The organism is Pseudonocardia oroxyli (genome assembly GCF_900102195.1).
Classification (GTDB): Bacteria; Actinomycetota; Actinomycetes; order Mycobacteriales; family Pseudonocardiaceae; genus Pseudonocardia; species Pseudonocardia oroxyli.
In genome coordinates, this window is the sequence record NZ_FNBE01000004.1 from 56,145 (window position 1) to 407,169 (window position 351,025).

At 73.6% G+C, this 351,025-nt stretch carries 345 protein-coding genes, 1 tRNA gene, 1 rRNA gene, 3 pseudogenes and 1 riboswitch (1 of these 351 running past the window's edge); of the genes and pseudogenes, 132 read left to right on the forward strand and 218 right to left on the reverse strand.

Annotated elements, in window-relative coordinates; genetic code table 11:
- On the reverse strand, positions 1-113 hold the 5' end (the start) of the coding sequence (locus tag BLS43_RS07250; RefSeq protein WP_093079850.1) for a cobyric acid synthase. It extends 1,444 nt beyond the left edge of the window; the window shows 113 of its 1,557 coding nt (coding positions 1-113); its start codon is at positions 111-113; the stop codon falls past the left edge of the window.
- Here BLS43_RS07250 and BLS43_RS07255 point away from each other — a divergent pair.
- The gene (locus tag BLS43_RS07255; RefSeq protein WP_093078729.1) at positions 112-942 is read left to right on the forward strand and encodes an SURF1 family cytochrome oxidase biogenesis protein; all 831 of its coding nucleotides are present in this window, start codon (positions 112-114) and stop codon (positions 940-942) included. The genes BLS43_RS07250 and BLS43_RS07255 overlap by 2 nt on opposite strands.
- On the opposite strand, the gene BLS43_RS07260 is transcribed toward BLS43_RS07255, so the two are convergent.
- Complete coding sequence (locus BLS43_RS07260; RefSeq protein ID WP_093079853.1) at positions 921-1,910, reverse strand: CobD/CbiB family cobalamin biosynthesis protein; 990 nt, start codon at positions 1,908-1,910, stop codon at positions 921-923. The two genes, BLS43_RS07255 and BLS43_RS07260, sit on opposite strands and share 22 nt — an antisense overlap.
- A gap of 219 nt (positions 1,911-2,129) precedes the next feature.
- Here BLS43_RS07260 and BLS43_RS07270 point away from each other — a divergent pair, with 219 nt between their 5' ends.
- Entirely contained in the window at positions 2,130-2,951 is an 822-nt protein-coding gene (locus BLS43_RS07270; protein ID WP_425438528.1) for a flavin reductase family protein, read from the forward strand.
- 4 nt (positions 2,952-2,955) lie between these two features.
- On the opposite strand, the gene BLS43_RS07275 is transcribed toward BLS43_RS07270, so the two are convergent.
- On the reverse strand, positions 2,956-3,204 hold the full coding sequence (locus BLS43_RS07275) for a hypothetical protein (protein WP_143029966.1): 249 nt from the start codon (positions 3,202-3,204) through the stop codon (positions 2,956-2,958).
- Positions 3,205-3,322: 118 nt separating this feature from the next.
- Positions 3,323-5,008, reverse strand: a complete 1,686-nt coding sequence (locus BLS43_RS07280; RefSeq protein WP_093078737.1) for an AMP-binding protein — start codon at positions 5,006-5,008, stop codon at positions 3,323-3,325.
- A gap of 68 nt (positions 5,009-5,076) precedes the next feature.
- Between BLS43_RS07280 and BLS43_RS07285 the strand changes: the two genes are divergently transcribed.
- Together BLS43_RS07285 and BLS43_RS07290 are read left to right on the forward strand one after the other, a co-directional pair.
- Positions 5,077-5,487: a hypothetical protein gene (locus tag BLS43_RS07285; protein WP_143029967.1), complete on the forward strand. Its 411-nt coding sequence runs from the start codon at positions 5,077-5,079 to the stop codon at positions 5,485-5,487.
- A 128-nt stretch (positions 5,488-5,615) separates the two neighbouring features.
- Positions 5,616-6,032, forward strand: coding sequence for an SsgA family sporulation/cell division regulator (locus BLS43_RS07290; RefSeq protein WP_245707357.1), 417 nt, complete (start codon positions 5,616-5,618; stop codon positions 6,030-6,032).
- Here BLS43_RS07290 and BLS43_RS31850 read toward each other — a convergent pair.
- Positions 6,010-6,555 (reverse strand): DUF5709 domain-containing protein, encoded by a 546-nt coding sequence (locus BLS43_RS31850; RefSeq protein WP_342741141.1) that lies wholly within the window; start codon positions 6,553-6,555, stop codon positions 6,010-6,012. The genes BLS43_RS07290 and BLS43_RS31850 overlap by 23 nt on opposite strands.
- Positions 6,556-6,611: 56 nt before the next feature.
- On the opposite strand from BLS43_RS31850, the gene BLS43_RS31630 reads away from it, so the two are divergent.
- The gene (locus BLS43_RS31630) at positions 6,612-7,178 is read left to right on the forward strand and encodes a TetR/AcrR family transcriptional regulator (RefSeq protein ID WP_093078743.1); all 567 of its coding nucleotides are present in this window, start codon (positions 6,612-6,614) and stop codon (positions 7,176-7,178) included.
- A gap of 8 nt (positions 7,179-7,186) precedes the next feature.
- Here the strand turns inward: BLS43_RS31630 and BLS43_RS07310 are convergent, their stop codons facing one another.
- From BLS43_RS07310 to BLS43_RS07330, 5 genes are all read right to left on the reverse strand, one after another.
- Positions 7,187-8,095, reverse strand: coding sequence for an SDR family NAD(P)-dependent oxidoreductase (locus BLS43_RS07310; protein ID WP_093078746.1), 909 nt, complete (start codon positions 8,093-8,095; stop codon positions 7,187-7,189).
- A complete protein-coding gene (locus tag BLS43_RS07315) occupies positions 8,096-8,641 on the reverse strand; it encodes an ATP-binding protein (protein ID WP_093078749.1) in 546 nt (181 codons plus the stop codon).
- A gap of 133 nt (positions 8,642-8,774) precedes the next feature.
- The gene (locus BLS43_RS07320) at positions 8,775-10,040 is read right to left on the reverse strand and encodes an AI-2E family transporter (protein ID WP_218129740.1); all 1,266 of its coding nucleotides are present in this window, start codon (positions 10,038-10,040) and stop codon (positions 8,775-8,777) included.
- Positions 10,041-10,083: 43 nt separating this feature from the next.
- Positions 10,084-10,851 (reverse strand): precorrin-6A synthase (deacetylating), encoded by a 768-nt coding sequence (gene cobF / locus BLS43_RS07325; protein ID WP_245707358.1) that lies wholly within the window; start codon positions 10,849-10,851, stop codon positions 10,084-10,086.
- Positions 10,848-12,122 (reverse strand): alpha/beta hydrolase, encoded by a 1,275-nt coding sequence (locus BLS43_RS07330; protein ID WP_218129741.1) that lies wholly within the window; start codon positions 12,120-12,122, stop codon positions 10,848-10,850. Before BLS43_RS07330 ends, cobF begins: the two co-directional genes overlap by 4 nt.
- Before the next feature lie 121 nt (positions 12,123-12,243).
- Between BLS43_RS07330 and BLS43_RS07335 the strand changes: the two genes are divergently transcribed.
- Together BLS43_RS07335 and BLS43_RS29880 are read left to right on the forward strand one after the other, a co-directional pair.
- On the forward strand, positions 12,244-13,338 hold the full coding sequence (locus BLS43_RS07335) for a glycosyltransferase (protein ID WP_093078752.1): 1,095 nt from the start codon (positions 12,244-12,246) through the stop codon (positions 13,336-13,338).
- Between the two features lie 267 nt (positions 13,339-13,605).
- On the forward strand, positions 13,606-14,781 hold the full coding sequence (locus tag BLS43_RS29880) for a C40 family peptidase (protein ID WP_245707359.1): 1,176 nt from the start codon (positions 13,606-13,608) through the stop codon (positions 14,779-14,781).
- A gap of 61 nt (positions 14,782-14,842) precedes the next feature.
- Here BLS43_RS29880 and BLS43_RS07345 read toward each other — a convergent pair whose 3' ends face one another.
- Complete coding sequence (locus tag BLS43_RS07345) at positions 14,843-15,616, reverse strand: DeoR/GlpR family DNA-binding transcription regulator (protein WP_176921238.1); 774 nt, start codon at positions 15,614-15,616, stop codon at positions 14,843-14,845.
- A gap of 223 nt (positions 15,617-15,839) precedes the next feature.
- Here BLS43_RS07345 and BLS43_RS07350 point away from each other — a divergent pair, with 223 nt between their 5' ends.
- Together BLS43_RS07350 and BLS43_RS07355 are read left to right on the forward strand one after the other, a co-directional pair.
- Positions 15,840-17,522 carry a sodium:solute symporter family protein gene (locus BLS43_RS07350; RefSeq protein WP_093078758.1) on the forward strand — a complete coding sequence of 561 codons (1,683 nt, stop codon included), beginning with the start codon at positions 15,840-15,842 and terminating at the stop codon, positions 17,520-17,522.
- Positions 17,523-17,533: 11 nt separating this feature from the next.
- Positions 17,534-17,848 carry a hypothetical protein gene (locus BLS43_RS07355; protein ID WP_093078760.1) on the forward strand — a complete coding sequence of 105 codons (315 nt, stop codon included), beginning with the start codon at positions 17,534-17,536 and terminating at the stop codon, positions 17,846-17,848.
- A 227-nt stretch (positions 17,849-18,075) separates the two neighbouring features.
- Here BLS43_RS07355 and BLS43_RS07360 read toward each other — a convergent pair whose 3' ends face one another.
- Positions 18,076-18,426 (reverse strand): universal stress protein, encoded by a 351-nt coding sequence (locus tag BLS43_RS07360; protein WP_093078763.1) that lies wholly within the window; start codon positions 18,424-18,426, stop codon positions 18,076-18,078.
- 346 nt (positions 18,427-18,772) lie between these two features.
- Here BLS43_RS07360 and BLS43_RS07365 point away from each other — a divergent pair, with 346 nt between their 5' ends.
- Positions 18,773-19,762 (forward strand): LacI family DNA-binding transcriptional regulator, encoded by a 990-nt coding sequence (locus tag BLS43_RS07365; RefSeq protein ID WP_176921220.1) that lies wholly within the window; start codon positions 18,773-18,775, stop codon positions 19,760-19,762.
- A 69-nt stretch (positions 19,763-19,831) separates the two neighbouring features.
- A complete protein-coding gene (locus BLS43_RS07370) occupies positions 19,832-20,047 on the forward strand; it encodes a hypervirulence associated TUDOR domain-containing protein (RefSeq protein WP_093078769.1) in 216 nt (71 codons plus the stop codon).
- Positions 20,048-20,068: 21 nt separating this feature from the next.
- Here BLS43_RS07370 and BLS43_RS07375 read toward each other — a convergent pair whose 3' ends face one another.
- Together BLS43_RS07375 and BLS43_RS07380 are read right to left on the reverse strand one after the other, a co-directional pair.
- Positions 20,069-20,473 carry a DUF5709 domain-containing protein gene (locus BLS43_RS07375; RefSeq protein WP_093078772.1) on the reverse strand — a complete coding sequence of 135 codons (405 nt, stop codon included), beginning with the start codon at positions 20,471-20,473 and terminating at the stop codon, positions 20,069-20,071.
- Positions 20,470-21,480, reverse strand: coding sequence for an enoyl-CoA hydratase/isomerase family protein (locus tag BLS43_RS07380; protein WP_093078775.1), 1,011 nt, complete (start codon positions 21,478-21,480; stop codon positions 20,470-20,472). Before BLS43_RS07380 ends, BLS43_RS07375 begins: the two co-directional genes overlap by 4 nt.
- A 47-nt stretch (positions 21,481-21,527) precedes the next feature.
- Between BLS43_RS07380 and BLS43_RS07385 the strand changes: the two genes are divergently transcribed.
- Complete coding sequence (locus BLS43_RS07385) at positions 21,528-22,658, forward strand: CoA transferase (RefSeq protein WP_093078778.1); 1,131 nt, start codon at positions 21,528-21,530, stop codon at positions 22,656-22,658.
- Positions 22,655-23,992: an amidohydrolase family protein gene (locus tag BLS43_RS07390; protein WP_093078780.1), complete on the forward strand. Its 1,338-nt coding sequence runs from the start codon at positions 22,655-22,657 to the stop codon at positions 23,990-23,992. The genes BLS43_RS07385 and BLS43_RS07390 overlap by 4 nt, the downstream gene beginning before the upstream one ends.
- A 12-nt stretch (positions 23,993-24,004) precedes the next feature.
- On the opposite strand, the gene BLS43_RS07395 is transcribed toward BLS43_RS07390, so the two are convergent.
- Positions 24,005-24,550 carry a TetR/AcrR family transcriptional regulator gene (locus BLS43_RS07395; RefSeq protein ID WP_093078783.1) on the reverse strand — a complete coding sequence of 182 codons (546 nt, stop codon included), beginning with the start codon at positions 24,548-24,550 and terminating at the stop codon, positions 24,005-24,007.
- Between the two features lie 99 nt (positions 24,551-24,649).
- Between BLS43_RS07395 and BLS43_RS07400 the strand changes: the two genes are divergently transcribed.
- Positions 24,650-25,072, forward strand: coding sequence for an organic hydroperoxide resistance protein (locus BLS43_RS07400; RefSeq protein WP_093078785.1), 423 nt, complete (start codon positions 24,650-24,652; stop codon positions 25,070-25,072).
- A 79-nt stretch (positions 25,073-25,151) separates the two neighbouring features.
- On the opposite strand, the gene BLS43_RS07405 is transcribed toward BLS43_RS07400, so the two are convergent.
- Together BLS43_RS07405 and BLS43_RS07410 are read right to left on the reverse strand one after the other, a co-directional pair.
- A complete protein-coding gene (locus tag BLS43_RS07405) occupies positions 25,152-27,707 on the reverse strand; it encodes an MFS transporter (protein WP_093078788.1) in 2,556 nt (851 codons plus the stop codon).
- A 26-nt stretch (positions 27,708-27,733) separates the two neighbouring features.
- The gene (locus BLS43_RS07410; RefSeq protein ID WP_093078791.1) at positions 27,734-28,210 is read right to left on the reverse strand and encodes a MarR family winged helix-turn-helix transcriptional regulator; all 477 of its coding nucleotides are present in this window, start codon (positions 28,208-28,210) and stop codon (positions 27,734-27,736) included.
- 94 nt (positions 28,211-28,304) lie between these two features.
- On the opposite strand from BLS43_RS07410, the gene BLS43_RS07415 reads away from it, so the two are divergent.
- A complete protein-coding gene (locus BLS43_RS07415) occupies positions 28,305-28,889 on the forward strand; it encodes a TetR/AcrR family transcriptional regulator (RefSeq protein ID WP_093079879.1) in 585 nt (194 codons plus the stop codon).
- Positions 28,890-28,956: 67 nt separating this feature from the next.
- The gene (locus BLS43_RS07420) at positions 28,957-30,045 is read left to right on the forward strand and encodes an MBL fold metallo-hydrolase (protein ID WP_245707360.1); all 1,089 of its coding nucleotides are present in this window, start codon (positions 28,957-28,959) and stop codon (positions 30,043-30,045) included.
- A 104-nt stretch (positions 30,046-30,149) separates the two neighbouring features.
- Here the strand turns inward: BLS43_RS07420 and BLS43_RS07425 are convergent.
- The 7 genes and pseudogenes from BLS43_RS07425 to BLS43_RS31955 all read right to left on the reverse strand — a co-directional run bounded on the left by BLS43_RS07425 (position 30,150) and on the right by BLS43_RS31955 (position 37,373).
- Positions 30,150-31,132 (reverse strand): annotated as a pseudogene (locus BLS43_RS07425) (NAD(P)H-dependent flavin oxidoreductase).
- A 166-nt stretch (positions 31,133-31,298) separates the two neighbouring features.
- The gene (locus BLS43_RS07430) at positions 31,299-31,532 is read right to left on the reverse strand and encodes a hypothetical protein (RefSeq protein WP_143029968.1); all 234 of its coding nucleotides are present in this window, start codon (positions 31,530-31,532) and stop codon (positions 31,299-31,301) included.
- Positions 31,533-31,549: 17 nt separating this feature from the next.
- Positions 31,550-32,800 (reverse strand): YeeE/YedE family protein, encoded by a 1,251-nt coding sequence (locus BLS43_RS07435; protein ID WP_245707361.1) that lies wholly within the window; start codon positions 32,798-32,800, stop codon positions 31,550-31,552.
- A gap of 10 nt (positions 32,801-32,810) precedes the next feature.
- Positions 32,811-34,925, reverse strand: coding sequence for a hypothetical protein (locus tag BLS43_RS07440; RefSeq protein WP_093078799.1), 2,115 nt, complete (start codon positions 34,923-34,925; stop codon positions 32,811-32,813).
- Between the two features lie 13 nt (positions 34,926-34,938).
- On the reverse strand, positions 34,939-36,786 hold the full coding sequence (locus BLS43_RS07445) for a selenium-binding family protein (RefSeq protein WP_245707362.1): 1,848 nt from the start codon (positions 36,784-36,786) through the stop codon (positions 34,939-34,941).
- On the reverse strand, positions 36,786-37,094 hold the full coding sequence (locus BLS43_RS07450) for a hypothetical protein (protein ID WP_093078802.1): 309 nt from the start codon (positions 37,092-37,094) through the stop codon (positions 36,786-36,788). Before BLS43_RS07450 ends, BLS43_RS07445 begins: the two co-directional genes overlap by 1 nt.
- Before the next feature lie 192 nt (positions 37,095-37,286).
- The gene (locus BLS43_RS31955) at positions 37,287-37,373 is read right to left on the reverse strand and encodes a putative leader peptide (RefSeq protein ID WP_374204987.1); all 87 of its coding nucleotides are present in this window, start codon (positions 37,371-37,373) and stop codon (positions 37,287-37,289) included.
- Between the two features lie 455 nt (positions 37,374-37,828).
- Positions 37,829-37,942, forward strand: a riboswitch (SAM riboswitch).
- Between the two features lie 43 nt (positions 37,943-37,985).
- On the opposite strand from BLS43_RS31955, the gene BLS43_RS07455 reads away from it, so the two are divergent.
- On the forward strand, positions 37,986-39,374 hold the full coding sequence (locus BLS43_RS07455) for an aminotransferase class V-fold PLP-dependent enzyme (protein WP_093078805.1): 1,389 nt from the start codon (positions 37,986-37,988) through the stop codon (positions 39,372-39,374).
- Between the two features lie 14 nt (positions 39,375-39,388).
- On the opposite strand, the gene BLS43_RS07460 is transcribed toward BLS43_RS07455, so the two are convergent.
- Positions 39,389-39,757, reverse strand: coding sequence for a VOC family protein (locus BLS43_RS07460; protein ID WP_093078808.1), 369 nt, complete (start codon positions 39,755-39,757; stop codon positions 39,389-39,391).
- A 14-nt stretch (positions 39,758-39,771) separates the two neighbouring features.
- Here BLS43_RS07460 and BLS43_RS07465 point away from each other — a divergent pair, with 14 nt between their 5' ends.
- From BLS43_RS07465 to BLS43_RS07485, 5 genes are all read left to right on the forward strand, one after another.
- Positions 39,772-40,098 (forward strand): MarR family winged helix-turn-helix transcriptional regulator, encoded by a 327-nt coding sequence (locus BLS43_RS07465; RefSeq protein WP_093078811.1) that lies wholly within the window; start codon positions 39,772-39,774, stop codon positions 40,096-40,098.
- Between the two features lie 122 nt (positions 40,099-40,220).
- Positions 40,221-42,446: a maltose alpha-D-glucosyltransferase gene (gene treS / locus BLS43_RS07470; RefSeq protein WP_093078814.1), complete on the forward strand. Its 2,226-nt coding sequence runs from the start codon at positions 40,221-40,223 to the stop codon at positions 42,444-42,446.
- Positions 42,443-42,877, forward strand: a complete 435-nt coding sequence (locus BLS43_RS07475) for an SRPBCC family protein (protein WP_237192636.1) — start codon at positions 42,443-42,445, stop codon at positions 42,875-42,877. Before treS ends, BLS43_RS07475 begins: the two co-directional genes overlap by 4 nt.
- A gap of 9 nt (positions 42,878-42,886) precedes the next feature.
- Positions 42,887-43,348, forward strand: a complete 462-nt coding sequence (locus tag BLS43_RS07480; protein WP_093078817.1) for an HIT family protein — start codon at positions 42,887-42,889, stop codon at positions 43,346-43,348.
- A 17-nt stretch (positions 43,349-43,365) separates the two neighbouring features.
- Positions 43,366-45,324, forward strand: a complete 1,959-nt coding sequence (locus BLS43_RS07485) for a TPM domain-containing protein (RefSeq protein ID WP_218129743.1) — start codon at positions 43,366-43,368, stop codon at positions 45,322-45,324.
- A 7-nt stretch (positions 45,325-45,331) separates the two neighbouring features.
- On the opposite strand, the gene BLS43_RS07490 is transcribed toward BLS43_RS07485, so the two are convergent.
- Positions 45,332-45,988 carry a GntR family transcriptional regulator gene (locus BLS43_RS07490; protein WP_093078820.1) on the reverse strand — a complete coding sequence of 219 codons (657 nt, stop codon included), beginning with the start codon at positions 45,986-45,988 and terminating at the stop codon, positions 45,332-45,334.
- 86 nt (positions 45,989-46,074) lie between these two features.
- On the opposite strand from BLS43_RS07490, the gene glyA reads away from it, so the two are divergent.
- From glyA to BLS43_RS07520, 6 genes are read left to right on the forward strand one after another with little or no spacing between them, the layout of a single operon-like run.
- Complete coding sequence (gene glyA, locus BLS43_RS07495) at positions 46,075-47,337, forward strand: serine hydroxymethyltransferase (RefSeq protein ID WP_093078823.1); 1,263 nt, start codon at positions 46,075-46,077, stop codon at positions 47,335-47,337.
- The gene (locus tag BLS43_RS07500) at positions 47,337-48,554 is read left to right on the forward strand and encodes a sarcosine oxidase subunit beta family protein (protein WP_093078826.1); all 1,218 of its coding nucleotides are present in this window, start codon (positions 47,337-47,339) and stop codon (positions 48,552-48,554) included. The genes glyA and BLS43_RS07500 overlap by 1 nt, the downstream gene beginning before the upstream one ends.
- 8 nt (positions 48,555-48,562) lie before the next feature.
- Positions 48,563-48,805 carry a sarcosine oxidase subunit delta gene (locus BLS43_RS07505; RefSeq protein ID WP_093078829.1) on the forward strand — a complete coding sequence of 81 codons (243 nt, stop codon included), beginning with the start codon at positions 48,563-48,565 and terminating at the stop codon, positions 48,803-48,805.
- On the forward strand, positions 48,802-51,549 hold the full coding sequence (locus BLS43_RS07510; protein ID WP_093078832.1) for a 2Fe-2S iron-sulfur cluster-binding protein: 2,748 nt from the start codon (positions 48,802-48,804) through the stop codon (positions 51,547-51,549). Before BLS43_RS07505 ends, BLS43_RS07510 begins: the two co-directional genes overlap by 4 nt.
- Positions 51,542-52,033, forward strand: a complete 492-nt coding sequence (locus tag BLS43_RS07515) for a sarcosine oxidase subunit gamma (RefSeq protein WP_093078835.1) — start codon at positions 51,542-51,544, stop codon at positions 52,031-52,033. The genes BLS43_RS07510 and BLS43_RS07515 overlap by 8 nt, the downstream gene beginning before the upstream one ends.
- Complete coding sequence (locus tag BLS43_RS07520) at positions 52,030-53,163, forward strand: L-serine ammonia-lyase, iron-sulfur-dependent, subunit alpha (RefSeq protein WP_093078838.1); 1,134 nt, start codon at positions 52,030-52,032, stop codon at positions 53,161-53,163. The genes BLS43_RS07515 and BLS43_RS07520 overlap by 4 nt, the downstream gene beginning before the upstream one ends.
- 70 nt (positions 53,164-53,233) lie before the next feature.
- On the opposite strand, the gene BLS43_RS07525 is transcribed toward BLS43_RS07520, so the two are convergent.
- Together BLS43_RS07525 and BLS43_RS07530 are read right to left on the reverse strand one after the other, a co-directional pair.
- Positions 53,234-53,575 carry a CoA transferase gene (locus tag BLS43_RS07525; protein ID WP_143029969.1) on the reverse strand — a complete coding sequence of 114 codons (342 nt, stop codon included), beginning with the start codon at positions 53,573-53,575 and terminating at the stop codon, positions 53,234-53,236.
- A gap of 101 nt (positions 53,576-53,676) precedes the next feature.
- A complete protein-coding gene (locus BLS43_RS07530; RefSeq protein ID WP_093078841.1) occupies positions 53,677-54,588 on the reverse strand; it encodes a TauD/TfdA dioxygenase family protein in 912 nt (303 codons plus the stop codon).
- Positions 54,589-54,800: 212 nt separating this feature from the next.
- Here BLS43_RS07530 and BLS43_RS07535 point away from each other — a divergent pair, with 212 nt between their 5' ends.
- Entirely contained in the window at positions 54,801-55,607 is an 807-nt protein-coding gene (locus BLS43_RS07535; protein ID WP_093078844.1) for an LLM class flavin-dependent oxidoreductase, read from the forward strand.
- A gap of 13 nt (positions 55,608-55,620) precedes the next feature.
- Entirely contained in the window at positions 55,621-57,558 is a 1,938-nt protein-coding gene (locus BLS43_RS07540) for a M13 family metallopeptidase (protein WP_245707363.1), read from the forward strand.
- Between the two features lie 61 nt (positions 57,559-57,619).
- Here BLS43_RS07540 and BLS43_RS07545 read toward each other — a convergent pair whose 3' ends face one another.
- Both BLS43_RS07545 and BLS43_RS07550 read right to left on the reverse strand, forming a co-directional pair.
- Positions 57,620-58,588: an NADPH:quinone oxidoreductase family protein gene (locus BLS43_RS07545; RefSeq protein ID WP_093078849.1), complete on the reverse strand. Its 969-nt coding sequence runs from the start codon at positions 58,586-58,588 to the stop codon at positions 57,620-57,622.
- A 56-nt stretch (positions 58,589-58,644) separates the two neighbouring features.
- Positions 58,645-59,130: a peroxiredoxin gene (locus BLS43_RS07550; RefSeq protein ID WP_093078852.1), complete on the reverse strand. Its 486-nt coding sequence runs from the start codon at positions 59,128-59,130 to the stop codon at positions 58,645-58,647.
- A 208-nt stretch (positions 59,131-59,338) separates the two neighbouring features.
- Between BLS43_RS07550 and BLS43_RS07555 the strand changes: the two genes are divergently transcribed.
- Positions 59,339-60,028 carry a DUF899 family protein gene (locus BLS43_RS07555; RefSeq protein WP_093078856.1) on the forward strand — a complete coding sequence of 230 codons (690 nt, stop codon included), beginning with the start codon at positions 59,339-59,341 and terminating at the stop codon, positions 60,026-60,028.
- Here BLS43_RS07555 and BLS43_RS07560 read toward each other — a convergent pair.
- The 3 genes from BLS43_RS07560 to BLS43_RS07570 are packed head-to-tail and all read right to left on the reverse strand — an operon-like array spanning position 60,012 to position 62,379.
- Positions 60,012-60,605 carry a TetR/AcrR family transcriptional regulator gene (locus tag BLS43_RS07560; RefSeq protein WP_093078859.1) on the reverse strand — a complete coding sequence of 198 codons (594 nt, stop codon included), beginning with the start codon at positions 60,603-60,605 and terminating at the stop codon, positions 60,012-60,014. The genes BLS43_RS07555 and BLS43_RS07560 overlap by 17 nt on opposite strands.
- Positions 60,602-61,390: an enoyl-CoA hydratase/isomerase family protein gene (locus BLS43_RS07565; RefSeq protein WP_093078862.1), complete on the reverse strand. Its 789-nt coding sequence runs from the start codon at positions 61,388-61,390 to the stop codon at positions 60,602-60,604. Before BLS43_RS07565 ends, BLS43_RS07560 begins: the two co-directional genes overlap by 4 nt.
- Positions 61,391-61,449: 59 nt before the next feature.
- Positions 61,450-62,379 (reverse strand): AraC family transcriptional regulator, encoded by a 930-nt coding sequence (locus BLS43_RS07570; RefSeq protein ID WP_093078865.1) that lies wholly within the window; start codon positions 62,377-62,379, stop codon positions 61,450-61,452.
- A gap of 149 nt (positions 62,380-62,528) precedes the next feature.
- On the opposite strand from BLS43_RS07570, the gene BLS43_RS07575 reads away from it, so the two are divergent.
- The 3 genes from BLS43_RS07575 to BLS43_RS07585 all read left to right on the forward strand — a co-directional run bounded on the left by BLS43_RS07575 (position 62,529) and on the right by BLS43_RS07585 (position 66,225).
- Positions 62,529-63,749 (forward strand): cytochrome P450, encoded by a 1,221-nt coding sequence (locus BLS43_RS07575; RefSeq protein ID WP_093078868.1) that lies wholly within the window; start codon positions 62,529-62,531, stop codon positions 63,747-63,749.
- Positions 63,750-63,754: 5 nt separating this feature from the next.
- On the forward strand, positions 63,755-64,771 hold the full coding sequence (locus BLS43_RS07580; protein ID WP_093078871.1) for a 2Fe-2S iron-sulfur cluster-binding protein: 1,017 nt from the start codon (positions 63,755-63,757) through the stop codon (positions 64,769-64,771).
- Positions 64,772-64,869: 98 nt separating this feature from the next.
- On the forward strand, positions 64,870-66,225 hold the full coding sequence (locus BLS43_RS07585; RefSeq protein ID WP_093078874.1) for a Dyp-type peroxidase: 1,356 nt from the start codon (positions 64,870-64,872) through the stop codon (positions 66,223-66,225).
- On the opposite strand, the gene BLS43_RS07590 is transcribed toward BLS43_RS07585, so the two are convergent.
- Positions 66,207-66,812: a hypothetical protein gene (locus tag BLS43_RS07590; RefSeq protein ID WP_093078877.1), complete on the reverse strand. Its 606-nt coding sequence runs from the start codon at positions 66,810-66,812 to the stop codon at positions 66,207-66,209. The genes BLS43_RS07585 and BLS43_RS07590 overlap by 19 nt on opposite strands.
- An 18-nt stretch (positions 66,813-66,830) precedes the next feature.
- On the opposite strand from BLS43_RS07590, the gene BLS43_RS07595 reads away from it, so the two are divergent.
- Positions 66,831-67,361, forward strand: a complete 531-nt coding sequence (locus BLS43_RS07595; RefSeq protein ID WP_093078881.1) for a VOC family protein — start codon at positions 66,831-66,833, stop codon at positions 67,359-67,361.
- A gap of 81 nt (positions 67,362-67,442) precedes the next feature.
- Here BLS43_RS07595 and BLS43_RS07600 read toward each other — a convergent pair whose 3' ends face one another.
- Together BLS43_RS07600 and BLS43_RS07605 are read right to left on the reverse strand one after the other, a co-directional pair.
- Complete coding sequence (locus BLS43_RS07600) at positions 67,443-68,621, reverse strand: acyl-CoA dehydrogenase family protein (RefSeq protein WP_093078884.1); 1,179 nt, start codon at positions 68,619-68,621, stop codon at positions 67,443-67,445.
- Between the two features lie 103 nt (positions 68,622-68,724).
- Positions 68,725-69,573 carry an oxidoreductase gene (locus BLS43_RS07605; protein WP_093078887.1) on the reverse strand — a complete coding sequence of 283 codons (849 nt, stop codon included), beginning with the start codon at positions 69,571-69,573 and terminating at the stop codon, positions 68,725-68,727.
- Between the two features lie 86 nt (positions 69,574-69,659).
- On the opposite strand from BLS43_RS07605, the gene BLS43_RS07610 reads away from it, so the two are divergent.
- From BLS43_RS07610 to BLS43_RS07620, 3 genes are all read left to right on the forward strand, one after another.
- Positions 69,660-70,499 (forward strand): helix-turn-helix transcriptional regulator, encoded by an 840-nt coding sequence (locus BLS43_RS07610; RefSeq protein ID WP_093078890.1) that lies wholly within the window; start codon positions 69,660-69,662, stop codon positions 70,497-70,499.
- 20 nt (positions 70,500-70,519) lie between these two features.
- Positions 70,520-72,640: a glycogen debranching protein GlgX gene (glgX, locus tag BLS43_RS07615; protein WP_093079904.1), complete on the forward strand. Its 2,121-nt coding sequence runs from the start codon at positions 70,520-70,522 to the stop codon at positions 72,638-72,640.
- Positions 72,641-72,712: 72 nt separating this feature from the next.
- A complete protein-coding gene (locus BLS43_RS07620; protein WP_093078893.1) occupies positions 72,713-73,141 on the forward strand; it encodes a DUF1707 SHOCT-like domain-containing protein in 429 nt (142 codons plus the stop codon).
- 41 nt (positions 73,142-73,182) lie between these two features.
- Here the strand turns inward: BLS43_RS07620 and BLS43_RS07625 are convergent, their stop codons facing one another.
- From BLS43_RS07625 to BLS43_RS30955, 3 genes and pseudogenes are all read right to left on the reverse strand, one after another.
- Positions 73,183-73,905, reverse strand: a complete 723-nt coding sequence (locus BLS43_RS07625) for a luciferase domain-containing protein (protein ID WP_093078896.1) — start codon at positions 73,903-73,905, stop codon at positions 73,183-73,185.
- 19 nt (positions 73,906-73,924) lie between these two features.
- Positions 73,925-74,104 carry an SDR family oxidoreductase gene (locus tag BLS43_RS30950; protein WP_245707391.1) on the reverse strand — a complete coding sequence of 60 codons (180 nt, stop codon included), beginning with the start codon at positions 74,102-74,104 and terminating at the stop codon, positions 73,925-73,927.
- A 109-nt stretch (positions 74,105-74,213) separates the two neighbouring features.
- Positions 74,214-74,357, reverse strand: a pseudogene (locus tag BLS43_RS30955) (oxidoreductase); the annotation flags it as partial.
- A gap of 530 nt (positions 74,358-74,887) precedes the next feature.
- Between BLS43_RS30955 and BLS43_RS07635 the strand changes: the two are divergent.
- Positions 74,888-75,514, forward strand: a complete 627-nt coding sequence (locus BLS43_RS07635; protein WP_093078899.1) for a DUF5701 family protein — start codon at positions 74,888-74,890, stop codon at positions 75,512-75,514.
- A 38-nt stretch (positions 75,515-75,552) separates the two neighbouring features.
- Positions 75,553-76,596, forward strand: coding sequence for a luciferase domain-containing protein (locus tag BLS43_RS07640; RefSeq protein ID WP_093078902.1), 1,044 nt, complete (start codon positions 75,553-75,555; stop codon positions 76,594-76,596).
- Here the strand turns inward: BLS43_RS07640 and BLS43_RS07645 are convergent.
- Together BLS43_RS07645 and BLS43_RS07650 are read right to left on the reverse strand one after the other, a co-directional pair.
- Entirely contained in the window at positions 76,586-76,966 is a 381-nt protein-coding gene (locus BLS43_RS07645; protein ID WP_093078905.1) for an STAS domain-containing protein, read from the reverse strand. The two genes, BLS43_RS07640 and BLS43_RS07645, sit on opposite strands and share 11 nt — an antisense overlap.
- Positions 76,967-77,004: 38 nt before the next feature.
- Positions 77,005-77,970: a nucleoside hydrolase gene (locus tag BLS43_RS07650; protein WP_093078908.1), complete on the reverse strand. Its 966-nt coding sequence runs from the start codon at positions 77,968-77,970 to the stop codon at positions 77,005-77,007.
- A 44-nt stretch (positions 77,971-78,014) separates the two neighbouring features.
- Between BLS43_RS07650 and BLS43_RS07655 the strand changes: the two genes are divergently transcribed.
- Positions 78,015-78,314, forward strand: a complete 300-nt coding sequence (locus BLS43_RS07655; protein WP_093078911.1) for a hypothetical protein — start codon at positions 78,015-78,017, stop codon at positions 78,312-78,314.
- Here BLS43_RS07655 and BLS43_RS07660 read toward each other — a convergent pair.
- From BLS43_RS07660 to BLS43_RS07675, 4 genes are read right to left on the reverse strand one after another with little or no spacing between them, the layout of a single operon-like run.
- On the reverse strand, positions 78,285-78,800 hold the full coding sequence (locus BLS43_RS07660) for a hypothetical protein (protein ID WP_093078914.1): 516 nt from the start codon (positions 78,798-78,800) through the stop codon (positions 78,285-78,287). The genes BLS43_RS07655 and BLS43_RS07660 overlap by 30 nt on opposite strands.
- Positions 78,801-78,857: 57 nt before the next feature.
- A complete protein-coding gene (locus tag BLS43_RS07665; protein ID WP_093078917.1) occupies positions 78,858-79,907 on the reverse strand; it encodes an acyl-CoA dehydrogenase family protein in 1,050 nt (349 codons plus the stop codon).
- Positions 79,907-81,166 (reverse strand): acyl-CoA dehydrogenase family protein, encoded by a 1,260-nt coding sequence (locus BLS43_RS07670; RefSeq protein ID WP_093078919.1) that lies wholly within the window; start codon positions 81,164-81,166, stop codon positions 79,907-79,909. The genes BLS43_RS07665 and BLS43_RS07670 overlap by 1 nt, the downstream gene beginning before the upstream one ends.
- Positions 81,167-81,217: 51 nt before the next feature.
- A complete protein-coding gene (locus tag BLS43_RS07675) occupies positions 81,218-82,414 on the reverse strand; it encodes a cation:proton antiporter (protein ID WP_093078922.1) in 1,197 nt (398 codons plus the stop codon).
- Between the two features lie 83 nt (positions 82,415-82,497).
- On the opposite strand from BLS43_RS07675, the gene BLS43_RS07680 reads away from it, so the two are divergent.
- The 4 genes from BLS43_RS07680 (at position 82,498) to BLS43_RS07695 (ending at position 86,983) form a co-directional block, all read left to right on the forward strand.
- Positions 82,498-83,724 carry an acetyl-CoA C-acetyltransferase gene (locus BLS43_RS07680; protein ID WP_093079909.1) on the forward strand — a complete coding sequence of 409 codons (1,227 nt, stop codon included), beginning with the start codon at positions 82,498-82,500 and terminating at the stop codon, positions 83,722-83,724.
- Positions 83,725-83,798: 74 nt separating this feature from the next.
- On the forward strand, positions 83,799-84,965 hold the full coding sequence (xylA, locus tag BLS43_RS07685) for a xylose isomerase (RefSeq protein ID WP_093078925.1): 1,167 nt from the start codon (positions 83,799-83,801) through the stop codon (positions 84,963-84,965).
- A gap of 95 nt (positions 84,966-85,060) precedes the next feature.
- A complete protein-coding gene (locus BLS43_RS07690) occupies positions 85,061-86,212 on the forward strand; it encodes an ROK family protein (RefSeq protein ID WP_143029970.1) in 1,152 nt (383 codons plus the stop codon).
- Positions 86,213-86,236: 24 nt separating this feature from the next.
- Positions 86,237-86,983, forward strand: a complete 747-nt coding sequence (locus BLS43_RS07695; protein ID WP_093078931.1) for an enoyl-CoA hydratase — start codon at positions 86,237-86,239, stop codon at positions 86,981-86,983.
- 70 nt (positions 86,984-87,053) lie between these two features.
- Here BLS43_RS07695 and BLS43_RS07700 read toward each other — a convergent pair whose 3' ends face one another.
- From BLS43_RS07700 to BLS43_RS07735, 8 genes are all read right to left on the reverse strand, one after another.
- Positions 87,054-88,253 carry an oxygenase MpaB family protein gene (locus tag BLS43_RS07700; RefSeq protein WP_093078934.1) on the reverse strand — a complete coding sequence of 400 codons (1,200 nt, stop codon included), beginning with the start codon at positions 88,251-88,253 and terminating at the stop codon, positions 87,054-87,056.
- 3 nt (positions 88,254-88,256) lie between these two features.
- Complete coding sequence (locus tag BLS43_RS30460) at positions 88,257-88,859, reverse strand: TetR/AcrR family transcriptional regulator (RefSeq protein ID WP_218129744.1); 603 nt, start codon at positions 88,857-88,859, stop codon at positions 88,257-88,259.
- Between the two features lie 82 nt (positions 88,860-88,941).
- Positions 88,942-90,240 carry a benzoate/H(+) symporter BenE family transporter gene (locus tag BLS43_RS07710; RefSeq protein ID WP_093078940.1) on the reverse strand — a complete coding sequence of 433 codons (1,299 nt, stop codon included), beginning with the start codon at positions 90,238-90,240 and terminating at the stop codon, positions 88,942-88,944.
- Positions 90,241-90,265: 25 nt separating this feature from the next.
- Positions 90,266-91,507, reverse strand: a complete 1,242-nt coding sequence (locus BLS43_RS07715) for a xanthine dehydrogenase family Fe-S subunit (RefSeq protein ID WP_093078943.1) — start codon at positions 91,505-91,507, stop codon at positions 90,266-90,268.
- Complete coding sequence (locus tag BLS43_RS07720; protein WP_093078945.1) at positions 91,504-92,370, reverse strand: FAD binding domain-containing protein; 867 nt, start codon at positions 92,368-92,370, stop codon at positions 91,504-91,506. Before BLS43_RS07720 ends, BLS43_RS07715 begins: the two co-directional genes overlap by 4 nt.
- A complete protein-coding gene (locus BLS43_RS07725; RefSeq protein WP_093078948.1) occupies positions 92,370-93,149 on the reverse strand; it encodes an enoyl-CoA hydratase/isomerase family protein in 780 nt (259 codons plus the stop codon). The genes BLS43_RS07720 and BLS43_RS07725 overlap by 1 nt, the downstream gene beginning before the upstream one ends.
- A gap of 1 nt (position 93,150) precedes the next feature.
- Positions 93,151-95,571, reverse strand: a complete 2,421-nt coding sequence (locus BLS43_RS07730) for a xanthine dehydrogenase family protein molybdopterin-binding subunit (RefSeq protein WP_093078951.1) — start codon at positions 95,569-95,571, stop codon at positions 93,151-93,153.
- Positions 95,564-97,075, reverse strand: a complete 1,512-nt coding sequence (locus BLS43_RS07735) for a class I adenylate-forming enzyme family protein (RefSeq protein WP_093078953.1) — start codon at positions 97,073-97,075, stop codon at positions 95,564-95,566. The genes BLS43_RS07730 and BLS43_RS07735 overlap by 8 nt, the downstream gene beginning before the upstream one ends.
- Before the next feature lie 186 nt (positions 97,076-97,261).
- Between BLS43_RS07735 and BLS43_RS07740 the strand changes: the two genes are divergently transcribed.
- Together BLS43_RS07740 and BLS43_RS07745 are read left to right on the forward strand one after the other, a co-directional pair.
- Positions 97,262-97,828 (forward strand): PadR family transcriptional regulator, encoded by a 567-nt coding sequence (locus BLS43_RS07740; protein WP_093078956.1) that lies wholly within the window; start codon positions 97,262-97,264, stop codon positions 97,826-97,828.
- A gap of 358 nt (positions 97,829-98,186) precedes the next feature.
- Positions 98,187-99,362 (forward strand): 4-hydroxybenzoate 3-monooxygenase, encoded by a 1,176-nt coding sequence (locus BLS43_RS07745; protein WP_093079913.1) that lies wholly within the window; start codon positions 98,187-98,189, stop codon positions 99,360-99,362.
- 303 nt (positions 99,363-99,665) lie between these two features.
- On the opposite strand, the gene BLS43_RS07750 is transcribed toward BLS43_RS07745, so the two are convergent.
- The 3 genes from BLS43_RS07750 to BLS43_RS07760 form a co-directional block, all read right to left on the reverse strand.
- Positions 99,666-99,738, reverse strand: a tRNA-Val gene (locus BLS43_RS07750).
- Positions 99,739-99,865: 127 nt separating this feature from the next.
- Positions 99,866-100,324, reverse strand: a complete 459-nt coding sequence (locus BLS43_RS07755) for a peroxiredoxin (RefSeq protein WP_093078960.1) — start codon at positions 100,322-100,324, stop codon at positions 99,866-99,868.
- 41 nt (positions 100,325-100,365) lie between these two features.
- Positions 100,366-100,803 (reverse strand): DUF3052 domain-containing protein, encoded by a 438-nt coding sequence (locus BLS43_RS07760; protein WP_093078962.1) that lies wholly within the window; start codon positions 100,801-100,803, stop codon positions 100,366-100,368.
- A 223-nt stretch (positions 100,804-101,026) separates the two neighbouring features.
- On the opposite strand from BLS43_RS07760, the gene aceE reads away from it, so the two are divergent.
- Together aceE and BLS43_RS07770 are read left to right on the forward strand one after the other, a co-directional pair.
- The gene (gene aceE, locus BLS43_RS07765) at positions 101,027-103,783 is read left to right on the forward strand and encodes a pyruvate dehydrogenase (acetyl-transferring), homodimeric type (protein ID WP_093078964.1); all 2,757 of its coding nucleotides are present in this window, start codon (positions 101,027-101,029) and stop codon (positions 103,781-103,783) included.
- 260 nt (positions 103,784-104,043) lie between these two features.
- The gene (locus tag BLS43_RS07770) at positions 104,044-104,250 is read left to right on the forward strand and encodes a cold-shock protein (RefSeq protein WP_037052393.1); all 207 of its coding nucleotides are present in this window, start codon (positions 104,044-104,046) and stop codon (positions 104,248-104,250) included.
- Positions 104,251-104,413: 163 nt separating this feature from the next.
- Here BLS43_RS07770 and BLS43_RS07775 read toward each other — a convergent pair whose 3' ends face one another.
- On the reverse strand, positions 104,414-105,352 hold the full coding sequence (locus BLS43_RS07775; protein ID WP_093078966.1) for a pirin family protein: 939 nt from the start codon (positions 105,350-105,352) through the stop codon (positions 104,414-104,416).
- A 9-nt stretch (positions 105,353-105,361) separates the two neighbouring features.
- On the opposite strand from BLS43_RS07775, the gene BLS43_RS07780 reads away from it, so the two are divergent.
- The 5 genes from BLS43_RS07780 (at position 105,362) to BLS43_RS07800 (ending at position 110,190) form a co-directional block, all read left to right on the forward strand.
- Positions 105,362-106,567 carry a PucR family transcriptional regulator gene (locus BLS43_RS07780; RefSeq protein WP_093078968.1) on the forward strand — a complete coding sequence of 402 codons (1,206 nt, stop codon included), beginning with the start codon at positions 105,362-105,364 and terminating at the stop codon, positions 106,565-106,567.
- A 141-nt stretch (positions 106,568-106,708) separates the two neighbouring features.
- Positions 106,709-107,620, forward strand: a complete 912-nt coding sequence (locus BLS43_RS07785) for an ACP S-malonyltransferase (protein WP_093078970.1) — start codon at positions 106,709-106,711, stop codon at positions 107,618-107,620.
- Complete coding sequence (locus BLS43_RS07790; RefSeq protein WP_093078973.1) at positions 107,617-108,603, forward strand: beta-ketoacyl-ACP synthase III; 987 nt, start codon at positions 107,617-107,619, stop codon at positions 108,601-108,603. Before BLS43_RS07785 ends, BLS43_RS07790 begins: the two co-directional genes overlap by 4 nt.
- Before the next feature lie 41 nt (positions 108,604-108,644).
- Positions 108,645-108,887 carry an acyl carrier protein gene (locus BLS43_RS07795; protein ID WP_093078976.1) on the forward strand — a complete coding sequence of 81 codons (243 nt, stop codon included), beginning with the start codon at positions 108,645-108,647 and terminating at the stop codon, positions 108,885-108,887.
- Between the two features lie 58 nt (positions 108,888-108,945).
- Positions 108,946-110,190, forward strand: coding sequence for a beta-ketoacyl-[acyl-carrier-protein] synthase family protein (locus BLS43_RS07800; protein ID WP_093078979.1), 1,245 nt, complete (start codon positions 108,946-108,948; stop codon positions 110,188-110,190).
- Between the two features lie 72 nt (positions 110,191-110,262).
- On the opposite strand, the gene BLS43_RS07805 is transcribed toward BLS43_RS07800, so the two are convergent.
- Together BLS43_RS07805 and BLS43_RS07810 are read right to left on the reverse strand one after the other, a co-directional pair.
- Positions 110,263-110,751, reverse strand: coding sequence for a DUF3145 domain-containing protein (locus BLS43_RS07805; protein WP_176921221.1), 489 nt, complete (start codon positions 110,749-110,751; stop codon positions 110,263-110,265).
- A gap of 190 nt (positions 110,752-110,941) precedes the next feature.
- On the reverse strand, positions 110,942-111,835 hold the full coding sequence (locus tag BLS43_RS07810) for a hypothetical protein (protein ID WP_093078985.1): 894 nt from the start codon (positions 111,833-111,835) through the stop codon (positions 110,942-110,944).
- Between the two features lie 261 nt (positions 111,836-112,096).
- On the opposite strand from BLS43_RS07810, the gene BLS43_RS07815 reads away from it, so the two are divergent.
- Positions 112,097-112,303: a helix-turn-helix domain-containing protein gene (locus BLS43_RS07815; protein ID WP_093078988.1), complete on the forward strand. Its 207-nt coding sequence runs from the start codon at positions 112,097-112,099 to the stop codon at positions 112,301-112,303.
- Between the two features lie 51 nt (positions 112,304-112,354).
- Entirely contained in the window at positions 112,355-113,146 is a 792-nt protein-coding gene (locus BLS43_RS07820; protein ID WP_093078991.1) for a transglutaminase-like domain-containing protein, read from the forward strand.
- Here BLS43_RS07820 and BLS43_RS07825 read toward each other — a convergent pair.
- Positions 113,133-113,591, reverse strand: coding sequence for an NUDIX hydrolase (locus BLS43_RS07825; protein WP_218129745.1), 459 nt, complete (start codon positions 113,589-113,591; stop codon positions 113,133-113,135). The two genes, BLS43_RS07820 and BLS43_RS07825, sit on opposite strands and share 14 nt — an antisense overlap.
- Before the next feature lie 51 nt (positions 113,592-113,642).
- On the opposite strand from BLS43_RS07825, the gene BLS43_RS07830 reads away from it, so the two are divergent.
- Positions 113,643-114,614 carry an alpha/beta fold hydrolase gene (locus BLS43_RS07830; protein WP_093078994.1) on the forward strand — a complete coding sequence of 324 codons (972 nt, stop codon included), beginning with the start codon at positions 113,643-113,645 and terminating at the stop codon, positions 114,612-114,614.
- A 136-nt stretch (positions 114,615-114,750) separates the two neighbouring features.
- Here BLS43_RS07830 and BLS43_RS07835 read toward each other — a convergent pair whose 3' ends face one another.
- From BLS43_RS07835 to BLS43_RS07850, 4 genes are all read right to left on the reverse strand, one after another.
- Positions 114,751-117,687: a vitamin B12-dependent ribonucleotide reductase gene (locus BLS43_RS07835; protein WP_093078997.1), complete on the reverse strand. Its 2,937-nt coding sequence runs from the start codon at positions 117,685-117,687 to the stop codon at positions 114,751-114,753.
- A gap of 118 nt (positions 117,688-117,805) precedes the next feature.
- Positions 117,806-118,306: a transcriptional regulator NrdR gene (gene nrdR / locus BLS43_RS07840; protein ID WP_093079000.1), complete on the reverse strand. Its 501-nt coding sequence runs from the start codon at positions 118,304-118,306 to the stop codon at positions 117,806-117,808.
- 657 nt (positions 118,307-118,963) lie between these two features.
- Complete coding sequence (locus BLS43_RS07845) at positions 118,964-119,506, reverse strand: hypothetical protein (protein ID WP_093079003.1); 543 nt, start codon at positions 119,504-119,506, stop codon at positions 118,964-118,966.
- A gap of 143 nt (positions 119,507-119,649) precedes the next feature.
- The gene (locus BLS43_RS07850; protein ID WP_143029971.1) at positions 119,650-120,360 is read right to left on the reverse strand and encodes a hypothetical protein; all 711 of its coding nucleotides are present in this window, start codon (positions 120,358-120,360) and stop codon (positions 119,650-119,652) included.
- 305 nt (positions 120,361-120,665) lie between these two features.
- Between BLS43_RS07850 and lexA the strand changes: the two genes are divergently transcribed.
- Positions 120,666-121,379 (forward strand): transcriptional repressor LexA, encoded by a 714-nt coding sequence (lexA, locus tag BLS43_RS07855; RefSeq protein WP_093079009.1) that lies wholly within the window; start codon positions 120,666-120,668, stop codon positions 121,377-121,379.
- 10 nt (positions 121,380-121,389) lie between these two features.
- On the opposite strand, the gene BLS43_RS07860 is transcribed toward lexA, so the two are convergent.
- From BLS43_RS07860 to BLS43_RS07885, 6 genes are all read right to left on the reverse strand, one after another.
- The gene (locus BLS43_RS07860) at positions 121,390-122,220 is read right to left on the reverse strand and encodes a universal stress protein (protein WP_093079012.1); all 831 of its coding nucleotides are present in this window, start codon (positions 122,218-122,220) and stop codon (positions 121,390-121,392) included.
- A gap of 170 nt (positions 122,221-122,390) precedes the next feature.
- A complete protein-coding gene (locus BLS43_RS07865; RefSeq protein ID WP_093079015.1) occupies positions 122,391-123,410 on the reverse strand; it encodes a hypothetical protein in 1,020 nt (339 codons plus the stop codon).
- A 102-nt stretch (positions 123,411-123,512) separates the two neighbouring features.
- Positions 123,513-124,955, reverse strand: a complete 1,443-nt coding sequence (gene hflX / locus BLS43_RS07870) for a GTPase HflX (protein WP_093079018.1) — start codon at positions 124,953-124,955, stop codon at positions 123,513-123,515.
- Positions 124,952-125,797 (reverse strand): diaminopimelate epimerase, encoded by an 846-nt coding sequence (gene dapF, locus BLS43_RS07875; RefSeq protein ID WP_093079021.1) that lies wholly within the window; start codon positions 125,795-125,797, stop codon positions 124,952-124,954. Before dapF ends, hflX begins: the two co-directional genes overlap by 4 nt.
- A complete protein-coding gene (gene miaA, locus BLS43_RS07880) occupies positions 125,794-126,690 on the reverse strand; it encodes a tRNA (adenosine(37)-N6)-dimethylallyltransferase MiaA (RefSeq protein ID WP_093079024.1) in 897 nt (298 codons plus the stop codon). Before miaA ends, dapF begins: the two co-directional genes overlap by 4 nt.
- A complete protein-coding gene (locus BLS43_RS07885) occupies positions 126,687-127,367 on the reverse strand; it encodes a class III extradiol ring-cleavage dioxygenase family protein (protein WP_093079026.1) in 681 nt (226 codons plus the stop codon). Before BLS43_RS07885 ends, miaA begins: the two co-directional genes overlap by 4 nt.
- Positions 127,368-127,657: 290 nt before the next feature.
- On the opposite strand from BLS43_RS07885, the gene BLS43_RS07890 reads away from it, so the two are divergent.
- Positions 127,658-129,217: a DUF349 domain-containing protein gene (locus tag BLS43_RS07890; protein ID WP_245707364.1), complete on the forward strand. Its 1,560-nt coding sequence runs from the start codon at positions 127,658-127,660 to the stop codon at positions 129,215-129,217.
- A 13-nt stretch (positions 129,218-129,230) separates the two neighbouring features.
- Here BLS43_RS07890 and BLS43_RS07895 read toward each other — a convergent pair whose 3' ends face one another.
- Entirely contained in the window at positions 129,231-129,752 is a 522-nt protein-coding gene (locus BLS43_RS07895; protein WP_093079029.1) for an Rv2732c family membrane protein, read from the reverse strand.
- Positions 129,749-131,218 (reverse strand): tRNA (N6-isopentenyl adenosine(37)-C2)-methylthiotransferase MiaB, encoded by a 1,470-nt coding sequence (gene miaB / locus BLS43_RS07900; RefSeq protein ID WP_245707365.1) that lies wholly within the window; start codon positions 131,216-131,218, stop codon positions 129,749-129,751. Before miaB ends, BLS43_RS07895 begins: the two co-directional genes overlap by 4 nt.
- 91 nt (positions 131,219-131,309) lie before the next feature.
- Here miaB and BLS43_RS07905 point away from each other — a divergent pair, with 91 nt between their 5' ends.
- On the forward strand, positions 131,310-132,269 hold the full coding sequence (locus tag BLS43_RS07905) for a TAXI family TRAP transporter solute-binding subunit (protein ID WP_245707366.1): 960 nt from the start codon (positions 131,310-131,312) through the stop codon (positions 132,267-132,269).
- Here the strand turns inward: BLS43_RS07905 and BLS43_RS07910 are convergent.
- Complete coding sequence (locus tag BLS43_RS07910) at positions 132,222-132,983, reverse strand: alpha/beta fold hydrolase (protein WP_093079038.1); 762 nt, start codon at positions 132,981-132,983, stop codon at positions 132,222-132,224. The genes BLS43_RS07905 and BLS43_RS07910 overlap by 48 nt on opposite strands.
- Before the next feature lie 113 nt (positions 132,984-133,096).
- Here BLS43_RS07910 and BLS43_RS07915 point away from each other — a divergent pair, with 113 nt between their 5' ends.
- Positions 133,097-134,416, forward strand: coding sequence for an aminotransferase-like domain-containing protein (locus tag BLS43_RS07915; RefSeq protein ID WP_093079928.1), 1,320 nt, complete (start codon positions 133,097-133,099; stop codon positions 134,414-134,416).
- A 40-nt stretch (positions 134,417-134,456) separates the two neighbouring features.
- Here the strand turns inward: BLS43_RS07915 and BLS43_RS07920 are convergent, their stop codons facing one another.
- Together BLS43_RS07920 and BLS43_RS07925 are read right to left on the reverse strand one after the other, a co-directional pair.
- Positions 134,457-135,857, reverse strand: coding sequence for a sensor histidine kinase (locus BLS43_RS07920; protein ID WP_093079041.1), 1,401 nt, complete (start codon positions 135,855-135,857; stop codon positions 134,457-134,459).
- Positions 135,858-135,870: 13 nt separating this feature from the next.
- Entirely contained in the window at positions 135,871-136,536 is a 666-nt protein-coding gene (locus tag BLS43_RS07925; protein WP_093079933.1) for a response regulator transcription factor, read from the reverse strand.
- A gap of 166 nt (positions 136,537-136,702) precedes the next feature.
- Between BLS43_RS07925 and BLS43_RS07930 the strand changes: the two genes are divergently transcribed.
- From BLS43_RS07930 to BLS43_RS07945, 4 genes are all read left to right on the forward strand, one after another.
- Positions 136,703-137,431, forward strand: coding sequence for an amino acid ABC transporter ATP-binding protein (locus BLS43_RS07930; RefSeq protein WP_093079043.1), 729 nt, complete (start codon positions 136,703-136,705; stop codon positions 137,429-137,431).
- Positions 137,432-137,462: 31 nt separating this feature from the next.
- Entirely contained in the window at positions 137,463-138,365 is a 903-nt protein-coding gene (locus BLS43_RS07935) for a glutamate ABC transporter substrate-binding protein (protein WP_093079046.1), read from the forward strand.
- Positions 138,366-138,430: 65 nt separating this feature from the next.
- A complete protein-coding gene (locus BLS43_RS07940; protein WP_093079049.1) occupies positions 138,431-139,081 on the forward strand; it encodes an amino acid ABC transporter permease in 651 nt (216 codons plus the stop codon).
- Entirely contained in the window at positions 139,078-139,962 is an 885-nt protein-coding gene (locus tag BLS43_RS07945; protein ID WP_093079052.1) for an amino acid ABC transporter permease, read from the forward strand. Before BLS43_RS07940 ends, BLS43_RS07945 begins: the two co-directional genes overlap by 4 nt.
- 58 nt (positions 139,963-140,020) lie before the next feature.
- Here the strand turns inward: BLS43_RS07945 and BLS43_RS07950 are convergent, their stop codons facing one another.
- Together BLS43_RS07950 and BLS43_RS07955 are read right to left on the reverse strand one after the other, a co-directional pair.
- Positions 140,021-141,949, reverse strand: a complete 1,929-nt coding sequence (locus BLS43_RS07950; RefSeq protein WP_245707367.1) for a S9 family peptidase — start codon at positions 141,947-141,949, stop codon at positions 140,021-140,023.
- A gap of 52 nt (positions 141,950-142,001) precedes the next feature.
- Positions 142,002-142,322 (reverse strand): hypothetical protein, encoded by a 321-nt coding sequence (locus tag BLS43_RS07955; protein ID WP_093079055.1) that lies wholly within the window; start codon positions 142,320-142,322, stop codon positions 142,002-142,004.
- A 56-nt stretch (positions 142,323-142,378) separates the two neighbouring features.
- On the opposite strand from BLS43_RS07955, the gene BLS43_RS07960 reads away from it, so the two are divergent.
- The gene (locus tag BLS43_RS07960) at positions 142,379-142,690 is read left to right on the forward strand and encodes a hypothetical protein (protein ID WP_093079058.1); all 312 of its coding nucleotides are present in this window, start codon (positions 142,379-142,381) and stop codon (positions 142,688-142,690) included.
- 40 nt (positions 142,691-142,730) lie between these two features.
- Here BLS43_RS07960 and BLS43_RS07965 read toward each other — a convergent pair whose 3' ends face one another.
- From BLS43_RS07965 to BLS43_RS07990, 6 genes are all read right to left on the reverse strand, one after another.
- Entirely contained in the window at positions 142,731-143,477 is a 747-nt protein-coding gene (locus BLS43_RS07965) for a succinate dehydrogenase/fumarate reductase iron-sulfur subunit (protein ID WP_093079061.1), read from the reverse strand.
- Positions 143,474-145,360 (reverse strand): fumarate reductase/succinate dehydrogenase flavoprotein subunit, encoded by a 1,887-nt coding sequence (locus BLS43_RS07970; RefSeq protein WP_093079064.1) that lies wholly within the window; start codon positions 145,358-145,360, stop codon positions 143,474-143,476. The genes BLS43_RS07965 and BLS43_RS07970 overlap by 4 nt, the downstream gene beginning before the upstream one ends.
- Positions 145,361-145,365: 5 nt before the next feature.
- Positions 145,366-146,148 (reverse strand): hypothetical protein, encoded by a 783-nt coding sequence (locus BLS43_RS07975; RefSeq protein WP_093079067.1) that lies wholly within the window; start codon positions 146,146-146,148, stop codon positions 145,366-145,368.
- A gap of 249 nt (positions 146,149-146,397) precedes the next feature.
- Positions 146,398-147,150, reverse strand: a complete 753-nt coding sequence (locus BLS43_RS07980; RefSeq protein WP_093079070.1) for a succinate dehydrogenase/fumarate reductase iron-sulfur subunit — start codon at positions 147,148-147,150, stop codon at positions 146,398-146,400.
- Entirely contained in the window at positions 147,147-149,090 is a 1,944-nt protein-coding gene (locus BLS43_RS07985; RefSeq protein WP_093079073.1) for a fumarate reductase/succinate dehydrogenase flavoprotein subunit, read from the reverse strand. The genes BLS43_RS07980 and BLS43_RS07985 overlap by 4 nt, the downstream gene beginning before the upstream one ends.
- Position 149,091: 1 nt before the next feature.
- Positions 149,092-149,721, reverse strand: coding sequence for a succinate dehydrogenase cytochrome b subunit (locus BLS43_RS07990; protein ID WP_093079076.1), 630 nt, complete (start codon positions 149,719-149,721; stop codon positions 149,092-149,094).
- A gap of 176 nt (positions 149,722-149,897) precedes the next feature.
- Here BLS43_RS07990 and BLS43_RS07995 point away from each other — a divergent pair, with 176 nt between their 5' ends.
- Positions 149,898-150,836, forward strand: a complete 939-nt coding sequence (locus BLS43_RS07995) for a LysR family transcriptional regulator (protein WP_093079079.1) — start codon at positions 149,898-149,900, stop codon at positions 150,834-150,836.
- Positions 150,837-151,007: 171 nt separating this feature from the next.
- On the opposite strand, the gene BLS43_RS08000 is transcribed toward BLS43_RS07995, so the two are convergent.
- Positions 151,008-151,841 (reverse strand): MurR/RpiR family transcriptional regulator, encoded by an 834-nt coding sequence (locus BLS43_RS08000; RefSeq protein ID WP_176921222.1) that lies wholly within the window; start codon positions 151,839-151,841, stop codon positions 151,008-151,010.
- Positions 151,842-151,865: 24 nt separating this feature from the next.
- On the opposite strand from BLS43_RS08000, the gene BLS43_RS08005 reads away from it, so the two are divergent.
- Positions 151,866-152,624 carry an alpha/beta hydrolase family protein gene (locus tag BLS43_RS08005; protein WP_093079085.1) on the forward strand — a complete coding sequence of 253 codons (759 nt, stop codon included), beginning with the start codon at positions 151,866-151,868 and terminating at the stop codon, positions 152,622-152,624.
- A gap of 69 nt (positions 152,625-152,693) precedes the next feature.
- Positions 152,694-153,722 (forward strand): ABC transporter substrate-binding protein, encoded by a 1,029-nt coding sequence (locus tag BLS43_RS08010; protein WP_093079088.1) that lies wholly within the window; start codon positions 152,694-152,696, stop codon positions 153,720-153,722.
- A gap of 235 nt (positions 153,723-153,957) precedes the next feature.
- Here the strand turns inward: BLS43_RS08010 and BLS43_RS31855 are convergent, their stop codons facing one another.
- The 5 genes from BLS43_RS31855 to BLS43_RS08035 all read right to left on the reverse strand — a co-directional run bounded on the left by BLS43_RS31855 (position 153,958) and on the right by BLS43_RS08035 (position 158,349).
- Positions 153,958-155,124, reverse strand: a complete 1,167-nt coding sequence (locus BLS43_RS31855) for a regulatory protein RecX (protein ID WP_342741144.1) — start codon at positions 155,122-155,124, stop codon at positions 153,958-153,960.
- Positions 155,125-155,126: 2 nt separating this feature from the next.
- Positions 155,127-156,176: a recombinase RecA gene (gene recA, locus BLS43_RS08020; RefSeq protein ID WP_093079091.1), complete on the reverse strand. Its 1,050-nt coding sequence runs from the start codon at positions 156,174-156,176 to the stop codon at positions 155,127-155,129.
- A gap of 259 nt (positions 156,177-156,435) precedes the next feature.
- Entirely contained in the window at positions 156,436-156,645 is a 210-nt protein-coding gene (locus BLS43_RS08025) for a DUF3046 domain-containing protein (RefSeq protein ID WP_093079094.1), read from the reverse strand.
- A gap of 31 nt (positions 156,646-156,676) precedes the next feature.
- Entirely contained in the window at positions 156,677-157,450 is a 774-nt protein-coding gene (locus tag BLS43_RS08030; protein ID WP_093079097.1) for an ABC transporter permease, read from the reverse strand.
- A complete protein-coding gene (locus BLS43_RS08035) occupies positions 157,447-158,349 on the reverse strand; it encodes an ATP-binding cassette domain-containing protein (RefSeq protein ID WP_093079100.1) in 903 nt (300 codons plus the stop codon). The genes BLS43_RS08030 and BLS43_RS08035 overlap by 4 nt, the downstream gene beginning before the upstream one ends.
- A 42-nt stretch (positions 158,350-158,391) precedes the next feature.
- Between BLS43_RS08035 and BLS43_RS08040 the strand changes: the two genes are divergently transcribed.
- Positions 158,392-159,084: a TetR/AcrR family transcriptional regulator gene (locus BLS43_RS08040; RefSeq protein WP_176921223.1), complete on the forward strand. Its 693-nt coding sequence runs from the start codon at positions 158,392-158,394 to the stop codon at positions 159,082-159,084.
- Positions 159,081-160,340, forward strand: coding sequence for a CoA transferase (locus tag BLS43_RS08045; RefSeq protein ID WP_218129748.1), 1,260 nt, complete (start codon positions 159,081-159,083; stop codon positions 160,338-160,340). The genes BLS43_RS08040 and BLS43_RS08045 overlap by 4 nt, the downstream gene beginning before the upstream one ends.
- A 75-nt stretch (positions 160,341-160,415) precedes the next feature.
- On the opposite strand, the gene BLS43_RS08050 is transcribed toward BLS43_RS08045, so the two are convergent.
- On the reverse strand, positions 160,416-160,970 hold the full coding sequence (locus tag BLS43_RS08050) for a TetR/AcrR family transcriptional regulator (protein WP_093079106.1): 555 nt from the start codon (positions 160,968-160,970) through the stop codon (positions 160,416-160,418).
- 40 nt (positions 160,971-161,010) lie between these two features.
- On the opposite strand from BLS43_RS08050, the pseudogene BLS43_RS08055 reads away from it, so the two are divergent.
- Together BLS43_RS08055 and BLS43_RS08060 are read left to right on the forward strand one after the other, a co-directional pair.
- Positions 161,011-161,820 (forward strand): annotated as a pseudogene (locus BLS43_RS08055) (DMT family transporter); the annotation flags it as partial.
- Positions 161,821-161,866: 46 nt separating this feature from the next.
- Entirely contained in the window at positions 161,867-166,606 is a 4,740-nt protein-coding gene (locus BLS43_RS08060; RefSeq protein WP_425438529.1) for an ATP-dependent helicase, read from the forward strand.
- A gap of 407 nt (positions 166,607-167,013) precedes the next feature.
- On the opposite strand, the gene BLS43_RS08065 is transcribed toward BLS43_RS08060, so the two are convergent.
- The 4 genes from BLS43_RS08065 to BLS43_RS08080 all read right to left on the reverse strand — a co-directional run bounded on the left by BLS43_RS08065 (position 167,014) and on the right by BLS43_RS08080 (position 169,962).
- Entirely contained in the window at positions 167,014-168,237 is a 1,224-nt protein-coding gene (locus BLS43_RS08065; protein ID WP_245707369.1) for a L,D-transpeptidase, read from the reverse strand.
- 85 nt (positions 168,238-168,322) lie between these two features.
- Positions 168,323-168,754 carry a hypothetical protein gene (locus BLS43_RS08070; RefSeq protein WP_143029972.1) on the reverse strand — a complete coding sequence of 144 codons (432 nt, stop codon included), beginning with the start codon at positions 168,752-168,754 and terminating at the stop codon, positions 168,323-168,325.
- Between the two features lie 10 nt (positions 168,755-168,764).
- Complete coding sequence (gene yidC / locus BLS43_RS08075; protein ID WP_093079114.1) at positions 168,765-169,634, reverse strand: membrane protein insertase YidC; 870 nt, start codon at positions 169,632-169,634, stop codon at positions 168,765-168,767.
- A 52-nt stretch (positions 169,635-169,686) separates the two neighbouring features.
- The gene (locus BLS43_RS08080) at positions 169,687-169,962 is read right to left on the reverse strand and encodes a DUF6412 domain-containing protein (protein WP_093079118.1); all 276 of its coding nucleotides are present in this window, start codon (positions 169,960-169,962) and stop codon (positions 169,687-169,689) included.
- Positions 169,963-170,195: 233 nt separating this feature from the next.
- Between BLS43_RS08080 and BLS43_RS08085 the strand changes: the two genes are divergently transcribed.
- A complete protein-coding gene (locus BLS43_RS08085) occupies positions 170,196-171,026 on the forward strand; it encodes a DNA-formamidopyrimidine glycosylase family protein (protein WP_093079123.1) in 831 nt (276 codons plus the stop codon).
- Between the two features lie 86 nt (positions 171,027-171,112).
- Here BLS43_RS08085 and BLS43_RS08090 read toward each other — a convergent pair whose 3' ends face one another.
- The 4 genes from BLS43_RS08090 to rimO form a co-directional block, all read right to left on the reverse strand.
- Positions 171,113-171,925, reverse strand: coding sequence for a PspA/IM30 family protein (locus BLS43_RS08090; protein ID WP_093079128.1), 813 nt, complete (start codon positions 171,923-171,925; stop codon positions 171,113-171,115).
- A 221-nt stretch (positions 171,926-172,146) separates the two neighbouring features.
- Positions 172,147-172,503 (reverse strand): helix-turn-helix domain-containing protein, encoded by a 357-nt coding sequence (locus BLS43_RS08095; RefSeq protein WP_093079131.1) that lies wholly within the window; start codon positions 172,501-172,503, stop codon positions 172,147-172,149.
- A 135-nt stretch (positions 172,504-172,638) separates the two neighbouring features.
- Positions 172,639-173,247, reverse strand: coding sequence for a CDP-diacylglycerol--glycerol-3-phosphate 3-phosphatidyltransferase (pgsA, locus tag BLS43_RS08100; protein WP_093079136.1), 609 nt, complete (start codon positions 173,245-173,247; stop codon positions 172,639-172,641).
- Entirely contained in the window at positions 173,244-174,692 is a 1,449-nt protein-coding gene (rimO, locus tag BLS43_RS08105) for a 30S ribosomal protein S12 methylthiotransferase RimO (RefSeq protein ID WP_093079141.1), read from the reverse strand. The genes pgsA and rimO overlap by 4 nt, the downstream gene beginning before the upstream one ends.
- A 67-nt stretch (positions 174,693-174,759) precedes the next feature.
- On the opposite strand from rimO, the gene BLS43_RS08110 reads away from it, so the two are divergent.
- From BLS43_RS08110 to BLS43_RS08130, 5 genes are all read left to right on the forward strand, one after another.
- Complete coding sequence (locus tag BLS43_RS08110; protein ID WP_093079146.1) at positions 174,760-175,257, forward strand: amino-acid N-acetyltransferase; 498 nt, start codon at positions 174,760-174,762, stop codon at positions 175,255-175,257.
- Complete coding sequence (locus BLS43_RS08115; protein ID WP_093079151.1) at positions 175,254-175,913, forward strand: ankyrin repeat domain-containing protein; 660 nt, start codon at positions 175,254-175,256, stop codon at positions 175,911-175,913. Before BLS43_RS08110 ends, BLS43_RS08115 begins: the two co-directional genes overlap by 4 nt.
- Before the next feature lie 202 nt (positions 175,914-176,115).
- The gene (locus BLS43_RS29885) at positions 176,116-177,693 is read left to right on the forward strand and encodes a glycoside hydrolase family 16 protein (RefSeq protein WP_176921224.1); all 1,578 of its coding nucleotides are present in this window, start codon (positions 176,116-176,118) and stop codon (positions 177,691-177,693) included.
- 26 nt (positions 177,694-177,719) lie between these two features.
- Entirely contained in the window at positions 177,720-178,526 is an 807-nt protein-coding gene (locus BLS43_RS08125) for a helix-turn-helix domain-containing protein (RefSeq protein ID WP_093079161.1), read from the forward strand.
- 53 nt (positions 178,527-178,579) lie between these two features.
- On the forward strand, positions 178,580-179,029 hold the full coding sequence (locus tag BLS43_RS08130; RefSeq protein ID WP_093079166.1) for a tRNA (cytidine(34)-2'-O)-methyltransferase: 450 nt from the start codon (positions 178,580-178,582) through the stop codon (positions 179,027-179,029).
- A 9-nt stretch (positions 179,030-179,038) separates the two neighbouring features.
- Here the strand turns inward: BLS43_RS08130 and BLS43_RS08135 are convergent, their stop codons facing one another.
- From BLS43_RS08135 to thyX, 7 genes are all read right to left on the reverse strand, one after another.
- Positions 179,039-179,908, reverse strand: a complete 870-nt coding sequence (locus BLS43_RS08135) for a YceI family protein (RefSeq protein ID WP_093079171.1) — start codon at positions 179,906-179,908, stop codon at positions 179,039-179,041.
- 157 nt (positions 179,909-180,065) lie between these two features.
- Complete coding sequence (locus BLS43_RS08140) at positions 180,066-182,657, reverse strand: DNA translocase FtsK (protein ID WP_093079958.1); 2,592 nt, start codon at positions 182,655-182,657, stop codon at positions 180,066-180,068.
- A gap of 244 nt (positions 182,658-182,901) precedes the next feature.
- The gene (locus BLS43_RS08145; protein ID WP_093079963.1) at positions 182,902-184,575 is read right to left on the reverse strand and encodes a ribonuclease J; all 1,674 of its coding nucleotides are present in this window, start codon (positions 184,573-184,575) and stop codon (positions 182,902-182,904) included.
- Between the two features lie 142 nt (positions 184,576-184,717).
- Complete coding sequence (gene dapA / locus BLS43_RS08150) at positions 184,718-185,710, reverse strand: 4-hydroxy-tetrahydrodipicolinate synthase (protein ID WP_093079176.1); 993 nt, start codon at positions 185,708-185,710, stop codon at positions 184,718-184,720.
- Between the two features lie 69 nt (positions 185,711-185,779).
- Positions 185,780-186,406 (reverse strand): TIGR03085 family metal-binding protein, encoded by a 627-nt coding sequence (locus tag BLS43_RS08155; protein ID WP_093079181.1) that lies wholly within the window; start codon positions 186,404-186,406, stop codon positions 185,780-185,782.
- Positions 186,407-186,444: 38 nt separating this feature from the next.
- The gene (locus tag BLS43_RS08160) at positions 186,445-186,936 is read right to left on the reverse strand and encodes an endonuclease/exonuclease/phosphatase family protein (protein WP_093079185.1); all 492 of its coding nucleotides are present in this window, start codon (positions 186,934-186,936) and stop codon (positions 186,445-186,447) included.
- Between the two features lie 73 nt (positions 186,937-187,009).
- The gene (gene thyX, locus BLS43_RS08165) at positions 187,010-187,759 is read right to left on the reverse strand and encodes an FAD-dependent thymidylate synthase (protein ID WP_093079190.1); all 750 of its coding nucleotides are present in this window, start codon (positions 187,757-187,759) and stop codon (positions 187,010-187,012) included.
- 77 nt (positions 187,760-187,836) lie between these two features.
- Between thyX and BLS43_RS08170 the strand changes: the two genes are divergently transcribed.
- Positions 187,837-188,364, forward strand: coding sequence for a toxin-antitoxin system HicB family antitoxin (locus tag BLS43_RS08170; RefSeq protein ID WP_093079195.1), 528 nt, complete (start codon positions 187,837-187,839; stop codon positions 188,362-188,364).
- Entirely contained in the window at positions 188,361-189,263 is a 903-nt protein-coding gene (locus BLS43_RS08175) for a DUF4097 family beta strand repeat-containing protein (protein ID WP_176921226.1), read from the forward strand. Before BLS43_RS08170 ends, BLS43_RS08175 begins: the two co-directional genes overlap by 4 nt.
- 255 nt (positions 189,264-189,518) lie before the next feature.
- Here the strand turns inward: BLS43_RS08175 and BLS43_RS08180 are convergent, their stop codons facing one another.
- The gene (locus BLS43_RS08180) at positions 189,519-190,739 is read right to left on the reverse strand and encodes a winged helix-turn-helix domain-containing protein (protein ID WP_093079203.1); all 1,221 of its coding nucleotides are present in this window, start codon (positions 190,737-190,739) and stop codon (positions 189,519-189,521) included.
- 42 nt (positions 190,740-190,781) lie between these two features.
- The gene (locus tag BLS43_RS08185) at positions 190,782-191,723 is read right to left on the reverse strand and encodes an EamA family transporter (protein WP_245707370.1); all 942 of its coding nucleotides are present in this window, start codon (positions 191,721-191,723) and stop codon (positions 190,782-190,784) included.
- A 67-nt stretch (positions 191,724-191,790) separates the two neighbouring features.
- Between BLS43_RS08185 and BLS43_RS08190 the strand changes: the two genes are divergently transcribed.
- Positions 191,791-192,315, forward strand: coding sequence for a GNAT family N-acetyltransferase (locus BLS43_RS08190; RefSeq protein ID WP_093079213.1), 525 nt, complete (start codon positions 191,791-191,793; stop codon positions 192,313-192,315).
- On the opposite strand, the gene dapB is transcribed toward BLS43_RS08190, so the two are convergent.
- On the reverse strand, positions 192,301-193,032 hold the full coding sequence (gene dapB / locus BLS43_RS08195) for a 4-hydroxy-tetrahydrodipicolinate reductase (protein WP_093079218.1): 732 nt from the start codon (positions 193,030-193,032) through the stop codon (positions 192,301-192,303). The two genes, BLS43_RS08190 and dapB, sit on opposite strands and share 15 nt — an antisense overlap.
- A gap of 56 nt (positions 193,033-193,088) precedes the next feature.
- Positions 193,089-194,078, reverse strand: a complete 990-nt coding sequence (locus tag BLS43_RS08200; protein WP_093079223.1) for an iron-siderophore ABC transporter substrate-binding protein — start codon at positions 194,076-194,078, stop codon at positions 193,089-193,091.
- 99 nt (positions 194,079-194,177) lie between these two features.
- On the opposite strand from BLS43_RS08200, the gene BLS43_RS08205 reads away from it, so the two are divergent.
- Positions 194,178-194,957 (forward strand): helix-turn-helix transcriptional regulator, encoded by a 780-nt coding sequence (locus BLS43_RS08205; protein WP_093079228.1) that lies wholly within the window; start codon positions 194,178-194,180, stop codon positions 194,955-194,957.
- On the opposite strand, the gene BLS43_RS08210 is transcribed toward BLS43_RS08205, so the two are convergent.
- The 8 genes from BLS43_RS08210 to BLS43_RS08245 all read right to left on the reverse strand — a co-directional run bounded on the left by BLS43_RS08210 (position 194,935) and on the right by BLS43_RS08245 (position 202,685).
- The gene (locus BLS43_RS08210; protein WP_237192789.1) at positions 194,935-195,411 is read right to left on the reverse strand and encodes a DUF456 domain-containing protein; all 477 of its coding nucleotides are present in this window, start codon (positions 195,409-195,411) and stop codon (positions 194,935-194,937) included. The two genes, BLS43_RS08205 and BLS43_RS08210, sit on opposite strands and share 23 nt — an antisense overlap.
- Before the next feature lie 37 nt (positions 195,412-195,448).
- Entirely contained in the window at positions 195,449-196,714 is a 1,266-nt protein-coding gene (locus BLS43_RS08215) for an insulinase family protein (RefSeq protein ID WP_093079233.1), read from the reverse strand.
- Positions 196,715-196,743: 29 nt separating this feature from the next.
- Complete coding sequence (locus BLS43_RS08220; RefSeq protein WP_093079237.1) at positions 196,744-199,011, reverse strand: polyribonucleotide nucleotidyltransferase; 2,268 nt, start codon at positions 199,009-199,011, stop codon at positions 196,744-196,746.
- A 200-nt stretch (positions 199,012-199,211) separates the two neighbouring features.
- On the reverse strand, positions 199,212-199,481 hold the full coding sequence (gene rpsO / locus BLS43_RS08225) for a 30S ribosomal protein S15 (RefSeq protein WP_093079242.1): 270 nt from the start codon (positions 199,479-199,481) through the stop codon (positions 199,212-199,214).
- A gap of 173 nt (positions 199,482-199,654) precedes the next feature.
- Positions 199,655-200,161, reverse strand: coding sequence for a helix-turn-helix domain-containing protein (locus tag BLS43_RS08230; protein WP_093079247.1), 507 nt, complete (start codon positions 200,159-200,161; stop codon positions 199,655-199,657).
- A gap of 56 nt (positions 200,162-200,217) precedes the next feature.
- A complete protein-coding gene (locus tag BLS43_RS08235) occupies positions 200,218-201,141 on the reverse strand; it encodes a bifunctional riboflavin kinase/FAD synthetase (RefSeq protein WP_093079253.1) in 924 nt (307 codons plus the stop codon).
- A gap of 10 nt (positions 201,142-201,151) precedes the next feature.
- Positions 201,152-202,015 carry a tRNA pseudouridine(55) synthase TruB gene (gene truB, locus BLS43_RS08240; RefSeq protein ID WP_093079259.1) on the reverse strand — a complete coding sequence of 288 codons (864 nt, stop codon included), beginning with the start codon at positions 202,013-202,015 and terminating at the stop codon, positions 201,152-201,154.
- A 10-nt stretch (positions 202,016-202,025) separates the two neighbouring features.
- On the reverse strand, positions 202,026-202,685 hold the full coding sequence (locus tag BLS43_RS08245; protein WP_093079262.1) for a response regulator transcription factor: 660 nt from the start codon (positions 202,683-202,685) through the stop codon (positions 202,026-202,028).
- A 122-nt stretch (positions 202,686-202,807) separates the two neighbouring features.
- On the opposite strand from BLS43_RS08245, the gene BLS43_RS08250 reads away from it, so the two are divergent.
- A complete protein-coding gene (locus BLS43_RS08250; protein ID WP_245707371.1) occupies positions 202,808-204,238 on the forward strand; it encodes a cation:dicarboxylate symporter family transporter in 1,431 nt (476 codons plus the stop codon).
- 11 nt (positions 204,239-204,249) lie between these two features.
- A complete protein-coding gene (locus tag BLS43_RS08255; RefSeq protein WP_093079266.1) occupies positions 204,250-205,908 on the forward strand; it encodes a sensor histidine kinase in 1,659 nt (552 codons plus the stop codon).
- Here the strand turns inward: BLS43_RS08255 and BLS43_RS08260 are convergent.
- From BLS43_RS08260 to rimP, 9 genes are all read right to left on the reverse strand, one after another.
- Positions 205,844-207,157: an MATE family efflux transporter gene (locus tag BLS43_RS08260; protein WP_093079269.1), complete on the reverse strand. Its 1,314-nt coding sequence runs from the start codon at positions 207,155-207,157 to the stop codon at positions 205,844-205,846. The two genes, BLS43_RS08255 and BLS43_RS08260, sit on opposite strands and share 65 nt — an antisense overlap.
- Positions 207,158-207,726: 569 nt before the next feature.
- A complete protein-coding gene (locus BLS43_RS08265) occupies positions 207,727-208,335 on the reverse strand; it encodes a class I SAM-dependent methyltransferase (RefSeq protein ID WP_093079975.1) in 609 nt (202 codons plus the stop codon).
- A 37-nt stretch (positions 208,336-208,372) separates the two neighbouring features.
- Positions 208,373-209,434, reverse strand: coding sequence for a DHH family phosphoesterase (locus BLS43_RS08270; RefSeq protein ID WP_342741145.1), 1,062 nt, complete (start codon positions 209,432-209,434; stop codon positions 208,373-208,375).
- On the reverse strand, positions 209,431-209,883 hold the full coding sequence (rbfA, locus tag BLS43_RS08275) for a 30S ribosome-binding factor RbfA (protein WP_093079272.1): 453 nt from the start codon (positions 209,881-209,883) through the stop codon (positions 209,431-209,433). The genes BLS43_RS08270 and rbfA overlap by 4 nt, the downstream gene beginning before the upstream one ends.
- Positions 209,884-209,892: 9 nt before the next feature.
- Positions 209,893-210,189: a DUF503 domain-containing protein gene (locus tag BLS43_RS08280; protein WP_093079275.1), complete on the reverse strand. Its 297-nt coding sequence runs from the start codon at positions 210,187-210,189 to the stop codon at positions 209,893-209,895.
- A gap of 51 nt (positions 210,190-210,240) precedes the next feature.
- The gene (gene infB / locus BLS43_RS08285; RefSeq protein ID WP_093079278.1) at positions 210,241-213,291 is read right to left on the reverse strand and encodes a translation initiation factor IF-2; all 3,051 of its coding nucleotides are present in this window, start codon (positions 213,289-213,291) and stop codon (positions 210,241-210,243) included.
- A 99-nt stretch (positions 213,292-213,390) separates the two neighbouring features.
- Positions 213,391-213,846: a YlxR family protein gene (locus BLS43_RS31635; RefSeq protein ID WP_281245824.1), complete on the reverse strand. Its 456-nt coding sequence runs from the start codon at positions 213,844-213,846 to the stop codon at positions 213,391-213,393.
- Positions 213,738-214,814: a transcription termination factor NusA gene (nusA, locus tag BLS43_RS08295; protein WP_093079281.1), complete on the reverse strand. Its 1,077-nt coding sequence runs from the start codon at positions 214,812-214,814 to the stop codon at positions 213,738-213,740. Before nusA ends, BLS43_RS31635 begins: the two co-directional genes overlap by 109 nt.
- On the reverse strand, positions 214,811-215,356 hold the full coding sequence (gene rimP / locus BLS43_RS08300; protein WP_093079286.1) for a ribosome maturation factor RimP: 546 nt from the start codon (positions 215,354-215,356) through the stop codon (positions 214,811-214,813). Before rimP ends, nusA begins: the two co-directional genes overlap by 4 nt.
- A 142-nt stretch (positions 215,357-215,498) precedes the next feature.
- Here rimP and BLS43_RS08305 point away from each other — a divergent pair, with 142 nt between their 5' ends.
- Together BLS43_RS08305 and BLS43_RS08310 are read left to right on the forward strand one after the other, a co-directional pair.
- Positions 215,499-215,987 carry a hypothetical protein gene (locus tag BLS43_RS08305; RefSeq protein WP_245707373.1) on the forward strand — a complete coding sequence of 163 codons (489 nt, stop codon included), beginning with the start codon at positions 215,499-215,501 and terminating at the stop codon, positions 215,985-215,987.
- Entirely contained in the window at positions 215,984-216,436 is a 453-nt protein-coding gene (locus BLS43_RS08310; RefSeq protein WP_093079290.1) for a ferritin-like domain-containing protein, read from the forward strand. Before BLS43_RS08305 ends, BLS43_RS08310 begins: the two co-directional genes overlap by 4 nt.
- An 80-nt stretch (positions 216,437-216,516) precedes the next feature.
- Here the strand turns inward: BLS43_RS08310 and BLS43_RS08315 are convergent, their stop codons facing one another.
- Positions 216,517-217,536 (reverse strand): aminotransferase class V-fold PLP-dependent enzyme, encoded by a 1,020-nt coding sequence (locus tag BLS43_RS08315; RefSeq protein WP_093079295.1) that lies wholly within the window; start codon positions 217,534-217,536, stop codon positions 216,517-216,519.
- 22 nt (positions 217,537-217,558) lie between these two features.
- Here BLS43_RS08315 and BLS43_RS08320 point away from each other — a divergent pair, with 22 nt between their 5' ends.
- Genes BLS43_RS08320 through BLS43_RS08330 form a run of 3 tightly spaced genes read left to right on the forward strand, consistent with a single transcriptional unit; the run spans position 217,559 to position 220,443 of the window.
- Entirely contained in the window at positions 217,559-217,963 is a 405-nt protein-coding gene (locus BLS43_RS08320; RefSeq protein WP_093079990.1) for a YjbQ family protein, read from the forward strand.
- Positions 217,964-218,006: 43 nt separating this feature from the next.
- Positions 218,007-218,768, forward strand: coding sequence for a DUF8017 domain-containing protein (locus BLS43_RS08325; protein WP_143029974.1), 762 nt, complete (start codon positions 218,007-218,009; stop codon positions 218,766-218,768).
- Between the two features lie 40 nt (positions 218,769-218,808).
- Positions 218,809-220,443, forward strand: coding sequence for a serine/threonine-protein kinase (locus BLS43_RS08330; protein ID WP_093079302.1), 1,635 nt, complete (start codon positions 218,809-218,811; stop codon positions 220,441-220,443).
- 6 nt (positions 220,444-220,449) lie between these two features.
- Here BLS43_RS08330 and BLS43_RS08335 read toward each other — a convergent pair whose 3' ends face one another.
- Both BLS43_RS08335 and BLS43_RS08340 read right to left on the reverse strand, forming a co-directional pair.
- Entirely contained in the window at positions 220,450-221,799 is a 1,350-nt protein-coding gene (locus BLS43_RS08335; RefSeq protein ID WP_245707374.1) for an FAD-dependent oxidoreductase, read from the reverse strand.
- Between the two features lie 58 nt (positions 221,800-221,857).
- Entirely contained in the window at positions 221,858-223,603 is a 1,746-nt protein-coding gene (locus BLS43_RS08340; protein WP_093079305.1) for a proline--tRNA ligase, read from the reverse strand.
- A gap of 131 nt (positions 223,604-223,734) precedes the next feature.
- On the opposite strand from BLS43_RS08340, the gene BLS43_RS08345 reads away from it, so the two are divergent.
- The 3 genes from BLS43_RS08345 to BLS43_RS08355 all read left to right on the forward strand — a co-directional run bounded on the left by BLS43_RS08345 (position 223,735) and on the right by BLS43_RS08355 (position 226,148).
- Entirely contained in the window at positions 223,735-224,163 is a 429-nt protein-coding gene (locus BLS43_RS08345) for a PPOX class F420-dependent oxidoreductase (protein ID WP_093079311.1), read from the forward strand.
- Positions 224,164-224,361: 198 nt separating this feature from the next.
- Positions 224,362-225,579 (forward strand): phosphodiester glycosidase family protein, encoded by a 1,218-nt coding sequence (locus tag BLS43_RS08350; protein ID WP_143029975.1) that lies wholly within the window; start codon positions 224,362-224,364, stop codon positions 225,577-225,579.
- 11 nt (positions 225,580-225,590) lie between these two features.
- Complete coding sequence (locus tag BLS43_RS08355) at positions 225,591-226,148, forward strand: VldE C-terminal domain-containing protein (RefSeq protein WP_143029976.1); 558 nt, start codon at positions 225,591-225,593, stop codon at positions 226,146-226,148.
- A 52-nt stretch (positions 226,149-226,200) separates the two neighbouring features.
- Here BLS43_RS08355 and metX read toward each other — a convergent pair whose 3' ends face one another.
- From metX to BLS43_RS31960, 3 genes are read right to left on the reverse strand one after another with little or no spacing between them, the layout of a single operon-like run.
- The gene (gene metX, locus BLS43_RS08360; RefSeq protein WP_093079999.1) at positions 226,201-227,310 is read right to left on the reverse strand and encodes a homoserine O-acetyltransferase MetX; all 1,110 of its coding nucleotides are present in this window, start codon (positions 227,308-227,310) and stop codon (positions 226,201-226,203) included.
- Between the two features lie 16 nt (positions 227,311-227,326).
- A complete protein-coding gene (locus tag BLS43_RS08365) occupies positions 227,327-228,637 on the reverse strand; it encodes a bifunctional o-acetylhomoserine/o-acetylserine sulfhydrylase (protein ID WP_093079326.1) in 1,311 nt (436 codons plus the stop codon).
- 40 nt (positions 228,638-228,677) lie between these two features.
- Positions 228,678-228,749, reverse strand: a complete 72-nt coding sequence (locus BLS43_RS31960) for a putative leader peptide (RefSeq protein ID WP_374204988.1) — start codon at positions 228,747-228,749, stop codon at positions 228,678-228,680.
- A gap of 49 nt (positions 228,750-228,798) precedes the next feature.
- Here BLS43_RS31960 and yaaA point away from each other — a divergent pair, with 49 nt between their 5' ends.
- Entirely contained in the window at positions 228,799-229,539 is a 741-nt protein-coding gene (yaaA, locus tag BLS43_RS08370; RefSeq protein WP_093079331.1) for a peroxide stress protein YaaA, read from the forward strand.
- Positions 229,540-229,576: 37 nt separating this feature from the next.
- Here yaaA and BLS43_RS08375 read toward each other — a convergent pair whose 3' ends face one another.
- Positions 229,577-231,277, reverse strand: coding sequence for a gamma-glutamyltransferase family protein (locus BLS43_RS08375; RefSeq protein ID WP_218129749.1), 1,701 nt, complete (start codon positions 231,275-231,277; stop codon positions 229,577-229,579).
- 525 nt (positions 231,278-231,802) lie between these two features.
- On the opposite strand from BLS43_RS08375, the gene BLS43_RS08385 reads away from it, so the two are divergent.
- Positions 231,803-233,146, forward strand: a complete 1,344-nt coding sequence (locus BLS43_RS08385; RefSeq protein WP_093079348.1) for a DEAD/DEAH box helicase — start codon at positions 231,803-231,805, stop codon at positions 233,144-233,146.
- Positions 233,147-233,253: 107 nt separating this feature from the next.
- Here the strand turns inward: BLS43_RS08385 and BLS43_RS08390 are convergent, their stop codons facing one another.
- Positions 233,254-233,646 carry a lipopolysaccharide assembly protein LapA domain-containing protein gene (locus BLS43_RS08390; protein WP_093079353.1) on the reverse strand — a complete coding sequence of 131 codons (393 nt, stop codon included), beginning with the start codon at positions 233,644-233,646 and terminating at the stop codon, positions 233,254-233,256.
- A 70-nt stretch (positions 233,647-233,716) separates the two neighbouring features.
- Between BLS43_RS08390 and BLS43_RS08395 the strand changes: the two genes are divergently transcribed.
- Positions 233,717-235,087, forward strand: a complete 1,371-nt coding sequence (locus tag BLS43_RS08395; protein WP_093079359.1) for a mycothione reductase — start codon at positions 233,717-233,719, stop codon at positions 235,085-235,087.
- 64 nt (positions 235,088-235,151) lie between these two features.
- Positions 235,152-236,072 (forward strand): acyl-CoA desaturase, encoded by a 921-nt coding sequence (locus tag BLS43_RS08400; RefSeq protein ID WP_093079364.1) that lies wholly within the window; start codon positions 235,152-235,154, stop codon positions 236,070-236,072.
- Between the two features lie 56 nt (positions 236,073-236,128).
- Here BLS43_RS08400 and BLS43_RS08405 read toward each other — a convergent pair whose 3' ends face one another.
- A complete protein-coding gene (locus BLS43_RS08405; RefSeq protein ID WP_245707375.1) occupies positions 236,129-236,899 on the reverse strand; it encodes a lysophospholipid acyltransferase family protein in 771 nt (256 codons plus the stop codon).
- Between the two features lie 166 nt (positions 236,900-237,065).
- Here BLS43_RS08405 and BLS43_RS08410 point away from each other — a divergent pair, with 166 nt between their 5' ends.
- From BLS43_RS08410 to BLS43_RS08445, 8 genes are all read left to right on the forward strand, one after another.
- Positions 237,066-237,740: an alpha/beta hydrolase gene (locus BLS43_RS08410; RefSeq protein WP_237192825.1), complete on the forward strand. Its 675-nt coding sequence runs from the start codon at positions 237,066-237,068 to the stop codon at positions 237,738-237,740.
- On the forward strand, positions 237,737-238,972 hold the full coding sequence (locus BLS43_RS08415; RefSeq protein WP_093079373.1) for an NAD(P)/FAD-dependent oxidoreductase: 1,236 nt from the start codon (positions 237,737-237,739) through the stop codon (positions 238,970-238,972). The genes BLS43_RS08410 and BLS43_RS08415 overlap by 4 nt, the downstream gene beginning before the upstream one ends.
- On the forward strand, positions 238,966-239,667 hold the full coding sequence (locus BLS43_RS08420; RefSeq protein ID WP_093079377.1) for a DUF1365 domain-containing protein: 702 nt from the start codon (positions 238,966-238,968) through the stop codon (positions 239,665-239,667). The genes BLS43_RS08415 and BLS43_RS08420 overlap by 7 nt, the downstream gene beginning before the upstream one ends.
- Positions 239,668-240,906, forward strand: coding sequence for an SAM-dependent methyltransferase (locus BLS43_RS08425; RefSeq protein WP_093079381.1), 1,239 nt, complete (start codon positions 239,668-239,670; stop codon positions 240,904-240,906). It abuts the gene before it with no gap.
- Positions 240,907-240,967: 61 nt separating this feature from the next.
- On the forward strand, positions 240,968-242,296 hold the full coding sequence (locus BLS43_RS08430; protein WP_093079385.1) for an SAM-dependent methyltransferase: 1,329 nt from the start codon (positions 240,968-240,970) through the stop codon (positions 242,294-242,296).
- The gene (locus BLS43_RS08435) at positions 242,293-243,159 is read left to right on the forward strand and encodes a DUF1295 domain-containing protein (protein ID WP_245707376.1); all 867 of its coding nucleotides are present in this window, start codon (positions 242,293-242,295) and stop codon (positions 243,157-243,159) included. Before BLS43_RS08430 ends, BLS43_RS08435 begins: the two co-directional genes overlap by 4 nt.
- Positions 243,156-243,590, forward strand: a complete 435-nt coding sequence (locus tag BLS43_RS08440; RefSeq protein ID WP_093079388.1) for a peroxiredoxin — start codon at positions 243,156-243,158, stop codon at positions 243,588-243,590. The genes BLS43_RS08435 and BLS43_RS08440 overlap by 4 nt, the downstream gene beginning before the upstream one ends.
- Complete coding sequence (locus BLS43_RS08445; RefSeq protein WP_245707377.1) at positions 243,587-244,039, forward strand: SRPBCC family protein; 453 nt, start codon at positions 243,587-243,589, stop codon at positions 244,037-244,039. The genes BLS43_RS08440 and BLS43_RS08445 overlap by 4 nt, the downstream gene beginning before the upstream one ends.
- A 1-nt stretch (position 244,040) precedes the next feature.
- On the opposite strand, the gene BLS43_RS08450 is transcribed toward BLS43_RS08445, so the two are convergent.
- The 4 genes from BLS43_RS08450 to BLS43_RS08465 are packed head-to-tail and all read right to left on the reverse strand — an operon-like array spanning position 244,041 to position 247,715.
- Positions 244,041-244,598: a pyridoxamine 5'-phosphate oxidase family protein gene (locus tag BLS43_RS08450; RefSeq protein ID WP_093079392.1), complete on the reverse strand. Its 558-nt coding sequence runs from the start codon at positions 244,596-244,598 to the stop codon at positions 244,041-244,043.
- Between the two features lie 56 nt (positions 244,599-244,654).
- Complete coding sequence (gene map, locus BLS43_RS08455) at positions 244,655-245,506, reverse strand: type I methionyl aminopeptidase (protein WP_093079396.1); 852 nt, start codon at positions 245,504-245,506, stop codon at positions 244,655-244,657.
- A gap of 6 nt (positions 245,507-245,512) precedes the next feature.
- Positions 245,513-245,896, reverse strand: a complete 384-nt coding sequence (locus BLS43_RS08460) for a DUF3054 domain-containing protein (protein ID WP_093079401.1) — start codon at positions 245,894-245,896, stop codon at positions 245,513-245,515.
- 16 nt (positions 245,897-245,912) lie between these two features.
- Positions 245,913-247,715, reverse strand: a complete 1,803-nt coding sequence (locus BLS43_RS08465; protein ID WP_176921227.1) for a penicillin-binding transpeptidase domain-containing protein — start codon at positions 247,713-247,715, stop codon at positions 245,913-245,915.
- Positions 247,716-247,933: 218 nt separating this feature from the next.
- Here BLS43_RS08465 and BLS43_RS08470 point away from each other — a divergent pair, with 218 nt between their 5' ends.
- A complete protein-coding gene (locus BLS43_RS08470) occupies positions 247,934-248,293 on the forward strand; it encodes a hypothetical protein (RefSeq protein WP_093079406.1) in 360 nt (119 codons plus the stop codon).
- A gap of 25 nt (positions 248,294-248,318) precedes the next feature.
- Here the strand turns inward: BLS43_RS08470 and BLS43_RS08475 are convergent, their stop codons facing one another.
- The 5 genes from BLS43_RS08475 to dxr all read right to left on the reverse strand — a co-directional run bounded on the left by BLS43_RS08475 (position 248,319) and on the right by dxr (position 253,374).
- Entirely contained in the window at positions 248,319-249,152 is an 834-nt protein-coding gene (locus BLS43_RS08475; protein ID WP_176921228.1) for a GNAT family N-acetyltransferase, read from the reverse strand.
- Between the two features lie 65 nt (positions 249,153-249,217).
- The gene (gene ispG, locus BLS43_RS08480; RefSeq protein WP_176921229.1) at positions 249,218-250,360 is read right to left on the reverse strand and encodes a flavodoxin-dependent (E)-4-hydroxy-3-methylbut-2-enyl-diphosphate synthase; all 1,143 of its coding nucleotides are present in this window, start codon (positions 250,358-250,360) and stop codon (positions 249,218-249,220) included.
- A gap of 74 nt (positions 250,361-250,434) precedes the next feature.
- Positions 250,435-250,917 (reverse strand): phosphatase domain-containing protein, encoded by a 483-nt coding sequence (locus BLS43_RS08485; protein ID WP_093079416.1) that lies wholly within the window; start codon positions 250,915-250,917, stop codon positions 250,435-250,437.
- A gap of 13 nt (positions 250,918-250,930) precedes the next feature.
- Entirely contained in the window at positions 250,931-252,220 is a 1,290-nt protein-coding gene (locus tag BLS43_RS08490; RefSeq protein ID WP_093079421.1) for a M50 family metallopeptidase, read from the reverse strand.
- Positions 252,217-253,374, reverse strand: coding sequence for a 1-deoxy-D-xylulose-5-phosphate reductoisomerase (gene dxr / locus BLS43_RS08495; protein ID WP_093079426.1), 1,158 nt, complete (start codon positions 253,372-253,374; stop codon positions 252,217-252,219). Before dxr ends, BLS43_RS08490 begins: the two co-directional genes overlap by 4 nt.
- 68 nt (positions 253,375-253,442) lie before the next feature.
- On the opposite strand from dxr, the gene BLS43_RS08500 reads away from it, so the two are divergent.
- Together BLS43_RS08500 and ligD are read left to right on the forward strand one after the other, a co-directional pair.
- Positions 253,443-253,688 (forward strand): DUF2631 domain-containing protein, encoded by a 246-nt coding sequence (locus BLS43_RS08500; RefSeq protein ID WP_093079431.1) that lies wholly within the window; start codon positions 253,443-253,445, stop codon positions 253,686-253,688.
- Entirely contained in the window at positions 253,676-254,638 is a 963-nt protein-coding gene (gene ligD / locus BLS43_RS08505) for a non-homologous end-joining DNA ligase (RefSeq protein ID WP_218129761.1), read from the forward strand. The genes BLS43_RS08500 and ligD overlap by 13 nt, the downstream gene beginning before the upstream one ends.
- Before the next feature lie 57 nt (positions 254,639-254,695).
- Here ligD and mug read toward each other — a convergent pair whose 3' ends face one another.
- The 9 genes from mug to BLS43_RS08550 form a co-directional block, all read right to left on the reverse strand.
- Positions 254,696-255,253 (reverse strand): G/U mismatch-specific DNA glycosylase, encoded by a 558-nt coding sequence (mug, locus tag BLS43_RS08510; protein ID WP_218129750.1) that lies wholly within the window; start codon positions 255,251-255,253, stop codon positions 254,696-254,698.
- Positions 255,254-255,394: 141 nt separating this feature from the next.
- Entirely contained in the window at positions 255,395-255,823 is a 429-nt protein-coding gene (locus tag BLS43_RS08515) for a MarR family transcriptional regulator (protein WP_245707378.1), read from the reverse strand.
- A 67-nt stretch (positions 255,824-255,890) separates the two neighbouring features.
- Positions 255,891-256,892, reverse strand: coding sequence for a transketolase family protein (locus BLS43_RS08520; RefSeq protein WP_093079441.1), 1,002 nt, complete (start codon positions 256,890-256,892; stop codon positions 255,891-255,893).
- The gene (locus BLS43_RS08525) at positions 256,889-257,731 is read right to left on the reverse strand and encodes a transketolase (protein WP_281245820.1); all 843 of its coding nucleotides are present in this window, start codon (positions 257,729-257,731) and stop codon (positions 256,889-256,891) included. The genes BLS43_RS08520 and BLS43_RS08525 overlap by 4 nt, the downstream gene beginning before the upstream one ends.
- 22 nt (positions 257,732-257,753) lie before the next feature.
- A complete protein-coding gene (locus tag BLS43_RS08530) occupies positions 257,754-258,995 on the reverse strand; it encodes an MFS transporter (RefSeq protein WP_176921230.1) in 1,242 nt (413 codons plus the stop codon).
- Between the two features lie 70 nt (positions 258,996-259,065).
- On the reverse strand, positions 259,066-259,908 hold the full coding sequence (locus tag BLS43_RS08535; protein WP_093079450.1) for an NAD(P)-dependent oxidoreductase: 843 nt from the start codon (positions 259,906-259,908) through the stop codon (positions 259,066-259,068).
- Between the two features lie 126 nt (positions 259,909-260,034).
- A complete protein-coding gene (locus tag BLS43_RS08540) occupies positions 260,035-260,733 on the reverse strand; it encodes a FadR/GntR family transcriptional regulator (protein ID WP_093079454.1) in 699 nt (232 codons plus the stop codon).
- A 77-nt stretch (positions 260,734-260,810) separates the two neighbouring features.
- Positions 260,811-261,878 carry an ATP-dependent DNA ligase gene (locus BLS43_RS08545; protein WP_093079459.1) on the reverse strand — a complete coding sequence of 356 codons (1,068 nt, stop codon included), beginning with the start codon at positions 261,876-261,878 and terminating at the stop codon, positions 260,811-260,813.
- A 56-nt stretch (positions 261,879-261,934) separates the two neighbouring features.
- Positions 261,935-262,936 carry a LacI family DNA-binding transcriptional regulator gene (locus BLS43_RS08550; protein ID WP_093080034.1) on the reverse strand — a complete coding sequence of 334 codons (1,002 nt, stop codon included), beginning with the start codon at positions 262,934-262,936 and terminating at the stop codon, positions 261,935-261,937.
- Between the two features lie 284 nt (positions 262,937-263,220).
- Between BLS43_RS08550 and BLS43_RS08555 the strand changes: the two genes are divergently transcribed.
- The 4 genes from BLS43_RS08555 to BLS43_RS08570 are packed head-to-tail and all read left to right on the forward strand — an operon-like array spanning position 263,221 to position 267,534.
- The gene (locus tag BLS43_RS08555; protein ID WP_245707394.1) at positions 263,221-264,573 is read left to right on the forward strand and encodes an ABC transporter substrate-binding protein; all 1,353 of its coding nucleotides are present in this window, start codon (positions 263,221-263,223) and stop codon (positions 264,571-264,573) included.
- A gap of 34 nt (positions 264,574-264,607) precedes the next feature.
- Complete coding sequence (locus BLS43_RS08560) at positions 264,608-265,534, forward strand: carbohydrate ABC transporter permease (protein WP_093079468.1); 927 nt, start codon at positions 264,608-264,610, stop codon at positions 265,532-265,534.
- Positions 265,531-266,400 carry a carbohydrate ABC transporter permease gene (locus BLS43_RS08565; protein WP_093079473.1) on the forward strand — a complete coding sequence of 290 codons (870 nt, stop codon included), beginning with the start codon at positions 265,531-265,533 and terminating at the stop codon, positions 266,398-266,400. The genes BLS43_RS08560 and BLS43_RS08565 overlap by 4 nt, the downstream gene beginning before the upstream one ends.
- A gap of 12 nt (positions 266,401-266,412) precedes the next feature.
- Complete coding sequence (locus BLS43_RS08570) at positions 266,413-267,534, forward strand: ABC transporter ATP-binding protein (RefSeq protein ID WP_093079478.1); 1,122 nt, start codon at positions 266,413-266,415, stop codon at positions 267,532-267,534.
- A gap of 71 nt (positions 267,535-267,605) precedes the next feature.
- Here BLS43_RS08570 and rlmN read toward each other — a convergent pair whose 3' ends face one another.
- From rlmN to BLS43_RS08585, 3 genes are all read right to left on the reverse strand, one after another.
- The gene (gene rlmN, locus BLS43_RS08575) at positions 267,606-268,718 is read right to left on the reverse strand and encodes a dual-specificity RNA methyltransferase RlmN (RefSeq protein ID WP_093080038.1); all 1,113 of its coding nucleotides are present in this window, start codon (positions 268,716-268,718) and stop codon (positions 267,606-267,608) included.
- Positions 268,719-268,755: 37 nt separating this feature from the next.
- Entirely contained in the window at positions 268,756-269,313 is a 558-nt protein-coding gene (locus BLS43_RS08580) for a hypothetical protein (RefSeq protein WP_093079482.1), read from the reverse strand.
- Positions 269,314-269,524: 211 nt separating this feature from the next.
- Complete coding sequence (locus BLS43_RS08585; protein WP_093079487.1) at positions 269,525-270,511, reverse strand: ABC-2 transporter permease; 987 nt, start codon at positions 270,509-270,511, stop codon at positions 269,525-269,527.
- A 68-nt stretch (positions 270,512-270,579) separates the two neighbouring features.
- On the opposite strand from BLS43_RS08585, the gene BLS43_RS08590 reads away from it, so the two are divergent.
- Positions 270,580-271,200, forward strand: coding sequence for a TetR/AcrR family transcriptional regulator (locus BLS43_RS08590; RefSeq protein ID WP_093079492.1), 621 nt, complete (start codon positions 270,580-270,582; stop codon positions 271,198-271,200).
- Here the strand turns inward: BLS43_RS08590 and BLS43_RS08595 are convergent.
- The 6 genes from BLS43_RS08595 to rpsB all read right to left on the reverse strand — a co-directional run bounded on the left by BLS43_RS08595 (position 271,190) and on the right by rpsB (position 276,023).
- The gene (locus BLS43_RS08595) at positions 271,190-271,912 is read right to left on the reverse strand and encodes a class I SAM-dependent methyltransferase (protein WP_093079497.1); all 723 of its coding nucleotides are present in this window, start codon (positions 271,910-271,912) and stop codon (positions 271,190-271,192) included. The two genes, BLS43_RS08590 and BLS43_RS08595, sit on opposite strands and share 11 nt — an antisense overlap.
- 12 nt (positions 271,913-271,924) lie before the next feature.
- Positions 271,925-272,857, reverse strand: coding sequence for a phosphatidate cytidylyltransferase (locus tag BLS43_RS08600; protein WP_093079502.1), 933 nt, complete (start codon positions 272,855-272,857; stop codon positions 271,925-271,927).
- Entirely contained in the window at positions 272,858-273,415 is a 558-nt protein-coding gene (gene frr / locus BLS43_RS08605; RefSeq protein ID WP_093079507.1) for a ribosome recycling factor, read from the reverse strand. It lies immediately after the preceding gene.
- A gap of 22 nt (positions 273,416-273,437) precedes the next feature.
- Entirely contained in the window at positions 273,438-274,193 is a 756-nt protein-coding gene (pyrH, locus tag BLS43_RS08610; protein WP_093079512.1) for a UMP kinase, read from the reverse strand.
- On the reverse strand, positions 274,193-275,008 hold the full coding sequence (gene tsf / locus BLS43_RS08615) for a translation elongation factor Ts (protein WP_093079517.1): 816 nt from the start codon (positions 275,006-275,008) through the stop codon (positions 274,193-274,195). The genes pyrH and tsf overlap by 1 nt, the downstream gene beginning before the upstream one ends.
- 91 nt (positions 275,009-275,099) lie before the next feature.
- Entirely contained in the window at positions 275,100-276,023 is a 924-nt protein-coding gene (gene rpsB / locus BLS43_RS08620) for a 30S ribosomal protein S2 (RefSeq protein ID WP_093079521.1), read from the reverse strand.
- 360 nt (positions 276,024-276,383) lie between these two features.
- On the opposite strand from rpsB, the gene BLS43_RS08625 reads away from it, so the two are divergent.
- Positions 276,384-276,977 (forward strand): M23 family metallopeptidase, encoded by a 594-nt coding sequence (locus BLS43_RS08625; RefSeq protein WP_245707379.1) that lies wholly within the window; start codon positions 276,384-276,386, stop codon positions 276,975-276,977.
- A gap of 18 nt (positions 276,978-276,995) precedes the next feature.
- On the opposite strand, the gene BLS43_RS08630 is transcribed toward BLS43_RS08625, so the two are convergent.
- From BLS43_RS08630 to trmD, 10 genes are all read right to left on the reverse strand, one after another.
- Positions 276,996-278,150, reverse strand: a complete 1,155-nt coding sequence (locus tag BLS43_RS08630; RefSeq protein ID WP_093079531.1) for a FliA/WhiG family RNA polymerase sigma factor — start codon at positions 278,148-278,150, stop codon at positions 276,996-276,998.
- Positions 278,125-279,090 (reverse strand): tyrosine recombinase XerC, encoded by a 966-nt coding sequence (locus BLS43_RS08635; protein WP_093079536.1) that lies wholly within the window; start codon positions 279,088-279,090, stop codon positions 278,125-278,127. The genes BLS43_RS08630 and BLS43_RS08635 overlap by 26 nt, the downstream gene beginning before the upstream one ends.
- Before the next feature lie 52 nt (positions 279,091-279,142).
- Positions 279,143-280,321 carry a DNA-processing protein DprA gene (gene dprA / locus BLS43_RS08640; protein ID WP_093079541.1) on the reverse strand — a complete coding sequence of 393 codons (1,179 nt, stop codon included), beginning with the start codon at positions 280,319-280,321 and terminating at the stop codon, positions 279,143-279,145.
- On the reverse strand, positions 280,318-281,820 hold the full coding sequence (locus BLS43_RS08645) for a YifB family Mg chelatase-like AAA ATPase (protein WP_093079545.1): 1,503 nt from the start codon (positions 281,818-281,820) through the stop codon (positions 280,318-280,320). The genes dprA and BLS43_RS08645 overlap by 4 nt, the downstream gene beginning before the upstream one ends.
- A complete protein-coding gene (locus tag BLS43_RS08650; RefSeq protein WP_093079549.1) occupies positions 281,820-282,176 on the reverse strand; it encodes a YraN family protein in 357 nt (118 codons plus the stop codon). Before BLS43_RS08650 ends, BLS43_RS08645 begins: the two co-directional genes overlap by 1 nt.
- Before the next feature lie 154 nt (positions 282,177-282,330).
- Positions 282,331-282,648, reverse strand: a complete 318-nt coding sequence (locus BLS43_RS08655) for a DUF2469 domain-containing protein (protein ID WP_093079553.1) — start codon at positions 282,646-282,648, stop codon at positions 282,331-282,333.
- The gene (locus tag BLS43_RS08660) at positions 282,645-283,340 is read right to left on the reverse strand and encodes a ribonuclease HII (protein WP_281245822.1); all 696 of its coding nucleotides are present in this window, start codon (positions 283,338-283,340) and stop codon (positions 282,645-282,647) included. Before BLS43_RS08660 ends, BLS43_RS08655 begins: the two co-directional genes overlap by 4 nt.
- A gap of 84 nt (positions 283,341-283,424) precedes the next feature.
- Entirely contained in the window at positions 283,425-284,591 is a 1,167-nt protein-coding gene (gene lepB / locus BLS43_RS31860; RefSeq protein ID WP_093080047.1) for a signal peptidase I, read from the reverse strand.
- Between the two features lie 386 nt (positions 284,592-284,977).
- Entirely contained in the window at positions 284,978-285,337 is a 360-nt protein-coding gene (gene rplS, locus BLS43_RS08670; RefSeq protein WP_093079557.1) for a 50S ribosomal protein L19, read from the reverse strand.
- Between the two features lie 139 nt (positions 285,338-285,476).
- Positions 285,477-286,232: a tRNA (guanosine(37)-N1)-methyltransferase TrmD gene (gene trmD / locus BLS43_RS08675; RefSeq protein ID WP_093079561.1), complete on the reverse strand. Its 756-nt coding sequence runs from the start codon at positions 286,230-286,232 to the stop codon at positions 285,477-285,479.
- 27 nt (positions 286,233-286,259) lie between these two features.
- On the opposite strand from trmD, the gene BLS43_RS08680 reads away from it, so the two are divergent.
- The gene (locus tag BLS43_RS08680; protein WP_093079566.1) at positions 286,260-286,970 is read left to right on the forward strand and encodes an MgtC/SapB family protein; all 711 of its coding nucleotides are present in this window, start codon (positions 286,260-286,262) and stop codon (positions 286,968-286,970) included.
- Positions 286,971-287,004: 34 nt separating this feature from the next.
- On the opposite strand, the gene BLS43_RS08685 is transcribed toward BLS43_RS08680, so the two are convergent.
- The 17 genes from BLS43_RS08685 to BLS43_RS08765 form a co-directional block, all read right to left on the reverse strand.
- Entirely contained in the window at positions 287,005-287,553 is a 549-nt protein-coding gene (locus BLS43_RS08685; protein ID WP_093079570.1) for a Clp protease N-terminal domain-containing protein, read from the reverse strand.
- Between the two features lie 12 nt (positions 287,554-287,565).
- A complete protein-coding gene (locus BLS43_RS08690) occupies positions 287,566-287,781 on the reverse strand; it encodes an AsnC family protein (protein ID WP_093079575.1) in 216 nt (71 codons plus the stop codon).
- A gap of 114 nt (positions 287,782-287,895) precedes the next feature.
- On the reverse strand, positions 287,896-288,522 hold the full coding sequence (gene rimM, locus BLS43_RS08695) for a ribosome maturation factor RimM (protein ID WP_093079580.1): 627 nt from the start codon (positions 288,520-288,522) through the stop codon (positions 287,896-287,898).
- Positions 288,500-288,739 (reverse strand): RNA-binding protein, encoded by a 240-nt coding sequence (locus BLS43_RS08700; RefSeq protein WP_093079585.1) that lies wholly within the window; start codon positions 288,737-288,739, stop codon positions 288,500-288,502. Before BLS43_RS08700 ends, rimM begins: the two co-directional genes overlap by 23 nt.
- Positions 288,736-289,185: a 30S ribosomal protein S16 gene (rpsP, locus tag BLS43_RS08705; RefSeq protein WP_093079590.1), complete on the reverse strand. Its 450-nt coding sequence runs from the start codon at positions 289,183-289,185 to the stop codon at positions 288,736-288,738. The genes BLS43_RS08700 and rpsP overlap by 4 nt, the downstream gene beginning before the upstream one ends.
- 150 nt (positions 289,186-289,335) lie before the next feature.
- Positions 289,336-290,133, reverse strand: coding sequence for a CPBP family intramembrane glutamic endopeptidase (locus BLS43_RS08710; protein ID WP_218129751.1), 798 nt, complete (start codon positions 290,131-290,133; stop codon positions 289,336-289,338).
- Positions 290,134-290,223: 90 nt separating this feature from the next.
- Entirely contained in the window at positions 290,224-291,291 is a 1,068-nt protein-coding gene (locus tag BLS43_RS08715; protein ID WP_245707380.1) for an amidohydrolase family protein, read from the reverse strand.
- Positions 291,291-292,829 (reverse strand): signal recognition particle protein, encoded by a 1,539-nt coding sequence (gene ffh / locus BLS43_RS08720; protein ID WP_093079595.1) that lies wholly within the window; start codon positions 292,827-292,829, stop codon positions 291,291-291,293. The genes BLS43_RS08715 and ffh overlap by 1 nt, the downstream gene beginning before the upstream one ends.
- Before the next feature lie 10 nt (positions 292,830-292,839).
- Positions 292,840-293,463 (reverse strand): P-loop nucleotide/nucleoside kinase family protein, encoded by a 624-nt coding sequence (locus BLS43_RS08725; RefSeq protein ID WP_093079600.1) that lies wholly within the window; start codon positions 293,461-293,463, stop codon positions 292,840-292,842.
- Positions 293,464-293,539: 76 nt separating this feature from the next.
- A complete protein-coding gene (locus BLS43_RS08730) occupies positions 293,540-295,939 on the reverse strand; it encodes a [protein-PII] uridylyltransferase (protein ID WP_218129752.1) in 2,400 nt (799 codons plus the stop codon).
- An 8-nt stretch (positions 295,940-295,947) separates the two neighbouring features.
- Positions 295,948-296,286, reverse strand: a complete 339-nt coding sequence (locus BLS43_RS08735) for a P-II family nitrogen regulator (protein ID WP_093080064.1) — start codon at positions 296,284-296,286, stop codon at positions 295,948-295,950.
- 133 nt (positions 296,287-296,419) lie between these two features.
- Positions 296,420-296,758, reverse strand: a complete 339-nt coding sequence (locus BLS43_RS08740) for a P-II family nitrogen regulator (protein WP_093079604.1) — start codon at positions 296,756-296,758, stop codon at positions 296,420-296,422.
- 3 nt (positions 296,759-296,761) lie between these two features.
- Positions 296,762-298,108, reverse strand: coding sequence for an ammonium transporter (locus tag BLS43_RS08745; RefSeq protein WP_093080068.1), 1,347 nt, complete (start codon positions 298,106-298,108; stop codon positions 296,762-296,764).
- A 282-nt stretch (positions 298,109-298,390) separates the two neighbouring features.
- The gene (gene ftsY, locus BLS43_RS08750) at positions 298,391-300,232 is read right to left on the reverse strand and encodes a signal recognition particle-docking protein FtsY (RefSeq protein ID WP_218129753.1); all 1,842 of its coding nucleotides are present in this window, start codon (positions 300,230-300,232) and stop codon (positions 298,391-298,393) included.
- Between the two features lie 25 nt (positions 300,233-300,257).
- Complete coding sequence (smc, locus tag BLS43_RS08755; RefSeq protein WP_093079609.1) at positions 300,258-303,872, reverse strand: chromosome segregation protein SMC; 3,615 nt, start codon at positions 303,870-303,872, stop codon at positions 300,258-300,260.
- A gap of 32 nt (positions 303,873-303,904) precedes the next feature.
- Complete coding sequence (locus tag BLS43_RS08760; RefSeq protein ID WP_093079614.1) at positions 303,905-304,312, reverse strand: VOC family protein; 408 nt, start codon at positions 304,310-304,312, stop codon at positions 303,905-303,907.
- A 65-nt stretch (positions 304,313-304,377) separates the two neighbouring features.
- Positions 304,378-304,677 (reverse strand): acylphosphatase, encoded by a 300-nt coding sequence (locus BLS43_RS08765; protein ID WP_093079619.1) that lies wholly within the window; start codon positions 304,675-304,677, stop codon positions 304,378-304,380.
- Between the two features lie 22 nt (positions 304,678-304,699).
- Here BLS43_RS08765 and BLS43_RS30960 point away from each other — a divergent pair, with 22 nt between their 5' ends.
- The 3 genes from BLS43_RS30960 to BLS43_RS08780 all read left to right on the forward strand — a co-directional run bounded on the left by BLS43_RS30960 (position 304,700) and on the right by BLS43_RS08780 (position 307,311).
- Positions 304,700-305,422 (forward strand): CAP domain-containing protein, encoded by a 723-nt coding sequence (locus BLS43_RS30960; protein WP_245707381.1) that lies wholly within the window; start codon positions 304,700-304,702, stop codon positions 305,420-305,422.
- Positions 305,423-305,437: 15 nt separating this feature from the next.
- Positions 305,438-306,472, forward strand: a complete 1,035-nt coding sequence (locus tag BLS43_RS08775; RefSeq protein ID WP_093079624.1) for a magnesium and cobalt transport protein CorA — start codon at positions 305,438-305,440, stop codon at positions 306,470-306,472.
- 230 nt (positions 306,473-306,702) lie between these two features.
- Positions 306,703-307,311 (forward strand): TetR/AcrR family transcriptional regulator, encoded by a 609-nt coding sequence (locus tag BLS43_RS08780; RefSeq protein WP_245707383.1) that lies wholly within the window; start codon positions 306,703-306,705, stop codon positions 307,309-307,311.
- On the opposite strand, the gene mutM is transcribed toward BLS43_RS08780, so the two are convergent.
- The 9 genes from mutM to BLS43_RS08825 all read right to left on the reverse strand — a co-directional run bounded on the left by mutM (position 307,260) and on the right by BLS43_RS08825 (position 316,178).
- Positions 307,260-308,126 (reverse strand): bifunctional DNA-formamidopyrimidine glycosylase/DNA-(apurinic or apyrimidinic site) lyase, encoded by an 867-nt coding sequence (mutM, locus tag BLS43_RS08785; RefSeq protein WP_093079628.1) that lies wholly within the window; start codon positions 308,124-308,126, stop codon positions 307,260-307,262. The genes BLS43_RS08780 and mutM overlap by 52 nt on opposite strands.
- Entirely contained in the window at positions 308,119-308,841 is a 723-nt protein-coding gene (gene rnc / locus BLS43_RS08790; protein ID WP_093079632.1) for a ribonuclease III, read from the reverse strand. The genes mutM and rnc overlap by 8 nt, the downstream gene beginning before the upstream one ends.
- A 10-nt stretch (positions 308,842-308,851) precedes the next feature.
- The gene (rpmF, locus tag BLS43_RS08795; RefSeq protein WP_093079637.1) at positions 308,852-309,034 is read right to left on the reverse strand and encodes a 50S ribosomal protein L32; all 183 of its coding nucleotides are present in this window, start codon (positions 309,032-309,034) and stop codon (positions 308,852-308,854) included.
- Positions 309,035-309,066: 32 nt separating this feature from the next.
- Entirely contained in the window at positions 309,067-309,621 is a 555-nt protein-coding gene (locus tag BLS43_RS08800) for a YceD family protein (RefSeq protein WP_093079640.1), read from the reverse strand.
- Positions 309,618-310,670, reverse strand: a complete 1,053-nt coding sequence (locus tag BLS43_RS08805) for a MinD/ParA family ATP-binding protein (protein ID WP_093079645.1) — start codon at positions 310,668-310,670, stop codon at positions 309,618-309,620. The genes BLS43_RS08800 and BLS43_RS08805 overlap by 4 nt, the downstream gene beginning before the upstream one ends.
- Positions 310,671-310,845: 175 nt before the next feature.
- Positions 310,846-311,592, reverse strand: coding sequence for a DivIVA domain-containing protein (locus BLS43_RS08810; protein ID WP_093079650.1), 747 nt, complete (start codon positions 311,590-311,592; stop codon positions 310,846-310,848).
- An 89-nt stretch (positions 311,593-311,681) separates the two neighbouring features.
- Positions 311,682-312,164, reverse strand: a complete 483-nt coding sequence (gene coaD / locus BLS43_RS08815; RefSeq protein ID WP_093079654.1) for a pantetheine-phosphate adenylyltransferase — start codon at positions 312,162-312,164, stop codon at positions 311,682-311,684.
- Positions 312,161-312,736, reverse strand: coding sequence for a 16S rRNA (guanine(966)-N(2))-methyltransferase RsmD (rsmD, locus tag BLS43_RS08820; RefSeq protein WP_093079658.1), 576 nt, complete (start codon positions 312,734-312,736; stop codon positions 312,161-312,163). Before rsmD ends, coaD begins: the two co-directional genes overlap by 4 nt.
- 64 nt (positions 312,737-312,800) lie before the next feature.
- On the reverse strand, positions 312,801-316,178 hold the full coding sequence (locus BLS43_RS08825; RefSeq protein ID WP_093079662.1) for a pyruvate carboxylase: 3,378 nt from the start codon (positions 316,176-316,178) through the stop codon (positions 312,801-312,803).
- A 212-nt stretch (positions 316,179-316,390) separates the two neighbouring features.
- On the opposite strand from BLS43_RS08825, the gene BLS43_RS08830 reads away from it, so the two are divergent.
- Positions 316,391-317,260, forward strand: coding sequence for a hypothetical protein (locus BLS43_RS08830; RefSeq protein WP_093079665.1), 870 nt, complete (start codon positions 316,391-316,393; stop codon positions 317,258-317,260).
- 12 nt (positions 317,261-317,272) lie between these two features.
- Here BLS43_RS08830 and recG read toward each other — a convergent pair whose 3' ends face one another.
- Complete coding sequence (recG, locus tag BLS43_RS08835; protein ID WP_093079670.1) at positions 317,273-319,492, reverse strand: ATP-dependent DNA helicase RecG; 2,220 nt, start codon at positions 319,490-319,492, stop codon at positions 317,273-317,275.
- Positions 319,489-321,003: a DAK2 domain-containing protein gene (locus tag BLS43_RS08840; protein ID WP_093080083.1), complete on the reverse strand. Its 1,515-nt coding sequence runs from the start codon at positions 321,001-321,003 to the stop codon at positions 319,489-319,491. The genes recG and BLS43_RS08840 overlap by 4 nt, the downstream gene beginning before the upstream one ends.
- 109 nt (positions 321,004-321,112) lie before the next feature.
- On the opposite strand from BLS43_RS08840, the gene rpmB reads away from it, so the two are divergent.
- Complete coding sequence (rpmB, locus tag BLS43_RS08845) at positions 321,113-321,304, forward strand: 50S ribosomal protein L28 (protein WP_093080087.1); 192 nt, start codon at positions 321,113-321,115, stop codon at positions 321,302-321,304.
- 49 nt (positions 321,305-321,353) lie between these two features.
- On the opposite strand, the gene BLS43_RS08850 is transcribed toward rpmB, so the two are convergent.
- From BLS43_RS08850 to BLS43_RS08905, 12 genes are all read right to left on the reverse strand, one after another.
- Positions 321,354-321,935, reverse strand: coding sequence for a DUF1707 SHOCT-like domain-containing protein (locus BLS43_RS08850; protein WP_093079675.1), 582 nt, complete (start codon positions 321,933-321,935; stop codon positions 321,354-321,356).
- 9 nt (positions 321,936-321,944) lie between these two features.
- Positions 321,945-322,625 carry a uracil-DNA glycosylase gene (locus BLS43_RS08855; protein ID WP_093079680.1) on the reverse strand — a complete coding sequence of 227 codons (681 nt, stop codon included), beginning with the start codon at positions 322,623-322,625 and terminating at the stop codon, positions 321,945-321,947.
- Positions 322,625-323,146, reverse strand: a complete 522-nt coding sequence (locus BLS43_RS08860; RefSeq protein WP_093079684.1) for a gamma carbonic anhydrase family protein — start codon at positions 323,144-323,146, stop codon at positions 322,625-322,627. The genes BLS43_RS08855 and BLS43_RS08860 overlap by 1 nt, the downstream gene beginning before the upstream one ends.
- Positions 323,147-323,155: 9 nt before the next feature.
- Positions 323,156-323,497 carry a monovalent cation/H(+) antiporter subunit G gene (gene mnhG, locus BLS43_RS08865; protein WP_093079688.1) on the reverse strand — a complete coding sequence of 114 codons (342 nt, stop codon included), beginning with the start codon at positions 323,495-323,497 and terminating at the stop codon, positions 323,156-323,158.
- A gap of 7 nt (positions 323,498-323,504) precedes the next feature.
- Positions 323,505-323,771 carry a monovalent cation/H+ antiporter complex subunit F gene (locus BLS43_RS08870; protein ID WP_093079693.1) on the reverse strand — a complete coding sequence of 89 codons (267 nt, stop codon included), beginning with the start codon at positions 323,769-323,771 and terminating at the stop codon, positions 323,505-323,507.
- The gene (locus tag BLS43_RS08875) at positions 323,768-324,292 is read right to left on the reverse strand and encodes a Na+/H+ antiporter subunit E (protein ID WP_093079698.1); all 525 of its coding nucleotides are present in this window, start codon (positions 324,290-324,292) and stop codon (positions 323,768-323,770) included. The genes BLS43_RS08870 and BLS43_RS08875 overlap by 4 nt, the downstream gene beginning before the upstream one ends.
- Positions 324,289-325,806, reverse strand: a complete 1,518-nt coding sequence (locus BLS43_RS08880; RefSeq protein ID WP_093079703.1) for a Na+/H+ antiporter subunit D — start codon at positions 325,804-325,806, stop codon at positions 324,289-324,291. Before BLS43_RS08880 ends, BLS43_RS08875 begins: the two co-directional genes overlap by 4 nt.
- A complete protein-coding gene (locus BLS43_RS08885; RefSeq protein ID WP_281245823.1) occupies positions 325,803-326,297 on the reverse strand; it encodes a Na(+)/H(+) antiporter subunit C in 495 nt (164 codons plus the stop codon). Before BLS43_RS08885 ends, BLS43_RS08880 begins: the two co-directional genes overlap by 4 nt.
- Positions 326,294-326,833, reverse strand: coding sequence for an MnhB domain-containing protein (locus BLS43_RS08890; protein ID WP_093079708.1), 540 nt, complete (start codon positions 326,831-326,833; stop codon positions 326,294-326,296). Before BLS43_RS08890 ends, BLS43_RS08885 begins: the two co-directional genes overlap by 4 nt.
- Positions 326,830-329,202: a hydrogen gas-evolving membrane-bound hydrogenase subunit E gene (gene mbhE, locus BLS43_RS08895; protein WP_093079711.1), complete on the reverse strand. Its 2,373-nt coding sequence runs from the start codon at positions 329,200-329,202 to the stop codon at positions 326,830-326,832. The genes BLS43_RS08890 and mbhE overlap by 4 nt, the downstream gene beginning before the upstream one ends.
- 132 nt (positions 329,203-329,334) lie before the next feature.
- A complete protein-coding gene (locus tag BLS43_RS08900) occupies positions 329,335-330,549 on the reverse strand; it encodes an MFS transporter (protein WP_093079716.1) in 1,215 nt (404 codons plus the stop codon).
- A 56-nt stretch (positions 330,550-330,605) separates the two neighbouring features.
- A complete protein-coding gene (locus BLS43_RS08905; RefSeq protein ID WP_093079721.1) occupies positions 330,606-332,714 on the reverse strand; it encodes a malate synthase G in 2,109 nt (702 codons plus the stop codon).
- A gap of 81 nt (positions 332,715-332,795) precedes the next feature.
- Between BLS43_RS08905 and BLS43_RS08910 the strand changes: the two genes are divergently transcribed.
- The 7 genes from BLS43_RS08910 to BLS43_RS08940 all read left to right on the forward strand — a co-directional run bounded on the left by BLS43_RS08910 (position 332,796) and on the right by BLS43_RS08940 (position 339,821).
- Positions 332,796-333,566, forward strand: coding sequence for an IclR family transcriptional regulator (locus BLS43_RS08910; RefSeq protein ID WP_245707384.1), 771 nt, complete (start codon positions 332,796-332,798; stop codon positions 333,564-333,566).
- A gap of 97 nt (positions 333,567-333,663) precedes the next feature.
- Positions 333,664-335,118, forward strand: coding sequence for an FAD-linked oxidase C-terminal domain-containing protein (locus BLS43_RS08915; RefSeq protein ID WP_093079728.1), 1,455 nt, complete (start codon positions 333,664-333,666; stop codon positions 335,116-335,118).
- Positions 335,115-336,248: an FAD-binding oxidoreductase gene (locus BLS43_RS08920; RefSeq protein ID WP_093079732.1), complete on the forward strand. Its 1,134-nt coding sequence runs from the start codon at positions 335,115-335,117 to the stop codon at positions 336,246-336,248. Before BLS43_RS08915 ends, BLS43_RS08920 begins: the two co-directional genes overlap by 4 nt.
- Positions 336,245-337,597, forward strand: a complete 1,353-nt coding sequence (locus BLS43_RS08925) for a (Fe-S)-binding protein (protein WP_093079736.1) — start codon at positions 336,245-336,247, stop codon at positions 337,595-337,597. Before BLS43_RS08920 ends, BLS43_RS08925 begins: the two co-directional genes overlap by 4 nt.
- Before the next feature lie 155 nt (positions 337,598-337,752).
- Positions 337,753-338,937 (forward strand): cytochrome P450, encoded by a 1,185-nt coding sequence (locus BLS43_RS08930; protein ID WP_093079739.1) that lies wholly within the window; start codon positions 337,753-337,755, stop codon positions 338,935-338,937.
- Positions 338,938-338,951: 14 nt separating this feature from the next.
- Positions 338,952-339,392, forward strand: a complete 441-nt coding sequence (locus BLS43_RS08935; protein WP_093079743.1) for a GNAT family N-acetyltransferase — start codon at positions 338,952-338,954, stop codon at positions 339,390-339,392.
- 24 nt (positions 339,393-339,416) lie between these two features.
- Positions 339,417-339,821, forward strand: a complete 405-nt coding sequence (locus BLS43_RS08940) for a DoxX family protein (protein ID WP_093079748.1) — start codon at positions 339,417-339,419, stop codon at positions 339,819-339,821.
- A gap of 8 nt (positions 339,822-339,829) precedes the next feature.
- Here the strand turns inward: BLS43_RS08940 and BLS43_RS08945 are convergent, their stop codons facing one another.
- Entirely contained in the window at positions 339,830-340,039 is a 210-nt protein-coding gene (locus tag BLS43_RS08945) for a hypothetical protein (protein ID WP_093079752.1), read from the reverse strand.
- Between BLS43_RS08945 and BLS43_RS08950 the strand changes: the two genes are divergently transcribed.
- The 4 genes from BLS43_RS08950 to BLS43_RS08960 all read left to right on the forward strand — a co-directional run bounded on the left by BLS43_RS08950 (position 340,034) and on the right by BLS43_RS08960 (position 343,287).
- Positions 340,034-340,489: a MarR family winged helix-turn-helix transcriptional regulator gene (locus BLS43_RS08950; protein WP_093079756.1), complete on the forward strand. Its 456-nt coding sequence runs from the start codon at positions 340,034-340,036 to the stop codon at positions 340,487-340,489. The genes BLS43_RS08945 and BLS43_RS08950 overlap by 6 nt on opposite strands.
- Positions 340,486-340,809: a putative quinol monooxygenase gene (locus BLS43_RS08955; protein ID WP_093079761.1), complete on the forward strand. Its 324-nt coding sequence runs from the start codon at positions 340,486-340,488 to the stop codon at positions 340,807-340,809. Before BLS43_RS08950 ends, BLS43_RS08955 begins: the two co-directional genes overlap by 4 nt.
- A 229-nt stretch (positions 340,810-341,038) precedes the next feature.
- Positions 341,039-341,200, forward strand: coding sequence for a hypothetical protein (locus tag BLS43_RS29890; RefSeq protein WP_176921232.1), 162 nt, complete (start codon positions 341,039-341,041; stop codon positions 341,198-341,200).
- Between the two features lie 77 nt (positions 341,201-341,277).
- Positions 341,278-343,287, forward strand: coding sequence for an ABC transporter ATP-binding protein (locus tag BLS43_RS08960; RefSeq protein ID WP_093079766.1), 2,010 nt, complete (start codon positions 341,278-341,280; stop codon positions 343,285-343,287).
- 40 nt (positions 343,288-343,327) lie between these two features.
- Here the strand turns inward: BLS43_RS08960 and BLS43_RS08965 are convergent, their stop codons facing one another.
- Positions 343,328-344,506: a TerC family protein gene (locus tag BLS43_RS08965; RefSeq protein WP_093079771.1), complete on the reverse strand. Its 1,179-nt coding sequence runs from the start codon at positions 344,504-344,506 to the stop codon at positions 343,328-343,330.
- Positions 344,507-344,603: 97 nt separating this feature from the next.
- Between BLS43_RS08965 and BLS43_RS08970 the strand changes: the two genes are divergently transcribed.
- The gene (locus BLS43_RS08970; RefSeq protein WP_176921233.1) at positions 344,604-344,993 is read left to right on the forward strand and encodes an ATP-binding protein; all 390 of its coding nucleotides are present in this window, start codon (positions 344,604-344,606) and stop codon (positions 344,991-344,993) included.
- Positions 344,994-345,110: 117 nt separating this feature from the next.
- Here the strand turns inward: BLS43_RS08970 and BLS43_RS29895 are convergent, their stop codons facing one another.
- The 4 genes from BLS43_RS29895 to rrf all read right to left on the reverse strand — a co-directional run.
- Complete coding sequence (locus BLS43_RS29895; RefSeq protein WP_093079780.1) at positions 345,111-348,392, reverse strand: hypothetical protein; 3,282 nt, start codon at positions 348,390-348,392, stop codon at positions 345,111-345,113.
- An 80-nt stretch (positions 348,393-348,472) separates the two neighbouring features.
- Positions 348,473-350,149, reverse strand: a complete 1,677-nt coding sequence (gene ettA, locus BLS43_RS08980; RefSeq protein WP_093080095.1) for an energy-dependent translational throttle protein EttA — start codon at positions 350,147-350,149, stop codon at positions 348,473-348,475.
- A gap of 25 nt (positions 350,150-350,174) precedes the next feature.
- Positions 350,175-350,702: a single-stranded DNA-binding protein gene (ssb, locus tag BLS43_RS08985; RefSeq protein WP_176921234.1), complete on the reverse strand. Its 528-nt coding sequence runs from the start codon at positions 350,700-350,702 to the stop codon at positions 350,175-350,177.
- Positions 350,703-350,937: 235 nt separating this feature from the next.
- Positions 350,938-351,025: ribosomal RNA gene (gene rrf / locus BLS43_RS08990) — 5S ribosomal RNA — on the reverse strand; the annotation flags it as partial.

The window sequence follows — 351,025 nt, forward strand, 5'->3', positions numbered from 1 at the left end:
CGGCACAGGCCCGCGACGAGGGCGCTCTTGCCGGCGTCCGAGGTCGTCCCGGCCACGAGCAGCGCACCATGGGGAGTCACCGGCACAGTCTGCCTCGTTAGTCTGGGCGGCATGCGCTTCCTGCTGCGACCCGGCTGGATCGCCTTCGTGGTGGTCGTCATCGGGTTCGTCGTGGCCTGCTACACGCTGCTGGCACCGTGGCAGTTCGACCGAGAGGGGCAGCGGCAGGCGCAGGAGCGCGCGATCGCCGAGGCGAACGCGACACCGCCCGTCCCGTTCGAGTCGCTCGTGCCGGGCGGCTCGGTCGCCGCGGCGGACGAGTGGCGCCAGGTCACCGTGACCGGGCAGTACCTGCCCGCGGACGAGGCGCTCGTCCGGCTCCGGGTGGTCGACGGCAAGCCCGCCTCCGAGGTCCTCACCCCCGTACGGCTGGGCGACGGCCGGGTCGTGGTGGTGGACCGCGGCTCCATCGCCGCGGACGAGGGCCAGACCGTCCCGGACGTCGCCCCCGCCCCGGCGGGACCGGTCACGCTCTCCGGCAGGCTGCGCCTGAACGAGACGGACGGCACCGGCCGCGCCCCGCTCGTCGACGGCTCCCACCTGCAGATCTACGCCGCGGACTCGCGGTCGCTGGCGGCCGCGACCGGGCTGTCGGACGTCGTCGAGGGCTATGTCGTGCTCGCCCCCGGCCAGCCGGGGGTCCTCACCCCGATCCCGATCTCGACGCCGTCGAGCGCGGCCCCGTTCACGAACGGCTCGTACGCGCTGCAGTGGTTGACGTTCGGCGCGATCGCGCTGCTCGCCCTGGGCTACTTCGTGCGCCTCGAGATGCTGCAGCGCCGCGGTCGCCGGGAACGCCGCGAGCGCCGGGCGGACCTGCGGGACGCCCTGTCCGGTCGCGACATGGAGCAGGAGCAGGATCAGGCCGAGCCGCGGCCCTGAGCGCGCGCGGCCACAGCGGCCGCCACGACGGCGGCGAGCAGGCCCACCGCGCGGGAGAGGCGGGCGGCGCGATGCAGGTCCGCGGTGGTCGGGGCGGGCCCGTCGCCGAGTGCGGGGCGCTCCTCGACGCCGTACACGTACTCGGTGCGCCCGCCGAGCCGGACGCCGAGGGCGCCTGCCGCGGCGGCCTCCACCGGTCCGGCATTGGGGCTGGGATGCGCGCGGGCGTCCCGCCGCCAGGCGCGCACCGCCGCGGCCGGACGCCCCCCGACCAGTGGCGCGGCCGCCGCGGTGAGCAGGGCGCAGAGCCGGGCGGGCAGCAGGTTGGCGAGATCGTCGAGGCGCGCCGCGGCCCAGCCGAAGCGGGCGTAGCGGGGTGAGCGGTACCCCACCATCGCGTCGAGGGTGTTGACCGCGCGGTACCCGAGCAGCCCCGGCACGCCCGCGACCGCCCCCCAGAACAGGGGTGCGACGACGGCGTCGGAGGTGTTCTCCGCGAGCGACTCCACCCCCGCGCGGGCCATCCCGGCGGCGTCAAGCAGGGCGGGGTCGCGGGCGCAGAGGTGCGGGATGCGGGCCCGGGCGGCGGCGAGATCGTCCGCGTCGAGCGAGCCGGCGAGCGCCGCCCCCTCCCGCACCAGCGAGGTCCCGCCGAGCACCGCCCAGGTCGCCGCCGCGGTCAGCACCACCTCCGCCACCCCCTTTGCAGTGACAGCGGATCCGCGCCACGGGCGAGGTTCGGACCCACCCGCCGCCCCCTGTGCACTGCCCGCGGATCCGCACACCGCGCGAAGTACCGACCCGCGCCCCGCACCCTTTGCAGTGACAGCCGATCCGCACACCGCGCGAAACACCGAGCCGCCCGCCACACCCTTTGCAGTGACAGCCGATCCGCACACCGCGCGAGACACCGAGCCGCCCGCCACGCCCTTTGCACTGACAGCCGATCCGCGCCACGGGCGAAACACGGACCCGCCCCCCGCACCCTGTGCAGTGTCAGCGGATCGGCCCCTCAGGGGAGGTGCGGATCGGCTGTCACTGCAAAGGGCCGCCGAGAGCACCCCCGCCGCACCCCCTGCACTGTCAGCCGATCCGCACCCCGAGCGGCGTGCGGATCCGCTGTCACTGCAAAGGGCGGCGGAGAACACACCCGCCCCCACGACCGTCCCGCCCACGAGGATCGCGACGTGCCCGACGCCCGCCGCCCGGGAGTCCGCGTACAGCCGCCGTTCGAGCGCCCCCGCGACCCGGCCGAACCCGGCGACCGGGTGGCCGCGGCGGGGATCGGCGAGGACCAGGTCGGCGGCCGCACCCAGCAGGAGACCGAGAGCACGCGCACGACCCATGCCCCGGACGCTACCGCGCGGCATGATCGGGGCATGCGCACGGACATCGACCCCGCCGAGATGGGCAGCCAGGCCTTCTACAAGGTCCTGAACAGCGTCATCGTCCCGCGGCCCATCGCGTGGGTCTCCACCCGCTCGGCCGCCGGCGTCGACAACCTGGCGCCGCACTCGTTCTTCACGGCGGCCTGCGTCGACCCGCCGATGGTGCAGTTCACGAGCGTCGGGAAGAAGGACTCGCTGCGCAACTGCGTGGAGACGAACGAGTTCGTGGTGTGCCTGGCGAACGAGCCGATGTTCGAGAAGATCAACGCCACGGCGACGGACTTCCCCGCCGAGGTCTCCGAGTTCGCCGAGGTGGGCCTGACCCGGGAGCCGAGCCTGACCGTCGCGCCGCCCCGGGTCAAGGAGTCACCGGTCGCGTTGGAGTGCCGCACCGAGCACACGCTGGAGCTCGGCGACTCCACGGTCGTGATCGGCCGGGTCCTGCACGCGGCCATCGACGAGGACGTCTTCGACACCGACGAGCGCGGCAACCACCTGCCCAGCGCCACGAGGCTCCGCCCGCTCGCCCGCCTGGGCCGCAACGAGTGGTCCACCCTCGGCGAGATCCTCGAGATCACCCGGATCCCGTACAAGAAGTGGCCCGGCCACTACAGCGGCTGAACTCCTACCACGGCTGAGCACCGCTGCGGGGTCGCTGTCCCTGCCGGGTCCGCAGCACCTCGGCCCGCGTGGCGATCTGGTGCAGGGTGCACGGCCACACCACGCCGGACCCGGCGTTGCGGCAGGCCGTACACCGGCCCAGCCGGTCCGGCACGTGCTGGGCCAGCAACCGCTCGACCACCTCGGGCATGCCCGCCAGCACACCGGCCATCGGGCCGTCCCCGGGCGTGTACGCCCCGTCGCCAGCAGCCATGCCGCCCCCTCGCCTTGCGGACCGTTCCCGGCCCCTGAGTCGAACTCGATCCGCCGTCGGACGGCGTGACGGCATACCTACCGGACGGGGCCCGCCCCCGCCCGAGGAACCCCCGCGACTACAGCGTGTACTCCCCCGACGGTGCCGCCTGCGGGTCCGCGTGCAGCTCGCCCTCGCGCCCGCGCAGCTCGACCCGCCGGATCTTGCCGGAGATCGTCTTGGGCAGCTCGAAGAACTCCAGCCGCCGGATCCGCTTGTAGGGCGCCAGGTGCTCGCGGGCGAACCGCAGGATGTCCTGGGCGGTCTCCTCGGTCGGGTCGTAGCCCGCGGCGAGCACGACGTAGGCCTTGGGCACCGCCAGCCGCACCGGGTCCGGCGACGGCACGATCGCCGCCTCGGCGACGGCCGGGTGCTCGATCAGCACGCTCTCCAGCTCGAACGGGCTGATCCGGTAGTCGGAGGCCTTGAAGACGTCGTCCGCGCGGCCGACGTAGGTGATGTAGCCGTCCGCGTCCCGCGAGCCGACGTCCCCGGTGTGGTAGTACCCGCCCGCCATCGCCTCGGCGTTGCGCTCGGGATCGTCCTTGTAGCCCACCATCAACCCGACGGGCCGCCGCGCGAGGTCGATGCAGATCTCGCCCTCGTCCGCGGGCTCCCCGGTCGCGGTGTCCACCAGCACGATCGGGAAGCCGGGCATCGGGCGCCCCATCGAGCCGGGCTTGATCGGCGAGCCGGGCGGGTTCGCGATCTGGACCGACGACTCGGTCTGCCCGAAGCCGTCCCGGATCTTGCGGCCCCACGCCTTCTCGACCTGCTCGATCACCTCGGGGTTGAGCGGCTCCCCGGCCCCGACGACCTTCTGCGGCGGCGTCCGCAACCCGGAGAGGTCGGCCTGGATCAGCATGCGCCACACCGTCGGCGGCGCGCAGAAGCTGTTCACCCCGTAGGTGTCCAGCACGCCGAGCAGCTCCTCGGCGGAGAACTTGGTGTAGTTCATGACCAGCACGGTCGCCTCCGCCAGCCACGGCGCGAAGACGTTCGACCAGGCGTGCTTGGCCCAACCGGGCGAGGAGATGTTGAGGTGCACGTCGCCGGGCTCGAGCCCGATCCAGTACATCGTCGACAGGTGCCCGACGGGGTAGCTCTGGTGGGTGTGCTCCACCAGCTTCGGCTTCGCCGTGGTGCCGGAGGTGAAGTAGAGCAGCAGGGTGTCGGTGGCCGGGGTCGGCCCGTCCGGCAGGAACACGGCGCTGCGGTCGTAGGCGTCGGTGTAGTCGTGCCACCCGGAGGGGGCCCCGCGCACGGAGATCCGGGTGTAGTCGCCCGGCACGTCGTCGAACTTCGCCGCGTCCGCCGCCCCGACGATCACGTGCTTGGCGTGTCCGCGGTCCACCCGGTCCCGCAGGTCGTCCGCGGTCAGCAGCGTCGTCGCCGGGATGACGACGGCGCCGAGCTTCATGGCGGCGAGCAGGGTCTCCCACAGCTCCAGCTGGTTGGCGAGCATCAGGATGATCCGGTCGCCGCGCGCGACCCCGCGCTCCCGCAGCCAGTTCGCGACCCGGTTGGAGCGCTCGGACAGCTCGGCGTAGGTCCAGGACGCGTCGCTGCCGTCCGCCTCGACGATCCACAACGCCTTGCGGCCGCCGCGCTCGGGATCGGCCGCGACGGCGTCGAAGTGGTCGAACGCGAAGTTGAACTCGGTCAGCTCGGGCCAGCGGAAGTCCCGGACGGCGGTGTCGTAGTCCTCGCGGTTCGCCAGCAGGAAGTCCCTCGCCCGATAGAACGCGGCGCTGCTCTCAGACATGCGCGGAACCCTAACGTGGCCGGAGCGTCGTGAGCGGGCCTCGCGCGTCGACCCCTACCTTCGTCCAGGTGACGAGGATGTTCCTGATCGCGGTCGCCGCCCTCGCCGTGCTCACCGGCTGCGCGGGCAACGGCGAGGGCGCCGCCCGCATCCAGCCGGCCCCGGCCGCGGCGCCCACCACACCGCAGGCCGCCCCCACCGGCACCGCGCTGCTCTGGCCGGTGACGGCGCTCGACCAGGCCCGGACGCTGCAGGACCAGGTGGACGGCGGTGCCCAGCCGTGGACGCTGGACCCCGAGGAGGTGGCGCGGAACTACGCGACGGCCACCTGGGGCTGGACCGACCCCGAGCCCACGAGCTCGACCCCGGGCGCGGTGACCCTCGCCGACCCGCAGGGCACCGCCGCCCTCACGCTGGTGCAGCCGGTGCGGGCCGGGACCACGGGGATCTGGGTCGTCTCCGCGGCCACCCGCAGCTGATCACCACTGCTGATCACCACAATGGGTGAAAGCGACGAGAACGTGCAGCGTTCTGGAGCGCGCCGCCGATTCCCCCTGTGAAGGCCGACGGACACCGCCGAACGGCCCCCACGCCAGGGAGACACGCCATGATCGGCAGCGACTCGGTCCAGCAGGACATGTTCACCGTGCTGCACGGGCAGCCCGCGCCCGTCGTGACGCGCTGGACCTACTCGGCGTCCGACCCGTTCGCCGTCGTGCTCGCCGTGCGGACCAGGCAGGACCGGTGGGTCGAGTGGCTCGTCGCCCGGGACCTGGTGCGCGACGCGCTCTCGGGCCCCGCGGGCTACGGCGACATCCGGATGAGCCCGCAGCTCGTCCAGGGCTACGACATCGTCGAGATCGAGATCCGCTCGCACGACGGCCGGGCCGTCCTCGAGGTCGACCGGGACCTGCTGCGCCACTTCGTCGAGGCCAGCGGCGAGGTCGTCGCGTTCGGTGAGGAGACCGAGGCGCTCGACCTCGACGGGGTGATCGCCGCGCTCACGTCCAACTGCCCGGAGTGACCCCGGCGTCGCGGCTCCCCGCGACGCCCGGCACCCCACCGGTCTCGGACTCCTCGTCGAGCTGCGTGGCGATGTCCCGCTCCGCGTCCCGCTGCGCCGCCCGCGGCCTGCGCTCCTCCTCCAACGCCTCCTCCACCTCGGGGTCCCCCGCGGGCGAGTCGTCCACCACGGGCTCGATCCCCGTCTCGACGTCGTGCACCGCCGCCTCCTCCGCCGAGGCCGCGCCCCCGTCGACGCCCACGTCGAGGGCCTCTCCGTCGGCCCCGTCGGCGATCAGCCGCCCGGTCCGGTCCTCGTCGACCCCGGCGGCGTCCTCGGGCTCCTCGCGGCGCAGCCGCTCGTCGAGGGTCTCCTCCTCGCCGGTCACGGCGGGGTCCTCGACGGCGTAGGGCCGGTCGGGCGGCGAGTAGCCCGCGTCCAGCGGGTCCCCCGTGGTCAGCGTCTCCTCGGGGTCGAGCTGCAGGGCCCCCGCCATGTCCGCGGCGGTGTCGGGTCGTTCGGTGTCGTTCTCCCGGGAAGCCATGTCGGTCGCGTACCCCGCGACGGGCCGCCACACACCCCGCGTGGTGCGATAGGGATGTGCCCGCCCGACCCCGCGACTCCGCCGCGACCCGCGCCGCCCTCCTGGCCGCGGCGCGCGAGCTGTTCGCCTCCGGGGGCTACGACGGCACGACCGTCCGGGCCATCGCCGAGCGGGCCGGCGTGAACCAGGCCCTGCTGTTCCGCCACTTCGGCTCGAAGGACGGGCTGTTCACCGAGGCCGTGACGGGTCAGGCGCTCGAGGTGCTGCACGACGGGCCCGCCACGGACCTCGTCCCGCGCACCGTGCGCGCCATCATGACGGGGGACGACGTCCAGTCCCCCCTGTTCCTCTCCGCCCTGCGGTCCGCGGGCAACTCCGACGCCGCCCAGACGGTGCGCGAGGAGCTGCGCGCGGCGTTCGGTGGGGCCCTCGCCGAGCTCGCCGAGGGCGAGGACCGGGCGGACGCCGAGCTGCGGGCCGAGCTCACCCTGGCCTGGCTGCTCGGGATCGCGCTGCTGCGCACGGTCCTGCGCACCGAGGCGGTGGCCGCCGCCGATCCCGAGGCCGTGGTCGCGCACGTGTCCGCGGCCGTCGACACCCTGCTCGGCACCGGAACCCGATAGGGCGCCGCCTACGGACCCGCCGGTTCCCCCGTGAGCCTGCGGACCTTCGCGAGGAAGCGCTCCTGGTCCTTCGGGTCCTCCCGGGTCCACGGCAGGTAGTGGATCGGCCGCGGCGCCCGGTCCTGCCAGAACCGGCCGGTGCCGACGTCCGGGGCGGCCGCGAGCCAGACCGCGGTGTCCGCGCCCTGCTCGGGGGTGCGCAGGATCGGCGTGACGAGCCGGTCGAACCCGGGCAGTGAGTCGGTGAGCCCGGGTGAGGCCGCCCATCCGGGGTGCAGCGCGTGCACCAGCGTGTCCGGGGCGAGCTCGCGGGCGAGCAGCCCGGCCAGCACGACCTGCATCCGCTTGGTCCGCGCGTAGGCGGCGGTGCCGCCGTAGCGGCCGGACCGGAACTGCAGGTCGTCGACGGGGAGCCGCTGCGCGTACATCCCGCCGGAGGACACGAACAGCGCCCGCCCGGGCCGGGTCAGCACGGTCAGCAGGTAGGGCCCGAGGACGTGCACCGCGAGGGTCTGCTCGTGTCCCTGCGCGGTCTCGACGCGCTCCTTCGGGAGCACCCCTGCGTTGTGGACGAGCACGTCGAGGGGCGGGAGGTCGGCGGCGAACCGGCGCACGTCGTCGAGGTCGCCGACGTCGACGGCCGAGACGAGGAGGTCGGCGCCCGGGACGGCCGCGCGGACCCGGGCCGCCGCCTCCTCGCCGCGCTCGGCGCTGCGTCCGGTCAGGTGGACGGTCGCGCCGAGCCGGGCCAAGCCCTCGACGGTGGCGAGGCCCAGCCCTCCGCTCGCCCCCGTGACCAGCGCGCGCGTGCCGCGCAACGCGTCCGGGGGCGGGTCGGTCCAGCCCCGGCGGCGCAACGCGAACCCGACGCGCGACCAGCCGAGGACGACGGTGCGGTCCAGGAGGGTGTCGATCACCTACCGAGCATGCCTCGGCGTGGGCGCCGCCGCCTGCTCCGCGGGACCGCCGAAGCGGTGCCGCAGCAGCACCCGGCTGCCGCGGCCGTCGAAGTGCACGAGCACGGTCTCCACCATGTGCTGCATGAGCAGCATGCCGCGCCCGCCCTGCGCGTCACCGGTCACGGTGTCCTGGGCGCGCCAGCTGCCGTGGTCGGTGATCTCGATGCAGAGCGCCGGTCCCGTGGCGGCGTTCTCGGTCCAGAGGGTCAGTTCCACCTCGCCGGGCCGGTCCGCGGGGTAGGCGTGCCGCACGGCGTTCGCGACGGCCTCGTCCACCGCCAGGACGAGGTCGTCGATCTCGTCGCCGCTGAGCCCCAGCGGGGTCACCCAGCGACGCAGCTCGTGGCGGATCACCGCGAGCCTGGTCGCGTCTGCGGGCCAGCTGCGGTGGATGTACTCGATGCCGGTGTCGCTCAGCTCGGTGCTGTGCTCCACGGCGGGGAAGTGTCGGTCGAGCTCGGACGTGGGGGTGCTGATCGGGGAGGCGTCCGACTGGCTGAGCATGCGCTCTCCGGGGGAGTCGGGGTGTGTCGAGCCGGTCCTCAGGAGGATGACCGGCCCGGGGCCGGGGAAAACACCGCCGATCGACCCCGCTGCTCCGTTCGCCGCACCGCTCGTCGCGGCAGCGTGCGGGGCCTCAGGAGGGCGAGGGGTCCTCGATCGGCTCGTCCGGGTCCGGCGCGGGGATCCGGGAGCGCCGGTCGATCTGCTCCCCCAGGTAGCGCAGGATCTCCGCGGCGACGGCGGCCACGGGCACGGCGAGGAACGCCCCCGCGATGCCGAACAGCGTGCCGCCCGCGGTGACCGCCAGCAGCACCACGGCGGCGTGCAGCCCCATGCTGCGGCTCTGCAGGATCGGCTGGAGCACGTTGCCCTCGATCTGCTGCACCGCGACGATGATCGCCAATGCGATGAGCGCGGTGGTGAAGCCCTGCGTGACCAGCGCGATGAGCACGGCCAGTGCACCGGCGACGAACGCCCCCACCACCGGGATGAAGCCGCCGAAGAACGTCAGCACGGCCAGCGGGAGCCACAGCGGCACCCCGAGGATCGCCAGCCCGACACCGATGAACACGCCGTCGATCAGCGCGACGAGCGCCTGGGTGCGGATGAACGACCCGAGCGTGGCCCAGGCCCGCTCCAGCACCGCCGAGAGGTGCCTGCCCGCCTTCTCCCCGCTGACCCGCGACAGCCACGGCAGGAACCGCGGACCGTCCTTGACGAAGAAGAACGCGAGGATCACGGCGAGCACGAGGTTCAGCAGCCCGTTGGCGAACGTGCCCACCCCGGTGAGCACGCCGCCCGCGATCGTGGACGCGCTGGACTGCAGCTGCGTGACGACCTGGTCCAGCAGGTTGCCGAGCTGGCCCTCGCCGAGGTTGAACGGCGGCCCCTCCAGCCACTGCTGGATCTGCACGAGCCCGCTGGTCACGCCGGAGACGATCTGGTCGGTCTGCCCGACGATCTGCGGGGCGAAGGCCGCGAAGATCCCGGCGACCGCGGCCACCGTCACCACGAGCACCAGCAGCGCGGCGAGCGCGGGCGGGAACCGCAGCTCGACCAGCTTGCGCACCGGCGGCCGCAGCACGGTCGCGATGATCACGCCCAGCGCCGTGGGCAGCACGATCGACCACAGCTGGCCGATGACCAGACCCAGCAGCACCAGCCCGAGCGCGATCAGCAGGACGCGCGCGCTCCATCCCGCGAGCCGGGTGACACCGGACTCGATGACGGCGCTGCGGTCGCGCGCGACCGGCTGCGGCCCCGTCGGGCGCACCTCGGTCGCCCCGTCCGTCGCGCCGTCGGCGGCCCCGTTCGCCGCGCCGTTCGCCGCCCCCTCGGCGGCTCCGTTCGCGGCCCCGTTCGCGGCTCCGTTCCCCGCCCGGTCCTGCTCGCCTGCCACTGGTCCCCCCGCTCGTCGCCGCACAGCTTGGCAGAGAGCGCGCTCAGCGTTCGGCGGGGTGGCGTCGGAGCAGGTACGTGTCCATGATCCAGCCCTTGCGGGCGCGCGCCTCGGCCCGCACGCGGCGGATCTCCTCGCGCACCTGGAGCACCGGCCCGGCCACGAGGATCTCGTCGGCGCTCCCGACGTAGGCACCCCAGTAGACGTCGACGTCCGCGACATCGGCGTCCGGCAGGTCGGCGAAGGCGGTGCCCCCGTCGAGCATCACGACGACGTCGTCGACGTCCGCGGGCAGGCCCCCCGCGATGCGCCGCCCGGTGGTGATCAGCACCGGGCGGCCCACCCGGTTGAGGATCAGCCGGTGGGCGGCCGCGAGCGCCTGCACGCTGGAGATCCCGGGGATCGAGACCACCTCGATCTCGGGGTCGGCCAGCCCCTCCAGGAGCCGCAGCGTGCCGTCGTAGAGCGCGGGATCACCCCACACCAGGAACGCCCCGGTCTCTCCCGGCGCCAGCCCGGCGACCATCTCGGCGTAGAGCGCGCCCCGCCGGTCCTGCCAGTCGACGACGGCCTCGGTGTACCGCTCGGCCGTCCGGTCCCGCACCGGGTCCGCGGCCTCGACCACGCGGTACGAGCCGGGCGTGCGGTGGCGGTGCAGGATCTCGGTGCGCAGCGCGACCAGGTCCTCCTTCGCCTCCCCCTTGTCGATCACGAAGACGACGTCGACCTTCTGCAGGGCCGAGACCGCCGCGAGGGTCAGGTGGTCCGGGTCGCCGGACCCGATGCCGATCACATACACCGTGCTGGTCACGGCGACGACACTAGGCGACCCCACACCCACGGCAGCTCCGCCGCGAGCCCGTCCTTCGCCACGGTCCAGGAGTGCGTCCCGTTCACCACGGAGAGCGTGACGTCGAGCCCCGCGGCCTGCGCGGCGTCGACCACCTGGTGGGCCTGCGGGCCGTAGATCGCGTCGTCCCGCCCGACGACCACCCGTCCGGCGATGCCCCGCACCTGCGGGAACCGCGTCAGCGGGAGGGTGGCGCGGTAGGCGGCCTCCGGGTCGGGCCGGTCCCCGTAGGCGGCCTGCACGGTCTTCGCGTGGTCGCCGAGCGAGGGCTCCACCTCCCCGGACATGTCCAGGAAGGTCGGGTAGGCGTCCGGATGGTTCGTCGCCATCTGCACGGCGCACGTCCCGCCGTAGGAGAAGCCGCCGATCGCGCGGCCCGGCCCGACCTGCAGGTGCGCCGCGACCCAGGCGGGCACGTCGGCCGCCAGGTAGGTCTGCACGTTCCCGAGCCGGGAGTCGAGGCAGAGCGGGTCGGCGAAGCTGCTCCCGGTCGCGTCCGGCACCACGACGACCGGCGCGAGGCCGCCGTGGGCCGCCGCGTACCGGTCCATGATCGTCGCGAGCTCGCCCGCCTGCAGCCAGTCCGTGACGTCCCCGGGCTGACCGCCGATGAGCACCAGCACCGGGAGCTCGGGGCGCGGGGTCACCAGGTAGGCGGGCGGCAGGTACACCGACGCGGGCCGGGCGGGGAACCCGGAGACCGTGCCGGGGATGTCGACGGTCGCGACCCGCCCACCGCGCGGCAGGTCGGCGGGCGGCCGCCAGCCCGCGGACGGCACGACGGGCTCGGTCGCGGGCACGGCGGCGAAGTCGATCGCGTTCGCGGCCGGGACGCCCAGCACCCCGGCGAGGGTGGGCCGGTAGGCGTACACGGCGTTGATCTTCACTCCCGCCGTGAGCAGCACGAGCAGCACGGCGGGGACGATCAGCACGCGGCGCCACCACCGGCCCCCGAAGCCGACGATCCCGGCGACGAGCGCGCCCACGCCCACCCCGCCCCACGTCCAGACCCGCCAGCCGAGCGGGTCCGGGAACGGCGCCCACACCGCCAAGGTGATCGCCACCGCCACCAGCACCAGGCCCGTGACCAGCAGGATCAGCGGCACCCGGCGCGTCCACCAGCGCCTGCGGAAGCGGACCAGCAGGAACACCAGGGAGCCGACGCCCAGCCAGGTCAGGGTCGTCGGCAGCCACCCGAAGAGGAGGGGTGAGTCCAGGATCAGCGCGCGCACCGAGCGGGAACGCTAACCGGCCCGCCGGGCGGTGCGATCTTCGGGCCGGTCTGGGGCATTCTCGCTACCCTCGGCCGCTCCACGACCACGATCGGGTCACGCCCGGATGAGGAGATCCTCGGTGAGAGTCGCGCACCTCGTCGACACGCTGCACCCCGCGGACGGGGAGTACGGGCTGTCCGCCCTGGCGGGCGCCGCGGCGGGCGCAGGGCTCGAGCTCGTCGTCATCGCGCTGACCGGGAGCGAGGACCGGCGGGCCGAGGCGCTGCGCGCGGCAGGGGCCGTCGTGGTCGAGGAGGGGTTGGCGCCCTGGGACCCCCGGGCGGTGCCCGCGCTCCTCGACACCCTGCGGGAGCACCGGGCGGAGCTGGTGCACACCCACGCCCCGAACGCGGACGTCGTCGGCGCGGCGGCGGGCACCCGGCTGCGGATCCCGGTGTTCTCCACGCTGCACCGGATCGAGGAGGAGCCCGCGGGCAGGCTGGACCGGCTGCGGCGGGCGGCCAAGACCACCGCCCGCGCCCGGTTCGTCACCCGCACCATCGCCGTCTCGCGGCTGCAGGTGGACTGGTACCGGCGGGTGGCGGGCTCCGCGCACGGCCTCGTCGTGCTGCCCGACGGCGTGACCGACCCCGCGCCGCTGCCGGACCGCGCGCGCACCCGGGCGGCGCTGCAGGTGGGCGCGGACGACGTGCTCGTCGTCTCCGCCGCCCCCATGCGCCGGGGCAAGGGCCAGGACCTCCTGCTCGACGCCGTCGCCGCCCTGCCCGAGGACCTCGGCGTCCGCGTCGTGCTCACCGGGGACGGGCCGCTGCGGCCCTGGCTGGAGGCGCGGGTGGGCCGGGAGGAGGAGCTGACCGGACGGGTGACCTTCCGCCCCCTGCCGGACCCGGCCGCGTTGCTGCAGGCCGCGGACCTGCAGGTGCACGTGACCCGCACCGACGTCATGCCGACGGCCGCGGTCCGCGGGCTGGCCGCGGGGATCCCCGCGGTGACCGGCCGGACCGGGGGCCTGCCCGAGATCGTCACCCGCGAGACGGGCCGGACCGTCCCGCTCGACGCGGACGCGGTCGCCGAGGCCGTCGCGGAGCTGGCGGCCGACCCGGGGCTGCGCGGGCGGCTCGGCGAGGCCGCCCGGGCCCGCTATCTGGACCGTTTCGAGGCGGGCGGTTGGGCCGAACGGCTGCGCGAGCTCTACGCGAGCACGACACGCTGACCAGGCGCCGAACGGCTCTCGGCCGACGGAAACGACGTCTCGTCCCGGAGAGCCGACCGGTCGGCGCGCGGGTCACGGTTCGGGGCGCGTCCCGATCACGGCCCGGTTACGGTCGTACCCGCCTCCGGGAACCGCGTCCGGGGGCACGCCCGGTCGGCCCGTCCCACCTGCCCGCCGACACTCCCCCGGGCGCCCACTCCCCGGCACGGGGCAGGTGCAGGCGGCGCTCCCCGGCGCTCCCGCCCGTGGACGGCGAGGAACGACTGCATGACTGCACCAGGCGCGAGCGTGGCCCTGTCCCCGAGGGCCTTCGACCTGTTCGTCCCGGCCGCCCGGCACAGCGCCGAGGACCGGTCCGGCGGCCTGTCGGCCGCCGACCTGATCTCCCGGCTCTCCGGCGACACCCCGCCGCCCTCCGGCGGCCGTCGGGCCCGCCGCGCCGGGACCCGCGAGACCCCGCCGGCTCCCGGGACCCCTGTCGCCCCCGCGGCCCCGGTGGACGAGGCGACCCGGGCGTTCCCGGCCGCCGCGCCGGAGCCGCCCGCCGGGCTCACCGGCTCGTTCTTCACCGGCGCCGGGGTCACCGGCGCGTTCCGCAGCGTGGCGGGCGGCCTGACCGGCACCCTCCCGGCCGTCCTGCGCTCGCCCCGGGCCATGGTCGCGGCCGCGGGTGTCGGGGCCGTGGGCGCGTCCGCGCTGCTCACCGGCATGCCGAACCCGGCCCAGGAGATCGCCCAGGCCACGGGTGCGTTCCACCTCGCCGCCGCGGACGACGTGCTGCCCGCCCTCACCGACGGCACGGACGCCCCGGGAGACGGCGCCACCGCGACCGGCGCGGACCTCGCCGCGCAGGCCACCCAGGTCACGCAGGTCATCCCGGCGGTCCCCCCGGTCGGCACGGACGGCACCAGCGCCACCGCGCTGGGCTCCGCGCTGGGCGCCCTGCCCCAGGTGCTGGGCCACGCGAACACCGCGCAGGCGGACGTCCTCAAGAAGGCCGCGGAGGCGCAGGCCCGGGCGGACGCGCTGAAGAAGGCCGCCACGGGCGCCGCGGGCACCGCGGGTGCCTCGGTCGGCGACGTGATCTCGGGCGTGTCCGGTCTCGGCGCCAAGGCCCTCGCCGCGGCGCAGACCAAGCTCGGGGCGCCGTACTCGTGGGGTTCCTCGGGTCCGAACGCCTTCGACTGCTCCGGCCTCACCAGCTGGGCGTTCAAGCAGGCGGGGGTCACCATCCCGCGCACCTCGGCGGCCCAGTCGACCTTCGGCACCCCGGTCGCCAAGGGCGACCTCCAGCCCGGCGACCTCGTCTTCTTCTACCAGCCGGTCAGCCACGTGGGCATCTACATGGGCGGCGGCAAGATCCTGCACGCCAGCACCAGCGGCGAACCGGTGAAGATCTCGGACATGAGCAGCTTCCCGTACTCGGGCGCCCGTCGGATCTAGCGGCTGCGCCGCCCGTGCGTGGTAAGTGGTGCCAGAGCACCACTCACCACGCACGACCGCGTCAGCGGGGTTCGGCGACGACCACCTGGTCGACCTCGCCCGCGAGGACCGCGCGCGCGTCGTCGTCGAGGCCGCTGTCGGTGACCAGCACGTCCGCCTCGGCGAGCTCGGCGATCGTCGAGATCCCGGCGGTCCCCCACTTCGTCGAGTCCGCGACCACGACCAGCCGGTGCCCGGCCTCGACGAGGGCCCGGTCGGTCTCGGACTCCATCAGGTTCGGGGTGGTGAACCCGCTCGCCGCGCTCATCCCGTGCACGCCGAGGAACACGACGTCGAGGTTCAGGGTCCGCAACGCCGCCACGGCGACCGGCCCCACCAGCGCCTCCGACGGCGTGCGGATCCCGCCGGTGAGGATGACCGTCCGCCCGGGCCGCTCGGCGCTGAACACCTCGGCCACCGCCATCGAGTTGGTCACGACCGTCAGCCCCTCGACCTCGAGCAGGGCCCTGGCCAGGGCGGCGGTCGTGGTGCCCGCGGACAGCCCGATCGCGGTGCCCGGCTCGACGAGCTCGGCCGCGGCCGCGGCGATCGCCTCCTTCTCCGCCTGCTGACGGCCGGACTTCTCCACGAAGCCCGGCTCGTGCGTGCTGGGGACCCCGAGCGCGGTGGCACCGCCGTGCACCTTCGCGAGCAGCCTGCGCCGGGCGAGGACGTCGAGATCGCGGCGGACGGTCATGTCCGAGACGCCGAACCGCTCGGCGAGATCGGAGACGCGCACGGCGCCGCGCTCCCGGACCTGCTCCAGGATCAGCTCCTGGCGCTGCCGGGCGAGCAGGCTCACCCTCGACCGCCGTTCACACCGCACACAATGCAACGCGTTCGAACCAGCGTCAACGGACCTCGTGGGCTGTACACGCCCTTACCGCACAGACTCCACCGATTCAGTCTGTCGGATAATGTTCACTTCGTCGGCGAAGGGGGTATGTTCCGGCGCGACACGATCGCACGGACATCGGCGAGGGAGCCGCTATGCACACCGGACGGCTGCGAGGCCACCCATGATCCTCGCCCAACAGACCGACCTCCGGCTCGACGCCAACGCCCTGGACTACGTCCTGGTGGCGTTCTACTTCCTGCTCGTCCTGGGCATCGGCTACGCGGCCCGGCGGTCGGTGTCGTCGAGCCTGGACTTCCTGCTGTCCGGCCGGTCCATGCCCGCCTGGGTGACCGGCCTCGCGTTCATCTCGGCGAACCTCGGCGCGCTCGAGCTGATCGGCATGGTGGCCAACGGGGCCCAGTACGGCATCCCGACGGTGCACTACTACTGGATCGGCGCGATCCCGGCGATGGTCTTCCTCGCCCTGGTGATGATGCCGTTCTACTACGGCTCCAAGGCCCGCTCGGTGCCGGAGTTCCTCTTCAAGAGGTTCAACCGGACCACCCAGCGCGTCCAGGCCGTGATCTTCGCGCTCTCCGCGGTGCTGATCGCGGGCGTCAACCTGTTCTCGCTCGGCCTGCTCCTGGAGGCCCTGCTCGGCTGGTCGCTGGCGCTCGCCATCCCGATCGCCGCGCTGATCGTGCTCGCCTACATCACCCTCGGCGGGCTGTCCGCGGCCATCTACTCCGAGGTGCTGCAGTTCTTCGTGATCCTGGCGCTGCTGATCCCGCTCACCATCGCGGGCCTCAGCCGCGTCGGCGGGTGGGACGGCCTCAAGGCGGCCGTGACCGCGGGCCCGGGCGGGGCCGAGGAGCTCTCGTCCTGGCCCGGCACCACGTTGACCGAGATCATGAACCCGACGCTCTCGGTGATCGGCATCGTGTTCGGTCTCGGCTTCGTGCTGTCCTTCGGCTACTGGACCACGAACTTCGCCGAGGTCCAGCGCGCGCTGTCCGCCAAGAGCATGTCGGCGGCCAAGCGCACCCCGCTGATCGGCGCCTACCCGAAGGCGCTGCTGCCGCTCGTCATCATCATCCCCGGCATGATCGCCGGTGTCCTGGTCCCGCAGATCGTCACGCTCAAGGCGGGCGGCACCACGGACGTCGAGTACAACAACGCGCTGTCGCTGCTGATGAAGGAGGTCCTGCCCAACGGGATCCTGGGCGTCGCGATCGCGGGTCTGCTCGCGGCCTTCATGGCCGGCATGGCGGCGAACATCAGCTCATTCAACACGGTGTTCACCTACGACATCTGGCAGGACTGGGTGCGGCCCGGCAAGTCGGACAAGTACTACCTGCAGGTCGGGCGCTGGATCACCGTCATCGGCTGTGTGATCGCGATCGGCACGGCGTTCATCGCCTCGGGGTCCGGCAACATCATGGACTACCTGCAGTCGCTGTTCAGCTTCTTCAACGCGCCGCTCTTCGCGATCTTCATCCTCGGCCTGTTCTGGCGGCGGATGACCGGGACGTCGGCCTGGATCGGCCTGCTCTCGGGCACGGCCGCGGCCGTCGCGGTGAACGTGCTGGTCACGACCGGGGTCCTCCCGCTGTCGAGCCAGGCGGGCAGCTTCGTCGGGGCCAGCGCGGCGTTCGTCGTCGGCGTGGTGGTCGCGGTGGCGGTCTCCATGGTCAGCACCCCGCGGCCCGCGGCGGAGCTGACCGGTCTGGTGTGGAGCCTGACGTCGAAGGAGGAGCGCACCCACGAGACCCACGGCGAGGACTCCGGCTGGTACCGCAGCCCCGTCACCCTGGGCATCGGCGTGCTCGTCCTGACCGCCATCCTCTACATCCTCTTCTGGTAAGGACGGACGACATGACGGAACCGGACGGCCCGGCCACCGGGCACAGTGCCCCGGCCTCGACGACGGCCTCGCGCCTGTTCGACCTGCGGACGATCCTCGCCCTGATGTTCGGCGTCTACGGGATCGTGCTGCTCGTCCTGGGCCTGTTCTCGACGACGGAGGCGGACATCGAGAAGGCGGGCGGCTGGAACATCAACCTGGACACCGGGATCGCGATGCTCGTGCTCGCGATCTTCTTCCTCGCCTGGGTGCGGCTGCGCCCGGTGAAGGCACCCGCGGCGGAGATCGAGGGGACCGCCGGCGACACTGCCGGCCCCTCTCACTAGGAGCCCTGGTCGGCTCCCGGGCTCAGTTCCGGGAGCCGACCGGGTACTGCGGGTTGAACGCGTGCAGCGTCCAGTCGTCAAAGCGACGTGCGGTGCGGCGGACCGTGGTCCAGAACGTGGTCATGCTGTCCTCCTCTCCTCAGTTATGCACTTACAGTACCGAAGACGCGTTGCTCTTCTGAATCGTTCCCGATGAGCTCACGTTCGTGACTCGCGTCACCCGTGGGTCAGCGCTTCACCGCCAGCACCGGGACCTCGGCCTCCAGCAGCAGCCGCTGCGACAGCGAGCCGAGCAGCGCCTTGCCGATCGGACTGCGCCGCTTCATGCCGATCACGAGGACGTCGACGGCGCCCGCGTGCTCGTCGAGCGCGGCCAGCACGCAGTCCGCCAGGTCCGCGTAGCCGGTGCGCTCCTTCACCGTGATCGTCAGGTCGGTGGGCATGCCCACCAGGTCCAGCGGCCCGAGCGCCAGGTTGAGCACGACCAGGTCGGTCGCGCGCCGCCGCGCCTCGTCGATCGCCGCCGACAGCGCCGTCCGCCCCTCGGGTGAGTCCGGTACCGCCACCATCACCGTCATGCCGCTCCTCCCGCGCCGGGCCGATCCCCGGTCGAGCGCGCCAGTGTGCGCGCCCCGGCCCCGCCGTGTCTGCCCGGCATGGCGGACCCCACCTCGTGCACGTCGGGCGCTCCGGGACGGCACGGGGCGCCACCCGTTGAGCCGCAACAGGTGTCACGCTCCACCCCCTGAACGGGGAGGGCGCCGACGCTCGGACGGCGCACTCGGGTCACCACGGGTGAGCACCACGGTCTCGCCCGTGTGGGTGCGGGGAGGACCCGATCGTGTCGGAGCGGGCTGCTGCACGATCTCCCTCGTGGACGGTATAAGCGGGCGTCGGGACTCGGGCGGTCCCCGCGCGGCGACGATGAGTGACGTCGCCCGGCGGGCGGGCGTCTCGCGCGCCACGGCGTCCTACGTGCTCAACCGGACGCCGGGCGCCCGGATCCCGGAGCAGACCCGCGCGCGGGTGCTCGAGGCGGCGGAGCAGCTGCGCTACGTGCCCCACGTGAGCGCGCGGTCGCTGCGGCGCGGGCGCAGCGACCTCGTGGTGGGCCACGTCGACGGCACGGCCGTGCTGCGCGGCGGACTGTCGTTCGTCACCCTCATCCAGGTGGCCCGAGACGTCCGCGAGGCGGGCTACACGTTCCTGATCCACGGCGACCCCACGGTCACGGGGATCCCGGCCGCCCGGTCGTGGCTGGCGCTGCGACCCGCCGCGGTCGTGGCCACCCTGGACCGGTACACCGAGGACAGCGTCGCGATGCTCGCGGAGGCGGGCACCGTGCCGATCGCGTTGTCCCACACGCCCTCGGACCTCACCGCGACCGTCGTGATCGACGACGGGGACCTCGGTCGGACCGCCGCCCAGCACCTGCTGGACCGCGGGTGCAGGCGGATCGTGGTGCTCGGTGGCTGCTCCCGGCTCGTGGATCGGCAGACCCTCGGACACCGGATGGACGAGGCCGAGGCGGCCGCCGAGGCGGGTGGTGCCGAGACCCGGCGCGTGCCGTTCAGCCCGGACCGCGAGACCGCCGCGGACCTGGTGCGGACCTGGCTGGCGGACGGGACCCTGCCCGACGGCGTCGTCGGGGCCACCACCACCCACGCGGCGCACATCCTCACCGCGCTGGTCGACGCGGGCGTGCGCGTGCCGGAGCAGGTCGCGGTCCTCGCCGCGGACGACGAACCGCAGGCCGAGCTGGTCCGACCGCGGTTGACGACGGTGAGCGCCGACCTCGCCGCCGACGAGTCCCGGATGGCGGACGCCGTGCTGGCGGCCCTCGAGGGCCGGTGGGATCCCGAGCTCGCCGTGCGGCGGCTCCCGGCCCGGCTCGTGCCCCGGGACAGCGCCTGACCCAGGGCCTGACCCAGGGCCGACCCAGGGCCCGGTTTCGGCGCCCGCGCCGGCGGGGATCCCCCGCGCATGGCGAAGTACCGCAAGGGATCCCGGGTCGCGTGGAACTGGGGCAACGGACAGGGCGAGGGCAAGGTCGACTCGGTCCACACCGACCGCGTCGAGAAGACCATCAAGGGGAGGAAGCAGTCCCGCAACGGGACCGACGACAACCCCGCCTACGTCCTCGTGCAGGAGGACGGCACGACCGTCCTCAAGCTGGAGAGTGAGCTCGAGAAGGCCTGAGCCCTCCGGGTCGTCCCCGGATCACTCGTCGACGACGTGGACCGCGGCCTCCTCGGCCGACGCCCCGGCGCCGTCGATGCCGACGTCCGAGGCCCACGCGTCGGAGTCGGTGTCGAAGACCCCGCCCTCGGCCGCGTCGACCAACCGGCCCGAGCGGCGCTCGCCGACCTGGTCGTCCAGGAGCTCTCCGTCGGTGTCGTCGGTGTCCGCCTCCCAGTCCGGGTCCTCGTCGTCCTCGTCCTCCACCGTCTCGTCCGGGAGCTCGCGCGCCAGCCGCTCGTCGAGGGTCGCGTCCTCGTCCGCGGTCCAGGGCCGCTCGGGCGGTGAGTAGCCCTCGTCGAGCACGTCGGCGACACCCGTGTCCATCAACGTGTCCTCGGGTTCGAGCTGGTCGCTCTCGGTGTCGAAGCTGTCCGGGTCGCTCATGGGGACAGCCTGGCACGAGCCGGGACGATCGCGTCCACGAGTCCCCACTCCAGTGCGGTCGCGGCGGGGACCGGCAGCCCGGACAGCGCGCACCACAGCGCACGGTGCCTGCCGATGCGGCGCGGGATGCTGACCGTGCCGCCCGCGCCGGGGATCAGGCCCATCGCGACCTCCGGCAGCCGCAGCACCGTGTCGGGGTCGGCGACGACCCGCCCGGCGTAGGCGGGCACCTCGATGCCGGCGCCGACGCACGCCCCGTGCAGCCGCACCTCGACGCGCCCGCGCAGGGCGTGCAGGGGCAGCGCGGCACCCGCCCGGGTGCGGACGAGGTGCGCGGTGACCGGGTCGGGGGTGGTGCCGAACTCGTCGAGGTCACCCCCGGCGCAGAAGCCGGGCCCCGCGCCGTCCAGGACGACCCGCTCGACGGACGGGTCGAGCAGGGCCAGGTCGAGCAGCCCGACCAGGGCGTCCCGGAGCAGGCGGCCGTAGGCGTTGCGGCGTTCGGGCCGGTTGAGGGTGAGGTGCAGGGTGCCCCCCTCCCGCGCGGCGAGCACCGGGTCCGCGACCGGGGGCGGGAGCGGGCGCGGGCCGCGGGCGGCGAGCCAGCGGCCGAACTCGGGCCCGCCGAGCAGGGTGGAGTACGCGAGCGACTCGGCGTCCAGCGCGGCGGGCACGTCCAGGGCGCCCGACCAGCGCAGCAGTCCGGCGAGCACCGTCGAGGCCTGCGGGTTCGCGGCGACCACGGCCTCCAGGTGGGCCAGGGCCGCCGCCGGGTCCGCCACCGCGACCTGCGTGCGGTCCGTGGCCGTCGTGACCAGCGTCAGGTCGAGGTCCCCGCACAACGCCCGCGGCGAGCCGATCCCGACCAGGATGCGGTCGCCCGCGGGGACCGAGTCGCCCGGCCCGTCGAGGTCCACCGCGACGAGGGGGTGCACGATCCCCCCGTCGCCGTCGAGGAGCGGGGACAGCTCGGCGAGCTCGGCGGGCGCGAGAACGGGCACGGTCATGGTGCTCGCAGAGTAGCGCTGCGCCGATCGGTCGGTAGGGTCGCGACATGGACGCGCGGGCGGACTGGCTGGCCTCCGGGGTCGCGGCCCTGACCGGGCATCCGGACGGCCCGCCGCTGGTCCCGCCCGGGCGTGCGGCCTCGGTCGCCGCGGGGCTCGGCGCCGTGTTCGGGATCGACGGGGCCGCGCTCCTGGGTGAGCGCGCCGCCCTCACCGGACGCACCCGCGCGGGCCGGACCTCCGTCGGGGGCGCCTGCAGGCTGGTCCCGCTGTCCGACGGCTGGGCGGCCGTCTCCTGCGCCCGGCCGGACGATCCCGCCCTGCTCGGCGCCCTGGTCGAACACCCGCTGCCCGAGGACGATCCCTGGCCGCTCCTGCGCGCCGCCCTCGCGGGCATGTCCGCCGCCGCGCTCGCCGAGCGCGCCACCCTCCTCGGGGTCGCCGCCGCGCCGGTCGCCCACCCGTCCCCCCGCCCCGGGACCCCCGGCGTGGCCCCCGCCGAGCGGGCCGACCTGCGCGGGCGGCTGGTCGTGTCCTTCGCCGCGCTCTGGGCGGGTCCGCTGTGCGCCCATCTGCTGCGGCGCGCGGGCGCGGCGGTCGTGACCGTCGAGACCCCGCGGCGGCCCGACGGCGCGCGGCGCGGCGAGCCCCGCTTCCACGCGCTGCTCCACCACGGCGAGCGGTCCGTGGTGCTGGACCCGGTCCGCGACCGGGCGGCGCTGCACGCGCTGGTCGCCGCGGCGGACGTGGTGATCGAAGGGTCACGCCCGCGGGCCCTGCGGGCCTGGGGGCTGCAGGCCGAGGAGGCGGTCGCGCGGGGCACGACGTGGGTGTCGATCACCGCGGCGGGGCGGGCGTCGGACCGGGTCGGCTTCGGCGACGACGTGGCCGCCGGCGCGGGGCTCGTCGCGCTCGACCGCGACGGCCTGCCGGTGTTCGTCGGGGACGCGATCGCCGACCCGCTCACCGGCCTCACCGCGGCGGCGCTCGCGGTGCGCGAACCCGGTGTGCTGCACGACGTCTCGATGACCGCCGTGGTCGCGGACACGCTCGACGGCACCGGGGGCGGCCCGGTCGAGGAGGCGCCGCTCCCCCGGCACCGCGAGATCCCGTCCGGCGACCCGACGCTCGGGGCCGACACCGCCGCGGTCCTCGCCGAGCTCGGTCTGCGGGCATGAGCGACGCCGTGCTGCTCCGCGACGCCGAGGTGCACGGCACCCGGACCGACGTACTGGTGCACGGCGGCCGGGTGGTGGCCGTCGGCGCGCCGGAGCGCGGGTCCGCCGAGGTCGCCGAGGTGGTCGAGTGCCGCGGCGGGGCGCTGCTGCCCGGCCTGCACGACCACCACCTGCACCTGCACGCCCTCGCCGCGGCCCGGCGGTCGGTGCGCTGTCCGGCCGACCACGCCGCGCTGGCCGCCGCCCTGGGCGCGGCCGAGGCGGACGTCCACGGCTGGGTCCGCGGCGTCGGCTCTCCCGGGGACGATCTCGACGCCGCCGTGCTCGACCGGCTGCACGGCGAGCGACCGGTCCGGATCCAGCACCGCAGCGGGGCGATGTGGGTGCTGAACAGCGCGGCGCTGGCGCGGATCGGGCCGCCGGACCACCCGGGCGTCGAGCTGCGGGACGGGGCGCCGACCGGCCGGGTCCTGCGCGCCGACGACTGGCTGCGCGCCCGCCTCCCCGCCGCCGACCCGCCCGACCTGCGCGGACTCGGCGCCGGGCTGGCGTCCCTCGGCCTCACCGCGCTGACCGACGCGACTCCGGACCTCGCCGACCCGGGCTCCCTCGCCGTGGTCCCGCAGCGGCTCACGCTGCTCGGCCTGGGGCTCGACGCGGCGGCTCCCCCGGGGGTCGTCGCCGGGCCGTACAAGATCGTGCTCGCGGACTCCGGGCTGCCGGGTCTCGACGAGCTCGTGGAGCGGATCCGCGCCGCACACGCCGTCGGGCGGCCCGTGGCGGTGCACTCGGTGACCCGGGAGTCGCTGGTCCTGCTCGTCGTCGCGCTGCGGGCGGCCGGGACGCTCCCGGGCGACCGCGTCGAGCACGCGGCGATGGTGCCCGCGGAGCTGGTCGGCGAGCTGGGCCGACTCGCCGTGGTGACCCAGCCGGGGTTCCTCGCCGACCGCGGCGACGCCTTCCGCCGCGAGGTCCCGGCCGCCGACCACGGGGACCTCTACCGCTGCCGGAGCCTGCTCGACGCCGGCGTCTCGGTGGCACTGTCCTCCGACGCCCCGTACGGGCCGGTGGACCCCTGGGCGGTGATCGCGGCGGCCACCACCCGGTCCACACCGGACGGCGCGCCGCTCGGACCCGACGAGGCGATCACGGCCGCCGAGGCCCTGGCGGGCTATCTCGCGCCGACGCCGGGCGCGCCGCCGCGCCGCGTCGCCGCGGGCGTGCGGGCCGACCTGGTCCTGCTGCACGTCCCGGTGGCCGACGCCCTGCGCGAGCCCTCCGCCGCGGCCGTGCGGGCGGTGTGGATCGGCGGGGTCCCGCAGCGGCTGCGGTGATCGCACGCACCCTCACGCCGCGAGGATCTCCTCCAGGCCGCGCCGCAGCGTCTCCCGGGCCACCGCGGGGTCGCCGAGGTAGCCCGCGACCATCGCACCGTCGCGCAGCATCATCAGGTGGGCGGCTCCCGCCTGCGGGTCCGGGTGGCCCACCACGCGGAGCTCCCGCACGAACAGCTCCGAGAGCCAGGCGCGGTGCGCGGCGACCGCACGGTGCACGGGGCTGTCGCGGTCCGGGAACTCGGCGGCCGCGTTGAGGAACGCACAGCCGCGGAAGCCGTCGGTGCACAGCTGCTCGCCCATCCCCCCGACGACGGCGCGCAGCCGGGCCGCCCCCTCGGGCGCGGTGTCGGCGACCGCGCGGACGGCCCGGTCCACGGCGCCGAGGTAGGCGACGATCAGGTCGTCCTTGCTCGGGAAGTGCCGGTAGAAGGTCGCGCGCGTGACCTGTGCGGCGCCGATCACCCGGTCCACACCGACGGCGCGGATGCCGTCGGCGTAGAAGAGCGCGGACGCGGTGGTGAGCAGCCGCTCCCGGGCGGGAGTGAGCACGGACATGGACGCCAGGGTAGCAGAAAGAACGATCGGTCTTGCGCTTTCGGACGGCTCGTGCCAGGCTCGAAGAGACCGATCGTTCTACCCCCTCGGAGGCCTCCCGTGTCCACCCTCTACACCGCCGCCGCCATGTCGACCGGAGACGGCCGCAACGGCCACGTCCGCTCGTCGGACGGCCAGATCGACCAGGACCTGGCGATCCCGAAGGAGATGGGCGGGGCGGGCGGCGCCACCAACCCCGAGCAGCTCTTCGCCGCCGGCTACGCGGCCTGTTTCCACTCCGCGCTGAAGCTGGTCGCGGGCCAGCAGAAGGCGCCTGTCACCGACTCGTCGGTGTCCGCCGAGGTCGGCATCGGCCCGAACGACGCGGGCGGGTTCGCGCTGTCCGTCGCCCTGTACGTCGAGCTGGCGGGCGTGGACCAGGCCACCGCCGACCAGCTGGTCGAGGCCGCCCACCAGGTCTGCCCGTACTCCAACGCCACCCGCGGCAACATCCCGGTGACCCTCGAGGCCACCGTCGCCTGATCCCGGCCGACGACGACGGCCCCCGCACCGTGGGTGCGGGGGCCGTCGTCGTCGGTGCCGGTCCAGTGCGCCGCCGGGGTCAGTCGCCCGCGACGGGCTGGACCCGGACTGGTCCGGTCTCGAGCTCGGCGTCGAGCTCCGTCTCCAGCTCGGTGTCGCGGTCGGCGCGGCGGGGCGTGTCGTACCCCGGCTCGCCCGCCGGGCCGAGCGCCACGCGGACGTCCGTGGTGCCGCCCGGCTCGACGCGCACGACCTGCACGTCCGGGGCGTACCCCACGGCGGTCAGCGTGTAGCGGCCCGCGGGCAGGTCGGCGAAGCCGAACCGGCCGTCGGCGTCCGTGGTGGTGGAGCCCACCACGTGCCCGTCGGGGTCGACGAGCGTGGCGACGGCCTCGGGCACCCCGCGCCCGGTGCCGTCCGCGGTGACCGTGCCGCGCAGCGTGGCCCGGTCGGGCAGCGTGACGTCGTGGACCAGCGGGGTGCCGTCGATCAGGGTGACGGTCGCGGCGACCGGCGGGTGCCCCTCCCCCGCGGCGGTGAGGGTGACGGTGCCCGCGGCCAGCCCGTCCATCCGGTACCGGCCCCCGGCGTCGGTGCGGGCGACCCCGACGACGTCGCCGCGGGCGTCGATCGCGGTGAGCGTGGTGGGGACGGCGGGCCGCACGGTGCCGGTGACCTCGACGCCGCCGCCGAGCACCACGTCGTGGCGCACCGGGGCGTCCGCGACCGCGACCATCGTGGCCGACGGCCGCAGCGCTCCGGAGGCGACGACCAGCAGGTACGTCCCGCCGGTCGGCAGGTGGAACTCGAAGCCGCCGTCCGCGGCGGTGCTCGCCCGGCCGACCTGTACGCCGTCCGGCCCGGTCAGGGTCACGACCGCGGACCCGATGCCGGCTCCGCCCGCGGTGCCGACGAAGCCGTACACGGCCGGTCCGATGCCGTCCGGGTCGGCCGCGGCGCGCGGCGCGCTCTCGTGCAGGGCGTGGCGGCCCTGGTGCCAGACGGGCTCGCGGACCGGCTCGGCGGCGGTCTCGGCGGTGGTCTCGGCGCCGCCCGCGGACTCGGCCTGTTGCTGCTGGATGCCGCTGAGGGTGCGCAGCGGAACCTCCTTGATGAACGCGATCGCGAGCACCGAGATGATCGCGAGCGCCCCCGCGACCAGGAAGATCGTGGCCGTGCCGTCCCCGTACGCACCGCGGACGATGTCGCCCAGCGCGGGCGGGAGGTCGTTGAGCGAGGCGAGGCTGACGTCCGCGCCCGCGCCGCCCTCGGGCACCGCGACGCCCGCCGCGGCGAGGCCGTCCGCCGTCCGGTCCGCGACCTGCGAGGCGAGGACCGCGCCGAGCACGGAGACCCCGACGGTGCCGCCGAGGGACCGGAAGAAGGTCACGGTCGAGGACGCCGCGCCCAGGTCCGAGGGCTGCACCGTGTTCTGCACGGCCAGCACCAGGTTCTGCATCGTCATGCCCATGCCGAGGCCGAGCACCGCGAGGTACCCGCCGATGAGCACCATGTCCGTGGTGTGGTCGATCGTGCCCAGCAGCCCGAACCCGACGACCATCAGGATCGAGCCGACGACGAGGAAGGCCTTCCAGCGGCCGAGGCGGGTGATCAGGATGCCGGAGAACGTCGCCGAGAGCGTGGAGGCCAGGATCATCGGCAGGGTCAGCAGGCCGGACGCCGTCGGCGAGTAGCCGCGGGCGATCTGGAAGTACTGCCCCAGGAAGACCGCGCCGCCGAACATCGCGACGCCGACCGCGATGCTCGCGACCGTGGCGAGCGTGGTGGTGCGGTTCTTGAACAGGTACAGCGGCACGATGGGCTCGGCGGCGCGCGACTCGACGAACACGGCCAGCGCCAGCAGCACCACGCCGATCCCGAGCAGCAGCCAGGACGTGCCGGAGGTCCAGGCGAACTCGTCGCCCGCCAGCGTGACCCAGATCAGCAGGTCGCAGACGCCGCCCGCGATGAGCGCGGCGCCCAGGTAGTCGATCTTCACCCGGCGCTTGACCACCGGCAGGTTCAGCGTCCGCTGCACGACGATCAGCGCGACGACGGCGACCGGCGCCCCCACCCAGAAACACCAGCGCCAGCCGAGCGGGCTGTCCACGATCAGGCCGCCGATCAGCGGGCCCGCGACCGTGGCCAGCGACATCACCGCGGCGATCGGGCCGGTGTAGCGGCCCCGCTCGCGGGGGCTGATCATGGCCGCGATCACGATGATGATCAGCGACTGGAGGGCGCCGAGGCCGAGGCCCTGCACGGCGCGCCACGCGATCAGCGTCTCGACGGACTGCGAGAAGCCGGCCAGCACCGAGCCGCCGATGTACAGCACGATGCCGAGCTGGACCAGCAGCTTCTTCGAGAACAGGTCGGAGAGCTTGCCCCAGATCGGGGTGCTCGCCGTGGACGCCAGCAGGGTCGCGGTGACGACCCAGGTGTACTGGCTCTGGGAACCGTGCAGGTCGGTGATGATGACCGGCAGCGCGTTGGACACGATGGTCGCCGACAGGAACGCGGTGAACATCGCGAGCAACATGCCGGACAGCGCCTGGACGACCTGGCGCTGCGTCATGGTGCCGCTGTCCTGCGCGGTCACCGGGGCGGTGGCCGTGACGGCGGTGGGGCTGGACATACTTCCTCGACTCTCGGGGTCGGCGCTCAGCCGACGGGCGTGCGGTGCCTGGGGGCGGGCACCCGGCTCAGATCGGACAGCAGGCCGCGCAGACCCGCGACGAGGACGGCGACATCCGCGTCCTCCCGCTCGGCGAGGGCGGCGGCCACCTCCTCGGCGCGCGCGGTGCGGTAGCAGCGGAGCGCCTCGGCGCCCTCGTCGGTCAGGGCGACGAGCTGGGCCCGCCGGTCGGCCGGGTCCGGGCGGCGGACCACCAGGCCGGACTCCTCCAGGACAGCCACCCGACGGCTGATCACCGAGGCGTCGAGCTCCAGGGACCCGGCCAACCGGCCCAGCCGCTGCTCGCCCTCCTCGTGCAGGAGCACGAGCACGCCCGCCTGGGCGTGATGGACCGCGCAGGGGCCACCGGGCTCCCCCTCGGGAGCCTGCCGGGCCGCCCGGCTGAGGGCGACGACGTCCCGCATCACCTCGATGAGGTCCGCGGCGGTCGACGTGCTGATCACGACTCTTCTCCTTTGCGTGCTACATGCAAGCTAACTCCGATGCTTGTGGCATGCAACGTGAGCCGCCGGGATCACCCGATAGCCTGGCCGCCTCATGAGCGCGACGACGGCGGGCCGACCGCGGGACCCGGAGGTCGACCGGCGGGTGCTGCGGGCGGCCGTGACCCGCTACGCCGACCACGGGTGGGCGGCCTTCAGCGTGGACGCGGTCGCCCGGCTCGCCTGCGTGGGCAAGGCGGCCATCTACCTGCGGTGGCCGACGAAGGAGGCGCTCCTCGGGGCCGCGCTCGCGGAGGGCGTGCCACTCGTCCTGGACAACGACACGGGCACGCTGCGCGGCGACCTCCTGGCACTGGCGCGCCAGCTGCTCGTGCACCATCTCGGCGCGGAGGGCCAGGCCCTGCGGCGGCTGGGTGTGGAGTACCTCACCATCCCGGACGTCGCGCAGACGTGGGAGACCCATCGCCGGAGCCGGCTCGAGGCGGCGCGCGCGATGATCCGGCGCGGGATCGCGCGCGGCGAGATCCGCCCCGACACCTCCCCCACGCTGCTGCTGGACGCGCTCTGCGGCGGGGTCATGATCCACACGACGTCCACTCCCGACGCCCGACGCGGCGACATCGACGTCGACGGTTATGCGGAGCGCCTCGTCACCTTCCTGTTACGGGCGGTTGAGTGAGCGCGCGGCGGAGCGTTACCGTCGCGACGAGATATCGGACGTTCAGCGTGTCGAAAGTAGGTGGCCGGTGACGGGCGGCGTCGAGGTGGTCGGGACCGCGCAGCAGCGGGCCTGGGTGGCGCGGGTGCTCCCGCCGGTCGAGCGGCTCGAGGCCGGCATGTGGTCGGTCCCCGTGCCGATCCCGGACAACCCGCTGCGCTACACGCTGTGCTACCTGATCCCGACGGACGACGGGGTCGTCGTGGTCGACCCGGGGTGGGACAGCCCCGAGGGCTGGTCGGCCCTGGAGGCGGGCCTGACGGCCGCGGGCGCCCGCGCCGAGGACGTCGTCGGGATCGTGGCCACGCACATCCACCCGGACCACCACGGCCTGTCCGGCAGGCTCGCCGAGCGCTCCGGCGCGTGGATCGCCATGCATCCCGAGGAGGCCGCCACGCTCCCCGAGCGCGGCTCCCGGGAGGGGCGCAGCGACACCATGGCCGGCTGGCTGTGCGGGTGCGGCGCGTCCGAGCCCGAGATCGACGAGCTCACCGGGCCGCAGGCCTGGCGGCCGGACTTCGAGAACATGGCCCGGCCGGACGTCCTGCTCGCCGACGGCGACCCGCTGCCGGTCACGGGCAGGCGGGTCACGGCCGTGTGGACGCCCGGACACACGCCCGGCCACATCTGCCTGCTGGAGACCGACGCCCGGGTCATGCTGACCGGCGACCACGTGCTGCCCCGGATCACCCCGAACATCGGGATGACGCCGCACCAGCCGGACTCCCCCGCCCTGGCGACCTTCCTGGACTCCCTGGACAAGGTCGCCCGCCAGGACGAGGAGCTCGGCGGCCTGACCGCGCTGCCCGCGCACGAGTACCGCTTCCGCGGTCTCGCGGCCCGGGCCCGCGCGCTGCAGGCCCACCACGCCGAGCGCTGCGCCGAGCTGCTCGACATCGTCCGGGAGGCGGGCCGCCCGACGATGTGGGAGGTCACGGCGAGGCTGACCTGGTCGCGCCCCTGGGACGAGGTCGGCCGGATGCGCATCGGCGCGCTGGCCGAGACCGCCTCGCACGTGCGCTACCTCGCCGACCGCGGCCTGCTGGTGTGCGACGGCGACCCGCTCATGGGCGCCCCGCAGGGCGACGAGACGGTGACGGTCCGCGCCGTCGCCTGACGCCCTGTCGCCCTGTCGCCTGACGCATTGTGGAGCCACAACCGTCGTTTTCGGGGCCCGAAACGACGGTTGTGGCTCCACAATGCGCACAGGTGGCGGTGCGTTCAGGCGGCCGCCGTGGCGCCGACGGCGGCGGCGAGGCGCTCGGTGATGATCTGCTCGGCGTCCCGCACGATGCGCGTGACGAGCTCCGCGCAGGTCGGGATGTCGTGGATGAGCGCCTGCACCATGCCCGCGGACCAGATGCCCGCGTCCAGGTCGCCGGTCTCGTAGACCTGTACGCCGCGGGTGCCCGCGACGAGATGGCGGACGTCCTCGAACGCCGCGCCGGCGTTCAGCTTCTCGACGACCTCGCGGGAGACCGCGTTGTCGGCGACGCGGGCGGTGTTGCGCAGCTGCCGGAAGATCAGCTGGGTGTCCCGCTCCTGGGCCGCCACCAGGCGGTCCTTGACGTTCTGGTGGATGCCGGACTCGACGGTCGCCATGAACCGGGTGCCCATGTTGATCCCGTCCGCGCCGAGCGCGAGCGCCGCGACCAGACCGCGGCCGTCCCCGAAGCCGCCGGAGGCGATGAACGGGATCTCGAGCGCGTCCGCGGCGGCGGGGAGCAGGATCAGGCCGGGGACGTCGTCCTCGCCGGGGTGCCCGGCGCACTCGAAGCCGTCGATCGACAGCGCGTCCACCCCGAGCGACTGGGCCTTCACGCCGTGGCGCACCGAGGTGCACTTGTGGATGACCTTGATCCCGGCGTCGTGGAAGTGCGGCAGGTGGTCCACCGGGTTCGCGCCCGCCGTCTCGACGAAGGGCACGCCCTCGTCGATGATCACCTGCCGGTACTCGGCGTACGGCGGCGGCGTGATCGCCGGGAGGATCGTGAGGTTCACCCCGAACGGCCGGTCGGTGAGCTCTCGGCAGCGGCGGATCTCCGCACGCAGGTCCTCGGGCGTCGGCTGGGTCAGGGCCGTGATGAACCCGAGGGCCCCCGCGTTCGCCACCGCCGCCACGAGCGGCGCGCGCCCGACCCACTGCATGCCCCCTGGGCGATCGGGTGCTCGACCCCGAACAGCTCCGTGAACCGCGTCCGCATTCGTGCTCCGCTCCCGTCCGGACACCGGGCGCCGGTCCGCGGCACCGCGGTACTGAACGAACGATCGACTCAATAACTCTCGCCGATGCCGCGGCTCCGCCGCCCGTGCGTGGTAAGTGGTGCCAGAGCACCACTTACCACTCACGAGTGGCGGAGCCGCGGTACCTCAGTTGACGCCGCCCAGGGCCCCGTACACCGGGGCGAGCACGTCGAACAGCCCGAACGTCGGGTCGTCGATCGGCACCGGCAGGTGGTCGGTCACCCACACCGGGTCGCCTGCGACAGGCGACCCCGCCGGGGCGGTGGGCGGCTCGGCGATCACCGGGGCCGCGGAGGCGACTCCCCCGCCGAGGACGGTGAGCGCGAGTCCACCGAGGACGGTGGCGGTCGTACGGATCATGTTCTCTCCCTTGTTGTTCAGCACAACGAGTCGACCGGCTTGGGGTTGGTGTGTCCGAACAGCGGCCGCAGCCGCAGTCCGACCCACGTCCCGGCCAGCGCGACCACACCCCAGATCCAGCCGTGCAGGCTGAACGAGGCGATCCCGGAGAAGTAGGCGCCGATGTTGCAGCCGCCCGCGAGCCGCGCGCCGTACCCCATGAGGATCCCGCCGACGACCGCGCCCACCGCGATCCGCCACGGGATCCGCTTGTGCAGCAGGAAGGCGCCGCCCACGCCGGAGGCGAAGAGCGCCCCCACCATGATCCCGATGTCCAGCACCGAGATCCGGTCGGCGAGCACCGGCCCGGCCAGCATCGTCGCGTTGGCGGGCACCTGCCAGAACGCCCAGTTCTCGGGCTGGGCGCCGAACCACTGCAGCACCTTGGCACCCCAGAGCCCGAACGCGGAGGTCACGCCCCACGGCTGGCCGGACACGAACAGCACACCGGCGTTCAGCACCGCGAGCGCGATCGCGCCCACCCACATCGGCCACGAGCCCCGCAGCGCACGGGCCGGGCCCGCCGCCGACGGCGGACGCTCGACGGGCGGGGGGTTCCGCCTGCGTGCGACCACGTACGTGGCGCCGGCGATCAGCACCATGACGAGCAGCGAGAGCGCGACCGCGCCGGGGATGCCGAAGACCGTGCTGAGGTCGACCGGGATGCCCTGGGGCACCACGAACGTCCAGAAGGGGAAGGTCAGCGCGGCGAAGACGGAGCCGACGACGAAACCGAACAGGGTCAGCACGATCGCCGACTGCCCGCTGCCGACGGCGAACAGCGTGCCGGACGCGCAGGAGCCGCCGATCTGCATCCCGACGCCGAACAGGAAGGCGCCCACGACCAGCCCGATGCCGACCGGGTTGACATAACCCCGCGGGTCGCCGGACAGGCCGATGCCGGTCGCGAAGACGACGCCGAACAGGACCGTCGCCACGCCGAGCATCAGCATGTGGGCCCGGATGGCCGCGCCCTGCCCCACGGCGACCAGCTGGCGCCACCCGGAGGTGAAGCCGAAGCGCGAGTGGAACAGGGTGAACCCGAGCAGCAGCCCGAGCGCGCCGGTCAGCACCATCGTCGTCGGCGCGACCCGCGAGACGCCCCACAGGAACAGGGCGGCGAGCAGGACCGCGGCGGCGGTCGGGACGGGTTGGACGGGCGCGGCCTTGCGGTCCTGGGGTCCGAACGCCGCGCGCTCGGTGGCGCGCAGGTCGGTGAGTACGGACACGGTGACTCCTCTAGTCGAGTGGGGCGGAGACCGGGACGACGGTCCCGCCGGGGAACCACGACGCCGGGTTGGGGGTGCCGGCGTGGTGCTCGCCGGTGCTGGTCATGGGCACGTCCACCGGGGCGGCGCCGTAGAGCGTCGGTCGCGGGGCGGGCGGGACGCCCTCGTGCCGCGCCCACGCCAGGTACCCGGCGGTGGCGGGCGGCTCACCCGGGAACAGCGCGGCGACGGCTCCCGCGTAGTTCCGCGACCGGGTCTCCTGCGGGTCGAACGTCAGCGGCAGCACCGAGGACGCCGTCGCCGTCACGACCCCGGGGGTCAGCAGCCACGGTGCCAGGTAGGTCCCGCCCAGGTGGGTGGGGGTCTCCAGCGCGCGGGCCGACGCGTCGTCCAGCGCCGCCCGCGCGGGCGCCCAGCCGGACACGACGACCAGCGCCGAGTCCGGGTCGGGCCGGTCGGAGTAGGAGACGTCCGGGGCGGCCTCGTGCACGACGGCGGCGGCCTGCACCGAGCGGGGTGAGTCGTCGGCGACCAGCCGGATCCGGTCCACCCCGCGGTCGACGATGCCGCGCGCGGTCGCCCGCAGCGCGTCGGCGTCCGCCTCGGACAGGGCGTCCGACGGGCAGGCGCCCACCTCCGGCGCGGGGGTGCCGGGCCGCTGCCCGGCGAGGTCCCCGAGCAGGGCGGACGCGCACTCGGGCCCGTCCGGGCCGACCAGCGCCCCGGCCTGCTCCGGCGCGGTCCCGGTGTCGACCGGGACCGTCGCCGACCCGGTGCCGACGGCGAGCGTCAGCGTGCCCTTCCCCGGGGGCAGGTCGACGACGGCCCAGCCGCCCCCGGCGCCGTCCCGCGCCGTGATCGGGACGGGCGGGGCGTCCCCGGCGGCGACGGTCGCCGTCGCCGGGGTGGTTCCGTGGTGGTGCGCGACCGGGGTGGTCGCCGCCGGGGTGGTGTAGTCCCCCGAGACGTGCACCAGGTTGGGTCCCGGCCGCAGCGGCGCGACGAGCACGGCGAGGGTCTCGCCGCCGCTCGCCACGGTCCGCAGCAGCGGTTGGCCGGGTACCGGTGCGGGACCGGGCGGCGGGAGCGCCGCCAGCACGGACGCCGCCGCCAGCCCCACCCCGCCGACGACCGCCCCGATGCGGGCGAGCTCGCGGCCCGGGCGCGGGGCGCCGAGCGCCGGTGTCGTGCGCTCGGCGCGGGACGCTCGCGAGTCGTGTGCGCCCGGTGCCGCCGCGATCGCGCCGCCGGCACGGAACGTGCGCTCGTGCCGGGCCGCGACCGCCACGCCCACGACCGCGAGCAGCGGCAGCGCCACCGCCGCGAGCGAGGCGAGGCCGTAGGGGCTGCCGACCAGGTCGTGGCTCGTCTGCGGGCCGCTGACCAGCAGTTGTGCCAGCGCGGCCGCCGTCGCGAGCAGCCCGCCGACGATCGCGACCGGGACGAGCGGGGGCCCGCCCCGACCGGCGGGCTCGTCCGGGACGGCGGCGCCCGACGCCACGGCCGCGAACCGCACCGTCGGGGCCTCTGCATTCTCGCGGGAGCGGCGCGCCTCGAGAGTCCCCTGGGGAGGGGCGACTCGCACGCGCGTGGCAGCGGACCCACGCCGGGCCGCGGCGAGCGTCGCCGCGGCGCCGAGCAGGGCGGCGGCCCCGACGGCGTACGCGACGTCGAGCAGGAACGGGAGGCCGGTCCGGACCGACCCGAGCTGCACCGCCAGCAGACCCAGCAGGACCGCCCCGGGGAGGGCGGCCCAGCGGGACCCGATCAGCGCCGCGGCCGCCAGGGCCGCCACCACCTGCAGGACCGTCCCGAGCACCGCGACGTCCCCGGTCAGGTGCACGACCTCGGCCGCGACGGCCACGACGCCCGCCGCCACCCAGCCCGTCACCCGGATGCCGCGCCCGGGCCGACCGGCGGGCGCCGGGGCGACGAGCCCGACCAGTGCCAGGCCCGCGACCAGCGCGGTCCCGACCAGCAGCGCGACCCGCAGGCCCACCGCGAACGCCCCCGCCTGCTCCCCCAGCGCCGCAGCCGCACGTGCGGCGGAGGTGGGCGAGCCCGCGTCGAGGGCGGAGGCCGTGCCCCCGCCCGCCACCGCGAGGAGCGGGGCGAGCGGGAGCACGACCAGGAGACGCCTACGTGATGTCGGCATCGTTCGCGACGAACAGCATCGAGTGCGGCTTCGCGTTGCCGAAGGCGCCGTGCGGCCAGCGCTCCCGGTTGAACGAGATGCAGGTGTCACCCGTGTTCTCGTCCTTGAAGTCCGCGTCGAGGGTCAGGGACCCGTCCTGCGCGATGTCCACGAGGCAGACCCGGTGGTCACCGTCGGTGCCGGTGCGCGCCACGAAGTAGTTCGCGGTCGCGAGCCGCTTCGGCTGGTCGGTCTGGTGGTAGAAGCCGTCGGCCCCCAGCTCGAGGGTGTCCAGCGCGCCCCAGTGCGGACCACCCGCGGCCTTGCCGGGGTTGATCGTCTGGTGCCCCTTGAGCGTCGGGCAGTCGGACTCGGCACCGCCCGCCGCGATCTCGGCCTCGGTGTCGATGGAGCACTGGGCGTCGGTGCCGGCGTTCACCAGCTTCTCGATGTCCAGCGCGATGACGCCGCCGTTCGTCCCCGGGTCGGTCGGCCCGAGCGCGCCCGGCTTGCGGCCGATGATCGCGTGGTAGAGCGTCGTGTCGTCCGGGCTGGTCTGCAGCCAGCCGCCGTTGGACGACGGTCCGCCGTTGTCGCCCGCCTTCGGGTCCAGCTCCTTCACCGCGGCGGAGAGGTCGTAGATCTCCTTCCACTCCGGCTCGGGAACGGTGATGTCCGGCGTGTAGAACAGCGCGCCGCCCTGCATGGTCTGGGCGAAGGCGCCCTTGTGGCCGGGCAGGTTGGTGACGGTGGTCTCCATCGCGGCCCGGTTCTCGTTGTGCAGCGGGTCGCCCGCGCCGGAGCGCGGACCGGTCGGCAGGTAGGACACCGACTTGACCTTCGGGTGGTTCAGGTCGGAGATGTCCCAGGTCCGCACCGTGGGTCGACGCAGGTACGGCGACGGCGCCTTCACCGGGTCGAGGATGATCGTCCGCGGCTCGGCGTAGTCACTCGTGACCATCGTGTTCAGGTCCTCGCGGACCTGGATGCCGTGCGGGTTCGCGCAGCTGGGCTGCCCGAGCGCCGGCATGGTGAGGCACTGCGTCGGGTCCTCGGGGGTGCGGGTCGCGGCCGGGGCCTCGACCAGCTTCTGCCCGTCCGGACCGAAGCGCACGACCTCGCCCGGCGTGCCGGCGAACCCGTTGCCGGTGCGCACCTCGCCGTTCGAGTAGGTGCAGGGACCGGGGACGACCGGGCCGCCCATGTAGGTCCCGTACGCGGTCCCGTCCTTCAGAACCCAGTACGCGTCCGGCACCGACCCGCAGAGGGTTTGGCTGGGGAGGCTGATGCCGGAGAGCTTCAGCTCCGGCAGCGCGGACACGTCGAAGACGTAGGTGGCCGCCGAGAAGAGGCCACCCGCGTAGATCTTGTCGCCCTTGCGCCACGAGTACTGCATGTGGTGCGGCTCGTTCTCGACCAGCGGACCCACGGTGGCCGTGTTCACGACCTTGCCGTAGTTCGCCGACCCCTTGGTGACGTCGACGACCGCCATGAAGTCCGGCCCCGGCAGGGCGTTGCGCGCCTTGTCGAGCGGGTTCGCCAGCGACCCGGGCAGGTTCTTGACGTCCGGGACGACGGTGTCCGCGACGTTCTCGTCACCGGCCCAGACGACCATGTACTCGGGACGGGTGCCCGCGTCCGGCTTCGTCGCGGTGTCCACCAGGTTGTTCTCGACCCAGTAGTCCTTGCCGTCCGCGCCCTTGATCGAGGACCGGACCATCTGGACGTCCGCGTAGGCGTCGCCGCTCGGGATCGCCGTGACCCCGGCGACCACCCCCACCGCCAGCAGGCCGAGCAGGACCTGCCGTGCCCATGGTCGGGGTCGCACGCTCCCCCTCCGTGCCCCGCGCATCAGCTGGGGAGCAGTCGGGTGGGCGCGCCCGCGACCGACTTGATCAGGCCCGCGATCGGCACGCCGGCGGGGGCGAAGTCGAGCTGCTGGTTCAGCGGGTCGTCGTAGTACGTCTGGCTGGGCTCGACATGAGGCGCCGTGGGGGCGGGCGCCGGGTCGAGCCCGGTCGGTGCGGACAGCACCGGCGCGAGGTCCGGCACGAGGTCCGGCGTCGCGGCCTGGGCGGTGCCCGCCAGCGCGGCGAGTCCCGCGCCGGCGAGAACGACCGAGCCGGCACTGCCGAGCAGGCGCGTTCGGAGTCTGGACATGGTGATTCCTTCTTCTCTGGGGAGCGGACGGCTCGGCGGGACCCGCGTCGCCGGGGTGTCCGATGTGGAGCGGGGAGCCCTGGGACACGGCGGGACAACGGGTCGGGCGCGAACCTGGCGCACCGCGGGGGTGCGTCGGAGCGAGGAGGGGGAGGCGGGGTCCGCGGCGGTGTCGCCGGACGGCCCCGGACCTCAGCTCACCGTCGCGCTACACAGCGCGCTCGCCACGCGGCGCAGGTCGACGTGGCGTCGAACCGCGAAGGTGGTGGTGAGGCGCATGCCGAGGACTGTGCCACCCGTATGGAGCAATGGCGAACAGCGCCCCCCGAGATCGACATTGTCCGGTGCGTCGGGGACGGCCGAAATGGCGGAAATCGTGACCGGGGCCACGCGATTCGACGCCGAAAACGGCTCGGTCCCCACGCGGCGCGGGTCGCGTCCGCCTTCACCCCATCGTGTTCCCCTGCCCGGGAACCGATCACGGCACGGCGATCTCACCAGGGCTCGGACGCCGACGGAAGCCCACCCGATGCCCGCAGGCACGGCCCCATGATCACCCTGGGTCGCGATTTCCCGATCCGGCCGGGGAAATCCGCCGTTAATCTGCGCGCCGCCGCCCAGAACAGACAATCGGCCACCATTCCTGGGAGCTCGACCCGACAATGTCCGGTCATTTCGGCGTTTCCCGGATCACACTTGACCGGGGCCGGATCGGTTGCCTACCGTCGTCGGCAGGTCATGAGTGCCAGCGTCAAGCCCCGGCTCGCTGGTCGGCAACCCTCCTCCGCGGTGGGGTGCTCCGGGTGACGACCCGGCCGCCGCGAACCCGCGTGCGGCAAGCGCGGACCCGCGTGCACCGCCGGGTCCTGTCACGGATCCGGGAGGATCACCATGTCCCACACCGCCGTCGCACACTGTGCCGCCCCGACCGCACCCGTCGGCGCCGCGGTCGCGCCGCCCGCCGCTGTCGCACTGCCCGCCCTGGTCGGCACCGGCCTGCCCGTCCCGCTGGTCGACGGGCGCACGGTGCCCTACGCCAACCTCGACCTCGCCGCGAGCGCGCCCGCCCTGCAGGCGGTCGCCGACCACGTCGCCGAGCTGCTCCCCTACTACTCCAGCGTGCACCGCGGCGCGGGCTACGCCAGCCAGGTGTGCACCTCGGTCCTGGAGGCGGCCCGCGGCACGGTCGCCCGGTTCCTCGGGGCCCGCGAGGACGACGTCACGGTGTTCACCCGCAACACCACCGACGCGCTGAACCTGCTGGCCGGGGCCGTGCCGGGCGCGACGCTCTGCCTGGACCTCGAGCACCACGCCACGCTGCTCGCCTGGCGCGGCGACCACCGCGTGCTCGCCGCGGCGGACACGGTCGCGGAGACCCTCGAGCGGCTCGCCGAGGCGCTGACCGAGCGGCCCACCGCCCTGCTGGCGATCACCGGCGCGTCGAACGTCACCGGTGAGATCCCGCCGATCGCCGAGATCACCGCCCTCGCGCACGCCGCCGGGTGCCGCGTGGTGCTGGACGCCGCGCAGCTCGCCCCGCACCGCCGCGTCGACATCGCCGCCTGGGACGTCGACTACGTGGTGGTCTCCGGGCACAAGCTCTACGCCCCCTACGGCGCGGGTGCGCTGGTCGGGCGTCGGGACTGGCTGGACGTGGCCGCGCCCTACCTCGCGGGCGGTGGCGCGGTACAGGCCGTGGGCGTGTCCGGGGCGACCGCCGAGGTCACCTGGGCCCCCGCGCCGCACCGCCACGAGGCCGGCACGCCGAACGTGCTCGGCGCCGCCGCCCTGGCCGCCGCCTGCCGCGCCCTGGACCCGGTGATCGACACCGCGGTGCCCGCGCACGAGCGGGCGCTGCTGGAGCGGCTGACGGCGGGTCTGGCCGAGGTGGCCGAGGTGGTGCCGCTGCGGATCTGGGCGGACGCCGAGGACCGGGTCGGGGTCGTCAGCGTCGTGGTGCGGGACATCCCGGCCGGTCTGGTCGCCGCCGCGCTGTCCGCCGAGCACGGCATCGGCGTGCGGGACGGCCGGTTCTGCGCCCACCCGCTGCTGGCCCGCCTGGCGGGCGGCGCGGACGCGGTCCGGGTGAGCCTGGGCCTGAACACCACCGCGTCCGATGTGGACCGGCTGGTGGTGGCGGTGCGCAGCATCGCCGAGCACGGCCCGGCCGGGGACTACCACGAGGTCCAGGGGCGCTGGACCCCGCGCGGGGACACCCGCGACCTCGACCCGTTCGGCCTCGGGCACACCGCGGGCGGCGCCTCCGGCTGCGGCCACTGAGCCTGCGGCGCGCGTCAGGCGCGGTCGTGCAGGGTGATCCGGTAGCCGTCCGGGTCGGCGAAGGTGAAGGTGCGCCCGAAGGGGCCGTCGATCGGCTCGGCCACGACCGCGTGCCCGTCGGCGACGAGCGCGTCGTGGACGGCCTGCACGTCCGTGGCGTGCAGCCAGATCGCCACCCCGATGCCGGGGTGCGCGGCGGAGTCGAGGTCGGTGCCGGGCACGACCTCCCGCAGCGCGAACGCGACGGGCTCGGTCTCGAACACGACCGCGTGCGGCGGCCCGGCCTGCGCGCGGACGAGCCCGAGGTAGCGCTCGTAGAAGGCCTGCGAGGCGGCGAGGTCGCGCGCCTGGAGGGAGATGAAGTCGGGGCCGGTGACGGGCATGGTGGCACTCGACGGTGACCCGCTACTCCTGCCTGGAGCTGCTCGCCCAGCGGCCGGGCCTGTCGAACTCCGACCTCGCGCGCGGCGCGTTCGTGACCCGGCAGTCGATGAACGTGCTGCTCCAGACGCTGGAACGGGAGGGCCTGGTCGTCCGGCCCGCGCAGGCACCCGTCGGCAAGGTGCTGCCGACGCGGCTCACGCCCAGCGGGCGGCGGAGCCTGGCGAAGGCGACCGCCGCGGTGCGGTCCGTCGAGGTCCGGATGCTGTCCGGCCTGACCGAGGCCGACCGGGAGAGCGCCCTGCGGATACTCCGGAGCATGGTCCGTTCCCTGCGCGGCTGACCGCTCGGCATGCGATCACAGGGAGCGCGGCGCATCGTGGGCGCGTCACCGTCGTTGCCTCGTCGGGGTGGGTGGTACACCTCCCCCGGCTGAGGCGGGCACCAGGCGAGCACGGAGCGTTGATGACGGACGAGCAGGGGCTGCAGACATCGGGCCGGACGCCCGAGCAGGCACCCCACGAACCGAGCGAGATCACCTACGCGGAGCACGAGTACCCGGCGCGGCCGCGGACGCTGCGCCACCGCGCGCGGGCCAAGACACCCGTCGTCCGGCGCTCGGTGGCCAAGGACGGGGCCGCGACCGGCGAGAACCCGGCCTACGTGTCCTGGCTGCTCAGCCAGTCGATGCTCGCGGACGCCAACGAGATCGCCCGCCAGTTCTCCGGCCAGGGCTCGATGTGGCAGAACCCCTTCGCCGATCCCGGCCCGCGCCAGGCCGTCGAGACCGCGTCGGTGTGGTTCACCGCCTACCCCATCTCGTTCATCACCCGGCCGGGCGAGTCCTTCCTGGGCGCCCTGGGTGACGAGGCGCTCTGGAACGTCTTCTCCGCGGTGGGCATCGAGGCCGTCCACACCGGACCGGTGAAGCGGGCGGGCGGCATCTCGGGCTGGCAGCTCACGAGCTCCGTCGACGGCCACTTCGACCGGATGTCCACCGAGATCGACCCCGCCTTCGGCACGGAGGCCGAGTTCCGGGCCATGTGCGGCATGGCCACCTGGTCCGGCGGCACGATCATCGACGACATCGTTCCCGGCCACACCGGCAAGGGCGCGGACTTCCGGCTCGCCGAGATGAAGCACGCCGACTACCCCGGCATCTACCACATGGTGGAGATCGAGGAGGAGGACTGGGACCTGCTGCCGGACGTCCCGGCGGGCCGGGACTCCGCCAACCTCGACGCCGCCACCGAGGAGGCCCTGGAGAAGGCCGGCTACATCATCGGCCGCCTCCAGCGCGTCATCTTCTACGCGCCCGGGGTGAAGGAGACGAACTGGAGCGCGACCAAGCCGGTGATCGGCGTGGACGGGGTCTCGCGGCGCTGGGTGTACCTGCACTACTTCAAGGACGGGCAGCCCTCCATCAACTGGCTGGACCCCAGCTTCGCCGGGATGCGCCTGGTCATCGGGGACGCGCTGCACTCGCTGGCCGACCTCGGCGCGGGCGCGCTGCGCCTGGACGCCAACGGGTTCCTCGGCGTCGAGAAGGCGGCGGAGGGCATGCCCGCCTGGTCGGAGGGGCACCCGCTGAGCGCCGCGGCCAACCACCTCATCGGCTCCATGGTCCGCAAGGTCGGCGGGTTCACCTTCCAGGAGCTCAACCTCACCATCGACGACATCCGGGCCACCTCCGCCGCGGGCGCGGACCTGTCCTACGACTTCGTCAACCGCCCCGCCTACCACCACGCGCTGGTCACCGCGGACACCGAGTTCCTGCGGCTGACCCTGCGCACGTCCCTGGAGCTGGGCGTCGACCCGGCCGGGCTCGTGCACGCCTTGCAGAACCACGACGAGCTCACCTACGAGCTGCTGCACTGGGCCACCGGCCACCGGGACGACGTCTACCCGTTCGCGGGCGAGGACGTCACCGGCGAGCAGCTGGCCGAGCGGATCCGCGCGGACCTGTCCGAGACGCTGGTGAGTGTCGACTACAACCGGGTGTTCACCACGAACGGCATCGCCTGCACCACGGCGACCGTCATCGCGGCCACGCTGGGCTTCCGCTCGCTCGACGACATCACCGAGGCGGACGTCCCCGCGATCATGCGGGTGCACCTGCTGCTGGCCATGTTCAACGCCCTGCAGCCCGGGGTCTTCGCCCTCTCCGGGTGGGACCTGACCGGCATGCTCACCCTGCCCGCGGAGGACGTCGCGGAGCTGATCGCCGAGGGCGACACCCGCTGGATGAACCGGGCCGCCCACGACCTGATGGGCGTGGCGCCCCAGGCGACGAAGTCCAGCGCCGGGATGCCGCGCGGCCGCTCGCTCTACGGCCCGCTGCCCGAGCAGCTCGCGGACGAGCGCAGCTTCCTGCGCCAGCTCCAGGCGATCCTGGCGGTCCGGTCCCGGCACGGGATCGCCACGAGCCGCCAGATCGACGTCCCGGACGTCTCGCACCGCGGCATGCTGGTGATGGTGCACGAGCTGGAGGGCGGCGACCAGCACGTCACCGTGCTGAACTTCAGCCCCGAGGCCGTGACCGGCACGATCCGCAGCGAGCACCTCATGCCCGGCTCGCGCGTGGTGGACATGTTCACCGAGAAGGAGGCCGGGGTGGTGGACGACCTGCGGGCGTTCCTGGTGGAGCTGGAGCCCCACCAGGGCCACTCGTTCCTGCTGGAGCTGCCGTGACAGGGACGGTGCCGAGTACCCACGTCGCGGTCCAGGTCGCCGCGCCCGCGGAGGCCGTCTACGCCTTCGTGACCGACCCGACGAACCTCCCGCGCTGGGCGGCCGGGCTCGCCGGGGCGACGGTCGAGCTCCGCGAGGGGCGCTGGGTGACCGACTCCCCCATGGGCGAGGTCGAGATCGCCTTCGCCCCGCGCAACGAGCACGGCGTCGCGGACCACGACGTCACCCTGCCGGGCGGGGAGGTCGTGTCCAACCCGCTGCGCGTCCTGCCCAACGGCGACGGCTGCGACGTCCTGTTCACCGTCCGGCAGCGGCCGGACATGACCCCCGAGGACCTGGCCCGGGACGTCGCGGCCGTGCGGCAGGACCTCGAGCGGCTCGCAGCCCTGCTGGGGGCCGGTGGTCCGGCGCCGACGGCCCCGAGCCAATAGCCTGCCCCCATGAGCGACGGGAGGCTGGCCGCGCTGCGGCGCGGCGAGAAGCCCCAGAACCTGGTGGGCGAGACCGCGTCGGGGTACGCGGTGTTCGGCGACCACCAGAAGCTGCCGGGCTACTGCCTGCTGATCCACCGCGGCGAGGCCGACCACCTCACCGATCTCGAGCCGCCCGAGCGGACGGCCTTCCTGGAGGATCTCGCCCTGCTCGGCCAGGCGGTCGACACCGCGCTGCGCGGCGACCCCGCGTTCCGGCGGCTGAACTACGAGATCCTCGGCAACAGCTGGCCCCACCTGCACGCCCACGTCCACCCGCGCTACTCCTGGGAGCCTGACGAGTACCGCTCGCGGCCGGTCTGGCGCTACCCGGACCTGGACGCCGAGGAGCACCGCGCCGACGCCGCCCACGCCGAGCTGCGGGACCGGATCGCCCTGGAACTGCGGGCCTTGGTGATCGGCGGGGCCTGAGGGGCCAAGATGGACGGGTGACGCTGCGCCGGCTCGCGGCCCTTGCCGCCCTTCTCGTCCTGCCGTTCCTGCTGTTCGTCGGCACGGCCTCAGCCGACGCGCCCTTCCGCGTACCGGACCGGGTGACCGACCGGGCGGGGGTGCTCACCCCCGCGGACACCACGCGGATCACGCAGGCGGCCGCGCAGCTGCGCAGCGAGAAGGGTTGGGAGCTCTACGTCGTCTACGTCGACTCGTTCGACGGCCGGGACGGACAGGCCTGGGCCGAGGCCACCGCGCAGGCGTCCCAGCTGGGTCGCAACCAGGTGCTGTTCGCCGTGGCGACCGGGGACCGGGTGTACGGCACCTCGTTCGACCAGGACTTCCCCCTGTCGGCGTCCACCACGGACGCGATCGAGGCGAACGACGTGCAGCCCCTGCTCGCGCGGTCGGACTGGGCGGGCGCCGCGGTCGCGCTGGCCGACGGGCTCCGCACGGGCGGCTCGTCGAGCGGGTCCGGCGGCTCGGTCGTGCCGTACGTCGTGGGCGGCGCGGTGGTCGTCGGCGGCGGGGCGTACCTGGTCTCGCGGCGTCGGAGGAAGGCGGCGCCCGCTCCCGCCCCGGAGGACGAGCAGGTCGCGGACCCCTTCCCCGGAGAGTCCACCGAGGACCTCGGTTTCCGCTCGTCGCAGGCCCTGCTGGACGTCGACAACGCCGTCGGCACCTCCGAGACCGAGCTGGCGGCCGCCCGCGGCCACTTCGGCGAGGAGGCGGTGGCCCCGTTCGTCGCCGCCCTGGAGGCGTCGCGGGCGGACATGCTGGCGGCCTTCGAGATCCGCCAGAAGCTCGACGACGAGATCCCCGAGACCGAGCCCCAGCAGCGCGCCCTGCACGCGGAGATCCTCCGGCTCGCCACGCAGGCGGACGACCGGCTCGACGCACAGGTCGAGGCGTTCGACCGGATGCGTGCCCTGGAGGCGGACGCGGGCGGGTACGTCGACGGCCTGGCCTCGCGGCACTTCGGCCTGACCGCACGGGTCCCCGAGGTCGAGGCGGCGTGGGCGCGGCTCGGCGCCCGCTACGCGCCCGCCGCCCTGGAGCCCGTGGCCGACCACCTCGCCCAGGCGCACGCCCTGCTCGCCGACGCCGAGAAGGAGATCGGCGAGGCCCGCACCCAGCTCGGCGCGTCCCGCCCCGCCTACGCGGTCGTCGACGGACGGGCCGCCGAGGACGCGCTGACCCAGGCCGAGACCCTGCTCGACGGCGTGGGACGCCGGGAGACCGAGCTCGTCGAGGCGGCGGGCCGGATCCCCGCGGCGCGGGCCGAGGTGGAACAGGACCTCGCCGAGGCCTCGGCGCTGTCCGGTGTGGACGCCGGTGTGCTCGCCAGGGCACGGGCGGCCCTGGAGTCCGCCGAGCAGGCCGCGACCGCCGCGCAACCCGATCCGCTGGCCGCCCTGCACCTGCTCGACGAGGCGAACGTCGCCCTGGACCAGGCGATCGCGGCGGCCCGCGAGGCGGAGGAGCGGGCGCGCCGGGCGGCCGCGATGCTCGACCAGACCCTCGTCTCCGCGCGCGCCGCGGTGTCGGCGGCGTCGGACTTCGTGTCGACGCGCCGCGGCGCCATCGGGACCCCGGCCCGCACCCGACTCGCCGAGGCGCAGCGGCACCTCGCCGCCGCCACCGCGGGCGGTGACCCCACCGCGGCCCTGCGCGAGGCCCAGCAGGCCGAGTCCCTCGGCAACGAGGCCCTGAACCTGGCCCGCCAGGACGTGAACCGCTGGTCCGGACCCACCCAGGGCGGCGGCAGCACCGGCGTCGACCTGGGCAGCCTGGTGCTCGGCGGCATCCTCAACGAGGCCATGCGCGGCGGCGGCTACCGAGGCGGGTCCCGCGGCGGCGGCTTCGGCGGTGGCGGGTTCGGCGGCGGCCGCTCCCCCGGCAGCTTCGGCGGCTCCGCATCCCGCGGGCGTCGCGGCGGCGGGGGTCGCTTCTAACCCCGCGTCAGAGGAGGGCGCGGATGCTGCGTTCGAAGCCTTCCACGTGGGCTCGGGCCAGTGCCTCGGCCCTGTCCTCCTCGCCCGCCACCACCGCGTCCAACAGGTCGGCGTGCTCGTGGACGTGGCCGGGGAGCGCGGGCAGGCGGTCGAGGAACAGGACCCAGATCCGGGTGGCGAGGTTGTCCAGGCGCACGCAGACGTCCTCGAGGTGCGGGTTGCCCGTGGCGCGGTAGAGCGCCCGGTGGACCTCGACGTCCGCGCGCAGCAGCGCCCGCGGGTCGCCCTCGGGGTCCAGCCCGGCGATCGTGCGGGCGAGCTCCCGCAGGGCGGCGCGGTCGGCCGCGCCCGCGTCCCGGGCCGCCGAGCGGGCGGCGAGCGGTTCGAGCGCGAACCGGACCTGGGACAGGTTCGCCAGGTCGGTGATGTCCACGGGGGTCGCGAACGTGCCCCGCCGCGGATAGGCGACGACGAGCCGGTCGCCCTCGAGCCGCTTCAGCGCCTCGCGCACCGGGGTGCGGCCGGTACCGAGCTCGGCGGCCAGCCGGTCGTCGTTCAGCGGGTCGCCGGGGCGGATCTCCAGCATGACGAGCCGGTCCCGGATCGCCGCGTACGCGCGGTCGGCCAGCGACTCGCCCGCGCCGAGCTCTGCCGTCACGCTCATCCGCACTCCCCCTTGACCTCGCGGCCACCGTACCCCATGGTTGATATACCAGTCCACGCGTACATGTCGACCAGAGAGAGCACGCCATGTCGCTCGCCACCCGCTCCGCCCTGGGACTCCCGCTCGCCGAGGCCGATCCGGAGGTGCACGCCGCCGTCACCGCCGAGCTGGCCCGGCAGCGGGACACCCTCGAGATGATCGCCAGCGAGAACGTCGCGCCGCTCGCCGTGCTGCAGGCGCAGGGCTCGGTGCTCACCAACAAGTACGCCGAGGGCTACCCGGGCCGCCGCTACTACGGCGGCTGCGAGCACGTCGACGTCCTGGAGCAGCTGGCGATCGACCGGCTGAAGGCCCTGTTCGGCGCCGAGTTCGCCAACGTCCAGCCGCACTCCGGCGCGCAGGCGAACGCCGCCGCCATGGCCGCCCTGCTCTCCCCCGGCGACACGATCCTGGGCCTGGACCTCGCGCACGGCGGGCACCTGACCCACGGCATGCGGCTGAACTTCTCCGGCAAGCTCTACGACGTCGCCGCCTACCACGTCCGCGAGTCGGACCACCGCGTCGACATGGCCGAGGTCGAGCGGCTCGCCCTGCAGCGGCGGCCGACGCTGATCGTGGCGGGTTGGTCGGCCTACCCGCGGCAGCTGGACTTCGCCGAGTTCCGCCGGATCGCCGACTCGGTGGGCGCCTACCTCATGGTGGACATGGCGCACTTCGCGGGCCTGGTCGCGGCGGGGCTGCACCCGAGCCCGGTGCCGCACGCCCACGTCGTCACCTCGACCACGCACAAGACGCTCGGCGGGCCGCGCGGCGGCGTGATCCTCGCCCAGGCCGACCTGGCCAAGAAGTTCGACTCGTCGGTGTTCCCCGGCCAGCAGGGCGGGCCGCTCGAGCACGTGATCGCCGCGAAGGCGGTGGCGTTCAAGCTGGCCGGCACGCCCGAGTTCCGCGAGCGCCAGGAGCGGACCCTCGCCGGCGCCCGGATCCTGGCCTCGCGACTGCCGGCCGAGGAGAACGTGAGCGTGGTGTCCGGGGGTACGGACGTCCACCTCGTGCTCGTCGACCTGCGCCATCACGAGCTCGACGGACAGCAGGCCGAGGACCGGCTCGACGCCGTCGGGATCACGGTCAACCGCAACGCCGTCCCCTTCGACCCCCGCCCGCCGATGGTCAGCTCCGGCCTGCGGATCGGCACCCCCGCGCTCGCCACCCGCGGGTTCACCGAGGCGGACTTCACCGAGGTGTCGGACGTCATCGCCCTCGCCCTGCGCCCCGACCCGGACCTCGCCGCGCTGAGGTCCCGAGTGGACGCGCTCGTCGCCCGCCACCCGCTCTACCCGGAGATCTGATGGCTGAGAACCTTCCCGAGCACCCGGACTTCCTCTGGCGCACACCGGAACCCCGCCGCAGCTACGACGTGGTGGTCGTCGGCGGGGGCGGGCACGGCCTGGCCACCGCGCACTACCTCGCGAAGAACCACGGGATCACGAACGTCGCGGTGCTGGAGAAGGGCTGGCTCGCAGGCGGCAACATGGCCCGCAACACCACCCTGATCCGCTCCAACTACCTGTGGGACGAGTCCGCGGCGATCTACGAGCACGCGCTGAAGCTGTGGGAGGGGCTGGAGGAGGACCTCGGCTACCCGATCCTGTTCTCCCAGCGCGGCGTGCTGAACCTCGCCCACACCGAGCAGGACGTCCGCGACTCGGTCCGCCGGGTCGAGGCCAACCGGCTGAACGGGATCGACGCCGAGTGGCTCTCCCCCGACGAGGTCGCCAAGATCTGCCCGATCGTCAACGTGTCCGGGGACATCCGCTACCCCGTCCACGGCGCGACCTACCAGCCGCGCGCGGGCATCGCGAAGCACGACTACGTCGCCTGGGGCTTCGCCCGCCGCGCCGACGAGGCCGGGATCGACCTGATCCAGGACTGCGAGGTCGTGGGCTTCGAAACCGACGGCGACCTGGTCACCCGCGTCCGGACGACGCGGGGGGACATCGCCTGCGGCACGGTGGCGCTGTGCGCGGCCGGGCACACGTCCGTGCTGCTGGACATGCTGGGCGTCCCGGCGCCGCTGCAGTCACACCCGTTGCAGGCCTTGGTCTCCGAGCTGCTCGAGCCCGTCCACCCCACGATCGTCATGTCGAACGCGGTGCACGTCTACGTCTCCCAGGCGCACAAGGGCGAGCTGGTGATGGGCGCGGGTGTGGACTCCTACAACGGCTACGGCCAGCGCGGCGCCTTCCACATCATCGAGCGCCAGATGGCGGCCGCGGTGGAGCTGTTCCCAATGTTCGCCCGCGCGCACCTGCTGCGGACGTGGGGCGGGATCGTGGACGTCACGCCGGACGCGTCGCCGATCGTCGGGCACACGCCCTATGCCAACGTGTACCTGAACAGTGGTTGGGGCACAGGAGGTTTCAAGGCCACCCCCGGCATCGGGTGGTGCCTGGCGGACACCGTCGCGCACGGCCGCCCGCACCCCTACGTCGCCCCGTTCGCCCTCGACCGGTTCACGACCGGCGCGCTCGTCGACGAGCACGGCGCCGCGGCCGTCGCCCACTAGGAGCCGTCATGCAGCTGATCGAGTGTCCGTACTGCGGCCCCCGCGAGGAGGTCGAGTTCCACTACGGCGGACAGGCCGGGGTGGCCTACCCCGCGGACCCCGCCGCCCTGACCGACGAGGAGTGGGGGCGTTTCGTGTTCGTCCGCGCGAACCCCAAGGGGCGCTTCGAGGAGCGCTGGAGCCACGCGGCGGGCTGCCGCCGCTGGTTCACCGCCGTCCGGGACACCGCGACCTACCGGTTCTCGCGATGACGCGCGTCGACGGGTATGGCCGGGTCGACCGGACGCGCACGCTGCGCTTCACCTTCGACGGGGTCTCCTACACCGGCCACCCCGGCGACACGCTGGCCTCGGCGCTGCTCGCCCACGGGGTCCGGACGATCGCGCGCAGCGTGAAGCAGGACCGCCCGCGCGGCGTCACGGCCGTCTGGAGCGAGGACCCGACCGGCCTCGTGCAGGTCGAGGAGCCCTTCCCCGAGCCGATGCTGCTCGCCACCACGATCGAGCTGGTCGACGGCCTGGTCGCCTCCTCGATCGGCGGTCGCGGCCGGCTGGCCGAGGTCCCCGACACCGCGCGCTACGACCGCCGGTACGCGCACTGCGAGACCCTGGTGGTCGGGGCGGGCCCCGCGGGCCTGCTCGCCGCCCGCACCGCCGCCCGCCGCGGCGACCGCGTGGTGCTGGTGGACGACCGCCCCGCCGCGGGCGGCTCGCTGACCGGCACCGAACGGATCTGCGGCCGGGACGCGCTGGACTTCGTCGCCGACACGCTCGCCGAGCTGCGCGCGCACCCGGACGTGCGGATCCTGCTGCGCACCACCGCGTTCGGCCACTACGACGACGGGTTCGTCCTCGCCCTGGAGCGCCGGACCGACCACCTGGCCCCGGCGCCGCAGGGCCTGTCCCGGCAACGGGTCTGGCGGATCCGGGCCGGGCACGTGGTCGTGGCGACCGGCGCCCACGAGCGGCCGATCGTGGTGGCGGACAACGACCGCCCCGGGATCATGCTCGCCGCCTCCGCGCGCGACCTCCTGCACCGGTACGGGGTGCTCGCGGGCCGCAGGGTCGTCGTCTTCACCAGCGACGACGCCGCCTACGACGCCGCCGCCGACCTCGCCGGGGCGGGCGCGGAGGTGACGCTCCTCGACCCCCGCCCCGTGCGCGGCGATAGTCGCTCCGGCGACTATCGCCGCTCACGAGGGCTGGTGCTGGGGACCGGTGCCGGACCGGACGGCGCGATCAGCCACGTGTTCACCGACCAGGGCGAGCTGCCCTGCGACCTGCTCCTGCTCTCCGGCGGCTGGAACCCGACCTCGCACCTGTTCTCGCACGTCCGCGGCGCCCTGCGCTACGACGCCGAGCTGGGCGCGTTCCGACCGGGTGAGGCCCTGGCGGGGGTGACCGTGGTCGGCGCCGCGAACGGGACGTTCGACCTCGCGGGATGCCTCGCGGAGGGCCGGGGCGAGACCCCCGAGCCCCTCCCCCGCACGAACCTGGTCCTGTGGCGGACCGACGGCGACCCCGCGCGCCAGTACGTCGACCTGCAGCGCGACTCGACGGTCGCCGACATCGCGCGCGCCACGGGGGCCGGGCTGCGCAGCGTCGAGCACGTCAAGCGCTACACCACGATCGGCACCGCGCACGACCAGGGCAAGACCTCCGGCGTGCTCGCGAGCGCGATCACCGCCGAGCTGCTCGGGGTGCCGATCGAGTCGCTGGGCACCACCACGTTCCGGCCCCCGTACACCCCGATCGCGTTCGCGGCGCTGGCCGGGCGGGAGCGCGGGCAGCTCTTCGACCCGGTCCGGACCACGGCGCTGCACGCCTGGCACGTGGCGCGCGGGGCGGTGTTCGAGGACGTCGGCCAGTGGAAGCGGGCACGGTACTACCCGCTGCCCGGTGAGGCTGGCGGCACTGAGGACATGGACACCGCGGTGCTGCGCGAGTGCGCGGCGGTCCGCCGGGACGTCGGCATCCTCGACGGCTCCACGCTCGGCAAGATCGAGGTCCGCGGCCCGGACGCGGGCGCCTTCCTCGACATGATCTACACGAACCTCATGTCCAGCCTGCGGCCCGGCCGGGTCCGCTACGGCGTGATGTGCGGCCTCGACGGCATGGTGATCGACGACGGCACCGTCCTGCGGCTGGACGACGAGGGGTTCCTCGTCTACACCACCACCGGCGGCGCCGCGCCGATCCTGGACCACATGGAGGAGTGGCTGCAGACCGAGTGGCCGCACCTGCGCGTCACGCTGACGTCGGTGACCGAGCAGTGGGCGACCTTCCCGGTCGTGGGGCCGCGGAGCCGGGACGTGGTGGGCGCGCTCGCCCCGCACGTCGACGTCTCCGCCGCGGCCTTCCCGTTCATGACCTGGCAGGACACCGAGGTCGACGGCGTGCCGGTCCGGCTGGCCCGGATCAGCTTCTCCGGGGAGCTGGCCTGGGAGGTCAGCGTGGACGGCTGGCACGCGCCCGCCTTGTGGCGCAGGCTGATCGCGCTCGGCGAGCCGTACGGGATCACCCCCTACGGCACCGAGACGATGCACGTGCTGCGCGCGGAGAAGGGCTACCCGATCATCGGGCAGGACACCGACGGCACCGTGTCCCCGCAGGACCTCGGGATGAGCTGGGCGGTCTCGACGAAGAAGGTCGACTTCATCGGCAAGCGGTCGTTCGCGCGGGCGGAGAACCGCAACCCGCTGCGCAAGCAGCTGGTGGGGCTGCTGCCGCTGGACCCGACGGTGAAGCTGCCGGAGGGCTCGCAGATCATCGAGCAGACCGCGGAGCTGCCGCCGCCCCCGGTCCCGATGCTCGGCCATGTCACGTCCAGCTACCGCAGCGCCGCGCTCGGCCGCACCTTCGCGTTGGCCCTGGTCAAGGGCGGGCACGCGCGGATCGGCGAGCGGCTGACCGTCCCGGTGGGCGGGGACCTGGTCCCCGTCGAGGTCACCGGATCCGTGCTCGTCGACCCCGAGGGGACCCGCCGCGATGGCTGAGACGCTCACCCGCACCGGCGCGCTCGACGGCTGGGCCGCCCGGTTCGCCGAGCTCCCGGACTCGGTCGCCCTCCTGGCCGAGCCGTTCCACACGATGACGAGCGTCCGCGGCGAGACCACGCTGCGCCCGAACACCTGGGTGGAGGAGGACGGGTTCGACGCCGTGTGGCTCGGCCCCGACGAGGTCCTGCGGACCAGCCCGTTCCGCTCCGCCGCCGAGCTGGGCGGCACGGACGTCTCCGCCCAGCGCACCACGATCCGGCTGCGCGGGGCCCACGCCCGGGACCTCCTGGAGACGGGGTGCGCGATCGACCTGCACCCGCGCGTGTTCGGCGCGGGTTCGGCGGCGGTCACCCTGCTCGGCCAGGCGAACGTGATCCTGCTCTGCCTGGGCGAGAACGACTACCGCATCCTCGTGCGGTCCTCGTTCGCCGCGTATCTGGCGGAGTGGTTGCTGGATGCGGCCACGGAGTACCGCGGATGACCGTGTCCGCGTTCGACCTGTTCACCGTGGGCATCGGGCCGTCGAGCTCGCACACGGTGGGTCCGATGCGGGCGGCGCGCCTGTTCGTCGAGCGGCTGGGGCGCGAGGGGCTCCTCTCTCGGGTGGTCCGTGTCCGGGCGGAGCTGTTCGGCAGCCTCGGGGCGACGGGGAAGGGCCACGGCAGCGTCGGCGCGGTGGTGCGCGGACTGGCCGGGGAGGAGCCGGAGACGGTCGACCCGCGGTCGTCGACCGTGGCGGACGTCGAGGGGACCGGCCGCATCCGTCTGGCCGGTGTGCACGAGGCCGCCGCCCCGGAGGTGATCCTGCACCGCAGGCGGGTGCTCCCCTTCCACCCCAACGGGATGCGCTTCACCGCCACCGCCGGAGACACCACGCTGCTGATCGCGGAGTACTTCTCGGTCGGCGGCGGGTTCGTCGTCGACGGCGAGACGTGGCGCCCACCCGCCGTCACGGTGCCGCACCCCTACTCGACCGGGGCCGAGCTGCTCGCGCGCTGCCGGGAGACCGGCCTGTCGATCAGCGCGCTCACCCTGGCCAACGAGTGCGCCACCGCACCGAGGCCGAGGTCCGCGACGGGCGGACGCGTCGTCACCGCCCCCACCAACGGCGCGGCCGGGATCGTGCCCGCGGTCCTGCACTACTACCGGCGGTTCTGCCGGGGCGCCGACGACGACGGCGTCGTCCGCTTCCTGTTGGCCGCCACCGCCGTCGGGAGCCTGTTCAAGGAGAACGCCTCGATCTCCGGTGCCGAGGTCGGCTGCCAGGGCGAGGTGGGCTCGGCCTGCTCCATGGCCGCCGCCGGGCTCGCCGAGGTCATGGGCGGCAGCCCGGAGCAGGTGGAGAACGCCGCGGAGATCGGCATCGAGCACAACCTGGGCCTGACCTGCGACCCGATCGGCGGCCTGGTCCAGATCCCCTGCATCGAGCGGAACGCCGTCGCCGCGTCGAAGGCGATCACCGCGGCCCGGATGGCGGTGCGCGGGGACGGCGTCCACCACGTCAGCCTCGACAAGGCCATCCGGACCATGCGGCTGACCGGCCGGGACATGAAGAGCAAGTACAAGGAGACCAGCCGCGGCGGCCTGGCCCTGACCGTCGTCGAGTGCTGAGCCGACTGTGGGGTCGTGCGTGGTGAGTGGTGCTGGAGCACCACTTACCACGCACGGGCGGCGAAGCCGCTCAACCACACCGCGGTCGTGCAGCCCGCCCGTGGTTGACCGGCGCGGCGCCCTCCTCGGTCCCGGTGATCAGGTCGGCCCGCTTCGCGCGCAGGGTCTCCGGGGCCATCCACCGCCGCCCGACGACGTTGTCCACCAGCACGCCGGTCGCGGCGATCAGGTCGGTGACCAGGGCGCGGCCCTCGTCGGAGCGCATGTCCACGGCGACCGAGCGCTTGCCCTTGTTCAGCGACGCCCAGGAGAACGAGTCACCCGCCCGGTCCACCGGCCAGCGCAGATGGTCCGACCCGCCCCCCAGCGGGTCGATCCGGATCACCGAGGCACCGAGCTGGGCGAGGGTCATGCCGCCCGTCGGTCCCGCGACCGAAGCTCGCGCACTCCACCACCTGCAACCCGGCCAGAGGTCTACTCACCCGAGCCAGGCTACCTATCCACAGCCGGCGCTCAGACCGCCTGGGAGCGCAGCGCCTCCACCCCGACCGGCGCGTCCCCGCGCAGGGTGACGCGGTGCATCACGCGGCGGGCGTCCCCGTAGTCGCGGTTCGCGTAGTGGACGGTGGAACGGTTGTCCCACATCGCGACGTCCCCCTCGGCCCAGCGGTGGCGCACGATGTGCTCGGGCTTGGTGAGGTGCGCGTAGAACAGGTCCAGCAGGTGCCTGCTCTCGGCGTCGGACACCCCCTGGATCCGCTCGGTGAAGCCGGGGTTCACGAACAGCGACCGACGCCCGGTCTCGGGGTGCACGCGCACCACGGGGTGCACGACCGGTTCGAGGCTGGTGACCGTCTCGCCCTCCCACACGCTGCCCCGGCCCTGGCGGCGCTGCGCGAGGTAGTAGCCGAACTCGCGGTTGCCGTCGTGGACCGCGTCGAGCTCGTCGGCGAGGCGCTGCACCGCCGGGGACAGGGACTCGTAGGCGAGCTCCAGGTCGGCCCAGTTCGTGTCGCCGCCGCAGGCCGGCAGGGTGACCGCCCGCAGGATCGAGCCCAGCGGCGGCCGCTTCATGAAGGTGACGTCGGTGTGCCAGACGTCGGAGAAGCCGTTGTCCGCGGAGTCCAGCGCGTAGATCTCGGTGTGCTCGTCGTCGATGCCTGGGACCACCGGGTGGGACGCCGTCAGCTCGCCGATCCGGTTGCCCAGCCGGACCTGGCCGGTCGGGTCGAGGGCGTGCTGGCCGCGGAAGAACAGCACCTTGCGCTCGGTGAGCCGGGCGCGGATGGCGGCCACCTGGGCGTCGGAGGCGGTGGCCAGGTCGACGTCGTGGACGATCGCGCCGAAGCGCGGGCCGAGCGGCTCGAGGGTCAGGTCGACGGCGGCGAGCGGGGACGACGGGGACACGGGGGACAGCGGGGACACGGCGGGGCTCCTCGGGAGCGGTGGGAACGGGGACGGGGGCGGGGTCACCGACAGAGCGCCACGGCCGTCCGGCAGAGGTCGACGTAGAGTCGCGCCACCAGCCGAAGGTCCACGTCCCGATCGTGACGCCCGCGCAGCGGCTCGGCAAGGGTGGTCGCCGTCACCGGGCCCACTGACTACCGTGCGTGCGTTGATCGATACCCTGCGTAGGTATGGAGCTGGGCTACCTCACGCACGTCGGCGGGCTCGGCTCGCCGCGCGACGCCTACCGCGACACCGTGGCCCTCGCCGTGGCGGCGGAGGCGGCGGGCTACGACTCGTTCTGGGTCGCCCAGCACCACAACAGCGAGGCGCAGGGGTACCTGCCGTCGCCGTTCGTGCTGCTCGCGGCGGTCGCGCAGGCCACGCAGCGGATCCGGCTCGGGGTGGGCGTCGTCGCGGTGGCGCTCGAGGACCCGCGCCGGGCCGCGGAGGACGCCGCCGTGCTGGACACGCTGTCCGGCGAGCGCGTGGAGCTGGGCGTCGGGGCGGGGTCGGACCCGGCCGCGTCGGCCCTGTTCGGGCGCGACCACGAGCGTCGGCACGCCGAGACCGCGGCGGCCGTCGACGAGCTGCGGGCCGTCCTCGGCGGGATCACGCTCGTGCCGGACGCGCCGGGGCTGCTGGACCGGATGTGGTGGGCGACGGGATCGGCTCGGGGCGTCGACGCGGCCGCGGCCCGCGGGACGGGGGTGATCTCGGGCAGGCCGCAGGGCGCCGCCGTGGACCTGGAGCGGTTCTGGGGACGGTCGGTCGGCGAGCCGCGGGTCGCGGTGTCGCGGCTGGTCCGGGCCGGGGAGCCTGCCGCGGAGGTGACCGCCCGGCTGCGCGCCGACCCCGCCCTGAGCTGGGCGACCACGCTCCTCGTGCAGACCCAGCCCACGCGGACCGACCGCGCGACGCACCTGCGGACCCTCGATGTCGGCCGGGCGGCGCGGGACTCCTACCGTCGACCCGTGGCGAGCACGGCGCCCGCTTAGGCAGGATGGCCGGGTGACCGATACCGAGCAGCGCCGCAGTGGCCTGGACCTGCGTTGGGTGGACACCGGCACCCGCCCGCAGGACGACCTGTTCACCCACGTCAACGGCAAGTGGCTCGCGGGGCACGTGATCCCGGACGACCGGGCGCAGGACGGCGCCTTCCGGGATCTGCGCGACCGGGCCGAGGAGGACGTCCGGGCCATCGTCGAGGAGGTCCGCGAGGGCCGGGTGGCCGACCTGTACGCCTCCTACATGGACACCGAGCGGATCGAGGAGCTGGGCACCGCCCCGCTGCAGCCGCTCCTGGCGGAGATCGCGGACGCGTCGTCGAAGGAGGAGCTCGCCGGGGTCCTCGGCCGCCGCCAGCGGCAGGGCCGGGCCGCACTCTTCGGCGCCTTCGTCGGGACCGACGCCAAGGACTCGTCGCGCTACCTGGTGCACCTGTCGCAGGCCGGGCTCGGCCTGCCGGACGAGTCGTACTACCGCGAGGAGCAGTACGCGGAGATCCGGGCCGCGTACCTGACGCACCTGTCCCGGCTGTCCGCCCTGGTGGGCCTGCCGGACGAGTCCGCCTCGGTGCTGGACCTGGAGACGCGGCTCGCCGCGATCTCCTGGGACCGGGTGACCAACCGGGACGCCGAGAAGACCTACACCCTGATGACCTGGCCCGCGGTGCAGGCCAACGCCCCGGAGTTCCCCTGGTCGGCGTGGCACGCCGCGCTCGCGGCCCCGGAGGGCGCGTTCGACGAGGTCGTCGTGCGGCAGCCCGCCTTCGTGCTGGCCGCGGCCCGGTTGTGGGCCGAGCTCCCGCTGGAGCAGTGGAAGGCCTGGCTGTCGATCCGGGTGGCGTCGGCCTGCGCGGACTACCTGAACGACGCCGTGGTCGAGGAGGACTTCGACTTCTACGGCCGCACCCTGTCCGGCACCCCCGCCCTGCGGGAGCGCTGGAAGCGCGGGGTCTCGGTGGTGGAGGGCGCCGTCGGCGAGGAGGTCGGGAAGCTCTACGTGGAGCGGCACTTCCCGGCGTCGTCGAAGGAGCGGATGGTCGAGCTCGTCGCGAACCTCGTCGAGGCCTACCGGCAGTCGATCTCCACGCTGGACTGGATGTCGCCGCAGACCCGCGAGCGGGCGCTGGAGAAGCTGGGCAAGTTCCGCCCGAAGATCGGCTACCCCGACAGGTGGAAGGACTACTCGTCGCTCGTCGTCTCCCGGGACGACCTGCTCGGCAACATGCTGCGGGCGGCGGAGTGGGACTTCGACTACGACCTCGCGCGGATCGGCGGGCCCGTCGACAAGGACGAGTGGCTGATGACCCCGCAGACGGTCAACGCCTACTACCACCCGCGGATGAACGAGATCGTCTTCCCGGCCGCGATCCTGCAGCCGCCCTTCTTCGACCCCGAGGCGGACGACGCGGCCAACTACGGCGGCATCGGCGCCGTCATCGGGCACGAGATCGGCCACGGCTTCGACGACCAGGGCAGCCGCTACGACGGCGACGGCAACATGACCGACTGGTGGGAGACCGCGGACCGGGCGGAGTTCGACAAGCGCAGCGGCGCGCTGATCGAGCAGTACTCGCTGCTCTCCCCCGCCGGGCTGCCCGAGCACAAGGTCAACGGGGCGCTCACGGTCGGCGAGAACATCGGCGACCTGGGCGGGCTGACGATCGCGATCAAGGCCTACAAGATCGCGCTCGGGGACGCCGAGGCCCCGGTGATCGACGGGTTCACCGGGCTGCAGCGGGTGCTCGTCGGGTGGGCCCAGGTGTGGCGGGCGGCCACCCGGGACGCCGAGGCGGTCCGCAGGCTCGCCGTCGACCCGCACTCTCCGCCGGACCTGCGCTGCAACGCGGTGGTGACCAACCTGGACGCCTTCCACGAGGCGTTCGGGGTCTCCCCCGACGACGCGCTCTACACCTCCCCCGAGGCCCGCGTCCGCATCTGGTGATCCCCACGAACGGCGCGTCCGCTCACACCTGGTGAGCGAACGCGCCGTTCGCCGTCGAGGGTCAGGGGACCAGCACGTACTTGCCGACGGCGGTGCGGTCGGCGTAGCGGCGCAGGACCTGCGCGGCCTCGGCCAACGGGGCGGTGACCGGATGCGGCGGGTGCAGGTCACCGCGCCCGATCCGCCCGACGACGTCCGCCAGCAGGGCGGCCTGGCCCTCGGCCCCGCCGACCTCCCGCGCCCAGTCCCCCCAGTCCACACCGACGACCGTGCGGTTGCGGAGCAGCACGATGTTGGCGGGCAGCCGCGGGATCTCGCCGCTCGCGAACCCGAGGACGCAGAACCGCCCGCCCGCCCTGAGCGCGCGCAGCGCGGACTCCGCCGCCGGGCCGCCGACGGGATCGACGACCACGTCCGCGCCGCCGCCCGTGGCCGCGCGGATGCCGTCCTTGAGGTCGGTGTAGTCGATCGCCGCGGTGGCGCCGGCCGCGACCGCCGCCGCCCGCTTCTCCGCGCTCGACGCGACGGCCAGCACCCGCGCGCCCAGGCTGCGGGCGACGTCCACCGCGGCCAGCCCGATCCCGCCGCCCGCACCCAGCACGACGACCCACTCGTCCGGTGCGATCGCCACGCGGCGGGTCACGGCGAAGACCAGCGTGCAGTAGGACTCGAGCGCGGAGGCGGCCACGACCGGACCCACACCCGCCGGCAGCGGCACGGGGTCCGCCAGGACGGCGTGGCTGGTGTACCCGCCGAACCCCAGCACCGAGCCGACGACCGCGGTGCCCGTCCGGGCCGGGTCCACGCCCTCGCCGACCGCGAGGACGGTGCCCGCGACCGCCGACCCGGGGGTGAACGGCAGCGGCGGTCTGACCTGGTAGCGGCCCTGCACGATCAACCCGTCGACGAAGCTGACCCCCGCGGCCTCGACACCCACGAGGACCTCACCGGGCCCGGGCACGGGGTCGGGCTCCTCGACGACCGTCAGCTTCTCCGGGTCCCCGAACTCGGTACAGACCACGCGCAGCACGGGTCCACCCTGACCGATCGACCGCTCAGTTCGGGTGTGACCCCGCCCACACCCGCCTACAGGGACTTGAGTACGGCGTCGGCCGAGCTGACGGTCACGTCGCCGGGCGAGCTCTCCACCCACACCCCCGTCGCGACCCCGTCGGTGAAGACCGCCGCGTAGCGCTGGTTGCGCAGCCCCAGTCCCATGCCGGTGCCGTCCAGCGTGAGCCCGAGGGCCTTGGCGAGGTCGCCGTTCCCGTCGCCGAGCATGAGCACGGCGTCACCGGTGTCCCGAGACCTGCCCCAGGCGTCCATGACGAAGGCGTCGTTGACCGAGACGCAGGCGATCGTGTCCACGCCCTTGGCCTTGAGCTCGTCCGCCCGCAGCACGTACTCGGGGAGGTGCTGGTCCGAGCAGGTGGGGGTGAAGGCGCCGGGGACGCCGAACAGCACGACCGTGCCCGTGCCCAGCACCTCGGTGCTCGTGACGGGGGTGGGCTTGCCGTCGCGCATCGTCGTCAGCGTGACCTCGGGAAGGGTGTCGCCGGCCGAGAGGGCCATGGGGTGCCTCGTTTCGCGGAGTGTCGTGATCGGCTCGACGCTACTGTGGGCGCACCCGCGCCGCACCCGCGCCGCACCCGCGCCGCAGCCGCGCCGCAGCCGCGCCGCAGCCGCACCGGAGCCGTCCCCGACCGAACGATGAGTTCCGCGCCCCGGGAGAGTCCACCCCCAGGACGTCACCGAACCGTCACCGAGACCGGGAGGACCCATGACCGCACGACCGCCCGTCGTCGACACGCAGACCTGGGAGCGGGAGCTCGCCGCGCTCCGGGCCAGGGAGAAGGCCGCCACCCGCGAGCTGGACGCGATCGCCGCGCAGCGCAGGCGGCTGCCCATGGTCGAGATGCCGGACTACGTGCTGGAGGGCCCGGACGGGCCGGTCCGGCTGGTCGACCTGTTCGGCGACCAGGACCAGCTGATCGTCTACCACCACATGTGGGAGGACGGGGCCCGGTGGCAGTGCGGCGGCTGCACGAGCTTCACCACGCAGTTCACCCGCTTCGCCGGCCTGGCGAAGTTCGGCGCCCGGTTCGTGATCGTCACCCAGGGCCCGATCGCCGACGCGCTCGCCTACCGGGACGAGGTCGGCAACCGCATGGAGTGGTACTCGACGGCGGGCAGCGCGTTCGGCGCGGACGTCGGCGCGGGGCCGAAGGAGGGCTTCGGCGTCAACGTCTTCCTGCGCGACGGCGACCGGGTCTACCGGACCTGGCACACGAACGGGCGCGGGGTGGAGCAGCTCGGCCACCTGTTCGCGCTGGTCGACGTCCTGCCCTACGGCCGCCGGGAGGAGTGGCAGGACTCCCCCGAGGGCTGGCCGCAGGGCCCCGCCTACGCCGGGTGGATGGGCTCCGACGAGATCGCCGCGGCCTACGGGGACGCTACGCGGGCGGGATGATGCCCTCGCCCACGATCCGCACGACCTCGCCCGGCAGGGCGTCGGAGCCGGGGCGGCCGGGGCGGTACCACTCGCTGATCGAGTTGACCGTGCCGCTGAGCAGGCGGGCGGCGAGCGACGGCTCGACGCCGGCGCGCACCTCGCCGTCGGCCACCGCCTCGGCGACGAGCGAGGCGATCGAGGCGTCGAAGGCGCGGCGGCGGGCCAGCGCCCACCGCTCGGTCTCGGTGTTGCCCCGCACCCGCAGCAGCAGCGTGACGTACGGCAGCTCCGACTGCAGCACCTCCACCTGCCGGTAGATGATGTGCCGCAGGCGGTCCAGCGCCGGACCGGAGAGCGACTCCGGCTCGGACAGGATCCCGAACAGACCGTCCAACGCCCGGGTGAGGGCCGCCTTGAGCAGCTCCTCCTTGCCCGAGACGTGGTGGTAGAAGCTGGACTTGGTGATGCCCGCGGCGCGGGACAGGTCCTCCATCGACGTGGCGTCGTAGCCGCGGGTGTTGAACTCCGCGACGGCCACGGTGAGCAGGGACGCCGCGTCGTAGGCCGGTCGGCGCCGCCCGGTGGGGGCCGTCATCGCCCCTCGAACGCGGGGGCGCGCTTCTCCAGGAACGCCTCCACGGCCTCGCGGTGGTCCCGGGTGACGCCCAGCCGCGCCTGCCCCGCGGCCTCGGCGGCCAGGACCGTGTCCAGGGAGGACACCGCCCCGATCGCCACGGCCTTCTTGATCTCGGCGTAGGCCAGCGTGGGCCCGGCGGCCAGCTTCCGGGCGAGCGTGAGCGCCGCGCCGAGCACCTCGTCCGCCGGGACGACCGACCGGACCAGGCCGGACGCCAGTGCCTGCGCCGCGTCGAACGACTCGCCGAGCAGCAGCAGCTCGGTGGCCCTGGCCGCGCCGAGCGAGTGCGTGAGGGTGGCCGACAGTCCCGAGTCCGCGGTCAGCCCGATCGCCGAGAAAGCGGTGGCGAACGTGGCGCCCTCGGCCGCGATCCGCAGGTCGCAGGCCATGGCGAAGCCGAGGCCCGCCCCGACCGCCCCGCCGTTGATCGCGCAGACCACCGGTTTCGGCATCGTCGCGAGCAGCGTGACGATCGGGTTGTAGTGCTTCTCCACGGTGTCGAACGAGGTGGCCGAGTCACCGCGCAGGGACTTCACGTGCTCGCCCAGGTCCTGCCCCACGCAGAACGACTTGCCGCTGCCCGCCAGCACCACGGCGCGGACGTCCGGGTCGGCCGCGACCTCCGCCAGCGCCTGGTGCAGCGCCTCCTTCAGCTCGACGGTCAGTGCGTTGCGCCGCTCGGGCCGGTTCAGCGTGACGACCGCGACGGCGCCGTCGCGCTCGAGGGTGACAGGCGAGTCCATCGGGCCATGCTAGCCGCCGCCGTCAACCGAACGATCGTTTCAGGGTCCGGGGTCCGCCGTCAGCGGGCGGCGGACGGCGGGTGGCCGTAGCGGCGCCGGAAGGCGGCGGCGAAGCGGCTGGCGCTGGAGAAACCCCAGGCCGCGGCAACCTGGCTGATCGTGAGGCCCGGCCGGGCGGCGAGGTCGGCGCGGGCGCGGTGCAGCCGCACGGCGACCAGGTGTTCGGTCGGGGTGCAGCCCATCCACCGGCGGAACCCGTCCTGCAGCCGCCGCACCGAGGTGCCCGCGACGTCCGCCATCTCGGCGGCCGTCCACGCGCGGGCGGGGTCGTCCGCCACCGCGTCGACCACCCGGCTGATCATCCGCGGCCGCGCGGGCGGGCCGCCGTCCTCCGGGCAGACCGCCAGCAGGAAGCCCGCGGACACGGCTCCCGCCAGCTGGGCCCGCACGACGGGCTGGTCGGAGAACAGCGGCGTGGTGCGGGCGTGCGAGGACAGGCCGGCGACCAGGTGCCGCCAGTCCCGACCCGGCCCCGCGGCGTCGAGCCGGACCTGGTCGGGCAGCGACCCGACGGTCCCGGGCCTGCCGAGGACCCGCTCCGCCTCGCGGTCCATCCAGTCCCGGTCGAACTTCACGCCGAGGACGGTGCAGGTGGCGTCCCAGTGGCTGATCAACGACGGCGTGTCGGCCCGGAAGACGGTGGCCTGCCCGGCCACGGAGGTGACCGTGCCGTGCCGCCCGCGGCTCTCCAGATGCCCGGTCAGCGGCAGGTTGACCTCGTAGGCGGCGGGATAGTCGCAGGCCACGGCGACGTCCGCACCCCACCCGACGTACCCGATGAGCACCGGACCGAGGTCCACCGTGCGCAACGTCAGCCGCGGGTCGCCCCCGCCGCCCAGCGGCGTGAGCTCGTGCGGGAAGTACGCCGCCGCCACCGACTGCGAGGCGCGCTGCCAGTCCCGGAACGTCGCACCACTGCGTGCGGGCATGCCGGGGATGGTAGCCCAGCGCAGCGCGGGCGACCCGGCGCGCGATCCGTCTCGGATCCGCGCGATCCGTGTCGTCGCGGCGGTGCCGCGGACCTACCTTCGCGGCCATCCCGGACACCGCCGACTCGGATCCCTGTGGAGGAACGTCGATGACGACGACCGAGAACGACCTGGGCTGGCTCGACGACATCACCATGAGCCAGCTGGAACGCAACCCCTACCCCGTCTACGAGCGGCTGCGGGCCGAGGCCCCGCTGGCCTACGTCCCCGTGCTCGGCTCCTACGTGGCCTCGACCGCGGAGCTCTGCCGCGAGATCGCCACCAGCCCGGACTTCGAAGCCGTGATCACCCCGGCGGGCGGCCGGACGTTCGGTCACCCCGCGATCATCGGGGTGAACGGCGACGTGCACGCCGACCTGCGCGGCATGGTCGAGCCGCAGCTCCAGCCCGTCGAGGTGGACCGCTGGGTCGACGACCTGGTGCGCCCCATCGCCCGCCGGTACGTCGAGGCGTTCGAGAACGACGGCCGCGCCGAGCTCGTGGCGCAGTACGCCGAGCCGGTCAGCGTGCGGTCCCTCGGTGACCTGCTGGGCCTCACGGACGTCTCGTCGGACACCCTGCGGGACTGGTTCGCCCGGCTGAACCGCTCCTTCACCAACGCCGCCATGACGGCCGACGGCGAGTTCGCCAACCCGGAGGGGTTCCTCGACGCCGACCGGGCCAAGGAGGAGATCAAGGCCGCCGTCGACCCGCTGATCGACCGGTGGATCACCGAGCCCGCGGACACCGCGATCTCGCACTGGCTCCACGACGGCATGCCGCCCGGGAAGACGCGGGACCGCGAGTACATCTACCCGACGATCTACGTGTACCTGCTCGGCGCCATGCAGGAGCCCGGCCACGGCATCGCGTCCACGCTCGTCGGGCTGTTCGGCGAGCCGGAGCAGTTCGAGCAGGTCGTCGACGATCCCGCGCTCATCCCCCGGGCGATCGCGGAGGGCATGCGCTGGACCTCGCCGATCTGGTCGGCGACGGCGCGGATCACCACCACGGACGTGCACCTCGCGGGCGTGGACCTGCCCAAGGGCACCCCGGTGATCCAGTCCTACGGCTCGGCGAACCACGACACCGGCCTGTACGAGGCGCCGACCCGCTTCGACCTGCACCGCCCGCCGCTGCCGCACCTGGCGTTCGGCGCGGGCAGGCACGCCTGCGCGGGCATCTACTACGCCAACCACGTGATGCGGATCGCGCTGGAGGAGCTCTTCGAGGCGATCCCGAACATGGAGCGGGACACCTCGGCCGAGGTCGAGTTCTGGGGCTGGGGCTTCCGCGGCCCGACCGCCCTGCCCGTCACCTGGGAGGTCTGACCCCCATGACGTCCACCGCGCCCACCTTCGGAGCCGCCCTCGGCGACCGGACCGTCCCCTGCGGCCCGGACCAGCCCCTGCTCGACGCCTTCCTCCGGGCCGGGGTCTGGATGCCGAACTCCTGCAACCAGGGGACCTGCGGCACCTGCAAGCTGCGGGTGGTCCGCGGTGACGTCGACCACCGCGACTCCCCCGCCGACACCCTCACCGCGGCGGAGCGGGCCGCGGGCCTGGCGCTGGCCTGCCAGGCGCGGCCGCGCTCCGACCTCACCCTCGCCCTGGACGGACCGGCCGCGGCGGCGGGCCGCACCGCCCATCCCCTGCGGGACCTGGTCGGGACCGTCGTGGAGCTCGCCGACATCGCCCGCGACACCCGACGGCTGCGGATCGCGCTGCCCGAGCCCCTGGCGTTCGACGCCGGGCAGTACGTGGAGCTGACCGTGCCGGGATCCGGGGTGCGGCGGCAGTACTCCCTGGCGAACACCGCGGACGTCGACAAGGTCCTGGAGCTGCACGTCCGGCTCGTCCCCGGTGGCGCGGCGACCGCGGGGTGGATCTTCGACTCCCTCGGGGTCGACGACGAGATCGAGGTCACCGGGCCGTTCGGCGACTTCGTCCTCGACGACGCCGAGGGCCCGATGGTCATGATCGGCGGCGGTACCGGCCTGGCCCCGCTGGTCGGGCTCGCCCGCACGGCCCTGGCCCGCGACCCCGGGCGGGAGATCCACCTCTACCACGGCGTCCGCGGGGCGGCGGACCTCTACGACGGCGACGCGATGGCGGAGCTGGCGGCGCGGTACTCCGGCTTCCGGTTCGTCCCGGTGCTCTCGCACGAGCCGGACCCGGACCACCGCTCGGGCCTGCCGACCGACGCGTTCGTCGAGGACGTCCCCAGCGCCCGCGGCTGGTCGGGCTGGCTGTGCGGCCCGCCCGCGATGGTGGACGCCGGGGTGAAGGCGTTCAAGCGCAGGCGGATGGCGCCGCGCCTGATCCACCGGGAGAACTTCACCCCGGCCTGCTGATCCGTCCGGCGGGTACGCAGTTGTGCGTACCCGCCGGACGTCTCTGCGGGGCACCCACCGGCCTCTCCTCCCTGCCCGACACCGACGCAGGAGGAGCGATGGATCTCGAGAAGTCCCTGCCCACCACACTCGACCCCGCGACCGAGGAGGCGCTCGACACCCTGCAGGCCAACATCCTCTCCGGCCACGTGCGGGAGCGGTTCCTGGCCCTGTTCGTGCACTTCGGCGACGCGGCGGACGGCCGCGCGTTCCTCCGCGCGCTCGCCCCGATGATCAAGCCGTACGCGGTGCAGCGCTGGGAGACCGCCGCCTTCAAGGCGCACCTGCCGATCCGCCCGGTCTGGGTCGGGGCCGCGCTGTCGGCGTCGGGGTACGGCGCCCTGGGCCGCAAGGCCGACGCCCCGACCGACACCGCCTTCCGCGGCGGGATGAAGTCCAGCACGGCGAAGCTGGCCGACCCCGCGCAGGAGACGTGGGAGGCGGGCTACCAGGGGGACGTCCACGCCGTCGTGCTGATCGGCGGCGTCTCGGCGGACGACGTCGAGGCCGCGGAGGACGCGGTCCGGGCGGTCCTGCCGCCCACGGTCACCGTGCTGCAGCGGGAGACCGGGCGCGGGCAGCACAACGCCGACGGCAACGGCATCGAGCACTTCGGCTACGTCGACGGCCGCAGCCAGCCCCTGTTCGTCGAGGCCGAGATCGCGGCCGAGGACAAGACCGCCTGGGACCCGGCGTTCCCGCTGAAGCAGGTGCTCGTCCCGGAGTCGGCGAACAGGTTCGGCAGCTACTTCGTGTTCCGCAAGCTCGAGCAGAACGTCCGCGCGTTCAAGACGGCCGAGGAGCACCTGGCCGACACCTTGGCGCTGTCCGAGCCGGACCGGGAGCGGGCGGGCGCCCTGATCGTCGGGCGCTTCGAGGACGGCACGCCGGTGGTCCTGTCCGGACAGGAGGCGGGCGACCCCCACGTGGTCAACGACTTCGGGTACGACGGCGACCCCGACGGGCTGAAGTGCCCGCACTTCGCCCACATCCGCAAGACCAACCCGCGCGGCACCGGCGGGTTCGAGGCGGCCGAGGGGGAGCGTTCGCACATCATGGCCCGCCGCGGCCAGACCTACGGCGAGCGCTACGACGGACCGAACGCCGACATCGACCCGGCGCTGCGGCCGACCGGCGGGGTCGGGCTGCTCTTCATGGCCTACATGAGCAGCGTGGTGGACCAGTTCGAGTTCACCCAGGCCAACTGGGCGGACTTCGCCGGGTTCCCGAAGGCCGGCGAACAGCCCGGCCTCGACCCGGTGATCGGGCAGGGCCACCGGTCGTCGCTCCCGCCGTGCCCGGTGCCCTGGGGTGGACCCGGCCTGCGGCCCGCCGAGGTGTTCCCGCAGACCGTGACGCTCAAGGGCGGCGAGTACTTCTTCGCCCCGTCGATCGCCTACCTCGCCGCGCTGTAGACCAGCGTGGTGATCCGGGTGTGGGCGGGGGTGGCCGGGGTGGAGCCGAACCCGAAGCGGACCGGCGGGTCCACCGGGGCGAGCCCACCCTGGTCGACCCCGTCCCACCGCACCACCGCCGACGTGACGCGGTGCAGGTCACGGGCGCAGTAGTACTCGCGGCGGCCCTGCCCGGCGGACCCGACGGTCCGGACGCCGGGCAGGACCCGCCGCGCGACGACGTCGATCGCGGCGACCCAGCGCGGGTCCGTCTGCAGGGGGCCCGGGACCGCACGCAGCAGCCACCCCAGGGCGCCCCGCCCGCCGACGCGCCAGGCGCACTCCAGCGGCCCCGCGGTGACCTGTCGCCGGTCCCCGCGCTCGACGTGCACGACCGGGCCGAGCCGCACCTCGTCGAAGGTGTAGGTCGCGGTCACGAACTCGGCGACGGGCTCGGAGGGGGCGAGGAGCAGCCGGTGCCCGTCCGGCCGTTCCACCATGACGTCGGTGAAGGAGCCCAGCGGCGAGCGCGGCCAGTGCCCCACCACCACACGGAGTCCCGCAGGGGTGCCGAGCCCGGAGATCCAGCCGTCGAAGCGATCGATCACCCGGGTTGAATACCCCCCATGCTCGAACTCGACCACGTGATCGCCTTCCTGCCCGGGCCGCCCGAGCCGCCTGCCGGGTTCTTCCTCGACGAGGGCGCCCGACACGCCGGTCAGGGGACCCGGAACCGGCGGGTGCGCTTCCCGCGGCACTACGTCGAGCTGCTGTGGATCGAGGAGCCGGGGGTGGAGGACCTGGGGTTCGCGGCCCGCTGCGCGCGGGAGGCCTACCCCTACGGCGTCGTCCTGCGCGGCACCCCGCCCGACGGCGACTGGCGGCGCCACACCGTGCCGGGCGGGCCCGCCCTGGCGATCCACCAGGGCACGCCGGACATGCCGTTCCTGGCCGTCGCGGAGCTGAGCGACGAGCAGCTCGCCGCCCTCCCGCACCGCCTCACCCCGCCGCACAGGTCCGGCGCGACGGGGATCGTGGCGACCCGCCTGACCGGCGCCACCCCACCCGGCCCGAGGCTCCCCGGCGTCTCCCTGACCCCGGACGGCGCTCCCTCGATGCGCCTGCTCCTGGACTCCGGAACCCCGCTCCTCCTGTGAGTGGCGATGGTCGCTCTAGCGACTCCGCTCACCCACCCCGCCGGCTCCGCCGGCTGCCGTCCCCGGCCGCCACTCACGAGGTCAGTAGGAGCGGGGCAGGCCGAGGACCTGGGTGCCGATGTGGGCGAGGACCAGCTCCTCGGCGACGGGGATGTTCTTGGCGATCCGGCTGTCCCGGAACAGCCGCTCGACGGGGTACTCCTTCGAGTAGGCCATCCCCCCGAAGGTCTGGAAGGCCTGGTTGGCGGCCTCCCACCCCACCTGCGCGCCGGTCAGCTTCGCGATGTTCGTCTCCGCGTGGCAGGGCAGCCCCTCGTCGAACAGCCACGCGGCCTTGTACGTCATCAGCCTGCCGAGCTCGGTCTTCGCCTTGATCTGCGCGAGCGGGAACTGGATGGCCTGGTTCGCCCCGATGGGGCGGCCGAACACCTCCCGTTCCCTCGCGTACCGGACGGCGACGTCGAGCGCCGCGTCGGCCGTCCCCACTCCCCCGGCGGCGGCGAGCACCCGCTCGGGGTTCAGGACGTCCCACAGCACGGCGAACCCGCCGTCGACCTCACCGAGCACGTTCTCGGCGGGCACCCGGACCCCGTCGAAGAAGACCTGGCTCGAGGTCACCACGTTCGACCCCAGCTTCGGGATCGGGGTGTAGCGCAGCGTGCCGGCGGCGACCGCCTCCTTGACGTCGACCAGCAGCAGGGTGAAACCGCTGGTCCGGGGCCTGGCGTCGGCCGCGGGGACGGTCCGCGTGATCGCCACCATCCAGTCCGCGTTCTCCAGCCCGGAGATCCAGATCTTCTGTCCGTCGATCACGAAGTCGCCGCCGTCCCGGACGGCGCGGGTGCGGATGCGCAGGGCGTCGCTGCCGGCGTCCGGCTCGGTCAGCGCCATGCAGAACTGGGTCTCGCCGGTCGCGACGCCGGGCAGGATCCGCGCCTTCTGCTCCGCGGTGCCGTGCCGGGCGAGAGTCGTCGCCCCGAACCCCGGCGTGAGGATGTAGAGGAAGATCCCGCCCGTGCCGCCGGACGCGGCGAGGGTCTCGCAGGCGACCGCCAGCTCCAGGAGCCCCTGGCCCCCGCCGCCGTACTCCTCGGGGACGGTGAGCCCGAGCCAGCCGCCCCGGCCCAGGTCCGACCACACCTCCCACGGGAACCGGTGCTCCTCCTCGCACCGGGACCAGTAGGCGTGGTCGTACCTCGCGCCGATCGCCCGGACGCCCTCCTGCACGGCGAGGGCGGTCTCGGGGAGGGTGAAGTCCATGGGGCGGCCTTCCGACGCTGGAACGGTTACCGCAGGGTAGCCACCCGCCGTCCCCGAGCCGTGAGCGGCGATGGTCGCCATGGCGACCATCGCCGCTCACGGCTCAGTGGGCCGGGGACCAGGAGCCCTGGATCGTGTCCAGCTGTGCGAGGGCCTCGGCGGGCAGCTCGAGATCCGCGGCGGCCACGTTCTCGTGCAGGTGCGCCACCGCGCTCGTCCCCGGGATGACCAGGACGTTCGGGCTGCGCTGCAGCAGCCAGGCCAGCGCGGTCTGCTGCGGGGAGGCCCCGAGGGACGCCGCGACCCGGGCCAGCGTGTCCGACTGGAGCGGGGTGAACCCGCCGAGCGGGAAGAACGGGACGTAGCCGATGCCGCCCGCCGCGAGGGAGTCGATCAGCGCGTCGTCCGTGCGGTGGGCGACGTTGTACAGGTTCTGCACGAACACGATCGGCGCGATCTCCCGCGCCTCCGCGACCTGCGCGGCCGTGACGTTGGACAGGCCCACGTGTCGGACCAGCCCCTCCTTCTGCAGCGCGACGGTGGCCGCGAAGAGCTCGCCGATCGGCTCCTCGGACATGGCCCGCAGGTTGACCGCGTCGAGCACGTCGACGCCCAGCTGGGCGAGGTTGTCGAGGAGCTGCTCGCGCAGGTCGTCGGACCGGTTCCAGGAGCCGTCGGCCCCGCGGCGGGCGCCGATCTTGCTGACGAGGCGCAGGTCCGCCGGGTAGGGGTGCAGGGCCTCGCGGATGATCTCGTTGGTGACCACCGGGCCGTAGGCCTCGCTGGTGTCGATGTGGGTGATCCCCAGGTCGACGACGGTGCGCAGCACGCGCACGGCCTCCGCGCGGTCGCGGGGAGGGCCGAAGACGCCGGGTCCCGCGAGCTGCATCGCGCCGTACCCCATGCGGGTCAGCACGAGGTCGTCGGCCAGGGTCAGGGTGTCGTCCTTCATGGGCTCCAGCCTGCCCCTTCCGACGCGCCGCAGCCTGGTAACGCCCTTCCCAGGCAGTCCGGGCCGTCCGGACGGATGATGGAGCCGTGAACGACGAGCTGGGCACGGCGCTGCGGACCTGGCGGGACCGACTGGACCCGGCGGCCGTCGGGCTGCCGCGCAACGGCGTCCGCCGCGCGCCCGGCCTGCGCCGCGAGGAGCTGGCGATCCTCGCCGGCATCTCGATCGACTACGTGGTGCGGCTCGAGCAGGGCCGGGCCGGCGCCCCGTCGGCGCAGGTCTGCGGCGCCCTGGCCCGCGCCCTGCAGCTCGACGACGCGGAGCAGGCCCACCTCATGCGCCTCGCCGGACACGCCGCCGACCCCGCCCGGATCCCGCGGGTGATCCCCGGCAGCGTCCACCGGATCATGGACCAGCTCGCGGGCCACCCGCTCGCCGTCTACGACGCGACCTGGAACCTCCTGCACTGGAACACGTTGTTCGCGGCGACGTTCGGCGATCCCAGCACGCTCCCCGCCGACCGGCGCAACACGCTGATCGGGCTGTTCGAGGCGAGCCCGGTGCACGGCCGGGTCCGGCACACCGCGCAGGAGCTGGCCGCGTTCGCCGAGTCGATGGTCGCCGACCTCCGCACCACCACCAGCCGCTATCCCGACGATCCCGACCTGGCGGCGCTGCTGACCAGGTTGCAGCGGTCCGCGTGGTTCCGGGAGCTGTGGGGGCGCCGGGTGGTGGCCGAGCACCAGGGCTCGCACAAGGTCGTCGAGCACCCGGAGGTGGGCCCCATCGACCTGGACTGCGACACCCTGGCCACCCGGGGGAGCAACCTACGCGTCGTCGTGTTCACCCCCAGCCCCGGCACGGACGCCCGTAGCAGGCTCGACCTGCTGGCCGCCGTGGGCACCCAGGAGATCGCGGCCCGGTGACGTACCGGCAGAATCACGGGGTGCACATCTGGCCCGGCTCGCCCTATCCGCTGGGCTCCACGTTCGACGGCGGCGGAACCAACTTCGCGATCTTCTCGGAGGTCGCCGACTCGATCGAGCTCTGTCTGTTCGACGACGAGGGCCGCGAGGAACGGGTCGTCCTCCCCGAGCGCAACGGGCTGATCTGGCACGGCTACCTGCCGCGCGTCGGGCCCGGGCAGCGCTACGGCTACCGGGTGCACGGCCCCTACGACCCGGCCCGCGGGCAGCGCTGCAACCCGGCGAAGCTGCTGCTGGACCCCTACGCCAAGGCGGTCGACGGGGAGTACCGGTGGAACGAGGCGCTGTTCAGCTACCGCTTCGGGGACCCGTCGAGCTTCAACGACACCGACTCCGCGCCGTACGCCGCGACCTCGGTGGTGATCAGCCCGTACTTCGACTGGCAGGGCGACCGGCCGCTGCGGATCCCCTACAACGAGACCGTCGTCTACGAGGCGCACGTCCGCGGCATGACCATGCGCCACCCGGACATCCCCGACGACGTGCGCGGCACGTACGCGGGCCTGTCCCACCCGGTCATGATCGACCACTTCAAGCAGCTCGGGGTCACGGCCGTCGAGCTGATGCCGGTGCACCAGTTCGTGCACGACTCCACCCTCGCCGACAAGGGCCTGCGCAACTACTGGGGCTACAACACGATCGGCTTCTTCGCCCCGCACAACGGCTACGCCTGCTTCGGCACCCGCGGCGAGCAGGTCACCGAGTTCAAGTCCATGGTCCGGGCGCTGCACCGGGCGGGGATCGAGGTCATCCTCGACGTCGTCTACAACCACACGGCCGAGGGCAACCACCTGGGCCCGACGCTGTCCTTCCGCGGCGTGGACAACCAGGCCTACTACCGGCTCGTCGACGGGGACGAGGCCTACTACTTCGACACCACCGGCACCGGGAACAGCCTCAACGTCCGCCACCACGAGTCGCTGCGCCTGCTCATGGACTCGCTGCGGTACTGGGTCACCGAGATGCACGTCGACGGGTTCCGGTTCGACCTCGCCTCGAGCCTCGCCCGGGAGTTCCACGCCGTCGACCGGCTGTCGGCCTTCTTCGACCTGGTCAACCAGGACCCGGTGGTGAGCCAGGTCAAGCTGATCGCCGAGCCGTGGGACGTCGGCGACGGCGGGTACCAGGTCGGCGGCTTCCCGCCCCTGTGGACGGAGTGGAACGGGCGCTACCGGGACACCGTGCGGGACTTCTGGCGCGGCGAGCCGCGCTCGCTGGGCGAGTTCGCGGCGCGCTTCACCGGGTCGTCGGACCTCTACGAGGCGGACAACCGCCGTCCGATCGCCTCGATCAACTTCGTCACCGCGCACGACGGCTTCACCCTCGAGGACCTGGTGTCCTACAACGAGAAGCACAACGAGGCCAACGGCGAGGACAACCGGGACGGGGAGAGCCACAACCGCTCGTGGAACCACGGCGCGGAGGGCCCCACCGAGGACGTGGCCGTGCACGCCCTGCGCGAGCGGCAGAAGCGCAACATCCTCGCCACGCTCCTGCTGTCCCAGGGCGTGCCGATGCTCGCCCACGGTGACGAGCTCGGCCGCACCCAGCTGGGCAACAACAACGTCTACTGCCAGGACAACGAGCTGGCCTGGGTGGACTGGACCCGGGCGCGGGAGTTCGACGTCCAGACCGACTTCGTCGCCCGGCTCACCGCACTGCGCGCGAAGCACCCGATCTTCCGCAGGCAGCGCTTCTTCCAGGGCCGCCCCATCGAGGGCTCCAGCATCGAGGACATCGCCTGGCTGAAGCCGAACGGCAGGCAGATGACGGACGAGGACTGGCAGCGCGCGGGCACCCAGTCCCTGATGATCTACCTGAACGGCCAGGGCATCCCGGACCGGGACATGCTCGGCATGCAGGTGATCGACGACTCGTTCCTGCTGCTGGTCAACGCCAGCCACCAGCAGGTGACCTGCTATCTGCCCGACGACAGCTACGGCCGGGCCTGGGAGACCGTCATCGACACCGCGGACCCGCTGCTGGCGGGGGCGCGGCGCCGCAGCCACAAGTCCAACGCCCGCCTGCGGGTCATCCCCCGGTCGATGCTCGTCCTGCGGTGCACGGTGCCACCGGCCTGAGTCGACATGTCGAGCTTGACATGTCGCATCCGACCGGTGCAGACTCTCCCGCATCCGACGGGAGGGCGTGTCATGAGCGACGTGCGAATCGGGGACGCGGAGCGGGAACGGGTGGCCGCACGGCTGGCGGACGAGGTGGGCACCGGTCGTCTCACGCTCGCGGAGTACGAGCAGCGCGTCGACCGCGCCTACGCCGCCCGCACGGCCGCGGACCTGGCGGCGGTCACGGCGGACCTGCCGTCCGCGGCGCCCCGACCGACACCGTCGTCGTCGGTACCCACGGCGCGCAGGCTCCCGGTGGGCGCGGCCTGGGCGCCCTGGGTCGCGACGAGCGCGATCTGCCTGGTCGTCTGGGTGGCGACCTCGCTGGGCGCGGGGCATGCGCTGTACTTCTGGCCGATGTGGGTCGCGGGCCCGTGGGGCGCGATGCTCCTGCTCGGCACCCTCACCGGACGGGCCCTGCCCGCCCCCGGCCCGTGCGCCCAATCCCTGCCGAGATGAACCTCAGCCACGTCCCGACCATGATCGAACGTGGCTGAGGTTCATCTCGGGGAGCGTTTCGGGACGGTGGGCAGGCCCAGGACCGTCGCGGGCTCGCGGTCCGGCTCCGCCCCCCGGGGTGCGGGATCCAGCGCGTGTCCGACGGCGGCGGCGAGGACGGCGCGCAGCGCCTCCACCGCTGCGGGGTCCTGCGGCGGGTAGAGCAGCACCCAGCCCTCCGGCAGCCCGCGGGCCACGCCGGCCAGCGGGTGGAACTCGCCCCAGCGGCGGGCGACGACCACACGGGCGTCGAGCGGGGAGAGCGCGACGTGCATCGACCCGTCCGCCGGGTGGAGGTGCGCGATCTCGGCACCGCCGCGGACCGCGAGGGCCGTGCGCCCCCGCGAGTGCGCGCTCGGACGCGTCTCCAGCTCGGGGCGCTCCTCGAACTCGGCGAGCGCCGCGGCCAGCGCCGCGGTCGACACCTGGTCCGCGTGCTGCTCGAGCACGCGGTGCGGGATGGGGTGCGGGTCCACCGCAGGCCGCCCGCCCGGGCGCGGCTCGAGCTGCACGAGCCCGCGGCTGACGTCCCCGCTCCCCCGGTCCCGCCAGCGCAGCGGGTCCCGCGCGCGCAGCCGCAGCCCGCTCACGATCGCCCAGCCGACCGGGGTGGCCGGGACGTCGACGGGATCGAGCGCCCGCCACCGGCGGTAGTCCTTCGCCACCCACGCCGCCGCCGCGCCTGCGGCACCCACGAGCGCCCCGACCGTCCCCGCACGCTTCACCCGCGCGAGGCTACCCGCGTCAGAAAACGCAGTACCCCCCGTCGACGACGATCTCGTCGCCGGTGTGGAAGGTCGGCGACGGGTCGGCCAGGTAGGCGCCGACCCTCTCGAACTCCGCGGGATCGGCCCAGCGGCGGGCCGGGGTGCGGCGCGTGGTGGCGTCCCGGAACCGCTCGTCCCGGTAGCCGCCCTCGGACAGGCCGGTGCGGGTCCAGCCCGGGACGAGCGCGTTGACCCGGACCCGGTGGGGCGATCATGCAGCCGAGCGGGCCGAGCTCGGCGACCGTGCGCTCCATAACCTCGCCCACCTGCGCCTCGTCGGTGACGTCGACCGGGAGGGCGATCGCCTTCACCGCGAGGTCCGTCAGCCGCTTCACCGCGTCGGCGCTCTTGGCGGCGTCCCGCGCCCAGATCGCGATGTCGCCGCCCGCCTTCGCGATGCCGGTCGCCATGCCGAGGCCGATCCCGCCGTTGCCCCCGGTCACCACCGCGACCAGACCCGTCAGGTCGTTCACGCGCACTCCTCCCTGAGCGATCGTTCGTGAGAGCGATCGTGCCGGCTCGGGAGCGCCGCCGGCAGGGGTGAGACCTCGGACTTCTTCTCGAATGGTCGCGCGGTGGCGTCAATTCCCGGGACGTGCCCAGCGCGCGGTCCACCAACTGCGATTTCCCGCCGCGCGCGGGGCCCACCAGGCCGGAACGGCTCCCGCGCCCACTGTGGACAGGGCGTGACGACGACGGACGACCGGATTCGCATACAGCGGATTGGTACGCACCATGCACTCCTTCGAGCATGTCCACGTTCGACTCGCGTATTCGACCCTAGGCCCTTCGCCCGGCCGCGGAAACGAATTCGGTGAATGTCGATTCACCGACCAGTCGGCGGTAGCAGGCCGGAGACGAACGGGCGGACGGCCGGGGCGGAGCGGGAACAGAACGGACGGCCGGGACGTTGCGGACAGGCCGATCCCCAGGAGGTTCCATGCTGCCGTCCGTGTCCGCGCAGATCGACCGGCTCGTCGCGCTCGACGCCACCGGCCCGCTCACCCCCGACGAACTGCGGACCGCCGCCGCGACACTGCCGGACCGGCCGGGTCTGGTCGTCGTCGCGGGAGCCCGGCCGTCCGCCCTGGCGCCCCTGCTCCAACGCTCGGACCGGCCGGGCTTCGTGGTCGAGGACATGACGGACGTCGACGACTTCGGCCCGACCGTGGAGCTGCCCGACGCCCCGGTCTACCTCGCCGAAGGCCTGGACCGCGGCGACCATCTGCTGAACCGGAGCCCGGCCGAGGCGCTGACGGAGCTGAGCGGCTCGCCATTGACCCTCACCGAGGGCGTCCTGTGGGTCCTGCAGGACCCGGAGGTCCTCGTCCGCAACCTCTGCTTCATGACGATCGGCTCGCGCCTGCGCAAGCCCCGCGGCGGATTCGACGCGCGCACCCCCGCGATCTGGATCTCCAACGGGACCGGCCGGGACGGGAAGGCCCACAAGGAGGCCCCCAAGGTGGGGTGGTGCTGGTGGAACAACCGGCACACCTGGCTGGGCTTCGCCTCCGCCCGCACCCGGACCTCCGCGGCCACGGTGGCCGCCGGGGGTGCCTCGAACTGAGACGGCGGCACGGCGGGGCCGCCGCTAGCGTCCGGCGGATGACGCTCGGCGAGCCGATGGTGGCCCGGTGGGGCTCCGAGCACCCCGCCGCGCCACTGGTCGTGGTGGTGCACGGGAACGGCACGAGCGAGCACTCCATGATCGAGATCTCGCCGTGGCTGCCGCACGGCCCGGTCGCGTACGCCGCGGTGCGCGCGCCACGGCCCGCGGCGCGCGGCTTCACCTGGTTCACCGACGAGTCCGAGCTCGCCTCGACCGTCGACTGGCTGCTCGGCTGGCTGGGCGGCGAGGGCGATCCCGACCGGTCGGTGCTCCTGCTCGCCTTCCGCACCGGCGTCACGGTCGCGGGCGCGCTGCTGCTCGCCGCGCCCGAGCGGTTCTCGGGGGCGGTCCTGCTGCACGGCGCCCTGCCCGCGGGCGAGCTGCCGTCGGGCGCGCTCCGCGGCGTGCCGGTGTTCCTCGCGGAGGCGACCGAGGAGGGCACCGACCCGGCCGCGCGCACCCGCCACTGGTTGCGGCGTGAGTCCGGGGCCCCGGTCCGGCTGGCGCGCACCGCGTCCGCGGCGCAGCTGGCGGGCGAGATCGTCGGGGCGGCGGGCGGCTGGCTCGGCGACCGGCTCGACCATCTGCACGCCCACGGCGAGAACCCGCTGCCCGACGGGCCGGAGGCGGACTGGCCGGGCCTGGGTAGGCTGCCTGCCCGCGCCGGCGGCCCGCCGGACACCACCACGGACCTGCCGCAGCTCCCGGTCGCCTGCGGCGCCGACCTGTCCGACGCCCTGTGGGAGCGGCTCGACACCCGAGACTGGGCGCCCGCGGCGATCGGCCCGCCGGGCACCCGCTCCCTGCTCTCCGACCGCGGGCCCTACGTCGACCCGGCCACCCGCGAGCGCGCCCACCTGCACCCCGACGGCAGCGTCCACGTCGCGCTGCCCCCGGCGTGGGCCTACGACGCGGTCGCAAAGGGATGGGCGGTCCCCCATCCCCTCGCCGGCGTGCGGCTCGACGCTGGCGTGGTCCTGGTCCCCGCGCCGCGCGACCGGCGCGAGCTGGAGATCGTGGCCGCGCTGGTCAGTCGGTGAGCGCGGCCACCGCCGTGGGGACGTCCGGGAAGCTGCGGTACCGCGCCAGCGCCTGCCGCGCCCCGATGCCCAGGTGCGGCCCGACCGCGGCGGCCCCGACCAGGTCGAGGGTGATGCCGCGGCGGTCGCAGGCGTGCGCGGCGTGCCGCAGGGCGGCCTCGCCGCCCGGGTCGACGGCGTCGAGCCCGCCGACGTCGAGCAGCACGTGCCGGGTGACCGCGTGGCCGTAGGCGGCCATCTGCAGGCGGGCGTCCACCAGCCGGAGCAACCGGGCACCGACCACCCGGTCCAGCGACCCGCGCAGGGTGATCGTGTAGAACCCCGCGGCCGGGACCGCGATGCCCATCGGTGCGGATTCGGCGAGCGTCATGGGTGCACTCCTCCCGGGTCAGGGAGGGGCGGCCTGCTTCACCCCACGGACGGACCGTACCGCGCCAGCAGCCGCTCGCGCAGGTGTGGCGCCAGCGGCGGGTCGATGTCCAGCACGACGCGCACGTGGGCGCCCGGCACGTCGGTCTCGCCGCTGCGCTGGTGGCGCAGGTCGACCAGCGTCTGCCCGCGGCCGGGTCCGTGCGTGTCGTCCACCACGACCGGGACGGCGGGGGCGTGCGTGGCGGTGATCCCGCCGACGAGCAGCGCGGCGGCCAGCGGGTCGTGCAGCGCGCAGCCGCGGACGCCGTAGACGCCCTGGTAGAAGGTGAAGTACTGGTCGAGCATGGCCCCGACGGCGCGCGCCGCGGGATCGGCCGAGGCCGCCAGCGCCGCCTGGTCCGCCTCGGTGAACCGGTGGGCCATGGTGACGTCCAGCGGGACCAGCACGATCGGCCAGGGCGCGGCGACGACCAGGGCCGCCGCCTCGGGGTCGTTGTGGATGTTGGCCTCGGAGACCGCCGAGACGTTGCCCGAGGTCCGGGCCGCCCCACCCATCACCACGACCCGCCGCACCTTCGTGGGCAGGTCCGGGTCGAGGTCCAGCGCGGCGGCCAGGTTGGTCAGCGGCCCGACGGCGAGGACCTCCAGCTCGCCCGGGTGCTCGGCCGCGAGCCGGACCAGCATCTCGGCCGCGGACTCCGCGACCGCCGCCCGGCCCGACGGCGGGAGCGCGACCCCGCCGATCCCGTCGACCCCGTGGACGTGCGGCGCCCCGCCCGCGTACCCCCCCGCCCGGGGGTCCCGGGCCCCGATCGCCACCGGGACGTCCGCGCCCGCCAACGCGAGGAGGTCCAGGGTGTTCCGCGCGGCGGTCTCGGCGTCGATGTTGCCGTGTACCGCGCCGATCCCGAGCAGCCGGATCTCGGGCGAGTGCAGCAGGTAGAGGAGGGCCAGCGAGTCGTCGATGCCGGTGTCGCAGTCGAGGTACACGGGGATCGTCACGGGAGAGATCTTTCCGCACGCCGACGGTGACCCATACTGGGCTCATGTACTTCCGCCTCACCGCCGACGCGGCCGAGCTCGTCGAGCCCGAGAACGTCACCGCCTTCTCCGTCCGGTCCGACCTGGGCGGCGCAGACCTGGCCGCCGCCGTCGAGCGGGCCGCGCTCGGCGCCGTCCTCCCGGACGGCGAGCACGTGATGATCGACGTCGCGGCGATCCGCAGGCTGGCCGGGAACGTCCCCGCGGGCTGGGAGGACGACCTCGCCGGGATGCTCGCCTACGCGCAGAAGAAGGGCTGGACCAGCGAGGACGGCTCAGCGGTGCGGGCGCACGTCGAACACTAGCTCCAGCGTCTCGGCCGGCCCGAGCGCGGCGAACCGGTCCCCCAGCGCGCGCAGCGACCGGAGGGCGGCGAGCCGCCGCTCGGGCCGGTGGGGGCAGCGGCCCTCGCGGACGCCGCCCCATGCGCGCTCGATCCCGTCGGTCACCGCGCGCTCCGGGGCGCCCGGGTCGTTCGCGACGAGGTGGACGACCCCGACCAGGGACTCCGTGAGCGCGAGCGCCGCGGCGTTGCGGCGCCGCACCGCCTCCGACCGGACGCCCGCGCGGGTGCCGGACAGCACCTCGACGCTGTCGAACAGCGCGCCCGCGGCGATGCTGCCGAACAGCCCGTCGGTCAGGCCGAGCTCCTGCTCAGTGGCGAAGTGGGCCAGGTCGTGGGGGATCAGGTACTTGCGGTCGTAGGAGGTCAGGCGCAGGCGGACACCGTCCGGCCGCACGAGCACCGCGACGGACCCGCCGCCCGCTCTCCTCCCGAACTCCACCCGCACGGCCCGAGGGTGCCGGCGGGCTGCCCGTCCGGGCGAGCGGATTTCCCTCCCCCGGCGTCAGAAGCCGAGTCGGCTCGCGAGCACCTCCCGCTGGCGGGCGCTGCTGCCGAGCAGGGCCGCCCCGGTCAGGGCGCGGCGGTAGAACAGGTGGGCGTCGTGCTCCCGGGTGAAGCCGATGCCGCCGTGGATCTGGATCGACGCCGCGGCGCAGGCCACCGCGGTGTCCGCGGCCTGGAACTTGGCCACCGGCGCGGCCGTGGCCAGCTCGGGCGAGTCCTCGGCCGCGGCCAGCGCCGCGAACATCACGGCGGCGCGGGCGGCGTCGAGCTCCACGGCGAGCTCCGCGCACCGGTGCTTGACGGCCTGGAACGAGCCGATCGGCCGGTTGAACTGCACCCGGGTGTGCGCGTACGCCACCGCGGCGCCCAGGCAGGCGCCGGCGGTGCCGAGCAGATCCGCGGCGAGCAGCACGCGCAGGACGTCGAGCAGCCGGTCGAGGTCCCCCTCGTCCAGCGGGGTCCCGGGGGCGTCGGTGAGCCGCACGGCCGCGACGGGGCGGGTGAGGTCGAGGGAGTCCTGCCGCTCGGCCTCGAACTCGGTGACCACGTGGAGCACGACCCGGTCGCCGACCAGGGCCGGGACGACCAGCACGTCCGCCACGTGCCCGTTCGGCACGACCGGCACCGTGCCCGTCAGGGTCTCGCCGTCGGCCCGCACGGGCACCCGCGCGGGGTCGAGGTCCGCCTCCGTGACCAGGGCCAACGCGCCGATCCGCTCCCCCGCGAGCAGCGGCGGGAGCACCTCCTTGCGGACGTCCGCGCCGCCGAGCCGCAGCACGGCCTCGGCCGCGGCCACCGTGCCCCAGGCCGGGACGGGCGCGAGCGCCCGGCCGAGCTCCTCGAGCACCAGCGCCGTCTCGACCGGTGTGAACCCGCCGCCGCCGTGCTCCTCGGGGGCGTGCAGCCCGGCCGCGCCGAAGTCCGTGCACAACCGCTGCCAGAGCAAGCCGTCGTGCCCGTCGGCCGCACGGGGGTCCGCGTGGTCGGCGAGGAAGCTGCGGATGCTCGCGCGGAACTGGTCCTGTTCGGCGTCGTAGGCGAAGTCCATCAGGCACCCTTCCCGGGGCGGATCTCGGCGAACGGGCCGCCGTCGAGCCGGGGTTCGCGTGGCAGCCCGAGCAGCTGCTCGCCGATGATCGTGCGCTGCACCTGCGAGCTCCCCGCGTAGATCGTCCCGGCGCGGGCGTAGAGCAGCTCGTCGACCCACGCCCTCGACGAGTTGGGCGTGCCGACCTCGGCCACGCGGAGCACCTCGCCGCTGCCCGGCCCGGTCGGCGCGAGCAGCTCCGGGCCGAGGATCTCGGCGGCCAGCTCGGTGTAGCGCTGGAAGTACTCGCTCCAGACCAGCTTGCTGATCGCGCCGTCCGCGCCCGGGGTGCGCCCCTGCAGCAGCGCGGTCAGCCCGCGCAGGCCGCGGTAGCGCATGACCTGCACCCGCGCCGCGCACCAGGCGAGCTCGTCCCGGATCCGCGGGTCGCTCGTCAGGCCGCGGTCGCGGGCCAGCTCGACGAGCCGGTCGAGGTCCCGGGCGAACTCGATCGCCTGCGTGGTGACCTGGCCGCCGCGTTCGAAGCCCAGCAGTGTCATCGCCGTGCGCCACCCGCCGCCGACCCCGCCGACGACGAGGTCCGCGCGCGTGCGGGCCCCGGTGAAGAACACCTCGTTGAACAGGGAGTGCCCGGCGGCGTTGACGATCGGCCGCACCTCCACCCCGGGCTGCTCCATCGGGACCAGCAGGAACGTGATGCCCTTGTGCTTCGGCGCCGCCGGGTCGGTGCGGGCCAACACGAAGATCCAGTTGGCGGTGTGCCCGGCGGAGGTCCAGATCTTCTGGCCGTCGATCACCCACTCGTCGCCGTCGAGCACGGCGCGGGTGCGCAGGCCCGCCAGGTCGGACCCGGCGTCCGGTTCGGAGTAGCCCTGACACCACCGGTGCTCGCCGGACAGGATCCGCGGCAGGAAGTAGGACTTCTGCTCCTCGGTCCCCAGCTGGATCAGCGTGTTGCCGAGCATGCCGATGCCGAACCCGTCGTTCTCGCCGCCGCTCGGGGCGCCCGCTCGGGCGAGCTCCTCGGCCAGGACGACCTGCTCGACGTCCGTGAGCCCGGCCCCGCCGTACTCCTTCGGCCAGGAGACGGCGACCAGCCCGTTCTCGGCGAGCGTGGCCCGCCACCGGGTGGCGAACTCCGCCCGCTCGTCCGGCGGGAGGGCGCCCACCCCGGCCCAGCCCGCAGGCAGGTTCTCGGCGAGGAAGGTCCTGATGCGGGCCCGGAACCGCTCGGCGTCGGGCGGATAGGTGATGTCCATCGACGAGGGATTCTGCGCGGTGGGACCGCCCGCGTCCAGATCGATCGTTCGCTAGAGCACGCCCTGCTCCGGCTCCTGCTGCAGCGGGACGGGCTCGGGGCGGCGCAGCGCCACCGCGATCGCGGGCAGGACCAGCACGGTCAGCATCCCCGCGCCGACGAGGGCTGCGGCGTTCTCGGGCAGCATCGTGCCGTTGCGCAACCCGATCTCGCTCAGCGCGACGACCAGGGGTAGGGCGGTGGCGGTGACCAGCGCCTGCTGCACGCGCTCGCGCAGCGACAGCACCCCGAGGTAGACGAGCAGGGCGGGCAGCCCCCGGATCGCCACCATCAGCCCGAAGAACAGCAGCAGCCGCAGCGGCGCCTGCGCGATGGCGTCGAGGTCGATCGTCATGCCGGAGTACACGAAGAAGATCGGGATGAGGAACCCGTGCCCGGTGACGTCGAGCTTCTCCTCCAGCACCGGCGCACTCCCGCCCGCCCACCGCCGCAGCACCATCCCCGCGACGAAGGCGCCCAGCACGGCGTCGAGATGGAAGCGTTCGGTGACGGCGAGGAGCAACACCAGCAGCAGGACGGTGAAGCGCAGCTGGATCTGGCTGGTCTCGTGCTGGCGCTCGGTGAACACGGCCGCGAGCCGCCCGCCCGGGCGCAGCACCCGGGTGGCGAAGCCGAGCAGCACCGCGAGCACCAGGACCGTGCCCAGGGACAGCAGGGCCACCCAGCGGTTGCCGATGCCGAGGAACACCGCGATCGCCAGGATCGGCAGCAGCTCCCCCGCGGCCCCACCCGCGAGCAGGTAGCTCCCGAACCGGCCGCGCAGCATGGCGTTCTCGCGCAGGATCGGCACGAGCGTGCCCAGCGCCGTGGTGGTCATCGCGAGGGCGACCGGGACGAACGCGCGCACCACCCCGAGCCAGGTCAGCAGGCCCACCACCGCCAGCCCGACGGCCAGTGACGCGAACCACGCGACGATCGCGCGTCTGCCGGCGTCCTGCCGGTAGAGCCGCTGGTCGATCTCGTAGCCCGCGAGCAGGAACACGAACCCGAGCCCGAGGTCCGCCAGCGGCTCCACCGCCGTGGGCGAGGCCAGCCCGAGGACCTGCGGCCCGATGACCATCCCGCCCGCCAGCAGCAGCACCACCTGCGGCACCGGCAGCCTCGGGACCAGCCCCGCGAGCAGGGGGGCGAACGCCGCGACCGCCGTGATCGCGAGCAGGCTGTCGAGCGCGCCGGCGATGTCGTCCACGTCAGTGTCCTTCCTCTCGCAGAGGAGTCGGCCCGGGGGACCCCGCCGTTAAGGTGATCTCGTTCCACGTCGAAGGAGACACCGTGCCCGAAGCAGTGATCGTCGCCGCCGCCCGTTCCCCCATCGGCCGCGCCCGCAAGGGCTCGCTGGCGAGCATGCGACCGGACGACCTCACCGTCCAGATGGTGCGGGCCGCCCTGGACCAGGTCCCCGCGCTGGACCCCACCGAGATCGACGACCTGATCCTCGGCTGCGGCATGCCCGGCGGCGAGTCCGGCGACAACCTCGGCCGCATCGTCGCGGTGCTGCTCGGCCTGGACACCGTGCCAGGCACCACCATCACCCGCTACTGCTCCTCCTCGGTGCAGACCACGCGCATGGCCATGCACGCCATCCGGGCCGGCGAGGGGGACGTGTTCGTCTCCGCGGGCGTCGAGACCGTGTCGCGCTTCGACAAGGGCAGCTCGGACTCCTGGCCGGACACCCACAACCCGCTCTTCACCGATGCCGAGGCCCGCACCGCAGCCACCGCCGAGTCCGGCACCGACACCTGGACCGACCCCCGCGCCGACGGCGTCCTCCCGGACGCCTACATCGCCATGGGGCAGACCGCGGAGAACCTCGCCCGGCTCAAGGGCGTCACCCGCGAGGACATGGACCGCTTCGGCGTCCGCTCGCAGAACCTCGCCGAGCAGGCGATCGACGCCGGGTTCTACGCCCGTGAGATCACTCCGGTCACCCTGCCCGACGGCACCACGGTGAGCACCGACGACGGGCCCCGCGCCGGCGTCACCTACGAGGCGGTCTCCCAGCTCAAGCCGGTGTTCCGCCCCGACGGGTTCGTCACCGCCGGGAACTGCTGCCCGCTCAACGACGGCGCCGCCGCCCTGATCGTCATGTCCGACACCCGGGCCCGTGACCTCGGCCTGACCCCGCTCGCCCGCGTCGTCTCGACCGGGGTGACCGGGCTGTCCCCGGAGATCATGGGCTACGGACCGGTCGAGGCCTCCAGGCAGGCCCTCGCCCGCGCCGGGATGACCATCGACGACGTCGACCTCGTCGAGATCAACGAGGCCTTCGCCGCCCAGGTCATCCCGTCGGCCCGCGACCTGGGCATCGACCCGTTCGGGGACAAGCTCAACGTCCACGGCGGCGCCATCGCCGTCGGCCACCCCTTCGGCATGACCGGCGCCCGCATCACCACCACCCTGCTCAACGGCCTGCGCACCAAGGACAAGAGCATCGGGCTCGAGACCATGTGCGTCGGCGGCGGCCAGGGCATGGCCGTCGTCTACGAGCGGCTCAGCTGAGGGTTGTGGCCCCGGATCCTCCGGGGCTACAGTCCGGCCGAATTAGTTCAGGTTCCATCGAAAAGGAGCGGACGATGAGGTCGCCCACCCCCGCGGACAGGTTCTCCTTCGGTCTCTGGACGGTCGGGTGGGAGGCCCGCGACCCCTTCGGCGAGGCGACCCGCCCCCCGCTCGACGTCGTCGAGGCCGTCCACCGGCTGGCCGAGCGGGGCGCCTGGGGCCTGACCTTCCACGACGACGACCTGTTCGGCTTCCGCCCGGACGAGTCGACCCGGGACAAGCAGGTCGGCAGGCTGCGCGAGGTCCTGGAGAGCACCGGGATGGTCGTCCCGATGATCACGACCAACCTGTTCACCCACCCCGTGTTCAAAGACGGCGGCTTCACCGGCAACGACCGCGGCGTCCGCCGGTTCGCCCTGCGGAAGGTGCTGCGCAACATCGAGCTGGCGGCCGAGCTCGGCGCGCAGACGTTCGTGCTGTGGGGCGGCCGCGAGGGCGCGGAGTACGAGTCCGCGAAGGACGTCCGGGCCGCGCTGGACCGCTACGCCGAGGCGATGGACCTGCTCTGCGCCTTCGTCCTCGACCGCGGCTACGACATCCGGTTCGCCCTCGAGCCCAAGCCCAACGAGCCCCGCGGGGACATCCTGCTCCCGACGGTCGGGCACGCGCTGGCCTTCATCGAGCGGCTGGAGCACCCCGAGCTGGTCGGGGTGAACCCCGAGGTCGGCCACGAGCAGATGGCCGGGCTCAACTTCGCCCACGGCATCGCCCAGGCGCTCTGGGCGGGCAAGCTGTTCCACATCGACCTCAACGGACAGCGCGGCGCCAAGTACGACCAGGACCTGGTGTTCGGCCACGGCGACCTGCTGAACGCCTTCGCGCTGGTCGACCTGCTGGAGACCGCGGGCTACGAGGGGCCCCGGCACTTCGACTACAAGCCCTCGCGCACCGAGGACATCACCGGGGTGTGGGACTCGGCGTCGGCCAACATGCGCACCTACCTGATCCTGGCCGAGCGGGCCGCGGCCTTCCGCGCGGATCCCGAGGTCGTGCAGGCGCAGGCGCTCGCGGGCATCCCGGACCTGGCCCTGCCGACCCTGGACCCCGGCGAGTCCCTCCAGGACCTGCTCGCGGACCGCAGCGCCTTCGAGGACTACGACCCGGACGCCGCGGGCGAACGCGGCTACGGCTTCGTCCGCCTCCACCAGCTGGCCCTCGAACACCTCACCGGCGCCCGCTGACCCGGCCCGCGCCTTCGGCGCCGATCTCTCGGGAGGTCGTCCTGTCCACGCCCCGCGCGATCGGGCCCGCCGCGCTCCGGCGTCACAACCTCGGGTTGCTGCTCGCGGCCCTGCGCGCCGGACCCGCCTCCCGGGCGGCGCTGGCGAGCCGCACCGGTCTGACCCGCGCGACCGTCGCCTCGCTGCTGGACCCCCTCGTCCGTGTCGGGGTGCTCGTCGAGGAGACCGCGGCGCCGGCGGGGCCCGGGCGGCCCGCCCGTCCGGTGGGGTTCGGGCCGCGCTCGCCCGTGGCCGTCGGCGTGTCGATCGAGGTCGACGCCGTCGTGGCGGGCGCGTCGGGCCTGGACGGCGTGTCCGCGGGCCGGCGCCGGGTGCCCCGCGACCACCGCGCCCTGACCGCCGAGGCGATCTACGCCGGCGCGGCCCAGGTCGCCGCCGACCTCGCCGCCGAGCTGGGACGACCGGTGCTCGGCACCGGCCTCGCCCTCCCCGCCCTGCTCAGCGGCACACCGGACGACACGGTGGTGGTGCGGGCCCCCAACCTCCCCGCCCTGAACGGCACCCGCCCCACCCTGAGCCCGGCACCCGCCCCCACCCCGCGGCGAACGGCGCGTTCGCTCACACCCGGTGAACCAACGCGCCGTTCGCCGGGGCGGGTGCTGGTCGGGAACGAGGCGACCTTCGGGGCGCTCGCCCACCTCGACGTCGCGCCCGACCTGGTCTACGTCTCCGCGGACGTCGGCATCGGCGGCGGGCTCGTCGTCGACGGGCGGGTGCTGCGGGGCACCCGCGGGTTCGCGGGCGAGATCGGGCACGTCGTCGTCGAGCCGGACGGCCCCGCCTGCGGTTGCGGCGGCCGCGGCTGCGTCGAACAGTTCGCAGGCCGGGACGCGCTGCTCGCGACGAGCGGGTGCGCGGACCTCGCCGCCCTGCGGCGGGCCCTGGAACGGGGCGAGCCGAGTGCGGTCGAGGCGGTCCGCCGGGCGGGCACGGCGCTGGGCGTGGGTTTGTCGTCGGTGGTCAACGTCGTCGACCTGCCGGTCGTGGTGCTCGGCGGGCTGTTCGCCGAGCTCGTCCCCCACCTGCTGCCCGCGGTGGAGGCCGAGCTCGCGACCCGCTGCATGGGGCATCCGCCGGAGCGGGTCGTGGCCTCCCGCCACGGGGACGCCGCGACCGTGCGGGGCGCCGCCGAGGCGGTCCTGGCCGAGGTGCTCGCCGACCCGGACCGCCTCCTGGAGCTCCCCTGACCCGGCGCGGGTGAGGATGGGGCCATGACCCACGCCGACGCCGTCGTCGAGTCCGGGATCGCCACCCTGACGATCACCGACGCCACCTCCGCCAACGTCCTCGGCTCCCCCGTGGTCGCCGACCTGCGCGCCGCGCTCGCCGCTCTCGCGCGGTCCGACCTGCGGGTCCTGGTGCTGCGCGGCACCGGGGACAAGGCGTTCGTCGCCGGCGCGGACGTCTACGAGATGGCCGGGCTCGACCGGGGCACCGCCGAGGTGTTCATCGACGGGCTGCGCGAGCTGTGCGAGGCGGTCCGGCTGTTCCCGACCCCGGTCGTCTGCCGGCTGCCCGGCTGGACCCTGGGCGCCGGGCTGGAGCTGGCGATGGCCTGCGACCTGCGCATCGCCGCCGAGGACGCCCGGTTCGGGATGCCCGAGGTGGCCCTGGGCATCCCGTCGGTCATCCATGCCGCGCTCCTGCCGCGGCTGGTCGGCGCCGCGCGCGCCTCCCGGATGCTGCTCACCGGCGAGCCCATCGACGCCGTCACCGCGCTGACCTGGGGTCTCGTGGACGAGCTGGTCCCGCTCGACGGGCTCGACGCGCGGATCGCCGCGCACGCGGAGCGCTTCGCGGGCTTCGGCCCGCAGGTCCTGCGGCAGCAGAAGCGGCTGCTCCGGGAGTGGCAGTCCCAGTCCATCGAGGACGCCACCCGCGCGAGCGTGGCCGAGTTCGGTGCGGCCTTCACCACCGGGGAACCGCAGACCCACATGCGCCGGTTCACCGAACGCTGACCACCGCCCCGTCGCCGTCGCGGTCCTCGACCTGCGCCACCCGCGAGACGGCCCGCCCGCGGCGCAGCGCTCAGTCCTCCGATCCCGTGGCGCCCCGTTCGTAGGCGGTGGGCTCGGCCTTCGCGTCCCCCCGAGCCCGCTCGGCGGCGATGTTCGCGTCGATGGCGGCCTCCCAGCGCTCCGACGACCGACGGCGGGCCGCACGGGCCGCGCGGAATCCTGCGATCACGGGGGTGAGCACGGCGTCGGCGACGGGTTCGGGCGCGATCTGCAGGTCCTCGCTCATCGAGACGCCGTGGATCCGGCGGGTGAGGGCGTCGAGGGCGGGCCGCGACAGGCGCGGCGGCAGCTTCAGGAACTGCTGCAGGAGGGAGGCGATCGAGTCCAGGGTCGCGTCGGCGAGCCGTGCGGAGTCCTCCGAGACAGGCCCGGTCACGGCCTGCAGGAGGTCGTCGACCCGGCGGGCGGCCTGGTTGCCGGTGATCCCCTCGACCAGCCGGGCATCGACGCCGAGCAGGTGGGCGACGTGCCACCAGTACCGGTACAGACCGTCGAGCTCGCGCCCGGTGAGCCCGAACCCCATCAGCTCCTCGGCGGTGTAGGCGGTGAGGGTGAAGTCCATCCAGGTCCGGGCCAGGTCGACCTGGTTGATCGGCACGCCGTCGACCGTGCTGTCGTACCCGCGGTCGAGCGCCAGCCTGCGCATGTGGGCGTGCAGCATCCGCACGTGCAGCGTGGCGACGTACCCGGGCTTCCCGGGGCGCAGGTTGCCCGGCAGCATCGCCTGGGTGACCCAGGTGCCGGTCTCGGTGAGCCGCTTCTCCGCGCGGTCCACGAGCCTGCCGGTCGTGGAGAGCACCTTCGCGATCGACGGGGACTCGTAGACCCGGACCAGGGCGCCCGCGCTGAGCGAGAGGATGTGGACCGGGGTCGGCGAGCTGAAGTACGGCCGCGACGCCTGGTCGAGGAGGTGGTCGTCCGCGTAGGCGGGCGGCGTCTCGGTCTGGTGCAGGAACGCCGCCAGCGCGGGCGGCGGATCGTCGAGGGAGCCGAGCCCGTCCTGGATCCCCCGGGTGAGCAGCGGTCGCGCGACCCCCATGCCGAGCTCGTGCATCTCGGTGACCACGGCGTCCGCCAGCGGGTCACCGGTGGTCAGCGCCCAGCCCATCAGGTCGGCGCGACCCTCGCCGAACTGGGCGAGCACGGCGTCGTGACCCGATCGGCCGCTGGGCCACGCGGCGGTCGTCGTGGTCGTGGTCGTGGTGGTCATGTCTCACTCCGGTTCCTCGCGACGGGCTGGGTCGGTGTCGGTGACGGGGATGCCGAAGGCCGCGAAGAGGCGCGCCATGTCGGCGCGCATCGTCGCGGTGGGGGTGGCGGCGCCGCGGGCCATCTCGTGCAGGATCAGCCCGGACAGCGCGCGCACGAGGGTGTCCGCCGCGGCGGGGGGCTGCACCAGCGGCCGGAACAGGGCGGAGAAGCCCTCGACGAAGGCGTCCGCGATCGGCCGCAGCCGCGGCTCGTGGATCGCGGTCAGGGTCAGCTGGATGACGCCGTCCGCCGGCACGTGGGTGCCGTAGGGCGCGCGGCCCACCAGCTCCATCGCCGCGTCGAGGAGCGTCATCCGGCGCGCGACGACCTCCTGCTCCAGCCTGCGGAAGTCGGCGAGGGTGCGGCTGAAGGTCAGCTCGAACGCGGCGACCAGGAGGTCGTCCGCGGTGCTGAAGTGGTAGGTCGTGGAGGCCGGCGACGTGCCCGCCCGCGCGGCCACCGCCCGCTGGGTCGCGGCGGCGACGCCCTCGGTGCAGATGATCTCGATCGCGGCATCGAGCAGCGCGGCTCGGGTCCGGGCGCTGCGGCTGTGGCGGCCATCCACAATTCGTACGTTAGTACAGATACTTCGCCGGGCGCACGCGCGGCACCCGTTCGGGTGTCCGGCGTGCGCCCGGGATCCCGGCTCAGCCGGCCTCGGCCCGCACCCGGAAGTCCCCCGGCTCGAGCACCGCCGAGATCGCGACCCCGGCGACGAGCGCCCAGAACGGGCTGGAGATCCCCAGCGGCGCGACCTCGCTCATCGCCACCACCAGGGCGGTCAGCGCGCCGATCCGGAAGCGGCCCTCGCCGAACGCGCCCCGGAACGACGACACCAGCACCCCGATCATGGCGAGCCCCGCGACGACCGCCACCAGCTCGGACGGCAGCGCCGTGACCGCCGTGACCGCGACCCCGGCGAGGACGCCGAACGCGATGAACAGCACCCCGTTGACGACGCTCGCGGCGTAGCGGGCGTCGGGGTCCGGCCCCGCCTGCGGGCCCGAGCAGATCGCGGTCATGGGGCCGGCGATGTTGGCGTTGTGGCCCCCGGTCAGCGGGGCCAGCAGGCCGCCGACGCCGCTCGCGACCGTCATGGCGTTGATCGGCGGCCGGTAGCCCTGGCTGAGCAGCACACCGTAGGCCTGGGCGTTCTCCGCCGCGATCACGAGGACCGCCAGCGGGACCCCGACGGCCAGGATCGCGGCGACGTCGAACGTCGGGGCCACCAGCACCGGCGCCGTCCAGCCGTCCACGGCGGAGGCCTGCGTGGCGAACCCACCCGTGGCCGCAGCCGCGATCACCCCGGCGACCAGGGCACCGAGGGCGCCGGGCACCACCGGCACGAACCGGGACAGCAGCAGGAACCCGACGATCGCGGCCGCGGCGATCCAGGGCGCGGACTCGGCCGCGGTGACCACCCCGGTTCCGAACCGGACCAGCGCGCCGGCGATCATCGCCATGACGATCGGCTGGGGCAGCCATCGGGACACCGTGCCGATCAGCCCGGACAGCCCGAGCGCGAGCACGAGCAGCCCCGCGACGAGGAACGCCCCGACGACGGCGGAGAACGGGAACGTCCCGAGCGCCCCGACCACCAGCACCGCGCCCGGGATGGAGTACGCGCCGACGATCGGCATCCGGTAGCGCAACGCGAGAAGCAGCGAGATCAGGCCCCCGAACACGTAGATCCCGAAGATCCAGGACGAGATCAGCGGGCCGGGCAGTCCGTTCGCGGCGGCGCCGTCGATCACGATCAGCGCCGGGCCGGTGCAGCCGAACACGGCGGCGACCACGCCGGCCCCGACGGTCGCGGGGTTCAGCCGTCGGGGCAGTGCGCGCAGCCCGGACCGGATGCCCGGCCCCGGTTCGATGCGGCGGGCGGGCCGCCGCGGGGGCGCGGCGGTGGTGGAGCCCTCGGCGGGGCCACCCTCGGGTGCGGTCATCGTGTCGCCTCCTTGCGATCTTGTCCTAGCGCTGCCGTACGCGCGCGAACCCGCGGCGGACGAGCGCGCGGACGGTGTCCCGGACGGTCCCCGCCACCAGGCGCAGCTGCGCGCCGCGGCTCGGCGCGGTGACCGACCCGGTCTCCGCCGCCTCGTCGACGCTCGCCGCGAACTGCTCGAACAGCCTGCGCGAGACGTCCCCGGCCAGCGCCCGGCCGAACTGCGCGACCCGACCGGTGAGGTGGACGTCGGCGTGCGCGGTCAGGACCGTGCCGCCGTCCGGCCCGGCCTCGGCCGCCAGCACCACGTCCGCCTGGGTGGCGCTGCCGCCCGCGTCGGCGCCCTGGGCGTGGAACCGCAGCCGGTGCGCGGCCGGGTCCCGCTCGACGACCTGGGCCAGGCCGTCGAAGGACAGCTTCACCGGGCCGAGCGCGACGACGGCGCGGCCGCGGTAGCGGTCGCCGTCGAGCACCTCGGTCAGCCGCGCCCCGGGCAGGCACCGGGCGAGCAGGTCGAAGTCGTCGAGCACGGCCCAGACCCGCTCGACCGGGGAACCCAGGGCGCTGGTGACGTCCACGACCGCGGACGGCGGTCCGGACGGCAGCCGCACCTCCTGTGCCAGTGCCGCCGCGGGGACGTCCTCCTCCGCGGCCGCGGCGCCGGTCCCGCCGCCGCTCCCCCGTCCGACCAGGGTGCGCGCGCCGCACGCCCGTGGCCCGGGGACGCCGTCCGGGTAGCGCTGCCGAACGTCGTCGACGGCCGCGAGGATCCCGCGGTAGCCGGTGCACCGGCAGAGCACGCCGGACATCTGCTCGGGCAGCTCCTCGCTCTCCACCTCGGGGGTGGTCGTGAGCAGGTCGTAGCTGCTCATCAGCATCCCGGGGGTGCAGAAGCCGCACTGCAGCGCGTGGTGGGCGGAGAACGCCTGCTGCAGCGGGTGCTGGTCGTCCGGCGTGCCCAGCCCCTCCACGGTCACGATCTCCGCACCCTCGCACTGCACCGCGAACAACAGGCAGGCCCGGGCGGCCTCGCCGTCGACGAGCACGGTGCACATGCCGCAGACGCCGTGCTCGCAGCCCAGGTGGGTCCCGGTGAGGCCGAGCTGCTCCCGCAGCACGTCACCGAGGTGCGCGCGCGGCGGCACGGTGACCGTGGTCTCGGTGCCGTTCACCGTCATCGTGATCCCGACGGTCTCGTCGGCGGCGACGCGGTCGCGGGGCTGAGCGGGACCTGCGAGACCGTCGTGCCTCGGCTCGACCGTGGTCATGAACCCTCCTTCCGGTCCCGGGCGCGCTGCAGCGCACGGGACAGCTCGCGGGCGGCGAGCACTCCGAACAACCGGCGTCGGTAGCCGGTGGAACCGTGGGTGTCGCCGCCGGTGTCGACGACGTCCTCGGCCAGCGCGGCGGTGGCCGGGCGCAGGTCGTCCTCGTGCTCGGCGAGCAGCGAGGTGACGTCCCGGGTGACGGCCCGGTCGGAGATCCCGAACCCGGTCAGCCGGGCCTCGGTCACCCCGCCGTCGGCACCGACCCGGACCCGGGTGACCACGCCGGCGAGGGCGAAGTCGCCGTGCCGGCGGGCGATCTCGGCGAACCCGTACCCCTCGCCCGGCCGGGCGTGGGGGAACGTCACCGCGACGACGACGTCCTCCGGGCAGGCCGCGGTGGTCATCGCGCCGGTCACGAACTCCTCGGCGGGCAGCCTGCGCCGCCCGGCCGGGCCCGCCAGCTCCACGGTCGCCTGCAGGCAGCAGGCGACGGCGGGCAGCTCGGCGGCCGGGTCGGCGTGGGCGAGGCTGCCGCAGACGGTGCCCCGGCTGCGCAGCTCCCGGTGCCCGACGAACGGCATGGCCATCCCGATCAGCGGGACCGCCCGGGCCGCCGGGTCGTGTTCGACCGCGCGCTGCCGCACCGCCGCGCCGATCCGGTACCCGTGCTGGTCCGGGCCCACCGAGGCCAGCTCCGGCACGGCCGTGATGTCGACCAGCGTGCCGGGGCGGCCCAGCCGCATCGCGAGGACCGGCACCAGGGACTGCCCGCCTGCCAGGACCTTGCCGTCCCCGCCCGCGAGCTCGCCGAGCACGTCGTCGAGCCTGCCGGGGCGGACGTAGGCGAACGGTGCGGCCTTCATCAGCGCCCCGTGAAGTGCGGGGCGCGCTTCTCCCCGAACGCCTTCACGCCCTCGGCGAAGTCCGCGGTCGCCCGCAGCATCGAGTAGGCCTTCCGCTCCAGCTCGATGCCGGTGTAGAGCGGCCCGTCGACGCCGCGGTCGAGCACCTCCTTCGCCGTGCGCAGCGCGGCGGGTGAGAAGCCCGCCATCTTCAGCGCCAGCGCGTCGACGGCCGAGTACAGGGCGTCCCGGTCGTCGTGCAGGCCGGCCAGGATGCCCCAGTCGAGCGCCTGCTGGGCCTGGATTCGCGTCGCGGTCATGATGTGGAACTTCGCCCGGGACAGCCCGATCAGCCGGGCCAGGCGCTGGGTGCCGCCGGAGCCGGGGATCATGCCGAGGTTCATCTCGGGCAGCGCGAGCTGGGTGCGCGGGGTGCCGAGCCGGATGTCGCAGGACAGCACCATCTCCAGGCCGACACCGAAGCAGTAGCCGTCGATCGCGGCGATCACGGGCTTGGTGCTGCGGGCGGGCGCGGTGACGTCCTGGCCCAGGTCGGTGAGGTCGATGGGCTCGACCTCCATGAACCCGGCGATGTCGCCGCCGGAGGTGAAGTGCTCGCCGTCCGAGCGGACCACGACGACGCGGATCTGCGGGTCCCGGTCGATCTCGGCGAAGCGCTCGGCGACGAGCCTGCGCATCTCCATGGTGACGACCGTGTACTTGCCGTGGGACAGGGTCAGGTACGCGACCCGCCCGTCGTGCGCGCGCTCCAGGACGACGTCGCCGCCGGTGAGTGCCATGTCAGGAGTTCTCCTTCTCGGTGAGCAGTCGGTGCAGTACCTCGCCGTGCAGCGGCAGGCGGGTGATCTCGATCCCGTGGGGGGCCAGCGCGTCGGCGACGGCGTTGGCGTAGGCCACCGGGAAGCTCATGGACGACCCCTCGCCGCAGCCCTTGGCGCCGAGCGGGGTCAGCGGGGACGGGGTCACCACGTGGTCGGTGCGCAGGTCGAACCCCGCCTCCGCGCTGGTCGGGCACAGGTAGTCGAGGAACGTCGCCGCCGTCGGCTGGCCGGAGTCGGCGTGGGTGAACTCCTCGTAGGCGGCCCCGCCGAGGCCGTGCACGAGCGCGCCGTACACCTGGCCGTCGAGCAGGGTCTGGTCGAGCACGGTGCCGGCGTCGTGCACCGAGGACACCCGGTCCACGGTGATCTCGAGGGTGTCCGGGTCGATCCGGACCGCCACGATCTCGGCCACGAAGCCGTAGCAGAGCGAGGAGTTGATCCGGTCGTCCGCCGTGGCCGCGCGGGTCTCGCGCGGGGAGAACTCGGCCTCGGCGTAGAGCCGGGCGGGCACGCCGTCCGGCAGCGACGCCGGGTCCCAGTGCACGACGCCTGCGGCGTGCCGGAAGGCGACCGCGCGGCCGTCCGGGTGCACGACCTTCCCGTCGAGCAGGGTCAGCTCGCCCGGGTCGGCCCCCTCCAGCAGCGTGGCCCCGGCCGCCTTCACCGTGGCGGCGATGGTGTCCGCGGCCGCGACGACCGCGCTCGTGACGAGCGGCGCGAACCGCGAGGAGTACGACCCGGACGTGACCGTCCACGGGGTCGTCGCGGTGTCCATGTCGACGACCACCCGCACCTGCTCCAGGGGCAGCCCGAGCCGCTGCGCCGCGACCTTGCGCGCCACCGTGGCGTGGCCCTGCCCCTGCGGGACCGACCCCAGCAGCACGGTCACGATCCCCTGCAGGTCCACCGACATCCGGACGTGCTCGGTCGAGCCGGACTTGTCCCGGCCCGGCTTGCGCTCCTCGGCCGGGGTGGCCAGGCCGACGTAGCCGATGTTGGTGCCGGACGGGTCGACGACGAGCGCGGTGCCGATGCCGTAGAAGGCGCCCGCGGCCCGGGCCGCCTCCCGCCTGCGCTCCAGCTCGGCCAGGTCGGCGTTCTTCACGACCAGGTCCAGCGCCGCGGCGTAGTCACCGGAGTCGTACACGCCCCCGGTCGCCGTCTCGTGCGGGAACGCCGACACCAGGTTCCGGCGCCGCACCTCGACGACGTCGAGCCCGGTCGCCGCGGCGACCGCGTCCATCAGCCGCTCCAGCCCGAAGTAGAGCTGCTGGCCGCCGAAGCCCCGGTTCAGCCCGGTCGGCATGGTGTTCGTGACCACGGCGCGGGCCCGGATCTCGACCGCGTCGATGCGGTAGGGCCCGGTGATGTTGCCGTAGCAGCGGTAGAGCGTGGAGGGTTCCGGCGGGCGCAGGTAGGCGCCGACGTTGTCGATCAGGTCGGTGCGCAGGGCCGTCACGGTGCCGTCGGCGTCGACGGCGGCCGAGAAGGTCATCGCCCGGTCCGCGCCGGTGGAGCTCGCCATCAGGTGCTCCACGCGGTCCTCGGCCCACCGGACCGGCGTCCCCGCGTGCTTGGAGGCCAGCGCCATCAGCACGACGTACGGGTAGATGCCCGCCTTGATCCCGAAGCTGCCCCCGATGTCCGCGGGGACGTGCAACCGCACCCGAGACGTCGGGATCCCGAGCGCGCCCGCCATGACCGGGACCATCGAGAACGGTCCGTGGAAGTTCGCCCAGCACTCCACCGACGGGCCGCCGTCGCCCTCGAGCCACTGGGCGATCACGGAGTAGCACTCCATCGGCACCGAGGAGTAGCGGGGGAAGTCGTAGCGGCCGGTCACCACGTGCGCGGCGTCCCGGAACCGCTCCTCCACCGGGCCGAACGAGAAGGTGCGGTCGGTGGCGACGTTCGACCCGGCGTCCTCGTGCAGCAGCGGGGCGTCCGGTTCCAGCGCGGCGCGCGCCGCCGTGACGGCGCCCAGCTCCTCGTACTCCACGGCGACCAGCTCGGCGGCGTCCTCGGCGACGTAGCGGTCCGAGGCGACGACGACGGCGATCGGCTCGCCGACGAAGCGCACCTTGTCCACGCCGGTGGGCAGGTACGGCATCACCGCGCCGGTCGACAGGGGGAAGGGCCGCAGCGCGGCGCGCACCTCCTCCGGGCCGATCACCGCCGCCACCCCCGGGTGGGCCCGGGCGCGGCTCAGGTCGACCGAGCGCAGCCGGGCGTGCGGACGGGTGGACCGCACGACGGTGGCGACCAGCGTGCCGGGCAGCGGGTCCAGGTCGTCGAGGAACGCGCCCCGACCGGTCACCAGCGCGGCGTCCTCGTCCCGGCTGGGGACCCAGGTGCGGGTGGCCTCCACGACATCAGACACGTGCTTCTCCCCTCAGGTCGTACTCGCCCGCGACGAGCGTGCGGCGCAGCGTCTTGCCGACCCCGGAGCGCGGGATCGAGTCGACGGCGATCACCCGCTTCGGCCGCTTCAGCGACGGCAGCTCCTGCCGCGCCCAGGCCAGCGCCTGCTCGGCGGTGGCCAGCGGGTCGGCGCCGCGGACGGGGACCACGAACGCGGTCACCGCGTGCCCCCAGCGCTCGTCGGGCAGCCCGACCACGCAGACGTCGTCGATCGCGGGACACCGGGCCAGGACCGATTCGATCTCGTCCGGGTAGATGTTCTCGCCACCGGAGTTGATCATGTCGTCGGTGCGCCCGGAGACCCACAGGTCGCCGTCCTCGTCGGCGATCGCGAGATCACCGGTGTGGTACCACCCGTCCCGGATGGCCTTGGTGTTCGCGTCCGGCCGGTTCCAGTAGCCGCCGAAGGCCTCGGGCGAGGCCATCGAGACGATCACCTGGCCCTGCGCCCCGCGCTCGACCTCCTCGTCGACCGGGGCGCCCGCGTCCGGGGCGATCAGCCGCACCCGGGAGAACAGCCCGGCCCGGCCCGCGCAGCCGGGCTTGGCGGCGACGTCCGGCCCGATGGTGAAGGTGTAGATCTCGGTCGAGCCGAAGTGGTTGACGAACGAGGCGGGTGCCACCTGCTCGACCAGCTTCTCGGCCAGCGACGGGGTCATGGCGGCCCCGGCGTAGGCCAGGTTGTCCAGCGCCCGGGCGTCGCCGAGCCTGCCCGTGCGCAGCAGCGACCAGTAGATCGTCGGCACCAGGTACAGGGAGCCGATCCGTTCGTCGAGGATCAGCTGCATCGACTCGTCGGCGTCGAACGCGGGCTGACCGACCCAGGTGCCGCCGACGACGATGGAGGCGAGCAGGGTGCGCAGGCCCATCGTGTGGAACAGCGGCATCACCCCGAGGGTCGGGACGCCCTGGCGCTGCCGGGTCTGCATCACGTGCGCGACCGCCGCGAGGTGCTCGGCGCGGTGGGTGCGCGGCACGCCCTTCGGCTTCCCGGTGGTGCCCGAGGTGTACAGCATCACGCTGACGTCCTCGTCCGCCGGGACGACGCAGGTCGGGCTGTCGAGCCGCTCCGCGAGCGCGTCGACGGCCGCCACCTCGCGCAGCAGGTCACCCCGGCCGGAGGCCGCGACCCGCTCGGCGTGCGCGGCGTCCGCGACCACCAGGCGGACGTCGGCGTCGCCCAGGCAGTAGCCGAGCTCCTCGGTCCCGAAGCGGGTCGAGAGCGGCACCGAGACCGCACCGAGCTTCTGCACGGCCAGGTGCAGGCTCGCGAGCTGCTCGCCGCCGTGCATCACCAGGCCGACCCGCGCCCCCCGCTCCACACCGAGGCTCCGCAGGGCCCCGGCCAGCCGGTCGGTCCGCGCGTCCCACTCCCGGTAGGTGAGCCACCGGCCGGTCCCCCGCACCGCGGGCCGGTCGGGGTTGCGCTCGACCGCCCACCGAAGCGTCGTCACCAGGTCCATGCGACCCCCTCGTCGTCGTACGTCTGTTTCAGACCATACGTTTCGGACTGTCAGAAGGGAAGCCCGGGGTCCGGTCCTCCGGGGCGGCGCCACCCACGCGTGACTGGGTCGCCGAGTTCGGCGCTAAACCTTCCGGTACGGGGCACTAGAGTCCGCGATGCGCCGGCCGGCACGAGAGGAGAGCCGATGCGACTGTCCACGACCTCGTACCTGGTCCTGGGGATGATCGCGTTGCGTGGGCCCTCGACGCCGTACGACCTCAAGCGGGCGATCAGCCGCTCCGTCGGCTACTTCTGGCACTTCCCCCACGCGCAGCTGTACTCCGAACCGGACCGGCTCGCCGAGGCGGGCCTGCTCGCCCTGGACACCGAGGACGGCGGACGGCGCCGCAAGACCTACTCGCTGACCGACGAGGGTCGCGCCGCGCTGCGGGACTGGCTCGCGGCACCGACCCCCGAGCACTTCGAGATGCGAGACGTCGCCGAGCTCAAGCTGTTCTTCAACGAGGCGGGTTCCCCGGACGACGTCCCGAAGCTCGCCCGCGAGCAGATCCGCCAGCACGAGACCCGGATCGCCGACTACGAGGACATGGTCGCCCGGCACGGCCGGGAGCAGTGGGCCGAGCCGCGCATGATCACCCTCGAGCTGGGACTGGAGATGGAGCACGCCGCCCTGCGGTTCTGGACCGCCCTGGCCGCCGACGATCTCGACGGGCTCCGCCGGGAGCGGGCCGACCGCGATCCCCGGCGCTGACGGGCCCGGTCACCCGACGCGCCCGCGAGCGCGGTGGCCACGTGCACGACCGGATCGCCTGCGGGCCCGGTTCGCCGAGATCGAGCCGCAGGCGGACGTCGCGATCGAGCGCCGCTTCGCCCACACCTGGCGGGGGCACGTCTACCAGGCCGAGGGCGTGGTGCTCGCCCGCGCGGTGGCCGAGGACCTGGGTGTCTCCAGCATGATCGTGCACACCCGCGCCGGGCACGACTCCACCCTCGCCCGCATGCTCGACGGCGCCCTCACCCCCGATCCCCGGAGCCGACCGCCGGTCTCGTCTTCCACCGAGTGGAAGGATCGGCTGGTCCCTCCGCGGACCTCCTGCGATCGTGGCCGCATGCGTACCCAGGTCGCCATCGTCGGCGCAGGTCCGGCCGGTCTGCTCCTCTCCCACCTCCTCGACCGGGCCGGGGTCGAGTCCGTGATCGTCGAGACCCGCTCGCGCGCGTACGTCGAGGCGCGCATCCGGGCGGGGATCCTCGAGCAGTCGACCGTCGACCTGCTCCACGAGGTGGGGCTGGGCGCGCGCCTGGCGGCCGAGGGCGACGAGCACCGCGGGATCTACCTGCAGTGGCCCGGCGAGCGGCACCACCTCGACTTCGTCGACCTGGTCGGGCGGAGCGTGACCGTGTACGGCCAGACCGAGGTCACCAAGGACCTCGGCCGGGCCCGGGAGGCCGCGGGCCAGGAGATCCGGTACGAGGTCACCGACACGGCCGTGCACGACATCGAGACCGACCACCCGTACGTCACCTTCACCGGCCCGGACGGCACCGCCGAGCGGCTCGACGCCGACGTGGTCGTCGGCTGCGACGGCTCGTTCGGCCCGTGTCGCGCCGCCGTCCCGGACAGCGCGAAGCAGTCGTGGGAGCGGGCCTACCCGTACTCCTGGCTGGGCGTGCTGGCGGACGTCGCACCGTCCACCGACGAGCTGATCTACGCCTGGCACCCGGACGGCTTCGCGATGCACTCCATGCGCTCCGCCACCGTGTCCCGTCTCTACCTGCAGGTTCCGAACGGCACCGACATCGCGGACTGGTCCGACGACCGGATCTGGGACGGGCTCGCCACCCGGCTGGGCCACGGCGAGAACGGGTGGACGCTGACCCCCGGACCCCTCACCGAGAAGTCCGTGCTCCCGATGCGCAGCTTCGTGCAGCAGCCGATGCGCCACGGCCGGCTGTTCCTGGCGGGCGACGCCGCGCACATCGTGCCGCCCACGGGCGCGAAGGGCCTGAACCTCGCGGTCGCGGACGTCGCGATGCTCGCCCCCGCGCTCGCCGCCCTGCTCCGGGACAAGGAGCCCGCGCTCGCCGACGCCTACTCGGACGCGGCGCTGCGCCGGGTGTGGCGCTGCACGCACTTCTCCTGGTGGATGACGACCATGCTGCACCAGTCCGGGGACCCGTTCGACGCCCAGCTGCAGCTGTCCCAGCTCCGCTGGGTCGCCCAGAGCACCGCCGGGAGGACCGGGCTGGCGGAGAACTACGCGGGCCTGCCCATCGGGTTCTGAACGCCCCCTCCCCGCGTACCCTGCCCAGGTCAGGGCAGCTCGCGCGGGCCCGCCGGGACGGCTACGCCGAGACGGTCGAGGAGATGAGCCCGGGAGCCTGCTCCGTCGCCGTCCCCGTCCACCTGACGGGCGGGGCCGGCTCCCGGAGCTCGGTGGTGGCCGCCCTCCTGCAGGACCCTCCACCAAGCGGGTGATCACTGGCCGAGCTCGTCGCCGGTAGCGAGCCGGCGGACCACGACGCTCGACGGGTGGCGCGTCTGACGGATCACCGCGCATCCCCAGTCTCGGAGGCGACCATGCGGGTGGGCGCGACAGGACTCGAACCTGCGACCGCCTGGGTGTAAACCAGGAGCTCTTCCAGCTGAGCTACACGCCCGGGTGCCTTTCGGCGTTCCTCACGGTACAACGCTGCGGGGCAGCCCTGTCACGAGCTGCGGATGCACGACCGTTGCGTCGGGCATCCGCAGCTCGGCGACAGCGGCACGCCTGCAGGCTCCGCGGCACTACAGCGCCGCGATGGCCTTCTTCCAGGCGTCCTGGTCGCGGGGCTCGCCGGGGCCGTTGACCTCGGCGAACGCGACCTTGCCCGCGGTGTCCACGAGGAAGGTGCCGCGGACGGCCATGCCCGCGGTCTCGTTGAACACGCCGTACGCCTTCGCCGTCTCACCGTGCGGCCAGAAGTCCGACAGCAGCGGGAAGGTGTAGTTCTCCGCGGTGGCCCACGCCTTCAGCGCGAAGGTCGGGTCCGTGGAGACGGCGAGGACCTGCACCGCGTCGTTCTGGAACGTCGAGATGTCGTCCCGCACGGTGCACAGCTCGCCGGTGCAGATGCCGGAGAACGCGAAGGGGTAGAACACGACCAGGACGGCCTTGTCGCCGCGGAACGACGACAGGGTCACGTCCTGCTTGTCCTGGTCCTTCAGGGTGAAGTCGGGGGCCTGCGCCCCCACCTCGACGGACATGGGTTCTCCTTCGGCACGATCGGGGGTCTTCCCCGGTCAGCCTAGGCCGGCGGCCGCTTCCGGGCGGCCTTCGGTGGCACGAGGCGCGCCCCGACCCAGTCCCCGAGGGTGACGTTGGAGGTCTGCGCGAGGCCCGCGGTGGGCGCGGCCTCGGCGATCTCGCTCGGCTCCAGGTGGCCCGGCCGCCCCGTCTTGGGGGTGAGGACCCAGATGGTGCCCTCGTCGGCCATCATCCCGCGCGCGTCCACGAGGGTGTCGACGAGATCGCCGTCCCCCTCGCGGAACCACAGCAGGACGACGTCGATGACTTCTTGGGCGTCCTCGTCGAGGACGTCCTCACCGGTGACGTCCTCGACGGCTTCGCGCACCGCCTCGTCGACGTCGGAGTCGTATCCCAGTTCCTGGACGACTTGGCCCGGCTCGATGCCGAGCTTGCCGGCGATGTCGGACGTGCGTCCGGCATCTTCCGCGGCGACCACGCGTGCACCTCTTTCCCTGTCGGTGGCGGCACACCACTGCGCCGCCGAAGACCGTGTTCGGATGCGGAATCCGAACACGACCGCACTGCCCTGCGCAACCGTCGTACCGACTTCGCGCCGAGAGGGGCACGATAGAGCGCATCGGCCGTGTCCCCGTCGCGCACCGCGGCAACGACGCGAGCAGACTGCACCGAACCATGTCCGAGCCACGCAGGGAGACCCCTTGACCGGCCCCACCGACCCCCAGCGCGTTCACGTCATCCGCGACGGTCTCGCGGCCCACCTCCCGGACATCGACCCCGAGGAGACGGCCGAGTGGCTCGACTCGTTCGACGCCGCGCTCGACAACGCCGGGCAGCAGCGCGCCCGCTACCTGATGCTGCGCCTCCTGCAGCGCGCCCGCGAGCGCCACGTCGGCGTCCCGTCGCTGACCAGCACGGACTACGTCAACTCGATCCCGACCGACCGGGAGCCGTGGTTCCCCGGCGACGAGGACGCGGAGCGCTCCTACCGGCGCTGGATCCGGTGGAACGCCGCCATGACCGTGCACCGCGCGCAGCGGCCCGGGATCGGGGTCGGCGGGCACATCTCGTCGTACGCGTCGTCCGCGACGCTCTACGAGGTCGGCTTCAACCACTTCTTCCGCGGCAAGGAGCACGCGGGCGGCGGTGACCAGGTCTACATCCAGGGCCACGCCTCCCCCGGCGTCTACGCCCGCGCCTACCTCGAGGGGCGCCTGTCGGAGGACCGCCTCGACGGATTCCGCCAGGAGGTCAGCCACGGCGGCTGGGGCCACGGCCTGCCGTCCTACCCGCACCCGCGGCTGATGCCGGACTTCTGGGAGTTCCCCACGGTCTCGATGGGCATCGGCCCGATGAACGCCATCATGCAGGCCCGGTTCAACCGCTACCTGCGCGACCGCGGGATCAAGGACACCTCGGACCAGCGGGTGTGGGCCTTCCTGGGCGACGGCGAGATGGACGAGCCGGAGTCCCGCGGGCTGCTCCAGGTGGCCGCTGGCGAGGGGCTGGACAACCTCACCTTCGTCGTCAACTGCAACCTGCAGCGGCTCGACGGCCCGGTCCGCGGCAACGGCAAGATCATCCAGGAGCTGGAGTCGTTCTTCCGCGGCGCGGGCTGGAACGTCATCAAGGTCATCTGGGGCCGCGAGTGGGACGCGCTGCTGCACGCGGACCGCGACGGCGCGCTGATCAACCTCATGAACACCACGCCCGACGGTGACTACCAGACCTACAAGGCCAACGACGGCGCCTACGTCCGGGACCACTTCTTCGGCCGCGACCCGCGGACGAAGGCCCTCGTGGAGCCGCTGTCCGACGACGAGATCTGGGGCCTCAAGCGCGGCGGGCACGACTACCGCAAGGTCTACGCGGCCTACAAGGCGGCGACCGAGCACAACGGCCAGCCCACCGTGATCCTGGCCAAGACGATCAAGGGCTACGGCCTGGGGGCGCACTTCGCGGGCCGCAACGCGACCCACCAGATGAAGAAGCTCACGCTGGACGACCTCAAGCAGTTCCGGGACGAGCAGCGCATCCCGATCACCGACGCCACGCTCGAGGCGGACCCGTACCTGCCGCCGTACTACCACCCCGGCGCGGACGCGCCGGAGATCAAGTACATGGAGGAGCGGCGCCGCGCCCTCGGCGGCGCGCTGCCCTCGCGCCGCACGACGTCCAAGGCGCTCGTGCTGCCCGGCGACAAGGTCTACGAGACCGTCCGCAAGGGCTCGGGCAAGCAGGAGGTCGCCACCACCATGGCGTTCGTCCGGCTGCTGCGCGACCTCATCAAGGACAAGGGCGTCGGCGACCGGATCGTGCCGGTCATCCCGGACGAGGCGCGCACGTTCGGGATGGACTCCATGTTCCCGACGCAGAAGATCTACAACCCGCACGGCCAGCAGTACACCTCCGTGGACGCCTCGCTGATGCTGGCGTACAAGGAGTCCGAGCAGGGCCAGATCCTGCACGAGGGCATCAACGAGGCGGGCTCGGTCGGCTCGTTCACCGCCGTCGGCACCTCGTACGCCACGCACGACGAGCCGATGATCCCGATCTACATCTTCTACTCGATGTTCGGCTTCCAGCGGACCGGCGACTCGATCTGGGCGGCGTCGGACCAGATGGCGCGTGGCTTCCTCGTCGGCGCCACGGCGGGGCGGACCACGCTCACCGGTGAGGGCCTGCAGCACAACGACGGCCACTCGCTGCTGCTCGCCTCGACCAACCCGGCCGTGGTCGCCTACGACCCGGCGTTCGGCTTCGAGATCGCCGCGATCGTCAAGGACGGCCTGCGGCGCATGGTGGGCGAGGACGCCGAGAACGTCATCTACTACCTGACGGTCTACAACGAGCCGTACCAGCAGCCCGCCGAGCCGTCCGACGTGGACGTCGACGGGATCCTGCGCGGGATCCACCGGTACCTGGAGTCCGGCCGGGCGGACGGGCCCCAGGTCCGGCTGCTGGCCTCGGGAGTCGGGCTGCCGTGGGCGGTCAAGGCGCGCGAGATGCTGGCCGAGGAGTGGGGCGTCGGGGCCGAGGTCTGGTCGGTGACGTCCTGGGGCGAGCTGCGCCGCGACGGCGTCGAGGCCGAGCACCACAACCTGATCCACCCGGACGCCGAGCCGAAGGTCCCGTACGTGACCCAGGTCCTCGGCGGCTCGGAGGCCCCGGTCGTGGCGTCGTCGGACTGGATGCGGGCGGTGCCGGACCAGATCCGGCAGTGGGTGCCCGCGCCGTTCCTGTCGCTGGGCACGGACGGGTTCGGCCTGTCCGACACCCGCCCCGCCACCCGGCGGCACTTCGCGGTGGACGCCGAGTCGATCGTCGTCGGCGCCCTGATCTCGCTCGCGGCGCGCGGCGAGGTCGAGAAGGGGGCGGCCGCCGAGGCCGCCGCGAAGTACCGGATCGACGACCCGCGCGCGGCGGGCCCGCAGACCTCGGACAGCGGCGTCGCCTAGCCGATCCCCCTCCTCCGGGGAAGAGGGTCACCCGAACGGCCCTCTCCCCGGCGGCAGGTGACGGCTCCCGTGTTTCGTCCCGGTTCCGGGACGAATACGCAGCTCGCGACCCCTCGGCAAGCGACGGGAATCACGCTAGGCTCCGCCCAGCGTCGACCCACCGACGGTGGAATCGCCGCTCCGACCAGGGCACGGACAGTAGTGGCCGGTCGGCGTTTCCCGGGGCGTGGGCCCCGTGAGCACGCACGAGGAGAGCAAGAATGGCAGAGGGCACCGTCAAGTGGTTCAACAGCGAGAAGGGCTACGGCTTCCTCGCTCCCGACGGTGGTGGCGCGGACGTGTTCGTGCACTACTCCGCGATCCAGGTGAACGGCTACAAGAGCCTCGACGAGGGACAGCGCGTGTCCTTCGACATCGAGCAGGGCCAGAAGGGCCCGCAGGCCACCCAGGTGACGCCGATCGGCTGAGTCTGGAGACCTTCTCCACCACCTACCGGCGCACAACCCGTTCCGCTTTCTGCCTGCTCGCGGTGCGTGTCAGCGAACGATCCGTACGTCGTCGACAGCCGGGGTGACCAGCGAGACCGGGTCACCCCGGTTCTCGACGTCTACGGTCCCCCGCGGGCTCCGGTCAGGGCCGCAGGTCGCTGCCCATCGCCCAGACCAGCAGCTCCGCGCCGCCCGAGGTCAGCGTCGGCGCCGGCTCGTCGGTGAGCCGCAGCTCGTCCCCCTCCCCCAGCTCTCCGGAGGGGAGGGACGCGCTGCCGCGCGCGACGAAGACGTGCAGGAACCGCGCGGGCGGCAGGTCCCAGGTCGCCCCCGCGGGCAGCCGCGCGGCCCAGAGTGCGGCGTCCGCGCGGCGGAGGGGCAGGGGTGTTCCCGGGCCCCTTTGCAGTGACAGCGGATCCGCACGGGGGACGGAGTCCGGTGCGCGGCTTTGCAGTGACAGCGCATCTGCACCGGGCACGGACTCCGCTGCCCCCGCGCCACTTTGCACTGCCAGCGCATCCGCACCGGGCACAGGATCCGGTGCCCCCGCACGGCTTTGCAGTGACAGCGCATCCGCACGGGCGGCGGCGTGCGGATCCGCTGTCACTGCAAAGGGGCCGGGAGCCGACCCCGCCCCCACCAGGACCGGCCGGTCGCCGGCGAGCGCCGCGCGCAGGTCGACCGTGTGCAGGACCGGGGCCGCGAGCGCGTCCGGGACCAGCCAGGACTGCACGAACCGGCAGCGCTGGGCGCCCGCCGCGAACTCCGCGTGCTCCACGCCCGTACCCGCGGCCAGCACCTGCGCCTCCCCCGCCCGCAGGATGTGGGAGTTCCCCAGCGAGTCCGTGTGCCGCAGCTCCCCCTCGACGACCCAGGTGACCAGGTCGGCCTCGTCGTGCCGGTGGGTCGGGTAGCCCGCCCCGGGAGCCAGCCGCTCGTCGTTGTGCGCGGTCAGGGCGCCGAAGAACACGTCGTCCGGGTCGTAGTGCGCGCCGAAGGAGAACCCGTGCCGGGCCTCGCAGCCCTCGTGGACCGTCACGGCCCGTTCCACACCCCGTCGCAGCACCCGCATGCGTGTCATGCTTCCCCCATGACCCTGTCCGACGTCCAGGCGGTGTCCGCGGCCACGCTGCGGCGCCTGGAGCGCGCGACCGGGGACCTGGCCGCGGCCTGCCTGTCCGCGATGGAGGACGGCCAGCCGTGGTTCGCCCGCCTCCCCGCCGACCAGCGCGCGGGCGTGCTGCTGGTCACGCAGACCGGGATCAGCAACTTCGTCGCGTGGTTCGGGGAGCCCGGCGAGACCATGCGGCTCACCGCCGAGGCCTTCCGGATCGCCCCGAAGGACCTGGCCCGACGGCTCAGCCTCCGCCAGACCGTCGATCTCGTCCGGATCGCCACCGAGGTGATGGAGGAGCGCCTGCCGCCGCTGGCCGCGGACGAGCCCGAGTACCGCACGCTCGTAGAGGCCGTGCTCCGGTTCGGGCGGGAGATCGCGTTCGCCGCCGCCACGGTCTACGCCAACGCCGCCGAGACCCGCGGGGCCTGGGACGCCCGGCAGGAGGCCCTCGTCGTCGACGGGGTGATCCGCGGCGAGACCGACGACGCCCTGGTGTCCCGGGCGGCGACGATCGGGTGGGACCCGGGCGCAGCCGTCCGTGTGATGGTCGGGAGCCCTCCGGAGGACGGCGGCGAGGAGGCCGCCGAGGTCCTCTCGGAGATGCGGCGGCACGCCACCCGGCTCGGCAGGCAGGTGCTCGTGGGGGTCCAGGGCAGCCGTCTGGTGCTCCTGCTGACCGAACCCCGGGGCCGGGCCGCGGGTGACCCCGACCGGGCGCTGGCCCCGATCGTCGCCGACTTCGGACCGGGCCCGGTCGTCGTCGGGCCGGTGGCGGCGAACCTGGCCGCCGCGCACGCGTCCGCGCTGGCCGCGCTGGCCGGACTCCGCGCCGCCCCGGGCTGGCCGGACGCGCCGCGGCCCGTGGACGCCGACGAGCTGCTGCCCGAGCGGGCCGTTGCCGGCGATCCGACGGCGGTGCGCGGGCTCGTCGAGTCCGTCGTGGCGCCCGTGGAGGCCGCTGGCGGGGAGCTGCTGCGCACGCTCGCGGCCTACCTGGAGGGTGGCGGGTCGCTCGAGGGCTGCGCGCGGGCGTTGTTCGTCCACCCCAATACCGTGCGCTACCGGCTGCGGCGCGTGAGTGAACTCACGGGCCGCTCGGCCACCGACCCCCGGGACGCCCACGTGCTCCGGACGGCCCTGCTGGCAGGGCGTCTCGCGGAGCCCGGGAGTAGCCCCTGACCAGGCCGGGTACCCGATCCACCGGACCCGGTCCGAGATCGCCCGTCGGCGTGCGATTGGAGGAATCTTACAAATGCGGCACCCCATCGTGGTGCGCGGCGGTGTTCCGTTCGCGGCCCGCGCAGTGTTGGCTCTGCAGTCGTGATCGCCTTGCTCGCGCCCGGTCAGGGGTCGCAGTCCCCCGGCATGCTCGCGCCGTGGCTGGAGCTCCCCGGCGCGTCGGACACCGTCGCCGCCTGGTCGGAGGCCACCGGTCTCGATCTCGCCCGGCTCGGCACCACCGCCGACGCCGACGAGATCAAGGACACGGCGGTGACCCAGCCCCTCGTCGTGGTGAACGCCCTGCTCGCCGCGGCGCACCTGACCGTCCCGGACACCGCCCCGACCGCAGGCCACTCCGTCGGCGAGCTCGCCGCGGCGGCCCTGGCCGGGGTGCTCAGCCCCGACGCCGCCGTGCGGCTCGCCGCGATCCGCGGCCGGGAGATGGCCGCCGCCTGCGCCCTCGAGCCGACCGGCATGGCCGCCGTGCTCGGCGGTGAGGAGGAGGTCGTGCTGGCCCGGCTCGCCGAGCTGGGCCTCGACCCCGCCAACCGCAACGGGGCCGGCCAGATCGTCGCCGCAGGCCCCCAGGCCGCCGTCGACGCGCTCGCCGCGACGCCGCCGGAGGGATCGCGGCGGGCCGCCGTGCTGCCCGTCGCCGGCGCCTTCCACACCCGGTTCATGGCCCCGGCCGAGGACGCCGTGCGCGCCGCCGCCGCGGAGCTGGCCCCCGGCGACCCGGTGCGGCCCCTGCTCACCAACTCCGACGGCTCGGTGGTCAAGTCCGGCCCGCAGGCCCTGGACCTGCTGGTCGCGCAGGTCACCCGGCCCGTGCGGTGGGACTCCTGCATGGCCACGCTCGGCGCGCTGGGTGTGACCGCGGTGATCGAGCTGCCCCCCGCGGGCACCCTGGTCGGGCTGGTGCGCCGCGATCTCAAGGGGGTCGCGACCCTGGCCCTGAAGACGCCGGACGACCTGGAGAAGGCCGCCGCGCTGATCGAGGAGCACGCGTGAGCTTCCAGCTGCCCGCACCGGTACCGGGCGCGCGGATCATCGGCCTCGGGAGCACCCAGCCCGAGCACGTCGTCACGAACGACGACCTGGCCCTCCGCGTCGAGACGAACGACCAGTGGATCCGGGACCGGGTCGGGATCGTGGAGCGCCGGATCGCCGACAAGGACACCTCGCTCGTCGACATGGCCGTCGAGGCGGGCTCGCGAGCGGTGCTGGACTCCGGGCTCGCGCCGACCGACATCGACACCGTCCTCGTCGCCACCTGCACGATGACGGCGCCGATCCCCAACGCCGCCGCGCAGACCGCCGACCGGATCGGGATCAAGGCCCCGGCCGCCTTCGACCTCAACGCCGCCTGCGCCGGGTTCTGCTACGCGCTCGCCACCGGCGCGGACCTCATCCGGGCGGGCAGCGCGAAGAACGTGCTGGTCATCGGCTCGGAGAAGCTGTCGGACTGGATCGACTGGGACGACCGCTCGACCTGCATCATCTTCGCGGACGGGGCGGGCGCGGCCGTCGTCACCGGCGCGCAGACCCCGGACGAGGTCGGCGTCGGGCCGGTCTCGTGGGGCAGCGCCGGGGACATGGCCCCGGTCATCCACATCCTCGAGGACACCACCGGCAAGCTCTTCCAGGAGGGCCAGTCGGTGTTCCGCTGGGCCACCACGAAGATCGCACCCGTGGCGCTCGACGCGATCGCGAAGGCGGGCCTCACCCCCGCCGACATCGACGTCCTGGTCCCGCACCAGGCCAACCTGCGGATCGTCGAGGCGGTGGCCAAGCGGCTCCGCAAGGAGGGCGCCCGCGACGAGATGCGGGTGGCCGACGACATCGTCCACTCGGGCAACACGTCGTCCGCGTCCATCCCGATGGCGCTCGACCACATGCGCACGGCCGGGACGGTCCGTTCCGGGGAGATCGCGCTCCTCGTAGGCTTCGGCGCGGGTCTCTCCTTCGCGGGCCAGGTCGTCCGCGTCCCGTAGATTCCCCCTGGATTTCCCACCCACACACAAGGAGTAACCCCGTGGCTGACAGCACCGAGATCCTCGCCGGCCTCGCCGAGATCGTCGAAGAGGTCGCCGGCATCGACACCGCCGAGGTGAGCGCCGACAAGTCCTTCGTCGACGACCTCGACATCGACTCGCTGTCCATGGTCGAGATCGCCGTGCAGGCCGAGGACAAGTTCGGCGTGAAGATCCCGGACGACCAGCTCGCCGAGCTCAAGACCGTCGGCGACGCGGTCTCGTACATCGAGAAGAACCAGTAACACCCGGTACCCCCCGACGGACTACCCCTCGTCCGGTTCGCTCGCTCCACCAGGAAGGCTGCACATGACCGACGTCGTCGTCACCGGCTACGGCGCCACCACGCCACTGGGCGGGGACGCCCAGTCGACCTGGGACGGCCTGCTCGCGGGGAAGTCCGGCGTCGGTGAGCTCCGCGCCGAGTGGACCGACCGGATCGACCTCCCGGTCTCGATCGCGGCCCAGCTCGCGGTCGAGCCCACCGACGTCCTGCCCCGGGTGCAGGCGCGCCGTATGGACCGGGCCGAGCAGGTCGCGGTGATCGCGGCCCGCGAGGCCTGGGCGCACGCCGGCCTGGCTGTCGAGGAGGGGGCGGACCCGAAGGTCGACCCGACCCGTCTGGCGGTGATCGTCGGGGCCGGGATCGGCGGGGTCACCACCCTGCTCGACCAGGACGACGCGCTGGAGGCGGGCGGCCTGCGCAAGGTCACCCCGCTGGTCGTGCCGATGCTCATGCCGAACGGGCCCGCGGCGCTGATCTCGCTGGAGATCAACGCCCAGGGTGGGGTGCACGCCCCCGCGTCGGCGTGCGCGACGGGCGCCGAGGCCATGGCCTGGGCGTGGCGGCTGCTCAAGGCGGGCGAGGTCGACGTCGTGGTCGCGGGCGGCACGGAGGCGTGCATCGCGCCGATCACCGTCGCCGGGTTCGTCCAGGCCCGGACCCTGTCGCAGCGCAACGACGCGCCGCAGGCGGCCTCCCGGCCGTTCGACGCAGGACGGGACGGGTTCGTGATCGGCGAGGGCGCCGGGATCGTGGTGCTCGAGCGCCGCGAGTTCGCCGAGGCCCGGGGCGCCACGATCCACGGGACCCTGGCCGGTATCGGGATGACCTCGGACGCGCATCACATCACCGCACCCGACCCCAACGGGGGCGGTCAGGGGCGGGCCATGCTCGCCGCCGTCCGCACCGCGGGCCTCCAGCCCTCTGATGTGGGTCACGTGAACTGCCACGCGACCTCGACCGTGGTCGGCGACGTGGGCGAGGCCGCCGCGATCAAGAAGGCGCTCGGCGACCACCCGGTGCTCACCGCGCCGAAGGGGGCGCTGGGCCACCTGGTCGGCGGCGCGGGAGCGGTGGAGGGCATCGTCGCGCTGCTGTCGGTGCGGGACGGGATCATCCCGGCCACGCTGAACCTGGAGAACAAGGACGAGAAGGTCGAGCTGGACGTCGTGGCCGGTGAGCCGCGCAAGATGGAGCTCACCGCCGCGGTGAACAACTCCTTCGGCTTCGGCGGACACAACGCCAGCCTGCTGTTCACCAAGTAGCCCGGCATCATGGGGCCATAACCGTCGTTCCGACGCCCGGATTCGACGGTTATGGCTCCATAGTGCGTTCGGCTAGCCGACCTGGTGCAGCCAGGTCACCGGAGCGCCGTCGCCCGCGTAGCGGCAAGCCTCGAGCTCCTCGTCCCACGCCTCACCCATCGCGTGGCTCAGCCGCTGGGCGATGCCCGAGGCCGGACCCTCGGCGATCAGGGCCCGGATCTGGTCCTCGCCGAGCATGACGTCGCCGTTCGCGCTCATCCGGCCCGTCCAGAGCCCGAGGCCCGGGACATGGCAGAACCGCTGCCCGTCGACCCCGGAGCTGGGCTCCTCGGTCACCTCGAAGCGCAGCATCGGCCACGCCCGCAGGGCACCGGCGAGCGCGCCGCCACTGCCCGCCGGACCCGACCAGCTGAACTCCGCACGCATCTGCCCGGGGACGGCGGGCTGCGCGCTCCACTGGAGCGACACCCGTGTCCCGAGCACGCCGGACACCGCCCACTCGACGTGCGGGCAGACCGCAGTCGGCGACGAGTGGACGTGGACCACGCCGCGTGTACTCACCACTGCAGACCTCCGCTCTGACAGACGTGGATCGTCTTCCCCAACGCCCACGCGTCTTCACAGCGGTCTGTGACTCTTCGCTTCGGAAACTGTGCGTGATCACTGTGCCCCACTCTTGCGATCACCGCCAGCCTGACGCGGTCGGGGCGGCGTGTCGCCCGCCGCCGGGAGTGTCGATCGGGTACGGGAGTCACCGCCGGACCTCTCCCCCGTCGACGAACACGTTGTCGGCCAGGTGGGCACCGCCGCGGATCCGGACGGTCGCGGCCGCGGCGTCGCGGTGGAAGCGGTTGCCGGTGATCCGGACGGTCGCGCCGCTCGCGTCCCCGCCGCCGGGGTCCTGCAGGAGGGTGTACTCGCCGCCGCCGAGCTCGTTGCCGCGCACCAGCACCGGGCCCTTCCGCAGCGGTTCGCGCTCCTCCGACTGGTGCCGGGCGTCGACCGCGGGGTCGACGAGCACCGCGCTGCCCAGGCCGGGGCCACGCCCGAGCGTGACCCGGTTGGCCTCCACCAGGACGTCCCCGGCGTCACCCCCGGCGAGGGTCACGGCGTCGATCTCCCGGTCGGGTCGGGCCCGGAAGTCGTGCAGCCAGCTGTTGCGCAGCGTGGCACCGGGGCCCAGGCGCGCGCCGTCCGCGGCCACGTCGGTGATCTCGATGCGTTCGGCCACCCAGGCGGGACCGTCGACGGCCGCGTCGGTGAAGTCGCCGGTCAGCGTGCTGTCCTCGATCCGCACCGCCCCGTCGCCGACCGTGCGGACGCCCGCGGGGGTGCTCCCGTCGCCGGTGATGCGGCTGCGCCGGATCACCACGTCCGGGGCGGCCACGACGACGCCGCCGACCAGGTCCAGGCCGTCGAGCACCGCGCCGGGGGTGCGGATCTCCAGCGCCGCGCGCACCGGGCACAGGGTGAGGCCCGCGGGGGTTCCGACACTGTCGGTCGGGGGCGGCGCGTACGGGCCGGTGGCGGCGCAGGTGGGCACGGGCGGTGCCGGCGCGGGCGGGGACTCGTCCAGGCCGAGTCCGACGCCGGCGGCGAGCGTCGTCGCCACGAGGGCGGCGAGCGCGGCCCGGACCGGGAACATGCGCGGAGACTACGGCGCCGAATTACTCCGAGTGGCCTAACGATGTCGGCGTGTCGGGGTGAAACCCTCAGCGGCTCCACGCCGGACGAACTGTGACTGTGCGCATCGGTTCTGTGACCGGGAGTGCCCGTTCCGGTCGTTTCCACCCTTTCGGGAAGCATCGATCGCTCGGTCGGTGACGCTGGGTCCACTACTCTTCCGTCACAGCAGCACCACAGGTGACACCACAGCCTGTATCGGACAAAGGCGGAGGACACGGGGATGTCAGCAGAGGACCACTCGGACATGATCGGCGCGCCGTTCCTCACCGTGGCCGAGGTCGCCGAGCGGATGCGGGTGTCGAAGATGACCGTCTACCGCCTCGTCCACAGCGGGGAGCTGCCCGCCGTGCGCTTCGGGCGCTCGTTCCGGGTGCAGCAGGCCGCCGTGGAGCGCCACATCACCGCCGCGCGGTACGAGGCGGGCTGACCCGGCGGCCCGCGAGTCGCCGCCGCCCGTCGTGGCTGCGACGATTCAGACATGCGACGCGACCTCTCCGCCCGGCTCCAGCTGTCCGTCTCCGAGCAGGCCCTGTTCGCGCTGCAGATCGCTGTCGCGGGCGGGGCCGACGAGCGGCTCGCGCTCACCCTCGACGGCGGGGCCCTGCCCGCACCCACCGAGCTGATCGACGAGCTCGGCAACCGCACCCACCTCTTCGACTGCCCACCGGGAGACCTGGCGGTGGACTACGCGGCCCGGGTCGACGGACGGCGCGAGGTGCCCTCGTCGGACGCCCGGGAGAGGCTGCTCGCGCTGCGGCCCAGCCGCTACTGCCCGTCGGACCGGCTGCTGTTCACGGCCACCCGCGAGTTCGGGGACGTGCACGGCGCGGGCGCGCGCATCGAGGCGGTCACCCGGTGGGTGCGGGAGCGGCTGCTCTACGTCGGCGGGTCCTCCAAACCGACCGACGACGCCGTGGACACCCTGCTGCTCGGCGAGGGCGTCTGCCGCGACTACGCCCACCTGGTGACCACGCTGCTGCGGGCACTCGACGTCCCCGCCCGGCTCGTCGCCGTCTACGCCCCGGGGCTGTCCCCGATGGACTTCCACGCGGTCGTCGAGGCGTGGGACGGGGAGGGCTGGCGGCTGGTCGACGCCACCGGCCTGGCCCCGCGGGAGTCGATGGTGCGGATCCACACCGGCCGCGACGCCGCGGACACCGCCTTCCTGACGACCCACCACGGCATCGTGGACCTGACGTGGATGCAGGTCACCGCCGTCGTCGACGAGCTGCCCCAGGAGGACTGGGGCGCGGTGGTCAGGCTGGGCTGACGCGCGGGTCGAACCCGAACTCGACGATCGGCGGCAGGCCCGTGCGGAGGCGGTCGAACACGAACCGCTCGTGCGGGACGACGTTCTCGGGCAGCGCGTCGAGCGCGAACCACTCGATCCCGGCGGACTTCTCCTCCTCGACCCGGCGGGGCGTGCCGCTCCAGCGGGTGCAGGTGAAGAAGAAGTCGACCCGCTGGTCGATCGGCTCGCGGGTGCCCGTGCGGTGCATCGCGGTCACCGGGGTGAGGTCCGTCGGCACCACGTCCAGCTCCTCGCGGGCCTCCCGGAGCGCGGCCTCGACGACCGTCTCGCCCTCCTCGACGTGCCCGGCCGCGGCGGTGGCCCAGAACCCGTCGCGGTAGCCCGTGTTGCGGCGGAGCTGCAGCAGGACGTGATCGTCCCGGCGGAGGATCACGTAGGCGGCGGGGACGAGCTGGAAGCGCACGCGTCACACACTAGAGACACGGCGGTGACCACCCGGTCCTACCGTCGCGCCATGACCGTGCAACCCGTCGCGGGTCGACTCGGCGTGGTGCCCGCGCGCGAGGCGGAGCTGCGCTTCCGGACCGTCCACGGCTACCGGCGGGCGTTCCGGGTCGCGGGGTCGGGGCCGGCGATCGTGCTGGTCCACGGCATCGGGGACAGCTCACAGACCTGGACCCCGGTGCTCGAGCGGCTCGCCCGCACCCACCTGGTGATCGCACCGGACCTGCTCGGGCACGGGCACTCGGACAAGCCGCGGGCCGACTACTCGGTCGCGGCGTACGCGAACGGGATCCGGGACCTGCTCGGCGTCCTCGGGGTCACCCGGGCGACGCTGGTCGGGCACTCCCTCGGCGGCGGCGTCGCGATGCAGTTCGCCTACCAGTTCCCGGACCGCACCGAGCGGCTCGTCCTCGTGGGTTCCGGTGGCGCCGGGCCGGAGGTCAACCCCGTCCTGCGGGCCATGACACTGCCCGGCGCGGCGGCCGCGCTGCACGCGCTGCGGCTGCCGACGATGCGGTGGCAGGTCGGCGCCGCCGTGAGCCTGATGCGGGCGCTGGGCACCGACCTCGGGCGTGACGCCGAGGACATGCTCCGCATCGTCGACGCCCTGCCCGACGCGACCTCCCGCGCCGCCTTCATCCGCACGCTGCGCGCGGTCGTGGACTGGCGCGGTCAGGTCGTGACGATGCTGGACCGCTGCTACCTCACCCGCGGCATGCCGACCCTGCTGGTGTGGGGTGGGCGGGACGCGATCGTGCCCGTCGAGCACGGGCACCGCGCCCACGCCGCCATGCCGGGCAGCCGGTTCGAGATCTTCGACGACGCGGGCCACTTCCCGTTCCACACCTCCCCCGAGCGCTTCACGAGCCTGCTGGAGGAGTTCCTGGCGGCCACCGAACCGGCCCGCTGGAGCCCGGAGCAGTGGCGCCAGCTCCTGCGCACCACACCCACCGAGCCGCCCGGGGTCCGCTCCGCGACCTGACCGACTCGGCCGTTGTGGAGCCACGACTGTCGTTTCCGGCGGTCGACACGGCCATTGTGGAGCCACGATGCGGCCCGGGGGTGGAGACGGCGTCGGCCCGCCCCTGGGTGAGGGGCGGGCCGACGATCACGCGCTGTCAGCTGCAGCCGCTGGTGGAGCCGCAGCCCTCGCAGAGGTAGCAGGAGCCCGCGGGGCGCATCTTCGTGCCGCAGGTGAGGCACAGCGGGGCGTCCGCGGCCTTGCCCAGCCGCAGCTCGAGCAGCTCGGTGGAGCTGCCGACCTCGACCGGTGCCGGGCTCACGCCGGCCGGGGTGGCCGACGGCGGGGTGACGTCCACCGTGGACCGGACCGTCTCGAGGTCCAGCTCCGCCGGGCTCGAGTAGTCCTGCTCGACCTGTGCCGAGCGCTCCTGCGCCGAGAAGATCCCCAGCTGGGCGCGCTTCTCGTAGGGCAGGTGGTCCAGCGCGAGGCGGCGGAACAGGTAGTCCAGGACGCTCGTCGCGATGCGCACGTCCGGGTCGTCCGTCATGCCCGCGGGCTCGAAGCGCAGGTTGCTGAACTTCGAGACGTAGAACTCCAGCGGGATGCCGTACTGCAGGCCGACCGAGATCGACATGGAGAAGGCATCCATCACACCGGCCAGGGTCGAGCCCTGCTTGCCGAGCTTGACGAAGATCTCGCCCAGGCCGTCGTCCGGGTAGGAGCCCGCGGTCAGGTAGCCCTCGGCGCCGGCCACGGTGAACGAGATGGTCTCGCTCGGGCGCTTCTTCGGCAGCCGCTTGCGGACCGGCCGCTGCTCGACGACGACCTGCGGCTCGGCCTTCTCCGCCTCCGCGGACGACTTCGCCTGCTTCCCCGCGGAGAGGGGCTGGCCGACCTTGCAGTTGTCCCGGTAGATGGCGAGCGCCTTGATGCCGAGGCGCCAGCCCTCGAGGTAGATCTTCTCGACGTCGTCCACCGAGGCGGCCTCGGGCATGTTGACCGTCTTCGAGATGGCCCCGGAGAGGAACGGCTGCACCGCGGCCATCATCCGGACGTGGCCCATGGGCGCGATCGAGCGCTCGCCCATGGCGCAGTCGAACACCTCGTAGTGGTCCGGCTTCATGCCCGGCGCGTCCACCACGTGCCCGTGCTCGGCCACGTACTCGACGATCGCCTCGGCCTGCTCGGCCTGGTAGCCGAGCTGGTCCAGCGCCCGGCGGACCGTCTGGTTGACGATCTGCATCGAGCCGCCGCCGACGAGCTTCTTGAACTTGACCAGCGCCAGGTCCGGCTCGATGCCGGTCGTGTCGCAGTCCATCATCAGGCCGATGGTGCCGGTCGGGGCCAGCACGGAGGCCTGCGCGTTGCGCCAGCCGTTCCGCTCACCCGTGGCCAGGGCGTCCTTCCAGGTGATGGTGGCCAGCTTCTGGATCGCGGTGCTGGCCGGGAAGGTGCGGTAGCCGTCGTTCGCCGCGGCGTGCTTGCGCATGACGCGCTGGTGCGACTCGGCGTTGCGGGCGTAGCCCTCGTACGGGCCGACGACGCCGGCGAGCTCGGCGGAGCGCTTGTACGCCGCACCGGTCATCAGCGAGGTGATCGACGCGGCGAGCGCGCGGCCGCCCTCGGAGTCGTAGGCGTGACCGGTCGCCATGAGCAGCGCGCCCAGGTTGGCGTAGCCGATGCCCAGCTGGCGGAACTTGCGCGTGGTGTCCGCGATCGGCTCCGTGGGGAAGTCCGCGAAGCAGATCGAGATGTCCATGGCGGTGATGATCAGCTCGACGGCCTTGGCGAAGCGCGGCGCGTCGAACCGGCCGCCCTCGTCGAGGAACTTGAGCAGGTTCAGCGACGCCAGGTTGCAGCTGGAGTTGTCCAGGTGCATGTACTCGGAGCAGGGGTTCGACGCGGTGATCCGGCCGGACTCCGGGGTGGTGTGCCAGTCGTTGATCGTGTCGTCGTACTGGATGCCGGGGTCGGCGCACTCCCACGCGGCCTGCGCGATGCCGCGGAACAGGGTGCGGGCGTCCGTGCGCTCGATGATCTCGCCGGTCGTGCGGGAGCGGAGGCCGAAGTCGGTCCCGCCCTCGACGGCGTGCATGAACTCGTCGGTGACCCGGACGGAGTTGTTGGCGTTCTGGTACTGCACCGACGTGATGTCGGAGCCGCCCAGGTCCATGTCGAAGCCCGCATCCCGCAGGACGCGGATCTTCGCCTCCTCCTTGGCCTTGGTCTCGACGAACTCGACGATGTCGGGGTGGTCGACGTCCAGCACGACCATCTTCGCCGCGCGACGGGTGGCGCCGCCGGACTTGATGGTGCCCGCGGAGGCGTCCGCACCGCGCATGAAGGAGACCGGGCCCGAGGCGGTGCCGCCGGAGGACAGCAGCTCCTTCGACGACCGGATGCGGGAGAGGTTCAGACCGGCGCCGGAGCCGCCCTTGAAGATCAGGCCCTCCTCGCGGTACCAGTTCAGGATCGAGTCCATCTCGTCGTCCACCGAGAGGATGAAGCAGGCGCTGACCTGCTGCGGGGACGCGGTGCCGACGTTGAACCAGACCGGGGAGTTGAAGCTGAACACCTGGTGCAGCAGCATCCAGGTCAGCTCCTGGGCGAAGATCTCCGCGTCCTCGTCGGTGGCGAAGTAGCCGTGCTCGACGCCCGCCCGGTGGTAGGTGCCGACGACCCGGTCGATCAGGGCGCGCAGGCTCGACTCGCGCTGCGGCGAGCCGACGGCGCCGCGGAAGTACTTGCTGGTCACGATGTTGGTGGCGTTCAGCGACCAGAAGTCGGGGAACTCGACCCCGCGCTGCTCGAAGTTGATCGTCCCGTCCCGCCAGTTCGTCATCACGACGTCCCGGCGCTCCCAGGTCACCTCGTCGTACGGGTGCACCCCGGGCGTGGTGTGCAGCCGCTCGACGGTGAGGCCCCGGCGGCTCTTGGACTGCGCGGTCTGCGCGGTCTGCGCGGCCTGCGCGGCCTGCGCGGTCTGTGCAGACGACGCGGACTTGCGGCCCCGTCCGTTGCCCCCCGCAGAGCCCTTCGACGCTGCGGTGGCAGCGCTCTCGGTGGGCTCCGCCCCGACGGTCTCCGTCATGCTCTCCCTCATTCGCGTCCGTACGTCACCGCGTCCCGCCGGCTGGGGCGGCGGGGCGGATTGCGTAACGGGGTCGGCTCGCCCGTGCTCGCTCGGCGAACGGGTCGGCCCCTGGTCCTCACCCGGCGGGTCGTGGGTCCCGCTGGGCGCGACCCGACGACGCGGCTGCTTCCCCGGCAGCCGTGCGCAGGTCGGCGATCTCCTTCTCGAAGTCCTCGATGGACGAGAACGACCGGTACACGCTCGCGAAGCGCAGGTACGCCACCTCGTCGAGCTCCTTGAGCGGTCCGAGGATCGCGAGCCCCACCTCGTGGCTGGGGATCTCCGCGGTACCGCCTGCCCGGACGGCCTCCTCGACGCGGTGCGCCAGCTGTTGCAACGCATCCTCGTCGACCGGCCTGCCCTGGCACGCCCGGCGCACCCCCGAGACCACCTTGTCCCGGCTGAACGGCTCCGTGACGCCGCTGCGCTTCAGCACCGCGAGAACGGCCTCCTCGACGGTCGTGAAGCGCTTCCCGCAGGCCGCGCAGGAACGGCGGCGACGGGTCGCCGCGCCCTCCTCGACCTCGCGAGAGTCGATCACCTTGCAGTCCGAGTGGCGGCAGAACGGGCATCGCATTGCGGATCCCTCCCTCTCTCCACCGTACTCGGCTTGTCGGCCCGGATCGACTCACAAACCCAAGCTGTAGGCGAACGACACGGATGTAACCACAAGATGTAGGGGTGCCGCCAATGCCGTGGCCCACCGCTCGCCGGACTTCCCCCGATCGGGAACGAACCTGTCACGTCCGAGCCTGCGACCACGCCCCGGGTGCGGCCGTGCCCGGCCGGCGACAGCCCGTGACGCCCCGCAGGTCATGACCATCGAGCCGGGACACCGACACCGGGCGCCGGAGCCCGGGCGGGCGCCGGGACCGCTCGTCGCGTCGACGACCGGCGGGTCACGTGCGGGGAACGAGACCGTGTCACGCGGACGGCGTGTCGCCGCCCGCGGTGTGTCGCGAACCCGGGACCGGTCCGGCACGCACCGTGCGCACCCCACGCCGCGCGACACCCACACGGACGCACAGCGACCTCACTCGCACCAGCTCACGAGCACGGTCGGACGACCGGAGACCCGCTGTGCCCGGTCGAGCCCCCGAACCGGGGGCCCGCTCGCCGCCACCGCCGGGCGCGTCCACACCGCGACGAACGCGGTGGTCGCGCGACGCACCCCTCCCGGCGCACCGCACGGGCCGCGCGAACCGGGCGCGCGCGGCGACGCCCGCGGCGCGGCTCATCGCGCGCCGGCCAGGTCCGCCAGGAGACCGAGGACGACCACGACGGTCGCCGAGCCCAGAGCGACCGCCACCGCCGCGAGCACGCGGTCGGTCAGCCCGGCCCGCACCTCCCCCGCGAGCCGACGCGCCCCGCCGGGACGGCCGCGCCCCAGCCGCGGCCTGCGGGTGGGGACGCAGGGGCCCCCGATCGTCGAGGACTGTCGCCGCGCGGGACGGCAGGCGGGCAGGACCGCGGGCCCGTCCGCCCGGCGCAGGGCCCTGGCCCCCGAGGCGTACGCGCCGAGGACCCGCGGCGCCGCAGCGGCGGGCGCCACGGGCGCCGTGGAGGCCGCGGGCGGGACCGCCGCCGCGTGCGCCCTCCGGTACGAGGCCGGGGCGCCGGAGGCGTGCGGTGCGCCCGCGACCCCGCCCCACCCCTGGCTCCGCTCGCGCTCCGACCGGGCGCGCGACGGCCCCCGACGCTCGCCCGCGCAGGCCGGGCGCCCCTCCTCGCCGCGACCGGTCCGCTCGACCGGCCGCACCGCGTTCCCGAGTTCCATCACGGCCTCCCGACCCGCGCCGACCGGCCCGAACCGGATGTCCGGGGCAGCGATCGAACGCCTGTGCGATGTCTAGCAACGGGCACCGACAAGAACCGGTGCCGCACACCCGCGGGTTCACCCCGATGGACGACCGGGGACGGTCAGGCGGGGACGCGCACCACGGTGCCCGCGGGCAGCACACCCACCGCGGCCGACCCGAGACCGTTGTCCGCCACGATCCGCTCGACCGCCGCGGCGGCGTCCGCCTCCGGAACCTCCCGGCGCGCGAGGTCCCACACCGTCTCCCCCGGCTCGACCACCACGGCCGCCACGCCGGTCGGCACCTCCGCCCGGGCGTGTGCGGCGCCCGAGGCCTGCCCCACCAGGCCCAACCCCACCACGACGAGCATCGCCACCAGGCCGAGCGCCGCCGCGGCCACCGCCCGGCGCAGCGCGTAGCGCCGCGCCGTCACCGGCCCGACCCTCCCCGGCACGTCCCTCCCCGGCACGGCCTGGACGGCGCGCCGCCGGAGGTCGGGAGCACCGATGGACGACGGCCGCGACGGCCGCGACGGCGCGGCGACGCCGTGAGACCACATGCCCCGGTCACTGCGCCGCCACCGCTGCGTCTCCAGCAGCCGGACGCCGCCCGGACCGCCCGCCGCGGCGCCGACCGCGACACCGCGGCGAAGCACGGAGACCCGCTCCCCCGCCGCGGCCGGTCGCACGGGACGGGGGCCGACCGGGCGCGGGCCGGTCCCGGACCGCCGCACTCCGCCGCCCGCGACCAGACCTGTGCCGACCCCCGTGCCGACTCCCGTGCCGACTCCCGTGCCCTCGAGCTCCACGACCCCGCCAGCCGACCGGTCCATCGCCGCTCTCCCGCCTGCCCGCACCCGCGAGCCCACTCCACCGCGCGCCACTCGCACGCATGTTCGATTCGAACGTCCGTGCGAGTTCTTACCATCGACCGCCGGGCGCGTCACCCCTCCCGCGCCGACACGATCGGCGTGTCGTTCGAACATGTGTTTGGCGAACGACCGGATCCGGGCTACCGTCCGAACCCGACGGACCCCCGGCGACCCGTGACGGGTCGGCCGGGCCGACCCCGCCGCTCTCGCCGAGCGGGGTCGATCGGGTGGCACGAGCGAGCGGGACACGAGGAGGCGGCAGGGAGATGGCACGGGACGAGTCCGGCGCCGGCGGCGAGACCGGACAGGTGCGCGCCTTTCCGGACCCACCGGCGGACCCCACCACGCTGACCCCGCGGCAGCGGAGGGTACTGGCGGTGATCCGGGACTGGGTCGACCGCTTCGGCTACCCGCCCAGCGTGCGCGAGATCGGGGACGCGGTGGGCCTCACGTCCACGTCGTCGGTGCACCACCAGCTGCGGACCCTGGAGCGCAAGGGGTACCTGCGCCGCGACCCCAACCGCACCCGTGCGGTGGACGTGCGCAGCCCCGAGGAGGAGGCGGGCACCTCCTCGGACCAGCCGGACGTGCTGACCGAGCGCCCCGCGCCCGCGTTCGTGCCGGTCCTGGGCAGCATCGCGGCCGGTGGGCCGATCCTGGCCGAGCAGGCGGTGGAGAGCGTCTTCCCGCTGCCGCGGGAGATCGTCGGCGAGGGCGAGCTCTTCCTCCTGCACGTCAAGGGCGACTCCATGATCGAGGCCGCGATCATGGACGGCGACTGGGTCGTCGTGCGGCAGCAGCCGGTGGCCGAGCAGGGTGAGATCGTCGCCGCGATGATCGACGGCGAGGCGACGGTCAAGACGTTCAAGCGCACGGCGGGCCAGATCTGGCTGCTGCCCGCCAACCCCGCCTACGAGCCGATCGACGGCAACGAGGCCACCATCCTCGGTCGCGTCGTCACGGTGCTGCGCAGGCTCTGACCGGAGCGGCTCAGTCGGGGGCGGGCACCACGATCACGGGGTAGCGGGCGCTGCGGACCAGCACACCCGCCACCCCGCCGAGCAGGATCCGGCGCATCGTCGGGTAGCCGCGCGAGCCCACGACCAGCAGGTCCGTCCGCTCGGACAGGTCGGCGAGGGTGGCCCCCACCGACTGGCCGGGACGGCTGACGACCACGTCGGTCAGCGCGTCGATCTCCGTGGGCGCCTGGGCGATCCCCTTGTGGGCGATCTCGGTCGCGGCGGGCACGTCCGCCTCGCTCGCCGCGACGACGGCGAACCGCAACGCCGCGCCCGTCCGGCCGGCGAGGTGGACGGCGAGGACCGTGGCGCGGTCGGCCTCCGGGGTGCCGTCGTACGCCACGGTGATCACGGTGATGCCCTGGGCCGCGGTGTGCCGGTAGCCGCGGGGGGCGATCGCGACCGGGCAGCGGGCCGCGGGCAGGAGTCGGTGCACGGTGCTGCCGGGGGCGAGCCGTCCGAGCAGTCCGCCGCCCGTCGACCCGACGACCAGGACGGCCGCCCCGGACTCCTCCGCGTACTCGGCGAGCACCGTCGCCGCAGGTCCGGGGCCGAGTGGGGCGAACTCCGGAAGCGCGTTCCCGCCGATCAGCTCGCGGGCCCGGCCGAACCGGGCGAGCGCGACCTCTTCCGCCTTGTCCCGCCACCGGGGGTCGCGGGCGACCGCGGAGTACCCCAGCCCGTCCGTCGGGTACACCGTCGCGACGACGGCGGTCAGCCCGGTCAGCCGGGCCAGCTGGACCCCGAGGACCAGGGCGTCGTGGCCGCCCGGGGTGTCCTCGTAGGCGGTCACGATCGGCACCGGGCCAGCCTAGGTCGGGTGGACCCTCCGGACGGCGCCGGTGCGCAGGCTGTAACCAGCACGTCACAGGGCGGCGCGTCCGACTCGCGTGTCCGAAGTGGGGGACTCGCGGATCCTCCCGCGAGTCCCCCGTTCCGGACACGCGAGTCTCCCGGGGGCGCGGCCGGTGGTCAGCGGCGGCGGGTGTGCAGGGCCAGCGCCCCCGCGGCGAGGCCGAGCACCACCACCGCGACTCCACCGCCGATCACGGCGGGCCGCCACTCGGGCACCGGTTCGGGCGGCGCGGCGGCCGGGGGCGGCGGGGTCGGGAGGGGCGGCGCCGCGGCCAGTGCGGCGTCGACCGCGCCCGGCACGGCCCGCAGCCTGCCGTCCCGCCCGCGTGCCTCGGACCCCGACAGCAGGGTCCCGTCGGGCAGGAACGCGATCGCCTCGCCCTGCGGCTCGTCCGGCAGCGGGACCTGCAGCGGCGTGGTCTGCAGGGCCGCCACCAGGTCGCCGGAGGGCGGCACGCGGTAGAGCCACGCGTCCGTGTAGGTGCGCACCGCGACCACGCGCCCGTCGGGCGACACCGCTCCGCCGGTCACCGTGAACGCGCCGAGCGCCCCGATCGGGCCTCCGCGCGTCTCCGACCGCGCGAACCCGACGCTGCCGACGCGGCGCAGCGGCGTCGGGCCCGGCTCGGCGAGCGGGCCGTCCGGCCGGTAGACCCCCGCGACCCCCGTGACCTCCTTGGTCACGACGACCGGGACGCCGTCGGCGCCGAGCAGGACCGCCTCGGCGTCGTGGGCGCCGTCCGGGTAGACGAGCCGGTGCAGGCGGGGCGGGTCGCGCGGGGGGACGACGAGCAGCGCGACCGTCTCCCGCGCGCGGTTGTTGTCGCCGGTGTCGGCGACCCAGAACGTGCCGTCCGGCGCCACGGCCAGGTCCTCGGCGTCGAACGGGTCGAGATCGGCGGTCCGGGTGTCGACGACCGCGCAGTCGGCCGGGTCCAGCCGGTACACCGCGACCCGACGCCCGCCGTCGGCCATGGCCCAGATCTCGCCGTCGTGCACGGCGAGGCCGGACAGCTCGGTCAGCCGGGAGTCGGTGACGGTGCAGAGATCCTCGGGAGCGGCGGGGGTCGCGGCGGCCGCGGGCACCCCGACCAGGCTCACCCCGAGCGCCGCCAGCGCGACGAGACCCGCCCGCACACGACGATCCGCCCGTCGGGAGCGGAACGGTCGGAATCCGACCGCCCCACTCCCCGGTCGTGGATCATGGACGGGGTCGTCCGGTGCCATGGACGTGCGTGCTCAGCCCACCGCGCTGGAGGCGGGCTCCGGGACGGTGCCACCGACCACGAAGGCCACGGCCGCGACGGCGAGCTCCGGGCCCACCCGGACGTGCAGCCTCGTCCCCTCGGCGACGTGCTCCGACGAGAGCACCTCACCCTCGGAGTGCATCCGGGCGACCAGCCCGCCCTCGGTGTAGGGCACGAGCAGCTCGAGGTCCACCTCGGGCCTGGGCAGCCGGTCGGCGAGCGTCGACCGCAGCCGTGCGATGCCGGCCCCGGTGTGCGCCGAGACGAACACGGCGTCCGGCAGCAGGTGGCGCAGCCTGGCCAGGGCGAGGTCGCCCGCGGCGTCCGTCTTGTTGACGACCAGCAGCTCGGGCGGCATCACGCCGCCCTGCTCCTCGCCGATCTCGACGAGCACCGTGCGCACCGCGGCGATCTGGTCCTCCGGCAGCGGGTCGGAGGCGTCCACGACGTGGACCAGCAGGTCCGCCTGCCCGGCCTCCTCGAGGGTGGACCGGAACGCCTCGACGAGCTGGTGCGGCAGGTGCCGCACGAACCCGACGGTGTCGGTGAGGGTGTAGGCCCGCCCGTCCGGCGTCTCCGCCTTACGGGTGGTCGGGTCGAGGGTGGCGAACAGCGCGTCGTGCACCATGACCCCGGCCCCGGTCAACGCGTTGAGCAGCGAGGACTTGCCCGCGTTGGTGTAGCCGACGATCGCGACGCTCGGCACCTCGCGCCGCCGGCGACTGCCGCGCTGGGTGTCTCGCACCTTGCCCATCGCGGTGATCTCGCGGCGCAGCTTGGACATGCGGTGCCGGATCCGCCGCCGGTCCAGCTCGATCTTGGTCTCACCGGGGCCGCGGCCACCGATGCCGACACCGCCCGCGGCCCGGCCGCCGACCTGCCGGGACAGCGCCTCACCCCAGCCGCGCAGCCGCGGCAGGAGGTAGGAGAGCTGGGCCAGCTCGACCTGCGCCTTGCCGTCTCGCGAGCGGGCGTGCTGGGCGAAGATGTCCAGGATCAGGGCGGTCCGGTCGATGACCTTGACCTTGAGCTTGTCCTCCAGCTGGCGCAGCTGGCCGGGCGAGAGCTCGCCGTCGCAGATCACGGTGTCCGCACCGGCGGCCTCGACGGCGTGGTGCAGCTCGTCGACCTTGCCGGAGCCGATGAAGGTGGCGGGGTCGGGCTTCTGGCGCCGCTGCACCAGGCCGTCCATGACCTGGGAGCCCGCGGTCTCGGCCAGCCGGGCCAGCTCGACCATCGACTGGTTGGCCTGCTCGGACGTGCCCTCGGTCCAGACCCCGACGAGCACGACCTTCTCCAGGCGCAGCTGCCGGTACTCGACCTCGGTGACGTCCGCGAGCTCGGTGGAGAGTCCGACGACCCTGCGGAGCGAGGAACGTTCCTCGAGCTCCAGCTCGCCGACGGTGGGGTCCTGCATGAGGGGGGATTCAGTCATCGTGCCGTCGAGTGTCCCACCGAACGGGCCGGTTGTCCCGTCGATTCCCACCAGTCCGCCGTCAGCTCACCGTGAGCGACCAGCACCGCGGGCCCGTGCAACGCCGTGGAGGCGCCCCCGTCCCGGACCGTCACCTCCAGACGCCCGCCCGGTGTGTCGACGGCGAGCCGCCCCGCCGAGCGCCCGGCCGCCCGCAGCGAGGCCAGCGCGGCCGCGACGGTGCCGGTGCCGCAGGACCGGGTCTCCCCCACGCCCCGCTCGTGCACGCGCATCGCGACGGGCTCCAGCGCGGCGGGGGCGATGAACTCGACGTTCGCCCCGCTCGGGAACAGCTCGACATCGCGCCAGGGTGCGCTCGTGAGGTCGAGCGCGCCGATGTCCGCGCTGGTCACGCAGGCCAGGTGCGGGTTCCCGACGTCCACCGCGATCCCCGCGAACTCCACCCCGCCGACGCGCGCGACGGACTCGCCGAACACCACGGCCGGGCCCATCTCCACCGACACCCGGTCCCCGGAGAACGTCACGCTCTTCACGCCCGCGCGGGTGCCGACCTCGCCGCCCGCCCAGCCCCGTCCCTGCAGGTAGCGGGCGAACACCCGCACCCCGTTGCCGCACATCTCGGCGATCGAGCCGTCCGCGTTGCGGTAGTCCATGAACCACTCGGGCCCGTCGACCCCCAGCGCCGCGGACCGCACGACCCGCAACACGCCGTCCGCGCCCAGGCCGCGGCGCCGGTCGCACAGCGCGGCCACGCGCTCGGCCGTGAGGTCGAGCCGCGCCTCGGGGTCGGGCAGCACCACGAAGTCGTTCTCCGTGCCGTGGCCTTTGACGAACGGGATCACGTGACCAGCCTACGAGCCCGCGCCGACAGGTCCGGATCGGCGCCGTCGAGCCAGTGGACGCGCGGGTCGCGCCGGAACCAGGAGCGCTGCCTGCGCACGAACCGCCGAGTCGCGCGCACGGTGTCCGCCGCGGCCTCCGCGAGCGAGCAGGCGCCGTCGAGCGCGGCGACGACCTGCTGGTAGCCGAGCGCCCGGGACGCCGTCCGGCCCTCTCGCAGCCCCCGCTCCAGCAGCGCCCGGGTCTCCTCGACCAACCCCTGTTCCAGCATCAGCGCGACCCGTCGCTCGATCCGCTCGTCGAGTTCCGTGGTCTGCCGGTCGACCCCGATCAGCACGGCGTCGTACCGCGGCACGCGCTGCCCGGGCAACGTCGCGCGGAAGGGCCTGCCGGTCAGCTCGACGACCTCCAGGGCGCGCACGATCCGCCGCCCGTTGCCGGGCAGCACGTTCGCCGCGGCGGCGGGGTCGACCTCGGCGAGTCTGCGGTGCAGCGCCGGGGCCCCGACGGCCGCCAGCTCGCGCTCCCACCGCCCCCGGATCTCGGGGTCGGTGCCGGGGAACTCCAGCTCGTCGACCACGGCCTGCACGTAGAGTCCGGACCCGCCGACCAGGACGGGGGTGCGGCCGCGGGCGAGCAGGTCCTCGATCGTCTCGCGGGCGTGTCGCTGGTAGGCCGCGACCGACGCGGCCTCGGTGACGTCGAGGACGTCGAGCTGGTGGTGCGGGACCCCGCGCCGCTCGGCGACGGGCAGCTTGGCCGTCCCGATGTCCATGCCGCGGTAGAGCTGCATGGCGTCGGCGTTGACCACCTCGCCGTCGAGGGCCTCGGCGAGGTCGAGCGAGAGGTCGGACTTGCCCGTGGCCGTGGGCCCGACGACGCACACCAGTCTCATGCCGGCGTCCAGACGGCCACGTGGTACGCCACGCCGTACGGCGCGCCGGAGTACAGCAGCTCACCCCGCCAGTCGCGGCCCTCCGCCGCCCCCGCCAGGACCTGCCAGGGCGCGCGGCCCGCGGCCCACAGCTCGGCGGCGAGTCCCGGGTCCAGCGCGGCCAGGGCGGCGGGGTCGGCGTGCTCGAGGGCCTTGGCGACGGCGGCGTCGAAGGGCTCCGCGCGCTCGTCCAGGTGGCCGGGGGCCTGCTCGGTGTGCGTCGCGGCACCGTCGCCGACGACCAGCAGGCCCTCGGCCGCCAGCGAGCGCCCGAGTCGCAGGCAGTCCTCCGTGGAGGTGTCGGCGGCGACCAGCTCGCCCCGGATCGTCACCCCGTCGGGCCGCAGCCACCCCGCGACGAGCAGCGGCAGCGGCAGCTCCGGATCGGGGTCGCCGGGATCCCCCGCGAGGGAGACCCGCACGTTCCGGCCGAACCCGCGGAAGGTCCCGACGGCGTGCTCCACCGTCCGCCGCTCGACGTCCGCGCCCACGGCGACCCAGTCCGTGGTCACGGCGGCCATCCGCGCGGCCGCCTCCCGCACCGCCGCCCGCAGGTCCGCGGTCTCGCCCGCGGCCCCCGAGGCGAGCTCCGGGACGAGCAGCGGCGGCTGGGGGACCACGACGACCACGGACGGCACGCGGTCGAGCGTATGCGGTGCGTGCCGCCCGGGCCGCCCCACCGCCGCGCTGTGACCCTCGGTAGCGACGGTGCGTCGGAGGGTCGCATCCGGCGCTCCTCGGCGCGCCGAGGTGCCCGGTCGCGGTCTCGTCCGGGGCGCTGCGGTTCCCCCTGCCCCGCTGACCTGTTTGAATTCGCCGACCGGCGGGCGCGTCGCGCCCGGCCGGTTCGTGCACGGCTCCACCCCGCGGGTCCACCGCGGGGTGGGGCGCCCGCCGGCCCGGCGGGCCCGAACGAGGGAGGACGACGGTGTCGGACGAGCAGACCGGACCGGAGGACGGCACCACGGCCGACGGGGACCCCACCCCGGCGCCCGACGCCGGCACGCAGGTGACCGCCGAGCAGGCCCCGAGCCTCGGGGCGGCGAGCACGCCGGACGAGCGGCAGGCACCGGAGCAGGCCACGGAGCGGACGCCGCCTGCAGCGCAGGCGGAGCCGGTCGCGCCGAAGCCCGCCGCGCCGCGCCCCGGCCCGCCGAGGCCCGGCCCCCGCCCCGGCCCGCCGCCCGGCGGCGCCCGCCCGGCCGCCCCGGCGCCGAGCGCCGCGCCCGTCCCGGCGGCCGCCCCCGTCGAGCCCTCCCCGGTCTCCGCGGCGTCGGAGGACCCCCGCCGCTGGGGCCGGGTGGACGCCGAGGGCGTGGTCTTCCTGCGCACCGCCGAGGGCGAGCGGGAGATCGGCTCCTGGCAGGCGGGCGCGCCCGACGAGGGCCTGGCCCACTTCGCCCGCCGGTTCGACGACCTGCTCGCCGAGACCGAGCTGCTCGTCACCCGGCTCGCGACCGGCGGCGGCGACCCCAAGCACGCCCTGACCGGCGCCAAGGCCTTGCGCGACGGCCTGGACACCGCGGCGGTGCTCGGAGACGTCGAGGGCCTGCGCAAACGGCTCGACGAGCTCGTCGGCATGGCGTCCGACGCCGTCGAGGCCGCGAAGGACGCCCGCGACCAGCACCGCCAGGCCGCCGTCGCCCGCAAGGAGGAGCTCGCCGCCGAGGCCGAGGCCATGGCGAACGAGTCCACCCAGTGGAAGCAGGCGGGCGACCGCTACAAGGCGATCCTCGACGAGTGGCGCGCCATCAAGGGCATCGACCGCAAGACCGACGAGGCGCTGTGGAAGCGCTTCTCCCGGGCCCGGGAGGCCTTCAACCGCCGCCGCGGCTCGCACTTCGCCGACCTCGACCGCCAGCGCGGGGCCGCGAAGGCCCGCAAGGAGGAGCTGGTCGCCGAGGCCGAGGCCCTGTCGTCGTCGGACGACTGGGGGCCCACCGCCGCGCGCTTCCGCGACCTGATGACCGAGTGGAAGGCGGCCGGGCGCGCGCAGAAGGACGCGGACGACGCGCTCTGGCACCGCTTCCGCGGCGCCCAGGACGCGTTCTTCCAGCGGCGCAGCTCGATGTTCGCCGAGCGGGACGAGGAGTTCGAGGCCAACGCCGCCGCGAAGCGGGCGCTGCTCGCCGAGGCCGAGAAGATCGACACCGCGGACGCCGACGCCGCCCGGGCCGCGCTGCGCGGCATCCAGGAGCGGTGGGAGGAGATCGGCAAGGTCCCGAGGGACGACATCCGGCCTCTCGAGCAGCGGCTGCGCGCGGTCGAGGACGCGGTCAAGCAGGCCGCCGAGCGCGAGTGGCGGCGCACGGACCCGGAGACCGAGGCGCGGGTGGCCCAGTTCCGGGAGCGCGTGGAGCAGTTCGAGGCGCAGGCCGAGAAGGCCCGGGCGGCCGGGAACGCGCGGAAGGCGAAGGAGGCCGAGGACCAGGCCGCGCAGTGGCGCGAGTGGCTCGAGGCCGCGCAGCAGTCGGCCGAGAACCTCTGAGGGCCGGCGCAGCTCAGCCGCGCTGCAGCGCGATCTTCGCCCAGGTGAAGGTCAGGACGGCCACCGCGACCGCGGCCAGGATCAGTCCGGGGCCGGGGCCCACCACGCCCTCGAGCGCGCCGGACTGACGGGTCCAGATCGCCCACACGCCCGTCACGGTCGAGATGCCGCAGCCCACGGCGGCCGTGAACGCGATCGCCCACAGGCGCGTGGTCAGCGCCAGCACGGACGCGACCAGCCCGAACAGGGTGGCCGTGATCGTGAACAACCGCGGCAGCGGGCCGAGGTTCTCGACCCCGACCAGCAGCTGCCAGCCCGTCGTCGACCCGACCCAGGGCAGCAGCAGCCCACCGACGACGGCGAGCACCCCCACCGCCGCGACCAGCGCCGCCACGCCGGGGTCGATCCGCCGTTCCACCCGCCGCGCGACGCCGGCGAGCTCGGTCTCGAGCGCGGACAGGTCCGTGCCGTTCCCCGAGCCGCCGTTCCCCGCGCCGCCGTTCGAGCCGCGCTCCCAGGGTGCCTCGTCGTTCATCCCCGAACCCCACATCCCGCTGCCACCGGCTCGGCGGCAGGCTTCCCGAACCCCGGCAGCCCCAACCCGGTCGGCGCGCCGCCGGGCCGCTGTCCCGCCTCGTGCGCGTCTCCCGCCCGCGTGCGGCGGTGGGTGTGCACCCCGCCGTCGGACACCAGGTGGTGCGGCGCGCCGTAGTCGATCGTCACGGTGACCAGGTCGCCCGGGCGGGGCGTCGCGGTCCCCGGCGCGAAGTGCACCAGCCTGCCGTCCCGCGCGCGGCCGCTCACCCGGCGGGTCGCGCCGTCCTTGCGGCCCTCGCCGGTGGCGACCAGCACCTCGACGGTGCTGCCCTCGAGCCTGCGGTTCTCCGCCCAGGAGATCTCCTCCTGCAGGGCGACGAGCCGTTCGTAGCGTTCCTGCACGACCGCCTTGGGCAGCTGGTCGGGCAGGTCCGCGGCAGGCGTGCCCGGCCGCGGGGAGTACTGGAACGTGAAGGCCTGGGCGAACCGGGCGCGGCGCACGACGTCGAGGGTCGCGGCGAAGTCCTCCTCGGTCTCCCCCGGGAACCCGACGATGATGTCGGTGGAGACCGCCGCGTCCGGGATCGAGGCCCGGACCTCGTCGAGGATGTCCAGGAAGCGCGACGAGCGGTACGACCGGCGCATGGCGCGCAGCACCCGGTCCGACCCGGACTGCAGCGGCATGTGCAGCTGCGGGCAGACGTTCGGGGTCTCGGCCATCGCGGCGATCACGTCGGAGGTGAAGTCCCGCGGGTGCGGCGAGGTGAACCGGACCCGCTCGAGCCCCTCGACCTCGCCGCAGGCGCGCAGCAGCGACGCGAACGCCTGCCGGTCGCCGAACTCGGAGCCGTAGGCGTTCACGTTCTGCCCGAGCAGGGTCACCTCGAGCACGCCGTCCGCGGCGAGTGCCTGCACCTCGGCGAGGATGTCGCCGGGGCGCCGGTCGCGCTCCTTGCCGCGCAGCGACGGCACGATGCAGAACGTGCAGGTGTTGTTGCAGCCCACCGAGATCGAGACCCAGCCGGCGTAGGCGGAGTCGCGGCGGGCGGGCAGCGTGGAGGGGAAGACCTCCAGCGACTCGAGGATCTCCACCTCGGCGGCGGCGTTGTGCCGGGCGCGCTCCAGCAGGGTGGGCAGCGACCCGACGTTGTGCGTCCCGAACACCACGTCGACCCACGGGGCGCGCCGGGTGATGGTCTCGCGGTCCTTCTGCGCCAGGCAGCCGCCGACGGCGATCTGCATGTCCGGGTTCGCGTCCTTGGCGGGCCGCAGGTGCCCGAGGTTGCCGTACAGCTTGTTGTCCGCGTTCTCCCGCACCGCGCAGGTGTTGAACACGACCACGTCCGCGGTGCCGGGGTCCTCCGCGCGCGCATAGCCCGCCGACTCGAGCAGGCCTGCCATGCGCTCGGAGTCGTGCACATTCATCTGGCACCCGTAGGTGCGGATGGTGTAGCTGCGGGTCACCCCACGAGGGTAGGCCCCGCGGAGGGAGGCCACGGCACCGACCGTCGGCACCGGGATGACGGCGGGGGTGCGGGTCCGGGAGGATGCCGCCATGCACCTGGACCGCCGGACGGCGCTGCGCGTCCTGGCGGGCCTGGCGGTCCCGGCGCTCGTCGGCCCGCTCGCCGGCTGCGGCCTGCCCTACGACGGCAGGCGGCTCACGATCGCCGCGGGCGTCGGCGCGGGCGTCTACTACCGGCTCGGGGGCACGCTCGCCGCGATCTGGTCCGAGCAGCTCGGCGCCACCCCCGAGGTGCTCACCACGGCGGGCTCGGTCGACAACCTGGACCGGCTCGCGGCGGGCACCGCGGACGTGGCGTTCAGCCAGGTCGACACGGCGGCCGAGCGGCTGGCGGTGGACGCGCCGGACGATCCGCGGTCCCCCCGCGCCCTGGCCCGGATCTACGACGACGCGGTCCACGTCGTCGTCCGGCGGGACTCGCCCGCCCGGCGGCTGGTCGACCTGCGCGGGCTGGCCGTGGCCGTCGGCACGCCGATCTCGGGCTACTACGAGATCGCCCGACGCCTGCTGCGCACCGCGGGCATCGACCCCGACCACGGCGTCGAGGTCCGGCAGCTGGGCCTGGCGGACTCCATCGCCGCCCTGCGGGACGGGACCGTCGACGCGTTCTTCTGGTCCGGCGGGCTCCCCACCTCGGGCATCACCGATCTCGCCGCGGCGCAGCCGATCCGGCTGCTGGACCTCACCGACGTCCTGGAGGACGTCCGCAAGGCCTACCCCGTCTACTCCCCCGGGACCGTGCCCGCGTCCGCCTACGGGATCGGGGAGCCGGTGGCGACGCTGTTCGTCCGGAACTTCCTGCTGGTCCCCGCCGGGACGGACGTCGACCTGGCCGCCGCACTGGTCCAGACGATGTTCGCCGGTCAGGCACGCCTCGCCGCCGCCAGCCCGGCCGCGCTGACCATCGACGCGCGCTCCGCGATCGGCACCCAGCCCGTCCCGCTACACCCCGGCGCGGAGCGGTTCTACCGCGGGGGCAAGGTGGCGTAGCAGCGCGTCGGTCGTGGCCGCGGGCTGTTCGAGGCTCGGCAGGTGCGCGGCCCCGGCGATCACCCGCAGGGCCGCGCCGGGGATCCGGGCGGCCATCAGCGCGGCCTGCTCGACCGGGACGTAGGGATCGTCGTCGCCGACCAGGACCAGCGTGGGCACGGCGATCCGCGGGAGCAGGGGGCGGAGGTCGGCGCGGTCGGCGCGCCCGCGCTGGGAGGCGGCGGCCCCGCGGGCGGGGGTGCGCAGCATCATGTCCCGCACCAGGTCCTGAGTGCCCGACGACGTCGCCGGCCCCACCATGAGCGGCAGCGTCCGGTGCGTGTGGCCGACCATGCCGTCCCGCTCCAGCCGCTCGGCCTGGGCGAGCCGGTCCGCCCGGCCCTGCGCGGTCTCGCCCGCGGCGGTGGTCCCGCACAGCACGAGCGCCGCGACCGAGCGCGGGTGGCGCCGGTACAGCTCGAGCGCGATCTGCCCGCCCATGGACACCCCGACCACGGCGACCCCGCCGACCCCGCCGGTCCCCCGACCGACGACGGCGGCCAGGTCGTCCGCGTGATCGGCGATCGTCACGACGGGCCCCGCCCGCGGGCCGTCCCGGTACCCCCGCAGCGCCGGGCTCAGCACCCGGTAGCCCGCCGCGGCCGCCGCCTCGGCCTGCGGCCCCCACACCCGCCCGTCGAGCGGGTGCCCGTGCACGAACATCACGGTGTCCATCGTCTTGCACCTCCGGTGCCTGTGAGTGGGAAGTGGTGCTGGAGCACCACTTCCCGCTCACGACCGTAAGCAGGCACAATTCTCGGATCAAGAACGACAATGACCTCGGAGCAATCGTGGACTTCCGCATCCTGGCGGACCGGGTGGCCGCGGATGTCGCCCGCGGGCGACTGCGCCCCGGCGACCGCCTCCCCACCCAGCGCCGCTTCGCCCGCGACCACCGGATCGCGGTCTCGACGGCCGCCCGGGTCTACGCCGAGCTGACCCGCCGCGGCGTCGTGGTCGGGGAGGTCGGCCGTGGGACGTTCGTGCGGGCCGCGGCGCCCACCCCCGAGCCCGCGCTCGCCGAGCCCGCCCACGCGCCCGTCGATCTCGAGCTGAACTTCCCGGTCCTCCCCGAACAGCCGGGCCTGCTCGCCCCTGCGATCGAGAGTCTGAGCAGGCCGGACATCCTCGCCGCCGCTCTCGCTCCGCTCGGCGTCCGGGCCACCGCGGAGCTGCGCGCCCAGGCCGGACGGGTACTGGCCCGCCCGGGCTGGACCCCGCCGGACCTGATCGTGACCGGGTCGGGGCGCCACGCCATCGGCGCGGCCTTCGCCGGGCTCGTGCCCACCGGGGGCCGGATCGCGGTCGAGGCGCTGACCTACCCGTTGGTCCGCGGGATCGCCCACCGCCTCGGGCTGGTCGCGGTCCCCGTCGCGCTGGACGACGAGGGCATGGTCCCCGGCGCCCTCGACGCCGTGTGCTCCGAGGCACCCGTGCACGCGGTCTCGGTGCAACCCACGCTCCACAACCCGCTCGGTGTGACCATGTCGGAGCAACGGCGCGCGGCGGTGGCCGCGGTGCTCCGCGCGCACGGCGTCGTCGCGGTCGAGGACGCCGTCTACTCGTTCCTGCGCCCCGACCCGGGCCCCCTCGCCGCGCACGCCCCGGAGCGCACGGTCGTCGTCGACAGCCTGTCGAAGCGGGTGGCGCCCGGGCTCACCCTGGGGTTCGTCGCGGGCCCGCCGGAGCTGACCGAGCGGATCGGGGTCGCCGCACGGACCGCGGGCTACGGACCCCAGGGGCTCGCGGTGGCCGCCGCCACCCGCTGGCTGTCCGACGGCGTCGTCGATACCCTCGTCGCCGGCAAGCGCGCCGACGCCGCGGCCCGCCAGACCCTCGCCCGCCGGATCCTGCCCACCCTCCGGGCCGACCCGGCGGCCTACCACGCCTGGCTGCCCCTCCCCGATCCCTGGCGTGCCGAGACGTTCGTCGCCGCGGCCGCCCGGCGGGGTATCGCGGTGACGCCCGCCGCGGCCTTCGCCGTGATCCCCGCCCACTCCCCCAACGCCGTCCGCCTCGCCCTCTCCGCCCCCTCCCCTGCGCAGCTGGAGCGGTCCCTGCACTCCCTCGCCACCCTCCTCCGTGCCACGCCCGACCTCCCCGACTGACGCGCCCGTCCGACTCGCGTGGCGCGTCGGGCGCTCGGCCTCAGCGGACTCGGGGCAGGGCGGCGGACACGCGGAGGCCGCCGCCGTGGGGGAGGTCGAGGGTGAGGACGCCGCCCGCCAGCTCCACGGTGCGGGCCGCGATGGCCAGGCCCAGCCCCGAGCCCTCCACGTTGGACTGGTCGGGGGCCCGCCAGAAGCGGTCGACGGCCCGGTCGAGGTCCTCGGGCGCCATGCCCGGGCCGGTGTCCAGCACCGCGATCTCGACGAGCGCCGGGTCCGAGTCGCGCACCGGGCGCACGGTCACGGTGATCGCGCCGCCGGGCGGGGTGAACTTGACGGCGTTGTCGAGCAGCGCGTCGAGCACGGTCTCGATCCCGCCGGGCGCGATGCGGACCCGCAGGCCCCGCACGCCGCCCCGCAGCAGGCGCAGGCCGGTGTGCTCGGCCAGGGGACGCCAGGCGTCGAGCCGGTCGTCGACGATCGCGTCGACGGCGACGTCCGCCTCCCGGTCCACGCCCGCGTCCCGCTCGGCGCGGGCCAGGGCCAGCAGCCCGTCGAGCACCCCGGAGAGCCGCTCCGCCTCCTCCATCGCCGCGACGTGCTCCTCGGCGGCGTCCGCGGCGACCCGCCCGTCCATGTTGGACAACCGCAACCGCAGCGCCGTCAACGGGTTCCGCAGCTGGTGGGACGCGTCCGCGACGAAGGCCCGCTGCGTCGAGAGCGCCTGGGTCACCGACTCGGCCATCCGGTCGAAGGACGCGGTGAGCCTGCGCAGCTCGGGCGGCCCGGAGCCGTCGGACACCGGTTCGGCGGGTCGCCCGGCCAGGACCGCGCTGGTCACGCGCCCGGTCCCCTCGTCCAACCGGCGCACCGGCCGCAGGATCCAGCGGGTGACGGGCAGCGCGACGAGGACGCCCAGCCCCACCGACACCAGCACCAGCGCGGCGACCAGCGACCAGACCTGGAGCTCCTGCACCCGCAGGGACCCGGTGGGGGACACGGTGATCGCCGCGCCGCGGACCTCGCCGTCGACCAGCACCGGTTCGGCGAGCACCAGCGGCCGGGTGTCCCACGGCCAGATCAGCGGCGGGGCCGCGGAGCGCCTGCTGGCCAGGGCGACCTGCACCCGGTCGAGCCCGTCCGCGTCCAGCTCGGGCGGGTCCGGCCGGGACGCCGCGACGACCGTGCCCGCGCGGTCCACCACCGTGACCGCCACGCCGTAGACCTCGTCGTAGCGGGCCAGCTCCTCGGCCAGCCCGGGCGCGGTGTCCTCGGTGATGGGCCGCTGGGCGCGCGAGGCGAAGTAGATCGTGTCCGTGAGCCGGTCGATGAACAGGCTCTGCTGGGCGGCGAGGGAGTTGGACAGCGCGAGCGGCACCCCGAGCCCGACGGCCAGCAGCCCCACGAGCACGCAGACGATGACCAGCAGACGGGTCCTCACGACTGTCCCCGCCTCACGACGTCCCCAGGCGGTACCCCACCCCGCGCACGGTCTGCACCAGCTCCGGGCGGCCGAGCTTCGTGCGCAGCGTCGCCACGTGGACGTCGAGCGTGCGGTTGGCCCCCGGCCAGCTCCGGCCCCACACCTCGGCCACGATCCGGGTGCGGGTGCACACCGTCCCGCGCGCCGACGCGAGCAGCGCGAGGACCTGGAACTCCTTGCGGGTCAGCGTGACCTCGGTCCCGTCGACGGTCACGGTGTGCCTGCCGAGGTCGATCGCGACGCCGTCCGCGGTCACCACCCGGTCCACCGGTTCGGCGGTCTCGGGACCCCGGCGGCGCTGCACGGCGTGGATGCGGGCGACGAGCTCGCCGACGTCGTAGGGCTTGACGACGTAGTCGTCGGCGCCGGAGTGCAGCCCGACGATCCGGTCCTCGACGTCCCCGCGCGCGGTCACCACGATGACCGGCACGTCGCTGGCCTCGCGGATCGCCCGGCAGACGTCGACGCCGTCGGCGTCGGGCAGGCCGAGGTCCAACAGGACGACGTCGACGCCGGCGAGGTGCTCCACCGCGTCCCGGCCCCGGTCGAGACGGGTGGTGCTCATCCCGTGCCGGTGCAGCGCCGGACGCAGCGCGGCCGCGACCCGGTCGTCGTCCTCCACCAGAAGGATGTGCACGTTCACTCCGTTCGCGAGTTCCGTGATGAGACTGAAACCCTAAAGCTTGCCCAAGGTGATGGACTCGGATGTCCGATTCGCCCTAGCGTCCGCCCATGCCGGAGGCGGAGCTTGCGAAGCCGACCATCACCCTTGGAGGCCGTCCATGACCGAGACAGGTACCCCCATGATCCGCATGGCGGCCGTCGACAAGCACTTCGGCGAGCTGCACGTCCTCAAGGACATCAACCTCGAGGTCGCGGCGGGCCAGGTCGTCGTGGTGCTGGGCCCCTCGGGCTCGGGCAAGTCGACGCTGTGCCGCACGATCAACCGGCTCGAGCCCATCGACGGCGGCGAGATCGCGATCGACGGCAAGGCGCTGCCCGCCGAGGGCAAGGCGCTCGCCGGGCTGCGGGCGGACGTCGGCATGGTGTTCCAGAGCTTCAACCTGTTCGCGCACAAGACGATCCTCGAGAACGTGATGCTCGCGCCCACGAAGGTGCGCAGGCAGAACAAGGCCGAGGCGGAGAAGAACGCCATGCGCCTGCTCGAGCGGGTCGGCATCGCGAACCAGAAGGACAAGTACCCGGCCCAGCTGTCCGGCGGGCAGCAGCAGCGCGTGGCGATCGCCCGCGCGCTGGCCATGGGCCCCAAGGTGATGCTCTTCGACGAGCCCACCTCGGCGCTGGACCCGGAGATGGTCAACGAGGTCCTCGACGTCATGACCACCCTGGCCAAGGAGGGCATGACCATGCTCGTGGTCACCCACGAGATGGGCTTCGCCCGCCGCGCCGCGCACCGGGTGATCTTCATGGCCGACGGCGAGATCGTCGAGGACGCCACCCCGGACGACTTCTTCACCAACCCGACGAGCGACCGCGCCAAGGACTTCCTCGGCAAGATCCTCACCCACTGACGCCGTACCGCTCTCCCGGAGGGATTTTCTCATGCGACTCAACCGACTCGCCAAGGTGGCCGTCGCGGCCGCCGCGGTGGTCGTCGCCGCCACCGCGTGTGGTGGCGGCGGCTCGTCCCAGCTCGGCGGGGGTGCCACCTCCGCGCCGCCGGTCGCCGAGGGGGCGTCCTTCCCCGAGGGCACCACCATGGCGAAGCTGGCCCAGGCCGGCACGCTGCGGCTCGGCACGAAGTTCGACCAGCCGCTGTTCGGGCTCAAGGGCCTCGACGGCAACCCCCAGGGCTTCGACGTCGAGATCGCGAAGATCGTCGCCGCGAAGCTCGGCATCCCCGCGGACAAGATCACCTACACCGAGACCCCGTCGGCGGTGCGCGAGGAGGTCATCGAGCAGGACCGCGTCGACATGGTCGTGGCGACCTACACGATCAACGACAAGCGCAAGGAGCGGATCAGCTTCGCCGGTCCGTACTACGTCGCCGGTCAGGACCTGATGGTCGCCGCCGACAACTCCGCCATCACCGGTCCGGACACGCTCCGCGCCGCGAACGCCAAGGTCTGCTCGGTCACCGGCTCCACGCCGTCCGAGAAGATCAAGGAGTACGTCGACCCCGCGAACATCGTGCTGTTCGACGTGTACTCGAAGTGCGCGGACGCGCTGCGCACCGGCCAGGTCCAGGCCGTCACCACGGACAACGTGATCCTCACCGGCCTGGTGGAGAACTCGAACGGCGCCTTCAAGCTCGTGAACAACAAGTTCACCGAGGAGCCGTACGGCATCGGCATCAAGAAGGGCGACGTCGCCTTCTGCCAGTTCATCGACCAGACGCTGAAGGAGGCCGAGGCGGACGGCACCTACGCCGCGGCCTGGAACAACACGCTGTCGAAGGTCTCGCCGGACGTTCCGCCGCTGCCCGCCGCAGGCGCCTGCACGTGACCCCCTGAGCCCGCCCGCCGGTCCACGGACCGGCGGGCGGGCTCGCGTCCACCAGGAGGAGCGCCGTGGGCGTCCTGATCGAGCAGTTCCCCCTCTACGTCTCGGGGTTCCTCGGGACCCTCCGGCTCTGCGTCTTCGCCGCGATCGGCTCGCTCGTGCTGGGCACGGTCATCGCGGCCTGCCGGGTCTCCCCCGTGCCCCCGCTGCGGGCGCTGGGCTCGGCCTGGGTGACCGTCTTCCGCAACACCCCGCTGGCGGTCGTGCTGTTCGCGGTGGCCTTCGGGCTGCCCGAGCTCGGCGTCAACGGCTCGTACTTCTGGTTCGGCGTCGCCGGGCTGACGTTCTACACCTCGGCGTTCGTCTGCGAGGCCGTCCGCTCCGGCATCAACTCGGTGCCCCCGGGCCAGGCCGAGGCCGCCCGCGCGGTGGGCCTCACGTTCACCCAGTCGCTGTCGCTGGTCATCCTGCCCCAGGCCTTCCGGACGGTCGTCCCGCCGCTGGGCAGCGTCATCATCGCAATGATCAAGAACTCGGCCATCGCGGGCGCCTTCGGCATCGGCGGCGACCTGTTCGCGGTCGGCAGCACGCTGACCTCCGCCCAGGGCTACGCCGCCGCGGCGACCCTGTTCGGGGTGCTGCTCGGCTACCTCGTCCTGACCATCCCGGCCGGCATCGGCCTGGCCCGGCTCGAGAAGAAGCTGGCGGTGGCCCGATGACCTCCGTGCTCTACGACGCGCCGGGCCCGAAGGCGCGCACCCGCACGCTGATCTCCTCGATCGTCGCCGGCGTGATCGTGCTGGGCGTGGTCGTGTTCGTGATCGTCCGGCTGGCGAACCAGGGCCAGTTCACGGCCGCCAAGTGGGGGCCGCTGCTCGACCCGACCAACGGCGACTTCGGCCCGGTGTGGAACCTGTTCGGCCAGGCCCTGGTCGCGACGCTGTCCGCGGCCGGGCTCACCCTGGTGTTCTCGCTGGTCATCGGCACCCTGCTGGCCGTCACCCGGGTCACCGCGAACCGCTACTACCGCTGGCTCGTGGTCGGTGTCATCGAGTTCCTGCGCGGCGTCCCGGTCGTCATCGCGATCTTCTTCGCGGCGCGCGTGCTGCCGCAGGTGGGGATCGACCTGCCGATCATGTGGTACCTGGTCATCGGCCTCACGCTCTACAACTGCGTGATCATCGCCGAGATCGTGCGGGCGGGCATCAACGCGCTCCCCCGCGGCCAGGCCGAGGCGGGCTACTCGCTGGGCCTGACCCAGGGCCAGGTGCTGCGCTCGATCCTGCTCCCGCAGGCCTTCCGGATCATGCTCCCGGCGCTGATCAGCCAGCTCGTGGTGATCGTCAAGGACACCTCGCTGGGCTTCATCATCAGCTACGAGGAGTTCGTCCGGACGGCGAACATCATCATCCAGACGCTGCAGAACCCGATCCAGACCTACGTGGTCGTCGCGGCGATCTTCATCCTGATCAACTACTCGCTCGGCAAGCTCGCCGAGTACGTGGAGCGCAGGCTCTCCCGCGGCCGCAAGACCGCGGCCGCCCCCGCGGACGCCGAGCAGGAGGCGGACGCGGCCGTCGGTGCCGTCACCGGCGGCTGACCACCTCGCCGAGATGAACCTCAGCCACGTCCGAACCCCGTCCGGACGTGGCTGAGGTTCATCTCGGCAGGTTCTCCACCTCCACCGGCTCCACGTCGGTGGCGAAGCGGAAGACCTGGCTGTAGAAGGAGAGCTCCGCGTCGAGCGCGCGGGTGATGTTCTCCGCCTTGCGGAAGCCGTGCTGCTCGCCCTCGAACAGCAGGTAGGCGACCGGGACCTTCCGCTCCCGCAGCGCGTTCACGATCGCCTCGGACTGGTTCGGGGGCACGATCGCGTCCTCCGCGCCCTGCAGCACGATCAGCGGGGTGTGGAAGTCCGCCACGTGGTGGATCGGGCTGCGCTCCACATAGGTCTCGCGCGCGGCGGGGTACGGGCCGACCAGCCCGTCGAGGTAGCGGCTCTCGAACTTGTGCGTGTCCGCGGCCAGTGCCTCCAGGTCCGCGACGCCGAAGTGGTCCGCCCCCGCGGAGAACGGGGTGTCGGGCCGGGCCAGCGCGGCGAGGGTGGTGTACCCGCCCGCGGAGCCGCCGCGGATGGCCAGCCGCTCGCCGTCCACCCGCCCGGTCGCGGCGAGGTAGCGGGCCGCGGCGAGGCAGTCCGCCACGTCCACGATCCCCCAGGCGCCCTTGAGCTGCTCGCGGTAGGCGCGGCCGAAGCCGGTGGACCCGCCGTAGTTCACGTCGACCACCCCGAACCCGCGGCTGGTCCAGTACTGCACGGCGACGGAGAGCACCGGCAGCGCCGCCGCCGTCGGGCCGCCGTGGATCACGACGAGCAGCGGCGGCAGCGCGCCCTCCGGCCCCTCGTGCCCGGGATTGGCGGGCGGGTAGAAGAGCGCGTGCGACGTGCGGGGCTCCCCCGCGGGGTCCGTCGAGGGGAACGAGACGGCCTCGGGGACGGAGAGGTAACCGTCGTCGATCCCGAGGTCGCGGGGCGCGTGCAGGGTCTCGACGTCCCCGTCGACGCTCACCACGTGCACACCCGGCTCCTCGGTCGGGGTGCCCGCCACCACGACGACGCTGCCGATCCCGTACGGCGCCACGGACCCGATGGCCGAGAAGGGCAGGTCGAGCTCCACGTACTCGCCGTTCGGCTCGCGGACGGCCAGCCCGTCGTAGCCCTTGGACCAGCGCGCGAAGACCACCCGGCCGCCCGGGAGCACCGCGTAGCGGGAGGTGCCGAGCTGCCAGGCGGGGACGCCGATCTCGGCGTCGAGCACGACGACCGGGGTGATGTCCTGGCCCGGCACCCAGCGGTAGAGGTTCCACCAGCCGGTGCGGTCGGAGAGGAACCACAGCGAGCCGTCCGGCTGCCACTGCGGCTCCATGACCGACTCGCCGGGGCCGCCCGCGATGTGGGCCTCGTCGCCGTTCTCCAGGTTGCGGCCCATCAGGACGGTGTCGTCCCACGGCATCGACGGGTGGTTCCACTGGATCCAGACCAGGCGGACCCCGTCCGGGGACAGCCTCGGACTCGTCACGAAGTCCGGGCCGGTGACCAGTACCTCGACCTCGCCGCCCGAGAGCCGGACGATCTCGTTGTGGACGTCGACGGCCTTCGGGCCTTCGTGGCGCTCCCGCACGAGCAGCAGCGAGTCGCCCGCGACGAAACCGTCCGCGTACCGGTCCGCACGCGGGGTCGCGGGCTCGGGGGTCAGCGGCTCGGGCTCGCCGCCGGGCGCCAGCCGGTACAGGCGCTGGTCGGCCCAGTTGGCGAACCAGACGACCCCGCCCCGGACCCACCACGCACCGCCGCCGTACTCGTGGACGGCCGTGCGGGCGTCGAAGCCCTCGGGGAGCAGGTCGGTCGTGGTGCCGTCCGGGTCGCGGCGGACGATCTGCGTGCGCCCGCCCTCGCTCGGCCGGCCCTCGGCCCAGTACACGGCGTCTCCGTCGGTCCGCGCCCCGGACACCCGCACCGCGGCGGCGACGACCAGCTCGGACGAGATCGGGGTGGGCCAGGAACCGAAGGGCGTCACGGTGGGCACGGGGATCACGCTAGTCCCTGCGACGGGTGCGGGGGCGCGCCACGCCCGTGGCTCACCGACCGCGGGCGGCCTCCCGGAGCAGCGCCGCGGCGTGGCGGAGCCCACCCGGGCGCAGCACCGGCAGCAGCCCGACGACGCCGCGCAGGCCCGTCCACCACCGCACCTGCCCGTCCGTGCGGAGGATCCCGATCGCGGGCGCGCCGCAGGCCCCGACGACCGCGGGCAGGTTGGGGTAGATCTCGCCCAGGCGGGGCTCGGCGCACGCGCGCGCCCGGACCGGCACGGTCACGCAGCCGGGCAGCTCGCGGGCGATCCGGGAGCAGCGCGGACACGCCGAGTCGAACACGACGACGACCTCCCGCACCCGCACCACCGCGCCAGTCTCGCCGACGCCGGTAGCGTGGGGTCAGCCGAGTCGAGGAGTCGCCGATGAGCACCCCCGAGCACAGACCCGCCGCCGAGCCCGCCGAGCCCGTCGACGCCGAGATCGTCGAGGCCGAGCCCGTGACTGCCGAGCCCTGGGCGCCGCCGTCCGTCGCCACGGACTACACCGACCAGGGCGTCCCGACGCTGGACTACGTGCGGGACAAGATCGAGGGCCGCTCCGCGACGGCGATGGGCTGGGAGGAGCTGCGCACCGCCGAGGTCGAGGAGGCGGAGCAGAAGTTCGCGGAGCGCGAGCAGAAGGGCAAGGACAAGCTCGCCGAGATCCGCAGGCAGATGGGCCTCGAGACCTCGTGAGCGGCGACAGTCGCCATGGCGACTGTCGCCGCTCACGGGGTCAGCGGCGGAAGAGCTTGTTCCCCAGCCAGACGATCGGGTCGTACTTGCGGTCCACCACGCGCTCCTTCATCGGGATCAGCGCGTTGTCGGTGATCTTGATGTGCTCGGGGCAGACCTCGGTGCAGCACTTCGTGATGTTGCAGTAGCCCAGGCCGTGGTCGTCCTGCGCCATGTCCTTGCGGTCCGCCGCGTCGAGCGGGTGCATGTCCAGCTCGGCGATCCGCATCAGGTAGCGCGGGCCGGAGAACGCCTCCTTGTTCTCCTCGTGGTCCCGCACCGCGTGGCAGGTGTTCTGGCACAGGTAGCACTCGATGCACTTGCGGAACTCCTGGCTCCGCTCCACGTCCACCTGCTGCATCCGGTACTCCCCGGGCGCCACGCCCTCCGGGGGCGCGAACGCCGGGACCTCGCGGGCCTTGACGTAGTTGAACTCGACGTCCGTGACCAGGTCCCGGATCACCGGGAAGGTCCGCAGCGGGGTCACCGTGACGACCTCGTCGTCGGCGAACGTGCTCATCCGCGTCATGCACGCCAGCCGCGGCTTGCCGTTGATCTCCACCGAGCAGGACCCGCACTTGCCTGCCTTGCAGTTCCAGCGGCAGGCCAGGTCGTTGGCCTCGGTCTGCTGCAGGCGGTGGATGATGTCGAGGACGACCTCGCCCTCGTTGACCTCGACGGGGTAGTCCTCGAGCTTCCCGCCGCCCTGGTCGCCGCGCCACACGCGGAAGTGGTGCCAGTGGCTCATGCGCGGTGCCCCCCGAGCTCCTCGCCGGTGTAGTACTTCTTCAGCTCGTCGAGCTCGAAGAGGTCGAACAGCTCGGGCCGCATCGGTATCTGCTCCTTGCGGGTCAGCTCCACGTTGTCCTCGCCGAGGGCGCTGCACACCAGCAGGATGTGCCGCCAGTCGGAGTCCATCACCGGGAAGTCGTCCCGGGTGTGCCCGCCGCGGCTCTCCTGCCGCTCCAGAGCCGCCTTCGCCACGCAGAGCGAGACGAGCAGCATGTTGCGCAGGTCGAGCGCGAGGTGCCAGCCGGGGTTGAACTCCCGGTGCCCCTCGACGACGACGGTGCGGGTCCGGGTGGCGATGTCCTCCAGCTTCTTGAGGGCCATCTCCATCTCGTCTTCCTTGCGGATGATCCCGACGAGCTCGTGCATGCACTTCTGCAGCTCCAGCTGCACGACGAACGGGTTCTCGCCCTGCTCCGCGGCCGTGGTGAACGGCAGCAGCGCCCGCTCCACGGCGGCGTCCACGTCCTCCCGGGCGACGGCCGGTCGGGCGCCCTCGGAGAACTGCGCCGCGTACAGCCCGGTCCGCCGCCCGAACACCAGCAGGTCGGAGAGGCTGTTGCCGCCCAGTCGGTTCGACCCGTGCATCCCGCCCGAGCACTCCCCCGCGGCGAACAGGCCCGGCACCGAGCTCATGCCGGTGTCCGGGTCGACCTCGATCCCGCCCATGACGTAGTGGCAGGTGGGGCCGACCTCCATCGGCTCCTTGGTGATGTCGACGTCCGCCAGCTCCTTGAACTGGTGGTGCATCGACGGCAGCCGCTTGAGGATCTCCTCGGGCTTGAGCCGCGAGGCGATGTCCAGGAACACCCCGCCGTGCGGGGACCCACGCCCGGCCTTGACCTCGGAGTTGATCGCCCGCGCCACCTCGTCCCTGGGCAGCAGCTCCGGCGGGCGCCGGTTGTTGTCCGGGTCGGTGTACCAGCGGTCGCCCTCCTCCTCGGTGGTGGCGTACTGCTCCTTGAACACGTCCGGGATGTAGTCGAACATGAACCGCTTGCCCTCGGAGTTGCGCAGCACGCCCCCGTCGCCGCGGACCGACTCGGTGACGAGGATGCCCTTCACCGACGGCGGCCAGACCATCCCCGTGGGGTGGAACTGCAGGAACTCCATGTTGATCAGGGTGGCGCCCGCGCGCAGGGCCAGGGCGTGCCCGTCCCCGGTGTACTCCCAGGAGTTCGAGGTGACCTGGTAGCTCTTGCCGACCCCTCCCGTCGCCAGCACGATCGCCGGCGCGTCGAAGCGCACGAACCGGCCGTCGTTGCGGAAGTAGCCGAAGCAGCCCGCGATCCGCCCGTCCGTCTTGAGCAGCTCGGTGATCGTGCACTCGTGGTAGACCCGCAGGTGGGACTGGTAGTCCCCGGTGACCTTGTGATCGTCCTGCTGCAGCGACACGATCTTCTGCTGCAGGGTGCGGATCAGCTCCAGCCCGGTCCGGTCGCCGACGTGCGCCAGCCGCGGGTAGGTGTGCCCGCCGAAGTTCCGCTGGCTGATCTTGCCGTCCTTGGTGCGGTCGAACAGCGCGCCGTAGGTCTCCAGCTCCCAGACGCGGTCCGGGGCCTCCTTGGCGTGCAGCTCGGCCATGCGCCAGTTGTTGAGGAACTTCCCGCCGCGCATGGTGTCCCGGTAGTGGACCATCCAGTTGTCGTTCGGGTTGACGTTGCCCATCGACGCCGCGCAGCCGCCCTCGGCCATCACCGTGTGCGCCTTGCCGAACAGCGACTTCGAGATGATCGCGACCCGCTTGCCCTGCAGCCGGGCCTCGATCGCGGCCCGCAGGCCCGCTCCCCCGGCCCCGATGACGACGACGTCGTACTCGTGCGTCTCGACGTTCCTGTCCATTCCGGTCACCCCACGATCCGCAGGTCGGAGAACCAGCCGGCCGAGACGCACATGACGTAGGCGTCCGTGATCGCCAGGCTCGCGAGCGTCGCCCAGGCCAGCTGCATGTGCTTGGCGTTCAGCCTGCTGACCCCGACCCAGGCCTTGTAGCGGACCGGGTGCTTGGAGAAGTGGTTCAGCCTGCCGCCGATGATCGACCGGCAGGAGTGGCACGAGGCGGTGTAGAGCCACAGCAGCACGACGTTCGCGACCAGGATGATGTTGCCCAGACCCAGGCCGAACGACCCGTCGTCCTTGATGAACGCCTTGACCGCGTCGTAGGTGTTGAGCAGCGAGATCAGCGCCGCGATGTAGAAGAAGTAGCGGTGCAGGTTCTGCAGGATCAGCGGGAAGCGGGTCTCGCCGGTGTACTTGCCGTGCGGCTCGGCCACCGCGCACGCGGGCGGGCTGCCCCAGAAGGCCCGGTAGTAGGCCTTGCGGTAGTAGTAGCAGGTCAGCCGGAACAGCAGCAGGAACGGCAGCGAGATCGCCGCGTAGGGCAGCCACCAGACGTCCGGCAGGAACCGGCCGAAGTGCGCCGCCTGCTCCACGCAGCCGTTCGAGACGCACGGTGAGTAGAACGGCGTCAGGTAGTTGTATTCGGGTACGAAGTACCAGTTCTGCATGAACGCGCGGACGGTCGCGTAGACGACCCAGGCGCCCAGTCCCGCCACGTTCAGCAGCGGTGGGAGCCACCAGCGGTCCGTGCGGAGCGTCCGTGCCGCGATCTGTGCGCGGCCGGCCGCCATGTCAGTGGTGGATGACACGTCGTCCCTCGTTCGGCGTCGTTGCCTGTCGTGCGGATCACACGGAGGGTACGACGCAGATCACAGCGCGAGGGTGTCGGGTCGGGAACATTCGCGGACACGAGACGGAGGTCACACTCCGTGCGCGGGTACTCACGCAACACGACGAGCCCGGCCCCTACCAGGGGGGTTCCGGGCTCCGCCGACCTGTGAGTGGCGATAGTCGCCGGAGCGACTATCGCCACTCACGGGTCACTTCTTGCGGCCGCCGACGGTGGCCTTGAGGTAGTCGTGGTTGAGCTGGGAGATCACGTCGAGCGGGATCTCCTTCGGGCAGGCCGTGGCGCACGCGCCGGTGTTGGTGCAGCCGCCGAAGCCGGCGTCGTCGTGCGTCTCGACCATGTTCACCACGCGCTCCCAGCGCTCCGGCTGACCCTGCGGCATCTCGCCGAGGTGGGTCAGCTTGGCGCCGAGGAACAGCGACGCGGAGCCGTTGGGGCAGGCCGCCACGCACGCACCGCAGCCGATGCAGGCCGCCGCGGAGAACGACCGCTCCGCCGCCGCCTTGGGCACCGGGGTGGAGTGCGCCTCGGGGGCCGAGCCGGTGTTCGCCGAGATGTAGCCGCCGGCCTGGATGATCTTGTCGAACGCGCCGCGGTCGACGACCAGGTCCTTGATCACCGGGAACGCGCCCGCCCGGAAGGGCTCGACGGTGATCGTGTCGCCGTCGTTGAACTTCCGCATGTGCAGCTGGCAGGTCGTGGTGGACCGCTCGGGGCCGTGCGGCTGCCCGTCGATCACCATCGAGCACATGCCGCAGATGCCCTCACGGCAGTCGTGGTCGAACGCCACGGGCTCCTCGCCCGAGAGGATCAGCTTCTCGTTCAGCACGTCGATGAGCTCGAGGAACGACATGTCCTCCGACGCGTCCTCGACGGTGTAGTCGACCATGCGGCCCTTGTCGACCGGGTCCTTCTGGCGCCAGACGCGCAGGTTGACCTTCACTTGTAGCTCCGCTGGGTCGGGTGGACGTACTCGAAGTTCAGCTCTTCCTTGTGCAGCACCGGGGCCGAGCCCGCACCCGTGTACTCCCAGGCCCCCGCGTAGGCGAAGTTCTCGTCGTCACGCTGCGCCTCGCCGTCCTCGGTCTGGCTCTCGGCGCGGAAGTGGCCGCCGCAGGACTCCCTGCGGTGCAGGGCGTCCAGGCACATGAGCTCGCCGAGCTCGATGAAGTCGGCGACCCGGCCGGCCTTCTCGAGGCTCTGGTTGAGCTCCGCCCCCGTGCCGGGGACCTTGACGTTGTTCCAGAACTCGCGGCGCAGCTCGGCGAGGAGGTCGATGGCCTTGAGCAGGCCCTCCTCGGTGCGCTCCATGCCGCAGTAGTCCCACATGATGTGGCCGAGCTCGCGGTGGAACGAGTCGACGGTCCGGTTGCCGTTGATCGACAGCAGCTTCTCGATGCGACCCTGGACGGCCGCCTCGGCCTCGACGACCTCGGGGGCGTCCGGCCCGACCTCCGGCAGCTTGTTCGACGCCAGGTAGTCGCCGATCGTGACCGGCAGGACGAAGTAGCCGTCGGACAGGCCCTGCATCAGCGCCGAGGCACCCAGGCGGTTCGCGCCGTGGTCGGAGAAGTTGGCCTCGCCCGCGACGTAGAGCCCGGGGATGGTGCTCTGCAGGTCGTAGTCGACCCACAGCCCGCCCATCGTGTAGTGCACGGCGGGGAAGATGCGCATCGGCATCTCGTACGGGTCCTCGCCCGTGATCCGCTCGTACATCTCGAAGAGGTTGCCGTACTTGGCCTCGACGGCCTTGCGGCCCAGGCGCTGGATAGCGTCGTCGAAGTCGAGGTACACCCCGAGACCCGACGGGCCGACCCCGCGCTTCTCGTCGCAGACCTCCTTGGCCGCCCGGGACGCGATGTCCCGCGGGACCAGGTTGCCGAAGCTCGGGTACTTGCGCTCGAGGAAGTAGTCGCGCTCGGAGTGCGGGATGTCCTTCGGCTTGCGGGTGTCACCCAGCTGCTTCGGGACCCACACGCGGCCGTCGTTGCGCAGCGACTCCGACATCAGGGTCAGCTTCGACTGGTGGTCGCCGGAGACCGGGATGCAGGTGGGGTGGATCTGGGTGAAGCACGGGTTCGCGAACAGGGCGCCCTTGCGGTGCGCGCGCCAGTTCGCGGTGACGTTGCAGCCCTTGGCGTTCGTCGACAGGTAGAAGACGTTGCCGTAGCCGCCGGTGGCCAGGACCACGGCGTCGGCCAGGTGCGAGGAGATCTCGCCGGTGACCATGTCCCGGACCACGACGCCGCGCGCCCGGCCCTCGACCAGGATCAGCTCCAGCATCTCGTGGCGCTGGTACATGTTCACGGTGCCGGCGTGGATCTGGCGCTCGAGGGCCTGGTACGCGCCGAGCAGCAGCTGCTGGCCCGTCTGCCCCCGGGCGTAGAAGGTGCGGGAGACCTGCACGCCACCGAACGAGCGGGTGTCGAGCAGACCGCCGTACTCGCGGGCGAACGGGACGCCCTGCGCCACGCACTGGTCGATGATCTGCCGGGAGATCTCGGCGAGGCGGTGCACGTTCGACTCGCGGGCGCGGAAGTCGCCGCCCTTCACCGTGTCGTAGAACAGCCGGTAGACGCTGTCGCCGTCGTTGCGGTAGTTCTTCGCCGCGTTGATGCCGCCCTGCGCCGCGATCGAGTGCGCCCGGCGCGGGCTGTCCTGGTAGCAGAAGCTCGTGACGTGGTAGCCGGCCTCGCCCAGGGTCGCCGCCGCCGCGCCGCCCGCCAGGCCGGTGCCCACGACGATGATCTTGACCTTGCGCTTGTTGGCCGGGTTGACCAGCTTGACGCCGAACTTGCGGCGCTCCCACCGGGTCTCGATGGGACCGTCGGGGGCGGCCTTGTCGACGACCGGTGCGCCGACGGTGTAGTCCGAGTAGCTCATGTCAGATCCATCCGAACGTGGCGGAGATCGGGACGATCAGGAACCCCACGATCAGCACGGTGCTGAACACCGTGGCGATCGCCTTGAGCGTCTTCTCGCGGCGGTTGCTGTTCCAGCCCAGGGTCTGGATCGCGCTCCACAGACCATGGCGCAGGTGGAACCAGATCGCGAGCAGCGCGATCACGTAGAAGAGGGTGACGTACCAGCGGTCCGGCGCGAAGCCGGCCGTGATGTTCTCGTAGGGCTTGAGGTGCGCACCGACCGGGTTCGCGACGCCGACCGTGAGGTCGAGGATGTGGTAGATCACGAACAGCAGGACGATGACGCCGCCCCAGCGCATCGTGCGCGTGGTGTAGCTGCCCTTGACCTTGTTGCCCGCCGCGTACTTGACCGGCCGGGCCCGCTTGGCCCGCAGGGCCAGCAGGGTCGCCGCCCAGATGTGCCCGATCACCGAGGCCAGCAGGGCGATGCGCACCACCCAGACGAAGCCCTCCCAGCCGAGCACGGGCTCGAGCAGGGTCCGGAGCCACTCCGCGTAGCCGTTGATCGCCGTGGGCCCCCAGAAGATCTGGAGGTTGCCGATCATGTGCACCACGAGGTAGGCCACGAGCACGAAACCGCTCAGGGCCATCACGAACTTGAGAAGGACCGCCGGGATCAACGGCCGCTTGGGCCGTGCCGGGGTCGCGGAGGCTTTCGCCGAGCCTCCCGTAGACACCTGTGTCGCCACGGCGCCCAGTGCACTACTCAGGGGGGATGCCGTCCAATGCATGAGGGCGCCATGATCTATGCACGTAAGCTATACGCGTGACACTTCAGCAGCTCGCGTACTTCGTCGCGGTCGCCGACGTGCGCAGCTTCACTCGGGCGGCCGACGTGGTGGGTGTTGCGCAGCCCACACTGTCTCGCCAGCTCAGGGCGTTGGAAGACGATCTCGGGGCGCCGTTGGTCAACCGCGGGAAGATCGTCTCGCTGACGCCCGCGGGCGAGGCCGTCCTCCCCCTGGCCCGCCGGATGCTCGCCGACATGGACACCGCCCGCACGGCGGTCGCCGAGCTCGCGGGCCTGCGGACGGGTCGCGTGCGGGTCGGCGCCACCCCGTCGATGTGCATCGGGCTGCTCGCGGACGTGCTCCGGCTCTTCCACGAACGACACCCCGAGATCCACCTCGAGCTCGCCGAGAACGGCTCGCAGTCCCTCGTCCGCGACCTCGCCCGCGGCGCCCTGGACGTGGCGCTGGTGATCGTGCCGCCGTCCGGCGTCGACCCCGCGCTGCACACCCTGCCGCTGCTGCGGGAGCGGCTGTCGGTGGCCTCGCCGCGGTCGGGGCGGCCGCCGTCCTCCCGGGGGTCGATGACGGTCACCGAGCTGTCCCGGCGCTCGCTGGTGATGGTCCGGCAGGGCTACGACCTGCGAGAGGTGACGCTGGAGGCCTACCGGGAGGCCGGCGTCACACCGAAGTTCGCCGTGGAGGGCGGCGAGATGGACGCGGTGTTGCGCCTGGTCGAGGCGGGGACCGGCGTGGCCGTGGTGCCGGACCTGGTGTTCGCGGGGCGCCCCCGGCTGCGCCGCACGGTGCTCACCCCGCCGCTCTACCGCACCGTCGCCCTCGCCCGCCGCACGCACATCGCCCCCACCCACGCCGCCCAGGCCTTCATCGACGTGCTGCTGAACTTCGTCAGCACCGTCGACGCGACCGGCGGCCTCTCCGCGGACGTCCAGGTCCTGCATCGCCCCGAGCAGTGATCACCAGGTGCTGAAGGTTGGGAGCGCAGGCACAACCGACCCTGAGCGCCTGACGATCTTCACCTGCCGTGATCAACAGGCGCTCAGGGTCGGCGGGGCGGGTGCGCTCGACCCTGGGCACCTGATGATCTTCGCCTGGTGTGATCATCAGGCGCGGAGGGTTCGTGCTGGTCAGGGGCGGTCGCGGGTGAGGGACTCCCGCAGGCGGGTCAGGGTCTGGTCGGCGGCGACCACGCGCTGCTCGTCGCGAGCCGACACCGCGAGGAGGAGGGCGTCGGCGAGGACGCCCGCCGTGAGGGTCTCGCCGGTGAGGTCGCCGGTGCCGTGCGCGGCGGGCAGCGTGACGTCCGCCGGGAGCTGCAGCGAGTCCGTGACCAGCAGGGAGCTCGCCCCGGTGGCGCGGGCGTGCTGCAGGACCACCTCCGCGTCGACCGTGCGGCGGCCCGGCAGGAACAACACCACGGCCGTGCCGGGGCGCAGGCCCATGAGGTCGTCGGCGAGCCGGAAGCCGGAGGCTCCGGTGGCGCGGGCCCGGCGACCGACGCGGGTGAGCCGCAGCGCCAGCGAGCGCGCGAGCAGCTCGGACGGGCCGATGCCGTACGCCACGACCTCCTCCGCCGCGACCAGCAGCTCGACGGCCGCCTCGAAGGCCCGCGCGTCGACCGCCGCGGCCGTGCGGGCGAGCCGGTCCGCGGCGTCGGCGAAGACCTGCGCCAGCACGCCCTCCGGGGTGGCGGTCGCGGCGGCGCGGGCGAGGACCGCCGGACCCGTCACTCCCACGACGTGATCGGTGAGGCTCTCCCGCAGGTCGGGCAGGCCGTCGTAGCCGAGCTTGCGGGCGGTGCGCACCACCGTCGCGTCGCTGGTCCCGGCGGCCTCGGCGATCTGCCCGGCGGTGCTGAAGATGGCCTGTCGCGGGGCCCCGAGCAGATGGTCCACCACGCGCTGCTCCGCCGCGGTCAGCCGCACCGCCCGGATCCGCTCCAGGAGCGTTGTCGTCGCCACTACAGGAACTGTAGTGTTCGCGACATGACGACGGCGCTCGACTCGCGGGGACCCTCCCCGCTCTTCGCCGCCCAGGTCGACCGCCGGTTCTCCTACTTCCTCTACGTCCCGGCCGAACCCCGACACGTCGTGGTGGTCGTCCACGGCACGCAGCGGATGGCCGAGCGCTACCGGGACGCCTACCGCGGGTTCGCCGAGGAGCACGACTGCCTCGTCGTCGCGCCGCTGTTCCCCGCCGGGGCCGACGAGCCCGGCGACCTCTCCGGCTACAAGCGCCTCGCCTTCCGCGGCACCCGCTACGACCTCGTCCTGCTCGCGATGCTCGAGGAGATCGGCGTCGGCGGGCGGCGGTTCCACCTGCACGGCTTCTCCGGCGGCGGCCAGTTCGCCCACCGGTTCGCGCTGCTGCACGCGGAGCGGCTCGCCTCGGTGTCGATCGGCGCGCCCGGTCGGATCACCCGGATCGACCCGGACACGCCCTGGTGGCTCGGCACCGCCGACGTCCTCGAGCGGTTCGGGCGCCCGGTCGACGTCGACGGGCTGCGCCGCGTGCCGGTCCAGATGGTGGTCGGCGCCGCGGACACCGACACCCGGGAGATCGCCGAACCCGGGCTCGACGCCGGCGGCGACACCCGCATCGACCGGCTGCGGTCGCTGCGGGCGAACTTCGAGGCCCACGGCATCGGCGTCGACTTCGCGGTGATCCCGGGCATCGGCCACCGCGGGTTGCAGGTCCAACCCGAGGTCCACCGGTTCTTCGCCGCCCGGCTGCGCGGCGGCTGAACCCCGCTCCACCCCGTTCCCCCGGACGACGCCACCACCCACCACCTCCCCATCCCCTGGAGAGGTCCCATGTCCCCACTCCCCCGCCACCCGGCGTCCCCCCGGACGCCCTGGCGCACCCGCACCGCACTCCTGTTCCTGATCACCGCGCTCACGGCCGGGTGCGCGGCACCCGCCGTGTCCGGATCGGGAAACACCGACGTCGCGACCGGCGGCGCCCGGTTCTCCACGGCCGACGCCGCGACCGCGGCCCTCGGCGCGGACGTCGGGCCCGGCGTCTTCCCCCGGACGATCACGCACTCCGCCGGGCAGACCCGACTCGACGCCAAGCCCACACGCGTGGTCGTCCTGGACACCGGCGAGCTCGACGACGTGCTCGCACTCGGGATCACGCCGGTGGGCGTCGCCAGCCCGGACGGGAAGGTCTCGCCCTACCTGGAGCCGCGGATCCCCGGCGTGACCCGACTCGGACCGCTGGACCCGCTGAACCTCGAAGGCGTCGCGGCGCTGCAGCCGGACCTGATCCTCGGCAGTGCGCTGCGCGTCGAACAGCTCTACCCGCAGCTCACGGCCATCGCGCCGACCGTGCTCAGCATCCGGCCCGGGTTCCCGTGGAAGGAGAACCTGCGGCTCGTCGGTGCCGCGCTCGGCGAGGAGGACAAGGCCGTCGAGCTGCTGAACGCGTACCAGACCAAGGCGGACGCGGTGCGCGAGCGGCTCGCGGGCGCCCCGCCCACGATCTCGCTGGTCCGGTTCATGCCCGGGCGGCTGCGGCTCTACGGCAACCTGTCGTTCATCGGCGTGATCCTCGAGGATGTGGGGCTCCCCCGCCCCCCGACGCAGGACTTCGACGAGCTCGCCACCGAGGTCTCCGAGGAACGCATCGACCAGGCCGCGGGCGACCGGATCTTCTACTCCAGCTACGGGGACCCGCAGACCACCGGCCAGGACGCCGTGGTGAACGGTGCGCTGTGGGCGCGCATCCCCGCGGTAGCGGCCGGGCACGCCCAGCAGGTCGACGACACGGTCTGGTTCCTGGGCCTCGGCCCGCTCGGCGCCGACCTGGTCCTAGACGACCTCACCCGGCTCCTCGGCTGAGGAGGGCGCGGGGCCTTCGCTGCTCGACCCCTTGACGCTTGGGACGCCCAAGCATCACGCCCGCGCCCCCGGCCCCTGATGCTTGGGACGCCCAAGCACCACCCAGCGACGCTTGGGACGCCCAAGCACCACATTGCGCCCCGGCCCCTTGACGCTCGGGACGCCCAAGCACCGCCCAGTGACGCTTGGGACGCCCAAGCGTCAAGGGGCTGCCCCGGGGCCCCGACGGCGGGGTTCAGATGTCTGCGGCGGGGCCGAGCTCGTCCTCGTCCGCCCCGTGTTCGGCGAGGGCGGTGCGGACCACGCTGTAGGCGATGCTCGACGGGTATCCCTTGCGCGCCAGCATGCCGACCAGGCGCTGGCCGACCTTGCGGCGCTCCTCGGGGCCGTCCACCCGGGCGGTGCGGAGCTTGCGGTCGACCAGCTCGCGGGCGCGGAGCGCCTCGGCCTCGTCGTCCACCTCGGTGAGCGCCTCGTCCGCCACCTCCCGGTCGACGCCCTTGCGGCGCAGCTCCTGGGCGATCGCGCGGCGGCCGAGACCGCGGTGGCGGTGCCGGGAGCGCACCCACGCGCTGGCGAAGGCCTCGTCGTCGATCAGGCCGACCTCGTCGAAGCGCTCCAGGACCCGCTCGACGATCTCGTCCGCGACGCCCTTCTGCTTCAGCTTCACGCCCAGTTCGTGCTTGCTGCGGGCCCGGTCGGTCAGCAGCCGCAGGCACATCTCCTTGGCCGCGGCCTCCTGCTCCTCCGGGCTGCGGGTGTCCTCGGCCGGCTCCTGCGGGCGCTCCCGCCGCGAGCGGGCGCGACCCCGGCCGCGCTCACGGGTGGGCCGCTCCGGGTCCGTTCCGACGGCGGTGAACTCCCCCGCCTCCCAGGCCGCGGACTCGGTGTCCAGCGCCGGCGCGTCGTCCGAGCTGCGACGCGACCGGGACGACCCGGCGCGGCCGCCCGACGGCGCCTCACGACCCGAGCCCCGCCCGCGCGGCGACCGCCCGAAGCGCAGGTCCTCCATCGTGAGCCGGGGAGCCCCCTCCGCCGGCGCGGCGAGCCCGCCCAGCTCGGCGGGCGGCTGCCGGTCCGGCGCCGCCAGCTCGCCGAACTCGACGAGCATCGGGGCGCGCGGACCGGCAGGCTCCGCTGCTGTTCGGTCCGCTGCTGCCGAGTCCTGTCCTGCCGGGTCCCGGGGCGCCCCGTCCGCAGGCGCCGCAGCCGGGGCGAGGTCGCCGAAGTCCGCGACCGCGGCGGGGCCCGATTGCGTGCGCTCCGCCGGTCCCCCACCCTCGTCGGCGGGCTCGTCGGTCGGGTCGTCGAACGACGCCACCGCCACCTCCGCACGGGCGGAGGGGGCGAGGTCGTCCATCGACAGGCGCCGCCCGGAGGCGGGGGTCGTGCCCGAGCCCACCGTCAGAAGTCGACCGGGGCGGGCAGCGGCTCGACCTTGTCGACGTCCGCGTCGAGCACTGCGCCGATGCCGAGCTTCTCCTTGATCCGCTTCTCCACCTCGGCGGCGATGTCCGGGTTCTCCTTGAGGAACTTCCGGGCGTTCTCCTTGCCCTGCCCCATCTGGTCGCCCTCGTAGGTGTACCAGGCACCGGACTTGCGGATGATCCCCTGCTCGACGCCCACGTCGATCAGCGAGCCCTCGCGGCTGATCCCGACGCCGTACAGCACGTCGAACTCCGCCTGCTTGAACGGCGGGGCCACCTTGTTCTTGACGACCTTGACCCGGGTGCGGCTGCCGACCATGTCGGTGCCGTCCTTCAGGGTCTCGATGCGGCGGATGTCCAGGCGGACGGACGCGTAGAACTTCAGCGCCTTGCCGCCGGTCGTGGTCTCCGGGGACCCGAACATCACGCCGATCTTCTCGCGCAGCTGGTTGATGAAGATCGCGGTGGTGCCGGACTGGCTCAGCGCACCGGTGATCTTCCGCAGCGCCTGGCTCATCAGCCGGGCCTGCAGGCCGACGTGGCTGTCGCCCATCTCGCCCTCGATCTCGGCGCGGGGCACGAGCGCGGCCACCGAGTCGATGACGATGATGTCCAGCGCGCCGGAGCGGATCAGCATGTCCGCGATCTCCAGCGCCTGCTCACCGGTGTCCGGCTGCGAGACCAGCAGCGCGTCGGTGTCGACGCCGAGCGCCTTCGCGTACTCCGGGTCCAGCGCGTGCTCCGCGTCGATGAACGCGGCGGTGCCGCCCGCGGCCTGCGCGCTGGCCACCGCGTGCAGCGCGACCGTGGTCTTACCGCTGGACTCCGGCCCGTAGATCTCCACGACCCGGCCGCGGGGCAGCCCGCCGACACCGAGCGCCACGTCCAGCGCGATCGACCCGGTGGGGATCACGCCGATCGGCGGCCGGGTGTCGTCGCCGAGGCGCATGACCGAACCCTTGCCGTGGTTCTTCTCGATCTGGGCGAGGGCGAGCTGGAGCGCCTTCTCGCGGTCGGGAGTGCTCATCTGACTACCTCGCTCGGTGCGGGACGGGGCCGGGGTGGATGTGTTCGACGTCTTCCGGGGAGCCACGGAGGAACCGTATTGGAGCCCACCGACAGTTCTCACACTCACGCCCCCGCTGTGGACGGCCGGGGCCGGGTGTGGACAACACCGTAGCCGAACGCCTGTTCGAAGCGAACCCGACACGCCGATCGGCTACCCTGCCGCGCCCAGCGGCCGGAAGGGCACCCTCGACGTCACGAGAACCGGATCGAGAGCCGGGTCAGTCGTCCCGGCCCAGCCGCCGGGCGGGCGGCACGTCGTAGGCCACGCAGATGACCTCCCAGACGCGCTTCGGGTCGATCCCCGCCGCGATCGCCTGGTCGGCCGTCCGCCCGCCGAGCTCGGAGAACACGTGGTCGCGGGCGAGCGAACCCGCCCGCATCTCGCCGAACTCGTCGTGCATCAGGGTCCGGAACTGGCTCAGTCGCACGGCCCCAGCGTACGGACCTCGGCACACGGGCTCACCGCGCACGGCGGCGGAACAGAAGCCCCGCGGCCACCGCCCCCAGCACCCCGAACCCACCCCACCAGGCCACCGTGAGCCAGGCCGAGGACCCGACCGGCGTCCCGAGCAGCAGCGCCCGCACCGACTCGATCAGCGGCGTCATCGGCTGGTGCGCCGCGAACCCGCGCAGCACCGCGGGCATGGTCTCCGGCGGCACGAAACCGCTGCTCACGTACGGGAGGAAGAGCAGTACGAAGGACAGCCCGCCCGCCGCCTCGGCCGAGGACACGAGCAGCCCGAACGCCGCCGACAGCGCCGACACCCCGGCCATGAACAGCACCAGCAGACCCAGCACGGCGAGCCAGTCCGGCAGCGACGCCACCGGCCGGAACCCGAGCGCGACCGCCACGGCGACGACCACGGCCGTGGAGACGACGTTCCGCACCACGGAGGCGACCACGTGCCCCGCCAGCACCGCCGAGCCCACGACCGGCAGCGACCGCAGCCGGTCGATCACCCCGGTCGTCATGTCCTGGTTGACCGCGACCGCGGTCGACGCCGTGCCGAAGGCCGCGCACAGCACGATCACCCCGGGCACGACGTAGGTGAGGTACTCACCGCCCCGGTCGATCGCGCCGCCGAAGACGAACACGAACACGCAGAGGATCAGCAGGGGCAGCACGATCGCCGAGATCGTGGCGTCGACGCTGCGCGCGGAGTGCCGCAGGCTGCGCCCGAGCAGGACGGCGACGTCGAGCAGCGGGCCGGGGGTCTTCGAGTAGGCGCTCATGCGGTCACCTGCAGGAACACGTCGTCGAGGGTCGGGCGGTGCACGGCGACCCGCAGCACCGGCACCCCGGCCACCACCTCCAGGACCTCGCGGACCCCGGCGGCCGTGCCGTCGGTGCGCACGTGCAGCGAGAGCCCGTCGACCCGGCCGCCGACCAGCAGCGCGGAGGCCGCGGCGAGCGCCGCCTCGTCCGGCAGCACCAGCTCGACGGTCTCGCCGCCGATGAGCGCCTTGAGCTGGTCGGCGGTGCCCGCGGCGGCGATCCGACCGTCGGCGAGGACCGAGATCGTGTCCGCCAGCCGGTCGGCCTCCTCCAGGTACTGCGTGGTCAGCAGCACGGTGACGCCCGAGGCCGCGAGCTCCGCCACCGTGTCCCAGACGTCGCGCCGGGAACGGGGGTCGAGGCCGGTCGTGGGCTCGTCGAGGAACAGGACGACGGGGTCGTCGACCAGCCCGAGGGCGATGTCGAGCCGCCGCGCCATGCCCCCGGAGTAGGTCGACACCCTCCGGTCGGCCGCCTCGACCAGGTCGAACCGCTCGAGCAGGGCCTGTGCCCGTTCTCGGGCGACCGCCTTGGTGAGGTGCCGCAGCCGCCCCATCATCACGAGGTTCTCCCGGCCGGTCAGCACCTCGTCGACGGTCGCGTGCTGGCCGGTGAGGCTGATCCGGCGGCGGACCTCGGCGGGCGCGCCGACGACGTCCACCCCTGCGACCACCACGCGGCCCGCGTCCGGGCGCAGCAGTGTGGAGAGGATCTTCACAGTGGTCGTCTTGCCCGCCCCGTTCGGCCCGAGCAGGGCGGCGACGGTGCCCGGCGCCACCTGCAGCTCGATCCCCGCCAGGACCGGGCGGTCCCCGAAGGACTTCCGCAGCCCCTCGACCTCGATTGTGTATGCCATACACACGAGTATATGCCATACACACGTCGTAGGATCGAGTCGATGGACGCCCTGGAAGCCGTCTGGACGGCCAGGCCCGACGACCGCGAAGGTCTGTCGTTGGGCCGGATCGTCGCGGCCGCGATCGCCCTGGCCGACGCCGAGGGGCTCGCCGCCGTGTCGATGGCCAGGATCGCCAAGGCCCTCGGCTTCACGACGATGTCGCTCTACCGGCACGTCGGGAGCAAGGAGGAGCTGCTCCTGCACATGCAGGACGCCGCGGTCGGCCCGCCGCCCGAACGCGACGCCGACCCGGACGAGGACTGGCGCCCGACCGTCGAACGCTGGGCCTGGGGCACCTGCGCGCGCATGCGCGCCCACCCGTGGATCCTGCAGACCCTGCCCGTCCTGGGTCCGCCCGCGACGCCCCACCAGCTCACCTGGCTCGAGCACGGGCTGCGCGCGCTGCGCGCCACGCCGCTGTCCGAGCCGGAGAAGCTGCAGGTCATCCTGCTGGTCAACGCGCACGTCTTCGGCGACGTGATCTTCGCGGGCGCCGAGGTCGCGGACGACGACAGCTACGAGCGGCTGTTCACCACCCACCTGGACCCGGCCCGGTTCCCGGCGCTGATCGCCGCCTTCGCCGGGGGCGCGTTCGCCGAGGCCGACGATCCCGAGCGGGACCGGGACAGCCGGTTCGCGTTCGGGCTGACCCGCATCCTCGACGGCGTCGAGCAGCTGATCGGGTCGCGGTGATCGAGCAGGTGTGGGCCGAGCTGGGCGGCGATCCCGCCGCGCCGAGCCGCCTGACGACCACGGGACCCGACCGGACGCTCGGCAGCCGGTTCCCGGTCACCGCGTTCGGCACCGCGGCGATCGGCGCCGCCCTGCTCGCGGCGTCCGACCGGCCCGTCGCGATCGACACCCGCCAGGCCGCGGTCGTCCTGCGCAGTGAACGCCACCTGCGCAAGGTCGGGGTCACGCCCGGGAGCCTGTTCGACCCGCTCTCGGCCTTCCACCGCACCGCGGACGGCTGGATCCGGCTGCACGCCAACTACCCGTGGCACGCGGAGGCGGCCCGGCGGGTCCTCGGCCTGACCGCGGACGCCGGGCTCGACGAGGTCCGCGCCGCGATCGGGACCTGGGAGAAGGTGCCACTGGAGACCGCCCTGCACGAGGCGGGCGGGGTCGCGGCCGCCACCCGCACGGAGGCGGAGTGGGCGGAGTCGGACGCCGGGGCCGCGGCCGGGGCCCTGCCCCTCGTCGAGCGGCGGGTCGTCGGCGAGGCCGCACCCCGGCCGTCTGGCAGGCTGCGGGTGCTCGACCTGACCCGGGTGATCGCCGGGCCGGTCGCCACCCGCACCCTCGCGGCGCACGGCGCGGACGTGCTGCGGATCGACCCGCCGCACCGCCCGGAGATCGAGGTCCAGGCCTGGGAGACGCTGCCGGGCAAGCGGTCCGCGGTGGCCGAGCTTCCCCTGGAGGACCTGGTCGCGGGGGCCGACGTGCTGGTCACCGGCTACCGGCCGGGGTCCCTGGACCGCTTCGGGCTGACCCCCGAGGACCTGGCGGAGCGGCATCCGGGGCTCGTGGTCCTCACGCTGTCGGCGTGGGGCCACACCGGGCCCTGGGCCCGGCGGCGCGGGTTCGACTCGCTCGTCCAGTCCGCGTGCGGCATCGCGCTGGTGGAGGGGGATCCGGGAGCCCTGCCCGCGCAGGTGCTCGACCACGCGACGGGCTACCTGGGCGCGGCGGGCGCCCTGCTCGCCGTCGCCGCCCAGCGGCGGTCCGGCGGCACGCACCACGTCCGGCTCGCCCTGGCCGGCACCGCCGCCCACCTGCAGCGCCTGCCGCGCACCGACCCGGACGCGGTCGACGTGGACCCCGCACCGTGGTTGGAGTCGCTGGGGCCGTTCACGATCGCCTCCCCGCCCGGCACGGTCGACGGGCGGCGGCTGCACTGGCCGTCGGAGCCGGACTACGGCGGCGCGACGCCCACGTGGCTACCCTGACCGGTATGTCCGATCCCACCGGCCTGTCCTCCCCGCTCGGTCAGGCGGTGGTGCTGCTCATGCTGCTCGCCTCGCTCACGCTGCTGATCCGCTGGTGGGTGCAGAACCGCAGACGGTGAGGGCCGCGCGTCTGGCCCGCGCCGGGGCGTCCGGCACGCCGCCCGCCGTGGCCAGGACGGTCGCCCCCTCGAAGAGCAGGTGCAGCTGCTCGCCGACCGGTTCCGGGAGCCCCTCGGCCACGGCGCGCGCCACCAGCCACGCCTGCATCTCCGCCTTCTGCGCGCGGATCTCCGCCTCCGCGGGGTGCCCCGTGCCCCCGACCTCGGCGTAGGCGTTCACGAACGCGCAGCCGCGGTCCTGGTCGCGCAGCCAGTCGGCCAGGACGTCGAACACGTCGACCAGCGGACGGCCGGTCATGCGGTCGCGCAGGAACTCCTGCCAGACCCCGCGCCGCCGCTCGAGGTACACCGCGACCAGCGCGTCCTTGGAGCCGAAGCGGTCGTAGAGCGTCTTCTTCGTGACGCCCGCGGTCTCGGCGATCAGGTCGACGCCCACCGCGCGGATCCCCTGCCGGTAGAACAGCCTGCTCGCCGCGGCGATCAGCCGCTCGCCCGCCGGGGTGGTCTCCATACACTGCGAGTATACCGACCGGTGTGGTTACGTGCACGGCATGCCCATTCTGTTCGTGCTCTTCTGGAGCTCGGGGTTCGTCGGGGCCGAGCTGGGGACCGGGTATGCGCCGGTGGACACGCTGCTGGCCTGGCGGTACCTGATCGCGGCCGCGCTGCTGTGGGGCGCCGTGCTGGTGGTGCGGCGGCCGATCCCCCGCGGCGCGGTCCGGCGGCAGGCCCTCCTGGGCACCCTGGGTCAGGCGCTCTACCTCGGCGGGGTCGTCACGGGCGTCGCGCTGGGGGTCCCCGCGGGCACGGCGGCCCTGGTCGCCGCGCTGCAGCCGCTGGTCGTCGCGGTGGCCGGGCCGCTGGTCGGCGAGCACACGACCCTCCGCCAACGGATCGGGCTGGGCGCCGGGCTCGTCGGGGTGACCCTGGTCGTGGCCGGGGACCTGGGACCGGGGACGGCGCCGTGGTGGGCCTTCCTGCTGCCGTTCGGCGGCACGCTGGCGCTGTCCGCGGGGACGCTGCTGGAGCGGCGGTGGAACCCGCCGGAGACGCCGCTGGTCGCGATGGCCCTGCAGGTGACGGCCGCCGCAGCGCTGTTCTGGCCGGTCACCGGGCTGCTCGGGCAGGCGGCTCCCCCCGCCGACCCGGGGTTCTGGGGCGCGCTCGCGTGGGTCGTCCTGCTCTCGACCTTCGGCGGCTACGGCACGTACCTGCTGGTCCTGCGCAGGCACAGCGCCACGCGGGTCTCGGTGCTGCTCTACCTGACCCCGCCGGTGACCATGGTCGGGGCCTACCTGATGTTCGGCGAGGCGCCGGGGGTCTGGGCGGTCCCGGGGGTGGCGCTGGCGGCGGTGGGTGTCTGGCTCGTGCTCGGTCGACGGGAAACTGTCGGGGGTCGACGGCATAGTGGTCGGGGTGAGCGCACTGGACGGTTTCTCCCCCGCCACCCGGGGCTGGTTCCGGGGCGCCTTCGCCGCGCCCACGGCCGCCCAGGAGGGCGCGTGGAGTGCCGCGCAGGCGGGGCGCAACGCGCTGGTCGTGGCGCCGACCGGGTCGGGTAAGACCCTCGCCGCCTTCCTCTGGGCACTCGACCGGCTGGCGTCCTCACCCCCCGCACCGACGAAGCAGCGCTGCCGGATCCTCTACGTCTCGCCGCTGAAGGCCCTGGCGGTGGACGTGCAGCGCAACCTGCGCGCGCCGCTCACCGGCATCCGGCAGGAGTCGGTGCGGCTCGGCGGCACCGCGCCGGACATCACCGTCGGCATGCGGACCGGGGACACCCCGGCGGACGAGCGGCGGCAGTTCGCCCGCACCCCGCCGGACGTGCTGGTCACCACCCCGGAGTCGCTGTTCCTGCTGCTCACCTCCGCCGCGCGGGAGTCGCTGCGCGGGGTGGAGACGGTCATCCTCGACGAGGTGCACGCCGTCGCGGGCACCAAGCGCGGCGCGCACCTGGCCGTCTCCCTCGAGCGGCTGGACGAGCTGCTCGACCGGCCCGCCCAGCGGATCGGGCTGTCGGCCACGGTGCGCCCGCTGGACGAGGTGTCCACCTTCCTGTCCGGGGCGCGCCCGGTCGAGATCGTGCAGCCGAAGACTCCCAAGACGATCGAGGTGCGGGTCGAGGTGCCCGTGCCGGACCTGGCCGCGCTGGGCGAGCTGCCCCAGCCGGGCAGTGCGGACGAGGAGGTCGTCGGGTCGGCGGCCGGGGGCGCACAGCGGCCCTCCATCTGGCCCGCGGTGGAGCGGCGGCTGCTGGAGCTCGTCCGGGAGCACCGGTCCACGATCGTCTTCGCCAACTCCCGGCGGCTGGCCGAGCGGCTCACCGCGAAGCTGAACGAGCTGGCGGCGGAGGAGGCGGAGGAGGCGGCCGAGGAGCGTGCGGGACGGCCCCCCGGAGCCGTCGATCTCGACCGGTTCCCGGCGGAGGCCGTCGGCCAGTCAGGGGTCGGTGGGGGCGCTCCCCCGGTCGTCGCGAAGGCCCACCACGGGTCCATGTCGCGCGAGCAGCGCACCCTGGTCGAGGAGGAGCTCAAGTCGGGGCGGCTGCCTTGCGTGGTCGCCACGTCCAGCCTCGAGCTGGGCATCGACATGGGCGCGGTGGACCTCGTGGTGCAGGTCGAGGCGCCGCCGTCGGTGTCCTCGGGGCTCCAGCGGGTCGGCCGCGCCGGGCACCAGGTCGGCGCGGTCTCCCAGGGCGTGGTGTTCCCCAAGTTCCGCGGAGACCTGGTCTCCTGCGCGGTGGTGGCCGAGCGGATGACCGGCGGCGCCATCGAGTCGATGCGCTACCCGCGCAACCCGCTGGACGTGCTGGCCCAGCAGATCGTGGCGATGGTCGCCCTGGAACCGTGGCAGCTGGCGGACCTCGCCGCGGTGATCCGGCGGGCGGCGCCGTTCGCGGCGCTGCCGGACTCCGCCCTGCACTCGGTGCTGGACATGCTCGCGGGCCGCTACCCGTCGGAGGAGTTCGGCGAGCTGCGGGCCCGGATCACCTGGGACCGGGTCACCGACGAGCTCAAGGGCCGCCCCGGCGCCCAGCGGCTGGCGGTCACCTCCGGCGGCACGATCCCCGACCGCGGCCTGTTCACCGTCATGACTCCCGGCGGTGCGGACGGGGCGGGCTCGCGCGTCGGCGAGCTGGACGAGGAGATGGTCTACGAGTCGCGGGTGGGCGACACGTTCCTGCTCGGCACGTCGAGCTGGCGGGTGGAGGACATCACGCACGACCGCGTGATCGTCACCCCCGCGCCGGGCGAGCCCGCGCGCATGCCCTTCTGGAAGGGCGAGTCGATCGGCCGCCCGCTCGAGCTGGGGCGCGCGATCGGCGCGTTCGTCCGGGAGATGGCGGGCCTGTCGGACGCCGAGGCCCGGGCCCGCGCCGCGGCGGCGGGCCTGGACGAGTGGGCGATCGACAACCTGGTCGCCTACCTGCGCGAACAGCAGGAGGCCACCCGCCACGTCCCGAGCGACCGCACGATCCTGGTGGAGCGCTTCCGAGACGAGCTGGGCGACTGGCGGCTCGTGGTGCACTCCCCCTTCGGCGCGCAGGTCAACGGACCGTGGGCGCTCGCCATCGCGGCCCGGATGCGGGAGCGGCGCGGCGTCGAGGTGCAGGCGGCGGGCGCGGACGACGGGATCGTCCTGCGGCTGCCGGACGCGCTGGACGAGGCGGGCACCGAGATCATGCCCTCCGCGGAGGACGTGCTGCTCGAGCCCGGCGAGGTCGAGCAGATCGTGGTCGGCGAGCTGGGCGGGTCGTCGCTGTTCGCGTCCCGCTTCCGCGAGTGCGCCGCCCGGGCCCTGCTGCTCCCCCGCCGCGACCCCAAGCGGCGCAGCCCGTTGTGGCAGCAGCGGCAGCGGTCGGCCCAGCTGCTGGCGGTCGCGGGCAAGTACGAGCAGTTCCCGATCACCCTCGAAGCCATGCGGGAGTGCGTGCAGGACGTCTACGACCTGCCGGGCCTGCGGGATCTCATGGCGGACGTGCAGTCCCGCAAGGTCAAGGTCGTCGAGCTGCAGACGCCGCAGCCCTCGCCCTTCGCCCGGAGCCTGCTGTTCGGCTACATCGGGATGTTCCTCTACGAGCTCGACGCGCCGCTGGCCGAGCGGCGGGCGGCGGCGTTGTCGCTGGACTCCACGCTGCTCGCCGAGCTGCTGGGCTCGGAGGCCATCCGCGAGCTCCTCGATCCCGAGGTGCTCGCCGAGGTCGAGGCCTCCCTGCAGCGCACGGCGCCGGACCGGCACGCGAAGGACGTCGAGGGGGCGGCCGACCTGCTGCGCTTCATCGGGGACCTCTCGGTGGCGGACGGGCGCGCCCGCGGCGTCGACCCGGCGTGGCTCGCCGAGCTGGAGGCCCAGCGCCGCGCCATCCGGGTCCGCATCGCGGGCGAGGAGCGCTTCGTCGCGATCGAGGACGCGGGCCGGGTACGGGACGCGCTCGGCGCCCCGCTGCCCGTCGGCGTGCCCGAGACGTTCACCGAGCCGGTGCCCGATCCCCTCGGTGACCTGGTGCTCCGCTACGCCCGCACGCACGGTCCGTTCACCGCCGCCGAGTGCGCCGCGCGGTTCGGTCTCGGCGTCGCCGTGGTCGCGGGCGTGGTGGACCGGCTCACCGGGCTCGGCCGGGTGGTGAAGGGCGAGCTGCGCCCGCAGGCCGCCGGGGGCGCGGACGGCGTGGTCGAGTACTGCGACGCGGAGGTGCTGCGGCGGTTGCGGCGGGCCTCGCTCGCGCGGCTGCGGGCCGAGGTCGAGCCCGTGGAGCAGCGCGCGCTGGGGCGGTTCCTGCCGGCGTGGCAGGGCGTGCAGACCGGCTCGGCGGAGCGGCCGGAACGGCGCGGCCGCATGCGGCGGGCACCCGGCGCGGAGGACGTGCTCGGCGTGGTCGAGCAGCTGGCGGGGGCGCCGCTGCCCGCCAGCGCGCTCGAGTCGCTGATCCTGCCCGCCCGGCTGCCGGGCTACACCCCGGCCCTGCTGGACGAGCTGACCGCGGCGGGCGAGGTCACCTGGACCGGCTGCGGGCCGCTCGCCGGCAGCGACGGCTGGCTCGCGGTGGCCCCCGCGGACGTGGCGGACCTGCTGCTGCCCGAGCCCGACCCGGAGATCGCGGGCACCCCGCTGCACCGGGCCCTGCTCGCCGCGCTCGGCAAGCCCGTCCTGGAGGAGCCCGCGGTGGGCGGCGGGGCGCTGTTCTTCCGCGGGCTGGCGGACCTGGCGGGACAGGGTCTCGTGGCGCAGGGCGAGGAGGCCCCGACGGACGAGGCCGTGGTCACCGCGATCTGGGACCTCGTGTGGGCCGGGCTGCTCACCAACGACACCCTCGGCCCGCTGCGTGCCCGGCTGAGCGGGGGCGGGTCCCGGCGGGGTGGGCCCGCGCACCGCACCCGCCGCACCGCGGGCCGCGGCCGGTACGCCCAGCTCCGTGCGGGCAGGCCGCAGCTGCCCAGCCGCACCGGGCCGCCCTCCGTCGGGGGTCGGTGGGCCCTCGCCGTGGACCGCGAGGCGGACGCCACCCGGCGCGCCCACGCGAAGGCCGAGGCGTTCCTGGAGCGCCACGGCGTGCTCACCCGGGGCGCGCTGGGCACCGAGCGCGTGTCCGGCGGGTTCGCCGGGGTCTACAAGGTGCTGCGAGCGATGGAGGACTCCGGGCGGGTGCGCCGCGGGTACGTCGTCGAGGGGTTGGGTGCGGCGCAGTTCGCGGTCCCCGGTGCCATCGACCGGGTGCGGGCGCTGTCGAACCCGGACGTGGGGGCCTCCCCGGTCGAGCAGCAACCCGGCGAGGGCAGGCTGTCCCGGGTCGTGCTCGCGGCGGCCGATCCCGCGCAGCCCTACGGCGCGGCCCTCCCCTGGCCCGCCACGGTCGGAGACGCCAAGCACCGCCCGGCCCGCAAGGCGGGCGCGCTGGTGGTGCTGGTCGACGGGGCACCGGCGCTGTACGTCGAGCGCGGCGGCAAATCCCTGCTGTCCTTCACCACCGACCAGGACGAGCTGAGCGCGGCCGCCCAGGCGCTGGCAGGCGCCGTGCACGAGGGCTGGCTCGGCTCCCTGGCCGTCGAGCGGGCGGACGGCGGCGGCGCACTGGGCTCCGAGCTGGCGGAGGTGCTGACCGAGGCGGGCTTCCGCGTCACCCCGAAGGGCCTGCGCCTGAGGGCCTGAGCGCCGCGTGGGCGTCCCACGCGTCAAGGGGCGCGGTCGGCGCGTGCCGCTTGGGCGTCCCACGCGTCAGGGGGGTCGGGTGGCGGCGTGACGCTTGGGCGTCCCAAGCGTCACTGAGCGACGCTTGGGCGTCCCACGCGTCAGGGGGCCGGGTGGCGGCGCGACGCTTGGGCGTCCCAAGCGTCACTGAGCGACGCTTGGGCGTCCCACGCGTCAGAGGGCCGGGTGGCGGCGCGACGCTTGGGCGTCCCAAGCGTCACTGAGCGACGCTTGGGCGTCCCACGCGTCAAAGGGCCGGGTGGCGGCGCGACGCTCGGGCGTCCCAAGCGTCAGGGGCCCAGCTCAGGGTGCTGAGCCGCCGCTCGCGCTCGGCCTACGGGTGCCGGGCGCGCACCTGGCCTCGGTGCTCAGGGGCCCGTCTGCCACTGGGCCCAGCTGAGCTCCCAGTCGCCGTAGGTGTCGTAGACCGGGAGGGGCGGGCCCCCGGAGTTCGTGATCTCGACGACGTCCCCGATGCCGAAGTGGTCGAAGAACCACTGGGCGTCGGCGGGCGCGAGGTTCACGCAGCCGTGCGAGACGTTCTCGTTGCCCTGCTGCCCGACCGACCACGGGGCGGAGTGCACGAACTCGCCGTCGTTGGAGATGCGCAGGTCCAGGTCGACCTTCTCCTTGTAGTAGCCGGGCTGACCGGCGCAGACGCCGTAGGTGCAGGAGTCCATGACGATCGACGGCTGCTTGTCGGAGATCACGTGCGGGCCGGTGTGCGATGGGAACCCGGGCGCCCCGAGGCTGATGTTCATGGTCTTGACCAGGGCGCCGTTGTCGAAGATCTGCATCTGCTCGGTGGCGCCGTCGGCCTTGGCGACCCAGGCGTCGTGCACCGTCAGCTTCAGGGTGCGGTCGGTGGAGCCGTAGACGCCGTCCCCGAGGTCGACGCCGAACATCGCGGCCTTCAGCGTGATCGTGGTGCCCGCCTGCCAGTACTGCGCGGCCCGGTAGTGCACCTCGGTGTCCGAGATCCAGTACCAGGCCCCGACCTGGACGGGGCTGGTGGTGACCGTGAGCGCCTTCTCGGCGGCGGCGCGGTCGGTGATCGGGTGGTCGAAGCGCACGACCAGCGGCTGGCCGACACCCACCGACGGGACGGAGTTCGGCGCGGGCACGAACGACGGGTAGGCCTGGGCCTTCGGCGCGATCGTCGTGACCGTGGCATCGGTGTGGCCGGGCGCGCGGTCGCGGTCGAGGGTGTCCACACCCACGGCGTACGTCGTCGCGTAGGCGAGCTCGCCGGTGGAGGTCCACGTCCGGCCGTCCGGCGCGAGGGTGCCCTCGACGGCCTTGCCCTTCGGGTCCGTGACCCGCACGGCCTGCGCGGTGCCGTCGGCGACGGTCACGGTGATCGGCGTCGTCGGGTTCAGGTCCGACGCCGGGGTCACGTGCACGATCGGCGTGGGCGCGTGGTCCGGCGCGGCGGGCTCGGCGACGGGCACGAGCCCGTCCGATCCGAGCACCCCGGCGACCGCGGGCGAGCGCACCCCGACGAGCACGCCCAACCCGAGCACGACCGCCACCACCAGACCGAGCACCGCCCGCATCCGCTTCCGCCCCTCCCGTCGACCGAGGATCATCATGCTCCCCGCGCGCGGCGCGCCTGCGGCGGTACGCGAACGTCCGTTTCGCGTGTTTCCGCAGGTCGGACAGACCGGACAGACCCCGCTATCCGACCGCGGTGACCAGATCCGCGAACGAGGTCTGCAGCGCCGTGAGGTCCGGGCCGCAGGCGTCCGGGCCGCCCGCCGGGGCCCCGCCGTTCCCGACGCACGAGTCCTGGGCGAGGCGGTTCACGGCCGCGTCGACCGCGTCCGCCGCGCGGGTCAGCGCGTCCGGCGACGCGACCGACCCGCTCTCGGCCCGCGCCGCCGGCACCACGTTCTGGACCTCGCGCACGAACCGCCCGCAGTTCGGGTAGGCCTGCGCGCCGGGCTGCGTCACGCACTCGTCCGACGACAGCGCGGCCAGCTTGGTGCGCAGGGCGGGCAGCGTGGCACTCGGCCCACCGCCCGAGCTCGCGGTGTGCGTGGTCGCCGCCCCGCACCCGCCGAGCAGGGCGAGGGCGAGCACGAGGACGAGCACGCGGACGGTTCGCACGCGGCCCACGCTACGACCGCCGTCGAACCGGCTTCTGACCGGGCTTCGGTGCGCGGGCCGCCGGGCGTGGCGCGACCGCGTCCGGCACCACCACGACCTCGCGCTCCACGATGCGCCCGAGCACGTGCTGCTCGACGAGGGTCCACCCGTTGTTCGCCAGCCAGTACACGAGCACCGCGTCCGGCAGGAACGGCACGCTCGCCAGCGCACCGAGCGGGAACACCCACGGCAGCGCGCGCATGATCCGCGGGGCGTCGGGCTGGGTGCGCAGCGAGCGCCGCGCCGTGACGTGCGTGGCGACGGCGGCGAGCACCGCCAGCGGAAGCGCCACCGCCAGCACCTGCCACGACGTGACCGACGCGCCGCCGAACGAGTCCAGCAGCGACTGCGGCATGGTCACGTACGCCGACAGCGGGGCGCCGAACAGCCGCGCCTCGAGGAACGACCGGACCTCGTCGGGGCCGAACACGTAGTTGGGGATGGCGGCGTTCTGCTCGAAGGTCAGGCCGGGGCGGTTGAAGTAGCGCAGGACGTGCAGCAGGGCCAGGAACACCGGCGCCTGCAGCAGGGCGGAGGCCACCCCGCCGAAGGCCGACACACCGTGTTCGGCCTGCAGCGCGCGGGTCTCGGCGACGAGCTTCTGCGGATCGTCGCGGTGGCGCGCGCGCAGCTCGGTGAGCCGCGGGGCGAGCGCGCGCATCCGGTGTGCCGAGCGCAGGCGGCTCAGCGCCGGCTTGATCATCGGGGTCCGGAGCGTGAGCACCAGGAAGATCACGGCGAGGGCCCAGGCCACGCCGTCGTCGGGGCCCAGGACCAGGCCGAACACCTGGTGCCAGAACCAGAGCACGGCGGACACGGGGTAGTACAGGAAGTCGAGCACGGGTCTCCTCCGGTCGGGGTGTCAGGGACACACCGGCGGTGGAGCGGACTGGCTACACCGCCGGGAGGGGACCCGACGGAGCGCGTGCGCGAGTGCGACCCGGGGCGTCCGGGTCGAGGAGCCGCGGAACCCGACGTCCGGGATCGCGGTGGTGCCGATGCCGCGCGACGACTGCGGGCGGCCCGGCCAGGCGGCTCGGCGCCGCGACCCGGGCGAACCCGAGCGCGAATAGCGCGGCCCCCACGATCCCGACCAGCACCGACGGCTCGGCGGCGGTGAGCACGAACCCGGCCACTGACAGCGCGAGCAGCGCCACGACCCAGCCCATCCCTCTCACCCCAGCGACGCTACCAGCGCCGGCGTTGCGGGTGCCGTGGCGCGGCCCGGGCGGGTGCACGTTTCGTGCTCTCAGCGCTGCATGATCACCGGTTGTGCGCCGAGAGCGCTGTGCCAACCGCGCCGAGCGCACCCTTTCGCGGATCGAGCAGCGCTGAGAGCACGAAACGTGTACCCGCGCCGCCGGAATCGCCGAGCGGTGCGGTCGCCGGTAGGTTCGGGCGCGTGCCTGAAGGGGACACCGTCTACCTGGCCGGCAAGCGGCTGCACGCGGCGCTGGCCGGGCAGACGCTGGTCCGCGGGGAGATCCGGCACCCGCGGCTCGCGGCGGTCGACCTGAGCGGCGTCGGCGTGACCGGGGTGGGCTCGGTGGGCAAGCACCTGTTCACGCGGTTCGACGACGGCACCAGCCTGCACTCGCACTTCCGGATGGACGGCTCCTGGCACCTCTACCGCCCCGGCATGCGCTGGCGGCGGCCCGAGTACGAGGCGCGGGCGGTGCTGGAGGTGCCCGAGCGGGTCGCGGTCGGGTTCGCGCTGCACGACCTGGAGCTGCTGCCGACGGCGGAGGAGGACCGGCTCGTCGGGCACCTGGGCCCCGATCTGCTCGATCCCGCCTGGGGCCCTGCGCACGAGGCGGAGGCGCTGCGCCGGATGCGGGCGCGGGGCGATCACGAGCTCGGGCTGGTGTTGCTGGAGCAGCGGGTGATGGCGGGCGTCGGCAACCTCTACAAGACCGAGGTGTGCTTCCTGCTGGGGCTCACGCCGTGGACCCCGGTGCGCGACACGCCCGACCTCCCGGGAGTGATCGCGCTGTCCCGCAGGCTGCTGCTGTCCAACGCGGACCGCCCCGAGCAGACCACCACGGGATCGCTGCACCCGAACGAGGCGCACTGGGTGTTCGAGCGCGGCAACCGCCCGTGCCGCCGCTGCCGCACCCGGATCCAGGTCGCCGAGCAGGGCGCCGGGGTCTACGCCCGCCCGGCCTACTGGTGCCCGCGCTGCCAACAGGGCCCCGCCCCGGCCCCCACGCGCCCCCGCACCCGCCGTCGCTAGCCGACCGCCCTTCGCTGCTCAGGGGCCGAACACGCGAACGGCGCCCTCGCCCACCAGGTGGGAGCGAGAGCGCCGTTCGTCGTGGATCAGGCGGTGCCGGGCTGCTGCTGGGTCTGCGGCGAGCTCTGCGGCGACGCCGGGAGCTGCTGCGTGGGCTTCTCGCCGCCGGTGATCGAGTTGCCCGCCATCGAGGCGCGGATCTGGTCCAGCCGCGAGGCACCCGCCATGTCGACGGTCGCCTGCTGGACCTCGAGCATGCGGCCCTGCACGGAGTTCGACGCGAGCTCGGAGGCGCCCACCGCGTTGGCGTAGCGCTTCTCGATCTTGTCGCGGACCTCCTCGAGCGACGGGGTGTTCCCCGGCGCCGAGAGCTCGGTCATCTGCTGGAGCGACTTGGCGGCCTGCTCCTGCATCTTGGCCTGCTCGAGCTGGCTGAGCAGCTTGGTGCGCTCGGCGATCTTGGTCTGCAGCTGCATGGCGTTGCGCTCGACGGCCTGCTTGGCCTGCGCGGCCGCGCCGATCGACTGGTCGTGCAGGGTCTTCAGGTCCTCGACCGACTGCTCGGCCGTGACGAGCTGGGTCGCCGTGGCCTGCGCCGCCTGCTCGTACTGTCCGGCCTTGACCTCGTCGCCCTGCGCCCGAGCCTGGTCGGCCAGGACCAGCGCCTGCCGCGCCGAGGCCTGCAGCTTCTCGATCTCCCCCAGCTGCCGGTTGAGCTTCATCTCGAGCTGGCGCTGGTTGCCGATCACGGCCGCCGCCTGCTGCGAGAGTGCCTGGTGCTGGCGCTGCGCATCCTCGATGGCCTGCTGGATCTGCACCTTGGGGTCCGCGTATTCGTCGACCTTCGACGAGAACAGGGCCATCAGGTACTTCCAGGCCTTTGTGAAACCGTTGGCCATCTGCTCCGCCTACCTCCGAGTGCGAAAACCGGTCGAGCGGACCGCGTGTCCCCCCGCGACCGCCATCGTGGCATCGCGACATGGGCTGCCGCCACCGCGCACGGACGATATCGGGGATCGTCCGGAGGCCGCCGTCGGGGCGACCCTGGGCTCCAGGCTACCGGTCGTCGCGCGCGGGGGCGCGTAGATCCGGACCAACCGGACAATGCCTCAGGAAGCTCTCAGGCCGCGGACGCCACCGGGGTACCGGGGCGACCCGACATCGCGGAGCGCACCGGCGCCAGCCGCAGGTCGGTGTGTCGCTGCCCGATCGGGACCAGCGTCTCCGTGCGCCCGACGAACTCGACGGCGGTCATGTCCTCGACGACCTCGGTCAACAGGTCGGCGAGCGAGATGTCCAGCGCCTCGCAGATCGCCGCCAGCAGCTCGCTCGAGGGCTCCTTGCGCCCGCGCTCGACCTCGGAGAGGTAGCCGAGGCTGACCCGGGCGGCGCGAGAGACGTCTCGCAGCGTGCGCTTCCGCAGGGTGCGGGCGCGCCGAAGACTGCCACCGATCGCCTCACGCAGCAGCAGAGCCATGTGCCCACCCCTCTCGTCCGTGCCCTCCACCGTATCGGGTCCGGCCCTCGCGTGCCCCCGTACGACCCGTCCGCTGTGGGCGAACAGCGAGGCGGGCGGCCGAGCGGGTCCGTGCAGTCTGTGCAGTCTGTGCGGTCAGTGCGGGCGCACCGCGGTCCGCCGCAGCCGCAGCGCGCGGGCGACGTAGTCCACGCCCGTCCCGACGGTGAGCACGACGGCCACGGCCATGAACGTCCACCGGACGATCTCGACCGACGACACCTCGGGCAGCGGCAGCAGGTAGAGCCCGATCGCGAACGTCTGCACCAGGGTCTTCAGCTTGCCGCCGCGGCTGGCCGGGATGACCCCGAAGCGGAGCACCCAGAACCGCATCAGTGTGATGCCGATCTCACGGCCGAGGATCAGGACGGTCACCCACCAGTACACGATCCCCAGCAGCGAGAGCCCGATCAGCGCCGCGCCCATCAGCGCCTTGTCCGCGATGGGATCGGCGATCTTGCCGAACGAGGTCACGAGGCCGCGCCTGCGGGCGATCTCGCCGTCGAACCGGTCCGTGATGGCCGCGACGGCGAAGAGGACGGCGGCGATGAACCGCCAGGTGACGTCCGTGCCGTCGGACGTCAGCAGCGCCGCCAGGAAGAACGGGACGATCAGGATCCGGACCCCGGTCAGGACGTTCGCCAGGTTCAGGATCGGCGCCTCCGGCAGCGGGGAGGCCTGCTCCCCCGCCGGCACGGCACTCATCCGCCTGCCGCCGCGACGAGCCCGGGCGCCTCGACCAGCACCTCGAGCGCCCGCACGACCAGGTCCGCGCCCTCGGAGTCGACGACCTCGGCCCGCACGAAGGACCCCCGGACCAGCTCGACGTCCCCCGCCTCGAACACGCACTCGCCGTCGACCTCCGGCGCCTGGTGCGCGGCCCGCCCCACGGCGTCCTCGGTGTCCGACTCCTCGGTCTCCACCAGCACGACGACCTCGGTGCCGATCCGCTCCTCGGCCCGCTGCGCCATGAGCTCGTCCACGAGGGCGGTGATCCGCGCGACGCGCGCGGCCACCTCCTCGGGGTCGACCTTGCCGTCGTAGCCCGCGGCCTCGGTGCCGTCCTCGTCGGAGTAGCCGAAGACGCCGACGGCGTCCATCCGCGCGCCGGTCAGGAACGTCTCGAGCTCGGCCAGGTCCTCCTCGGTCTCCCCCGGGAACCCGACGATCACGTTGCTGCGGATGCCCGCCTCCGGGGCGAGCGTGCGGATCCGCGTGCAGAGCGACAGGAAGTCCTCGGTGGAGCCGAACCGGCGCATCCGCCGCAGCACCGCGTTCGACGAGTGCTGGAACGACAGGTCGAAGTACGGCGCGATCCCGTCGGTGGTCGCGATGACCTCGACGAGGTCCGGACGGGTCTCGGCGGGCTGCAGGTAGCTGACCCGCACGCGCTCGATCCCGTCGATCGCGGCCAGGTCGCGCAGCAGGCCCACCAGCGCGCGGGTACCGCCGGGGAGGTCCTTGCCGTAGGACGTCGAGTTCTCGCTGACCAGCACCAGCTCGCGCACGCCCTCGCGGGCCAGCCAGGCGGCCTCGGCGAGCACCTCCTCGGGTGCGCGCGAGACGAACGATCCGCGGAAGGAGGGGATGGCGCAGAAGGCGCAGCGCCGGTCGCAGCCGCTGGCGAGCTTCAGCGACGCCACCGGACCGTCCTGCAGCCGGGCCCGCGGGACCCAGTCGTGGCCCGGGATCGCCCGCTCGGACGCCTGCCGCTCGACAGGCGCGATCGGCAGCAGCGTGCGGCGGTCGACGGGGACGTGCGAGACCGGGGCGTGTCCGTCCAGCACGTCCTGGAGGCGCTCGGCCAGGTCGGGGTAGGCGTCGAAGCCGAGCACCGCGTCCGCCTCCGGGAGGGACTCGGCGAGCTCCTTGCCGTACCGCTCGGCCATGCAGCCCACCGCGACGACCTTCGCGCCCCGGTTCGCCGCCACGTCCGACGCCGACAGCAGCGTGTCGATCGAGTCCTTCTTCGCCTGCTCGACGAACCCGCAGGTGTTGACGACGATGACGTCCGCCTCGTCCGCCTCCGCCAGCTCCCAGCCGGAGCCGGCGAGCCGACCCGCCAGCTCCTCGGAGTCGACCTCGTTGCGGGCACAGCCCAGCGTCAGCAGGGCCGCGCGACGCGGCGAGGCGGGGGAAGTCACGGCCATCAGGGTAGACGGGAGCCCTCCGAGCGCGGTGTCGCCCTTCCCGGCCGGGGCACTAAGGTGCGTCGCCATGGCAGTGGTGGCCGTCCGGCGGGCCCGCACCGCCGACGTCGTGACGATCAAGTCCCTCGTGGACAACTACGCGGGCAAGGTGTTGCTGGCCAAGGAGATCGTCACCCTCTACGAGGCGGTGCCGGAGTTCCTGGTCGCCGAGGTGGACGGCGAGGTCGTCGGCTGCGGCGCGCTGCACGTGCTGTGGGAGGACCTGGGCGAGATCCGCACGGTGGCGGTCCACCCGTCGACGCTCGGCAAGGGCGTCGGACACGCGATCGTCTCCGCGCTGATCGACGGCGCCCGCGAGCTCGGGCTGCGCAGGCTGTTCGTGCTGACCTTCGAGAAGCACTTCTTCGGCAGGCACGGGTTCGTCGAGATCGACGGCACCCCCGTGTCCCAGGAGGTGTTCGCCGCGATGCTGCGCTCCTACGATGCCGGTGTGGCGGAGTTCCTGGATCTCGCGCACGTCAAGCCGAACACCCTCGGCAACGTCCGCATGATGTTGACGCTGTGAACGCCGTCGAGGCCGTGCGAGCGGGGGCGCTCGAGGAGCTGACAGGCCTGCTCGCGGCCGACCCGGCTCTGGCCACCGCGCGCCCCGACGGGCACCGCACCCTGCTCCACGTCCTGGCCGACCATCCGGGGCACCGAGTGTGGGCGGTCGAGATGCTCGGCGTGCTGCTGGACGCCGGCGCGGACGTGGACGCGCGCTTCGTGGGGTTCCACCGTGAGACCCCGCTGCACTGGGCGGCGAGCAACGACGACGTCCCGCTGCTCGACGCCCTGCTCGACGCGGGCGCGGACATCGACGCCGACGGCGCGGTCATCGCGGACGGCACCCCCCTGTCGGACGCCGTGGCGTTCGGACAGCACCGCGCCGCCCGACGGCTGGTCGAGCGCGGGGCGCGCGTGCGCCAGGCCGAGGCCGCGGCGCTCGGCATGCTCGACCGCATCGCCGCGGTCGAGGACGTCGACCTCTGCTTCTGGTACGCCTGCCACGGCGGCAGCCTCGCCGCCGCGCAGCTGCTGCTCGCGCAGGGCGCGGGACTCGACCGGCTGCCGGAGTGGGAGCGCTGCACCCCGCTGGACGCCGCCGAACGCCGCGGCGCGACCGACGTGGTCACCTGGCTGCGGGAGCGCGGCGCCCACCGGGCGTCGGAGCTGTCCTAGCCGTCACCAGAGTCACAACAGCCACATCCGTCACCCGAACGGTGGCAGACCGTGACGCGGACGAGGTCCATGATCGTCCCCGTCCGCGGGCGACCACCGTCGCATGTGGACGCTCCCCGGCGTCGGCCGTCCCCCGCGTGCCGTCGCACCCCACCGTCCGGGAAGAAGGATGTCGACCTCACTGCGTCGCACGGGTGTGTCCGTGCTGTCCTCGTTCGCCCTGCTCGCCTGCGTCGTCGGCGTGTCCGCCGCGAGCGTCCCCGCCCCGCAGCGCGTCGCGGTGAGCGGCACCCCCGGCAACGGGTGCGGCAACCCGGTCCTCGCCACCGATGCGGCCGGATGGTCCACGGTCCCGGGCGACGACGGCAGCCGGGTCGCCACGACCGCCCACATCGTGGCCGGTCACGAGCTCGTGGTGCACCCCGCCGAGGCCCGGACCCTGGTCCACGCACCGGACCGGGCGGTCCCGGGAGCGGGATCCTGGGACCTCACCGTCGACCTGCGCAGCACCGCGGACAGCGCCGCCCGGCTCGAAGCGACCTGGTTCGACGCGGACGACACCGCGCTGGGCCGCGCCCGCGGGCAGTGGGTCACCGTCCGGGGCGGCGAGCGCTACACCCGGGTCGGGGACCGCTTCCTCGCCCCCGAACACGCCGTCCGCGCGGAGATCGCCGTCGCGGTCGACCAGGCCGGTCCCGCGCCGTTCGCGGTGACGATGTGCAGCTACCGACCGGTCGAGCCCGCACCCGTCCCCGTCGTCGTCGGCACCGTCGACCACCCGGCACCGCCGGTCACGACCCCGCCCACCACCGCGGCGCCGACCACCACGGCGCCGACGACCACCCCGCCCGTCCCCACGACGTCGCCGGTCGCGCCGACCACCACTCCGGCCACACCGACGCCGAGCCCCACTCCGCCGGTCACCACCACCCCGGTCACCACCACCCCGGTCACCACTCCGCCGGTCACCACTCCGCCGACCACCACTCCGCCGACCACCACTCCGCCGGTCACCACGCCACCGACCACCACGCCGCCCACCCACGGTCCCGACGACCCCGGGGTCCGTCCCGTCCCGCTCACCGCCGCGGAGCGCTACGGATGGGGGACCCCGCTCCCCGCGTCCGACGAGTTCGACCGGCCCGGCGCCCCCGACCCGGCGAAGTGGGTACAGGCGGGCGAGTGCTGGCCCGGCCACACCGGCAACGGGCGGCGCTGCGCCTCGCGCACCACCGTCGAGAACGGGGTGCTCGTCGAGACCGGTCTCGCGAACGGCGACACCGGCTGGCTCGCGAGCACGCACGGCACGCAGTACGGCCGCTGGGAGATGCGGGTGCGCAGCCTGCAGACCGGGAGCGGCGCCTCCCCCTACCACCCGGTGCTGATCGTCTGGCCGGACTCGGAGAACTGGCCCGCGGACGGCGAGTACGACTTCCTCGAGAACTCCTCCCCCGGCGCCGCCTGCGCCGAGGCCTGGCTGCACTACCCGCACCCCACCCTGCCCGTCCAGCAGGAGTTCGCCCGCGAGACCGACTGCGGCGCCCCGCTGTCCGAGTGGCACACGATCGCCTTCGAATGGACGCCGGAGCACGTCCGCGGGTTCCTCGACGGCGAGCAGTGGTTCTCCTTCAGCGGTGGCGCCGGGCCGGGCGGCCGGGCCCCGATCCAGGCCATGCCGAGCGGCCACCTCACGATCCAGCTCGACAACTACGACGACGCCGGCCGCGGGAACGCCCCCGCCCGGCTGGAGGTCGACTGGGTCCGGATGTACGCCGTCTGACAGGGCGCGCGCTACCCTCCTGCAGCATGGCGGAGGACGGGGAGCTGGTGTCGGCACGACCCGCACCGGCCCTGCGCCCGCTGGTCGACCTGTACTCGGGCTACCGGATGCCCGCGGCCGCACCCGGGGTCCACATGGGGGTCGCCGGCGGGCACCTGACGTTCCTGCTGTGTCTGGAGGGGACCGTCGACATCGCCCGGATGCCGGACCCGGACCGCAGCCCCGGCTCGTTCACCAGCATGGTGGGCGGCCTGCACGACGCCCCGGCGGTGATCACCACCGGGGCCGCGCAGACCGGTCTGCAGCTGCGCCTCACCTGGTTGGGCGCCCGGGTGCTGCTGGGGACCCCGGCGAGCGCGCTGACCGGCGACGTCGTCGGGTTGGACGACCTGATCGGCGCCCGCGCGGACCGGCTGCGGGCCCGTCTCGCCGAGGCCCCGACCTGGCGGAGCCGGTTCGCCCTGCTCGACGCCGCGCTCTCCCGGCTCGCCGCGGACGCCCGCCGACCCGATCCCCGGCCCGAGGTGGCGTACGCCTGGCACCGGCTCACCGCGACCGGCGGCACCCTGCGGATCGCGGAGCTGGCCGAGGAGATCGGCTGGAGCCGTCGCCACCTCGCCCTGTGCTTCCGCGACGAGACCGGCCTGACTCCCAAGTCCGCGGCCCGGGTGATCCGCTTCGAACGCGCCTGCGACCTGCTCCGCACCGGCCGCACGCTCGCCGACACCGCCGCGACCTGCGGCTACGCCGACCAGCCCCACCTCGCCCGGGACTTCCGCGACCTCGCGGGCCAGACCGCCACGGACTGGCTCGCCGAACGCCGCAGCGCGTGATCGAGCCCCGCCCGACCGAGCCCCCCGCAGCGTGGGGGTGGTACGAACCTCGCGTGTTCCGGATCGCCTTCCACGCCCCCGAGATCCCGCCCAACACGGGCAACGCGATCCGGCTCGCCGCCAACACCGGTGCCGAGCTGCACCTCGTCGAGCCGCTGGGGTTCGCGCTCGACGAGCGCAACGTCCGGCGGGCGGGCCTGGACTACCACGAGCTCGCGGACCTGCGGGTCCACGCGACGTTCGACGACCTGGAACGCGCCACCGCGCCCGCGCGCATCGTGGCCTTCACCACGACGGCGACCCGGCTCCACACCGACCTCGCGTACGAGCCGGGCGACGTGCTGCTGTTCGGGTCCGAGTCGAGCGGCCTGCCGCCCGCGATCCAGGCCCGGGCCGGAGACCGGGTCCGGATCCCGATGGTGCCCGGCTCCCGGTCGTTGAACCTGGCGAACGCCGCCGCCGTCGCCGTCTACGAGGCGTGGCGGCAGCACGGCTTCAGCTGAGTCACAGCGCTACTGCCGGACCGCCTGGACGTCCAGGGTGACCTCGATCGTCGACCCGACGACCGGGACGCCCCGGCTGATGGTCTGCTGCCAGTTGAGCGTGAAGTGCTCGCGGTGCAGCTCGGTCGTGGCGACCGCGCCCGCCCGCTGACCGTTCCACTCGGCCATGCCGAGGAACATGACGTCCAGCTGGACGTCGCTGGTCAGGCCGTGCAGCGTGAGGTCGCCGTCGACGAGCCAGCGGTTGCCCACCCCGCGCCGGAAGCGGGTCGAGGAGAAGCGCATCTGCGGGAAGCGCTCCACGTCGAGGAAGTCCGGGGAGCGCAGGTGGGTGTCCCGCGCGTCGACGTTCGTGTCGACGCTGGCCGTCTCGATCACCACGTCCACGGCCGAGTCCTCGAACGGTTCGGCGATCCGGATCTGGCCGCGGAAGGTGTTGAACCGGCCGTAGACCCGCGACATGCCGATGTGCCGGGCGACGAAGCGGACCGAGGAGTGGTCCGGGTCGACCGCGAAGACCCCGGGCGGGGGCGGGGTCAGCGACTCGTCCGGGTCGAGCCGGACGACGCCGAGCTCGGCGTGCTTGCCCCACTCGACCTCGATCGTGCCGCCGTTGCCCCGGTAGCCGCCTGCCTCGGCGCGCACCCGGTACTGGCCGGGGACCAGCGCGGCGGTGAAGTAGCCGAACGGGTCGGTGTCCGCGTTGACGATGCGGGTGCTGGTCCGGTCGAGCACCGAGACCTGGGCGCCGGCCAGCGGTCGCCCCTCGCCGTCCTGCACCTGACCACTGAGCAGGCCGCCGGTGAGCGGGATCGGGACGAGGGCGTTGCGCCCCGTGTCGCTGCGTCGCGAACCCCTGCCGCGCTTGCTCCAGAACATGCGTGCCCTTCCGCCGTGCGAGTGCCGGGGAGCACTCAACCACGAGACATCACGAAACGGTGACGCCGGACGCCCGGTTGTGGGGGCAACCACACGGGGTTACGGCGAACGGCCACTCAGCGGAGCCGAATGACACACGTTTGTGCTGGTAGAAGCTTCAATCTTCCGTGTCGGAAGGGGCTTCTCCGCCGCCGCCGCGCAGCAGCCAGATGACGCTCTCGAGCTCGTCCGGCTTGATCAGGACCTCGCGCGCCTTCGATCCCTCGGACGGCCCGACGATCCCGCGGGTCTCGAGCAGGTCCATCAGCCTGCCCGCCTTCGCGAAGCCCACCCGCAGCTTCCGCTGCAGCATCGACGTCGAGCCGAACTGCGAGGTGACGATCAGCTCGGCCGCCTGCACGAGCACCTCGAGATCGTCCCCGATGTCCGGGTCGATCTCCTTGGCCTCACCCTGCTTCTGCGCGGTGACACCCTCGAGGTACGTCGGCTCCGCCTGGTCCTTGGTGAACCCGACGACCTCGGCGATCTCCTCGTCCGAGATGTACGCGCCCTGCATGCGGACCGGCTTGGACGCGCCCATCGGCAGGTAGAGCCCGTCGCCCATGCCGATCAGCTTCTCGGCGCCCGGCTGGTCCAGGATGACCCGCGAGTCCGTGAGCGACGACGTGGCGAACGCCAGCCTGCTCGGCACGTTCGTCTTGATCAGACCGGTGACCACGTCCACGGACGGGCGCTGCGTGGCCAGGACCAGGTGGATGCCCGCGGCCCGGGCCTTCTGGGTGATGCGGACGATCGCGTCCTCGACGTCCCGCGGGGCCGTCATCATCAGGTCCGCGAGCTCGTCGACGATGCAGAGGATGTACGGGTACGGCCGGTACTCCCGCTCGCTGCCCAGCGGCGCGGTGATCTCACCGGAGCGCACCTTGCGGTTGAAGTCGTCGATGTGGCGGACCCGGTTGGCCTGCATGTCCTGGTAGCGCTGCTCCATCTCCTCCACCAGCCAGGCCAGCGCGGACGCCGCCTTCTTCGGCTGGGTGATGATGGGCGTGATCAGGTGCGGGATGCCCTCGTACGGCGTGAGCTCGACCATCTTCGGGTCGACGAGGATCATCCGCACCTCCTCGGGCGTGGCCCGCTGGAGCAGCGACACCAGCATCGAGTTCACGAAGCTGGACTTGCCGGAGCCCGTGGAGCCCGCGACCAGCAGGTGCGGCATCTTGGCGAGGTTGGCGCAGAGGAAGTGGCCCTCGATGTCCTTGCCCAGCCCGATCACCATCGGGTGCTGCTCGCTGCGGGCGGTGCCGGAGCGCAGCACGTCCCCGAGGCGGACCATCTCGCGGTCGGAGTTCGGCACCTCGATGCCCACCGCGGACTTGCCGGGGATGGGGGCGAGGATGCGGACGTTGTCCGTGGCCACCGCGTAGGCGATGTTCTTCGTCAGCTGGGTGATCTTCTCGACCTTCACGGCCGGGCCCAGCTCGATCTCGTAGCGGGTGACCGTGGGGCCGCGGGTGAAGCCGGTGACCTGGGCGTCGACGTTGAACTGCTCGAGCACGCCGGTGATGCGCTCGATCATCTCGTCGTTCGCGGCGGAGCGGAGCTTCGGCGGTGGCCCGGTCTCCAGCAGGTCCGCGGGCGGGAGCGTGTACGCGCCCTCGCCGACGGGCTCGCGGATCGCCATGGACATCTGCTCGCCCTCGGGCGGGAGGTCCTCGGCGGGCGGGGTGGCGACGACCTGGGCGGGGACGGCGCGCCTGGACCTCTCGGACTTCTCGGACTTCTCGGCCTGCTCCGGCCCCTGCGGCTCCTCGGCGGCGGACGGCGCGGCGGCGGCCTTGCGCGGGCGCTTGGGCTCGACCGGGAAGTACTCCTCCTCCGGCTCCGTCGGCTCGTCCTCGAACGCCTCCGCACTGGCGGCCTGGCGGCGGCGGGCGGGGCGCTTGCGGGCCGGGGCCTCCTCGGCGGCCGGTTCCTCCTCGGCGACCGGCTCCTCGGACTCGGGGTCGACCTCGGGCCTGCCGAGCAGCCGCCGGACCCGGTTGGGGACCTCGCGCACGGGCGTGGCCGTGAGCACGAGGAACGCGTAGAAGCTGAGCAGCAGCAGCACCGGCACGGCGACCCACGGGGTGAGCCCGCTGGCCAACGGGGTCGCGGCGACGTACCCGACGGCCCCGCCGCCGGTGGCCCAGTCGGCGGGGACGTCCGGCGAGCCGGAGAACAGGTGGATCAGGCCGAGCACGCCGAGGGTGAGCAGCAGGGTGCCGACGGCGATCCGCGGCCGGGCCTCGGGGTGGGCCGGCGTGGTCATCAGCACGATGCCGACGATCAGCAGGATCACCGGCAGGAGTGCCCCGGCCAGGCCGAACACCGCGCCGACGCCGGCGGAGAACCCGCGCCCCACCGGGCCGCCCGCCTCCCACCAGATGCCCGCCGCGGAGATCACGGCGAGCACGATGAACAGGACGCCCAGCCCGTCCCGCCGGTGGGCGGGGTCGATCTCCCGGGTGCGCCCGGCCGCGCGTCCCGCGGAGCGTGTGGCCTTGACGACGCCGCGACCGACCGCGTCGATCCCCTTGTCGATCAGGTCGGGCTGTTTCCTGGCGGGCGCCCGCTTCGCGGGTGCGCGCTTGGCCGGGGTGCGCTTGGCGGGCGTGCGGGACCGCGACGACGACGCACGCGGCCGACCGGATCCGGCCGTCGCCCACGCCTCGCCGCCGCCGGTCCGCCCGGCCGTCCCTCTCCCCGCCATGTCGCCCACGGTAACCGGCCGCGGCGACGATTCCCGGGACCGCCACACCCCGCCCAGCTCACACCGCCGCGAACGGGCCGGGCGCGGTGGCACGTTTCGTGCGCACAGTGCTGCCCGGACCGCACTGAACGCACGCAACTCGTGATCATGCAGCGCTGAGCGCACGAAACGTGCGGTCGTCGAGCCGGCACGCACTACGGGCGGGGTGGACGGGAGCCGCGCCACGGCGGCTCCCGCGCCCTGCTCAGACCGCGATGACCGTCGGGACGATCATGGGGCGGCGGCGGTAGGTCTCGCCGACCCACTTGCCGACCACCCGCCGCACGGCCTGGGCCACGCGGTGCGGGTCGGTGATGTTCTCGTTCTCCGTGCGGGAGAGCTCGTCCTCGACCAGCGGCAGCACGGCGTCGAGCGCCTTGGGGTCGTCCGAGAAGCCGCGGCCGGACAGGGTGGGCCGCGAGACGGCCCGCCCGGTCTGCTTGTCGATCGCCACCGTGATGGAGATGAAGCCGCCCTCGCCGAGGACCAGGCGGTCCGACAGCGTGGTGTCCCCGATGTCGCCGACGAGGTTGCCGTCGACGTACACCCGGCCGACCTCGACGCGCCCGGTGATCGCGGCCCGGCCGTCGACGAGGTCGACCACCACGCCGTCCTCGGCGATCACGACGTTCTCCTCCGGCACCCCGGTCGCCACCGCGAGGGCCTTGTTGGCGCGCAGGTGGCGCCACTCGCCGTGGGCGGGCATGACGTTCGACGGGCGCACCGCGTTGTAGAGGAACAGCAGCTCACCGGCCGGGGAGTGCCCGGACACGTGCACCTTGGCGTTGCCCTGGTGCACCACCTTGGCGCCGAGCCGGGTCAGCCCGTTGATCACGCCGAAGATCGCGGTCTCGTTGCCCGGGATCAGCGAGCTGGCCAGGATGATCGTGTCCTCGGGCCGGATCACGACGCTGCGGTGGTCACCGCGCGCCATCCGGGACAGCGCGGACAGCGGCTCGCCCTGGGACCCGGTGGAGACCAGGACGAGCTGGTCGTCCGGCAGGGTCATGGCCTCGTCGAGGTCGACGAGCAGCCCGTCCGGCACGTTGAGCAGGTCCAGCTCGCCCGCCAGCGCCATGTTCCGGACCATCGAGCGGCCCGCGAAGCAGACCCGGCGGCCGTGCGCGGCGGCGGCGTCGAGCACCTGCTGGACGCGGTGCACGTGCGAGGCGAAGCAGGCGACGATGATCCGCGACGGCGCCTTGGCGAAGACGTCCGAGATCACCGGCCCGATGTCCCGCTCGGGGGTGACGAAGCCGGGGACGTCCGCGTTCGTGGAGTCGACCAGGAACAGGTCCACCCCCTCGTCGCCGAGCCGCGAGAAGCCCGCGAGGTCGGTCAGCCGGTCGTCGAGCGGGAGCTGGTCGAGCTTGATGTCGCCGGTGTGCAGGACCAGGCCCGCGGGGGTGCGGATGGCGACGGCCAGCGCGTCCGGGATGGAGTGGTTGACCGCGAAGTACTCGCAGTCCCACGGCCCGTGGTGCAGCCGGTCACCCTCCTTCACCTCCAGCAGGTGCGGGGTGAGGCGGTGCTCCCTGCACTTGGCCGCGACCAGCGCGAGCGTGAACCGCGAGCCCACGACCAGCAGGTCCGGCTTCTGGCGCAGCAGGAACGGCACGGCGCCGATGTGGTCCTCGTGGCCGTGGGTCAGGACCAGGACGTCGACGTCGTCGAGCCGGTGCTCGATGGCGCGGAAGTCCGGGAGGATGAGGTCGACGCCGGGCGAGTCGTCGCTGGGGAACAGCACCCCGCAGTCGACGACCATCAGCCGGTCCTCGTACTCGAAGACCGTCATGTTGCGGCCGATCTCGCCGATCCCGCCGAGGGCGTAGACCCGCAGGCCCCCCTCGGGGATCGCGGGCGGCGGGCCGCCGGGCAGCTCGGCCGGGTTGGTGACCTCCGGCGGCGGCGCCGGACGGTCCTGCGACCGGTCGCGGCCCCGCCGGTTGCGGGACCGCCGGTCGTTGCGGGAGGAGGGACGACTCAAGGTTGCTGTGCTCTCTTCTGTAGTGCAGGGGGTTCTAGCGGTAGGCCACTTCGGCCCCGAGGTCGGTGGTGGTCCGGCTGCCGAGGGCGCCGTGACCGGTGTCGAACGGGCGGGTGTGCGGGAGCTGGTCCGGGTCGAGCGCCACGCCGCCCGCCATGAGGTCGGCCGCGATCAGCGCGACCTGCTCCTCGGTGGCCGGGGGCAGTGGGAGGCGGGGGTCCCCGACGTCGATCCCGCGCAGGCGCAGGGCCGTCTTCGAGAACACCGCGCCACCGACCCGGCCCATGCCGCGCAGCAGCGGGATCATGGCGTAGTGCAGGGCGCGGGCGCGGTCCTGCTCGCCCGCCTCGTACGCGTCGAGCATCGCGCGGAGCCGGTCGGCGACGACGTGCCCGATCACGGACACGAAGCCGACCGCCCCGACGGACAGCCACGGCAGGTTCACCGGGTCGTCGCCCGAGTAGTAGGCCAGCGTCGTCGTGGCCAGCACCTCGGTGCCGACGCGCAGGTCGTTGCGGGCGTCCTTCACCGCGAGGATCCGGGGGTGCTGGGCGAGCCGCTGCAGCGTCTCCAGCTCGATCGGGACGACCGAGCGCGGCGGGATGTCGTAGAGCATCACCGGCAGGTCCGTGGCGTCCGCGACGGCGGTGAAGTGCAGGACCAGACCGTTCTGCGGGGGCCGCGAGTAGTACGGCGTGACCACGAGCAGGCCGTGCGCGCCCGCCTTCTCCGCCTGCCGCGCGAGGTGGACGCTGTGCGCGGTGTCGTAGGTGCCCGCCCCCGCGACCACGGTGGCCCGGTCCCCCACCGCCGAGACGACGGCCCGGACCAGCTCCGCCTTCTCCTCGTCGCTGGTGGTGGGCCCCTCGCCGGTGGTGCCGTTGACGACGAGCCCGTCGTTGCCGAGGTCCACCAGGTGCGTCGCGAGCTCCTCCGCCTTCGCCAGGTCGAGCGCTCCCTCGGCGTCGAACGGGGTGACCATGGCGGTCAGCACTCGGCCGAAGGGGCGCGCGGGCGTCGGGCTCATGGGGGTGACGGTACCGTCCCCGGCTCCCGGTGGTCCGGTCACGCGCTCACGGCGTCCTCCACAACCCCGCTACATCCCCCGCTCGACGGCCTCGTAGGCCTGTACGTCCGCCGGGAGGCCCTCGATCTCGACCCGCGCGGCGTCCCGGCCGAAGAGGTGCAGGACGAGCTCGCCGGGCTCGCCGACCAGGGCGACCAGCCCGGGGCCCGTCTTGAGGACGTGGGTGGCGCCCTCCGGTCGGCGGGCCACGACGCCGACGGGGCTGCGGCGCAGGAACAGTTGACCCGTCCGCGTCACGAGCCCCCAGAGCCGCGTGTCGCGTTCCCGGTCGGCGGGGCGGGGTTCCCACCCGGGCTCGCCGCGGCGGGCGTCCTCGTGGTGGACGAAGAACTCGGCGCCGTTCGCGGTCTCGTCGACCCGCCCGATCCGGAAGGGCGACCAGGCGGGCGGGCCGCCGCGCAGCTCGTCCACCATCGCCGACCAGGGGGTCTCGGCGTAGCCCGCCATCGCCCGCTCGGTCAGCGGCGCGAGCGCCGGGACCACGATCCCGCCGGACACCCAGGGCTGCCGCTCCCGGACGAGCAGGTGGGCCAGCAGGTCCCGGGTCGTCCAGCCCGCGCACAGGGTCGGTCGGTCCGGTCCCAGCTCGTCGAGGGTGTCGGACAGGGCAGCACGTTCCGCGGTCGCCAGGCTCACCGACCCGACGGTAGCGGGCCCGCGCCGGCCCCGCCCGCCTACCGGCAGGGGCCGACGGTCGCCGTCACGGCCTGGTGGTCCGATCCCGGCAGCGGGACGTGCAGCGGGTCGTCCCCGCACCAGCCCGGACTGACCAGCACGTGGTCGATCCGCAGGAGCAGCAGCCGCCACGAGGTGACCTGCGTCGGGCCCTGCCAGGTGTCCCGGGCGGCGTCGGTGAGGACGGTGATGTTGGCTGCGGCGACGCGCACCGCGCCCGTCGGGTCGACCGGCCCGGTGGGCTGTGGACGCCAGGGGGCGAGCACCACGAGCACGCCCACCACGAGCAGGGACACGATCCCGGGGAGGTACGCCCACCGGCGTCGCCGGGCCAGGACCGCGACGACGAGCACGACGACGACCGGCCAGAGGATCGCGAGGACGTCCCCCACCGGACCCAGCAGGTCCCGCAGCGGGAACCAGAGCCAGGGCACCACGACGGCGGCGGCCGGACCGATCAGGCCGGTCCGGGAACGGGGCCGTTGCAGCACGGGAGACCTTTCGTCGAGGTCCTCCGCGCCGAGGACGGGACCGTGGGGGGAGTCGATCCGGCCCCGCGGGCCGTCAGCCCTCCGTGACGTACTGGCTGCTGGCGATCTCCGAGCCGTCGTCCAGCGTGCCGATCTCGAAGTCCCGGAACACGTTCGGCACCGCGTCCTGCAGCTGCCGCAGGCACGCGATGGCCAGGGCGCGGATCTCGACGTCCGCGTGCTCGGTCGCGCGCATGGCGATGAAGTGCCGCCAGGCCCGGTAGTTGCCGGTGACCACGATCCGGGTCTCGGTGGCGTTCGGCAGGATCGCCCGCGCCGCCTGTCGCGCCTGCTTGCGGCGCAGCGTGGCGTTCGGGACGTCCGCGAAGCGCTTCTCCAGGCCCTCGAGCAGTTCCTCGTAGGCCTTCACCGAGGCCTCGGCGGCGTCGAGGAACATCTGGTGCAGCTCGGGATCGTCCGCGATGACGTCCGGCTCGACCATCGCCGCGTCCCGCTCCGGGACGTAGCGCTGGGACAGCTGCGAGTACGAGAAGTGCCGGTGCCGGATCAGCTCGTGGGTCAGCGACCGCGAGATGCCGGAGAGGTAGAAGGAGACCGTGCCGTGCTCGAGCACGGACAGGTGGCCCACCTCGAGGATGTGCCGCAGGTAGCCCTCGTTGGTCGCGGTGCGCGGGTTCGGCTTGGACCACGACTGGTAGCAGGCGCGGCCCGCGAACTCGGCGAGCGCCTGGCCGCCGTCCGCGTCCGTCTCCCAGGGCACGTCCGCCGGGGGGACGAACTCGGTCTTCGCGATGAGCTGGACCTTCGGCGGAACCGTCTGCATGCGGCGACTGTAACCGGCAGAGTGGTGGCGTCACCATGATGGTTGCGTGACGTCAGTGGTGACGTCATAGTGGTGTCATGGACATCGGCCAGTACGTCGCGCAGCTGCGGGAGGACCTCGCGTCCGCCGCCGCCGCGGGAGACGAGCAGACCCAGCGCACGGCCGCGCTGCTCGGCGCGGCCATCGAGCCCGCCGCGCGGCTCGCGATCATGAACGCCCTCTCCGACCTGGCCGCCGAGGTCACCGCGGAGCTGGGCGACCGCACGGTCGACGTGCGGCTCGACGGGCGGGACGTGCGCGTCGCCGTCAGCGCCGCCCCGGCGGGCGAGCCGGAGACGCCCCGGTTCACCCCGCCGGGAGACGCGGGGGACATCAGCCGCATCACCCTGCGCATGGTCGAGCAGATCAAGGCGCAGGCCGAGCAGGCCGCGCAGGCCCAGGGCGTCTCGCTGAACTCGTGGGTCTCCCAGGCGGTGCAGGGGGCCCTGGCGGGCAGGCAGCGCCACCGGCGCGGCTGGGACCGCACGTGGGAGGACAAGGGAGACGGCAGGGGAGACGGTCGCGGAGACGGCGACGGCCGGCTGAAGGGATGGGTGCAGGGATGAGCGAGCGCGAGGACGTGCGCAGGCAGGACGCCTGGCCGTGCGCCGAGGCCGCCGAGCTGGAGATCGGGATCGACGTCGGGCGGGTCCGGGTCGAGCTCAACGAGTCCGCCACCGAGGTGCGCGCCGAGGTCCGCCACGACCCGCACGGCGACAGCCCGTGGGAGCAGGGGCTCACCGGCATCCTCACCTGGCTGGGGAACGCCTCGGGTGACGCCGCGGTCGACCCGGGTGCCGCCGCCGTGCGCGCCGCGGAGGTCCGCTGGGACGCCGAGGCCAGGCGGCTGGTGATCCGGTCGACCCAGGACCTCCCGCTGCGCGTCGTGCCGCTGTCGGTCACGGTCTGGGCGCCCGCGGGGTCCCGGCTCGCCGTGAAGACCGGCGCCGGGGACGTCTCGGTGTCCGGCCGGGCGGGCTGGGCCGCGATCCGCACCGGCTCCGGCACCGCAGAGGTCGATGAGATCACCGGCGCCGGCGAGATCACCACCGGCTCCGGCCGGGTGGAGCTCGGGATCGTCGGCGGCGACGCCAAGCTGCGCACCGGCTCCGGCGGGGTCTCGGTGGCCTCGCTCAACGGGTCCACCCAGATCAAGGCGGGCAGCGGGGACGTCACGCTCGGGGAGGTGCACGGCGACCTCACCTGCAAGACCGGCTCCGGTGACGTCGTGGTCGCGGACGCCCACGCGGGCCGCTTCGACCTGACCACCGGCTCGGGGGGCCTGCGGATCGGCGTGCACGCGGGCGTGGCGGCGGAGCTGGACCTGTTCTCGGGTTCCGGCTCGGCGCGCAGCGACCTGGACGTCGGCGGGGTCGCGCCGGTGGACAGCCCGCCGCTGCACATCACGGGCCGCACCGGCAGCGGGGACGTGCTGGTGACCCGCGCCGCGACCGCGGGGGTCTGAGCCCGGCCCGGTGACGCTTGGGCGTCCCAAGCACCGCTGAGCGACGCGTGGGACGCCCAAGCAACTCGGCGGCCCGGGCTCTGACGCTTGGGACGCCCAAGCACCACGGAGCGACGCTTGGGACGCCCAAGCACCGGCGGCTCTGACGCTTGGGCGGCCCAAGCACCGCTGAGCGACGCTTGGGCGTCCCAAGCGTCAGCGGCCCCGGCGCTCGCCCCGGCGGCACCGGCGGCAGCGCCCCTCAGCGGCCCCGACTCACCACGCTCGGCGCAGCGCTCCGGCCAGGTCGCCCCGCTCCCCCACCTGCACCGCGTCGAGCTCCAGCCACTCCGCCATGAGGTCCAGCTCCGCCGCCAGCTCGGCGGCGACGCGGGCGTGCGCGACGCCCGGCTCGGCGTAGGCGCCCTGCACCCGCAGCACCCCCGCGGCCCGGTCCGCCTTGAGGTCCACCCGCGCGACCAGCTCGCCGTCGAGCAGGAACGGGAACACGTAGTAGCCGTACTCCCGCTTGGGCTCGGGCACGTAGATCTCGATGCGGTAGCGGAAGCCGAAGATCCGCTCGGTGCGCTCCCGCTCCCAGATCAGCGGGTCGAACGGGCAGAGCAGCGCGCGGCCCTCGACCCGCCGCGGCACCACGGCACCCGGCCACCGGTACGCGGGCGACCGCCAGCCGCGGACCGCCACCGGCTCCAGCTCCCCCGCCTCGACCAGCTCGGCGACCGCGCGCTGCGAGTCGGCGGGCCCGAGGCGGTAGTAGTCCCGCAGGTCCGGCTCCGTCGCGATCCCCAGCGCCTGGGCCGAGCGGCGCACCAGCTCACGGGCGGCGAGTCCGTGGTCCATCGGGTGCGCGGCCAGCACCTCGGGCGGCAGCACCCGCTCGGGCAGGTCGTAGAGGCGCTGGAAGTGCACGCGAGTGCCGGTGGTGAGCGCGCCGAGCCCGAACAGGTACTCGCAGATCCGCTTGACCTCCGACCGCTCCCACCAGGTGACCCCCGGCGGCCTGCTCTGCGCGCCCAGCGCGGCCTCCAGGGTGCCCGCCCCCACCGGGCCGAGCTCCTTGACCGCGGCGAGCACGTCCGCCACCAGCGCGGGCTCCCGCTCGGCCAGCTCGGCGTAGTGCCGCCACCAGCCGGGCCGCTTCGCCCCGGAGAGCAGCAGCGGCCAGTCCGCGACCGGCAGCAGGCTGGCCTCGTGCGCCCAGTACTCGACCATCAGCCGCGGCCGCCGGGCCGAGTCCGCCCAGGCCGCGGCGTCCAGCAGGGCGCGCGGGTAGGCCCCGAGCCGGGCGAAGACCGGCATGTAGTGCGCCCGCACCGCCACGTTCACCGAGTCCAGCTGCAGCAGTCGGACCCGGCCCAGCACCCGCGCGAGGTGCCGCCGGGTCACCGGGCCCGTGGGCCGCGGGTCCGCGAACCCCTGGGCGGCGAGCGCGGTCCGTCGGGCCACGTCGGCCGAGATCGTCCTCACGAGCGGCATCGTGCCGGCAGCCACCGACAGTTCCAGCCGGTCTCGGCGCCGTCAGCGCGGCGGCGCGTCCGGGAGCTCGGCGGGCGTCCGTTCCGCGCGCACCACCAACACCACGGCGACGAGCACGATGGCGCCGCCGAGGGCCTGCAGGAGCGAGAAGCGCTCGCCGACCAGCGCGACCCCGAGCACGACGGCGATCACCGGATTGACGTAGGCGTAGGTCGCGACCGTCGAGACCGGCAGGCCCCGCAGCGCGAGGGCGTAGCCGCTGAATCCGCCGAGGGTGGCCAGGGCCGCCCCGACCCAGGCCCACCACGCCACGCCGGACACGGCCGCGAGGTCGAGCCGCGCGCCCGTCAGCAGCCCGGCGAGGCCCATCAGCACGCCGCCGGTCACCATCTGCACGGTCGCCATGGCGAACGGGTTGGGCGGGACCGGGAGCCGGGTCGTCGCGTAGGTGCCACTCGCCCAGCCCAGACCCGCCAGCACCACCAGCCACGGGCCCCACCAGGCGCTCCCGGCCGTACCCCCGGAGCCCGGCCCGGACAGCACCAGCACCCCCAGCCCGACCAGGCCGACGAGCACGCCGACCAGCGTCGCGCGGGAGGGGCGGTCGCCGAACACGGTCCGCAGCACCGCGATGTAGAGGGGGACGACCGCGAGCAGCAGCGCGGCCAGGCCCGACGGGATCCGGGTCTGGGCCAGCGCGACGAACCCGTTCCCCCAGGCGGGCAGCAACAACCCGCTCAGCATCGAGGTGAGCAGCTGCGCGCGGGTCATGCCGAACGCCGAGAACCCGCCGGTGAGCAGCACGATCACCCCCAGCGCGAGTCCCGCGGCCAGGAACCGCAGGGACCCGGCGAGCAACGGCGGCACGTCGGTGATCGTCAGGCGGTTGAGCAGATAGATCGAGCCCCAGAGGACGTAGACCGAGGTGAGCGCGAGCCAGGCCGCCCGCAGGCCCACCGCCGGTTCCACCGAACGAACGTTCACGGAGACCGACGGTGTCATGCCCGCCCCCCGGCGGCCAGGCGTGAGTGAGGCAGGGTACGAATGCGGCATGGCCCTCGCCTCGGTCCGCCCCGCCGTCGACGCGGACGTCGACGAGATCGTCCGCATCCAGGCCGAGACCTGGCGGCTGGTCTACGCCGACCTCCTCCCGGCCGCCGCCCTGGAGGCCCTCACCAGCCCGGACGCGCGGCGGACCTGGGCGGACGCCGTGCACGCCGGGGAGCCCTTCCACGTGTTCGTGGCGCAGGAGGGCGAGTGGACGGTGGGGTTCTGCGCCGCCGCGCACTACGCCGGGCAGGGCGGCTCGATCGCCGAGATCAGCACCCTGCTCGTGGAGCCGCGCTGGGGCAGGCGCGGGCACGGCGGTCGGTTGCTCGCCGTGGCGGGCGCCGCGCTGCGCCGGGCGGGCTCGCAGACCGGGCGGGCCTGGGTGCCCGAGGCCGACCACGCCTCCCGCCGCTTCTACGACCGGGCGGGCTGGGCCGCGGACGGCGCCGTGCGCACCCTCGACACCGGAGACGGCACGCTCCGCGAGGTCCGCCACACCGGCACCCTCGACCTACAGGTTCAGTAGCGGCTCGAGCCCGAAGGTCAGCCCGGGGCGCTGCCCCACGTTGCGGATGGACAGCAGCACCCCCGGCATGAACGACGCCCGGTTCGCGCTGTTGTGCGAGATCGTCAGGGTCTCCCCCGCGTCGCCGAAGATCACGTCCTGCTGCGCGACCACCCCGAGCATGCGGATGGCGTGCACGTGGATGCCGTCGACGACGGCGCCGCGGGCCCCGTCCGGGTCCGACGTCGTGGCGTCCGGCACCGCACCGAGCCCCGCCTTCGCCCGGGCCTGCGCCACCAGCGTCGCCGTGCGGGCCGCGGTGCCCGAGGGCGCGTCCACCTTCTTCTCGTGGTGGGCCTCGACGACCTCGACCGACTCGAAGAAGGGGGCGGCGAGCTGCGCGAAGTGCATGGTCAGCACGGCGCCGATGCCGAAGTTGGGGGCGATCAGCACGCCCACGCCGTCGGGGATCAGCCGGCGCACGGCCTCGAGGCGCTCCGGGGAGAACCCGCTCACCCCGACGACGGCGTGCTTGCCCGCGCCGAGGACGTGGGCCAGGTTGTCCAGGACGACGTCCGGCCGGGTCAGGTCCACCACCACGTCCGCGGCGGCGATGCCGTCGAGGGGGTCGGTGGAGCCGATCTCCGCGACCAGCTCCATGTCCGGGGCGCCGCGGACCGCCGCGCACGCCTCGGACCCCATCCGCCCCTTCGCCCCCAGCACCGCGACTCGGATCACGGGGCCAGCCTAGTGCGGTGACCGCGAGGGCCCGTCGACGACCGCGGTCGCCGCACTCAGGGCCTGGTCTCGGGGTTGCCGGCGACCGCCTTGTCCAGCAGCGGGACCAGGGTGTCCAGGACGTAGGGCAGCGAGAGCGGGCTGGTGAAGTAGAGCGCGCCCGCCAGGGTGGCGTCGGTGAAGACGAGGTGGCCGCCCTGCACCGGGGCGAGCGTGCGGTAGATCGGCTGGGCCTCCAGCTCGGTGCGGGCCTCGGCGTCCTCGGTGGCCCAGAGCAGCACCTTCGCCGAGTTCAGCACGTCGAGCCGCTCGATGGGGATGTAGGCCTGGCGCGAGTCGTCTCCGGTGGCGAAGGCGTCGATGTCCGCCGGGACGGTGAAGCCCAGGTCGGTGAGGAACTCGGTGGACAGGCCGTCCTGGTAGGCGATCGCGCTGCCGTCGTAGTACGGCGCCTGCAGGAAGACCGCCGGGGTGTTCGCGAAGGCCGGGTGGGCCGCGGCCGCGTCGGCGAAGCGCTTCTTGATCCCGTCGACCAGGGCCTGCGCCTGCGGGCCCTGGCCCAGCGCCTGCCCGATCAGCAGGGTCTGCTGGTCCCACGGCGCGAAGTACGCCTTGTCACCCTTGGGCTGCGCCACGGTCGGGGCGATCGCCGCGAGCCGCTCGTACTGCCCCCGGTCCAGCCCGGCGTTCGTCGCGATGATCAGGTCCGGCTGCAGGGACGCGATCTTCTCGTAGTTCGGGCCGTCGGTCATCTCGAGGACCTCGGGGGTGGCCGAGCCCAGCTCCTCGCGCGCCCACGGCCAGGTGGCGTAGGGCTGGTCGCCGTACCAGTCGGTCACCGCGACCGGGACCACGCCGAGCGCGAGGAGGGTGTCGTGCTCGGTGTACCCGGCGCTGACCACCCGCTGCGGGTTCACCGGCACGGTCGTGCTGCCGAACTGGTGCTCCACCGTGACCTGGGCGGGCGCGGCGGGCTCGGGCGCGGCGGTCGAACAGGCGGCGAGCACGAGGGCGGCCGCCGCCAGGATCAGGACACGGGTTCTCAACGGTTCTCCACGGGGGTCGTTCGGTTAGCTCGGTGAGGCTAACCTCAGTTCCAGCGGCCGAGTACCAGCTCAGCGCTCAGACGACCCCAGGGAGAAGCCATGACCGTCGCGGTCGACGTGATCCCGTACGAGCGCCACGAGGGCGACGACGAACGCTCCATGTGGATCTGCCGCTTCGGTCCCGCGGAGCCGGGCGGCTGGGGCCTGCACCGCCACGAGCAGCACCAGATCGCCTGGGTCAGCGAGGGGCTGACGACGGCCGTGGTCGAGGGCCGCACCTGGGTGCTGCCGCCGACCCGGGCCCTGTTCGTCCCGGCCCACGCCGCCCACGACGTCGTCAACCGCCCGCCCGCCGCCCTGCACTGTCTCTACGTGTGGCCGCACGCGTGCCCGCTGGACTGGACCGCACCGACCGTCATCGGGGTCGGCCCCCTGCTGCGCGAGCTGATGTTGGCGCTGTCCGGGCCGGCGCTGCAGGCGGTCGAGGAGTCGGCCCGGACGCTGTTCTTCGGCCTGGTCGGCGCGGTGACCGATCCCGGCGTGGCGGTGCCGCTGCCGGACGACCGGCGGGCGCGCGCCGTCGCGCAGTGGCTGGTGTCCCGGCCCGACGACCCCCGCGGCCTCGACGAGCTGGCCCCCGCCGCCGGCACCTCGGTGAGCACCCTGCGCCGGGCGTTCGCCGAGACCGGGATGACGTTCACGGACTGGCGCACACAGGTCCGGCTGCAGGCCGCGCTGCCGCACCTGGCGGACGGGATGCCGGTCGCCGGGGTGGCCCGACGGGTGGGCTACGCCTCGCTGAACGGGTTCGTCGACGCCTTCCGCAGGCACTTCGGGCACACGCCCGCGGCCCACTTCACGCGAGCACCAGACCGGTGATCCACGCGGCGGTCATCAGCAGCCCGGCCGCCAGCTCGATGACGATGCTCCAGCCGACCGCGCGCAGCGCGTGCTTCGTCGAGGGCCAGGCCTGCGCGGAGCTGCCCAGCCGGGCGAGCTCGGCCAGGTAGACGCCGAGGACGAAGCCCAGGAACAGCCCGATCACGGGGATCACGAAGAACCCGATGATCCCGAGGACCGCCCCGAGCAGCAGTGACCGGCCGGGTACGCCCGCGTCCTTGAGCTGCTTGCCCGGGATCGTGTACTTGACGATCGAGCCGATCACCAGCAGCGCCGCGGCGATCCCGAAGACCCACCAGCCCAGCGCGTCGCCGCGCGGGATCGCCCACACCGCCACCCCCGCGAGCACCACGACCAGCCCGGGCAGCACCTGGGACACGACCCCGACCAACCCGAGGACGATCACCACACCCGCGACGAGCGAGAGAATCACCGATGCCCACCCCCGCCCGCATTATGGAGCAGGGGGGTCAGGCGAGATCCTGGAGGGCTGCGGGGAGGTCGTCCGGGTCGTCGTAGGGGCCCACCACCGCGGCCGTGAGGTCTTGGGTGAGGAGCTCGCCCGCCAGGGCGGCGACCTCCTCGACGGTGACCTCGTCGATCCGGGCCAGGCTCTCCTCCAGCGAACGCTGTCGGCCGTGGTCCAGCTCGGAGCGGCCCAGCCGGTTCATCCGGCTCGCCGTGTCCTCCAGGCCCAGCACGGTGCTGCCGCGCAGCGACCCCTTCGCCCGGCGCACCTCGGCCTCGGTGATCCCCTCGGCGGCGGCGCCCGCGAGCACGTCCCGCACCACGCCGACGACCTCGCCGAGCCGCTCCGGCGCGCAGCCCGCGTAGACCGACCAGGTGCCGGCGTCCGCGTAGGACACGCCCGACGAGTAGACCTGGTACGCGAGCCCGCGCTGCTCGCGAACCTGCTGGAACAGCCGGGAGGACAGGCCGCCGCCCAGCGCCGCGTTGAGCACCGCCAGCACCGGGCGCCGCGGGTCGTGCCGGTCGAGACCGGGCACACCGAGCATGAGCTGGGCCTGCTCGGAGTCGTCCGTGCGCAGGGCGAGCGCCCGCCGCGCGGGCAGCGCGACCCCGCCGGAGCGGCGGGGCCCGACGGGCCGCGCGTCCGGCCCGTCGAACGCCTTCGCCGCCAGCTCGACGACGTGGTCGTGGGTCAGGTTCCCCGCGGCCGCCACCACCATCCGGGGGGCGGTGTACTCGCCCCGCCAGAACTCGAACAGGGTCTCGCGGCTCATCCCGCGGATCGACTCCTCCGAGCCGATCACGGGCAGGCCGAGCGGGTGGGCCGCGAACAGCGTCTCGTCGAACAGCTCGCCGAGCAGGTCCTCGGGATCGTCGTCCCGCATGGCGATCTCTTCCAGGACCACCCCGCGTTCGAGCTCGACGTCCGTGTGCGCCAGCTCGGCGTGGGTGACGACGTCCGCGAGGACGTCGAGCGCCAACGGCAGGTCCTCGTCGAGGACGTGCGCGTAGTAGCAGGTGTGCTCCTTGGCGGTGAACGCGTTCAGCTCGCCGCCGACCGCGTCCATCTCCTCGGCGATGGCCTGCGCCGAGCGCCGCCCCGTGCCCTTGAACAGCAGGTGTTCGAGGTAGTGCGCCGCCCCGGCCTGGTCCGGGCGCTCGTCCCGGGAGCCGATGGCGATCCAGATGCCGAGCGCGACGGAGCGCACGCCGGCGACCTGCTCGGTGAGCACGCGAACGCCCCCGGGGAGCTCGGTACGAGCCACCCCGGGGGCGTCCGGACGTGCGGAGGAGGTCAGCTCGAGACCTCGGCGGGGGCCTCGACGACCACGTCGGCGTCGGCCGGGGCGTCGGCCGGGGCGTCGGCCGGAGCCGCCGCACCCTCCTCCACCACCGGGATCAGCGAGATCTTGCCGCGGTTGTCGATGTCGGTGACCTCGACGCGGATCTTGTCGCCCACCTTGACGACGTCCTCGACCTTGCCGATCCGCTTCCCGTTGCCCAGCTTCGAGATGTGGACCAGCCCGTCCTTGCCGGGGACCAGCGAGACGAAGGCGCCGAAGGCGGCGGTCTTGACGACCGTGCCCAGGAACCGCTCGCCGATCTTCGGCAGCTGCGGGTTGGCGATGGCGTTGATCATGCCGATCGCCTCCTCCGCGGAGGGGCCGTCGGCGGCACCGACGTAGATGGTGCCGTCGTCCTCGATGGAGATGTCCGCGCCGGTCTTCTCCGTGATCGAGTTGATCATCTTGCCCTTCGGGCCGATGACCTCGCCGATCTTGTCGACGGGCACCTTGATCGCGGTGACCCGCGGCGCGTAGGTGCTCATCTCGTCCGGGCCGTCGATGGCCTCGCCCAGCACCTCGAGGATGGTGAGGCGGGCGTCCTTGGCCTGGTTCAGCGCGGCGGCCAGCACCTCGGACGGGATGCCGTCCAGCTTGGTGTCCAGCTGCAGCGCGGTGACGAACTCCGCCGTGCCGGCGACCTTGAAGTCCATGTCGCCGAACGCGTCCTCGGCGCCCAGGATGTCCGTCAGCGCGACGTACTGGGTGGTGCCGTCGACGGTGTCGGAGACCAGGCCCATCGCGATGCCCGCGACCGGCGCCTTGAGCGGCACGCCCGCGTTGTACAGCGACATCGTGGAGGCGCAGACCGAGCCCATCGACGTCGAGCCGTTGGAACCGAGGGCCTCGGACACCTGGCGGATCGCGTAGGGGAACTCCTCGCGCGTGGGCAGCACGGGCAGCAGGGCCCGCTCCGCCAGCGCGCCGTGGCCGATCTCGCGGCGCTTCGGCGACCCGACGCGACCGGTCTCACCGGTCGAGTACGGCGGGAAGTTGTAGTGGTGCAGGTAGCGCTTGTGCGTCTCCGGCCCCAGCGAGTCGATCTGCTGCTCCATGCGGAGCATGTTCAGCGTGGTGACACCCATGATCTGGGTCTCGCCGCGCTCGAAGATCGCGGAACCGTGCGCCCGCGGGACGACCTCGACCTCGGCCGACAGCGGCCGGATGTCGGTGAGCCCGCGCCCGTCGATCCGGACCTTGTCGGTCAGGATGCGCTGGCGGACGAGCTTCTTGTTGAGCGACCGGAACGCGGCGCCCAGCTCCTTCTCGCGGCCCTCGAACTGCGCGCCGAGGGACTCGAGCACGGCGAGCTTGACCTCGTCGGTCTTCGCCTCGCGCTCCTGCTTCGGGCCGATGGCCAAGGCAGCGGCCAGGTCCTTCGAGGCGGCCCTCTCCACGGCCTCGAACGCGTCCGGCTGGTAGGCCGGGTACGTCGGGTAGTCGCGGGTCGGCTTGGCGGCGACCTCGGCCAGCTGCTGCTGGGCGATGCACAGGCTGCGGATGAACGGCTTGGCCGCCTCCAGGCCCTGCGCCACGATCTCCTCGGTGGGCGCCTGCGCGCCCCCCGCGACGAGCTCGATGGTCTCGGTGGTGGCCTCGGCCTCCACCATCATGATCGCGACGTCGTCACCTACGACGCGGCCGGCGACGACCATGTCGAAGACGGCGCGCTGCAGGTCCTCCCACTGCGGGAAGGCGACCCACTGGCCGTCGATCAGGGCGACGCGCACGCCGCCGATGGGGCCGGAGAACGGCAGCCCGGCGAGCTGCGTCGACGCCGAGGCGGCGTTGATCGCGAGCGCGTCGTACGGGTCCTGCGGGTCCAGCGACAGCACGGTGACGACGATCTGGATCTCGTTGCGCAGACCGTCGACGAAGGACGGGCGCAGCGGCCGGTCGATGAGCCGGCAGGTCAGGATCGCGTCCGTACCCGGGCGACCCTCGCGGCGGAAGAACGAGCCGGGGATCTTGCCGATCGCGTACATCCGCTCCTCGACGTCCACCGTGAGGGGGAAGAAGTCGAAGTGCTCCTTGGGCTGCTTCGACGCCGTGGTGGCGGAGAGCAGCATGGTCTCGTCGTCCAGATAGGCGACGACGGATCCGGCGGCCTGGCGCGCGAGGCGCCCGGTCTCGAACCGGACGGTGCGGGAGCCGAAGCTCCCGTTGTCGATCACTGCGGTCGTCTCGTGGACGCCGTCGTTCTCGATGGGATCGGTCATGAAGTGGTGTCTCTCCTCGAGACTCGAGCCACCCCGTGAGACCGGTGGATCCTCCGCGGAGCCGGTCTTCGATCGAAGCGCCCGGAGCCTCGTGCTCCGGGGGCCACTACCGAGGACCGGCGGATCAGGTCGGTCAGAGGGTGGCGGTGTTCAGTTCTGCGACCCGAGGGGGCGGCATCCGCCACCCCCTCGGGAGGTGCTCAGCGGCGCAGGCCCAGCTTCTCGATCAGGGACCGGTACCGGTTGATGTCCACCGAGGCCAGGTACTTGAGCAGCCGGCGGCGACGGCCGACCATGAGGAGCAGCCCGCGACGGCTGTGGTGGTCGTGCTTGTGCTGCTTGAGGTGCTCGGTCAGGTCGCTGATCCGCTTGGTCAGCAGGGCGACCTGCGCCTCCGGCGAGCCCGTGTCACCCTCGTGGGTGCCGTACTCGTCGAGGATCGTCTTCTTCGCTGCGGCGTCGAGAGCCACGTGTGTCTCCTTCGGTGGTGACGTCCGTGGGGCCCGTCCGCGAGGTGTGCCTCGGGCGGGTGGTCGGAACGGCCGCCACGGACTGCAGCCGAACCCGGTGTCCAGGCTACCAGCGCGCCGCCGCCCGCCCGCGCCGACCCACCCGTTCGAGCCGGTCAGGCGGGGTACGGGCACTAGTTCGAGGCGGCCCGGCGCAGCAGCGCCGCGATCTCCGGGAACGCCGTGCCCAACGCGGCGGCGGCCGCCACCAGCCGGGCGGGCGTGGTGACCGCGCGCAGCGCCTCGGTCGGATCGGCGGGCCGCACGGGTCGCGGCGGGTCACCCGCGCGGTCCGCGGGGCCCGACGGGCCCGGCTGCCCCGGCTGCGCTGTCCATGCCACCGGGGTCGACGACCGCACCGCCGCCAGCAGCCCCGGGACGCGGTCGGCCGCGACCGCCGGGCCCGCGGCCCGGTCGTCGAGCATCCGGAGGCGGGCGAGCACCGCCGGGTCGCCGATCTTCACCCGCCGCCCGGTGACCAGCTGCGACAGCATCGCCGGGCTCACCCCGACCGTGCGCGCGAGCGTGCCCTGGGTGATCCCGAGCTCCTTGACCACCCGGTGCACCGTCTGCCCGATCGGCGCCCCGTAGAGCGCGCGCTGCCGCTCGCGGTTCGCGGCGAGGAGCGACTCGGGATCCACGCCGACGATCGTCGCACCGCGGCCCCCGTCCCCGAGGCGGAACGGGGAAACTGCGGTCAGCCGAGCAGCTCCCGGGTCCGCTCCACGTCCTTGTTCATCTGCGCGATCAGCGGCTCGATGCCGTCGTAGCGCTCCATGCCGCGCAGCCGGTGCGCGAACTCGACGCCCACCTCGTGGCCGTAGAAGTCCTCGTGGACGTCGAGCACGAAGGCCTCGACGGTGCGGACCCGCCCCGAGAACGTCGGGTTGGAGCCGACCGAGATCGCCGCGGGCAGCCGCCGGTCGCCGATCGTGAACCAGCCCGCGTAGACCCCGTCCGCGGGGATGGCGGTGTGCTCGGCGCAGGACACGTTGGCGGTGGGGAACCCCAGCTCGCGGCCGCGTTTGTCGCCGTGCACGACCACCCCGTCGACCCGGTGCGGCCGCCCGAGCGCCGCGGCCGCCGCCTCCATGTCCCCCGCGTCGATGCACGAGCGGATGTAGGTCGAGGAGAACGTGACGCCCGCGCCGCTCATGAGGTCGAGCCCCTCCACCTGGAATCCGAACCGGGAGCCGAGCTCGCGCAGCGTGTCCAGGTCCCCGACGGCCTTGTAGCCGAAGGTGAAGTTCGTGCCGACGACCACGACCGCGGTGTGCAGGGTGTCCACGAGGATCTCGTGGGCGAACTCCGCGGGCTCCATCCGGGCCAGCTCGGCGGTGAAGGGGATGACGCAGAAGGCGTCCGCCCCCAGCTCGGCCACGAGGTCCGCCCGGCGCTCGAGGGTCGTCAACGCCGCCGGGTGCGACCCGGGCCGGACGAGCTCGGCGGGATGCGGGTCGAACGTGACGACGGTGCTGTGCAGCCCCCGCTCCTCGGCGACCGCGACGGCCCGGGCGATCAGCTGCCGGTGCCCGCGGTGGACGCCGTCGAACACCCCGATCGTCACGACGCTGCGGCCCCAACCCGAGGGGACGGAGTCGATCCCGCGCCACCGTTCCACGATCAGCAGCCTACGAGGCGGCGGGCGCGAGGACGACAACGGGCTTGGCCACCGCGCCCGCGTCCGCCATGAGGGCCAGGACACGGCCGTCGGGGGCGAACACGCCGTAGGTGCCCGGCAGCCCCGCGGCGGGCAGCCGCTTGCCGTGCGAGACGTCCGTCGCACCGCTCTCGTCGACGTCTCGCCGCACGAAGGCGGTCGCGACCGCCCCGGCGAGGTCGAGCGACAGCGCCGGGTCCTCCGCCAGCTGCTCCAGGGTGCGGGCGTGGGCGAGCCCGAACGGCCCGACCCGGGTGCGGCGCAACGCCGTCAGGTGGCCGCCGACGCCCAGCGCGGCGCCGAGGTCGCGGGCGAGCGCGCGCACGTACGTGCCGGACGAGCACTCCACGACGACGTCCAGCTCGGCGCCCCGCCGCTCGACCAGGTCGAACGCGGACACGGTCACCGGTCGGGGCGGGATCACCACGTCCTCCCCCGCCCGCACCCGCGCGTAGGCTCGCTTCCCGTCGATCTTCACCGCGCTCACGCTGGACGGGACCTGCTCGATCGCGCCGGTCAGGGCGGCCATGCCCACCGCGACCGCCTCGTCCGTGACGCCCGACGGATCCGCCTCGGTGAGCGTGTCCCCCTCGGCGTCGTCGGTGGTGGTGGACGCGCCGAGCCGGATGGTCGCGGTGTAGGCCTTGGTGTCCAGCGCGAGGTGCCCGAGCAGCTTCGTGCCCCGCTCCACCCCGCACACCAGCACGCCGGTGGCCATCGGGTCCAGCGTCCCGGCGTGGCCGACCTTGCGGGTGCGCAGGATGCGGCGGAGGCGGGACACGACGTCGTGCGACGTCATCCCGCTCGGTTTGTCGACGATCACGAGCCCGGACACCCGCGTGACCCTACTTTCCGAGGCGGTAGCCCACCCCACGCGCCGTCACGATCACCTCGGGGCGGCCGAGCTTCGACCGGACCAGGCCGACGTGCGCCTCGAGCGTGCGGCGCGCGGAGGAGTCCGTGCTCCCCCAGACCTCGTCGAGCAGCTCGTCGCGGGCGACGACCGCGCCCTCCCGCCTGGCCAGCGCCGCGAGCAGGTCGAACTCCTTGCGCGCCAACGCGACCTCGGCGCCGTCGACGCTCACCGAGCGCCGCGCGAGGTCGATCTCCACGTCGCCCGCGACCACCGCGGGCGCCACCCCCAGCCCGCGGGTGCGGCGCAGCACCGCGTCGATCCGGGCGAGCAGCTCCTCGATCAGGAACGGCTTGACGATGTAGTCGTCCGCGCCGTTGCGCAGCCCGGCCACGCGCGCCTCGACGGCCCCGCGCCCGGTGACGGCGAGGATCGGCACCCGCGACACCGCGCGGATCCCCCGACAGACCCCGATCCCGTCCCGGTCCGGCAGGCCCATGTCCAACAGCACGACGTCCGGCGCCCCCTGGGCCACGGCCTCCAGCGCAGCGGAACCGCTGGTCACGTGCTGGACGCGGAACCCGTGCGCGGTCAGCGCCTTGGCCACGGCGCCACCCAGGACGGCGTCGTCCTCGACCAGCAGTGCGCGCACTTCTCCGACGTCTCCCAACCAGCGAAACCTCAAGGCCCGCCCAATTATGGACGCGCACACCCTGACATGGCGCCGGTCACGTTCCTAACGTGCCGTCCGGCATCGGACGTCGAGGAGGACGAGTGGCTACCACCGAAGCATCAGCACCGCCGCGGAAGAGGCGGTTCTACACCCAGCTCTGGTTCTGGGTGATCGTCGGCATTCTCGGCGGCATCGTGTTCGGGATGCTCGCCCCCGACGCCGCCAAGGGCTCGAAGTGGCTCGCCGACGGGTTCATCCAGATGATCAAGGTGATCGTCGCCCCGGTGATCTTCTGCACGGTGGTCGTCGGGATCGCCTCGATCGGCAACCTGGCCCGTGCGGGCGGCCTGGCGCTCAAGGCCCTGTTCTACTTCCTGGTCGCGACCGTCGTGGCGTTGACCCTCGGCCTGCTCGCGGCGAACGTCTTCGACGTCGGCGGGGGCTTCACCGGCCAGCCGTCGGCCGCCGCACTGGAGTCCGCGGCCAAGCAGGTGCAGAACGGCTCGAACGCCGACCAGGGCGGCCTGACCGGCTTCCTGCTCAACGACCTGCTCCCGACCAGCTTCCTCGGCCCGTTCGTGGAGAACGAGGTCCTGCGCGTCCTGGTCCTCGCGATCCTCACCGCCTGCTCGGTGTCGCTGCTGGCCGCGCCGCTGCGCACCCGCGTCGTCGGCTCGATCGAGACCATCGCCAAGGTCATCTTCGGCATCATCAAGCTGATCATGTGGGCCGCGCCGGTCGCCGCGTTCGGCGGCATGGCCTACACCGTGGCCCAGTTCGGCACCCAGTCACTCGGTGAGCTGCTGAAGCTGATGGGCGTGTTCTGGGGCACCTGCCTGTTCTTCATCGTCGCGGTGCTCGGCCTGGTGTCCTGGTGGGCCGGGTTCAACATCTTCAAGGTCATCCGGCTGATCAAGGACGAGCTGCTGATCATCGTCGGCACCTCGTCGTCGGAGTCGGTGCTGCCGCGGCTGCTGACCAAGCTGGAGGCGGCGGGGGCGTCGAAGCAGACCGTCGGACTGGTCATCCCGACCGGCTACTCGTTCAACCTCGACGGCACCTGCATCTACCTGACCCTCGGTGCCCTGTTCATCATCCACGCGGGCGGCGAGACCCTCCCGATCGGCCTGCAGATCGGCCTCGCGCTGCTCATGGTCCTGACGTCCAAGGGCGCGGCGGGGATCACGGGTGCGGGCCTGGTGACCCTGGCGGCCTCGCTGCAGGCCTTCGGCGGCGAGTTCTTCACCGCCGAGGCCATCGCCGTCGGCATCGCGCTGATCATCGGCATCGACCGCGTGATGAGCGAGGGCCGCGCCCTCACCAACTGCATCGGCAACGTGGTCGCCACGCTCGCCATCGCCCGCTGGAACGGCGAGCTGGACCGCGAGCGGCTCGCCGCGGTCCTGGACGACCCGTCGCTCGTCGACGCGGCGATGGAGCTCGAGCACGGCGCAGGCCGTGACGCCGAGCCGGTGGAGTCGGCGACGTCGACGGAGCCCGAGGACAAGGAGCTCGTCGAGTCCGCACGGTAGACACTGTCCTCATGTCCTCCCGGCCCCGCCGATCGTCCAGCCTGGTCCGTCGTCTCCTGTTCCTGCAGGTGGCCACGGTCCTGGTGACGGTCGGCGGGGCCGCCGTGCTGGCGTTCCTCGGCGCCCGCCAGCTCGAGACCGACGCGGCCGCCCGGTTGACCACGGCGACCGCCCGGTCGGTCGCCACCGATCCCGCCGTGGTCGCGGCGGTGACCGCGGGCGGCGACCCGAAGGTGGTCGCGCGGACGATGCAGCCGCTGGCCCTGCGGGTGCAGGAGGCCACCGGCACGGCGTTCGTCGTGATCATGAGCCCGGACGGGGTGCGCTACAGCCACGCCGAGCCGGACCGGATCGGGCAGACCTACCTGGGCACGATCGCCGAGGCGCGCGCCGGACAGGTGTACACCGAGCACTACCTCGGCACCCTCGGCCCCTCCATCCGCACGGTCGTCCCGGTGTTCGCAGGCTCGGGCGGCCCGGTCGTCGGTCTGGTCAGCGTCGGCGTGCTGGAGACGCGGATCAGCGAGCTCGTGGCGCGCGAGCTGCCCTGGATCGTCCTCGTGGCGGCCGTGGCGGTGGCCCTGGGCGCGTCGTTCGCCTGGCTGCTCGCCCGCCGGGTGCGCAGGCAGACCCTCGGCCTGGAGCCGGCCGAGATCGCCGCCGCCTACACCCACCACGACGCCGTGCTGCGGGCCGTGCGCGAGGGGCTGATGGTGCTCGACGAGGACGGCCGGGTCGTGGTCGTCAACGCCGAGGCCCGGCGGCTGTTGGGGTTCGGCCTCGATCAGCCCGTCGAAGGTCGCAGGCTGGTGGAGCTGGGCGTGGACCCGGCGTTGCGGGCCGTCACCCGGCTCGCGACGGGCGGTGTGGAGGACGTGCGGGACACCGTGACGCTCGCGGGCGAGCGCGTCCTGCTGCTCTCGCGCACCGCCGCCGGTCCCCGCGCCGGGGAGGGCACCCGGGTCGTCACGCTGCGGGACCGGACCGAGCTCGCGGACGTCCTGCGCGAGCGCGACGCCGCCCGCGACCGCGCCCGCGCGCTGTCGGCGCAGGCCCACGAGTTCGCCAACCGCATGCAGACCGTCCTCACCCTCGTGCAGCTCGGCGAGACCGACGACGCGCTGCGGGCGGGCACCGCCGCCGTCGACCGGGCGCGCGGGCCGTCGGACCTGGTCGTGCACGACCCCGTGCTGGCCGCGCTGCTGCTGGACAAGGCCTGGTCCGCGGCGGAACGGGACATCGCGTTCACCGTCGAGGACGAGACCAACGCGGAGACCCCCGTCGAGCCGGACGATCTCGTCTCGCTCATCGGCAATCTCGTCGACAACGCCTTGGACGCGGCCGACGGCTCGCCCGGCGCTGCCGTCGCGGTGCGGCTGGCGGACGGCGCGAGCGGATGGATCGTGGAGGTCGAGGACACCGGGCCCGGCATCCCGGCGGACGCCGCGGACGACGTCTTCGCCCACGGGTTCTCCACCAAGCCCGCCGCCCCCGACCGCCCCCGCGGCATCGGTCTGGCCCTCGTGGCGCGGATCGTGCGCAGGCTCGGCGGGTCGATCGAGGTGTCCGGGCGCTCCCCCGGCACGGTGTTCCGGCTGGAGCTGCCTAGCCGACTCCCGTCACGGCCCACCGTCCCGACCGAGCTCGCAGGCCCACGGCCACCAGCCTGACCAGCATGAACAGGCTCAGGCCCGTCCAGATGCCCAGCAGGCCCCAGCCGAAGGCGAGCGAGATCCAGATCAGCGGCAGGAAGCCCGCGAGCGCGGCGACCAGGGTCGTGGTGCGCAGGAACGCGGCGTCGCCCGCGCCGAGCAGCACCCCGTCGATCGCGAACACCACACCGGCGATCGGCTGCAGCGCGACGAAGAACCACCAGGCCTGCGGGATCGTGGCGAGGGTGTCGCCGTCGGCGGTGAAGACCCCGGGCAGCACCGGGTAGAGCGCGGCGAACAGCACCCCGAACCCGATGCCGAGCCACAGCCCGTAGCGGGTGACCCGGGCGCCGGTGGCCTTGGCCTGGTCGGCTCCCCCGGCGCCCAGCGCCGCCCCGACCAGGGCCTGCGCGGCGATCGCGACGGCGTCGAGCACCAGCGCCTGGAAGTTCCACAGCTGCAGCACGACCTGGTGCGCCGCCACGCTCGCCGCGCCGAACCGGGCGGCGACCGCCGTGGCGGAGAGGAAGCAGATCTGGAACCCGGCCGTGCGCAGGATCAGGTCGCGGCCCATCGACAGCTGCGCGCGGACGACGTCCGGGCGCGGCCGCAGCGACACCCCCTCCTTGAGCAGGGCGCGGAGGAACAGCCCGGCGACGATCACCTGCGCCACGACGTTCGCGATCGCCGAGCCCTCCAGCCCCAGGCCGAGCGGGTGCACGAGGATCGGGCACAGCACGGCCGAGATCCCGTTGCCGGTGAGCACGTAGCGCAGCGGGCGGGCGGTGTCCTGCACCCCGCGCATCCAGCCGTTGCCCGCCAGGGTGATCAGGATGAGGGGGGCGCCGAACAGCGCGGTCCGCAGCCAGCCGACCGCGGCGTCGGCCACCCCGCCGCCGTCGCCCAGCAGGTCCGCGACGGGCCGCGCGAACAGCTGTCCCAGCCCCAGCACGAGCAGCCCGACGGCGATCGCCACCCACGTCGCCTGCACGCCCTCCACGACGGCGTCCTGGCGCCGCCCCGCCCCGTGCAGGCGGGCCGAGCGCGCGGTGGTGCCGTAGGACAGGAAGTTCAGCGCGGTCGTGACCTGGGCGAACAGCACCCCGGCGACCGCCAGGCCCGCCAGCGGCACCGTGCCCAGCCGCCCGACGACGGCGGTGTCGACCAGGATGTACAGCGGCTCGGCGGCGAGCACCGGCAGCGCCTGCAGGGCCAGACGCACGACCTGCCGCGGTGAGGCGCCGTGGGCGGCGGGCTCGGAACTCACGCCCCGATCCTCCCCCGCGCGCCCGGCCTCGGTCGGCGGGGGTGTCCCCGGCGCCCCCTTTGCAGTGACAGCCGATCCGCACCGGCGGGAGGGCGGTGCACACCGGCCGGCCCTTTGCAGTGACAGCCGATCCGCACCGGGGACGGCGGTGCACACCAGGGGACGGCGGTGCACACCGGCGCGCCTTTGCAGTGACAGCGCATCCGCACGAGGGCCCGCAGTGCGTACCAAGCGCCCCCTTTGCGGTGACAGCGAATCCGCACGGGGCGCGGCGGTGCCTATCCGCTGCCACTGCAAAGGCGCCCGAGACACCTACCCCTGGTCCACTGCACTGACAGCCGATCCGCACGAGCACGCAGCAGTGCGCATCCGCTGCCACTGCAAAGGCGCCGCAGACACCTGCCCTCGGGTCCGCCGCAGTGACAGCCGATCCGCACGGGGGCGCGGCGGTGCCTATCCGCTGCCACTGCAAAGACGGCCCCAGCCACCTACCCTCGGCCCGCTGCACTGACAGCCGATCCGCACGAACACCCAACAGTGCGCATCCGCTGCCACTGCAAAGGGGGCACCTACCCCTTGGGCCGCCGGCAGACGTAGATGTACGCGGGAGGCACGTTGCGCCACACCGTGCGACTGATCAGCACCTCGTCGAACCGGTCGCCCAACAGCCTGCGGAAGCTGCGGGCGCCGCGCATCGGGAGCGTGTGGGTGTAGGCGAAGGTCGTGAACGCGCCCTCGGCGCCGATCGCCACACCGACCTGGCCGAGGATCTCACGCTGGCCGCCCTCGTCGAACAGCGACCACGGCAGGCCCGAGATCACGGCGTCGACGCGGTGCGCGGCCCGGTCGGCGAGCAGGGTGGTGAGCTCCTTGGCGTCGCCGGCGACGACCTCCAGCCCCGGACGGGTGCGGCGCAGGAAGGCCGCCATCGAGGGGTCCAGCTCCACGGCGAGATGGCGCGACCCCGCGGGCAGCCGCCCGGCGATCACCGCGGACACCGACCCGGTCCCCGGCCCCAGCTCGACGACCGTGGGCGTGCCCTGCGACGGCACCACCGACGCCAACACGCCTGCCAGGTGCGGCGAGCTCGGGTAGACCGCGCCGATCCGGCCGGGTCGACGGAGGGCGGCCGCGAGGAAGGTGCGCCGTGCGGACGGCGCGGCGAGATCAGCGCTCACGGGGCCCACCGTACGCACTCCGGGTGAACGGGTCGTGTCACCTTCGTCCGGAATCGCCCAACGACGTCCGGATCGCCGCGAGGATCCCCTCCCGGTCGCCGTCCCGGGTGAAGCCCGCGGCTCGGGGGTGCCCGCCGCCGCCCAGCGCCACCGCCACGGCGGAGACGTCCACGGCGCCGCGCGAGCGCAGCGACACCGTCCAGCGGGTGTGGGCGATCTGCTTGAGCACCACCGTCACCTCGGCCTCCACGGCCGTGCGCACGAGGTCGACGACGCTCTCGACCTCCTCCGGCCGGAACGTCTCGACCACTCCGAGCGGCACCGTGGCGTGCACGAGGTCACCGTCGAGCGTCGCCCCGGCGAGGATCTCGCCGAGCGCGGCCAGCCAGGCGAACGGGTGCGAGTCGACGAGCGTGCGCATCAGCGGCTCGACCTGCACCCCCGCCTCGACGAGCTCCGCGGCCAGCCGGTGCGGCCCCGGCCCACCGATCCGGAACCCGACGGTGTCCGTGGCGAGCCCGGCGTACAGGCACGCCCCGATCACCGGGTCGATGTCCACGTCCATGAGGTCGAGGATGCGGTGCACCAGGATCACGGTCGCCTCGGCGCGGGGGTCGAGCACCTGGACGTCCCCGAACCCGGGGTTCGACGCGTGGTGGTCGACCAGGATCGCCGTCTCCGCCGCGTCCACCCGGTCGGCGAGGATGCCGAGCCTGCGGCGGTCCGCCGTGTCGCAGCAGACGACGACCTCGGGGTCGACGGGGACGTCGGCGGGCCGGTGGAGCAGGCCCTCGACGTCGAGCGCGCGCAGCGTCTCGGGCGGCAGCTCGTCGGGCTCGGCCGCCCCGTAGGACACGACCACCTGCACACCCCGCCGGTGCAACGCGACACCCAGCGCCAACGCCGAACCGAGCGAGTCCGCATCCGGGTTGACGTGACCGAGCAGGACGACCCGGGTGGCCCCGTCCAGGACGTCCGCGGCCGTCTCGACGGCCTCGTCGACCGCACGGGCGCGATCGGCGGCCGTCAGCCGCGCGAGCTCACGGGCCCGGTCGGCGGCGCGGGCACGGGCCCAGCGGGCCTCCTGCTCGGTGGTCACTCGTCGTCCGGGTCCGGCTCGCGCGGCGCCTTGTACGGGTCGGGCTCGCCCGCGTACCGGGCGCTGGTGGCGAGCTTGGCGACCTCGGCGTCCGAGGCCCGGGTGCGGGCGAGCAGCTCCTCCATCCGCGCGGCCTCGTGCGGCACCTCGTCGGTGACGAACGCCAAGGACGGCGTGTGCCGGATCCCGGTCTGCTGCCCGACCATCGTGCGGAGCACACCCTTGGCGCTCTCCAGCGCGGCGGCGGCGCCCTTGAGGTCGGGCTCCTCGTCGACGGTCCGGCCGAGCACGGTGTAGTACACGGTGGCCTCGCGCAGGTCACCGGTCACGCGGGCGTCGGTGATCGTGACGCCCCCCAGCCGCGGGTCCTTGACCGTGTGCTCGATCGCCTCGGCGACGATCTGGGTGATCCGCTTCGCCAGCCGGCGGGCGCGGGCCTGGTCCACCATGGCGCGCTCCTAGTCCTCTTCCGGCCCGAACAGGCGCTGTCGGGCAGACAACAGTTCCAGCTCGGGGCGACCGGCCACGAGCCGCTCACAGGAGTCCAGCACGTCTCGCACGTGGGCCACGTCCGCGGCCACGCACGAGACCCCGATCAGGGCACGTCGGTGCAGGTCCAGGTGTCCCGCCTCGGCGGCGGACACGGCGAAGCGCCGCCGCAGCTCGGCCACCACGGGCCGCACGGCGGAGCGCTTCTGCTTGAGCGAGTGCACGTCCCCGAGCAGGACGTCGCACTCGAGTGCTCCTACATACATGGGGTGGTAGACCCGATCGGCGGGCCCGTGCGGGGCCCGCCGATCAGGGGGTCAGGCGCGAGGCTTCTCGCGCATCTCGAACGTCTCGATGACGTCGTCGACCTTGATGTCGCTGTAGCTGCCCAGGGTCAGACCGCACTCGAAGCCCTCGCGGACCTCGACCACGTCGTCCTTGAAGCGCCGCAGCGAGCTGATCGGCAGGTTGTCCGCGATGACCACGGAGTCCCGCAGCAGGCGCCCGCGGGCGTTGCGGCGGATCTCCCCGCTCATCACGAGGCAACCGGCGATCGTGCCGAACTTGGAGGACTTGAAGACGTCGCGGACCTCGGCACGGCCGAGCTCCACCTCCTCGTACTCCGGCTTGAGCATGCCCTTCAGGGCCTGCTCGATCTCCTCGATGGCCTGGTAGATCACGGTGTAGTACCGGATCTCCACGCCCTCGCGGTTCGCCAGCTCGGTCGCCTTGCCCTCGGCCCGGACGTTGAAGCCCATGACGATGACGTTGTCCGCGATGGCGAGGTTGATGTCGCCCTCGGTGATGCCACCGACGCCGCGGTGGATGACGCGGAGGTCCACGTCGTCTCCCACGTCGAGCTTCATCAGGGCGTCCTCGAGGGCCTCGACGGTACCCGAGTTGTCACCCTTGATGATCAGGTTGAGGGTGTTGGTCTCCTTCAGCGCGGCGTCGAGGTCCTCGAGCGACACGCGCTTGCGGCGGCTGGCCAGCTCGGCGTTGCGCTCGCGCGCCCGCCGCCGGTCGGCGATCTGCCGGGCCACCCGGTCCTCGTCCACGACGAGGAACGTGTCGCCCGCACCCGGGACCGACGTCAGGCCGATGACCTGCACCGGACGCGACGGGAGCGCCTCGGTGATGTCGTCCCCGTGCTCGTCGACCATCCGCCGGACACGACCCGACGCGTCGCCCGCGACCAGCGAGTCGCCGACGCGCAGCGTGCCGCGCTGGACCAGGACGGTCGCCACCGGACCACGGCCGCGGTCGAGGTGACCCTCGATCGTGACGCCCTGGGCCTCCATGTTCGGGTTGGCCCGCAGGTCCAGCGCCGCGTCCGCGGTGAGCAGGATCGCCTCGAGCAGCTGGTCGATGTTCGTCCCCTGCTTCGCGGAGATGTCGACGAACATCGTGTCGCCGCCGTACTCCTCCGCGACCAGGTTGTACTCGGTCAGCTGCTGGCGGATCTTCGCCGGGTTGGCACCCTCGACGTCGATCTTGTTCACCGCGACCACGATCGGCACGTCGGCCGCCTGGGCGTGGTTGATCGCCTCGACTGTCTGGGGCATCACGCCGTCGTCCGCCGCGACCACGATCACCGCGATGTCCGTGGACTTCGCGCCGCGGGCACGCATGGCGGTGAACGCCTCGTGACCCGGGGTGTCGATGAAGGTGATCGGACGCTCGATGCCCTCCAGCTCCGTCTGCACCTGGTAGGCGCCGATGTGCTGGGTGATGCCGCCGGCCTCGCCCTCGCGGACGTTCGCCTTGCGGATGGTGTCGAGGAGTCGGGTCTTACCGTGGTCGACGTGACCCATGATGGTCACGACCGGCGGCCGGACGACCCAGTCCTCCTCGTCCCCGTCGTCTCCGAAGGAGATGTCGAAGCTGTCGAGCAGCTCGCGGTCCTCCTCCTCCGGGCTGACGACCTGGACGTTGTAGTTCATCTCGTTGCCGAGGAGCTCGAGCACCTCGTCGGCGACGGACGCCGTGGCCGTGACCATCTCGCCCAGGTGGAACAGCACCTGGACCAGGGACGCCGGGTTGGCGTTGATCTTCTCGGCGAAGTCCGTCAGGGACGCGCCGCGCGGGAGCCGGATCGTCTCGCCGGAGCCCTTCGGAAGGCGCACACCGCCGACCGACGGCGCCTGCATGGCGTCGTACTCCTGGCGCTTCTGCCGCTTCGACTTGCGACCCTTGCGGGCCGGTCCACCGGGGCGACCGAAGGCACCCGCGGTGCCACCACGGGCACCGGGACGACCGCCACCGCCACCGGGACGACCACGGAAGCCGCCGCCCGCCGGGGCGCCGCCGCCACCGGGGCCACCGCCGCCGGGACGGAAACCGCCGCCACCGCCACCGGGACGACCACCGGGACCGCCCGGACGACCGCCGGGGCCACCACGGCCGCCGCCGGGACCGCCGCGCCCACCGGGCGCGGGACGGCCACCCGCCGGGCGGGCGGGCATCATGCCGGGGTTCGGCCGCGGGGGCATGTTGCCCGGGTTCGGGCGCGGACCACCGGGACGGTCACCCGAGCGCTGCGGCGGGCGGGGCCCACCGGTGCCGGGACCGCCCGGACGCGGAGCGCCGCCACCGGGGCGACCCTCGCCGCCCTGCGGACGGTCGCCACCCTGCTGGGGCGGCGGGCCCGGACGCGGCGCGGCCGGACGGGGCGGGGCGCCGGAACCGACGCCGAACGGGTTGTTGCCGACGCGCGGCTGGCGCGGGCCGGGACGCGGCCCGGCGCTGCGCGGGGGCACGGTGCCCGCACCGGAACCACCCTGGGCGGCCGCGGGACGCGACTGCTCGGGACGGGGGCCGGGGCGTGCGCCGCCACCCTGCTGCCTGCGGTCACCCTCACCCTGCGGACGCTGCTGCGGCGCGGGCTGGGCCGGGGCGGGCCGAGGACCGGGACGCGGACCCGAGGGCGCGCCGGACGGGCGCGCCGGGGCCGCCGGAGCGGCGCTCGCGGCGGGGGCCTCCGGCTGTGCGGGGGCGGCCGGAGTGTTCTGCGGGCCGGGACGCGGACCGGGACGGTTGCCCGCACCGGGCGCGGGCGCACCGGGACGGGGGCCGGGCCCCGGGGTGGGGGCGTTCGACGGGCGCGGGCCGGGCTTGGGGCCGGGACCGGGCGTCGGGGCGCCACCGGACTGTCCGGGGCGCGGACGGCTGCCGCTGCCGGGGATGCCCCGGCGCTGTGCTCCACCGTTGCCTGCCATCGAGTCGCGCAGCTTGCGCGCGACCGGGGCCTCCACGGTGGAGGAGGGGGACTTCACGAACTCCCCCAGATCCTGCAGCTTGCTCAGGACCTGCTTACTCGAGATGCCGAGCTCTTTCGCGAGCTCGTGCACGCGGGCCTTGCCTGCCACTGCTCTCCTCTGACTTCGACGAGAGGCCGGGCGGCAGGTGTCCGCTCGACCTCGAACCTAGAGTCGATGCACGTTCATGGTGCGATCTTCACGACTGGCTCATGACGGGTCGACCTTGTCTTCTGTGAATGACGGCGCCGAGACGATCTCGACACCCTCCTGCTGCTCCAGATGCTTCCGGACCGCAGCGGTGTCCAGCGGCCCCGGGACACGCAGTGCCCGCGGGAACGCCGAGCGGCGCTCGGCCCGGTCGAGACACTCCGGGCGGGGATGCACCGAGGCACCCCGACCGGGGAGGCGCCTGCGCGGGTCCGGGACCAGAGCCCCGTCCACCGCGACGACGCGCAACAGACCGGTGGCCTGCTCGCGTCTCCGACACCCGACACACGTGCGGACGGGTCCCGGCTCCGAATCGCGGGCCGGGGACGAGTGTAGCGCGTCCGCACTCAGCCGACCGACTCCGTCCCCGCCGTCCCCGCCGTCCCCGCCACACTCTCCGGCTCGGCGTCCGCGGCGGCCCGGGGGTCGGAGTCGCTGCGGATGTCGATCCGCCAGCCGGTCAACCGGGCCGCGAGCCGCGCGTTCTGCCCCTCCTTGCCGATGGCGAGGGAGAGCTGGAAGTCCGGCACGACGACCCGGGCGGTGCGCGCCTTGGCGTCCACCACCGTGACCGACACCACCTTCGACGGGGAGAGGGCGTTGCCGACGAACGTCGCCGGATCGGCCGACCAGTCGATGATGTCGATCTTCTCGTCGTGCAGCTCGCTCATCACGTTGCGCACCCGCTGACCCATCGGGCCGATGCAGGCACCCTTCGGGTTGACCCCGGGGACGGTGGACCGCACCGCGATCTTCGAGCGGTGCCCGGCCTCGCGGGCCACGGCGACGATCTCGACGGAGCCGTCGACCAGCTCCGGCACCTCGAGCGCGAACAGCTTGCGGACGAGGTTGGGGTGCGTTCGCGACAACGTGATCTGCGTCCCCCGCATTCCCCGGGTCACCCCGACGACGAAGCAGCGGATCCGGTCGCCGTGCTCGTAGCGCTCGCCTGGCACCTGCTCGGTCTGCGGCAGCACGCCCTCGATCCGGCCCCCCGCGCCGCGGCGGGAGTTGTCCTCGAGCTGCACCACGACCACGCCGCGCGCGTTCGCCCGGGCGTCCCGCTGCACGACGCCGGAGATGATCTCGCCCTCCGACGCCGCGAACTCGCCGTAGGTGCGCTCGTGCTCGGCGTCTCGCAGGCGCTGCACGATGACCTGGCGCGCCGTGGTGGCGGCGATCCGGCCGAAGCCCTCGGGGGTGTCGTCCCACTCCGGGCCCGCGGCGCCGTCCTCGGACACCTCGTGCGCCATGACCCGGACCAGGCCGGACTTGCGGTCGATGTCGATGCGGGCGTGCGGCTCGTGGCCGTCGGTGTGCTTGTACGCGGTGAGCAGCGCCGTCTCGATGGCCTCGATCACCGTGTCGAACGGGATCTCCTTCTCCCGCTCGATGGCGCGCAGGGCGGCGATGTCGACGTTCACTGTCCTTCTCCGTTCCCGGCGCCGAGCGCCTCGACCTCCGCCGCGGGCGGCGCCTTGAACTCGACCTGCACGACCGCGCGGGTCACGTCCGCGTAGGCCAGCTCGCGCGGCTCCGGCTTCTTCGCGCCGGCCTCGACGACCGTGACGGAGTCCTCCCCCGCCGTGCCGACCCGGACCTCGACGGTCTCCCCGGAGGTCAGCGAGACCTTCGCCAGCCGCAGGTGCGCGCGCCGCCAGTGCAGCGGGCGCGTCAGCGGCCGGTCGACGCCGGGCGAGGTCACCTCGAGCGTGTACGACCCGGCGATCAGGTGCTCGTGGCGGTCGAGCTCCGCGGCGGCGCTGCGGGACAGCCGCGCGATCGCGTCCAGCGGGACGCTCGTCTGCTCCGCGGTCTCGGGGACGTCCACGACGACCTTGACCGTGTGCTTGCGACCGGCGGCCCGCACCTCGAGATCGTCGAGCTCGAACCCGGCGTCGGCGACGAGGGGCTCCAGCACTCCGCGCAGGGAGCCGGGGAGCTGCTCGGGGACTCCGGGGGGCATGGGACTCCTTGACGAGATGACGTGAGGGTGACGCGGGCGAACGTGAGGGGCCGGACGGCCGTCCAGCCTAGCGCGGCGGCCGGGACGGACGGGCGGACCCGTCGCGGCCGACCACGGAACGCATACGGCAGGATGCGAGGCCGTGTCGTCCGTGTCGTCCGAGCCGCTCGTGGCCCCCGCCCGGGTCACCCGCCGCCGGGCGCTCGCCGTCCTGGGGCTGGCGGTGCCCGTGCTGGCCGCCTGCACCACGTCCCCCGCGGACGACGGCCCGGACCCGCTGATCCCGCTGGCCGACCGGGCCCGTGCCGACGCGGCCCTGGTCACCGCCGCGATCACCGCGGATCCCGCGCTCACGCCGCGGCTGGATCCGCTGCGCTCGGCGCGCAACGACCACGCCGCCGCGCTGCAGGCCGAGATCGACCGGCTGGCGGGCCCGCAGAGCTCGGCCACTCCGACCCCCGCACCCGCGCCCGCCCCGACCGGCCCGGTGGACCTCGCCGCGGTGCAGCAGGCGCTCGACGCCGCGGCTCGCGAGGCGACCGGGCTCGTGGCCACCCTCCCGACCGGCCGGGTGGGCCTCGTCGGCTCGCTGGCCGCCTGCTGCGCGACCTACGCGGCGGTGCTCACGTGAGCTCCACCCAGCTGGACCCGGAGGCGATCGCCGCCCTGCAGGCCGCGTTGGCCGCGGAGCACGCGGCCCTGTGGGTCTACACGCTGATCGTCGCGTTCGTGCCGCCGGACCAGGCGGCCGTGGCGCGCACGGACATCGAGGCGCACCGCACGCTGCGCGGGCAGATCGAGCAGACGCTGACCGACGTCGGCGCCCGGCCGGTGTCCGCCGAGCCCGCCTACCGCACCCCCACCCCGGTGACGGACGCCCTGTCGGCGGGCCGCCTCGCCGTCACCGCGGAGGCGGACGTCCTCGCGGCCTGGCGGTCGGTCCTGGAGCAGACCACCCAGGTCCCGCTGCGCGCCGCGGCCTTCAAGGCCTTGAGCGAGGGCACGGCCCGCGCGGCCCGCTGGCGCCTCGCGACCAACACCCTCCCCGTCGTCCCGCCCCTGCCCGGCATCACCCGCTGACCGTGAGTGGAGGCCGGGGGCCGGCAGCCGCCGGAGGCGGCGGGGTGGGTGAGCGGAGTCGCCAGAGCGACCATCGCCACTCACGGTCGGGTCAGGGCGGTCAGGGCGGCCAGGGCGCGGTCGACGTCGTCGTCGGTGGAGTAGAGGGCGAACGAGAGCCGCGCACCGCCGCCGCGGGCCGTGACCTGCAGCCCGGCCGCCTGCAGGCGCTCGGCGGCGTCGGGGTCGGCCACGTGCACGATCGCCGAACCGGCGGGGTCGAGCCCCACCCCCGCGCGGAACCGGTCCGCCAGCCCCACGCAGTGCGCGCGGACCGCCGCGAGGTCCAGACCGGCGAGCCACTCCAGGGACTCGGCCGCCCCCACGTGGCAGTACCAGGCGGGTGAGGTGTCGAGGCCGCGCGCCTGGGTCGCCAGCCGCGGCGGGAGCCCCGTGGTGCTCCCCCACGGGTCCTCGGCGGCGTACCAGTTCGCGGCGTGCGGGACCAGCCGCAGCCGCGGGTGCACCGCCATCCAGGCCGCCCCCCGCGGCGCGAAGAGCCACTTGTAGCAGGCCCCCACCACGGCGTCCGCCCACCCGAGGTCCAACGGCTGCCACCCGGCCGCCTGGGTGACGTCCAGCAGCACCGTCGCGTCCGTGCGGGCCCGGAGCGCGTCGAGGTCCGCGAGCCGGCCGTCGAGCGACTGCACCACGCTCACCGCGAGCACGTCCGCGTCCGCCTCGGCGAGCCGCTCGAGCGGCACCTCGGTGACGGTGATCCCCCGCCCCTGCACCGCGAACGGGTAGGTGACGCTCGAGAACTCGCCCTCGGCCACCGCGACCCGCGCGCCGTCCGGGGTGGCCGCCGCGACGAGCCCCACCAGCGGCGACACCGCACCGCCGACCGCGACCCGGTCGGCGCCGACCCCCACCAACCGGCCGAACGCCGCCCGGGCCCGGGCCACGACGTCGTCGAAGTCCGTGGCCCGGCCCGCGCCGGTGCGCCAGCGCCGCACGGCCGCGTCCACGGCGTCCGCGGTGGCGCGGGGCGGCACCCCGACGCTCGCGGTGCTCAGGTATCCGGCGGGGACGTCGAAGGGCGAACCGAAGGCCGTGCGCACGAGCGGACCCTACGCTCGCACCATGCGCAGCGAGGAGATCGAGATCCGGACCGGCGGCACCGAGCGGGTGGTCGACCTGACCCGTCGGATCGCCGAGTTCTGCCGCGACGGGCAGGACGGGCTGGTGAACGTCTGGGTGCCGCACGCGACCGCGGGCGTCGCGGTCATCGAGACCGGCGCGGGCAGCGACGACGACCTGCTCGAGGCGTTGCGGACCCTGCTCCCGGGAGACGACCGGTGGTCGCACCGGCACGGCTCCGCGGGCCACGGCCGCGACCACGTGCTGCCCGCGATCATCGCCCCGTCGATGTCCGTGCCGGTGCTGGGCGGGCGGATGGCCCTGGGCACCTGGCAGTCGGTCTGCCTGGTGGACACCAACGTCGACAACGCCGTCCGGACCGTGCGGCTCTCCTTCCTCGCCGGGTGACGAACGTGATCACGCCGAGACCCCGGGCGGCTAGGCTCGGCGGGTGGCCGATCCGGAGGGGACCGACGACGAGACCCGTGTCGTGCCCCGGGCCGATCCCACCCAGGTGGGAGTGCCCTGGGCTCCTCCGCCGCCTCCCCCTCCGCCCCCACCTCCCCCGCCCGGCCCGCGGCCCGAGCACACGGGCCGCTGGATCGCGGGGCTGACGGCGGTGATCCTGGTCGTGGCGGGTCTGCTGGCCGGCGGGTTCTGGCTGGTGATCGGGTCCCTGGGACCGTCGGTGCCCGCGGGGTTCCGCGCGGTCGACACCCCGTACCTGCGCTACGCCGTGCCCGCCGACTGGACCCCGGTCGACGGGGAGACCGTGCGGATCCTCGGCGTCACGTTCGGCGGCGGCGCGGACGCGCCCGCCTACACCTGCCGCGGCGACGGCTACAAGCGCGGGACCGCCACGAGCACGCTCGTGCAGACCGACGCCGAACCCGCCGCGGCCGCCACGGACTTCGCCGACCGGCTCGGCCGGTCGTTCTACACCGACACCGCGGGCCACACGCCCGAGGTGACGCTGTCCGACCCGCGCCCCACCGGCGCCGGGACCGTCGTCGAGGCGCGGGTCCGCACCCCGGTCGACGACGGCTGCCTGGCGACCGAGGGGGTGGTCGCGGTGCTCGCGGCGCCGGTGGCGAGCGGCGGCACGGCGCTGCTCGTCGTGAACGTCGACACCGCGGGCGGGCCCGCGTCCAGCCCGCTCCCGGATCCGGCGGTCCTCGATCGGATCCTGGACAGCGCGACGGCCGCCGGCTAACACCGTCGTCCGTTCGCTCGACACTGGGAGAGGAGGCGGTGTGGAGGGCACGACGTTCGGCCCGTACACGATCGAGTCGCTGCTCGGTCGTGGCGGCATGGGAGAGGTCTACCGGGCCTTCGACACCGAGACCGACCGCGAGGTCGCGCTCAAGGTGCTGCCCGCGCACCTCGCGGACGACCCGGAGTACACGGAGCGGTTCCGCCGCGAGTGCCGCGCCGCGGCCAAGCTGCGCGACCCCCACGTGGTCCCGATCCACCGCTTCGGCGAGATCGACGGGCGGCTCTACCTCGACATGCGCCTGGTCTCCGGCAGCGACCTGGGCACCCGGCTCACCGAACGCGGCCCGCTGACCCCCGCCGTCGCCGTCTCGGTCGTGGCCCAGATCGCCTCCGCGCTCGACGCCGCCCACGCCGAGGGCATGGTCCACCGGGACGTGAAGCCCTCGAACATCCTGCTCACCGGGCCGGACGACGAGCTGTTCGCCTACCTGTTCGACTTCGGCATCGCCAGCTCCAGCGGCGTGTCCGACGGCGGCGAGCAGCTCACCCGCTCCGGCACCGTCCCCGGGTCGGTCGCCTACCTGGCCCCCGAACGCTTCCACGGGGTCGTCGCGGACCGCCGCGTCGACGTCTACGCCCTCGCCTGCGTGCTCTACCAGGCACTGACGGGGAAGGCGCCCTTCGCGGGCGACCTGCCCACCCTGATGCACGCCCACCTGCACCTGCCCGTGCCGCTGATCCAGCGCGCGGAGGTGCCCGGCGGCCTCGATGACGTCGTCGCGCGCGGGATGGCGAAGGATCCGAACCACCGCTACGCCACCGCGGGCGAGCTCGCCGCGGCGGCCCGGGCCGCGGTCGGCTCCGGCGCCGTCCCCACGGCGCCGCCGACGGCCACCGACACCCCGCGGCCCTCGACCTTCGGCTCGATGCCGTCGGACCCGCGGTATCCCCGGTACGCGCAACAGGCCGCGCCGTCGGACCCGCGCTGGGCCGCGGCGCCACCGACCGCGCCGGGCTGGCAGACCGGGCCGGCGCCCGAGCCGCGGCGGCGCGGGATCTCCAAGGCCGGGCTGGCCGCGGTGATCGTCACCTGCGTCGTGCTGCTGGCGGGCCTCGGCGTGGCGGGCTACTTCGTGAACCGGGTGATCACGGGCGCGTCGGCGCCGACCACGACCCCCACCCCGACGCCCACGCCGCAGGCCGTCACCACGGCGGTCCCCGGCTCGGAGGACGCCCAGCTGCTGGCCGCGCTCCCCGCGGGGTTCTCCACCGCGAACTGCACCCCGAACCTGCAGACCGCCACGACCATCGGCGCGACCGGGTACGTCGAGTGCGAGAACGGGCCCGCGGACGGGCCGGACGGCGCCACGTTCAGCCGCTACCCCCAGCAGAGCCTGCTCGACGGCGGGTTCGACGGCGCCGCCACGGCCGACAACGTCTCGGTGCAGCAGGGCGCCGAGCACGCGCAGTGCCGCACCGGCGCCACGCTCGCCACCGGCTACTCCGTCGACGGCCGGTTCGCGGGCCGGGTCGGCTGCTACCTCGACCCGAGCGGCGCCGCCTACCTGTTCTGGTCCGACAACGCCGCGCTCTCCTTCGGCTACCTGCGCCGCACCGACGGCAACGCCGCGGCCCTCTACGACTGGTGGCTCGCGAACGACTTCCGCCGCTGACCCGGCTCAGGCGGTGCGGGAGAGCTCGACCATCTCCGCGCGCGGCACGACCTTCATCCGCTCGCGGCCGCGCTCCTCGCCGAGCCCGCGCTCGTGCTTGTCGAGCTGCAGCCAGCCGTCCCAGGTCGTGTACTGCACGCCCCGCTCCTCCAGCAGCTCCACGACGGCGGCGGGGTCGGACACCGGTGCGGGGGTGAGCGTGTCCGCCACCGCGTCGTCCAGGAGCGACCCGACCGTCTCCAACGCACAGCCCTTGGTGTGCCCGATCAGCCCGACGGGCCCGCGCTTGATCCAGCCCACGGCGTAGACACCGGGGACCTGCTGGTCGTCGAAGTCCAGGACCCGGCCCGCCGCGTGCGGCAGGGTGCCCGACAGGGCGTCCCACGGCAGCTCGGGAAGCTCGGAGCCGATGTAGCCGACGGCGCGGTACAGCGCCTGCAGCGGGTGGTCGGTGACCACGCCGGTCCCCCGCACCCCGCCGTCGCCGCGCAGCTCCATCCGCTCGGTGCGCAGCCCGCTCACCCGGTCCTGCCCCAGCACCGCGACGGGGTTGGACAGGAAGTGCAGGTGCAGCCGCCGCGGCGCGGGCTTGCGGTCCCGCAGGGCCCAGTCCTGCAACGTCTTGACCACCATCTGGGTCTGCTTCGACTCGCGCAGCGCGGCCAGCGACCCGTCGTCGAACTCGACGTCCTCCGGTGCCACGACCACCTCTACGCCCGGCACGTGGTCGAGCTCGCGCAGCTCCATCGGCGTGAACTTGGCCTGCGCCAGGCCGCGGCGCGCGAACACGTGCACGTCGGTGGCGCGGTTGGCGAGCAGCCCGGCGTGGACGTTGTCCGGGATCTCGGTCGAGAGCATGTCGTCGGCGTGCTTGGCGAGCACCCGGGCCACGTCCAACGCCACGTTCCCGGCCCCGATCACCCCGACGTGCGCGGCGTCGAGGGTCCAGTCCCGCGGGACGTCCGGGTGCCCGTCGAACCACTTCACGAACTCGGCGGCGCCATGGCTGCCCGGCAGGTCGATCCCGGGGATGTCGAGGTCCCGGTCCCGCTCGCAGCCCGTCGCGACGATCACGGCGTCGTAGAGCATCCGGACGTCGGACAGCGACAGGTCCCGCCCGTACGCCACGTTGCCGAACAGCCGCACGCCCGGCTTGCTGAGCACGGTGTGCAGCGCGCCGACGATCCCCTTGATGCGCGGGTGGTCGGGCGCGACGCCGTAGCGGACCAGCCCGAACGGCGCCGGGAGCCGGTCGAACAGGTCGATCGAACACGCCGTGCCGGACTTCATCAGCGTGTCGGCGGCGTAGATCCCCGCCGGTCCCGCCCCGATGATCGCGATCCGCAACTCCCGCATGATCACACGGTAGCGGAAGAAAGGTGAGCCTTACCTAATGACGCCGCTCACAGTCCGCTCAGCCCTGGACCAGGGCGGCGACGGTCTCCGCCGCGCCCTCGACCGCGATCTCGGTGCGCTCACCGGTGACCCGGTCCTTGACCTCGAGGGTGCCCTCGGCCAGGCCGCGACCCACCACGACGATGGTGGGCACGCCGATCAGCTCCGCGTCGGCGAACTTCACCCCGGGGCTGGTCTTGCGGTCGTCGAGCACCACGGACAGCCCGAGCGCCTCGAGCTCGGCCGCAAGCGACTCGCCCGCGGCGAGCAGCTCCGGGTTGCTCTTGTGCGCCACGACCACGTGCACGTCGAAGGGGGCCACGGCCCGCGGCCACACCAGGCCGGAGTCGTCGTGCGACTGCTCGGCGATGGCCGCGACCAGCCGCGACACACCGATCCCGTAGGAGCCCATGGTGATCCGGACGGGCTTGGAGTCGGGACCCAGCGCGTCGAGCTTGAAGGCGTCCGCGTACTTGCGGCCGAGCTGGAAGATGTGGCCGATCTCGATGCCGCGCGCCGCCTCGAGCACACCGGTGCCGTCCGGAGAGGGGTCACCGGCGCGCACCTCGGCGGCCTCGATCGTGCCGTCCGGGGTGAAGTCCCGGCCGCAGACCAGGTCCACGACGTGGTGGTCGGCCCGGTCCGCACCCGTCACCCAGGCCGTGCCGGTGACGATCCGGGGGTCGACGACGTAGCGCACCCCGTTGTCCTGCAGCGCCTTCGGCCCGATGTACCCCTTCACCAGGAACGGGTTCGCGGCGAAGTCCTTGTCCTCGAGCAACGCCACCTCGGCGGGCTCCAGCCCCGCCTCGACGCGCTTCATGTCGACCTCGCGGTCGCCGGGCACGCCGATCGCCAGCAGCTCCCACTCGTCGGATCCGGGCTGCCGGGTCTTGAGCAGCACGTTCTTCAGCGTGTCGGCCGCCGTGAACTTGCGGTCGGTGTTCGCGTTCAGGAAGTCGACGAGCGACTCGATCGTGGGCGTGTCCGGCGTGTGGTGCACGACGGCGGCGGGCTTGTCCTCGACGGACTGCGCGGGCGGCGCGGGGGTCGTCACCGCCTCGACGTTCGCCGCGTAGCCGCCGGGCCCGCGCACGAAGGTGTCCTCGCCCGTCTCGGACTCGGCGAGGAACTCCTCGGACGCCGAGCCGCCCATCGCGCCGGACGTCGCCGCGACGACGACGTAGCGCAGCCCCAGCCGGTCGAAGGTCTTGATGTACGCCGCGCGGTGCTTGGCGTAGGACTCCGACAGGCCCTCGTCGGTCAGGTCGAAGGAGTACGAGTCCTTCATCAGGAACTCGCGGCCGCGCAGGATGCCCGCGCGGGGCCGCTCCTCGTCCCGGTACTTGGTCTGGATCTGGTACAGGATGACCGGGTAGTCCTTGTAGGACGAGAACTCGCCCTTCACGGTGAGCGTGAACAGCTCCTCGTGGGTGGGCCCGAGCAGGTAGTCCGCGCCCTTGCGGTCCTTGAGCCGGAAGATGTTGGGGCCGTACTCGGTCCACCGGTTCGTGGCCTCGTAGGGCTCGCGGGGCAGCAGCGCGGGGAACTGGATCTCCTGGGCGCCGATGGCGTCCATCTCCTCGCGCACGATCTGCTCGATGCGCCGCAGCACCTTCAGCCCGAGCGGCAGCCAGGAGTAGACGCCCGGGGCGATCCGGCGGACGTAGCCCGCGCGGACCAGCAGCTTGTGGCTGGGCACCTCCGCGTCGGCCGGGTCCTCGCGGAGGGTGCGGAGGAACAGCGACGACATCCTGGTCAACACCCTTGCCAGGGTATCCAGGTCCCGCACCCGGATTCGCAGCGGCTCCGCCGCCCGTGCGTGGCGAGTGGTGCCAGAGCACCACTCGCCACGCACGACGGAATGGGGGCGGGAGGGCGCCGGTTGGGTCGGATGTGACCGACACCGCAGATCTGCACGCCCTGCTGGCCGAGTCCCGCCTCGGCGTCCTCGCGACCATCAAGAAGGACGGTTCGCCGCAGCTCTCCCCCGTCACCCCGTTCTACGACCGGGAGGCCGGCACGATCTCGGTCTCCATGACCGAGGGCCGGGCCAAGACCGCCAACCTCCGCCGGGACCCCCGCGCAGCACTCGAGGTGACCAGTGCGGACGGCTTCACCTGGGCCACCGCCGAGGGCCCGGTGACGCTCGTCGGCCCCGGCCCCACCCCGGACTCGCCCGAGGTCGAGGCGCTCGTGGACTACTACCGCAAGGCCGCGGGCGAGCACCCGGACTGGGCGGAGTACCGCCAGGTCATGGTCGCCGACCGCCGCGTGCTGATGACGATGACCGTCGAGAAGGTCTACGGCGCCCGCATCCGCTGACCCCGTGAGCGGCGATAGTCGCCAGGGCGACTATCGCCGCTCACGGGTCGTTCACCCGTCACGGTCGCGATCCCCGCTCAGAAGGGTGAGTCACTTCCGTCCCCTGCGCACCACGTGATCACATCCGTCCCGACAGTCACAACGTCGGGGGGACGAGAAATGCGGATCGGGCGGCTCGCCCTCACGGTGAGTGCGGCGATGTCACTGCTCGTGCCCGGCGTGGCGGCCGCGGACGAGGTCCCGCAGCCGCTCATCGAGTCCGTCGGGCCCGCCGTCGAGGTCGGCCCCGGGGTCACGCACCGCGAGCTCACGACCGACCTCGGCATCGGACGGGTGCAGGCGGACGTCGTCGAGGTGGACCTGACCAACCCCGCCGTGAAGGTGAACCTGCTGTGGCCCGGCGCCGTCGCGGCCCGCAAGACGGTGAAGACCATGGCGGACGGCGTCGGCGCGGTCGCCGGGATCAACGGGGACTTCTTCGACATCGGCCGCACCAACGCGGCCGCGGGACCGGCCGTGCTCGACGGCAGGCCGGTCAAGGGTGCGGTGCCGCAGGGCAGGCGCGCCGCCCCGGCCGTCGACGGCGCCGAGATGGACTACGTGTTCACGACCGACCACCACGGCGTCGCACGGGTGGACCGGATGCCGCTGCGCGGCGAGGTGCGCCGCACCGGGATCCGGCTCGTCGCGAACGGCGCCGAGCAGCCGCCGCCGCCGCCGCTGCCGCTGCCGCTGCCGCTGCCGCTGCCGATCGTGGCGCTCAACCAGCACGCCGTGCCCGTCGACGGGATCGGGGTGTTCACCGGCGACTGGGGCGAGGTCGACCGGGCCCGCACCCTGTGCGGCTCCGATGTCGACCGGGACGCGCCGTGCGCGGCCGAGCAGGTCGAGGTCCTGGTCCGAGACGGTCGGGTCGCCGAGGTCCGCCCGCCGCGCGGCGGGACCCTGCCGCCCGGCGAGACCGCACTGGTCGGCCGCGACCGAGGGGCGGCCGCGCTGCGCAGCCTGTCCGTCGGCGACGAGGTCGCCGTCGACTACCGCCTCGAACCGGCGAGCGGCGCCGCCCCGTACATGGCGGTCGGCGGCAGCCCCATCCTGCGCGACGGGCGACCGACCGAGAACCTGAACGACACCGCGCGGGCCCCGCGCAGCGGCGTCGGGGTGAGTGCCGACGGGCGGCACTTCACCCTGGTCACCGTGGACGGCAGACAGTCCGACAGCGTCGGTGCCACGCTGCTGCAGTTCTCCCGGCTGCTCGCCGAGCTCGGCCTGGACGACGGGCTGAACCTCGACGGCGGCGGCTCGTCCACCCTGGCCCACCGCGCCCCCGGACAACCCGCGACCACGGTCGTCAACGACCCGTCGGACCCCTCGCCGCGCCTGGTGCCCAACGGGATCGCAGTGTTCTCGGTGTAGTTTCGGGTGAAATGCGAACTTCTCGACGGGTCGTCCTCGCCCTGCTCGCGGTGCTCCTGCTGGTCGGCGCCGCGGTCGCCGTGGTGCGGTTCGAGGCGGTGGACCGGATCCGGGAACGGGTCGCCCCCGAGCCCTCACCCGGCTGCATCGCCGACGACCCGACGTCGAGCGGCTGCGTCACGCCCGCCACCCTCGCCGCGTACGAGGCCGTGACGGCGCGCTTCGCGGGCGGGCTGGTCGAGTCGACCTGTTGGAGCGAGCACGCCTGGAACCCGTCCAGCGACCATCCCGAGGGCCGGGCCTGTGACTTCTTCCCCACCCGCTACGGCACCTTCGCCACGGGCGACGACCTGACCGAGGGCTGGGCGATCGCGCAGTACCTGCGGGACGAGGCCGCCGAGCTGGACGTCCGGTACGTGATCTGGCAGGGCCGGATCTGGTACCGCGGCGCCTTCTTCGCCGACGCGGACGGCGGCTGGGGCCGCCCGTACGACGGCGGCGGCGTGTACGACGCCGAGGACGCGACGGGCGGGCACTACGACCACGTCCACGTCAGCATCCGCCGCTGACGCTCGCGCCTGCTGATCGTCGGACCGGCCTGACGCTTGGGACGCCCAAGCGTCAGCCGGCGAGCAGCTCGCCCGCGAGCCTGCCCACGGTCTCCCACTCGATCAGGAAGCCGTCGTGCCCGTAGGGCGAGTCGATGACCTCCAGCCGCGCCCCCGGGATGCCCGCGGCCAGCTCCTCCTGCTGCGCGACCGGGTAGAGCCGGTCCGAGCTGATCCCGACGACGAGCGTCCGGGCCGTGACCCGGGCCAGCGCCGCGGCCACTCCCCCGCGCCCCCGGCCGACGTCGTGCGCGTTCATCAGCTCGGTGAGCCGCACGTAGGAGGCGGCGTCGAAGCGGCGCACCAGCTTCGCGGCGTGATGGTCCAGATAGGACTCGACGGCGTACCGCCCGCCGCGCGCCGGGTCCTCGCCCAGCTGGGCCTCCCGCCCGAATCGGGTGTCGAGCTCGTAGCCGCTGCGGTAGGTCAGGTGCGCGATCCGCCGCGCGACGCCGAGCCCGCGGTGCGGTCCCTCGCCGGGCGGCAGGTCGTGGTAGTCCCCGCCGTGCCAGCCCGGGTCCGCCTTGATCGCCGCGATCTGGGGCGCGGCCCAGCCGATCTGGTCCGCCGCCGACGCCGCGGGGGAGGCCAGCAGCATCAGCCGCTCGACCCGCTCCGGCGCCGTGACGCCCCACTCGAGCGCGCGCATGCCGCCCATCGACCCACCGATGACGAGCGACCAGCGCGCCACCCCGAGCCGGTCCGCGAGCGCGAGCTCCGCGCGGACCGCGTCCCGCGCGGTGACCACCGGGAACCGGCTGCCCCAGGGCCGCCCGTCCGGTGCCGTCGACGACGGTCCGGTCGAGCCCTGGCAGCCGCCGACGACGTTGGGCGCCACCACGAAGTAGCGCTCGGGGTCCAGGGCGCGGCCCGGCCCGATGAGGTCGCCCCACCAGCCGGGGGTGGGGTGCCCGGGCCCCGCCGGTCCGGTGACGTGGGTGTCCCCGGTCAACGCGTGCAGGACCAGGACCGCCGGGGAGTCCGGTGAGCCCCAGGTCTCGTAGGACAGCCGGACGTCCAGCTCGCCCCCGGCGTCCAGGGCGACGGGGCCGACGTCGAGGAACCGACGTCGGCCCGGATCGGACCCCTCCCGCCACGCACCGGTGGCGGGAGGGGCGTCCACGAGCGTCAAGACCGGGTCAGGACTTCGCGGCCCGGAAGCCGGCGTCGAGGTCCGCCTTGATGTCCTCGATGCCCTCGAGGCCGACCGACAGCCGGATCAGGCCCGGTCCGACACCCGTCGACAGCTGCTCCTCGCCGGAGAGCTGGCTGTGGGTGGTCGACGCCGGGTGGATCACCAGGCTGCGCACGTCGCCGATGTTGGCCAGGTGGCTGTGCAGCTCCAGCGCGTCGACGAACCTCTTGCCCGCCTCGACGCCGCCGCGGATGTCGAACGCCACCACGGCGCCCGCCCCGCGTGGCAGGTACTTCTGCGCCAACGCGTGCCACGGGCTCGACGGCAGACCCGCGTAGTAGACCTTCTCCACCTCGTCGCGGGCCTCGAGCCACTCGGCCACGGCCTGCGCGTTCTGCACGTGCCGCTCGATCCGCAGCGACAGCGTCTCGATGCCCTGGATCAGCAGGAACGAGTTCAGCGGGGCGATCGCCGGGCCGAGGTCGCGCAGCAGCTGCACCCGGAACTTGATCAGGAACGCCAGCGGGCCGAGCGCCTCGGAGTAGTTCAGCCCGTGGTAGCTCGGGTCCGCCGTGGTCAGGCCGGGGAAGCGCTCGGCGTGGGCCGCCCAGTCGAAGTTCCCGGAGTCGACGACGACGCCGCCGATGCTCGTCCCGTGCCCGCCGAGGAACTTGGTGGCGGAGTGGATGACGATGTCGGCGCCGTGCTCGATGGGCCGCACCAGGTACGGCGTCGGCACCGTGTTGTCGATCAGCAGCGGCACGCCCGCCTCGTGCGCGAGGTCCGCGACCAGGCGGATGTCGAGCACGTTGGACCGCGGGTTGCCGATGGTCTCGGCGTAGAACGCCTTGGTGTTCGGGCGGACCGCGGCGCGCCACTCCTCGGCGTTGTCCGGGTCCTCGACGAACGTGACGTCGATGCCCAGCTTCGGCAGCGTGTAGTGGAACAGGTTGTACGTGCCGCCGTAGAGGCTCGCCGACGACACGAAGTGGTCCCCGGCCTGCGCGATGTTGAGGATCGCGAGGGTCTGGGCGGCCTGCCCGGACGCCACGGCGACGGCCCCGATGCCGCCCTCGAGCGCGGCGACCCGCTGCTCCAGGACGTCCTGGGTCGGGTTCATGATCCGGGTGTAGATGTTGCCCAGCTCGGCGAGCCCGAACAGCGCGGCGGCGTGGTCGGTGTCGCGGAAGGTGTAGGACGTCGTCTGGTAGATCGGGGTCGCCCGGGCACCGGTGGCGGTGTCGGGGGCGGCGCCCGCGTGGACCTGCTTGGTCTCGAAGGACCAGGCGGCGGTGGGGTCGACGGGATCGGACACGAGGGTCTCCAGGTGATCTTCGGTGTAGGGCGCGGGGTCGTCAGCGCCCGCGACAGGCGGCGCTGGTCACGCGCAGGAGATCGACGTGCCTGCGCGACACGAGGAGGATCACGACTGGGACCGTAACGGGGTCGTCATACGGGCACAACTAACCTCGGCCTGTGCTCGTCCTGCTTCCCCCGTCGGAGACCAAGCTCGCCGGCGGCGACGGTCCGCCGCTGGACCTCGCCGCCCTCTCGCACCCGGCGCTGGACGCGGTGCGCAAACCCCTGCTCGACGAGCTGGTCGAGCTCGCCGCGGACCCGCCGGCCGCCCGCGCGGCACTGGGTGTGTCGGAGCGGCAGGACGCCGAGATCGCCCGCAACGCGGCGCTGTGGACCTCGCCGACCCTGCCCGCGATCACCCGGTACACCGGCGTGCTCTACGACGCGCTCGACGTCCGGTCCCTGACCCGGGCGGGCCGCGCCCGGGCCGACGCCCGCCTCGCCGTCGGGTCGGCCCTGTTCGGGCTGGTCCGGGCCGGGGACCCGATCCCGGCCTACCGGCTCTCGGCGGGGTCGACGATCCCGGGCGGCGGCGCCCTCGCGGCGCGGTGGCGCCCCGTCCTGGAGCCCGTCCTGGCCGAGGTCGACGATCTCGTGGTGGACCTGCGCTCGGGCTCCTACGCCGCCTTGGCCCGGGTCCCCGGCGCGGTCACGGTGAACGTCCTCGCCGAGCGCCCCGACGGCACGCGCTCGGTGGTCAGCCACCACAACAAGTCCCACAAGGGCGCCCTGGCCCGGCTCCTGGCCACCACCCGCGCCGAGCCGAGCGACGCGGCGGGGGTGGCCCGGATCGCCCGCAAGGCGGGCCTGACGGTCGAACGCAAGGCCGACCACCTGGACCTCGTCCTCCCCGCCTGATCCGGGCGACACACACGTCCGAAGCGGGGGGCGGGTCTCAGCGACCGGCCGCGTAGCCCTGGGCGCCGCGGGGGTTGGCGGCGGCGCCCAGCTCGCCGGTGCGCGGGTCGCGGGTGACCACCGACAGCCGCCCGAGGCTCCACGGTCCCGCGTCGACCACCTCGTGGCCGCGGGCCCGCAGGCCGTCGAGCACCGCGGGGCCGAGCCTCCTCTCGGCCACCACGCCGTGCGGGGTCCAGGTGCGCGGCCAGAAGGAGCCCGGCATCGCGGTCGTGTGCAGGGCGGGTGCGTCGATCGCCTCCTGCGGGCTCATCCCGAGCACGAGGGTCCGCAGCAGGTAGAGCAGCTGCCACTGGTCCTGCTGGTCGCCGCCGGGGGTGCCGAGGGCTCCGACCGCCTCGCCGTCGCGCAGCAGCAGGGTGGGGCTCAGGGTGGTCCGCGGGCGCAGCCCGGGGGTCAGCGCGGCGGGCGACGCCGGGTCCAGCCAGGTCATCTGCAGCCGCGTGCCCAGGCAGAACCCGTACCCGGGGACCGTCGGCGAGGACTGCAGCCACCCGCCCGACGGCGTCGCGGAGACCATCGTCCCCCAGCGGTCGACGACGTCGAGGTGGCAGGTGTCCCCGCGCGTCGCCCCGTCCCGGGCGACGGTCGGCTCCCCGGAGCCTGCGAAGGTCGTGGAGCCGTCCTGCGGGGGCCCGTCGAGCTCGAGCGGCGGCACGTACCCACCCTCGCTCACCCGGTAGCCCGCCGACCGCTCCCCGACGAGCGCGGCCCGGTCCCCCGACGGCGTGAACCCGCGCCCGTCGCCGTAGAACCCCTCGCGGTCGGCCAGCGCCAGCTTGAGCACCTCGACGACCGTGTGCGCGCCCTCCGCGGTCGAGGGGTCCAGGTGCGGCAGCCGGTCGAGCATCGCCAAGGCGTGCAGCAGGACCGGTCCCTGGCTCCAGGTGCCCGGCTTGGCGACGGTCGTCCCGCGGAAGTCGAGGGTCATCGGCTCCTCGAGCGCGGGCCGGAACGCGGCGATGTCGGCGGCGGTGAGCACGCCGGCGTGGTCGCGTCCGTCCGAGTGCCGGTGGGGCACCGCGGCGGCCGCCGCCATCGCCTCGGCGACCTCGCCCTCCTGCCAGACCCGCCGCGCCGCCTCGATCCGGGCCTCCCGGGTGTCGCCGCCCGCGTCCCGCAGCAGGCGCAGGGTGCGCGCCCAGTCCGGGTTGGTGAAGGTGTCCCCCTCCTGCAGCCACAGCGCCGCGGAGGCGGGCCAGTGCTCGCGGAAGAGGCTCTCGACGGCCGCGATCGTCCCGCGCAACCTCGCCAGCGCGGGGAAACCGGTCTCGGCGTAGTGGATCGCGTAGTCCAGGACGTCCGCGAGCTCCCAGGTCCCGTGCTCGGCCAGCAGCCACAGCCAGGTCGTCGTGGCGCCGGGGGCCGCCGCGGCCAGCGCGCCCGCGCCGGGCACGGAGTCGAAGTCCGCGAAGCGTTCCCGCGTCGCCCCCGCGGGCGCCGCACCCTGGCCGCAGATCACCCGGGGGTCGCTGCCGCGGGGCGCGAACATCGCCACCAGGTCCCCGCCCGGCCCGTTGAGGTGCGGCTCCACGACCTGCAGCACGAACCCGCCCGCCACGGCGGCGTCCACCGCGGTGCCGCCGCGTTCGAGCACCGACTGCACCGTCGCCGTCGCGAGCCAGTGGGTGGAGGCGGACATGCCGAAGGAACCGCGCAGGGTCGGACGGGTGGTCATGGCCCGACCGTATTCGTTGGACGCCGTTCCCAGGGTCGGGGCCCGAGACGTGACCCGGACCTGCCACCCGAGGGCGACCGCTGGTCCACCTGGACCGGCGCCCGGCACGGCCCCGAACCCCGCTCGAGCCGGGTCGTGACCGCGACGCCCTGCGCGAACGGCGCGTTCGCTCACACCTACTGAGCGAACGCGCCCTTCGCCGTCTCGGGGGGCGAGATCACAGGGTGCGACCACCAGCCCGCCGCTCGGCTCCCCTACACTGGAGCCGAGCGCCCGGGCCTCACCGCGCGCACCTGTACGTATCCATTCGGGCGCACTCCCCATCCGCGCCCGGGCTCGTCCCGTGAAGGCGCGGCCATCGCCGCCCGCTCCGCCGTGCGACGTGCCACCGTCCACGGAGGTCTCGTGACCAGCCCGTCCCGCCGCCCTGCCCGCTCTGCGGACCGCGGCACCAGCTCGACCCGTTCGAGCCGTCCCCGCCGCTCCCGCGGCGGCTCCGCTCCCGCCGCCCCGCAGCGTCGGGCCATGCCGCCGGAGGTCCTCTGGACCCCGCCCGCGAGCGGCTTCCCCACCTTCGCCGACCTCGGCCTGCCCGAGCCGGTCCTCAAGGCCCTGGCGAACGAGGGCTTCGCCGACCCCCGGCCCATCCAGGCCGCGACCCTGCCGGACACCCTGGCCGGCCGCGACCTGCTCGGCCGCGGCCAGACCGGCTCGGGCAAGACCCTCGCGTTCGGGCTCGCCCTCGTCTCCCGGCTCGCCGGGGAGCGGGCGCGGCCGAAGAGCCCGCGCGGGCTCGTGCTCGTCCCCACCCGGGAGCTGTCCCAGCAGGTCATGGACGCGGTCGAGCCGTTCGCGAAGGCGCTGGGCCTGACCGTCGCCTCCGTCGTCGGCGGCATGTCGATGAACCGGCAGATCGACACGCTGCGCCGCGGCGTCGACCTGCTGGTCGCCACCCCCGGCCGGCTGACGGACCACGTCACCGAGGGCACCTGCGACCTCTCCGACGTCGAGATCACCGCGATCGACGAGGCGGACCGCATGTCGGACATGGGGTTCCTGCCCCAGGTCAAGCGCATCCTGGACCGCACGCCCGCGGACGGCCAGCGCCTGCTGTTCTCCGCGACGCTGGACAACGAGGTCTCCACCCTCGTCGACCGCTACCTGCACGACCCGGTGACCCGGGCCGTGGCGTCCGCGGCCGCGCCCGTCGAGACCATGGACCACCACCTGTTCCTGGTGCAGCGGGACGACAAGAACCAGATCGTCCAGCAGATCGCCGCCCGCGAGGGCCGCACGATCTTCTTCGTGCGCACCAAGCACGGCGCCGACCGCGTGGTGAAGCAGCTGCGCCGCACCGGCGTGCAGGCCAGCGCGCTGCACGGGGGCAAGGCCCAGAACGCCCGCAACCGCGCGATCGACGCGTTCAAGGACGGCAGCATCCCCGTGCTCGTCGCCACGGACGTCGCGGCGCGGGGCATCCACGTCGACGACGTGAGCCTCGTCGTGCACGTCGACCCGCCGGGCGACCCGAAGGACTACCTGCACCGCGCGGGTCGGACGGCCCGCGGTGGCGAGTCCGGCGTCGTCGTCACGCTGGTGACCGCGGACGAGCGGCGAGACGTCGACACCCTCATGCGGCAGGCGGGGGTGAAGCCGGACGTCAGCACCGCCGCGCCCGGCTCGGCCTCGCTGGTCGACGTGACCGGCGCCCGGGAGCCCAGCGGCATCCCGGTCGAGGCGCCGAAGCCTCCGCAGCAGCAGCCCGCCGCGGGCACCGGGCGGCGACGCCGCAGCGGTGGCGGCGGCGGTCAGGGTGGCGGTCAGCCCCGTGGCCAGGGCCGTCCTCCCCGGCGCCGCCGCGCGGCCTGATCACCGGTTCCGTGCGCTCAGCGTTGCTCGCACCGCCTTGAGCGCACGGAAGTCGTGATCATGCAGCACTGAGCGCACGAAACGTGCAGCTCCCGGGTCGCCCCGCGCTACTGCGCGCGCCGGGCGCCGCGCCGCGCCGCCCGGCGCAGCTGCACGATCCGTGCGCTGCCCGGGATGGCGACCAGCAGGATCCCGGCGATCGCGCCGAGCAGCAGCGCGACGCCGGTGGGCAGGGTGCCGTCCAGGCCCAGGAACTGGATCCGCACCGGCTCCAGGTTCTGCAGGATGAAGATCAGCAGGAACAGCAGGACGACCGCGGAGAGGATCAGCCCCACCCACATCCCGCTGACCCGCGAGTGTCGGGTCGCGGGTGCGCGGCGCGGGGTGGTCGTCGTCCGCTCGGCGGTGGGCGGTGTGTCGTCGGTGGGCACCGCGACCGTCCCCGTGGGCTCGACGGCCACCGGGTCCGGCGCGGGGCGCGTGGCTGAGTCCTCGCTCATGTGCGCAGTATCGCGCAGCGGGCGGTCCGGTGCCCGCGCCCGCGTTCACCCGTGCGGTTAGCCTCGTGGAGTGGCCCATCACGATCTCGTCGTCATCGGTTCCGGCTCCGGCAACACCTTCATCGACGAGCGCTTCGCCGACTGGGACGTGGCGATCGTCGAGCACGGGGTGTTCGGCGGGACCTGTCTGAACGTCGGCTGCATCCCGACGAAGATGTACGTCTACGCCGCCGACGTCGCCGAGACGGTGCGCCACGCCTCCCGGTACGGGGTCGACGCCACCATCGACAAGGTGCGCTGGGCGGACATCCGGGACCGCGTGTTCGGCCGGATCGACCCCATCGCCAAGGGCGGGCTGGAGTACCGCGCCGAGCGCTCGGACAACGTCACCGTCTACCTCGGCCACGCCTCCTTCACCGGGCCCAGGGCGCTGCGGGTGGAGCGGACCGACGGGTCCGGTGTGGACGAGATCACCGCCGACCAGGTCGTCGTCGCCGCGGGCGGGCGCCCGATGGTGCCGGCGGCGATCGCGGGCGCGCCGTACGAGACGTCCGACACGATCATGCGGATCGACGAGCTGCCCCGGCGGATGGTGATCGTCGGCGGCGGGTACATCGCGGCCGAGTTCGCGCACGTGTTCTCCGCGCTCGGCACCGAGGTCACCGTCGTCGTGCGCGGCAGCAGGATGCTGCGCTCCCACGACGAGACGGTCTCGGCGGCCTACACCGAGCTGCTCTCCGAGCGGCTCGACGTCCGGCTGGCCACCCAGGTCACGGGCGTCACCGGGGAGGCGGGAGACCTGACCGTCGCGCTCGACGACGGGTCGTCCGTCGCCGCCGACGTCCTCCTCGTGGCCGCGGGCCGGATCCCCAACGGGGACCGGATGAACCTCGGCGCGGCCGGGATCGCCACCCACTCCGACGGCCGGATCGAGGTGGACCGGTTCCAGCGCACCAGCGCCGAGCGGGTGTGGGCGCTGGGTGACGTGAGCTCCCCGTGGGCGCTCAAGCACGTCGCGAACCGCGAGGCGAAGGTGGTGGGGCACAACCTGTTGCACCCGGAGGCCCCGCTCGAGACCGACCACCGCAACGTCCCGTCGGCCGTGTTCACCGAGCCGCAGGTGGCCAGCGTGGGCAAGACCGAGGAGATGGTCCGCATGTCGGGCCTGGACTACACGGTCAAGGTGCAGCGCTTCGGGGACGTCGCCTTCGGGTGGGCCATGGAGGACACCACGGGACTCTGCAAGATCATCGCGGAGAAGGGCACCGGGCGGCTGCTGGGCGCGCACATCATGGGCCCGCAGGCGTCCACGCTGATCCAGCCGCTGATCCAGGCCATGTCCTTCGGGCTGGGGGCCCGGGAGATGGCGACGGGGCAGTACTGGATCCACCCGGCGCTGCCCGAGGTCGTGGAGAACGCACTGCTGGGCCTGGAGATCTGACCGACCTACCCTGGACGGGCCGATCCGCCCGGCGCCCGCGCGCCGAACACCGGGAGTGAGCCCTATGACCCTGGCAGGCCCGAAGCCGATCCTCGCGGGGCGCCGTGCGCTCCCCCAGCAGGTCGGGGTGTACGTCTTCGTGTTCCTGCCGCTCGCGGCACTGGTGGCCGCGGTCCCCCTCGCCGCCGTCGTCGGCTTCCTGGGCTGGTCGGACGTCCTGATCGGGGCCGTGTTCTACGTCGCCTGCTGCCTGGGGATCACCGTCGGGTACCACCGGTACTTCACGCACGGCTCGTTCAAGGCCACCCGCGGGCTGAAGATCGCGCTGGCCATGGCCGGCTCCTTCGCGATGCAGGGCCCGGTGATCAAGTGGGTGGCCGACCACCGGCGCCACCACGCGTTCTCCGACAAGGAGGGCGACCCCCACTCCCCCTGGCTGTTCGGCACATCGACGCGCGCGCTGGCGAAGGGATTCTGGCACGCGCACACCGGCTGGCTGTTCGACCGCGACCTCACCAACGAGGAGCGCTTCACCCCGGACCTGCTCCAGGACACCGACCTGCGCCGGATCGACTCGCTGTTCGGCCTGTGGAGCGCCCTGACCCTGCTGCTCCCCGCCCTGCTCGGCGGCCTGGTCACCTGGTCCTGGTGGGGTGCGCTCACCGCGCTGTTCTGGGCCGGGCTGGTCCGGGTCGCGCTGCTGCACCACGTCACGTGGTCGATCAACTCGATCTGCCACATGTGGGGCGAGCGCCCCTTCGCCGCCCGCGACCGCAGCGCCAACGTCTGGTGGCTGGCAATCTTCTCGATGGGCGAGTCCTGGCACAACCTCCACCACGCCGACCCCACCTGCGCCCGCCACGGGGTGCAGAAGGGCCAGGTCGACCTGAGCGCGGTCACCATCCGCCTGTTCGAACGTCTCGGCTGGGCGCGAGAGGTCCGCTGGCCGACCACGAGACGCCTGGAGCGCCTGGCCCGCGAGTGAAGGATCCTGCAACGAGTGTCACCGGTGACACCGGATGCAGGATCCTTCGCCGGGTGTCAGCCGGCCAGGGGTTTGCGGGCCGGGTCGTAGGCCAGCTCCGGCGGCTCCTCGCCCCGCACGTCCGCCACCAGGCCCGTGATGGCGCTCATGATCGTGGCGGTGGCCGCGTCGAGGTTGCTCCTGGTCCGGGGCTTGCCCACGAACTCCGACAGGTCGACGGGCGGGCCGGCGACCAGGCTGACCCGCTTGAACAGGCCCACCTTCCCCTTCGGCGAGAGCACCTCCTGGGTGCCCCAGTTGGCCAGCGGGATGACCGGCACCCCGGACTGGACGGCGATCCGGCCGATGCCGTTCTTCGCCTTCATCGGCCAGCCGTCCGGGTCCGCGGTGTAGGTGGCCTCGGGGTAGAACACCACGACCTCCCCGCGCTCCAGGGCCTCGACGGCCCCGCGGAAGGCGTCCATCGCCCGCGCCGAGTCGCGGTAGACGGGGATGTGCTGCCCCTTGCCCAGCACCGAGCGCACGATCGGCACGGTCCACAGCTCGGACTTCGCCAGGTACCGGGGCATGCGCCGGTGGGCGATGACGAATGCGGTGTCGTAGATCGGGTCGCAGCCCGACACGTGGTTGGCCGCGATGAGCACGCCGCCGGTGGGCGGGATGTGCTGCCCGCCCTTCCAGCCGAGCCGAGTGAACACCATCACGAGCGGCCAGATGAGCTCGATCGCCAGGCCGAACCAGAACCCCGAGGTCCGACGCTTGCGCCGCAACGTCAGCAGCAGTCTCTGCCGGGCGGTCAACAGCGGCGGCACGTCGGGGGTGGGCACAGACTCCTCCAGCGTTCGGGTTCCGCCCCCGATCCTCGCCCACGATCGACAGGCGGAGTACGCCGGGTGGCGCGATGATCTCCCTGTTGTGACATGACGGACAGACCGCCATCCGCGCCCCGGGTCGGACACGGATGCCCACGGAAGTCCCGACACGGAGGTGTGCGTGAGTCTGCCCAGGTTGGAGCCGGTGGGATCGCCACCCGAGGATCCGCGCGCGCTCGTCGTCGTGGCCCATGGTGGACGGTCGCGGTCGTCGGAGTCCGGTGAGCGCCGCCGGCTCACCTACTGGCGGATGCTGCCGTTCGCGCGGCTCCTCGCCCGGACCGAGGGCCTGGCCGTCGCGATGGTCCGCTACCGGCTCCGCGGCTGGAACGGACCGGCGCGAGACGCCGCCCGTGACGTGGCCGAGCTCCTGACCGGGGACCTCCCCACCGTGCTGGTCGGCCATTCGATGGGCGGCCGGGCGGTGCTGCACGCCGCGGGCGCGCCGCAGGTGCGGGCCGTGGCCGCGCTCGCGCCCTGGCTCGACGGAAGCGACCCGGTCGACCAGCTCGCCGGGCGGGACGTCCTCATCGCCCACGGCGACCGCGAACGCATGACCGATCCGCGCGAGTCCCTCGCCTACGCCGTCCGGGCGCGACAGGTCACCCGCGTCGCCCGGTTCGACGTCCACGGCGACGGCCACGCCATGCTCCGCCACGCCGCGGACTGGCACTCCCTCGTGCAGCGCTTCGTGCTGGGCGAGCTCGGGTTCGAACCGGAGGACCCCGCGATCACGAACGCCATGCGGCAGCCCACCCCGGGCGGCCTCGAAGTCCCCCTGGGAGCCCTGCGATGACGTCCGTGGCCGTGATCGGCGCCGGTGTGTCCGGTCTGACCGCCGCCTACCTGCTGCGGCGCACCCACGACGTCACCCTGTTCGAGGGGGACGACCGGCTCGGCGGGCACGCCCACACGCACGACCTGGCGGGCACGTTCGTCGACTCCGGGTTCATCGTCCACAACGACCGGACCTACCCGAACCTGCTGCGCCTGTTCGCCGAGCTCGGCGTGGCCACACAGGACTCGGACATGTCGATGAGCGTGCGCTGCGAGGGGTGCGGCCTGGAGTACGCGGGTGCCCGCAGGCTCGGCGGGCTGTTCCCGACGCCCGCGAACGCCCGCAACCCGCGCTACCTGCGGATGCTCGGCGAGGTCGTCCGCTTCCACCGCCACGCCCGACGGGTGCTGGCCGACCCCCGCGCGGGGGACGTCACGCTGGGGGCGTTCCTGGCCGTCGGCGGGTACTCGCTGTACTTCGTCGACCACTTCATGATCCCCGTGGTGTCCTGCGTGTGGTCCGCGGGCGCGGAGCTGAGCCTCGAGTACCCGGCCCGCTACCTGTTCACCTTCCTCGACCACCACGGGATGCTCGCGATCGGCGGCTCCCCGCAGTGGCGCACGGTCGTCGGGGGGTCCCGCAGCTACGTGGAGCTGATCCGCAAGAACCTGTCCGACGTCCGCGTCGGCTCCCCCGTGCGCTCGGTCCGCCGAGGCGGCGGGGTCGGCGGGATCGGCGGGATCACCGTGGACGGCGAACGCTTCGACAAGGTCGTCGTCGCCACCCACCCCGACCAGGCGCTGGCCCTGCTCGCCGACCCGACCGACGCCGAGCGCGCGACCCTCGGCGCGTTCGCCTACTCCCGCAACGAGACCTGGCTGCACGGGGACGACTCGCTGCTGCCGCGCGCCGCGGGCGCCCGGGCGAGCTGGAACTACCTCAAGTCCACCTGCGCGGGCGAGGACTCCGTGCTGGTCAGCTACGACATGAACCGCCTGCAGCACCTCGACGGCGGCCCGTACGTGGTCACGCTCAACGGCGCGGGCCGGGTCGCCGAGGACCGGGTGATCGCGCGGATGACCTACGAGCACCCGATCTACACCCCGGCGTCCGTGGCGGCGCAGCGGGACCTGCCCGCCCTGAACACCGGGACCACCGCGTTCGCCGGGGCCTACCACGGGTGGGGCTTCCACGAGGACGGCTGCCTCTCCGGCGTCCGCGCCGCCGAGTCCCTGGGGGCGACGTGGTAGCCCTCTACGACGCCGAGGTGCGCCACCGCCGCCGGGAGGCGGTGGACTACGGGTTCGCGCACCGGACCTATCTCTGGCTCGTCGACCTCGACGACCTGCCCCGCTTCGGTGGTCCGCTCGCCCGGTTCGAGGCGCGGGACCACCTGGGCGACCCGGACCGGACGATCCGGGAGAACGTCGACGCCTACCTCGCCGAACAGGGCGTCGACCTCCGCGGCGGCCGGATCCTCATGCTGGCCAACGCCCGCGTCCTCGGCCACGTGTTCAACCCGCTGTCGGTCTTCTGGTGCCACCGGGACACCGGGGAGCTGGAGTGTGTGATCGCCGAGGTCCACAACACCTACGGGGAACGCCACTGCTACTTGCTGCCCGCGGAGCGCGCGGAGACCGCGAAGGCCTTCTACGTGTCGCCGTTCTTCGCCGTCGACGGTGACTACCGGCTGTCCCTGCCCGCCCCGGGCGAGCGCCTCGCGCTGGCCATCACGTTGCGCCGCAACGAGACCACCGCGCTGACCGCCACCGTCACCGGCACCCGCCGCGCGGCGACCCCGCGGGCGCTCGCCGCGTTGGCGCTGCACCGCCCACTCGTCACCCTGCGCACCTCCGCGCTCATCCGGGTCCACGGCATCCGCCTGTGGCTCAAGCGACTTCCCGTCGTGCCGCGCCCGCCGCACCGCCCTCAGGAGGGGGTCTGAATGACCATTCACGAGCCGCAGCCGCCCACGCGCGCCGTCCCCCGCCCCAACGAGGGGGTGTGGCCGGGGCTGGGCACGGTGCCGCGCTCCCCGGTCAAGGGCCGGATCGCCGAGGGCCTGTTCCGGCGCGCGGTGCGGTCGCTGCCCGTGCGCGTCGAGATCGGCGACGAGGTGCTGGGCCTCGGTGGCCCGACCATGCGGATCGTCCGACCGGACGCCTTCTTCCGCAGGCTCGGCAACGACTCCAAGATCGGGTTCGGCGAGGCCTACATGGTCGGCGACTGGACCGCGGACGACCTGCCGGGCCTCCTGGAGCCCTTCGCCGCCACCCTGTCCACGCTGATCCCGCCCGCCCTGCAGAGGCTGGCCCGGCGCTGGGTCGAGGCGCGCCAGCCCGCTGAGGAGGCGAACTCGCTGGAGGGGTCCCGGGAGAACATCCACCGGCACTACGACCTGTCGAACGAGCTGTTCCAGCTGTTCCTGGACGAGACCATGTCCTACTCCGCGGCCTGGTTCGCCCCGGGTTCGGACGACCTGGTCGCGGCCCAGGAGCGCAAGATCGACGGCATCCTGGACCTGGCGGGCGTCGCCGCCGACCAGCACATCCTGGAGATCGGGACCGGCTGGGGCGGGCTCGCGATCCGGGCCGCGCGCCGCGGCGCGCGCGTCACGACGATCACCATCTCCGCCGAGCAGGCGGCGCTGGCCGAGCAGCGGATCGCCGCGGCCGGGCTCGCCGACCGCGTCCAGGTGCTGCTGCGGGACTACCGCGAGGCCCGCGGGTCCTACGACGCCGTGGTGTCCGTCGAGATGATCGAGGCGGTGGGCGAGAAGTACTGGCCCACCTACTTCGCCGCCCTGGACCGCCTGCTCAAGCCGGGCGGGCGGGTCGGGCTGCAGGCCATCACCATGCCGGACGACCGGATGCGGGTGGCGCGCAACGACTACACCTGGATCCACAAGTACGTCTTCCCCGGCGGGCTGATCCCGAGCGTCGAGTCGATCGAGCGCAGCCTCGGGGACACGAGCCTGCACATCTCCGAGCGCCGCTCGCTGGGCCCGGACTACGCCCGCACCCTGAACCACTGGAACCGACGGTTCCAGGAGCGCTGGTCCGAGGTCGCCGCGCTGGGCTTCGACGAGACCTTCCGCCGCATGTGGGAGTTCTACCTCGGGTACTGCGAGGCGGGCTTCCGCGTCGGCTACCTCGACGTCTACCAGCTCTCCCTCACCCGCTGACCCCTGTGCGCGGCAAGTGGTGCCAGAGCACCACTTGCCGCGCACGAGCACCGGAGGTGCCATGTCTGTCGCTTCGCGGATCGCGGAGATGCTCGAGAAGCACGTGCTCGGGGCGCCGCTGCCCGTGCGGATCAAGGCCTGGGACGGATCCATCGCCGGCCCCGCCGGGCCCGGGCCGATCATCCTGCTGCGCCACCGCCGGGTGCTGCGGCGGTTGCTGTGGAGCCCGGGCGAGCTCGGGCTCGCGCGGGCGTTCGTGGCCGGTGAGCTGGGCGTCGAGGGGGACATCGCCGAGGGGCTGTCCCGGTTCTGGAAGGTCGGGGCCCGCCCGCTCACCCTCGCGGACAAGCTGGCCGCGCTGCGGACCGCGGCACGGCTCGGCGCGCTCGGACCCCGGCCGCGACCACCGGCGTCGGAGGCGCGGCTGCAGGGGCGGCGGCACACCTTCCTGCGCGACCGCGCCGCCATCTCCCACCACTACGACCTGTCCAACGCGTTCTACGAGTTCCTCCTCGACCCGCGGATGGCCTACTCCTGCGGCTACTGGACCCAGGACGCCTCCGACGAGTACGGGCTCGAGGACGCGCAGCGGGACAAGCTGGACCTGATCTGCCGCAAGCTGGACCTGAAGCCGGGGATGCGGCTGCTCGACGTCGGGTGCGGGTGGGCGTCCCTGCTGATCCACGCGGCGACGCACTACGGCGTCACCGCCGTCGGGGTGACCCTGTCCGCCGAGCAGCGGGCCCTCGGGCTGCGGCGGGTCCGCGAGCTGGGCCTGGAGGACCGGGTCGAGATCCGGCTCCAGGACTACCGCGAGGTGGACGACCCGCCGTTCGACGCCGTGTCGTCCATCGAGATGGGCGAGCACGTCGGGCAGGACAACTACCCCGTCTACGCCGCCCAGCTGTTCTCGAAGCTCCGCCCCCACGGGCGGCTGCTCCTGCAGCAGATGTCCCGCGGGGCGTCCGGCCTGAACTCCGCGCCGGGCGGCGGCGCGTTCATGGAGTCCTACGTGGCCCCGGACATGCACATGCGCCCGCTCGGCGAGACCCTGAACTTCCTGGAGGCGGCCGGGCTCGAGGCGGTCGACGTCCACTCGCTGCGCGAGCACTACGTGTGGACCGTCCGGCCCTGGCTGGACACGTTGCAGGACAACGCCTCCGAGGCGATCGCGCTGATCGGTGAGGAGCAGTTCCGGGTCTGGCTGCTCTACCTCGCGGGCGCCGCGCTGGCGTTCGAGGAGAACCGGATGGGGGTGCACCAGATCCTGCTGGTGCGACCGGACGCCGAGGGACGCTCGGGGCTCCCCCGCAGCCGCGCCGCCACCCTGGGCACCGATCCCGCGCTCGACAGGCTGCGCGAGCCCGTCTACGAGAGACTGGCCCCGTGAGCTTCCCCTGGGGCGCCTTCCTCACCAACCTCTGGATCACCGCCGTGGCGGTGCTCCTGGTGATGGCCGCGGCCCTGGCCGTCGCCTACGTCCGCAAGCGGCACGACGGCATCGACGTGGTGTGGGGCAGCGGGTTCGGCGTGATCGCGATCGTCACGCTGGTGGCGGCGCAGGGCTCCGGGGACGCCTGGCGACAGTGGCTGATCACAGCCCTCACGGTGGTCTGGGGCGCCCGGCTGGCGATCCACATCGGACGCCGCAACCACGGGCAGCCCGAGGACCAGCGCTACGTGGAGCTCATGAAGGAGGCCCGCGGCAACCCCTGGCTGCACGCCTTCCGCAAGGTCTACCTCACCCAGGGCGTGGTGATGTGGGTCGTGTCGCTGCCCGTCCAGGTCGGGCAGTACGGATGGTCGGCTCCGCAGGCTCCGCCTCCGCACGGCTTCGCGTGGGGTGTCTGGCCGACGGTCGTGACGGTGCTCGGCGTGCTGGTCTGGGCCGTCGGGATGTTCTTCGAGACCGTCGGCGACGCCCAGCTCGCCAGGTTCAAGGCCGATCCCGCGAACAAGGGGCGGGTCATGGACCGCGGGCTGTGGCGCTACACCCGCCACCCCAACTACTTCGGCGACGCCTGCGTGTGGTGGGGTCTGGCCCTGCTCGCCCTGCACCAGCCCGCCGGCCTGATCGGCGTGCTCGGCGCCGCGGCGATCACCGTGAACCTGGCCAAGGGCACCGGCGCCAAGCTGCTGGAGAGCACCATCGGCGAGCGCCGCCCCGGCTACGTCGACTACGTCGAGCGCACCAGCGGATTCATCCCGCTCCCCCCGAAGAAGAAGGTCCCCATGACAGGAGACAGGGCATGATCAGCGACTTCGCCCTCAAGGACGAGACCGGCACCGTCCGGCGGCTCTCCGAGCTGCTCGAGAAGGGCCCCGTGGTCCTGTTCTTCTACCCGATCGCGAGCTCCGGCGGCTGCACGCAGGAGGCCTGCCACTTCCGCGACCTGGCGGCCGAGTTCGCCGCGGTCGGGGCGCAGCCCGTCGGCATCAGCTCGGACGACGTCGCGGCCCAGGCGACGTTCGCGGGCGCGCACTCGCTGGGCTACCCGCTGCTGTCGGACCCCGACCACGCGGTCGCGAAGGAGCTGGGCGCCTACCGGGCCTGGCTGCCGGGCGGCCTGCACACCCGCCGTCGGACGTACGTGATCGGGCAGGACCGCGAGATCCTCGCGGAGTTCGGCAGCGAGACCCAGTTCCAGGCCCACGCCGACAAGGCCCTGGCGGCGCTGCGGTGAGAGCCACGATCGCGGACGGGCGCGTGTGGGCCTCCGCGGTGGTCACCGCGCCGCCGGAGCAGGTGTTCGCGCTGCTCGCGAACCCGCACCGACACCACGAGTTCGACGGCAGCGGGTCCGTGCAGTCGACGATCTCCGGGCCGTCGTCCCTGCGCCTCGGGGACACCTTCGGCGTCAAGATGAAGATCGGCCTGCCGTACCGGATCACGAACCACGTGGTGGAGCTCGACCCGGACCGCCGGATCGCCTGGTGCCACTGGGCCAAGGCGATCTGGCGCTACGAGCTCGAGCCCGTCCCCGAGGGCACCCGGGTCACCGAGACCTTCGACTACGGCGTCTCCCGGTTCCCGAAGGGCATCGCGAGACTCAAGTTCCCGCAGGTCAACGCCAAGTCCATCCGCGACACCCTGCGGCGGCTGCAGGACGTCTTCGGCGCGCCCGCGGAGTGAGTCAGAGCCCGGGCAGGCCGTCGAGGGAGCGCGCGTTCTTCTCCCGGTGGTAGTCGACCATCACCTGCGGGGACTTCTTGGCGTGCGCCAGGTCCAGGACGTTCCGCTCCTCGACGAGGTCCATCCGCGGCACCGCGTAGCCGCAGGAGTCCGCGACCCGCTGGACGGCCACGGTGATCACCGAGCGGGCGCCGTGGCGTCGGGAGGTCCCCGGCTCGCCGAAGGCCGCGAGCGCCTCCGCGAAGCCCGGCTCGTCCCGGGCCAGCACGCTGCCGGTGCCGTGGAGCCGCACGATGGTCGGCCTGCCGTCGAAGGCACAGAACATCACGCAGATCCGGCCGTTCTCCCGCAGGTGGGCGATGGTCTCCACGCCGCTGCCGGTCAGGTCGAGGTAGGCGACGGTGTGCGCGTCCACCACCCGGAACGTGCCGCGGGTGCCCTTCGGGGACAGGTTGATCAGCCCGTCGCCGGACAGCGGCGCGGTGCCCACGAAGAACACCGGCTGCTCCTCGAGCCAGCCGCGCAGTCGGTCGGAGATGCCGTCGTGGACCGTCGTCATGCCCCCAGCGTGCGGCCACGGGCGCCGGATCACCAGACCCCGCGGGCCGTCGCGCGTCAGGGCAGGGTGAGGATCTCCGCACCCGTGTCGGTGACGACGATGGTGTGCTCGAACTGCGCGGTGCGCTTGTGGTCCTTCGTCACCACGGTCCAGCCGTCCGGCCAGATGTCGTAGTCGATCGTCCCCAGCGTGATCATGGGCTCGATCGTGAACGTCATGCCGGGGACGAGCTCGACGTGCACGTCCGGCTGGTCGTAGTGCGGCACCACGAGTCCGCTGTGGAAGGCGCGGGCGATGCCGTGCCCGGTGAAGTCCCGCACCACCCCGTAGCCGAAGCGCCGGGCGTAGGACTCGATCACCCGCCCGACCACGTTCAGCTCGCGGCCCGGCCGCACCGCCCTGATCGCGCGCAGGGTGGCCTCGTGGGTGCGCTCGACCAGCAGGCGGTCCTCCTCGGACACGTCCCCCGCGAGGAAGGTGGCGTTGGTGTCGCCGTGCACGCCCCCGATGAACGCGGTGACGTCGATGTTCACGATGTCGCCGTCGGAGATCACGGTGGTGTCCGGGATCCCGTGGCAGATGACCTCGTTCAGGCTGGTGCAGCAGGACTTCGGGAAACCGCGGTAGCCCAGTGTGGACGGGTAGGCGTCGTGGTCGACGAGGAACTCGTGCACCACCCGGTCCACCTCGTCCGTCGTCAAGCCCGGCCGCACGGCCGCGCCGCCCGCCTGCAGCGCCTGCGCGGCGATCCGGCTCGCGACCCGCATCAGCTCGATGGTCTCCGGGGTCTGCACGTCCCCGTCCCGGTTCGGCGACGGCGCCTTGCGCCCCACGTACTCCGGGCGCGGGATGTGCGCCGGGACGTCACGGACGGGGGTGGGCGTGCCAGGGGCGAGTACTGCGGTCACGAGGCCCTATCGTACGGAAGCGCGGCGGTGCGCGAGGCGCGCGGTGAGCGCCGAGACACCCCGCCAGCCCAGCAGGAACACCGCCAGGCTCAGCGTGGCCACGATCGCGAAGCTCAGCGGCAGCCTGCCGAGGAAGGCGGCCCGCAGCAGCAGCCCGATCCCGACGGTGCCTGCCAGCACCACGGCGCCCGCCCGGAACCCGGCGGGCTGCGCGCGCACCAGCGGGGTGGCCCAGGCCGCGGCCAGTCCGGCGAGGAACGGTGCGGCGGTCCCCGCCAGGCCGACGAGGCTACCGGCCTCCTCGTGGCTCGCGCGGCCGATCGCCGCGAACACGACGACGGCCACCGCGTCGGCGGCCAGGGCGAGCGTGGCGATCCGGGGGGTGCGCACTGGGCGAGGGTACTACTCAGAACCCGGCGAGGAAGCGTTGCGCGATGGGGACCGCCGCGCTCGACGAGCCGCCGTCCACCACCAGCACGGCGAACGCGACGTCCCCGCGGTAGCCGACGAACCACCCGTGCGCCCGGTTCTGTCCGCCCTGGGCGTACTCGGCGGTGCCGGTCTTGCCGTAGACCTCGCCCGAGTTCCGCAGCGCCGTCGCGGTCCCGTCGGTCACGACCTGGCGCATCATCGGGCGGAGCTGGTCCAGCGCCGCCGGGTCGGGCCGGGTGGCCGCGACGGTCGTCGCCGTTAGCTCCCCGCGGATCAGCTGCGGCACCACCGGCCCGCCGTGCGCGACGCCCGCCGCCACCAGCGCCATCCCGAACGGGGTGGCCACGACCTGGCCCTGGCCGAAGCCGTCCTCGGCGCGCTGGACGACGTCGTCCGCGGGCGGCACGTTCCCGGTGACGGTGGTGAGGCCGGGCACGTCGTAGTCGGCGCCGAAGCCCAGCTGCAGCCCCGCGGCGGGCAGTGCGTCGGGGGCCAGCTGCGCGGCGAGCGTCGCGAACGTGGTGTTGCAGGAGCGGGCGAACGCCGTGGCCAGCGGGACGGTGCCCAGCGCGAACCCGTTCTCGTTCGGCACCACGCGCCCGCCGATCGACGTGGTGCCGGGGCAGGGCTGCGGCGTGGCCGCGTTCACCCCGAGGCTCCCCAGGGCGGCGTTCGCGGTCACGATCTTGGAGGTGGAGCCCGGCGGGTAGCGGCCGGTGAAGGCGATGGCGCCCGCGGAGTCCGCCGCGTCGTTCTGGGCGGCGGCGAGGACGTCCCCCGTCGAGGGCTGCACGGCGACGAGCGCGACCTGGTTCGGCAGCGCGTTCACCGCGTCCTCCGCGGCGGTCTGCATCGTGGAGTCGAGGCTGATCTGCGCGGTGGCGCCGGGGGTGACGGGCTGCTCGGCGAGCGTCCGCTGCGGGTTGCCGAGCGCGTCGACGGCGTCGACCTCCCAGCCCGGCCTGCCGTTGACCTGGTCGGCCACGTGCGTCCGGACGGCGGGGAGGACCTGGCTCGCGAAGCCCGCATCCGGCGCGAGCAGCCGGGTGGAGCTGGTGAACCGGACGCCGGGCAGGTCGTAGATCGCGGCGCGGACGGTGTCGTAGTCCCGCTCGCGCAGCACGGCGACGGTGGCGGCCTGCCCGGCCGGGGCGGCGTTCGCGCCGTCGGTGATCGACTGCTGGGTGATCGCCCGGTCGATCGGGCCGAGCGCGCGGGCCAACGCCGCGGCGACGGCGTTGAGGTCCCCCGCCGCCGCCCGGTCCAGCAGGATCGTGACGACCGGGGTGGCGGCGAGCAGCGGTGCCCCGTTCCGGTCGGTGACCGGCGCGGGGTCCGGGGTGACCGTGCGCAGGGCCAGGGCCTGCCCGGTCTGCAGCTCCGGGTGCAGGCTCGCCGAGCTCCAGTCGACGACCCAGCCGGTCTCCGCGGCGTCGTCCGGGCGCAGCTGCAGCGCGGTGAGGTAGGTCCAGCGCCGGTCCCCGCCGAGGTCCCAGGTCACGTTCACCGACGCCTCGGAGCGCTGGCCGGCCGTGCGGACCTGCGCGATCTCGCCGGTGACCGCGGTGGGCCGCAGGGCGGTCCGGGCGGTGGCGAGGGTCTCGCGGGCCTGGTCGGGGGCGTCGGTGCGGGCCGCGGCGCCCGCGTCGTCCCCCGCCGACCAGGCGGCGAGGTAGGCGGCGACGGTGTCCTCGGGCCCGCTGTCGGTGAACAACCCGCACCCCGCCGAGGCACAGACCACGGCGCAGGCGGCGATCAGGGGAGCGAGTCGACGCACCGCCCGAGGGTAGCCTCAGGTCCGGGCCAGCAACGCACCCGACGCGTCGAGGACCTCCAGCCGCTCGACGACCGGCTCCGTGGCGGGCCGAGCACCCCCGAAGGCCCGGTCGACGGCCGGGTAAATGCGCTCGGCGAACGCCGCGGCACACGCCTCCTCCGACTCCCACAGGTCGATGTAGCGCAGCCCGCCCTCGTGCCGGACGCAGAGGTGGAGCAGTGAGCCCGCGGCGCGCCCGGCAGGCGGCGGACACCCACCGCGCCGTCCTCGCCGCCCTGCAGCAGCGCCTGGCCCCGATCTTCCTGGCGCTGCGCGACGCCGCGGCCACCGACCCGGACTGCGCCGCCCTCTGGCGGGAGATCGCCGAGCGCCGCCGGGCGAACATGCTGCGCTTCGCCGCGGACCTGCGCGGCACCGGCGAGCTGCGGAAGGACCTGACGGACGCGCACGTCGCCGACGTCGTCTGGAGCATGAACGCCGCCGAGTACTGGGTCCTGCTGGTGCACGAGCGCGGCTGGAGCCCGCAGTCCTTCGCCGACTACGTCACGGACTCCTGGACCCGCTACCTGCTCGCGTGACCCGCATCATGGAGCCACACTGCGGTCAGAAGAGGACCGTGGCGAAGCTCGCGACCTGGGTGAAGCCGATGCGGTCGTAGGTGCGGCGGGCCGGGGTGTTGAAGCCGTTGACGTAGAGGCTCGAGATGCGGCCCATCGCCCCCAGCCGCTCGACGACCGCGGCGGTGCCGATGGTGCCCAGCCCCTCGCCCCGCCGCGTCGGGTCCACCCACACGCCCTGGATCTGCCCGACCCGCGCGGACATGGCGCCGATCTCGGCCTTGAACACGACCTCGCCGTCCTCGAACCGGGCGAACGCGCGGCCCGCGGAGATCAGCTCGGCGACGCGCGCGCGGTAGCCCGCGCCCCCGTCCCCCGCGCGCGGGTCGACGCCCACCTCCTCGGTGAACATGGCGATCGCCGCGGGCAGGTAGCGGTCGAGCTCCTCGAGCCGGACGGGCCGCACCAGCGGGTCGGCCACGACCGACGGCGCCCCGGCCAGCACCATCAGGGGCTGGTCGGCGCGCACCTCGCGGGCGGGCGCCCAGGAGGCGGCGAGCTCCTCCCACAGCGGGAGTACCAGCTCCGCGCGCCCGACCAGCGACGAGCACGAGCGCCCGTGCCGGCGGGCCCGGTCGGCGAAGGCGCGGATGGCGGTCTTCTCGCCGCGCAGCGGGACGAGGTTCGCCCCGGAGAAGCAGAGGCCCTCCAGCCGGGAGCCGGAGGCCCAGATCTCGCCGCCGAGGCGCCAGGGGTCCAGCCCCGCGGCCTCGACCCGGGCGGCGACCATGCAGGACGCCACCGGGTCGGCATCGAGGGCAGCACGAACGCCCCCACGGTCCCGATCATCGAGCAACCGCGCACCGGCGACCCTCAGCACCCCTCTACGGTGCCACAACCGGGCCGTGCTGCCCACACCGGCGCCGTCCCGACCACCCAGGACGTTCACCCCACGGTCACCGAGGGTGCACCGGGCTCCTCCATCGTCTCGGCGATCTTCAGCGCCTCCTCGATCAGCGTCTCGACGATCGCGTGCTCGGGCACGGTCTTGATGACCTCGCCCTTGACGAAGATCTGCCCCTTGCCGTTGCCCGACGCGACGCCGAGGTCCGCCTCGCGCGCCTCCCCCGGCCCGTTCACCACGCACCCCATGACGGCGACGCGCAGCGGCACCTCCATGCCGGTCAGCCCGGCGGTGACCTCGTCCGCGAGCTTGTAGACGTCCACCTGGGCGCGCCCGCACGAGGGGCAGGACACGATCTCCAGCCGGCGCGGCTTGAGGTTGAGCGACTCGAGGATCTGCCGCCCGACCTTGACCTCCTGCACCGGCGGCGCGGACAGCGACACGCGGATGGTGTCGCCGATGCCCTGGCTCAGCAGCGCGCCGAACGCGACGGCGGACTTGATGGTGCCCTGGAACTCCGGCCCGGCCTCGGTGACGCCGAGGTGCAGCGGGTAGTCGCACTGCGCGGCCAGCAGCTCGTAGGCCCGGACCATGACGACCGGGTCGTTGTGCTTGACCGAGATCTTGATGTCGTGGAAGTCGTGCTCGGCGAACAGGCTCGCCTCCCACAGCGCCGACTCGGCGAGCGCCTCGGGCGTGGCCTTGCCGTACTTCTCCAGCAGCCGCCGGTCGAGCGAGCCCGCGTTGACGCCGATCCGGATCGGGGTGCCGTGGTCCTTCGCGGCCTTGGCGATCTCCTTGACCTGGTCGTCGAACTTGCGGATGTTGCCGGGGTTCACCCGGACCGCCGCGCAGCCCGCCTCGATCGCCGCGAACACGTACTTCGGCTGGAAGTGGATGTCCGCGATGACCGGGATCTGCGCCTTGCGGGCGATCGCGGGCAGGGCGTCCGCGTCGTCCTGGCTCGGGCAGGCGACGCGCACGATGTCGCAGCCCGCGGCGGTCAGCTCCGCGATCTGCTGCAGCGTGGAGTTGACGTCCGAGGTCAGGGTGGTGGTCATCGACTGCACCGAGATGGCGTGTTCGCTGCCGACACCCACGGACCCGACCATCAGCTGTCGCGTCTGCCGGCGCGGGGCCAGGGTGGGGGCGGGGGCCGACGGCATTCCCAGGGAGACGCTCACGACGTCCAGTATGCGCCTGTCCGGCCACGATCTCCCTGTGACCCGGACCGGTTCACCCGCCGTTCCCCCGGGCGTCAGGTGCGGCCCTTGTTCTCCTGCGCGTCGGCCAGCGTGGAGGAGTGCGGCAGCCAGGTGGCCAGCTCGACCGGCCAGCCGTCGTCCGACAGGACCCGGACGACGGCGGGGTCGTCGTCGAGCACCGACGCGACCTCGCGGGTGCGGGCCAGCCTACGCAGCACCTCGCGCTTCATCATCCGGGCGGGCCGGTAGTCGTCGTCCTCCCGCATGTAGAGCGGGCCGGTGGGCAGGTCGTGCTGGGCGAGCCAGCGCTCGGTCAGCCGCCGGTTCCGCTCGGGCCGCCCGGTCAGGTAGACGACGTCGAAGTCCGCCTGGGCCTCGCGCAGCCGCTCGGCGCCCTCGTCCAGCAGCGGGTCGACGTCCGCCGCGGCGAAGAAGCGCTCCCAGCGCTGCGGGCGGGCCCGCAGGTGGTGCAGCCGGTGCGTGACGTCCGCCAGCACGCCGTCGATGTCGAACACGGCAAGCGGGCGAGAGATCACCTCGGCATTATCGCTAACCCAGTCGGACGGGGTTGATGACGTCCGCCACGAACACCAGCGCGCTCCACCCGATGAAGATCAACGCGACGGTCATCGCCACGGGCATGAGCTTGGCCGCGTCCACCGGGCCGGGGTCCGGCCTGCCCCGCAGCGCGGCGATGCGGCGCCGGATCGCCTCCCAGATCGCCGGGAAGATCTGCCCGCCGTCGAGCGGCGGGATGGGCAGCAGGTTGAACAGGAAAAGCGAGATGTTGACCATCGCCAGCAGCGACAGGAAGGCCGCGACCTCCTGGGCGGGCGGGGCGTCGCCGGCGAGGATCTCCCCGCCGATCCGGGAGGCCCCGACCACGCCGACGGGCGAGTCCTGGTCGCGCTGCTCGCCGAGGAACACCGCGCCGAACAGGTTCGGCACCCGCTGCGGCATCTCGACCAGCTTCTGCCCGACGAGCCCGACGATGTCCACCATGTGCTCGCCGACGGCCCCGATCCCCTGCCGCTGGATCTCCTGCAGCGGGGAGAGGCCGAGGAAGCTCGCCTGGACGGTGTCGTTCGACCCGTCGAGCGCGGGGAGCTCGGTGGTGATCAGGGTGGGGGTCAGGGTGACCAGCTGCCCGCCCCGGTCGACGACCACCGAGACCGTGCCCGTGGCGGCGCGGATGGCCTTCTGGGTGTCCTCCCAGGAGTCGAAGGTCTGCCCGTCGAACGAGACGATCCGGTCGCCCGGCTCGAACCCGGCCGCCGCGGCGGGGGTGAGCGGCGCACCGGGCGGGCACACGTCGGTCTGCGAGCCCGCCGGCAGCACGCACTGGCTGACCGAGCTGACCGTCGACGTGGCCGTCATCGTGCCGAAGCCCATGAGCACGATCGCGAACAGCACGATCGCCAGGACGAGGTTCATCAGCGGCCCGGCGATCATCACGATGATCCGCTTCCAGGGCGCGCGGGTGTAGAACTGCCGGTCCGCGTCCTCCGGGCCGACGTCCGCGGCGCTGGCCTGCCGGGCGTCGTCGATCAGGCCCTGGAACGGGCCGGTCCGGCGGCTGCGGCCGTAGAGCTCGCCCTTGGCGGGCGGCAGCATGCCGATCATCCGCACGTACCCGCCGAGCGGGACCGCCTTGAACCCGAACTCGGTCTCGCCGCGGCGGCGCGACCAGACGGTCTTGCCGAACCCGACGAAGAACTCCGGCACCTTGATCCCGAACCACTTCGCCGTGGCGAAGTGCCCGAGCTCGTGCCAGGCGACCGAGAACAGGATGCCCAGGAAGAAGACGACGATCCCGACGATCGTCCAGACGACTGTCATGTGAGCTCCTGCGCGTGTGTCCGCGCCCATTCCTCCGCGGCCAGGACGTCGGACACGGTAGCGGGGTCCTCCGACCACCCGTCCGCGGCCCGCAGCACGCGTTCCAGTCGGTCGGTGATGGCGGTGTAGCCGATCCGGCCCGCGACGAACGCGGCGACCAGCTCCTCGTTGGCGGCGTTGAAGACCGCGGGCAGGCACCCGCCCGTCTCCCCCGCGTACCGGGCCAGTCGCACGCCGGGGAACGCCTCGTGGTCCAGCGGCTCGAAGGTCCAGCTCTGCGGCGCGTCCCACACGTTCGGCGCGCTCGCCCCGGGCACCCGCTCCGGCCAGCCCAGCGCGAGCGCGATCGGCAGCCGCATGTCCGGGGGGCTCGCCTGGGCGATCGTGGCCCCGTCGACGAACGTGACCATGGAGTGCACGACGGACTGGGGGTGCACGACGACGTCGATCCGGTCGTAGGGGACGTCGAACAGCAGGTGGGCCTCGATCAGCTCCAGCCCCTTGTTGACGAGCGTGGCCGAGTTGATGGTGACGACCGGGCCCATGTCCCAGGTCGGGTGCTTCAGCGCCTCGTCGACGCCCACGTGCTCGAGATCGCCGCGCCGGCGCCCGCGGAAGGGCCCGCCGGACGCGGTGAGCACCAGCCGGGCGACCTCGTCCCGCGTGCCGCCGCGCAGGCACTGCGCCAGCGCCGAGTGCTCGGAGTCCACCGGGACGATCTGGTCCGGCTTGGCGGCACGGGTGACGAGCGGGCCGCCCGCGACCAGGGACTCCTTGTTGGCCAACGCGAGCGTGGCGCCGGACTCGAGCGCGGCGAGGGTGGGGCCGAGGCCGCGCGAGCCGGTGATCCCGTTGAGGACGACGTCCGCGGGGGTGGTCCGCGTCAGCTCGGCGGCGGCGTCGGGTCCGTCGACGACCTCCAGGTGCGGCAGCTCGGCCCGCAGCCGCGCCGCCGCCTGCCGGTCCGCGACGGCGACCCGGGTGACGTTCGTGGCCCTGACCTGCGCCGCGAGCAGGTCGACGTCCCCGCCGCCCGCGGCCAGCCCGGCCACGACGAAGCGGCCGCCCGCCCGCGCGACGACGTCCAGCGCCTGGGTGCCGATCGAGCCGGTCGAGCCCAGGACCAGCACCGACCGCGGAGGGAATCCGTTCATCACCGCCCATCATCCTCGCCGTCGTGTTGTGACAGGATGAGGCCCGCACTCTCGACACTGGAGGAAAGATGGCGGGCGCCGAACTCGCGAAGGTCGACCCCGCGGACGAGCCGTCCGCCGAGTGGGGCTGGCACGGGGAGTTCCCGAAGGCCACCACGATCGCCGGCGTGCTGACCGCGATCCTGCTGCCGCTGATGCTGATCGGCCACCACACCAGCTGGACCGAGATCCTCTTCTCCGTGGTCCCGTCGGTGGTCGTCCTGGCCGGCGTCGTCTGGCTGAACGTGCGCAAGCGGCGCGACTGGCGGCAGTGAGCGAGGCGGTCGAGCTCGAGGTCGCCGGGCGGACCGTCCGGCTGTCGAGCCCCGACCGCGTCTACTTCGCCGCACGCGGCGAGACCAAGCTCGACCTCGCGCACTACTACACCGCCGTCGGGGACGGCATCGTCCGCGCGCTGCGGGACCGGCCGTGCATGCTGCACCGCTTCCCCAAGGGCACCGACGGCGACAAGGTGCACCAGAAGCGCCTGCCCAAGGGCGCGCCGGACTGGGTGCCGACGGTCCGGGTGCACTTCCCCCGGTACAACCGCTACGCCGACGAGCTGTGCGTGGCCCATCCCGCGGACGTCGTGTGGGCGGTGCAGATGTCCACGGTGGAGTTCCACCCGTGGAACTCCCGCGCCGCGGACACCGAGTCGCCGGACGAGTGGCGCATCGACCTCGATCCCATGCCCGGGGCGTCCTACGCGGACGTCCGGCGGGTGGCGGCCGTGGCGCACGAGGTGCTCGACGAGCTCGGCGCGGTCGGGTACCCGAAGACCTCCGGCGGCAAGGGGATGCACGTGTACGTGCGGATCCCACCCACCCACGGGTTCGCCGAGGTGCGGCGCGCGGCCCACGCCTTCGCCGCGGAGGTGGGGCGGCGCTGCCCGTTGGTCGACCTGTCCTGGTGGCGCAAGGACCGCGACCCGAACTCGATCTTCGTCGACTACAACCAGAACGCCCGCGACCACACCATCGCCTGCGCCTACTCGGTGCGCGGCACCCCGGAGGGCCGGGTCTCGGCGCCGATCCGGTGGGACGAGATCGACGACGCCGAACCGGGCGACTTCACCATCGCCACCGTCCCGGCCCGGTTCGCCGCCCTCGGCGACCTGCACGCGGAGATCGACAGCTCGGCCTTCGACATCACACCGCTGCTGGACTGGGCGGACCGGGACGCCCGGGACACCGGCTCCGAGATCCCGGACCTCGACGAAGCCTGACCCGAGAGCGGCGCCAGTCCCGTGAGCGGCGATAGTCGCCCCAGCGACTATCGCCGCTCACGAGGGGAGGGCGGCCGCGCGGAGGCGGGCGAACTCCTCGACCAGGCGCTGCTTCGGGTAGTGGGCGTTGAGGCCGCTCGGGTTGGGCAGGACCCAGATCCGGGTGGACCCGATCGTCGGCTCCTGCGCCCCGACGACGGCGCCCCGGTCCCCGAACGCCGTCCGGTACGCCCCCATCCCGACGACCGCGAGCCAGGTCGGCGCGGCCCGTTCCACCAGGCCGCGGAGGATCCGGCCGCCCTCGACGAGCTCGGCGTCGGTGAGCTCGTCCGCGCGGGCGGTGGGGCGGGCGGCCATGTTGGTGATCCCGAGGCCGGACGCCGTCAGCTCGCCCTGCTCGGCGGGCGCGAGCAGTCGCGGGGTGAAGCCGGACTCGTGCAGCACCGGCCAGAACCGGTTGCCGGGGCGGGCGAAGTGGTGCCCGGTCGCGGCGGACACCAGCCCGGGGTTGATCCCGCAGAACAGGACCTTGAACGGCGCGCCGGGCCCGGGCAGGACGTCCGGGAGCGGGCGCGACCGAGCCGCTTCCAGCTCGGCGGCGGTCGGCAGGGCCACGGCGGCATCATCCACCCGCCGCGATCACGCCGCCCGGCGGCCCTCCGCATGATCACCGAAAGTGTGCGCACGGTGTCGTGGGCGTCCCGCTGAACGCACACTTCTCCGGATCTCGCCGCACCGAGCGCCCGACTCGTGCGCTCAGGACAGGTTGCGCGCCATCCGCGCCAGCGTCTCCACGGTGGTGCGGTACTGCTCCTCCGACACGCCCTCGGTGATCCGGGCGCGGTAGTCCCGGATGGCGACCACGAGCCGTCCGCGGGCCGCGGAGCCCGTGGGCGTCAGGCTGATCCGGCCCGCGATCTCCTGGATCCAGTGCTGCGCCCGGAGCTGGTCCAGGACCAGGCGCGACGCGCCCCCGAAGGGCGCGAGCGCCGCGTCGAGCGCCGGCTCGGTGTCCGCGCCGCCCGCCACGGCGTTGAGCGCCTGCCAGTGCCGCCGCCCGATCCCCTCGTCCGCCAGCACCCGGTCCATCGAGGACTCGATCAGCCCGTCGACGTGCCGGAGCCACCAACCGATCGGCTTGTCGGCGGAATGGTCGCAGTCCGGCCCGTGCACATGGGGAGCCACGGATCAAGCATGCCCGAACTCCGGCCCGTCTACCAGCGCGGACGCCTCCAGCCCGACGTGCGCGGACCTAGAGGGACGCCAGGACCTGCTCGACCACCTTGTCCGTGGACAGGCCGTAGCGGTCGTGCAGTGTCGGGAGCGCGCCGGCCGCCAGGAACTCGTCCGGCAGCCCGATCGGGACGACCGCGCGCCCCAGACCGGCGCGGACCACGTGGGAGGCGACGGTCTCGAACAGCCCGCCGACGACGGTGTGGTTCTCCAGCGTCACCGCCAGTCGGTCGGTGTCGAGCTCGCGGAGCACGGTCTCGGCGTCGAAGGGCTTGATCGTCGGGGTGTGGACGACCGCGACGTCGACGTGGTGCGCCGCGAGGCGGTCCGCGGCCTGCAGGGCCCGCATGGTCATCAGTCCGCTGGAGACGAGCACCACGTCGGAGCCGCCGCGCAGCACCGCCGCCCTCCCGAGCTGGAAGGTGTAGTCGTACTCGTCGAGCACCGTGGGGACCTTGCCACGCAGCAGCCGCAGGTACGTGGGCCCCTCGCAGGCCGCCAGCTGCGGGACCGCGGCGGCGATGTCGACCGAGTCGCACGGGTCGACGATCGTCAGGTTGGGCATCCCGCGGAAGATCGCCATGTCCTCCGTCGCCTGGTGCGACGGTCCGTAGCCGGTGGTCAGCCCGGGGAGCCCACCCACGATGTTGACGTTCAGGTTCGGCTCGGCGGCGTCGAGGCACAGGAAGTCGTACGCGCGACGCGCGGCGAACACGCTGTAGGTCGAGGCGAACGGGACCAGCCCGACCTCGGCCATCCCCGCGGCCGCGCCGAACAGCAGCTGCTCGGCCATCCCCATCTGGAAGAACCTGTCGGGGTGGGCCTCGGCGAACACGTGCATGTCCGTGTACTTGCCGAGGTCCGCCGTGAGCCCCACGACCCGGCCGTCCCGGTCGGCGAGGTCGGCGAGCGCGTGGCCGAAGGGCGCCGAGGAGGTCCGCTGCCCCGGGTCGGCGAACGACGCGATCATCGCCGAGGTCGTCAGGCGCTTGGGCGCCGTGGGCTCGATGGTGCCGGTCATGCCACGCCTCCTGCGGTGAGCTGCTCGCGACAGATCGCCCACTCGTGCTCGTCGATCCTCATGAAATGCGCCTTCTCCCGCGTCTCCAGGAGCGGGACCCCTCGGCCGATCCTGGTGTCGCACAGGATGACCGACGGCGTCCCGACGGGCTCGGCGGAGATCGCGTCGAACGCCGCCAGCAGGGCGTCCGCGTCGTTGCCGTCGACGCGCTGGGTGAACCAGCCCGCCGCCGCCCACTTCTCGTGGGCGGGCTCGATCGAGAGCACGCCCTCGGTCCGCCCGTCCGCCTGCAACGCGTTCATGTCGACCATCGCGATCAGGTTGCCCAGCCGGTGGTGCGTCGCGCCCATCGCGGCCTCCCAGGTCGAGCCCTCGTCGAGCTCGCCGTCGGAGAGGAAGTCGAGCACGCGCGCGCCGTTGCCCTGCAGCCGCAGCCCCAGCGCCATCCCGACGGCGACGGTGAGGCCGTGGCCCAGCGACCCGCCGGAGATCTCCATCCCCGGCGTGTACGAGGCCATGCCGGACATGGGGAGGCGGGAGTCGTCGGCCCCGTAGGTCTGCAGCTCCTCGACCGGCACGATGCCCGCCTCGGCGAGCGCCGAGTACAGCGCGATGGCGTAGTGCCCGGTGGAGAGCAGGAACCGGTCCCGGTCGGCCCAGTCCGGGTCGTCGGCGCGGTAGCGCAGCACGTCCCGGTAGACCACGGCGAGCATCTCCGCCACGCCGAGCGCCTGCCCGACGTAGCCCTGCCCCTGCACCTCCCCCATGTCCAGCACGTGGTGGCGCATCCGGTACGCCGCCTCTTTCACGACGGTGGAACGATCGACCGCGAGGGTCACAGCGAGTCCTTTCGGGCCGGGATCAGGCGGCGACGGGCTCGGCGGGCGAGCCGACGCGGACGGGCGCGGTCTCCCGGACGAACCGGGCCGCGACGGTGGAGATCACACCGAGCGCGCAGAACATCAGGGCCGGGCCGATCCAGCCGACCCAGCCGTAGAGCGCCACGGCGAGGAAGGGCAGCAGCCCCGCGACGACCGACGCACCGTTGTAGCCCAGGGAGATCCCGGACGAGCGGACGTCCCGCGGGAACTGCTCGGAGAACCAGGAGGCCTCCACCGCGAAGATCGGGTCGTGGCTGAACAGCAGGCCCAGCGCGACGGCCACCACGATCGCGATCCCGACACCGGTGTTGACGAGCAGGAACATCGGGATCCCGAACACGATGGTGAACACGGACCCGATGAGGAACACCGGCTTGCGGCCGATCCGGTCGCTCAAGGCGCCGAACGCCAGGTGGCTCACCAGGCCGAGCGCGGAGCCGACCATGGTGCCGATCAGCACGTTCTGCTTGTCCGCGAGGGACGCCAACACGACGTAGGACAGCATGAAGCTGGTGGTCACGTAGTAGCCACCGGTCTCGGCGAGGCGCAGCGTGACGATCCGCAGGATGACCCGCCAGTCCTGGCGGATCGCGTCCAGCGCGGGCTGCCTGCGGATCTCGCCCGCCTGCTCCATCTTCGCGAACTCCGGCGACTCGGCGACCCGCATCCGGATGAACATCCCCGCGCCGACCATGACGACCGAGGCGAGGAACGGCGCCCGCCAGACCCAGTCACCCTCGAACAGGGCGTTGGAGAGCAGGAACGCGCCGTTGGCGAGCAGCAGGCCTGCGGGGATGCCGATCTGCGGCACCGCGCCGAAGAACCCGCGGCGCTTCTCGGGGGCGTGCTCGACGGCCATCAGCACGGCCCCGCCCCACTCGGCCCCGAAGCCGATGCCCTGGACGATCCGCAGCAGGATCAGCAGGATCGGGGCGAGGGCGCCGACCTGGGCGTAGGTGGGCAGCACGCCGACCAGGACGGTGGCCACGCCCATCACGATCAGCGACCACATCAGGACCTTCTTGCGGCCCAGCCGGTCCCCGTAGTGACCGGCGAGGTAGCCGCCGAGCGGCCGGAACAGGAACCCGACGGCGAGGGTGGCGAACGAGGCGAGCACGCCGACCAGGGCGTTCTCGGAGTGGAAGAAGACGGTGCCGAAGTAGGCGGCGGAGGCGGTGCCGTAGATGAAGAAGTCGTAGGACTCCACGGCGGTGCCGATCATGGATGCGAAGGAGACCTTCGCGGGGTTGTCGCGCTCGGCTGGCTGCGCTGTCGACATTGACGTGCCCTTCTCAGTAGGTCTCGATGACGCGCGAGTCGTCCCGGGCGGCGAGCCCGGCGTCGGCGGCGGCGAGGTAGCGGTCGCGGGCGAGATCGAGGAGCGGGGTCGACGCGTCCGCGTTCCGGGCGGCGTCGGCGACGAGCCCGGAGTCCTTGACGAAGATGCCGATGGTGCTGGTGACCTCGACATCGGTGCCCTGCAGCATTCGCGGGCCGCGGTCGGAGAGCATCCACGAACCCGCGGCACCGCTCTCCACCAGCGGGAGGACGGCCGCGGGATCGAGGCCGAGCTTCGCCGCGAGCGCGAGGGCCTCGGCCGCGGCGACGATGTGCACCGAGCAGAGGTGCTGGTTGACGACCTTGATCGCCTGGCCCTCTCCCAGCGCGGTGCCCACCACCCGGATCGTGCCGAGCGGCTCCAGCACGTGCCGGACCGCGTCGACGTCCGCACCGGCGGCGAACAGGGTGAGCTCGCCGGTGCGGGCGCGGGCGACGCCACCGGTGACCGGGACGTCGAGCACCGTGGCACCGCGCCCGACGAGCCGCGCGCCCTGCTCGCGCACCGCGTCCGGGCCGACGGTGCTCATCACGATCCAGGTCTGACCGCCTGCGTCGACGACCTCGTCGACCAGGGTCGCGAGCTGGTCGGGCGTGGCGACCATGACCACCACGACATCGGCCCGCGGGGCGGCGGACAGGCTCGTGACGACCGGGACGCCCGCCACCGCGGCACGCTCGGCGGCGGCCGGGAACGGGTCGACGCCGGTCGTCGGGATGCCCGCCGCGACGAGCCGGGCGGCCATCGGCAGGCCGATGGCGCCGACGCCGACGAACACGACGGAGGTGTCGCTCATCGAGGATCCTTCGTGGGTGAGGCACCGCGCGGGAGCGGGTGGGAACACACTCCCGCGCGGGCGGATCGGGGGGAAGGGTGGCTGGTGGGTCTGCGGCGGGCCGGCCGAGCTGCGCCGGCCGACCCGTCACGGCTCGCCGACGAGCGAGGACCAGACCTCGAAGTGTCGGCGCATGGCCTCGCGGGCGCCCGCGGCGTCCCGATCGCCGACGGCGTCGACGATGCCGTAGTGCACGGTGTCGACGACCCGGGTCTCCCCCGGGCCGATCGGCAGTCGCTCCGCCGCCCGCAGGCGGCGTTCGACGACCTCGCTGCGCAGGGCGTGGCTCAGGCCCTCCGCGACGATGCCGAAGATCGGGTTGTCGACGATGCGGAACAGGGTGCGGTGGAACTCGAGGTCGGCCTCGAGCGCGTTCTCGTCCTCCCCCGCGCCACTCGCCTCGACCATCTGGTCGACGAGCCCGCGCAGCTCGTCGACGTCGTCCGCCGTGGCGAGCCGGGCGGCGGCCTCGGCCACGGACAGCTCCAACATCTCCCGCGCCGACCGGAAATGCGGGCCGGTGAGGTGCCCGAGCTGCTGGGACAGCCCGAAGAACAGCGCGATGAACGTGGCGTCCGGGACCTGCAGGTAGGAACCGCGCCCCTGGGTGCGGTCCAGGAAGCCGAGCATCTCCAACATCGACAGCTGCTCGCGCAGCGTCCCGCGGGAGACGTCCAGCGAGGCGACGAGCTCACGCTCGGTGGGCAGCCGCAGCCGCCCGGTCCCCGCTTCGGGGGTGGCCTGTGCCGCGAGGCTCTGCACGAGATACGAGAGATCGACGCCCATCAGTGCCACCTCCTTTGGTCGAACCAATGCGAGGAGATTAAGCGGCGCCCAGGAGCGCTGTCAAGGATTGGTTCGACCTATTCGGCGCCGAGCACCTCGGCGAGATCGAACGAGACGGGACGCTCGAGCTGCGCGTAGGTACACGACTCCGGGGTGCGGTCGGGGCGCCACCGCACCCACTGCGCCGTGTGCCGGAACCGGGCACCCTCCATGTAGTCGTAGCGCACCTCGACGACGCGCTCGGGGCGCAGCGGCACGAAGGACAGGTCCTTGCCGTTGTTCCAGCGGCTGCCCTCGTTCTTGCGCGGGGTGCGCTCCCCCTCCAGGTGCGCACCCCAGTTCCACGGGTGCCCCTCGAACTCGGTGACCAGTGGCTGCAGCTCCGCGAACAGCTCCCGGCGCCGGGCCATCGGGAACGCGCCGACGACGCCGACGGACGCGAGCACGCCCCGGTCGTCGTACAGGCCCAGCAGCAGGGACCCGATCAGGTCGGGGCCGGACTTGTGCACGCGGTAGCCGGCCACCACGGCGTCACAGGTGCGCTCGTGCTTGATCTTGGTCATGACGCGCTTGTCCGGCTGGTAGGTCTGGTCGGGCTTCTTGGCGATCAGCCCGTCGAGCCCCGCGCCCTCGAACTGCTCGAACCAGCGCCGCGCCTCGTCGACGTCCCGGGTGAGGGGGGTGACGTGGACGGGCGCCCGCGCCGCGGCGAGGGCCTCCTCCAGCCGGGCGCGGCGGACCTCGAACGGCTGCGCGGTGAGGTCCTCGTCGCCCAGGGCGAGGAGGTCGAACGCGACGAAGCTGGCCGGGGTCTGCTCGGCGAGGAGGTTCACGCGCGAGGCGGCGGGGTGGATGCGCTGCTGGAGGGCCTCGAAGTCCAGGGTGTTGCCGTCGAGGTTCGCGACGATCACCTCGCCGTCGACCACCGCGCGCTCCGGGAGGTTCGCCTTGAGCGCCTCGACCAGCTCGGGGAAGTAGCGGGTCATCGGCTTCTCGTTGCGACTGCCGATCTCGACCTCGTCCCCGTCGCGGAAGACGATCGAGCGGAAGCCGTCCCACTTGGGCTCGTACAGCGACCCCGCGGGGATGCGGGGAGCCGGCTTCGCCAGCATCGGCTTCACGGGCGGCATGACGGGCAGGTCCACGGCGACAGTCTGCCGCCTCCGGCGGTCGTGCGTGGTAAGTGGTGCTCTGGCACCACTCACCGCGCACGGGTGGCGCAGCCGCAGCTGTCCCGGTGCACGAAGCGCGGCGGCAGGCGGAGGGTCTGCGGCGGCGCGGCGGGGTCCGCCATGCGGCGCAGGAGCAGGCGGACCGCCTCGCGGCCGATCTCGGCGAAGGGCTGGGCGACCGCCGTGAGCCGCGGGGCGAACAGGTCCGCCCAGGGGAAGTCGTCGAAGCAGGCGAGGGCGACGTCCTCGGGGACGCGCAGCCCGGCCTCGCGGAAGGCCTGCATCGCGCCGATCGTCATCGAGTTGTTGGCGGTGATCACCGCGGTCGGCGGGTCGGCGCGGGCGAGCAGCGCGTGGGTGGCCACGCGCGCGGGCTCCTCGGCCGAGTGGCCGTCGACCCGCAGCTCGACCGAGAGGCCGGCCCGCCGCAGACCGAGCCGGTAGCCCTCGACGCGCTCGAGCGTCGTCTGCAGGCCCGGGTGGCCCGCGACCAGTGCGATCCGCTCGTGTCCCGCGCCCGCCAGGTGCGTGACGAGCCCCGCCACGGCCTCGACGTTCTCGCTGCCGACCTGGTCCATCCGGTCGTCGATGAGGCGGTCGACCAGGACCGTCGGGACGCCGCGGGAGGTCAGGTGGGCGAGCGCCGCGCCGGGCCGGGCGGAGGGGGCGAACAGGACGCCGTCGACGCGGCGGCCCTGCAGCCGTCGGATCACGACCTCCTCGTACTCGGGGTCCTCGTGCGGGTCGACGAGCAGCAGGGTGTAGCCCTGCCGGGCCGCCTCGGCCTCGATGGCGTGGATCAGCTCGCCCAGGAACGGGTTCGAGATGGCGGAGAGCGCGAGGCCGATGGTCGTGGTGCGGGCGGTGGCGAGCGCCTGGGCGACGGTGTTGGGGGTGTAGTCGGCTGCGCGCACGGCGTCCAGCACCAGGGCCCGGGTCTCCGGGCGGACGGTGCGGGTGCCGTTGAGCACGTGCGACACCGTCGCGATCGACACGCCGGCGAGCCGCGCGACGTCCGCCATGGTCGCCATCGCCACCACCTCTCGTCTCGCCCTGCCGGGAGGACCGCCCGGTGTCATGATCGCCGCGATGGGTACCGCGGTTCGTGAGCCGCGTCACGCCATGGTGCAGCATTCCGATGCGTAAGCGCTTGCGCAAGCGCTTAAATTGGCCTTACCGTACGTACTGGCGTGACATGGAACACGTGCCGCACGGGAACTCACCGCCGATACCCGAGAAGGAGGGCACCGTGGCCGCACCGCCCAGCAGGTCGCCCGACCGTCCACCCCGCCGCCCGCGCCGAGGACTCGGCAGCCTGACCGCCGTGATCGCGGTCCTCGTCCTCGCCCTCTCCGGATGCGCGGGCGCCGGTGCGCTCGGCGGCGGAGGAGACGGCCAGCAGACCATCACCATCGCGATCGTCTCCAACCCGCAGATGCAGGACGCGATCCAGCTATCCAACCGGTTCGAGCAGGAGAACCCGGGGATCCGGCTGAAGTTCGTGTCACTGAGCGAGAACGAGGCACGCGCGAAGATCACCGCGTCGGTCGCGACCGGCGGCGGCGAGTTCGACGCCGTGATGATCTCGAACTACGAGACCCCGCAGTGGGCCGCCAACGGCTGGCTGGTGGACCTCGATCCGCTGATGGCCCGGACCCCGGGGTACGACGAGGACGACTTCATCCCCGCCGTGCGCCAGGCCCTGTCCGGCCCGGACGGGCACATGTACGCGGTGCCGTTCTACGGCGAGTCCTCGTTCCTGATGTACCGCAAGGACCTGTTCGCCCAGGCCGGGATCCAGCTCTCGGCGCAGCCGACCTGGCAGGAGGTCGCGGCCGCCGCGCAGCGGTTGCACGACCCGTCGAAGGGCATGTCCGGGATCTGCCTGCGCGGCAAGCCGGGCTGGGGCGAGGTGATGGCGCCGTTCGACACGATGGTCAACACCTTCGGCGCCCGCTGGTACGACCCGCAGTGGAACGCCCAGCTCACCTCGCCGAAGTTCCGTGAGGCCGCGAACTTCTACGTCGACCTGCAGCGGAACTACGGCGTCCCGGGTGCGGCGACCGCGGGCTTCTCCGAGTGCGGCACCGAGTTCAGCCAGGGCAACGCCGCCATGTGGTACGACGCCACGGTCGCCGCGGGCATCGTGGAGAACCCGGCCGAGTCGCGGGTCGCGGGCAACGTCGGCTACGCGCCCGCCCCCGTCGTCGAGAAGCCGGACTCCGGGTGGCTCTACACCTGGTCGCTGGCCATCCCGAAGACCGCCGAGGAGGAGGGCACCTCCGACGCGGCGTGGCGGTTCCTGTCCTGGATGACGTCCAAGGAGTACGGCCCGATGGTCGGGCAGGAGCTGGGCTGGGAGCACGTCCCGCCCGGTGCCCGGCAGTCGACGTACCAGATCCCCCAGTACGTCGAGGCGTCGAAGGCCTACGCGCAGCAGACGCTCGACGCGATCGCCGCGGCCGACCAGCGCAACCCCAGCGTCGAGCCGGTGCCCTACACGGGCGTGCAGTTCCTCGCCATCCCGGAGTTCCAGGACATGGGGACGCGGGTCAGCCAGCAGCTCTCGGCCGCCGTCGCCGGGCAGCAGACCGCCGACGAGGCCCTCGACCAGGCCCAGGTCTACGCCGAGACCGTCGGAGAGTCCTACCAGCGGGAGGGGCAGTGACCGACGACGCGCTCACTCCAGCGGAGGAGACATCATGACCGCCACCGTCGAGAGGCCCGCGGAGATCGTCCCGCGGGAACCCGTGAACAAGGGCCGGGAGGGGTGGGTCCGCCGCGCCCCGCTGCTGCCCGCGCTGGTCTTCACGATCATCGTCACGCAGCTGCCGTTTCTGTTCACCATCTGGTACTCGCTGCAGAGCTGGAACCTCGTCCGCCCCGGATCGCAGCAGTTCGTGGGCCTGGACAACTACGTCAACGTCTTCACCGACAGCCAGTTCCGCGGCGTCGCGCTTAACACGGTGGTCCTCACCGTGGGCGCGGTGCTGATCGCGATGGTGCTGGGCCTGGCGTTCGCATTGCTGCTGGACCGGCAGTTCCGCGGCCGCGGCGTCGTCCGGACGCTGCTGATCACCCCGTTCCTCATCACGCCGGTCGCGGCCGCGCTGCTGTGGAAGACGGTGCTGTTCAGCCCGACCTACGGCCTGATCAACTTCGTGCTGTCGCCCTTCGGCGCGGGCCAGACGGACTGGATCTCCGCCTTCCCGCTGACCTCGGTGATGGTCGCGCTCGTCTGGCAGTGGACGCCGTTCATGATGCTGTTGACCCTCGCGGGCCTGCAGTCCCAGCCGCACGACGTGCTGGAGGCGGCCCGGGTGGACGGCGCGGGCTCGTTCGCGATCTTCCGCGAGATCACGCTGCCGCACCTGCGCCGGTTCATCGAGCTGGGCATCGTGCTCGGGGCGATCTACCTGGTCAACACGTTCGACGCGATCTACATGATGACCCAGGGCGGCCCGGGCACCGCCAGCGCGAACCTGCCCTTCTACATCTACCAGCGCGCGTTCCTGGGCTTCGACATCGGACAGTCCGCGGCCATGGGTGTGGTGGTGGTCGTCGCGACGATCATCGTCTCCACGTTCGCCCTGCGGCTGATCTTCCGCAGCTTCCAGGAGGAGTCATGACCACGACGGTGGAACGGCCCCCCGTCCAGGAGGAGGTCGCGCCCGCGCAGCGCGGCAACAAGGTCGGGCCCGCGCTGCTCACGGTGCTGACCTGGATCATCGGGATCGGCTTCTTCTTCCCGATCCTGTGGATGGTGCTCACCGCCTTCAAGCAGGAGGCGGACGCCTACACCACCCCGCCGACGCTGTTCTTCACCCCGACGCTGGACCAGTTCGCCGAGGTGTTCGACGCCGGCATCGGGCCCTACCTGCTCAACTCGCTGTTCGCCACGGTCATGTCGACGATCTTCGTGCTCGCGCTCGCGATCCCCGCGGCCTACGCGGTGTCGCTGCGGCCGGTGAAGAAGACCCAGGACGTGCTGTTCTTCTTCATCTCGACGAAGATGCTGCCCGTCGTGGCGGCGATCGTGCCGATCTACGTCGTGGTCAACAACATCGGGATGCTCGACAACGTCTGGACGCTGATCGTCCTCTACACCGCCATGAACCTGCCCATCGCCGTGTGGATGATGCGCTCGTTCTTCCAGGAGGTGCCCAAGGAGCTCCTCGAGGCGGCCTCGATGGACGGGGCGTCGCTCTGGCGCTCCATGCGCGAGGTCGTGCTGCCGGTGGTCTCCCCCGGCATCGCCGCCACGTCGCTGATCTGCGTGATCTTCGCGTGGAACGAGTTCTTCTTCGCCGTCAACCTCACCGCCGCGCAGGCCGCGACGGTGCCGGTGTTCCTCGTCGGGTTCATCACCTCCGAGGGGCTGTACTTCGCCAAGCTCTGCGCCGCGGCCACGATGTGCGCGCTGCCCGTCGTGATCGCAGGCTGGATCGCCCAGAACAAGCTCGTCCAGGGCCTCTCCTTCGGGGCCGTCAAGTGAAGGGGGCCCATCGTGGCTGACGTGGTGTTCGACCAGGCGTCCCGGGTGTACACCGCCGGGGCCAAGCCCGCCGTGGACCGGCTGGACCTCGAGATCGCCGACGGCGAGTTCGTCGTCCTCGTGGGGCCCTCCGGCTCCGGCAAGTCCACCGCCCTGCGCATGCTCGCCGGGCTCGAGGAGATCGACGGCGGGGAGATCCGCATCGGCGGCCGCACCATGGTCGGGGTGCCCTCGCGGGACCGGGACATCGCCATGGTGTTCCAGAACTACGCGCTGTACCCGAACAAGACCGTGGGCGAGAACATGGCGTTCCCGCTGAAGATGCGGGGCGTCGAGAAGTCGGTGCAGCAGGAGAAGGTGCGCGCCGCCGCGGACGTGCTGGGGCTGACGGACTTCCTCGACCGCAAGCCCAAGGCGCTCTCCGGCGGTCAGCGGCAGCGGGTGGCCATGGGCCGGGCGATCGTCCGCGAGCCGCAGGTGTTCCTGATGGACGAGCCGCTGTCCAACCTCGACGCCAAGATGCGTGTCTCCACCCGCACCGAGATCGCCGCCATGCAGCGCAGGCTGGGGGTCACGACCGTCTACGTCACGCACGACCAGGTCGAGGCCATGACGATGGGCGACCGGGTGGCACTGCTGGCCGACGGGAGGCTGCAGCAGTTCGCCACGCCCGCGGACCTCTACGACAAGCCGGCCAACCGGTTCGTGGCCGGGTTCATCGGCTCGCCCGCGATGAACCTGTTCACGCTGCCGGTCTCGGCGGAGGGCGTCCACATCGGGTCGTCGGAGCTGCGGCTGCCGCGCGAGGTGCGCGGGCGCATCTCCGCGGACACGGTCACCCTGGGGATCCGCCCCGAGCAGTGGGCGGTGGCGAACGGCCGGGGGACGGCAGGGGGCGGCGCCGACGGGGTGGGTGGCGACGGGGCGGGCTCGGGGGTGAAGGCCCAGATCGACGTCGTCGAGGAGCTGGGCAGCGACGCCTACCTCTACGCCCACCTCGACGACGAGGAGCAGACCCCCGTCGTCGTGCGCACCGGCGGCCGCACGGGGGCCCGCCGCGGCGACCAGGTCGTGCTGACCCCGACGAGCGAGGACCTGCACCTGTTCGACGCGGAGTCCGGGGAACGTCTCTAGGTCCGCGCCTGCGGCGCCCGTGCGTGGTGAGTGGTGCCAGAGCACCACTCACCACGCACGAGCGGCGTTCGTCAGGTGCGGTTCGCGGCGGCGAGCTGGCCGCAGGCGGCGTCGATCTCCTGGCCCCTCGTGTCCCGCACCGTGCAGGACACCCCCTGGGCCTCGACCCGGCGCACGAACTCGCGCTCGACGGGCTTGGGGCTGGCGTCCCACTCGCTGCCCGGGGTGGGGTTGAGCGGGATCAGGTTCACGTGCACGCGCTTCGTGCCGAGGTGCCGGCGCAGCACCTTTCCGAGCAGGTCGGCGCGCCACGGCTGGTCGTTGACGTCCCGGATCAGGGCGTACTCGATGCTGACCCGACGGCCGGTGGTCTGGGCGTAGCGGCGGCCCGCGTCGAGGACCTCGCCGACCTTCCACCGGTTGTTCACCGGGACCAGGGTGTCGCGGAGCTCGTCGTCCGGGGTGTGCAGCGAGATCGCGAGGGTGACCGGCAGGCCCTCCTGCGCGAGCTTGTCGATCGCCGGGACCAGCCCGACGGTGCTCACCGTGATCCCGCGCGGCGAGATGCCGAAACCGTTCGGGGCGGGCTCGGTGATGCGGCGCAGCGCGGCGACCACGCGCTTGTAGTTGGCCAGCGGCTCGCCCATGCCCATGAAGACGATGTTCGACAACCGCTTGTCCGGGCCGAGCGCACCCTCCTGCGCGGCCTTGGCGGCCTGGCGCACCTGGTCCACGATCTCGCCGGTCGACAGGTTCCGCTGCAGCCCGCCCTGGCCGGTGGCGCAGAACGGGCAGGCCATGCCGCACCCCGCCTGGCTGGAGATGCACACCGTCGCGCGGTCCGGGTACCCCATGAGGACCATCTCGGCGAGCGTGCCGTCGTGGCCCTTCCAGAGGGTCTTGCGGGTCTGCCCGTCGTCGCAGACCTGCTCCTTCACCGTCTGGACCAGCGGCGGGAGCAGCGTGGTGAGCTGCGCCCTGGCGGCGGCGGGCAGGTCCGTCATCTGCTCGACGTCCGCGGTGAGGCGGCCGAAGTAGTGGCGCGCGAGCTGGTCGGCGCGGAACGCGGGCAGGCCGAGCTCCTGGATCGCCGCCTTGCGGTCGGTGGGGTCCAGGTCGGCGAGATGGCGGGGCGGGGTGGCGCGCTTGGGCGCGTCGAAGACGAGCGGCAGGGAGGTGGACATCGCGCCCACCAGGGTACGCCGCAGCTCGGCGAGGGTGTCAGCGGCCGATGCGCTCGCGGACGTCGGTGACCGCGCCGGTCCGCCGCGCGGCGGCCGCCCACAGGACGGCGGCGCCGCCCAGGCCGACGACGCCGTACGGGCCCGCGGTGCCCGCGGTGTTCAGCGCGAGCAAGGCACCCACCGCGCCGAGCACGACCAGCGCCCCGCCAACGGCCGTCCAGGAACGCTCCACCAGGACCGACGCCAGCGCGATGAGGCCCACGCCGATCGCCACGGCGCCGAGGGGCACGGTCAGCTCGCCCCAGCCGTTCCCGATCATCGGCAGCACGATCGACAACGCGACCAGCACCACCGCGACCGCCGCCACGACCCGCAGCGCGCGGGTCCGCAGCTCCCGGGGGAGCCGCGCGCCCCGGCCGTGGCGCCTGCGGATCACGGTGAACCACCAGCCGCTGAACAGCAGGCCCGCGGCCATGAGCAGGGTGCCGCCACCGCTCCCGAGGCCGAGCGTGCCCGCGACCCAGCCTGCGGCCCCGAGCAGGAGCTCGAGCTGGGGCAGGGGGATCCCGGCGGGGGTGCGCAGGGTGCGGCTCATGGGCCCACGGTAGCGAGGGCGTCACCCGGCGGGGTGAGCCGGGCTAGCCGCTGGGCACGTGTCGTGCGCTCGGTGCTGCACGATCGCCGACGGTGTGTCGTCACGGTGGGGTGGGGAGCGCTGAACGCACGAAACGTGCGGTCAGCGTGGTCGAGACCGCACCGACCGCACGGAAACCGTGATCATGCAGCAGTGTGCGCACGAAACGCGCTCACACCGCGGCCGGCTCCCGCAGGACGTGCCCGGCCTCGTGACGGCCGTGGGGCGCGTTGCGGAACCGGGCGGTGAGCAGGGCGACGAGGATGCCGCCGACCGCCCACGCACCGGCGACGAGCAGCGGCGCGGTGCTGCCGACGCCGTCGAAGTAGACGATCCGGCGCAGCGCGTCCACGCCCGCGCCGTTGGGCAGCCACCCGCCGATGGTCGCCCAGAAGGCCGGTAGCACCCCGTCCTGGTAGGCGCCGCCCGCGCTCGGGTTGCCGAGGATCACGAACAGCAGGATCGTGACGCCGATCCCGACCACGCCGAGCAGCGCGGACAGCGCCACGGTGACGGCGGCCGCCGCGAAGGTCAGCAGGGTGCCCAGGCCCCAGAGCGCCAGGACGTGCCCGGTCAGCGCGCCGAGGACCGGTCCGGCGATCAGCGCGCCGCCCAGCCCGCCCAGCACGGCGAACCCGAGGGCGAGGCCCAGTCGTCGGGCCGTGGTGGGCAGGTCGGGCCGCTTCTCGCCGGTCAGCCCCAGCAGGGCGGCGAGCAGGTAGCCGCCCACGATCCAGCCGGTGACCAGGTAGAACCCGCTCAGCCCGCGGGCATCGCCCGCCTGGGGGGCCACGACGTCCTCGACCCGCAGGGTCCGGCCCTGCGCGGCGTCGGCCCGGGTCAGCACCGTCTCGACGGCCCCCGACACCGAGGTGCCCTCCGCGCTCGCGACGAGCAGGACGTCCTCGTGCTCGCCCACGATCAGGACCCCGGACGTCCGGTCCGCGAGCAGGTCCGCGCGGGCCGTCGCCTCGTCGGCGCCGGTGATCTCCAGGGTGCCGTCCAGTCCCGCGGCCAGCTGCTCGACCACGGGTGCCTGCGCCACCACCTCGACCGGGATCGCGTCCGGTCGAGGGTCGTGGAAGGCCCCCACGTAGCTGAGCACGAACCCGAGCTGCAAGCCCAGGACGGCCACCACCAGTCCGACGGTGCGTCTCATCGTTCCTCCGTTTCGATACACCACTGTATTGGATTCACTGGTGTATCGTCACTGTTCAGGAGGTCACAATGGCGACCAGGCGACGGGCGGACACGCGGGCACGGCTGCTGGAGGCCGCGGCGGAGGTGTTCGTCGAGCGCGGGTTCGGGGCCACGAGCGTGGAGCAGGTCTGCGAGGCGGCGGGGTTCACCCGCGGCGCGTTCTACTCGAACTTCTCCTCGCTCGACGAGCTGCTGCTCGCCCTCGTCGCGCAGCGGCACGCGGCGGTGGTGGCCGGGCTCGGCGCCGCGCTGGAGCAGATCGAGCCCGCCCCGGTGGAGGACCTCACGGCCTTCGTCGGCGAGATCGTGCGGGCCCACCTGGCCGACCGGCGGTGGCAGGTCCTGCAGACCGAGCTCGCCCTGCACGCGTTGCGCCACCCCGCCGTGGCGGAGCAGGTCGCCGAGCACCGCGCCGACCTGCGGCGACGGGTGGGTGAGCTGATCGCCCACGCCGCCGGGCGGGCGGGCCGCAGCCTCACGGTGGGGCCGGAGGAGCTGGCGCGAGCGGTGCTCGCCCTCGTCGAGGGCACGCGGTTCCAGACCTACCTCGACCCGGCGGCGACCCGCACGGACCGCCTGCTCCTGACCGCGGTCCTCGAGCAGTACACCCGCGCCGCCGGACCGGACGGCCCGGCCGTCAGACGATGAGGCCCGCCGGCGTGCGGCGGGTGTGCAGGCGGTAGCCCACCGGGATGGTCAGCCCCGTCGTCTGCGCGATCGCCCGCGCCGCGGTGGCCGGGGCGAACTCGATGCGCAAGACCGCCTCGAGCGTGCCGCGGTCCGGGAAGCGCCACGTGCTGGTAACGCGGCGCTGGTCGAAGCCCTGCCGGGCGAAGAAGCGTTCGACGGCGGCGGCGTCGTAGCGGGGCAGATCGGCGCGCAGCCACTCCCCGTACGGCCCCACGGTGAAGTCCAGGTCGATGATCGCGAGGATGCCGCCGGGTCGCAGCACCCGGTCGGCCTCGGCGAGCCCGGGTTCGCAGCCCGCGCCGAAGAAGTAGGCGGTGCGGGCGTGGACGAGGTCCGCGGACGCGTCCGGCAGTGGCAGCGCCTCCGCTCCCCCGCGCCGGACGTCGAGGCCACGGGCCTGCGCGCGGGCCACCAGCGGCGGGTGCGGCTCGACGCCGACGACCGAGCGGGCCGACTCGGCGAACCGCGGCAGGTGGAACCCGTCACCGCAGCCGACGTCGACGACGTCCCGCCCGGCCCACGGCGCGGCCTCGGCGAGCGCGGACCACAGGGCGCCGTCCGCGTCCTGCGCCTCGTTCTCCCGCTGGTAGACCTCCGGCCAGTGCCAGATGTTCGGGCTCGGGATCGCCGGCCCGCTCTTGGTCTGGCCCCCGAAGCCCGTGTAGTGCACGACGACCGAGCCTCAGACGGGGACGAAGGCGCTCAGCAGCGCCCACGACACGAACGCGGCCGGGAGCATGGAGTCCATCCGGTCCATCAGCCCGCCGTGGCCGGGCAGCAGGTTGCCCATGTCCTTGATCCCGAGGTCCCGCTTGATCATGGACTCGGTGAGGTCGCCGAGCGTCGCGGTGATGACGAGGACCGCGCCGAGGATCGCGCCCTGCCACCACACGCCCGCCAACAGCAGGTGGACCGACAGCGCGCCCGCGACCATGCCGGCGACCAGCGAGCCGCCGAAGCCCTCCCAGGACTTCTTCGGGCTGATCCGCGGGGCCATCGGGTGCCTGCCGGCGAGGACGCCCGCGGCGTACCCGCCGACGTCCGACGCCACGACGCAGATCATGAACGTGAGGACCCGCCCGACGCCGTCCTCCGGCAGCACCAACAGGACGGCGAACGAGACGAAGAACGGGACGTAGGCGGCGGTGAACACGCCCGCGCCCACGTCCCGCACGAAGCCGGACGCCGGATTCGCCGCCGGACTCGCCGCGAACATCCGCCAGAGCAGCGAGACCAGCACGGTCACCGCGAACGCGATGGCCGAGCCGGTGAGCCCGAACGGCCAGGCCAGCCACACCATCGCCTGCCCGCCCACCAGCAGCACCGGGAGCGGCACGATGATGGCCTGCGCGCTGTGTCGGAGCGCACCGGCGAGCTCCCAGGTGGCCACGGCCACCGCCACCGCGAGCACGATGACGAACGCCTGCCGCTGAATCAGCAGCGAGGCGAGGATGACCGCCCCCATCGTGACGCCGACGGCGATCGCGGCGATCAGGTTGCGGCCGAGCCGCGCCGAGCGCGACGACTTCGACGGCACACCCGGCAACCCCGACCCGGGCAGGTCCGTGGTGACCGGGGGCGGGCTGTCCTTGTCTGCGCCGTGGGAGGTGGTCATTCAGACCTCGAGGAGCTCGGCTTCCTTGTTCTTGACGAGCTCGTCGACCTGGGCGACGTACTTGTCGGTGGTGCCCTGCAGCTCCTTCTCGGCGCGCCCGACCTCGTCCTCGCCCGCCTCGCCCTCCTTGACGATGCGGTGGAGCTCGTCCATCGCCTTGCGGCGCAGGCTGCGGATGGTGACGCGGGCCTCCTCGCCCTTGCTGCGGGCGACCTTGACCATCTCGCGGCGGCGCTCCTCGGAGAGCTGCGGGATGACGCACCGGATGATCTGACCGTCGTTGCTCGGGTTGAGGCCGAGGTCGGAGTTGCGGATGGCGGTCTCGATGGTCTTCAGCGAGCTCGCGTCGTACGGCTTGATCACGGCCATCCGCGCCTCGGGGATCGTCACCGAGGCCAGCTGGTTGAGCGGGGTGTAGGCGCCGTAGTAGTCGATCACCACCCGCGAGAACATCGCCGGGGTGGCCCGACCGGTGCGCACGCTCGCCAGATCGTCCTTGGCCACGTCGACGGCCTTCTCCATCTTCTCCTCGGCGTCGAAGAGGGTTTCGTCGATCACGGGGCTGCTCCCTGGCTCGTACTCAGTTCTCGGTCGTGCTGACCAGCGTGCCGATCCTCTCACCACGCACCGCCCTGACGATGTTGCCCTCGGTCAGCAGGTTGAACACGATGATCGGCATCTTGTTGTCCATGCAGAGGCTGAACGCCGTGGCGTCCGCGACCTTGAGCCCGCGCTCCAGCACCTCGCGGTGCGTGATCTCGGTGTACATCTCGGCCGTCGGGTCCGTCTTCGGGTCCGCGGTGTAGACCCCGTCGACGCCCTTGGCCAGCAACAACGCCTCGCACCCGATCTCCAGCGCGCGCTGGGCGCCCGCGGTGTCGGTGGAGAAGAACGGCATGCCGACACCGGCCCCGAAGATCACGACCCGGCCCTTCTCGAGGTGCCGGATGGCCCGCCGCGGGATGTAGGCCTCCGCGACCTGGCCCATGGTGATCGCGGTCTGCACGCGGGTGTCGAGGTGGTGCTCGCGCTCGAGGAAGTCCTGCAGCGCGAGGCAGTTCATCACGGTGGCGAGCATGCCCATGTAGTCCGCGCGGGAGCGGTCCATCCCGCGCTGCTGCAGCTCGCTGCCGCGGAAGAAGTTGCCGCCGCCGATGACGACGGCGATCTGGGCACCGCTCGCGACGACCTCGGCGATCTGCCGCGACACGGTCTCCACGACCTTGGGATCGACGCCGAGCCCGCCCCCGCCGAACATCTCGCCGCCGAGCTTGAGCAGCACGCGGCGAAAGCCCGTCCGGGGGCCGTGGTCCTCGACGTCGATCCCCTCGGTCATCAGGACTGGCCGACCTCGAAGCGGACGAAGTCCTTGACGGTCAGCCCGGCCTCGTCGACCAGGTTCTTGACGGTCTTCTTCGAGTCCAGGACCGACGCCTGCTCCAGCAGGACGACGTCCTTGTAGAAGCCGGTGATCCGGCCCTCGACGATCCGGTCCAGGATCTTCTCGGGCTTGCCCTCCTCGCGGGCGGTCGCCTCGGCGATGCGCTTCTCGTTCTCCACGACCTCGGCCGGAACCTGGTCACGCGTGGTGAACTGGGGGCGCGCCGCGGCGATGTGCATCGCCACGTTGCGGGCGGCCTCGGCGTCCGACCCCTCGTACGCGACGAGCGCGCCGATGGCGGGCGGGAGGTCGTTCGAGCGGCGGTGCAGGTAGACCGCGACCGGGCCGTCGACGTGGATGTAGCGCTTGAGCTCGAGCTTCTCGCCGATGCGGGCCGACAGGGCCTGGATCGCGTCCGCCACGGTGCCACCGTCGAGCGGGGCCTTGGCCAGGGCCTCGACGTCCGCGGGCTTCTGGTCCACGGCCACGCCGAGGATCTTGGTGGCGAGGGTGACGAAGTCCTCGCTCTTGGCGACGAAGTCGGTCTCGCAGTTCAGCTCGACCATGGTGCCGCCCTCGGCGACGACCAGGCCGTTCGACGTGGCGCGCTCGGCGCGCTTGCCCACGTCCTTCGCGCCCTTGATGCGGAGCAGCTCGGTGGCCTTCTCGAGGTCGCCGTCCGACTCCTCGAGCGCCTTCTTGCAGTCCATCATCCCGGAGCCGGTGAGCTCACGGAGCCGCTTGACGTCGGCGGCGGTGTAGTTCGCCATCTCGGTGCTTTCTCGTCCTTCGCGGTGGAGTTCGCGGGCCGGGGACCGGTCCCCGCGGCCGAGCGGGATGCGCTCGGCCGCGGGGAGCGGATCAGCCTGCGGTCTGCTGGGTGCCGTTGCTCGTGGACGCCGGAGCGGCGGCCGCGGGCTCGGGGGTCGCGCTGTCGGTCGACGCCGGGGCCGCCGGGGCCGCCGGGGCCGCCGGGGCGGCCTCGCCTGCCGGCAGGCTCGCGCCGTCAGACCCGCCCGCGAGGAGCTCCTGCTCCCACTCGGCGAGCGGCTCGGAGCCGTTGCCCGCCGCGCCCGCGGAGTCGTTGCGGTTGCCGCCCGAGCGGGCGAGGAGACCGTCCGCCGCCGCCTTCGCGATCACCTTGGTGAGCAGCGCCGCGGAACGGATCGCGTCGTCGTTGCCCGGGATCGGGAAGTCGACCTCGTCCGGGTCGCAGTTGGTGTCCAGGATGGAGACGACCGGGATGTTGAGCTTCCGGGCCTCGCCGACGGCGATGTGCTCCTTCTTAGTGTCCACGATCCAGACCGCGCTGGGCACCTTGGACATGTCGCGAATACCGCCGAGGGTCTTCTCGAGCTTGTCCTTCTCGCGGGTGAGCATGAGGATCTCCTTCTTGGTGCGACCCTCGAAGCCCCCCGTCTGCTCCATCGACTCCAGCTCCTTGAGGCGCTGGAGGCGCTTGTGCACGGTCTGGAAGTTGGTGAGCATGCCGCCCAGCCAGCGCTGGTTCACGTACGGCATGTTGACCCGGCCCGCCTCCTCGGCGATGGCCTCCTGCGCCTGCTTCTTCGTGCCGACGAACATGATCGTTCCGCCGTGCGCGACGGTCTCCTTGACGAACTCGTACGCACGGTCGATGTACGACAGCGTCTGCTGCAGGTCGATGATGTAGATGCCGTTGCGCTCGGTCAGGATGTAGCGCTTCATCTTCGGGTTCCAGCGACGGGTCTGGTGCCCGAAGTGCACGCCGCTGTCGAGCAGCTGCTTCATGGTGACGACGGCCATGGCCGGTGTGCACCTCTCGGTAGGGCGCGGGATGAGACTCCACCCCGCACGTGGCGGTTCTCGCGGGTCCTCCGGTGAAGGCCCCGCCCTGGCGCCGCGCCGGTTCCCGGAACCCGCTCCCCCGCCCTGCCGGACGTGGGTTCGGGACCGCCCGGTCACCGGGCCCCGCTGCGGCGATCGTGCTGCGGGGCGCGCGAGCGCGCGAAGTCACCTCGATCTCTCGAGGTGCGGTTCCGAGTGTACGCCGGGCCCCCTGACCGGCTCACCCGGGACCACCCTCGTGACCGGCGGTTGTCCACCGATTCGGCCACCTGTGGACGGATTCTCCCGCCCCCTTCCCCGTCGCGGCATCCTCGGCCCATGCGCTGGGGGCGACGGATGGCGGCGGCGGGCCTGGTCGGGGCCCTCGCGATCAGCGGTGCGGGCGGGGGTGTCGCGGCGGCGGCGCCCCTCCCGCAGGCGGAGGTGGAGGTGGTGGAGGGTGGGCTGGGGGTAGGGGGCGGGGGGAACGGAGCCGAACGCGCGCCGGTCGTCGAGTACGGCTGGCCGCTGCGCCCGGCCCCGGCGGTCGCGCGGCGGTTCGAGGAGCCGCCGTTCCGGTACGGGCGCGGGCACCGCGGCGCCGACCTGGCCGCCGCGCCCGGTCAGGCGGTGCTGGCCGCGCGGGCGGGCGAGGTGGTGTTCGCCGGGCCCGTCGCGGGCCGCGGCGTGGTGTCCGTGCTGCACCCGGACGGGTTGCGCACCACGTACGAGCCGGTGGCCGCGACCGTCGCCGTGGGGGTGCGGGTCGGGCTCGGGGACCCGATCGGCACCCTCGAACCCGGGCACGCGGGCTGCCCGGTCGCGGCGTGCCTGCACTGGGGCCTGCGCCGCGGGTCGGGGACGGCGGCGGACTACCTCGACCCGTTGGTCCTGCTCCGGCCGCGGTACGTCCGTCTGCTGCCGCTGCCGTGAGCCGGAAGCCGCCGTGAGTCAGCCCGCGACCGTCTCCATGAGCCGGGTGCGCAGCCGCGTGACCAGGCGCGCGTGCAGCTGGCAGACCCGCGACTCGGTGACCCCGAGCAGCCTGCCGATCTCGGCGAGGGTCCGGTTCTCCAGGTAGTAGAGCCGCACGACCTGGCGGTCCCGCTCGCCGAGCGCCCGCACGGCACCGGCGAGCTCCCGGACGGTCTCGGCGTGCTCGGCCACCGCCACGGGATCGAGTGCCTCGTCGTCCGGGAGCAGGTCGGCGATCGTCACCGGCCCCGGGATCCCGGCCTCGAGCGCCTCCACACTGACCAGCTGTCGGTGCTGCAGCGCACTGCGCAGCTCGCGCAGCCCGATCCGGAGCTCGGCGGCGACCTCGTCGTCGGCGACGCTGCGCCCGCGCGCCCCCTCCAGCCGCTCCCGGGTCCGCTCCACCTCGCGACGCCGGGCCCGGGCGCTGCGCGGCACCCAGTCCTGCGCGCGCAGCTCGTCGAGCATCGCGCCGCGGATCCGCTGGGCGGCGTAGCTCTCGAACCGCACCTCGCGGGCCGGGTCGAACCGCTCGACGGCGTCGATCAGCCCGAACATGCCGACCTGGACCAGGTCGGCGACGTCGACGTGGCTCGGCAGCCCGCCGGCCATCCTCCCGGCGACCCCGCGGACCAGGCCGCGGTAGTGGAGGACGATCCGATCCCGGGCCGCCCGCGCCCGGGTCGCCCGGAAGTCCCCCCAGAGACCCGCGGTGATCTCGGCCGCGGTGTCGGCGCCGGCGGCCGTGGTCCCGGTGGTGGACGGCAGCGCCGCGGGTGAGACCGGCAGGTCCAGCACGTCCGCGACGGCGCCGTCCCGCTCCTTCTCGGTGGAGGTGCCGTTCGGCGACGAGGGGTGCCCGATCGGGCGAACGGTGGCCAGCTCGGGCGTGTCGCCGGTGGGCCCGGCGCCCGTCAGGTCGTGGTGGCGCCCGCCCGGGGCCGCGTCGGCCCCGGTCTCCGCCGCGACTGCACGCAGTGACACCCTGCGCACGACGGCGAACGGTTCGTGCGGGGCCTCCAGAGCCCGGACCAGGCTGTGCGCCAATGCGGCCGCGCCGCTCGTCGATCGGCCCGTGAGCTGCGCAGACTCGACGTCGGGAGCATCATGCCCGGGGATGAGCCTGGTCATGGACCACCTTCAGACGGTCGACTGTCACGTGCGTGTAGAGCTGAGTAGTTGACAGCGTAGCGTGACCGAGCAACTCCTGTACGTAACGAAGGTCGGCGCCGCCGTGGAGCAGATGGGTGGCGGCCGCGTGCCGGAAGCCGTGCGGGCCGATGTCCGGTGCGCCCGGCACCGCCGTCATGGCGCGATGCACCACGGTGCGCGCGACGCGCGGGTCGATACGGCCACCGCGCACCCCGAGGAACAGCGCGGGCGGCGAGTGCGGGCCCGCCAGGGCGGGCCGCCCCACGGCGCGCCAGCGGTCCAGCGCCCGCGCCGCGGGCACCCCGAACACGACGGTCCGCTCCCGGTTCCCCTTCCCCAGGACGCGCAGGGTCCGCTGGGAGTCGTCCACGGAGTCCAGGTCGAGTCCGCACGCCTCGCCGACCCGGATGCCGGTCGCGTAGAGGACCTCCAGCAGGGCCAGGTCCCGCAACGCCTCCGGGTCCTCCTCGGCGGCCCCGGACACGGCGGCGTCCAGGACCGCGGCGGCCTGGTCCGCGCGCACCACCTCCGGGAGGGCGGGCTTGGCGGGCGGTGAGCTCAGCCGCGCGCCCGGGTCCGTGGCGAGCAAGCCCGCGCGCACCGCCCAGGCGGTGAAGGTCCGCACTGCGGCCGCGCGCCGGGCCAGCGTGGACCGCGCGGCCCCCGCCCGGTGGGCCTCCCCCAGCCTGCGCCGCAGGTGCGCGAGGTCCAGATCGGCGAGACCGCCGAGCCCGGCCAGCATCGCGGCCAGATCCGACCGGTAGGCGCGGACCGTGTGGGGCGACCGGCCGCGTTCCAGCTCCAGGTACCGCGCGAACCGCTCGATCGCCGACTCGACCTCCGGGCCGAACCCGGGGGCGGCGGGACCGTCGGGGTCCGGGCCGTCGGGGTCCGGGGCGGGAGTGCGCGCGGCGGCCATCCCCAGACGGTGCGGGTCCCTCCGGCCGCCGTCAACGTGCCACGCCGTGGCCTCACGAGGCACCCTCCCCCGGGGTCTGGCGCTGCCACCGACCGTCCTGGAACCGGGCCATCCCCCGGCGCTCGAGCCCGGTCAGCGCGGAGCGGACCTGGTCGGGGGTCAACCCGGCCTCGTCCGCGAGCCAGGCGACCGTGCGCGCGGCCCGCGGGGGCAACGCGTCGTGCACGCGGGCCTGGCCGGCATCGAGCACGTCCGTCGGGCGCTGCGGCCCGTCCGGTTCCTGCGCGAGCTCGATCCCCAGCCTGCCCGTCGCCTCGGTGACCTCCTCAGCCCGGGTGACGAGCAGGGCCCCCGACCGGATCAGCTCGTGACAGCCCGCCGAGAGCGCCGAGCTGACCGGCCCCGGGACCGCCATGAGCACGGTCCCCAGCCGCTGCGCGTCACTCGCCGTGCGCCGGGCGCCGCTGCGCCGGGCGGCCTCGACGACGACGGTGCCCGCACACAGGGCGGCGATCAGCCGGTTCCGCACGAGGAACCGGTGCCGGGCCGGGACCGCCCCCGGCGGGTACTCGGACACCACCAGCCCGGCCGCCGCGATGCGGCCCAGCAGACCGGTGTGCGACTCCGGGTAGGGGCGGTCGACCCCGCAGGCGAGCACGGCCACGGTCGGGCCGCCCGCCGCGAGCGCGCCGCGGTGCGCGGCGCCGTCGATCCCGAGCGCCGCCCCGGACACCACGGTCTGCCCCGCCGCGGCCAACCCGGCGCCCAGCTCCGCCGCGGTGTGGGTGCCGTACCCGGTCGCCGCCCGGGCACCCACCACGGCGACGGCACGGCCGCACAGCTCGGCGAGGTCGCCCACGCCCCGTACCCACAGGGCGAGGGGCGGCACGAGGTCCTCGCTCTGCGCGAGGGCGAAGCTCGTGAACGGCCAGTTCGGCCAGGCCGGGTCCTCGGGACAGAGCAGCCGGGCCTGGACGGCCCGCGCCGCGGCGAGGTCCTGGTCGGCCCGGTCGGCCGCCCGGCGGCCCGAGGTCTCCCCCGCGACCTCCCGCGAGACGTCTCCGCGCCGGATCGCGGCGGCCGCCTCGACCGCGCCGACCGCCTCGACGAACCGCCCGGTGTGCGGGGCGGGCGGCTCGGCCACTCGAAGCAGGTAGGCGCGGGCCCGCAGGACCTCCTCGCCGACCGCCGCCGACCGCGGGGCCGCGGCGCCGGTCGCGAGCCCGCTCACGCCGCACTCCGCTCGCGGAAGTAGAGCGCCCCGTCGACCGCGTCCCGGTCCGGCGAGCTGGTGCCCGCCAAGTCGCTCAAGGTCCACGCGACCCGCAACGCGCGATCTGCGCCACGTGCGGACAGCTCGCCTGCCCGCATCCGCTCCTCCAGGGGCCGCACGACCGAGCGCGGGAGGCCGAAGCGCCGCCGCAGCTCGGGACCGGGCACCTCGGCGTTCGTACGCCACCCGTGCGCCGACCACCGCTCCGCGGCAGCCGCCCGGGCCTCCAGGACGCGGGCCCGCACGGTCGCGGTGTCCTCACCCGTGTCGTCCCCGCCCAGGTCGATGACCGGCAGCATCCGCGCCTGGATGTCGACCCGGTCCAGCAGCGGGCCGGACAGCCGGGCGAGGTAGCGCCGCCGGTCCACGGACCTGCACACGCAGTCCCGGTCCCGGACCGGCGCGCACGGGCACGGGTTCGCGGCGGCGACCAGCTGGAAGTGGGCCGGGTAGATGGCGGTGGCCTCCGCCCGGGAGATCCGCACCTCCCGTTCCTCGAGCGGCGTGCGCAGGGACTCCAGGACGTGCGGTTGGAACTCGGTGCACTCGTCCAGGAAGAGCACGCCGCGGTGGGCCATCGAGACCGCGCCGGGGCGGGCCGTGCCGGAGCCGCCGCCGAGCAGGGCCGCCATCGTGGACGAGTGGTGCGGCGCCACGAACGGCGCGACCAGCTCGAGCGGGTCGCTGGGCAGCTCGCCCACCACCGAGCGGATCGAGGCGAGTTGGAGGGCCTGGTCGCGTTCCAGCTCCGGCAGCAGCCCGACGATCCGCCGGGCGAGCATGGTCTTGCCGGTGCCGGGCGGACCGAGCAGCAGCAGGTGGTGCCCGCCCGCGGCGGCCACCTCGAGCGCCCGCCGCGCGTCCTCCTGGCCGACCACGTCCGCCAGCTCGGGGAACCTCGAGGGCGGCGTGGGCAGCGGGCTCCCGGGCCGCTCGAGCTGCTGCTCCCCGGCGAACCAGCCGACGACCTCGTCCAGCGTGCTCGCGCCGAACACCTCCACGTCCTCCACCAGCGCCGCCTCCGGCAGGGTCGCCGCCGGGACGACCACGCGGCGCAGCCCCGCCTCCCGGGCGGCCAGCACACACGGCAGGATGCCGCGGACCGGGCGGACCCGACCGTCGAGCGCGAGCTCCCCCAGCAGTGCGATCCCGGCGAGCCTGCCCGCGTCGACCACGCCGGCGCCCGCCAGCACGCACACCGCCAGGGCCAGGTCGAACCGCGAGCCGGACTTGCGCAGGGTGGCCGGGGAGAGCGCGAGCAGGATCCGCACCCCGGGCCAGTCCTGGCCGGAGTTGACGACCGCCGAGCGCATCCGGTGCACGGACTCCTGCAGCGCCGTGTCCGCCAACCCGACGATCTGCACCCCCGGGATGCCGCCGCCGACGAGCGCCTCGATCTCCACGGGCACCCCCTCGACCCCGCGCAGGGCCACGGACCACCCGCGTGCGAGCCCCATCAGAACGCGTCCTGGAAGTGCTGGAGCGTGACCGGGCCGCCGGGGCGCATGAGCACCGCCACCACGTCGAACCGGACGGGACACCAGTCGGTGGTGTGGGCCGCCAGCCAGGCGCGGGTGACCGCCCTGATCCGGTTCGCCTTCAGCGGCGTGACGGCCTCGGCGGGCTCCCCGTACCGGGTGCCCGACCGGGTCTTGATCTCGCAGACCACGAGCCTGCCGGGCTCGCTCGCCACCACGTCGATCTCGCCGTCCCGGCACCGCCAGTTGCGGTCCAGCACGGTCAGTCCCCTGCTCTGCAGGTACTCGACCGCGGCGTCCTCACCGCGGCGGCCCAGTTCGTCCTTCGCTGCCATGCCGACACGATGACCGGCGCGCAAGGCCTGTGGAGCGAAACCGGGAATCTGCTCCACAGGCCCCGTTTCCGGTGGACAACTCCGGTCCCGCCGCCTCGGCGGGCCGGTTCCGTCGGGGCCTCGTGCTAGTGCCCCGGTGCCCCGGTGCCCCGGACTAGAAGCGGTCGTTCTCCGGCAGGCGCAGATCGGGCTTGTCGAGCTCCTCGATGTTGACGTCCTTGAACGTCAGCACCCGCACGTTCTTGACGAACCGGGCGGGCCGGTACATGTCCCACACCCAGGCGTCCGACATCCGGACCTCGAAGTAGACCTCGCCGTCGCTGTTGCGCGGCGCCACGTCCACGGAGTTCGCCAGGTAGAAGCGGCGCTCGGTCTCCACCACGAACGAGAACTGCGACACGATGTCGCGGTACTCCTTGTAGAGCGTGAGCTCCATCTCGGTCTCGTACTTCTCGAGATCCTCGGCGCTCACGACTGCTCTCCCCCTACCTCGGTGTCCCCGTCCGGGAACCCATTCTGGACCACCCCGCCCGGCCGCCCGACCCCGGCCGCCGCCGCCACGTTCACGAACGAGAACCGGTGCTCCGGACAGGGCCCGTGCCCGGCGAGCGCCTCCTCGTGCAGCGGGGTGTTGTAGCCCTTGTGGATCGCGAAGCCGTACTCCGGGTACTGCGCGTCGAGGCCCACCATCAACCGGTCCCGCGTGACCTTGGCCAGCACGGACGCCGCCGCCACGCACGCCGCGGTCAGGTCGCCCTTGGGCACCGCGAGCGTGGGCCTGCCGAACCCGTGGACCGGGAAGCCGTCGGTGAGGACGTAGCCCGGCGGGTTGCTCAGCCCGGCGACCGCGCGCCGCATCCCCTCGATGTTGGCGATGTGCACCCCGCGCCGGTCCACCTCGGCGGGCGGGATGACGACCACCGCGTGGTCCTCGGCCCGGCGCAGGATGCGGTAGTAGAACTCCTCGCGCAGGGCGGGGCCGAGCAGCTTGGAGTCGGTGAGGCCCTCCAGGCGCCGGGCGTCCCCGGGCCGCAGCACGCAGGCGGCCACGACGAGCGGGCCCGCGCAGGCCCCGCGGCCCGCCTCGTCCACCCCGGCGACCGGGCCGAGCCCGTGGCGCTGCAGGGTGCTCTGCAGCGTCCACATCCCGGCGGACGCGCGCACGGTCGCCCGGGTGGGGCGCCACTCGGGCGGGAGGAGCTGGGCGGGACGCGTCCGGCGCGGCCGCCGCCGTGTCGGTGCGACCACCTACGACCGGCGCTGGGAACGGCTCGGGGGCGGCAGGAACTCGTCCTCCTCGCCGTCGAGCATTCGCCGCCTGACCAGCATGAACGGCAGGACACCGACCAGCCCGAGGCCCAGCGGCAGTGCCGAGTTCTGCAGGGCCGAGGTCTGCGGGTCGGTGTCGTCGATGAACCCGAAGCGGCTGACGGGCAGCACCTTCATCCGGGCCTTGCCGATCACGTTCTCCACCGGGATGGGCCCGTGCCCGTCGATCCGGGAGTCCGACGAGTTGTTGCGGCTGTCCCCCATCACCCACAGCTCGCCCTGGGGCACCGTGATCGGCCCGAACGGGATCTGCCGGGCGGGGCCCGCGGCGGGCAGGTAGTAGATGTAGGGCTCGTCCAGCGGCTGGTCGTTCACCATCACGCGGTTGCGGGAGTCGCAGCACGCCACGGTCTGCCCGCCGACGGCGATGACACGCTTGACGAAGTCCTTCTCGTCCGGCGGGGCGAGCCCGATCAGCGAGAGGAACTGCTGCACGATCTCCCCGACCGTGCTCGACGGCTCGTCCACCTGGAACTCGGTGTTGACCCAGGAGTCCGGCCCGCGGAACACCACCACGTCCCCCGGGGCGGGGTCGGTGAAGCGGTAGGTGACCTTGTCGACGAGCACCCGGTCGTTGTTGCAGCCGGTGCAGCCGTGCAGTGTGGTCTCCATCGAGCCCGACGGGATCACGTACACCTTGGCGACGAAGGCCTGGATGACGATCGTGAGGACCAGCGCGACCCCGACCAGGATCGGCAGTTCCTTCCAGAACGTGGAGCGGCGCCTGCGCCCGGACTTGGGCTTCTTGGTGCCGGGGGCGCGCTTCGCCACGTACTCGCCCGCGGGTCGGCCCTGCGGGGAGGCGCCCGCGCGGCGGCGGTGCCTGCCGGGGACGGCGTCGAGGTCCACCCGCAGCTGCGGGTCGACAGTGCCCTCGGGGCGGTCCTCGGGGCGGTCCTCCCCCGTGTCGACGACCGGCGCGACGACGTCCGTCGGGCGGTCGTCCTCCACGGGACGGGGCGGGACGCGCCGCGGCGGCGGCCCCTGCGGCCTGCTCTGCTGCGCGGGTCCGCCGTACGGCGGTGCACCGTTCGGGCCGCGGCCCTGCACGGGCGCCCCGTTCGGGACCGCGCCGTTCGGAGCCATCCCGTTCGGGACAGCACCGTTCGGGACAGCACCGTGGGGAGCCACACCGTGGGGGACGGCGCCGTTCGGGGCGACCCCGTTGCGCGAGCCTCCGTTGCGGTGGCCGGCGTTCGGTGGTGCGCCGAGTGTCTGCGGCGGGGGCATCGGCCCCCGCGGCCCGGACGGCGGGTACTCCGCCGGTCCGGGGAACGGCGCCCCGTTGGCCCCGGTGCCGGGCACCCGGCCCTGCGGGCGCTCCCCGGCGAGCGGCACGGCGCCCGGCGGCGGACCGTCCCCGGTCATCGGGGGACCGTCCCGACGCGGCCTGCCGCGGCGGTCGTCGGGGAGCTCGGGTGACGCCACGTGATGAGGCTACGGCAGGGCGCCGTCACGTCGGGGTGACGGGCTCAGCTCGCAGTGGTGATCTCGCGCTTCTCCTTGATCTTCGCGGCCTTGCCGCGCAGGTCACGGAGGTAGTACAGCTTGGCGCGACGCACGTCACCGCGCGAGAAGACCTCGATCTTCTCGATGTTCGGGGTGTGCACCGGGAAGGTGCGCTCCACGCCGACGCCGAAGGACACCTTGCGGACCGTGAAGGTCTCGCGGGCGCCCGCACCCTGACGGCGGATGACGACGCCCTGGAACACCTGGACCCGAGAGCGGCTGCCCTCGATGACCTTCACGTGCACCTTGAGCGTGTCACCCGGCCGGAAGGCGGGGATGTCGGAGCGCAGGATCTGTGCGTCCAGGTCGTCCAGGGTGTTCATCGCGCGGGTCCGTCCTCGTCCAGATGGTTCGTCAAGCTTCGCCGGTCAGGTCACGTGCCGGGGCGCCGGTCCTCGCAAGGGGAGGCGCCGACACAGCACGGTACGGCGCTGGCAACTCATCCATAGTGCCAGACGCCTTCTACGGGCGTTCACCCAGGGCGTCCAGCACCGCCCGATCGGCCTCGTCGAGGGCGTCCGGCGGCAGCGCGGCGAGCAGGTCGGGGCGCAGGCGCGCCGTGCGTTCGAGAGCCCGGTCACGCCGCCACCGGTCGACGGCGGCGTGGTCGCCGCTGCGCAGCACCGGCGGCACGGGCAGGTCCCGCCACACCTCCGGGCGGGTGTAGGCCGGGCCCTCGAGCAGGCCGTCGGAGAAGGAGTCCTCGGCCGCCGAGCGCGGGTTGCCCAGCACCCCGGGCAGCAGCCGGACCACGGCCTCGACCATGACCAGGACCGCGACCTCGCCGCCGACCAGGACGTAGTCGCCGATGCTGACCTCGTCGACCGGCATCCGCTGCGCGTAGTGGTCGACGACGCGCTGGTCGATGCCCTCGTAGCGGCCGCAGGCGAAGACCAGCCGCTCCGCGCTCGTCCACTCGTGCGCCAGCTGCTGGGTGAACGGGCGCCCCGCGGGTGTCGGGACCACCAGCCGCGCCGGTGAGTCGATCACGGGACCGATCACACTGTCGAGCGCCTCTCCCCACACCTGCGGCTTCATGACCATGCCGGGCCCGCCGCCGTAGGGCGAGTCGTCGACGGCCTGGTGCACGTCGTGCGTCCAGTCCCGCAGGTCGTGCACGGCGACCTCGATCAGCCCCCGGTCGATCGCCCGACCGAGCAGCGCCTCGCGCAGCGGCGCAAGGTAGCTCGGGAAAATCGTCACGACGTCGATCCGCACCTCGCGGATCCTGCCAAAGGAGGTCGGGTGTCCTCGCTGTGGTCCTCCGACACGCAGTGGTCGCTGCTGCTGCCGGTGCTGCTCGCCCTGGTGCTCACCACGGTCATCGGGCTGGAACGGGAGGCGGGCGCCAAGAGCGCGGGCCTGCGCACCCACACCCTGGTCGGCGTCGGCGCGGCCGTGTTCATGCTGGTCAGCAAGTACGGCTTCGACGACCTGCTGGGCACCGACCACGTCGCACTGGACCCGTCCCGGATCGGGGCGCAGATCGTGTCCGGGATCGGGTTCATCGGCGCCGGGTTGATCTTCGTCCGCCAGGACGCCGTCCGCGGGCTGACGACGGCGGCGACCATCTGGCTCGCCGCGGGCATCGGCACCGCCTGCGGCGCGGGGCTGCCCGTGCTGGCGGTCGCCGCGACCGCGGGCCACTTCGTGGTGACGCGCGGCCTGCTCCCGCTGGCCAGGGCGACCCAGCGCCGCCGCCGCGACCCGCCGGTGCTGCACCTGCGCTACGCCGACGGCCAGGGCATCCTCCGCACCGTCGTGCAGCTGTGCACCCGCCGCGGCTGGGCCGTGCAGGACCTGGAGATCGCCCGGGAGAGCACCGCCGACACCGCGGCGGTGACCCTGCGCCTGACGGGCCGCGGCGATCTCACCGCCCTGGCGACCGAGCTGTCCGAGATCGACGGCGTCCGGTCCGCCCGCACCGGCCACGAGGACACCTTCGAGGAGGAGTGAGCGGACCGGTCCGACGGCGCTCGTGCGACACCCGTCAGCTCGCCTCCTCCAGCGACGCGACCGCCTCCCGCATCCCCTCCAGCGTCACGCCGCGGGCCTCGAGGATCTCCTGCGCACCCCCGCCCGCGTGCAGCAGCCCGAGCAGGATGTGCTCGCTGCGGATCTCCTTGTGCGTGAGCCGCAGCGCCTCCCGCAGCGACAGCTCGAGCGCCTTCTTGGCCGCCGCGTCGAACGGGATGTGCCCGAACAGCCGCCGCTGCTTGCCCGCCTGGGTGCGTTCCAGCGCCCCCGGGCCGAAGGTCTCCTCGGCCTGGCGCCGCACCTCGTCGAGGTCGATGCCCAGCACGGCCAGCTTGCCCGCGTCCGGCGCGCCGGTGGTGCGCGCGCGGCGGTCGGCCTCCTCCTCCACCGCCTCCCGCTCGACGCCGGCGCGCCGCAGCAGGCCCGCCGCCGCGCCGTCGAGCGGGAGGTAGAGGCTGAGCAGCAGGTTCTCCGTCCGGATCTCCGGCTGCCTGCGCTCGCGCGCGTCCTCCTGGGCCTGCACCACGGCCTGTCGGGCCGTCACCGTGAACCTCTCGAACATCCGTGATCCCCCTCAGTAGCCGAGTCGGCGGTACTTCTTGTGCACCGCCTGCTTGCTCACCTGCAGCACGCCCGCGATCTGCGCCCAGGACCAGCCCTGGGCGCGGGCGTTGCCGACCTGGAGCTCCTCCAGGGACTCCTGCAGCGCTCGGAGCGCTGCCACCGCCGCCAGGCCGACGTGCGGGTCCTTGCTGGACGCCGCTGCGGCCACCGCTGTCGCTTCCGCCATGCCGTCAACCTACGTTGACGAACCGCTGGCGTCAACCAAAGTTGACGACACGGGCACGAAAAAAGGGGCCCACGGCCGTGGGCCCCTCTCTCGGGCGCTGTTCTCGGGCGCTCCTCAGACGTCCAGGTCCAGCAGCCCCTCGGGCGGCGCGACGACGACCCTCCCGCCGGGAAGGTCGATGATCGGGACGATCTCGGTGACGAACGGGACCAACGCGTCCGGACGGCCCTCGCGCGCGACCGCGAGCAGGTCACCGCCCGGACCGAGCACCACCTCGCGCACGGTCCCGATCACGGTGCCGTCCGCCAGCTCGGCGCGCAGGCCCTCGAGCTGGTGGGCGTGGAACTCGTCCGGGTCCTCGGGGGCGGGCAGCTCGGCGGCGGGCAGCAGGAGCTGCAGACCGCGCAGCTCCTCGGCCGTGGTCCGGTCCGGCGCCTCCCGGAAGCGGACGAGCAGCCGCCCCGAATGGGGTCGGCTGCCCTCGACGGTCAACGTCCGATCCGGGGTGCCGGGCCTGCGGGCCCGCAGCACGGACCCCGCGGCGAACCGCACCTCGGGCGAGTCGGTCCGGACCTCCACCGCGAGCTCGCCACGCAGGCCGTGGGCCTTGGCGACGATCCCGACGAGGACGTCCCCGGCCGGAGCCGGGGACGTGGCGGCCGCCGGGGCCGGCTTGCGCAGGCCCGCCGACGTGCGGCGCGGCCTGCCCGAGGGGGTCCTACCGGTCGGTGTCGACGACATCGACCCGCACGCCCCGTCCGCCGATGCCCCCCATGACGGTGCGCAGGGCGGTGGCGGTGCGCCCGCCCCGGCCGATCACCTTACCGAGGTCCTCGGGGTGCACCCGGACCTCGAGCGTGCGACCGCGCCGGTTGGTGACGAGCTCGACCCGCACCTCCTCCGGGTGGTCGACGATCCCCCGGACCAGGTGCTCCAGCGCGTCCGCCAGCACGCTCACGCCTCAGACGGTGCAGCCGACTCGGCGGACTCCGCCGCCTCGTCGGTCTTCTCGGCCTTGGGAGCCTTCTTCTTCGGCGTGGTGGCCTCGGTGGTGGGCTCCTCGCCCGCGGCGGCGAGCGCGGCGTTGAACAGCGCCAGCTTGTCGACCTTCTCCGGCTGCGGCTTGAGGGTGCCCTCGGTGCCCGGCAGGCCCTTGAACTTCTGCCAGTCGCCGGTGATCTCGAGCAGGTGCTGCACCGGCTCGGTCGGCAGCGCGCCGACGCCCAGCCAGTACTGCGCGCGCTCGGAGTCGATCTCGATGAGGCTCGGCTGGTTCTTGGGGTGGTACTTGCCGATCGTCTCGATGGCGCGCCCGTTGCGGCGGGTGCGCGAGTCGGCGACGACGACGCGGTAGTACGGCTGACGGATCTTGCCCAGACGCATCAGCTTGATCTTGACGGCCACGCTTCTTGTGCTCCTCGCGGATCGTGTGTGCTGCTCGAGAGTCAGCGCTGGACCGCGTGGGGTACGGCTCGCTCACTCGTGTGTCTGCTCGGCCGCGGCATCGGTAGAGGGCCGGCCACGGACCTGACGCACCATTCTGCCAGACGGGCTTCAGCCCAGCGGTACCCCACCTGTCAACGCGAGCGCGAGGGCCAGCGCCGGGACCAGGTTGTTGACCTGGTGGGCGACGATGCCGGCGGGCAGCCTGCCGGTGAACACCCGGGCCAGGCCGATCGGGATCGCCACGACCAGCAGCAACGGCGTGCGGGTGAGCTCCAGGTGCGCCACGGCGAACAGCACCGTGGTGATCGCGAAGGCCACCCAGCGGTTCGCGCCGTGCTTCGTCACCGCACCCCAGAGCAGCCCGCGGTAGACGATCTCCTCACAGATCGGTGCCACGAACGCGACCAGCAGGAACACCAGCAGGGCGACGGGCCAGCCGACCTCGATGCCGTCGAACGCCTGCCCCACGGCCGTGGTCGCGTTGTCCTCCCCCACCACCGCCACGTACACCAGCGACGCCGGGATGCTCAGGAGCAGCCCGCCGAAGCCGAACAGCAGACCGCGGCCGACGTCCGCCGCCGACCAGCGCAGGCCCAGGTCGACCGCCGGCCCGTTGCCGCGCCAGCGCGTGATCAGCACGGCGGTGCCCGCGGCGAGGATCGTCGGGATCGACAGCCCCAGGATCACCGCGAGCGCCGTCGGCCCCTCGGGCCCGATCAGGAACCACCCGATCGCGAACGAGGAGGCGAGGAAGAGGATCTCCACCCCGACGTAGGACCACAGGCCCCATCGGTGCCGGGGCGGCGCCTCGACGGCCCGTTCCTCGGGAGGCAGGCCTGCAGGCGCCCCGTCCGGACCGGCGACGGGCTCGACGAGGCGCGGGTCGGAGGAATCGGGCTGGCCCACGATCACGACGCTACCGCCGCCCGGATCCCGGCGCCCGCCCCACCTCGTGAGCGGCGATCGTCGCCCTGGCGACGATCGCCGCTCACGGGATCAGTAGGGGTGACCACCCAGCAGCACGAGGACGGGCTCGCGGAGCACCTCGGGGTCGACACGGGGATCCGACCGGTACACCACGAGATCGGCAGGCGCCCCCGGCTCCAACAGCGGCCGCCCCAGCCACTCCCGGGCCGTCCAGGACGCCGCGCCCACCGGGTCGGGATGGCCCGCCGCCCGCAGCGCGAGGACCTCGTCCGCGATCCGGCCGTGGGCGATCCCGCCGCCGGCGTCCGTCCCCGCGAAGACGGGCACGCCGGCGTCCATCGCGGCACCGACGGTGTCCCGCACGCGTCGGTGCAGGTCCCGCATGTGCTCGGCGTAGACCGGGTACTTCCCGGCGCCCGCGGCGATGCCCGGGAAGGTCTCGATGTTGATCAACGTGGGGACCAGGGCGGTGCCGTGGGCGACCATCGCGGCGATCAGGTCCTCGGTGAGGCCCGTGCCGTGCTCCAGGCAGTCGATGCCGGCCTCGATGAGGCCGGGCAGGGCGTCCGTGCCGAACACGTGCGCCGTCACCCGGGCGCCGTGGGAGTGGGCGACGTCGATCGCGGCCTTCAGCACGTCGTCCGGCCAGAGCGGCGCGAGGTCCCCCTCACCCCGGTCGATCCAGTCCCCCACCAGCTTCACCCAGCCGTCACCCGTGGTCGCGGCCGCGGCGACCGCGTCCGGCAGCAGGGCGGGATCGTCCAGGTCGAGCGCCAGCCCGGGGATGTAGCGCTTCGGCCGGGCGAGGTGCCGGGCGGCGCGGATGATCTCCGGGAGGTCCGGCCTGCCCCGCAGCGACGACGTGTCGGTGGGCGAGCCGCAGTCCCGCAGCAGCAGCGCCCCCGCCGAGCGCTCGGCGACCGCCTGCTCCTCGCACTGCTCCAGGGTCGCGGGCACCCCGCCGGTCGCGATGCCGACGTGACAGTGGGCGTCCACCAGCCCGGGGACGATGAACGGCGCGTCGATCACCTCGGCGCCGGCGACCGGGTCGGCCTGCACGACCCCGTCGGCGACGACCAGGTCCCGGCGCCCGTCCGGCAGGACCGTCCCCCGCAGGTGCAGTGTCGGACCCGGCACTACTTGCCCTTCTTGTCCCCGAAGTTCAGCCTGCTGATGTCGAAGTCCGCGGGCAGCCCGTCGAGCCCCGGCGGCAGCTGCTGCAGGCTCGGCGGCATCTGGGACAGGTCCGCGCCGAACGGGTTCGCGGGGGCGCGGTTGGGCCTGCCGCCGCCCTTCTTCGCCTGCTTGGCCTTGCGCTTGTTCTTCGCCTGCTTGCGCGTCGCGGAGCGCCCGGCGCCACCGAAGCCGAACTGCCCGGCCATCTGCTTCATCTGCTTGCGGGCCTCGAAGAAGCGGTTGACCAGGTCGTTGACGTCCGACACGGTCACCCCGGAACCGTTGGCGATGCGCAGCCTGCGCGACCCGTTGATGATCTTCGGGTCGTCCCGCTCGGCGGGGGTCATGCCGCGGATGATCGCCTGCAGCTTGTCCAGCTGCTTGTCGTCGACCTGGGCGAGCGCCTCCTTCATCTGCGCCGAGTTGGCGCCGGGGAGCATGCCCAGGATGTTGCCGATCGGCCCCATCTTGCGGATGGCCAGCATCTGCTCGAGGAAGTCCTCGAGGGTCAGCTCGCCGGTGGAGATCTTCTGCGCGGCCTTCTGCGACTGCTCGTGGTCGAAGACCTGCTCGGCCTGCTCGATCAGGGTCAGCAGGTCGCCCATGCCCAGGATGCGCGAGGCCATCCGGTCCGGGTGGAAGACGTCGAAGTCCTCGAGCTTCTCCCCGTTCGACGCGAACAGGATCGGCTGGCCGGTGACCTCGCGGACGCTCAGCGCGGCACCACCGCGGGCGTCCCCGTCGAGCTTGGTGAGCACGACGCCGGAGAACCCGACCCCGTCCCGGAACGCCTCGGCCGTGGCCACCGCGTCCTGACCGATCATGGCGTCGACCACGAACAGGGTCTCGTCCGGCTGCACGGCGGCCTTGATGTCCGACGCCTGCCGCATCAGCTCGGCGTCCACGCCGAGCCGGCCCGCGGTGTCGACGATGACGATGTCGTACTGCTTCTCCCGCGCGTACGCGATGCCGCGGCGGGCCACGTCCACCGGGTCGCCGACCCCGTTGCCGGGCTCGGGCGCGAAGGTCGGGACGCCCGCGCGCTCACCGACGATCTGCAGCTGGTTGACCGCGTTGGGGCGCTGCAGGTCGCAGGCCACCAGCAACGGGGTGTGCCCCTGCCCGCCGAGGAACTTGGCGAGCTTGCCCGCGAGCGTGGTCTTACCGGAACCCTGCAGACCGGCGAGCATGATCACGCTCGGCGGCTCCTTGGCCAGCGCGAGCCGCCGGGTCTCCCCGCCGAGGATGCCGACGAGCTCCTCGTTGACGATCTTGACGACCTGCTGGGCCGGGTTCAGCGCCTGGCTGACCTCGGCGCCCTTGGCCCGCTCCTTGACCCGCGCGATGAACGACCGGACCACCGGCAGCGCGACGTCGGCCTCCAGCAGCGCGATCCGGATCTCGCGCGCCGTGGTGTCGATGTCGGCGTCGGACAGCCGTCCCTTGCCGCGCAGGTCGCGCAGCGCTCCGGACAGGCGGTCGCTCAGGGTGTCGAACACGCCTCCCAGGTTACTTGGCCTGGTCCCGCTCCCGCAGACGGTCCAGCACCAGACCCCGGGAGGCGGCGCGGCGGTCCAGCGCCGTCACCGAGACCCAGCGCTCGCCGAGCCCGCCGCCCCGGATCCGCTCGGCGACCCCGGAGGCCCGGGCGACGTGCCGGGCGAAGGAGCCGCGCTCGACCATCCGGCCGCGGGCGGCCTGCCCGCGCAGCGCCTCCGCCGCAGGCGCCTCGATCCACAGCAGGTGGGGCTCCCGTCCGGTCGCGAGCGCCAACGCGCGCACGGCGCGCCGCAGGCCCGCTCCCGTGGCGGGCAGGTGCACGACGACGGTGGGCACCGCCCCGCAGGCCGCCCCGACCACCGCGAGCCGGTGCAGGAGGTGGACCCAGGGCCGCAGCCGGGTGTACGGCACGTCCGGCAGCAGCCGGCCGAGCCGGTCCCGCTGCACCTCCGAGTCCAGCACCCGCAGCGCGTCGCCGCGGGGCAACCGGCGCAGCACCGTGCTCTTCCCGGCGCCCGGCACGCCCGCGACCAGCAGCAACACCCGCCCCGGGAGCGCGAGGCGCACGGGGTGCCCCGGCGCGGGCAGGGCGCGGCGCGGGGTGTCGCCGGGCGCGGGCAGTGCGTGGATCACGGGAGACCAACGTCCGGTCCGTCCGCTTCGTTCCGCGTCGTTCCGCGTCGTTCCCGCGTCGGGTCGCGCACCCGCCTCAGCGGGCGGGGATCCTCCGTTCGCTCGCCGCGCCGAGGACGGCCTGCTCGATCCGGCGGCGGTCGCCCTTCAGGACGTGGCCGTCCGTACCCGAACCCGCCACCCCGAACGAGTCGACGACCGACGCGCCCAGGGTCTCCACCCGGGCCCATCGGATGTCGATCGCCTCCCCCTCCAGCGCCGCGGCGACCCGGTGGAGCAGCCCGATCCGGTTCCGCCCCCGCAGCTCCAGGACGACGGCGCCGGTGGCCTCGTCGTCGAACCAGAGCACCCGCGGCGGGGCGGTGCGCTCCGCGACCTCGGACGTGGGTGCGTAGTCGCGCTCCTTGCGCGCCAACGCCTCCGGCAGCTCGAGCCCGCCGTCGAGCACGCGGACCAGGTCCGCCCGCAACAGCGCCGGGTCCGGCAGCCCGCCGAAGCGCGGCGACACCGCGAAGCTGAACACCGCCACGACCGAGCCGCTCGGCGCGGTCTCGGTGTGCACCTCCGCGGCGTGGACCTCCAACGAGTGCAGGGCGAGCACGCCCGCGGCCGCCGACAGCACGCCCGGCCGGTCCGGGACGGCCGAGACGACCGTGGCCAGGTCGTCCTCGGCGAGCAGCCGCAGCTGCACGCCACCGTCGGCGCCGACGACCGCGACCAGCTCCTCCGCCGCCTTGGCCGCGGAGTCGGCGAGCTGCACGGGTCCGGGCGGCGGCTCGCCGATCATCCGGGCCCGGACGCGGGTCGCGAGGTCCCGGATCAGGGCGCGCTTCCACGGCGTCCACACCCCGGGGCCGGTGGCGAGCGAGTCGGCCTCGGCCAGCGCGTCGAGCAGGTCCAGGAGCAGCGGGTTCCCGTCCAGGGTCTCCGCGATCCGCGCGACGGTCGCCGGGTCCTCGGGGTCCCGCCGGGTCGCGGTGTGCGGGAGGAGCAGGTGGTGGCGGACCATCGCCCCGAGGGTGTCGACGTCGTGCGGGCCGAACCCGAGCCGCCGGCCGACCTGCACGGCCAGGGACTCCCCCACCACCGAGTGGTCGCCGCCGCGGCCCTTGCCGATGTCGTGCAGGAGCGCTCCGACCAGCAGCAGGTCCGGCCGGGACACGCGGGTGGTGAGCGCAGCCGCCCGCGCGCAGGCCTCGATCAGGTGCCGGTCCACGGTCCAGACGTGCGCCCGGTCCCGCGGGGGCAGGTCCCGCACCGCGCCCCACTCGGGGAACAGCCGGCCCCACAGGCCGGTGCGGTCGAGCGCCTCGACCACGTCGACCATGCCCTCGCCCGTGCCGAGCAGCGACAGCAGCTCCCCCAGCGCGGCGCGCGGCCACGGTTCGCGCAGCTCCGGAGCGGTCTCGGCCAGGCGGGCGAGGGTGCCCGCGGCGATCGGCAGCCCGGTCCGTGCGGCCACCGCCGCCACCCGCAGGACCAGCGCCGGGTCCCGGCTCGCGGCAGCGTCCCGGGCGAGGGTGACCTCCCCCGCGTGCTCCACGACGCCCGAGTCCAGCGGACGGCGCACGGGGGCGCGCCGCAGCGCGGACAGGCCGCGGCGCGGCAGCGCCGAGCGGGCCTGCCGCAACGCGACCTCGGCGGCGAAGGCGACCGCCCGCGCGGCCCCGGACACGGCCCGGGCCAGGTCGAACCGGTCGCCCAGCTCGAGCACGCCCGCGATCTCGTCCGCCTCCTGGGCGCGCAGCACGTCCCGGGCGCGCCCGGCGATCCGGTGCAGCTCGGTGCGGACGTCGAGCAGCAGCAGCCGCGCCTCGGCGACCTCGCCCGAGGGCCGGTCGACCAGCTGCGCGACGGCGAGGTGGTCCAGCAGCTGGACGTCTCGCAGGCCGCCGTGCCCGGACTTGAGATCCGGCTCGATGCGGTGCGCCACGTCGCCGACCTTGGCCCAGCGGTCCCGGGCGGAGTCCGCGATCTCGTCGAACCGGCTCCGCATGCCCGCCCGCCACGCCTGCCGGACGGCCTGCGCCACCTTCTCCGACAGGGCCGGGTCGCCTGCGATGTGCCGCAGCTCCAGCAGCCCGTACGCGGCCCGCAGGTCGGTCGCCGCGACCTGGACGGCCTGCCCGGGCGTGCGGACCGAGTGGTCGAGGCCGACCCCGGCGTCCCACAGCGGGTACCAGAGCTCCTCCGCCAACCGGTCCACGTCCTTGCGCCCGTCGTGGAGCAGCACGAGGTCCAGATCGGAGTAGGGGCAGAGCTCGCGCCTGCCGAGGGCCCCGACCGCGACGAGCGCCGCCCGGTCGGAGATGCCGATGGCCGTCGCGCGCGACGACAGCCAGAAGTCGTGCAGGTCGACCAGTGCGGTGCGCAACGCGTCCGGCGCCAGCCGTCGTCGTCCGCCGTGCTGGTCGAGCAGCACGGCCTTGGCCCTGACCAGGTCCTCGGCGGACCCTGATCCCCCCGAGGGCGTCACTGCGTTGATCACAGGGCGTCCGGGCCCCGCTCGCCGGTCCGCACGCGCACGACGGTCTCCAGCGGGACGACCCAGACCTTGCCGTCCCCGATCTTGCCGGTCCGCGACGCCTGGACGACCGTGTCGATGGTCTTCTCCAGGACGGTCTCGTCCACCACGATCTCGATCCGCACCTTGGGCACGAAGTCCACGTGGTAGTCCGCGCCCCGGTAGACCTCGGTGTGGCCGCGCTGGCGGCCGTAGCCCGTCACCTCGCTGACCGTCATGCCTGCGACGTCCAGGCGTTCGAGTCCGGCACGGACGTCGTCCAGCGCGAACGGCTTGACGATCGCCGTCACGAGCATCATCGGGAGCTCTCCGATCGGTGGTGGCGGGCGGAACCGGACAGACGGGAGGAATCACTCGTTCCCGCGAGACACCGCAGGCCCGCCGCGCCGCCGGAGCGGCGCAGCGGGCCCGGTGCCCGTGCGGGGGACTGACTCAGATGGCGTCGGTCCCGCGCTCGCCCGTCCGGACCCGGACGACGGTCTCGACCGGGGAGACCCAGACCTTCCCGTCGCCGATCTTGCCGGTGCGGGCGGCCTCGACGACCGCGTCGACCACCTTGTCCGCGAGGGTGTCGTCGGCGACGACCTCCACGCGCACCTTCGGCACGAAGTCGACCGAGTACTCGGCACCCCGGTAGACCTCGGTGTGGCCCTTCTGGCGGCCGTAGCCCTGGACCTCGGAGACGGTCATCCCGAGGACCCCGATCTGCTCGAGGGCGCCCTTGACGTCCTCCAGCACGAACGGCTTCACGATGGCGGTGATCAGCTTCATTCCTCAGCCCTCCTTGCCGGCGACGACCGACTGGGCACTCGCGGTGGCGGCGTCGGGACGCGGCGTCCCGGCGACACCCGCCAGACCGCGGTGGCTCGAGAAGTCGTACGCGGTCTCCGCGTGCTCCGACTCGTCGATCCCGGTGGCCTCGTCCTCGTCGCTGACGCGGATCTTGCCACCGAAGATGGCCTTCACGATCAGGGCGATGACGAAGGTCAGGATGCCCGAGTAGAGCAGGACGGCGAGCGCACCGACGACCTGGCGCCACAGCTGGTCGACACCGCCGCCGTAGAACAGGCCCGCGACACCGGCCGGGGAGCCCGGGTCGGCCAGGAAGCCGATCAGGACGGTGCCCAGGATGCCGCCGACGAGGTGGACGCCGACGACGTCGAGCGAGTCGTCGTAGCCGAAGCGGAACTTGAGGCCGACCGCGAGGGCACAGACGACACCGGCGATCGCGCCGAGCAGGATCGCACCCATCGGGGAGATCGAGGCGCAGGAGGGGGTGATCGCGACCAGACCCGCGACGATGCCGGAGGCGGCGCCGAGGCTGGTGGCCTTGCCGTCCCGGATGCGCTCGGTGGCGAGCCAGCCGAGCATCGCGGCACAGGTGGCGACGATCGTGTTGACCATCGCGAAGGCGGCGGTGCCGTTGGCACCCAGCGCCGACCCGGCGTTGAACCCGAACCACCCGAACCACAGGATGCCCGCACCCAGCATGACCAGGGTCAGGTTGTGCGGCCGCATGGGCTCACGCGGCCAGCCCTTGCGCTTGCCGAGCACGATGGCCAGGGCGAGCGCCGCGACACCGGCGTTGATGTGGACCGCCGTACCACCCGCGAAGTCGATCGCGGCCAGGTCGTTGGCGATCCAGCCGCCGACCACGCCCGCGTCGTCGTTCGAGAAGGCGAACACCCAGTGCGCGACCGGGAAGTAGACGATCGTGGCCCACAGCCCCGCGAAGAGCAGCCAGGCGCCGAACTTCATGCGGTCCGCCACCGCACCCGAGATCAGGGCGACGGTGATGATCGCGAACGTGGCCTGGAAGGCGACGAACACCAGGGCCGGGATGTCGGCCGAGAGCACGTAGGAGACCGAGTCGCCGGTGTAGCTGCCGACGAACAGGCCCTTGAGGCCCCAGGCCTCGAACGGGTTGCCCAGCAGGCCTGCGCCGACGTCGTTCCCGAACGCGATCGAGTAGCCGTACAGCACCCACAGGACGCCGATGAGCCCCATCGCGGACAGGCTCATCATCATCATGTTCAGGACGCTCTTGCTCCGGACCATGCCGCCGTAGAACAGCGCCAGTCCAGGGGTCATGAACAGGACCAGCGCGGTGCTGGCCAACATCCACGCGGTATTGCCGGTGTCGAGCCCTTCCACGGCTCTCCCTCCCTGTCGTCTACCGCCCCGACGGAGCAGTGGGTGCGCAGAGAATCGGACCACGATGTTTCGCGGAAGAGCGCTCCGTGTTTCAGCGACGTGAACCCGGCGGCCGAGCGAGTTACATCCACGTTTCGTTATCGGCCCGCGACCCAGCGTGAGCGCTGCGTGACGAGAACTGTGACCGTTTCGTGGCATTCGTCCCGGGCTCGCGACGCGGGGTGATTGGTCCGACCGCCGGGGCGCGTACTAGCCCAGAAGGGCGTCGACGAAGGCCGCGGGCTCGAAGGGGGCCAGGTCGTCGGACCCCTCGCCGAGGCCCACCAGCTTCACCGGGACGCCCAGCTCACGCTGCACGCGGAAGACGATGCCGCCCTTCGCCGTGCCGTCGAGCTTCGTCAGCGCGATGCCGGTGACCTTCACCACCTCGCCGAACACGCGGGCCTGGATCATGCCGTTCTGCCCGGTGGTGGCGTCGAGCACGAGGATGACCTCGTCCACCTCGGCCTGCTTCTCGACGACGCGCTTGACCTTGCCCAGCTCGTCCATCAGGCCGGTCTTGGTGTGCAGCCTGCCCGCGGTGTCGAGGAGCACGACGTCCGCGCCGTCCGCGGTCCCCCGCTTCACGGCGTCGAACGCCACCGCGGCCGGGTCCGCGCCCTCGGCCCCGCGCACCACGGCGGCGCCCGCGCGGTCGCCCCAGGTCGCGAGCTGCTCGGCGGCGGCGGCCCGGAAGGTGTCGGCCGCGCCGAGCACGACGGTCCGCCCGCCCGCGACCAGGACCCGGGCGAGCTTGCCGGTGGTGGTGGTCTTGCCGGTGCCGTTGACCCCGACCACCAGCAGCACGCCGGGCCGCCCGTCGTGCGGGAGGGCGCGGATGGAGCGGTCCATGTCGGGTCCGAGCGCGCCGATCAGCACCTCGCGCAGCAGGGCCTTCGCCTCGGCGGGGGTGCGAACGGCGCGGCGGGCCAGCTCGGTGCGCAGGGTCTCGACGATCTCGGCGGTCGTCTCCGGCCCGAGGTCGGCCTGCAGCAGGGTGGCCTCGACGTCCTCCCACGACTCCTCGTCGAGCTCGCCGCCGCCCAGCAGGCCCAGCAGGGACTGCCCGAAGGCGGAGCGGGAGCGGGCGAGGTTGCCGCGCAGCCGCTCGAGGCGGCCCTCGGCAGGGGCGATCTCCTCGGTGGGTGCGGCGGGGCGGGTGGGCGCGGGGGTGCCGGGCTCGGGGGCGGTGGGGGTCTCGGTGGTCGGGGCGTCCGGGGCCGGGATCCGGGTCGTCGGCGCGTCGGGTGCGGTCGGCGCGACGGCGGTCGCGGCGGGCGGGGCGGCTGCGGCCGGAACCTCCGCGGTCGGGGTGTCCGCGGGCGGTGCGGCCGTGGTCGGGGCCTCGGTGGTCGGGGCCTCGGTGGTCGGGGCCTCGGTGGTCGGGGCCTCGGTGGTCGGGGCCTCCGCGGCGGGGGGTTCGGCCGGGGTGACGGGGAGGCCGTCGGGCGGGGTGTCCGTGTCCGGTTCCCGGACGACCGCGATCCCCTCCGGGGGCGTGCGTGCCTCGGTCGCGGTGCCGCCGGTGGGCAGGCCGCGGGGCGGGGTGCGGACGTCGTCCGCGGTGCCGGTCAGCTCGTCACCCGGCGGGCGCTCGGTCGGCGTCCGCAGGGTCGGCGGGGTCCGCTCGCTCGGCTCAGACGGCTCCGACGGCTCCGACGGCTCGGTCGGCGCGGCGGGCTCGGTCCCGGTGACCTGCGTCGGGCCGGTCACGACGGTGCCCGGCCGCGGCGCGGGATCCGGCTCGGGCGCGGCCGCCTTCTCGGCTGCCTTCTCCGCGCTCTCCTCGGCGCTCGTCTCCGCGCTCGTCTCCGTGCTCTTCTCCGCGGGCGGCTCGACGGTCGCCGTGCCGCCCCCGGAGGTGAAGTCGAACCCGCTGCGGGCCGTGTAGGTGTTCCCCTGCCGCGGCTTCGGCTCCTCCGGGGTTTCGAGCTGCTCGGGCTCGCGGAGGGAGATCCTTCGGCGGCGGCTGATCGTGATGCCTGCGACCAGGGCGATCAACACGACCACCACAGCCACGACCACGACGGTCCAGAGGGTCTGCGTCGTCACCCCCCCAGCCTGTCAGACCCCGGACCTACGACGCCGCCCGGAGCCGCTGCGAGATGACCGTGGTGATGCCGTCCCCGCGCATCGAGACGCCGTAGAGGGCGTCCGCGACCTCCATGGTCGGTTTCTGGTGCGTGATCACGATGAGCTGCGAGGTGGAGCGCAGCTCCTCCATCAGCGAGATGAGCCTGCGGAGGTTGGCGTCGTCGAGGGCCGCCTCGATCTCGTCGAGCACGTAGAACGGCGAGGGCCGGGCCCGGAAGATCGCGACCAGCAGAGCCATCGCGGTGAGCGAACGCTCTCCGCCGGAGAGCAGCGACAGCCGCTTCACCTTCTTGCCCGGCGGCCGCGCCTCGACCTCGATGCCCGTGGTCAGCATGTCGTCCGGGTCGGTGAGCACCAGCCGGCCGTCGCCGCCCGGGAAGAGGGTGGCGAACACGGTCTCGAACTCGCGGGCCACGTCCTCGTACGCCGTGGTGAAGACCTCGAGGATCTTGTCGTCCACCTCGCGGACGACGGTGAGCAGGTCGCGGCGGGTGTCCTTCAGGTCCTCGAGCTGCGTGGACAGGAAGGTGTACCGCTCTTCCAGGGCGGCGAACTCCTCGAGCGCGAGCGGGTTGACCTTGCCCAGCAGCGACAGGTCCTTCTCCGCACGCTTGGCCCGCCGCTCCTGGGTCGGCCGGTCGTACGGCATCGGCGGGGGCGCGACGACGTCCTCGCCGCGTTCCTTCGCGGCCTCGTACTCGGCCATCTCCGCGGGCGACGGCGGCACCCCGACCGCCGGACCGTACTCGGCGACCAGGTCGTCCACCCCGACGCCGAAGTCCGCCAACGCCTTCTCCACGAACTGGTCGAGCCGCAGCCGGGACTGGGCGCGGGCGACCTCGTCCCGGTGCACGGCGTCGACCAGCTTGTCCAGCAAGCCGGACAGGCGCCCGGTCGTGGCGCGGGCCTCGGTGAGCGCGGCCTCGCGGTCGGCCCGGGCCGCAGCGACCTCGTCCCGCTCCGCGGCGGCCGAGGCGAGCGAGACGTCCAGCCGGTCGAGGGCGCGGCCACCCGCCTCGATCACCATGGCGGCGACGGCCGTCCCCCGCTCACGCTCCTTGCGCGCGGCCTCCGCGCGGACCCTGGCCTGCCGTTCCGACGCGGCCTGCCTGCGCAGCGAGTCCGCCCGACCGGCGATGGCGCGGGCCCGCTCCTCCGCGGTGCGCAGGGCCAGCCTGCACTCGACCTCCTCGGACCGGGCGGTGGCGAGCCGGTCGGCCGCGGTGTCCCGCACCTCGGTGTCCGGCTCGTCCTCCACCTCCTCGTCCTCGGCCAGGGAGAGCTGGTGCTCGGCGGCCTCGAGCGCGAGCAGTGACTCGGACCGGCGGGCCTCCACGGCGTCCCGGCGCTGCCGCAGCCGCTGGGCCTCCTGCTCGGCCGAGCGCACGACCTGTTCGAGCCGCCCGAGCCTGCTGCCCGCCGCGGCCCGCCGCTGTTCGGCGGCCCGCCGTTCGGCGGTGGCGGCCTCGGCGTCCGCCTTGCGGGCCGCCTCCTCCGCGCGCGCCCCGTCCAGCGCGGGCCGCAGCCGGACCAGCTCGGCCTCGTTCGCCTCGCGCGCTGCGACGGCCTCGTCCACCGCGGCCTGCAGCTCCAACGCGCTCGACCCGCCGCCGGACCCGCCGCGGGCCCGGAACTCCTCCAGCACGTCCCCCTCGGACGTGACGGCGACGAGCCCGGCCCGGGCGACGACGGCGGCCTCGTCGAGGGAGGAGACCAGCACGATCCCGCTCAGCAGCCCACCGATCGGCGCGGTCAGGGCGGCGGGGGCGCGAACGGCCTCGGCCGCCCATCGCCCGGCGGGCGGGGCGGGGCGGCCCGCCGGGGCCACCGGGAGGCGTTCGGCGGCGGCCTCGAGCCCGGGGCCCTCCCCCGACGCACCGACCAGCAGCGTCGCCGCGCCGTGCTCGCCCTGCCGCAGCGCGCGCAGCGCCGCGACCGCCGCGGCGGGACCCGCGACGGCCACGCCCTCGGCCAGCTCGCCCAGGACCGCCGCGACGGCCGGGCGGGCGGCGGGTTCGACCTCGATCAGCTCCGCGACCGCGCCGAGGACGCCCTCGGACTCCGACGCCAGCAACGCGCCCGTGCCGTCCTTGCGCGCGAGCCCGACCGACAGCGCGTCCACCCGGGCCTGCCAGTGCGCGCCCTGTTTCTCCAGCTCCCGCTCCTGCGCGACCAGCTCCCGGACCCGCGCCGCCGCGGACTCCTGGGCCTGCGCCGCGGACTCGACGCGGGCGGCGAGCTCGCCCGCGTCCGCCTCGTCCAGCACGCCGAGCTCCTCGCGGGCGGCCTCCAGCTCCTCGGCCGCCTCGACGATCCGGGACTCGGCCTCGCCGAGCGCCTCGGACAGGTTCTCGATCTCCTCCGCGGTGGCCGCCGCGCCGCTGCGCAGCGCCTCGGCCTTGCCCGCGAGCGTGGCCAGGCCCGCCTTGCGGTCCGCGATCGCCCGCACCGCCGCGAGGTGCGCGCGCTCCGCCGCCTGCAGGGTGCGCTCGTGCTCGGCGCGTTCCTCCAGCACCTCGGCCAGCCGCTGCCGGGCCTCGACGACCCCGGCGACCAGCTCCTCCTCCTGCTCGGCGACGAGATCGGCCTCGGCCTCGAGCTCGTCCGGGTCCCGGCCGGGCGAGCGCGCCGCGGACTCCTGGGCGGCCGACGCCGCCAGGTGCCGGAACCGTTCCTCGGCGAGGCGGACCGTGCCGCGCAGCCGCTCGGCCAGCGCCGACAGCGCGTACCAGGTGTCCTGCGCCGCCTGCAGCCGCGGCGCATCCGCAGCCAGTGCCTCCTCCAGCCCGGCCTGCGCCGCGCGCGCCTCGTCCAGCTGCGCGGCGATCTCGGCACGGCGGGCGCGGGCCTGCTGCTCGTCCGCCTCCTCCCGGGCCAGGGACTCCCGCAGCGTGACGATGTCGTCCGCCGCCAGCCGGATCCGCGCGTCCCGCAGCTCCGACTGCACCTGCTGGGCCTTGCGCGCGATCTCGGCCTGCCTGCCGAGCGGTTTGAGCTGGCGGCGCAGCTCCGAGGTCAGGTCGGTGAGCCGGGTGAGATTGGCCTGCATCGCGTCGAGCTTCCGCAGCGCCTTCTCCTTGCGCTTGCGGTGCTTGAGGACGCCCGCGGCCTCCTCGATGTAGGCGCGGCGCTCCTCCGGCTTGGACCGCAGGATCGCGTCCAGCTGACCCTGCCCGACCACGACGTGCATCTCCCGGCCGATGCCGGAGTCCGACAGCAGCTCCTGGATGTCCAGCAGCCGACACGCGCTGCCGTTGATCTCGTACTCGCCCGCGCCGTCCCGGAACATCCGCCGGGTGATCGACACCTCGGAGTACTCGATCGGCAGCGCGCCGTCCGAGTTGTCGATGGTGAGCGTGACCTCGGCACGTCCGAGCGGCTGCCGCCCGGACGTGCCCGCGAAGATCACGTCCTCCATCTTCCCGCCGCGCAGGGCCTTGGCCCCCTGCTCGCCGAGGACCCACGAGATGGCGTCCACGACGTTCGACTTGCCGGAGCCGTTGGGCCCCACGACGGCGGTGATCCCCGGTTCCAGGCGCAGCGTCGTGGCCGAGGCGAAGGACTTGAAGCCCTTCAGCGTCAGGCTCTTGAGATGCACACGTCCCCCGGGTGTGGTCAGTCCGCGGGACTCTACCCGGCCGCGTTGAGCAGCCAGCGGATGCCGAACCGGTCGGTGACCTGCCCGAAGTGGTCTCCCCACATCTGCTTCTCGAAGGGCACGTCGACGACGCCGCCCTCGGCGAGCGCGGAGAACCAGCCCTCGATCTTCGCCGACTCGTCACCGGAGATGCTGACCGACACCTGCCCACCCGCCTCGGTGGGCCGCTCCGGATCACCGTCCGACGCCATGAGCACGAACCCGTCCGCGGTCTGGAGCTGGCCGTGCATCACGCCCTCGGGCGGCGGGACGGGGCCGGGGGACCCCATGTCGCCGAACGTCATGATCTGCAGGTCCCCGCCCAGCACGGACTGGTAGAACTCCAGCGCCGCACGGGCGGAGGTGTCGAAGTGCAGGTAGGGGTTGAGCTGAACGGTCATCGCTGCCTCCAAGGCCGACACCGGTGTGGTGCAGGGCACGCTAGACCCGGGCACCGACAGAACGGCTACCGCTCGGCGAACTCCGTCCACAGTCCCGTCGCCGAGCTCCACTGCTCGGCCACGGAGTCGACCCGTCCGGGCCGTCCCGGTGTCTCGCGACCGCGCAGCAGGGCCAGCAGGCTCGCGCACGCCTCCCGCGGCCCCTCGGCCGCGACCGCCACCCGGCCGTCGGACAGGTTGCGGGCCTCCCCCACGAGGCCCAGCTCCCGCGCACGAGATCGCGTCCACCAGCGGAAACCGACCCCCTGGACGTGACCCGCGACCCAGGCGTTGAGCCGAACGGGTGCCTCGTCGCTGCTCTTCATCGCGGCGCTACGTTACCGGATCGTGATCGGTGGAGCGGGTCCGAGACTCCTCGCCGGGCTCGCCCTCGGGGCGGTGCTCGCCGGGCTCGGCGTGGTCGCCGTCGTGCCGGAGACCTGGTCGGTCGCCCTCGCCGGGCAGAGCGTCCCCGAGACGACGGGGACGACCGAGCCGACCGAGCCGACCCCGCCGACCCCGCCGCAGTCGATCCGGGTGGTGGCGCCGCCGCCGACCACCGCCCCCCTGGTGCTGCCGAGCCCCGTTCCGGTCGCCGCACCGGTCGCGGAGGCGATCACCGCGGTGCCCGCGGCTCCGACCGGGACGACCCCGCCCCCGCGCACCACCGCCGCGCTGCCCACCACCGACATTCCGGTGGCGACGGGACCCGCCGCCCGCGTCGTCGCGCTGACGAACGAGGCCCGCGCCCGCGCCGGCTGCGACCCGCTGACCAGCGACGCCCGGATCACCGCCGCCGCCCGGGACCACAGCGCGGACATGGCCGCGCACGGCTACTTCGCCCACGACTCGCTCGACGGGCGGGACTTCGCGGACCGGTTGCGCGCGGCCGGCTACCCGGACCCGGGAGCGGAGAACATCGCGATGGGCCAGCGCAGCGCCGACGAGGTGGTGGCGGCCTGGCTCGACTCCCCCGGCCACCGCCGCAACATCGAGGACTGCTCGCTGCGCACCATCGGCGTGGGGTACGAGCCCAGCGGGGACTACTGGACGCAGGACTTCGGCAGGTAGAGCTATCGTCGCCGCATGACGGTCGTCGACAACGCGGTGTACGTGGACGGGCACCGGACCCGGGAGCCCGCCTCCCTCGACCTGACCGTCGAGACGCTGCGGGCCTGCGGTCCGGGCCGGGACGCGTTCTGCTGGATCGGGATGCTCCGGCCCACCGCCGAGGACATCACGGCGGCGGAACAGGAGTTCGGCCTGCACCGGCTCGCCGTCGAGGACACCCTGCACGGGCACCAGCGGCCCAAGCTGGAGCGCTACGGCGACACCGAGTTCGCGGTGCTGCGGCCCGCCCGGTACCTCGACGAGACCGAGGACGTGGAGCTCGGCGAGATCCACCTCTTCCTCGGCCGGGACTTCGTGATCACGGTGCGACACGCCGACGAGCCGGACCTCGCGGACGTCCGCAAGCGCCTCGAAGCCGATCCCGATCTGCTGGCCCACGGCCCGTTCGCCGTGTTCTACGCGGTGCTGGACAAGATCGTCGACGACTACGGGCCCGTCCTGGACGGCCTGCAGGACGACGTCGACCAGATCGAGACCCAGGTCTGGGACGCCGACCCCCACGTCTCCCGCCGGATCTACCAGCTCACCCGCGAGGTGATCGAGCTGCAGCGGGCCGTGGAGCCGCTGGCCGAGATCTTCCTCGCCCTGCGCGCCCGGTTCTCCAAGAAGAGCGACGACCCGGACCTGGAGCTGCACCGGCTGTTCCGGGACGTCTTCGACCACGCCACCCGCGCCCGCGAGCGCACCGAGGGTCTGCGGTCCCTGCTGGAGAACATCCTCACGGTGAACTCCACGCTCGTCGCGCAGCGGCAGAACGACGAGATGACCCGGCTCACCGAGGCCGGGTACGACCAGAACGAGCAGATGAAGAAGGTGTCCTCCTGGGCGGCCATCCTCTTCACCCCGACGCTGGTCGCCGGGATCTACGGGATGAACTTCGACGACATGCCGGAGCTGCACTGGGCGTGGGGCTACCCGTTCGCCGTGGGGCTGATGGTGCTGCTCGGCGGGCTGCTGTTCCTGATCTTCAAGAAGCGTGGGTGGCTGTAGCGGAGGGATCCGCCCGCGCGGCCCGCGTCGCCGACCCGCGGCTCAGGCGCCGGCGGCCTCGGCCGCGGCGAGGGACTCCTTCTGCGCCCGGGTGAAGTGCCGCTGCAGCCCCGTCGCGACGCCGCCCGGGTTCACCGCGTTCGCGACGATCCCGTCCCCCGCCCACCTCCGCGACGAACCGGGCGACGGACGCCGGGTCGGCCAGGTCCAGCGTGGCGCGGGTGGTGCCCGTGACCTGGGCCCCCGCCGCGGCGAGGGCCCGCACCGTCTCGGCCCCGAGCCCGGACGACGCCCCGGTCACGATCGCGCGCGCCGGCCAGGTCGTGGCCTGCCAGCACGTCGTCGGCGGTACTGGTGGCGGTGAAGGGCGTGGTGATCACACGTTCGCGCACTTCGGCTACCGCAAGAGCTCCATGGACGAGGTCGCCCGCGCCGCCGGGATCTCCCGGCCGGGGCTCTACCTCCTGTTCTCGTCGAAACGGGAGCTCTTCCGGGAAGCGGCGCTGTGGGCCCTCGATCGCGATCTCGGCGCGGCGGAGCGGGCCCTGGCGGGCGACCCGCCGCAAATCGTCGAGGCGTTCGACCACTGGGCGGGCCGCTACATCGGGCGCGGCCGGGACCTCACGGCCGTGGTCGGCGACCACCCGGAGCTGCTCGGGGCGGCGGCGGACGCGGCATCCGCCCGGTTCGCGGCGCTGCTCACGGCGGCGCTCGGGGACCCGGACCGCGCACAGACGCTGATCAGCGTATCCGTGGGCCTCAAGCACCAGGTCGAGACGCGTGCGGACTACCGCGCGCGGCTCACCGTCGCGGTGCGGCTGCTGCGCGGCCGCGGCTGACACCGCGGGCAGCTGTACGAGCTGCGGTTCATGAAGGGCTCCCGCACGATCGGGGTGCCGCAGCGCCGGCACGCCCGGTCGCCCCGGCCGTAGACGTTCAGGGAACGGTCGAAGTAGCCCGACGCGCCGTTGACGTTGACGTACAGGGCGTCGAAGCTCGTCCCGCCCTGGTCGAGGGCCTCGTGCATCACCTCGGAGGCGGCCTGGAGCACCGTGACCCCCTGGGCCCGGGTGAGCTTCTCCGTGGGCCGCAGGCCGTGCAGCCGGGCCCGCCAGAGCGCCTCGTCCGCGTAGATGTTCCCGATGCCGGAGACGATCGTCTGGTCCAGCAGGGCCCGCTTGAGCTCGGTGCGCCGCCTGCGGATCCCGGCCACCGCGGCGTCCAGTGAGAACTCGGGGTCCATGGGGTCGCGGCCGATGTGCGCGACGGGCTCGGGCACCCCGTCGACGAGAGGGTGGATCGACAGCCCGCCGAAGGTCCGCTGGTCCACGAACCGCAGCTCAGGGCCGGTCTCGAACGTGAAGCGGATGCGCAGGTGCTTCTCGGCGGGCCGGTCGGCCGCCGCGACGAGCATCTGGCCGGACATGCCGAGGTGGGCCATGATCGCCTCGTCGTGGCCGACGTCGAGCCAGAGGTACTTGCCGCGCCGGCCCGCCGCGGCGATCGTGCGACCCGCGAGCCGTTCGGCGAAGTCCCCGGTCAGGTGCCTGCGGACGGCGCGCGGGTGCAGCACCTCGACCGAGCGGATCGGGCGGTGCAGCACGTGGTCGGCGAGCCCGCGGCGGACGACCTCCACCTCGGGCAGCTCAGGCACTCGCGGCGGTCTCGTCCGTGATCGTGCGCCAGGCGAGCGCGGCGGCCTTCTGCTCGGCCTCCTTCTTCGTGCGCCCCTCCCCGGACCCCAGGTCCCGCCCGCCGACGACGGCGGTGGCGGTGAACGTCTTGAGGTGGTCCGGGCCCTCCTCGGTGATCCGGTACTCCGGCACGCCGAGGTTCTCCGAGGCGGTGAGCTCCTGCAGGCTCGTCTTCCAGTCCAGGCCCGCGCCGAGCAGCGGGGCGGACTGCAGCAGCCCGTCGAAGAGGCGGTGCACCAACGCGCGGGTCGGCTCGAGGCCGTGCTGGAGGTAGACCGCACCGATCATGGCCTCGGTGGCGTCCGCCAGGATGCTGGACTTCTCCCGACCGCCGGTGAGCTCCTCACCCCGGCCCAGGTACACGAACTCCCCGAGGGCCAGCGTGGCCGCCACCCCGGCCAGCGCGTGCATGTTGACCACGCTGGCGCGGAGCTTGGCGAGCTGTCCCTCGGGGAGATCGGGATGATCGCGGTAGAGCCGCTCGGTGACGATCACGCCGAGCACCGAGTCACCCAGGAACTCCAGGCGCTCGTTGGTCGGCAGGCCCCCGTTCTCGTACGCGTACGAGCGGTGGGTGAGGGCGAGAGTGAGCAACTCGGCGCCGACCTCGACGCCGAGTGCTGCCAACAACGGGGCCCGGTCGGTACGGGGACCCGTGACGCTCTTCTCGCCCACCAGGTGCGACTCAGGCGGGGCGGACGACCTGGCGGCCGTCGTACTGCCCGCAGACGGGGCAGGCGATGTGCTGGAGCTTGGGCTCACGGCACGCGCGGTTGCTGCAGGCGACGAGGGACGGCGCGGTGGCCTTCCACTGCGCCCGGCGAGAGCGCGTGTTGGACCGCGACATCCGGCGCTTGGGTACGGCCACGGCAGTTCTCCTACTGTTCTACGAGGGTTGTCTCAGGAAAGGCGCTCACGCAGAGCGGCCCACCGAGGATCCAGTGTCTCATGCCGGTGGTCGGGCCCGAGATCGGCCCGCCTCTCCCCGCACTCGGGGCACAGACCAGGACAGTCCTCGCTGCACAGCGGGGCCATGGGCAGGTCGATGGCGATCGCGTCCCGCACCGTCTGCTCGAGGTCCACGTGGTCGTCGACGACGCGCGGGATCTCGTCCGAGTCCGTCGTCTCCTCGGTCAGCGAGTCCGGGTAGGCGAAGAGCTCCTCGATCCGCTCCACCACGTCCTCGGCCAGCTCGTCGAGGCAGCGCGAACACTCCCCCGTCAGCTGCGCCGACGCCGTGCCGGACACGTACACGCCCTCGGAGACGGACTCCAGGCGCAGGTCCAGCGCGATGTCGCTGCCCGGCGGCACGGCGAGCACCCCGACCAGCCCGATGGCGGCGTCGGGGTCGTCCGCCCCGGGGGCCGCGATGGTGCGGGTGGCGGTGCGCATGATGCCCGGGCGGCGGCCCATCTCGCGAACGGAGAAGAGCCAGGGATTCGGTTGAGTGCTCATGTCGGCGTCGAGGATACGCGCGCCGGGAACCGTTCGGCGACGGCCGCGGCCAGCTCCAGGAACGCCTCCCGGGTGCCGGGCCGCAGCCGGGCCGGGTCGATCCGCCCACCCGTCGCGAGGTGCGGGTCGTGCGGGATCTCCAGCACGCTGCGGACGCGGGCGGCGAAGTGCTCCCGCAGACCCTCCCCGTCGATCTCCCGGCTCGGCGCCCCCACCAGCACGACGACGGCCTCCCGCGCCAGCTCGCCGTGGCCGTGCGCGCGCAGCCAGTCCAGCGTCTTGCTCGCCCGCCCGGCCCCGTCGACCGTCGGCGCCCCCACGACGACCAGGGAGTCCGCCCGGTCGAGCGTGCCCGCCATCGCGGAGTGGACCATCCCCGTGCCGGAGTCGGTGAGCATCACGCTGAAGAAGCGGGCCAGCACCGCGTCGGCGCGCAGGTACTCGTCCCGGGTGAAGGCCTCCCCCGCCGCCGGGTCCTGCTCCGACGCCAGCACCTGCAGCCGCCCGGCGAGGCTCGTGTAGCGCGAGACGGCGGTCCAGGAGTCCACGTGGTCCAGGTCGTTCAGCAGGTCGCGGACGGTGCGGTCGCTGTGCCCGGTCAGTCGCTCGGCGAGGGTGCCCGCGTCCGGGTTGGCGTCGAGGGCGAGGATCCGGTCGCCGCGGTGCTCGGCCAGCGCGAGCCCGAGGCAGGCGGTCACCGTCGTCTTGCCGACGCCGCCTTTGATGCTGGTCACGGCGACCCGATGGGTCCCCGCGAGGTGGCTGCGGACCCGCTTCAGGCGCTCCTGCGCCGCGAGCTGCGCCGGGCTCGGGCCGGGGTCGACCCGCCCGAGCGTGACGCCGTGCAGCCACCGCCGCCACCCGCGGTCCGGGACGGGTCCGCGGGTACGCAGGAGCGCGTCGGCGTCGAACGGGGCGGGCGGCGCTTCGGCACTCTCGGACACGGTCTCCCCCGGGGATCCGGCGACGGGCCCCACCGGCTCGCCCTGCAGCCGGTGGCCGTACCGCTCCCACCAGGTCTCCGGATCGGGCTCGTGCCGGGGCTGCATGGCGGCGAAGACTAGCCCGAGCGCCCGCCAGTTCTGCTCCGGTTGACCGAATAGTGATCGACTGGCAACAGGTGGCGCATCGGGCGATGATCCACTCGTCGGGTGCGGAGCGGTCGGAAATCGACCGTCTCGCGCCCGAGCAGTGGATCATGTGACGCGCGGGACGCCGCGAGGCTCAGTCGATCAGGTCCATCCCGGTGCCCGTGCGGCCGTACACGGCGGGGGCGGGGGTGCCGTTCGGGGAGCCGCCCTTCCACAGCCTGCTGCGGCCCCGGCTGACCGTGGTCAGGGCCTTGGTGAGGGTGTCCTCGAACTCCGCGAGCTTGGCGTCGACGTAGCCGTCGCACTCCTGGCGCAGGCGGTCCGCCTCGCCCTCGGCGGTGTCGATGATCTGCGCGGACTGGGCGTGGGCGGCCCGCACAACCTCGGTCTGGGAGACCAGGCGGGCCTGCTCCTGCTGCCCCTCGGCGACGAAGCGGTCGTGCGCGGCGCGGCCGGCCTCGACGTGGCGGTCCGCGTCGTGCCGGGCGCGCGCGGTGACCTCCTCGTACTCCTGCCTGCCGTCCGCGATCATGGTGTCGGCCTGGTGGCGGGCCTCGGCCAGCGTGCGCTCGGCCTCCTCGCGGGCCTCGCTCACGAGCCGCTCGGCCTCGGCGCGGGCGTCGGCGAGCAGCTCGTCGGACTCGGTGGTCGCCGCCGTCCGGGTCTCCTCGGCCTCGCGCTCGGCCTCACCGACGATCTCGTCGCGGCGGTCCAGGACGTCCTGGGCGTCGTCGAGCTCGGCCGGGATCGCCTCGCGGACGTCGTCGAGCAGGTCGAGCACGTCGCCGCGGGGGACCACGCAGTTGGAGGTCATGGGGACGCCGCGCGCCTCCTCCACCACCGTCACCAGCGCGTCGAGCGACTCGAAGACCCTGTACACGCGGCCGATCCTCTCACCGGCGCAGCCGGGTTCCCCGTATTGGCCGCACGCAGGGCGTGTCAAGTTCCGATCGGGGGATGAGGCCGTGCCTACGCGCGCTCCGCGATGCGCTCCACGAGCTGCCGGTGTACCGACGGTGGCAGGAGGTGGGCCACGTCACCCCCGTACGTGGCGACCTCCTTGACCAGCGAGCTGGAGACGAAGCTGAACTCGGGGCTCGTGGACATGAACAGCGTGTCGACACCGGACAGCCGCTGGTTCATCTGCGCCATCTGGAGCTCGTAGTCGAAGTCGGTGACCGCGCGCAGGCCCTTGACGATCGCCTTGATCTCGTGGGCGCGGCAGTAGTCCACGAGCAGGCCGTGGAAGGAGTCGGCGCGCACGTTCGGGAGATCGGCCGTGACCTCGTTCAGCATGGCGATCCGCTCCTCGACGGCGAACATGCCCTGCTTCTTCTTGTTGATCAGAACCGCGACGACGACCTCGTCGAACAGCTCCGCGGCCCGGCCGATCACGTCCAGGTGGCCCAGCGTCACGGGGTCGAAGGATCCGGGGCAGACGGCCCGCCTCATCGCGTCTCACCAGCCATGCCGGGACCGTAACAGTCGCCGACGTGGATCACGGTGTCCCCGTAACGTCGCTCACGCACCCCCGCGTACCCCGCGGGCCAGGGGAAGGGCTCGCGCGAGCGGGACCGCTCGACGACGACCGTCCCCTCCCCGATCCACCCCGACCGCAGCCCGGTGGAGAGCCACCCGGCGATGGCGGAGTCCGGTTCGGCGTAGGGCGGGTCGACGAAGACGAGATCGTGCGGGCGCGGCGGGTCGCCCGCCAGCACCGTCCCCGCGGGCCCGTAGCGCACGTCTCCCCCGAGCCCGACGACGGCGAGGTTCTTCCGCAGGACCCCCACCGCCCGCCGGTCCATCTCGACGAACGTCGCGGACGCGGCACCCCGCGACAGCGCCTCGAGCCCGAGGGCCCCGGTCCCGGCGCAGAGGTCGAGCACGTGGGCGCCGGACAGCCCCGGGTCGTGCTCCAGCGCGGAGAACAGCGCCTCCCGCACCCGGTCCGACGTCGGCCGGGTGCCCTCGGACGGCACCGTGAGCCGCCGCCCCCCGGCCTGTCCGGCGATGATCCTGGTCAAACCGCGCCTCCGGCGCTCGTGAGTGGGAAGTGGTGCTGGGGCACTACTTACCACTCACGGGGCGTCAGCCGAGCTCGAGGAGCAGGTCGCCGCCCTCCACCTGCTGTACCTGGCCGATGGCCAGGCGCGCGACGATGCCGCCGCGCTGGGCGGAGATGCTCGCCTCCATCTTCATCGCCTCGATGGTCGCGACGGTCTGGCCCGCGGACACCGGGTCGCCCTCCTCGACCTGCAGGGTCACCACCCCGCCGAAGGGCGCCGCGACGTGGCGGTCGTTGCCGCGGTCGGCCTTCTCGGCGGCCTTGACCTCGGTCTGCACCGACTCGTCCCGCACGGACACGGGCCGCAGCTGCCCGTTCATCGTCGTCACGACGCTGCGGTACCCGCGCTCGTCGGCCTCGGAGACGGCCTCCAGCTCGATCAGCAGCGTGACGCCCCGCTCGAGGGTCACCGTGTGCTCGAGGTCCGGCTCCAGGCCGTAGAAGAAGTCCTTGGACGACAGCACGCTGGTGTCGCCGTAGGACTCGCGGTGCGCCTCGAACTCCCGCGTCGGGCCCGGGAAGAGCAGCCGGTTGAGGGTGCGGCGGCGGTCGTCCCGCAGCCCCCGGCGGTCGTCGATCGTCAGGTCGGGCTGCGCGGCCTCCGGGGAGCGGCCCTCGAGCGCGCGGGTGCGGAAGGGTTCCGGCCATCCGCCGGGCGGGGTGCCGAGCTCGCCGCGCAGGAAGCCGATCACGGAGTCCGGGACGTCGAACTTGGCGGGGTCGGACTCGAAGTCCGCCGCGGTCACCCCCGCGCCGACCAGGTGCAGGGCCAGGTCGCCCACCACCTTCGACGACGGCGTGACCTTCACCAGGCGGCCCAGCATCCGGTCGGCCGCGGCGTAGCAGTCCTCGATCAGCTCGAACCGGTCCCCCAGGCCCAGCGCGATGGCCTGCTGGCGCAGGTTGGAGAGCTGCCCGCCGGGGATCTCGTGGTGGTAGACCCGGCCGGTCGGCGAGGCGAGCCCGGACTCGAACGGCGCGTAGACCTTGCGCACCGCCTCCCAGTACGGCTCCAGGTCCGACACGGCCTGCAGCGAGAGCCCGGTCTCCCGGTCGCTGTGGTCGGTGGCCGCCACCAGCGCCGACAGCGACGGCTGCGAGGTCGTGCCCGCCATGGAGGCCACGGCCCCGTCGACGGCGTCCACCCCGGCGTCGATCGCGGCGAGCAGGGTGGCGAGCTGGCCGCCCGCGGTGTCGTGGGTGTGCAGGTGCACGGGCAGGTCGAAGCGCTCGCGCAGCGCCGTGACCAGCCTGCGCGCGGCGGGCGGGCGCAGCAGCCCGGCCATGTCCTTGATGGCCAGCACGTGCGCGCCCGCCTCGACGATCTCCTCCGCGAGGTGCAGGTAGTAGTCGAGGGTGTAGAGCTGCTCGGCCGGGTCGGACAGGTCCGCGGTGTAGCAGAGCGCGACCTCCGCGACGGCCGTCCCGGTGGCCCGCACGGCGTCGACGGCCGGGCGCATCTGGGAGACGTCGTTGAGCGCGTCGAAGATCCGGAAGACGTCCATGCCGGTGGCCGCGGCCTCGGCGACGAACGCGTCCGTCACCTCGGTCGGGTACGGCGTGTAGCCCACGGTGTTGCGCCCGCGCAGCAGCATCTGGGTGCAGATGTTCGGCGCCGCGGCCTTGATCGCGGCCAGCCGCTCCCACGGGTCCTCGGCGAGGAACCGCAGCGCGACGTCGTAGGTGGCACCGCCCCAGCACTCCAGGCTGAGCAGCTGCGGGGCGAGCCGCGCGACGTACGGCGCCACCGCGACCAGGTCCTTCGTCCGGATCCGGGTGGCGAGCAGCGACTGGTGGGCGTCCCGGAAGGTGGTGTCGGTGACCGCCACGCCGGTCTGGGCGCGCAGCCGTCGGGCGAACTCCTCGGGGCCCACCTCGGCGAGCAGCTGGGCCGACCCGGCGGGCGGGGCGGCGCCCAGGTCCACCGGGGGCAGCTTGTCGACCGGCTCGACGACCTCGGGCCGCGGCCCGTTCGGTTGGTTCACCGTGGTGTTGGCCAGGAACTGCAGGATCCGCGACCCGCGGTCGGCGGGCGGCTTGGCCTTGAGCAGCTGCGGGCGCTCCTCGATGAAGCTGGTGGTGACCCCGCCCGCCTGGAAGTCCGGGTCGTCGAGCACCGCGGCGAGGAAGGGCAGGTTGGTCGCGATGCCGCGGATCCGGAACTCCGCGATGGCGCGCCGGGCGCGGCGGGCGGCGTTGGCGAAGTCGTGGCCGTTGCAGGTCAGCTTGACCAGCATCGAGTCGAAGTGCGCGGAGACCTCGGCGCCCGCGTGGACGGTGCCGCCGTCGAGTCGCACGCCGGGGCCGCCGGGGGTCCGGTAGGCGGAGATGACGCCGGTGTCCGGGCGGAAGCCGTTCGCCGGGTCCTCGGTGGTGATCCGGCACTGCAGGGCCGCCCCGGACAGGACGATCTCGTCCTGGGTCAGCCGCAGCTCCGGCAGCGTCATGCCGGAGGCGATGCGCAGCTGCGCGATCACCAGGTCCCGGTCGGTGACCTGCTCGGTGACGGTGTGCTCCACCTGGATGCGCGGGTTCATCTCGATGAAGACGTGGTTGCCGCGCTCGTCGACGAGGAACTCGACGGTGCCCGCGTTCCGGTAGCCGATCCGCCGGGCGAAGTTCACGGCGTCCGCACAGATCCGGTCCCGCAGCTCCGGGTCGAGGTTCGGGGCGGGCGCGATCTCCACCACCTTCTGGTGGCGCCGCTGCACCGAGCAGTCCCGCTCGTAGAGGTGCACGACGTTGCCCTCGGCGTCCGCCAGGATCTGCACCTCGATGTGCCGCGGGTTCACCACGGCCTGCTCGAGGAACACCGTCCCGTCGCCGAACGCCGACTCCGCCTCGCGGGAGGCCGCCTCGATGGCGTCCCGCAGGTCCTCGGGCGTCTGGACGCGGCGCATGCCGCGCCCGCCGCCGCCCGCCACGGCCTTGACGAAGATCGGGAAGCCGATCTCCTCCGCGGCCGCCACCAGCGCGTCGACGTCCGTCGAGGGGGCCGAGGAGGCCAGCACCGGCACCCCGGCCTCGCGGGCGGCGGCCACGGCGCGGGACTTGTTGCCCGTGAGGTGCAGGACGTCCGCGGGCGGGCCGACGAACGTGATCCCCGCCTCCGCGCACGCCGCCGCCAGGTCCGGGTTCTCGGACATGAAGCCGTAGCCGGGGTAGACGGCGTCCGCGCCCGCCTTCTGCGCGGCCTTGATGACCTCGTCCACCGACAGGTACGCGCGGACGGGGTGGCCGCGCTCGCCGATCAGGTAGGACTCGTCCGCCTTCGCGCGGTGCAGCGAGTTGCGGTCCTCGTAGGGGAACACCGCCACCGTCGACACGCCGAGCTCGAACGCGGCACGGAACGCGCGGATGGCGATCTCACCACGGTTGGCCACCAGGACTTTCGAGAACATCCGGCTCCTCGTTCCGTCGGACGCTGACGTCTCCCCGCGACGGCGCCGGGGACTCGGTGAGACTAGACAGCCCACCCGCGGGTGGTCGACCGCTGATCCGCGTGGTGAAACCGCGAGGTGCGCACTGCGCACCCTGAGATCGTCCTGAGATCTGCGGGCATTCCCCACCTCGGCCGATGCCGTCGACCACCATCCTGGGGTACCAAGGAGAGATGACACGGCGTCCGCACCACCCGGGCGGTTTCGGACCGGGCACTCGCCGCGGCGGAGCCCGCGGAGCCGACCGGTGGGGCGGCGGGTTCTCACCCGGGGAGCGGACGGCCCGGCGCGTCCGGCGGGCGGCCGCCCCGCGGGGGCGCTACCACACCGGCACGCCGCTGCGGCCGGGCATGGCGGTGCCCTCGCCGTGGATCGCGCTGCCGTTGATCGTGCTGATGGTCGGGGCGCTGGGCAGCGCGGCGGCCTTCACCGCCTTCGCGGCGGTCTCGATCTCCCCGCTGTTCCTGCTCGCCGTCATCGCGATCACCGCCCAGCGGGCCGGACGGCGCCGGGTCGGCCCCCCACAGGCCGCCGCGGCCCCGCGCGCCGCGGCACCCCCGTGGGAGCGGGCCCGCGAGCGGTTCGACGCGCTGCGGGTCGAGTACACGGCGTTCGAGTGCGACGCGATGGCGGTGCTGCGCCTGCCCGCCCTCGCGGACGTCTCGGTGCCCAGCACCGGCCGGTTCGTCGAGGCCTTCGCCGAGGCCCAGGCGCTGGACACCGACACCCGCCCCGCGGACCGCGCGCACGCCGAGGCGTTCGTGGCCGCGGTCGACCGGGCCGTGCGGGCGTGGGAGGCGGCGCAGGACGCCGCCGAACGCATCCGGCACTCCACCCTGTCGTCGGCGGAGCGGTCGTCGGTGGAGCGGGCCATCAAGCTCCTCACCACCGCGCGGGACTCCGACAACGACGCCGAACGCCACGCCGCCTACGCCATGGCCCGCTCGGAGCTGGCCAAGCTCGAACGTGCGGGCGTCCTGCACCTGCCGAAACAGGCCGTCGCCGCCCTGGAGAACGACGGCCGGGGCCACCTCTCCGCCTGACCACCCCGCGGGTCAGACCTTGTCGAGGTAGGCCGCGGCGGCCTCGTCGCCGACGGTCTCGGTGACCAGGGCGCGCAGGTCGGGGTGGTGGGCGAGGCCGGGGTCCGCCGCGACCAGACGGGCGGCGACCAGACGGGTCTCGCTGATCACCTGCTCGTGGCGGAGCAGGGACAGCAGCTTGAGGCCCGAGCGGGTGCCGGACTGCTGCGAGCCCAGGATGTCCCCCTCGCGGCGCAGCTCCAGGTCCAGCCGGGCCAGCTCGAACCCGTCGGTCGTGGAGGCGATCGCGTCCAGGCGCTCCCGGGCGGTGGTGCCCGCGGGCATGTCCGTGACCAGCAGGCACACCCCCGGCGCCGAGCCGCGCCCGACGCGCCCGCGCAGCTGGTGGAGCTGGGAGAGCCCGAACCGGTCCGCATCCATGATGATCATGCCGGTGGCGTTCGGGACGTCCACGCCGACCTCGATCACGGTCGTCGCCATCAGCACGTCCGTCTCGCCCGCGTCGAAGGCCCGCATGCGGAGCTCCTTCTCCTCCGCGGACAGCTTGCCGTGCAGGATCCCGACGCTCAGCCCGGCGAGCGGCCCCTCGGCGAGCTGCGGGGCCACGTCCTCCACCGCGAGCGGGGGGCGGCGCTCCTCGCCCCCGTCGTCGTCGAGATCCGGTTCCTCCTCCGAGGACGAGGACGAGGAGGAGGAGGAGGACGAGGCCTTCTTGGTGGTCGCGTACTCCCCGCCCACCCGCGGGAACACGACGTAGCACTGGTGCCCGCCCGCGACCTCCTCGCGGATCCGCGTCCACACCCGCTCCAGCCAGGAGGGCTTCTCCCCCGCGGGCACCACGGTGGTCTTGATCGGGGAGCGCCCCTTGGGCAGCTCGGTGAGCGCGGAGATCTCCAGGTCGCCGTAGACGGTCATGGCGACGGTGCGCGGGATCGGCGTGGCCGTCATGACCAGCAGGTGCGGGGTGCGTTCGCCGCGGCCGCGCAGCTTGTCCCGCTGCTCCACGCCGAAGCGGTGCTGCTCGTCGACCACGACCAGGCCCAGCTCCGCGAACCCCACGGTGTCCTCGATGATCGCGTGCGTACCGACGACGATCCCCGCGGCCCCGGACTGGATGTCCAGCAGCGCCTTGCGCCGCTCGGCCGTGGACATCGACCCGGTGAGCAGGGTCACCCGGGTGGCGCCGTCCGCCGCGCCCAGCTCGCCCTCGATGCCCAGCGGCCCGAGCATGCTCCGCAGCGACCGGGCGTGCTGGGTCGCCAGCACCTCGGTGGGCGCCAGCATCGCGGCCTGGCGCCCCGAGTCGACGACCTGCAGCATCGCCCGCAGCGCCACGATGGTCTTGCCCGCGCCCACGTCTCCCTGGACGAGCCGGTTCATCGGCAGCGGCCGGGCCAGGTCCGCGGCGATCTCGTCCCCCACGGCGATCTGGCCGGGGGTCAGCGTGAACGGCAGCCGGGCGTCGAACGCCTCGCGCAGCCCGCCCGCGATCCGCGGCGACGCCGCGGCGGGCCGCTGCAGCGACCGCTCCCGCTGCAGGGACAGGGCCAGTTGCACGCCGAACGCCTCGTCCCACACCAGCCGGGCCTTCGCCGCGTGCCGCTCGGCCTCGGACTGCGGCACGTGGATCCGGCGCAGCGCCGAGCCGAGCGGGGCGAGCCCGTGCTCCTCGCGCAGCTCACGCGGCAGCGGGTCGGTCGGGTCGTCCAGCACCGCGAGGACCTGCCGCACCGACCGCGCGATGGCGCTCGAGGGGACGCCCTTGGTGGCCGGGTAGATCGAGATGAAGGGGCGGTCCGCCGAGTCCTCCTCCAGCTCCTCGAACTCGGGGTGGGTGAGCTGCAGCTGCGAGGTCCGGCCGCGCCGGTAGACCGACACCGTGCCGGAGAACATCAGCGTGGCGCCGACCTTGATGATCCCCTGCACCTTGTAGGCGTTGAAGAACGTGCAGGCGATCTCGGCGCCCTTCGCGTCCCGGATCGTGGCGTTCATCAGCGTGCCCCGCCGGTTCTGCATCTTCCGGGTGGTGGCCGACGCCACGGTCGCGATCACCGTGACGTGGTCACCCACCGCCAGGCCCGCGATGTCGGAGAGCTTCCCGCGCTCGACGTACCGGCGCGGGTAGTGCCGCACCAGGTCGCCGACGGTGTGCAGCTCCAGCTTGCCGCCCAGCGCCTTCGCGGTCGTGGCGCCCAGGACGTCCACCAGCCGCGTGTCCAGATCGACCTTCACTCGACCCCCACCACCAACGGGAAGTCCACCTGCCCGCCCCGGTACACCACGACGTCCACCTCGGGGTGGGTCCGCCGCAGGTCCTCCTCCAGACGCTCGCCCAGGTCGGCGGGCGCATCCGCCCCCAGCAACGCGGTCACCAGCTCTCCACCGGCCGTCAGCATGCGGTGAGCCAACCACAGGGCACCGACACTCAGGTCGGGGGCGATCAGCACGACCTCGCCCTCGCTCATCCCCAGCACCTCACCGGGGGCGCAGCGCCCCACCCAGGTCAGCGCCTCCGCCTCGGCGACGACCAGGGCGCCGGTGCGCGTGCCCGCGGCGGCCTCCGCCATGGCGACGACGTCGTCCGCCGCGTTGCGGTCCAGGTCGTGCACGGCGAGCGCGGCGAGGCCCTGCGACACGGACGTCGTCGGCACGACGACCACCTCCCGGCCCGCGTCCCGCGCCTCGGCGGCGACCCGCGCGGCCAAGCCGAACAGGGTCGCGTCGCAGGTCATGACCGTGACGTGCGCGGCGCCGGTCTCCTCGACCGCCGCCAGCAGCTGCCGACCGGTGACGGTGTGCCCGGTCCTGGCCTCCAGGACGTCCGCGCCCGCCGCGCGCACCAGCCCCGCGACGTCCGGGCCGCTGACCACCAACAGCACGGCGCGGGGTCGGCGGAAGCGCGCGGTGGCGGAGTCGAAGCGCAGCACCGTGATCCGGTGCGGCCGGCCCGCCTCGACACCGGCCTCGATCGCGGCGCCGACGTCCGAGCAGTGCACGTGCACGTTCCACGTGCCGGTGCCGTCCCCGACCACGACGACGGAGTCGCCGAGTGCCGCCAGCACGGTCCGCAGCCGGGTGACGGCCTCCTCGCTCGTGCGGTCGAGCAAATACATGACCTCGTGGTCGTACTCCGCCGAGCCCGTCTCGCGCGCGGTCGTCAACGCGGCCCGCGGGCGCACCACGCGGGTCGGCTCCCGGACCGGGGCCTCCCCGGAGCTGGCGGTGACCAGCGCGTCCAGCACCACGGCCACCCCCAGCCCGCCCGCGTCCACCACGCCGGCGCGGCTCAGCTCGGCGAGCTGCCCGGTGGTCCGCCCGACGGCGACGTGCGCGGCGTCGGCGACCGCCCGCGGGTCGTCCCCCGCCTCGGCGGCGGCCTCGAGGACGCTGAGGATCGTGCCCGCACGCGGCTCCGCGACGGCGGCGGTGGCGTGCGTGAGCGCGCGGCGCAGCCCCGCGCCCAGCTCCGCCTCCTCCGCGATCCCCCGCAGGACCTGCGACAGCAGGGTCCCGGAGTTGCCGCGCGCGCCGCGGAGCGCGCCGCGGGCCAGCGACGGGCCCGGCTCGGCCGGGTCGAACGCGGCGAGCGCCGCCTGCATGGTGAGCAGCATGTTCGTGCCGGTGTCGGCGTCGGCGACGGGGAAGACGTTGATCCCGTCGAGCTCGGCGCGGCGTGCCTCCAGGCCCGCGACGGCGGCCTCGGCCCAGCGCCGGAGGAGGGCGTGGTCGAGCGTGGTGGGCACGGGACCCACCCTAGTTACCGGGCACCGGAGCCCGTCGATTACCCTGGACGACACGTGCCCGGCTCGACGCCGGGCCTGTCTCATCCGTCTAACCCGAGGAGTGTCCGACGTGGCTGCCGTCTGCGACGTCTGCGGCAAGGGTCCGGGCTTCGGCATGTCCGTCTCGCACTCGCACCGCCGTACCAACCGTCGCTGGAACCCGAACATCCAGACCGTGCGTTCGCTGAACGCCGGCGGGAACAAGGTCCGCCAGAACGTGTGCACCTCCTGCCTCAAGGCGGGCAAGGTCACGCGCGCCTGAGCTCAGCGCTGCACAGTGAGGGCGGTCTCCCGAGGGAGGCCGCCCTTTCTCATGCCGAGGTGAACCACTCCTTGAGGCCCTTGCGGGCGTAGCGGATCGTCAGCGAGCCCATCCCGGCGCTGCCGGTGACCACCAGGTGCGGGCCGCGGCCGGTGGGCGTGTGGGGGACCTTCGTCGAGACCGAGCCCCAGGAGGTCTTCACGCCGTCCACGTCCGCGGAGCCGCCCGGCGGCAGGACCAGGGTGACCGAGCCCATGCCGGTCGACACGTCCACCTGCAGGTCGGCGGGGACCTGGGTCTCGGTGAGGTCGAGGTGGATCGAGCCCATGCTCGTGGTCAGCCTCAGCTGCCGCGGCACGGCCCACGCACCGGTGCGCTTGATCGACCCCATCTCGGTGTTGAGGTGCACCGACTCCTTGCGGGCGGGCACCGCGACGGACGGCGCGACGGCGGCGCCCGGCAGGTCCGCCAGCGGGGGTTCGAGGTCCGCGAACGTCCTGGCCGCGTAGACGACGGTCAGCCGCTCCTCGAGCTCGTCGAGCGTGATCCGCCCCTCCGCCATCGCGGTGTGCAGCCGCTGCGCGGCGGCCTCGCGGTCAGCGTCCGAAATACGCAGGTTGCCCCCGTCCACGGGCCAACCCTACGGCAGCTTCCAGTCGACGGGCTCGCCGCCGATCTCCTCGAGGAGATCGTTCGCGCGGGAGAACGGACGGGAGCCGAAGAAGCCGCGGTCCGCGGACATCGGCGACGGGTGCGCGGACTCGATGATCGGGACGTCGACCAGCAGCGGGGCGAGGTTGCGCGCGTCCCGGCCCCAGAGGATGGCGACCATGGGATCGGCGTCCCGCTCCACGAGCGCGCGGATCGCCTGCTCGGTGACCGCCTCCCAGCCCTTGTCCCGGTGCGAGCCCGGCGAGCCCGGCTCCACGGTCAGGCACCTGTTGAGCAGCAGCACACCCTGCTCGGTCCACGGGGTGAGGTCCCCGGTCGACGGCGTCGGGTAGCCGAGGTCCTCGGAGTACTCCCGGTAGATGTTCGCCAGCGAGCGCGGGATCGGGCGGGTCTGCGGAGACACCGAGAACGACAGCCCGACGGCGTGCCCCGGCGTCGGGTAGGGGTCCTGGCCGACGATCAGGACCCGCACGTCGTCGAAGGGCTGCTGGAAGGCTCGCAGCACGTTCGCGCCGGACGGGAGGTACCGGCGGCCCGCGGCGATCTCCTGCCGCAGGAACTCCCCCATCTGCGCGACGACGGGGGCGACGGGCTCGAGCGCGCGGGCCCAGCCCTCCTCGACGACCTCGGCCAACGGCTTCGCCGCCATCAGGACAGCCTCCGCAGCTCGGCGCGGAACCGCTTCCCCCGCTGCACGTAGGACTCGACCGCGTAGGCGAAGCGCCCCTCCGGCACCTCGTAGCCCTCCCGCAGGCGCGCCGGCACCCCGACCGCCATCCGGTGGGCCGGGACCGCGAAGCCCGGCGACACGACCGCACCCGCGGCGACGACCGCGCCCTCCCCCACCGTGGACCCGTTGAGCACCACGGAGCCGGAGGAGATCAGCGCGTCGTCGGAGATGTCCGCGGCCTCGATGTGGACGTTGTGCCCCACCGTGACCCGGTCGCCGATCAGCGTGGGCTGCCGCGCGGTGGTGTGGATGATCGAGCCGTCCTGGATGCTCGTCCGCGCGCCGACGGTGATGTACCCGTCGTCCCCCCGGAGCACGGCGGTCGGCCAGACCGACGCCTCGGCGCCGAGCGTGACGTTCCCGATGACGACGGCGTCCGGATGCACGTAGGCCGTCGGATGGATGTCGGGCTCGGCATCACCGAGTGCGTACACAGCCACGTCCGGACCCTACTTCCCGTCCTGTTCCGCCACGCGCGCGGTCAGCTCGTCGATCACCAGCAGGTCGGTGTCCACGGCCCCTGTCCGGTAGGCCGACCGGGCGACGATCTGGGAGATCACCGGCGCGGTCACCGCCTGGAACAGGATCACCAGCACGAGCGTGGCCGCGTTCTCGAACTCCAGCCGCACGGCGGTGCCGATCAGGACGAACAGCAGCCCGAGCGTCTGCGGTTTGGTCGCAGCCTGCAGCCGGGCGGGCAGGTCCGGCAGCCGGACCAGCCCGATCGCGCCGAGCAGGCAGAACAGGGCCCCGCCCAGCAGGAACACACTGGAGACGATGTCTCTGATCATGAGCCGATCACCGGTGCCGCTCCCACCGCTCGACGAGCCGGGCCGCGGTCGCGGACCCGACGAACCCGACGAGCGCCACGGCCGCCATCAGCGGCACCGTGGACCCGTCCCGGTAGATGGCGATGTACACCGCCGAGGCCGCCACGATGATCACCACGAACACGTCGAGCGCGGCGATCCGGTCCAGGGTGCCGGGCCCCTTGAGCAGCCGGGCGACGGTCAGCAGCGCCGCGGCGCTGAGCATCCCGAGGACCAGCCCGAACACGATCGTCATGTCGCCTCCGCGGGAGAACGTCCGTCGGTGGGAGTCACACCGTCAACCCCCACCGCCGAGACCACCCGCTCCTGCAGCCGCCGCATGTGGGCGCGGGTCTGCTCGGCGTCCGCGGCGCTGCGCAGCCCGAGCGCGTAGACGTAGAGCACGCAGCCCGCCCGGTCGATCTGCAGGACGAAGCTGCCCGGCGTCAGGGCGGCCGCGCCCGCGATCAGCGTGATGACCCGCTCGGAGTCGGTGAGCAGCGGGACCGCGACGATGCCCGCCCGGGACTTCGGCCCGTAGCGCAGCGTCTCGACGGCCACGTCCCACCCGGAGCGGAACAGGTCCGCCACCAGGAACGCCCCCAGCCGCAGCAGCGGCCACGGCCGGAACGGGAGCCGGTTGAGGACCGGCAGCGGGAACAACACCGTGACCAGCAGAGCGACGACCAGGCCGCCGACGACGATCGTCGGGGTCACGTACCCCCACAGCAGCACCCACACCACGGTCAGCCAGAGGATCTGTGGCCAGCGCTTCATCCGAGCACCGCCTCGAGGTAGGGGACGCGCGCGATCAGGTCCGCACCCGCCCGTTCGGTGACGGCGGACAGCGGCCCGGCCGCCGCGGCGATCGCGATGCTCACCGCGACCAGCGCCGCGGAGGCCACGTACATCGGCGCGGACGTCTTCGAGGTGCCGATGACGAGCTCGTCGTGCGGGTCGTCGTCCGGCAGCGGCTCCTTGTCCGCACCCCAGAACACCCGGATCCACACGCGCACCACGGCCCACAGCGTGAGCAGGGACGCGAGCACCACGAACCCGGCCACCACGACGGTGCCGACGGTCCCGGCGGCGCCCGCCTGCAGCAGGGCGAGCTTCGCCACGAAACCCGACGTCGGCGGGATGCCCGCCAGCGTCAGGGCCGGGACGGCGAAGAGCACGGCCAGCACCGGCGACCGCCGCGCCAGCCCGCCCATCTGGTCGATCGACACGGTCCCGGTCCGCCGCGTGATCAAGCCGCTGACCAGGAACAGCGTGGCCTGCACGGTGATGTGGTGGACGATGTAGAGGGCCGTGCCCGCCGCGCCCCGCGCGTCGTCCACCGCGAGCCCGAACAGCATGAAGCCGATGTGGCTGACCAGCAGGAAGGACAGCAACCGGTTGAGGTCGTTCTGGGCGAGCGCGCCCAGCGCACCGACGACCATCGTGAGCACCGCCAACACCAGCAGCACCGCGCTCGGCCCGTCCCCGGGGAAGATCAGCGTCTGGGTGCGCAGCAGCGCGTAGATGCCGACCTTGGTGAGCAGGCCCGCGAACAGCGCGGTGACCGGGGCGGGGGCGTTCGGGTAGCTGTCCGGCAGCCAGAAGTGCAGCGGCACCATGGCCGCCTTGATCCCGAACGTGACGATCGTGAGCATCGACAGCAGCGTCCGCAGGCCCGGCGGCAGGGCGGCCACCCGGCCCGCGAGGTCCGCCAGGTTCACCGTGCCCGTCGACGCGTAGACCAGGGCGATCGTGGTGAGGAACAGCAGCGAGGACGTCAGCGAGATGATCACGTACGTCATCCCCGAGCGGATGCGTTCGGCGTTCGTCCGCCGCGTGATCAGCACGTACGAGGCCGCGAGCATGATCTCGAACGCCACGAACAGGCTGAACAGGTCACCGGTCAGGTAGGCCAGCGACACCCCGGTCGACAGCAGCAGGAAGATCGGGTGGAACGTGGTGCTCGCGGTGTCCCGGCCGTAGTCGGAGATCCGCTGGTCGATGGCGTAGACCAGCACCGCCAGCGTGACGACCGTCGAGATGAGCAGCAGCAGCGCCGACAGCCGGTCCGCCACCAGCACGATCCCGACCGGCGCGGGCCACCCGCCCAGCTCGACGACGACGGGGCCGGTGCGGTCCGCCGCCACCAGCAGCACCGCGGCGACCACGCACACCGCGACGAGCACCACGATGCCGATCAGCCGCTGCAAGGTGGCCTGGCGTACGAAGATCACGCTCAGCGCCGCGCCGAGGATCGGCAGCAGCACCGGCAGGGTCACCAGGGTGCTCACCGGGACACCTCCGACGACGCGTCCGGGCCGCCGGTGGCGATCTCCGCCGGCTCGTTGGACGCCGCGGCGGAGCCCGGGTCCTCGGTGTCCTCGTCCGCCCCCTCGGTGTCCTCCTCCATGGCGCCGTCGGGCCGCTCGGACAGCGCGATCCGGCGGTCCTCGAGGTCGTCCTGCACCTCGTCGTGCCCGGTCAGCACCCAGCTGCGGTAACCCAGCGCCAGCAGGTAGGTGGTCAGCGCGAACGTGATGACGATGGCGGTGAGCGCCAGGGCCTGCGGGAGCGGGTCGGCGAACTCCGCGGGGGGCGCGGTGCCGAGCACGGGAGCGCGGGCGGGCGGGCCGCCCGCGAGCTGCAGCAGCAGGTTCGCGCCGTGGCCGAGGACCACGATGCCGATCAGGATGCGCATCAGGGAGCGCTGCATGAGCAGGTAGAAGCCCACGGAGTACAGGACGGCCAGCACGACCGCCATCCCGATGTTGATCGTGGTCACGGGCGCTCCCCCTGCCCGGCCTCGGCGTCCCGCTCGATCCCGCTGCCCAGCGACCGCAGCAGGTCGAGGACGACGCCGATGATGAGCAGGTACACCCCGACGTCGAGCAGCAGGCTCGACACCACCTCCACGCCGAGGAACGAGACCTTCGCGCTGCTGAGCACCGGGCGGCCGACCAGCACCGGCGCGAACGCGGTGATCATCGCCAGCAGCAGGCCGGTGCCCATCAGCACGGGCGGGCGCAGCCGCAGCCGGGAGCCGATCTCGACGCCCTCGGACCCGCCGCCCGCGATGTAGCGCAGCACGAAGGCCAGGCCCGCGGTCAGCCCGCCCTGGAACCCGCCGCCGGGCGCGTAGTGGCCGACGATCAGCAGGTACACCGAGAACACCAGGACGACCGGGAACAGGAACCGGGTCGCCGCCTCGAGCAGCAGGGTGCGGTTGGTGCGCACGGGGCAGGCGCCCGGCAGCGTCCACTCGCCGGACGGGGCGTCCCACTGCTCGAAGGGGATCTTCTGCTCGGGGGTGGCGGTCATCCGGCGATCTCCTCCTCGTGCTCGGGGGTGCCGCCGCCGCTCTCGACGCGGCCCGACTTCCCCTTCTTGTCGTGCCGGGTGGCCAAGACGAGGCTCGCGGTGCCCGCCGCGGCGATGAGCAGCACCGTGATCTCGCCGACCGTGTCCAGCGCGCGGAAGTCGACGAGGATCGCGGCGATCACGTTGTCCGCGCCCGCCTCCGGCGCCCGCGCGACGAACTCCCCGCTGACCGCGGGCGGCTCCTGCCGCGCCCCGCTGAGCACGACCGCCGCCACCGCGACGAACACGCCCGCGACGGTGGCGAGGGCCGCCTTGCGCAGCTGGATCCCCCGCCCCACCCGGGGCCCCGCGTCGAAGTGCGCGGGCAGCCTGCGCAGCACGAACACGAAGGCGACCATCGTCAGCGTCTCGACGAGGAACTGGGCCAGGGCCAGGTCGGGCCCGCCGTCGACCACGAACAGGCCCCCGATCGCATACCCGATCGCGCCGACCAGCAACACGGCGGTGAACCGGCGCCGCACCCGGGTCAGGGCGGCCGCACAGGCGACGATCACCAGGCCGAGCGGCAGCTGCATCAGCGAGCCGTAGCCGGGCACCGTCGCGGGCAGGGTGCCGCCGAAGACCAGCGCGAGCCCGGGCAGCACCAGCACGGTGAGCAGCAGGACGCCGAGGTAGACCGGCAGCGAACCGGCCTGGATCCGGCCGGTGACCCACACCGCGAACCGCTCGATCCCGCCGACGGTGACCTCGTAGCCGCGCTGGGCGGACAGCGGGTGGCGCAAGGCGGTGTGCAGCCCGGTGACGCGGGCGCGCTGCAGGTGCAGGGTGGCGCCGACGATGAGCGCGACCGCCGAGAACAGCAGCGGCAGCGACAGCCCGTGCCAGAGCGCGAGGTGGTAGTCGGCCGCGACCGCGTCCTCCGCCGGGTAGGCGGCGGCGTAGTTCCGCGCCAGCGCGTCGGTCAGCGGCGGGACGCACCCGAGCACGAGCCCGGTGAACGCCGCGATCCAGGTCGGGACGGACAGCCCCGGGACGACGGGCCTCGGCTCGGTGGCCTCGACCCCGGCCTTGGTCGCGAAGGCGCCCCACAGGAACCGCGCCGAGTACGCCACGGTGAAGATCGAGCCGAGCAGCAGACCGAGGGCGAGCACCCAGTCGCCGTCGTGGACGAAGGCCTCGAACGCGGCCTCCTTGCCCAGGAACCCGAGCAGGAAGGGGATGCCCGCCATCGAGGCCGCCGCGAGGGTGGCCGCGGCGGCGAGCCCGGGCAGCCGCCGCCCGAGCCCGGACAGCGCACCGACCTCGCGGGTCCCGGTCACCTTGTCCACGATCCCGACGACCATGAACAGCGGCGCCTTGAACAGGCCGTGGGCCAGCAGCATCGTGAGCGCGGCGATCTCACCGATCCGGTCGCCGGAGCCGAAGAGCACCATCAGGAAGCCGAGCTGGCTCACGGTGCCGAAGGCGAGCAGCCGTTTCAGGTCCGTCTCGTGCAGCGCCCGCCAGCCGCCGACGAGCATGGTGACCAGGCCGAGCACCGCGATCGGCACCCACCAGTAGCTCCGGTCGGCGAACGCGGGCGACAGCCGCCCGACGAGCACGACGCCCGCCTTCACCATCGACGCCGCGTGCAGGTAGGCGCTGACCGGCGTGGGCGCCGCCATCGCGCCGGGCAGCCAGGGGTGGAACGGGAACTGCGCGGACTTCGTCAGGGCGCCGATCAGGATCAGCACGATCCCGGTCGCCGCGAGCCCGCCCGCGGGGCCGGCCCCCTGCTGCGCGGCCGCCACGATCTCGGAGATCCGGTAGGTGCCCGCGGACTCCCCCACGATCACGATCCCGAGCAGCATCGCGAGCCCGCCCATGACCGTGACCAGCAGCGCCTGCACCGCCGCGCGCCGGTTGGCCCGGTGCAGACCGCCCTGCCCGACCAGCAGGAACGACGCGATGGACGTCAGCTCCCAGAAGAGGTAGAGCGTGAGCAGGTCGTCCGCGAGGACGAGGCCGAGCATGGCGCCCGCGAAGGCCAGCAGCAGCGCGGAGTTCCGCGGCGCGTCCCGGCTGTCCTTGCCGAAGTACCAGGCCGAGTAGGCGAGGATCAGGGCGCCGAGCCCGCCGACCAGCACGATCATCACGACGCCGAGCGCGTCCAGCCGGAACCCGAACTCGAGGTGCAGCGCCGACGCCCAGACGTGGGTCTCGGACGGCGCCGGGCCCGGGCCCAGCACCGCGGGCAGGTTCGCGAGCCCCCAGACGAGGGTGGCGGCCGGGAGCACGGCGGCGACGCCGAAGGCGGCACGTCGACTGCGTCGCGACACCAGGGGCAGCAGGGCGGCCACCACGAGATGAGCGACGACGAGCGCGAGCAAGGCACCTCCGTGGCGTGTCGGACGACCTGCGGCGCGCATGCTGCGGGGAGCGGCCCGGCGCGAGGTCGGGTCGGAACAGGGTGTGGCGGGGGCGGCCGGGCTACTCGGCGAACCCGGGTGCCACACCCCACCCTACCGGGCCGGACGTGCCGTCACCCCGGGGCGGGCGCCTGCCCGGCTGAGCACGGCCAGACAGACCAGCGCCAGACAGGCGACGACCACGAGCAGCGCGGGGTAGCCGAACCCGGGGGCCAGGGGGGCGAGCACCAGCGGCAGCAGGAACCCGAGGTAGGTCAGCGAGTAGTACACGGCGGTGACCCCGGCGAGGTGGTCCGGCGCGGCGATCCGCTGCACCTCGATGAGCCCGCTGACCAGGGAGATCCCGAAGCCCGAGCCCAGGATCGCGCTCGCCACCACGGCGACGACGAGCGAGCCGGTGACCGCGGTCAGCGCCGCGACGAGCGAGCCCAGCGCGATCAGGCCCAGGCCGAGCCTGCCGCCGACGAGGGGGTTGCGCGCGTCGAGCCTGCGGGCGGTGGACTGGATCCCCACCCCCGCCGACAACGTGACGGCGGTGAGCAGGGTCGCAAAGAACAAGCCGAACCCCGCGGTGCGGTCCCCCAGGGCGGCGGGCTGGACGGCGAAGGACACTGCCGGGCCCGCGAACACCCAGGGGGCCAGCGGCAGGACCCGGGCCCGGAACCGGGGATCGCGCAGCCGGGTCGTCCAGCCGCCCGCCGCGGGGGACGCGACCTCGGCGGTCTTCTGGGCCCGCGGTCGGGTCTCCGGGGCCCGGCGGACCAGCACGATCACCGGCAGCGTCACCAGGATGTGGGCGAGGTAGGGCAGCTCCATCGGCAGCGGCGCCCACTGCGCCAGCACCCCGCCGACGACCGGGCCCACGCCGAACCCGGCGGACAGCGACAGCGCCGCGCGCCGCGCCCCGGCCGAGGAGTCCGCCTCGGGCTCGTGCGGGGCCTGGGACAGCTCCTTCACCCAGGTGGACCCGACCGCCATCGCCACGCCCGTGACCAGCCCGAACAGGAACCGGCCGGTGAACAGCAGGGTCTCGGAGAACGCCCCGAGCGCCAACACCGCGCTCGCGGGCACCGAGAGGACGACCGCGGGCAACAGCACCGCCCGGCGCCCGTACCGGTCCGACAGCGGACCGCCGACGAACAGCCCCGGGGCCAGCCCGGCGACGTAGACGCCGAAGAACGCCGCCACCACCGTCGCCGAGTAGTGCCCCTGCTCCCGGTACATGACCATCAGCGGCGAGAACTGGTTCGCGCCGTACCCGATCACGAACAGGACGGCGGCCACACGCGCCCACGACTTCATACCCATCCCCAACACCCCCGTGAGTGGCGATAGTCGCCAGAGCGACCATCGCCACTCACGGCTCAGGCGGACTTGGCCTTCTTGCGCCAGGTGGTCAGGACGCGCTCGGTGTAGCCGTTGGGCTCGGTCCGGCCGGTGAGGACCAGCTCCAGGGCCGCCTGGAAGCTCTCGCTGTGCTCCAGGTCCTTGGCCATGGCCGGGTAGCCGGGCTCGTCCGCGTTCTGCTCGTCGACCAGCACCGCCATGCGGGCGAAGGTGTCCCGGACGGTCTGCTCGTCCAGGAGGCCGTGGTGCAGCCAGTTCGCGACGAGCTGCGCGGAGATCCGCAGCGTGGCGCGGTCCTCCATCAACCCGACGCCCTCGAGGTCCGGCACGGTCGAGCAGCCGATGCCCAGCCCGACCCAGCGCACGACGTAGCCGAGGATCGACTGCGCGTTCGTCTCCAGCTCGTGGGTGATCGCCTCGGCCGAGGGGGCCTCGGCCTGCAGCGGCAGCACGAGGAGCTTCGACCGGTCCGCGGTGCGGCCCTTCAGCGACTCCTGGACGGCGTGGACGTCCGTGCGCAGGTAGTGCAGCGCGTGCAGGGTCGCCGCGGTCGGCGACGGCACCCACGCGCAGTTCGCGCCCTGCCGGGGCTGCGCCCCCTTCTGCGCCAGCATGTCCGCCATCGCGGCGGGCTTGGCCCACATGCCCTTGCCGATCTGCGCGGTGTGGGCGAACCCGGAGGCCAGCGCGACGTCGACGTTGCGGTCCTCGTAGGTGGTGAGCCAGGTGGAGGACTTCATGTCCCCCTTGGGGATCACCGGCCCGGCGACGAAGCAGGTGTGGATCTCGTCGCCGGTGCGGTCCAGGAAGCCCGTGTTGACGAAGATGACCCGGTCCCGCGCCGCGGCGACGGCGCTCGCGAGGTTGACGCTGGTGCGCTTCTCCTCGTCCATGATGCCGATCTTGAGCGTGCGCGCGGGCAGCCCGAGGACCTCCTCGACCGCCGCGAACAGCTCGACGGTCAGCGCCACCTCGTCCGGCCCGTGCTGCTTGGGCTTCACGATGTACATCGAGCCGGTGCGGGAGTTGGAGTACCGGCCCCTGCCGGACAGGTCGTACTGCGCGGCGGCGGCCGTGACCAGCGCGTCGAGCACGCCCTCGGCGATCTCCCGACCGTCGACCAGCACGGCGTCCGTGGTCATGTGGTGGCCCACGTTGCGGACCAGCAGCAGCGAGCGGCCGGGCAGGGTGAGCGGGGCGCCGTCGGCGCCGGTGTACTCGCGGTCGCCGTTCACCCGGCGGGTGACGGTCCGGCCGCCCTTCGGGAACTCCGAGACCAGCTCGCCGGTCATCAGGCCCAGCCAGGTGCGGTAGGCGTTCGCCTTGTCCTCGCCGTCGACCGTCGCGACCGAGTCCTCCAGGTCGACGATGGCGGTGACCGCGGACTCCAGCAGCACGTCCGAGACGCCGGCGTGGTGCTGGCGCCCGACCTGCGACTCCGGGTCGATCGTGAGCTCGACGTGCAGCCCGTTGCGCTGCAGCAGGATCGACGACTCGCCGAACCCGGCGAACTGGGCGGGGTCGGCCAGCCCGGACTCGGCCGCCCCGCTGAACGCGACGAAGCCCTGCTCCCCCGCGGTGTACCGCTCGACGTCCGCGTGCGACCCCTGGGCCAGCGGGAACAGCTCGTCGAGCAGCTCGTCCGCGGCCGCGATGACCTGGGCGCCGCGGCGCTCGTCGTAGCCCTTGGCGAGCTCGAACTCCTGCGGCAGGGCGTCGGTGCCGTAGAACGCGTCGTACAGCGAGCCCCAGCGGGCGTTCGCGGCGTTGAGCGCGTAGCGCGGCACCGTCGCGGGCACCACGAGCTGGGGCCCGGGGATCTCGGCGATCTCGGCGTCGACGTTCTCCACGGTGATCGCGACCGGCTCGTCGGCGGGCAGCAGGTAGCCCAGCTCGGTGAGGAACGCGGCGTACTCCTCGGCCGTGCCCGCGCCGTGCGACTCGTGCCAGGTGTCGATCTGCGCCTGCAGCTCGCCCCGGCGGGCCAGCAGCTCCGCGATCCGCGGGGCGAACCGGGTCTGGAGGTCCTCGAGCGCCGTCCAGAACGCGTCCGGGGTGAGGTCCAGACCCGCGAGGAGCTCGTCCTCCACGAAGGTCTTGAGCTGGGGGTCGACCTGCAGGGCCATCGGGAATCCTCTCGTCACGTCTGGCTCATTTCTACCAGACGGAGTGGCTTTTCCGCATCATGGAATGTAGAGTCCGCGCTTGTGACCACGGACATACCCCGCCCGACGGGCGTGCAGTCCCTCGCCCGCGCGTTCGGGGTGCTGGAGTCGCTGGCCGAGCTGGGCGGCGAGGCCGGGCTCTCCGAGCTCGCCGCGGCCACCGGCCTGGCGCCGGGCACCATCCACCGGCTCGTGCGCACGCTCGTGGACCTCGGGTACCTGCGGCAGCTGCCGTCGCGGCGCTACACGCTGGGGCCCAAGCTGGTCGGGCTGGGTGAGACGGCGGCGCACCAGTTCGGCCGCTGGGCGCAGCCGGTGCTCGCGGAGCTGGTCGCGCAGATCGGCGAGACGGCCAACCTCGCGCTGCTGGACGGCGACCAGGCCGTCTACGTGGCCCAGGTCCCGTCGCCGCACTCCATGCGGATGTTCACCGAGATCGGGCGCCGGGTGCCGGTCCACTGCACCGGAGTCGGGAAGGCGCTGCTCAGCGCGCTGCCCGCCGCGGAGTCGGCCGCGATCGTCGCGCGCACCGGGCTGCCCGCCGTCACGCCGACCACGATCACCGACCCCGCCGCGTTCGCGGCCGAGATCGCCGAGGCCCACGTCCGCGGCTACGTGCTGGACGAGGGCGAGCAGGAGACCGGCGTGCGCTGCGTCGCCGCCCCGGTCGTGGGCCCCGGTGCGGGCGACAACCGGGCCGCCGTCTCGGTCTCCGGCCCCACCTCCCGCATGGACGACGCGACGATCACCCGCATCGCCCCGCTCGTCGTCGCCGCGGGCCGCAGGCTCGGCGCCCTCCTGGCCACGGCGTGACGGCACCCCGGACCCTGACCGAACGTCTGGTCTCGGGACGCCCGAGCCGCCCGCCCCGACCTACGCTCCACACGTTCCCACCACGAGGAGGTCAGTGATGCCTCTGGACCCGATCGCGCGCGCCGCGATCACCGCGGCGCTCCCGCCGGACGAGGTCGTCGACGATCCCGTCCGCACCCGCGCCTACGAGTGCGACGGGCTGACCGGCTACCGCGTCCGGCCGGAGATGGTGCTCATCCCGCGAGACGCCGCGGGGGTGGCGAGGGCGGTCGCGGCCTGCCACCGCAACGGGGTGCCGTTCGTGGCCCGCGGCGCCGGGACCGGGCTGTCCGGCGGCGCGCTGCCGGTGGCGGACGGCGTCGTGATCTCGGTGGCCCGGCTCAACCGCGTCCTGGAGGTCGACGTCGAGAACCGGCGCGCCGTCGTCGAGCCCGGGGTGACGAACCTGGAGATCACCGCGGCCGTGGCGCGGCACGGGCTGTACTTCGCCCCGGACCCGTCGAGCCAGCAGGTGTGCACCATCGGCGGGAACGTCGCGGAGAACTCCGGCGGCGCCCACTGCCTGAAGTACGGGTTCACCACCAACCACGTGTACTCCTGCGAGGTGGTCCTGCCGGACGGGTCGCTGGTCACCCTCGGCGGGGACACCGGCGAGCAGCAGGGCCCCGACCTGCGCGGGGTGTTCCTCGGCTCGGAGGGCACGCTGGGGATCACCGTGTCGGTCACGGTGAAGCTGCTGCGCACGCCCGAGACCGTCCGGACGCTGCTGGCGGACTTCCCGTCCGTGGCCGCGGCGGGGGACGTGGTCAGCGACATCGTGGCGGCGGGGATCGTGCCCGCCGCCGTCGAGATGATGGACACGCTCGCGATCGAGGCCGCCGAGGAGGCGGTGCACGCGGGCTACACCGTGGGCACCCCGGCCGCGCTCGTCGTGGAGCTCGACGGGCCGATCGAGCAGTGCGACTCCGAGTTCGCGCAGGTCAAGGAGATCTGCGACCGCCACGGGTGCACGCGGCTGCACATCGCGGGCTCCCCGGAGGAGCGGGCGGCTATCTGGCGGGGCCGCAAGGCGGCGTTCGCGGCGGTCGGCCGGATCTCTCCGGACTACTTCGTGCAGGACGGCGTCGTCCCCCGCACCCGGCTGGCCGAGGTGCTGCAGCGGATCGCGGAGATGGGCGAGGAGGCCGGGCTGCGCGTGGCGAACGTCTTCCACGCGGGCGACGGCAACCTGCACCCGCTGGTGCTCTACAGCGCGGCGAAGGGCGAGACCGAGCGGGCCGAGCACCTGTCCGGGCGGATCGCGGAGCTGTGCGTGGAGCTGGGCGGGTCGCTGTCCGGTGAGCACGGCATCGGCATGGACAAGGCCTGCTCGATGCCGACGATGTTCGGCGAGGAGGACCTCGCGGTGATGCAGCGCGTGCGGGAGGCCTTCGACCCGACCGGCATCAGCAACCCGGGCAAGGTCCTGCCCACGCCGCGGCTGTGCGGCGAGCGACCCGGGAGGTACCGGGCGCATCCCCTGGAGGAGGCGGGAGTGATCGAGCGGCTATGAGGACCCTGGTGAGACCGACCTCGCTCGCCGAGGCCCGCGCGGCGCTGCTCGACTCGGCGGGCCCGGTGGCGATCGCGGGCGCCGGCACGGCCGCGACCTGGGCGGGCGCGCTCGGCCCGGTCGAGACCGAGCTCTCCACGACCGGGCTGAGCGGCGTGCTGACCCACAATCCCGGGGACATGACGGTCTCGGTGCGCGCCGGGACGCCCCTGCGCGAGCTGCAGGCCGCCGTCCGCGAGCACGGCCAGCACGTGTCGTTCGACGCCGCCCGCGTCGAGGAGGGCGCGACCGTCGGCGGGCTCCTCGCGACCGGGGACGCGGGACCCTCCGCGCTGGTCCACGGCTCGCTGCGCGATCTCGTGATCGGCACGACCACCCTGCTCTCCGACGGCGCCGTGGTCCGCTCGGGCGGGCACGTGATCAAGAACGTGGCCGGCTTCGACATCTCGAAGCTGCTCCACGGCTCCTACGGCACCCTGGGCCTGCTCGTCGAGGTCGTCCTGCGGCTGCACCCGGTGCCCGCGGCGGTCGGCACCGTCGCGGTGGAGTGCGACCTGCCCGAGGCCGCCCGGCTCGCGGGCGAGCTGCTCGCGTCGCAGCTCGAGCCGACGGCGGTGGAGTGGCTCTCCAGCGGGAGGCTCCTGGTCCGCATCGACTCCACCGAGGAGGCGCTCCCCGCCCGGCTCGACCGGGTGGTCGCGCTGGTCGGCGGCACCCCGGACCCCGTGAGCGGCGATCGTCGCCCCGGCGACGATCGCCGCTCACGAGGGTGGGAGGAGCACGCCGCGCTCACCCGCGGGACCCCCGGCGAGGCGGTGCTGCGGATCGGGGTGAAGCCCTCACTGCTGCCCGGTCTGCTGGCGCGGCTGCCCGTCGGCACGGTGACCGCGGGCCTCGGCACCGGTGTGGCCACGGTGTCCGTGCCCGTCGGCGAGGTCGCCGCGGCCCACGCGGCCGTGCACGCCGCGGGCGGCACCAGTGTGCTGCGCACCCGGCCCGTGTCCGGGACCGCCGTGCCCGCGTGGGGACCGCCGCCCAGCGCGGTGGCCGTGCTCCGCGCCGTCAAGCAGAAGTTCGACCCCGACTCCAGGTTCGGCCCCGGCCGTTTCGACCCGTGGGAGATCTCGTGAGCACCACCCCTGCCGGCTCCGCGCACACGAACCTGCCGCAGACCGGCCCGAGCGCCTTCGACGACCACCACCCGCCGCAGCGCGAGCTGCTCGACGACTGCGTGCACTGCGGGTTCTGCCTGCCCACCTGCCCCACCTACCAGCTGTGGGGCGAGGAGATGGACTCCCCGCGCGGCCGGATCTACCTCATGGACCTGGCCGAGAAGGGCGAGATCGGGCTCGAGGGCCCGCTGCAGGAGCACGTCGACGCGTGCCTGGGCTGCATGGCCTGCGTGACCGCCTGCCCCTCCGGCGTGCAGTACGACAAGCTCCTCGAGTCGGTGCGCCCACAGCTCGAGCGCAACGTCGAGCGCAGCCGGGCGGACCGGCTGTTCCGCGAGGCGATCTTCGCGTTGTTCCCCTACAAGCGGCGGCTGCGGGCGGCCGCGCTGCCCGGGGCGCTCTACCAGAAGCTGCCCTTCCTGCGGACGCTCGCCGAGAAGCTCCCGGAGCGGTTCGCCACCGAGCTGTCTGCGCGGCTCGCCGCGCTGGAGTCCCTGCTCCCGCCGGTCACCGTGCGCGAGGCGTTCGCCCGGCTGCCCGAGCACACCCCCGCCGTCGGGCCGAAGCGGGGAACCGTCGCGCTGCTGTCCGGCTGCGTGCAGGACGTGTTCTTCCACCGGGTCAACGAGGCCACCGTCCGGGTGTTCTCGGCCGAGGGGTTCGACGTCGTCGTGCCCCGGGACCAGCAGTGCTGCGGCGCGCTGGAGCTCCACGCGGGCCGCGAGGACCCGGCGCTCGCCCGCGCGAAGCGCACCATCGCGACCTTCGCCGACCTGGGCGTGGACCACGTGATCGCCAACGTCGCCGGGTGCGGGTCGTCCATGAAGGACTACGGACACCTGCTCGCCGACGACCCCGAGTGGGGGCCCCGGGCGAAGGCCTTCTCCGACTCGGTGAAGGACGTCTCCGAGGTGCTCGCCGCCGCGGGGCCGGTCGCACCCCGCTCACCGGTGCGCGCCCGCGTCGCCTATCACGACGCCTGCCACCTCGGCCACGCCCAGGGCGTGCGCGAGCAGCCCCGCGCGGTCCTGCGCAGCATCCCGGAGCTGGAGCTGGTCGACATCCCGGACGCAGCCCTGTGCTGCGGCTCCGCGGGGATCTACAACATGATCAACCCGGAGCCTGCCGACGAGCTGGGGAGGCGCAAGGCGGACAACGTGCACTCCGTCCACCCGGAGATCGTGGTGACCGCCAACCCGGGCTGCCTGCTGCAGATCGGCAAGCACCTGGGCGGGGACCTCCCCCTGCTGCACCCGGTCCAGCTCCTCGACGCCAGCATCCGCAACGTGCCGGTCCCCGAGAGCTGAGGAACCGTCGGGGGGCGCGTCTCGGCGGGCCGCCCCTGGACCACGGGACCTTCCCCAACGCGGCCACCGCCGCCTCCTGCGGGACCTGTGGCGTTCTCAGGAGTCGTTCAGCGCCCACCCTGCCGAGCGGGGCCGGGCGGTGTGACAGTCGGGGGATGACGCACGCCACCACCCTCCCTCTGCACATGCGACGGGACCGCTTCGACCCGGTCCCCGAGCTGGGTGCCCTGCGCGAGCGGCCGGGCCTGACGAAGGTCCGCACGCCGATGGGCCTGGAACCGTGGCTGGTGACCCGCTGGGCGGACGTACGCGAGGTGCTGGGGGACCCGGCGCGGTTCAGCAACGCGTTCGTCGCGCCGATGCAGCAGGGCCGCAGCCCCGAGGAGGTCGCCCGGATGCGGGCGGGCAACCTGCTCGCCCAGGACCCGCCCGAGCACACTCGGCTGCGGCGGCTGCTGACCGGCGAGTTCACCGGCCGCCGGATGCGCAGGCTGGAGCCGCGGGTGCAGGCGATCGTCGACGAGCACCTCGACGCCATGGAACAGAAGGGGCCGCCCGCGGACCTCGTCGCGGACTTCGCGCTGCCGGTCCCCTCGCTGGTGATCTGCGAGCTGCTCGGCGTGCCGTACGAGGAGCGCCGCGAGTTCCAGGAGCGCAGTGGCAGGCTGCTCGACGTCTCGCTGCCGCTGCCCGAGCGGCTGGCGGCCTCGGACGAGCTGCGGTCGTACATGGCACGGCTCGTGGCCGGGCAGCAGGCGGACCCGGGCGAGGAGCTGCTCGGCATGCTGATCCGCGAGCACGGCACCGAGGTCACCACCGACGAGCTGATCGGCATCGCGAACCTGCTGCTCATCGCGGGCCACGAGACCACGTCGAACATGCTGGGTCTGGGCACGCTCGCGCTGCTCCACCACCCCGACCAGCTCGCCCTCGTGCGGGACGACCCGGAGGCGGTCGGCCCGGCGATCGAGGAGCTGCTGCGCTGGCTGTCCATCGTGCACAGCGGGACGTTCAAGATCGTCACCGAGGACACCGAGATCGCGGGCACCCCGATCCCGAAGGGCGACACGGTCATGCTGTCCCTGCCCGCGGCGAACCGCGACCCGGAGCTGCTCGACCGCCCGGAGGAGCTCGACGTCCGGCGCGGCGCGCTCGGCCACGTCGCCTTCGGCCACGGCGTCCACCACTGCCTCGGCGCCCCGCTGGCCCGGATGGAGATGCGCACGGCCTTCCCGGCCCTGTTCCGGCGCTTCCCGACCCTGCAGGTCGCCTCGGACGAGGAGCACTTCCGCTCCTTCAACGCGATCTTCGGAATGGAGTCGCTGCCGGTCGCCTGGTGAGGGACAGTGCGCCCGTGAAGCGCACCATCGACGAGTTCGAGATCGACGACGACGCGTCCCGGATCGACCGGGACGCGGCCTGGGCGTGGCTGTCCACACAGGCCTACTGGGGCCGCTGGCGGCGCCGCGAGCACCTCGAGGCGCAGTTCGACAGCGCCTGGCGGGTGGTCGGGGTCTACCGCGGCCCCGACATGGTCGGCTCGGCCCGCGCGGTGTCCGACGGCGTGGCGTTCGCCTACCTGGCGGACGTCTGGGTCCACGAGTCGGCGCGCGGGCGAGGGTTGGGCAAGGCGCTCGTCGAGGAGATCGTCGCCGGAGGTCCGGGCATGCGGTGGGTGCTGCACACGAAGGACGCCGAGGGGCTCTACCAGCGGTTCGGGTTCCGACCGGCCGACGCGACCGTGTGGGAGCGCCCCGCAGCGATGAGTTCCGGCGACGGCCCCGGTCCCTCCTGACGAGACCCACACACAGGAGGAACCATGACCGCCACGACCGCCCGCACCGTCACCACCGCCCGCCGCTCCCCCGCCCGGATCGCCCTGTACACGCTGCAGGTCGTGCTCGGCCTCTTCCTCGCCGTCGGCTCGGGGCTGCCGAAGCTGTTCGGCGAGGCCACCGCCGTGCAGATCTTCGACCAGATCGGTGCGGGCCAGTGGCTGCGCTACCTGGTCGGGATCTGCGAGGTGGCGGGCGGCATCGGGCTCCTGGTCCCGGTGGTCGCCGGCCTCGCCGCCGCCTGCTTCGTCGCCCTGATGGTCGGGGCGACGGTCGTGCAGCTGACCGTGGTGCACGCCTACTGGTACACCCCCGTGATCATCGGCGTGCTGATGGCGGTCGTCGCGTGGGCTCGCCGCGCGGAGATCGTCGCCCTCCTCCGCCGCTGATCCGTCGGTCAGGCGATCCGGTCGGGGACGCCGCGGTCGGTCCCGTCGGGCAGCGTGGCGCGGCTGTCACCGGGCGCGGTGACCAGCGCGGACACGCCGTCCGGACCCGGGACCACCCGGCGGACCCGGCCCGCGGGGAGCACGATCGAGTCCCCCGCGTCGACCGCCTCCACGCGACGCCGGCCGAGCAGGGCCACCCGCAGGCGCGCCCGATGCACGGGTTCGCCCTGCAGGCCGTGGGCACCGGCTGCACCGCGGCGGACCTGGGTCGGGCGCTGGGCGTGAGCAAGCAGGCCGCGGCCAAGACGATCGCCGGCCTCGAGGCGGCGGGCTACGTCGAGCGGTCCGCCGATCCCGGGGACGCCCGCCGCGTCGTCGTCCGTCCGACGGCGCACGGCCGCGATCTGCTCGCCCGCTCCGCGGCGATCTTCGACGCCCTCCGCGCGGAGTGGGCGAACCGGCTCGGCGAGGACACGTCCGCACGATCGAGGACGCCCTCGCGCAGGTCGCGGCCCCGCCCCGGCTCGACACCCCGACCCGGCTCACCCGCTGAGCGCCCCACCCGCGTCCGTCCCGGATTGAGACAGCGACCCTCGCGCGGGGGTGAGACGCTGCCCCCACCGTCCCCGGACCGGCCGGGGACCGAGCACGTGCGGAGGAAGCCGTGATCCTCATCGTCCTGAAGGCGTCGATCAAGCCGGACAAGCGCGAGGAGTGGCTGAAGGGCATCACCGAGTACACCGCGGCGGTCCGCGCGGAGCCGGGCAACGTCTCGTTCGACTTCTACGAGAACGCCCAGGACGCCAACGAGTTCGTGATCGTGGAGACGTTCCGGGACGGCGACGCGGGGTCCGCGCACGTCCAGACCGAGCACGCCCGGAACTTCTTCCCGTGGATGGGTGGCGTGGTCACGCGCAAGCCGTACATCAACTACCAGGACCTCGACGGGGACGCCTGGAACGAGATGGCCGAGGTCGAGCCCCGCTGACCGAGGCCGGCCCCGAACGAGTGCCGGACGGGGCCGTGGACACTCTGCGTGACAGCCGACTCTTCTGTGACGGCGTCACGGACGTGGATTCTCGAATCCACTTCCGCGACCATTCACGTCGGGGTGATATCCCCGCGGGCACCGAACCGCCGGGCAGGTCTCCTCGATTAACTCAGTGCGAGGCGCGAGTTGCTCCTCGAGAAGAGATCCCGTGAATGGAGTGCCCAAGATGGGTCGCAACGCGTTCGACAGCGTGACGTCGGTCTTCAAGCGCAAGTCGTCCGAGGAGTCCGGTCGCCGGCTCGCGTTCGAGTACGAGTCCTACGACAAGTCCAAGGAGGAGGAGTACCGCTCCTTCGAGGGCAAGCGTCGCGGCCACCGCCACCACTGAGCCGCACCCGAGACGACCCCGCCCCGTCCGCGGGGCGGGGTCGTCTGCGCGCTTGACCTGCACGAACGGAGCTCACGGTGGCCACCCCCGCCCTCCCGGTCCGCACGGTCCTCGCCCACTTCCGGCCCTTCATCAAGCCCTATCGCGGCCGGCTGGCGATCTGCCTGGCGCTCATCGCGGTGGGCCCGGTGCTCGATGCGGCGAACCTGTGGCTGTTCAAGGTCCTCGTCGACGACGTCCTGACTCCGCGCAATTTCGAACTGTTCGGCACGGTTGCTGCATTGTTCGTCGGCGTCATGGTCGTCGGCGGAATTCTGTCCTTTGCGGACGACTACCTCTGCACGTGGGTCGGTGAACGATTCGTCCTGGATCTACGGGATCGACTGTTCGCCCACATGCATCGCATGTCGCCCGGATTCTTCGAGCGCCGCCCGGTCGGTGACCTGCTCGCCCGGCTCTCCGGGGACGTCAACGCGATCGAGTCACTCGTCGTGTCCGGTCTCATGCAGCTCGTCTCCTTCGGCACCCGCCTGCTCGTCTACGGCGGCCTGCTGTTCTTCCTGAACTGGCAGCTGGCGCTCGTCTCGCTCGTCAGCGTGCCCGCGTTCGCGCTCGCCTCCCGCTGGTTCTCCCGGCGGTTGAAGGCCGCCGCCCGCGAGACGAGCCGGCGCGGCGGGCAGATCGGCGCCGTCGCCGAGGAGTCCCTGGGCAACGCCGCGCTCGTGCACGCCTACAACCGCCAGCCCGCCGAGACCCGCCGCTTCCGCACCGAGAACCTCGGCTCCTTCGCGGCGTCGATGGTGGCCGCCCGGCTGCGCGCGCTGTTCTCGCCGCTGATCGACCTGTTCGAGGTCGCCGCCGTCCTGGTCGTGGCGGGCTTCGCCGTCTGGCAGATGGCGCAGGACGCGCTGACCCTCGGCGGGCTGATCGTGTTCCTGGGCTACCTCTCCCAGATGTACGCGCCGATCAAGGGCCTCGCCGGGCTGACCAACACCGTCTTCGCCGCCAGCGCGGGCGCCGAGCGGATCATCGAGATCCTCCGCGAGCAGCCGTCGGTCGAGGAGTCACCGCACCCAGTGCCGCTCGGTCGCGCCCGCGGCGCGATCACGCTCGAGAACCTGCGCTTCGCCTACCCCGGCACCGAGCGGCCCGCCCTCGACGGCGTGACGGTGACCGTCCCGCCCGGCGGGACCCTCGCCGTCGTCGGGCCCAGCGGGGCGGGCAAGACCACGCTCACGAAGCTGCTGCTGCGCTTCTACGACCCGGACGCGGGCCGGGTGCGGCTCGACGGCGTCGACCTGCGGGACCTGTCGCTGGTGCGGGTCCGGGAGAACCTCGCGGCGGTGCTGCAGGAGACCCTCGTGTTCGACGGCACCGTGCGCGACAACATCCTGTGGGGCAGGCCCGACGCCACCGAGGAGGAGCTGGTCGCCGCCGCAGTGGCCGCGGATGCGCACGACTTCGTGACCGCGCTGCCCCAGGGCTACGACACCCCCGTCGGACAGCGCGGTCGGATGCTCTCCGGCGGCCAGCGCCAACGGCTCGCCATCGCCCGCGCCATGATCCGCGACGCCCCGGTCCTGCTGCTCGACGAGCCCACCACCGGCCTCGACGCCCACTCCACCGAGCAGGTCATGGGCCCGATGCGGCGGCTCATGCACGGCCGGACCACCATCGTGATCAGCCACAACCTGCTCACCGTCACCGACGCCGACCAGATCCTCTACCTGGAACACGGCCGGGTCCTCGGCGCGGGCACCCATCATGAGCTGCTGATCAACTGCCCCGGCTACGCCCATCTGCACCGCCTGCACCACGGCCCCGGCGCCCGTCGGGCCGGCACCGCACAGAGCGCGGCCACGCAGAGGCCGACCACGCAGAGCCCGACTACGCTGAGCCCGACCGCCCAGAGCCCGACCACGCAGGGCGGCACCGGCAGGCCCGGCGCCGTCTGGGCCGATCTCGACCGCGAGCGCGCCCGCCACCGCTACCCGGTCGGCCACCCGCAGGGCCCGCGACCCCAGCCGGTCCCGCGCCGTCGCGCCCGCACCGGTGCAGCCCGCCTGTTCCAGAGCAACGGCCACTGAACCCGTGAGTGGCGATGGTCGCCATGGCGACCATCGCCACTCACGAGGTCCGGGCGCTCGCCTCGTGCTCGGCCCGCACCCGGTTGACGAGATCGACGAGCTCCGCGTCCTCCTTGAGCGCCTTGCGCGCGCGGGGCGGAAGCTCCTGCAGGCGCTTCTCCTCGCCGCGCAGCACCTCGATCAGCCGCGCCCGCTCGGTCGGGTCCTCGCAGGCCAGGTACTCCTTCGCCCGACGGCGCACGGTCGCGGAGGCGTTGACCGCCTTGCCCTTCGGGCTGGCGAGCGAGGCGATGACGGTCAGGACCAGCACGCCGATGATCACGCTGAGCGAGACCGCCGTGCTGATCTCGACGACGTTGACGTGCTCGCCGTCGTTGATGAACGGCACGTTGTTCTCGTGCAGGGCGTGCAGGATCAGCTTCACGCCGATGAACGCCAGGATCGCCGCGAGCCCGTAGGACAGGTAGACGAGCCGGTCCAGCAGGCCGTTGATCAGGAAGTAGAGCTGGCGCAGGCCCAACAGGGAGAAGGCCGTCGCGGTGAACACGATGTAGGTGTTCTGGGTGAGGCCGAAGATCGCCGGGATGGAGTCCAGGGCGAACAGGATGTCCGTGCCGCCGATGGCGACCATCACCAGCAGCATGGGGGTCATGACCCGCTTGCCGTTCTCGACGGTGAACAGCTTGTCGCCGTCGTAGTGCTCGGAGGTGCGCAGGAAGCGCCTCGCGAGCCGGATGACGAAGTTGTCCGCCTCGTCCTGGCCACCCTCGCCCTTGAGCAGGTTCCCGGCCGTGATCAGCAGGATGAGGCCGAACAGGTAGAACACCCAGGCGAACGTGTTGATCAGCGCGGCGCCCACGAAGATGAACGCCGTCCGCGCGATCAGCGAGAACACGATGCCGAACAGCAACACCTTCTGCTGGTCGGCGCGGGGCACGGAGAAGCTGCCCATGATGATGAGGAAGACGAACAGGTTGTCGACCGACAGTGCCTTCTCGGTGACGTAGCCCGCGAAGTACTCGGCGCCCATCGTCGGGTCGCCGAAGAGCAGCAGGCCCACGCCGAACAACACCGCGATGCCGACGTAGAGGGCCGACCAGACGGTGGCCTCCCGCAGGGTCGGGACGTGCGCCTTGCGGACGTGGAACACGAAGTCGAACACCAGCAGCCCGACGATCGCGAGGACCGTCAGCCACCACACGACGGGAGGCACGGACACGAGGTCTCCTCAGGGGTCCACGAGACAGTGGCGTGAGCATAGGGACGAACCGGGCAGTCGGCACATGATCCGTGCCCGGTCGGGGTACCCGGCGGCCGTGACCACGACGTTGCGCGCGGATCCCGTCGCCCTGACCACCGCCTTCCGGGACGCGCGTTGTCTGCCCCGGCTACGGGCCTGGTTGCGGGAACACGTCGGCGAGGCCGAGAGCTGCGGGGACGCCGAACTCGTCTGCACCGAGCTCGTCACCAACGCCGTGGAGCACGCGCGCGGGCCGCGGTCGGTGGAGCTGGCCGTCTCCGAGGACCGGGTGCGTGTCGCGGTGACCGACGGCAGTCCGGAGCGCGACCCCGTCGCCGGCCGGTCGCGGTTCGAAGGCGAGCACCGGGGTCGCGGGTTGACCCTGGTCGCGGCGCTGAGCGAGTGGACCGTGCGCGTTGCGCGACGCTCGAAGACCGTCGAGGCCACCGTCCTGACACCGGACTGACCAACCCGGAGTGCGCCAAGAGCAAGAACGAAGGAGGGGGCCGTCAGGCCACTCACCGAGGCCGCCGGTCCGCGAGGTCCCGGCTCACCACGGCGTCAGCTCACCGAGGGCGCTCCTCTACATGCCGCGGTAGGCCGCCATCGCGTCGGCGAGCAGGTTGCCGAGGCTCTCGCGGCCGGAGCGGCCCGGCGTCCGCTCGGCGGCCGCCGGGGTCGCCGAGTCGCCGGGGGCGTTGTCCGGCTCGCCCGTGGACCCGGTCGTCGACGTCGTCGCGCCCTGGTCCGGCGCCTCGGCCGACCGGCGCCGGTGTCGGCGGGCACCCGTGTCCTCGGCCGCCCGCGCCTGATCGAGCCCGGCGCCGGGCTCAGCGCCTGGTCCGTCGCTCGGTTCCGGGAGTTCCTGGACGAGTTGGGCGCCGGACTCGCCGTCCGTGCCGTGGACGGTGCCGCGCAGGCGCACCGCGCCGAGCCCGTCCATACCGATCGGGTCCCGCGAGACCGCCATGGCGACGGCCGCCGCGAGGTCTCCCAGCACCGGCTGCATCCAGGCCGCGCTCTCGGCCCGGTCGCGCCCGGGCAGGTCGACCCGCAGGGTCGCCGGGTCCTCGGGGCGCACGCGTCCCCGCCGCGGGAGGTGGACGCGCATCCGGTCGGTGAGATCACGCAGGATCCGCTCGGCCTGCGGGGAGTGCACCCGACGATCGCCCTCGACGAGGTCGATCACCACCGTCGTGCCCACGGCCGCCGGATCCGGCTCCCGCCCACCCGAGTCCGACGGGCTCTCCCCCGCCTCCGGACGACGCCGCCTGCCCGAGGCTCCCGCCTCGCCCGATCCGGACCGCGCCCCGTCCGCAGGCCCCTCACCGCCCGTACCGACTGGAGGACCGACGACCCCGGACGCCGCCGCGGCGCCTGCGACGGTCGGTGCCGCAGCAGGCTCCGCACGACCCCACACCCGGTCGAGCTCGGCGATCGCCTCGCGCAGCCAGTCGCCCGCCCCGTCGGCCGGGGCCCCGCCGTTCGCTCCCGTGGGTTTCGCGGCGACCGCCGCCGACACCGCGGACGCGGAACCCCTCGCCTCGTCCGACGCCGCCGGCAGGTCCGCCTCGGCGGCCGCGTGCCCGGCCCTCCGCCTCGACGAGGTAGAGCCGGCTCCGTGCCGCCCCGAGCCGTCGCGTGCGGCGTCGGCCGTCGCCTCGTGCGGAGCGGTCTGCTCACCGTGCCCACCGGCCGGCTCGCCGTGACCAGCCCGGTCGCCGTGCCGACCGGCCTGGTCTGAGTCTCGACCAGCCTGGTCGTCATGCACACCCGCCTGGCCGCCGCGTCGACCGGCAACATCGCCGACACGCCCGCTCACCTCGAGTTCGGGTCGGCCTGCTTCGCCGCCATGCCGGCCAGCCGCATCGCCGCGCCGACTGCCCGCGTCCCCGTGCCGGCTCGCATTGTCGCCGCGCCGGTCCGCCGCGTCGCTCTGCCGACCCACCTCATGGCCCTGCCCACCGGCCTCGTCCCCGCCGCGCCGACCCGCCTGATCGCCACCGTGCGCCCCGCGCGTGCCGCTGTCGGGCACCCCGACACCGAGGACGTCCTGGTCGCGGTCCGATCCGCCACGCGGCGAGTCGGCCGTCGCATCGTCCCGGTCGGCACGCGGTGACCGCGGAGCGGACTCCTCCGCCGCCCGCCGGCGCGCCGGGCGACGCACCGGCGCGCCGCCGGCCGGAGCGCCCGCGGTGTCGGCTCCCTCATGACGACTTCCCCCGTCCGCGGCGTCGGCTGATCGCGCCGCCGCCCCTGCCGCGGCGGTGGCCGCCGACTCGCCGGTACGGGACCGGGTCAGCCGCGGCCACGAGCCCGCGCGGTCGCCGTCGTCGCTCCACTGCCCCGAGGCCCGCAACTCCGAGATCAACGCGTCACCGAGCAGCGCCCCGTACGAGGTGGCCGAACGGCCATTCGTCGCAGGCTCGTCGATCGGGACAGCGGTGGCCCGCCGCCGCTGCGTGAGACGGCGCGGACGCTCCGCGGGCTCGGCCCCGTCGTCCGACTGTGCCTCGCCGGTGTTCCCCGCCGACTTGGGCCGGCCGTTCCGGCGCCCGTCCTCGGGTGCCGCGCCGGCGACGGGCGGCGTGCCGAGGCCATCGTCGGATCGTCGGACCGGCCGCGGTTCGGCGAGCGGGCCACCGAGCAGCGCGTCCGCCTCCGAGGAGAAGCCGCCCAGCAGGGCGTCGATCGCGCTCATCCCGCTCGGCGGAGCTGCGGCCCCCGGCTTGGTGTCAGTCGCGGTGCGCTCCGGTGGGGTGGGGCCGTGTCCGGTCGCCGACTCGTCGAGGAGTCTGTCCGCGGGCCGCACGTCGGTGCTGCGCGCCCCGCGACGTCCGAGCGCCGCCTCGAAGTCCGCCACGAGCTCTCGGTGGCGACGGCCGCGCTCCTTGTCCCGCTGCTCGGCGGCCATTCCGGCCCGCATCTCCCGCAGCGCGACGTCCAGGGCTCCGGTCCGCTCGGCGAGCTCGGCCAGGGCGGTCCGACAGGCGGCCTCGAGGCCCGGAAGGTCCACGACCGCGGCCAGGTCGGCGGCCTCGGCCAGCGCAGTGCCGGTGGCGGCCTCGTCCTCCGACGTGGCTCGCGCGACCGCGAGCCGCAGCCGAGCCGCCTGCGCGTTGGCTCGTCCGGGAGCCGCGACGAGCGCCCCTCGGGCGACACCGTGCGCCTCCGCTCGCCTGCCCGCCTCCAGCAACGCCGCGATCCGATGCGCCAGCAGAGCGTCGTAGAGCGAGGGAGCGGCACGGCGCCCCCCGGCCCCGTCGAGGACCCGAAGGCCCTCAGTGGCCGCCTCGACCGCCGCCACGGACGCCGCCCGGTCGAGCGCGACCGTCGCGGCGACCAGCTCGACGGCAGCCCGGGCCACGGACCCCGCGAGCGCATCGGCGTCCGCCCGCGCGCGGGACAGCAGGGCATCGACCGTGCTCGCAGCCTCCCCGGCCGAGACCGCGCACCGGATCAGGACGAGCCGTGCGTCCAGCCGGACCTCGGCCGATCCGACGGCGAGCGTGAGGGCCTGCTGGGCGAGCCGCCGCGCGACACCGGTGTCCCCGTTCTCCTGGGAGACCGACGCCACCTCGACGACGAGCCGTGCACCGTCCGCCACCGCGGGCTCGACACCGCGCCGCGCGAGCTGCTCGAGCACCTCCGCGATCACGGTGCGCCCGTCGCCGGTCGCGGCGAGGCCGTGGGCGCGCCAGCCCGAGGCCAGCAGCCACACCGGATCGGTCTCCGGAGTGACCTCCGCAGCGTGCTCCGCGAGCCCGGCCGTGAGATCCGGCCTGCTCCACCGGAGCGACGCCGCGACCGTGGTCAACGCCGCCCCGGAGAGCTCGTCTGTGCCGTGCCGGACCGCCTCGGACATGCACCCTCCTGTGCGACCGACCACCCGGGTGGGATCCCGCTGTCTACCTCGCCCGATCGAGCCGCAGGGCCCGATCGCTCTCAGTCACGGGTGAGCTTACGGTGCGTGACACGGTGCGGACGCGCGGCATCCGCCCCGAGGCGCTCCACCTTGTTCTTCTCGTAGGCCTCGAAGTTGCCCTCGAACCAGAACCAGGCGGCCGGGTTCTCGTCGGTGCCCTCCCACGCGAGGATGTGCGTGACGACGCGGTCCAGGAACCACCGGTCGTGGGAGATGACCACGGCGCACCCGGGGAACTGCTCGAGCGCGTTCTCCAACGAGCCTAGCGTCTCGACGTCCAGGTCGTTCGTCGGCTCGTCGAGCAGGATCAGGTTGCCGCCGAGCTTGAGCGTGAGGGCCAGGTTCAGCCGGTTCCGCTCGCCGCCGGACAGCACGCCCGCGGGCTTCTGCTGGTCGGGGCCCTTGAACCCGAAGGCCGCGATGTAGGCGCGCGAGGGCATCTCGGTCTGGCCGACGTGGATGTAGTCCAGGCCGTCGGACACGACCTCCCAGACGTTCTTCTTGGGGTCGATCCCGCCGCGGTTCTGGTCGACGTAGGACAGCTTCACCGTCTCGCCGACCTTGACCTCGCCGGAGTCCGGCTTCTCCAGCCCGACGATGGTCTTGAACAGCGTGGTCTTGCCGACCCCGTTCGGCCCGATCACGCCGACGATCCCGTTTCGCGGGAGCGAGAACGACAGGTCCTTGATCAGCTGACGGCCGTCGAAGCCCTTGTCCAGGTGCGAGACCTCCACGACCGTGCTGCCCAGGCGCGGGCCGGGCGGGATCTGGATCTCCTCGAAGTCCAGCTTCCGGTTCCGGTCCGCCTCGGCCGCCATCTCCTCGTAGCGGTCCAGCCGCGAGCGGCTCTTGGCCTGCCGCGCCTTCGGGTTGGACCGGACCCACGCGAGCTCGTCCTTCAGCCGCTTCTGCAGCTTCTGGTCCTTCTTGCCCTGGACCGCGAGGCGCTCGGCCTTCTTCTCCAGGTAGGTGGAGTAGTTGCCCTCGTAGGGGAAGGTGCGGCCGCGGTCCAGCTCGAGGATCCACTGCGCCACGTTGTCCAGGAAGTACCGGTCGTGGGTGACCGCCAGGACGGCGCCGGGGTAGGACGCCAGGAACTGCTCGAGCCAGAGGACGCTCTCCGCGTCCAGGTGGTTGGTCGGCTCGTCGAGGAGCAGGAGGTCGGGCTTGGACAGGAGCAGCTTGCACAGCGCGACGCGGCGGCGCTCACCACCCGAGAGGTGGGTGACCGGGGCGTCCGGCGGCGGGCAGCGCAGGGCGTCCATCGCCTGCTCCAGCTGAGAGTCGAGCTCCCAGGCGTCCGCGTGGTCCAGCTCCTCCTGGAGGGTGCCCATCTCCTCCATCAGCGCGTCCGAGTAGTCCGTCGCCATCTGTTCGGCGATCTCGTTGTATCGGTCGAGCTTCTGCTTGATCTCGCCGACGCCCTCCTCCACGTTGCCGAGGACGGTCTTCTCCTCGTTGAGGGGAGGCTCCTGCTGCAGGATCCCGACCGTGGCGCCCGGGGCGAGGAAGGCCTCGCCGTTGTTCGCCTGGTCCAGGCCGGCCATGATCCGCAGCACGGTCGACTTGCCGGCGCCGTTGGGACCCACGACGCCGATCTTCGCCCCCGGGTAGAAGCTGATCGAGGCGTTGTCGAGGATGACCTTGTCGCCGTGCGCCTTGCGCACGTTCTTCATGGTGTAGATGAACTCCGGCACGCGCACGATGGTAGTTCCGGTCACTTCACGTCCTCCCGACAGGTGCACCGGCGACCTCCGAGACGGGGTCACCGGGCTCCAGCGGAGCGCCGTCCCGAACGTCCATGGAGGGGTGTTCGGCTCGAGTGCCGGGACCACGGGGGCCGTCCGAGAGCGGTGTGCCGTCGTCGAGCAGCGACCCGTCCGCCGCGCGCCGCACCCGGTTGACCACCGCGGTGGCGGTGTTGAGGTCCGGGCCCACCGCCTCCGCCACGAGACTCACCGCGGTGCGGGGACGGCCCTCCTGCTCGAACTCACGCACGTACAGCCGGCCGTGGACGATCACCGGGTCACCCTTGGCGAAGGTCTGCTTCACGTTCCGGCCGAGATGACGGCGCCAGACGTCCACGGAGAGATACGAGGTGGACGACTCCTTCCACGCCCCGGTCTGTCGGTCGTAGAAGCCGTGGTTGCAGGCCATGCGAAAGGACACGACCTCACGGCCTGCGCCGAGATCGCGGATCACGGGCTCGTTCGTCAGCCGGCCGACGACGGTGGTCAGGATGTCGCTCACAGGTCTCTCCTCGCTCGGTGCGGGTCGCAGTGCGTCCAGCATCGGGCCGCGAGAAGGGTTCGAGCGTCGTCGGCGACGATCTGGGGATGGGCGGTGCCGCGTGTGGACAACCGCCACCTCTGCGCCGCGCGAGGCCCGGATTCGTCGGCATCGTGTGGTAGCGGCGTCCTCTGCCGAATCCGGGAATGCAGAAAGGCCCCGCAGCGAATGCTGCGGGGCCTTTCCGATTGTTTGATGTCGGCGGCGACCTACTCTCCCACACCCTGGCGAGTGCAGTACCATCGGCGCTGGAGGGCTTAGCTTCCGGGTTCGGGATGGGACCG

Coding starts and splice junctions, on each gene's coding strand:
- BLS43_RS07255 (WP_093078729.1), top strand. CDS start 112: ATGCGCTTCCTGCTGCGACCCGGCTGGATCGCCTTCGTGGTGGTCGTC.
- BLS43_RS07275 (WP_143029966.1), bottom strand. CDS start 3,204: ATGGCTGCTGGCGACGGGGCGTACACGCCCGGGGACGGCCCGATGGCC.
- BLS43_RS07280 (WP_093078737.1), bottom strand. CDS start 5,008: ATGTCTGAGAGCAGCGCCGCGTTCTATCGGGCGAGGGACTTCCTGCTG.
- BLS43_RS07290 (WP_245707357.1), top strand. CDS start 5,616: ATGATCGGCAGCGACTCGGTCCAGCAGGACATGTTCACCGTGCTGCAC.
- BLS43_RS31850 (WP_342741141.1), bottom strand. CDS start 6,555: ATGGCTTCCCGGGAGAACGACACCGAACGACCCGACACCGCCGCGGAC.
- BLS43_RS07315 (WP_093078749.1), bottom strand. CDS start 8,641: ATGCTCAGCCAGTCGGACGCCTCCCCGATCAGCACCCCCACGTCCGAG.
- BLS43_RS29880 (WP_245707359.1), top strand. CDS start 13,606: ATGACTGCACCAGGCGCGAGCGTGGCCCTGTCCCCGAGGGCCTTCGAC.
- BLS43_RS07350 (WP_093078758.1), top strand. CDS start 15,840: ATGATCCTCGCCCAACAGACCGACCTCCGGCTCGACGCCAACGCCCTG.
- BLS43_RS07355 (WP_093078760.1), top strand. CDS start 17,534: ATGACGGAACCGGACGGCCCGGCCACCGGGCACAGTGCCCCGGCCTCG.
- BLS43_RS07360 (WP_093078763.1), bottom strand. CDS start 18,426: ATGACGGTGATGGTGGCGGTACCGGACTCACCCGAGGGGCGGACGGCG.
- BLS43_RS07365 (WP_176921220.1), top strand. CDS start 18,773: ATGAGTGACGTCGCCCGGCGGGCGGGCGTCTCGCGCGCCACGGCGTCC.
- BLS43_RS07370 (WP_093078769.1), top strand. CDS start 19,832: ATGGCGAAGTACCGCAAGGGATCCCGGGTCGCGTGGAACTGGGGCAAC.
- BLS43_RS07375 (WP_093078772.1), bottom strand. CDS start 20,473: ATGAGCGACCCGGACAGCTTCGACACCGAGAGCGACCAGCTCGAACCC.
- BLS43_RS07380 (WP_093078775.1), bottom strand. CDS start 21,480: ATGACCGTGCCCGTTCTCGCGCCCGCCGAGCTCGCCGAGCTGTCCCCG.
- BLS43_RS07385 (WP_093078778.1), top strand. CDS start 21,528: ATGGACGCGCGGGCGGACTGGCTGGCCTCCGGGGTCGCGGCCCTGACC.
- BLS43_RS07390 (WP_093078780.1), top strand. CDS start 22,655: ATGAGCGACGCCGTGCTGCTCCGCGACGCCGAGGTGCACGGCACCCGG.
- BLS43_RS07395 (WP_093078783.1), bottom strand. CDS start 24,550: ATGTCCGTGCTCACTCCCGCCCGGGAGCGGCTGCTCACCACCGCGTCC.
- BLS43_RS07405 (WP_093078788.1), bottom strand. CDS start 27,707: ATGTCCAGCCCCACCGCCGTCACGGCCACCGCCCCGGTGACCGCGCAG.
- BLS43_RS07415 (WP_093079879.1), top strand. CDS start 28,305: ATGAGCGCGACGACGGCGGGCCGACCGCGGGACCCGGAGGTCGACCGG.
- BLS43_RS07430 (WP_143029968.1), bottom strand. CDS start 31,532: ATGATCCGTACGACCGCCACCGTCCTCGGTGGACTCGCGCTCACCGTC.
- BLS43_RS07445 (WP_245707362.1), bottom strand. CDS start 36,786: ATGCGCGGGGCACGGAGGGGGAGCGTGCGACCCCGACCATGGGCACGG.
- BLS43_RS07450 (WP_093078802.1), bottom strand. CDS start 37,094: ATGTCCAGACTCCGAACGCGCCTGCTCGGCAGTGCCGGCTCGGTCGTT.
- BLS43_RS31955 (WP_374204987.1), bottom strand. CDS start 37,373: ATGCGCCTCACCACCACCTTCGCGGTTCGACGCCACGTCGACCTGCGC.
- BLS43_RS07455 (WP_093078805.1), top strand. CDS start 37,986: ATGTCCCACACCGCCGTCGCACACTGTGCCGCCCCGACCGCACCCGTC.
- BLS43_RS07460 (WP_093078808.1), bottom strand. CDS start 39,757: ATGCCCGTCACCGGCCCCGACTTCATCTCCCTCCAGGCGCGCGACCTC.
- treS (WP_093078814.1), top strand. CDS start 40,221: ATGACGGACGAGCAGGGGCTGCAGACATCGGGCCGGACGCCCGAGCAG.
- BLS43_RS07480 (WP_093078817.1), top strand. CDS start 42,887: ATGAGCGACGGGAGGCTGGCCGCGCTGCGGCGCGGCGAGAAGCCCCAG.
- BLS43_RS07490 (WP_093078820.1), bottom strand. CDS start 45,988: ATGAGCGTGACGGCAGAGCTCGGCGCGGGCGAGTCGCTGGCCGACCGC.
- glyA (WP_093078823.1), top strand. CDS start 46,075: ATGTCGCTCGCCACCCGCTCCGCCCTGGGACTCCCGCTCGCCGAGGCC.
- BLS43_RS07500 (WP_093078826.1), top strand. CDS start 47,337: ATGGCTGAGAACCTTCCCGAGCACCCGGACTTCCTCTGGCGCACACCG.
- BLS43_RS07505 (WP_093078829.1), top strand. CDS start 48,563: ATGCAGCTGATCGAGTGTCCGTACTGCGGCCCCCGCGAGGAGGTCGAG.
- BLS43_RS07510 (WP_093078832.1), top strand. CDS start 48,802: ATGACGCGCGTCGACGGGTATGGCCGGGTCGACCGGACGCGCACGCTG.
- BLS43_RS07515 (WP_093078835.1), top strand. CDS start 51,542: ATGGCTGAGACGCTCACCCGCACCGGCGCGCTCGACGGCTGGGCCGCC.
- BLS43_RS07520 (WP_093078838.1), top strand. CDS start 52,030: ATGACCGTGTCCGCGTTCGACCTGTTCACCGTGGGCATCGGGCCGTCG.
- BLS43_RS07525 (WP_143029969.1), bottom strand. CDS start 53,575: ATGACCCTCGCCCAGCTCGGTGCCTCGGTGATCCGGATCGACCCGCTG.
- BLS43_RS07535 (WP_093078844.1), top strand. CDS start 54,801: ATGGAGCTGGGCTACCTCACGCACGTCGGCGGGCTCGGCTCGCCGCGC.
- BLS43_RS07550 (WP_093078852.1), bottom strand. CDS start 59,130: ATGGCCCTCTCGGCCGGCGACACCCTTCCCGAGGTCACGCTGACGACG.
- BLS43_RS07555 (WP_093078856.1), top strand. CDS start 59,339: ATGACCGCACGACCGCCCGTCGTCGACACGCAGACCTGGGAGCGGGAG.
- BLS43_RS07560 (WP_093078859.1), bottom strand. CDS start 60,605: ATGACGGCCCCCACCGGGCGGCGCCGACCGGCCTACGACGCGGCGTCC.
- BLS43_RS07565 (WP_093078862.1), bottom strand. CDS start 61,390: ATGGACTCGCCTGTCACCCTCGAGCGCGACGGCGCCGTCGCGGTCGTC.
- BLS43_RS07570 (WP_093078865.1), bottom strand. CDS start 62,379: ATGCCCGCACGCAGTGGTGCGACGTTCCGGGACTGGCAGCGCGCCTCG.
- BLS43_RS07575 (WP_093078868.1), top strand. CDS start 62,529: ATGACGACGACCGAGAACGACCTGGGCTGGCTCGACGACATCACCATG.
- BLS43_RS07580 (WP_093078871.1), top strand. CDS start 63,755: ATGACGTCCACCGCGCCCACCTTCGGAGCCGCCCTCGGCGACCGGACC.
- BLS43_RS07585 (WP_093078874.1), top strand. CDS start 64,870: ATGGATCTCGAGAAGTCCCTGCCCACCACACTCGACCCCGCGACCGAG.
- BLS43_RS07595 (WP_093078881.1), top strand. CDS start 66,831: ATGCTCGAACTCGACCACGTGATCGCCTTCCTGCCCGGGCCGCCCGAG.
- BLS43_RS07600 (WP_093078884.1), bottom strand. CDS start 68,621: ATGGACTTCACCCTCCCCGAGACCGCCCTCGCCGTGCAGGAGGGCGTC.
- BLS43_RS07605 (WP_093078887.1), bottom strand. CDS start 69,573: ATGAAGGACGACACCCTGACCCTGGCCGACGACCTCGTGCTGACCCGC.
- BLS43_RS07620 (WP_093078893.1), top strand. CDS start 72,713: ATGAGCGACGTGCGAATCGGGGACGCGGAGCGGGAACGGGTGGCCGCA.
- BLS43_RS07635 (WP_093078899.1), top strand. CDS start 74,888: ATGCTGCCGTCCGTGTCCGCGCAGATCGACCGGCTCGTCGCGCTCGAC.
- BLS43_RS07640 (WP_093078902.1), top strand. CDS start 75,553: ATGACGCTCGGCGAGCCGATGGTGGCCCGGTGGGGCTCCGAGCACCCC.
- BLS43_RS07645 (WP_093078905.1), bottom strand. CDS start 76,966: ATGACGCTCGCCGAATCCGCACCGATGGGCATCGCGGTCCCGGCCGCG.
- BLS43_RS07655 (WP_093078911.1), top strand. CDS start 78,015: ATGTACTTCCGCCTCACCGCCGACGCGGCCGAGCTCGTCGAGCCCGAG.
- BLS43_RS07665 (WP_093078917.1), bottom strand. CDS start 79,907: ATGGACTTCGCCTACGACGCCGAACAGGACCAGTTCCGCGCGAGCATC.
- BLS43_RS07670 (WP_093078919.1), bottom strand. CDS start 81,166: ATGGACATCACCTATCCGCCCGACGCCGAGCGGTTCCGGGCCCGCATC.
- xylA (WP_093078925.1), top strand. CDS start 83,799: ATGAGGTCGCCCACCCCCGCGGACAGGTTCTCCTTCGGTCTCTGGACG.
- BLS43_RS07695 (WP_093078931.1), top strand. CDS start 86,237: ATGACCCACGCCGACGCCGTCGTCGAGTCCGGGATCGCCACCCTGACG.
- BLS43_RS07700 (WP_093078934.1), bottom strand. CDS start 88,253: ATGACCACCACGACCACGACCACGACGACCGCCGCGTGGCCCAGCGGC.
- BLS43_RS07710 (WP_093078940.1), bottom strand. CDS start 90,240: ATGACCGCACCCGAGGGTGGCCCCGCCGAGGGCTCCACCACCGCCGCG.
- BLS43_RS07715 (WP_093078943.1), bottom strand. CDS start 91,507: ATGACCACGGTCGAGCCGAGGCACGACGGTCTCGCAGGTCCCGCTCAG.
- BLS43_RS07720 (WP_093078945.1), bottom strand. CDS start 92,370: ATGAAGGCCGCACCGTTCGCCTACGTCCGCCCCGGCAGGCTCGACGAC.
- BLS43_RS07725 (WP_093078948.1), bottom strand. CDS start 93,149: ATGGCACTCACCGGCGGCGACGTCGTCCTGGAGCGCGCGCACGACGGG.
- BLS43_RS07735 (WP_093078953.1), bottom strand. CDS start 97,075: ATGGACCTGGTGACGACGCTTCGGTGGGCGGTCGAGCGCAACCCCGAC.
- BLS43_RS07740 (WP_093078956.1), top strand. CDS start 97,262: ATGCGACTGTCCACGACCTCGTACCTGGTCCTGGGGATGATCGCGTTG.
- BLS43_RS07745 (WP_093079913.1), top strand. CDS start 98,187: ATGCGTACCCAGGTCGCCATCGTCGGCGCAGGTCCGGCCGGTCTGCTC.
- BLS43_RS07755 (WP_093078960.1), bottom strand. CDS start 100,324: ATGTCCGTCGAGGTGGGGGCGCAGGCCCCCGACTTCACCCTGAAGGAC.
- BLS43_RS07770 (WP_037052393.1), top strand. CDS start 104,044: ATGGCAGAGGGCACCGTCAAGTGGTTCAACAGCGAGAAGGGCTACGGC.
- BLS43_RS07775 (WP_093078966.1), bottom strand. CDS start 105,352: ATGACACGCATGCGGGTGCTGCGACGGGGTGTGGAACGGGCCGTGACG.
- BLS43_RS07780 (WP_093078968.1), top strand. CDS start 105,362: ATGACCCTGTCCGACGTCCAGGCGGTGTCCGCGGCCACGCTGCGGCGC.
- BLS43_RS07810 (WP_093078985.1), bottom strand. CDS start 111,835: ATGTTCCCGGTCCGGGCCGCGCTCGCCGCCCTCGTGGCGACGACGCTC.
- BLS43_RS07815 (WP_093078988.1), top strand. CDS start 112,097: ATGTCAGCAGAGGACCACTCGGACATGATCGGCGCGCCGTTCCTCACC.
- BLS43_RS07820 (WP_093078991.1), top strand. CDS start 112,355: ATGCGACGCGACCTCTCCGCCCGGCTCCAGCTGTCCGTCTCCGAGCAG.
- BLS43_RS07830 (WP_093078994.1), top strand. CDS start 113,643: ATGACCGTGCAACCCGTCGCGGGTCGACTCGGCGTGGTGCCCGCGCGC.
- BLS43_RS07835 (WP_093078997.1), bottom strand. CDS start 117,687: ATGACGGAGACCGTCGGGGCGGAGCCCACCGAGAGCGCTGCCACCGCA.
- nrdR (WP_093079000.1), bottom strand. CDS start 118,306: ATGCGATGCCCGTTCTGCCGCCACTCGGACTGCAAGGTGATCGACTCT.
- BLS43_RS07845 (WP_093079003.1), bottom strand. CDS start 119,506: ATGGAACTCGGGAACGCGGTGCGGCCGGTCGAGCGGACCGGTCGCGGC.
- BLS43_RS07850 (WP_143029971.1), bottom strand. CDS start 120,360: ATGGACCGGTCGGCTGGCGGGGTCGTGGAGCTCGAGGGCACGGGAGTC.
- lexA (WP_093079009.1), top strand. CDS start 120,666: ATGGCACGGGACGAGTCCGGCGCCGGCGGCGAGACCGGACAGGTGCGC.
- hflX (WP_093079018.1), bottom strand. CDS start 124,955: ATGACTGAATCCCCCCTCATGCAGGACCCCACCGTCGGCGAGCTGGAG.
- miaA (WP_093079024.1), bottom strand. CDS start 126,690: ATGAGACTGGTGTGCGTCGTCGGGCCCACGGCCACGGGCAAGTCCGAC.
- BLS43_RS07895 (WP_093079029.1), bottom strand. CDS start 129,752: ATGAACGACGAGGCACCCTGGGAGCGCGGCTCGAACGGCGGCGCGGGG.
- BLS43_RS07905 (WP_245707366.1), top strand. CDS start 131,310: ATGCACCTGGACCGCCGGACGGCGCTGCGCGTCCTGGCGGGCCTGGCG.
- BLS43_RS07910 (WP_093079038.1), bottom strand. CDS start 132,983: ATGGACACCGTGATGTTCGTGCACGGGCACCCGCTCGACGGGCGGGTG.
- BLS43_RS07930 (WP_093079043.1), top strand. CDS start 136,703: ATGATCCGCATGGCGGCCGTCGACAAGCACTTCGGCGAGCTGCACGTC.
- BLS43_RS07935 (WP_093079046.1), top strand. CDS start 137,463: ATGCGACTCAACCGACTCGCCAAGGTGGCCGTCGCGGCCGCCGCGGTG.
- BLS43_RS07945 (WP_093079052.1), top strand. CDS start 139,078: ATGACCTCCGTGCTCTACGACGCGCCGGGCCCGAAGGCGCGCACCCGC.
- BLS43_RS07960 (WP_093079058.1), top strand. CDS start 142,379: ATGAGCACCCCCGAGCACAGACCCGCCGCCGAGCCCGCCGAGCCCGTC.
- BLS43_RS07965 (WP_093079061.1), bottom strand. CDS start 143,477: ATGAGCCACTGGCACCACTTCCGCGTGTGGCGCGGCGACCAGGGCGGC.
- BLS43_RS07970 (WP_093079064.1), bottom strand. CDS start 145,360: ATGGACAGGAACGTCGAGACGCACGAGTACGACGTCGTCGTCATCGGG.
- BLS43_RS07975 (WP_093079067.1), bottom strand. CDS start 146,148: ATGGCGGCCGGCCGCGCACAGATCGCGGCACGGACGCTCCGCACGGAC.
- BLS43_RS07985 (WP_093079073.1), bottom strand. CDS start 149,090: ATGAGCTACTCGGACTACACCGTCGGCGCACCGGTCGTCGACAAGGCC.
- BLS43_RS07990 (WP_093079076.1), bottom strand. CDS start 149,721: ATGGCCCTGAGCGGTTTCGTGCTCGTGGCCTACCTCGTGGTGCACATG.
- BLS43_RS08005 (WP_093079085.1), top strand. CDS start 151,866: ATGACGACGGCGCTCGACTCGCGGGGACCCTCCCCGCTCTTCGCCGCC.
- BLS43_RS08010 (WP_093079088.1), top strand. CDS start 152,694: ATGTCCCCACTCCCCCGCCACCCGGCGTCCCCCCGGACGCCCTGGCGC.
- recA (WP_093079091.1), bottom strand. CDS start 156,176: ATGAGCACTCCCGACCGCGAGAAGGCGCTCCAGCTCGCCCTCGCCCAG.
- BLS43_RS08030 (WP_093079097.1), bottom strand. CDS start 157,450: ATGAGCGCCTACTCGAAGACCCCCGGCCCGCTGCTCGACGTCGCCGTC.
- BLS43_RS08035 (WP_093079100.1), bottom strand. CDS start 158,349: ATGGCATACACAATCGAGGTCGAGGGGCTGCGGAAGTCCTTCGGGGAC.
- BLS43_RS08040 (WP_176921223.1), top strand. CDS start 158,392: ATGGACGCCCTGGAAGCCGTCTGGACGGCCAGGCCCGACGACCGCGAA.
- BLS43_RS08050 (WP_093079106.1), bottom strand. CDS start 160,970: ATGGAGACCACCCCGGCGGGCGAGCGGCTGATCGCCGCGGCGAGCAGG.
- BLS43_RS08065 (WP_245707369.1), bottom strand. CDS start 168,237: ATGATGATCCTCGGTCGACGGGAGGGGCGGAAGCGGATGCGGGCGGTG.
- BLS43_RS08080 (WP_093079118.1), bottom strand. CDS start 169,962: ATGGGCTGGGTCGTGGCGCTGCTCGCGCTGTCAGTGGCCGGGTTCGTG.
- BLS43_RS08090 (WP_093079128.1), bottom strand. CDS start 171,925: ATGGCCAACGGTTTCACAAAGGCCTGGAAGTACCTGATGGCCCTGTTC.
- BLS43_RS08095 (WP_093079131.1), bottom strand. CDS start 172,503: ATGGCTCTGCTGCTGCGTGAGGCGATCGGTGGCAGTCTTCGGCGCGCC.
- pgsA (WP_093079136.1), bottom strand. CDS start 173,247: ATGAGTGCCGTGCCGGCGGGGGAGCAGGCCTCCCCGCTGCCGGAGGCG.
- rimO (WP_093079141.1), bottom strand. CDS start 174,692: ATGGCCGTGACTTCCCCCGCCTCGCCGCGTCGCGCGGCCCTGCTGACG.
- BLS43_RS08110 (WP_093079146.1), top strand. CDS start 174,760: ATGGCAGTGGTGGCCGTCCGGCGGGCCCGCACCGCCGACGTCGTGACG.
- BLS43_RS08125 (WP_093079161.1), top strand. CDS start 177,720: ATGGCGGAGGACGGGGAGCTGGTGTCGGCACGACCCGCACCGGCCCTG.
- BLS43_RS08135 (WP_093079171.1), bottom strand. CDS start 179,908: ATGTTCTGGAGCAAGCGCGGCAGGGGTTCGCGACGCAGCGACACGGGG.
- BLS43_RS08140 (WP_093079958.1), bottom strand. CDS start 182,657: ATGGCGGGGAGAGGGACGGCCGGGCGGACCGGCGGCGGCGAGGCGTGG.
- dapA (WP_093079176.1), bottom strand. CDS start 185,710: ATGAGCCCGACGCCCGCGCGCCCCTTCGGCCGAGTGCTGACCGCCATG.
- thyX (WP_093079190.1), bottom strand. CDS start 187,759: ATGCAGACGGTTCCGCCGAAGGTCCAGCTCATCGCGAAGACCGAGTTC.
- BLS43_RS08170 (WP_093079195.1), top strand. CDS start 187,837: ATGGACATCGGCCAGTACGTCGCGCAGCTGCGGGAGGACCTCGCGTCC.
- BLS43_RS08175 (WP_176921226.1), top strand. CDS start 188,361: ATGAGCGAGCGCGAGGACGTGCGCAGGCAGGACGCCTGGCCGTGCGCC.
- BLS43_RS08180 (WP_093079203.1), bottom strand. CDS start 190,739: ATGCCGCTCGTGAGGACGATCTCGGCCGACGTGGCCCGACGGACCGCG.
- BLS43_RS08190 (WP_093079213.1), top strand. CDS start 191,791: ATGGCCCTCGCCTCGGTCCGCCCCGCCGTCGACGCGGACGTCGACGAG.
- BLS43_RS08205 (WP_093079228.1), top strand. CDS start 194,178: ATGACCGTCGCGGTCGACGTGATCCCGTACGAGCGCCACGAGGGCGAC.
- BLS43_RS08220 (WP_093079237.1), bottom strand. CDS start 199,011: ATGACCGATCCCATCGAGAACGACGGCGTCCACGAGACGACCGCAGTG.
- BLS43_RS08255 (WP_093079266.1), top strand. CDS start 204,250: ATGTCCTCCCGGCCCCGCCGATCGTCCAGCCTGGTCCGTCGTCTCCTG.
- rbfA (WP_093079272.1), bottom strand. CDS start 209,883: ATGGTGGACCAGGCCCGCGCCCGCCGGCTGGCGAAGCGGATCACCCAG.
- BLS43_RS08280 (WP_093079275.1), bottom strand. CDS start 210,189: ATGTATGTAGGAGCACTCGAGTGCGACGTCCTGCTCGGGGACGTGCAC.
- rimP (WP_093079286.1), bottom strand. CDS start 215,356: ATGCCCCCCGGAGTCCCCGAGCAGCTCCCCGGCTCCCTGCGCGGAGTG.
- BLS43_RS08320 (WP_093079990.1), top strand. CDS start 217,559: ATGCGCAGCGAGGAGATCGAGATCCGGACCGGCGGCACCGAGCGGGTG.
- BLS43_RS08335 (WP_245707374.1), bottom strand. CDS start 221,799: ATGCGGGAGTTGCGGATCGCGATCATCGGGGCGGGACCGGCGGGGATC.
- BLS43_RS08350 (WP_143029975.1), top strand. CDS start 224,362: ATGTCACTGCTCGTGCCCGGCGTGGCGGCCGCGGACGAGGTCCCGCAG.
- BLS43_RS08355 (WP_143029976.1), top strand. CDS start 225,591: ATGCGAACTTCTCGACGGGTCGTCCTCGCCCTGCTCGCGGTGCTCCTG.
- BLS43_RS08375 (WP_218129749.1), bottom strand. CDS start 231,277: ATGACCACCCGTCCGACCCTGCGCGGTTCCTTCGGCATGTCCGCCTCC.
- BLS43_RS08385 (WP_093079348.1), top strand. CDS start 231,803: ATGCCGCCGGAGGTCCTCTGGACCCCGCCCGCGAGCGGCTTCCCCACC.
- BLS43_RS08390 (WP_093079353.1), bottom strand. CDS start 233,646: ATGAGCGAGGACTCAGCCACGCGCCCCGCGCCGGACCCGGTGGCCGTC.
- BLS43_RS08400 (WP_093079364.1), top strand. CDS start 235,152: ATGACCCTGGCAGGCCCGAAGCCGATCCTCGCGGGGCGCCGTGCGCTC.
- BLS43_RS08415 (WP_093079373.1), top strand. CDS start 237,737: ATGACGTCCGTGGCCGTGATCGGCGCCGGTGTGTCCGGTCTGACCGCC.
- BLS43_RS08425 (WP_093079381.1), top strand. CDS start 239,668: ATGACCATTCACGAGCCGCAGCCGCCCACGCGCGCCGTCCCCCGCCCC.
- BLS43_RS08430 (WP_093079385.1), top strand. CDS start 240,968: ATGTCTGTCGCTTCGCGGATCGCGGAGATGCTCGAGAAGCACGTGCTC.
- BLS43_RS08440 (WP_093079388.1), top strand. CDS start 243,156: ATGATCAGCGACTTCGCCCTCAAGGACGAGACCGGCACCGTCCGGCGG.
- BLS43_RS08450 (WP_093079392.1), bottom strand. CDS start 244,598: ATGACGACGGTCCACGACGGCATCTCCGACCGACTGCGCGGCTGGCTC.
- BLS43_RS08490 (WP_093079421.1), bottom strand. CDS start 252,220: ATGACAGTCGTCTGGACGATCGTCGGGATCGTCGTCTTCTTCCTGGGC.
- dxr (WP_093079426.1), bottom strand. CDS start 253,374: ATGAACGGATTCCCTCCGCGGTCGGTGCTGGTCCTGGGCTCGACCGGC.
- BLS43_RS08500 (WP_093079431.1), top strand. CDS start 253,443: ATGGCGGGCGCCGAACTCGCGAAGGTCGACCCCGCGGACGAGCCGTCC.
- BLS43_RS08520 (WP_093079441.1), bottom strand. CDS start 256,892: ATGACCGGCACCATCGAGCCCACGGCGCCCAAGCGCCTGACGACCTCG.
- BLS43_RS08530 (WP_176921230.1), bottom strand. CDS start 258,995: ATGATCGGCACCGCCGTGGAGTCCTACGACTTCTTCATCTACGGCACC.
- BLS43_RS08535 (WP_093079450.1), bottom strand. CDS start 259,908: ATGAGCGACACCTCCGTCGTGTTCGTCGGCGTCGGCGCCATCGGCCTG.
- BLS43_RS08540 (WP_093079454.1), bottom strand. CDS start 260,733: ATGGGCGTCGATCTCTCGTATCTCGTGCAGAGCCTCGCGGCACAGGCC.
- BLS43_RS08550 (WP_093080034.1), bottom strand. CDS start 262,936: ATGGCGACCATGGCGGACGTCGCGCGGCTCGCCGGCGTGTCGATCGCG.
- BLS43_RS08560 (WP_093079468.1), top strand. CDS start 264,608: ATGACCGCCACCGTCGAGAGGCCCGCGGAGATCGTCCCGCGGGAACCC.
- BLS43_RS08565 (WP_093079473.1), top strand. CDS start 265,531: ATGACCACGACGGTGGAACGGCCCCCCGTCCAGGAGGAGGTCGCGCCC.
- rlmN (WP_093080038.1), bottom strand. CDS start 268,718: ATGTCCACCTCCCTGCCGCTCGTCTTCGACGCGCCCAAGCGCGCCACC.
- BLS43_RS08580 (WP_093079482.1), bottom strand. CDS start 269,313: ATGAGCCGCACCCTGCGCACCCCCGCCGGGATCCCCCTGCCCCAGCTC.
- BLS43_RS08585 (WP_093079487.1), bottom strand. CDS start 270,511: ATGAGACGCACCGTCGGACTGGTGGTGGCCGTCCTGGGCTTGCAGCTC.
- BLS43_RS08590 (WP_093079492.1), top strand. CDS start 270,580: ATGGCGACCAGGCGACGGGCGGACACGCGGGCACGGCTGCTGGAGGCC.
- BLS43_RS08600 (WP_093079502.1), bottom strand. CDS start 272,857: ATGACCACCTCCCACGGCGCAGACAAGGACAGCCCGCCCCCGGTCACC.
- pyrH (WP_093079512.1), bottom strand. CDS start 274,193: ATGACCGAGGGGATCGACGTCGAGGACCACGGCCCCCGGACGGGCTTT.
- tsf (WP_093079517.1), bottom strand. CDS start 275,008: ATGGCGAACTACACCGCCGCCGACGTCAAGCGGCTCCGTGAGCTCACC.
- rpsB (WP_093079521.1), bottom strand. CDS start 276,023: ATGGCCGTCGTCACCATGAAGCAGCTGCTCGACAGCGGCGTGCACTTC.
- BLS43_RS08625 (WP_245707379.1), top strand. CDS start 276,384: ATGCGCTGGGGGCGACGGATGGCGGCGGCGGGCCTGGTCGGGGCCCTC.
- BLS43_RS08630 (WP_093079531.1), bottom strand. CDS start 278,150: ATGACCAGGCTCATCCCCGGGCATGATGCTCCCGACGTCGAGTCTGCG.
- BLS43_RS08635 (WP_093079536.1), bottom strand. CDS start 279,090: ATGGCCGCCGCGCGCACTCCCGCCCCGGACCCCGACGGCCCGGACCCC.
- BLS43_RS08645 (WP_093079545.1), bottom strand. CDS start 281,820: ATGGGGCTCGCACGCGGGTGGTCCGTGGCCCTGCGCGGGGTCGAGGGG.
- BLS43_RS08650 (WP_093079549.1), bottom strand. CDS start 282,176: ATGGCAGCGAAGGACGAACTGGGCCGCCGCGGTGAGGACGCCGCGGTC.
- lepB (WP_093080047.1), bottom strand. CDS start 284,591: ATGGCTCCGAACGGCGCGGTCCCGAACGGGGCGCCCGTGCAGGGCCGC.
- rplS (WP_093079557.1), bottom strand. CDS start 285,337: ATGAACACCCTGGACGACCTGGACGCACAGATCCTGCGCTCCGACATC.
- BLS43_RS08685 (WP_093079570.1), bottom strand. CDS start 287,553: ATGTTCGAGAGGTTCACGGTGACGGCCCGACAGGCCGTGGTGCAGGCC.
- BLS43_RS08690 (WP_093079575.1), bottom strand. CDS start 287,781: ATGGCGGAAGCGACAGCGGTGGCCGCAGCGGCGTCCAGCAAGGACCCG.
- rimM (WP_093079580.1), bottom strand. CDS start 288,522: ATGTCGTCGACACCGACCGGTAGGACCCCCTCGGGCAGGCCGCGCCGC.
- BLS43_RS08735 (WP_093080064.1), bottom strand. CDS start 296,286: ATGATGCTCGTGACGGCGATCGTCAAGCCGTTCGCGCTGGACGACGTC.
- BLS43_RS08740 (WP_093079604.1), bottom strand. CDS start 296,758: ATGAAGCTGATCACCGCCATCGTGAAGCCGTTCGTGCTGGAGGACGTC.
- BLS43_RS08745 (WP_093080068.1), bottom strand. CDS start 298,108: ATGTTGGCCAGCACCGCGCTGGTCCTGTTCATGACCCCTGGACTGGCG.
- BLS43_RS08760 (WP_093079614.1), bottom strand. CDS start 304,312: ATGACCGTTCAGCTCAACCCCTACCTGCACTTCGACACCTCCGCCCGT.
- BLS43_RS08765 (WP_093079619.1), bottom strand. CDS start 304,677: ATGAAGAGCAGCGACGAGGCACCCGTTCGGCTCAACGCCTGGGTCGCG.
- BLS43_RS08775 (WP_093079624.1), top strand. CDS start 305,438: ATGACGGTCGTCGACAACGCGGTGTACGTGGACGGGCACCGGACCCGG.
- BLS43_RS08800 (WP_093079640.1), bottom strand. CDS start 309,621: ATGAGCACTCAACCGAATCCCTGGCTCTTCTCCGTTCGCGAGATGGGC.
- BLS43_RS08805 (WP_093079645.1), bottom strand. CDS start 310,670: ATGCAGCCCCGGCACGAGCCCGATCCGGAGACCTGGTGGGAGCGGTAC.
- coaD (WP_093079654.1), bottom strand. CDS start 312,164: ATGAGGCGGGCCGTCTGCCCCGGATCCTTCGACCCCGTGACGCTGGGC.
- BLS43_RS08825 (WP_093079662.1), bottom strand. CDS start 316,178: ATGTTCTCGAAAGTCCTGGTGGCCAACCGTGGTGAGATCGCCATCCGC.
- BLS43_RS08830 (WP_093079665.1), top strand. CDS start 316,391: ATGACACGGCGTCCGCACCACCCGGGCGGTTTCGGACCGGGCACTCGC.
- BLS43_RS08855 (WP_093079680.1), bottom strand. CDS start 322,625: ATGGCGGCGAAGCCGTTGGCCGAGGTCGTCGAGGAGGGCTGGGCCCGC.
- mnhG (WP_093079688.1), bottom strand. CDS start 323,497: ATGATCAGAGACATCGTCTCCAGTGTGTTCCTGCTGGGCGGGGCCCTG.
- BLS43_RS08870 (WP_093079693.1), bottom strand. CDS start 323,771: ATGACGATCGTGTTCGGGCTGGTCCTCGGGATGCTCAGCGCCGCGGCG.
- BLS43_RS08875 (WP_093079698.1), bottom strand. CDS start 324,292: ATGAAGCGCTGGCCACAGATCCTCTGGCTGACCGTGGTGTGGGTGCTG.
- BLS43_RS08890 (WP_093079708.1), bottom strand. CDS start 326,833: ATGACCGCCACCCCCGAGCAGAAGATCCCCTTCGAGCAGTGGGACGCC.
- BLS43_RS08900 (WP_093079716.1), bottom strand. CDS start 330,549: ATGGGTATGAAGTCGTGGGCGCGTGTGGCCGCCGTCCTGTTCGTGATC.
- BLS43_RS08905 (WP_093079721.1), bottom strand. CDS start 332,714: ATGGCCCTGCAGGTCGACCCCCAGCTCAAGACCTTCGTGGAGGACGAG.
- BLS43_RS08915 (WP_093079728.1), top strand. CDS start 333,664: ATGCCTCTGGACCCGATCGCGCGCGCCGCGATCACCGCGGCGCTCCCG.
- BLS43_RS08920 (WP_093079732.1), top strand. CDS start 335,115: ATGAGGACCCTGGTGAGACCGACCTCGCTCGCCGAGGCCCGCGCGGCG.
- BLS43_RS08930 (WP_093079739.1), top strand. CDS start 337,753: ATGACGCACGCCACCACCCTCCCTCTGCACATGCGACGGGACCGCTTC.
- BLS43_RS08940 (WP_093079748.1), top strand. CDS start 339,417: ATGACCGCCACGACCGCCCGCACCGTCACCACCGCCCGCCGCTCCCCC.
- BLS43_RS08950 (WP_093079756.1), top strand. CDS start 340,034: ATGCACGGGTTCGCCCTGCAGGCCGTGGGCACCGGCTGCACCGCGGCG.
- BLS43_RS29890 (WP_176921232.1), top strand. CDS start 341,039: ATGGGTCGCAACGCGTTCGACAGCGTGACGTCGGTCTTCAAGCGCAAG.
- BLS43_RS29895 (WP_093079780.1), bottom strand. CDS start 348,392: ATGTCCGAGGCGGTCCGGCACGGCACAGACGAGCTCTCCGGGGCGGCG.